At 39.0% G+C, this 461,373-nt stretch carries 422 protein-coding genes, 4 tRNA genes, 2 other RNA genes, 2 pseudogenes and 2 riboswitches (1 of these 432 only partly in view); of the genes and pseudogenes, 266 read left to right on the top strand and 164 right to left on the bottom strand.

Annotation, left to right across the window (positions count from 1 at the left end):
• Positions 1-647 carry the 3' portion of a glycosyltransferase gene (locus EZ444_RS10560; RefSeq protein WP_131608696.1) on the top strand. Its footprint begins 565 nt before the window's first position, so 647 of the gene's 1,212 nt are visible here — the last part of the coding sequence; its start codon lies off the left edge, out of view; its stop codon occupies positions 645-647.
• Entirely contained in the window at positions 644-1,822 is a 1,179-nt protein-coding gene (locus EZ444_RS10555) for a glycosyltransferase (RefSeq protein ID WP_131608695.1), read from the top strand. Before EZ444_RS10560 ends, EZ444_RS10555 begins: the two co-directional genes overlap by 4 nt.
• 15 nt (positions 1,823-1,837) lie before the next feature.
• On the opposite strand, the gene EZ444_RS10550 is transcribed toward EZ444_RS10555, so the two are convergent.
• Positions 1,838-2,644: a glycosyltransferase family 2 protein gene (locus tag EZ444_RS10550; RefSeq protein WP_131608694.1), complete on the bottom strand. Its 807-nt coding sequence runs from the start codon at positions 2,642-2,644 to the stop codon at positions 1,838-1,840.
• Positions 2,645-2,780: 136 nt separating this feature from the next.
• Between EZ444_RS10550 and EZ444_RS10545 the strand changes: the two genes are divergently transcribed.
• Genes EZ444_RS10545 through EZ444_RS10535 form a run of 3 tightly spaced genes read left to right on the top strand, consistent with a single transcriptional unit; the run spans position 2,781 to position 6,511 of the window.
• On the top strand, positions 2,781-3,356 hold the full coding sequence (locus EZ444_RS10545; RefSeq protein ID WP_165503583.1) for a gluconate 2-dehydrogenase subunit 3 family protein: 576 nt from the start codon (positions 2,781-2,783) through the stop codon (positions 3,354-3,356).
• Positions 3,357-3,359: 3 nt separating this feature from the next.
• Entirely contained in the window at positions 3,360-5,054 is a 1,695-nt protein-coding gene (locus EZ444_RS10540) for a GMC oxidoreductase (RefSeq protein WP_131608692.1), read from the top strand.
• Positions 5,055-5,074: 20 nt separating this feature from the next.
• Positions 5,075-6,511 carry an MOP flippase family protein gene (locus EZ444_RS10535; RefSeq protein WP_131608691.1) on the top strand — a complete coding sequence of 479 codons (1,437 nt, stop codon included), beginning with the start codon at positions 5,075-5,077 and terminating at the stop codon, positions 6,509-6,511.
• A gap of 21 nt (positions 6,512-6,532) precedes the next feature.
• Here EZ444_RS10535 and EZ444_RS10530 read toward each other — a convergent pair whose 3' ends face one another.
• Positions 6,533-7,501 (bottom strand): glycosyltransferase family 2 protein, encoded by a 969-nt coding sequence (locus tag EZ444_RS10530; protein WP_131608690.1) that lies wholly within the window; start codon positions 7,499-7,501, stop codon positions 6,533-6,535.
• A 245-nt stretch (positions 7,502-7,746) separates the two neighbouring features.
• Between EZ444_RS10530 and EZ444_RS10525 the strand changes: the two genes are divergently transcribed.
• Together EZ444_RS10525 and EZ444_RS10520 are read left to right on the top strand one after the other, a co-directional pair.
• Positions 7,747-8,628 (top strand): glycosyltransferase family 8 protein, encoded by an 882-nt coding sequence (locus tag EZ444_RS10525; protein ID WP_131608689.1) that lies wholly within the window; start codon positions 7,747-7,749, stop codon positions 8,626-8,628.
• Positions 8,629-8,797: 169 nt separating this feature from the next.
• Positions 8,798-9,691: a glycosyltransferase family 8 protein gene (locus EZ444_RS10520; protein WP_131608688.1), complete on the top strand. Its 894-nt coding sequence runs from the start codon at positions 8,798-8,800 to the stop codon at positions 9,689-9,691.
• 78 nt (positions 9,692-9,769) lie between these two features.
• On the opposite strand, the gene EZ444_RS10515 is transcribed toward EZ444_RS10520, so the two are convergent.
• The 3 genes from EZ444_RS10515 to EZ444_RS10505 all read right to left on the bottom strand — a co-directional run bounded on the left by EZ444_RS10515 (position 9,770) and on the right by EZ444_RS10505 (position 14,043).
• Positions 9,770-11,086 (bottom strand): hypothetical protein, encoded by a 1,317-nt coding sequence (locus EZ444_RS10515; RefSeq protein ID WP_131608687.1) that lies wholly within the window; start codon positions 11,084-11,086, stop codon positions 9,770-9,772.
• 363 nt (positions 11,087-11,449) lie between these two features.
• Positions 11,450-12,307 (bottom strand): beta-1,6-N-acetylglucosaminyltransferase, encoded by an 858-nt coding sequence (locus EZ444_RS10510; RefSeq protein WP_131608686.1) that lies wholly within the window; start codon positions 12,305-12,307, stop codon positions 11,450-11,452.
• Between the two features lie 101 nt (positions 12,308-12,408).
• Entirely contained in the window at positions 12,409-14,043 is a 1,635-nt protein-coding gene (locus EZ444_RS10505) for a glycosyltransferase family 39 protein (RefSeq protein ID WP_131608685.1), read from the bottom strand.
• A gap of 62 nt (positions 14,044-14,105) precedes the next feature.
• Here EZ444_RS10505 and EZ444_RS10500 point away from each other — a divergent pair, with 62 nt between their 5' ends.
• Genes EZ444_RS10500 through EZ444_RS10485 form a run of 4 tightly spaced genes read left to right on the top strand, consistent with a single transcriptional unit; the run spans position 14,106 to position 17,754 of the window.
• Positions 14,106-14,798: an HAD family hydrolase gene (locus tag EZ444_RS10500; RefSeq protein ID WP_131608684.1), complete on the top strand. Its 693-nt coding sequence runs from the start codon at positions 14,106-14,108 to the stop codon at positions 14,796-14,798.
• A gap of 6 nt (positions 14,799-14,804) precedes the next feature.
• On the top strand, positions 14,805-15,842 hold the full coding sequence (locus tag EZ444_RS10495) for a UbiA prenyltransferase family protein (RefSeq protein ID WP_131608683.1): 1,038 nt from the start codon (positions 14,805-14,807) through the stop codon (positions 15,840-15,842).
• A gap of 38 nt (positions 15,843-15,880) precedes the next feature.
• Positions 15,881-17,320, top strand: a complete 1,440-nt coding sequence (locus EZ444_RS10490; protein WP_131608682.1) for a GMC oxidoreductase — start codon at positions 15,881-15,883, stop codon at positions 17,318-17,320.
• A 2-nt stretch (positions 17,321-17,322) separates the two neighbouring features.
• A complete protein-coding gene (locus tag EZ444_RS10485; RefSeq protein WP_131608681.1) occupies positions 17,323-17,754 on the top strand; it encodes a hypothetical protein in 432 nt (143 codons plus the stop codon).
• On the opposite strand, the gene EZ444_RS10480 is transcribed toward EZ444_RS10485, so the two are convergent.
• The 9 genes from EZ444_RS10480 to EZ444_RS10440 all read right to left on the bottom strand — a co-directional run bounded on the left by EZ444_RS10480 (position 17,751) and on the right by EZ444_RS10440 (position 27,082).
• On the bottom strand, positions 17,751-18,704 hold the full coding sequence (locus EZ444_RS10480) for a glycosyltransferase family 2 protein (protein WP_131608680.1): 954 nt from the start codon (positions 18,702-18,704) through the stop codon (positions 17,751-17,753). The genes EZ444_RS10485 and EZ444_RS10480 overlap by 4 nt on opposite strands.
• An 86-nt stretch (positions 18,705-18,790) precedes the next feature.
• Positions 18,791-19,783: a UbiA family prenyltransferase gene (locus EZ444_RS10475; RefSeq protein ID WP_131608679.1), complete on the bottom strand. Its 993-nt coding sequence runs from the start codon at positions 19,781-19,783 to the stop codon at positions 18,791-18,793.
• On the bottom strand, positions 19,776-20,942 hold the full coding sequence (locus EZ444_RS10470; protein WP_131608678.1) for a glycosyltransferase family 4 protein: 1,167 nt from the start codon (positions 20,940-20,942) through the stop codon (positions 19,776-19,778). The genes EZ444_RS10475 and EZ444_RS10470 overlap by 8 nt, the downstream gene beginning before the upstream one ends.
• Positions 20,939-22,009, bottom strand: a complete 1,071-nt coding sequence (locus tag EZ444_RS10465) for a prenyltransferase/squalene oxidase repeat-containing protein (protein ID WP_131608677.1) — start codon at positions 22,007-22,009, stop codon at positions 20,939-20,941. The genes EZ444_RS10470 and EZ444_RS10465 overlap by 4 nt, the downstream gene beginning before the upstream one ends.
• A complete protein-coding gene (locus EZ444_RS10460; protein ID WP_131608676.1) occupies positions 22,006-23,823 on the bottom strand; it encodes an ABC transporter ATP-binding protein in 1,818 nt (605 codons plus the stop codon). Before EZ444_RS10460 ends, EZ444_RS10465 begins: the two co-directional genes overlap by 4 nt.
• A 128-nt stretch (positions 23,824-23,951) precedes the next feature.
• Entirely contained in the window at positions 23,952-24,767 is an 816-nt protein-coding gene (locus EZ444_RS10455) for a methyltransferase, TIGR04325 family (RefSeq protein WP_131608675.1), read from the bottom strand.
• Positions 24,768-24,775: 8 nt separating this feature from the next.
• Entirely contained in the window at positions 24,776-25,873 is a 1,098-nt protein-coding gene (locus EZ444_RS10450) for a DegT/DnrJ/EryC1/StrS family aminotransferase (RefSeq protein WP_131608674.1), read from the bottom strand.
• Complete coding sequence (locus EZ444_RS10445; protein WP_131608673.1) at positions 25,848-26,222, bottom strand: sugar 3,4-ketoisomerase; 375 nt, start codon at positions 26,220-26,222, stop codon at positions 25,848-25,850. The genes EZ444_RS10450 and EZ444_RS10445 overlap by 26 nt, the downstream gene beginning before the upstream one ends.
• Positions 26,210-27,082, bottom strand: a complete 873-nt coding sequence (locus tag EZ444_RS10440; protein ID WP_131608672.1) for a beta-1,6-N-acetylglucosaminyltransferase — start codon at positions 27,080-27,082, stop codon at positions 26,210-26,212. Before EZ444_RS10440 ends, EZ444_RS10445 begins: the two co-directional genes overlap by 13 nt.
• Positions 27,083-27,424: 342 nt before the next feature.
• Between EZ444_RS10440 and EZ444_RS10435 the strand changes: the two genes are divergently transcribed.
• Complete coding sequence (locus EZ444_RS10435) at positions 27,425-28,336, top strand: glycosyltransferase family 2 protein (RefSeq protein WP_131608671.1); 912 nt, start codon at positions 27,425-27,427, stop codon at positions 28,334-28,336.
• A gap of 7 nt (positions 28,337-28,343) precedes the next feature.
• Positions 28,344-29,516: a glycosyltransferase family 2 protein gene (locus EZ444_RS10430; RefSeq protein WP_131608670.1), complete on the top strand. Its 1,173-nt coding sequence runs from the start codon at positions 28,344-28,346 to the stop codon at positions 29,514-29,516.
• Here EZ444_RS10430 and EZ444_RS10425 read toward each other — a convergent pair.
• The 9 genes from EZ444_RS10425 to EZ444_RS10385 form a co-directional block, all read right to left on the bottom strand.
• On the bottom strand, positions 29,511-30,299 hold the full coding sequence (locus EZ444_RS10425) for an FkbM family methyltransferase (RefSeq protein ID WP_131608669.1): 789 nt from the start codon (positions 30,297-30,299) through the stop codon (positions 29,511-29,513). The two genes, EZ444_RS10430 and EZ444_RS10425, sit on opposite strands and share 6 nt — an antisense overlap.
• Positions 30,300-30,302: 3 nt before the next feature.
• Positions 30,303-31,136 carry a cupin-like domain-containing protein gene (locus tag EZ444_RS10420; protein WP_131608668.1) on the bottom strand — a complete coding sequence of 278 codons (834 nt, stop codon included), beginning with the start codon at positions 31,134-31,136 and terminating at the stop codon, positions 30,303-30,305.
• Positions 31,137-31,208: 72 nt separating this feature from the next.
• Positions 31,209-31,889 (bottom strand): 4'-phosphopantetheinyl transferase family protein, encoded by a 681-nt coding sequence (locus EZ444_RS10415; RefSeq protein WP_165503582.1) that lies wholly within the window; start codon positions 31,887-31,889, stop codon positions 31,209-31,211.
• A 26-nt stretch (positions 31,890-31,915) separates the two neighbouring features.
• A complete protein-coding gene (locus EZ444_RS10410) occupies positions 31,916-35,947 on the bottom strand; it encodes a non-ribosomal peptide synthetase (protein ID WP_225874693.1) in 4,032 nt (1,343 codons plus the stop codon).
• Positions 35,948-35,952: 5 nt separating this feature from the next.
• Positions 35,953-42,579, bottom strand: coding sequence for a polyketide synthase (locus tag EZ444_RS10405; RefSeq protein ID WP_131608665.1), 6,627 nt, complete (start codon positions 42,577-42,579; stop codon positions 35,953-35,955).
• A 220-nt stretch (positions 42,580-42,799) separates the two neighbouring features.
• Positions 42,800-42,961: a hypothetical protein gene (locus EZ444_RS10400; RefSeq protein ID WP_225874691.1), complete on the bottom strand. Its 162-nt coding sequence runs from the start codon at positions 42,959-42,961 to the stop codon at positions 42,800-42,802.
• Positions 42,962-43,223: 262 nt separating this feature from the next.
• Positions 43,224-43,781, bottom strand: coding sequence for a hypothetical protein (locus EZ444_RS10395; RefSeq protein ID WP_131608664.1), 558 nt, complete (start codon positions 43,779-43,781; stop codon positions 43,224-43,226).
• Positions 43,782-44,109: 328 nt separating this feature from the next.
• Entirely contained in the window at positions 44,110-44,361 is a 252-nt protein-coding gene (locus EZ444_RS10390) for a hypothetical protein (protein WP_131608663.1), read from the bottom strand.
• Between the two features lie 67 nt (positions 44,362-44,428).
• On the bottom strand, positions 44,429-46,609 hold the full coding sequence (locus EZ444_RS10385) for a S46 family peptidase (protein WP_131608662.1): 2,181 nt from the start codon (positions 46,607-46,609) through the stop codon (positions 44,429-44,431).
• Positions 46,610-46,799: 190 nt separating this feature from the next.
• On the opposite strand from EZ444_RS10385, the gene EZ444_RS10380 reads away from it, so the two are divergent.
• The 3 genes from EZ444_RS10380 (at position 46,800) to EZ444_RS10365 (ending at position 49,342) form a co-directional block, all read left to right on the top strand.
• On the top strand, positions 46,800-47,288 hold the full coding sequence (locus tag EZ444_RS10380) for a GAF domain-containing protein (protein ID WP_131608661.1): 489 nt from the start codon (positions 46,800-46,802) through the stop codon (positions 47,286-47,288).
• Between the two features lie 780 nt (positions 47,289-48,068).
• A complete protein-coding gene (locus EZ444_RS10370; protein WP_131608659.1) occupies positions 48,069-48,356 on the top strand; it encodes a putative quinol monooxygenase in 288 nt (95 codons plus the stop codon).
• Between the two features lie 20 nt (positions 48,357-48,376).
• Complete coding sequence (locus EZ444_RS10365) at positions 48,377-49,342, top strand: cyclase family protein (RefSeq protein WP_131608658.1); 966 nt, start codon at positions 48,377-48,379, stop codon at positions 49,340-49,342.
• Between the two features lie 53 nt (positions 49,343-49,395).
• Here the strand turns inward: EZ444_RS10365 and EZ444_RS27380 are convergent, their stop codons facing one another.
• The 7 genes from EZ444_RS27380 to pepE (EZ444_RS10330) all read right to left on the bottom strand — a co-directional run bounded on the left by EZ444_RS27380 (position 49,396) and on the right by pepE (EZ444_RS10330) (position 53,340).
• Positions 49,396-49,782 (bottom strand): hypothetical protein, encoded by a 387-nt coding sequence (locus tag EZ444_RS27380; protein ID WP_131608657.1) that lies wholly within the window; start codon positions 49,780-49,782, stop codon positions 49,396-49,398.
• Between the two features lie 8 nt (positions 49,783-49,790).
• Positions 49,791-50,336, bottom strand: a complete 546-nt coding sequence (locus EZ444_RS10355; RefSeq protein WP_131608656.1) for a CHAP domain-containing protein — start codon at positions 50,334-50,336, stop codon at positions 49,791-49,793.
• Positions 50,255-50,626 carry a hypothetical protein gene (locus EZ444_RS10350; protein ID WP_131608655.1) on the bottom strand — a complete coding sequence of 124 codons (372 nt, stop codon included), beginning with the start codon at positions 50,624-50,626 and terminating at the stop codon, positions 50,255-50,257. The genes EZ444_RS10355 and EZ444_RS10350 overlap by 82 nt, the downstream gene beginning before the upstream one ends.
• A gap of 72 nt (positions 50,627-50,698) precedes the next feature.
• A complete protein-coding gene (locus EZ444_RS10345; RefSeq protein WP_131608654.1) occupies positions 50,699-51,346 on the bottom strand; it encodes a DUF6266 family protein in 648 nt (215 codons plus the stop codon).
• Between the two features lie 168 nt (positions 51,347-51,514).
• Complete coding sequence (locus EZ444_RS10340; protein WP_131608653.1) at positions 51,515-51,970, bottom strand: helix-turn-helix domain-containing protein; 456 nt, start codon at positions 51,968-51,970, stop codon at positions 51,515-51,517.
• 1 nt (position 51,971) lies between these two features.
• Complete coding sequence (locus EZ444_RS10335; protein WP_131608652.1) at positions 51,972-52,304, bottom strand: type II toxin-antitoxin system HigB family toxin; 333 nt, start codon at positions 52,302-52,304, stop codon at positions 51,972-51,974.
• Positions 52,305-52,617: 313 nt separating this feature from the next.
• Positions 52,618-53,340, bottom strand: a complete 723-nt coding sequence (pepE, locus tag EZ444_RS10330) for a dipeptidase PepE (RefSeq protein WP_131608651.1) — start codon at positions 53,338-53,340, stop codon at positions 52,618-52,620.
• Between the two features lie 70 nt (positions 53,341-53,410).
• Between pepE (EZ444_RS10330) and EZ444_RS10325 the strand changes: the two genes are divergently transcribed.
• Complete coding sequence (locus EZ444_RS10325; protein ID WP_131608650.1) at positions 53,411-56,887, top strand: gliding motility-associated C-terminal domain-containing protein; 3,477 nt, start codon at positions 53,411-53,413, stop codon at positions 56,885-56,887.
• Between the two features lie 44 nt (positions 56,888-56,931).
• Here the strand turns inward: EZ444_RS10325 and EZ444_RS10320 are convergent, their stop codons facing one another.
• Genes EZ444_RS10320 through EZ444_RS10290 form a run of 7 tightly spaced genes read right to left on the bottom strand, consistent with a single transcriptional unit; the run spans position 56,932 to position 62,033 of the window.
• Entirely contained in the window at positions 56,932-57,615 is a 684-nt protein-coding gene (locus EZ444_RS10320) for a lycopene cyclase domain-containing protein (protein WP_131608649.1), read from the bottom strand.
• Positions 57,615-58,070 carry a sterol desaturase family protein gene (locus EZ444_RS10315; protein ID WP_131608648.1) on the bottom strand — a complete coding sequence of 152 codons (456 nt, stop codon included), beginning with the start codon at positions 58,068-58,070 and terminating at the stop codon, positions 57,615-57,617. The genes EZ444_RS10320 and EZ444_RS10315 overlap by 1 nt, the downstream gene beginning before the upstream one ends.
• Positions 58,071-58,072: 2 nt before the next feature.
• Positions 58,073-58,540 carry an SRPBCC family protein gene (locus EZ444_RS10310; protein WP_131608647.1) on the bottom strand — a complete coding sequence of 156 codons (468 nt, stop codon included), beginning with the start codon at positions 58,538-58,540 and terminating at the stop codon, positions 58,073-58,075.
• A gap of 11 nt (positions 58,541-58,551) precedes the next feature.
• Entirely contained in the window at positions 58,552-59,010 is a 459-nt protein-coding gene (locus tag EZ444_RS10305) for a hypothetical protein (protein WP_205945247.1), read from the bottom strand.
• Positions 59,007-59,843, bottom strand: coding sequence for a phytoene/squalene synthase family protein (locus EZ444_RS10300; RefSeq protein WP_131608646.1), 837 nt, complete (start codon positions 59,841-59,843; stop codon positions 59,007-59,009). Before EZ444_RS10300 ends, EZ444_RS10305 begins: the two co-directional genes overlap by 4 nt.
• Positions 59,827-61,335, bottom strand: coding sequence for a phytoene desaturase family protein (locus EZ444_RS10295; protein ID WP_131608645.1), 1,509 nt, complete (start codon positions 61,333-61,335; stop codon positions 59,827-59,829). Before EZ444_RS10295 ends, EZ444_RS10300 begins: the two co-directional genes overlap by 17 nt.
• A gap of 26 nt (positions 61,336-61,361) precedes the next feature.
• Positions 61,362-62,033 carry a MarR family winged helix-turn-helix transcriptional regulator gene (locus tag EZ444_RS10290; protein ID WP_131608644.1) on the bottom strand — a complete coding sequence of 224 codons (672 nt, stop codon included), beginning with the start codon at positions 62,031-62,033 and terminating at the stop codon, positions 61,362-61,364.
• 80 nt (positions 62,034-62,113) lie between these two features.
• Between EZ444_RS10290 and EZ444_RS10285 the strand changes: the two genes are divergently transcribed.
• Positions 62,114-63,532, top strand: coding sequence for an SDR family oxidoreductase (locus tag EZ444_RS10285; protein ID WP_131608643.1), 1,419 nt, complete (start codon positions 62,114-62,116; stop codon positions 63,530-63,532).
• Here EZ444_RS10285 and EZ444_RS10280 read toward each other — a convergent pair whose 3' ends face one another.
• Positions 63,533-64,555, bottom strand: a complete 1,023-nt coding sequence (locus EZ444_RS10280) for an LLM class flavin-dependent oxidoreductase (protein WP_131608642.1) — start codon at positions 64,553-64,555, stop codon at positions 63,533-63,535. It lies immediately after the preceding gene.
• A gap of 129 nt (positions 64,556-64,684) precedes the next feature.
• Between EZ444_RS10280 and EZ444_RS10275 the strand changes: the two genes are divergently transcribed.
• Complete coding sequence (locus EZ444_RS10275) at positions 64,685-66,166, top strand: phage tail sheath family protein (RefSeq protein ID WP_131608641.1); 1,482 nt, start codon at positions 64,685-64,687, stop codon at positions 66,164-66,166.
• A gap of 44 nt (positions 66,167-66,210) precedes the next feature.
• Positions 66,211-66,663 (top strand): phage tail protein, encoded by a 453-nt coding sequence (locus tag EZ444_RS10270; RefSeq protein ID WP_131608640.1) that lies wholly within the window; start codon positions 66,211-66,213, stop codon positions 66,661-66,663.
• Between the two features lie 75 nt (positions 66,664-66,738).
• On the opposite strand, the gene EZ444_RS10265 is transcribed toward EZ444_RS10270, so the two are convergent.
• Entirely contained in the window at positions 66,739-67,947 is a 1,209-nt protein-coding gene (locus EZ444_RS10265; protein WP_131608639.1) for an MFS transporter, read from the bottom strand.
• A gap of 73 nt (positions 67,948-68,020) precedes the next feature.
• On the opposite strand from EZ444_RS10265, the gene EZ444_RS10260 reads away from it, so the two are divergent.
• On the top strand, positions 68,021-68,317 hold the full coding sequence (locus EZ444_RS10260) for a hypothetical protein (protein ID WP_131608638.1): 297 nt from the start codon (positions 68,021-68,023) through the stop codon (positions 68,315-68,317).
• 160 nt (positions 68,318-68,477) lie between these two features.
• Entirely contained in the window at positions 68,478-68,852 is a 375-nt protein-coding gene (locus EZ444_RS10255) for a nuclear transport factor 2 family protein (protein WP_131608637.1), read from the top strand.
• 21 nt (positions 68,853-68,873) lie between these two features.
• On the opposite strand, the gene EZ444_RS10250 is transcribed toward EZ444_RS10255, so the two are convergent.
• The gene (locus EZ444_RS10250) at positions 68,874-69,461 is read right to left on the bottom strand and encodes a DinB family protein (RefSeq protein ID WP_131608636.1); all 588 of its coding nucleotides are present in this window, start codon (positions 69,459-69,461) and stop codon (positions 68,874-68,876) included.
• Positions 69,462-69,589: 128 nt separating this feature from the next.
• On the opposite strand from EZ444_RS10250, the gene EZ444_RS10245 reads away from it, so the two are divergent.
• The 4 genes from EZ444_RS10245 (at position 69,590) to EZ444_RS10230 (ending at position 71,734) form a co-directional block, all read left to right on the top strand.
• Positions 69,590-70,141 carry a GNAT family N-acetyltransferase gene (locus EZ444_RS10245; protein WP_131608635.1) on the top strand — a complete coding sequence of 184 codons (552 nt, stop codon included), beginning with the start codon at positions 69,590-69,592 and terminating at the stop codon, positions 70,139-70,141.
• Between the two features lie 14 nt (positions 70,142-70,155).
• Entirely contained in the window at positions 70,156-70,617 is a 462-nt protein-coding gene (locus EZ444_RS10240) for an NUDIX domain-containing protein (RefSeq protein ID WP_131608634.1), read from the top strand.
• Between the two features lie 224 nt (positions 70,618-70,841).
• Positions 70,842-71,408 carry a hypothetical protein gene (locus EZ444_RS10235; RefSeq protein ID WP_131608633.1) on the top strand — a complete coding sequence of 189 codons (567 nt, stop codon included), beginning with the start codon at positions 70,842-70,844 and terminating at the stop codon, positions 71,406-71,408.
• 2 nt (positions 71,409-71,410) lie between these two features.
• Positions 71,411-71,734: a helix-turn-helix domain-containing protein gene (locus tag EZ444_RS10230; RefSeq protein WP_131608632.1), complete on the top strand. Its 324-nt coding sequence runs from the start codon at positions 71,411-71,413 to the stop codon at positions 71,732-71,734.
• A gap of 40 nt (positions 71,735-71,774) precedes the next feature.
• Here EZ444_RS10230 and pepE (EZ444_RS10225) read toward each other — a convergent pair whose 3' ends face one another.
• A complete protein-coding gene (gene pepE / locus EZ444_RS10225; protein WP_131608631.1) occupies positions 71,775-72,332 on the bottom strand; it encodes a dipeptidase PepE in 558 nt (185 codons plus the stop codon).
• A gap of 196 nt (positions 72,333-72,528) precedes the next feature.
• Between pepE (EZ444_RS10225) and EZ444_RS10220 the strand changes: the two genes are divergently transcribed.
• From EZ444_RS10220 to EZ444_RS10190, 7 genes are all read left to right on the top strand, one after another.
• Positions 72,529-73,053, top strand: coding sequence for an RNA polymerase sigma factor (locus tag EZ444_RS10220; RefSeq protein ID WP_131608630.1), 525 nt, complete (start codon positions 72,529-72,531; stop codon positions 73,051-73,053).
• 88 nt (positions 73,054-73,141) lie between these two features.
• On the top strand, positions 73,142-74,086 hold the full coding sequence (locus EZ444_RS10215) for a YihY/virulence factor BrkB family protein (protein WP_131608629.1): 945 nt from the start codon (positions 73,142-73,144) through the stop codon (positions 74,084-74,086).
• A gap of 173 nt (positions 74,087-74,259) precedes the next feature.
• Complete coding sequence (locus tag EZ444_RS10210) at positions 74,260-74,907, top strand: hypothetical protein (protein ID WP_131608628.1); 648 nt, start codon at positions 74,260-74,262, stop codon at positions 74,905-74,907.
• A 61-nt stretch (positions 74,908-74,968) separates the two neighbouring features.
• Positions 74,969-75,625, top strand: a complete 657-nt coding sequence (locus tag EZ444_RS10205) for a DUF4142 domain-containing protein (RefSeq protein ID WP_131608627.1) — start codon at positions 74,969-74,971, stop codon at positions 75,623-75,625.
• A 662-nt stretch (positions 75,626-76,287) separates the two neighbouring features.
• Complete coding sequence (locus tag EZ444_RS10200; RefSeq protein ID WP_131608626.1) at positions 76,288-77,166, top strand: sugar phosphate isomerase/epimerase family protein; 879 nt, start codon at positions 76,288-76,290, stop codon at positions 77,164-77,166.
• Between the two features lie 59 nt (positions 77,167-77,225).
• On the top strand, positions 77,226-79,859 hold the full coding sequence (locus EZ444_RS10195) for a PQQ-dependent sugar dehydrogenase (protein WP_165503580.1): 2,634 nt from the start codon (positions 77,226-77,228) through the stop codon (positions 79,857-79,859).
• 633 nt (positions 79,860-80,492) lie between these two features.
• Complete coding sequence (locus EZ444_RS10190) at positions 80,493-81,338, top strand: hypothetical protein (RefSeq protein ID WP_131608624.1); 846 nt, start codon at positions 80,493-80,495, stop codon at positions 81,336-81,338.
• A gap of 979 nt (positions 81,339-82,317) precedes the next feature.
• On the opposite strand, the gene EZ444_RS10185 is transcribed toward EZ444_RS10190, so the two are convergent.
• From EZ444_RS10185 to EZ444_RS10140, 10 genes are all read right to left on the bottom strand, one after another.
• Positions 82,318-83,187 (bottom strand): LptF/LptG permease family protein, encoded by an 870-nt coding sequence (locus tag EZ444_RS10185; RefSeq protein WP_131608623.1) that lies wholly within the window; start codon positions 83,185-83,187, stop codon positions 82,318-82,320.
• A 33-nt stretch (positions 83,188-83,220) separates the two neighbouring features.
• Entirely contained in the window at positions 83,221-83,997 is a 777-nt protein-coding gene (locus EZ444_RS10180) for a LuxR C-terminal-related transcriptional regulator (RefSeq protein ID WP_131608622.1), read from the bottom strand.
• A gap of 51 nt (positions 83,998-84,048) precedes the next feature.
• Entirely contained in the window at positions 84,049-85,617 is a 1,569-nt protein-coding gene (locus EZ444_RS10175) for an esterase/lipase family protein (RefSeq protein ID WP_131608621.1), read from the bottom strand.
• Between the two features lie 98 nt (positions 85,618-85,715).
• Positions 85,716-86,663, bottom strand: coding sequence for a hypothetical protein (locus tag EZ444_RS10170; RefSeq protein ID WP_131608620.1), 948 nt, complete (start codon positions 86,661-86,663; stop codon positions 85,716-85,718).
• Complete coding sequence (locus EZ444_RS10165; protein ID WP_131608619.1) at positions 86,660-88,195, bottom strand: MFS transporter; 1,536 nt, start codon at positions 88,193-88,195, stop codon at positions 86,660-86,662. Before EZ444_RS10165 ends, EZ444_RS10170 begins: the two co-directional genes overlap by 4 nt.
• A gap of 34 nt (positions 88,196-88,229) precedes the next feature.
• Positions 88,230-90,245 (bottom strand): hypothetical protein, encoded by a 2,016-nt coding sequence (locus tag EZ444_RS10160; RefSeq protein WP_131608618.1) that lies wholly within the window; start codon positions 90,243-90,245, stop codon positions 88,230-88,232.
• Entirely contained in the window at positions 90,242-91,285 is a 1,044-nt protein-coding gene (locus EZ444_RS10155; RefSeq protein ID WP_131608617.1) for a S8 family peptidase, read from the bottom strand. The genes EZ444_RS10160 and EZ444_RS10155 overlap by 4 nt, the downstream gene beginning before the upstream one ends.
• A 1-nt stretch (position 91,286) precedes the next feature.
• Positions 91,287-92,459 (bottom strand): hypothetical protein, encoded by a 1,173-nt coding sequence (locus EZ444_RS10150; protein ID WP_131608616.1) that lies wholly within the window; start codon positions 92,457-92,459, stop codon positions 91,287-91,289.
• Positions 92,460-92,561: 102 nt separating this feature from the next.
• Positions 92,562-93,569 carry a M48 family metalloprotease gene (locus EZ444_RS10145; protein WP_131608615.1) on the bottom strand — a complete coding sequence of 336 codons (1,008 nt, stop codon included), beginning with the start codon at positions 93,567-93,569 and terminating at the stop codon, positions 92,562-92,564.
• Entirely contained in the window at positions 93,562-93,969 is a 408-nt protein-coding gene (locus EZ444_RS10140; protein WP_131608614.1) for a hypothetical protein, read from the bottom strand. Before EZ444_RS10140 ends, EZ444_RS10145 begins: the two co-directional genes overlap by 8 nt.
• A gap of 285 nt (positions 93,970-94,254) precedes the next feature.
• Here EZ444_RS10140 and EZ444_RS10135 point away from each other — a divergent pair, with 285 nt between their 5' ends.
• Complete coding sequence (locus tag EZ444_RS10135; RefSeq protein WP_131608613.1) at positions 94,255-94,599, top strand: hypothetical protein; 345 nt, start codon at positions 94,255-94,257, stop codon at positions 94,597-94,599.
• A 449-nt stretch (positions 94,600-95,048) separates the two neighbouring features.
• Positions 95,049-95,489 (top strand): hypothetical protein, encoded by a 441-nt coding sequence (locus EZ444_RS10130; RefSeq protein ID WP_131608612.1) that lies wholly within the window; start codon positions 95,049-95,051, stop codon positions 95,487-95,489.
• On the opposite strand, the gene EZ444_RS10125 is transcribed toward EZ444_RS10130, so the two are convergent.
• A complete protein-coding gene (locus tag EZ444_RS10125) occupies positions 95,479-95,739 on the bottom strand; it encodes a hypothetical protein (RefSeq protein WP_131608611.1) in 261 nt (86 codons plus the stop codon). The genes EZ444_RS10130 and EZ444_RS10125 overlap by 11 nt on opposite strands.
• Before the next feature lie 16 nt (positions 95,740-95,755).
• A complete protein-coding gene (locus EZ444_RS10120; RefSeq protein ID WP_131608610.1) occupies positions 95,756-96,397 on the bottom strand; it encodes a DUF6266 family protein in 642 nt (213 codons plus the stop codon).
• Between the two features lie 382 nt (positions 96,398-96,779).
• On the opposite strand from EZ444_RS10120, the gene EZ444_RS10115 reads away from it, so the two are divergent.
• The 5 genes from EZ444_RS10115 (at position 96,780) to EZ444_RS10095 (ending at position 103,623) form a co-directional block, all read left to right on the top strand.
• Positions 96,780-97,451 (top strand): Crp/Fnr family transcriptional regulator, encoded by a 672-nt coding sequence (locus EZ444_RS10115; RefSeq protein ID WP_131608609.1) that lies wholly within the window; start codon positions 96,780-96,782, stop codon positions 97,449-97,451.
• A gap of 6 nt (positions 97,452-97,457) precedes the next feature.
• Positions 97,458-98,087: a hypothetical protein gene (locus tag EZ444_RS10110; protein WP_131608608.1), complete on the top strand. Its 630-nt coding sequence runs from the start codon at positions 97,458-97,460 to the stop codon at positions 98,085-98,087.
• A 146-nt stretch (positions 98,088-98,233) separates the two neighbouring features.
• Positions 98,234-98,920: an ImuA family protein gene (locus tag EZ444_RS10105; protein WP_225874690.1), complete on the top strand. Its 687-nt coding sequence runs from the start codon at positions 98,234-98,236 to the stop codon at positions 98,918-98,920.
• 2 nt (positions 98,921-98,922) lie between these two features.
• On the top strand, positions 98,923-100,431 hold the full coding sequence (locus tag EZ444_RS10100; protein WP_131608606.1) for a Y-family DNA polymerase: 1,509 nt from the start codon (positions 98,923-98,925) through the stop codon (positions 100,429-100,431).
• Positions 100,432-100,437: 6 nt separating this feature from the next.
• Positions 100,438-103,623 (top strand): error-prone DNA polymerase, encoded by a 3,186-nt coding sequence (locus EZ444_RS10095; RefSeq protein ID WP_131608605.1) that lies wholly within the window; start codon positions 100,438-100,440, stop codon positions 103,621-103,623.
• Positions 103,624-103,638: 15 nt separating this feature from the next.
• On the opposite strand, the gene EZ444_RS10090 is transcribed toward EZ444_RS10095, so the two are convergent.
• Entirely contained in the window at positions 103,639-104,526 is an 888-nt protein-coding gene (locus EZ444_RS10090; RefSeq protein ID WP_131608604.1) for a hypothetical protein, read from the bottom strand.
• A 233-nt stretch (positions 104,527-104,759) separates the two neighbouring features.
• On the opposite strand from EZ444_RS10090, the gene EZ444_RS10085 reads away from it, so the two are divergent.
• From EZ444_RS10085 to EZ444_RS10040, 9 genes are all read left to right on the top strand, one after another.
• Positions 104,760-105,770, top strand: a complete 1,011-nt coding sequence (locus EZ444_RS10085; RefSeq protein WP_131608603.1) for a hypothetical protein — start codon at positions 104,760-104,762, stop codon at positions 105,768-105,770.
• Between the two features lie 10 nt (positions 105,771-105,780).
• Positions 105,781-106,113, top strand: a complete 333-nt coding sequence (locus tag EZ444_RS10080; protein WP_131608602.1) for a nucleotide pyrophosphohydrolase — start codon at positions 105,781-105,783, stop codon at positions 106,111-106,113.
• 297 nt (positions 106,114-106,410) lie between these two features.
• Positions 106,411-107,187, top strand: coding sequence for a hypothetical protein (locus tag EZ444_RS10075; protein ID WP_131608601.1), 777 nt, complete (start codon positions 106,411-106,413; stop codon positions 107,185-107,187).
• Positions 107,188-107,592: 405 nt separating this feature from the next.
• Positions 107,593-107,781 carry a hypothetical protein gene (locus EZ444_RS10070; RefSeq protein ID WP_131608600.1) on the top strand — a complete coding sequence of 63 codons (189 nt, stop codon included), beginning with the start codon at positions 107,593-107,595 and terminating at the stop codon, positions 107,779-107,781.
• Positions 107,782-107,996: 215 nt separating this feature from the next.
• Positions 107,997-108,389: a ribosomal maturation YjgA family protein gene (locus EZ444_RS10060; RefSeq protein WP_131608598.1), complete on the top strand. Its 393-nt coding sequence runs from the start codon at positions 107,997-107,999 to the stop codon at positions 108,387-108,389.
• Positions 108,390-108,392: 3 nt separating this feature from the next.
• Positions 108,393-108,821, top strand: coding sequence for a secondary thiamine-phosphate synthase enzyme YjbQ (locus tag EZ444_RS10055; protein ID WP_131608597.1), 429 nt, complete (start codon positions 108,393-108,395; stop codon positions 108,819-108,821).
• Between the two features lie 155 nt (positions 108,822-108,976).
• Positions 108,977-109,549 (top strand): dihydrofolate reductase family protein, encoded by a 573-nt coding sequence (locus EZ444_RS10050; RefSeq protein ID WP_131608596.1) that lies wholly within the window; start codon positions 108,977-108,979, stop codon positions 109,547-109,549.
• Complete coding sequence (locus tag EZ444_RS10045; protein ID WP_131608595.1) at positions 109,546-109,995, top strand: hypothetical protein; 450 nt, start codon at positions 109,546-109,548, stop codon at positions 109,993-109,995. The genes EZ444_RS10050 and EZ444_RS10045 overlap by 4 nt, the downstream gene beginning before the upstream one ends.
• Positions 109,996-110,180: 185 nt before the next feature.
• The gene (locus tag EZ444_RS10040) at positions 110,181-110,594 is read left to right on the top strand and encodes a hypothetical protein (protein WP_131608594.1); all 414 of its coding nucleotides are present in this window, start codon (positions 110,181-110,183) and stop codon (positions 110,592-110,594) included.
• An 80-nt stretch (positions 110,595-110,674) separates the two neighbouring features.
• On the opposite strand, the gene EZ444_RS10035 is transcribed toward EZ444_RS10040, so the two are convergent.
• A complete protein-coding gene (locus tag EZ444_RS10035; protein ID WP_131608593.1) occupies positions 110,675-111,862 on the bottom strand; it encodes a hypothetical protein in 1,188 nt (395 codons plus the stop codon).
• A gap of 133 nt (positions 111,863-111,995) precedes the next feature.
• Between EZ444_RS10035 and EZ444_RS10030 the strand changes: the two genes are divergently transcribed.
• Entirely contained in the window at positions 111,996-112,817 is an 822-nt protein-coding gene (locus EZ444_RS10030; protein WP_131608592.1) for an alpha/beta fold hydrolase, read from the top strand.
• Positions 112,818-112,872: 55 nt separating this feature from the next.
• Here EZ444_RS10030 and EZ444_RS10025 read toward each other — a convergent pair whose 3' ends face one another.
• Positions 112,873-113,313 carry a nuclear transport factor 2 family protein gene (locus EZ444_RS10025; RefSeq protein WP_131608591.1) on the bottom strand — a complete coding sequence of 147 codons (441 nt, stop codon included), beginning with the start codon at positions 113,311-113,313 and terminating at the stop codon, positions 112,873-112,875.
• A gap of 234 nt (positions 113,314-113,547) precedes the next feature.
• Between EZ444_RS10025 and EZ444_RS10020 the strand changes: the two genes are divergently transcribed.
• From EZ444_RS10020 to EZ444_RS09875, 32 genes and pseudogenes are all read left to right on the top strand, one after another.
• The gene (locus EZ444_RS10020) at positions 113,548-113,895 is read left to right on the top strand and encodes a helix-turn-helix domain-containing protein (protein ID WP_131608590.1); all 348 of its coding nucleotides are present in this window, start codon (positions 113,548-113,550) and stop codon (positions 113,893-113,895) included.
• On the top strand, positions 113,895-115,175 hold the full coding sequence (locus EZ444_RS10015; protein ID WP_131608589.1) for a type II toxin-antitoxin system HipA family toxin: 1,281 nt from the start codon (positions 113,895-113,897) through the stop codon (positions 115,173-115,175). Before EZ444_RS10020 ends, EZ444_RS10015 begins: the two co-directional genes overlap by 1 nt.
• Before the next feature lie 15 nt (positions 115,176-115,190).
• On the top strand, positions 115,191-116,042 hold the full coding sequence (locus tag EZ444_RS10010) for a DUF6929 family protein (RefSeq protein WP_131608588.1): 852 nt from the start codon (positions 115,191-115,193) through the stop codon (positions 116,040-116,042).
• Between the two features lie 20 nt (positions 116,043-116,062).
• A complete protein-coding gene (locus EZ444_RS10005) occupies positions 116,063-116,473 on the top strand; it encodes an RNA polymerase sigma factor (RefSeq protein ID WP_131608587.1) in 411 nt (136 codons plus the stop codon).
• Positions 116,388-116,612 (top strand): annotated as a pseudogene (locus EZ444_RS27850) (DUF5712 family protein); the annotation flags it as partial. The gene EZ444_RS10005 and the pseudogene EZ444_RS27850, both read left to right, overlap by 86 nt.
• A gap of 50 nt (positions 116,613-116,662) precedes the next feature.
• A complete protein-coding gene (locus EZ444_RS27740; RefSeq protein ID WP_262711250.1) occupies positions 116,663-116,788 on the top strand; it encodes a hypothetical protein in 126 nt (41 codons plus the stop codon).
• Positions 116,789-116,971, top strand: coding sequence for an arginase family protein (locus tag EZ444_RS10000; protein WP_225874692.1), 183 nt, complete (start codon positions 116,789-116,791; stop codon positions 116,969-116,971).
• An 86-nt stretch (positions 116,972-117,057) separates the two neighbouring features.
• The gene (locus EZ444_RS09995; RefSeq protein ID WP_131608585.1) at positions 117,058-117,633 is read left to right on the top strand and encodes an RNA polymerase sigma-70 factor; all 576 of its coding nucleotides are present in this window, start codon (positions 117,058-117,060) and stop codon (positions 117,631-117,633) included.
• A 95-nt stretch (positions 117,634-117,728) separates the two neighbouring features.
• On the top strand, positions 117,729-118,919 hold the full coding sequence (locus tag EZ444_RS09990) for a FecR family protein (protein ID WP_131608584.1): 1,191 nt from the start codon (positions 117,729-117,731) through the stop codon (positions 118,917-118,919).
• Between the two features lie 319 nt (positions 118,920-119,238).
• Positions 119,239-122,547 (top strand): TonB-dependent receptor, encoded by a 3,309-nt coding sequence (locus tag EZ444_RS09985; protein ID WP_165503579.1) that lies wholly within the window; start codon positions 119,239-119,241, stop codon positions 122,545-122,547.
• 20 nt (positions 122,548-122,567) lie between these two features.
• The gene (locus tag EZ444_RS09980) at positions 122,568-124,169 is read left to right on the top strand and encodes a RagB/SusD family nutrient uptake outer membrane protein (RefSeq protein ID WP_131608582.1); all 1,602 of its coding nucleotides are present in this window, start codon (positions 122,568-122,570) and stop codon (positions 124,167-124,169) included.
• A gap of 34 nt (positions 124,170-124,203) precedes the next feature.
• Positions 124,204-125,709: a TlpA disulfide reductase family protein gene (locus EZ444_RS09975; protein WP_131608581.1), complete on the top strand. Its 1,506-nt coding sequence runs from the start codon at positions 124,204-124,206 to the stop codon at positions 125,707-125,709.
• Between the two features lie 553 nt (positions 125,710-126,262).
• Positions 126,263-126,826, top strand: a complete 564-nt coding sequence (locus tag EZ444_RS09970; RefSeq protein WP_131608580.1) for an RNA polymerase sigma factor — start codon at positions 126,263-126,265, stop codon at positions 126,824-126,826.
• A gap of 107 nt (positions 126,827-126,933) precedes the next feature.
• Positions 126,934-128,103: a FecR family protein gene (locus EZ444_RS09965; protein WP_131608579.1), complete on the top strand. Its 1,170-nt coding sequence runs from the start codon at positions 126,934-126,936 to the stop codon at positions 128,101-128,103.
• 36 nt (positions 128,104-128,139) lie between these two features.
• A complete protein-coding gene (locus tag EZ444_RS09960; protein WP_225874689.1) occupies positions 128,140-131,679 on the top strand; it encodes a TonB-dependent receptor in 3,540 nt (1,179 codons plus the stop codon).
• Positions 131,680-131,689: 10 nt separating this feature from the next.
• A complete protein-coding gene (locus EZ444_RS09955; RefSeq protein ID WP_131608578.1) occupies positions 131,690-133,606 on the top strand; it encodes a RagB/SusD family nutrient uptake outer membrane protein in 1,917 nt (638 codons plus the stop codon).
• Positions 133,600-134,823, top strand: a complete 1,224-nt coding sequence (locus EZ444_RS09950) for a DUF5000 domain-containing lipoprotein (protein WP_205945246.1) — start codon at positions 133,600-133,602, stop codon at positions 134,821-134,823. Before EZ444_RS09955 ends, EZ444_RS09950 begins: the two co-directional genes overlap by 7 nt.
• Before the next feature lie 28 nt (positions 134,824-134,851).
• On the top strand, positions 134,852-136,051 hold the full coding sequence (locus EZ444_RS09945) for a DUF4998 domain-containing protein (protein ID WP_165503578.1): 1,200 nt from the start codon (positions 134,852-134,854) through the stop codon (positions 136,049-136,051).
• Positions 136,052-136,062: 11 nt separating this feature from the next.
• Positions 136,063-138,288, top strand: a complete 2,226-nt coding sequence (locus EZ444_RS09940; RefSeq protein ID WP_225874688.1) for an alpha-galactosidase — start codon at positions 136,063-136,065, stop codon at positions 138,286-138,288.
• Positions 138,289-138,453: 165 nt separating this feature from the next.
• Positions 138,454-139,380 (top strand): NPP1 family protein, encoded by a 927-nt coding sequence (locus EZ444_RS09935; RefSeq protein WP_131608576.1) that lies wholly within the window; start codon positions 138,454-138,456, stop codon positions 139,378-139,380.
• Between the two features lie 125 nt (positions 139,381-139,505).
• Complete coding sequence (locus EZ444_RS09930; protein WP_131608575.1) at positions 139,506-140,390, top strand: sugar phosphate isomerase/epimerase family protein; 885 nt, start codon at positions 139,506-139,508, stop codon at positions 140,388-140,390.
• A gap of 5 nt (positions 140,391-140,395) precedes the next feature.
• Positions 140,396-143,059 (top strand): PQQ-dependent sugar dehydrogenase, encoded by a 2,664-nt coding sequence (locus EZ444_RS09925; protein WP_131608574.1) that lies wholly within the window; start codon positions 140,396-140,398, stop codon positions 143,057-143,059.
• A 226-nt stretch (positions 143,060-143,285) separates the two neighbouring features.
• Positions 143,286-144,092 (top strand): helix-turn-helix domain-containing protein, encoded by an 807-nt coding sequence (locus EZ444_RS09920; protein ID WP_131608573.1) that lies wholly within the window; start codon positions 143,286-143,288, stop codon positions 144,090-144,092.
• Between the two features lie 155 nt (positions 144,093-144,247).
• Entirely contained in the window at positions 144,248-145,222 is a 975-nt protein-coding gene (locus tag EZ444_RS09915) for an NADP-dependent oxidoreductase (RefSeq protein ID WP_131608572.1), read from the top strand.
• A gap of 400 nt (positions 145,223-145,622) precedes the next feature.
• Entirely contained in the window at positions 145,623-146,138 is a 516-nt protein-coding gene (locus EZ444_RS09910; protein ID WP_235884518.1) for an RNA polymerase sigma-70 factor, read from the top strand.
• A 103-nt stretch (positions 146,139-146,241) separates the two neighbouring features.
• Complete coding sequence (locus EZ444_RS09905) at positions 146,242-147,366, top strand: FecR family protein (RefSeq protein ID WP_131608570.1); 1,125 nt, start codon at positions 146,242-146,244, stop codon at positions 147,364-147,366.
• A 356-nt stretch (positions 147,367-147,722) separates the two neighbouring features.
• The gene (locus EZ444_RS09900) at positions 147,723-151,163 is read left to right on the top strand and encodes a SusC/RagA family TonB-linked outer membrane protein (RefSeq protein ID WP_165503577.1); all 3,441 of its coding nucleotides are present in this window, start codon (positions 147,723-147,725) and stop codon (positions 151,161-151,163) included.
• Positions 151,164-151,183: 20 nt separating this feature from the next.
• Complete coding sequence (locus EZ444_RS09895; RefSeq protein WP_131608568.1) at positions 151,184-152,797, top strand: SusD/RagB family nutrient-binding outer membrane lipoprotein; 1,614 nt, start codon at positions 151,184-151,186, stop codon at positions 152,795-152,797.
• A gap of 25 nt (positions 152,798-152,822) precedes the next feature.
• Entirely contained in the window at positions 152,823-153,407 is a 585-nt protein-coding gene (locus EZ444_RS09890; RefSeq protein ID WP_165503576.1) for a DUF1735 domain-containing protein, read from the top strand.
• A gap of 33 nt (positions 153,408-153,440) precedes the next feature.
• Entirely contained in the window at positions 153,441-156,269 is a 2,829-nt protein-coding gene (locus EZ444_RS09885) for a M16 family metallopeptidase (protein ID WP_131608566.1), read from the top strand.
• A gap of 270 nt (positions 156,270-156,539) precedes the next feature.
• On the top strand, positions 156,540-157,355 hold the full coding sequence (locus tag EZ444_RS09880; protein WP_131608565.1) for an SDR family NAD(P)-dependent oxidoreductase: 816 nt from the start codon (positions 156,540-156,542) through the stop codon (positions 157,353-157,355).
• Positions 157,356-157,430: 75 nt separating this feature from the next.
• Positions 157,431-158,327 carry a helix-turn-helix domain-containing protein gene (locus tag EZ444_RS09875; protein ID WP_131608564.1) on the top strand — a complete coding sequence of 299 codons (897 nt, stop codon included), beginning with the start codon at positions 157,431-157,433 and terminating at the stop codon, positions 158,325-158,327.
• Positions 158,328-158,390: 63 nt separating this feature from the next.
• Here the strand turns inward: EZ444_RS09875 and EZ444_RS09870 are convergent, their stop codons facing one another.
• From EZ444_RS09870 to EZ444_RS09860, 3 genes are all read right to left on the bottom strand, one after another.
• A complete protein-coding gene (locus EZ444_RS09870; protein WP_131608563.1) occupies positions 158,391-159,254 on the bottom strand; it encodes a pirin family protein in 864 nt (287 codons plus the stop codon).
• A 117-nt stretch (positions 159,255-159,371) separates the two neighbouring features.
• On the bottom strand, positions 159,372-159,956 hold the full coding sequence (locus EZ444_RS09865) for a Crp/Fnr family transcriptional regulator (RefSeq protein WP_131608562.1): 585 nt from the start codon (positions 159,954-159,956) through the stop codon (positions 159,372-159,374).
• Between the two features lie 37 nt (positions 159,957-159,993).
• Positions 159,994-160,875 (bottom strand): LysR family transcriptional regulator, encoded by an 882-nt coding sequence (locus EZ444_RS09860; protein WP_131608561.1) that lies wholly within the window; start codon positions 160,873-160,875, stop codon positions 159,994-159,996.
• A 78-nt stretch (positions 160,876-160,953) separates the two neighbouring features.
• Between EZ444_RS09860 and EZ444_RS09855 the strand changes: the two genes are divergently transcribed.
• The gene (locus EZ444_RS09855) at positions 160,954-161,418 is read left to right on the top strand and encodes a YbfB/YjiJ family MFS transporter (RefSeq protein ID WP_131608560.1); all 465 of its coding nucleotides are present in this window, start codon (positions 160,954-160,956) and stop codon (positions 161,416-161,418) included.
• Entirely contained in the window at positions 161,381-161,926 is a 546-nt protein-coding gene (locus tag EZ444_RS09850; protein WP_131608559.1) for a YbfB/YjiJ family MFS transporter, read from the top strand. Before EZ444_RS09855 ends, EZ444_RS09850 begins: the two co-directional genes overlap by 38 nt.
• 50 nt (positions 161,927-161,976) lie before the next feature.
• Here EZ444_RS09850 and EZ444_RS09845 read toward each other — a convergent pair whose 3' ends face one another.
• Together EZ444_RS09845 and EZ444_RS09840 are read right to left on the bottom strand one after the other, a co-directional pair.
• Positions 161,977-162,417: a carboxymuconolactone decarboxylase family protein gene (locus tag EZ444_RS09845; RefSeq protein WP_131608558.1), complete on the bottom strand. Its 441-nt coding sequence runs from the start codon at positions 162,415-162,417 to the stop codon at positions 161,977-161,979.
• Between the two features lie 66 nt (positions 162,418-162,483).
• Positions 162,484-163,059 carry a Crp/Fnr family transcriptional regulator gene (locus EZ444_RS09840; RefSeq protein ID WP_131608557.1) on the bottom strand — a complete coding sequence of 192 codons (576 nt, stop codon included), beginning with the start codon at positions 163,057-163,059 and terminating at the stop codon, positions 162,484-162,486.
• A gap of 171 nt (positions 163,060-163,230) precedes the next feature.
• Here EZ444_RS09840 and EZ444_RS09835 point away from each other — a divergent pair, with 171 nt between their 5' ends.
• The 3 genes from EZ444_RS09835 to EZ444_RS09825 all read left to right on the top strand — a co-directional run bounded on the left by EZ444_RS09835 (position 163,231) and on the right by EZ444_RS09825 (position 167,138).
• Positions 163,231-164,031: a DUF1223 domain-containing protein gene (locus EZ444_RS09835; protein ID WP_131608556.1), complete on the top strand. Its 801-nt coding sequence runs from the start codon at positions 163,231-163,233 to the stop codon at positions 164,029-164,031.
• Positions 164,028-164,810, top strand: a complete 783-nt coding sequence (locus tag EZ444_RS09830; protein ID WP_131608555.1) for a DUF1223 domain-containing protein — start codon at positions 164,028-164,030, stop codon at positions 164,808-164,810. The genes EZ444_RS09835 and EZ444_RS09830 overlap by 4 nt, the downstream gene beginning before the upstream one ends.
• Positions 164,811-164,873: 63 nt before the next feature.
• Entirely contained in the window at positions 164,874-167,138 is a 2,265-nt protein-coding gene (locus EZ444_RS09825; RefSeq protein WP_205945245.1) for a GAF domain-containing protein, read from the top strand.
• On the opposite strand, the gene EZ444_RS09820 is transcribed toward EZ444_RS09825, so the two are convergent.
• The 3 genes from EZ444_RS09820 to EZ444_RS09810 form a co-directional block, all read right to left on the bottom strand.
• Complete coding sequence (locus EZ444_RS09820) at positions 167,122-167,532, bottom strand: cupin domain-containing protein (protein ID WP_131608553.1); 411 nt, start codon at positions 167,530-167,532, stop codon at positions 167,122-167,124. The genes EZ444_RS09825 and EZ444_RS09820 overlap by 17 nt on opposite strands.
• Before the next feature lie 95 nt (positions 167,533-167,627).
• Positions 167,628-168,908, bottom strand: a complete 1,281-nt coding sequence (locus EZ444_RS09815) for an epoxide hydrolase family protein (protein WP_131608552.1) — start codon at positions 168,906-168,908, stop codon at positions 167,628-167,630.
• 94 nt (positions 168,909-169,002) lie between these two features.
• On the bottom strand, positions 169,003-169,434 hold the full coding sequence (locus EZ444_RS09810) for an organic hydroperoxide resistance protein (protein WP_205945244.1): 432 nt from the start codon (positions 169,432-169,434) through the stop codon (positions 169,003-169,005).
• A gap of 223 nt (positions 169,435-169,657) precedes the next feature.
• Between EZ444_RS09810 and EZ444_RS09805 the strand changes: the two genes are divergently transcribed.
• Together EZ444_RS09805 and EZ444_RS09800 are read left to right on the top strand one after the other, a co-directional pair.
• Positions 169,658-170,395, top strand: coding sequence for a hypothetical protein (locus EZ444_RS09805; RefSeq protein WP_131608551.1), 738 nt, complete (start codon positions 169,658-169,660; stop codon positions 170,393-170,395).
• Positions 170,396-170,400: 5 nt separating this feature from the next.
• Positions 170,401-170,796 carry a DUF1801 domain-containing protein gene (locus tag EZ444_RS09800; protein ID WP_131608550.1) on the top strand — a complete coding sequence of 132 codons (396 nt, stop codon included), beginning with the start codon at positions 170,401-170,403 and terminating at the stop codon, positions 170,794-170,796.
• A gap of 35 nt (positions 170,797-170,831) precedes the next feature.
• Here the strand turns inward: EZ444_RS09800 and EZ444_RS09795 are convergent, their stop codons facing one another.
• Positions 170,832-171,506 carry a competence protein CoiA family protein gene (locus EZ444_RS09795; RefSeq protein WP_225874687.1) on the bottom strand — a complete coding sequence of 225 codons (675 nt, stop codon included), beginning with the start codon at positions 171,504-171,506 and terminating at the stop codon, positions 170,832-170,834.
• 117 nt (positions 171,507-171,623) lie between these two features.
• On the opposite strand from EZ444_RS09795, the gene EZ444_RS09790 reads away from it, so the two are divergent.
• A complete protein-coding gene (locus EZ444_RS09790; protein WP_131608549.1) occupies positions 171,624-171,965 on the top strand; it encodes an MmcQ/YjbR family DNA-binding protein in 342 nt (113 codons plus the stop codon).
• Positions 171,966-171,986: 21 nt separating this feature from the next.
• On the opposite strand, the gene EZ444_RS27185 is transcribed toward EZ444_RS09790, so the two are convergent.
• The 5 genes from EZ444_RS27185 to EZ444_RS09770 all read right to left on the bottom strand — a co-directional run bounded on the left by EZ444_RS27185 (position 171,987) and on the right by EZ444_RS09770 (position 177,227).
• Entirely contained in the window at positions 171,987-172,145 is a 159-nt protein-coding gene (locus EZ444_RS27185; protein ID WP_165503575.1) for a hypothetical protein, read from the bottom strand.
• 13 nt (positions 172,146-172,158) lie between these two features.
• Complete coding sequence (locus tag EZ444_RS09785) at positions 172,159-172,620, bottom strand: DUF6934 family protein (protein ID WP_131608548.1); 462 nt, start codon at positions 172,618-172,620, stop codon at positions 172,159-172,161.
• Positions 172,621-172,790: 170 nt separating this feature from the next.
• Positions 172,791-173,399, bottom strand: coding sequence for a peptide chain release factor H (gene prfH / locus EZ444_RS09780; protein WP_225874686.1), 609 nt, complete (start codon positions 173,397-173,399; stop codon positions 172,791-172,793).
• An 11-nt stretch (positions 173,400-173,410) separates the two neighbouring features.
• Complete coding sequence (locus EZ444_RS09775) at positions 173,411-174,811, bottom strand: RtcB family protein (protein ID WP_131608546.1); 1,401 nt, start codon at positions 174,809-174,811, stop codon at positions 173,411-173,413.
• A 616-nt stretch (positions 174,812-175,427) separates the two neighbouring features.
• Complete coding sequence (locus tag EZ444_RS09770; protein WP_131608545.1) at positions 175,428-177,227, bottom strand: SIR2 family protein; 1,800 nt, start codon at positions 177,225-177,227, stop codon at positions 175,428-175,430.
• Between the two features lie 70 nt (positions 177,228-177,297).
• Here EZ444_RS09770 and EZ444_RS09765 point away from each other — a divergent pair, with 70 nt between their 5' ends.
• The 4 genes from EZ444_RS09765 (at position 177,298) to EZ444_RS09750 (ending at position 182,476) form a co-directional block, all read left to right on the top strand.
• Entirely contained in the window at positions 177,298-177,963 is a 666-nt protein-coding gene (locus EZ444_RS09765) for an HhH-GPD family protein (protein ID WP_131608544.1), read from the top strand.
• 78 nt (positions 177,964-178,041) lie between these two features.
• A complete protein-coding gene (locus EZ444_RS09760; protein WP_131608543.1) occupies positions 178,042-179,262 on the top strand; it encodes a DNA cytosine methyltransferase in 1,221 nt (406 codons plus the stop codon).
• Positions 179,262-181,547, top strand: a complete 2,286-nt coding sequence (locus tag EZ444_RS09755) for a sensor histidine kinase (RefSeq protein WP_131608542.1) — start codon at positions 179,262-179,264, stop codon at positions 181,545-181,547. Before EZ444_RS09760 ends, EZ444_RS09755 begins: the two co-directional genes overlap by 1 nt.
• Positions 181,548-181,549: 2 nt before the next feature.
• Entirely contained in the window at positions 181,550-182,476 is a 927-nt protein-coding gene (locus tag EZ444_RS09750; protein ID WP_131608541.1) for a DNA-binding transcriptional response regulator, read from the top strand.
• 65 nt (positions 182,477-182,541) lie between these two features.
• On the opposite strand, the gene EZ444_RS09745 is transcribed toward EZ444_RS09750, so the two are convergent.
• The 3 genes from EZ444_RS09745 to EZ444_RS09735 form a co-directional block, all read right to left on the bottom strand.
• A complete protein-coding gene (locus EZ444_RS09745) occupies positions 182,542-183,420 on the bottom strand; it encodes an HNH endonuclease (protein ID WP_131608540.1) in 879 nt (292 codons plus the stop codon).
• A 146-nt stretch (positions 183,421-183,566) separates the two neighbouring features.
• Positions 183,567-183,932 (bottom strand): HIT family protein, encoded by a 366-nt coding sequence (locus tag EZ444_RS09740; protein WP_131608539.1) that lies wholly within the window; start codon positions 183,930-183,932, stop codon positions 183,567-183,569.
• On the bottom strand, positions 183,932-184,963 hold the full coding sequence (locus EZ444_RS09735; protein ID WP_131608538.1) for an HNH endonuclease family protein: 1,032 nt from the start codon (positions 184,961-184,963) through the stop codon (positions 183,932-183,934). The genes EZ444_RS09740 and EZ444_RS09735 overlap by 1 nt, the downstream gene beginning before the upstream one ends.
• A 535-nt stretch (positions 184,964-185,498) precedes the next feature.
• Here EZ444_RS09735 and EZ444_RS09730 point away from each other — a divergent pair.
• The 3 genes from EZ444_RS09730 to EZ444_RS09720 all read left to right on the top strand — a co-directional run bounded on the left by EZ444_RS09730 (position 185,499) and on the right by EZ444_RS09720 (position 190,371).
• Positions 185,499-186,806 carry a hypothetical protein gene (locus EZ444_RS09730; protein WP_131608537.1) on the top strand — a complete coding sequence of 436 codons (1,308 nt, stop codon included), beginning with the start codon at positions 185,499-185,501 and terminating at the stop codon, positions 186,804-186,806.
• 67 nt (positions 186,807-186,873) lie between these two features.
• Complete coding sequence (locus EZ444_RS09725; RefSeq protein ID WP_131608536.1) at positions 186,874-188,394, top strand: alpha-L-fucosidase; 1,521 nt, start codon at positions 186,874-186,876, stop codon at positions 188,392-188,394.
• Between the two features lie 54 nt (positions 188,395-188,448).
• Positions 188,449-190,371 (top strand): TonB-dependent receptor plug domain-containing protein, encoded by a 1,923-nt coding sequence (locus tag EZ444_RS09720; RefSeq protein WP_131608535.1) that lies wholly within the window; start codon positions 188,449-188,451, stop codon positions 190,369-190,371.
• On the opposite strand, the gene EZ444_RS09715 is transcribed toward EZ444_RS09720, so the two are convergent.
• Positions 190,368-191,018: an oxidoreductase gene (locus EZ444_RS09715; RefSeq protein ID WP_131608534.1), complete on the bottom strand. Its 651-nt coding sequence runs from the start codon at positions 191,016-191,018 to the stop codon at positions 190,368-190,370. The two genes, EZ444_RS09720 and EZ444_RS09715, sit on opposite strands and share 4 nt — an antisense overlap.
• Before the next feature lie 173 nt (positions 191,019-191,191).
• On the opposite strand from EZ444_RS09715, the gene gatB reads away from it, so the two are divergent.
• The 5 genes from gatB (at position 191,192) to EZ444_RS09690 (ending at position 197,119) form a co-directional block, all read left to right on the top strand.
• Complete coding sequence (gene gatB / locus EZ444_RS09710; protein ID WP_131608533.1) at positions 191,192-192,655, top strand: Asp-tRNA(Asn)/Glu-tRNA(Gln) amidotransferase subunit GatB; 1,464 nt, start codon at positions 191,192-191,194, stop codon at positions 192,653-192,655.
• Between the two features lie 5 nt (positions 192,656-192,660).
• On the top strand, positions 192,661-193,773 hold the full coding sequence (locus EZ444_RS09705; protein WP_225874685.1) for a TlpA disulfide reductase family protein: 1,113 nt from the start codon (positions 192,661-192,663) through the stop codon (positions 193,771-193,773).
• A gap of 105 nt (positions 193,774-193,878) precedes the next feature.
• Positions 193,879-194,568, top strand: coding sequence for a response regulator transcription factor (locus tag EZ444_RS09700; protein WP_131608532.1), 690 nt, complete (start codon positions 193,879-193,881; stop codon positions 194,566-194,568).
• Between the two features lie 30 nt (positions 194,569-194,598).
• Complete coding sequence (locus EZ444_RS09695; protein ID WP_131608531.1) at positions 194,599-195,321, top strand: RluA family pseudouridine synthase; 723 nt, start codon at positions 194,599-194,601, stop codon at positions 195,319-195,321.
• Positions 195,322-195,334: 13 nt separating this feature from the next.
• Positions 195,335-197,119: a chloride channel protein gene (locus tag EZ444_RS09690; RefSeq protein ID WP_131608530.1), complete on the top strand. Its 1,785-nt coding sequence runs from the start codon at positions 195,335-195,337 to the stop codon at positions 197,117-197,119.
• A gap of 42 nt (positions 197,120-197,161) precedes the next feature.
• On the opposite strand, the gene EZ444_RS09685 is transcribed toward EZ444_RS09690, so the two are convergent.
• Positions 197,162-198,568: a sigma-54-dependent transcriptional regulator gene (locus tag EZ444_RS09685; protein ID WP_131608529.1), complete on the bottom strand. Its 1,407-nt coding sequence runs from the start codon at positions 198,566-198,568 to the stop codon at positions 197,162-197,164.
• 70 nt (positions 198,569-198,638) lie between these two features.
• Positions 198,639-199,017: RNase P RNA component class A (gene rnpB, locus EZ444_RS09680), an RNA gene on the bottom strand.
• A gap of 148 nt (positions 199,018-199,165) precedes the next feature.
• Here rnpB and EZ444_RS09675 point away from each other — a divergent pair.
• Positions 199,166-199,852, top strand: a complete 687-nt coding sequence (locus EZ444_RS09675; RefSeq protein ID WP_131608528.1) for a Uma2 family endonuclease — start codon at positions 199,166-199,168, stop codon at positions 199,850-199,852.
• 67 nt (positions 199,853-199,919) lie between these two features.
• Positions 199,920-200,222 carry a pyrimidine/purine nucleoside phosphorylase gene (gene ppnP / locus EZ444_RS09670; RefSeq protein ID WP_131608527.1) on the top strand — a complete coding sequence of 101 codons (303 nt, stop codon included), beginning with the start codon at positions 199,920-199,922 and terminating at the stop codon, positions 200,220-200,222.
• A gap of 312 nt (positions 200,223-200,534) precedes the next feature.
• Here ppnP and EZ444_RS09665 read toward each other — a convergent pair whose 3' ends face one another.
• Complete coding sequence (locus EZ444_RS09665; protein ID WP_131608526.1) at positions 200,535-201,032, bottom strand: helix-turn-helix domain-containing protein; 498 nt, start codon at positions 201,030-201,032, stop codon at positions 200,535-200,537.
• A gap of 116 nt (positions 201,033-201,148) precedes the next feature.
• Here EZ444_RS09665 and EZ444_RS09660 point away from each other — a divergent pair, with 116 nt between their 5' ends.
• The 8 genes from EZ444_RS09660 to EZ444_RS09625 all read left to right on the top strand — a co-directional run bounded on the left by EZ444_RS09660 (position 201,149) and on the right by EZ444_RS09625 (position 212,419).
• Positions 201,149-203,512: a TonB-dependent receptor gene (locus EZ444_RS09660; RefSeq protein WP_131608525.1), complete on the top strand. Its 2,364-nt coding sequence runs from the start codon at positions 201,149-201,151 to the stop codon at positions 203,510-203,512.
• A 27-nt stretch (positions 203,513-203,539) separates the two neighbouring features.
• Complete coding sequence (locus EZ444_RS09655) at positions 203,540-204,763, top strand: DUF4374 domain-containing protein (protein WP_131608524.1); 1,224 nt, start codon at positions 203,540-203,542, stop codon at positions 204,761-204,763.
• Between the two features lie 46 nt (positions 204,764-204,809).
• Complete coding sequence (locus EZ444_RS09650) at positions 204,810-206,126, top strand: PepSY-associated TM helix domain-containing protein (protein WP_131608523.1); 1,317 nt, start codon at positions 204,810-204,812, stop codon at positions 206,124-206,126.
• A gap of 169 nt (positions 206,127-206,295) precedes the next feature.
• On the top strand, positions 206,296-206,997 hold the full coding sequence (locus EZ444_RS09645) for a DUF4397 domain-containing protein (protein WP_131608522.1): 702 nt from the start codon (positions 206,296-206,298) through the stop codon (positions 206,995-206,997).
• Between the two features lie 10 nt (positions 206,998-207,007).
• The gene (locus tag EZ444_RS09640) at positions 207,008-209,815 is read left to right on the top strand and encodes a TonB-dependent receptor (protein WP_131608521.1); all 2,808 of its coding nucleotides are present in this window, start codon (positions 207,008-207,010) and stop codon (positions 209,813-209,815) included.
• The gene (locus EZ444_RS09635; RefSeq protein ID WP_131608520.1) at positions 209,806-210,612 is read left to right on the top strand and encodes a DUF4249 family protein; all 807 of its coding nucleotides are present in this window, start codon (positions 209,806-209,808) and stop codon (positions 210,610-210,612) included. Before EZ444_RS09640 ends, EZ444_RS09635 begins: the two co-directional genes overlap by 10 nt.
• Before the next feature lie 27 nt (positions 210,613-210,639).
• Positions 210,640-211,710, top strand: a complete 1,071-nt coding sequence (locus EZ444_RS09630; RefSeq protein ID WP_131608519.1) for a sensor histidine kinase — start codon at positions 210,640-210,642, stop codon at positions 211,708-211,710.
• Between the two features lies 1 nt (position 211,711).
• The gene (locus EZ444_RS09625) at positions 211,712-212,419 is read left to right on the top strand and encodes a LytR/AlgR family response regulator transcription factor (protein ID WP_131608518.1); all 708 of its coding nucleotides are present in this window, start codon (positions 211,712-211,714) and stop codon (positions 212,417-212,419) included.
• Between the two features lie 17 nt (positions 212,420-212,436).
• Here the strand turns inward: EZ444_RS09625 and EZ444_RS09620 are convergent, their stop codons facing one another.
• From EZ444_RS09620 to EZ444_RS09610, 3 genes are all read right to left on the bottom strand, one after another.
• Positions 212,437-213,081, bottom strand: a complete 645-nt coding sequence (locus tag EZ444_RS09620; RefSeq protein ID WP_131608517.1) for a hypothetical protein — start codon at positions 213,079-213,081, stop codon at positions 212,437-212,439.
• An 83-nt stretch (positions 213,082-213,164) separates the two neighbouring features.
• A complete protein-coding gene (locus tag EZ444_RS09615) occupies positions 213,165-213,587 on the bottom strand; it encodes a c-type cytochrome (RefSeq protein ID WP_131608516.1) in 423 nt (140 codons plus the stop codon).
• A 3-nt stretch (positions 213,588-213,590) separates the two neighbouring features.
• Positions 213,591-214,241, bottom strand: a complete 651-nt coding sequence (locus EZ444_RS09610) for an SCO family protein (RefSeq protein WP_131608515.1) — start codon at positions 214,239-214,241, stop codon at positions 213,591-213,593.
• A 103-nt stretch (positions 214,242-214,344) separates the two neighbouring features.
• Between EZ444_RS09610 and EZ444_RS27375 the strand changes: the two genes are divergently transcribed.
• Positions 214,345-215,364: a zinc-binding metallopeptidase family protein gene (locus tag EZ444_RS27375; RefSeq protein ID WP_205945243.1), complete on the top strand. Its 1,020-nt coding sequence runs from the start codon at positions 214,345-214,347 to the stop codon at positions 215,362-215,364.
• 20 nt (positions 215,365-215,384) lie between these two features.
• Positions 215,385-216,710, top strand: a complete 1,326-nt coding sequence (locus EZ444_RS09600; protein WP_131608514.1) for a sigma-54-dependent transcriptional regulator — start codon at positions 215,385-215,387, stop codon at positions 216,708-216,710.
• A gap of 216 nt (positions 216,711-216,926) precedes the next feature.
• On the opposite strand, the gene EZ444_RS09595 is transcribed toward EZ444_RS09600, so the two are convergent.
• Complete coding sequence (locus EZ444_RS09595) at positions 216,927-217,415, bottom strand: hypothetical protein (RefSeq protein WP_131608513.1); 489 nt, start codon at positions 217,413-217,415, stop codon at positions 216,927-216,929.
• A gap of 334 nt (positions 217,416-217,749) precedes the next feature.
• Between EZ444_RS09595 and EZ444_RS09590 the strand changes: the two genes are divergently transcribed.
• From EZ444_RS09590 to EZ444_RS09560, 7 genes are all read left to right on the top strand, one after another.
• Positions 217,750-217,827, top strand: a complete 78-nt coding sequence (locus EZ444_RS09590) for a potassium-transporting ATPase subunit F (protein ID WP_090784311.1) — start codon at positions 217,750-217,752, stop codon at positions 217,825-217,827.
• A gap of 9 nt (positions 217,828-217,836) precedes the next feature.
• Positions 217,837-219,555, top strand: a complete 1,719-nt coding sequence (gene kdpA, locus EZ444_RS09585) for a potassium-transporting ATPase subunit KdpA (RefSeq protein ID WP_131608512.1) — start codon at positions 217,837-217,839, stop codon at positions 219,553-219,555.
• 11 nt (positions 219,556-219,566) lie between these two features.
• Entirely contained in the window at positions 219,567-221,597 is a 2,031-nt protein-coding gene (kdpB, locus tag EZ444_RS09580; protein WP_131608511.1) for a potassium-transporting ATPase subunit KdpB, read from the top strand.
• A 14-nt stretch (positions 221,598-221,611) separates the two neighbouring features.
• Entirely contained in the window at positions 221,612-222,178 is a 567-nt protein-coding gene (locus EZ444_RS09575) for a K(+)-transporting ATPase subunit C (protein ID WP_131608510.1), read from the top strand.
• A gap of 1 nt (position 222,179) precedes the next feature.
• Positions 222,180-223,250 (top strand): porin, encoded by a 1,071-nt coding sequence (locus EZ444_RS09570; protein ID WP_131608509.1) that lies wholly within the window; start codon positions 222,180-222,182, stop codon positions 223,248-223,250.
• Between the two features lie 177 nt (positions 223,251-223,427).
• Positions 223,428-224,558 (top strand): universal stress protein, encoded by a 1,131-nt coding sequence (locus tag EZ444_RS09565; RefSeq protein WP_131608508.1) that lies wholly within the window; start codon positions 223,428-223,430, stop codon positions 224,556-224,558.
• Between the two features lie 186 nt (positions 224,559-224,744).
• Positions 224,745-226,499, top strand: coding sequence for a HAMP domain-containing sensor histidine kinase (locus EZ444_RS09560; RefSeq protein ID WP_131608507.1), 1,755 nt, complete (start codon positions 224,745-224,747; stop codon positions 226,497-226,499).
• On the opposite strand, the gene EZ444_RS09555 is transcribed toward EZ444_RS09560, so the two are convergent.
• Complete coding sequence (locus tag EZ444_RS09555; RefSeq protein ID WP_131608506.1) at positions 226,496-227,005, bottom strand: hypothetical protein; 510 nt, start codon at positions 227,003-227,005, stop codon at positions 226,496-226,498. The two genes, EZ444_RS09560 and EZ444_RS09555, sit on opposite strands and share 4 nt — an antisense overlap.
• A gap of 114 nt (positions 227,006-227,119) precedes the next feature.
• Positions 227,120-227,310: riboswitch (cobalamin riboswitch) on the top strand.
• Positions 227,311-227,526: 216 nt separating this feature from the next.
• On the opposite strand from EZ444_RS09555, the gene metE reads away from it, so the two are divergent.
• From metE to EZ444_RS09470, 17 genes are all read left to right on the top strand, one after another.
• Positions 227,527-229,845: a 5-methyltetrahydropteroyltriglutamate--homocysteine S-methyltransferase gene (gene metE, locus EZ444_RS09550; RefSeq protein ID WP_131608505.1), complete on the top strand. Its 2,319-nt coding sequence runs from the start codon at positions 227,527-227,529 to the stop codon at positions 229,843-229,845.
• A gap of 57 nt (positions 229,846-229,902) precedes the next feature.
• The gene (locus EZ444_RS09545) at positions 229,903-230,916 is read left to right on the top strand and encodes a beta-ketoacyl-ACP synthase III (protein ID WP_131608504.1); all 1,014 of its coding nucleotides are present in this window, start codon (positions 229,903-229,905) and stop codon (positions 230,914-230,916) included.
• Positions 230,917-231,303 (top strand): acyl-CoA thioesterase, encoded by a 387-nt coding sequence (locus EZ444_RS09540; protein WP_131608503.1) that lies wholly within the window; start codon positions 230,917-230,919, stop codon positions 231,301-231,303.
• Positions 231,304-231,331: 28 nt separating this feature from the next.
• Entirely contained in the window at positions 231,332-231,703 is a 372-nt protein-coding gene (locus EZ444_RS09535; RefSeq protein ID WP_131608502.1) for a hypothetical protein, read from the top strand.
• Between the two features lie 261 nt (positions 231,704-231,964).
• Entirely contained in the window at positions 231,965-234,271 is a 2,307-nt protein-coding gene (locus EZ444_RS09530) for a TonB-dependent receptor domain-containing protein (protein WP_165503574.1), read from the top strand.
• Positions 234,272-234,278: 7 nt separating this feature from the next.
• Positions 234,279-235,550 carry a sialidase family protein gene (locus EZ444_RS09525; RefSeq protein WP_131608500.1) on the top strand — a complete coding sequence of 424 codons (1,272 nt, stop codon included), beginning with the start codon at positions 234,279-234,281 and terminating at the stop codon, positions 235,548-235,550.
• A gap of 39 nt (positions 235,551-235,589) precedes the next feature.
• Positions 235,590-236,027 (top strand): hypothetical protein, encoded by a 438-nt coding sequence (locus EZ444_RS09520; RefSeq protein WP_131608499.1) that lies wholly within the window; start codon positions 235,590-235,592, stop codon positions 236,025-236,027.
• A complete protein-coding gene (locus tag EZ444_RS09515; RefSeq protein ID WP_131608498.1) occupies positions 236,024-236,662 on the top strand; it encodes an SCO family protein in 639 nt (212 codons plus the stop codon). Before EZ444_RS09520 ends, EZ444_RS09515 begins: the two co-directional genes overlap by 4 nt.
• A gap of 321 nt (positions 236,663-236,983) precedes the next feature.
• Positions 236,984-237,571 carry an RNA polymerase sigma-70 factor gene (locus tag EZ444_RS09510; protein ID WP_131608497.1) on the top strand — a complete coding sequence of 196 codons (588 nt, stop codon included), beginning with the start codon at positions 236,984-236,986 and terminating at the stop codon, positions 237,569-237,571.
• A gap of 68 nt (positions 237,572-237,639) precedes the next feature.
• Positions 237,640-238,572, top strand: a complete 933-nt coding sequence (locus EZ444_RS09505; protein WP_131608496.1) for a FecR family protein — start codon at positions 237,640-237,642, stop codon at positions 238,570-238,572.
• Positions 238,573-238,755: 183 nt separating this feature from the next.
• A complete protein-coding gene (locus tag EZ444_RS09500; RefSeq protein WP_131608495.1) occupies positions 238,756-242,160 on the top strand; it encodes a SusC/RagA family TonB-linked outer membrane protein in 3,405 nt (1,134 codons plus the stop codon).
• Positions 242,161-242,184: 24 nt separating this feature from the next.
• Positions 242,185-243,624 carry a RagB/SusD family nutrient uptake outer membrane protein gene (locus tag EZ444_RS09495; RefSeq protein WP_131608494.1) on the top strand — a complete coding sequence of 480 codons (1,440 nt, stop codon included), beginning with the start codon at positions 242,185-242,187 and terminating at the stop codon, positions 243,622-243,624.
• A gap of 11 nt (positions 243,625-243,635) precedes the next feature.
• Positions 243,636-244,394, top strand: a complete 759-nt coding sequence (locus EZ444_RS09490; RefSeq protein WP_131608493.1) for a DUF4843 domain-containing protein — start codon at positions 243,636-243,638, stop codon at positions 244,392-244,394.
• Between the two features lie 12 nt (positions 244,395-244,406).
• On the top strand, positions 244,407-245,969 hold the full coding sequence (locus EZ444_RS09485) for a PKD-like family lipoprotein (RefSeq protein ID WP_131608492.1): 1,563 nt from the start codon (positions 244,407-244,409) through the stop codon (positions 245,967-245,969).
• Positions 245,970-245,977: 8 nt separating this feature from the next.
• Complete coding sequence (locus tag EZ444_RS09480; protein WP_131608491.1) at positions 245,978-247,132, top strand: peroxiredoxin family protein; 1,155 nt, start codon at positions 245,978-245,980, stop codon at positions 247,130-247,132.
• A gap of 1 nt (position 247,133) precedes the next feature.
• Positions 247,134-248,327, top strand: coding sequence for a TlpA family protein disulfide reductase (locus tag EZ444_RS09475; protein WP_131608490.1), 1,194 nt, complete (start codon positions 247,134-247,136; stop codon positions 248,325-248,327).
• Between the two features lie 60 nt (positions 248,328-248,387).
• The gene (locus EZ444_RS09470; protein WP_165503573.1) at positions 248,388-250,097 is read left to right on the top strand and encodes a trypsin-like peptidase domain-containing protein; all 1,710 of its coding nucleotides are present in this window, start codon (positions 248,388-248,390) and stop codon (positions 250,095-250,097) included.
• 109 nt (positions 250,098-250,206) lie between these two features.
• Here the strand turns inward: EZ444_RS09470 and EZ444_RS09465 are convergent, their stop codons facing one another.
• Positions 250,207-251,988 (bottom strand): hypothetical protein, encoded by a 1,782-nt coding sequence (locus EZ444_RS09465; protein ID WP_131608488.1) that lies wholly within the window; start codon positions 251,986-251,988, stop codon positions 250,207-250,209.
• 134 nt (positions 251,989-252,122) lie between these two features.
• On the opposite strand from EZ444_RS09465, the gene EZ444_RS09460 reads away from it, so the two are divergent.
• From EZ444_RS09460 to hemN, 4 genes are all read left to right on the top strand, one after another.
• Positions 252,123-253,307, top strand: coding sequence for a PAS domain-containing sensor histidine kinase (locus EZ444_RS09460; RefSeq protein ID WP_131608487.1), 1,185 nt, complete (start codon positions 252,123-252,125; stop codon positions 253,305-253,307).
• A gap of 6 nt (positions 253,308-253,313) precedes the next feature.
• Positions 253,314-254,372, top strand: a complete 1,059-nt coding sequence (locus tag EZ444_RS09455; RefSeq protein WP_131608486.1) for a response regulator — start codon at positions 253,314-253,316, stop codon at positions 254,370-254,372.
• Between the two features lie 82 nt (positions 254,373-254,454).
• Entirely contained in the window at positions 254,455-254,943 is a 489-nt protein-coding gene (locus EZ444_RS09450) for a Rossmann-fold NAD(P)-binding domain-containing protein (protein ID WP_131608485.1), read from the top strand.
• Complete coding sequence (gene hemN / locus EZ444_RS09445) at positions 254,921-256,285, top strand: oxygen-independent coproporphyrinogen III oxidase (RefSeq protein ID WP_131608484.1); 1,365 nt, start codon at positions 254,921-254,923, stop codon at positions 256,283-256,285. The genes EZ444_RS09450 and hemN overlap by 23 nt, the downstream gene beginning before the upstream one ends.
• Positions 256,286-256,392: 107 nt before the next feature.
• Here the strand turns inward: hemN and EZ444_RS09440 are convergent, their stop codons facing one another.
• The 7 genes from EZ444_RS09440 to EZ444_RS09410 form a co-directional block, all read right to left on the bottom strand.
• A complete protein-coding gene (locus tag EZ444_RS09440; RefSeq protein WP_131608483.1) occupies positions 256,393-257,079 on the bottom strand; it encodes a sulfite exporter TauE/SafE family protein in 687 nt (228 codons plus the stop codon).
• The gene (locus tag EZ444_RS09435; protein ID WP_131608482.1) at positions 257,076-257,501 is read right to left on the bottom strand and encodes a FixH family protein; all 426 of its coding nucleotides are present in this window, start codon (positions 257,499-257,501) and stop codon (positions 257,076-257,078) included. The genes EZ444_RS09440 and EZ444_RS09435 overlap by 4 nt, the downstream gene beginning before the upstream one ends.
• Positions 257,502-257,504: 3 nt before the next feature.
• Positions 257,505-258,902 carry a cytochrome c oxidase accessory protein CcoG gene (gene ccoG / locus EZ444_RS09430; protein WP_131608481.1) on the bottom strand — a complete coding sequence of 466 codons (1,398 nt, stop codon included), beginning with the start codon at positions 258,900-258,902 and terminating at the stop codon, positions 257,505-257,507.
• A gap of 1 nt (position 258,903) precedes the next feature.
• Complete coding sequence (locus EZ444_RS09425; RefSeq protein WP_131608480.1) at positions 258,904-259,701, bottom strand: cbb3-type cytochrome c oxidase N-terminal domain-containing protein; 798 nt, start codon at positions 259,699-259,701, stop codon at positions 258,904-258,906.
• Positions 259,702-259,885: 184 nt separating this feature from the next.
• The gene (gene ccoN, locus EZ444_RS09420) at positions 259,886-261,997 is read right to left on the bottom strand and encodes a cytochrome-c oxidase, cbb3-type subunit I (protein WP_131608479.1); all 2,112 of its coding nucleotides are present in this window, start codon (positions 261,995-261,997) and stop codon (positions 259,886-259,888) included.
• A 73-nt stretch (positions 261,998-262,070) separates the two neighbouring features.
• Positions 262,071-262,256, bottom strand: a complete 186-nt coding sequence (gene ccoS, locus EZ444_RS09415) for a cbb3-type cytochrome oxidase assembly protein CcoS (protein WP_131608478.1) — start codon at positions 262,254-262,256, stop codon at positions 262,071-262,073.
• Positions 262,253-264,655: a heavy metal translocating P-type ATPase gene (locus EZ444_RS09410; protein ID WP_131608477.1), complete on the bottom strand. Its 2,403-nt coding sequence runs from the start codon at positions 264,653-264,655 to the stop codon at positions 262,253-262,255. The genes ccoS and EZ444_RS09410 overlap by 4 nt, the downstream gene beginning before the upstream one ends.
• A 218-nt stretch (positions 264,656-264,873) precedes the next feature.
• Here EZ444_RS09410 and EZ444_RS09405 point away from each other — a divergent pair, with 218 nt between their 5' ends.
• The 7 genes from EZ444_RS09405 to EZ444_RS09375 all read left to right on the top strand — a co-directional run bounded on the left by EZ444_RS09405 (position 264,874) and on the right by EZ444_RS09375 (position 276,439).
• Complete coding sequence (locus EZ444_RS09405; RefSeq protein ID WP_131608476.1) at positions 264,874-266,052, top strand: Pycsar system effector family protein; 1,179 nt, start codon at positions 264,874-264,876, stop codon at positions 266,050-266,052.
• Between the two features lie 7 nt (positions 266,053-266,059).
• On the top strand, positions 266,060-268,039 hold the full coding sequence (ppk1, locus tag EZ444_RS09400) for a polyphosphate kinase 1 (RefSeq protein WP_131608475.1): 1,980 nt from the start codon (positions 266,060-266,062) through the stop codon (positions 268,037-268,039).
• Positions 268,036-268,905 carry an SdiA-regulated domain-containing protein gene (locus EZ444_RS09395; RefSeq protein ID WP_131608474.1) on the top strand — a complete coding sequence of 290 codons (870 nt, stop codon included), beginning with the start codon at positions 268,036-268,038 and terminating at the stop codon, positions 268,903-268,905. Before ppk1 ends, EZ444_RS09395 begins: the two co-directional genes overlap by 4 nt.
• On the top strand, positions 268,905-271,259 hold the full coding sequence (locus tag EZ444_RS09390) for a GAF domain-containing protein (RefSeq protein WP_131608473.1): 2,355 nt from the start codon (positions 268,905-268,907) through the stop codon (positions 271,257-271,259). The genes EZ444_RS09395 and EZ444_RS09390 overlap by 1 nt, the downstream gene beginning before the upstream one ends.
• A gap of 10 nt (positions 271,260-271,269) precedes the next feature.
• Entirely contained in the window at positions 271,270-273,867 is a 2,598-nt protein-coding gene (locus EZ444_RS09385) for a BamA/TamA family outer membrane protein (RefSeq protein ID WP_131608472.1), read from the top strand.
• Positions 273,868-274,123: 256 nt separating this feature from the next.
• Complete coding sequence (locus tag EZ444_RS09380) at positions 274,124-274,711, top strand: gluconate 2-dehydrogenase subunit 3 family protein (RefSeq protein WP_131608471.1); 588 nt, start codon at positions 274,124-274,126, stop codon at positions 274,709-274,711.
• A 27-nt stretch (positions 274,712-274,738) separates the two neighbouring features.
• Positions 274,739-276,439 (top strand): GMC oxidoreductase, encoded by a 1,701-nt coding sequence (locus EZ444_RS09375; protein WP_205945242.1) that lies wholly within the window; start codon positions 274,739-274,741, stop codon positions 276,437-276,439.
• Positions 276,440-276,502: 63 nt separating this feature from the next.
• Here the strand turns inward: EZ444_RS09375 and EZ444_RS09370 are convergent, their stop codons facing one another.
• From EZ444_RS09370 to thiS, 10 genes are all read right to left on the bottom strand, one after another.
• Complete coding sequence (locus EZ444_RS09370; RefSeq protein ID WP_131608469.1) at positions 276,503-277,351, bottom strand: CvfB family protein; 849 nt, start codon at positions 277,349-277,351, stop codon at positions 276,503-276,505.
• 17 nt (positions 277,352-277,368) lie between these two features.
• Positions 277,369-277,674, bottom strand: a complete 306-nt coding sequence (locus tag EZ444_RS09365; protein ID WP_131608468.1) for a hypothetical protein — start codon at positions 277,672-277,674, stop codon at positions 277,369-277,371.
• A gap of 131 nt (positions 277,675-277,805) precedes the next feature.
• Positions 277,806-278,861: a HesA/MoeB/ThiF family protein gene (locus EZ444_RS09360; protein ID WP_131608467.1), complete on the bottom strand. Its 1,056-nt coding sequence runs from the start codon at positions 278,859-278,861 to the stop codon at positions 277,806-277,808.
• 12 nt (positions 278,862-278,873) lie between these two features.
• A complete protein-coding gene (thiH, locus tag EZ444_RS09355; protein ID WP_131608466.1) occupies positions 278,874-279,998 on the bottom strand; it encodes a 2-iminoacetate synthase ThiH in 1,125 nt (374 codons plus the stop codon).
• 5 nt (positions 279,999-280,003) lie between these two features.
• A complete protein-coding gene (locus EZ444_RS09350) occupies positions 280,004-280,765 on the bottom strand; it encodes a thiazole synthase (RefSeq protein ID WP_131608465.1) in 762 nt (253 codons plus the stop codon).
• A complete protein-coding gene (locus tag EZ444_RS09345) occupies positions 280,759-281,382 on the bottom strand; it encodes a thiamine phosphate synthase (RefSeq protein WP_165503572.1) in 624 nt (207 codons plus the stop codon). The genes EZ444_RS09350 and EZ444_RS09345 overlap by 7 nt, the downstream gene beginning before the upstream one ends.
• Positions 281,379-282,143 carry a hydroxymethylpyrimidine/phosphomethylpyrimidine kinase gene (locus EZ444_RS09340; RefSeq protein ID WP_131608463.1) on the bottom strand — a complete coding sequence of 255 codons (765 nt, stop codon included), beginning with the start codon at positions 282,141-282,143 and terminating at the stop codon, positions 281,379-281,381. Before EZ444_RS09340 ends, EZ444_RS09345 begins: the two co-directional genes overlap by 4 nt.
• A 2-nt stretch (positions 282,144-282,145) precedes the next feature.
• Positions 282,146-282,766, bottom strand: coding sequence for a thiamine phosphate synthase (locus EZ444_RS09335; RefSeq protein WP_131608462.1), 621 nt, complete (start codon positions 282,764-282,766; stop codon positions 282,146-282,148).
• A 26-nt stretch (positions 282,767-282,792) separates the two neighbouring features.
• Positions 282,793-284,676, bottom strand: coding sequence for a phosphomethylpyrimidine synthase ThiC (gene thiC / locus EZ444_RS09330; RefSeq protein WP_131608461.1), 1,884 nt, complete (start codon positions 284,674-284,676; stop codon positions 282,793-282,795).
• 24 nt (positions 284,677-284,700) lie between these two features.
• The gene (gene thiS, locus EZ444_RS09325) at positions 284,701-284,904 is read right to left on the bottom strand and encodes a sulfur carrier protein ThiS (RefSeq protein ID WP_131608460.1); all 204 of its coding nucleotides are present in this window, start codon (positions 284,902-284,904) and stop codon (positions 284,701-284,703) included.
• Positions 284,905-284,964: 60 nt separating this feature from the next.
• Positions 284,965-285,052: riboswitch (TPP riboswitch) on the bottom strand.
• 127 nt (positions 285,053-285,179) lie between these two features.
• Here thiS and EZ444_RS09320 point away from each other — a divergent pair.
• Entirely contained in the window at positions 285,180-286,331 is a 1,152-nt protein-coding gene (locus EZ444_RS09320; RefSeq protein ID WP_131608459.1) for an MFS transporter, read from the top strand.
• A 60-nt stretch (positions 286,332-286,391) separates the two neighbouring features.
• Here the strand turns inward: EZ444_RS09320 and EZ444_RS09315 are convergent, their stop codons facing one another.
• Positions 286,392-286,781, bottom strand: coding sequence for a YtxH domain-containing protein (locus EZ444_RS09315; RefSeq protein WP_131608458.1), 390 nt, complete (start codon positions 286,779-286,781; stop codon positions 286,392-286,394).
• A gap of 173 nt (positions 286,782-286,954) precedes the next feature.
• Entirely contained in the window at positions 286,955-288,160 is a 1,206-nt protein-coding gene (locus EZ444_RS27610) for a DUF1398 domain-containing protein (RefSeq protein ID WP_225874684.1), read from the bottom strand.
• Positions 288,161-288,649: 489 nt separating this feature from the next.
• Here EZ444_RS27610 and EZ444_RS09305 point away from each other — a divergent pair, with 489 nt between their 5' ends.
• From EZ444_RS09305 to EZ444_RS09285, 5 genes are all read left to right on the top strand, one after another.
• Positions 288,650-289,810 carry an MFS transporter gene (locus tag EZ444_RS09305; RefSeq protein WP_131608457.1) on the top strand — a complete coding sequence of 387 codons (1,161 nt, stop codon included), beginning with the start codon at positions 288,650-288,652 and terminating at the stop codon, positions 289,808-289,810.
• A 139-nt stretch (positions 289,811-289,949) separates the two neighbouring features.
• Positions 289,950-290,525, top strand: a complete 576-nt coding sequence (locus tag EZ444_RS09300; RefSeq protein ID WP_131608456.1) for a DUF1572 family protein — start codon at positions 289,950-289,952, stop codon at positions 290,523-290,525.
• Positions 290,526-290,527: 2 nt separating this feature from the next.
• The gene (locus tag EZ444_RS09295; protein WP_131608455.1) at positions 290,528-291,346 is read left to right on the top strand and encodes a universal stress protein; all 819 of its coding nucleotides are present in this window, start codon (positions 290,528-290,530) and stop codon (positions 291,344-291,346) included.
• Positions 291,347-291,366: 20 nt separating this feature from the next.
• Positions 291,367-293,514, top strand: a complete 2,148-nt coding sequence (locus EZ444_RS09290; protein ID WP_131608454.1) for a prolyl oligopeptidase family serine peptidase — start codon at positions 291,367-291,369, stop codon at positions 293,512-293,514.
• A gap of 32 nt (positions 293,515-293,546) precedes the next feature.
• Complete coding sequence (locus EZ444_RS09285; RefSeq protein ID WP_131608453.1) at positions 293,547-293,978, top strand: nuclear transport factor 2 family protein; 432 nt, start codon at positions 293,547-293,549, stop codon at positions 293,976-293,978.
• A 12-nt stretch (positions 293,979-293,990) separates the two neighbouring features.
• Here the strand turns inward: EZ444_RS09285 and EZ444_RS09280 are convergent, their stop codons facing one another.
• Both EZ444_RS09280 and EZ444_RS09275 read right to left on the bottom strand, forming a co-directional pair.
• Entirely contained in the window at positions 293,991-294,632 is a 642-nt protein-coding gene (locus EZ444_RS09280; RefSeq protein ID WP_131608452.1) for a DUF47 domain-containing protein, read from the bottom strand.
• A 144-nt stretch (positions 294,633-294,776) separates the two neighbouring features.
• A complete protein-coding gene (locus tag EZ444_RS09275) occupies positions 294,777-295,262 on the bottom strand; it encodes a redoxin domain-containing protein (RefSeq protein ID WP_131608451.1) in 486 nt (161 codons plus the stop codon).
• Between the two features lie 96 nt (positions 295,263-295,358).
• On the opposite strand from EZ444_RS09275, the gene EZ444_RS09270 reads away from it, so the two are divergent.
• Positions 295,359-295,793, top strand: a complete 435-nt coding sequence (locus EZ444_RS09270) for a PepSY-like domain-containing protein (protein ID WP_131608450.1) — start codon at positions 295,359-295,361, stop codon at positions 295,791-295,793.
• A 4-nt stretch (positions 295,794-295,797) separates the two neighbouring features.
• Here EZ444_RS09270 and EZ444_RS09265 read toward each other — a convergent pair whose 3' ends face one another.
• From EZ444_RS09265 to EZ444_RS09255, 3 genes are read right to left on the bottom strand one after another with little or no spacing between them, the layout of a single operon-like run.
• The gene (locus EZ444_RS09265) at positions 295,798-297,129 is read right to left on the bottom strand and encodes a sensor histidine kinase (RefSeq protein WP_131608449.1); all 1,332 of its coding nucleotides are present in this window, start codon (positions 297,127-297,129) and stop codon (positions 295,798-295,800) included.
• Between the two features lies 1 nt (position 297,130).
• Entirely contained in the window at positions 297,131-297,805 is a 675-nt protein-coding gene (locus tag EZ444_RS09260) for a response regulator transcription factor (RefSeq protein WP_131608448.1), read from the bottom strand.
• Positions 297,806-297,814: 9 nt separating this feature from the next.
• Positions 297,815-298,069 (bottom strand): hypothetical protein, encoded by a 255-nt coding sequence (locus EZ444_RS09255; protein ID WP_131608447.1) that lies wholly within the window; start codon positions 298,067-298,069, stop codon positions 297,815-297,817.
• A gap of 189 nt (positions 298,070-298,258) precedes the next feature.
• Between EZ444_RS09255 and EZ444_RS09250 the strand changes: the two genes are divergently transcribed.
• Positions 298,259-298,849 (top strand): hypothetical protein, encoded by a 591-nt coding sequence (locus EZ444_RS09250; protein WP_205945241.1) that lies wholly within the window; start codon positions 298,259-298,261, stop codon positions 298,847-298,849.
• A 145-nt stretch (positions 298,850-298,994) separates the two neighbouring features.
• A complete protein-coding gene (locus tag EZ444_RS09245) occupies positions 298,995-299,825 on the top strand; it encodes a KilA-N domain-containing protein (RefSeq protein WP_131608446.1) in 831 nt (276 codons plus the stop codon).
• A 146-nt stretch (positions 299,826-299,971) separates the two neighbouring features.
• Here EZ444_RS09245 and EZ444_RS09240 read toward each other — a convergent pair whose 3' ends face one another.
• Positions 299,972-300,685: a DUF4397 domain-containing protein gene (locus EZ444_RS09240; protein WP_131608445.1), complete on the bottom strand. Its 714-nt coding sequence runs from the start codon at positions 300,683-300,685 to the stop codon at positions 299,972-299,974.
• A 143-nt stretch (positions 300,686-300,828) separates the two neighbouring features.
• On the opposite strand from EZ444_RS09240, the gene rpiB reads away from it, so the two are divergent.
• The 7 genes from rpiB (at position 300,829) to EZ444_RS09205 (ending at position 311,778) form a co-directional block, all read left to right on the top strand.
• On the top strand, positions 300,829-301,278 hold the full coding sequence (gene rpiB / locus EZ444_RS09235) for a ribose 5-phosphate isomerase B (RefSeq protein WP_131608444.1): 450 nt from the start codon (positions 300,829-300,831) through the stop codon (positions 301,276-301,278).
• A 6-nt stretch (positions 301,279-301,284) separates the two neighbouring features.
• Entirely contained in the window at positions 301,285-303,570 is a 2,286-nt protein-coding gene (locus EZ444_RS09230) for a DUF7133 domain-containing protein (RefSeq protein WP_131608443.1), read from the top strand.
• 687 nt (positions 303,571-304,257) lie between these two features.
• A complete protein-coding gene (locus EZ444_RS09225; RefSeq protein WP_165503571.1) occupies positions 304,258-305,046 on the top strand; it encodes a heparin lyase I family protein in 789 nt (262 codons plus the stop codon).
• A gap of 160 nt (positions 305,047-305,206) precedes the next feature.
• Positions 305,207-306,556: a PhoH family protein gene (locus EZ444_RS09220; protein WP_131608441.1), complete on the top strand. Its 1,350-nt coding sequence runs from the start codon at positions 305,207-305,209 to the stop codon at positions 306,554-306,556.
• 63 nt (positions 306,557-306,619) lie between these two features.
• The gene (locus EZ444_RS09215) at positions 306,620-306,925 is read left to right on the top strand and encodes a hypothetical protein (RefSeq protein WP_131608440.1); all 306 of its coding nucleotides are present in this window, start codon (positions 306,620-306,622) and stop codon (positions 306,923-306,925) included.
• Positions 306,926-306,976: 51 nt separating this feature from the next.
• A complete protein-coding gene (locus EZ444_RS09210; RefSeq protein ID WP_225874683.1) occupies positions 306,977-308,821 on the top strand; it encodes a hydrolase/aminopeptidase in 1,845 nt (614 codons plus the stop codon).
• 368 nt (positions 308,822-309,189) lie between these two features.
• Complete coding sequence (locus tag EZ444_RS09205; RefSeq protein WP_131608439.1) at positions 309,190-311,778, top strand: phosphatidylglycerol lysyltransferase domain-containing protein; 2,589 nt, start codon at positions 309,190-309,192, stop codon at positions 311,776-311,778.
• A 19-nt stretch (positions 311,779-311,797) separates the two neighbouring features.
• Here EZ444_RS09205 and EZ444_RS09200 read toward each other — a convergent pair whose 3' ends face one another.
• Positions 311,798-312,535 (bottom strand): AcvB/VirJ family lysyl-phosphatidylglycerol hydrolase, encoded by a 738-nt coding sequence (locus EZ444_RS09200; RefSeq protein ID WP_131608438.1) that lies wholly within the window; start codon positions 312,533-312,535, stop codon positions 311,798-311,800.
• 99 nt (positions 312,536-312,634) lie between these two features.
• Here EZ444_RS09200 and EZ444_RS09195 point away from each other — a divergent pair, with 99 nt between their 5' ends.
• Genes EZ444_RS09195 through EZ444_RS09185 form a run of 3 tightly spaced genes read left to right on the top strand, consistent with a single transcriptional unit; the run spans position 312,635 to position 314,291 of the window.
• Positions 312,635-313,585, top strand: coding sequence for an energy transducer TonB (locus EZ444_RS09195; protein ID WP_165503570.1), 951 nt, complete (start codon positions 312,635-312,637; stop codon positions 313,583-313,585).
• A gap of 5 nt (positions 313,586-313,590) precedes the next feature.
• Positions 313,591-313,998, top strand: a complete 408-nt coding sequence (locus EZ444_RS09190; protein WP_131608436.1) for a (deoxy)nucleoside triphosphate pyrophosphohydrolase — start codon at positions 313,591-313,593, stop codon at positions 313,996-313,998.
• A complete protein-coding gene (locus tag EZ444_RS09185) occupies positions 313,995-314,291 on the top strand; it encodes a Dabb family protein (RefSeq protein WP_131608435.1) in 297 nt (98 codons plus the stop codon). Before EZ444_RS09190 ends, EZ444_RS09185 begins: the two co-directional genes overlap by 4 nt.
• Before the next feature lie 60 nt (positions 314,292-314,351).
• Here the strand turns inward: EZ444_RS09185 and EZ444_RS09180 are convergent, their stop codons facing one another.
• Positions 314,352-315,284: an NADP-dependent oxidoreductase gene (locus tag EZ444_RS09180; protein WP_131608434.1), complete on the bottom strand. Its 933-nt coding sequence runs from the start codon at positions 315,282-315,284 to the stop codon at positions 314,352-314,354.
• Positions 315,285-315,353: 69 nt separating this feature from the next.
• Here EZ444_RS09180 and EZ444_RS09175 point away from each other — a divergent pair, with 69 nt between their 5' ends.
• Positions 315,354-315,914, top strand: a complete 561-nt coding sequence (locus EZ444_RS09175; protein WP_131608433.1) for a GNAT family N-acetyltransferase — start codon at positions 315,354-315,356, stop codon at positions 315,912-315,914.
• A gap of 3 nt (positions 315,915-315,917) precedes the next feature.
• Here EZ444_RS09175 and EZ444_RS09170 read toward each other — a convergent pair whose 3' ends face one another.
• A complete protein-coding gene (locus tag EZ444_RS09170) occupies positions 315,918-317,138 on the bottom strand; it encodes an MFS transporter (protein ID WP_131608432.1) in 1,221 nt (406 codons plus the stop codon).
• A gap of 242 nt (positions 317,139-317,380) precedes the next feature.
• Between EZ444_RS09170 and EZ444_RS09165 the strand changes: the two genes are divergently transcribed.
• The 7 genes from EZ444_RS09165 (at position 317,381) to EZ444_RS09140 (ending at position 323,700) form a co-directional block, all read left to right on the top strand.
• Positions 317,381-317,605, top strand: coding sequence for a CDGSH iron-sulfur domain-containing protein (locus tag EZ444_RS09165; RefSeq protein ID WP_131608431.1), 225 nt, complete (start codon positions 317,381-317,383; stop codon positions 317,603-317,605).
• Between the two features lie 62 nt (positions 317,606-317,667).
• Positions 317,668-319,545, top strand: coding sequence for a gamma-glutamyltransferase family protein (locus EZ444_RS09160; protein ID WP_131608430.1), 1,878 nt, complete (start codon positions 317,668-317,670; stop codon positions 319,543-319,545).
• An 85-nt stretch (positions 319,546-319,630) separates the two neighbouring features.
• Positions 319,631-320,119: a hypothetical protein gene (locus EZ444_RS09155; RefSeq protein ID WP_131608429.1), complete on the top strand. Its 489-nt coding sequence runs from the start codon at positions 319,631-319,633 to the stop codon at positions 320,117-320,119.
• 66 nt (positions 320,120-320,185) lie between these two features.
• On the top strand, positions 320,186-321,754 hold the full coding sequence (locus EZ444_RS09150) for an ABC1 kinase family protein (protein ID WP_131608428.1): 1,569 nt from the start codon (positions 320,186-320,188) through the stop codon (positions 321,752-321,754).
• Positions 321,755-321,789: 35 nt separating this feature from the next.
• Positions 321,790-322,611, top strand: a complete 822-nt coding sequence (locus EZ444_RS09145; protein WP_131608427.1) for an endonuclease/exonuclease/phosphatase family protein — start codon at positions 321,790-321,792, stop codon at positions 322,609-322,611.
• Between the two features lie 143 nt (positions 322,612-322,754).
• Positions 322,755-322,907: a hypothetical protein gene (locus tag EZ444_RS27180; protein WP_165503569.1), complete on the top strand. Its 153-nt coding sequence runs from the start codon at positions 322,755-322,757 to the stop codon at positions 322,905-322,907.
• Between the two features lie 112 nt (positions 322,908-323,019).
• Complete coding sequence (locus tag EZ444_RS09140) at positions 323,020-323,700, top strand: hypothetical protein (RefSeq protein ID WP_131608426.1); 681 nt, start codon at positions 323,020-323,022, stop codon at positions 323,698-323,700.
• 15 nt (positions 323,701-323,715) lie between these two features.
• Here EZ444_RS09140 and EZ444_RS09135 read toward each other — a convergent pair whose 3' ends face one another.
• Positions 323,716-324,978, bottom strand: coding sequence for a BamA/TamA family outer membrane protein (locus EZ444_RS09135; protein WP_131608425.1), 1,263 nt, complete (start codon positions 324,976-324,978; stop codon positions 323,716-323,718).
• 169 nt (positions 324,979-325,147) lie between these two features.
• Between EZ444_RS09135 and EZ444_RS09130 the strand changes: the two genes are divergently transcribed.
• The 6 genes from EZ444_RS09130 to EZ444_RS09105 all read left to right on the top strand — a co-directional run bounded on the left by EZ444_RS09130 (position 325,148) and on the right by EZ444_RS09105 (position 330,104).
• Positions 325,148-325,648, top strand: a complete 501-nt coding sequence (locus EZ444_RS09130; protein WP_131608424.1) for a hypothetical protein — start codon at positions 325,148-325,150, stop codon at positions 325,646-325,648.
• Between the two features lie 45 nt (positions 325,649-325,693).
• Positions 325,694-326,776 (top strand): toxin-antitoxin system YwqK family antitoxin, encoded by a 1,083-nt coding sequence (locus EZ444_RS09125; RefSeq protein WP_131608423.1) that lies wholly within the window; start codon positions 325,694-325,696, stop codon positions 326,774-326,776.
• A gap of 143 nt (positions 326,777-326,919) precedes the next feature.
• Positions 326,920-327,291: a DUF805 domain-containing protein gene (locus EZ444_RS09120; RefSeq protein ID WP_131608422.1), complete on the top strand. Its 372-nt coding sequence runs from the start codon at positions 326,920-326,922 to the stop codon at positions 327,289-327,291.
• A 3-nt stretch (positions 327,292-327,294) separates the two neighbouring features.
• A complete protein-coding gene (locus EZ444_RS09115; RefSeq protein ID WP_131608421.1) occupies positions 327,295-328,776 on the top strand; it encodes an FAD-binding oxidoreductase in 1,482 nt (493 codons plus the stop codon).
• A gap of 22 nt (positions 328,777-328,798) precedes the next feature.
• Positions 328,799-329,338 (top strand): hypothetical protein, encoded by a 540-nt coding sequence (locus tag EZ444_RS09110; protein WP_131608420.1) that lies wholly within the window; start codon positions 328,799-328,801, stop codon positions 329,336-329,338.
• 55 nt (positions 329,339-329,393) lie between these two features.
• Positions 329,394-330,104, top strand: coding sequence for a YqjF family protein (locus tag EZ444_RS09105; RefSeq protein WP_131608419.1), 711 nt, complete (start codon positions 329,394-329,396; stop codon positions 330,102-330,104).
• On the opposite strand, the gene EZ444_RS09100 is transcribed toward EZ444_RS09105, so the two are convergent.
• Positions 330,094-331,095, bottom strand: a complete 1,002-nt coding sequence (locus EZ444_RS09100; protein ID WP_317130120.1) for an NADP-dependent oxidoreductase — start codon at positions 331,093-331,095, stop codon at positions 330,094-330,096. The genes EZ444_RS09105 and EZ444_RS09100 overlap by 11 nt on opposite strands.
• Positions 331,096-331,282: 187 nt before the next feature.
• Between EZ444_RS09100 and EZ444_RS09095 the strand changes: the two genes are divergently transcribed.
• Complete coding sequence (locus EZ444_RS09095; RefSeq protein WP_131608418.1) at positions 331,283-331,756, top strand: SRPBCC family protein; 474 nt, start codon at positions 331,283-331,285, stop codon at positions 331,754-331,756.
• A 7-nt stretch (positions 331,757-331,763) separates the two neighbouring features.
• Here the strand turns inward: EZ444_RS09095 and EZ444_RS09090 are convergent, their stop codons facing one another.
• Positions 331,764-331,949: a hypothetical protein gene (locus EZ444_RS09090; protein ID WP_131608417.1), complete on the bottom strand. Its 186-nt coding sequence runs from the start codon at positions 331,947-331,949 to the stop codon at positions 331,764-331,766.
• 139 nt (positions 331,950-332,088) lie between these two features.
• Between EZ444_RS09090 and EZ444_RS09085 the strand changes: the two genes are divergently transcribed.
• From EZ444_RS09085 to EZ444_RS09065, 5 genes are all read left to right on the top strand, one after another.
• Entirely contained in the window at positions 332,089-333,723 is a 1,635-nt protein-coding gene (locus EZ444_RS09085; RefSeq protein WP_131608416.1) for a fucose isomerase, read from the top strand.
• 9 nt (positions 333,724-333,732) lie between these two features.
• Positions 333,733-335,295: a sodium:solute symporter gene (locus EZ444_RS09080; protein ID WP_131608415.1), complete on the top strand. Its 1,563-nt coding sequence runs from the start codon at positions 333,733-333,735 to the stop codon at positions 335,293-335,295.
• Between the two features lie 214 nt (positions 335,296-335,509).
• The gene (locus EZ444_RS09075) at positions 335,510-336,448 is read left to right on the top strand and encodes a dihydrodipicolinate synthase family protein (RefSeq protein ID WP_131608414.1); all 939 of its coding nucleotides are present in this window, start codon (positions 335,510-335,512) and stop codon (positions 336,446-336,448) included.
• 14 nt (positions 336,449-336,462) lie between these two features.
• Entirely contained in the window at positions 336,463-337,755 is a 1,293-nt protein-coding gene (locus EZ444_RS09070) for a DUF3748 domain-containing protein (RefSeq protein ID WP_131608413.1), read from the top strand.
• A gap of 45 nt (positions 337,756-337,800) precedes the next feature.
• Complete coding sequence (locus tag EZ444_RS09065) at positions 337,801-338,577, top strand: SPX domain-containing protein (RefSeq protein ID WP_131608412.1); 777 nt, start codon at positions 337,801-337,803, stop codon at positions 338,575-338,577.
• Between the two features lie 119 nt (positions 338,578-338,696).
• On the opposite strand, the gene EZ444_RS09060 is transcribed toward EZ444_RS09065, so the two are convergent.
• Together EZ444_RS09060 and EZ444_RS09055 are read right to left on the bottom strand one after the other, a co-directional pair.
• On the bottom strand, positions 338,697-340,070 hold the full coding sequence (locus tag EZ444_RS09060) for an NAD-dependent succinate-semialdehyde dehydrogenase (RefSeq protein WP_131608411.1): 1,374 nt from the start codon (positions 340,068-340,070) through the stop codon (positions 338,697-338,699).
• 18 nt (positions 340,071-340,088) lie between these two features.
• A complete protein-coding gene (locus tag EZ444_RS09055; protein WP_131608410.1) occupies positions 340,089-340,691 on the bottom strand; it encodes an RNA polymerase sigma factor in 603 nt (200 codons plus the stop codon).
• A 209-nt stretch (positions 340,692-340,900) separates the two neighbouring features.
• Here EZ444_RS09055 and EZ444_RS09050 point away from each other — a divergent pair, with 209 nt between their 5' ends.
• The 4 genes from EZ444_RS09050 (at position 340,901) to EZ444_RS09035 (ending at position 348,289) form a co-directional block, all read left to right on the top strand.
• Positions 340,901-342,106, top strand: coding sequence for a FecR family protein (locus EZ444_RS09050; RefSeq protein WP_131608409.1), 1,206 nt, complete (start codon positions 340,901-340,903; stop codon positions 342,104-342,106).
• Positions 342,107-342,284: 178 nt separating this feature from the next.
• A complete protein-coding gene (locus tag EZ444_RS09045; RefSeq protein ID WP_131608408.1) occupies positions 342,285-345,884 on the top strand; it encodes a SusC/RagA family TonB-linked outer membrane protein in 3,600 nt (1,199 codons plus the stop codon).
• A 16-nt stretch (positions 345,885-345,900) separates the two neighbouring features.
• Positions 345,901-347,265, top strand: a complete 1,365-nt coding sequence (locus EZ444_RS09040; protein ID WP_131608407.1) for a RagB/SusD family nutrient uptake outer membrane protein — start codon at positions 345,901-345,903, stop codon at positions 347,263-347,265.
• Positions 347,266-347,281: 16 nt separating this feature from the next.
• Complete coding sequence (locus EZ444_RS09035) at positions 347,282-348,289, top strand: TlpA disulfide reductase family protein (RefSeq protein WP_131608406.1); 1,008 nt, start codon at positions 347,282-347,284, stop codon at positions 348,287-348,289.
• A gap of 41 nt (positions 348,290-348,330) precedes the next feature.
• On the opposite strand, the gene EZ444_RS09030 is transcribed toward EZ444_RS09035, so the two are convergent.
• Complete coding sequence (locus tag EZ444_RS09030) at positions 348,331-348,870, bottom strand: SRPBCC family protein (RefSeq protein WP_131608405.1); 540 nt, start codon at positions 348,868-348,870, stop codon at positions 348,331-348,333.
• A gap of 174 nt (positions 348,871-349,044) precedes the next feature.
• Between EZ444_RS09030 and EZ444_RS09025 the strand changes: the two genes are divergently transcribed.
• The 3 genes from EZ444_RS09025 (at position 349,045) to EZ444_RS09015 (ending at position 350,900) form a co-directional block, all read left to right on the top strand.
• Positions 349,045-350,025 (top strand): LCP family protein, encoded by a 981-nt coding sequence (locus EZ444_RS09025; RefSeq protein WP_131608404.1) that lies wholly within the window; start codon positions 349,045-349,047, stop codon positions 350,023-350,025.
• A gap of 64 nt (positions 350,026-350,089) precedes the next feature.
• Positions 350,090-350,395, top strand: coding sequence for a hypothetical protein (locus EZ444_RS09020; protein WP_131608403.1), 306 nt, complete (start codon positions 350,090-350,092; stop codon positions 350,393-350,395).
• Between the two features lie 70 nt (positions 350,396-350,465).
• Complete coding sequence (locus tag EZ444_RS09015) at positions 350,466-350,900, top strand: tail fiber domain-containing protein (protein WP_131608402.1); 435 nt, start codon at positions 350,466-350,468, stop codon at positions 350,898-350,900.
• Positions 350,901-350,961: 61 nt separating this feature from the next.
• Here EZ444_RS09015 and glgP read toward each other — a convergent pair whose 3' ends face one another.
• Positions 350,962-352,614, bottom strand: a complete 1,653-nt coding sequence (gene glgP, locus EZ444_RS09010) for an alpha-glucan family phosphorylase (RefSeq protein WP_131608401.1) — start codon at positions 352,612-352,614, stop codon at positions 350,962-350,964.
• 90 nt (positions 352,615-352,704) lie between these two features.
• On the opposite strand from glgP, the gene EZ444_RS09005 reads away from it, so the two are divergent.
• The 3 genes from EZ444_RS09005 (at position 352,705) to EZ444_RS08995 (ending at position 354,240) form a co-directional block, all read left to right on the top strand.
• Positions 352,705-352,995 (top strand): SelT/SelW/SelH family protein, encoded by a 291-nt coding sequence (locus EZ444_RS09005; RefSeq protein ID WP_131608400.1) that lies wholly within the window; start codon positions 352,705-352,707, stop codon positions 352,993-352,995.
• A 346-nt stretch (positions 352,996-353,341) separates the two neighbouring features.
• Positions 353,342-353,971, top strand: a complete 630-nt coding sequence (locus EZ444_RS09000) for a DUF6266 family protein (protein WP_131608399.1) — start codon at positions 353,342-353,344, stop codon at positions 353,969-353,971.
• Positions 353,972-354,167: 196 nt separating this feature from the next.
• Positions 354,168-354,240, top strand: a tRNA-Lys gene (locus EZ444_RS08995).
• A 185-nt stretch (positions 354,241-354,425) separates the two neighbouring features.
• On the opposite strand, the gene EZ444_RS08990 is transcribed toward EZ444_RS08995, so the two are convergent.
• The 4 genes from EZ444_RS08990 to EZ444_RS08975 all read right to left on the bottom strand — a co-directional run bounded on the left by EZ444_RS08990 (position 354,426) and on the right by EZ444_RS08975 (position 357,292).
• Positions 354,426-355,838: an AraC family transcriptional regulator gene (locus tag EZ444_RS08990; RefSeq protein ID WP_131608398.1), complete on the bottom strand. Its 1,413-nt coding sequence runs from the start codon at positions 355,836-355,838 to the stop codon at positions 354,426-354,428.
• A gap of 130 nt (positions 355,839-355,968) precedes the next feature.
• Positions 355,969-356,316: a hypothetical protein gene (locus EZ444_RS08985; protein WP_131608397.1), complete on the bottom strand. Its 348-nt coding sequence runs from the start codon at positions 356,314-356,316 to the stop codon at positions 355,969-355,971.
• Complete coding sequence (locus tag EZ444_RS08980; protein ID WP_131608396.1) at positions 356,313-356,963, bottom strand: hypothetical protein; 651 nt, start codon at positions 356,961-356,963, stop codon at positions 356,313-356,315. The genes EZ444_RS08985 and EZ444_RS08980 overlap by 4 nt, the downstream gene beginning before the upstream one ends.
• 146 nt (positions 356,964-357,109) lie before the next feature.
• Positions 357,110-357,292: a hypothetical protein gene (locus EZ444_RS08975; protein WP_131608395.1), complete on the bottom strand. Its 183-nt coding sequence runs from the start codon at positions 357,290-357,292 to the stop codon at positions 357,110-357,112.
• A 243-nt stretch (positions 357,293-357,535) separates the two neighbouring features.
• Here EZ444_RS08975 and EZ444_RS27845 point away from each other — a divergent pair, with 243 nt between their 5' ends.
• Together EZ444_RS27845 and EZ444_RS08970 are read left to right on the top strand one after the other, a co-directional pair.
• The gene (locus EZ444_RS27845) at positions 357,536-357,943 is read left to right on the top strand and encodes a glycosyl-4,4'-diaponeurosporenoate acyltransferase CrtO family protein (RefSeq protein WP_225874682.1); all 408 of its coding nucleotides are present in this window, start codon (positions 357,536-357,538) and stop codon (positions 357,941-357,943) included.
• A gap of 82 nt (positions 357,944-358,025) precedes the next feature.
• The gene (locus tag EZ444_RS08970; protein ID WP_131608394.1) at positions 358,026-358,463 is read left to right on the top strand and encodes a hypothetical protein; all 438 of its coding nucleotides are present in this window, start codon (positions 358,026-358,028) and stop codon (positions 358,461-358,463) included.
• Positions 358,464-358,495: 32 nt separating this feature from the next.
• Here the strand turns inward: EZ444_RS08970 and EZ444_RS08965 are convergent, their stop codons facing one another.
• Positions 358,496-359,476: a DUF5712 family protein gene (locus EZ444_RS08965; RefSeq protein WP_131608393.1), complete on the bottom strand. Its 981-nt coding sequence runs from the start codon at positions 359,474-359,476 to the stop codon at positions 358,496-358,498.
• A 3-nt stretch (positions 359,477-359,479) separates the two neighbouring features.
• Positions 359,480-359,677 carry a hypothetical protein gene (locus EZ444_RS08960; RefSeq protein ID WP_131608392.1) on the bottom strand — a complete coding sequence of 66 codons (198 nt, stop codon included), beginning with the start codon at positions 359,675-359,677 and terminating at the stop codon, positions 359,480-359,482.
• Positions 359,678-360,347: 670 nt separating this feature from the next.
• Here EZ444_RS08960 and EZ444_RS08955 point away from each other — a divergent pair.
• The 8 genes from EZ444_RS08955 to EZ444_RS08920 all read left to right on the top strand — a co-directional run bounded on the left by EZ444_RS08955 (position 360,348) and on the right by EZ444_RS08920 (position 365,041).
• On the top strand, positions 360,348-360,899 hold the full coding sequence (locus tag EZ444_RS08955) for a hypothetical protein (protein ID WP_131608391.1): 552 nt from the start codon (positions 360,348-360,350) through the stop codon (positions 360,897-360,899).
• 357 nt (positions 360,900-361,256) lie between these two features.
• Positions 361,257-361,529 carry a hypothetical protein gene (locus EZ444_RS08950; protein ID WP_205945240.1) on the top strand — a complete coding sequence of 91 codons (273 nt, stop codon included), beginning with the start codon at positions 361,257-361,259 and terminating at the stop codon, positions 361,527-361,529.
• A 12-nt stretch (positions 361,530-361,541) separates the two neighbouring features.
• A complete protein-coding gene (locus EZ444_RS08945; RefSeq protein ID WP_131608390.1) occupies positions 361,542-361,802 on the top strand; it encodes a YHS domain-containing protein in 261 nt (86 codons plus the stop codon).
• 220 nt (positions 361,803-362,022) lie between these two features.
• A complete protein-coding gene (locus EZ444_RS08940; RefSeq protein WP_131608389.1) occupies positions 362,023-362,448 on the top strand; it encodes a DUF3995 domain-containing protein in 426 nt (141 codons plus the stop codon).
• A gap of 76 nt (positions 362,449-362,524) precedes the next feature.
• Entirely contained in the window at positions 362,525-363,907 is a 1,383-nt protein-coding gene (locus EZ444_RS08935) for a DUF4932 domain-containing protein (RefSeq protein WP_131608388.1), read from the top strand.
• Between the two features lie 54 nt (positions 363,908-363,961).
• Complete coding sequence (locus EZ444_RS08930; protein WP_131608387.1) at positions 363,962-364,600, top strand: hypothetical protein; 639 nt, start codon at positions 363,962-363,964, stop codon at positions 364,598-364,600.
• A gap of 30 nt (positions 364,601-364,630) precedes the next feature.
• Positions 364,631-364,840, top strand: a complete 210-nt coding sequence (locus EZ444_RS08925) for a GH32 C-terminal domain-containing protein (protein ID WP_131608386.1) — start codon at positions 364,631-364,633, stop codon at positions 364,838-364,840.
• A gap of 128 nt (positions 364,841-364,968) precedes the next feature.
• A tRNA-Lys gene (locus EZ444_RS08920) sits at positions 364,969-365,041 on the top strand.
• Between the two features lie 47 nt (positions 365,042-365,088).
• On the opposite strand, the gene EZ444_RS08915 is transcribed toward EZ444_RS08920, so the two are convergent.
• On the bottom strand, positions 365,089-365,448 hold the full coding sequence (locus EZ444_RS08915; protein WP_131608385.1) for a winged helix-turn-helix transcriptional regulator: 360 nt from the start codon (positions 365,446-365,448) through the stop codon (positions 365,089-365,091).
• Between the two features lie 98 nt (positions 365,449-365,546).
• Between EZ444_RS08915 and EZ444_RS08910 the strand changes: the two genes are divergently transcribed.
• Together EZ444_RS08910 and EZ444_RS08905 are read left to right on the top strand one after the other, a co-directional pair.
• Positions 365,547-366,476: an alpha/beta hydrolase gene (locus tag EZ444_RS08910; RefSeq protein WP_165503567.1), complete on the top strand. Its 930-nt coding sequence runs from the start codon at positions 365,547-365,549 to the stop codon at positions 366,474-366,476.
• 5 nt (positions 366,477-366,481) lie between these two features.
• Positions 366,482-367,666, top strand: a complete 1,185-nt coding sequence (locus tag EZ444_RS08905) for an MFS transporter (protein ID WP_131608383.1) — start codon at positions 366,482-366,484, stop codon at positions 367,664-367,666.
• Here EZ444_RS08905 and EZ444_RS08900 read toward each other — a convergent pair.
• A complete protein-coding gene (locus EZ444_RS08900) occupies positions 367,663-368,280 on the bottom strand; it encodes a VOC family protein (protein ID WP_131608382.1) in 618 nt (205 codons plus the stop codon). The genes EZ444_RS08905 and EZ444_RS08900 overlap by 4 nt on opposite strands.
• Before the next feature lie 118 nt (positions 368,281-368,398).
• On the opposite strand from EZ444_RS08900, the gene EZ444_RS08895 reads away from it, so the two are divergent.
• From EZ444_RS08895 to EZ444_RS08885, 3 genes are all read left to right on the top strand, one after another.
• Entirely contained in the window at positions 368,399-368,743 is a 345-nt protein-coding gene (locus EZ444_RS08895) for a winged helix-turn-helix transcriptional regulator (RefSeq protein WP_131608381.1), read from the top strand.
• Between the two features lie 67 nt (positions 368,744-368,810).
• Positions 368,811-369,299 carry a hypothetical protein gene (locus EZ444_RS08890; protein WP_131608380.1) on the top strand — a complete coding sequence of 163 codons (489 nt, stop codon included), beginning with the start codon at positions 368,811-368,813 and terminating at the stop codon, positions 369,297-369,299.
• A gap of 52 nt (positions 369,300-369,351) precedes the next feature.
• Complete coding sequence (locus EZ444_RS08885) at positions 369,352-370,434, top strand: AI-2E family transporter (protein WP_131608379.1); 1,083 nt, start codon at positions 369,352-369,354, stop codon at positions 370,432-370,434.
• Here the strand turns inward: EZ444_RS08885 and EZ444_RS08880 are convergent, their stop codons facing one another.
• From EZ444_RS08880 to EZ444_RS08840, 9 genes are all read right to left on the bottom strand, one after another.
• A complete protein-coding gene (locus EZ444_RS08880; protein WP_131608378.1) occupies positions 370,435-371,262 on the bottom strand; it encodes an alpha/beta fold hydrolase in 828 nt (275 codons plus the stop codon).
• A gap of 159 nt (positions 371,263-371,421) precedes the next feature.
• Positions 371,422-373,701 (bottom strand): ATP-binding cassette domain-containing protein, encoded by a 2,280-nt coding sequence (locus EZ444_RS08875; protein WP_131608377.1) that lies wholly within the window; start codon positions 373,699-373,701, stop codon positions 371,422-371,424.
• A gap of 9 nt (positions 373,702-373,710) precedes the next feature.
• Positions 373,711-374,379 carry an ABC transporter ATP-binding protein gene (locus tag EZ444_RS08870; RefSeq protein ID WP_131608376.1) on the bottom strand — a complete coding sequence of 223 codons (669 nt, stop codon included), beginning with the start codon at positions 374,377-374,379 and terminating at the stop codon, positions 373,711-373,713.
• 3 nt (positions 374,380-374,382) lie between these two features.
• Positions 374,383-375,648, bottom strand: a complete 1,266-nt coding sequence (locus EZ444_RS08865) for an ABC transporter permease (protein WP_205945238.1) — start codon at positions 375,646-375,648, stop codon at positions 374,383-374,385.
• A gap of 3 nt (positions 375,649-375,651) precedes the next feature.
• Positions 375,652-376,746, bottom strand: coding sequence for an efflux RND transporter periplasmic adaptor subunit (locus EZ444_RS08860; protein ID WP_131608375.1), 1,095 nt, complete (start codon positions 376,744-376,746; stop codon positions 375,652-375,654).
• Positions 376,743-378,056, bottom strand: a complete 1,314-nt coding sequence (locus tag EZ444_RS08855) for a TolC family protein (protein ID WP_131608374.1) — start codon at positions 378,054-378,056, stop codon at positions 376,743-376,745. Before EZ444_RS08855 ends, EZ444_RS08860 begins: the two co-directional genes overlap by 4 nt.
• Positions 378,057-378,118: 62 nt before the next feature.
• Positions 378,119-378,808 carry an ABC transporter permease gene (locus tag EZ444_RS08850; protein WP_131608373.1) on the bottom strand — a complete coding sequence of 230 codons (690 nt, stop codon included), beginning with the start codon at positions 378,806-378,808 and terminating at the stop codon, positions 378,119-378,121.
• Positions 378,787-379,389, bottom strand: coding sequence for an ABC transporter ATP-binding protein (locus EZ444_RS08845; RefSeq protein ID WP_131608372.1), 603 nt, complete (start codon positions 379,387-379,389; stop codon positions 378,787-378,789). The genes EZ444_RS08850 and EZ444_RS08845 overlap by 22 nt, the downstream gene beginning before the upstream one ends.
• A gap of 15 nt (positions 379,390-379,404) precedes the next feature.
• A complete protein-coding gene (locus EZ444_RS08840; protein ID WP_131608371.1) occupies positions 379,405-380,487 on the bottom strand; it encodes a pentapeptide repeat-containing protein in 1,083 nt (360 codons plus the stop codon).
• Between the two features lie 408 nt (positions 380,488-380,895).
• On the opposite strand from EZ444_RS08840, the gene EZ444_RS08835 reads away from it, so the two are divergent.
• The gene (locus EZ444_RS08835; RefSeq protein ID WP_131608370.1) at positions 380,896-381,810 is read left to right on the top strand and encodes a DUF6268 family outer membrane beta-barrel protein; all 915 of its coding nucleotides are present in this window, start codon (positions 380,896-380,898) and stop codon (positions 381,808-381,810) included.
• Here EZ444_RS08835 and EZ444_RS08830 read toward each other — a convergent pair.
• Positions 381,807-382,562 carry a LytR/AlgR family response regulator transcription factor gene (locus EZ444_RS08830; protein ID WP_205945237.1) on the bottom strand — a complete coding sequence of 252 codons (756 nt, stop codon included), beginning with the start codon at positions 382,560-382,562 and terminating at the stop codon, positions 381,807-381,809. The genes EZ444_RS08835 and EZ444_RS08830 overlap by 4 nt on opposite strands.
• Positions 382,559-383,620 carry a sensor histidine kinase gene (locus EZ444_RS08825; RefSeq protein ID WP_131608369.1) on the bottom strand — a complete coding sequence of 354 codons (1,062 nt, stop codon included), beginning with the start codon at positions 383,618-383,620 and terminating at the stop codon, positions 382,559-382,561. Before EZ444_RS08825 ends, EZ444_RS08830 begins: the two co-directional genes overlap by 4 nt.
• A gap of 263 nt (positions 383,621-383,883) precedes the next feature.
• Here EZ444_RS08825 and EZ444_RS08820 point away from each other — a divergent pair, with 263 nt between their 5' ends.
• The 5 genes from EZ444_RS08820 (at position 383,884) to EZ444_RS08800 (ending at position 388,978) form a co-directional block, all read left to right on the top strand.
• Positions 383,884-384,264: a VOC family protein gene (locus EZ444_RS08820; protein ID WP_131608368.1), complete on the top strand. Its 381-nt coding sequence runs from the start codon at positions 383,884-383,886 to the stop codon at positions 384,262-384,264.
• 2 nt (positions 384,265-384,266) lie between these two features.
• Positions 384,267-386,294 (top strand): DUF1800 domain-containing protein, encoded by a 2,028-nt coding sequence (locus EZ444_RS08815; RefSeq protein ID WP_131608367.1) that lies wholly within the window; start codon positions 384,267-384,269, stop codon positions 386,292-386,294.
• A gap of 67 nt (positions 386,295-386,361) precedes the next feature.
• On the top strand, positions 386,362-387,258 hold the full coding sequence (locus tag EZ444_RS08810; RefSeq protein WP_131608366.1) for a helix-turn-helix domain-containing protein: 897 nt from the start codon (positions 386,362-386,364) through the stop codon (positions 387,256-387,258).
• Positions 387,259-387,347: 89 nt separating this feature from the next.
• The gene (locus EZ444_RS08805) at positions 387,348-388,349 is read left to right on the top strand and encodes an aldo/keto reductase (RefSeq protein WP_131608365.1); all 1,002 of its coding nucleotides are present in this window, start codon (positions 387,348-387,350) and stop codon (positions 388,347-388,349) included.
• A 128-nt stretch (positions 388,350-388,477) separates the two neighbouring features.
• A complete protein-coding gene (locus tag EZ444_RS08800) occupies positions 388,478-388,978 on the top strand; it encodes a ClbS/DfsB family four-helix bundle protein (RefSeq protein WP_131608364.1) in 501 nt (166 codons plus the stop codon).
• Positions 388,979-388,984: 6 nt separating this feature from the next.
• Here EZ444_RS08800 and EZ444_RS27600 read toward each other — a convergent pair whose 3' ends face one another.
• Together EZ444_RS27600 and EZ444_RS27595 are read right to left on the bottom strand one after the other, a co-directional pair.
• Complete coding sequence (locus EZ444_RS27600) at positions 388,985-389,335, bottom strand: alpha/beta fold hydrolase (protein ID WP_225874680.1); 351 nt, start codon at positions 389,333-389,335, stop codon at positions 388,985-388,987.
• 15 nt (positions 389,336-389,350) lie between these two features.
• The gene (locus EZ444_RS27595; RefSeq protein WP_225874679.1) at positions 389,351-389,884 is read right to left on the bottom strand and encodes an alpha/beta fold hydrolase; all 534 of its coding nucleotides are present in this window, start codon (positions 389,882-389,884) and stop codon (positions 389,351-389,353) included.
• A 249-nt stretch (positions 389,885-390,133) separates the two neighbouring features.
• Between EZ444_RS27595 and EZ444_RS08790 the strand changes: the two genes are divergently transcribed.
• Together EZ444_RS08790 and EZ444_RS08785 are read left to right on the top strand one after the other, a co-directional pair.
• A tRNA-Lys gene (locus EZ444_RS08790) sits at positions 390,134-390,206 on the top strand.
• Between the two features lie 185 nt (positions 390,207-390,391).
• Complete coding sequence (locus EZ444_RS08785) at positions 390,392-390,787, top strand: hypothetical protein (RefSeq protein ID WP_131608363.1); 396 nt, start codon at positions 390,392-390,394, stop codon at positions 390,785-390,787.
• A 29-nt stretch (positions 390,788-390,816) separates the two neighbouring features.
• Here the strand turns inward: EZ444_RS08785 and EZ444_RS08780 are convergent, their stop codons facing one another.
• A complete protein-coding gene (locus tag EZ444_RS08780) occupies positions 390,817-391,890 on the bottom strand; it encodes an RHS repeat domain-containing protein (protein WP_131608362.1) in 1,074 nt (357 codons plus the stop codon).
• 72 nt (positions 391,891-391,962) lie between these two features.
• Here EZ444_RS08780 and EZ444_RS08775 point away from each other — a divergent pair, with 72 nt between their 5' ends.
• Positions 391,963-392,736 (top strand): hypothetical protein, encoded by a 774-nt coding sequence (locus EZ444_RS08775; RefSeq protein ID WP_131608361.1) that lies wholly within the window; start codon positions 391,963-391,965, stop codon positions 392,734-392,736.
• A gap of 97 nt (positions 392,737-392,833) precedes the next feature.
• On the opposite strand, the gene EZ444_RS08770 is transcribed toward EZ444_RS08775, so the two are convergent.
• Both EZ444_RS08770 and EZ444_RS08765 read right to left on the bottom strand, forming a co-directional pair.
• Complete coding sequence (locus tag EZ444_RS08770) at positions 392,834-393,268, bottom strand: immunity 22 family protein (protein ID WP_131608360.1); 435 nt, start codon at positions 393,266-393,268, stop codon at positions 392,834-392,836.
• 112 nt (positions 393,269-393,380) lie between these two features.
• Complete coding sequence (locus tag EZ444_RS08765; protein ID WP_131608359.1) at positions 393,381-393,581, bottom strand: dodecin family protein; 201 nt, start codon at positions 393,579-393,581, stop codon at positions 393,381-393,383.
• Positions 393,582-393,648: 67 nt separating this feature from the next.
• On the opposite strand from EZ444_RS08765, the gene EZ444_RS08760 reads away from it, so the two are divergent.
• A complete protein-coding gene (locus tag EZ444_RS08760) occupies positions 393,649-394,215 on the top strand; it encodes a DUF4142 domain-containing protein (RefSeq protein WP_131608358.1) in 567 nt (188 codons plus the stop codon).
• On the opposite strand, the gene EZ444_RS27175 is transcribed toward EZ444_RS08760, so the two are convergent.
• A complete protein-coding gene (locus tag EZ444_RS27175; RefSeq protein ID WP_165503566.1) occupies positions 394,205-394,378 on the bottom strand; it encodes a hypothetical protein in 174 nt (57 codons plus the stop codon). The genes EZ444_RS08760 and EZ444_RS27175 overlap by 11 nt on opposite strands.
• A 70-nt stretch (positions 394,379-394,448) precedes the next feature.
• On the opposite strand from EZ444_RS27175, the gene EZ444_RS08755 reads away from it, so the two are divergent.
• Positions 394,449-395,138 (top strand): PRC-barrel domain-containing protein, encoded by a 690-nt coding sequence (locus tag EZ444_RS08755; RefSeq protein ID WP_131608357.1) that lies wholly within the window; start codon positions 394,449-394,451, stop codon positions 395,136-395,138.
• Between the two features lie 73 nt (positions 395,139-395,211).
• On the opposite strand, the gene EZ444_RS08750 is transcribed toward EZ444_RS08755, so the two are convergent.
• Positions 395,212-395,658 (bottom strand): protein-disulfide reductase DsbD domain-containing protein, encoded by a 447-nt coding sequence (locus EZ444_RS08750; protein ID WP_131608356.1) that lies wholly within the window; start codon positions 395,656-395,658, stop codon positions 395,212-395,214.
• Between the two features lie 207 nt (positions 395,659-395,865).
• Between EZ444_RS08750 and EZ444_RS08745 the strand changes: the two genes are divergently transcribed.
• The 7 genes from EZ444_RS08745 (at position 395,866) to EZ444_RS08715 (ending at position 400,281) form a co-directional block, all read left to right on the top strand.
• Positions 395,866-395,938, top strand: a tRNA-Lys gene (locus EZ444_RS08745).
• A 68-nt stretch (positions 395,939-396,006) separates the two neighbouring features.
• Positions 396,007-396,225 carry a hypothetical protein gene (locus tag EZ444_RS08740; protein ID WP_131608355.1) on the top strand — a complete coding sequence of 73 codons (219 nt, stop codon included), beginning with the start codon at positions 396,007-396,009 and terminating at the stop codon, positions 396,223-396,225.
• Positions 396,226-396,299: 74 nt separating this feature from the next.
• Positions 396,300-396,716, top strand: coding sequence for a hypothetical protein (locus tag EZ444_RS08735; protein ID WP_225874678.1), 417 nt, complete (start codon positions 396,300-396,302; stop codon positions 396,714-396,716).
• A 199-nt stretch (positions 396,717-396,915) separates the two neighbouring features.
• Entirely contained in the window at positions 396,916-397,422 is a 507-nt protein-coding gene (locus EZ444_RS08730; RefSeq protein ID WP_205945236.1) for a cupin domain-containing protein, read from the top strand.
• A 280-nt stretch (positions 397,423-397,702) separates the two neighbouring features.
• Complete coding sequence (locus tag EZ444_RS08725; RefSeq protein WP_131608353.1) at positions 397,703-398,803, top strand: SPFH domain-containing protein; 1,101 nt, start codon at positions 397,703-397,705, stop codon at positions 398,801-398,803.
• Between the two features lie 4 nt (positions 398,804-398,807).
• Complete coding sequence (locus EZ444_RS08720) at positions 398,808-399,914, top strand: hypothetical protein (protein ID WP_131608352.1); 1,107 nt, start codon at positions 398,808-398,810, stop codon at positions 399,912-399,914.
• A 115-nt stretch (positions 399,915-400,029) separates the two neighbouring features.
• Entirely contained in the window at positions 400,030-400,281 is a 252-nt protein-coding gene (locus EZ444_RS08715) for a helix-turn-helix domain-containing protein (RefSeq protein ID WP_131608351.1), read from the top strand.
• Positions 400,282-400,343: 62 nt separating this feature from the next.
• Here EZ444_RS08715 and katG read toward each other — a convergent pair whose 3' ends face one another.
• Positions 400,344-402,620 (bottom strand): catalase/peroxidase HPI, encoded by a 2,277-nt coding sequence (gene katG / locus EZ444_RS08710; protein WP_131608350.1) that lies wholly within the window; start codon positions 402,618-402,620, stop codon positions 400,344-400,346.
• Positions 402,621-402,830: 210 nt separating this feature from the next.
• Here katG and porV point away from each other — a divergent pair, with 210 nt between their 5' ends.
• From porV to EZ444_RS08675, 7 genes are all read left to right on the top strand, one after another.
• Positions 402,831-404,030, top strand: coding sequence for a type IX secretion system outer membrane channel protein PorV (gene porV / locus EZ444_RS08705; protein ID WP_225874677.1), 1,200 nt, complete (start codon positions 402,831-402,833; stop codon positions 404,028-404,030).
• Positions 404,031-404,366: 336 nt separating this feature from the next.
• A complete protein-coding gene (locus EZ444_RS08700) occupies positions 404,367-404,876 on the top strand; it encodes a DUF4402 domain-containing protein (RefSeq protein ID WP_131608349.1) in 510 nt (169 codons plus the stop codon).
• 61 nt (positions 404,877-404,937) lie between these two features.
• Entirely contained in the window at positions 404,938-405,792 is an 855-nt protein-coding gene (locus EZ444_RS08695) for a fimbrial biogenesis chaperone (RefSeq protein ID WP_131608348.1), read from the top strand.
• Positions 405,793-405,834: 42 nt separating this feature from the next.
• A complete protein-coding gene (locus EZ444_RS08690; protein WP_131608347.1) occupies positions 405,835-416,382 on the top strand; it encodes a beta strand repeat-containing protein in 10,548 nt (3,515 codons plus the stop codon).
• Between the two features lie 14 nt (positions 416,383-416,396).
• Complete coding sequence (locus EZ444_RS08685) at positions 416,397-416,915, top strand: DUF4402 domain-containing protein (RefSeq protein WP_165503565.1); 519 nt, start codon at positions 416,397-416,399, stop codon at positions 416,913-416,915.
• Positions 416,916-416,949: 34 nt separating this feature from the next.
• Positions 416,950-419,508, top strand: a complete 2,559-nt coding sequence (locus tag EZ444_RS08680) for a hypothetical protein (RefSeq protein WP_131608345.1) — start codon at positions 416,950-416,952, stop codon at positions 419,506-419,508.
• Complete coding sequence (locus EZ444_RS08675; RefSeq protein WP_131608344.1) at positions 419,489-420,868, top strand: PAS domain S-box protein; 1,380 nt, start codon at positions 419,489-419,491, stop codon at positions 420,866-420,868. Before EZ444_RS08680 ends, EZ444_RS08675 begins: the two co-directional genes overlap by 20 nt.
• A gap of 20 nt (positions 420,869-420,888) precedes the next feature.
• Here the strand turns inward: EZ444_RS08675 and EZ444_RS08670 are convergent, their stop codons facing one another.
• Positions 420,889-421,113 carry a hypothetical protein gene (locus EZ444_RS08670; RefSeq protein ID WP_131608343.1) on the bottom strand — a complete coding sequence of 75 codons (225 nt, stop codon included), beginning with the start codon at positions 421,111-421,113 and terminating at the stop codon, positions 420,889-420,891.
• Positions 421,114-421,134: 21 nt separating this feature from the next.
• A complete protein-coding gene (locus EZ444_RS08665) occupies positions 421,135-422,157 on the bottom strand; it encodes a hypothetical protein (RefSeq protein WP_131608342.1) in 1,023 nt (340 codons plus the stop codon).
• Positions 422,158-422,360: 203 nt separating this feature from the next.
• Here EZ444_RS08665 and EZ444_RS08660 point away from each other — a divergent pair, with 203 nt between their 5' ends.
• From EZ444_RS08660 to EZ444_RS08650, 3 genes are all read left to right on the top strand, one after another.
• Positions 422,361-423,425, top strand: coding sequence for a sensor histidine kinase (locus EZ444_RS08660; protein WP_131608341.1), 1,065 nt, complete (start codon positions 422,361-422,363; stop codon positions 423,423-423,425).
• Positions 423,422-424,156: a LytR/AlgR family response regulator transcription factor gene (locus tag EZ444_RS08655; protein WP_131608340.1), complete on the top strand. Its 735-nt coding sequence runs from the start codon at positions 423,422-423,424 to the stop codon at positions 424,154-424,156. The genes EZ444_RS08660 and EZ444_RS08655 overlap by 4 nt, the downstream gene beginning before the upstream one ends.
• A 75-nt stretch (positions 424,157-424,231) precedes the next feature.
• A complete protein-coding gene (locus EZ444_RS08650) occupies positions 424,232-424,678 on the top strand; it encodes a hypothetical protein (RefSeq protein ID WP_131608339.1) in 447 nt (148 codons plus the stop codon).
• Between the two features lie 7 nt (positions 424,679-424,685).
• Here EZ444_RS08650 and EZ444_RS08645 read toward each other — a convergent pair whose 3' ends face one another.
• The 4 genes from EZ444_RS08645 to EZ444_RS08630 all read right to left on the bottom strand — a co-directional run bounded on the left by EZ444_RS08645 (position 424,686) and on the right by EZ444_RS08630 (position 427,244).
• Complete coding sequence (locus tag EZ444_RS08645) at positions 424,686-425,228, bottom strand: GNAT family N-acetyltransferase (protein WP_131608338.1); 543 nt, start codon at positions 425,226-425,228, stop codon at positions 424,686-424,688.
• 6 nt (positions 425,229-425,234) lie between these two features.
• Entirely contained in the window at positions 425,235-425,579 is a 345-nt protein-coding gene (locus EZ444_RS08640; RefSeq protein WP_131608337.1) for a hypothetical protein, read from the bottom strand.
• Between the two features lie 306 nt (positions 425,580-425,885).
• The gene (locus tag EZ444_RS08635; RefSeq protein WP_131608336.1) at positions 425,886-426,446 is read right to left on the bottom strand and encodes a Crp/Fnr family transcriptional regulator; all 561 of its coding nucleotides are present in this window, start codon (positions 426,444-426,446) and stop codon (positions 425,886-425,888) included.
• 75 nt (positions 426,447-426,521) lie between these two features.
• Positions 426,522-427,244, bottom strand: coding sequence for a class I SAM-dependent methyltransferase (locus tag EZ444_RS08630; protein ID WP_131608335.1), 723 nt, complete (start codon positions 427,242-427,244; stop codon positions 426,522-426,524).
• A gap of 96 nt (positions 427,245-427,340) precedes the next feature.
• Here EZ444_RS08630 and EZ444_RS08625 point away from each other — a divergent pair, with 96 nt between their 5' ends.
• From EZ444_RS08625 to chrA, 7 genes are all read left to right on the top strand, one after another.
• Positions 427,341-428,225 (top strand): LysR family transcriptional regulator, encoded by an 885-nt coding sequence (locus tag EZ444_RS08625; RefSeq protein ID WP_131608334.1) that lies wholly within the window; start codon positions 427,341-427,343, stop codon positions 428,223-428,225.
• Between the two features lie 49 nt (positions 428,226-428,274).
• A complete protein-coding gene (punC, locus tag EZ444_RS08620; protein ID WP_131608333.1) occupies positions 428,275-429,462 on the top strand; it encodes a purine nucleoside transporter PunC in 1,188 nt (395 codons plus the stop codon).
• 85 nt (positions 429,463-429,547) lie between these two features.
• Positions 429,548-429,871, top strand: a complete 324-nt coding sequence (locus EZ444_RS08615; RefSeq protein ID WP_131608332.1) for an ArsR/SmtB family transcription factor — start codon at positions 429,548-429,550, stop codon at positions 429,869-429,871.
• A gap of 6 nt (positions 429,872-429,877) precedes the next feature.
• Positions 429,878-430,345 carry an SRPBCC family protein gene (locus EZ444_RS08610; protein ID WP_131608331.1) on the top strand — a complete coding sequence of 156 codons (468 nt, stop codon included), beginning with the start codon at positions 429,878-429,880 and terminating at the stop codon, positions 430,343-430,345.
• 6 nt (positions 430,346-430,351) lie between these two features.
• Positions 430,352-430,735 (top strand): DoxX family protein, encoded by a 384-nt coding sequence (locus EZ444_RS08605; protein WP_131608330.1) that lies wholly within the window; start codon positions 430,352-430,354, stop codon positions 430,733-430,735.
• An 11-nt stretch (positions 430,736-430,746) separates the two neighbouring features.
• Positions 430,747-431,313 (top strand): DUF4256 domain-containing protein, encoded by a 567-nt coding sequence (locus EZ444_RS08600; protein ID WP_205945235.1) that lies wholly within the window; start codon positions 430,747-430,749, stop codon positions 431,311-431,313.
• Positions 431,314-431,393: 80 nt separating this feature from the next.
• Positions 431,394-432,734 carry a chromate efflux transporter gene (chrA, locus tag EZ444_RS08595; RefSeq protein ID WP_225874676.1) on the top strand — a complete coding sequence of 447 codons (1,341 nt, stop codon included), beginning with the start codon at positions 431,394-431,396 and terminating at the stop codon, positions 432,732-432,734.
• A gap of 5 nt (positions 432,735-432,739) precedes the next feature.
• Here chrA and EZ444_RS08590 read toward each other — a convergent pair whose 3' ends face one another.
• On the bottom strand, positions 432,740-433,090 hold the full coding sequence (locus EZ444_RS08590) for a hypothetical protein (RefSeq protein ID WP_131608329.1): 351 nt from the start codon (positions 433,088-433,090) through the stop codon (positions 432,740-432,742).
• Positions 433,091-433,253: 163 nt separating this feature from the next.
• On the opposite strand from EZ444_RS08590, the gene EZ444_RS08585 reads away from it, so the two are divergent.
• On the top strand, positions 433,254-434,006 hold the full coding sequence (locus EZ444_RS08585; protein WP_131608328.1) for a LuxR C-terminal-related transcriptional regulator: 753 nt from the start codon (positions 433,254-433,256) through the stop codon (positions 434,004-434,006).
• 68 nt (positions 434,007-434,074) lie between these two features.
• On the opposite strand, the gene EZ444_RS08580 is transcribed toward EZ444_RS08585, so the two are convergent.
• Both EZ444_RS08580 and EZ444_RS08575 read right to left on the bottom strand, forming a co-directional pair.
• Positions 434,075-434,383 (bottom strand): hypothetical protein, encoded by a 309-nt coding sequence (locus tag EZ444_RS08580; RefSeq protein WP_131608327.1) that lies wholly within the window; start codon positions 434,381-434,383, stop codon positions 434,075-434,077.
• Positions 434,384-434,470: 87 nt separating this feature from the next.
• Positions 434,471-435,316 carry a class I SAM-dependent methyltransferase gene (locus tag EZ444_RS08575; protein ID WP_131608326.1) on the bottom strand — a complete coding sequence of 282 codons (846 nt, stop codon included), beginning with the start codon at positions 435,314-435,316 and terminating at the stop codon, positions 434,471-434,473.
• An 83-nt stretch (positions 435,317-435,399) separates the two neighbouring features.
• Here EZ444_RS08575 and EZ444_RS08570 point away from each other — a divergent pair, with 83 nt between their 5' ends.
• From EZ444_RS08570 to EZ444_RS08560, 3 genes are all read left to right on the top strand, one after another.
• Positions 435,400-436,476, top strand: a complete 1,077-nt coding sequence (locus EZ444_RS08570; RefSeq protein ID WP_131608325.1) for an aminotransferase class V-fold PLP-dependent enzyme — start codon at positions 435,400-435,402, stop codon at positions 436,474-436,476.
• Between the two features lie 191 nt (positions 436,477-436,667).
• Positions 436,668-437,459 carry a murein L,D-transpeptidase catalytic domain family protein gene (locus tag EZ444_RS08565; protein WP_131608324.1) on the top strand — a complete coding sequence of 264 codons (792 nt, stop codon included), beginning with the start codon at positions 436,668-436,670 and terminating at the stop codon, positions 437,457-437,459.
• Positions 437,452-437,643, top strand: a complete 192-nt coding sequence (locus tag EZ444_RS08560) for a hypothetical protein (RefSeq protein ID WP_131608323.1) — start codon at positions 437,452-437,454, stop codon at positions 437,641-437,643. Before EZ444_RS08565 ends, EZ444_RS08560 begins: the two co-directional genes overlap by 8 nt.
• A 20-nt stretch (positions 437,644-437,663) precedes the next feature.
• On the opposite strand, the gene EZ444_RS08555 is transcribed toward EZ444_RS08560, so the two are convergent.
• Positions 437,664-438,506, bottom strand: coding sequence for a VOC family protein (locus EZ444_RS08555; RefSeq protein WP_131608322.1), 843 nt, complete (start codon positions 438,504-438,506; stop codon positions 437,664-437,666).
• A gap of 116 nt (positions 438,507-438,622) precedes the next feature.
• Entirely contained in the window at positions 438,623-439,732 is a 1,110-nt protein-coding gene (locus EZ444_RS08550) for a class I SAM-dependent methyltransferase (protein WP_131608321.1), read from the bottom strand.
• 209 nt (positions 439,733-439,941) lie between these two features.
• On the opposite strand from EZ444_RS08550, the gene EZ444_RS08545 reads away from it, so the two are divergent.
• Complete coding sequence (locus tag EZ444_RS08545) at positions 439,942-441,021, top strand: universal stress protein (protein ID WP_131608320.1); 1,080 nt, start codon at positions 439,942-439,944, stop codon at positions 441,019-441,021.
• Here the strand turns inward: EZ444_RS08545 and EZ444_RS27170 are convergent.
• Positions 441,005-441,178, bottom strand: a complete 174-nt coding sequence (locus EZ444_RS27170) for a hypothetical protein (RefSeq protein ID WP_165503564.1) — start codon at positions 441,176-441,178, stop codon at positions 441,005-441,007. The genes EZ444_RS08545 and EZ444_RS27170 overlap by 17 nt on opposite strands.
• Before the next feature lie 88 nt (positions 441,179-441,266).
• On the opposite strand from EZ444_RS27170, the gene EZ444_RS08540 reads away from it, so the two are divergent.
• The 6 genes from EZ444_RS08540 to EZ444_RS08515 all read left to right on the top strand — a co-directional run bounded on the left by EZ444_RS08540 (position 441,267) and on the right by EZ444_RS08515 (position 446,004).
• Positions 441,267-441,632, top strand: coding sequence for a hypothetical protein (locus tag EZ444_RS08540; protein WP_225874675.1), 366 nt, complete (start codon positions 441,267-441,269; stop codon positions 441,630-441,632).
• Positions 441,633-441,745: 113 nt separating this feature from the next.
• A complete protein-coding gene (locus EZ444_RS08535) occupies positions 441,746-442,867 on the top strand; it encodes a hypothetical protein (protein WP_131608319.1) in 1,122 nt (373 codons plus the stop codon).
• An 87-nt stretch (positions 442,868-442,954) separates the two neighbouring features.
• Positions 442,955-443,431, top strand: a complete 477-nt coding sequence (locus EZ444_RS08530; RefSeq protein WP_131608318.1) for a hypothetical protein — start codon at positions 442,955-442,957, stop codon at positions 443,429-443,431.
• Between the two features lie 85 nt (positions 443,432-443,516).
• Positions 443,517-444,815: a sensor histidine kinase gene (locus tag EZ444_RS08525; RefSeq protein WP_131608317.1), complete on the top strand. Its 1,299-nt coding sequence runs from the start codon at positions 443,517-443,519 to the stop codon at positions 444,813-444,815.
• Positions 444,816-444,896: 81 nt separating this feature from the next.
• The gene (locus EZ444_RS08520) at positions 444,897-445,472 is read left to right on the top strand and encodes a PhnA domain-containing protein (protein WP_131608316.1); all 576 of its coding nucleotides are present in this window, start codon (positions 444,897-444,899) and stop codon (positions 445,470-445,472) included.
• A 1-nt stretch (position 445,473) separates the two neighbouring features.
• On the top strand, positions 445,474-446,004 hold the full coding sequence (locus tag EZ444_RS08515; RefSeq protein WP_131608315.1) for a D-glycero-alpha-D-manno-heptose-1,7-bisphosphate 7-phosphatase: 531 nt from the start codon (positions 445,474-445,476) through the stop codon (positions 446,002-446,004).
• Between the two features lie 196 nt (positions 446,005-446,200).
• On the opposite strand, the gene fsa is transcribed toward EZ444_RS08515, so the two are convergent.
• Both fsa and ffs read right to left on the bottom strand, forming a co-directional pair.
• A complete protein-coding gene (gene fsa, locus EZ444_RS08510) occupies positions 446,201-446,860 on the bottom strand; it encodes a fructose-6-phosphate aldolase (protein ID WP_131608314.1) in 660 nt (219 codons plus the stop codon).
• Between the two features lie 142 nt (positions 446,861-447,002).
• An RNA gene (ffs, locus tag EZ444_RS08505) (signal recognition particle sRNA small type) lies at positions 447,003-447,102 on the bottom strand.
• A 404-nt stretch (positions 447,103-447,506) separates the two neighbouring features.
• Between ffs and gltB the strand changes: the two genes are divergently transcribed.
• From gltB to EZ444_RS08485, 4 genes are all read left to right on the top strand, one after another.
• On the top strand, positions 447,507-452,015 hold the full coding sequence (gene gltB, locus EZ444_RS08500) for a glutamate synthase large subunit (RefSeq protein WP_131608313.1): 4,509 nt from the start codon (positions 447,507-447,509) through the stop codon (positions 452,013-452,015).
• A 66-nt stretch (positions 452,016-452,081) separates the two neighbouring features.
• Positions 452,082-453,548 (top strand): glutamate synthase subunit beta, encoded by a 1,467-nt coding sequence (locus EZ444_RS08495; RefSeq protein ID WP_131608312.1) that lies wholly within the window; start codon positions 452,082-452,084, stop codon positions 453,546-453,548.
• A gap of 170 nt (positions 453,549-453,718) precedes the next feature.
• Positions 453,719-454,513, top strand: a complete 795-nt coding sequence (locus EZ444_RS08490; RefSeq protein ID WP_131608311.1) for a metallophosphoesterase family protein — start codon at positions 453,719-453,721, stop codon at positions 454,511-454,513.
• Positions 454,500-455,102 carry a hypothetical protein gene (locus tag EZ444_RS08485; RefSeq protein ID WP_225874674.1) on the top strand — a complete coding sequence of 201 codons (603 nt, stop codon included), beginning with the start codon at positions 454,500-454,502 and terminating at the stop codon, positions 455,100-455,102. The genes EZ444_RS08490 and EZ444_RS08485 overlap by 14 nt, the downstream gene beginning before the upstream one ends.
• Positions 455,103-455,156: 54 nt before the next feature.
• On the opposite strand, the gene EZ444_RS08480 is transcribed toward EZ444_RS08485, so the two are convergent.
• A complete protein-coding gene (locus tag EZ444_RS08480) occupies positions 455,157-455,687 on the bottom strand; it encodes an RNA methyltransferase (protein WP_131608310.1) in 531 nt (176 codons plus the stop codon).
• 15 nt (positions 455,688-455,702) lie between these two features.
• A complete protein-coding gene (locus EZ444_RS08475) occupies positions 455,703-456,854 on the bottom strand; it encodes a galactokinase (protein WP_131608309.1) in 1,152 nt (383 codons plus the stop codon).
• A gap of 86 nt (positions 456,855-456,940) precedes the next feature.
• Here EZ444_RS08475 and EZ444_RS08470 point away from each other — a divergent pair, with 86 nt between their 5' ends.
• Positions 456,941-457,978 carry an aldose epimerase family protein gene (locus EZ444_RS08470; protein WP_131608308.1) on the top strand — a complete coding sequence of 346 codons (1,038 nt, stop codon included), beginning with the start codon at positions 456,941-456,943 and terminating at the stop codon, positions 457,976-457,978.
• Entirely contained in the window at positions 457,978-458,616 is a 639-nt protein-coding gene (locus EZ444_RS08465; RefSeq protein ID WP_131608307.1) for a DsbA family oxidoreductase, read from the top strand. The genes EZ444_RS08470 and EZ444_RS08465 overlap by 1 nt, the downstream gene beginning before the upstream one ends.
• A gap of 239 nt (positions 458,617-458,855) precedes the next feature.
• Here EZ444_RS08465 and EZ444_RS08460 read toward each other — a convergent pair whose 3' ends face one another.
• Positions 458,856-459,203, bottom strand: coding sequence for a TfoX/Sxy family protein (locus EZ444_RS08460; RefSeq protein ID WP_131608306.1), 348 nt, complete (start codon positions 459,201-459,203; stop codon positions 458,856-458,858).
• Between the two features lie 662 nt (positions 459,204-459,865).
• Positions 459,866-460,654, bottom strand: a complete 789-nt coding sequence (locus tag EZ444_RS08455) for a class I SAM-dependent methyltransferase (protein ID WP_205945234.1) — start codon at positions 460,652-460,654, stop codon at positions 459,866-459,868.
• A 275-nt stretch (positions 460,655-460,929) separates the two neighbouring features.
• Here EZ444_RS08455 and EZ444_RS27840 point away from each other — a divergent pair.
• Positions 460,930-461,067, top strand: a pseudogene (locus EZ444_RS27840) (JAB domain-containing protein); the annotation flags it as partial.
• 39 nt (positions 461,068-461,106) lie between these two features.
• Here EZ444_RS27840 and EZ444_RS08445 read toward each other — a convergent pair.
• On the bottom strand, positions 461,107-461,373 hold a 267-nt coding region (locus EZ444_RS08445; RefSeq protein ID WP_165503563.1), incomplete at its 5' end, for a transposase.

Below are 461,373 nucleotides of genomic sequence, written 5' to 3'. Positions count from 1 at the left end.
CTTATCTTGCTGATTATTGTAAAAAATATAATCCTAAATCTTATTACGTTGGTCAAGGATGTGATATAGATGATTTTCAAAATCCAGATAATTTAAAGCGACCAGATGATTTAGTTGAAATAAAGGATAAAATTATTGGGTACGTTGGGTCTTTGAATAGTTTGCGTCTGGATATTGAAGTTATAGAACACATAGCAATAAACTTTCCTGATTATCATGTTGTCTTAGTGGGGCCTGAAGATGACACCTTTAAAGCAAGTAATTTACATAATTTAGGGAATGTTTATTTTTTTGGGCAGAAGGGAGTGAATGAGCTTCCCGGCTACGTAAATGCTTTTGATGTTTGTATCAACCCTCAAGTTATTAATGAAGTAACTATTGGTAATTATCCCAGGAAGATTGACGAATATCTCTCATTAGGTAAACCAACAGTTGCTACTCAAACCAAAACGATGGAGGTTTTTAAAGAACATGTTTACCTTGCAAATAACAAAACTGATTATATTGATTTGATAAAAATGGCGATAAAGGAGAATAATGAATCTTTAGCAAAGGCTAGGATCGATTTTGTATCAGGTCACACTTGGGGAAATAGCGTCAAATTAATGAGTGAGCAAATTTTAATTTTTTTAAATAGTAATAAATGAGCTTTCTTCAAATATCTTGGATAATCGTTCAGATTTTAATTGGATATCATTTGGTTCTCCCTTTTATATTGTATCTAATTTATAAAATTAAAGGGAAATCAAAAAGATTTAGCGAGAGGGGATTTCAAGGATCAAGGGAAAATGACTATGCAATTATTGTAACGGCATATGAGCAAACTACATTATTACCTGCAGTTGTAGATTCAATTTTGAAATTAAATTATGCTAATTATTTAATTTACATAGTAGCTGATAAGTGTGATATTTCCAATCTTCATTTTGAAAATGAAAAAGTAATCTTGTTAAAACCCGAAACCGTTTTGGCCAGTAATACTCGCTCTCATTTTTTTGCAATAGCTAATTTTAAACGTAAACATGATGTATTGACAATTATCGACAGTGATAATATTGTAGATCCAAACTATTTAAAAGAAATTAATGTTTTTTTTGATTTAGGGTTTGAAGCTGTACAAGGAACAAGAGCTGCCAAAAATTTAAATTCTACATATGCGTGCCTAGATGCAGCCAGGGATATATATTATCATTTTTATGATGGTGAAATTTTGTTTGAACTGGGTTCATCTGCTACTTTGGCTGGTTCGGGTATGGCTTTTAAAGTTGATTTATACAAGGAGTGTCTAGGAGAACTTGATATAAGTGGGGCGGGGTTTGATAAGGTTTTGCAAGCGCAAATTCTTAAGAAAGATAAGCGCATTGCATTTGCTAAAGAAGCAATTGTCTATGATGAAAAGACTGTGCAATCAGAACAATTAATCAATCAGCGCTCTAGATGGATTAATACTTGGTTTAAGTATTTTGGTTATGGTTTTGATATAATCTATAAGGGACTGAAAAATTTTAGTGTAAATCAGTTTTTGTTCGGACTAATTTTACTAAGACCACCATTGTTTATGTTTATTCTTTCGGCCGTACTTTTTGGGTTTGCTAATTTATTCATTAGCCAGGAATACTCAATAATTTGGCTGATCGCATTGGTGGTTTTTGTGATTAGTTTTTACATTTCTTTAAAGAACTATCCAACTGATAAAAGGATATATCGCTCATTGATTAATATTCCAAAATTTATTTATTTCCAGTTGGTGTCGCTTATGTATGCCAGAAGTGCAAACAATAGGTCTGTTGCGACAAAACATAATGGAAACAACGGAGTCTAATTAAGATAATACATTTTATAGACCTATATATTTTTTTATACGTCCGAACGTAGCTTTTTTAATTCCACCATCAATTAGGATTTTTCTATCGGTTGTCCACACAATACTTCTTTTTTTCGTAACCCAATGCAGTTTTCCGTATCCTTTTTCTCTCAATTTGATAGCCAGCCAGCCGTCTTCATTGGTTCCAGCTGGGTGATTAAATCCATCTACGCTTAAGCATTGCTCCCTTCTGCAAGCTGAATTAAAACCGTACACATTTAATGCTTCTTCCTTAAAAGAACGATTTACAACTCGATTAGTATCTGCTAAATACTCAAAAAGAAAATATAAAAATCTTGAAGTTTTTTCTAGTGGGATGAATGAAAAACGACCATATGTAAGCGCTATTTTATTATCCTGCATTAAAGGATTAACCATATCATCAATCCAGGAAGAAGGGTAGATTGTATCTGCGTCTGCATTTATTAAATATTTTCCAGTTGCAACCGCTAATCCTGAGTTTCTCGCAATTGTAATTCCCTGTCTGACCTCATGCACATAAATAACTCCAGTGGCTTTAATTAACTCCTCAGTTCTATCTTTCGAATTGTTATTTACAACTATGACTTCAACACTATATTTTGTATTGGTATTCGATAGTGAGTATAGCGTTTTTAGAATATTATCTTCCTCGTTGTACGCAGGGATTACAATCGAAATATCTGGGGTTTCTTTGAATAATTTTTTAAAATTCTCAACAATAATGGGGATCTTGTATTTCAATGAATCAGAGTTTTTGTTGTATTCTAAAACGCTTGCTGGAATGGAAATGGGCCTCATTAATATAATAGTTAGAAGTATTTTTAATAAATATAAATCAAATACTTCTATAATTAGGTATTAAAAATAAATACGTTTAAAACCTAATTTTTTAGGTGGTTAATAATTATATTTACTCCTTAATACCGAAATTTTAGTGAACAGAAGAACTTCCATAAAAAGTATATTAGGATTAAGTTTTATTGGTGCATCATCTTTTTCTGTTTATAAATGGATAAACTGCCATCATACTATAGATCCTGATTCTTTTTTGTCTCGCAAAGAATTAATAGCTGAATTAGCTGAAACTATTATTCCATCAACTGATACACCGGGTGCCAAAGAAGCTAAAGTTGAAAATTATATCATTAACATTTTGTTAAATTGTACTGCAAGTGTGGAGCAAAATTTATTTTTAAATGGCTTAACTGAGCTCGAAAGTTATACTGAAAGACAATTTCAAAGGACTTTTTTTAATTGCAGTGTAAATGATAGAAATAAAATTTTAGAGTACTTTGAGCAAAGGGGAGTATATAAATATACTTTGTTTAATAAAGTAAGTAATAGACTTTTGGGTAAATCTTTTTTTTCTCAACTTAAAAGTTTAACTATAGATGGCTATTGCTTATCGCAGTTGGGAGCTACGCGTGGTTTGGCCTATGATTATATACCTGGGAACTATGCAGCCTGTATCTCTTTAACACCTAATCAAAAATCATGGGCAACAAAATAAATTATGCATATCTCGGATAAAAGTAGTGAGAAAAATACTTATGATGCAATTGTTATAGGGTCTGGCATAAGCGGAGGCTGGGCCGCAATGGAGCTATGTAAAAAGGGATTAAAAACTTTACTTCTTGAAAGGGGGCGTGATGTTGAGCATATAAAGGATTATCCAACCGCAAACCTTAATCCATGGGATTTTAAGAATGGGTTTAATAATACCATTAAAGATAAACAGATTGATCCTGTACAGAGTAATGTTTACAATCCTGAGAATAAACATTTTTATGTCAGCGATAAGGAGCACCCATATATTCAAGATAAACCTTTTAATTGGTTTAGAGGATACCAGGTTGGTGGTAGATCGCTAACATGGGGAAGACAATGCTATCGTTGGAGTGATTTAGATTTTGAAGCAAATAAGAATGACGGTATTGGTGTAGATTGGCCAATTCGGTATAAAGATTTAGAATACTGGTATGATTATGTTGAATCATTTATTGGAGTAAGTGGGAAAAGCGAAAAACTAGCTCAATTACCAGATGGTGTTTTTTTGCCACCTATGGAGTTAAATTGTGTTGAGAAACATTTGGCGGATTCATTACGAAAAGACAAGGAGGGGCATGTATTAACGATTGCAAGGGTGGCAAATCTGACGAGAGGATGGGACAATCGAGGTCCTTGTCAAAATCGTAATTTGTGTACCCGAGGTTGTCCTTTCGGTGGGTATTTTAGTAGTAATAGCTCCACGATTCCTGCTGCACGAGCAACCGGGAATTTAACTTTAAGACCTTTCTCTGTCGCTGCTGAAATTCTATACGATGATTTGCAAAAGAAAGCCGTTGGTGTTAAAGTAATAGACGCTAATTCTAATGAAATTTTGGAATATTATGCAAAAATAATTTTTGTTAATGCGTCTACAATAGCAAGTACTGCTCTACTTTTAAATTCAAAATCCGAACGATTTCCAAATGGATTGGGCAATGACAGCGGGCAGCTAGGGCATAATTTAATGGATCACCATTCGTCAGCCGGTGCTTATGGTACGTTCGAAGGGTATAAGGATCAGTATTATAAAGGGAGAAGACCTTGTGGTTTTTTAATTCCAAGATTTCGTAATTTAAAAAATGACAAAGGTTTAGATTTTAAAAGAGGATATAATATACAAGGAGATGGTGAAAGAGAAGGATGGGAGGATATACAGGGGGAGAGTGGATTTGGAAAAGATTTTAAAGAAAAGTTAACTGCCCCCGGAAAGTGGACCATCTGGATGGCTGGATGGGGTGAGTGCTTACCGTATTATGAGAATAAAATATCTTTGGACGAATACGAAAAGGATAAATGGGGTTTACCATTAATTAGAATCAACTTTTCATTTAAGGAGAATGAATACAAAATGATGAAAGATATTGAAGAGACATCTGCTAAAATGTTGAGAAATGCTGGTTTTGTTGATGTTGGTTCTTTTAATTATCACAAGCCAGGGGGGACGACTATTCACGAAATGGGTACGGCGCGTATGGGGAGAGATCCCAATACATCTGTGTTAAATGGCTTTAATCAAGTGCATGCTGTGAAAAACGTATTTCTAACTGATGGAAGTTGCATGACGTCTTCGGCGTGTCAAAACCCATCGTTAACTTACATGGCCTTAACAGCGAGAGCTTGTAATTATGCTGTAGATCAATTGAATAAAGGAGAGTTGTAGACTAGAAAACCATCTAAATTATGAGTTTTAGTAAATTAGCAATAAATAGTGGTAAGTGGGTTACTCTTTCTACAGTCATTCAAACAGGGATTCAGTTTGCTCAAATTGCAATATTAGCAAGGTTTTTAGATTCAAGTGATTTTGGAATTGTTGCTATGAGCAATGTATTTATCGCATTTTTCTTGACATTTGCTGATCTTGGATTTTCAAATTCTATTATTCATAAGCAAGAAACTGATCAAAGGATTTTGTCAACGGTTTATTATGTAAATATACTCTTGGGAGTCAGTATGTTTATAATTGTGTATTTTGCTTCCCCACTCGTGGTCGCATTTTATAATGAACCGCGTTTGAGCAAAGTAATAAATGTTACTGCGTTTATATTTCTTTTTATTTATTTGGGATCAATTCCTGCTATTTTATTAAAAAAGGAACTTCGCTTTAAGTCAATTGCTATAATAGATATAACTGGAAATGCAGTTGGCTTCCTCCTAATGATTTTTTTAGCTTATAAAGGATATAAAGAACTTTCAATAGTATATGGAGGATTAGTTACTCATGCTATTAGAACTATTTTAGAGATATATTATGGACGACATCTGTTCACTCCAAAACTGCATTTTAAAATAAAGGAAATAAAAGCCCATTTGAAATTTGGGATGTTTAATTTGGGCGAAACATTTGTTGGATTCGTGCAAAGTAATTGGGATAATATTATTATTGGTAAAATATTAGGCCCTAAATATTTAGGAATATATACTTTAGCAATGCAACTGGGCTATTATCCGATATCAAAGCTTAATCCGCTAATCCTGCAAGTCGCTTACCCACTTATTGCAAAAATCAAGGATGATGAGGCTATTTTGAAAAGGACCTACTTGAAGATATTAGATATATTAAGTTATTTTAATTATCCATTATTAGCTGGTTTGTATATTACAGTAGAAAGCGTAGTCCCATTAGTCTATGGTCCTGGCTGGTCTGAAACATTTCCATTAGTAAGAATTTTTATTTTTGTGAGTGCCTTTAGTTGTTTGGCACATCCTTTATTTACTATCGCGTATTCAAAAGGAAAGCCGAATTATCTGTTTTATTTAAGTATTGTTACTTTGGTTATAAAAATACCTTTAGTATTTGTACTTGGTAAATACTGGCATATTACAGGAGTGGCTATTGGTATTTTGATAACTAATATAATTAGCCTGATTTTGAATTTTAAAATGGTTAATTATTTAATTGGGGATTTTATAGAAGAATTTTTGAAGAATATCATAAAACCAATATTCTTTTGCCTAATTATGGTATTTGTAATTTATATCTATAAATCTTTAATTGGATATGAAGGTATTTATCACACCGTCACTCAGGTTCTTATTGGGGGAGTGATCTACATAAGCCTCACACTCAAATATAAATATTCTTTAAAAGATATTCTTGAAGTAAGAAAGTCTTTATAGGTAATAATCTAACAATGGTTATTACCTAATAAATTTATATTTCTTATAAAATAATTTTGAAAATGTTTTTAGGAGAATCAAGTCTGCTATTGCTTTTGAAGGTTGTGTAACCGTAATTTTTAGAAGAGTAGTTAAACTTAATGCTTTCTTTATTTTCAGCAATACTGCTTTCGACTTTTCAAAGTCTACAGAGTAATATATGGTATGACAAATTATTACATGATAGGTGAGATACGTGTATCTTTTAAATTGGGTAAGTAATTTACTGCTCAAAATTTCACTAAAATGATGATCCATTAATGAAAGTTGATCAATAACTTCTTCAAGTTTTGGATTATAACTTTTAGTTATTGACCCTGAGCGTTGATAATAATTGTAAAGTATATCATCTATAAAAGTAACATTATTCGTTTTATACAATAAATATGGTAATGTTAGTACATCTTCATAAATTTTTCCCTCTGGGAATTTAATATCACTAAACAATTTTTTATCGATTAGTATCTTGCATATATGAGCAGGATATTTTCCCTTAAAAAGTAATGAAAGGGCTTTTTTACCATGTATTGTAGCCGGTTCAATGCTTTTTAGTATGTCGACTCTATCACTATCGCCATAAACCTGTCGTACTCGAAAAAAAAACATTTCTGAGTCTTTTGTAGATGTAGCCTCCACCAGCTTTTGTACCGTGTTAATCTCTATCCAATCATCACTATCAACGAACAATAGAAATTTTCCATTGGATTTACTTATTCCTAAGTTCCTTGCTGCAGAAAGTCCACCATTTTTTTCGCTGGTTATTATTTGATAAGCAATAGCATTTTGAGTTGACAGTAATTTACTAGCCAAATTAATAGATTGATCTGGGGATTGATCATCGACTATTATAATCTCGAAATTTTTATTGGTCTGTTGTAAAAGTGACGAAATACACTTTTCAATATATTCTTCAACGTTATAAACGGGGACAATTATGCTAATTAAACACATGGAATTTAGAGTTTTCGAATTCGTATGGCATTGTTTGGTTCAACAAATATATATTTTATAGTTTATTTAAAACATACTTCCAGAGGATACGCCGGTAAATAGTAATGTGTTATTTTGATGATTGAACCTTAACAGTTAAAAATAAGAGCTATATGTCATTCTTCGGATATATTTATTCACAATAATCCACGCAAAATTTATACTTTCGTTATTATTATTTTAATGAAATTTCTTATTTATTACAGATGCAGGAAAAAAGAATAAGTATTGTACTAGTATGTGATGACTATTATGCTGTTTTGTTAGCGGCTTTCTTAAAATCGATTGAGTTAAATCATAAAGAAGAAGAGATAATAGATGTTTATATAGTTGATGATAGTATCTCAAAAAAAAGTCGTGTAAAAATTATTGATTCCTTGAACCATGATAAGATCCAACTGCATTGGATTGAGATGGAGAATGCAATCCCTAAGGATGTAAATCTTCCCTTCATCAATAATGCTTATCCGCTAAATATTCTTGTGCGATTGTTAATACCTTATTTTATTCCAGCTCAGGTTGAAAAGATTATTTACTTCGATGTAGATATGATTATGCTTGATGATATTAGTAATTTATGGAATATAGATATCGGTGAATCTATCATTGGAGCTATTAGTGATACAATTGGTCCTAAAATGAAGACGATAGGAAATGGAATAGAAAATTACAAAGAGCTAGGATTGGATGGAAATCAAAAGTATTTTAACTCTGGATTGCAGGTGATTAATATTAAAAAATGGCTTGACGCCGATATTACGAGAAAAGCTATTGATGCTATTGCTAATAATAAAAAATATGCTTCATTAAGTGATCAGTATGGTTTAAATGTTGCATTGATTGGGCAGTGGCATGAAATAGATCCAACGTGGAGTTGTTTTTCTGTTAATACCATCCTTAAACCGAGTTTGATACATTACTTTCATAGAAAACCAATTTATAAAGAGTATTCCTATAATTATAAAGAAGAATTCTTTTTTTATCTGAAACAAACTCAATGGAGAAATTTTAAGCCGATTGGGAAATCTAGTCGTTACTTAAAAAAGATAAAAAATATGTTTCAGAAAGTTCAGTTCGTAATTAAATAACATATAATCTCCTTTTTACTGTAAACTTATAAATTATTACATTATTTTTATTTGGTCTTGTAGTTCACGATATAGCATGAAATTTGTATCTCTCCAATAGCTTGGTTTATATGGGATGTGTTCTCTTTATTTGAATGGCGGATAAGCAAAAAAATACTCTTTATAAAATATGAAAAAGAATAACATATCCATTGTCGTAGCAAGTGATAATCATTATGCAATTTTGATTGGTGCATTATTGAAATCGATTGAATTAAATCATAAAACTGAAGAGCATATAGATTTTCATATTATAGATGATGGCATATCGAGTAAAACGCGTGCGAAATTAGAAACAATTGTAGATCCAAAAAGAATAACACTTAAATGGTTTAAAAGCAGGGAGATAATTCCTGATAGCATTGTAGTGCCTATAGATAATTCGGCTTATCCTTGGACAGTTTATTTGAGGGTTTTTTCTCCCTACATTGTTGATGCTGATGTTGAAAAGTTGATCTACTTGGATGTAGATACTATAGTTCAGGATGATATATCGAAACTATGGCATTTGCCTTTAGGCGATCATACAATAGCCGCTGTTCAAGATGTTGGTTTAAACGTAGCTTGTGAATGGGGGGGGATATCTAATTATAAAGAACTTGGCCTTTCTGCTGATACAAAGTATTTTAATTCTGGCATTTTAGTTATTAATACGAAAAAGTGGCTTCAAGAAGATGTTTCTAGTGAAGTTATATCCGTATTAACAAAGTATAAAGAGCATGTTCGTTTACCTGATCAATACGGATTAAATGTTGTAATGGCTAATAAGTGGTTGGAACTGGATCCTAAATGGAATTGGTTTGCATTTAAAGAAAACGATAATCCATTTATTGTACATTTCCTTGATATCAAGCCTATATTTACTTCCTATAATTCTAAGCAAGTATATAAAGATGAGTTTTTTAGGTATTTATCAATGACACCATGGAAAAATTTTAAACCAATAAGCGGTAATCGTCGTGTTATCAGAAAAGTATATAATAAGATTTCAAATATACTTAAGCGCTCCTTTTTGAGACAGTAGTATTATTCTGAGTTTAAAAAAAAAAGGCCGAGATTATGTTATAATCTCGGCCTTGTTTTTTGTATTACTTTTCCGTTGTTAAATTCCAGAGGCTCCTACACCAGGGAATTTTGACGTAAAGTTATTAGTATCATTCACGGCATTTGATTGTTGAGGAACGTACTTATTATTCGAATTAACAATAATCTTAGTGTCACTCATATTGTTGATCATATTTTCAATGGTTTTTCCACTAATTAAATCAAACCCTAGGTTGTTATAGTATTCTAATGAACCACCTGTATTGTAAAGGTCTAAAATTTGACCTTCCCAATCCTTTGATATGTTCATTTTCCCTACTGTATTGTTATAGACTTTAGCATTAACATAGGTTGTTTTTCCAGGATTTATATTTCTGTCAAATGCTTGCAATTCAAAACCGCTATATTTTCTAGTGTTGTAGCAAATATTCTCGTAAATTTCAACTGTCGAAGGGGTGGTGCCTCTTGAGTAAACCCACATTCTGATTGAATTTCCTTGATAGTTAGTTAGCTTGTTGTGGTGGAATTTTCCATTGCCCTGCATGAAGAATACTCCATTATGCTGATTGGCTGTCGGATTTACGTTATTAACTACATTGTGATGTATATTATAATCCTGTGTATTGGTGAAGCTGCACATACTTCCCCAGTCGCTATTTTGAAATGTATTGTAAGCAATTTCAACATCTTTGAAAAGCCCTGTATCTTCACCACTGTCTTTATAGTAGTTTCCACCCATTGATATTGTTCCTGCATTATCAAACATGCAATACAATATTTTAAAGCCATCGGTTCTTGTATCCGCACTGCCGGTATATTGTACTCCGCTACTTTGTGCTGACATTACATAATCGCCAACGTTTTTAAAGCGCATATTCTTTAAGGTAACATTGTTCATCTTTCCATCAAAACGAATGGCTCTGTATGAAATGTTCTCAAAGTTAATCCCATATGTAATGCCTGATGTATTATCTCCTGCGATCACAACGTTGCTAATGTTATTTGTCTGCATGGAACCAGATATGTTAACTTGCCCGTCATTTTTAACGTACACAGGCTTATCTACGGTGGCTGTGATGTTTCTTATTGTAATTGTATTATAATTTCCAGACTTAATTTTTACGAGCGTATTTGGGAGGATATTAAGCGTGGCTCCGTCTATTGTTAACGAGCCTGAGCCTGTTCCCACTTCGATATTAATTAAAGCTGGATTAGGTGTTGGGTCTGGATCTGGTTTTGGATTTGAGGGTACTGGTGGTGTTGTGGCCGGTATATCTACCGCAGGTTCTTCAGTTATGATTGGATTTTTTTTGCAAGCAGCACATAATAGTACTAATACACATATTATTAAATGCATCTTTGAGTTGTTTACCATAAATGTAAGTTTATTTCTAAATTTATCCCTTATCGCCACAATTGTAATGAAATTTATACACAAAAAATAAAACCTTGTTTTTGTGTCCTGACATTAAGGAACAGATAAATGAAAGGAAATGTGCTTATCCTTTGTGTGGGGAATGATTTTCCCATGTTTAGCTTTTTATTTCCAACTTTAATATATTTTTTTTATGACATTTATATTACATAAAGCAGTTCTGTCGGCCTCTAATACTTGTTGGTGAGCTTCCTGTAGAATTTGATTCTGTAAGTTGGGGAATTGTTAGTGTAATCCTCTATTTGTTTCTGAAAAATAAGTGGGAATTTTTTTACCCGAATATAGCTGCTAAAACAATTGTGATCATGCCAGACATTCATTATCAATCTTATCCAGTACAAGGGGGTCAATTTCCTGATCAAATTTCCTTGCAAATATCATGTTTGATGATTTAATAGATTCAAAATCTTCCGCTAAGAGTAATTTGGGGTGAGCATTTCCTTCAGACCAATCAATATATCTCAAATTGTTATTAACTGTTCTGTCTTTGAACGGTGAGTTCATAAGGAGAGTTGTAAGAACAAATTCATCTGTCCCCCAAGAATACTTTAAGAACCTATTTAGTTTTAAATTGTCCGTTAGGATTTCGGTTAGATATATCGCACTTTCTTTACTAATAGTCCACCAGGAAGATTTACTTCCCCCATACAGTTTCATGGGAAGCGGAAACTTTCGCGAAGGTGTGATTTGATTCAAAACTTTTTGAGCAAAATATTTCCATTTAAAGCTAAAATCGGTAAAGTGATACTTTTCATAACGAAAAATGGCTTGCTCCAACCACACCGAATCGTGGGAATCTTCATATGAAATGAAGTTCATCCCTATTTTATCGGCAAAGTACTGATAGATGTTTTCAGCCGAGGTTAAAGGATAGTCCTGAGCACTTAGTAAGTTGATAAAATCATAGTCCTTATTAAGCGAAAGAACTTCTTTTACGGAGCCGACGATTGCTTGTAAAAAACTATTTCCTCCCCAATTGCAAGTTATTCTATTTTTAATAAATGATACCTGTTCAATATCTAAAACTGATTTAAAATCACCTATGGGTATTTTGTTGTCAACATGGATATAAAAGTCGAATTGGGGGTGATGTAATCGCTTGATCAATCTTGCTAATTGATTAGGATTTTTATGTGTCATTATGATATGTGCAATACGCATATTGAGGGCTTAAATGAAGATGTTTAAACTAAAGGTTGATTTTGCGTATTATACTTGGACATAATCAGTGAATTTATAAAAATATGTATAAAAAACTACATTTATTTTTTTTTATTGTTATCAATCAAATAGACCGTTATATCTTTAGTCTTATATTTTTTAAGGGTGGGGCCGAATCTTAGGAGTTCCTTAACTAAATCATCTGTCGAATTATGATTCTTTTGGTAATACCAGCTTGGGTCATCTATTTTGTCACCTATGTTCGATGTATACATCGTATTATATATCAACCATATTCTTTTTCCACCGGATAGTTGATTAAAATCAGGTTCTAAATTCTTGTAATAATCCTTAAGGTCTTTAGATTGTTGACGTACATCCGTTCCTTCTACTGCATTGAAATTTAGATGATATATATCCTTATATAATTTATATCCAGGTAAATCATTCCAGTAAATATAAACTATATCATTTTTTCTATAATTGTTATTGAGATAAATTAGCGCTTCTCTTTGAAATGATTTTTTATGGACGTAAAAGGTTTCCGGTTTGAATGTGAATATTAGAGATTGGTAGAATGGCCCGAAAAGGACAATGATTAAAAGAAGAACAATAGTTCTTTTTGACTTAAAACCCTTAATCAAATAATCAAAGCCAAAGGCAATGATCAAGATAAGTATAGGGCTGAGGAATACCCAAAATCTTTCAGTTAATGGATACAATTCTAATGAGGAAGCTATTAAAGTAATAATTATAGGGGGGATGAGTATAGAGAAATGTGCTTTATTTCTTCTGCATAGGGCATAAACACCTATAAAAAGTAGACCAATACCAATAAACGGCATTTTTAATACTTGATTTAGTGGCGGGTTATTTGTCAGACTATTAAAATTCCATAAAAGGCCTAAAGGATAGTCTATCATCCTGTATAAGTTTAATGGAAACCAAGTTAAGTCGGTTAAGGACTTTGGAGGAAAAGGCATAAAGTTAGCGTACGATCTAAACCAATAAACAATCCATTTTGATTCTACATGCTTATGAGTGAAGAGGGTATAATTAATGAGAAAGCTAATTAACCATATGGTAAATGGGATTAAACTTAAAAAGAGACTTTTCCATTTTTTCTCTAAGAGGTATTGTAGGCCCAAGCCAATTGCTATCCCTGACAAGATAAATATAGCGGAATGAGAAAACCATAGGATGGTCGCCCCAATAATACCCCATTGAAACATCCCTTTTAATTCTGTACTTTGATTATATTTAATAAACATATACAGCGAAAGAAGAGTGCAAAATAACTCGGTCGAGTATTGTTTGATTTCTACACTGTGATAAATCAATGCAGGTGAAAAACTAATTATACCTATAGCGATCAACCTTCCCCAATTGTTAAGAAAGTACTTCGATATAGGAACAAATAATAGCATTGAGGCTACACCAGATATAAGAGGAATTAACCTGAGAAATATTTCAGTATTACCAAATAAGTTGATCACCAATTTATTTAACCATAAAAAGCCTATTGGGGCTTTTTGCTGATAGTATAGCGGTTTAGTTGCTAATTCTCGAAAGTCCATTTTTACTAAACTTGTAGATAAATAGACTTCGTCTATCCATAGGGACCTGTTATAAATAAAATGAAAGATGCGGAATGCAAATCCAATGATTAAAAGGAGACATACTGACAAGTTCCAATAGTTTTTGTTGGAAAAATATACTGTATTTAAAATATTCATTAATAATCTTTTAAAGCTATGCAATATCTAATTTTTTAATAATTTTATCCTTAAATAAATGTATGAGTGTAAAAAATATTTCCTGGGATACATTAGAGCTTGTAATTTTTGATGTTGATGGTACACTCTATGATCAAAAGAGGTTAAGAAGAAAAATGTTAGTAGCTCTTATCAAGCATTACCTGGTTAGACCATGGCGGTATAGAGATCTTTTAATTCTTTATCATTTTAGAAATGAAAGAGAAAAAAGAGGTGGCGCTCAATTTGAAGATCTTTATCTTCAGCAATTTGTATGGTGTGCGGAGAAAATGAACGTGCCAGTTACCAAAGTTGCGAAAGTGATAGAGAAATGGATGTTTAACTTTCCAAACAGATATCTAGGACAATTTACATATCCTGGCATAATCCTTTTTTTTAATGTTTTAAAACAGAATAAGATATTGACAGCGATTTATTCTGATTATGAATCTGCTGACAAGTTGAATAGCATGGGCTTAAGTGCTGATATTGTTGTAAGTTCAACAGATGAGCAAGTGAATACTTTAAAACCATTGCCAAATGGGCTAAATTATATTATCTCTGAATTAGATATCAAAGATAAAAACAATTGTCTTTTCATTGGAGATAGAGATGATTTAGATGGAGCTTGTTCAAGACAGGCCGGAATTCCTTTTCTGTTGGTTGATAAATTGGCAGCGAATAATGATTTTTACGAAGAACTTTCCAATCAATTAATAATCAGTGCTAAAAAATGAGTTGTTATGAATAATATACCTTTACCTGAAGATGGAATTATCGATCAGGATATTAAGGAAAAACGTGCTAAACTAAGAGATTATATTGCCATTGCCAGACCTGATAATTGGGTGAAAAACCTTTTTATGGTGCCCGGGATGCTGTTCGCATTGTCTATATTCCATACACCTATGGATTTATTCTTGGTTTCGAAAATTATTTTAGGTATAGTAAGTATCTGTCTTATAGCGTCTGCCAATTATGTTATAAATGAATATTTGGATGCACGTTTTGATAGGTATCATCCATTAAAAAAGAAAAGATCTGCAGTTGTCCGAGTTGTAAATCCAATATTTGTTTATACAGAGTATGTAATTTTAGCGATTGTTGGGATAGTTTTGGCACATGCAGTTTCGCTTAAATTTCTATCTATGGCGGGGCTATTACTTATTATGGGTGTTGTATATAATGTAAAGCCGTTTAGAAGTAAGGATAGAGTTTTTTTAGATGTCCTTAGTGAATCTGTTAATAATCCGATAAGGTTTGCAGCTGGATGGTTTATTTTTACTCCAGCCTTAGGTATGCCTAATACTAAATGGGATTTGGATTGGATTAATACTTTTCCACCAGTGAGTATTATTATCGCGTATTGGATGGGAGGAGCATTTTTGATGGCTACCAAGCGTTTTGCTGAGTATAGGTTAATCGGCGATGCTGAAATTGCAGGACGGTACAGAAAGTCTTTTAAACATTATTCTGAAAATAGTTTATTGGTTTCTATGTTTTTTTATGGAATTACCTGCGCTTTTTTTATGGGTATTTTTCTGATAAAAGATCGAATTGAACTTTTGGTAAGCTTTCCCTTCTTTGCATTGTTATTTTCGTGGTACCTAAGAATAGGGTTGTTGAATGATTCGCCTGTACAAGGATCAGAAAAATTATATACACGGAAATGGTTTATGATTTACCTCATCTTATTCACTATTTTGCTATGCGTTCTAATGTTTGTAGAGATTCCATGGTTACATTGGTTCTTACAGAATGCAAACAATTATACCTATTAGTAAATGGGACTTTCTAATTTTTTAACATATATATGCTGATGCAGAACAATGAATATGATTTAATAGTTGTTGGTACGGGCTTCGCTTCAAGCTTTTTTTTAAAGAAATATTTGTCTAAAGTTGGCCAAAGTAAACGGGTTCTTGTACTCGAAAGGGGGAATTTATATCCGCATGCGGAAAGACTTAAAGTTAAAAGAGGGGAGTATTCTGCCTATCAAAAATTTGAGGAGCCATGGGAGAATGCGATAAATAATATAAACACTGAAAAAAGATGGCCATTTACGACTGGTTATGGCGGCTGTTCTAATTGTTGGTGGGGATGTACGCCTCGATTTATGCCATCGGATTTCAAAATGAAGACGCTTTATGGCATTGAGCAAGATTGGCCCGTAGATTACAATGATTTAGATGCTTATTATTACGAAGCTGAAGAGCTGATGTCAGTCTCAGGTCCTGAGGGGACACCCTTCCCTAGAAAAGGAAAATATCCTCTGCCTCCACATACATTTAGTCTCGTTGATAAAATATTACATAAAACATATGGAAATCAGTATATAAGCCAACCAACAGCAAGAGCAAGTCGCAGTACATCGAGTAGAAATTCATGTATGGCTTCTAGTACATGCGATACTTGCCCGGTTAATGCCAAATTTACAATTGAAAATTCTAACATAGGTGTATACGAGGACCATAGAATAGAATTGGTGTACGGTGCTCAGGTATATAGTTTGGAAACGGCAAATGACGTTGTTCGTAAGATTTATTACATCAAGGACGATAAGGAATATAAGGCCTCTGCTGAAGTTGTGGCATTAGGAGCAAATCCGTTTTTTAATACAAATATTTTATTAAATGCTGGTGATAAGAATCCATTGACGGGTAGAGGTTTTGGGGAGCAACTGGGAATGCAAGTGCTTATATATCTAGATAACATGAGCAATGTTGGCGGAAGTACCTGGGTAAATGCAAACGGTTATATGTTGTATGACGGGGCGCATAGAAAGGATTTTGCCGCTTGTTTAATGGAAGTTAGTAATGCACCCTATAACATTCGGTTAGAGCGCGGAAAATGGCTTAATATAGCAAGTTTTCGTTTACTGTTCGAAGATTTACCTCAAGATAAGAACTATATAACTACGACCTCAAATAAATTGATTCCAGAAGTTAATTTTAATGGTAGGTCTGAATATGTATTAAAAGGGATTGAAAATATGAAAGAAAAATTACCCGGAATCCTTTCATGTTTACCGGTAGAAAAACTGAAATATCTAGAACCATTCCCTAATGAAGGACATATAATTGGGGGAACAAGGATGAGTAGCGACCCTAAGCTTGGCGTTGTAGATAAGCATCTTATCCATCATCAATATCGAAATCTATTTGTTCTTGGGGCAGGAGCTTTTACTACTTATAGTGCTTCAAATCCAACATTAACATTATCGGCTTTATCTTTATTTGCTGCCGACAAAACATTTTAGCTATGAAAAGAAGAAGATTTTTATTGCTTATTGGTGTAGGTGCCGGGGGAATAGCGATTCCCGCTTCCGCTTATTTTTTATCTTCTACAGTTAAGGAATATGCGGTTTTGCTAATTAAACGAGAGTTTCATTATTTAAAACTGGAGGAGGGGAGCGTAGAGAAATATGTTAATGATTACTTTCAATATCCAAGTAACAACTTGATGGAGAAATTAAAATGGAAAGCCATGTATTACTTAAACATCAGGCCAGATAAAGCAAATTCCTATTTCGAGCTGCTCAAGTATTACTTATTGTCCACTGATTTTTTCATAAATAAAGCTGATGAAACTAAAATAGTTAAGTATTTGGGCTTGTACAGTCCTTATAAAAGCCCTGTTCCTAATCCTTTTTCTTTTGTACTTTATCCCCCGGATAAAATTAGAGAAGCTTAGCTTTTTATTTTATTTTGCAAACTTTTTAGCAATACGCTGGGGATAGTTTTTAAAGTGAAAGGAATATTCATAGCTAAAGACTCTCCAAGCAAGTTGAAAGATGTCAAAACCTTGAACCTACGAACTAGATTATGCTTTGAAAGTTCAACTAAACTTGCCATGTATCTTTCCTGAAGTAACTTTAATTCAATTTTAGTTAGCAAATGGTTAAACCTCGCCATTTTTCTTTTTAAATCTGCTACGTACAAAAATTCAAGCACTTCACTCCATTTTCTCCCATCATATATATTTATATCGTCAATTCTTTTATTCCACAGTTTCTCGAGTGTAAATGCGATATGACACTCTTTGCTTAAAATCATGTCTAAATACATGCACCAATCATCACCGATCTTAATTTTTTCATCCCAACCAGAGATTATAGAAGATTTACGCATCACTACCGAGGAAGAGGGAGAGGGGCAGGCCTTAATATAAAGATCTCGGGTTTCTCTATATTCTAAGTTAACCCAATGACCAATTTTCTTTTTGAAGTAAGGTTTTAGAAAAGGATCATTGATTAGAAAGTCCCAATTATTTCCTTCTCTAGTTTCCTGATTCCAGTTGGCAAATACAAAGTCCAGTTGTTCTGATTCTAATTTTTCTACACATTTAGTTAAGAAATCCGGATACCAAATGTCATCAGAATCAAGTGAAGCAATTATTGAACCCTTTGCATTTTTTAAACCAAGATTTCTTGCAGATGCCTGTCCTCCATTTTCTTTATAGTAATATTCAATCTCAGGGTATTTCTTTAATATTTCAACGGTATTGTCAGTTGAGCCATCGTCAATTACTATAATTTGCGTATGCTGATAGGTTTGATTTAACGCACTTTGTATTGCATCTGAAATTTTTGTAGCTCTATTATAGGTTGGAATTATTATGGTTACAAGTTTCTGAATGTCCATTAATATCTTAGTTAAGAGGGGGAGCAGCAATTTATCTTACTAAGATAGGAATATCAGCTATTACGGCAATGGAAAAACAGATAAAATTACCTCATGGAAAGCAGAATCTTTAAATCTTTTAAAGATGTGATTGTTTTTTTAGGGAATAAGGCTAAATGTATGATCAGTATAATAAAAACATATGGCTCATTTATGGCTGCGGTGCACAATAAGGATAGTGGAAAATACACTTGATAAAAATCAGCCATCAATATGTGGTAGGGATGGTTTTCTGGCGCTATAATGATAACTGGGGTATAGTTTAGCTTATATGTTCTGCTAAATGCCACAAGCAGATAAACAAATAAGGCTATGATTGGGAGGAGATAGTGTATACAAAATAACATGATGGTCATTGCCAATAGCTCTATAGTGAAAATGACGACTTCTCTAGTTCTAAACAGTTTTGGATCAGTATATACTGCAAAGGTATTTAGCTGGGCTTGGATATCATTTTTCCGATCATAAAACTGATGCCATAGGATACCTCTTACCCCATAACATAATGCCCAAACTCCAGTACTTATAAACCACAACCAGTCAACGGATTGGTTTGTTATGAAACTAATGCTGCTGATCATCAGTAGACTTGTGAAAATATGTGAGCCACTAGCATCGGCCAAAACGCCCAATAACCCTCTGTTTTTCAATCTTATCGGCCGGAAAGAATACAAGCTGAAACAGATCCATGGTATAGTATATAAAAGGATAGATAACCAATCAGGATAAAGATAATAACAGCACAATCCTCCTGCTAACAAACATAATGTTGGAAATACCCATCTAACTTTTGGGTTAACCCTGGCAATCCTATTGGATTTTCCACTGGCTGCATCGTCATCAATATCCGTTATATCATTGATGATACTTACGTAAGCAGCGCCAATAATTAATGAAAATAAGAGAAATAAAAGATGTGGTATAGATTTTATAAATTGGCCATCAGATTTGATTGCTGTGGCATATCCAATAGCAAGTAGTGGTGGAAGTTTGTATTCCCACCATTCAGAAGACCGTATAATTGACAGGTTATTAGCCATCTAATAAGTTATTTATACTAGTCGCAAACTCAGTCTCCGGGGATGCAGGTAAATGATTTTTAATATGTAAATAAGCCTTTTTCCCTATTTCCGGCCACTCTTCTCGCATTTCCCATGCCTTATCCATAGCACTTTCAAAATCTTTTTCAGTTGCATCCCCAATAAAGCCATTTATACCATTGTCAATGATTTCCGCATTACCACCTGCATTACTTACAATAACGGTCCTACCTAAGGACATGGCCTCTATCATTGATAATGGAAGACCTTCGCTTCTGGAAGGTAAAATCAGTGCATGATAATTCTTCCATAAATCTTCAATATTGTCACTAAAGCCTACAAATTCTACATTTTGAAGGTCTAAAAGGTTTGCCAGGTCTCTTATTGCTTGTTCATCATGACCAGATCCTATAAATGAAACTGTGATTGGTCGCTGTCTCCATTTTTCTGTATTCAGTATCCGTAAAAGAATATCTTGCCCCTTATCAATAATAAATAGACGTGCAATACAAGCCAGTCGATAACCGGTATCAATTGGTGGGAAGGGGATTATTTGACGTTTTGTTTTGATTGGATTAAAGACAACCTCACTATTTTCTAATCTGATACCAAATTGTTCTTCCGTAAGGCGTTTATTATGGTGTGATACGAAATAGCATTTATTGGCATTTACCAATGTTTTTCTCATATAGTCCCTATCAGTAGGATAGGGCCAGTAAAAATCAACTGCTTTTTGGGCTATAATAACATAGGGGATTTTTAGCAAATAACATTGATAAGCGTAAGATAGACCATCAAAATTTATACCTTGAGCAATGATAACTAGTTCAGGGATGGAATTTTTTATTTCATGATGAAATTTATACAAGCTGTGGTTGTCTCTGTACTCTTCTAAGCCAATTTTTTGTATGAGACGGCTTACCTTGCGCATTACTCTCTTTTTTAAGGAAAGTTGTGGATCCAATTCAATAAGCTCAATATTTTGATTAATCAGCTTGATGATCTCTGGATGAGACCTGTTTATACGGGCTTTATATAAGGTTAGCGAAGTCCCATTCTTAAGAAAAGGAATAGCCAGGGCCCAAAGTTCTTCACTTCCACCCCAATCATCGATGCAGAATGTGACTAGTGCTATTTTTTTATGATCTGTATTTTTCAAGTTAATTCTAAATAATCCGAATGGTTAATATTTCCTTCTTGCAATTGTAAATTATAAAGCGCTAAAGCCTCCAGGCAAAAACCTGTGGTCATTTCTTCTGATCCATAAGTCAATCGCTTTTTAGGCCCTCCGTAATAAACGGCCCATCTGTGCCAACCTCCCGAGTGTTTTTGTTGATCAATGATATATTCAATAGTCTTTTCTAGTAATATAGAATGGTATCCGCAATTGATCAGTGATATGACACCTAAAGCTGTGTCAAGTATACTTTCTCCAATTGAATGATCATCTTTTAATGTCCCAAGTATACGCTCAACTATTGCTTTTGCAGCAGGTTCCAATTCCTGGATCCCAGCTTTATAATTTCTGGAGAAAAAATAATAAATGGTAAATGGGTTGCAATACCAAGAATCGCAATCATTTTCTTTTTTCTTTGCAATGATATCCAACATATAATCAACAATAGGTGCTGTCTGCTCATTTAATCCCAAATAGTATAAAATATTTGCATTTACGGCAGCATCAACATCATATCTTGTGGCTTCTGTGTTTTTCCAGAAAAGGAAAGTTCCTATAGGATGTTTAAATTCCCTCAGACTAAGGAGCCAGTAATTCTTCATCCGGTTAAACTTCGGCCTTAATGTAAACCAGGTATAAAATAATCCTGTTTCATTACGGTTCGCAAGAACCAATTCTTTATTAGGATGATGATGTTTATCTAACTTTTGAAGTACCAAAGACGCACAAACGGTATTATCTACATCTGGTGGGCATATGCGAAACAATGGATTTAAAATAGTGAAGTTATTCCAAACACCGCCACGCATGGCCTGGTACTGCAGAAAAGCACAGGCTTTATCAAGGATTTCACTTGCTTCTGGGATGTGTCTTAAATGAAGTATAGAGTAGGAAATCAGTGAAGTAGGAAAGATATTGCTTTGTGTAATACACATTTTCATCTCATCATCCTGTCCAATGTAACAACAGAATTCGCCATTAGGATACTGATGATCCTGAAGATACCGTATCCCTTTTAGAACGGAGTTTTCGATATTGCCCTTCGTCATACCTTAGACTTTGATTTATGTTCATTAAACAATTTGGCATAATCGCCATCCATTTCTAGCAATTGTTCATCAGTACCTTCCTGTACTATCGAGCCTCCAGAAAGTACATAGATATAATCTGCATGCTTAACGGCAGAGTGCCTGTGACTGATAATTAAGGCTGCCCGGCTTCCAATATGCTTTCTGAAAGCGTCAAACAATTCTTTTTCAGCAATAGCATCTAAAGCACTGGTTGCCTCATCAAGTATGATAAACCTAGATTCACTATATAATGCTCTGGCAATTGCTAATTTTTGCCATTGACCGATGCTTACTTCATGACCGTCTTCGAATAATCTACCCATCATTGTTTGATAGCCTTTAGGAAATTTTTCAATAAAAAGATGGGCCCCCGAGTTTTTAGATGCGGCAATGATATTTTCTTCTTCGTATTTTTTGTCAAGATCTCCAAATCTAATATTATCGGCAGCAGAAACATTATATTTAGAAAAGTCCTGAAAAACAGCACTCAATTGCTTTCTATATGCTTCCATCTCAAATTTTCGGATGTCAATTTTACCTAATTTTAAACTTCCTGATATAGGGTCGTATAATCTGCACAAAAGTTTTATTAAAGTGGATTTCCCGGCTCCATTTAGGCCTACTATAGCAATAATTTTTCCGGATGGGATTTTAATATTGATTTTGCTTAGTGTAGGCTTTTTAGCATGTGGGTAAGTAAAGCTAACATCTTCAAGTTCAAGGTCAAGTTCCTTATCTGTAGGTATAGGCACCGATTCATCCGTATTTGTAAAGCTTGGCTTGAGATCAAATAGTTCAAATATGCTATTAATGAATATATTATTGTGATATAGAATTGATATTCCAGAAGAGACGTTTTGAATTAGTGAGAATGATTGGGGAAAAATGATAAGAAACAAGGCGATGTCACCAACACTGGTTGTACCTCGGACAGTTCCTACCGATATATAGCCAATACAGGTGAAAAAGCCTATAGTTGCAATCGAGGAAGTGATAGTTTCGTTTAATGTTCTCTTGTAAGTAAGTTTCAGTTTTTGATGTAAAACCTCGATTCTAATTACTTGGTATAGGTTTTTAAAGTAATAACCTAGATTAAAACTTCTTATTTCTTTAGCGGAGACATCAGAAGTAATAAGATTACTTAAATACGAAGATTTACGTTCAAGTTCAGTATGCTTTAAACGCCACATATTCTGCTTGTTGGCAAAATATATACGTACAAAAAGGGTTGGAAGTACAAAAATAACCAGAAGGGGAAGTAAGAACCAATTGATGGTTATAAATAGGGAGGCTACAGCAAAAAGGTTAAGCAGGTTTTTTGCGATTTCCATAATTGTCGTAATTACGAGGTTTGGCCGATCTGAACCAGCGTCCTTCGCACGTTTTAGGATATCGTAATAATCTGGACTTTCGTAGCGGGAAAGATCCATCTCTATGGCCTTTTGATGGATTTTTTCATCCATATAGTTTGCAACCTTCGTAGCTTGAACTTCAGTTACATAAGCAGAAAAAGCTTTTGCAATAGCATACAATACAGAGAAAGCAGCAGCAATCAGAACATGCTTTATTATTAATGCCTCTGAATTTTGAGCTATTGAATTGATGTGAGCAACTTTATCAATCAGGATTTTTAGCGCATAAATAGAACCCAAAAACAAAAATGTTTCGACTACAATCATTGTTATTGAAATGATCATCCAACCCTTTGCTGCTTTCCACACTAACACAAGGGTTCTTTTTATGTTTAAATTACTCTTAAGATTCTTAAATTTCTGAGTTATTGATTCAATCATAAAAAGGGAAAAAAATTTGAACTTGATAAAGTATTGATGAATGTTATTCGGTATTAACAAAGCTAATAAAAATCAATTCATATTTTTATTTATGAAAAGGCTGTCCTAGCATTCATGTAAAAGTAACACTATGCCTTTAACTGCCAAAATGACCCCTCATATCTAAATGGTTTGAGTCCTACGTAGTATCTTTCTTGTTCTGAAATAAAATCAAATGTTTTGGAATAGTTGGTTTTTAACTGAGATTCTAATTTTGATCGATTAAAAAATGTACAAGGGTAAGAGGCCTCAATGCCATAAAAAATGGGAGGTACATGCTGAACCGTGATTCTATCTTCAGCTTTATCATTATACCCAACTAAATCAAGCATAAGATTCGGGATGTTATAAGATTGAATTTTTTTTAGGAGATCATAAGGTTCTGGTATATACTGCAGTACGCTGGATATCAATACTAAATCCGGGTTAGGGTGTTTAGATAAACATTCTTCTATTGAATTGAAAAATTTAACATGTTCATTTTCAAATGATTGTTTGCCGGTTTCTACAAATTTAGGTTGCTCAATAATACACCAGTTTAGGCTGGTTAAATGAGATAAATAACCAATGTTCTGATAGTATGATGTTCCTAATGATCCCCCGAAGTCGATAACAGTTAATTTATTTCCATTTCTGGAAGAAACCAGAAGGAGCACATTCAACAAGTGGAAATTGATTTTTACCTCATCATAAATAATTCCATCACGCTCGTAAGCTGCTTCTCCTTTTTTTACCTTACTGGTCGTCTCAATTATCCTTTGTAAGATATGATTTTCGTCATAGCCACTGCACTTTTCTTTTGCATCTTCGTAGGTTTTGTATCGTCCTTTCCATCCATATTTAAAGCTATACCATCTTAAGGTATTTAGGATGGGAGGGATAAACTCTTTTATCAGATAGTGCATACATTTAGTTATTTAAACTTATTTAGAACGTCAACTACTCTGTGTATATCATCCGTTTGGTGTGCAAAGGAACAAGGAAGGCTCAATGTTGTCCTATGAATCTCAGAAGAAATCGGATAATTTAAATGATTCATAGCCTTTAAGGCTTTTTGTCTATGCGGAGAAATCGGATAGTGTATTTCTGTTCCAATATGGTTGGCAAGCAAGTAGTCCTTAAGTCTGTCACGTTCCTGGTGCCTTATATTAAAAATATGATATACATTTTTAAAATCGCTATTGATTACTGGTTTTATAAAATCATTACTTAAACCTGAATGATAAATTGAAGCTAGTTTTTTTTTATGCGCATTAATCTCTCGTAGATGGGGTAGTTTTATTCTTAAGAAAGCAGCTTGTATTTCATCTAATCTTGAATTGTATCCCACTATACCATTGTGGTACTTTTTCTCGGATCCGTAGTTTCTAAGTTGCCTTAATGTATTATAATCATCCTCAGATTTACAGATGATTGCCCCTGCGTCGCCTAATGCGCCTAAGTTTTTAGTGGGATAAAAGCTAAAAGCACTAAAATCTCCAAATGTACCGGCAATCTGTCCCTTAAAAGTGGCACCATGTGCTTGCGCACAATCTTCTATTAATTTTAGGTTATTCTCTTTAGCGATCGAAGTAATAGCGTCCATGTCACAACATTGGCCATATAAATGAACAAGCATAATGGCTACGGTGCGCTTGGTGAGCGCCTTCTTTATTTCTTCAGGATTAATGTTGTAAGTGGCTATATCAGGCTCAACAAACACAGGTGTTAAACCGCAATGTAATATGGCCAGAATAGTAGCTATGTAAGTGTTAGATGGAACAATAACTTCATCCCCTGTTTTAAAATTACAACACTTTAGCGAAAGTATAAGTGCATCCAATCCATTTGCAACACCTACTACATATTTTTCATTATGAAAGTCGCCAAATTCCTTTTCAAATAAAGAAACTTCTTCCCCCAGAATATACCAGCCTTTATCCAAAAAATCCGAGAACTTTTGTTTTAGCTCATCTTCAAAAGGCTTATTGAGCGTTTTTAAATTCTCATATGGGATTATCGTATGGTTCATAGATGTAATCTTTTGGATCAAATGCAGTAGAGGCTAGTACAAGTAAAATAGCATCAGTTGAAAAATCATGCATTATATGCCAATCCTCCGGTTTTAAAATTAAACATTTTTCTGGGGAGTCTAAATCAAATACTTCTGTTTTCTTACCATTATTATTAGTGATCTGGCAAGAACCTTGAATACATATGGCAGCCTGATAGGTATTGTGGTGTCTGTGGCCACCACGGTCAGAATTATCAACTGCGTAAATGTAAAAGAGGCGTTTAATTTCAAAATCAACAACCTTATCTAATACAGTTAATATACCTCTTGTATCCTTAAAGGTTGTAAGGTTAATTATATGTGCCATGTCAATACACCAAAGAGCGTTAAAAGATTACTGTCTATTAGATTCATTAGTTTTGAACTTTTAACCATGTCCATTTTTCTGGCAAATAACATATTAGATTCTTGAATTGGTTTAAAGTCATTTTCATCTAAAATTTTTGGATTCGCACCACCTAACGACCAATCTATAAAGCGGTAATTTTCGTTAATGACCTTATCTTTATAACTTGAGTTCATTAACACAGTTTGAAATACGAATTCGTCACTTCCCCAACAAAAAGAGAAGAATTGCATTAATTTTTTGTCATTCTCAACTTTTTCAACAACGTACATTGCAGCCTCTGGACTAAGCATCCAGAACATAGATTTACCATAAGGATGCATATTGTAAGGTATTTTTTTTGGCGGCATTACAAAATTGATAATTTTTTCTAAGGTAAATTTTCCTTTAAAATTATAATTTGAGAGGAAGTAGCGCTCCATTCGGATCAATCCTTCTTTCCAGTCATTCTTTATATCCTTAAAACTAATAAACTCTTTACCTTTATTTTGTTCAAAAAAAGTTGCTAACTGAGCAGCTGGTTTAAGAGGGTAGTCCTGACCACTTAATAGGTTAATGAAATCATATTTTGTTTCCGTAGCAAGAATTTCTTTAATGGATGCAAAGGTTGCTATAACGGTATTAAATCCAGCCCATTTAACATCTACTCTGTTATTAATGAAATAAACATTGGGTAAGGTCTTTAAGAACAGGTGGGGATTAATATCAAACTTCTTGTCAACATGAATGTAAAAGTCGAAATCTTCATGCATCATATTTCTGATCATCCTTTCAGTTTGGAACGGATTTGTATAAGTTAAAATAAGATGAGCAATGCGCATGGTTATTAATTAAAGATCTATTAGGTAGGAGATTGTAGCCCGTTGCGCAAAAGTAGGAATTAAATCATAATAACAGGAATAATAATATTTATGAAATTGGTAATATATTAGTTACTTGTAACTTTTAGTTCAAATATTATCCCATTTGCATATGTTTGTGATTTACTTTGTGAAAGTAATTTATTAGTAAAGTTTTTTATAGTTTTTTATGTAAATATTCGTTTAAAGCCCTAAATTCATATCGAGCATTAGGGGCAAGCGCTATCAAAATACGAAATGATCTGTATTGTATCTTCAAATAGCTTACTGTTTTACAGCTAAAAGAATTACTTTTACTACAATATGAAAACCACTTCGATAATCACTGTAAATTTTAATCAGCCGCAGGTAACAATTGATTTTCTTAAATCTGTAAAAGTCAACACTGAGCTTGATAATGTTGAGGTGATCCTGGTGGATAATGGGAGTAGAGAGGATCATGAAAATGCCTATAAAGAGGTTTATCCGGATCTTATCTATATTAAGTCAGCAGTTAATTTAGGATTTGCAGGTGGAAATAATTTAGGCGTTAAAATAGCTAAAGGTGATTATATTTTATTTCTCAATAATGATACTGAGATTGTTAAGGGGCTGCTTGAAACATTAATTACAGAATTTAAACAATATCCAGAGATCGGTATTATATCTCCTTTACTTCTATATTACGAGCAGCCTAATATTATACAGTACGCAGGTTTTACAGAAATGAATTACTTAACATGCCGAAATAAAGGGATAGGAAGCATGGAAAGAGACGAAGGCCAGTACAACTCTGACAGTCGAGAAACTGGCTACTGCCATGGAGCTGCGATGATGTGCCGGAAAGCTGACCTGGAAAGTGTGGGGTTAATGGCCGAACAATTCTTTCTATATTATGAAGAGTTGGATTGGTGCGAGAAATTTAAAAAAGCGGGCAAAAAGATTTGGTTCACAGGAAAAACAAGAGTATATCATAAGGAGTCTATAAGTGTTGGCAAAGAAAGTAGCCTAAAAACATACTTTATGACTAGGAATAGGATATTATTCATCAGAAGAAATACTGGCGGTTTAAATACTTTTCTTTTTAGTGTTTATTATTCATTAATCGCATGTCCCAAACAGATTATAGTTTACCTTTTGAAAGGCCGATCAGATTTGATTAAATGGGTTTTTAAAGGTGTATTGTGGAATTTTACAAATTCAAAAAACAGTGATAAACTTGGTTTTAAAATATAAAAAATAAATGGTAGTAGCTTTTTGGATCTGTCTTTCTCTTGTCGCATACACTTTTATAGGTTATGGTTTCCTATTATCTATCCTTGTAAAAATTAAACGGCTATTTGCAAAGCCATTTAATTTTGCGACAAATGTTAATTTACCAAGTGTAACCCTCGTTATTGCAGCCTACAATGAAGAAGACCTGATAGATGAAAAAATAACAAATTCGCTGCAACTTAATTATCCTAAGGATAAGATCAAGATTATGTTTGTTACAGACGGCTCTACTGACAGAACTCCAGATAAGGTGCGGGTGCATCCTGAGATTATCTTATTACATCAGGATTTACGAGCAGGGAAAATGGCTGCAATTAAAAGAGCGATCCCCTTTGTGACTAGCGAGGTAATTGTTTTTACGGATGCCAACACGTTCCTAAATGAGGATGCAATTCTTGAATTGGTGAAGCATTATCAAAATCCTAAAGTTGGTGCCGTTGCCGGAGAAAAAAGGATACTCGTAGCAGAGAAGGCCGATGCCAGCTCCGCAGGTGAGGGCTTTTATTGGAAGTACGAATCCTTACTTAAAAAATTGGATTATGAGCTTTACTCCAATGTTGGCGCAGCAGGGGAGCTATTTAGCATAAGGACAGCTCTTTACCAACCCGTTGAGTCTGATACCATAATAGACGATCATATGATTGCCATGCGAATAGCTGAAAAAGGCTACATAATTGCTTACGAAGCTAATGCCTATGCTATGGAGACCGCATCAGAAAATACCAGCGAAGAATTAAAACGAAAAATTAGAATTGCTGCCGGGGGAATTCAATCCATTTTAAGGTTAAAAAGAGCTGCTAACCCATTTTATTACCCGGTCTTCACTTTTCAGTATATAAGTCATAGAGTATTAAGGTGGACAATTACTCCGTTTTTATTGATTATCGTTTTTATTTTAAATGCCTTAATCGCCTATCGAACACAAATTCTATTTTATCAGATTCTCTTTGCATTACAAGCCTCTTTTTATGCTTTAAGTCTGTTAGGCTTGTATTTTGAGCAAAGAAACATCAGGATAAAAGCACTATTTATCCCATACTATTTTTGCGTAATGAATTACGCTGTTATAGCAGGGATATTTAGATATTTTAGAAAAAATCAAAGTGCAGCCTGGGAGAAATCAAAAAGAAAAATGCTATAATTCCATCGACTTTAACTGTTGATAGACATCCTCGCGTACAAAAGTTCGTTTTAGCATGTAAGTAGAGTGTACTAAAACATAACCTGCTTTCTTAAGTTGGGTACAAGCTTTCTTTATTCTTAACTTATGTCCTAAGCCTTTCGCATGGTAGACTTCATCAAACTCTATCATGATGACTTTAATATCGAGTTTGTCTTTAACAATAGTATCAATAACAGTATACTCAGCACCTTCGATTTCAATTTTTACCAAATCTACTGTAGGATGATTAAATTCCTTCATAAAGTTAGACAGGCGATCTACTGGTGCTTCAATATATTCCCCTGAATCTTTAAAAAGATAGACGGAATGAGATATGTAGTTTTCAAGATCAGGTGCATAAAACTTTAATATAGTATTCTCGTCCCAAACCCCTTTATTTACGTAGGTAATTTCTTCCAGTTGTTGAGAATTGATCCGGTATTGAAATACAGGGTCATCAAAAACACCAAATGTTTCTCCTCGGGCAACAGTTTCCTTTAATTTTATGAAGTAATTTATACCTTCTGGCATGGGGTCAAAAATGAAAATTTTTGAGTCATATAATACTTTTAATTCGGTATCAAATGTGATGTCCTCACCAGCTCCTATGCAATAACATATGGAGTCTTTATTTAAAAAATTATCTGGGACCTTGTAACCGTGGTGTTCTGAGCCAACATGAATAAGATTTTTGAGCGGTTTAACGTCTGTTTGCGGATGTAATTTTATTACCTTCTTGGCAAGTTCTTTTATAGCCTTCATATGTTATTTTAAGGTATCACCCATCTTACAGCCAAGCCATGCGTAACTGTACATGGTTATCGCTTTCATAAGGCCCTCTCTACGTTTAAACGACCAAACATCTTTTAAAAAATCTTTATGGTTTTTACTGTTCATTTGATCAAAAGCCACTGATATGGTCGATGTCAGTGAATAAGCGGAGTGCCAGGTGCCAAAAGGAATAAAAAGGGTTTCTCCCGGACCAACAGTAAAGTGAATGGGAGTCGCTTCTTTATACTTTGGAAATTTCTCATAATCAGGCTCAAAAATATTCACTTCAGAACGCCATGGATCGCCTGGCTTAGGATAGAGTAGATCTTCCTGTCCTCTAGGAAATACAGTAAAACGCTTCTCGCCATGCAATTGAGTTATCCAGGCATTAAGATGGTAATAATCTAAGTGTAAGTATGGGAATTTGCCACCTGGACCACCAATAAAAAGTTCAGTAGCGCTACCCCAATACCCCTTTTGAAACCATTTGGACTCTAACCAATTTGGACTAGCATAATTTAGATTAAGCGGGTTCAAGAGTGGTAATAGTTCAGGTATTTGGTCCGGTATATTAAATACTAAAGGATAAGGGGCTGGATTGCTTTCAGTGCTGGTTTCAACTAAATCCATGATTTGACTCATCGTATAAGTTTCGCCGTTTTTTTTAATAGTTCGTTCGCCATAGTTCGTTCTGAACCAGTCAGGACTAAATAGTCCATTGGCTTTCCAAACCTTCGATGCATTTTTAAAAACAACCGGAATCCCAGGTTCATAAAAATTAGTCATAAATTCGTGATGAGAGATGTCATCAACCCTTTGAATATCCATGAATTAAGCTGTTAAATTTAGAATTTTAATACCTATATAAAATATGAATGAATATACATGAAATATTGGAGATTAGAAAAACCAATATTCATTTTTGAAACATAAAGTGTTAATCGCCAAGCTGATTATATGCGATTCATCAAGTTGGTTACTTGTTAGTTTATAGTTAGCACCTGCTCTGGATACCGTATTTTCAGAACAATCAATGGCATGCAGATTATCAATTATTCCTTCACCACTTGCCTTAAGTACAGCTTCTTTTCTGGTCCAGAAAGTATAGAAATCAATTGCGTTTTTGATGTGCCCTAACTCCGATGTGGTAAAGCACACCTTTAATAAGGAATTAAAATCGAAATCATTTTTAATAAATTCAATATCTATCCCAATCGGGAGTGGACTTATGGCTATGATCGTAAAATTGCCGCTATGGCTAATGTTAAAATGTTGTGCTGCAATATGTGGTTTCTGATTTCCAATATGTGAAAAAAGAATAGCTGATGGTTCGATACCTAGTGTTTTTGAAAGAATTGTTCTCAGAAAAAACTTTCCAATAATATATCTTTTCGCGTCCTCTATATGCTTAAAGCGACCTGCTTTTTCAATTTCATCCGCTCGAAGAACAGTCGGATAGTGCGCTACTATTTTATCAAAATCAGCTATCGATATTTTGAAAATATGCGTGCATTTTTTGTCTATATAGCTATCACTAGTATAGTTACGCCAGGTAATCGGATGATCTATAAAATTTTTCAATCTATTTAGCTTATCATAAAGGCTAACTATGGCGTAACCTTGTTTAATTCCTCTTGCAATTTTGTCGAAAAAACGTGAACATGCTTAGGGTCGAAAAATTGTAAATGCGCTAACGGAATCTCAACAAATGTTAATTTTCCCCCCATGTAAGGAGCAAAACCATTACTTTGCATATTAGAAATGTAACTCATTTTTTTATCATTTGCTTTAAAAAGCGTCACATCCGTCTTATACTTTTTTAACCTATATTTTCGAAAAGCTTTTTGATGCGCCTTTTGAAGTCTATCTAAAACGTACAATGGATTTGATAAGTCCACCTTGATAGGGTTAAGTTTTTTATAGTAATTATATAATGTTCCGAGGGTGAAATTTATTTTATGTTCAATAAAGGCCTTTGGATGCATAGAAAAGTATAGAAAAGCGCAGCCAACAGATTTTATAGCGTGATTAAAAACTTCAGCAATCTTACCCTCTTTTATAAGACGGAGGTAACTATCTCCGTCATAATAAGTATCAAGAAGTGCTAAAAAGGAGACCCTTTTTCCCATTTCCAGCAATTGCTCTGACATTTCAAGCGCAATTGTTCCCCCAGAAGAATAACCCATTAATAAATATGGACCCTCGGGATTATCTTTAATGATTTCATTAATATATCCTGCAGCAATTTTTTCTACGGTTTTTTCAGGTTCGTCTTCAGGATTTAAGCCTTTAGGTTGTATGCCTAAAATCGGTTGGTCTTCATCAATTTCATTTAAAAGGTTTTTAAAAATGATAATGTTCATTCCCTGCCCGTGAATGATATAAAGAGGCGGTTTATTCCCCTTACTCTTAATCGGAATCAGGGAATCCCAGGCTAATTCTTGCTTGGGTTTACTTAAGTTTAAGGCCAGTTTTTCTATAGTCGAATTGTCAAAAAGGATGGCAAGTGGAAGTCGAATTCCCGTTTGCTTTTCTATTTCAACCATCACCTTTATAGCGATCATGGAATGTCCACCCAGTTCAAAAAAATCATCAATAATACTTACCTGTTTTAGCCCAAGGTTTTCTGCCCATATTTTAGCAATTAATTCCTGTTCTTTATTTTGAGGAGCTACAAATGTGTGCTCTTCAATAACATGAAGTAGATCACGTTTTGGCAGTGCATTTCTATCAATCTTTCCATTCGATGTTAATGGAAGTTCCGGTAACCTGATGAGCAGACGAGGAATCATATAGTCAGGAAGCCTATCCCGCATAAAAGCGATAATATTTTCTTTATCAATATCAGTCTCTGTAACCAGGTAAGCTATAAGTTGCTTTTCATTATTCACCACATCTTCGGTCAAAACAGCCGACTGCTTAACATTTGGATGTTTTTGTAAAACATTCTGTATCTCACCAATTTCAATTCTATTACCCCTTATCTTTATCTGATCGTCAATACGACCAAGGTATTGAATGTTTCCATCTGACAACCATTTTACCAAATCACCTGTTTTATAAATGATGTGATTGCCATTTTGCGGATTTGGGTTAGAAATGAATGATTTTTCAGTTACTTCCGGGTTGTTTAAATACCCTCTTGCAACACCCGCACCGCCAATGTATAATTCACCCGGCACACCTACAGGACAATATTTCAAGTCTTTGTTCAGTACATATACCGAGGTATTGGAAAAAGGCTGGCCAATAGGAACGCTAGTCGGATATAATTTATCTTTATTAACAATATGAAGTAATTTTCCTATTGTAGTTTCAGTAGGGCCGTAATGGTTTACTACCGTGCAATTCACATTAGATTCATTAATCTTTTTGATAAACTCCCCGGGTAAAGATTCTCCTCCAAACATTAAAAGTTTTTCTGGGAATAATTCCTGATGATCATGTATTAAAAATTTCCAATGCGAAGGAACTATTTTAAGAAAATCAATTTTGGTTTTCTCAAAATAGTCATGAATATAAGAGACATGATTGAACCTGTCTTTAGCAAAAATATGAAGCTCTGCGCCCAGGGTTAATGCACTAAATAAGGTCGTATTACCTAAATCAGTAGATATTGCAGAACCAAGCGCAAAAGTCTTGCACTCATTTAAAATGGGTAACTTAGCTTTCAAACCAAAAAGATAATCCATAATCGAACCATGTTCAATCATCACACCCTTTGGTAATCCTGTTGAACCTGAAGTGTAAATAATATAGATAAGATCATTTGGGGTTACAATCACCGATGGGGTAGTGGTCTCCGTTTGCCAAACTTTACATTTATCCTCATCAATAGCTAAAATATTGATGTCATTTACTTCTTGTAATTTATTATAATTCAGTTGATCACTGATGATGATGTTACTTTTTGATTCATCACAAAGGTGCTTAATACGGAATATAGGGTACTCTGGGTCTATGGGTACGTATGCCGCACCAGCTTTTAAAATACCCAAAATGGTTACAATCATCTCTAAAGAGGGTTGTAGACAGATAGGGATGAGGGAGCCCTTTTTAATACCTGAGCTTATTAAATAATTGGCCAATTGGTTGGACTTCGTATTTAATGCATCGTAGGATAAAGACTTTCCTTCAATTGTAACCGCTTTATGTTGCGGATGCTTCTTTACCTGTTCTAAAAATAAATCAATGACTGTTTTATCTCCAGGGAAATCACAATATGCTGGTGTGATCTCAGGGAAAGGATTATCCTTCGCAAGGGCCTGAGAGATCAATACCTCAGGGTTTGATGTTAGTGTTTTTAATAACGCACTAAAATCTTCCATCATTCTATTTATCGTCTCAGAAGCAAAAAGCTGAGTATTGTATGCCCACTCAAAAATCATAGCATCTTTTGAGCCGTTAACATTTAGCGAGATTTCAAAAGTTTGACAAACCCTGGGATTAGAAATAATTCTATGTGTTAAACCCATAAAATCAACATTGTCATCCATCCCTCTATCTACATTAAAAACTACTGGTACTAATGGGATATTAGCCTTGTTTCTTTTAATGCTTAAATTTTTTAGTAACTCGCTGAACGTTAATTTTTGATGATCATAAGCGTCATATATTTCATTTTTGCGTTTCTTTAAATACGCAATAAATGGAATGTCCGGAGTTATCTTACTTCTTAAAGGTAATAGATTCACACAATGCCCTACCAGATCTAAATGCTCAGTAGCTAGCTGCCCAGCAGATGGTAAGCCTAATACGATATCTTCTTGATTGGTTTGCTTATATAAAAAAACTTCGAATGCGGCAATTAAGGTAGATACTACGCTACAGTTTGCTTTAGCAGATAGTTTTTTTATCGCCTCAAGAAGCTCGCCGTCAAGCGTATAATCATTTCTTTTTCCTTCATAAGTTCTTGTTGGCGGCCTGTTATAATCCAATGGCATATTAAGTACGGGCACATCATCTTTATACTGGTCTAACCAAAATTTTTGTGTCTCCTTATAGTGCTCCGTCGTATTAAAAGCAGCCTGTTCTAAAGCGTAGGTACTAATCTGCGCTGGAGGACCAGTTCTAGGAATTTCATTCTTTGAATACACATTATAGAAGGTACTTAAATCTTCCAGAATTATCCCTATTGACCAGCCATCACCTATAATATGATGTATGATAATTGTTAAATAATACTTGTCTTCACTTACTTTATGAAGGAAAAATTTAAAAAGAACTTCATTGTTAAGGTTAAAAGGGATACCGATTTCATGATTAACAAAATCAGTTAAGTGTTCATTAACCTGAGAAGGATCCATCGAGGAAATATCTTCAAAGATTATTTCTGAATCAACCGCCTTATAGATGATTAGGCTTTCACCATTATGAGAAACATTAGCACGCAAGGCTTCATGACGAAGAACGGTGTAGTTAACTGCTTTTTGAAAGGTGTTTATATCAAATTCACCCGTTAATTCAAGTGAAACAGATTCGTTATAGGCGAGACTGGCTGGCGTTCCGCCAATAATGCAAGAAAGCCAGATTTCTTTTTGAGATTCGTTAAGGGCAATAACTTTTTCTATATCCTTTCCTTCTTCAAATGGATTAAAGTCAACTTCAATGAAATTATTACTTTTTAGAGCATCTATCATGATCACTAATTAAGTTCTATTTGTAGGTATTTCCCTTGTTGATTTGGATCTTCAATAAACCATGCCGGGTTTCCAGATTTGTCTTTTCCAAGTTTAGCGCCTTTAACAGGTGGATTATTTCCATCTACGACTACTGAAATTGATTTCTGGGTATCCATCGTTTGATTTAATGATGGAAAAAAACCAGCATCAATCATTTCATCCATACTTTCAATAAAGCAACTGATCAGTTGATCTATTTCCGGGTAAGTCATTGCTTCCGTTAAAAAACATGGGAAACCATCCAAAATATGAATTCCCTTTTCTCTCATTAAAACAAACATCAATTCACTATAAGGCAACTCCTCATGATATTTGATTTTCCATAAGGACCCGTAATTGGCAACGTAAATTGGAAGTTGCCTTTTCTCAAATTCGGAATTCAGCGCTTTGGTTAAATAGGCACCTTTTTCATTTAAACCTTGTTGCAAAGCCGGACCTTTTTCCTTCATATATGTTAAGGAAGCCTTTGCAGAAGCCAAAGCCAGGGGATGGCGAACAAATGTTCCCGCAAAATAAGTTACCCCAATTTCAGGATAGGACTGGTCTCCGTAAGTCCAATTTCCACCATCTAAGGCATCCATTAGATAACTTTTACCACCAATCACGCCAATAGGGACGCCGGCACCTATAACTTTTCCGTAGGATGCTAAATCAGCTTCAATACCAAATAATGCCTGCGCTCCACCCGGATGCATTCTAAAACCTGTAATTACCTCATCAAAAACTAGCGCTATGCCAGCATCGGTCGTAATTTCTCTTACTTTCTTTAAAAAATCTATCGGAACAAATTCTGGTCTTCTACTCTGAACAGGCTCAACCAGAACGGCCGCAATCTCAGTCGCTCTTTCTTTAATGATGGCAAGCGTTTCATCCGTGCCGTAATCTAAAACCAGAATATTTTGGACCGCTTCAGGCATAATACCTGCAGCAGCCGGGAATGATTTTAGTTTTTTAGTTCCTCTTACTAAAACTTCATCTATAATGCCATGATAAGAGCCGGTAAATGCAACAATTAAATGTCGACCAGTAACTGTACGGGCAATTCGGATACATCCCAACACAGCTTCAGAGCCGGTACTGCAAAGCGCAGCCCTATCGAAACCTGTAAATTCACAAATCAACTTACTTACATCGGCCGCAAGTTCATGTTGTGGACCAACTTCATAACCTTTTTCAATCTGCTCATGCATCGCATTCTTAATTACCTCGGGTTGATAACCTAGCATATTAGAGCCGAAACCATTCAAGGCATCAATGTACTCATTGCCATCAATATCCCAAAGTTTGCTTCCACTCGATTTGTTGATTACGATCGGGTAAACAAGCTCTTTTGTGGTCGGCCTAAAGCCAGACACAACCCTAGGGTCAGCCATAAATGGACGGCTGTCACTAGCATATGTTTTACTTTTAAGTGTTTTTTTATTGTACCGCTCAGTTAAGTCTTTAATAAAGCCCAATTGCTTTTCATCTAAATCTGTAGATAGACGCTCTATTTTTGGCGTCGCACCAAATGGTTTCTGGATTTCCGCCTTTTCTTCCTGTGATAGTTCTATATTGGCACTAATATCGGCAGGTTCTATTTTTTTTCCATTTACAGGAATAGGCTGCGGTGTGGCATGTTGGTTAACCGAAATAGGGGCTCCCTGCATCAACATGACTTGTTTTGATAATATTTCTAACTGCTGTGCAATCAAACCTAAAGCGCTATCGCCGGCACCATTAAAATTGCCATTTTGGTGACCGTTGTTTGCGGTTTGAGCAACATAAGCAGGGTGTTGTACATGGTTTAATACAGGAGGAGCAAGGTCTTCCGTATGGCTAGCCACATCTTGAGGTGCATTTTTATCTAAATAATCTACTAAAGTTTCGATTGATGGATATTCCTCATTCAGTTTTCTAAAAGTTATAGGCAAACTAAATTCCCTTTTCAATGAAATTGCAACTTGTGTGAGTAGCAAAGAGTCTAATCCTATTTCAAGAAAATTTCTATTTAATTCAATACCGTTCATTTCAATACCTGAAGCATCTTCTAATACTTGTTTAACTTTTTTGGTCAGGTTAGTTTTTCTCATCACAGCCGTATTAATTGGTATAATCTGTTTGGTTAGTTCTAGTGGAGTTTGAATCTCCGAAAAATCTGATTTCAAAGGTATCGGATTTACCCAATAACGATTTCTTTCAAACTGATAGGTGGGAAGATCAATAAATCTTCGTTTTTGGTTAGCGTAAAAATGATCCCAGTTAGGTTCAACTCCATTGTTCCATAACTGACCTAAAGCACTCAGTACAGAATCATGATCATTCTCTATATGATTAAGACTAGGGATTGCTTTTGCAGATAAAGCATTAAAACCAGCAATCTGTCTAATCAATGTTGAAGTCACCGTTCCAGGGCCAACTTCTAAAAATAAAGGTAAATCGCGATCAAGTATCGTTTCGATTGCCTTAGAGAATTGAACAGTTTTCCTTAAATGTGAGGTCCAATAATCTATACTGGTAGCTTCTTCATCACTTAATAAATCTCCGGTTACTGTAGAGACAATAGGAATTTTGGGAATGGAGAGGGAGACCTGGGCAACAACAGCTCTATATTCGTCCAGTATCGGATCCATCATCGACGAATGAAATGCATGGCTGGTAAATAAAAGCTTATTGGCAATTTCATTTTCGTCTAACAGCGCAGAAAATGCAGTGATCTGATCCGTTGGCCCTGCTACTACACAAGATTTAGCACTGTTTATCGCAGCAATGGATAGATCGCCTGATAAAAGTGCTGTAAGGCCGGTACTTTCCTTTCTAACCGATAGCATACTTCCCGAAGGAAGTTCACTAATCAATTTACCCCGGGTAGCGACCAATCTTAAGCCATCTTCTAAAGAAAAGACGCCCGATAAATATCCAGCTACATATTCACCAACACTATGACCGCATAACAATGTTGGACTAATTCCCCAGCTCATCCAAAGTTTTGCCAAGGCATATTCCGTAACAAATAATGCCGGTTGGGTATATCTTGTATCCTTTAATCTTGCATTCGCCTCATCAGATAGGATTTCCGGATATATGATTGATCTTATATCTTCATGAATGTATGTTCTAAGTATACCTGCACAGGAATCAATTGCAGCTTTATAAACGGGCTCCTGTAGATACAGGTCTAAGCCCATGTTTAAGTACTGGGCGCCCTGACCGGGAAATGTAAAGACAATCTCTTGAGGTAATTCATGTAATGTGTTTACATTTAATGAGTTTTGTTTTTCCAGTGCCAATGATTCTTTTAGCGCTGTAATAGAATTTGAAACCAGAAATCTGCGGTATTTGAAATCATCTCTCGTTTTTCTAAGCGTATAACTAAGATCAGCCAGGTTAGTGTCCGGGTGCAGTGTTAAGTAATCATGAAGGGCAGCAGCATAAGCATCTCTACTAGTTTCTGAATTTGCAGACCAGGTAATCAACTCTAAAGCATTATGCTCCGGTTGTTCTTCAATGGCATTTTCGTATCCTTCTATTACAACGTGAACGTTTGTTCCGCCTACACCAAAAGAGCTGATTCCCGCTATTCTTTTGCTACTCGTATTCCAGTGTGTAAGTTTATCGTTTACGTAAAATGGACTATTGTTAAAGTCTATATTGCGATTAGGTGTTTTGTAACCTAAAGAAGCAGGTATTTTTTTATGGTATAGGGCTAAGCTGGTTTTGATTAAACCGGCAACTCCTGCAGCATGCGTTAAATGGCCAAAATTGCTTTTTACAGAACCTATTGCACAAAATTGAGTTCTATTTTGATATCCGAACGCATCCACAAGGCCTTCAAACTCAATAGGATCACCAATTGGTGTCCCTGTTCCATGCGCTTCAATGTAGCTGATCTCAGCAGCATCTACTCCCGCATCCGAAATTGCTGAAGCAATGGCATCGGCTTGACCTTCAGCGCTGGGTGCAGTAAAACTTCCTTTTCCAAAACCATCATTATTTATTCCAATACCTTTTATAACGGCATATATTTTATCACCATCGTTTATAGCAGCATCGAGTTTTTTTAAGAGTACGACACCGGCGCCATCACTAAAAACAGTTCCAGTAGCGCTATCATCAAAAGGGGTACAATGGCCATTGGCACTAAGCATACTTCCTTCCTGGTAAATATGGCCACTATTTATGGGGGAGGTCACACTTGATCCACCAGCAATGGCAATTTCACATTGATGAGCTCTCAAGCTATTTACAGCTTGCGCAATAGCGAGTAATGAAGTGGAGCAGGCAGAGTTTACACTTACAGCGGGTCCTTTAAGGTTTAGGTGATAGGCTGTACGCGAAGCGATATAATCCTTTTCATTTACGCTTGAAACCTGTATTTTACCCTGGTTTTCAATCAAGTTGGGATGGGAAAGTACATTGTTTTCATAATAGGTATTGTTACCGCTGCCTGCAAATACACCAACTTTAGCGCTATGTTTTGAGGGCAGATACCCCGTTTTCTCCAGGATTTCTCTGGAAATCTCCAGAAAAATTCGCTGCTGTGGATCCATTAGTTCCGCTAGTTTTGAATTTATTCCAAAAAAAGCAGGATCAAATTTATCTACATCCTTTATAATTCCCCGGGCTTTAACATACGAAGGATCATTTTTAAGCTGATCGGGGATACTTGGATCTATTTCTGAAGACGTAAAAAATGTAGTCGTTTCCTTTCCTTCAACCAATAGGTTCCAAAAGTCCTCCATCGTATTTGCTCCTGGAAATTTCCCCGCCATTCCAATAATGGCGATATCCCTCGAATGATCATTGGTAGATTTCTTAGGGGTTATTTTTTCTTCTGTAAAGTTTTTTTCCAGGTACATGGCCATCCCCGCTATGCTGGGGTATTGATATAGCTTTGTAACAGGTAAACTATAGCCAAATTGTCGTTTTAGTTCTGCAACAGTCTTTTGCGCTAATAAAGAATTTCCGCCAATTTCAAAGAAGCTGTCATTTACCCCAATTTTATCATAGCCGAAGATTTCTATCAAAATCTGAGCAATCTCGTTTTCTTTTTCCGTTGATGGCTTTTTATAAATGATATTGGTCTCTGGCCTTTTGGTATCTGGTTTTGGAAGGGCTTTTCTATCCACCTTTCCACTTGTTGTCTTAGGAAACTCCTGTAGCCAAACAAATGATACCGGTATCATATAATCGGGTAAAGACTGCGAAATAATCGTTCTTAGCTTGTTTCCGGTGTAATTTTGTTCCTTCCCAATCAAATAAGCAACCAAGACTTTTCTACCCGGAAAGTCCTCACGAAGTACAACAGCAACCTGAGCAATATCAGGTTGTTGGGTGATCACCACTTCAATTTCTCCCAATTCAACCCGATGTCCCCTAATTTTAACCTGATGATCAGCTCTACCCAGGCATTCTATATTTCCGTCAGACAGCAAGCGAGCATGGTCTCCGGTTCGGTATATTCGAGTAGTTGATTTTGGTAAAAAAGTAAACTTCTCAGCAGTCATTTCCGGCAAATTCAGGTACCCATCCGCTAAACATAGGCCACTAATGCATAATTCGCCTACTTCACCATGAGGTACCTCATTCAGGTTTTCATCCAAGATGAAAATTTTAGTGTGGTAAATAGCCTCACCAATACAAGGGAGCGCTGGCCATTGCGCTGGATCGCCTGATAACTTAAACTCGGTGACCACATGTGCTTCAGTGGGGCCGTACTGATTGTAAAGTGTCGATTCTGGTATTTGCGAGAAAAATTTTATAATTTGTGGAGTGATCTTTAGCTGTTCTCCAGCTGTCATCACCTCCTTTAATGCAATTGGGTATACTTCACTAGCTACAGCACTTTCCGTAATAGATTGCAAGGCAACAAATGGTAGGAAAATTCGATTTATACTTTGTTCGGTTATCAAATTCAATAGCCTTAGCGGATCTAGTCTTAAATCTTCAGAAATAAGAACTAAAGTGCCACCGGTAGTTAGTGTGGCAAAAATCTCCTGAAAGGAAACATCAAAACTAAGAGGGGAGAACTGTAACGTTTTTGTTTTTTCGTCCGCAATAGATTTTTCTTTCTGCCATAGCAGTAAGTTAACCAAGGCGTTTTGGCCCATGCAAACACCTTTAGGGTTTCCTGTAGTACCCGAAGTATGTAAGATATAGGTTAACCTATCCTGTGCTGTTTCTAAGGCTAAATTCTCATTCGATAGGTCTTTGGCTAGATCCAAAGCATCCTCAGTCAACAACAGTCTGTCCTGAAGATCATCATATAGCTCAGCGCTTTTTTTTGAAACTAAGACATATTTTGCTCCTGAATTTTCTGCTATAAAATGAATACGGTCTTTTGGGTAGCTAATTTCTATAGGCACATAGGCACTACCTGTTTTAATAATCGCTAATAATGCAATTATGGTGTCAATAGAACGGTCGGTCGAAATTGCGACCCTATCATTTGGTAACACATTTTTTTGAACTAAAAAATGTGCAAGCTGGTTTGACCTTTGGTTAAGTTCTCTGTAAGTAAGTGGAGCGCCTTCAAAAACAACAGCAATATTCTCGGGCACTTTATCTACTTGCTCAGAGAACAAATCAATAATTGTGTTTTTGTTAAGCATATAGAATAAGTTGAGCGTTTGATCCTAATTATACATTGTTTATAACGAAAAAAGTTACCGTTAAAGATATGAAATATATTTTAACAATTATTGCGGTTTATCTATGTTTGATTGCTTTTTTGTTTCGAAAAGCGGCGCTTAACTTCTTTAAGAAAAGCGCTTTAACGCAACAAGCCAATCCTGAGTAGGATTGGCTTGTTGCGTTATATATTATCAGGGCTTATTTTTTCTCTGGAGGAGTATTTACAATTTCTCCAAATTCATTTACCCAGGCCATCATGCTTTCTAGATCTCCACCAGTAGAGTTCTGTTGACGCTCCTGTTTACGTTGTTCTTTATCTTCTTTTTTCTTTTGTCTGTTCTTTTCTAGTTGCTTCTTCATGAAGGTTGCCTGAGATTTAGCCATAAATTCAATGTGTTAGTTAAAAAAATAACTTTTCTCTGCTCTTACCTGTTGTAGACTGCATCATGATTCAAGATCATTGTGGGTCTGGATATAATTTAATTCTCGGCGGCAACGGATCAGCAACCTGGAGAAATTGAAACCCAATCAAAGGATTAATTGGCAAGTAATATTAAGAGAATAGTGTAATAAATATCCCGTTTTATGCAAATGTAAGGATTTTTATGTTAAAAAACGACTCTTATTTAGATAGCGTAATTGTGTAGGTCAGTGTTCCTTTTACTTTCAACGGGGTGGTGGTGACTTTTTTCGCTTTAACAGCCATACTATAAGTTCTTGATGGGTTGATTAGAAAAGAATTGAAGTCACCGGGAAGAATAGTCGGGGTTAAAGCCAGACCGATAATTGTTGAAGTCGAAGGAATAGTGGTAACGGCTATGTTGGCTACTTTTCCACTTGCTGGAATTCCAAAATTTACAGTTTCCAGATTGCCAAAATTATTATCGACATCAAGCTTAGGTAATGTATCCAACTTCAAATTCAAACTCGTGATTTTAGTGGTTTTGATATTTTCAATACCATAACTATTTGCACTTTTTTTGAGCTGTTCTTCCAGATTTAAAGTCGATACTATTCCCGATATAATTGGGGTAGATGTGATGTCAGCCAGTATGGGGATATTAAATGCGACGGTGTCACTAACGAAGATGTCTTCTTGTATATTCTCCGTTATCTTACTACATGAAGTATATAAAATGACAAAGGAGATTAGTGCGATATATATGGTTTTACTTTTCATGATTGTTGCAAGGTAGTCATGTTTATTTTAAACAAAAAATTCAAATCATATTCAACGCTGAAAGGCTTTAAATTTGTATGTTTGAATAGGGGGTAGAAGGGGTTAAAAGCTGCTGACTTATATTATATTTGGCGTTTTTGGCCTTCCGAATTATATTTTGTGATATTGTTTAACTAATTGTTTTTCAGCTTACATAAATCATTTCTTCTTAACTTTTAATTTACTGTAACGTTTTGTTTTGGGTTGATGACCATCTGAATTGCAGAATATAGTTTTGTTGCGGTTTTATTCGTGCTGTATTACAGTTAGTTAGTATTGTTTTGATGAACTAGTACTGTTGCCTGTTGTAAGCTTCAGAAAAATCAGACCTCATGCCTTTAAAACGTTCCACAACGGTGGCTATAAATGCCTCATCCAAGATCTGAAAAATCTCGTTTGCTCCCCCTCCGCTTAAGTCAAGTTCCGATAATTTGTAGCTTTGTTCAAGTGTGCCCTGTTCAAATTTTATGATGTATTTCTGGTTCATATTGAACAACGTGATTTTGCATTCTGGATGCGGTAGTTCTGCGATTACTCTCATGTATTTTTGTTTTAAAAAAGCCATCCTTTAAGGATGGCTTTCGTGTGTCGATTTTAATTAAATGGCGTTAAATCTTAACCCCTATTTCCTTCAAAAGGAAGTTTGCTTTGTCAATTTTAGCGGCTACCCACAATACATAACGAATGTCAACTCCAATAGATCTGCTGTAACTTTCATTCCAGGCATAATCGTTAATGGTAGCGCCATAAGCACGGTCAAAATTTACACCGATTAACTCGCCTTGCGCATTCATCACTGGAGAGCCGGAGTTACCACCGGTCGTGTCCATGTTGTATAGGAAGGCTACAGGCACATCCTTTAAATCTTTTTTAGCAAAGGGACCAAAGTCTTTAGCTTCCCAAAGTGCCCTTATTTGTGCTGGATAATCAAACTCAGGGTTTCCTGACGTTCCTTTTTCCAGTATACCTTTGATGGTCGTGTAAGGGCGCATATAAGAAGCGTCAGCAGGCCAATATCCTCTTACGTAACCGTAGGTAAGTCGCAAAGTGCTGTTTGCATCCGGTATAAAGTCCTTTTTAAGAAATTTCTCTTTCACATTTACATAGTCGCCCATTAATTTATTCAATACCCCATCACGGCGATCTTTTTCGGGTTTTAGTTCCGTAATCTGGCTGGCGATATCCTTTTCAAAAGATAAAAGCGGATCGCTGTAAGCTGATATTGATTTTGCGGATGCTAGTAAAGTGTTGAACACATAGGCTGTGTCTTTTAGCTTTGTCGTCCCAAAGATGTTGTTTACAACGTCATCAATTGCCTTTTCTTGGTCTGTAGACTTATTTGAGATTTTAGCAACTGCGTTTACAGGTTGGTCTGAAGAAAATTGGGCAGCATCCATAAGCATCTTTTTAAAGATCTTTCTGTCGGCATCAATGTCGTAAGCTTCGTAATTGCCTGCTAAAAATTGCTTTAAGCGTGGCTTGTTTTGATTAAAGAAAGCCTCTTTCTGGTTTCCTGGTTGTGCATCAAGCGCCATTTTAAACGCATTGATGTTTTTGGATACACCTAGTAAGCTAGTTGAATTGTACACTTGCGTTAACCAGAGGTCCCGCTTGGCATCACCGTTAATTAACTTGTAAAGGTTGTCTATGTCGCTCATTAAGTTGCCGTAGCGCGCTTTAACATCAACATTGTTGTTGATGAATTTAGCAAGTGCCGCATCTTCCGTCTTCTTTTGCGAAATGAGATCTATTCCTTTTAGACCTTGTAGCTTGCCACGGTAGTTTTTTAAAACATTGGCGTTTCTTTTGATTCTGGTAGCCAGTTTAATTTCAGTAGCCTTGTCTTTCTTGCCTGCATTTTCCATGGTTGTATTCTGGAAGTCGTATAAGTTCGATACATAAGGCAGTACAAACTGTTGCTGATACTCGATGAATTGAGCAGGGCGGTGGCGGAAAGTTCGTCCTGGGTAACCTAAAATAAATACAAAATCTTCTTCATTTGTTCCATTAGGATTTACCTTCAAGAATTTTTTAGGTGTATAAGGGATGTTGTTTTTAGCATATTTTGCTGGTTTACCATCTGGCGACACATAAGCACGCATAAAAGAGAAGTCTCCAGTGTGGCGTGGCCATACCCAGTTATCTGTCTCTCCACCATACTCGCCAACCTGGCGGTTCGGAACATATACCAATCTAACATCCTGTATAGTTTTGTATTTAAACAATACATACGTTTTTCCAATAAACATTTCCGAAACTTCTGCCTGTATGCTAGGGTCTTTTTTCTCCGCTTCAACGGCTATGTTTTTCATGGCATCGTTAATTAACTTCAGCCTTGATGATGGATCGGTGATTTGAGCAACGGCACCTAAAATACGATCAGATACGTCTTCATAACTATCAGTAATTCGACATGTTAGGCCTTTTGCTTCAATTTCTTGTTCATGTGTTGCTGCGACAAAGCCATTGGTTAAGTAATCGTGTTCAGGTGTACTGGCAAGCTGTACGGCGCTAAAGGCACAGTGGTGATTGGTGATGATTAGTCCTTGATTAGAAATGAAAGATCCGGTACATCCGCCGACGTTGACTAATGCATCAACAAGGCTGGTGCCATTGGGATTGTAAATTTCATTCTGATTGATTTTTAACCCGGCTTTTTTTAAATCCAGCTTATGGATTTCACTTAAAGGGAACATGCCTTCTTCCCAGGGCTTGTAGCCTGATTGCAAGACGCCCACAGTAAGTAGCGAGCATGTTAGTAGGGATGTGATTAAGGTTTTTTTATTCATTTATGATTGTATTTATTAATAGTTAGTTTCGAACAGCTGGCATCAATTCTGGAATTGATGGTTTGTTAAAAAAAATCAAATTTAATTATTTTAGCGGTTTAGCGTGTGAAATCCTCAAGATAACCTTAAAGCAGGAGCGTTAATGGTATTTGTCTAAGTTTCGTATTTTTGTAACTCAAGTAAATTTATAATGGCAGAAGATTTAGTGATAAGCAGAAATATAGATAAGGAATCTCAGTATGTATCCCTTATTCCTCAGGTAAAAGCATTGATCACCGGTGAAGATGATCTGATTGCGAACTTAGCTAATATTGCTGCGGCTTTAAAAGAGCAGTTCGGTTGGTTTTGGGTTGGGTTCTATTTGGTTAAGGGAGACGAGTTAGTCCTTGGTCCATTTCAGGGGCCTGTAGCCTGTACCAGAATAAAAAAGGGAAAGGGTGTTTGTGGTACTTCATGGCAGCAGAATGAAATCCTGATTGTGGATGATGTGGATCAATTTCCAGGCCATATTGCCTGTGCATCAGCCTCCAGATCTGAAATTGTTTTGCCGCTGCTTAAAGGAGCAGAAGTAGTTGGAGTTTTAGATGTGGATAGCGAATATCTTTCTCATTTTGATGATATTGATGCTAAGTATTTAAAGGAAATAATTAGTTTTCTTGATGGGACTAATTGCTATTAATTACGCTATGTTTAAAGCAAAACAGAAATGGTAAAAGGTAGGGACTTTCTTCAGCTAGTAAAAAATACCTGTCGAGTTCTTTTAGGAAGAGGTATGAATGCATGTTACGTCTATTTCATGGACAAAGAAACTGAACGGTACTTTAGAAGCAGGACTAGGAAAGCCAATTAGCATCTTAATAATCCATGGAATAACAAATTGTACTTTACTATTTCCGTATTTGAATTTATTTTAAAATACAACAATTCGGAAGTGGTATACTACTCTAAAGACTATATTCATGGGAATACTTGTTAGTCATATTCTGAAAAATGAATCGTACCTGATGGTTTGCATCAATATCCAACGTCAATAATAAATCATTAAGCCCTTGAATAATCGGTACGCGCAACTCCTCCACTAATTTATTTTTTAATCGTAATAGATGTATATTAATTAATTATTAGAATAATTATAATTGCTATGTCAGTAAATAATTATTTTATCGCCACGTTCTTCAGACAGAATCGTTCTTCTTCGTGATAAATTTCAAATTTTCTTCGGCTTCTTTTCTTGGCTCCTGATTACTTCTGGAAGTTTTTCAAAACTAAATGGTTCTATAGGCATTATTCCTCTTTTTCGACATATACTATCAATTTTCTAACTACAGCTATGTATTATCATTATTATGATACGTATGTATGAGTTGTCTTATTTTTATAATGCTTTTGTGTGGGCTATTTTTGCCTTCTCATTTTAATCAAAGGGGAGAAGGAAGAACATACTATTAAAAGAATTACTATGAAAATTTATATAACAGCCATAATTAAGGCAAAAGAGCAATATCGGGAAGAAGTGCTTTCGATTCTTCAGAATATGGTTGAGCAAACCCATAAAGAGGAGGCCTGCGAGCTTTACGTCCTGCATCAGGGTATTGACGACAAAAACCTGTTCACTTTCTATGAAATATGGAAAAATAAAGAGGGCTTTGATGCACACAATCAGAAACCGTATATCAAAGCCTTCGGCCAATTAGTCGAAGAGAAGCTACAGGAACAGCCAACAGTTTTATTGACGGAATTAATTTAAAAAGAGTAAAAATTACAGCAATGAAAATCAAAGATTATTTAAAAATAGGGGGACTGTTACTGGTAAGCGGAACGCCATTATACGCCCAAAGCCAGCATATAAATCCCAGAGATACCAGTTGGTACCAATCTGCCTATGGAGCCGGCGACGAGATCGGAGCTGCAAATCTTATAACGCCAGAGGTGGTTATGCAGGCTATGAAATTGGTGAAAAAAGGTAAGACATATCCTTTGGCGGTACCCTTGGATAAGCACTTACCAGCATATCGTCACCGTAGCTTCTACCTGTACAATATCCAACCAGGCCAGCAAGGAGGACAAACTTTGGGACCGAATAAGTTTAGCCTGAATGATGAATATGTAAGCGCGTGGACAGGAGTGGGGACCCAGCTTAACGGTATCGGCCATATCGGTATAGACAATGTGTATTATAACGGTAACAAGGCCGCTGATTTTGTAACAGTGGAAGGTGTGAAAAAGCTTGGTGTTGAAAAAGTACCACCAATCGTTACCCGTGGCATTGTATTGGATATGACCGCGTATTATGGTAAGGATATTGTGCCCAGTAATACTGAGTTTACAGTTGCAGACATCAAGGTGGTACTTAAAAAACAAGGTATAACTATCCGTAAAGGTGATGTGATATTATTTAATACCGGTTGGCTGGAATTGATCGGAAAAGACAACAAACAGTTCCTTGAAGTAGAACCTGGTATTGGTATGGAAGCTGCACAATGGCTGGCAGATCAGGGGATTGTTGCCTTCGGCGGTGATACTTGGGCTTCCGAAATATATCCCAATCCGAAAACGGATGACGAATTCCCGGTCAACCAGTTTATGCTTGCTAAAAAAGGAATATACAATCTGGAGCTGATTGATAGCCGGGCCTTGGTTAGGGATAAAGTTTGGGAATTTTTATTCGTTTTGGGGCAACCACTTTATAAAGGTTCTACCCAGGTTAACATCAATCCTGTGGCAATCCATTAAAAATATAGAAGAGAAGTTCTATAATCAACGTGTATCGAACTTCTCTTCTATAACTAGCGTTTCCAGTAAACAATCAGTGCTCCAATTAACAACAATCCAATCCCTGCATAAATCCATAAAACAGGCGGTTCAGATTCCTTTATCACCACATCTTTTTTTGTAGTAAGCTGATCTGTTGTTTTTAAATCTACCGATTCGGTCTGGTCTACTCGTTCCCTGATGTTTTGATATTGATAAACCACACCGCTATCCCAATAGGTAAAAATGTTGGTTTCTTTATCCGCAGTTTTAATATTGAGCATGTTGAAATCGCTAAATTTTGAGCTATTCTGGGTATCATTTACCACCGTTTTAGTTGTTTTTTTTAATAGGTTACAGCTTTGCAAAAACAACAGTATTAATGTTGAAATAAGGAGGAATACCTTTAAAGACTCTGACATATTTTTTATCATTTTGCTGGTCCTTTCTTTTGATGGTTATTCATCCAGTTTGCGTAGCAATAAATGGTTTTTACATGTCTTAACTTCCTGTAGACCCCATCACCATCTCTAGACCCATTCAAGTTTGTATTCCCCTCAATTCCGGTTACCCAAGATCCTTTAACCCGCTCTACTATACCACAATGAGATATTCGTTTTAAAGTAGGGAAGTAGATGCCAAACACCAGGCCTGGCGAGGGTGTTTTAACCTTTCTGTCTTCCGGGAAGAGGGCGGGCGACCAGCCTGTTCTTGGCTGATGATATCCGGCCTGTTTAAAAACCCAGCTCAGGAAAGCTGCACACCAGGGTTCGCCTTTTTTTAAACCAGCAACAGCTAAATAAGCTTCTACTTCAACACCGTCGTTATTGCCCTTTGCTTCTTTAACCCCAACTTGTGATTGTGCAATAGCAATCAACGCATCTGATTCTTTCTCTACAGTACTGCTACCAAACAGCCTACTCCGGCCAGCAAAAGCAAGGTAAAGCAAGCAAAGTAAAATCCTAACTGTTGCCATAACTCCAAAAATTTAAATTGTGAAACCATTAAACCTAAACCGGGCAATCCCAAGGCCATCCAAAAACGCTGTAGTAACCACCAGCAGGTCGCTAACAATACCAAGAAGGTGATCAGCGCCAATACGATCAGTAGCCAGATTGAAGGATCTATGTGTCCTGTTGTGCCATCAAAACCCATCAGTGTAGGTAATGCTATCCATAGTAACAATAGCAATCCAAACAATAGGTAATTGCTCAAGTGCTTAAACTCTGGTAAAAGCACTGGCTTTTTTATGTCTATCGTATTCATGTTCTTTTTTTTATTTGTTCCTAATTGGGAAAGAGCTTTGCATATAGCTGCTCTTTCCCTAAGAGGAAGCGGTTAAACTATCGGAATGTTACCTATGTATGAACTATCACTTACCATTTTACCGTCTTCGCTTGCGAAGATCATGTAGCATTCTACGCTGTCTTGACTAAATTCAAGCGGCATGGGCATGGTGTATTTCAGTGCAGATCTTGGAATTCCCCCAACCAGACTTACATATTGATTCTTGATGGGGTTGTAGACTATAAATGTTCCCAAGTCAGTAAGTTTACTCGGACCATTGCCAGTTGTTTCTAAACCCCATTCAAATCGTACCTCAGCATCGTTCTCTGTTACCACTGCACGTTTGTTTGGTAAAGCCAATTTACCCTTGCTAAACATGAGTTTAGAAAAATCGAGGGTATAGTCTGGCGATACACCAGTAATGGCATTTTTGAGGTTGTAAGATACAGCTGCGTTCATTGCCGACTGTCCATTTACGGCTGCTTGTTTAAATCCGATCTTGATGATGTGACTAAACATGGCCAGAAAGCTGGTCATTAACGACCAACGCAATTGCACTTTTTCTTGTTTTTCGGTTGGTGCTCTTTTCACTTTGCGAGGCATCGCCTTAACTAAGTCCATCAGCCTCCAGAAACAGCCGTATGCTGTTCCTAATTGTCCCTGGAATCCACCCAGGAATCCTCTTGATAATTTTCCCATAATAATAGGTTTTTAAAACATTAATAAATCTGTTCATTCGTTGTTTCTTGCAAGTCAACGAGACAAACATATTGCGTTAAAAACCAGATTCCTAGCACTTGGGAGGCGCTTGCCGGACATTGCCGACACATTGCCGGAGGTATGGAAAAGGATGGGGGACAAATTTAACTAATGAATAACTAAAGGCAAATCTTTGGTGGTATTCATATCACTGGCATTCCGCAAATGTATATTTGCTGGAGATATTAATTTGTAAGGCCTATTAAATGCTTCTTGCCTTACTTTAAAGTAATCGGCTAACTTTCTAATTACTTCTTTTGAGAGTCCCTTTTTGTAATTTAGGATGTCTGAAACATATCCCTTGCTAATTCCTAAAATTATTGTCATATCCTGAGGTTTTAAATGATGATCTGACATGAATGACCGGAGCAGAGATATAGGATCTGATTCTTGAAAAGTATTGTTGTCTTCGTCGTATTTCTCTATCAATAGGGTAACTAAATCAATTTCATCCTGGAGGTCATTAGTGATATCTTGAGTTACCAGAACCTCTAATTGTTTGCAATAGTCATCATATTGACTTTTGGTTCTTATTATAGTATATTTTAATGCTACTGTTTTCATACTAATATATGTTGATCGTATACTGTTTATTCTGGTTACATATTTTGTCGTATGCTGAATGAACTCCCATCCAACAAATAAATAGATGTACTTGATTACCCCCAAATACATATTTGCAAATCATTCGAAAGTTGTTGCCACCAATATCAAAAACAACCCTGTTGCTATTTTTACCTAAAATATCAGCACTATTGAAAGTGTCTTTTATATTTATGGGGTGCCTCCAATCTGCAAGTCCTATCTTTTCTGTCCAATCATCCAATGGAGCTCTACTTGTTGGGTTTTTAATTACAAAATCTTCTAACGTTCGCTTTTTGATCAAATGTACCTTCATTTAATTATACAAATATAAGTTTTAGTTCTCTTTTCGTGAACTTTTGGTGTGATAATTTTATCATTATTATTAACTGCGGACAGTTAATAATATGTTACACTACAAACCTCTGTAATTATTTAAAGATAACCAAAAAGAAATAATTTGTTGTTTTAAAGAAAATATTGTAATTATTAGCAATATTCTGATTTTGATCTGAAGGGAGTAATGCTCCATCTCAAAATTTTGTGAAATCCATCCAAAATATGATAAATTATCCCACCAAGAGGTTAGAGACACAGTTTATTTCCCAACTCGAATGATAAAGCCTACCTTATAAAGGATTTTGACGGGTTTCAAATGCACAAACAGTTCTAGGTTGAATTTCATAGGGTGGCAATTCTGGAAGAAATATTCTAGAAGGAAGCATGCCTTCTGTAGTAATTTTGTCTCCCTTTACGCGAATCCAGCTACCTTCTCTTAAACCCAATACAGGTACCTTATTGAAGACATGAAACTCTTTAATCCGGGTTTCTCTGGTCTCTCCATTGTGCTTTGAATTGGGGTCAGGATCGAGGTAATGTGCATTAAGATTAAAAGGAATAAGCCCTAGTGTATTAAAAGTTGGCGGATATACTATCGGCATGTCATTTGTGTTCTGCATATTTAAGCCTCCTATATTACTTCCAGCACTAGTACCTAAATAAGGAACCCCATTTTCAACCACTTCTTTTAAAACATTCATTAGGCGCTGTTCGTGCAATTGTTTTACCAATAAAAACGTATTGCCACCGCCTGTAAAAATGGCTTCGGCATTTTTCAATGCATGGGCCGGGTCTTCGAAACGGTGTAATCCCTTTACTTTGATCCCAATTGGTTCAAAAAAGACAGCTACTTTATGCGTGTATTCATCATGACTAATACCACCTGGTCGGGCATAGGGTACAAAAATAAGTTCAGAAATCCCTTGAAATAAAATTTCCACTTCTGATTTCAGATATTCAAGATAAGCTTCACCAAATAGACTTGATGTACTGGCTAGAATTACATTTTTCATATGGCGAAGCTAATAAAATGCAGATAATTCTGGTTAAATTAGTGGCCAATTTACATTTAACGCTTCCAGATTGAAACTAAGATTATTTCTGATATTTGTACTCCTATGTCAAAGCTATATCGCTTTTTCAGAGACAATTGTCGTAACCAGCAATGCTGATGATGGAGTAGGGACTTTAAGAGCCGCACTCACAAAAGCAGCTGCAAATGGTAATGCTGAAGTTGATTATATCAATTTTAGTTTGCCCGGAATTTCTCCTGCTGATCATACCATAAGTATTTTATCGGAGCTTCCCGAAATCACATCCGACATCGTAATTGATGGATCTACACAAACGGGTCAGGAAGCATCTGTTAATCATGCAAAGGTGATCTTAGATGGGACTTCCATGGTCTATTCACAGTACCTTTATTATCTTTTTGGTATTAATAATGTAGAGCGATTTGAACTCTACGGTATGGTGATCAGAAATTTCTCATTTATATTTTTTGGAACACCCTCGAGTATTAGGGCGCTGGAGTTTTCCGGGATCAGTAAGAACGTGACCATTGGTGCTCCTGGAAAAGGAAATGTGATTTATAATGTTTACGGGATTAACATAAATTGGAGAACTAGTAATGCTGAGATCACAAACCTGACTTTAAAGAATAACTTTTTTGGCATAAAAGAGAACGGTTTGGATATTGTCACAAGCATTTTGACCGGAATATTTACTTATGGAAATCGCAACTTAATTATAGGAGGTCATACAGCTGAAGAAGGGAATCTCCTCTATGGATCGGTTGAAATCAATTTTGGAGTTATAAATCAGCTGATCTCACAAAATATAGCTGTACTGGTCAAGAATAACATCTTTACTGCAAATAGGAATGCTGAGCGACCGGGAGCAACGGTTACCCGGAATTCTATTTATCATAGCTTTATAGCCGATGTCAGGCTAAACCATACAGGAACTATAAATATGGACGTTACTGACAATGTCTATGGTGCAGGTTTAAGCTTCCGTGGGCTGGATAATTGTAATATCAGGATAAACCGCAATTTCTTTGGAACCTCGCGCACAGGGAGTACCAGCTTGCCCATCCAGTCTGAAGCCCTCAGGTTTTACGATATGAACGGGAGGGTTCTGGTTGGCGGTTCGGCTACATCCGAAGGCAATGTGATCACCAATACCGGTGCTTTTCCGGTCTATCCGAAAGACCTATTTGCTATTTCTGCTGAAAATGTATCTAGCGTAGAGTTGAGCCACAATACTTTGTATTGCAACCCGGGAATACCTTTTTTATACAGTTTCACGGGGCCTTTTAGCAAACCTCTGGAGGTGTTTTTAAAAGAAAAAACAGCCACTTACGTTGCGGGGACGACAAAAGCAGGTGCCCGGGTAGAACTGTATTATACCGACCCTGAATGTACCAATTGTCAACCAAAGCGCTATTTTGCTACCGTAACCGCCGATCCCTTGGGTAATTGGAGGTATGATGGAACAATTGAATCGGGGGTAAGTGTAATGGCTTCGGCAACTTTAAATCAGCTTACTTCCGAATTTTCTGACCCAAGGATCTATATGTTTCCTTACAATGAACCGAGATTTACAGTAACTCATCAAACCTGTGATGGTAACAAAGGTAAAATTGAAGGTGCCTTTACTGTTAATGTTAATAAGGTAGAATGGTTAAATGAAGCGGAAGAGGTGGTAGGGACTACGCTTGATCTGGAGAATCAGCCGGCAGGTAAATATAAGTTAAGGGCCAATCAGTTTGGCTGCATTATAGAATCAGAATGGGTCATCATTGAAAACCATATGCCACAGCTGGCTTTTGGTGGAACACCCCAACTGATCCATCCATCCTGTGGAAATGCAGGGTCTATTCTAAATCTCTTTCCAAATCGTTTTGAGACCATACAATGGCTCAACGAAAATAATGAGCTAAAGGGGACAAGCAGAGAGTTAACCAATGTGCCTCCTGGTACTTATACTTTGCGGCTTACAAACCAAACCGGTTGTGTTAAAGATTTTGGTCCTTATGTGCTGGTGAATGTTGCTGGGCCCAATATCGACCAATCAGCACCAGGCATTAAAGGCAGTTCATGTAATACAGCAACAGGATATATTAAAAATATACAGGTTACAGGATCAGGAACCTTAAGTTACAAATGGAGAAATGCGGCGGGGGAAGTGCGGGGAACTAATAAAGAGCTTGTAGATGTAGTTGCCGGATGGTATACACTGGAAGTAAAGGATGGTAGTAGTTGTTCCCCGATAGTGTCGACACCAATCGAGGTGACCGAAATTAATGGCATTACCATCAATACGGTAAATAAGTTAATCGATAAAGCTACATGTAACACCAGTAATGGCCGGATTAGCGGGATTACAGTAAGCGGTGCTACCGACTACCAATGGTTGGATGCGGGCGGTAGCCTTGTTGGCAGTTCAGTAGACTTAACAGATCAACCAGCGGGTAAATATCGTTTGGTTGCCGCTAACTCAGTATGCACTAAAACCAGCGAAGAATTCATTATAGAGCTGGCTCAATCTACCCGGAATTATTCCACTACAAAAATCATCACAGCTGCTACCTGTGGTTTAGACAATGGAAAAATTGAAGCGATATTCACCAAAGATCAACCTCCTTCCTGCTTTTGGAAGAACAACGCAGGCATTCAGGTTGGGAATTCCCGGATATTGGAAAATCAGGGCCCTGGGGCATACGATCTGTATGCCATTGATGATCTGGGTTGTGAGCGTTTTTTACAGCAGTACAGTATTGGCAACGTGATGGGGGCTTCCATTAACCGAGGGATGGAAAGGATACGCAACGACGAATGCGGTCTTGGAAAAGGTCAGATCAGCGCGCCAGGCTTGAGTGGGGGGCAGCTTCCTTATTTTTATGAATGGAAAGATACTGGCGGACGTACATTAGGATCGGGAGCTATATTGGATGGAATAAAAGCAGGCGTATACCAACTTACCATTGGAGATGCACTGGCTTGCAGCAGGCAAACAATTTCTTATACTGTTAATGATGAAAGTAGAACCTTGCCTGCACCGGTAGTAAACGATCTAAAAATCTGTGCTGCCGGTAATGCAGTGGTCCAGGTGCTACAACCGCTGAAGGGCAATTATCTGCTTTACAATGAAGGGGGGGGTATTGTCGATCAAAATGGTACGGGCTCGTTTAAAGTAAATGTTAGCAAAAGCCAGCGTTTTAGTGTGGTCCTGCGACAGGGCAGCTGCGAAAGTATGGCTTCGAGCTGTAAGGTTACTATAGAAAATGACGGCTTAAGCAAGCTCGCTAATGCAATTTCTCCAAATAACGACGGTGTAAATGATGAATGGCTGATACCGGGAATGCAGAACTATCCTGAAGCTACAGTAGCCATTTATAATCGTTACGGACATAAGATCTTTGAATCTACAGGATATCATACTCCATTTAATGGCAGGGGGGATGGAAACGAATTGCCAATAGGAACGTATTATTATATTATTGACCTCAAGAGAGGCTGCGGTTTACTAAAGGGTAGTTTAACGCTTGTTCGTTAGTCTGGGAATTAACAAATAGCATTTTATTAAATGGTAGGACTAAACTATTGTTTTTGAAACACTTTAAATAAGTAGATGTTGAGTAAGAACTGTGTATAGCCATACACGGCATCTTCTATTGGAATAGTAAGGATCCGAATATTTAAGAAACTCTTCGGATTGTAATTCACAATTGGCGACTCCAAGCCCGTACCTGTCAAAACACCATTAACAGGGAAAAATCCCAGCATCAGAATAGCAAATACAAAAGATGCCTGACCGATCCAGGCCGCTCTTACTACAAAATGTAGATAAATTAGCGTTGCTGCTGTGACTATAGCGGTTACAAAAGTGTAGGACTTATCGAAATGCAATAATGCTATAACTGTGCATGTGATGATACTTACAAAAACAATGATGTTGTTAAAGGCACTTAGCCAGGTAAGATTGAAGAATTTGTCCAGGCAGAAATAAGTAAATACACACGAAAATGGGATACAGATAAAAAAAAGCCACTCTTCAACAGGCAATCCCAAAAGCATCAAGCCTGTAGTATAATCTGTATTGAACCACCATACCTGATGAGCGGTAAACCATACATCCCAGGCAATAAAAGGGATAGCGACTAAAATACTCGCTTTTAGAAAGGCTGGAAAATGCTTATTGAACTGAATTCTCTTGTCAAAGGAGAAAATAAAGCAAATGCTGATGGTCAGTAAATTAATTAACAAGTAAGTGTAGGGTTTCATTACTTATTTTTTTTATAATACATTTTGAAATATTTCATTGGGACATACAAAAAACCAAAGCATTCACCTTCTTCTTTGCCCAGGTGTTTATGATGTTGTTTGTGCGCCCTGCGAATCGCTAGTAAGTAAGGATTTTGGGTATTTGCCAGATATTTAAAGCGTTGATGAATAAAGATGTCATGCACAAAGAAATAGGCCATTCCGTAAAGTGTAATAGCCAGTCCTATGTAAAACAAGTAATTAAATTGATTTAGGGAACCGAAATAGATCAACGCAATAGCCGGTAAAGCAAAAATCACAAAGAAGTAGTCATTTTTCTCAAAAGAACCCTCAGTACTGTGGTCGTGATGGTCATGATGCAATACCCATAAAAGACCATGCATGATATACTTATGGATAAACCAGGTGGCACCCTCCATCAATATAAATGTGATCAGTAGGATAATGAAATTCATGTTTAATGTTTTAACGGTATAAATATCTGTTCTAAAACCTGATTACGGTAGTCAAAAATATGCTCCAATTTTTTCTTTACCATTAAACTGTGCACCATATTGCCAATGATACCAAATGGCAATTCATAATCCACAGTATCTACCATCAAAACACCATTTTGGTTTGGGATAAATTCATGATGATGTCTCCATAACTTGTAGGGACCTTTTTTCTGAAAATCGGTAAAGCTTTTTTGGTAGTTAACCTCCGTAATTTGAGTCTGCCATTTCAATGGAATACCCAGCACAGGAGAAACGGTATAATTGATAATCATTCCTTTATATATATCCCCCTCAGGTAGATCGCTTAATACAACAAAGCCCATTTCTTTGGGCGTGATACGCGAAAGATTGTGTGGGGAAGAAAAGAAATCCCAGGCACTTTGCATATCACAATATAGTTGTTGCGTTCTTTTAAGTTGATAAATCATTTTTTTGTTTTTTAGATAAGCGCTTCCATCATATTTCTCAAATGCGTAGACGTAATATTTTTATTGTTGGCTTGAATAAATTTTTGGTCCTCCTCAATGTTTTTATGGTATCCCAAAAATGCAGGACTGTTTTTCTGGATCGATAACCGCAGTATTCTGATTTCTACATTGATAGGGTCGGCCATTACAGCAGCCTCAATCTTCTTTTTGCCAGTGTTGAATGTCTTGAGTTTTGATATTGGATTGATAATGTGTTTTGCCCATATCATTTGAAATGCACCCAGGTAGGTTAGGTGTACTGAGCTTTCGGTACCCGTACTCAGTCCTTTGATCATGGTATGACAAAGTTTTTTGTCCGAAACAGCTTTTTGGTAATTGGCCCTAATGCTTTCTAAATCCATACTTTGCCCATAACAAGCCATACCAAGCAGGGAAAAGATAACCAAAATCATTGCTTTTTTTAAAATCATAGTATGGCCATCTTATATTGTACATAGCTACTCATTGCCAGAGAGAATTTTTGACTGTTTGGAATACGTATCCTTTGGTTCATAATTTTATCTGCAGGCGTACTCTTTATTTTTTTAAACAATGATAGGTAATATTTGTACGCCAGGTACACGCCAAATTTCGAAGAAACCGGCAATTTTTTTATCCCAATTAATGCTTCTTTAAACTCTGCTTCAATCTCATTTTCAATTTCTAATTTGATTTCATTGTCGAAGGTTTTCATATCAATATTGGGGAAGTAACTGCGGCCCAAAACATAATAATCGTCCTTCAGATCGCGTAAAAAGTTTATTTTTTGAAAGGCTGAGCCTAATTTCATAGCATAAGGTTTTAGATTATCAAATGCTTGTTTATTACCCTCCACAAATACTTGAAGACACATCAACCCTACAACTTCAGCCGAACCTAAGATGTATTCATTATACAAATCAGAATTGTAATCTATTTGCTGCAAATCCATTTGCATGCTATGCAGAAACTGTTCAATTAAGGTTTTGTCGATGGAAAAATGATTGACAGTGTCCTGAAAGGATTGTAAAATAGGGTTAAGGGAAATACCCTCTTCCAGGGCAGTCCAGGTTTCTAATTTAAAACGTTCCAGCAGACAAGCTTTATCATACTCGTGAAAGCTGTCTACAATTTCATCGGCCAGACGCACATAACCATAGATCGCATAAATGGCATGACGAATGGACGGTTTTAACGCCAGAATTCCTAATGAAAAACTGGTGCTATATTTTTCCGTAACCGCTTTGCTCACCTTGTAAGCCAATTCATCAAATAATTTTTTCACGTCTTGTTTGTTTAAGCTTATTTACTTCTTTTGCTACTATTTTACCGGAGATAATGGATGGGGGTACACCAGGACCAGGCACGGTCAACTGCCCAGTATAAAATAAATTCGACAAATGCTTGTTTTTAATACCGGGTTTCAATACTGCGGTTTGCGATAATGTATTGGCCAGGCCATAGGCATTGCCGCCGTAAGCATTGTAATCGCTGATAAAATCATCCACACCATAGCTTCGTTTGTAATTTAATTTTGATAATAAATCTTTTGCTCCGGTATGTTTTTCTAAACGTTTAATCATATCCTGAAAATAGTGCTCACGCGTACTTTCCTCGTCATTAAGTCCGGTTGCCAGTGGCATAAGCAGAAACACATTCTCATGTCCTTCGGGTGCTACGTCAGGATCTGTTTGGGATGGACAGCAAGCATAAAACAATGGTTTTTCAGGCCATTTTTTTTCTTCGTAAATGCTCTTAATGTGTTCATCCAGATCATTTTCAAAAAATAAGGTATGATGTTTAAGATTGGGAAGTTTTTCTTTAAATCCTAAATAGTAAATCAGGCAGGAGGGCGCAAAGGTTCTGCTTTTCCAATACTTTTGATCATAGTTACGCAATTCGCTGTTTAGCAGTGTTTCGGTATGGTGGTAATCTGAAGAGGCAATAATGGCATCAAACTCCTTAAATTCTCCATTTACGACTATCCCGCTGGCAACTCCTTCCTCAGTAACGATCTTTTCTACGTTTTGATTAAAATGGAAAAGAGCACCTTGTTTCTCTGCTACTTCTTTCATCCCCAATACCAACTGGTAAAATCCGCCCATGGGATACCAAGTACCCAAAGCGTAACCGCCATAGTTCATTAGGCTATAAAGTGCCGGAATATTTTTAGGGGAAGCACCCAGAAAAATAACCGGAAACTCCATTAAGGTTTTTAGTTTGGGATGTGAAAAATACTTGCTAACGTAGCTTCTGAAATTTGATAGTAGATCCAGTTTTAAAGCGCTGCCAGCAATTTTAGGGGAGACAAACTCCAGCCAGCTGTAACAGGGTTTGTTCACAAAATCCTGCATTCCTACTTCGTATTTGTACTTTGCGGCGCTCATGAAGGCATCGAATTTTTTACCTGCACCTGTTTCTAGCTGCTCAAACAATTTTTTTAAATCCTCATAAGATTCCGGAACGGTAAGCAGTCCATCCTCAAAAACCATTTCAAACTGAGGGTTAAGAGAAATAAGCTGATAAAAGTCACTTGCTTTATAACCAAAATCGAGGAAGAAATTATCAATAATATCGGGCATCCAATACCAGCTTGGGCCCATATCAAATACATAGCCGTTTTCTGTTCTGAACTGCCTGGCTCTTCCTCCAGGCTGAGCATGCTTTTCATAAACATGCACTTCATTACCAGCCTGAGCGGCATAAGCTGCAGCCGAAAGACCGGAAATTCCAGCGCCAATTATGGCTATCGTCTTTTTTGAATCTGGCGCTTTCATAGAGGAGTTTTATTTATGGGCTAGCTTTAATTGTTTTTTAATAAAAAATCATTGTAAGCGATAGGGATAAGCTGATCGGGCTCTATATTTTTAGCATATATAGCTTGATGAAAGCGATCCAATTTCTGAAGTATTTTAATTAACTGCATTTTCTCCGTATCGCTAAGGTTTCCAGTCACAATCTGACTGGCCTGCCTTATTTTACCCATAATCTCTTCCAGTGCATCAATTCCTTTAGTGGTAATCGAAATGATTTTACTTCTTTTATCCGCTATAGAATCGCTTTGGTCTATCCAGCCTTGCCCAATCAGTCGGTTGATAATCTGCATACCTACAGGTTTTTCCTGAAGGTTCCTTCTAATCAATTCCATTTTGGTCATTGATCCAAAGGCTTTTAGATTAATTAGGTATATAAAATCTTCCTGGGTGCTGAAGGGCGAATCGTGTATGGCAGACCTTGAATAGGTTTTTGCATATCTATTCATATGAACAATTAAGGTATTGATCTCGCTATCCGGACTTCGGCCATTTTCTTTTTCTTCCCAATCGATATCATTGGAGGGATGGTGCGCTTCCTTTTCAGCATCATAAATCCAGCGTTTGAAGCCGCTCAAATCTTTTGTATAAGATTTGGACTCTGCGCTAAGCTCAAAATTTTCCATGAGCTCAATAACTTCTTTGATCAATTGATAGTTCATAATGAAATAATCGCGTATATTAGTACACAAATATACTATAAATACTAAATATAGTATATTATAAATACTAATAAATTGATATGAGGATATTGTTAACAGGAGCTACTGGTTACATCGCTCAGCGATTGCTGCCTGTTTTGCTTGAAAATGGGCATCAGGTGATTTGTTGCGTTCGGGATAAAAGCCGATTTGATAAAAGTAAATATGCCGGGTTTGATTTAGAAGTTGTTGAAGTTGATTTCCTGAACAAGGAAAGTCTTGACCATATACCTACAACTATTGATGTAGCCTATTATCTCATGCATTCCATGTCGGCGGCAAAGGGCGATTTTTCTGAAGCTGAGCTGTCGACTGCAAATAACTTTAAAAGCATCATAGAACGCACATCTGCGAAACAAGTTATCTTTTTAAGTGGAATTGTGAATAGTGCGCATTTGTCGAAACATTTAAATTCACGCCTGAGTGTTGAGGAGGCCTTGCAATCGCATAAGTATGCCTTAACTACATTACGGGCGGGCATTATTGTGGGGTCGGGAAGTGCCAGTTTTGAAATTATCAGGGACCTTGTAGAGAAACTCCCTGTAATGATTGCACCTAAATGGATCAATACGCGTTGTCAGCCCATAGGTATTCGCGATGTACTTCATTTTCTTGAAGGTTTGCTGATGCAGGATTATGCTTTTAACAAAGCATATGATATCGGAGGTCCCGAGGTAATCACTTACAAGGCGATGCTTTTGCGTTTCGCTAAAATGAGGGGACTGAAGCGATGGATTTTTACCATACCTGTAATGACACCAAAGCTTTCTTCCTATTGGCTATATTTTGTGACCTCAGTTTCTTATCCTTTGGCTGGCAGTTTGGTAGAGAGTATGAAGGTTGATGTGGTGGCAGAGCCAAACGATCTGCAGGAAAGATTAAACATTAAGCCCATTACCTATGAGCAGTCGATTGAATTGGCTTTTGATAAAATAGATCAAAACCAGGTCATCTCCAGCTGGCGGGATGCGATGAATGGATATGTTTATCCTGATCGTTTTAAAAAACTCATTGAAGTTCCCCAGGAAGGCTGTTTTAAAGATGTACGATCCATGAAGGTAGATGATCCGGAGCGTGTATTGAAAAATGTTTGGGCCATAGGTGGGGCAACAGGATGGTATTATGCAAATTGGCTTTGGGGTATTCGGGGCTTCCTGGATAAGTTGTTTGGCGGAGTGGGATTGCAAAGGGGGAGAACAAATTCCAATACACTATCGACCGGTAGTGTAATTGATTTCTGGAGAGTAATTCTTGCCGATAAAAAGGATAGGCGGCTACTGTTGTATGCAGAAATGAAGTTACCTGGTGAAGCCTGGCTTGAATTTAAAATAGATAAGGAAAATAGGTTTATACAAACGGCTACTTTTCGACCTTTAGGTCTCACAGGAAGGTTATATTGGTATGCAGTTTTGCCTTTTCATGCTTTTATTTTTAAAGGAATGATGCGGAATATTACATGATCATCGCCACCCAAGAGCAGGTGCCACATGCTCCAAAATAGCAGACAGTACATGGATGTTGTAATCTACACCCAAAGTGTTCGGTATAGTCAAAAGTACGGTATCCGCTTCCTGTATAGCCTCGTCCTGAGCCAATTCCTTAATGAGTTGATCGGGTTCTGCCGCATAGCTCTTACCAAAGACCGCCCGTTGAGTAGGCTCGATATAGCCAAAGCTATCAGCGCCCTTTCCCTGCTGTCCAAAGTAATACCTGTCCTGATCGTTAACCAGTGCAAAAATAGAACGGCTTACCGAAACCCTGGCATCACGGTCGTGTCCTGCTTTTTTCCAGGCATCTTTATAAAGTCTGATCTGCTCGGCCTGCTGGATATGGAAAGGCTTACCGTTTTCATCGAATTTTAAAGTAGAACTTTGCAGGTTCATTCCATTTTCGGCCGCCCAGACTGCTGTGGCATTGGATGCAGCTCCCCACCAGACGCGTTCTCGCAAGCCGTCGGAGTATGGTTCCAATCTTAACAGACCAGGAGGATTTGGAAACATGGGACTGGGATTGGGCTGAGCAAAACCTTGGCCCTTCAACTTATCCAAAAACTCCAGGGCCTTTTCTCTTCCCATATCCGCATCATTTTGACCTTCCTTAGGTGCAAAACCAAAATGCCGCCAACCTTCTATCACCTGTTCGGGAGAACCTCTACTAATACCCAGTTGCAAACGCCCACCCGAGATCAAGTCGGCAGCACCTGCATCTTCTACCATATATAAGGGGTTTTCATAGCGCATATCGATGACGCCTGTACCAATTTCTATTTTGCTGGTCTTTGCCCCGATTGCCGAAAGCAGTGGAAATGGTGAGGCAAGCTGCCTGGCAAAATGATGAACCCTAAAGTAAGCACCATCTAGACCTATTTCTTCTGCGGCAACAGCAAGATCAATGGACTGGAGCAAGGTGTCTCCCGCTGTACGGGCGAGATATGAGGGATGGTCTGACCAATGACCGAAGGATAAAAACCCTATTTTTTTCATTTTACCAAGATTACATTCAAAGTTAGGAATACGAAAGTTTAGGATAGGTCATAGCCCAGTCATAACGATGAATTTTGGTTTGCTGAAAAGAATTTCATAATGTTACATATCTAAATTCATTACAACCTTATGGCAACGCACAAATCACCCGGAGTTTACATTGAAGAACTACCAGCTTTCCCAAATTCCGCTATAGCAGTAGAAACTGCAATTCCCGCATTTGTTGGCTATACTTTTAAGGCGGAAAGTAATGGGAAATCTCTGATTGGGGTTCCGACAAGAATCAATTCATTTGCCGAGTATGTAGAGAACTTCGGTGGAGCTTTTTCTCCAAGCTTCAAGATTGAAGCAGATGAGAGCAGTCCGGATACATTTAAGGTTTCGTATGAAGAGGATAATGAATTGTATTTCTTTAATAGCATTCGACTCTTCTATGCAAATGGGGGAGGTCCCTGCGTTATTTTAGCTGTAGATGTATATGGCGATAAAGAAAACGGACTTGAGGTTAAGGCTTCAGATTTTAATAAGGCAGATGGTCCATTGGAAATATTGAAAAATACTCCGGAACCTACATTAGTTGTAATGCCTGATGTTATAAAGTTAAAGGAAGCTGCTTATGCAATCTATACCGATGTTCTTGCTCATTGCGACGGAATGCAGAGCCGCTTTGCCATATTCGATCTTAAGAACCATGATGACAGCCTGAAACCTTCATCTGTAGTTGATGAGTTTAGAAGTAAAATCGGAAATAGTTTCCTTAACTATGGCGCAGCATATTATCCATGGCTGAATACAAGTGTAGTTGAAATTGATGAGCTTACATTTGAAAATCTTCCGGATTCATATCATGATTATCTCGAAGATGGTCTGCCACAAAAAATATATGAAAACTACAAGACCAAGTTTGCTGAGTTGGATAAAGCTGGTTTATTGGATCAGATTCATAACCTAAACAAAAATCATCATCTTGAGCTTAAATCATCGAGTGCTAATTACAGAGCCATATTAAATCAAGCTAGAAATTTCGTAAATCAATTGCCTCCTAGCGCAGCAATAGCAGGACTTTATACAATGGTTGACAATACAAGGGGAGTGTGGAAATCGCCAGCCAATTATTCTTTGAACCTTGTAGACAGTCCGGTAGTTAGTATTTCAAGTCAGGATCAGGAAGATTTTAACGTACATCCGGAAACAGGGAAATCGGTAAATGTCATTCGTCCGTTTCAAGGTCTTGGAACTTTGGTATGGGGCGGCAGGACCTTGGATGGAAATAGTGCTGACTGGAAATATATCAATGTGAGAAGGACCTTGATTATGATTGAGCAATCAATTAAATTAGCTACAAAGGCTTATGTGTTTGAGCCTAATGATGCAAACACATGGATTACGGTTAAAGCAATGGTCGCAAACTTCTTAACTAATCTTTGGAAACAGGGAGCTTTGGCTGGTGCTGTACCCGAGCAAGCTTTTGATGTTCAGATTGGCCTTGGGGCAACGATGACACCAACCGATATTCTGGATGGAAAGATGCTGATCAGCGTAAAGTTGGCCGTAGTAAGACCGGCTGAGTTTATCATCATCACTTTCCAGCAACAGTTACAACAATCATAATAAATTAACAAATAGTATTTTATCAAAAATAAAAATATACAATCATGACAGATGATGGATCAACACAATCAGCAGCAACCTTTCCATCAGTTAAGTTTGCTTTTCAGGTAAAATGGAATGATGCGGAATTCGTGTTCCAAGAAGTAACAGGATTAACCGCAGAAGCTAATGTAATCGAATATCGAGGCGGTAGCAGCAAAACCAACTCAACGGTAAAGATGCCGGGTGTGTTAAAGTATAATAATGTTACCCTAAAAAAGGGAATGTTTAAGGATGATAAAGCAATGTGGGAGAAATTTAAGGCACTTAATATGAATACCTATAAGCGGGCAAGTATTCTTATCAGTTTGTTAGACGAAGGAGGAAATGTAGCGATGAGCTGGAGACTCTTAAATGCTTTTGCGGTAAAACTTACGGTAACAGACATGAAATTGGATGCGAACGAAGTGGCTTTAGAAAGCATTGAGTTAGCACACGAGGGCTTAACATTACCTTAGAACTACATGATCATCGCCACCCCAGAGCAGGTGCCACATGCTCCAAAATAGCAGACAGTACATGGATATTGTAATCTATTGCTCATTCCTCATTAGATAATATAAGTAGGAGCAGCAAAGCAGCATACCACTGATAACCACCCAAAGTATATTATAACCATAATTTTCTGCGATAAAAAATCCTGCTGTAGGGCCAACAACTTGAGCTACAGACCAGCACAACATATATCCTGCAGCATACAGTCCGCGGTTAAACTCATTAGAGCGGTTCATCACAAACGTATTGATGAAAGGTAAAGCGAACATTTCTCCAATGGTAAATAAAACAATACACAAGGAGCCTAATACTACAGGATGGCTGAAAGGCAATAATAACACAAGGAAACAAGCCGCAATAAAGAAAACACCTACAATGATGAAGTATATGGGTGACCGTTTTTTCTCGATTTTATGAATCATCACCATTTCGAACAACGCAATGATAATTCCGTTTAACCCCAGGATTAAACCAATCATAAACTCATCAATTTTCCATACTTCCTTAAAAAACACAGGGACCACTCTAAATACCAGGAATGCACAAATGATAAAAACTGTACTTAGTAATATAAATTTGATGAATACTGGGTCTTGCCATGGTTTTCTCACTACCAGATCTTTGGTTTTTTCTTTAATGGCTTTTCGATAACCCTTGATTTTTGGAAGAAACCATAGAATACAGAGTCCGGCAATAATGCTTACTATCCCATCTACAAAGAACAACATTTTGTAGTCGTAAGAAGCAATTAAACCACCCATACTTACACCTACAGCCCATCCGATGTTCGTAGCAAGGCGGTTTAATGAATAGGATCTTGTTTCTAAACCCGGCTTCGCATAAGCAGCAATGGCAGCAAAGTTTGCAGGGCGGAAGGCTTCAGAGAAAAAGCTGATTACAACAGCAAGTACACAAAGGGTATGAAAATGTGTGACATTAGCGAAGACCAGAAAGAATATGCCACTAACTATAGCTGCGACAACCTGTACTGGACGGAAACCGACCACATCAGTGAGCTTGCCACCGGCGGCAGAGCCCAGAATGGAACCCAGTCCGAAAAGTGTAATGATAAGCCCTGCATCCGAAGCCGGTCTATGCAATGACTGTGTAACAAAAAGTCCCATGAAGGGGACTGCCATGTATCCGCTTCGGTTTATGAGCATTACAATACTCAGTATCCAGGTTTCGCGGCTTAATCCAGTAAAAGATTGTTTATAGGTGTTAGAAATATCCTTAAATAGCGACATAATAAGTTAGTCCGGCAAAGATAGAGGAAATTGGAAGAGATATTTTAAATTTGGTACCATATTTAAATATTGGATGCTAGATTTCTATTTGTTGGATGATGATGAGAATGCTCCGGGATATCCTGAAGAAACTGGGATAAACATTATTGGTAGTATAGATTTTGAGACTTTTGAAAGACTAAAAGCAAAAAGGATCATTCCCGAAAGGTTTGATTACCATTCGGATTTTCGGTGGGATAAGGTTTTGATCCAGCAAATCAGAAACAATATACAGGAGCATATGCTTAACGATAGTGATGTAGGGCCATTATTGCAATTGCTTGATATCGCTAAAGCGCATGGTAGCGGATTAATGGCTTTCGCTGATTGATTTCTACTGCTTCTATAACGGCAGCATCATTGCTATGACTAGCCATGATGTAAAAATTGAACAAACATTTGTTTTTAACTTAGAATACCTGTATATATAATTCAACAGTAATATAAATTTGCCCAGCTATGGAGATTCATAGTGGTATAAACAGCTAAAAATGGATAATATACTAACAGAAAACGGCATCCTTGAGCAGGAAAATAAGCTTTACAGCGCAATCAAAGATGGCAATATCATCGCGCTTGATGAGTTGCTGCATGATGATCTGTTGTTCATTCTCCCAAGCGGGGAAACAATAACTAAGGAGCAGGATCTGGATACCTATCGCGATGGAGCATTAAAGGTTGACGAACTTCTACCAGAAGTTGAAAAACTAAATATTATCGGTGATATGGCGGTGATCACATTGATCATAAAATTGTGTGGAAAGTTTAATGGCGTACCGTTTCAAGCTGGCTTTCGCTATATCAGGTTTTGGAAAAAATTCGGTGATGGGATTAAAGTAGTAGGCGGAAGCGGAAGGGCTATTTGATCGGAGTTATTGCTGATTACATTAGAAGCGCATCACATCTGTGTCTGGTGGAAGATGTCCGAGCAATCGGGACATGGTCATGGCCTGGCCTTTATGGTGAAATTCATGGGTAATGACATGTGTAAAAATACTGTAGGCATCAGTTTCAATGTATTTTTCCGTCCATTTATAACCTTTAACCGGCTGAGTTGGATCTGTGGTGAAATGCGCGATAAAACGGCCCATGATTTCATCAACCCCAGTAAACAGGTTTTTGATTTGGGATATATTTAGGGGCTTTTCCTGATCGTAATAGGGATAAGAGCCGTTCAAAGCAAAATTTCCTACCCAGGCTATATAAGTATTGGCGATATGGACATACATATAGGAGATGGTTTTGTCGCTAAAGATTGTAAGTGGCTTAGCCATATCATCCATAACGTTTTCTTCCAGGAACTGAAAAACAACAGCTCTGGACTGCTGAACCAATGTGTATTGCGCGTATAGTAAATCTGACTTCACAAGATGAATGTATGAAAAATTTATTTGAAGGGCTGCCTTTTTTGGTGGCTCTTTTTCGGTGATGGGTGCTACAAAGGGTTTTCCTTTGATTGGTTTGAAATGTGACATACGATTTGCTGCGTACCTGCTGTCGTTGTCGCCTGCTTCATAAAGGGTATCGGCATAGCCTAGTCATAACGATGAATGGATTTAGATGTTATGCTTATTTTTGTATATTATAAAACAGAAAACCGATTATGTTGACATTAAATTTTTCCGAATTTCCTAAATTGACTACTCAGCGGGCGCTACTGAGAGGTATTTGTGCTCAGGATCTTGAATCTATCCATCGATTGCGCTGCGACGAGGCTGTAAACATTATGGTTGGGCGGGAAACCCCCACTAATTTATCACAAAGCCGGGAGTTTATTGCAAAAATAGAGAACCTGGTTGAAAGGAAGGAAAGCTTGTACTGGGTGATTGCCTTGAAAGAGGAAAATAGTTTGATTGGTACTATTTGTTGCTGGAATTTTGATGTTCAAAATGAAATTGTGGAGATCGGTTATGAAATGCTTCCTGAATTTAGGGGAAGGGGGCTGATGAAAGAGGCTTTGAAAAAGGTTATTGAATATACATTCGATGGATTAAACGCAAAGTTGATTACTGCATTTCCGTCAGGTGTCAATGACCGTTCTGTCGGCCTGTTGGAAGCGCTTGGTTTTCAATTAGAGGATAAATCTTATAATAACAAGCATACTAATGTAACTGATATGGTTACCTATACATTAAAAAATCGAGTGGAAGGTTAGAAGAGAAGTAATTTATGGCTACACAAAGCGCAGGTTTATTGTTGTATCGGTTTACGGAAAAGAAACTTGAGGTGTTACTGGTTCACCCTGGAGGTCCGTTTTTCCGAAATAAGGATAAGGGTTGGTGGACGGTGCCTAAGGGGGAGGTGATGGCTAATGAGCAGGCTTTTGATACAGCTTTAAGGGAGTTTAAGGAGGAGACTGGTTATTTGGCTGAAGGGGAATTTAAAGCTTTGAAATCTGTGGTGCAAAAGGGTGGAAAAGTTGTGCATTGCTGGGCGGTTCTTGGTGATCTGGATGCTTCTCAGATTGCTTCTAATACTTTTTCAATTGAATGGCCGCCTAAATCGGGAAAAATGACTGATTTTCCAGAGGTGGATCAGGCTAGATGGTTTTCTTTGGCTGAGGCTGGGATTTATATAAATGAGCGCCAGCAATCCTTTTTAGGTGACTTAGAAAATGTGATTAAGCCCTAACTTAGGAGCAAAACCAAAATGCCGCCAACCTTTTTTGTATAGAAAAGGGCTGAGGCTTGAGTGTATTGTATCTGAGGATATTTTTTTTATTGGAATGAAATCCTAAGCTTTAACAAAATAACCAAATTGATTGTCCTGAGTGAAATTCAATGGGAATTCAGGCCTGATTATTACTAGCCAAAAGTTCAATTAAGCGTAAAAAAAGTAAACCTATAAGTTGATAGATGAAAATTATTTCTATATTTACAGTCTGTAAAGAAACGTTATACGCTGTAAGGTTTGATGATTGTGAAGATGATGAATTTGCAAGGGTTTTTGATCAGTGGAATGATGTTGAATATTTATATGATTTTTTTCAGGAGCATATAAAAGATTTGCAAAGTGGCTTCTACACTGAGGAGATTGGCAATATGTCTATCGATGAGGTGGTTCAGCTAACCTTGGATGAAGCTGAAGATCTCGAGGAGAGACTTGTGTACGCCGCAGGCCGGATTAAAAAAGGGGATAGTTTACAGGGTTATTTTAAGCCTTTAAGCAACGAGGATTATAAGTTAACTCCACTTCAGAAAAATAAGGCGATTGGATTGAACAGGAAAAGTTGGCTAAGGGTTTATGCAATCAGAATATCTGCAACTTGTTATGTGATTACTGGAGGAGCAATAAAATTGACACCAACAATGAATGATCGTCCTCATTTATTAAAGGAGCTTCGTAAGCTAGAAATAACCAAAAACTATCTAAAAGAGCTAGGAATATTGGATGAGGACGATTTTGAACTATTAGAATTATAAAAATGGTGGTAGAAAATTTAATAGACAAACTTGAAACTATAGTTTCAGAGGAAAAGTCGGGTTGGCCGGAAAAGGCGAAGCATAGAGCAGACAATCGCGATTGGTTGAAAAAATCTCAAGCAATCGCGATAAAAGTTAATGGTTTAATTCGTGATAAGGGGATAAGTCAAAAGGAGCTTGCACAGTTGTTAAAAGTTTCGCCTCAACAAGTAAGCAAGATTCTTAAGGGCCAAGAGAATCTGACGCTAGAGACAATTAGTAAGTTAGAAAATGCGCTTGAAACAACTTTGATTGCGATTGCAAAAAATACCCACAGTATAGGTTAGAGACTCAGTTTATTTCCCAAATCGAGTGATCAAGCCTACCTTATAGAGGATTTTGACGTGTTTCAAATGCGCAAACACTTCCAGGTTGAATTTCATAAGGTGGCAATTCAGGAAGAAATACTCTGGAAGAAAACATGCCTTCTGTAGTAACTTTGTCTCCTTTTACACGGATCCAGCTACCTTCTCTTAAACCCAATACAGGTACCTTATTGAAGACATGAAACTCTTTAATCCGAGTTTCTCTGGTCTCCCCATTATGCTTTGAATTGGGGGCAGGATCCAGGTAATGTGCATTTATATTAAAAGGAATAAGCTCTAGTGTATTAAAACTTGGCGGATATACGATCGGCATGTCATTTGTGTTCTGCATATTTAAGCCTCCTATATTACTTCCAGCACTGGTACCTAAATAAGGAACCCCATTTTCAACCACCTCTTTTAAAACATTCATTAGTTGCTGACTTTTCAATGCATGTGCTGGATCTTCAAAACGGTGTAGTCCCTTTGGCAATACCTTTTTATTGGTAAAACAATTGCACGAACTGTTCAGTTTGTTCATGTTTTCGGTCACGCTATTATACTTGGAGTCGCTGGACATAGATTGTGCCAGTTTTATGTCATATCGCTATTTTTTATTTTGTTTAGAGAAATTTTAGGTTATTTGATGCCAGAGAAGCAGTTTTCGTGAATGAAAAAAAATATGGTAATTTTTTGGTATGGGTTTCCTGTTCTATTGGTATGGGGTTTGAAATAAGATGATTACCTATTCAAAAACAATTTAAAATCATCTATCTATGGAAAACTCAAAATTGAATTATCAGATCTGCACGCATCAGTCTTGCCTGGAAAAATTTGCTTTTAATTTTACTAAAGATGTAGAGAACGCCAATGATTTGGTTCAGGATACGCTGATTAAGGCAATCCGTTATCATCATCTCTACAAAGCGGGGACTAATTTACGCGGTTGGTTGTTTACGATTATGAGAAATACCTTTATCAATGATTATCGCCGAAACGGGAGAAAGAATGCGTTGATTCAAACTTCTGAGGATTTGAATTCTGTTCAGCTGAAGCAAAGTGCCGTTACCAATTATAGTGAAGGTAAATTTGTGATGGAGGATATTAATAAAGCAATGGCTCGCTTACAGCCTGAATATTCCGGGCCTTTTTTAAGGTATTTTGAAGGATATAAGTACCATGAAATTGCTGATGAATTGAACATTCCGATTGGTACGGTTAAAACGCGTATTCATATGGCCCGACAATTCCTTAAAAACGAGCTTAAAATGTATAATAAGCGGCTCGAAATGATGCATTAAGCTGCTTTTGGATGCCCGGAAATTCCGGGCTTTTTGCTTTCTGTTGCATATGCGAAATTGCCCGGAATGGATGTAAAATCATAACGATATGGAACACACACGGATTACATGGAAAGGGATCTGGAAGGTTATTAAAGAAACCTTTATAGGATTTAGCGATCATAAAGTAACCAAGCTGAGCGGCTCGCTCGCTTATTACACAGTGTTTTCGATGGCGCCACTGTTGGTGGTGATTATCTCATTATGTGGCATATTTCTGGGACAGGAAGCCGCACAGGGAGAGATTTATAGACAGTTGGCAGGTTTTATGGGTAAGCAGACTGCCATGCAATTACAGGAGATTGTTTCAAAAGCAGCTATTGGCGACAAGGATAAGTCTGCTTTCATCATCGGTCTTGTGACTTTGCTTGTTGGCGCTACAACGGTTTTCGCTGATATTCAGGAATCGATCAATACCATATGGGGACTTAAGCCTAAGCCGAAACGGGGCTGGTTAAAAATGTTGCAGAACCGGGTCCTTTCTTTTTCTGTAATCGTTAGTTTGGGTTTCATATTATTGGTTTCTTTGGGTATAACTGCTGTGCTGGATGGTTTTAGCAGCCGTCTTCAGGCCAGGTATGCTGATGTGTCTGTTGTATTGTTTTATATCCTGAATCAATTGCTTACCCTGGTTGTCATAACGCTTATTTTTGGAGTAATTTTTAAAGTATTGCCAGATGCGCGCATTAAGTGGAAGGATGTGTTGTCGGGAGCAGTGGTTACTGCAATTTTGTTCATGCTGGGGAAATTTGCGATTTCGATTTATATTGGTAAGAGTGATGTGGGGAGTACTTATGGAGCAACGGGATCATTGGTTATTTTGTTGTTGTGGACTTATTATTCTTCTATTATTCTGTATTTGGGTGCTGAATTTACCAAAGCGTATGCGGTTGCCTATGGTTCAGAGATTCGTCCGGCTCAATATGCGGTGACTACTAAAGAAATTGAGGTGGAAACTGGGAATGCCTCTGTGCAAGATAATGCTTCGTCCTGATTTTGTTCAATCCAAGTATCTCTTCCATGATCTTCTGTTTAGTTGTTTTCTAAACATATTTCACTATTTTCTGTTAATAGTAATGTTACTCATTTTTATCCATTTGGTTAATAGGCCTGAAATCGATTTTGGTCAATGTGCTAAGTTAAATATTCACCTAAATTATTATAAAAATGGAAACTGATGAAGAATACAATGGGCTGGGAGCTGCTCATGTACCTGCTCAGCAAACCGGATCGGAAATGAATGCAGTGGAGAAGATTGAACTGGCTTCTGAAGGCGAAGCGGTTCATTTTTTTAAAACGGTAAAGGATCGTCTTTTGGATGTAAACCGATGGACAGAAATTGCCGGCGGGGCGATGTCGGACTTTTTTCTGACTGATGAACATGGGAATTTGGTGCAACGAAAGGCCACAGGTGGGGACCACATCCGGATTGACATTCCCGGCCCCGGTACGCAAACGGGGGGTGGGTACGATTGGGTGACTATTGAAGAAATTAAACTGGAAGTGCTGTATGATACAGAGGTATTGAGCATGACAGCCAGACCATCTGCAAATCCTTTGACCGCAAGTGAAGATACCGCCCATTTTTTAACCAAGGCAGCTACTTCTACTTTTCAGGTGAAGCGCATTGGCAATACGATTTATGCTGAAGAGCACGGACGGAACGAGGTGCCCAATACCGATACGGAGCATACCCTGGATAATATCCGCAATACTTTTGTGGGCTGGGGTGCTAAAGTCGGGTTCTCTTATCCGCAGTGGAAGGCTTTGGTTAAAGGTTTGCTGAATCATGATCATCCTTATCCATCTGCTTAAATTAGTTCGGTAATGATATGCTAAACTGAAGTTAATTTTCGACGATTTAAAATACAGACCTATGAAAATATGCTTGAAAAATTTGGTGCCTGTTTGCGCATTAATTGTGCTTCAGGCATGTAGCAACCCGGACAGAAATGGTCGTGATGCAGCGGCAAGTCAGATCACGGATACTATTAGTGACACCACGCGCAGGGCACAAGCTGTTACCGCTGATGTGGACTTAAATGGTGATGGTAAAGTCTTTGCGCTGAGCGCGGCGACTGGAGGAATGATGGAAGTAGAAGCCGCAGGTATAGCGGTTAATCGAAGTAAAGATCCTTCAGTTAAAGCATTTGCTACGCGGTTGTTGAATGATCACAGTAAAGCTAATGAAGAACTGAAACGCATCGTCGAAGAAAAAGGGCTTCAGGTGGCGCAGCGTTTGCCTGCTACACTTGCAGGTCACCTGGCTAAATTGAATACGCTTTCTGATCGGGCATTTGATGTGCAATATCTTCAGATGATGATCAACGATCACCATAATGCCCTGCAATTGTTTACCGATGGTTCACGATTAGCGGATACCCAGTTGAAGGCTTTTGCCGTTAAAACACTGCCACTTATTGAACAGCACTATCAGAAGGCTTTGGAAATAGGAAAGCGTTTGAATATCACTAATGCGAATAATGGTGATGATGTACTAGGCACCAGTCCTGCTAAGGTTGAAAAAAAATAGTTATGATTCCTGCCAGCTGGCATAAAGGTGTAGTTCCATTATTCTTCTTTAGTCACTGTCCAGCTGATGCAGGCAACCACGATCGCCAGGATAAAGAACCAAAAAGTATGGGTTTCCATAATTTCTTTTGGACGTTAAACTAGATGAATTTTTAGGTTTAACATCTCTTATAAAAAAAGGTTTGGATTTTGCTGAAATTTGACAATTGTTTCTGGAATATCATTTTACCTGTTCAGACATGAATTCGGAACGTACTGTTGAGGAAACTGTAGATTTTGTGATTGATGAAGAGTCCGCTGAAGTGACTTTTACTTTTATAGATCTGACTACACGCACTACTGCTGATGAGTTTTAGGCAGAAGTATCTACGATTACCACCATTATCATAGCAATACCTTAGCTAAAGGTGGAGGAGCTGTTGCTATTGTGAGTCGTAAATGATTAAATAGTCCATGTTTTGTAATGATAAATCCATTGTTCCGTAGTTAAGAAAAAGACAACTTTAAAAACCAAATATTTCAAATGACAAACGAAATTGAAACCTTCAATAGCAATTACATTATCGGTATCTCTTTTATATCTGCCCTTGGCGGCTATCTTTTTGGATTTGACTTTGCAGTTATAAGCCATAAATCCATTATAAATACACAAATACAAATAATATGAATTTAAACAGAAACAAATTTCTTTTCTTCGCCTATTGCCTTGCCCTTCTGATGACAGTTATAGGTGCTTGTAAAACAATAAATAGCGGTGGCCATTCAAAAGCAAAACATCCTGAAGAAAAATTAGGATGGAAATTGGGCACACAGGCTTATACCTTTAACCGGTATACTTTTTTTGATGCTGTAGCAAAAGCAGATAGTTGCAATTTAAGCTACATTGAAGCTTATCCTGGCCAAGAACTTGGTGGCGATATACCAGGCAGGATGGACTATAATATGGATCCGGATAAAAGAGTGAAGATATTGAACTTGCTGAAAGCCCGTAATGTGAAAATGGTTGGCTTCGGTGTAGTTGGTGCGGACAGTGAAGCGGATTGGATTAAGATATTTGAGTTTAGTAAGGCAATGGGAGTAGAGACAATTACTTCTGAACCCAATGAGAAAGACCTACAATTGTTAGCTGATCTTTGTGATAAATACGATATTAATCTAGCTATTCATAACCACCCTAATCCTTCGCATTACTGGAATCCTGATATTGTATTGAATGCGATAAAAGGTAAAAGCAACCGTTTAGGCTTATGTGCGGATATTGGTCATTGGCTGCGTTCCGGCCTTGATCCTGTGGAAAGCTTACAAAAAGCCAATGGACATGTGCTTCACCTGCACATGAAAGATTTGAATGCTAAAAGCGAAAATGCACACGATGTGCATTGGGGTAAAGGTGTAGCAAATATGGATGCCATCATTAAAGAGTTAAAAAAACAAAGGTTTAAAGGGGTGATATCAGCAGAGTACGAGTATAATTGGGATCACAACAGGGCTGATGTAGCACAGAGTGTAACCAATTTCCGCGAATCTTTTATGAAGCCATAATCAGTTGATGTATGCTGTTGAGATTTAATTTTAAGCTATTTTCGCTCCTATTGTTAAGTATGCTATGTTTACTGTTGAAGGTACATGCGCAGAACGATCCCAGTCGGGAATTAAATAGATTTACAAAAATCGTTCTTGCTCAAAAACTTCAGGAACCAATGCAATTCCAGGTGCTGAAAAACGGAAAAGTGTTGTATGCGGAACGTAAAGGTAGGTTAAAGGTATATAATCCTGCCACAAAGCAACTCAGCGTGATTGCCGAGATTCCCGTGAGTACAGAATATGTTAGTAAAAGCGGGGAAAGATCAGAAGGGGAAGATGGTTTGCAGGGTGTGATACTTGATCCTAATTTTGAGAAAAACCATTGGATCTATTTGTATTATTCAGCAAAGGGAAACGAATCTGTGAATAGTTTGGTGCGGTATACCTGGACAGGAGGTCAACTGAACCTCGCATCTGCGAAGGTACTGCTGAAGGTACCTGTGCAACGAGAAGAATGTTGCCATGTGGGCGGTGGAATGTTGTTTGATCAGGACAATAATTTATTGTTGAGCACGGGAGACAATACCTTTTCCAGGTCTTCAGATGGGTTTGCGCCTATTGACGAGCGTAAAGGTGAAAGCCCTCGTGACGCCCAAAAGTCTTCTTCTAACACAAATGATTTGAGAGGTAAAATTTTACGTATCCATCCTGAAGCTGATGGCACCTATACCATTCCTGAAGGGAATTTGTTCCCGAAAGGTACCCCTAAAACGCGGCCGGAAATTTATACGATGGGTAATAGGAATCCATGGAGGATGAGCCTGGATAGTAAAACAAATTGGTTGTATTGGGGAGAGGTTGGCCCCGATGGTTCAAATGCCTCAGATTTAAGAGGACCGGTTTCTTATGATGAATTTAACCTGGCAAAAAAGGCAGGGAATTATGGTTGGCCTTATTTTATTGGTAATGAGGCTTACCGTTATTATGATTTTGCGACAAAAAAGTCAGGTGACTGGTATGATCCTTTTCGTCCTGTGAATAATTCGCCAAACAATACAGGACTAACTGTATTACCTCCAACACAACCTTCGTTAATCTGGTATCCTTATACTTCCAGTGAGAAATTTCCATTGATGGGAAGTGGTGGCAGAAGCGCAGTAGGGGGGCCTATATTCCGTCAGACAGACTTTAGCCGTACTGGGAAGGTTTTCCCTGCCTATTATGAGGGTAAATGGTTTATTACAGATTGGGTTAGAGGTTGGATACTGATCGTAACTATGGATGATGAAGGCAATTACAAATCTATGGAGCGTTTTATGCCCGATCTAACCTTAAGAGGACCAATAGATATGAAATTCGGGCCTGATGGAAGTTTGTATGTTTTGGAATATGGAAATGGCTATTTTAAAGATAACCCTGAAGCACAATTGATTAAAATTGAATACAATAGCGGCAATCGTAAGCCAATTGTCCAGGCTACCGCAGATAAAACCGCGGGCGCTTTGCCTTTAGCCATAAAATTGTCTTCCAAAGGAACAAAGGATTATGATGGGGATTCCTTAAAATATGAATGGCGCATCACTAAAAATAATGTGCTCAATTCTGTGCACCGCAGTGCGAATCCTGAGCTTCGACTTACAACGCCAGGCATCTATAAAGCCACCCTTACGGTGACCGATCCTGCGGGAGCAAGAAACAGTAAAACAGTAGAAATATCAGCAGGTAATGCGCCTCCAGTGGTGCAGTTTAATTTTACAAAGGGTAATTCTAGCTTCTATTTCCCAGGAAATACCATCAATTACGCTGTAAATGTCACAGATAAAGAAGATGGAAGTTTGGCAGATAAAAGAATTTTACCTGCTCAGGTGTCGGTGGCAATTAACTACCTGTCTGAAGGTTATGATATGACCACCATCGTACAGAGCCAGAAAACTTTTGATGCAACGGCTCAATTTGCAGCTGGCAAGGCCATAATCAAAAAAAGTACCTGTAACTCTTGTCACGATCTTACCGCGAAATCTCTAGGTCCGTCATTTACCCAGGTAGCGCTAAAATACAAAACAGATAAAAATGCAAAACCCAGGTTAGTGAAAAAAATTATCAACGGTGGTTCGGGAGTTTGGGGCGATGCGATGATGCCTGGCCATTCCACATTATCAAATAATGATGCAAATGCGATTGTAAGTTATGTACTTAGTTTAAGTAACAAACAAGCAGCTCCAAAAACTTTGCCGGTAAAGGGTAGTTATACGACCAATGTTCCGGCAGACCAAACTAATAAAGGTAGCTTCATTTTTAGGGCAGCTTATAAAGATAGAGGTGCTAAGTTTGCTGCAGCTCAGTTTACAGAGCATATGGTGTTACTGCGCCATCCTAGTCTTTTAGTTAATGATGCAGATCGAACTAATGGATTTGGGTTTAATGAGGACAGATCTATAGCTACTGTCCAAAGCAAAGGTGCCTATCTTCAATTTAACAATATTGATTTAACTGATATTGAAAAAATTGAAATTGTTGGGGATAGAACCGCACCTGATCATGTTGAGATTCGAATCGGTGCTGCTGATGGAAAAATCATCTCTCAAGCAAATGGGATCCGGGATAAGCGTAATGTTGTAGAAATTATACCAGTTAAAGGTAGATTTGATGTTTACTTTGTATTTAAAGAGACAGCCTTAGATGTACGGACAATAAATGTGAAAAATCGTTAACACCTATTGCGGAATTAGTTTCTGATTACATTGTCCCCAAATAGCGTTTAACATAGTAATAAAAGTGCTTTATTTGACGGTGAAAATGGTAGGCGATTGATCTGCTTGGTTCCAGATCCAAACATATAGCAATGCTACTGTAACGGATACTAGATTGCCAGTAAGGTAATAGCTGTTAAATTTTTCAGTTTCATCTTTAATGCTTTCGTCATGTTTTAATCGGGTAGCTAACTTCAGTGCACTAAAAAACGTAGGTGCGTGTGGTAGGTTGTTGAAGATGAAAATGGTCAAGAATAGACGCTCAGTTAAATAAATGCTTGTGTTTCAGTATATGTGAAATAATTATGGTTGTTTCATATATACTGAAATAATTTGCTCAAGAATTGGCGATTTTTCGTGTTCTACTCGTTCTCTAAGGTTTTGAATGGCTTTATTCCGTGTCTGCTGGAGTGACTTTTACATTTATAGATCTGACTACGCGCTCTACTGCTGATGAGTTTTAGGTAGAAATAATCTACAACGTATCTGATTCTTTCACTACAGTACTGCAGCCACTCTCTCGTAGAAGGGATGGGGATTTTAAATTTTTAAACTTAATGTTAATAAGTTATATTTATTTAAAATTCAAGAGATATGATTGGGCTACTTCCTTTATTAACTTCTTGGCTTGCTATAATTGGTGGTGTGTGGTCACTTTTTAGCAAAATATCCGAAGTAGCAAATAAAGATTTGAATTTGAAGGTAAAAGCTTGGATTCAAAATGTAAATTTATCCGAGCATAATGTTCCTATCAAAGAAATACTTTATGAAATGTTTGTTGGGTATTTTGGTGTGAAGCATTTCTCGTTGAAATGTTTTTTTAGATCTGCCTTGTATTCTACTTTACTATTTCTAATCATTGGGCTGCTATCGGGATTGTTTACTGAAAGTTTAATGGGGCATCGAGTTCACAGGGATATTGCGCCAGTAGGTTTTCGTGGATATTTTTCACCACATTTTTATATATGGCTCACAATGATATTCCAGGATTTCATAAGTTTATATTTTACCAGGTTACTTTTAAGGAAAATTTTGAATACCTCTGTTCATAGAGTTAGAACTATTGTATTCATTAGTTTCTTGTTGACATTATTTACTTCAATTCTGTTTGCGGTATTCTTTTATAAACTCTATACTGTACAAGGATCACTGGTTTATGCTCCTATAAGTCTAAAAACAATTTACGCTTTGGTCTGGCCATTTAGGGATCCAGGAATGTTCTATGCTGCAATTTATTTGGGTACACTTTGGATCATAATTATTCAGTCAGCGGGCGCAGTTGCAAGGTTATTTTTCAAGGTGCTTAAATATTTTGATGCATTCAGAGGATCTTTAGATGTACAAGAAAAGCCGATTAAATCCTTAGGTGCGATTTTGGTTTTAGTTATCACCCTAATTTATATAATTATTTCTCCCATTGTATTGATCTTAGATGTTTAAGGTTTTTATCAATCTATAGTTTTAAAATGGAAAAACTTGGAATTGTGGTTTATTTCGCATCCTGGGCTGCTTTTTCAGGTTGCATTTGGATGATTTTTTCAAAAGCAGCAGAAGTCACAAACAGTGAATTTAATACCCGGGTTGCTTTGTGGATCAAAAATGTTGACTTTAATCGATCTATAACACTTTCCAAGCAAGAAATTTACAAGGTTATATGTGCAATTTTTGGAAGTAAACATTTTTCCTTCAGTTGTGCGATTAGGACTATTCTTTACACTTTATTTCTAGGTTGGATGACCGTAGTCACGCTCAGGTTTCTTAAAATTAACTTGATAGATTTTGTGAACCTAGACAATAATACTCTTAGCTATATTTTTATGATTGCATTTTTACAAAACTACTTGAGTCTCCTGGCAACAAGATGGATAATAAAGGCGAGTATAGCCGGAAAAATAAAAAGTCCTGGTTTGATTTTACTTTCAAGTTTTATTTTTTCTGTACTAGCATCTCTACTTGCATATTTACTTATTGTCATAGTACTTACACTATTCATGTCCATCATTCAGAAAAGCATTTACCTTGACCTAATTCCTGGTTTTTTTAAAGATTACTTTTACACTTTTTCTAACGTAAGTTTTTCCGTTTGTTTGTACTCTGTTTTTTCTTTTACATTCTATTTGGTTGTAATTCGGTTCTTTTCTGTAGTCAATATACCAGGGCTATTGTTCAAATACTTTCGATTTATCCGATCGCTAATTGATTTTCAAGAGAAACCCATGCTTTCGGTAGCAACGTTATCTATTTCATTAATTACAGCGCTCTACCTGTTTTTCTTGCCATTTATATTACTAGTCCGATACCTCAATCGTTGACTTTTTTTAATTCGAAACTAACAATTTCAATCTTAAAATATAATATTCAAGGTAATTCAATATTTTACCGCTTTTGATATGTCGAAATTTGCTCTGATTTTAAAATTTCACTTTTTCTCTAAATCAAAATCAATCCATAATTCATTTTTGTTCAGATCTACAGTGAATTTTTTCGATTTTACATCCGATTTTAGTTTATACACATCACTTGCAATTTCTAAATAATAGTCTCCTTGAGGAAGTGATGTAGAGTTTATCTCTTTACTTATTACAAATTCTTTTAGGGCTGAAAATCGCAAAGACTCAGCGGAGTAAATATATATACGAATTTCATCGATTAGCTGATTGCCATATTTTGGTCGGAAATGAACAATTGGTTCATTCGCACCAATACTGCTGCTCTCTTTGCTGACAGAATTTAGAATTGTTTCTTGCTTCCCGAATTTGTGATTAAGATTTCTGAGTTTATTCTGTGCCAAATTCAATTTTATCGTATCGAGTCGCTTCTTTGATAGGATTAAATTTACTGTCTCATTGGTTCTCTGAATATCATTTATAGTTTTCTTTAGGGAGTCGATCACCTGAGCTTTGTAAGTCAGGTTTTTTCTAAAGGAGTTTAGAAAAATGCCATTTTTTAAGAGCGCTTTTTTTATCGAATCTAACTCTTTAGCTTTAGAGTCTAAATTCTTTTCTGCAACTGCATTTTTGAGATTTAATCTGATCGCTTCTGCTTGGGTCGTTGGAATAACCACATAATTCAAGTAAAATCCAATTAATGAAACACCTAGAAGAACGGCAATTAATTGCTGTCTAAAATTTTTTGTTTGCCACCACTTTTTTTGAGACTCGCGTTTAGATTCTCCATATTCAAAATAGATTTTATCTGCCTCCGCGAGTGCTTTTTTTGATTCTGCAATATATTTATCTCGCTCGGCTATCTTTACTTGCTCCTCTAAGGGAATTTGGTTTTTATCCATGAAGATTTCGGTTACAAGCTAAATAGCTCATTATTATAATGATATTTTGTTAACAACCATATTGATGGCTCCTGTCATATTACATGCGCCAGTTTTAGCAATGATGTTTTTTCGATGGCTTTTTATGGTTTCAATAGCTACAAATAGATGATTGGCGATTTCTTTTGTAGTATACCCAAATCTTACAAGCTCAAGTACTTGTTTTTCTCGCTCTGTGAGGCTAGTTTGATTCTCTGTAAATTCCTGTTCATAGCAAAGGGTGTAAGTGCCTGAATCAGAGAGTTGGTGGATGGTTAGGTTGATGTTGTTGTTATATTTAAATCCAGTAATATCTGTACTGTTAACTGATTCTATCGTGGGTTTTCCATCTTTTGTAAATTCAATAAAAGTACTTTGCCTTAAAATATGCACATAAGTATTGTTTGCCGTTTTTACTCTAAGGTTATAGCTAAATCTTAAGCTGGGCCGTTGTGATGGGAGGATGCTGTAATAGTATTTGAAGATGGCACAATGTAGCGACTTAAGTTTCAGCATATCTTCAGCATGAATAATACTAAGTGTAAAATTAAACCCTTTCTCTAAAAATACCTCACTGTTATAACCTAAAATATTCTTAACAGAATCACTCATAAAGACGTATTGCATCGAAGACCAGTTGAAAATACACGAATAACCGTAGTTGACGATATTATCTAAGTTCTCGGAATCGAGATTTGGTTGAGGCAATTTGCTAGCGTCAACTTTTAACCTATCAGGATTACCTGCTAACTGACAAAGTTGGCTTGTTGTTAATTGATGAGATGCATTCATTGTTAAGTACTTAGACAAATAAATATAACGAAATGTTTGTGTTTGGTCAAGTTATTCTAATTTCTCACCCCAGGGGGCGGCTTCAATCCTTACAGTGCCATCGATAACTCCCTGTTTTAACGGTAAAGTATACCTGTTGTTCTCATCGGTTACCAGATCATTCCATCCAATTTCAGAAAACCAGCGATAGGCTGCTTTGTAATTTCCATTTTTGCCGGTATCAACTTTTACTTCCATGCTATCTGCGTATATTTGCCTTGATGGGTACTTGTAGTCCCAGATAAAACCGGGTTCGACACGATATTCCAATATGTTAAATTTGAGTATAAAATAGGAATACCCGTCGTCTCCGAGTTGAAGTGAGGAATTTAAGAAGCCTGTGTGCAGGTGTATGTCATGTGGGATACCGTTACGATTAAAACGTATGGCATTTTCACAGGGATCCTGCTCACGCCGATGCAGGTAGACCCCAGTGCCGCGAATAGATAAGGAAAATTCGAAATCATAAAAATATTTAAAGTTCTCAATTACTGGGTCAGTGAATTTAATGTCCCCTAATGATATTCTTACCATGAGGTTACCAAATAAAAAGCGCTGGATATTTTCATAAGTTTCGTAACTGTTTACTATCCCTCTATAGCCAGAATGTGCGCGGTGTACATTGGCGTAATAAGCCACTTTTTTCTCATCATACCCTTTATTTTTTTTAGGTTTGGGACCTGCCACGATGTAAGCTGCATCCTGTTTTACCAGACCATCACTAAAACCTCCAGTTGCATAACGAACCTTGCCGTACGAGTTATAGTCACTGCCAATTATACACAGACAGCGTTCTATAGGGAAGCCGCTATTTCCAAGGCTGTTAACCTCGAATTCTGGTTTTTTAGGTAGCTTCAGATAGTCGCGCATTCTTTTTTCATGAAATATACCTGCATCAAAAGGATTGAGTAGTGAAACAATACTTTTTTCTATGAAATCGGGTATATTTCCCATATCAATTCCTTTATGTGGCGTACCTATGGTGACTAATTTGTGGATCAGATCAAGGGGATTATCCAATAAATTACCAAGTATAGAATCAGGATATTTTTCTCTTAACTGCGCTCCTGTAGATTGAAGGATATTTTGGATCAATGTACGACAAACTAGTCCGCCCATGGAATGGGCAATGAGAATAACCTTATATTCGGTTCCGATGTTAGTTACATTATGTTCTTTTAATCTTTTTGGTATATCTACTAATATCATTTTAGCCAGATCTTCTGCATGCGCTTCAATTTCCCTTACCTTGCCTTTAATGTAATCCACATCGTAAAATCTGCATACCCAAATGCTTCGGGAGGGGTCACCATGAAAATCTCGAAGACCATAGTTCACAGAATCCGCATACCCATAATCCTTTATTTTCATAAAGCGGATCATTTGGCCTTCAAAAATATCAGCTACTTCGTAGCCATTTTCTTTTGTTGCTTGTCTTTTTTCAACTGAGCTAGCTGAAAAGCCATAGTAGGCATCATTGAAAGTTTCTTCTCTTTCGTCTGATGTCATAGCATAACCACGAACGTAAATAATCGGATAGTACGGAGCCGAGATTTGGTAAGATTTTTGGTCTTCAGTCATTTCTTTAAGATTAATTATTGTCCAGATATTTATCGCAAAAAAAGGAGAGGAGCTTTAATGAAGAATCATGTTTTATGTGCATCAATAGTTTAGGTGATTTAATTAAGCTTGAAACCAACTACGATCCCGGCTTTTGTGAGTGGCGAATATGACGCACCGAAACCAAACCTACTCTGGTGAGGAAAGTAAATTAAGGTACCTTTCCAACTGATATTATAAGCCTCCTGGTTGTCTAGATAACCTAAACCCGCCAATAATACCATTGATCTGTGCTGAACGCCAGCAGAAAGGAATGCGCCGGTATTACGAAGTTTAAAAGAATCGAAGGAGGTTATGATTTCAGCCAATGCTGCAAAGGCATTTGGGGCCGAGTTGTTTTTGGGGTTAAAGACTTGCAGGTAACTTAAACCATAAAAGTTTTGATCGTAGCCATGTAGATTTATGCTGTTTCTAATTGTGGTATCTCGCTTGTAGAGGAAATATTTAATGCTGTCCTGATTTGTCACTACAGTGTCCAGAATGAATTTTTTTATTAGCTTAGATTGATTAACTACCGTATCTCGAATGATTTCTTTAACCTCATTAGATTTATCATCTACCGTTTTTATAAGCGAACATTTGACCTCGTTGCCTACTCTTTCTATTGCCCGAATTAATGTGTTGTCATTTGATACGAATAATTGTTCCTCAGATCTGATAATTAAATTTTGAAAGTCACGCCAGTCTTTTTTTATTCTTATATCATCTGCATCATTTTTATGCCTATAAACAATGTTCAGATAGTCTTTAAGGAGGTATTTAAATTCCTTCCAGTTAGTAAAGATAATATTCCATTGCTGTCGGTTAATCCTACATGCATTTTTGTTTTTATCAATGAGTTCAATATATTTATCGATTAAGGTCGTATCTGTTGGAAGCGTACCTGTTTTTTTGGATATCTTGAAGGAGCTATTTTTAATTTCTTCATAGATTTTCTTACAATCCTGGCTAAAACAGTTTACAGTAAGTATCATCGCTATGATGGTAATCAATACACTTTTCATCATCGTTGATTTTTTGAAGGTTCGAAAGTTTTCAGAAATTGCGCTCTGTCGGTAGGATTATCTATGGCCTTTTGTCCAAGGTCCCTTATCTTTTCCAGGACTTCCTTGTGAAGTAGTTTTAAGGAATCTGGATCAATAATCACCTTAATAATAGTAACTGCAGTATCTGGAGGAATGGGTTTGTGTTTGGCATTTCCATTTCTTTCTATAACATTTTTATCGGTCTTTACGAGTTCCTTTATGCCTATGTTTAAAAAGGGCTTCTCAAGGCTGATATTTTCTTCAGTGAAGGTTTTAAAAAATGGAATGATCAGCAGTACGATTAGGTAACTATAATTCTTTAATACATTGGCATTTTGTGGAACAGAGATTTTTAATGCACCAGATCTGACCAATCTGTCTTGTTTCCTGTAATGGTATAATAACGAAAATAGTATGAACAAAATAAAGAAGAGCCAGACCAAGCCCTTGAACTGCAATTTTAACATATAAGGCAACCAATCTCTTTTAAATTCCTTCTCCTTCTCTGAGATATGGCTATTCCAGAAAAAAGAGATGCCATTTACATAGTCCGTATGAAATTTCATTTTTTTCTGCAAATATTCAATAGCAGTGGTGTCCAGATAAGGTTTCTGAAATCTGCTGATCAAGGTATCACCTTGTGCATTGAAAAGACTTTGAATCTGCTTTAGCGTATCTACATTGCGCAAATTGGTAGACTTTTTTGAAATGATATGCCTTGCTTTTGTATAATTTTCTTTTATCAAAGCATCCATTCTTAGTAGGTCCTGATCAAGATTGATCCTATTCTTATTTCGGGTGTCTATCTTTTTCTGTACTGGATACTGATAGTTTACTACTTCCATATTGTTCTGTTCTGACCTATCCTCCAGGGCTTTTATGACAGAATCTAGTTTTCCGTTGTATACTTTATCAGTCTTATACTTTCCTAAGATAGTACAGGGACTGTAATCTCTTTCAGAATTGGGGTCTTGGGCATTGTCCTTTGGTAAATTATTATGGGAGTTTATAAGGAACAAAGTAATTAAAACAAGTAATAACGAGACGGTTATGAGATACTCTTTATCTTCCGCCTGACATCGTCCCTTTTTTCTACTGATCTGAATAACAGTTATGACAAAAGATAAGAATGTGATCAAACTGATTAGAATAAGACCGACATAAATAGGAAGAATGGTAAAAGCAAGATAGATAAACCCAAAGAGTAGAAAAGACATGAGTATGGTTACCAATAGAAAGCGGGGCTTAAATGACCTTTCAGTTTTTAAGATTCTTTCTTTGATGAAATTTCTGTTTTGAATTATAAACAAGCAAACTAGAAATACAGGAACAATAAAGTAGAGAACAATAAACAAAAGGTAAGCCCACCATAAACCAATCCCCAAGAGTGTCGATGTTTCATTGATAAATGATTGGACGAATGTCAGGAAGCTAACAATTGCGGTAATGAATCCGATTAGTTTAAATTGAAGGTCTCCTAAAATGCTGAGATTGTAGTTTTTTTCTTCTGCCATGAGGATAGCGTTTTTTGTATAGAGATTTATTTGTCTAAATTGATTTCTTGTTTTTTGATTTGTTTACCAGATTGAAGAAGGGGATATCAACAGCTAAAAATGCATTCCAGCGCCATTGTGGGTTATTGAAAACCGTTTTGCCTGACGACTCTATTTTAGATAGGCCAGGGCCATACTGCGCTCCAAAACCAAGTGATAATGGTATGTTTCCAAAGAAACCATAAACCACGTAAGCTCCGGGGGATATAATTTGTCCCAATTTAATTTTATAGTTCTTTGTAATTTCTTCCTGTGTAGCACCACTTGAATTGGTTACGGAGTCTTTTTTAAGCTGATAATCTACTATTGCTCCGAGATCAAAGAGGACCGCGAACAAGCTTAATGATCCGCAATTTTTACCAGGTCCTTTGTTAAAACCTCGACTTACGGATATACCGATAGGCGCAAATACCCCAAATTTGTCTGTCCAGGCGTTTCCATTTCCAGTACTACTTTTTACAGGGTTTGAAAAGCCGTAAGCCCCCAGGTATGATTGAACAGAAACGTTAAAATCAGTGTTCTTTTTAATAGAGGAGCTCCCGACAGGTAGTATAGCATTGTCAAGAATGTCTCTTATTTCCTCTGGCTTATCTGTACTGGCGATGTTTGCCATAAATAGCCCGTATTTAGTTAATTTAGGCAGTACATCAGTCAATAATTTTAATGATTTTTTATGAGTTGTATCACCGGCCTCTTTGATCATTATACTTACCCCTTCCAGGATATCCATGCTATTTGATAAGGCCTGAGTAAATTCTTTTTTATAGAGGTGTCGGTACAGGTCATTTGATTTTCGCACAATTAATGTGTATTGTGCTATATCTAAATCCTGGTCAAACAAACCGGCAATAGAAAAGCCGTAATCTACAATGTCAAGGGAGGCGTTGATATAGCTATAATAGTCTTCAGTTTTAAGTGCTATTTTCTCATCTTTTTTGTAGTTTAAGGTGTCAGTCAACTTGTCTACTGTTTCTGAAAGCTCGATAAACTTGGTTAATTTATTCTCAAAAAGAAATAGGTTATCTTTTTGTTTTCCCATCAATGTTGCAAATGAAATTGACTCTGTTTTCAAAGGCTTGTCTGTGGTTTTATACCATGTGATATCATCCATTACAGCCAGTTGATAAACAAGACCAAGATATATTCTAAACGTTATTGTGTCTTTTACTAATTCTCTTATTTGTTTGATTGAGATCCAGGCTTTTACATCTTTTTCTTTTTTTACCGGATCTGGCATATGCCTAAGACTATTTGAGAAAATGGCAGCGAGCTTTACTGAGCTTTTGAAATTCTTAAAACCATTGGAAGTACCAGGAGTTTTCCACTCTTCGAAGTCTGCAAATTTCGTGATGATTTCAGCGGCATGAGATTCGCCCGATTCTAGTTCATGTACTAATCGTATAGACCTTATGGTTATTTTAATTTCCGGGAATTTCTTGAGCAGTTCATTGTATCTCGGTAATTCCAGCACATCATCAAGATTATAGGTGATTTTATTTAAGTCAGCATAAAAACCTGTACGTAATGCAGGAAGCATTTCTGGATATTTATAAGCAAGCAAATTTTTTAAATTATCCGTTGTTTTTGGGAATAGGACCTTAAATTCAGGATTGTCCTCTGCAAATTTTTTAAACCTGTTAAAGAAAGTTACGGTTAGTTCTTGCTTGGCACGGTCTATCATTAACATGGCTACTCCATTTGCAATGGTAGTAACATCTACTCCTGCAACAGAACCAATGATCGAACTTAGGTTAAGGGTGGCTTTCTTAACATCATCAGCTGAATACCCTTTTCCTTCACTTGTAAAAGGAGTTAAAAATGGGTTTATTGTGCCACTGTAATTATACAGTTTAAAAATACTAACTAAAGTGTCCATTTCTAAGCTATCAGCGGGGGCAAATATTTTATCGTCTGAAATATATTTTCTGAGTTTTAATGCATCATAATAGGGATGTTGAGCAAATGTTACATTAAATAGAAGTAGTGCGAGTAACGTAAAGATTATTCTCATAATATTATTTTTTCATTTTTTATGGCGTAGTATTGAAACTGTTCCTTTTGCTTTAGAACTGCATGATCTTTTAATAGCTCCCTAAAAACTGCATAATTACTTTCAGCGTTATTGGCCTTCATCAATGCAGCTAAGCCTGCAATAAAGGGTGTAGCCATGCTGGTTCCACTTTTTTGTCCATAAGAATCATTTGGCAGGGTAGAGGTTATCAATTCACCAGGAAAGCAAATGTCTATTTTTGAATTTCTTACAGTCAGATCAGAAAGTTCCAGGCTGTTGTTTAGTGAACCTACTGCTATACATTCGTCAAACATAGCGGGATATTTTGCTGTACGATCCTCGGGACTTACGTTTCCTATTGCGGCAACAATAATTACCCCTTTTTCTGCGTAAGCTTTAATCTTATCATGTAGTTCTTTATCATATTGATTAACGCCGGCTGATATTGAAATCACATCCGATTGATCTCCAACTTTATCCAAGGCTCTTATCATGCCCTTTACTGTCATCCCGGTAAAGGAGCCGGATGAAGTATTCATTATTTTACAAACATTAAGTTTCGCTCCTTTGGCAACTCCGCTTATTTTGTTTTTAGCTGTACCAATTATTATACCCGAGCAATGTGTTCCATGTCCATCTGCGTCTTTTGTTGGCTGGTTTTGACTTACTGCATTAAATTTTAAATTAACAGTGTCCTTTAAATCAAGATGCATCTCGTCTATACCCGTATCTAATATTGAAATGCTGACATTTGAAAGCTTTTGCTGAAATTGTTGTTGAAGTAGATCTAAACCAAACCTTTTTAACCAAAAATTAGGCTCAACTGTGATTTTGCTATCATTATCTGCCCCGCTCCAAACATACCCACCTTCTTCCAACCTATACCATAAGTCATTTCCCTTATAGTTCTCTCCAATAACTGTTTCAGCTACATTAATAATATCTCCAGGAGAGAAGTATATATCCCTTGGATTGTTGTAAGGATGAATTTCTGCTAATTCTGTTCGCAGATTTACATAAGTATTGATCCTTACTTTCATTTTAGGCCTCACGTTTTAAAGGTGAAATACCGGAGGAATTATCAGGGCTATTTGTATCCTCTTTGTTTGATGCCCGTAATCTCATTAGTTTATTTAACAGGTCGAACCAAAATGGAGCACCGAGTGATATGGCTATTGCTGTGATCAGGAATCCAAAGAAATGGTTGTATAGGAGGACAAAGAAATAGCCCCACTTTTGGCATTGACCAAAACTTATTGGCCCATCTTCTGCCTTAGTTTGCTCTTCGGATAATGCCGAAGGGTCAATATTAGGTTTGTATGATTTTATTCCTGTTTTTGGATCTGTCGTTTGCTCAGTCTTTGTCGGTGGCCATCCTCCAGCGCCTAAAATGGTATGGGTTTTGGCAATGTCTGCATCCAATTGTTTTTTTACCTGAACTAAAGAATCAAGTGATTTATTATTTGCTCCCTTATCAATAGCACCTGCAGGAGGAGCGTCTATACTATTTTTATGATTTTCTGTATAGGCTATGGCCAGATTTACCATTTGTGCTCTGGCTTCTTTATCGTTAGAAAGCTTGTCGACGATGACCAGGGTATCAACATTAAAAAACCAGGCTAGAGAAAAGCCAAGCAGCAAGAGGATGAATTGTATCTTTCTTTTGTACCACTCGGTAGCCTGTTCCATGGTTCTGTCGAACCATTGCTCCAGCTGAAGCTTGAATTTTACTATATCACCATAAGATTCTTTCCATAAGCTATTTACATATTTGGCGGTTTCTATATCAAATACGTTTTTAGCATTATCTTCCGATGAAAAGCTGTTCAGTGTATTGGTAATTTGTTCCTTGTTTTCGGCACCATTACTAAGTATAAATATTATGGTTTTAGAAAAGCTAATGGCTTTAAAGCTCGAAGGGTTTTTAAAAATACCAGAACTGCCAAGGTATTTTATTTCAGGATGATCATAGAATTGTGTTATACGCTCATTGTCAGGATTCTTTAGGATCATGAAGCTATCTTGGAATCTCGATAAAGGACCGGGTTCCTCTTTTTCATCATTTAGCATTCTATCTATAGCTTCTTTGAGATTTCTTGCGCGAATTCCAAGGTTTGTGGAAATTATTTCAGCAATAACTGTCGCGAACAAACTATACAATAAATAGATAAAAACAAGACCTATAATTACATCCAGAGCAGCGTTATTAAACATAATTTTTGATTAAATTATCCCTCAATTACGCTTCTAATGTAGCTACTATGTGAATATCAAAAAATCCCCCAAAAGGGTGAAGTTTTAATAGTGTAGTGTTAGCTATGATTTATTAGCAGGTGTAGTCACAAGCTTTAATTGTTTATATAATACAGCTTTTAAAAAGGAAATTCTCGTCTCAGCGCTTGGGTGGAAGCTACCTTCTTCGCTTGTAATATACCCCCCTTTCAAAAAGTCGAATATTTTTGTATTTTCTGTAATAATGAATGCCCCTAGGTCTGCAAGGTATTCAGCTGAAGAATTAAATATCTTATACTGTCTCCGAAGTCTTTTATATTTGCCTTCAATTAAATTCATTATTATCTCATAAACACCAAAAGCGCATTTCTCGTCCAGGTAATAAGTCATCCAAATACCAGAATCACTTTGATCTATATGTGAAATTTCATGAGCTATTATTGCTCCATAGAGCTCCGGATTCTGTTTAGATAATATCAATAGGTTTCTTGGAATTGTGAGTATGATCCAAGGGACGCCCATGCGTTTTAGGTCGGTAATTGTAGGGACACAATGATTTTCTTGTCTGTATAGAACTACAATCTTTCTATGCTCTTGTCCAATTCTATCACTGGCAGATAGTATTGGAGCCCAGATTTCCGGATATTGAGTCTTGGATAGTTTTAAACTTCGATTCAAAAGGTTAGTTCTATAGTCTTCAAGGTCACCAAAACCAGAAATCAAATTAAAAACAACATAAATACAACGCGCAATTATAACCAGTCCTAAAAGTGAAAGCATATTAAACTCTCCATCTACAGTGTCCTGGATAAAAGTTAAGTAGAACATAAAGCAGCCAAACAGTATCCACATTGGTGTGAACACGTATACTGGAATCCTGATGTCGACATCACTTCTATTTTTGTAAATCTGATGAAGGTTGCTTAAGTTTTTAAAGAAAAGATCTTTTTGCTTTATTGATATTTCATCGTCTTTACTTAGAAAGTCGTCCAGATGGTTTTCAATATTGATATAGTTCGGATCTTCACTAGAAAATTTTACTAAGGGCTCAAAGAACGTTTTACGTCTTACATAAGACCCAGCCCTAATCATTTTTTATAAGTAGTTTGAGATCTTCACTGAACTGCTTTGTCAATGCCTCTGCCTTGTAAATATCTAAACCAGCTAACTGTAATTCTGTGGACCACTTCTTGGCCATGAGTTCTGCATTTACATCTTGGTGTGTTGTTTCAGAACTCTTCTTGCTGCTAAGCTTATAAAGCTCTACAACAGTTTTGATGGTACCTAAAACTGTAGCAATGCAGCCAAGTATAATTTCTGTTGCATTTCCAGCTTGGTTTACCCCGAACTCATTATCTTCATGATTTGAAAAGTCGTTGTTCCATGCTTTTTCAAATAAGAGTCCTTTTTCAAGCGAATAAACAGGCTCTTCATTTGGGAAATAATCCTTGATGATATTGTCAATAAGCGTCTCAATTCCTTGTTTGTTCATAATGGTTAAGTTTAAGTATATTGTTATTAGAAATATTAGAGTTCCGTGCGTAGATGGTAAAGCCTTTGATATCTGGGTAAGGAACAGGTCGTTATGGATAGGTAAAATAAAGTATCAAAGTAATCCCTACTATAAATTTCACTTAAATTTTTCTTAAATCAAAAATATATTTTACCCGCATGTCTACCATGTTCATTTTACGCTACATCATTATGATTGGGCGAGTCATTTAACGGATTATATCAATTTATTCTTTAAGTTTGCCGAAACTAATTTTATTATACTATGAACGACCTTGAGGAAGTAGTATTTGGCGAGCTGAATCGATTGTTAAGCGAAATTGCTGATTATAAAAGAAAACTTCATGCAACAGTGAATCAACAGTTTTTTTTGATTAAAAAAACGTTATACAATACAATTTTTACTTATCAGTTGTTGGCAGATAAGCAAATGGATGGCTCCTATTTAAATAGGCTAGAGCAGCAGATTGCCGAAAAAAAATCAAAGATCAATACAGATTTAATTCCTTTGTTTGAGGACTTAGGTGATCAAGGAAGATTAAAGCTTGTTATTGGTTTTGTGGAGTCATTGGATAATTTGCAATCGTTAATCGATAGTAAGCCTAGGTGATGACATCTCAAAATTTTGATAATTCATCCAAAATATGATAAATTATCACAATAATTAATTTTGTAGAAATATTTGTTTTAATTAGTGTAATCTATGTATATTTGATAAAATTTAAATGTATGTAACAAGCTAATATTATATTTTTGCCAAATCTTCAAAATATTTGAAGCATTTAGCACTTAAGAATCTCGCCTTAGAAACCTAGGAAATTTCGACACAAACGAGAGGATAAGTGAAAAGTGCTCGCGCTAAAAGCGTGGGCCTTGCTTATTCGTTTGTGGGCTTCCTAGGGCCTCTATGGCAATAAGTAGGGTTCCATGCTTTTTGTTTAATAATTTCTGCCGAGCGCAGAAAAATTATGAATCACATATCATAATATCTGTAAATATTCCCCTCCTTAAGGATTCCATTTAGTATCAGCATTAATACCACTGAAAATGGAGAGCCAAATGAAAAAATCAACAAAACCAACTGAACATGTATTGATTAAAGCCTACACGAAAAGTGATTGGCCTGGCGTCGAATTTGCCATTATACAGGTAACAGCATCCTGGAAAGCGCTTATTAAATCCCGCTTACAAGCTATCAGTCAATTCAAAGCAGATCGTGATTTCAACTGCCTTAGCTTTTGGGATGCATCAATAAGCTATTATAACAGCACAGATAAAGGCGCCCTGGTAAAAGAAATCTTAAGTCCAAATGAAGATTGGGCATATGTTACCTCGTTTCATAGTGAGGACCGCACATTTAAAGACCCAATAAATAGGTTAGAAGCAAAGCAGCTCTTAATCACCAAAGATGGCGTAGCACGTTACAAAGCATATTGCAAATACACTGGCATAGAGATATGGACAGAAGAATTAGACTTAAATAAACTATTCATCCAGTAGTCCTTTCTAAAAAGTTCATGACACTGCTTTGAAGGTAGAAATTGGTGCCACCAATTTTTTTACTGACCAGCTTACCATTTTTGACATAGTTAAACAAGGTTCTGTCGCCCTTTCTGAGCATCAGTTTAACGGTCTGGCAATCTAGCCATCGTTCTTTGTCGGCTGCAATTTGCATTTGCAGCCGTTCCGCTCGTCGCTCTTCAGCGTAAGTTTCAAGCAATAAGAGTATGCGTTTTAAAATTGCTATCATAGATTGTATTTAGGATTTAAATAATAAGGTTACCTAGGTATATACTGTTGCTGATGCTTCTTCTATCATCTGCAATAAAAGACATATAGGCATGAAGTTGTAAGCCTTTTACTTCTGCAGGCATTTCTAAAAAATCTGTCTCTTCTGTGATTCTTGCACCAGTAAACTGGTAAAATGATTTTCCTGTTTCTTCTACATAAACCAATACCATTACTCGTGCTCCTCTGTCACTCCAGTTTAAGGTGGTGTTGTAAGTCCAGTTAAAACGAACGCCGTTGCCTTCGGCTGTTGCTTCTGGATTTAAGGGTAGCTCAAGGATACCTTGAGTTAAACGCACTGCTGGATAGTTAATGCTGATGTCAGGATATTCACCATGGAGTGCATGTAGCAGTTGATAGGATTTGGCCGCATTGTTGGGCGAGAAGGGCTGACCTTCGGCTGCTTCTTCAAAACCTAATCGGATATAATCCGTCATACTGTTGGCGAAATTATTCACTACTTCCATTCTCTTTCTTTGAATTTTTTCTCTTGGGGTTGGGGGAGTGGTACGTTTTCTTTTCTTTCCCCTAACGTAGGCTATCCCGTATCTTACATAACCCTCTACTGGACCTGCATTCCCCTGAATGCCACCTAAAATACCATTATTAATTCTTGCCATAGTTTTTTGTTTTTTTTCCTAATGTATGCACTAAGATGCTGATTGTCAATTTGCATGCTTTTGGCTGATTGTACTTTGAGGTAATTTAATTCACGATATATTAAGGGATATTACTCGGTTGTTAACCGGACACTACCCGGATCCAGCCAAGTAGTGTCCGGGTAATGTCCGAGTAATGTCCGGGTAATGTCCGGGTAAATAGGGGTTGCAGATCGTCAATATACGATTAACTTAAAGGAAACTTTTGGTGTAAAATCCTTAGTTGTAACATTCTAGTTAGGTAATAGAAAGTCTGTTTTCGTTAACGATTGTTAACTATTTGGATTGATTGATTTTGATATTTTTGTCTAAATCACCTAAATGTAAACTAACGCGATACCTCATGAAGCAATTCAAGAAAAGCTCACTTGTCCGCAAGGAGCAAATCAGTCCAGCCTGTTATGATCAAATTACGAAGTACTTTTCTATGGTCTCTGGAGATCTGGATTCATTTTTTCCTAGTTTAAAAGATAAACTAGTAGGCTATTATAGTTCTGGCAGAAACATTTTGTTACGGGGCGGTGCTGTTAGTGATAAGTGCTGGTTTATTACCGAAGGCCTGGTAGTTGCTTATTATTATGATCAACTAAACGAACCTGTAACTTTTGCCATTTTTGAGGCCGGAGAAATAGCCATGTTGCCTGACAGCTATACAGGGGGACAAGTTTCCGAATGTTATTTAATGGCTTGTCCGGATACTCATTTGTTGGAAATTAACGCTGCTGTCACCAAAATCATCTACGAGTTATTTCCTGAGACGGAAAGATTGGGTACGTTAATCCTTGCTCAGCAATGGAAAAAAATTCACCAGCGGGATGGGCTTTTGAGGCGTAAAGGCAAAGAACGGGTGAAGCAGTTCTATGTAGCTTATCCTGGAATAGAAGGATCTGGTAGAAAGATCACTTTAGTTCAAAAGATAATATGCTCGTATTTGATTATAACGGAGTCATCCTTAAGTAGACTTAGAAAAGAGATAAAAGAAGAGAAGTATAAATATTCCATAAAAGAAAACTAGATAATTATGAAAGTATCGAGAAATGATAATTTTAATTTGCACCTCTGCATTAGAGGGTTGTGGGTTTTAGTGACCTATATGCATTCAGACATTTATGAATTTGTGTATCATTTTACATTTAAGAAGTCTCTGAAATTGTATGCCAAAGACTTCAAAAATCCATGGGAACAAATTATATATGATGATGATTTTTTTATGGAAATTGAGGATCCTCGTGTTCAAAATTGTCTTGTCGCAATGGGAAGGCTTATTGATTATAAGCAAGAAATGGCCTTAAGGTTTGGGATACCTGAAGAGGAAGACTTGTCGGACGAATTCATTATTTCGCAATCACAAAGATTTAAACCATACCGTTTGGTTTATAAGCAATCTAAAAGTTATAAGAAGTTAATACCATACTATGATCGCACTTTATGGAATATTATAGGTACCTTATCTTTATACGCTTGTGCTTTAACTGCTCAGAGTTACAAAATACCACGTGTATTGAAATCTCAGTTAAATCTACCTGATGCGGATAATTTCAGACTAATGAATTGCGATGATAACAATGTGGAATTACTCGTAAACTTAATTGTAGAATTAAAGAAGGATCTTGAGGGATTTAGGGGGATTCCTTACTCCAGATACAAATAAATGACATCTTTTATATATTTTAAAGATTACTAATAATTTTAGTATTATCTTTGTTTGGATATTGTTATTGAGCTAATTTTGTTAGTGATCGTAAATAGGGAGTCATGGAAGCTAAACTAGAAATTCTAAACAAGCTGCGGCAAGATTTGCTGCTGTGGCAAGGTTTTAAGCCTGCTGAAGGGGAAGCTGCGCAGTGTGTTGGACTTGGTGAAATTGAAGCGGCCTTTCCAGCTGGGGTATTTCCCAGGAAGGCTATTCATGAATTTATTTGTGCAACGCCTGATCAAACGGCCGCCACGGATGGTTTTATTGCTGGATTATTGTCTGTATTGATGGCTGATGGAACGGGTTGTGTATGGATCAGTACGGCACGTAGACTTTTTCCAGCCTCGCTAGCTGCCTTTAATGTCGAGGCTGACCGTATCATTTTCGTGGATGTACGGAATGAACGGGAGGTGCTCTGGGTAATGGAAGAAGCATTGCGTTGTGAAGGTCTGGCAGCGGTAGTGGCCGAAGTAGATAGTTTGAGTTTAGTGGAATCCCGGCGACTCCAGCTAGCTGCAGAAGAACAGGGCATTCCTGCGATGATTATACGCAAGGATCCCAAAAGATTGGTTGCCGGTGTGTCGACTGCACGCTGGAAGATTTCTCCATTGCCCAGTTCTGCTGAACCAGGGATGCCTGGGGTTGGTTTTCCTCGCTGGCGGGTAGAGTTGCTGAAAGTCCGAAGCGGCAATCCAGGCTGCTGGACGCTGGAATGGGAGGCGGATAGGTTCTTGCAGGTTCCTGAGCAAAAAGTGTTTGTTCAAATGGTACAAAGGAAATTTGGTTAATCATGCAGCGGAGGTATATTTCCATATGGTTTCGTCATTTATTGGCGGACTGGCAGCTGATACGGCGACCGGAATTAAAGGAAGTACCCTTTGTTTTTGCTGCCCCTGATCATGGTCGGATGATGGTCACATCGGTCAGCCAGCTTGCCGCTGAACATGATATAACACCGGGAATGTCAGCAGCAGATGCCAAAGCGATTTGCCCAGGCCTGGAAGTATTGGATGATAAAGTCGGGCGTGCAGGGAAACTGCTTAAAGGATTGGGTGAGTATTGTATTCGTTATGCACCGATTGTCGCTATTGATGAATTCAGTATGGATGGCTTGATGCTGGAGGTGAGTGGTTGTGCGCACCTTTGGGGTGGCGAGCGCGAATATTTAAAAGAAATTGTTTCCAGGTTAAAAAGCAAGGGATATACGGTTCGCCTGGCGATTGCCGATACTCCTGGTGCAGCCTGGGCGGTATCGCGCTTTGGAAAGGTTACTCCGCTGGTTGCTTCAGATGGGCATGTCGAAACGTTACAGCTTTTACCACCAGAGGCTTTACGACTGGAAGAAACAACGCTTTCTAAACTTAGAAAGCTGGGCTTTTACCAGATTCGGAGTTTTATTGGGATGCCCAGATCAGTCTTGCGCAGACGTTTTGGTGAAGCGTTTTTACTGCGACTGGCGCAGGCGCTGGGAACGGAAGAGGAAGTGTTGCAACCCTTACGGCAGCCAGTTCCTTTCCGCGAGCGACTGGCTTCCCTGGAGCCGATCAAAACCAAGACCGGAATTGAGATTGCGATTACCAGGCTGCTGGAAGTATTGTGTAAACGTCTGCAGACCGAAGGAGTAGGCCTACGTTCCGGGCTATTGACTGCTTATCGGATTGACGGCAAAATCGTACAGATTGCTATAGGTACCAGCGGGGCTTCTCATAGTGTCGGACATTTATTCAAGCTCTTTGAATTGAAAATCGACCAGATTAAACCCGCATTGGGAATTGAACTTTTTGAGCTCGAAGCATTAAAGGTAGATTCCTTAGAAGTTCCGCAGGAAATCCTATGGAATAGCAAGGCGGGACTAAATAATAAGAGTATTTTACAGTTGATCGACCGGGTAAGCGGAAAGCTTGGTGCAGCTGCAGTGCGTCGTTATATACCGGAAGCGCATTATTGGCCGGAGCGGTCAGCAGGCAAGGCGCGTTCATTAACAGAACTGAGGTTAATGAATTGGAATATGGATAAGCCTAGACCTACTGAGCTATTACCCCGTCCGGAAGTTATACAGGTGATGGCTTTGACTCCGGATCATCCGCCAAAATTTTTCATTTATAAAGGTGAGCAACATCAGGTGGTCAAAGCCGACGGCCCTGAGCGTATCGAAAGGGAATGGTGGCTGGATGCTGGTGAACACAGAGATTATTATCGGGTAGAGGATGCCAGTGGTCGCCGTTACTGGCTGTATCGGTCGGGACATTATGGTGCCAATCAGTCTTTTCAATGGTTTATTCATGGATTTTTTGCGTAATGGGTTATGGAATATAGTGAGTTACAGATTACGTCAAATTTTAGTTTCCTTCGGGGCGCTTCACATGCACATGAGCTGGTGGGGCAGGCTGCGATTTTGGGGTATCAGAAAATAGCGGTTACTGATCGAAATACCTTAGCAGGTATTGTCCGCGCACATGCCGCGTCGAAGGAAAAAGGGCTTGGTTTTATCCCGGCTTGTAGGTTAGATCTGCTAGATGGCCCAAGTTTATTAGCCTATCCTACCGATAAGGAAGCTTACTGCCGACTGTCTGCCTTATTAACTAAAGGCAATCTGCGTGCTGAAAAAGGGGAATGCCATATCTCCCGGGCAGATGTTTATGAACACGGCAAGGGGATGTTGTTTACCATAGTGACGCCTAATCAGCTGGATCGTAGGTTCAAATTTGAGGATGATTTTGTGAATGCGCTCGCACAGTATCGCGAGGCCTTAACTGGACAGTTGTATCTGTCTGCAAGTATGTCGTATTCTGGTTATGATGAAAAACTGATGTTTCGAATTCAGGAACTCTCAGATCGCTTTGGCATTCCAATGGTCGCTACCGGCGACGTTCATTACCATGATCCTTCCCGTAGGGAATTGCAGGATGTACTCACCTGTGTCAGGGAGAAGTGTACCATTCAGGAAGCTGGATTCCGCCTACATATGAATGCAGAACGCTATATGAAACCAGTAGGAGAGATGCACCGTCTGTTCCGCAAATACCCCCAGGCATTACACAACACACTGGAGATTTCGGAAGCCTGTGGTTTTTCCTTAGACGAGCTCAGGTATGTCTATCCGGCAGAAATTAACCAGACTGAGCGAACGCCACAGGAAGAGCTGGAATTCCTTTGCTGGAAAGGGGCACATGATTTTTATGGGGAGACTGTCCCGGAAAAAGTCGTTAAGATGATCGCTTATGAAATGGAGTTCGTAAAAAAAATGGATTATGCGAATTATTTCCTTTTCGTAGAGGACATCGTCAGAGAAGCACGTAGCCGTGGGATATTATGCCAGGGGCGTGGATCTGCAGCAAACTCTGCTGTTTGTTTTTGCCTGGGCATTACTTCCGTAAATCCCATGAAATTTGAGTTGCTGTTTGAGCGCTTTATTTCTTCAGATAGAAATGAGCCACCAGATATTGATGTGGACTTTGAGCATGAAAGACGCGAAGAGATCATCCAGTACATATACAATAAATATGGGCGTGACCGTGCTGCTATTGTGGCTACGGTTACCCAGCTGCATCAGAAAGGCGCGATTCGTGATGTAGGTAAAGCAATGGGTTTATCGGTAGATACCATTAACCGGCTTTCCAATTCGATCTGGGAGTTTACCGATGAATGGTTTGAAGGTAAGCGTATTACTGAACTAGGTTTGAATCCTCGGGATCCGCATTTGAAACAGACCTTGGAACTCACCGCGCAGATGATGGGCTTTCCCCGCCAACTCGGTCAGCATACAGGGGGATTTGTGGTGACCAATGGTAAGCTGACTGATTTATGCCCGATACTGAATGCCAGAATGGAAGACCGGACCAATATTGAATGGAATAAAGATGATATTGATGCATTGGGGTTTTTGAAAGTTGATGTGCTGGCCTTGGGGATGCTCACCTGCATTCGTAAGGGCTTCGATTTATGTAAACAGCATTATGGACTGAACCTCACACTTGCCAATGTACCCCAAGATGACCCTGCGGTTTATGATATGATCTGCCTGGCCGATACACTGGGCGTTTTTCAGATTGAAAGCCGTGCACAGATGTCCATGTTGCCGCGTTTAAAACCCAGGGAATTTTATGACCTGGTTATTGAAGTGGCCATTGTCAGACCTGGACCGATTCAGGGTGATATGGTTCATCCTTATTTGAGGCGGCGAAATGGTGAAGAACCCATTGTTTATCCCTCTCCCGAATTAGAAGAGATTTTGGGCAGGACTTTAGGCGTACCATTATTTCAGGAGCAGGCCATGAAGATTGCGATTGTCGCAGCCGGGTTTACGCCTGCTGAAGCTGATGGGTTGCGCCGCAGTATGGCGACCTTTAAGTCCAAAGGGTTGGTGAATCAATATGAAAAGAAGCTCATTGATGGGATGATGGAGAAGGGCTATACCGAGGAGTTTGCCAAACGAATTTTTAAGCAATTGGAAGGTTTTGGTAGTTATGGTTTTCCAGAAAGCCACGCTGCCAGTTTTGCTTTGCTGGTTTACGTGTCCTGCTGGCTGAAACATTATTATCCGGATGTCTTTGCGGCGGGCTTACTGAACAGCATGCCAATGGGGTTTTACCAGCCGGCACAGATCGTCATCGATGCGCAAAAGCATGGTGTTGAAGTTCGTCCGGCGGATATTAATTTTTCAACCTGGGATAATCTGTTGGAAGAAAAATCGGGAAGGTATTATGCAGTTCGATTAGGTTTTCGTGAGATCAAAGGGCTTCGGCAAGAGGAAATGGATGTTCTGGTAGATCACAGGGCTGAAGGTTATAAAACGATTACATCCTTGCGTGATGCAGGCATTAGCATTGGAACATTAGAACGGCTAGCGGATGCAGACGCATTTCGCTCCATTGGTCTTGACCGCAGGAAAGCATTGTGGGAGGTTTCTGCTTTGCAGGATATGCCGGTGGAGATTTTCAAAGGACAACCTTCAGAAAGTATACTTGAAGCACAGGTCGAATTGCCTTTAATGACACAAGCTGAGCATGTTGTGCAGGATTATGCGACTGTTGGCTTGTCGTTGAAAGCGCATCCGGTGAGCTTTGTACGGCCGCAATTGGAAATGCTGCGCATTTTGTCTACACATACGATCAATAATGATTCAACCAATGGGCAACTGGTCAAAGTAGCTGGATTGGTATTGGTACGCCAGCGGCCCGGTACTGCCGGGGGCGTGTGTTTTATTACGATCGAAGATGAAACTGGTTATTCGAATCTGGTGGTTTTTGAGAAACTGTTTGAGACCTATCGCAAGGAAATCTTGCATTCCAGACTCCTTATGGTTGAAGGCCGTTTACAGCGAGAGGGATTAGTCGTGCATGTCATTGTGAGTAAATGTGTGGACCTGACTAAAATGCTAGGAAAACTTGTACAACGAGAACAGGACGATCTGCAGGTATTGACTTTGTCCGGTGGAGATGAAAAGAGTGCGCCTAAAGAGACCTTTCATGGAGGAAGGAATTTTAGATAATAAATAAGTTTATCGTTATTTAATTTCAGGTAATCGATACTCAGGTCCTCGCACCAGTTTCAATGCCCTGAGCAAATTCAAATAATTATCCGCCATCATTCGTTGGCTGATCTCACTAGATTTTAATCCTTCTAAGCCAGAGATCTTATAATGGTTGTTTTGCTTGGTTAGATTTATGGTTCTAGACTCGTTTGAGAATTTGAATTCCGCTTGATCACTTTCAAAAGTGACATCGCCTAATACCAAATTAAACTTTTCAATTTCTTTTGAAAGGATATCTTCACCTGATCTTTGTTTGGCATAGTTGTAAAATTTTTGGATCATGTTCCGGGTATCTGGAGTGGTGATGATTTCAAGTTCGCTGATGTTACCGTCTTTGACATATTCTCTAACACCTTCAAAAAACAAATTAACAACCTTTATGACCGAATATATTGCAGGTTTATTTTGTTTAAACTTGATTTGATCAGCTATCTTCTTACGCAGTGCAGCAATTTTTTCTACCGTCATGTATTCATTATTTTCACCATTTACTTTCCAACTATCGCCTGTCTTAATCAAATGAATCAAATAATAGTCATGGCCGATCATCCGACAGGTGGCTTTCTCACCGTCAATCTTAACTTCACCAGCACTGATTCTGCTTATGTCCTCACTTATAATAGGGGCATCGACTATTTTGAGATACTCTTGGGTTAATTTAATAAACCTAAACAACAAAGGCTCAGTGACCGACTTTAGTTGTAGAGTGTCACCACTTTTAAGTTTAATACGCCCCTGCATATACTGGTTTGCGATTTCTTTGATTTTACTTTCTTCAGTCTGTTTGCAGCTGGTCGTAAATAAAAACATTCCAATAAGTGATAGGTAGATAGTTTGGGGAAATAATAATAATCGCGTCATAGATAGTTAATTCAAATTGTAATTATAGGCGAATATAACAGTTGATTTTAGATATCCATTTACACACGAGTTGAAGATTGGCTCCGGAAAGATAGTTAATTATGCAGACAGTACTTCTCAGTTGTTTTAGGTTCAAAATTCTGATCATAAACTTAATTTTTTATACATTTAACTCAAAATATTGGAAAATACCAAATTATTTGTGCGGTATTCCAATAACAATTTGACGCTAAATGAATAGAGTAATTTTACAGCCAGCATCCAATAAAGCTTCTAGAATAAATTATGAAAATACTGTTGTTAATTCTATAAGGATAGACAGTATAGTCAAATATATCAATCCAGAGCAGGAAGCAGAATTAAGAGGTATATACCCATCGGGGGAATTTAAGATCTGGGGAATAGACAGAGACGCCGAAGGTAGATCTACGAAGGTGAACGATTGGAACAGAATTACGAAAGGGGATATTGCATTGTTTGCCAGGGATAAGGAGGTGTATGCATCTGCTACTGTTACTTCAAAATTCCGCAATGCCAAACTGGCTATATTTTTATGGGGCTATAAAGAAGCTGATATTACATGGGAATACCTTTATTTTATAGACGAGGTAACGCCTCAAAATATATCCTACGCCAGTTTAAATACAGCTATTCCAAAAGGCGATCTCCTGAAAAATGAGTTTTACGATCCAGAAACCAATATCCAGGGCTTCCGGGTTCTAAGTGACGTTCAAAGTGAGTACGTATTCTCTGTTTTTTCTGATCTGGAAAGTGAAACCTATTTTGATGACACAATTACCGGCAACAGAGATGCTGCAATGGCTAGGCTAAACAAGTTGGATGGCACCGATCGAAACCAAGTCACAAAAGCACGCAAGGAACAAAAGATTTTAAAAGAATGGTTGTTTAGTAAAGGAACATATGCAGTATGCGGAATCTGTAATAAAGAATACCCGGTTTCTTTGCTGGTTGTTGCGCATATCAAAAAACGGTCAAAATCAAACCATGCAGAACGGATAAACCTTGATATCGTTATGCCTATGTGTAAATTGGGCTGCGACGAACTGTATGAACAAGGATACATTGGTGTTAAAGAGGGCAAGGTCGTAAGCATTAATCAGAAGTATACCACAGCAACCATCGAAAGAATAAAAGAATCATTAAGGGGTAATAGCTGCACCCATTATAATGATCAGACAAAAGGATACTTTGAATGGCACCTAAAAGAGAATAAATTTCAATAACTTTATCTTGATGAGCAACTGGAAAGAACTACAAGAAGCCTTAATTAAATTCAGGAACGAACGTGACTGGGAGCAGTTTCATAACCCCAAAGATCTGGCTCTGGCTTTATCTATAGAAGCAGCTGAACTAAATGAGCTTTTTCTTTGGAAAAAGCCAGAGGATGCCAACCAGGAGAAAATCAAAGAAGAATTAGCCGATGTATTGGCTTACGCTATCTTACTTGCAGAAAAATATAATCTTGATATTAATGAGATTGTGTTGGACAAAATCAAAAGGAATGGGGAAAAATACCCGGTTGAGAAGGCGAGGGGGACTGCCAGGAAATACGATGAGCTGAAGTAACTGATGTGGTAAACTTGTAGCAGAAATGTATGTTATAGAATAGGGTCAGTTTATGTATCTAGATTGCGTCAGGTATTCTAAGTCACTAGCTTCCAGAAATATTTATGTTCGGCTTCGAAACTTAGATTTACTTTATGTTTCATTCCGCCTCTTTCCACAAGGGGGGATCTTTCCCAAATGAAGAAAGACGGCAAGAATTTCTCTCCCCTTGAGAGAGCGAGTCCTTCAAAACTAAGCTCAGCTAAATACGAAGGCAGAAAGGGAAATAAATACGATCTTGGTAAGAAATAATAAAATATGTCCATACTATTTAAATATGACGATTCAAATAACATCTTATTGGTAAATGCAGGTACATTACAAGATCCAAAGGAATCAATTGCTGTAGACGCATTAAGGGTGATATTTATAGCGATTAGAGAAACGTCTGAAAGATTGGAGCAAAGGATCCTGTTTAATTCAAAAACTGGGAACACCGAAAACAATTATAGATATACCGAATACGGATCGATCATTGGCGAAACCTGGCAACTCATTGACAGCATCAGACGATTAGAACAGTTATTGCCGTATATTCCTGGAATTTCAAAGCATCTAAGCCATAGTTTAGCGGAGGCCTTTAATCAGATCAGATTGGTAAGAAACTCTTTTCAACATCTCGATGAGCGGATAGAAAGACACTTTTCTAATGTCGGAGGTTCAGTATTCGGTGATCTAATCTGGAGATACCGGGAAGAAAAAAATGAAAGAGAAAGTTTAAATTGTCTAGTTTCCGGAGTCAACCGCCACAAAAAACATACTGAACTAGGTATGGGACCGGAAAATCCAGAATTCAAAGATAATATTGGTGTTTATGATCTCTGGCTTTTATACATTAAAAAAGACGGAGCCGAAGTTCGCATCAGTATAGATCAGGCCATTCTAAAGATTACAGCTCTATTAGACTTCTTGGAAGATAAATACTCCAGGGTATACGAATCACTAGACAAAGAGAAAAAGACTTTTAATCTCCCATACACTTTTCAACTGAGAGTTACACAGAAGGCCTTTGATCGGGTAAATAAGGAAAATTAGCCTGTCTCTCGGAGTTGATTTATACATCAGGTTGAGTACTAATAATTAATCATTTATGCAATTGCGGCAATAAACATTGTACCCAGGGGTAGTATTCCACCTAAGCTACTTCCACCTGTTAATCCCATGTAATGGTATAGTGTCGGAATACTCCAAATAAAAACCACTGGAACTAAAAATAAAAATAGAGTCGGTCTATTTTTTAATCTGTTTATTATCCCCTTAATCATAGTTGTTTTCAGTGAGCGTAAGTTTATACATGTTGTACGTGTTAATTATAGTATATCAATTAATTTGGAGACTAGGTATCTAAACTACAAATGTAAACTGAGATTTATCAAAAAAACACTATTTTGGTTTCCTTGTATTCTTTAAATTAATTAACGCTAATCATAGTCATTCTATATGGGATTATTTGATGTTTTCAAGAAAAAAAGGCAACCTGAGACTATTGATCAAACTCCGGTCAAGGAACCTTATCTTGGTGATTTGGAGAAAACTCAATTGATTTTTGAGTTGATTGATGTACCTCTGGAGAATAGAGGGAGAAGAGTGGCAAAGGTTATGGTAAGCAGTAAAACAGCAGATAAATAGCATGAATTATTTAAAAGAAGAATTAGAGGAAGCTTTGAAAGCTATCAAATCAACTATTGATAAATGCGAAAAAGCGATACTCAAACTAAAAGAAAATTCGGCTCAACATACATTGCTATCTCGAAGGATTAAAGCTTTTCATATCTCAGTTAACTTGATAGAGACGGAGATGTCACATCTGGAATAGTTTGATAAGCTTGTAATTTGGTGATTATATGTTTTATATAGCAAGTTTGAAGAGTAAGAGGATTATTTATGCGCTATTAGTTCTTGTTGTAATAGCGCTCGGTATTTTATCTAGAAAAGTAACTGTAATACCATTAATTGTTGGTGATATATTATACGCGGTAATGATGTTTCTTTTGATAAAATTTCTTCTGATCCAATTGCGGTACTGGAAGGTTGCATTAATTAGTTTGTCAGTCTGTTATTTTATTGAAATTAGCCAGCTCTATCATGCTTCATGGATTGTTCAGATACGAAATACGACCATAGGTGCATTGGTTCTTGGACATGGTTTTCTCTGGAGTGATATGATTGCATACACCGTCGGCACAGCTATTGTATACTTTATTACGCTATGCTCAAGTAGATTTCTATCTAATTAAAGTATGAAGATATTTCAAACAACTATCGCAATAAGAGCAAGAAAGAGGGGGTTTCATTTGATTACTGATGAAATATTTAGCGCGTTACCAGAAATTAAGACGCTTAATGTCGGTATTTGCCAAGTATTTATCCAACATACTTCGGCTTCTCTCACGATAAATGAAAATGCAGATCCAACAGTTAGGAAGGATTTTGAAATGTTCTTTAATAAAGCTGTGCCAGAAAATGATCCCGATTATGAACACGATTATGAGGGAGCTGATGATATGCCTGCACATTTAAAATCATCTCTTTTGGGAAGTTCAGTAAGTCTGCCCATCAGTAATGGAAAGTTCGCATTAGGTATGTGGCAAGGGATTTACCTTTGTGAACATCGTAATTATGGCGGAGAAAGAAAATTAGTGATAACTGCCTGGGGTGAGAACATATGATTAATAATCATCAAAAATAGCTTTGAGATTTGATATGGTTTTGGCTTAAACACCCCCTTTTTTTGCCGTGGATCGCCTTGTGGCGCTGGGCGCAGTATTCTATTTTTGACCTTTACGCAAACCAGATCAGAAAGATCAAATCTAAAATTATTTATATGAGAAAGATAATATCATTTATACACATATCGCTTGATGGTTTTGTGGCAGGGCCAAACGGAGAAATGGACTGGATTAAAGTTGATGAAGAAATTTTTGATGATGTCGCCAAGCGGATAAGTGAAAGCGACACTGCACTATATGGAAGAGTAACTTATCAGATGATGGAAAATTACTGGCCTACAGCAGCAGATAGTACGACAGCATCCAAGCATGACATTGAGCATTCAAAGTGGTATAAAGACGTTCATAAAGTTGTTTTGTCAAAAACAATAAAAGAGACGGGTTTGACCAACACAACGATTATTAGCGACAACCTTTCCGACTCAATAAATGAAATCAAACAACAGGAGGGTAGCGACATCTTGGTTTTTGGTAGCCCAACAGCAACACATTCTCTAATTCAACTGAACTTAATTGATGGCTACTGGCTATTTGTTAATCCAATTATTCTTGGACAAGATATTCCATTGTTTGTAGACATCAAAGACAAAATAAAACTACAACTATTATCTACGCAACAATTTACTAGCGGGGTGACTGCACTGAGTTACACAGTGGATAGAGTATGACTACTAACACCACGCAATTAACCGTTGTACAATTTAGAAAACATAAAGTGGCATACACTGTTGCTGCTGTTGTGGCATTGGCAGGCATGTTTTATTTTATCTTTAAAGATGACGGAAGTGTTTCCTTGACTTGGTTTTTCCTTGCTGCAGGGACACTCTTGTCTGCCTATTGCACCTGGAATGTATTTAGTAATGCCGTAGTATTGGAGCTGAATCCTAATGGTATTAAGTATAAACGCTATTTCTATAGCTGGAATAGATTACTCAGTTACGCAATCCGAGAGGAAGAGGATGAGGGTGGTTCGTTTAACTATTTGGTGTTGAATCTAAAAAATGCTAAAGTTCCCTTGGAGATCCAGTTGGACTGGATCAATGATCAGAAATCAGTAATCGATAATATGGCTATTTTCACTAAAGCTTTCCAGATAGAATTTGAGGGGTGCTGAAAAAGTAGGAATGCGCCTCCAAACCTAATGCTCTTCAATTGTATATTAAATTTCAATTGTGTAGTTTAGGCACATGAAACTACGCTCTATTATTTCAGCATTAACGTTTTTTTTCAGTACAATACTATTTGTTTCCTGCGGCAATGCGCAGTCTCCTCAAGGTACAGATGCAACCCAATAACAACATGAAATATTTTTTGCTTATATGTTGTTTAGGTTATCTATCAGGTTGTTCCAGTTATCGACCTTTATCAAAAGATAATATTAAGGCTGTTCATGTCCTTTTTAAGGATCGTGGATGGGGGCATCACGCCGGTTACAAATTATACGACGGTTCAATTGCTACATGGGATAAAAAAAATATTGGCGTTAAAGCCGCTTTGAATAATCACCAGAACAAACGCTCACTTTTGAAAAAGGAAGGTTCGGATTATTTAGCGCCTTTGTTTGTCAATAAAAAAAACTTTAGATATACACCAATAAAGGTGACTCCTTTAAAAGAGTTTGGCTACATAGAAATGAATTCAAATCAACTTATTTTTTACGGGATTATGGGTAATACCTTCATTGATCTTACAAATGATAAAGTGTATCATTAATTATGGATAAGTTGGTTTTCAAGCTATTCTGCTTTTTACCCCGCAAATTGAAGAACTATTAAGAGGCTCAAGATGTACGATTAAGGAGTCTCTTTCCATGAATAAAGATTGGCTTTTTCAAAGTCTTTGGGCCAGATGATGGACTGTAACAAAAACTGGCGATCATTAGCGCTACGGCCAAGAATTTGAATACCGGTTTCAGCAAGCTCTATCGAGATCTCAGAGAGCGTGATTCCCTCATTTGGCTTGTAAATAGATTGCCAGGTTCCCATTCCTTTTTTGTGATCAAAGCGGAACTCTTTACTACCTATGAATTTGCCGGGCTGATTGGACTTGCCATTGAAAGTAAGGGTAAGTTTCTTTTGGGCCAATGTAAAGTTTGCCTTAGCGTATTGAAATTCGAAGGCTATAAGACTATCAACAGGTTTGGTAGCTAGAGGACTTGCCCATTTAGATGGTAACAAAAGCCTGGAAATTTCCCCCATATTGATGTTGATCTTAGGGTCATTCATGTCCTCTAATTTTCTGTTAACATCATCATTGCTGAAATTACTCATGCTTCTAAAAAAGAGGTTGAGTTGTCGGTCGGTAGCTTTGTTGTCTTTCCCTAGTATAAAGGTGCGGAACATTACTTCCCTTATCTTTCCCTTTGTAAATTGATTATATAATAGTGTGGTCAATTTGTTGATATCAACTTCTCCTGATGGAACGGTTATAGCTGTTTTATTTACAGTATTAATGCGTTTGATAAACTCATGAGCTTTTTGATTAGCCTCTCCTTCAAGCATAAAGTTGAAAGTTTGGGCCAGTATTTGGGTGTCATCAAGGCGCATTACGCTGCAAGCCAAAATGAACGCATATTGCCTGTCGTTATAAATGAATCTGTCGGGGGAGTAGGCAAAATAAGCCTGCATTTCATAGGAGTAGGTTAATGAAATAGTTTTAGATTTTCCAATCCTGGGATACTTCACGTTTGGAATCCCAGATTGGGAAAGGGTAATACCTGTTAAAGGAAAGCTTGTTGTTAAAGGAAGTGCTCCAGTTTTTTGGAAGCTTAAGAACTTCTGGTCGCCCCTTTGAGAATCGGATTTCTGAAGCCCCGATATAAAGACCCTGGACATACCGATCCCCAGCCATTTAGTGATCTTTGGCATCCCCTCAGGGAGGCGGTTCGTCTCGACAAGGAAGCTGAGGTCAAGTTGGGCATTAACACTAAGTGGTAAGCTAAATGCCAGTAAAACAGTAATTGTGAAGAATGCGTTTTTCATCTGATCGTTTAAAGCTTTGAAGATAGTGCTTTAATTTATAAGCAGAAAGAAATCCAAATGGTCTGAAAAACAAATTGTTCGATCGCTTTGTTATACTCCCGAAATCGAATTAGTCACCATAAAATCAATTAAAATGAGTACAATCACGGTAAAAGACGGAACAGAAATCTATTATAAAGACTGGGGAAAGGGGCAACCTCTTTTTTTTCATCATGGATGGCCTTTATCAGGCGATGACTGGGATGGACAAATGATGTTTTTCCTTGAAAAGGGATTTAGAGTGATCGCACATGATCGGAGGGGGCATGGAAGATCTAGTCAAACAGCCGATGGACATGATATGGATACTTATGCCGCTGATGTGGCTGAACTGACTCAAGCACTTGATCTAAAGGATGCAATACATATCGGTCATTCGACCGGTGGTGGCGAAGTGATTCGCTATGTTGCAAAACATGGTAAAGGTCGTGTAGCCAAGGCAGTACTGATTAGTGCTGTACCTCCGATTATGGTACAAAACGAAAATAATCCGGACGGTATTCCCTTGTCTGTATTTGATGAAATACGGGAAGGTACGGCCTATAATAGAGCTCAATATTTTCAAGATTTCACCCTTCCGTTTTATGGGTACAACCGTGAAGGGGCGAAAATATCTCAGGGAGTTCGGGATAATTGGTGGCGTCAGGGAATGATGGGCGGTGTAAAAGCCCATGTAGACTGCATAAAGGCTTTTTCAGAAACAGATTTTACTGAAGATCTTAAAAGTGTGGATGTTCCTGTACTGGTTATGCACGGTGAAGACGACCAGATTGTTCCATTCCCACTTACCGGAGCAAAGGCAGTAAAACTTTTAAAAAATGGAAAGCTTGTTTCTTATCCTGGCTTCCCTCATGGAATGCCAACGACAGAAGCTGCAACCATAAATAAGGATCTCTTGGCTTTCATCAAATTATAGCACGAGTGAATTCCCTGTAATATGTTTTATAGGGAATTTATGCTTTTTATTAAAATTAAAGCACTGATAGAGAAAGGGGTATCGGTAACATCAATGCTTCGACGAGTCCGTGACTGTCTTCTTGTAAGCGATAGCGGACAATCAATGAATCTCTCACTGTAAAATGTGCAGAAAACATGGATGAAAAAATTTGTCCAGAACGGTTCATTTTGGAGCTGAAATGACCTGTAGCTATTGCAAAATCATCCTCTACCAGGATATGCTCTATTTGCGCGGATATGGGTTCAACACTTTGCCAGAGCAGCTTAAAAAATTCCTTTACTTCATTTCGCTTTGTACGTTTGCCTAACCAGGGTGCAAGTTCTTCATTACCCGGAATATCCCAGTCGATCGATTCCGCAAACAATTGAGCTAATGTTTCTAATTCTCTATATGATAATGCCTTATAAAAGTTGTGGACGATTTCTCGTGTTTGAATAGTTTGTGTCTGGAGCATGGTTGATATGTTTATTTACGAAACAAAGAAAACAGGCTCCACTGACAACCTTATGGCAGTGTGATATTTTTTATGCAACGGAATATCTATGGGAGGCATAAGTTGCTTAATCTCTACTTTGTGTGGTATTTTAGGATTTAATGTTGGAAAAAGACTACTCATTTGTAATGTTAATTTGAAATTTGCATTTGTGTTGAAAAATACCGACATTAGCATGGTATTTAAGTGTTAAAGATGGATATATCCGATTTTGAAATAAATGCCAAGAGTGACTTGGAGTACCTAAGTCAGATTGGGGAGTTTTTGAAAGGGACAAGGCTTGAGCTTGATCTCACCCAAAATGTTGTCGCAGAAAGAGCTGGTGTAGATAGGACAACGCTAATAAAAGCGGAAAGAGGAGACTCCATAAATCTCTTGTCGCTTATTCAGATTCTCCGTGCGCTGGGAAAGCTTAGGGTTTTGGAAAATATGAAATTTACAAGGCAGGTCAGCCCAATAAAAATGGCAGAATTATCCATGAAAAAGAAGAGAAGGGCAAGCGGTAACAAGCCCCCGGAAGATAAATTACAATCCGACTGGTAATGACCACAGCAATAATAAATCTTTGGAATAAACGCGTGGGTGCGGTGCTTTGGGATGAAAACAGTCAGTTGGCAAGTTTTGAGTATGATCCAGATTTTATAAGTAAAAATCTGGATATTGCACCAATAAAAATGCCTATTGGGACGCAGGGACGTATTTATTCCTTCCCAGAGCTCGCAAGAAATAATACATTTAAAGGACTGCCCGGACTGTTGGCAGATATTCTTCCCGATAAATATGGTAATGCATTGATCAACGCCTGGCTTGTGGCCAATGGTCGTCGAGCAGATAGTATGAATCCAGTAGAAATGCTCTGTTTTGTTGGTAAGCGGGGGATGGGGGCGTTGGAGTTTGAACCGGCAACAGCAGGAACTGCAGATCGGGCTACCAAGATCGAAATTGAAGGACTTGTACATATTGCTGGAAAGATCTTGCAGGGCCGTCAGGATTTTTTGGTTGATATGAATGCCGACGAGCAAAAGGCGCTAATGGATATTCTTCGCATAGGAACCTCTGCTGGTGGGGCAAGGGCAAAAGCCCTGATTGCCTATAATGAACAGACTAAAGAAGTTCGTTCAGGACAGGCAAAGGCACCAGAAGGATTTGCCCATTGGCTGATCAAGTTTGATGGTGTCCACGACAGCCAGTTTGGTGCTACTTATGGTTTTGGCAGGGTTGAGTATGCCTATCACCTCATGGCAGTTGCCAGTGGAATTGAAATGACTGAGTGTAGACTCTTGGAGGAAAATGAAAGGGCGCACTTTATGACTAAAAGGTTTGATCGCAGTCCAGATAAACAACACGTACAGACCTGGTGCGCAATGGAGCACCTTGACTTTAATAACGTGGGGTTATACAGTTATGAACAGTTGTTTCAGACCATGAGGGTATTACGTTTACCCTATCCGCAGGCAGAACAGCTTTTTAGGAGGATGGTATTCAATGTGATTGCCAGGAACTGTGATGATCATTCTAAAAACTTTGCCTTTATAATGGATAAAAGGGGTGAATGGGCATTGTCACCCGCATATGATGTATGCCACGCTTATAGACCTGGAAGTGTGTGGGTAAGCACGCAATCTCTAATGCTCAACGGAAAAAGGGATGGGATTGTACGTGCAGATTTATTGGAGGTGGCACGGAAAATGAATATCAAGTCAGCTGAGTCAATAGTAGCAGAAATCCAGGATAAGGTCGATAATTGGGAGGTTTATGCAGATCTGGCAAAGGTTAGTGAAAAGTTAAGAGAAGGCATAAAGACAACACTTTTAAAGCTATAGTAAAATGAGAGATCAATGAATAGGTTTACAATTGAATTGTTATTTCACATTATAGGAATAGGTTCTTCATCTGGATTGTTTTTAAAGGACAATTCGCTTTATGTAATTGGTGATAACAGTTCTTATTTCTATGAATATGAACTCAAATCGTCTGCTTTAAAACGTTATGCACTTAGTGAATACCCAGCTGAAAATATAATGAAGAAACTGAAGCCAGATTTTGAAGCAATGACTTTTTATGGTGATTCATTTTATCTTTTCGGATCCGGATCTACCGAGAATCGAACCAAAATGGTTCAGTTAAATTCAACGACTAAAGAAAGGATTTCTGTTCTTGATTTATCTGCATTATATAAAAACATGCAGGTATTAGCTGGATTGAATACCGAAAACTTTAATATAGAAGGGGTGGTTCGTACCGGAGATACTTGGTATTTCTTTAACCGCGGGAATGGAAACACCGGAAGAAATATTGTTTTTACGGTCCATGGTAAGGATTTAACTGGAAACACTAAAATTACATTTGCCGAATTAAAGCTCCCTGAAATTAGAGGTATCCAGGCTAGTTTTACGGATGCCATAGAAGTGGGGGATAAATTTTACTTTTTAGCAGCAGCGGAAAATACGAATTCGACCTATAATGACGGTGAAGTTTTAGGAAGTATCATTGGCTGTATAGATGTTAAAACAATGAAAGTGGTATTCACAAAAGAAATCTCAGACCGACATAAATTTGAGGGGCTCACTTTACAGCATAACTCGGGGAATGAACTATCATTCCTGTTGTGTGAAGATAATGATAGCGATCAGTTGGGGGCAGATATTTACCTATTATCTCTTGAATTAGCGGATAATTATAGATATTAGCCCTGTGATGTTCCAGAATAATGAAAAATAGAATAAAAGATCAAGACGAATATTACTGGGTTCAATGCTTTAAACAGGGGGATCCTGATGCGCTAGCTTATTTCTTTGATCTTCATTATAAAGCTTTATGCTACTTTGCCGAACGTTTGATTGGAGATGAAGCAGAAGCAGAGGATATTGTTGCGGATTGCTTTTTGAAACTCTGGAAAGGTGACCGGCAAATAGAGACCGCTCAAAATGTAAAAGCATTTCTATACATCAGTTGCCGAAATGCTTGTATGGACTATTTTCGAAAACTGAAAGTTAAGACCGCTGCCCAGGAGTATACCTACAGGCAATTAGAGCATGGTGAGGAGGGCATTTTTTATGAAGTCGTTAAAACTGATGTCATGGAAATACTGGCAGCAGAGATCGAGTCTCTACCAGTTTAATAAAGTAGCTTTCAAAAGCTCTGGAGAACAGGTATTCGATCAAATGTTTGGCTTTAATCGCCCACTCACTGATACTTTCCAATATGTTAATACAATGGCAAATGGTGGACTGGCCGAAAGGTTAGCCTTGCGGGAAATTTTGATGACCTCAGCAGAACACACCGCTGTAATCCACTTGATCCAGACAGTATGGACGACCTTACTGATGCTACAGAGGCCAGCCGGACGATCATGATGGGGCTGAACCGGGACTGGATCAAAAAGCAGGGGGACTTTTTTGTAGAATCTCCCATCAACTTTTTAACAGTTGAATAAATAGTCGGATTTGATCAGTACGAAATCATGGCTATTATAAAAGAAATCATTGCTTCTAATAAGGTTGTATGCCTTGAAGCGGTAGAACTTTATCCTCTTCTTGATACCAAAGGAAACAAAATGGCTGAAACTGGTTTTGAAATATTGGAAGAAATTACACCTTGTATAGAAGACGCCTGCTAATACTTGTATTAGTGGGCTGTACTATTCAGGAAATTAAGTATCATTGCGCTTAAAAAGCTGTAAATTTGTAACATAGAAACCATCGTATGTCTGTTAAACTTCTAAAAACCGAAAGTGAAGAAATTTTGCTCCAAATGATCAAGAAGGGCGACTACTTAGCTTTTGAAGAGTTGTACTCAAGACATTTTCAAACAGTTTATGCGATGGCCTATAATATCCTTCGGGATCCTCAGCAAAGTAAAGATATTGTTCAGGACATTTTCGTGTGGTTTTGGGAACATCGGGAACAATGGAACCTGACATCCTGCCGGGGTTATCTGCTTACTGCTGTCAAATTTAAAACTGCCAATTATTTTAGGGAAAATAAGGTGAAAGAAGTTTTTTTTGCTGGTCTTTCGAAACAACAAATGGCTTCTGAAGACAATAGTGTGTTGATGGAAGTTCGCCAGTTGAATGACCTCATTCTTTCATTGACGACTGAGCTGCCAGAGCGCTGCCAGGAAATTTTCAGGTTGAGCCGTTTTAATCAGTTGTCTAATCGAGAAATTGCCGTTAAACTAGGGATTACTGAAAAGACGGTAGAGGCTCATATTACTTCTGCGCTTAAGAAATTAAAAGAAAAGTTGGGCAAAGGGCATATTTTCTTATATTTTTTGATCTGATAATCAGTTAGTTGTAAAATATTTGGCGTTATTTTTATTTTAGACTTAGGGTAAGACCCTGTTTTTGTGCTTTACACTATATTAACAATTGGGTAATGCAAAAAGAAGAATTCATCGCTATTGCAAGTAAAGTCTCCGAAGGACTGGCAACTGATCAGCAGAAACAACTATTCCTCTATCACTTGGGTACTTTCGCTAAGGAAAATCCAGAATGGGAAAAATTGGATCTAGGGTTTAGACAGCAAATTGAAGATGAAATCAAATCTGACATCCGAATACAAGTTTTTGGAGAGGCTAAATGGAAACCTAAAACTACAAGGCTTTGGCCTCGTATTGTAGCCATTGCTGCTGCGGTTGCTTTTATTATTTTGGGAGTTTACTTCTTTAACTATAGAAATGATAAGCACTTGGACATTGATAATTTAGTGATGCAGGGTGTTGGGCCTGGTAAAAATGGGGCTACACTAACTTTGGCCGATGGGAAAAAGATCTTATTATCAGATGCAGTGAAAGGTCAGCTTGCTAATGAAGCTGGAGTAAGCATCAGTAAAACCGAAGATGGACAAGTAGTATACAAAGTAGTTGGAGTTAGAGCTAATGAAGCCGGTAAGAATAATACCATGACGACAGCTAGAGGAGAACAATGGGTTTTGGAGTTGCCTGACGGAACAAGGGTTTGGCTGAATTCAGCTTCATCTTTAACATATCCGGCATTTTTTGCTAAAACAGGTTCAAGAAAGGTGGAATTGACTGGGGAGGCTTATTTCGCAGTGGCAAAAGATAAACTCCATCAATTTATAGTAAAGACCAAAGGTCAGGATGTAGAAGTATTGGGTACGCATTTTAATATTAATGCATATCCCGAGGAGGAAAGCGTAAAGACCACTTTGTTTGAGGGTAGAGTGAAAGTTAGCCCATTCTACACACAAGGGGAGGCTCTTTCAGAGGGTGAAAAGGCAACGGTGCTAAAACCGGGTGAACAGTCTGTTCTGGCAAATAATACCATAAAAGTATTACCTGCGAATACTGAACAGGCCCTGGCCTGGAAGAACGGTTACTTCATGTTTGAAAATGAGAATATCAAAAGCATTATGCGAGAGGTTTCACGCTGGTACGATGTTGATGTGATTTACCAGGGCAATGTAGAGCAGAAGACAATTGAAGGAACGGTGTCCAAGTTTAAGAATGTATCAACAGTATTAGAAATGCTGGAAAGCACGAAAGTTGTGAAATTTAAGATAAATGGTAAACAAATCGTTGTAATGCCAGGGAAAGACAATAACTGAAATTGAATCATCGACAATGGGATTAACCATCCCTGTAACTAATCTAATATATTAACGAAACTTAAAAGACCACATGAGAAAATCTTTACGACCGAAAAGCTAAGGGAATTACTGGTTGTTCAATAAGAAGCCGGGTAGGTGCTCGACACACCAACCCGGCAGAAGCTTGAGTTAACCTTTCCGGATTCCTTGGAGGAATCCGAAGAACAATTTTGTCAACTATTACCAATCAACTCAAACCAAAGTAAAAGTAATGAAAAAATATGCTTTTAATATTGGCATGCTAACTTTTTGGCTGCCAACTAAACTACTATTGATTATGAAATTGATCATAGTTTTGCTCTTTGCCTGCTTAATGCAGGTAAGTGCAGCGGGATTTGCGCAGAAGGTAACGCTAAACAAAAGGATGCTTCTAAAGGAGGCGCTGAGAGAGATACGCGTACAGTCTGGATACAACATATTGTATGATGCGGATTTGCTAAAAAATGCTACCAGGATAAATGTAAATCTTAAGGATGCTTCAATTGATGAGGCATTGAAATCTGTTTTGACCGATCAAAAGATCAGCTATGCAATCAAGAAGAATACCGTGATTTTAGAAAAGAAAACACCTTCGATTTTGGATAATATCATTGCCCGATTTCAAAACATCGATGTCAAAGGTCGTATCCTGGATCAGCAGAAAAATCCGCTGCCCGGAGCAACAATCAAAGTAAAGGGAAGCAGTCAATCTGTAGTAACCAATGAACGGGGCGAATTCCTCTTAAGGAACATAAATGAGAACGCAGTATTGATAATTGCTTACGTTGGTTATGTTCCAAAAGAATTGAATGCCGCAAAAGATTTGGGAGATATTGTATTGTTGCTTTCAGATAATAAACTGGAAGAAGTAATGGTGGTGGGTTATGGTGTGCAACAAAAAGCCACCATGACATCAGCTGTTTCACAGGTTTCGGGTGAGGAGCTACAAAGAAACCAATCTCCGAACCTGTCTCAAAAGCTGGCTGGTGTGTTGCCGGGTATAACCGCATTTAATACCTCGGGCGAGCCGGGACAGGATGCGGCTACACTAACTGTTAGGGGCTTTAGTACGATAAACGGAGCCACCGGGACAACAAATAATAACGGTCCGCTGATTGTTATTGACGGGATTGTTCGGGCCAGCCTTTCTTATATTGACCCCAATGATATTGCCAGTGTTTCTGTATTAAAAGACGCTGCTGCGACCGCTGTGTATGGCGCACGAGCAGCTAACGGTGCCTTGCTGATCACAACCAAGCGTGGCGACGATGGTAATACCACAATCTCTTATACCGGTAATTTCGGCGTGCAGGAAGCCTCTAAGATCACTAAGACTAACGATGCCTATACTTTTGCCTCATTAACCAATTTGGCTTACCAGAATGATGGCACTTTTGCCCCTACTTATTTTGGAACTAGGGGTTTTAACGCCGAGGCGCTTGCAGCAATACAAAGCGGCTCTGATCCTAACCGCTATGCCAATACCAATTGGTATAAACTATTTTATGGTACCTCTCCTAACCAACAATCACACAATGTTTCTGTTAGCGGTGGCACACCAAAGAGCCGCTATTTTGTGTCGGGGGGCTATCTGCAACAGAATGGTTTCTGGGCCGCTTCTGATTTTAAGCGTTATAATATCAGGGCTAACCTAGATGGAAAAATAGCTAATAACTTTGATTTTACCTTAAATATTTCCGGCCGCAGGCAAGTCTCCAATAATATTGATAAGTTTAGCGGGCCTAATAATTATACCATTTCACAATCTCCATTGTCACCGGTACAATACACCGATGGTAAATACGTCTATTTCCCGGCCACGGGTGGGAATGTTTACCTGGATGCTACGGGGCAGGGGGGCTACAACAATGGAACCACAGATATTTTAGAAAGTTCTGCAACACTTTCTTATAAAGTGCCTTTTATTCCAGGACTTGCCATCAAAGGTTTATACAGTTTTGATATCACCACTGGTTTTACCAAGGTTTTTGTTAAACCGTATACTTCTTATTTACTGAATGATGATAATACACGGACGATACCGGCAAGTGTAGCGTCAGCAACTGCCTCGCTTACAGAGGCCATGACCAGGATTCAGAGCATTACTTCAGAGTTTTCGCTCAATTACAATCGTACCTTTTTGCAGGATCACAATGTAAGCGCCTTGCTGCTATATACAGAAACAAGTAATATGGCCGAAGGTTTGAATGCGAAGCGCGTCAATTTTCCTTCGCCGGCGCTTGACCAGCTAAGCCTTGGTAATACCACTGGAGCCACCAACGGTAATACGGCTCTCCAGAACGGAAGAAGAAGCATTGTTGGTAGGTTGACTTATAATTATAAGGAAAAATACTTGTTTGAGTTCAGTTCAAGGTACGATGGATCAGATCTGTTCCCTCCAGACCATCGTTATGGCTTCTTCCCCGCAGTTTCGATAGGTTGGCGTTTATCAGAGGAAAAGTTCATCAAAGATCATTTCAGTTTTGTAAGTAACCTGAAGATCAGGGGCAGTTGGGGTAAAGCAGGAAATGATGCCGGCGGTGCCTTTCAATATCTAAGTACCTATTCGATCCCTTCAAACAGCTATGGTTTCGGTGGTATATCCGGGCAAGTTTTAGTGCCTGGGGTAATTCCCAATCAGGTTTTTACCTGGGAAACGGCTACAACTACAGACATTGGATTGGAAGCTGCCTTATGGAATAACCTTTTAGGGATCAACGCAGATTACTTTTATAAACGAACTAGTAATATTCTTTCTACCCCCGCTGAGGCGGTTCCAGGTGTGTTAGGCGGCACCCTGCCTATCGGCAATTATGGTATTGTTGATAATAGCGGTTTTGAAATTGAGCTTACCCATCAAAATACGATCGGGCAGGTAAGCTATTATGCTAAGCCAAATATTACTTTTAATAAAAGTAAAGTGATTTATTACCCGGAAGCCGCAAGCACACCTGATGCAACACGTCTTACCGGAAAATCAGTGAGCCTAAATCCGGTGGTAGGCTATCTCGCCAATGGATTATACCAAAGCATGGCAGAAATTACCAGCGGCCCAACACCACTTAGTCCTGCCACCAAACCAGGCGATATCAAGTATGTGGATGTTAACCAGGATGGAAAAATCACGGCAAGTGATAAAGTACTGCTTTCTAGCGGCCTAACACCGCATATTATTTTAGGCTTAAATACCGGGGCTAAGTACAAAAATTTTGATGTTAACATGATATTTCAGGGTGCCTTACAGGTACAGAATGTTTTGAATTTAAACATCATTCGGTCAAACCTGTTTCCATGGGCTACTGATAGCTGGACACCGACCAATCCGGGCGCTTCCCATCCCCGTTTAACAAATGTCAGTAATTTTGATAACTCCAGCCTGCAGGTTAGAAACGGCGCTTATATGCGGATGAAGAGCCTTGAATTGGGTTATACATTACCAAAAGAATGGCTCAGCAAATTGAGTATCGGAAATGCCCGCTTGTTTGTAAGCGGTACCAATCTGTTCACGCTTTCGCATTTAAAAGACTTTGCCGACCCCGAAAGTGGTTTGTTCGCGACACCTTTAATGAAATTGTATAATGTTGGGGTAAATGTGAAATTTAATTAGCCAGTTAAACAGAAGAAAATATGAAAAAGATTTGTTATATGCTGAGCGGCCTGCTTATTATAGCCTTCAGCGCTTGTAAAAAGGATTTACTGGATAGTCAGCCGCTAAGCCAATATTCTGATGCGACCGTGTGGAAAGACAGCACACTGGTAAAATTATATGTTAGCAATATTTACCGGGGGATGCCAAGTGAATATGAAAGTGCGTCGAGTTTTGATGCTTTGAGCAATTATACGGATGAAAGTACAGATAATCGTACCTTCGTTGCTTCTTATACCTATAATACAAATACGAATAATGCCACCAATGCCCCATTTAACAGTTTGTGGAATGCGTATTATGCACAGATCCGTAACTGTAACGTGTTTCTGGATAATATCGGATCTCTAAACGCTAGTGCGGGTTTAAAAAACAGGTTCACAGGCGAGGTTCGGTTTTTAAGGGCGTTGTATTATCATTATTTGTATAATTATTTCGGCAGGTTTCCGATCCTAACTAAAACACTCAATACAACCGATAATCTGTATATACCGCGTGGCTCGGATACTGAATGTATTAATTTTATCACTGCTGAGCTGCAGGCTGCATCCGATATGCTGCCAAAGTCTTACACTGGCAATGACAGGGGCCGGGCCACCAAAGGCGCAGCTCTGGCTTTAATGTGCCGTACGTATCTATATGGGGGGCAATGGCAAAAAGCGGCCGACGCTGCAACTGCAGTGATGCAGCTCAATTTGTATAGTTTGTATCCTGATTATCAATCAATGTTCTATACTGCAAATGAATACAATTCGGAAGTAATTCTCGATAAAGAATATCTTGCCTTATCCTCCACAAATCAGAACACATCTTTTGATAACAGTACGCTTCCTCCCAATTATACCGGAAGAAGTAGCGGCGCAATCAACCCGAATGGAGCTCTAGTAGATGCATATGAAATGAAGGATGGAACCACTTTCGATTGGAATAATCCTGTTCATAAAGCGGATCCTTATGCCAACAGAGATCCTAGGTTTGATGCCAGCATTGTTCACGATGGAACGGTTTTATATGGTCTTCCTGTCAATATGTTTGTGGGTAGTACGGCTAATCCTGCCACTAGACCCTCTGCTACGGGATATTATATCAGAAAAGGTTTAGATCCAACTTATGACCCCAATCAGACCCTGAACTTTAGTGGTCAGAATTTTATCATGATCCGTTATGCGGAGGTATTATTAAATTATGCCGAAGCGCAGTATAATCTGGGCAATATCGAAGAGGCTCGTACTTATGTAAATAAAGTAAGGGCACGCACCTCGGTTAATATGCCGGCCATTCCGGCGATCAGTTTTACAATGGATAAACTTCGGCATGAGCGCTTTGTCGAACTCGCTTTTGAAGGATTACGTCTTTGGGATATCAATCGCTGGAAGATCGGCCCACAAACACGTGGAGCCGCCAGCCTCACTGGCGTAACCATTGGTGGAACGCTTGCAGGCCCGCATACTTACACACCTGTTGCGGTTAATGCACAACGTCAGTTTGCGGATAAGATGAACCTGTTCCCAATACCTTATACTGAGATTATCAAATATCCTGCCTCAACACCGTTGGTTCAAAATACGGGTTGGGAGCAGTAAGTTCCTGAGTTTATCATCCAATAAAATAAAAATTATGAAAACAAATGTAAAATATGTAGCATTAGCGCTGCTCATAATCCTCTTAAATATTTGGCAGCCTGCTTTTTCTCAGGAGATCAAAAAGTTGAAGGCTAATGTAGAAGCAGCACCTGATAGCCTAAAGACACACCAGTCCTATATCAAAGCCATGGGGATTAATAACCCGGAATTGGAAAAGCAATACAAGGTTTGGATGGATAAATATCCAAAATCGGCCATGGTCGCTTATTCCATTGCAAAGGCCTATCTGGATGAGGAGCGCCCCAAAGCCAAGCCATATCTGTTAAAGGCTGTAGCCATTGACCCTAAGTTTACCGAAGCCTGGGGAGGATTATGGTCGGATGGAGAACGGTGGGGCGATTTTAAATTATCAGCCAGCTACCTGGCCAAGGCTGCAGCATCAGACCCTTCCAATCCAACTTATGCATTTTATTATGCATCTTCATTCGGTAATACCGATGAAGCAAAATGGAGGGCAATGAGCCTTGATGTGGCCAAACGTTTTCCTGCCCATGAACGGGGGGCACAAGCCTTGTACTGGTTAGCTACCAAATCCAAAAAAACAGCCGACAAATTGAAATATTATGAGCTGCTACACAACAGTTATGCGCCCGAAAAGTTCAACTGGTCGGCTAGCGGAATGTCTGGTTATTTTGAGATCCTGCTTGCCGAAGATCCCCAAAAGGCAGTAGCACTGGCACAGGAAATGGCCAAAGACGAGAAATCGGAGAAGAAACAATGGTCTGCTCTTGTATTGCAGGCGCAAATCGTAGCCAAAGCCCGGATGCTGATGGACCAGAAAAATGGCGTAGAAGCTTTGGCTGTATTGAACCAGTTAAAGCTGTCCAAGTATTCGTCATTTAAAACAGATCTAGTCCTGCTAAAAGCAAAGGCCAATGAACTGTCTGGAAATACCAAAGCAGCTTATGACAGCTTAATCGTCACATTTGCTAAAACCCCCGCAGTTGCACTAAAAACCACAATAACCGACTACGGTATTAAACTGGGGAAAAATGAAATCGTGATTGATGCCGATATCTGGAGACATTTGGAGGCAGTTTCACAAGTTGCGACGCCATTTAATGGTTTAAAACGTTACCTGACGCCAGGGGCAGCTTCACTTGCTGATTACAAGGGGAAAGTGGTGTTGTTAACTTATTGGTTCCCAGGGTGTGGTCCGTGTAGGGCAGAGTTTCCGCACTTCGAAAATGTAGTAAAAAAGTTCAAAGGTCAGGATCTTGAATATTTAGGCATCAATGTCGTTTCCAAACAAAACGATTATGTGATCCCATTTATGAAAAACAGCGGCTATAGCTTCACACCTTTAGAGGATGTAGAAGGACGGGTAAAAGGAAACCTGGATAACCGCAATGCTGCGCCGATGAACTTCCTGATCGATAGAGATGGTCGCCTTATTTTTTCTAATTTCAGAACGGAAGCCGATAGTGAAGAGGATCTGGAGCTGATGATTGAAATGTTGTTAACAGGTAAAAAAGGTTAAATATAAATTAAAAAATCTAATACTTAATCATTAGATCGATAGGCATGAAGATGGTTATCTCATGCGTTTTTGAAACTCGTAAGAGTAAATTTAGGATTAGTTAATTGCCTCAGAAAGTCTGGATAGGCTTTCTGAGGTATTTTAATTGTTAAAAATACTTATTGTTTAATATTTAATACTTGCCAAAATCTACCCTATATGATTAAAGCAATCTGAACTGGTATAAAGACTTCGGCTTTAAGCTATATGATCAGATTGATTTGGGATTCCCACTGCACTTTTTACACATATATAACTAACCCTCAAATCATCCATCTTTATCACAAATTGAAAGAAAGTATTACTAGTGACAGGAAGAGACAATCATAACTGAACGGAGAAAATTTTAGAAATTATTAGAGGAAATTAAGACGGAAGCCGTTCACAAACTGAACTGGATCGGGTACAGGCTTTGCCATTATACCGATCAGCTGCTCGTTTAGAATTGACTTATTTAAACCAACTTAATTATATAGTTTTGCATTCATAACCAGGTATCAGATGCAACTACGGGATGAATAGTTATAAAATATTCAGTGATACGGAGCTTTGCTCTTTATTGAAGGAGGGTAATGAAGGCGCCTATACCGAAATCTATAATCGGTATTGGCAAACCGTTTATTTCATTGCCTATAACAGGCTGCGCAATCTCGAAACCGCGCAGGACCTGGTGCATGATACCTTCGCCAGCCTTTGGGTCAACCGGGAAAAGGTTGTTGTTGAAAATTTGAAATCCTATCTTGCAGTTTCGATCAAATACCGGATCATTGAACTGATCCGCCGTGAAAAGCTTGCCAGCACATTCGAGTTGCTAGCACCGGCAAGCTATTTAGGAAACTTTAACGACGCGAGTGATGCCCTCCATTTTAAAAACATACTTAAGTTGATGGAGGAAGAAATCGAAAACCTACCCGACCGTTGCAAACTGATTTTTAAATATAGCCGCAACGAAAATAAATCTGCAAAGGAAATTGCCGCCGAACTAAGTATTTCCCAAAGTACGGTGGAGAACCAATTAAACAAAGCCCTGACCCGTTTGCGCCTCGTCCTTAAAAATCTGAATTCTTTCCTGTTTTAGCTCACAGGAACTCTGCTGTCCTAGTGCATTCCTTTATTTTAAAAAAAAATCATTTCGGCGTAGGTGTAATGCCCGAGAAGTTGTACTTAACATACAAACAAGTATAAATGGGGATTTCGAGACCGCTTCTGAAAGCGATTGAAAATTATATAAATGGAAAGGCATCGCCTGGGGAGAAGCAGTTGGTAGACGACTGGTATCATACCTTCGATGACACCGAGGTGGTGATCCACACACACGAGAGGCAGCTAAAGGAGCAAATAGATGCCAAGCTCCGTGAACGCCTGGTACAGACAACTGGCGTCCAATCTTTAAAAGCTATTCCTGTCCACCAACTACATACCAGTTCATGGAGAACCTGGGCAGCCGTAGTTGCTGTGCTGGTTACTACCGCACTAGGCCTCTATTTATTTACCTCCCGGATTGACAGGCAGGATCTGCTGGTCACAACACCTGACTTTGCTCCTGCGAAAAATACAGCTATCCTCACCTTGGCTAATGGTAAGCAAATTAAATTGACTGACCAGAACCAGGGGCAATTCGCAAAAGAGTCAGGAGTAAGTATCAGCAAAACGAGAGAAGGGGAACTGGTTTACACAGCCATAGGGGATCATGGCTCAAAAGGATTGCCGGTGGGCGTCAATACCATTGAAACACCGCGGGGGGGAAAGTACCAGGTGAACCTGCCTGATGGCACCAAGGTATGGCTGAATGCGGGTTCCTTATTGCGATATCCAAACCGGTTTATTGGAAAAGAAAGAAGCGTTGAATTGAGCGGAGAAGCTTATTTTGAAGTAGCGAAAATACAGGACAAACGCATGCCCTTCTTCGTCCGTACGAAACGACAAACCGTCGAAGTCTTAGGAACCCATTTCAACGTAAATAACTACGAGGAAGAAGAAGAGGTGAAAACGACCCTATTGGAAGGGTCTGTACGGATAGGTTCGAAGAACGGAAAGAATGCGACGCTAAAGCCGGGTGAACAATCCGTTATCCAATCCAATTCCCTCCGGGTGCAGGACGCTGATTTATCAACAGAAATGGCCTGGAAAAATGGTGAATTTATTTTTACCAATAACGATTTTCGAGCAGAAATGCGCAAAGTCGCACGCTGGTATGATGTGGAAATCATATTTGACGAATCCCTGCCTAAGGATATCTCATTGGGCGGCTTCATATCCAGTGGAAAAAATATCTCAGCTGTGCTAAAACTCATCGCGCTGACAGGCAAAGTACACTTTAAGATCGAAGGAAGGAGGATTTTAGTAACGAATTAGACAATTCTACTTAAAGTCATTGCTGAAAAAAGACCAGTGTGCGACAACACAACTGGCCTTAATGATCCGGCAAAAGAAAATAAATACCATTCTATAACTTCTAACCAGACTAAACAAATGTATGAAAATTCCACCAGGAACCTCGGTGCGCCTAATTGGCATGTTCAAAAAATTCTACGTATTATGCGGCTAACAACTTTGCTGTTAATGCTTTTTATGGTTCAGGTGAGTGCGGCGGGCTACGGCCAGCGGGTTACGCTCTCACATAAAAAAGCAAGCCTTGGAAAACTTTTCAGGGAAATTCACAATCAGACAGGCTACGATTTTCTCTATGACGCGAAGAAAATCAGCGAAAAAGCCCCTGTCGATATCAACGTTACGGACAGAAAGTTGGAAGAAGTGCTCGACCTCTGTTTTAAAGGACAAAACCTGGAATATTCCATCGAAGACAAAGCGGTCATCATTAGGGAGATCAAAAATTCCGCGAAGAAATTGATCCCTCTCAACATAGACAACAGACCTGCTAACTTACAAATTACTATTTCAGGAAGTGTGAGGGATACGCTTGGAAAAGGACTACCAGGAGTAAGTATCAAAATAAAAGGAACTTCAAGGGGAGCCAGTACCGACCCCGATGGTAAGTTCAGTATCGTGGTACCGGGGCCTGAAAGTATTCTTGTAGTTTCCTATGTTGGTTTCATCACCCGGGAAATCACTGTAAGAGACGCCAAAATCCTGGATATCGTTCTGAAAGAAAACTCTGACGCCCTAGATGAGATAGCGGTTGTAGCTTTTGGAACGCAAAAGAAATCCAGTATGGTGAGTTCCATTACGACCATCAACCCCAAAGAATTAAAAGTACCGTCCAGCAATCTAACCACAGCATTGGCAGGACGTCTTTCCGGTGTCATTGCTTATCAGCGAAGTGGTGAGCCCGGAAGGGATAATGCGGACTTTTTCATTAGGGGAGTTACTACATTCGGCTATAAAAGAGATCCGTTAATATTAATAAACGGTGTGGAAACCACTGCGCAGGAGCTGGCCAGACTACAGGTGGACGATATCGCTGCTTTTTCCATCCTGAAGGATGCCACGGCAACAGCGCTTTATGGTGCCAGGGGTGCCAATGGCGTGGTACAAGTGACCACCAAAGAAGGCGTACAGGGCAGTGCAGTCATTTCATTCAGGGTTGAAAACTCATTCTCTTCAAACACCAAGGATATTGAACTCGCGGATCCGGTTACCTTTATGAAAGCAGCCAATGAAGCGAACCTGACCCGGGATCCACTTTCCGGTTATGCCTATAGTCTGGAGAAAATAGATGGAACGATTTCTGGTGAAAACCCACTGCTCTATCCAGTTACTGATTGGCGTAAAATGCTCATCAAGGATGTAACCGCCAATCAGCGATACAACCTGAGTGTGAGCGGCGGTGGTGCGATTGCCAGGTATTACATCTCCGGAGCAATTAACCAGGATAACGGAAACCTGAAAGTAGATAAAACTGCCAACTTCAATAACAACATCAACCTGAAATCCTATCAGCTGCGTAGTAACGTGAATATCAACGTGACCAAAACGACAGAAATTATTGCCAGACTAGCCGGCAGTTTTGATGATTACACTGGACCAGTAGACGGGGGTGAGGCCACTTATAAAAAAATTATGAGGTCCAACCAGGTCTTATTCCCTGCGTTCTATCCGGCCTCGATGATGCCCTCGACTAAACACATACTTTTCGGGAACGCCAGTCGTGGTGATGCCAGTTCCGGAGCCAGCTACTCCAATCCATATGCAGATTTGGTTAAAGGATACAAAGACTCCTCGAAATCATTGCTGGAAGCCCAGTTTGAGTTGAAGCAAAACCTTGATTTTGTCACACCAGGTTTTTCAGCGAGCGGGATGTTCAATACTTCAAGATATTCCTATTTTGATGTCAATCGCTTTTACAACCCTTATTTTTACAACATCAGCTATTACGCCCCTCAAACCAATCAATATACCCTGTCCTTGCTGAATGAGGCTAATAACCCAACGGAATATCTGAATTATAACGAGGGTGGTAAAGAGATCAGCACGACGCTGTACCTCCAGGCCAATTTGATGTATACCCGACAGTTTGCGGGCAAACATGACCTCAGTGGCTTACTCGTTTTTCAACGCAGACAGCAATTACTGGCAAATCAGGGGACCTTACAAAAATCTTTACCTTACCGCAATCAGGGCTTATCGGGACGATTCACTTATGGCTACGACAACAGGTACCTTCTGGAGATGACATTTGGTTACAACGGATCCGAGCGCTTCGACCGTAGTCACCGTTACGGTTTTTTCCCAGCAATCGGCGGTGGATGGATAGTTTCTAATGAGAAGTTCTGGACCGGAATCAAAGAAGTCGTACAAAAACTCAAACTGAAAGGAACCTACGGTTTAGTAGGTAACGACGCCATTGGCGATGCAAATGACCGCTTCTTCTATCTGTCGGAACTGAATACCAGCGATGGCGGAAAGGCGTATACCTTCGGTGAAAATTACGACTACACTAAGAATGGATTTACTATAAATCGTTATGAGAACAGGGACATCTCCTGGGAAAAAGCCTACAAGACCAACATAGGAATAGAGGTCGGATTTCTGCGTGGATTCGAGTTCCAGGCAGATTATTTTTCAGAAACAAGAGAGAATATCCTGATGGATCGTGCCTCGATTCCTGCAAGTGTCGGCCTGGCCGTAAATCCAAGAGCGAATGTGGGCCGTGCGAAAGCAAATGGCCTGGACATGTCTCTTGATTACAATAAAAGCTTTAACAATTCCCTCTGGTTGCAAATGCGTGGCAATTTTACCTACGCACACAGTGAGTACCTTCAGTATGAAGAGCCGGCATACAATGAAAAATATCTCCTGCATGTAGGGCAGCCGATAGACCAAATATTTGGCTTGCTTGCTGAACGACTTTTCGTTGATCAATACGATGTGAACAATTCCCCTAGACAAACCTACGGAGAGTACGGCCCGGGAGATATCAAATACAGGGATATGAACGGAGATGGTCAAATCACTGACTTGGATAAGGTCCCTATCGGTTTTCCACGGGTTCCCGAGATCATTTATGGATTTGGTTTTTCAACTGGCTACAAGGGCTTTGACCTCTCCGCATTTTTTCAGGGTTCGGCAAGGTCAACCTTCTGGCTGGACGGAAGTAACACCTCGCCCTTTCAAAATGACATTCCCTTATTAAAGGCGTATGCCGATGATCACTGGTCTGAGCAAAACAGGAATCTCTACGCGCTATGGCCACGGTTTGACCCGAAGTATAATGGAAATAACCTTAGCCAGTACAGCACCTGGTTTATGCGGAATGGCGCTTTCCTAAGATTAAAAACCCTGGAGCTGGGATACTCCCTGTCTAAGGGCGTAAGCAAGAAGCTATTTCTTTCCTCCGCCAGATTTTATGCCAGCGGAAATAACCTGTTCCTGCTCAGCGGATTTAAAATGTGGGATATAGAAATGGGTGGAAATGGCCTGGGCTATCCGGTTCAGAAAGTTTTCAATTTTGGAGTACAAGTAAAATTTTAATACGACAACAATGAAGAAATTTAAAACCTTTATTATAGTGTGCTTAACCATGTTCTCTTTGTCCTCTTGCAAGGATTACCTGGATCTTGTACCAGACAATGTGGCCACATTAGACAATGCATTTGCCAACCGTCTTGAAGCGGAAAAATACTTGTTTACCTGTTATTCTTACCTTCCTTTGCATCAAAATGGCTTTGGAAATATCGGTTTGACAGGTGCCGACGAATTGTGGACCTGGTTCCCCCAACGCGGTGGAGTAAATAACTATTCCGCCTGGGAGATCAGTCGTGGCAATCAAAATGTCAACGATCCCTACATGAACTTCTGGGGTGGGCGAAACGGTGCACAGTCGCTATATCGTGGCATTCGGGATTGTAATATTTTCCTGGAAAATGTCACCGATGAGAATAAGGTGTTCGACTTGACACCCACCATGCGAAAGAGGTGGCTGGCCGAGGTGACTTTCCTGAAAGCTTACTATCACTTTTACCTCTTCCGGATGTATGGTCCAATTGTATTAGCCGACAAAAATTTCCCTGTAACCGCTGATGGTCAGGAACTGGAGGTTAAGCGTTCTACAGTCGACGAAACTGTAGCATATATATCCGGCCTGTTGGATATCGCAGCAGCAGATCTTCCCAACATCATTACTAACCGTTCCACAGAACTCGGTAGAGTAACCAAACCTGCAGCACTGATGCTTAAGGCTAAATTATGGGTTACCGCCGCAAGCCCCCTGTTCAATGGTAACACTGATTTTGCGAACTTTAGAGACAAGGATGGAGTAGCCTTATTCAACGCCTCCTTTGATGCTACCAAATGGGACAAAGCCGCAGAAGCATGTAAAGCGGCGTTGACCGCATGCGACCAGGGCGGAATATCTTTATATCAGTTCTCAACATTCACCAAATTAAGCGATACCACTGTCACCCAGCTAAGCATCCGAAACAGCGTAACAGAGAAATGGAACACTGAATTGGTCTGGGGATTATCCGGCAGACAGGTTGGAGACCTCCAGAAGGATGTTATGGCCAGACTGGACCCAAACTACAGCTTGAACATCTGGGGCTCTAAAGAGCTGATGACACCCACTTTAGAGATTGCTAACCTATTCTATACCGATAAGGGTGTACCGATGAATGAGGACAAAACTTTCAACTACTCCGGTAGATATGATATGCGTACCGCCAGTCACGAAGAACGGTTCAACCTGATCGAAGGTTATGAATCTGCTTCGATCCAATACAACAGGGAACCAAGGTTTTACGCGGATTTGGGTTTTGATGGTGGAGTTTGGTATATGAACAATAGCAGAAGCGCCTCAGATGAAAACACCTGGGTGGTTAAGGCTAAAACAGGGCAGCCGCAATCACGCATTGGGGAAAGCAACGTCTCTATTACAGGGTTGTGGGCAAAAAAACTTGTCAACTGGAAGTTTGTAATCACCGAAAGAGATGCAACCTACGAGGCTTATCCATGGCCGGAAATGCGTTTGTCAGACCTATACCTCCTGACTTCCGAAGCACTTAACGAATCAGGAAACAGCGCGGAAGCCATCAGTTGGCTGGATAAAGTGAGGTCTCGCGCAGGGCTTAAAGGGGTTCAGGAATCCTGGACGAATTTTTCAAACAAGCCAGGAAAATACACGACCAAAGAAGGTCTTCGGGAAATCATCCAACAAGAAAGAGGAATTGAGCTCGTATTTGAAAACAGCAGGTTCTGGGACCTTAGGAGGTGGAAAACAGCGGGCAGGGTGCTTAACCAGGGCATTCACGGCTGGAGCATAGAACAGGAAGCAGCCGTAGGCTATTACCGCCCTAAACTACTTTTCACCCAGCGTTTTGTAGCCCCTCGTGACTACCTTTTCCCGCTTAGACAGTTTGACCTAATTGTTAATCCCAAACTGGTACAAAATCCAGGTTGGTAGTATACCGCTCATTAATCGTAGAACAGATGAAAACATTAAAGATTTTAATCATCACCGGTATCGTCCTCAGCGCATTTAGCAGCTGCAAGGAAACAGAACTCAAGCCCATTGAAAAAGATGGTACAGCGCCAGGCACCCTATCTAATCCTACAGTGGAAAGTTTGGCAGGAGCCGCAAAAATCACCTACAATTTGCCCGGAGACCCGGATATATTATACGTTCAGGCCAGTTACAAGAACCAGTCAGGTCAAAATGTAGAATTTAAATCTTCCTACTACAGCAACTTTATTGTCGTAGAAGGATTCGCAGACTCGGCTGCACATAATGTGGAAATGTATGTGGTTGACAAAAGTGGCAACCGGTCCGCATTAACTACCGTGTCGGTAACACCCAAAGCACCACCTTATTTAACCGCCTATAAATCGCTGGCTGTAGTTTCAGATTTCGGCGGTGCCTCCTTCAGCTTCAAAAACCTGAATAAAGCGGAGCTCGCAGTTGTGGTGTCCACACCGGATTCAACCGGTAAAATGCGCGTAGCAAGAACTTTTTATACTGCCCGCGACAGTGCCAACTTCTCACTCAGGGGTTATGCCTCTGAATCCCGCGTCTTCAACATCTTCGTCCGGGACAAATGGGGAAACAGTTCAGAAGTGTTGAGCAAGGAACTCACTCCAATCTATGAAGTTCAGTTGGATAAGAAGAAATTCCGGGAGATGTTTCTCCCTGGTGACGCCGTATGCAATTTCTGGGATGGCGCTATGCCCTTCGCATGGGACGGAAAAGCAATTCCTGACCAAAGGGGTGCCGGACTGCATACAGGAAATGCGAGCACTGGCGTTCCAAAATATATCACATTCGATTTGGGGGTACAAGCCCAGTTAAGCAGATTCTCACAACAAACCATCCAGGACGAACGGCACTGGTATAACGACGTATCATTGAGAAGATACGAGGTCTGGGGAATAAGCCAGTATAATACAAATGGCTCTTTTGATGGTTGGACCAAACTAGCTACAGTAACCAACGTCAAACCCTCCGGACTGCCGACCGGTATCTTCACAGAAGATGACCGTGTTGCCGGCCGTATTGGAGATGAAGTCAACATCCCTGTGGACATGCCAAAAGTCAGATACATCAGGATTCGCTGTCTTCAAAACTGGTCTGGAAATACCAATATGTGTATTTCCGAAATGACCTTCTGGGGAAATGATAAATAATGTGCAGTCTAAAATTTCAATGGAAAAGATGAAAAATATAAAATATCTAGCCATCATTTTGCCCCTGGCAATGCTGGCGCTGGGATCATGTTCCAAAATGGATGATTACCTGAAATACACCGACGGCAAAGAGTTGCTGTATACGGGTCGAGTAGACTCATTGGTGGCCCATTCTGGCATCAACAGGGTGGTACTTCGCGGTCTATTGATTTCCGATCCCAAGATCACTAAGGTCAAAATTTACTGGAACCTACGTCAGGATTCCTTAATTGTCGACATCACACGTGGACCTGGTGTAGATAAGCTGGATGTACCTATCCCGCTTGCTCCCGGTAACTACAACTTCGAAGTTAAGACCTACGATGCAGTTGGTAACTCCTCAGTTACCGTGCTTGCCTCGGGAACCTCTTACGGTACATCCTACCAGGAATCCGTGCAGAACCGTCCGATCAAACGTGCTGAAAAAGTAGGTTCCGAAGTTACAGTCGACTTTTTCAGTGGCTCTGATAATTCGCCATATAGCAAGTTGACCTATATAGGAACCGACAACAAGGAACACACCTTAAAGGTCACCAATGATCTCCCGACCGTGAAACTGACAAATTACAAAAGCGCAACAAAATTCAAATTACAAAGTGTGTTCTTGCCGGACACTATGGCTGTGGATACCTTTTATGCCGCTATTCAGGAAATCGGTGTAGCGGAAGATGTGACAAATGCTTATCTCAAAAATGCCGGAGCCGCTATACTCAGGGGGGACACGGAGACCGGCAAATGGGGAACACCCAGGGACTGGCAGTTTAACTCAGCAGCGACCAATCAAAATAATGGCAGGGGTGGGGGCTGGTCAACAGACAATGGCGGCGTCATTCATTTTGAAACTAAAGATTGGGGAGGAGAGGGTGTAAACAACGGAAAGGTATGGCAAACGGTGCTGCTGCCTGCTGGCAACTACACGGTATCGTTTGAAACCGGTTCCTACGGTGGGGACGTTTACACCGTAGAGGAAATGGTCGCCAGCGGCACAAACCTTCCAAATATCGGGACCTCAACGAATGTACTAGCGGTATTTCATGGCAATAAAAACAATCTTTCGGGAACCCATGATGTCAAATTCGAGTTGACAGTTCCTACAACCGTATCCATCGGATGGGTCGTAAGTACCGGTCAATATGTTTACCTCCAATTTAAATCTATCAGACTCAGAACTACAGCAAGCGGATTTTAATCCCTTGCTGTATGAATACAATCAATTCTATGCTCAATTACAATAAGTCCGTACGGAACTTTACCATTTTTAATCTATTTATGTTCGCTCAACTCTTTGGTGCTGGGGTGTATGCGCAAAGTCGCATCATCCCAATCGTCACAGCAAATAATGCATTGGTGCTGCAGGTCAACGCCAATAATGACCTTAACATCATACACTTTGGAAAAAAGCTAAAGGCGACGAGCGAATACACCGGGCTGGCTTCTGCTTATCGTCAGGGCAGCGATTACACCGGACTATCCAGTTCTGCTTACACCCCCTCAGGTTCTCGTAACCTCCTGGAGCCGGCTATAAGCGTAACACACGCGGATGGAAACAACTCTCTGGAACTAAAATATGTAGATTATACTGAAAAGAAAATAGCCGAAAACGTAACACTTTTACAAGTCCGTTTAAAAGATCCGGTATATCCTTTTGAAGTGACACTGTTTTACAGGTCCTTTTACAAACAGGATGTAATCGAGGCCTGGGCAGAAATCAGGCATCAGGAAAAGGGTGCCGTGCAGCTCAATAAATTCGCCTCAGCCAACCTTTACCTTAAAGCTGGGAGTTTCTGGCTGAATCAATACCATGGCGACTGGGCCAAGGAGATGCAGCCTGAAGAGACTAAGCTGAGCCATGGCATCAAGACCCTGGACAGTAAACTGGGGACCAGAGCAAATTTATTTCAGCCATCGGTATTTATGATTTCATTGGATAAGCCAGCTACAGAGGATGAAGGAACTGTGATTTATGGCGCCATGGAGTGGAGTGGCAATTTCAAAATTGACCTGGAAGTCGACTACCAGGATAACCTCAGGGTGATCGCCGGTATGAACAATCATGCGTCTGCTTACCGGCTCAAAGCCTTAGAAGTATTTAAAACGCCAGCTTTCTTGTTCACCTTCTCTGATAAAGGAAGAGGTGAGGCAAGCAGGAAAATGCATGACTGGGCGCGTAACCATAAATTGCTAGATGGGAAAGGAAATCGACTGACCTTATTGAATAATTGGGAGGCCACCTATTTTGATTTCAATGAAGCAAAACTGGCAGAACTGCTAAAAGATACCAAAAAATTGGGAGTGGATTTCTTCCTGCTGGATGATGGCTGGTTTGGCAACAAATACCCCAGGAATGATGACCGAGCAGGCTTGGGTGACTGGCAGGAAAACAAAACGAAACTGCCAAATGGGATTGCCTCTTTGGTAAAAGAAGCCGGCAATACAGGTACACGTTTTGGGATCTGGATTGAACCTGAAATGGTCAACCCGAAAAGTGAACTGTATGAGCGGCATCCGGAATGGGTCGTGAAGCAGCCAAAGCGGGAGGAGTTCTATTTCAGAAATCAACTGGCCCTCGACTTGAGTAATCCCGAAGTTCAGGATTTTGTCTTCGGCATCGTAGACGGTATGTTTACCAAAAATCCGGATCTGGCTTACATCAAATGGGACTGCAATGCGGTCATCTACAATGCATATTCCGCACACTTAAAAGACCAGTCTCATTTTTACATCGAATACGTTCGCGGATTATATAACGTGTTGGAAAGAATCCGTGCTAAGTATCCGAAAGTACCCATGATGCTATGCTCGGGTGGTGGTGGACGTGTTGACTATGCCGCATTACAGTATTTCACGGAGTTCTGGCCAAGTGATAATACCGATCCACTGGAAAGGATATTTATGCAATGGGAATATTCTTATTTCTACCCCGCCCTGGCCAGTTCAAACCATGTAACAGACTGGGGGAAGCAGCCGATCAAATTCCGAACAGATGTAGCCATGATGGGAAAATTGGGATTTGACATTGTCGTCAGTCAACTACCTGAAAAAGACCTGAAGTTTTGCCAGGAAGCCATAAAAACCTACAACCAGCTTAAGCCTGTCATCTGGCATGGAGACCAGTATCGACTGGCTAATCCCCGTGAAGGTAGGGTAGCCTCCATGCTGTATGTTGACCCCGATAAAAATAATGCGGTGATGTTCAATTACCTCGTCAACTATCGCTATGGCTCCGTGAGCACATTGCCCATCAAATTCAAAGGCCTGGACGTGAATAAAAAATACCAGATTCAGGAAGTCAACCTCTATCCAGGGCAAAGCTCAACTTTGTCCCCGGTAAGCTACAGTGGTGATTTTCTGATGAACATCGGATTTAATCCCGATCTGAATTTAAACAGAACCAGTGTCATTCTTCAAATCTCAGCAATACAATGATGAATAAATCCTGATGTAATCCGGGTGGGAGATACGTATTATATCTATGTATACTTCTGCACACCCAACGAGGGATTATACCTGATTATTTCCATGTAGCATACTAACCACACTATGGGCTTCAGTTCTCTATCATTCGCAATTATTAACCAATTATAAAACCCAATGAAAAGAAAACCAATTCACTTCGTGATCGCCATGGCATGCCTGGTGTTAACCCAATGCACCAAAGAGAAAGAACTGGAAAACGGCTTGACAGAAGAAAAAGTCAGAAAGACGGCAGATGTTCAGGAGCGTGCGACCATGTGCACAGATTGCCAGGAAAGCTGGTACAAGATTACCGGTTCAGCAGCTTATAACCTGGCCTCGAACTACGCCCCTATACTCAAATTTGACCAGGCAGCACCCGACTATCCGACCAGTATTGAAGACATTTGGGCAAGCACAGATCCAGGCAGTATCGTATGCAACGGCACTTTAGTCATGGCGAATAGAAACGCCCCGAGGAGTAAAAATTTTCCTACCTATTTTGAAGTGCAGCGTCATCCAAACAACTCCAACAGAATATTTATCGACTATTGGTGGACTTATAAAACCCAGACTACCTGCTTCGCGAACCTGGGCGGGCATGACTATGACTGGGAACATGTCGTTGTACAGGTAAATACCCAAACCAATCGCATTGTTACAGTCACCTATTTTCAACATTCAGGCTGGTATACCAGAAACTGGCAAAATGTAGCCGCAGGCACACGGCCGCAGGTATTTGTAGGCAAAAAAGCCCATGGCTCCTATCACAATTCCAATTCAATCTCATTTCCCGGATACGACTGTACTTACTATGGCGATTACAGAAATCCAAGTGGATCCAACGACTTCGTGGAAACATGGAATACTAATCTAACAGAAATGACCTGCCAGAGTAATTACTTCAGCTTCAACGGAAATTTCGGCACCATTGGTAAGGGACCACTGTATCGCTACCGGGATTACTGGTATTTTTCCTCATGCAACGGAAGTGCTGGCATAACGGGTACGGATGGATGCAGTCAAAGTAACTATCCTTCAGGTACGCAGCTCGGAGGCATTTAACAAACGAGGCCGTATCATCATGATGATACGGCCTTACTAAAAGTTCAGGGTAATGGGTTATGTCCTTCGAACATAGAATTATACAATACGAACGTTTAGGCATTTTGTACATTAACACACAACATATGAAACAATTACACTTTACAAAAATCGCCGGCCTGGGTCTACTGTTCCTCGGTCTGGCTGTACTTTCCGCCTGCCAGGTGGCACAAAAAGGTAGCAGATCCAAACAATCGACCCATCCAGAGGCTAAACTCGGCTGGAAACTCGGATCACAAGCCTATACATTTAAAGAGTATACCTTTGCTGAGGCTGTCGATAAGATCGACAGCTGTAATCTGAGATTCGTTGAAGCCTATCCCGGCCAGACAATAGGCGGCGGAATTCCTGGTAGAATGGGTCCTGACATGGATGCGTCCACTAGAAAAGCTGTTCTGGAATTACTTAAAGTAAAAAACGTCCAATTGATGGCTTTTGGTGTAACCGGAGCAGACTCAGAAGCAGACTGGACTAAATTATTCGAATTTGCAAAAGCTATGGGCATCCAAACGATTACGTCGGAACCCAATGAGAAATTTTTGCCCTTCATCTCTAACTTATGTGACAAATACCAGATCAACCTGGCCATTCACAATCATCCCAATCCTTCACAATACTGGAACCCGGATATTGTATTGAAAGCTTCGCAGGAAAAAAGTAAACGCATTGGCGCATGTGCCGATATCGGTCACTGGGTCAGATCGGGATTAGATCCGGTAGCCTGCCTGAAAACTTTAGAAGGCCGGGTTTTTCACCTGCACATGAAAGATTTGCATGAAAAGGGAAGAGACGGACATGACGTTCACTGGGGAGAAGGAGTCTCTGACATACCAGGCGTGATTGATGAATTAAAGCGCCAGAACTTCAAAGGGGGAATTTCAGCAGAATACGAATACAATTGGAAAGAAAACAGTAAGGATGTAGCCGCCAGCGTGGTCAATTTCCGCAAGATAATCAGCAGCAAGAATTAAGGAATATGAAGAGACTAATAGTATTGATTACGCTACTCACCGGTATCGGAATAGTGGAGGCCCAGGAACCCCTTTCAAGACCCGATGAGAACCGGTTCACAAAAGTTGTTTTGCAACAGAAACTCGAAGAACCCATGCAGTTCCAGATTCTGGCTGACGGTAAAGTCCTGTATGCTGAGCGTAAAGGCAAACTTAAATTATATGACCCGGTAAAGAAAAAGATGGATGTCATCGCCGAATTTGCAGTAAGCAGGGAATATGTGAGCAAAACCGGCCAGCGGGAAGAAGGTGAGGACGGTTTACAAGGCGTGATCCTGCACCCGGATTATGTTAAAAATCACTGGATATATGTTTTTTACTCCGCAAAAAATGCTTCAGTCAACCGGCTTTCCAGGTTTACCTGGAATGGAGGAAAGCTTAATATGGCAACCGAAAAGAAGATGCTTGATGTGGTAGTACAGCGTGAAGAATGTTGCCATGTTGGTGGAGGAATGGTATTCGATAAAGATAAGAACCTGTTGCTGAGCACGGGTGATAATACCTTTTCCAGGTCATCCGACGGTTTCACACCGATTGATGAAAGGCCCGGAGAAGGAGCCAGGGATGCACAAAAGTCATCTGGCAATACCAACGATCTCAGAGGTAAAATCCTGCGGATACACCCTGAACCAGATGGCACTTATACCATCCCTGAAGGAAACCTGTTTCCGAAAGGAACCCCTAAAACCCGCCCTGAAATCTTTACCATGGGAAATAGAAACCCCTGGAGATTAACTGTAGACAGTAAAACAAACTGGCTATATTGGGGTGAAGTAGGTCCTGACGGATCTAACGCTTCGGACCTGAGAGGACCGAGATCCTATGATGAATTTAACCTGGCTAAACAGGCAGGGAATTACGGCTGGCCCTATTTCAACGGAAGAGAAGGCTATCGTTATTATAATTTCGCAACCAAAGAATCGGGCGCATGGTACGATCCCATGAAACCTGTCAATAACTCTCCGAACAATACCGGCATGACTGTCCTTCCAGCAGTCGTTCATCCCCTGATTTGGTATCCCTATGCCGCCAGTTCCGAGTTTCCGGAGATGGGCAGCGGCGGAAGAAGTGCCGTGGGCGGGCCTATATTTCACCAAAGTGATTTTAAAGGAGCAAACCATATATTCCCAGCTTATTACGAAGGGAAATGGCTGATCACGGATTGGGTTAGAGGCTGGATTTTGGCAGTGACTCTGGACAAGGATGGAAACTACGTTTCAATGGAGCGGTTCCTGCCCAACCTGACTTTAAAAGGACCGATAGACATGAAATTCGGCCCTGATGGCAGTCTATACGTGCTGGAATACGGAAACGGCTATTTTCGGGATAACCCTGAAGCAGAATTGATAAAAATTGAATATAACAGCGGGAATCGTAAACCATCTGTACAGGTCTCGGCGAATAAGACTGCCGGCGCAGTGCCGATGAAAATTCAGTTGAGTTCAGCAGGCACAAAAGATGCCGACGGAGACTCTTTAATATTCGATTGGAAGATCACCCGCGCTGGGGTACTTAAACAAAGTAGTACTAAAGAAAACCCTGAAATTGCACTTACTGCGCCTGGTGTATACAAAGCAACACTGACAGTGACCGATCCAAGTGGAGCAAAAAATAGTAAATCAGTAGAAATCAGTGCCGGGAATGAAGCTCCGAAAGTGAAATTTAATTTTACCCAGGGGAATTCGAGCTTTTATTTTCCCGGGAATACAATTCGCTATGCCGTGACAGTAACAGATAAAGAAGATGGAAGCTTAACCAATAAGCGGATTCTACCCTCAGCCGTGTCAGTTTCCATTAATTACTTGTCTGAAGGATATGACATGACCGTTATCGCGCAGAAGCAAAATACATTCGACGCATCTGCTCAACACGAACTGGCAAAGGGATTGATTAAGAAAAGTGATTGCAATGCATGTCACGCACTGAACACCAAATCTTTGGGTCCGTCACTTACCCAAGTTGCCTTTAAATACAAAGGAAGCAGCACAGCCCAGAATTTCCTGGTCAAAAAGATTGCTAACGGAGGCTCCGGCGTCTGGGGAGATGCCATGATGCCGCCACATTCTACAATGCCAACTGCTGAAATCAGTGCAATTGTAAAATACATCCTGAGCTTAAGCAACAAAGAAGCCAGTCAGAAAAGTCTACCTGTAACCGGAGTTTATGTGACTAAAGTTCCGGCAAATGCAACGAATAAGGGAAGTTTCATTTTCAGGGCAGCATATAGGGACAGAGGCGCAAATTCTGCTCCTGCCCAGTTAGGAGAAGATATACTTATCCTGAAAAACCCAACCATACCTGTAAACAATGCAGATCAGTCTGCTGAACTGACGTTCAATGACGATCGCAGCATCGCGACTTCAAATAAATCCGGAGCTTACCTGTTGTTGCGGAATATAGATTTAAGCAGTTTAAAAAGTCTGTCAATAAATCCAGGTGCTGAGCGCGCTTCAGGGCAAATCGAAATTCGCACTGGAGCAGTTGATGGCAAACTGATTGGAACAGCTGCATTAGCTGAAGGAAATATCGTAACCACGACATTAATTCCCACAGCTGGCAGACAGAACCTTTACCTGGTGTTTACGCAACCGGGTTTAAAAATAAAAGAATTTACATTCAGTAATCGCTAATTAGCCTCACATCACTGAGCAGAGGAAGGATCTCATGACCCTTCCTCTTTTTCATTTTATAAACCTCACTACAAATCATAGCATTCCCGCTTCGATATTTAGACGAAGAAAATATGATATTTTAAACAAAGTAGCACTGATAAATGATTGGTACATTTGATATAATTTAACTTTGAGCAATTGGGTGAAATTGCATTGATTACAGGAGAAACCAATAATTAGTCTTATGGCAGAACAATATCGAAACAAATTTACAGACATTGTCTGGTTCGTTACAGAAGATAAATTATTTAAAGATGAGATCATTTTGGAATTTCACTCTTTTGTGAGAATCATTTCGGGTGAAATGAAAGTGATACAGGCGGATAAATCTTATTTATTTGCTGCCGGCGACACCCTGTTGTTCCCCCGTAACCAGCTTTCGGCAGTCATTAAGCGGCCTAAAGATGGACGACCTTACAAGGCTGTTGTATTTGGCCTGGCAATTGAACGTTTGAAGACCTATTATACAAAGCATAAATTCTACAGCACCAGCCCTCATGAACAAAAGGTGAAAGTTTATGATCCGCACCCGCTATTGGAGAGCTTTTTTGTGTCATTGCTGCCTTATTTTGATCTCAAGGAAAGACTGCCTGAAGATATTGCTACTATAAAAATGGAAGAAGGTATTTCAATCCTTCGTAGTATTGATAAAGATATAGACAGCCTGTTAACAGATTTCTCTGAACCGGGAAAGATCAGCCTGCCGGATTTTATGGAGAAGAACTATATGTTTAATATGCCGATGAAAAAATTTGCTTACCTAACCGGACGTAGTCTGTCTACATTTAACCGAGACTTTAAAAAAGCCTACCACATTACTCCACAACGATGGCTCACTCAAAAAAGGCTGGAGTTTGCCCATTACTACATCACTAAAAATAATGTGAAGCCAAATGATATCTATTTAGAAGCAGGCTTTGAGAACCTCTCGCATTTTTCTTCTGCCTTTAAGAGGCATTTCGGTTATCCGCCTATAGAACTGGTAAAGTAAATAGCCAAATCGTATACCAGACGAGGTTTGATTACTGGCGGTCTTTAAATTAAGAACATGCTTTTTATGACTTTATGAGTAAAGCAAATTTGACTTTTTAAACAAAGCGAGGAACAATTCGCGTCGCTACCTTTATCTCATAAAATTTATAAAAAATGAGAGCAATAGTCTTAAAAGAAATAGGAGCACCCGAAAACCTTGTATTGGCGGATGTTCCAATGCCGGTAATGGCGGATAATGAAGTTCTATTACAAGTAAAAGCCATTAGCATTAATCCTGTAGATGCATATGTAAGAAGGACAAAGGAGGCACTGGATCAGGTATATGCCTATAAAGGTACCGAAGAATATATTATACTTGGCTGGGACGTAGCGGGCATTGTGACGAAAACGGGCAAAGCAGTAAATAAATTTAAAATTGGCGATGAAGTATTTGGCAACTTCAAATTTTTAGGTCAAGCCAATGCTTACGCTGAATACGTGGCTGCGCCAGAGAAAGAACTGGTATTAAAGCCTGGCAACGTCAGCTTTGAAAGTGCTGCCGGAGCTACTATGGCAGCATTAACTGCATGGGTTTCTATAGTAAACCACGGAAATATAAAAAAGGGCGATAAGATAATTATTCATGGGGCATCAGGTGGCGTAGGGCATTATGCCGTACAACTTGCCAAATATTTCGGTGCATATGTCATAGGTGTTGCTTCTGAAGCAAACAAGGAATTTGTACTGGGCTTAGGAGCAGATGAGTTTATTGATTATAAAACACAAAAGTTCGAGGAAATCATTACCGATGCAGATATTGTTCACGATGCAGTTTGGAGTGAGGATTTAAATCATCTCGAGCGTTCTTTGAAAGCGTTAAAAGCAGGCGGAACTTTGTTAAGTTTAGTGATCTACCCAGACGAAGCGTTCAAGGAAAAGGCAAAAAAGGAAAAGAATGTTACCGCTCTGCATATAAGCGTAAGCCCTAATGAAACTTATGAAAATGATTTGGAATTTATTGCCGGTTTATTGTCCACAGGAAAAATAAGGACACATGTTTCGCATGTGTTTCCACTAGAGGAAATGGATAAAGCTCATACGATGATACAAACTAAAAATACTGTAGGCAAAATTATCGTTAAACCCTAAAGGGAATCATACATAATATGGGTCGGTATATTCGACCTATATTATATATGTTTTTTTAAAGACCTGCCCGGATTTTTTCGACTTTTCAGCTGTCTGGTATTTCGGGGGGCGGTCAATTTGGATATTTCAGAATGAAGTGGGCAAAATGAATGACGAACTTCCCAGGCTAATGAAAAACTTCTTCCCATTTAATTTAGTGGTGGGTAAAACTATAAAAGCTAATATTATGTAATTGCCATTATTTGTTTATAATTGCATAAGCGTTGAATAGGCTTCGGTTGAAATTCGAGATTGAAACTATTTAGCTTTATTAAAAGTTTGCATTTTTAGCGCATTTATGACAATTTATAGTAAATTTTCAGATGTAGAACTTACGTCTTTTTTAGTAAAGGGGGACCATATGGCATATGAAGAAATCTATAATCGGTATAATGCGTTACTTTATATTCATGCTTATAAAAAGTTAGGTAATCGGGAGCAGGCTCAGGATATAGTTCAGGAAGTTTTTATAACTCTTTGGGCCAAGCATAAGGAGTTGCTTGATATTGTTAATATGGGAGGATTTCTGTACACATGCATATATCATAAAATTCTGGATCTGATTACACATCAGGATATAAACCGCAAACACATCTCTCAACTATCGACATATTTGCGGTCAAAAAATAGTAATACCGATTTTTTAGTGAGAGAAAAGCAGTTGACTGTTATTATTGAACGTGAGATTGCTGCGCTTCCTTCGAAAATGCGTCAGATCTTTGAGCTTAGCCGATTTAAACACATGAGTCATAAAGAAATTGCCGAACAATTGGATGTTAGTGAAGAAACTGTAAAGAAGCAGGTAAAAAATGCTTTAAAAATTCTTCGTAATAAGCTGGGGTTATTTGTTTATTTGGTATTCCTGTTGCGTTTTTAGGTGCCTTTAATTCTTTTTAGTTTTTATTATTTTTTTTCTTACCCCTGGTCGATTTTGATTCGTCTTAGTTGTAAATAGTAGGAATTAATTATACCCTATAATTATGATTTACCAAGAATCTGAAGATATACTAGATAGATACCGGAAAGGGACAGCAACTGATGAAGAAATAGTTTTACTGCTTTCTTGGGTACAAGAAATGCAAGAGGTCGAAAATCCGACATTCACTATTGAGGAATTGGAGTCGAATAAATTCGAAATGTGGCAAAAAATAGTGGACACGAATAAGCGCAAATCCAAGAAATTGTGGCCAATAATTGCCGTTGCAGCTTCCTTTGCCATTACGATCAGTGCCGGACTTTACTATTATGGAAATTCTACAAGAGAATTCAGCTTAAATGATGTTCCTCCTGGAAAAAATACGGCAACACTTACTTTATCTAATGGTAGCAAGCTCGATTTATCAGATGTAGTAAATGGAAAATTAGCCACACAACATGGCGTTACGATCTCTAAAATCAATGAGGGGGAATTGCGTTATCAAACGCAAGTAGAAAAACAAGGCCTTAAACCAGAATACAACAGTCTTTCTACAGCTAATGGACAACAATATGAATTGGTGTTGCCTGATCAGACTAAGGTTTGGTTGAATTCCACTTCCGTTCTCAAATTTCCAACTTCGTTCGCAGGGTTAAAAAACCGTACGGTTGAGCTTTCCGGAGAAGCATACTTTGAAGTTTCTAAAGATCAAGAACATCCATTTATGGTTAAAACAGAAAAACAGCTTGTGGTTGTACTTGGGACCCACTTTAACCTAAATAGTTATGCCGATGAACAGGTTACCACTACTACATTGTTGGAGGGCTCAGTAAAAGTTATGTCAGTATTCAGTGGGATCTCTCAAACCATCAAGCCAGGCGAAAAAGCAACTAATACAGGTGATTCAATATCCGTTGAAAAAGCAAATCTACAGCAGGCAACAGCATGGAAAAATGGCTTCTTTCGTTTCACAGGTGAAAGCCTGGAAAGTATCATGAAACAAATTTCCAGGTGGTATGACGTCAAAGTTGTTTACCAAGGTAACCGCAATGATTTTGCTGCCCTCACTTTTCTGGGGGTAATATCCCGGGACAAAAACCTCTCGACTGTTCTGAAAACTATAGAGAGAACAGATAAAGTCCGCTTTACGGTAAAAGGGAAGATTATTACTGTCCAACTCAAAAATTAAAACCCGCTCGAGAAATAGTCAATTATCAACAAACTAACCAACCAACTAAATGAAAAAGAAAGAAAAAGATCCTTAAAGGCGGGACAAGTTCTGATCAAAAAACAGGAGCGCTTGGAACGCTCCTGAATAAACCGATCAATGAAATGTGAATTAACAACATTCTAAAATTGCTGTGAAGTGACATTGCCCGATGAAAGGAAGGCACTTCCAGCTTAATCAGTATTCAAATGTATAAAAATTTTACAAAACCCCTTTGTAGGCTTTTGGGCTACAAGGAGAAATCTCTTCGGATGTTAACCCTTGTTAATTTACAGGATGTGAAACGACCGCGGAAAGGGTTGAATCTTATTCTAGCAATGAAATTAATAGCGGTATTATTATTAACCGGAATGGTACATGTCAGCGCTGCGACCCTGGCGCAAAAAATAACCATTAACCGGAAGCATGTAAGAATTGAAAATGTGCTCGAAGAAATCGGAAAACAGAGTGGTTATAATTTTTTTTTAGATGTAAAAGCCCTGAAAAATACAAAGCCCATATCCATTAATGTGTACAATGTATCAATCGAAGAAGTCTTAAATCAGATTTTAAAAGGGCAGCCATTGGCTTTTACCATCGAAGATAAAATTGTCGTGATAAAAGAGAAGGAGTTTTCTTTTCTTGACAGGCTCGTTAGTCACTTCAATGATATTGATGTCAGGGGCACTATTCAGGATCAAAACGGTAAGGCTTTACGGGGGGCAACGGTGACAATAAAAGGAACCAAACGTTATATTTCGACAGATGAAGAAGGTAAATTTTCATTAACTGGAGTTGATGAAAAGGCAATTCTTGTAATTTCTTTTGTAGGCTATAAAACAAAGGAAGTTCAAGCTTCAAGCGTGAAAGGGCAGCTAACAATTAGCTTGGAATTGACAACTTCCAATCTTAAGGAAGTTGAGGTAACTACCGCATATGGCATTGTCCGCAGTAAAAAAGAGTTGGGCTATTCTGTTGCAAAAGTGACTGGAGAAGAAATTAACAAGGCAAACAGCGGAAATATACTGAATGGCTTGGTGGGAAAGGTTTCTGGTCTTAACATCATGACGCAAAGCTCTGAGATGTCACCCAAAATGAGGGTATTATTAAGGGGAATTCGTTCTTTCGGACAGTCAAGTAATAATCAGCCTTTGTTTGTGTTTAATGGTGCGCCACTATCCTTTGGTTCTGATGGGGAGTCGGCAGAACGTGCGATTGAATTTATCAATAATTTAAATCCCGCAGATATTGAGGATGTTACCGTGTTGAAAGGTGCCAATGGAACGGCAATGTATGGTCCTGAAGGGGTTAATGGGGTGATTCTAATCACTACAAAAAAGATCAAGCAAGGTGAATTGGCTGTAAATGCAAGGGTAAACTCCTCCTATACGCGAATGGATTTCAGGCAAAGAACAGACCAGCGCACTTTTGGTGTTGGCGATGACGTCAGCTTTTTTGGAGGGAAATCTGCTGATAGCTGGGGGCCCGCCTATGATGGAAGGATTATTTCCATAGGTTATCCTGATAAGAATGGAGAGTTTCAGAAAGTACCTTATAAGGATCTGGACGACCGTTATAACTTTTTTAATGTAGCGAGATCAACTCGTACCAATGTTTCACTTGCACAGGGTGATGCCACATCTTCATTTTACCTTGGCCTTGGACATACAGACCAAACTGGTTTATTACCTGGAGATAAGCAAAATCAGACTACCGTTCTGTTTAATTCCGTTAAAAAATTGGGAAAGAATGCGGATTTTCAGGTCAATATCAATTATTCAAAAATGGCTAGCGACAGGGGAGGTGATGTAACCAATAAGGTTTTAAATACACCAAGCTTTATTCCTTTGCTAAGTTATAAGGACTACAAAAATTCTTATTGGGGTGGACTGGATAATTACTGGTCAGGTAGTAATCCTTATGCTTCACTCGATTTGAGCAGGCAAAAAACCACAGACAATACTTTTACGGGTAGTTTTATAGCTAATGTAAAGGTGTTGCCCTGGCTTAGTGTTAAGGACCAGGTGTCACTCAATTATTGGGGGCGAAACCAGAAGAAGAATGCTGCTCCTGTAGTATTTTCTGATTTTGCAAGAGTAGATCCTTTTAAGGCACATGATGCTGAACCAAAAACCGAAGATTACCTGGGTACAACTTTAGGTTTCAATAATGATCTTTTATTGACTGCTATACATAAAACAGGTGATTTTTTGATCCGTGCAAACTTGGGGAATACTATCCGGGATAATTTTGAAAAGCAATTAAAAACCAACGCTACCTTAGTTATACCTGTTTATAACAACATCTTTTCCCGTTCTGATTTTGGTATTGGCGCGGACGAGGTAACCAGACAAACCAGGAGTATTTCCTTATTAGGGAATGTTTCCCTGGGTTATAAGGATAAGATATTCCTTGAACTGACCGGTCGTAATGAATGGGATTCTAAAAGAGCAAAGATAGCGCGGGGGAAAGACTTTTATTTTGGTGCAAATGCTTCCCTGGTGTTGAAGGAAATAGTTCCGTTGTTAAAAGAACAAGCCTGGTTGAGTAATTTTAGGTTAAGGTTGTCGGCAACACATACAGCCAACATGAACATTGAACCCAATCAAAGTGAAAGGATTTTAAATCTGACCTTCCCTTATCCATTTACCAATCCAAGTACGGGTAAATCTCTTCTTGGTTACGGTATTTTGACCAATCCAAATCCAAATATTAAACCTGAAAAGGTATTTTCACAGGAGTATGGTTTGGAAATGGGGTTTCTTGAAAACCGAATTCGTTTTGACGGAGCTTATTATAGCCAGGTCAACAATGGGGTGATTATGCAGGTTGGCGTTCCAAGCTGGAGTGGGTACCCTGATCTGGACAACGCAGGTAGGTTTAGAAATACAGGCTGGGAGTTTGATCTGGGGCTTAATCCATTGGTTGAATTTGGTGAGGACATTAATATTTCTTTATCCGGAAGATTTTCTATAAATAATAATAAGGTGTTGGAAGTTTCCGATATCTATAATGGAACTTTCATTGCAAGGGATCCTAGTGGAAATGCGTTTTATGCAAGGGTAGGGCATTCTGCATTTGAGTTTCCGGTTACGGACTTTAAAAGAGACCCGGATGGAAGGGTAATTGTAGATAAAAATACGGGTATGCCTACTGTTGATTATCAAAATCCAAAAATAATGGGCAAAACATTGCCAGTATATCAAGGTGGTGTTACACTTAATTTTACTTATAAGAGATTTACATTCAGTACACAGGCAGATTACTCTGCGGGAAATGATCATGGCTTTGGTTCTTCTACCATAATACAAGGTACCAGCGCACTTACGCTGCTAAACAACAGGGAGGTATTCGTGTTTCCCAATTCTGTAATAGAAGACAGTCCAGGTCATTTTGTAAAAAATACAAATGTTGCTGTTTCCAACGCAGGCAAAGAGCTTTTTTCCAAGTTCGCTGATGCCACTATTCATTCTATTTCCAGTGCCAATTATTGGAAAATCAGGGAAATTGCCTTGCAATATGAAATGCCGATAAAATCAAAATTGATAAAGAGAATGGCTGGTAGTATTTATGCCCGTGATCTTTTCTCCTTTTATCCGCATTCGAATATTTATGGAGACCCTGTATCGAGTAATGGTCCGGGACTCAAGACTAATCAGAACCAGGCAATTGGTCAAAGGCAACAAAGCCAGTCTAACAATGTTAGCGGAAGTGCTGCAGATACCAATGTTACCCCTGGGACAATTATTTATGGATTTACGTTTGGTTTATCATTTTAATCATTTAAAATTCAAAGAACATGAAACGAACTTATAAAATTATTATTACTTCAACCATTCTGATGAGTTCATTACTTCATAGTGGTTGTAAAAAAGGTTGGCTGGATGTAAATTATAATCCCCGTGAGTTAACTAATACCAATGCTACTCCGAACCTGATTTTACCACCTTTGCTGGAAGCGGCGGCTGCTATTCCATCCGATTTTGAAGTGCTTTCGATGTGGTTGGGTTATTGGGCAGGGCCTGCTTTGCCACCGGCATTGAATCTTACTAATTATACCAATATCCCCAGTGGAAGCGTTCCGAGTCAGACGCTTCCTTTCCTGGAAGATAAAGCTACTGCTTTAGGGCAGGATTTCTATTTGGGTATTGCGAAAGTTCTGCGCGCCATAGCATGGAGCAGGTGTGTAGATAAATTGAATGATGTGCCGTATTCTGAAGCTTTTAAGCAATCTATTTTAAGGCCAAAGTATGATGATGGTAAGTCTATTTACGAAGACCTGATGAAGCAACTGACTGAAGCCAGCGGACTGATTAAGAATGCGGAAGTTTCAAAGAATGAAAAGATAACAGAAGCGGATATTATGTTTCATGGGGATAAAGTAAAGTGGCTTCAATTTATCAATACGCTAAAGCTTCGCTTGCTGATCCATCAGGCCAACCGTTTGGAAAGAGCTGCTTATATTGCCAGGGAAATTCAGACGATAAAGGATCAGGGCTCCGGTTTTTTACCCATGGGAGTTGACGGTGCAGTGAACCCCGGCTGGAGTTTAACCATTAAAGTTTCTCTTTACTATGGATTATATTCGAGCAGTAATAATCGGGGGGGAGCCAGAGGCGATCTTTTTTCAGGGATAAATAGTGTTGATCTTGCACATGCGAATGAATATGGGCTTAATTTATTAAAGGAAGATAATGATCCACGTATAGGATTTATCTATTCTTCAGTTGATAAAATTTTACCTATAGGTGCTCCAGATCCATTTCCTCAGCCAGGTCCTGACACATTTAGAGGCAGTAGGTTTGGATTGCCAATTAACTCTTTTCAATATCCTTACCAAAACAGACAATACCTCTCGGCAGTTGGAGGTTCTCGTAATACAGATGTAGTATCTGCTACCTCTGCAGGAATTATTAAAGGTAACAATATGGATGCCTGGGTAATTACCAGTGTAGAGAATGCTTTTTTACAGGCTGAAGCAGTTTTCCGTGGTTGGTTATCGGGAGATCCAGAACAGGCTTACAAAATAGCATTAAGGGAATCTTTCAGGTGGCTCAATGTGGGCGGAAATAGCAACAATCCTGCACTTTCAGATGCCATTTTTGATCAATGGTATACTGCACAAGCTAGTAATCAGCGGGTAAACTGGGCTGCCGCTCCGGATAAATACAAAGTGATCATGTTTCAGAAATATATGGCATTGAACGGAATTGATCCGATAGAGACCTGGGTTGATTATAGAAGAAACGGACGTTTTCCAGATGTTCCGGTTTCTGTCGATCCAACAAGAATTGGAAATACAGTACCGATCCGGTTTGTATATACCAACGATGAGATCATCACCAATGAAGCAAATGTGAAAGCACTGGGTGAAATAAACATGTTTACCGGTAAAATCTGGTGGATGCCTTAATTCTTAATCCTTAAAAATGAAAGTAATGAAAACTTATATATTGATGCTGCTTACAGCTTGTCTGTTCACCAGCTGTCTTAAAACTGATGATGGTATTTTAGATTACCGAGGCATAGAACCTTTAGTCATTAATCCTAAAGCTAACTTTCCTTCAAAAGCAATTTTTGCTGCTCCGGCTGTAGATAGTGCATTTGGGGTAACAAGGTTGAATTTAACGGCCAAATATTCTTTTCAAAAGCCCGCACCAAGAGATCTTAAAGTAACTTTTACACGCGACGATGCTTTAATTGCCCAATATAACCTTGCCAACGGTACTAATTATCTGCCTTTACCCGCAGATAGTTATGAGATGAGCGGTACACAGGTGGTGATTGAGGCCGGTACACAAGAAGCTGTACTTCCTATAACGGTGATCCCGGCTAAGATCAGCGGGCCAAATAAATACATTATTGCCTTCTCCCTAATGGATGCTGACGGAATTAATATTGCAGAAAACTTTAAAAGTATTGTTTATACACTTAAAGGAAATAATGCTGTAGTAATACCTCCCATTGGTCCTGGAATTCCCATCGGTCCAGGACTTTCTCTTGGAGCGCGTCATAGTTATTAAATTATTGATAATAAAATACTTAATAAGTAATAAATGAAATCTTATATAAAAAAAATATCTGTTACAATAGGTCTATTCCTGCTTACTTTTAGTCAACTACTTGCTCAGGAATTGCCGCTTAATCCGGAAGTCACAAGGGGCAAGCTACCGAATGGTTTTACCTATTATGTGCAGAAAAATACCACTCAGAAAAAACGGGTAACGTTATACCTGGTCAACAAAGTAGGGTCTATACTGGAAACGGAGGAGCAGCGCGGTCTGGCTCATTTTATGGAGCACATGAGCTTTAACGGCAGCACACATTTTCCGGGAGCAACCCTGGTAGATTTCCTGGAAAAGGCCGGAGTTCGCTTTGGCGCTGATCTTAACGCTTATACTTCTTTTGATGAAACTGTTTACCAGCTGCCTATTCCTATTGATAAGCCGGAAATGTTAAACAGCGGTTTGCAGGTAATCCGGGACTGGGCTGCTGAAGCAACGCTTGACCCAAAGGAAATTGATAAGGAGCGTGGAGTTGTGCTGGAAGAAAAACGATTAAGAAACGGGGCACAACAAAGAATTCAGCAGCAAACTTTTCCTTATATGGTTAACCATTCAAGGTATGCAGACCGTGAGCCGATAGGAACGGAGGCCGTACTTAGAAATTTTAAGCCTGAAACCATTCGTTCTTTCTATAAAGACTGGTACAGGCCCGACCTACAGGCAATTATTGTAATTGGCGATGTGGATGTTAAAGATATGGTACAGCGCATACATAAATTGTTTTCAGATTTGAAATCCCCTGCAGTGCCTAAACCAAGACCGGAATATGCGATAGAGCTGAATGGTAAAAATCAATTCCTTGTAATCACAGATAAAGAAGCTCAGGGAACCATGATGCAGATCATGATCAAGCATCCGCATAAAAAGCTGCTTACTCATGCAGATTATATGGATTATATCAAAATGAATCTTTTTAACCAGGTTTTGGCGGCACGCTTTCAATCAGTTTCTCAAAAAAATGCAAGCCGATATATTGGTGTGAGTGCAGGATTGGCGCCATTCATGGCGAATGTTGATGCATTTACCGCAAATTTATCTGCTAGACCAGGCGAACTGGAAAAAGGATTTGCAGGATTCTGGACAGAGATTAGTAAAATCAAGGACCAGGGCTTTACTGCTGCTGAGCTGGACCTTGCTAAAATGCAATACCTGAATAGCATGCAGGCTATGGCAAGTGAAGGAGATAAAAAGCAATCTGCACAATATGCCCAGGAATATGTACGTCATTTCCTTAGTGGTAATGCAATTCCAGGTATAGCTAAAGAAGCTGAACTTACTGAAGCTTATCTGCCGACCATTAGTCTGGGCCACATCAACCAGATGGCAAAACGATACATCAGTGAGGTAAACAGGGATGTGATCATTATTGCCCCTGAAACTGCAAAGGCGGGATTGCCAGATGAGCATCAGGTAAATGAATGGTTTGCAAAGTATAGAACAGCAGTTACTCCTGTTGCTAATGCAACCCAAGAAAAAGCTGCATTAGCACTTGCTAAAATGCCAATGATCGCTGTTCCGCCGGTTAAGGGCAAAGTGGTTTCTTCTACAAAAATTAATGAGTTGAATCTTACTGAGCTAAAGTTTAACAATGGGGTACGGGTAATTTTAAAGCCAACGACCTTTAAGAATGATGAGATCAGTTTTACGGCTTTTAGTCCGGGTGGTACCTCAATATATTCCGATAATGACTTCCAGACCGCAACTAACGCAGCTTCATTGATTGTTGAAGGTGGCATAGGTGATTTTAATGCAGAAACACTCAGGCAAAAACTGAATGGTAAGCAGGCTGCAGTTAATCCGTTTATTGGGGAGCGTATTGAGGGAATATCCGGATACAGCAATTTAAAAGATCTAGAAACCGCACTTCAGCTTACCTACTTGTATTTTACTGAGCCACGTAAAGATACTGCGGCCTTTAATGCAACAATCAGCAGAGCAAGAGCTACATTGGCAAATCCTGTAAACACTCCTGAAAAACTGTTTAGCGATACTTTGAATGCAGTGCTGAGCAATTACCATTTACGTAGGAAGTCTGCTGAATTAGCAGATCTGGAAAAGGTTAATCTGGACAGGGCTTTTGAAATATATAAAGAGCGCTTTAAGGATGCTTCTGACTTTACTTTTGTAATTGTAGGTAACTTTGATCCTGTAAAGATCAGGCCATTGCTGGAACAATACCTTGGTTCTCTTCCTGCCACGGGCCGTAAAGAAAGTGCAAAGGATTTGGGTATACAGATTCCATCAGGTATCATTAAAAAGACGGTTTACAGTGGGGCTGAAGATAAAGCCACTGTACAGTTAATCATTAGTGGGAATTACGAGTATAGTGATGCGCATAACCTGCAACTTCAAGCCATCAAGCAGGTTTTGGAATTGAGAATGCTGGAAAGACTGAGAGAAAAAGAGGGAGGCGTGTACTCTCCAAGTATATCTTTAAATGTAAGCCATTCGCCAAGAACACGCTATGCTTTTGGAATTTCTTTTGGCTGTTCCCCTGCAAATGTAGAAATGCTGATTGCTGCAGTTTGGGAAGAGATTGCAAAAATTAAGGCCGAAGGGGCGTTGCCTGAAGATCTGGCAAAGTTCATAGCTGAGAAGAAAGTGGGACTTAAAAATTCATTGGAAACCAATGGTTTCTGGCTTAACTACTTGAGCAATCAATACCAGGAACAGCTTGACCCTAAAGAAATACTGAATTACAATAAAAATCTTGAGGATTTAAATTCAGCACAGCTTAAAACAGCAATCAATACTTATCTAGATGGTAAGAATTACATTCGTGTGGTCCTGATGCCTGAAGGCCAACAGCTTATTAAATAGATTTTTTAACCTTCAAATGTTCTAGCGGGCTTCTAGGTACCCTTCCGTAAGTGCGAAAGCGCGTGTTTTTAAAACACGCGCTTTTTTATTCTTATTTAAACAGATAAGTGAGGAATATACTCCGTGGAATGTATTGAAAAAACAGAACGAACTGGACAAAACAACTAATGGTACACCCTAAACGGGAATTTGTATCATACATTCCTCCTTTTGTATAAAGGTACCGCTGCATTGCTGCGGTACCTTTACATCATCAAAAAATATATACTGATGAAAAAGACAATTTTAATAACCGGAGCTTCACGCGGATTCGGAAAAATATGGGCAGAAGCCTTTTTAAAACGTGGCGACAATGTAATTGCTACTGCTAGAAATATTGACTCCTTAAAGGATTTAGCAGAAGCATATGGAAGTTCGGTGCTTACCCTTGAGTTGGATGTAACTGACAGGACACAAACTTTTGAGGTCTTGGGTAAAGCGCATGCTCATTTTGGTGTACTGGATGTGGTGATTAACAATGCGGGCTATGGTCTGTTTGGTACGATTGAAGAAGCCTCTGAACAGGAAGCGCGGGAGCAGTTTGAAGCTAATGTTTTTGGTACTTTATGGGTTAGTCAGGCCGCAATACCGTTGATGAGAAACCAGGGGCATGGGCATATCATTCAGGTATCTAGTGTTTTGGGCATAGCCTCAATTCCGAACCTGGGTTTATACAATGCTTCGAAATGGGCTGTTGAAGCCATGAGTGAAGCGATGGCAGCAGAGATAAAGGCTTTCGGAATTCATACAACTTTAGTTGAACCGGTTGGTTATTCTACTGACTGGTCTGGCGCTTCGGCTGTACATAGCAAACCTATTGATGTTTATGATGGACTGCGAGCTGTGGTGTACGAAGAACTGAAAAATATGCCCTTCGGTAATCCGGATGCTACTGCCGATGCGATCTTAAAAGTTGTGGATGAGGAAGTGCCTCCTCTTCGTATTTTCTTCGGTAAGACTGCATTGCCTTGGATAAACCAGGTTTACGCGGATCGGTTAAGCCAGTGGGAAGCATGGAATGAAGTATCGGTGGCAGCACACGGTTAAGTAAATTTAAAGACAGTTTTAAGAAAAATCTATGTTGTTTGACGTAGGTTTTTCTTATTTTGTAAGTATAGAGCTATGAAACATTTTAGAACAATTAGTGAATTATACAGTTTAAATGGCTTTCCGGCACCGGAAAACCCTTTGTTAGGCCTGATTACCTGTTCGCAGTTAAACGCCTGTTCGCTTGCTTATACTGAGTTTACAAGCGATTTTTATATGATTGCGCTTAAAAAAATGAAGTCGGGCACCTTTCTTTATGGTAAAACAAAATATGACCACGATAACGGCTCTCTATCTTTTGTAAAGCCAAGGCAGATTATTAAGCTCGAAAATATTGAACTGGAAGAAGAAGGTTTTATCATTTATATCCATGAGGATTTTTTGCTGAACCATGCGCTCCATGTCGAAATCAAAAAGTATGGTTATTTCGATTATGAAGTAAATGAAGCTTTGCATTTGTCGCCCAAAGAGGAGGAGATCATCTGGGATTTGTATCGCAAAATTCAGGGAGAATACAACAACAATCAGGATGAATATACCAAAGACATCATGATTACTCATATTGACTCCATCCTGAAATATGCACAGCGGTTTTACAAGCGACAGTTTTTAAACCGGAATGTATTTTCCGGAACCATTATTTCTAAGTTCAACGATACTTTAAAGGCGTATTTTGAAAGTGGAAATCTGGAAAAGGAGGGACTGCCAACTGTTAAATATATGGCGGAGCAATTGAGTATTTCGGCTCGTTATTTGAGTGATCTGCTTAAACAGGAGACAGGTAAGGCAGCTTTGGATCACATCCACCTTTTCTTAATTAATGAGGCTAAAAATATATTGATGAGTACGGATAATACGGTTGCGCAAACTGCTTATCAGCTGGGCTTTGAAAATCCTCCTTATTTTTCAAGGCTGTTTAAGAAGGAGGTCGGTCTTACTCCGGTTCAATATAGAGAACAGTTTTTGAACTAAAATAAAACTATGTGGTATCAACCCGCTCGCCCATGCCATCTGGACAGGGACGAGCTAGTTGGTTTAGTACACTACGTTTCCATATTTGCCAGCATGAAAATCATGATAGGCCTCGGCAATTTCTTGTTCGGTGTTCATTACAAATGGGCCCTGTGCTACAACAGGCTCGGTATATTCTGCTCCGCCGAAAAGAATGATATCAATAGCTGATTGTGAAGTGTTGAAGACCTCAATTGTTCCCCGATCCCTATCAAATTTAATGAAGTCGCCAGCATTGAACCGGGTTTCGTTGATACTCGCGCCAGATTGCAAAAGAAATGCGGCATATTCTAGCTTTTCTTCCGTTTGAAGAACAAACTGTTTTCCAGCCTTCAAATTTACATGGAATAGAAATTGCTCGGAATAGCTGGGGATCTTAGAGACCATGTTTCCATATGCTCCCGCAACAACTTTTATCCAACCGCTGTCCTCAGTCAGTTCCAGGTACGGAATTTCTGATGCCTGAACAGCCATATATTCGGGCTCTTCTTTTTTGGTTTTTGCAGGCAGGTTTATCCAGAACTGGAAGCCGTGTATGTAAGGACTTTTTGTTTTGGAATCTACATTCAATGTTTCATCATGTATGATGCCATTAGCTGCCTTCATCCATTGTGCGCCACCAGAGTATATGGTTGCCCGGTTGCCGCGACTGTCAAAATGTTCAGCTTCTCCCTGTAGTACGTAGGTCAATGTTGCAATGCCGCGGTGAGGATGGGCTTTACCCTCGTTGGCCCTCATTACCTCCTTTTTAACAACTGGCAAAACGTGGTCGAGAAAAACAAAAGACCCAACCTTATTGGCATATCTGTTGGGCAAAACCCTGTTGATCATGATTTCACCAATATCGGCCCTTTCTCCCTGAACGTATGAAATTATCTGCTTTTTCATTTCTGGATCTATTAAATTATTTACTGTACAATAATAGACCAAGCAAAGTGCAGAAACGATGACATTTCTCATTTAATTCCGTTAACATTTGTCAACGTTTACCTATAAGGGGAGGGGTTATTTTTTTGCCTGCTGACTGCGGATCCTGCTCAGGGTTTCTTTTGTAATCCCCAGATAAGAAGCGATAATATGCAGTGGAAAGCGTTGCAGATATTTTGGGTAGGTCTTCTGGATTCTGTCGTAGCGTTGTTCAGCGGATAAGCTGATGTTGGAATTTACTCTGTTCAATAACGCAAATGCATTTTTTTCGTTTAGTACCTGTGTCAACTCCCGCATTGCCGGAATGGTATCCATATATTTTATGGAATCAGCTTTTGTGATGAGCAGGGCATCAGTGGGTTCCCAGGCATCAATGTAATAATTTGATGGGGTCAACATGGTAAAACTTTCCCGGTCAACCGCCCACCAGTTTTCCAGCGTTAGATAGGTAATGTGCTCAGCTCCTTTATCATCTACGCTATATTGCCGCATGGCACCTTTAATAATGAATGCCGCGTATTTGCATATTTCGTTCTGTTGTAAAAGATATTCTCGCTTTCGAAAGTGCTTAGGGACGAATATTTCTTTGATCATTTCGACCTCAGCAGCTGTAAGTGGCGTTGTCGAGTGTGCTGTGATGTATTTTATCAGTTGTTCGTGCATACTATATCTATAGTAGTTCCTTGTTTATTAAACAAAGCTAATAAAATTTATATCCCCCTACCATCATTTCAAAGAAGGTTTGGTATGCTTCGCTAACCATAATATCGTTTCTTTTGATAAAATAGGTAGTCACTTCCGACATTCCTTTTGGTAGGGGAAATACCCGCAGGTCCTTATAACGGTAATGCTTATGAATTAGCTCCTGTGGCAGGAGGGTTATTCCGGCTCCAGCTTCAGTCGCATTCAATATTCCCTCCAGCGTGTCATGTTCAATGACCGTTAGTTTTTTATTCGTATAGGCCTTTAGATAGGATTCAAATTGCCTGCGGTAAGAGCAGCCATCACTAAAAACAATTATCTTAATGGGCTTTTTACCTTCAAAAAGGCTTTCTATCGAGTCAATTAATGAGGAAGTTACAACGCCCAGCTGCTCTGTCACGATTGGTGTTACGCTCAGGTTCAGGTCATCTACCTGGCCAGCAACAAAAGCGCCATCCAGCTTGTGCGCTAGCACATCGGTCACCAGCATGGCTGTTGTTCCGGTTTTCAGCTTAAAATCTACCTCCGGAAACTTTTCGTTGAAACCCGCCAGTATTCCCGGAAGTCTCAATGCGGCTGTGGTATGAATACAGCCTATTTTGATGAGGCCCTTCAGTTCCTGGTCAACATTAGAGATCGATTTTTTCGCCTTTTCGATCAAAAGCAGTATCTCTTTTGTCGTTTTTAAAAGCTCAATTCCCGATTCGGTGAGATTTATCTTTTTTGGCGTCCGCTCAAAAAGAGTGGTATTGAACTCGCTTTCAAGAAACTTGATCCTTGCAGTTACATTAGATTGCACGGTGTTACTCGCTGCCGCTGCTTTGGTAAAGCTGCTGTGTTCGGCAACCGATTGGAAGATGATCAGATCGTTGATGTTCATTGTTAATCATTTTTAATGATACAAAGTTATCATTTTTAATCGTTTTTACAGGTTATTTTGTGTGCGTATTTTTGTGTTATGAATACGATTACGACTAGCTTTAGCAACAAAATTACAGATTATCAAACTGGATTTACCGGCTTTGCAACCTTACTCATTGCTATTGGACTTGGCAGGTTCGGCTACCCGCCTTTAATTCCAGGATTGGTTGAGGCCAAATGGTTCTCTGTGGAACAGGCCGATTACATAGGTGCAGCAAATCTGACCGGTTATATTTTAGGCTCACTTATGGGGACCAGGCTAAATCGTATCGTTCCATCGATAACGCTGATAAGGATAATGCTTTTCTCTGTAATCCTATCTTTCGTATTGTGCGCCTTTCCCTTGGATTTTGGGCTTTATTTTCTGATCAGGTTGCTGGCGGGGCTTGCTGGTGGGGTGATCATGGTGATAACCGCGCCAACGATTTTTAAGTATACTGCCGCGGATAAAAAGGGACTGGTAGGTGGCCTCATCTTTTCTGGTTATATCATATGCCTGTAATGCGGTAGGCTTTGTTCCACACACCGTATTCTGGGTTGATTTTATCAGCCGCGGTTTAGGACGGGGAATAACCGCCGGTACACAGTTCTGGATCATATTAGGGGCTTCAGCGGCATTGGGGCCCGTGATAACAGGCTTTATTGCCGACCGGATCGGTTTTGCCAAAAGCATACGGATCAGTTTGCTGGTCAAAGCAGTGGGGGTGGTGCTGCCATTAATTTCTACCGCAACCTGGAGCCTAACCCTATCCAGTATTTTTGTTGGCAGTCTTGCACTCGGTATCACATCACTTGCTTCTGGACGAACCAGTGAGCTGGTGGGGCATGATCAGCAGAAACAGGTTTGGAGCATAATGACCATATATTTTTCGCTAACGCACGCCGGAACCGCATACCTGCTCACGTTTATCTTTTCTACTACTCATTCCTATTTACTACTTTTTGAGATCGGTGCTGTTACGCTGCTTATTGGAAGTGTTTTAGATTATTTGGCTTCCAGACAAAAATGAGCATATCGTATCCATTATCTTAAAAAGTAGGGTAAATAAAGGCTGTCGAATTATTTTGCGGGTTTCATCTCTGTGCTTATTGCAATTCTATTCCATGCATTGATGGTTACGATTGCCATAATAATTTGAGCGATGTTATTTTCATTAAAAAACTCGGTTGCTTTTTTGTAGGTTTCAGCAGATAAGCCATGGTTATGAATTAATGTGATTTCTTCAGTCATGGCCAAAATCACTTTTTCTTCTTCAGTAAATAAATCGGCCTCGCGCCAGGCATTAAGTAGAAAAATACGTTGTGTGGTTTCTCCGTGTTTCAGCGCGTCTTTGGTGTGCATATCAATACAAAATGCACAACCATTAATTTGAGAAGCACGAATTTTTATGAGTTCTTTATGAGTTTTGGACAATTCGGTTGTTGCAAGATAACCTTCCAAAGCATACATAGCTTTATATGCCTGAGGCTGAATTTCATTGATGTCTATTCTCTTTTCCATTTTTATATTGTTTTAAATTAACAAGACAAAATTGGGAAATAGAAAATCAAAAAATCTTAAACCAGTTTAAGAACGGTTTTTATTTCTGATTTCGCTTAAATATTCTGGGGTAAATCCCAAAAAAGAAGCGATTAAATATTGTGGTATCCGTTGTACAAATTCAGGTTGACTTTTACACAGGTGATGATAGATTTCCTCCTTAGTAAAGTCATACAGATATTTAATGCGTATCTGTGATGCCGCATAAGCCCGTTGGTAGATAAATCGGAAATAGCGTTCCATCTTTGGGAATTCTATCAATAATTTTTCCTGAGACTGACGGTTAATGATTAAAATCTCTGAATTTTCTACTGCCTGAATATAAAATTCGGTCGGCAAGCCTCGTTCATAAGCAAAGTTGTCGGTAATCCACCAATTTTCAATCGCAAAGTCAGTAGTTTGCTCAATGCCTTTTTCATTTATAAAAAAATTTCGCAAGCAGCCTTTAAGGACGAAATAATGCGATTTACAAATTTGCCCTTCAATAAGTAAATTCTCTTTCTTCTTGACAGTTTTAACCTGGAAAAAAGCTAAAATACCGGCGAACTCTTCATCGTTTACTTCAATAAATTTTTTTAAATGATTTTTAAATATTTCTGACATAATTATTTCTTCCTTCGCTGGAAACGAAGTTATAGAAAAAATCTTTTGTTCCTGTCTAATTCAAGGTCTGATATTCCTGCTTCCCATAGTATTATGCCTGAATCAACTGTTTTGGGCTTAATATTGAACTGCTTTTGAAATAGCTTTGGTAAACAAATAAGCATAAATGTTATGAAAACTTTCAAAATTCTAGGCGTGATATCCGGTCTTTTTATGGCTGGTATAACCGCATATGGTCAGTCTCCAACAAATGTTAAACGCGATGTTGCTAAGGGCGAGGGAAAAGGTTTCGCCGTATTGGAATTGTTTACCTCTGAGGGGTGCTCAAGCTGTCCGCCAGCCGACGACCTGATGGCCAGGTTACAACAGGAAGCAGCTGGAAAAGCCATTTATTTATTGGCCTACCATGTTGATTACTGGGACAGGCAAGGTTGGAAAGATACCTTTAGTAATGCCGCTTATTCAGAAAGACAGCGACAATACGGAGAATGGCTGAATAAACCGCAAATCTACACGCCACAGGTTATTGTAAACGGCAAAGCTGAGTTTATAGGATCAGAAGAGTCAACGGCTCGCCATGCCATTGCGAAACAGTTAAATACGCATTCAAGCGTTGAACTTAGTATTCAGGCAAAACAGGAAAACAACCACCTCAATGTACAATACCAGGTTGTAGCTGCGCCAAAAGGTAGTGCTCTGGTGATTGCTGTGGTTCAAAAAACTGCGCATAGTAAGGTAACACGTGGCGAAAATGCTGGTCGCTCACTTGCGCATGTCCAAATTGTACGAAAGCTCCAAATACAATCCTTAAATTCGAAAGGAATGGGGACGGTTAGGGTGGCTTTACCTCAAGATTTTGATACTCAGAATTTTGAAATATTAGGATTGGTACAGAATATCAACACTGGAGAAATCTTGGGGGCTGCCTCGGCAGTCCGCCTTTCGAAAGGAATCCCCAGGACTGCGAGATGATCAGGGTAATAGGGTTATCCGTTTTCTATATAGCCGTTGGATTATTCCTTTTTGGATTTGTTGATTTAAATACTTTTCTGCCTAAAAGAGCTATTTCGGGGGCGAAGGGAGCAGGATTTGCTGTGGTAGAATTATTTACATCAGAAGGCTGTTCTAGTTGCCCACCTGCGGATGAAGTATTGGAAAGGCTACAAAAAGAGATTGGTGATCAACCGATTTATTTATTGGCTTACCATGTTGATTACTGGGATAGACTGGGTTGGAAGGATACCTTTAGCAGCTCAGCTTATTCGGATAGGCAAGGGGAATATGGACGATGGTTCAACTTATCAACGATTTATACACCCCAGGTAGTGGTTAATGGCCAGGAAGAATTTGTAGGAACGGACGAGTCGCGGATCCGCAAGTCAATTCTTGCCCAATTGGTGGTTAAACCCAGTGCCATACTCAGGCTGGAGCATCAGAAAGACGATACCGGTGTTAAGGTGACCTATCATGCGGAAGGGACCATAAAAAACACTAGTTTACTGATTGCTATTGTGCAGAAATCGGGGCATAGCAATGTTGTCCGTGGTGAAAATGCGGGGCGTGGGCTATCTCATGTACAGATTGTTAGAAGTATACAGATCGTAAATCTAAACGCAACAGGAATCGGGAATACTTCGATTAAACTGCCTAAAGATCTAGATGGTCAGCAGTGGGAGGTACTGGGGCTTATACAAGACAAAAGTAATGGTAAAATCTTAGGAGCGGCTAAAGTAATTGCCAGTGATAAATAGTAACTTAGCTTATGCAAATAAGCTATGACACTGATTAGTACCGACTTTCAAACCCCCTTTCAAATGCAATTTTCGTTTGAGCCCCTGATTCAAAAACTTGAGCAGCTGGCAGAAACAGAAAATGAATGGGATGCTATGTCTAAAAAACAACTTCTGGAGCGTGTTTTAGCCTTTCCTGAGCTCAGGGAGGGTATTTTTGATACCGCTATATTCGAAAATCAAGCTCCGTTAATCACTGAACTTTTAGCCGACTATTTTCCCGTTGGGCTTACACATAACGAGATCAAAGCAGTAGGTTTACCCTACAATAGTCTGGTTTTTAACCTGACGGAGCGCTTTAAATCTATCCTTAAGGAAGCCGGCCAGGAATTTGAATTTAGCATCAGAGATTTTGATGATCAGCAACTGTATATTATGAGCTGCTGTATCATCCTGAATAAATTTTATGGTACCCGACTTGATTTTGGAAAGCCATTGTTTTATGACATCCCTACGTCTGAAGGTATTATTAAGCATTACCGCATTTTGTATAATGCTGATTTTTTAGATATTATCCCTACAGATAAAGCGGTTCCGCTAACTAGTGCTGATGTGAATCAGTTAATCGATAATTATGATGATTTGAGCTTGTGGCAGGCTAAATTTCCATTGGATAGTTATGTATTAAAGGGGTTTACCATCATTACGCTTTTTGATGCGACGATAGAAAATGCGGTTTCTATTTTCAAGGGGAAGCTTATAGATCTTGAATCTAAAGCGTTTCAGCAAAGCCTGAATTCAATTTTTAGCTCCATATTTCGTCTCCGCGATCTTAATGTCGGCTATGTGATGTTTTGTCATGAAGGAAATAGGTTCAGCGAAATGACGCTGGTCCAACGCAAACATTCTATTGTTTTGCCTACCAGGACTAATTCAGCGGAAGATTTCCTGGTGCTGGAGCAGTATTGGCAATTGATTTCTGATAGACAGTACCTGGCAATTTCTGATGTCGGGGAATTTGTTTCAAAGCATCCTGGTCATTCACTTGCAGGGCCCTTGCTGGATCATAAATCTGGTAGTTTAATTTTGGCACCGGTAATTAAAAATGGCATTATTCTCGGGGTTTTAGAAGTCGCATCGCCACATATCAAATTACTCAATAGCATTACTGCTCACAAACTTGAAGTGGTGATGCCTTACCTGAGCGATAAACTGGAAAAGATAGCCATTGAAATGGAAAGCAACATCCAGGCGATGATCCAACAGAAATATACATCGTTGCATCCAAGTGTTAGCTGGAAATTCCGGCAGGCGATAAAGGCAGGATTCAATGAAATACCCGGGGAAGGACAGACCATCGAACAGGAAATCACTTTCGAAAATGTGATTCCTTTATATGGACAGGTCGACGTAAAGGGATCATCAAAGTCCAGGAATCTAAGTGTAGAAAAGGACCTTGAACTTCAACTCAGTTCGGCGCTTTCCCTCATCCAAAGTATTAAAGAGGATCACAGTACAGCACATTATGCCCGTTTTTATAAGGAACTCAATGAGCTGTTAGTTGTCGTAAAATCCTTTTTTCGGGCCGATACGGAACAACAGGTTATTGAGTATTTAGGAGGCACCATTCAACCTTGGCTTATGGCTAATCGTGCTGATGATAATGAGGCGGCAATAGAAGAATATACAGAAGCCTTAGATAAACAAAAGGGTACGTTCCATACTTACAGGCGGAAGTTTGATCAGACGATCAGCCAGATAAACGGGTACCTGGCTGATGTTCTTGACGAAGAGCAGGTAAAGGCCCAGCGTATTTTTCCGCACTATTTTGAAAGATTTAAGTCGGACGGTATTGAACACAATCTATATGTCGGACAATCCATTTCACCTAAACTAAAATTTGATCCTTCTATGTTGTCTGATTTGAGAATCTGGCAGTTAAGGACCATGTGCAAGATGGAGTATATTCATCACTCAAACTTGTCAACACTGCCTTATCCATTGGAGGTTAGTTCTTTGATTTTGGTTTATAGCTCAGCAATAGCAATTCGTTTCAGGTTGGATGAAAAACGTTTTGATGTGGACGGCACTTATAATGCCCGCTTTGAGATGGTTAAAAAACGAATTGATAAAGCACACATTAGACATACTACAGAAAGGATTTCAAAGCCTGGAACGATCACCATTGTGTACACTTCTGAAGGAGAACAAAGGGAATACCTGAAATACATTGGAATTTTGCAGCAAGAAGGGAAGCTCTCTTCAGAAGTGGAAAGTTTTGAGGTCGAAGACCTACAGGATATTACTGGTTTAAAGGCACTACGAGTTGGGGTTATTTTTGCATTTTGAGCACCGGTTTCCCTTTTTCTACGATGTAAGTAGCCAGCTCAACCGCTTTACTATTGCCAATGTTCTTCGCTGCATGGATTTTACCTGCCGGGATAAAGAGCACATCTCCGGCTTTTAGGCTTACCGGTGACTGACCTTCAACCTCATATTCGAATATCCCTTCCAGAACATAGATAATCTCTTCGCCCGGATGGGAGTGTTTTCCGAATGATGCACCTTTTTCAAAATCTATGCGGACCTGAATGGCTTCTCGTCCAGGGATGCTGAGATCATGTCGCTGTAGCTCCGTGCGTTTTATTCCAGACTGTTGGGCTTTAGCCATATCTGGCGTAAATAATAGGGCAAGACTAAAAATAGTAATTGCGCTCAGTATTAAGTTTTTATAAGTTTTCATTTCTTTAATTTTTAACGATAAATAATTTGTTTAGTAGCGTAAATAAACTCTGTCCTTGGAGAAGGGCAGAGCATATACATTCCTCATTTCTAGAGTTACTTCAGCGATTTAAAAGCTGCCCTCAATTCTTGAGCAAAAAGCTGTGGTTGTTCCCATGCGGCGAAATGGCCACCTCTATCTACTTCATTGAAATAGATCAGGTTTTTGTATGCCTTACGTGCCCAGGTTTCGGGCGAGGCATAAACATCATCCGGGAATGTTGTGACTGCTACGGGAATGGTGATCTGATCAGATTTCATTGAGCCTGCACTAATGAGGCTTATGTTTCGGCTTTCCCAATAAATCCTTGAAGCCGAAGCTGCTGAACCCGTAAGCCAGTAGAGCGAAATGTCGTCAAGTACTTGATCTTTTGTTGGTAATTGTTTCGGATCATTGCCATAAGACCAGTTGTCGAAACCAGGGTGTAAGAAAAACCATGCCGCTAGCCCTGTTGGCGAATCTGTCAGCGCATAACTTACGCCTTGTGGGCGTGTTTCCATCGTCGTTTTATAGATAAATCCACCACCTTTGATTGCTTTGTTCAGTTGGTTAAAAGCAGCAGTTTCCTTTGCAGAAAAACCTGCAGGGACAGTATTTCCACCCAAAGCCTTTCCTGCTTCATTCGGTAATGTGGCGGGCAAATTACTGTGTATACCTAGTAATCCTTGAGGTGCTAATAAAGCCATTGAATGAACAACTCCTGCGCCCCAATCACCACCCTGGGCAACATACTGTTTGTATCCGATACGGTCCATGAGTACAACCCATGCTTTTGCAATCCTGTCGATATTCCAGCCTGCTTCAGTTGGCTTGCCTGAGAAGCCGAAACCGGGTAATGAGGGGATGATCACATCAAAAGCATCTTCGGCTTTTCCGCCATAGGCGGTCGGATTGGTCAGGGGTTCAATAACTCCCATAAATTCAAATACTGATCCTGGCCAACCATGGCTTAGGATTAGGGGCATAGCATTTTTATGTTTTGATTTAACATGGATAAAGTGAATATCAACACCATCAATCTTAGTCATGAATTGTGGGTAGGCATTCAGTTTGGCTTCCGCCTTTTTCCAATTGTAATTTGTTCCCCAATATTTGATCAATTCCTTCATTTGGGCAAGCTTCGCACCTTGCGATTGATCGGTTACTGTTTCTTTGTCGGCCCATTTTGTCGCCATAACGCGCTGACGAAGGTCTTTAATATCTGCGTCCGGAATACTTACTTTAAAGGGCCGGATTTGCTCATCTTTTTTTGCTTCGCCCTGTGCAACAGCAAATGTGAATTGCATCATTAATATTCCTGTGAATATCAATCGGGCTAAATTGTTTATTGTTTTCATTTTGTTATTTTTTTAACTGCTGTAACTGCTTGTTCAAGTAGACGTTGATTTATTTTATGACCAAACAATTTATGTTACCTTAGGTTTTTTAAACCTAAAGGATCACGATCTCCACATCTATATTTCCCCTTGTAGCTTTGGAATATGGACAGGTTTGATGGGCAAGGTCTGTGATCGCTTTTGCAGTTTCAGGGTCAATTCCCGGAAGGCTTACATGGAGACGGGCTTGTAAAGAGTATTGTCCATCTGAAGCTAATAAGTCAACTTCTGTATTGACGCTTGTGTCGGCAGGCAGTCTTAGTTTCATGCCAGCGGCAGCAATACCCATAGCGCCAATGAAACATGCCGACCAGCCAGCAGCGAATAATTGTTCGGGATTGGTACCTTCTCCGGTTGAGCCTGGAGAGGTAAGTTTAATATCCAGACGACCATCAGAACTTTTTGAGGCTCCCTCACGGCCGCCGGTAGTTAGTGTTTTTCCTGTGTAGATTACTTTTTTCGGTTGAGCGATGTTTGTACTTTCCATTTTTTGTAGTTTTAATTTGTTTAACTTTTCTATTATTAAGCTGAAATCGTTTTGATTTCTTAGTCAAAAGTAGGGCGGTATCTCTGGATTTATAATCGATAATTAGCTGGAATGGGCAAAGTAATCCGTCGAATAGACAATCGAAGCTGTGAAGAATTTCAGCACTCTAGTGTAGCGTTTGTTAGTTTTGTTACGTTTTACACTAAAACCAACAACTCCTTTTATGACAAACTATCTGAACCCAACGCTCAAATCATTGACTATTGTACTGGCTGTAATGTTATTGTTTCTTGGCTGTAAAAAAGACGAAACTACAGTTACCCAATGGGGAAATATGGCTGAGGCCAAACTAACGGAAATTAAGACATTGGCATCTGACATTCCTTGCAGCCAGAAGGACAATGTCTCTATCCAAGAAATTTCAACAGGCTGTTCTACTTCATACTATTCGGTCAAATCATCAGATGTAGCCAAGTTTGAAAGCCTAAGAAAGGAGTATTTCTATTTATTAGGTAAACAAGCGGATGCCATGGTGAAAATGGGTATCATAATTGACCCATGTTATGAGTATATTTGGATAACTGAGCAGCCCATCCGACTAGAATGTAATGGTGATAAAGTGCAACTTATAACTTCTGCAAACATCAGTATCGAAGAAGCTAAACCGCTTGCGATAAAGACTTATGAGGAGATTATGACTATAGTAAATGCACAGACCTGCACTAACGAATCTGCATGGATGCCTACCGCCTTATTAAAAGATAAAATTATGGAATTGGAATATATCCCTTATTTGAGGACACAAGACTATACTATACTTAAGAAAAAGGTTTCACTTTATAACGGGTTGAAGCACCGGATTATTCAAGCGCAAGGTCCCGCCGATTACGTTCCTGTAACCATAAAAGTGGAAAAGGTAGAATGCGTTAATGGCAAGCCGGTGGTCAAATTGACTAAGTAAATATTATGAATAAAGACATACAGACTTATAATGATTCGCAATCAGCTACAGATAAGGAAATCTGTGATGTATTGTCAGCCGAAATCAACAGCAAGCTAACTGAAGAAGAAAGTAAAATATGGCATGCGCACCCTGTTTGGTTTATAGATGGAAACCCAATTGTTGGCTATAGTAAGCTTAAAGCGGGTATCCGTTTGATGTTTTGGAGCGGCGCTGATTTTGATGAAGTGGAGTTAAAGGTAAACACTGGTAAATTTAAGGATGCTTCTATTACCTATACTTCCGTTGAACAGATTAACCTGGATGATGTAGGGCGCTGGATTGAAAAGTCGAAGAAAATACAATGGGACTATAAGAACATCGTCAAAAGAAAAGGCGTTTTATTACGGTTGACTCCATAAGTTCTCTTCTATAATCTGGTGTTTACTTGAACAATTTAAAGAAACCTTTCAACAAAGGACTTCCGAGGAATCATATGTAGATAAGCATAATCTCCTGAAAGTTGTGGCCGCTGTTTTAGTTGGTATAAGAAATGTCCACCAAGGTCGACAATGATTGGGCATTTCGCCTGGTACCAGACAGCGTGGGGATGTTTCCAGCAAAAAGAATAATAATGAGAAGTGAGTTTGATTGTTTTTAATTCCGCATGATAAAAGTTTAATCTTTTCGCATGGCTACCTAATTGTAGGTGGTCAGATCTGCGGACCATGGCAAGATGATCAGTATGGCAAAACTCATAACCATCAAGTTTCGGATCATCTACATCTGGCAAGCTTTTAAGTACCCTGAATCCTTTAAACTTTTTACCGTTCAATATCCAGATCAGCTTCGGGTAAAAAGCTTCCCGACTTCTCAGTTCAGCCATGCTGATTGGTGAGTTTTGAAATTCAAGCGTGGTGCCGCAAGGGGTGTGCACATCTGCGCGGTGAAGATCTCCGGATGATTTATCGGGGAAACTGATCTCCCGGAAAGTAGGAGGAAAGGCAAGTTTCCAGTTTTTATGCCAAGGTGTTTCACCAGGATAATATCTGGGTAGTTTTGTATCCATTGGAGCTGTTATTTCTAACTCCTCAGGTCTTCCAATACTAAAAATATCCAAGTTTAAATTCATGTGAACCCTGCTAAAATACCGACAGGCTCCAAATTTATACTAAAATAATTAGTATTCAAAAAATTAGATAAAATCCCATATTTTTGGATTGTATTCCATAATAATAACCTACTAGCTATGAATATTGAAGATTTGCGTGATTACTGCCTGAGTAAACCCGGGACCACTGAAGGAATGCCGTTTGGAGAACAAACGCTGGTATTTAAAGTAGGAGATAAGATCTTTCTGCTGATTGGATTAGAACAAGCCAACCGTTTTAATGTTAAATGTGACCCGGAACGGGCTATTGAGTTAAGGGAGCAACATCATGAGATTATCCCGGGCTTCCATATGAATAAGAAACATTGGAATACCGTTTATCTGGATGGGGGCTTGTCGCTGGCGCTGATCCGGGAATTGATTGATCATTCCTATGACCTGGTATTGAAAAGTTTGCCTAAAAAGCTACAGAGCTTATAACGTATAAACTCTTAATGATTTTTATTTTGTTTTTTTTAATCTTTCTGGCAAGCCAGCTTTTTTTAAAAAAGCTTCAGCATCCTTTTTCTTTTTTAAGAAAAAAGGAGATTGTGCGCTTAATGTGAAGCGTTCTTCTGCAGTGTATTTACTTCCAGGTATCTTTTTTACTATTGAGCTCATATTTCTCGTTTAGTTATTCAAATATAGTTAATTCTTTATGCATCAACAAAAAGGCTTCATAGTTGCGATTTGGTCTAAAACTTTCCCATTCATTGCTAATATAGCCGTCTACATTAAAATGCTCCCGTATGTCCAACCAAAAGGCCGCTATTCCCATCTGGTATAATCTTGTGCGTGATGGAGTACTGCCTCTAGCAATAATTTTTATGTTTCCGTTACCCTGCATAAAATCATAGACTGTTTTTGCTACCGTTGTTAAAATTTTTTGCCTATCTCCATTGTTGGTTTTGACATGATCATTTATGGTTCCATTTTCTTCGTCCCAATCACCAAATGCTAGATTGTACATGTTGTTGTGATCAGGTAAAGATTGAAATTGAATCATTTTTCTAATTGTACCTTTTGCTCCTTCACTAAAGAATTCATATTCATGCGCTTTAGAGTGTCTTTTAAAAGTATAACTATCTTCTTGCATAAATATGCATTTATTTAACTAAATATTTATTTTGTAAATATAATTAAATATTAAGTAGTTGTAATAAAGAAAAAATATTTTTTTACATGATATTTCAAGAAGACGTTGAGATTCACGTAATCACGAATTTGCCATATTCGTGATTGCGTGAATTAACTTGTCTTTGTTGATTAAAGCAATTCTGCTTTTATGGTTTTAATCGGATTGCCTCGTTCAAGTGCATTGTGCTCTTGCCAATGACTATGCTGCTTTTCCATTAACTGTGCTGTTTGCCAAACCAGTAGTTTGGCTTCGAGCCTTTCCATGCAAAGCTTCTTGTTTTCCAGTTGCGAGCGGGTATCCATTGCCATCACCTGTATGCCAGAGGGTAGGTGCGTTCCCCTTACCGCAGTTTCCACTTTATTCACATTCTGACCACCTGGGCCAGATGAGCGGCAGGTTTCTAACTTTACATCCTTAGGGTTCCATTGCATCAAATCCTGAACATCAAAAGCAGCAACACCAACAAACCAATTTTTACGCTTATGGTACTTTCTATATGGACTTTGTGCTATCCATTGTATGGTACCGGCCCATTCAGCTATAAAAGTATCCAGGTTGCTTCCTGTGGCCATCATCGTTGCAGACAATAGCGTTCTGTTTAAATCAGCAGCTTTATTTTCCAGGACCTGGAATTCAATGCCTTGCTGTTTGGCCTGTTTCATCATCAGGCTTTGCACACAAGCTACAACCCGGCAGCATTCTGCCGGGCCTTTGCCTGATGTGATTTGTATCATCATCTTTCTCATGGCTAGTCCTTATTCATTCTAACAATCCGTGGGAAAAACTTGCCTTGAATATCAACGAGCTCACGTTGAGCTGTGATGACGGCTTCGATATCCTTATAGGCTAAAGGATTTTCTTCAACCGTTCCACCAATTAAGCTGACACCTGCATTGGCCAGCAATTTCTTCATGGCAGAAACAGTCATGCTGTCCTTCGCTTTTTGACGGCTCATTGCACGACCTGCACCATGTGAAGCTGAGTACAAGGCATCTGCCGAACCTTTCCCTGAAACCAGATAGGCAGGGGTAGTCATACTACCTGGAATAATGCCCAACTCGTTCTCATGTGCTGGTGTTGCACCCTTACGGTGAAGAATCACTGATCTTCCATCGGCAAGTTTATCCTTCCATGCGAAATTATGATGGTTTTCTACAACATGTAAAGCCGTTAATCCTAATGCTTTTAACAAGTTAGCATGTATGCGCTCATGGCAAGCTTTAGCGTAATCTCCTGCTAAGGTCATGGTGAGCCAATATTCCTGTCCGGCTTCGCTGTTCATATCCAACCAAGCCAATTGTTGTGCATGGCGTGGAAGTTTACAAGTGTTCATCGCAATTTGGGTATAATGCCTTGCAATGGCCGAGCCCAAACCTCTGCTTCCAGAGTGAGTTAATAAAGCCGTGTACCTTTTAGCAGGTAGCCCCAAGGTATTATCAGGCAGCATTTCAATCTCACCGAACTCTACAAAGTGGTTTCCATTACCTGAGGTTCCCAATTGCCTTACCGCTTTTCCGCGTAAGGGTTTTAAAAAAGGAATCTCATTAAATATCGTGCTATCCAAAACTTCGTGTTCTTGTCTTATTTCCAGACCACCTTCCATACCGAAATGGGTATGGTTTTTTAAAGCTTGTTTGATCTGGTATTCAAACCGTTTCAGAAAACCATCGCTCTCGTCGATAATAGAGAGTGCCATCCGACAACCAATATCCATTCCTACAGCGTAGGGGATAACCGCATTATCGGTAGCCAACACACCACCAATTGGTAAGCCGAAGCCCATATGTGCGTCGGGCATTAATGCGCCCTGTATGCTGATTGGTAACAAGTTGGCCAACTCCATTTGCTTTTTGGCCGACGACTCAATGTGCTTAGCACCATAGGTTTTACAAAATACTGGTTCATCTCTCAACTCATAAGTTTTGAAGGATGGTGTATTTATCTTGCCTATAATTTTTTCGGCTATTTTAGCCGTTAATTCATTATCCAGAAATGCTTCTGGATTGTTTTTTATATCCACTAACAGATCTAGCAATTGCTGTTTACTGTAGTGTTTAAAATTTTTGGAGGCTATGCCAATCACCAGACTTCGCAGCTGATCATTGTGATAACCTATTTTACTTAAATCTTTTGTTCTTAAATTGCCCATGTGGCTTATATTTCTGATTCCAGGAAAGCTTTTTATGCGCCTACCCGGATGTGTTATCAATTTGGTTTGTCCGTAGGACATCCAATTAATTTCTTTTAATAATTGATTTTTGATTTCGATTCGTCCTTGAGAAAGGATATACCCTTTTTTAACAGGCTCTTGAAATCCAATGGATTGAAGCAGGCAAAATAAGTTATAGGGTACTAATGTAACCGTTAACGCATTCAATAAAACACAGTGTTTACCTGCCTAATTTAGGCAATGAGCGAAAGGGGCGATATGTAGATTTGCTCTGTCATGATTCCTTGATATTTATTGTTAACAAATCAAGAATTAGCCGCAAATATAAAGAATTAATTTATAAAAGATGATAGTTCGTATTTAAACGGCTGGGTTATAAAAGCTCCACCGTTTTTTGAATGCTTTTGTTGCCCTTTCCTGTGTATTCCTATTTGTCGATTTCTGTCTAGTCTTAATTACTGACTATACTCTCAGCGTTTGAAGTTAAATTGGTATGGTTGGATTACCAATTCAATTTTAAAAGACATTAGATGAGATGTTATTTAAGTTCGAAGAATAAGGATTAATGACGGAAATATCCAATTATTCTTACTGTTTATAGATTTTTAGCCTCTATGATCTTTTCAAGAACGTGAACAATATTCGGATTGTGATTTACTTTATAAATTTCATAACTATTTGCTAAATTATCGATTGCTAGTGTTTTCATTCTCATCCTTAAATAACACTCTCCAATTACACAATAGCAGAGCGCTTGGATATGAGGCGTCTCGCACTCTTTAGCAAGATTTAATGCAACTGTAGCTTCTTGAATTGCATGGTCAAAGTTTTTCTCGTAAAAATGCATTCTTCCAAGATTTACTTTTATGATTGACTGACCTGATTTATGTCCAATTAATTTGTTTATTTCGTAACTTTCATTTAAGTAAGATACACCTATAGATTTGTTACCTAAATCAATGTATGATAACCCTAAATGCATTAATTGACTGGCTTCAAACTGTTTGTTGCCTATTTTTAATGAAATTGACAAACCTTTATTTAAGATGCTTATAGCTTGATGATGATCTTTTTGTAAGTAATATACAGCTCCTAAATCTCCAAGAATTGAGGATATGCTTACTTCCATTTGTTCTTTTTCGGCTAAAAAAAGTGCTCTTTGGAAGTTGAGAATCGCAGGTTCAAAATCATAGAGATTTTTGTGAATATTTCCTAATACGTGAAGTTGTGTTATTTCACCATGTATATTTCCTATTTCTTTACACATCCTTATGGAGGTCTCTAAACATTTAATAGCCTCTGGATGTCTCGCCAGTTGGTTAAGTGCCATAGCTTTATTTCCGATTTCAGCGGAGAGAGCGAAAGAATTTCTTAAAGAAGTCGCAACGTTTATTGCTTTCTCGTTTTGTATAAGTGATAGAGTAAATTCTCCGATTGCATATAATAGCCTAGAGGTTATAGAGTATTTGAATCCTGTTGTATTTTCATTATAAACTCGGGTCAGCCAATTGTCTATGTCTATGTGCCATAGCGTTTTGGGGTGTTTTGTAAACTCGTAAGGGACATCAGACGATAAATTCCATAGTTCTTTAATGAAAATATCCGTATCAATCTTTAATCGTACACTCTGATTAAATGACTTAAATGGATTATTATTCACTTTTAGTTTGATGTTTTCTAGAAATGCTGCACCAAATGAATGATCTATAAAAAGAACTTCGCTTTTCTCTTTGTCCAACCTCTCTATTTCTGGAGAGATATCAAAATGGTCTGAACAGCTGTAACCTGTAATGATAACTTTTGAATTTATAGATTTTGTAAAGAAGTCGCTGATTAGTTTTCTTTTATTTAAAGAATTGGTTTTGTTGGCCACAGACCGCATGGTTATACCCAAATCTTTCTTATTTGAAATACATCCATGTATTTTGATAAGTGAGATTTTTTCATTTTGCCAATTCAACTTATTAAAATCGCACTCGTTAGAAAATACCTGATAGTCAACCTCATTTACCAATCCATGTTTAGTTAATTCATTTTCTATGTGCAAATCAAAGTTTGTTGTAAAAATATTGTTGACAAATCCTTGCTTTGCCATCAAGGCTATCCACTTATGATTTACATTCGGTTCTCCTTTGCCAAAGATGTCAAGCATCTCATCAATTCCTGTTTCAATTGAAATAGCTTCTATTATAGCTTCGAATGGCAAAGATGAACTCATTATTTTCTCGCGTGCATTTTCCTCAAGATCGCAACTCTTTAGGATGTAATTTATCATTTCGTTAGCAAGTGGGAGCCCAGAATGAAAAGATATACCCGCTCCACAAAATATTGCAGCCTGTTTTCTTTTTAGATTGTTAGCAGTTGAAATTAATAGTTCCTCTAATTCTTTTTGCATTTATATGGCATCTTAAAAAAAATAAACTTACTTGAATACTTTTTTGTTAAAAGTATATAATTAAAGCCCATTGAAGGAAACTGAAAAGATTTCATTTATGCAATCGCGTCTATTAAAGTGGTTTGAAAGTAATCAACGCTTTTTTTCGTGGCGTCAACCAAATTTGTCTAATTATCAAATAATAATTTCCGAAGTACTTTTACAAAGAACTAAAGCAGAAACTGTTTCGAAATTATACGATCAATTTATTACGAAATATCCTGACTGGGATTCATTACATAACGCTATTTTATTCGATATTGAAACGTTTTTAAGACCGGCCGGATTATATAAACAAAAGGCATCAAGATTATACATGCTCGCTAAGTACATGGTAGAGAATGAGGGTAAGTTACCTAAAGAGAGAAGCGAACTTAATAAGTTGCCTTTTATGGGGCAGTATATTGCTAATGCTGTTGAATTACAAATCTTTAATAAACGGATGCCCTTGTTAGATATAAACATGGCTAGGGTTCTTGAAAGATACTTTGGTCCGAGAAAATTATCCGATATCCGCTACGACCCTTATTTGCAAGATTTAGCATTAAAGATTGTGGATCATTCTAGGTCTAAAGAAGTAAGTTGGGCAATACTAGATTTCTCAGCATCAATATGTAAGAAGAGAAATCCTCTTTGTTGTTCTTGTCCATTATCTAAAAATTGTTTGTATTTTAAGTTGCATTCAATTGATTGTTAGTATGTTTAAAATATTCTTGTGGAATTGTAAAATATTAAACATATTTTCGTTCTAACAAGTTATCTATATTGTATAATTATGCCCAATTTAAATGCTCCAAACTACATAGATTTATTTGCTGGTTGTGGTGGATTATCCTTAGGACTGCATAATGCCGGTTGGAAAGGAGTGTTTGCCATAGAGAAAAGTCCAGATGCTTTTAAAACACTTAAGCATAATTTAATTGATCATAAAAGGCATTTCGATTGGCCTGAATGGCTTCCTCAAGAAAATCATGATGTTAACCAAATTCTTCGTAATTATAAGAAGCAACTAGCTGAATTGAAGGGGACTATAGACCTTGTGGCTGGTGGCCCTCCTTGTCAAGGGTTCTCGATGGCAGGTCGAAGAGATGAAAGTGATAGCAGAAATCAATTAGTAAAATCCTATATTAAATTCATTAGGAATGTAATGCCTAAGGTTATATTTTTTGAGAATGTTAAAGGCTTTACGCAGGAATTTAGTACTAACAAAGATAAAGGGAAGAAGTATGTAAATTATGTGGAAAGTGCATTAACTAGAGCCGGATATCAAGTAAAAGGAATGCTTGTGAATTTTGGAGATTTTGGTATACCTCAAAAAAGGACAAGGTTCATTTTAGTTGGCGTTAGGAAAGATGTAGCTGGCAAAGATAGAGGAATTGCGAGACGTTTTTTTGATCTACTTACTGAAAATAAATACTCTTTCTTAGATAAAAAAGGTATAAATGTTAATACCAATCTATCTGATGCCATTTCTGATATTATGAAAAGTAATGGAGTATTGCCCTCTCCTGATACTAAAAATTTTGATGCAGGTTTTTATGCGAAAAATAGTACCCCGTTTCAAAAGTTAATGAGAAAAGATTCTTTCGACATTGTGCCTGATAGTCATCGTTTCGTGAATCACAAGGAAGCTATTGTTTCAAGGTTCAAAGTATATCTTGAAGTTGGTAAAAGAAATAAAGATCTAAGTAAAGAACTTAGAGAAAGATATGATATAAAAAAACATACAATCATTCCTCTAGATGGGAATGACAAGAGCCCGACAATAACAACTTTGCCCGACGATTATATCCACTATAAAGAGCCAAGAATATTAACGGTCAGAGAATACGCTAGGATACAATCTTTCCCAGATTGGTATGCTTTTCAAGGCAAATACACAACAGGTGGTAAACAAAGGACGAAAGAAGTTCCTAGATATTCGCAAATTGGTAATGCTATTCCTCCTTTATTCGCAGAGCAAAGTGGTGTTATCTTAAAAAGATTACTTATGTAATGGCAAAAGAACATTTTAAAGTAAGTTCAGGACTTAAAACTCTTATCGGAAGTGAATTAATAACGGACAAAAATATTGCTGTTTTTGAACTTGTTAAAAATTCGTTTGATGCCGGAGCTACGGAAGTAACAATACGTTTTGAAGATCTGAAAGGGGGGAATCCCAAAATTATTATTTCTGATAATGGGAAAGGAATGACTTATCTTGATATTAAAGATAAATGGCTTTTCGTTGCCTATTCAGGAAAAAGAGATAATACTGAAGACTCAAACAGTGATTATAGAGATAAAATTAGAATCTCAAGACATTATGCTGGGGCTAAAGGAGTTGGTCGTTTTTCTAGCGATAGATTAGGAAGGAAACTCAAATTAATAACAAAAAGTCAAGAAGATAAAGGTAAAACGCAGGTTTTAAATATAGATTGGAAATTATTTGAAGTTAATCAATCCGAACTTTTTCAAAAAATACCGGCTGAACATGAAATCTTAATAGATTCTAATTTCAATTTTAAACATGGTACAATCTTAGAAATCAGCGAAGTGTATGTTGATGATTGGAATAGAGAAGAAATTAAAAGGTTAAAAGATAAGTTGTCAAAGTTAGTGCGGCCCGATTTAAATCACTCCCTTAATGATAGATTATTTAAAATTTATATTGAAGTACCGGAGGAAGAGGAGGAAGACTTTAATTCAACAAAGGATATTGCGGATGATGAGGAATGGTTACGTTATAGGGTCTCAGTAAATGGAGAAGTAAAGAACTTCATATTTGACCTATTGAATATAAAGACCACAAAGATACATAGTAAAATAAACGATAAGGGTGAGCTTATTACTGAGTTAGTCGATAGGGAAAAATCTATTTATAAAATTACTGAAGCAAATACATACTTAGAATTAAAGAATGTCGAAGTGACATTGTATTTTATGGGGAGGTCGGCAAAACTCAATTTTACAAATAAGATGGGAGTTGACGTAGTAAATTATGGCAATATATTTCTTTATAAAAATGGATTTAGGATCATGCCTTACGGTGAGCCCCGAGATGATTCTTTCGGAATAGATGCGAGAGGTATGCAAGGGTTTAAAAGATATCTTACTACTAGAACTACAATTGGACAGGTTGAGATTCATGGTGATGCTTTCGGATTTAAAGAGACAACTAGTAGAGATGGAGGCTTGGTCAAAACAAAAAGTTTTGATGAAATTGTATTGTTCTTAATGGATGCACTTCGTAGACTTGAAAAGTATGTGGTGGAAGTTGCTCATTGGGGATTAGACGATGAGAATCTAAAAGAATTAGATAGTGATGAATATAAAAGAAAGCTTGTAGAGCTTCTAGCGAATGTATCGTCCGATAAATCTGTTCTAGCTTTAGAGTATAATAAAGATGTATTAAATATAGTTGACACACACGAAGAAAACAGTGCAAAAAAAATAATTAGAAATTTTAAAAGGATAGGTGCTACTTCTAAAAACAAAGCCCTAATCCTTGATGCGGACACATTAGAGAAGGAGTGGCTTAGTCTGAAGAAGGATAATTCTGCTCAGATACGTAGAGCTGAGGATGCAATTAAAATTCTAGAATACACTACAGGGCAAAACTCCTTTCTTAAGGATTCGGTTACAGCTGATACAAAAGAGCTTAAAAGTCTATTACACCATACCGAAAAGTCAACTTATTGGATAAATAAGCACTTGAATAATCTTACAAAAGGCATAGAGAATGGTGTTGATAATGCGATTCTTTTTGATTTAATAGCATCGATTAGTTTAGAGAATCATAAGATATTTTCTTTTACTAAATATCATAAATCGACGAAATTCAATACGTTTGTTGGTGAAATTAAGAAGGATGTCGTTACTTTTTTAAATGAGTATGTAATAAATGTTTGCAAATTTTATAAAGAATATGAGAGATTGAATATTACAGTTTCATCCCCCCAAAACTTATCTTTAGTGACATCTTTTGTGGCTGTTGAAATACCCATAATTGTTGATAATCTATTAAGTAATGCTCTTACAGCGAAATCAAGGAATGTCGATTTTTTGTGGGAAGAAGTTAATTCAAAAGAGGTAATTCTAAGAGTTATAGACGATGGGAATGGAATTGGACCTAATGTTATTGATAAAGTTTTCGATTTTCATTTTACAACAACAAGAAATGGATCGGGTTTGGGACTCTATCACATTAAAAAAATAATGAATGATATGCATGGAAATATTATTGCTACACCTAGATTAACAAAGGGGGCTGAATTTGCTTTGACATTTAAAAGACCTTAATTATGCAGTTAAATTATAATATAATTTGGATCGATGATGAGATCAATAAGCTTAAAGCTTCTGGGGACTTAGATCAGGTTCTTGATTTTTTAAGAGAGTTGGGATTTAATCCTAATCTTTTACCTTTGAAAGATGGAGCAGATATTACTAAATATTTTGATGAAATTAAATACGATTTAATAATATCTGATTATAATATTCAAGATGGTCAACAAGGAGACTCAATAATTAAAGAATTAAGGGATCGAAAGATTAACAACGAAGTTTTATTTTATTCTTCTCAAACAAATCTCAAAGAGATTGCAGTTAAATTATTAGGGTATGATAGAATATCTTTCCATAGTGGTAGAAGAGGTCTTATTGAGAAAATAGAAGATCTTATATCGTTATCAGTTTCGAAATTACTTGAATTAAATGCCACTAGAGGCTTAATTACTTCTGAAACGAGTGAATTAGATGTAATTATTGAGCAGATTGTTATGGATTTAGCTTATAATAAACTAAAACTTACGGATGATACCCTTTCCCAAATAGTAGAGGAATATATAGAGGGATTTTTGAGGAAATCTCCAGATAAACTTATGGCGAAATATCAAGAACTTGGATTTGAGAAATTTTTTCATAAAATTGAGGCTAATAGGAAGTGGGGGATATTTCGTGACTTATTGAAAAAGAATCCAACTGACGAGGTTCTGACTTTTTTAGACATAAATAAAACCTATGGTGATGATGTGATAGGTGTTAGGAATAAATTTGCTCATTCTAAATCTATCATAAAAGATGGAACTCTTCATTTAGCAGGTTTTGGTCAAGATGGGGAGGCGTATGTTTGTGACGATAAGCAATGTATTTCTATAAGAAAAAAATTAATAACTCACAGGGAAAGTTTTTTGGGTCTGGCTGACCATTTAAGTGTTAAGTTGGATTAATGACGAACTAGGCTGTGTTTCATTAGAAATATTGAGGTAAGACAGTTTATTTTACATCACACGGTTTATTTTATATACCTGAATTCAATTTGCTCTTCTATTTTTACATTTTGAATTTTTGTTTTCAGAAAATTTTTTATTACTACTTTATTCTTCCCAAAATGACTTTCTCTATGACAATTAGGACACAATGCAGCCACATTTTCTGGAGCATCCGGTCCGTCATCCGCTAAGCGAAAAATATGGTGAACTTCCAAAAATGGAATTCCAGCTTCGGAAACAAATGGGGCTGGATTTTCACATAATTCACAAACTCCATTAGCTCGTAAAAGTGCATAGGTTTTAACCAGTCTACTTCGTTCTTTGTATTCTTGAACAGTAAGCTTTATTCTTGGCTCGTTCTTTCTTGGGGTGTCTTTAATTTTTTTTTCTAAATCTGCTAAAGAAAGTCCATTTTTTATTGGAATAGCGGCTTCTACTTCAAAGTCATTAAATATGTTATTAGAAGGAATAAGATGGTATACTACTAATTGATCGCCTGATCGCTTTCCTTCCGTTACTTTTATTTTCTCCCAGGAAAGTACCTCGTAAATCCCTTCGAATTTATATCTCTTTTTATGATTACCTCTTTCTTTAGCCTCTTTGCTGTTGGGTTCCTTTGTACTAAATAGTAATACACTTTTTTGTTGATTTGTTAGAAGTGAGTTAGAGAAACGTTCAGGATCCTGATGTCCCTTGGATCCCTGACCGATATAACTCCAACTGCCGTCCTCATTTTTCCCATCATGATAACCAGCTTTTTTGCCATGTCTTCCTCCGGAAGTCACAATTACACATCCAGGTTCCTTAGGTCCCCAAATAATTCCAGATTGTTGTTGCTTACTGTCAACAAATTCTAATAGATCTTCACGAAGATATTCATGGCTTATTTGAAAGTCGAACATTAATTTTGGAGTTTAATAAAATACTGTATTTAAAATACAATATTGAATACGATAATGCTAATTTATGCATTTACCTCCAAAATATTGGATACATTCACAAAAGTTTAGATTACTGTAGGTCTAAAATTGTATAAATAAAGAACTTCTTAATAATTACCTTTTTCCGGAATGCAATACCTCACTCCGCCACGTGGATTCTCCATATCCCCCTTGTACCTCGGTATTAAATGACAATGAAAATGAAATACTGTTTGGCCCGCGGTTTCACCACAATTCATTCCAATATTAAAGCCGTCAGCTGTATATTTTTTTAACACCAGAGATTTAGCTACTTCAATGGTATCGACAAGACTATGCTTCTCCTTATCTGTCAAACTGAAATAATCTGCTCTAACAATATTGGAAATAATCAAAAGGTGTCCTGGTGAAACGGGGAAGGCATCTTCGATGATAAAGAAGTAATCGTTAGTATAGATGATGTTATGCTTTGGGGTACTTAAAAAATCTTTCATTAAAAACTTCCTGCTAGTTCTATTTTAGGTCGCCATTTATGAATGGCCAATTCCGATGCTAAGTTATATTGTTTTTCTAGAAATGCTATTCTTTGCGCACGTGTAGTCCCTGTTTGATTAATGATGGTTTCGGCCAGAGGGTGTTTACTTTCAATATAAAACTCGTTTCTATTAAAGAGCCTCTCTAGAAATCTTTTTTCGGGTATTCTAGCGCTTTTGTTGTTATTTATTCGTTTGTCCGTCAGAACAAGGTTCCAAACGCCATTTATATTTGCACCTTCATTATGGTGGTATTGCTTATGGAGGTGTGGTAAAAAATGGTCTATAGCACACATGTTTAATTCATCACCTTTACGAATAGAAATGTCCTGATAGGAGTAGAAACACTTGCCTTTTTGATACCCATTAAGTGCATCTCGTACAGAGGTAATGTTTACTCTTCGCATGAAATTATTCTGCACAAATAACATAGAATCAAGCGCATCGTATTTTACCTCAAGTAAATTCCGATTTACATTCAAACTCCATGCAGTTTCTACCAGTTTCCACCTAGCTTCAACCTCTTGATCTAGATTCTTAAATTGAAAGGTATCACGTAGCTTGAGTAAGCTGTCCGTAATTATTATTTCCTTTTTATCCGCAGCAAAATTCTTTTCATAAAATACGTTAGGTATGGCGCCACCATTAACATTTTGAAATGCATCAATTACGTTTACAAAACCATATTTCTCCGTATCTCTATATAGCTGGTCTTGAGATAACTCATTATTTATAAAAGCACGACAACTATTTAGAAATTTACTACTCTGAGAACTGCCTTGTTTATCGCTAGCTTTTAGGTGGTTTACAATATGACCTGCAAACGGTACTGCTAAATCGGCTAAACTAATGGAGGTTGTCTGATTGTCGATTAGGTGAATTAATGACTTTGCAAAGGCAAATTTATAGGTAGCGGAATTCTTTCCAAATAGAATCAATGATCTCCATTGAGATTCTAGTGAGGGATCATTAATTTGAAATTGTGTACTCATGACGAATCAAGGTACAAATATTTGAGATTAGTTACAGAATTTTGGTTAAACTGACGGTATTATTGTCATTGTAACAATATAAATGTCCATCTCTGACCTCAAAATTCTGTGAATCCGTCCAAAATATTATAAATTATCACAATAATTAATTTTATAGAAAAATATGTGTCAATAAATTTAATATATGTATATTTGATAAAATAAAAATGTATGTAACAAGCTAATATTATACTTTTGCCGAATCTTCAAAATATTTGAAGCATTTAGCACTTAAGAATCTTGCTTTAGAAACCTAGGAAATTTCAACGGAACAAGAGGATAAGTGAAGAGTGCTCACGCAATAAGCGTGGGCCTTGCTTATTCGTTCCAAGGCTTCCTAGGGCCTCTAAAGCGGTAAGTGGGGTTCCACGCTTTTTGTTTAATAATTTCTGCCGAACGCAGAAAAATTATGAATAACATTCATAATACCTGTAAATATTCCCCTCCTTACTGATTCCATTAATATCAGCATTAACAACCCTGAAAATGGAAGAAAATGAAAAGATCAAGGAAACCAACGGAACACATATTGATTAAAGCCAACACGACAAGTGATTGGGATCGTGTCGAATTTGCTATTATATATGCAACAGCATCTTGGAAAGCGCTTATTCAAACCCGCTTACAGGCCATAAGCCAATTCAAAGCGGATAAAGATTTCAACTGCCATAGCTTTTGGGATCGATCCATAAGCTATTACAATAGTCCAGATCGGCGCATAGCAAAAGGAATTTTAGGCAGACATGAAGATTGGGCGTATATTACATTTACTCCAGAAGAAGAACTAACATTTATGCATCCAGAAAATCAACTCGAAGCCCATCAGCTACTGATCACAGCGAATGGCATAGCACATTATAAGGCCTATGCCAAACATACTGATGAATCGTATTGGACGGAGGAATTCAACTTAAATAAACTAATGCCTCATTCTCCTACATCCGAATCAAAAATTAATCCGTATATAGTACAATCTCCTGGTTATAATTTAATGCCTATGAACTGCAAAAACTTACTCGCTACATTAATCATTAGTTTGTTACTTGTGCTAAGCACAAAGGCTCAGCAAGTCAATGAATCTACTTTTTTCCATAGATCCGAGCTCAGTAAATGGAGCAAGGAGATTACAATGGATAGGGATTATGATATCGAAAGAGGGGTTGTAACAGGTAAATACGCAACAAATGGAACGAGCCTGGCTGATCTTTACAATATAGCTTATTATGGGAAATCGCGCTGGACAGCTGTAGATTCGAATTTATATGGACGTGTGTATAAATGGCCTGTTCTACGATTGACTGATTTTGAACCTTTTAATAATGATGTCAATACGCAAAAGGGTTTTTATAACTACGCCTTATCGGTGCCAAATGAAAAGCAGAATAAGCCTTATATGCAATATGCTATGCAATGCGATTTAAAGAAATACTTTGGCTACAATGTAGAGGAGGAGCGACAGGATATGCCCTGCTGGATGTTAACTATGACGGAGAAAGCGGCCCAGGACCTAAGGAGCAAGGCTGTAACGAGCAGTATCAAGGGAAACAGTTCCGGTTTTGCCTTTAAGAAGGTAAAGATGGCTAGGGTGCTACAAGAAATAATGATGTACAATCAAAATGAGGACCCCATTTTGGATATGGCTAACATAACCTACGAAATAGACCTAACCATAAAAGCCGATATGACCAATCTTGAAGATTTGCGCAAGGTGCTGGCCCAACAAGGTATCATATTGATGAAAGCACGAAAACTAATGACTGTCCTGGTGATTTCAGATCCTTCATTCTTATTCTATAAAAGCTGATTAATTCATTCCTTTGTCCTTTCCAAAAGAAAATTAGATGTTATATTAGCGTATAATTGGTTTTTAAATGATAAAGAAATTAACCGTATTCGCTCTTATTTTGTGTTTAACTAGCACATTAGTTGCGCAAGTCAAAGCCCCTAAACCTTATGGAGTTCTGCCTTCGCCAAGGCAGTTGAAATGGCATGAGACAGAAATGTACTGCCTGATTCATTTTACACCGACAACCTTTCAGAACAAAGAATGGGGCTATGGTGATGCTGAACCCTCACTTTTCAATCCTACAAAATTTAATGCATTACAAATTGTGCAGGCTGCTAAAGCTGCTGGATTTAATGGGGTAATAGCTGTCGCCAAACACCATGATGGCTTTGCCTTATGGCCTACAAAAACGTCCGACTATAACATTAGTAAAAGCATTTGGGGAAATGGTAAGGGGGATCTGGTAAAGGATTTTCAACTGGCGGCAAAAAAGGAAGGACTGAAGTTCGGCGTATACTGTTCGCCTTGGGATAGGAATAACCCTAATTATGGTAGTCCGGCCTATATCGACGTCTACAGAAACCAGATAAAGGAATTGTATAGCAACTATGGCGAATTGTTTATGAGTTGGCATGATGGGGCCAATGGTGGCGATGGTTATTATGGCGGGAAAAAGGAGCAAAGAAAAGTAGATCAATCTAAGTATTATGATTGGCACAATACCTGGGAAAATATAACGCGTAAAATGCAGCCTAATGCGGCTATATTTAGTGATGTAGGTTTGGATGTAAGGTGGCTTGGTAATGAAAGGGGACTTGCGCCCGAGACCAGCTGGGCTACGATTACAATTGAAGGAAAAAATGGAAAACCGGCTATGCCTGGCTTTATGAATGAGGCTAATCTGGGCAGCGGAACGAGAGGTGGTAAGCAATGGATTCCTTTTGAAGCTGATGTTGCTTTAAGACCAGGCTGGTTTTATCATAAGGATCAGGATGATAAAGTGAAATCTGTTGCGCAACTTTTTAATATTTATTGCAGCTCGGTGGGCAGAGGTGGTAGTTTGGATCTTGGATTATCGCCGACAACAGAAGGATTACTTCATCAAAATGATGTAGATACATTGGCAAAGTTTGGAGCAATGCTAAAAAAAGTATTTGCAAATAATCTGGCAAAGCAAGCAAAAATCAGTTTATCAAATGTTCGTGGTGGGATGAATTTTTTATTGGGTAGTGGTAATCCATCGAATTTATTAAATGAGCGTAATAAGGGACTGGTTTTATTTGGCTCGGCCAACTTAACTGACAGGGATCGTTACAGTTATTGGGCTACAGATGATGCGGTACATCAAGCAACAGCTGAACTTGAATTTATAAAACCGGTAAGTTTCTCTATCGTTCAGTTACGTGAAAACATTAAATTGGGTCAAAGAATAGATAGCGTAGGTGTAGAGGTTTATAAGAATAATGCCTGGGTACAAATTGCTAAGGCAACCAGCATTGGTGCCAACCGTATTATCCGATTGCCGCAAACAGAAACAGCGGATCGGGTTAGGGTAAAGTTTTATGCGCCAGTATGTATAGCGGTAAGCGAATTGGGATTGTATTGAGAGATCTGTTGATTTTAGTGTAGAGATACTATATTTGCCGCTCGAAACTAAAATATGATGTCTTTAAAACGCGTGGCTTTTCCTGTAATTCTGTTCACAACGCTCTCAACGTTTTCGGCGCTCTCCATATGCTCTTCATTGTCTGCTCATGCACAACAACCTCTTAAATTAAAAGGGGATAGCATTAATAAGCTGAATGAAGTCGTGGTAAAAGAAAACAGGCTTCAGTTGCCTTTTTCTAAGCAAAATAGAAACATTTGGATCATTGATCAGGAGAAGATTAAAACACTACCTGCCCGATCAATCTCTGAGCTATTGAGTTATGTATCGGGTGTTGATGTTCGTCAGCGTGGGCCGGGTGGTTTGCAAGCCGATATCAGCATAGATGGTGGTACATTTGATCAGTCCCTTGTGTTGATCAATGGGATTAAGGTTTCTGATCCGCAAACAGGCCATAACATGATGAACTTGCCGATCAATATGGATGACATAGATCATATTGAAGTTTTACGAGGTTCGGCATCCAGGGTTTATGGCATTAACGCTTTAACTGGTGCGATCAATATTGTCACACGTAATCCTATAAAAACAGGTGTCTCGACAAATGTCTTTGCCGGCAGCAGTTTTAAGGACAATGCATCTGGTGATAAATATTATAACTATGGCGTACATGCCAGTGGCAATTTAGTACTAAAGGGATCAAGCCATTTATTGTCTGCAGGACAGGAAGCAGGCAATGGCTACCGTTACAATACTGCTTTTAACAATCAGAAGGTTTATTACCAGGGTAAATATGCTGTAGGGAAGACAGATGTAATAGATGTGCTTGCAGGCTATGTTCACAATAACTTTGGTGCCAATGGTTTTTACTCTTCGCCGGGTGATAAGGAATCGGAAGAAACAGTTAAAACGGCATTAGCCTCCATTGCTTATACCACTAAATTAACCGAAAACTGGACAATCGTTCCAAGGATCAGCTACAGAAATAATGTAGATGACTATTTATACATCAAACAAACACCTGAGAAGTTTCATAATCTACATAAAACCAATGTGTTTGATGCGGAATTGAACAATACCATCCAAACTAAAATAGGAACATTCGGCTTGGGTTTAGAAGCCAGAACAGAACGCATCAAAAGTACCAATCTTGGGAAAAGGAACCGTAATAATGCCGGTATGTTTGCCGAGTATAAATTTGAGCCAGTATCGCGTTTATTAATCAATGCCGGTGTGTATACCAATTATAACTCTGATTATGGCTGGCAAGCTTTTCCGGGATTGGATGCGGGTTATAATTTTTATGGCAATTGGCGGGTATTTGCAAACGTAGGTACCGGGCAACGCTTACCAACTTATACCGATTTATATTATAAAGGGCCAACAAATATTGGTAACGACCAGTTAAGACCGGAGAAATCGCAATATGCTGAAGGGGGATTGAAGTTTAACAATGAACGATTGGCATTAAATGCAAGCTATTTTGTGCGTAGGATAGATAATTTTATTGATTGGGTAAAGACCTTGCAGACCGACCCTTGGCAGCCACAAAATTTTAGCCGCGTAAATACTAAAGGCTTTACCTTGAGCGCAGATTATAGTTTATTACCGGCAACAGAAGGCGTATTTAGTCAGGTGCGAATAGGGGCATCCTACACTAATTTAACTCCAAGCTTTAAAAAGACTTTGGCTACAGCTGTGTTCTCGCGCTATGCCTTGGAGAGCTTAAGAAATCAGTTGAGCAGTACGGTGAGCGCTGATTTTTACAAACTGTTTTCTTTAAGCCTAACCACTCGTTACAGCGAGCGCATCAATTACAAGGATTATATGGTAATGGATGCCAGAGTAGCTTTTAAACAGAAAAACTACAGCATTTATGCAGATGGTGCCAACTTGTTTAATGTACAATATATTGAAGCGGGAGCAGTGCCGATGCCAGGTTCCTGGTTTACATTAGGCCTAAAGACAAGCTTTTAACCTAATTCTTCTATCTGATCTGAATCATAAGTAAATATACCTGACAGTGGTTTTAAGGATTGCTTTAGCATGGCTGAAGCAACCTTTTCTATTTTTATGCTTCGGTATTTTTTTAACCCACCAATAAGCAAAGGATTTAAAAACCGCATCAGCCCAATCATGATGCCTTCTCCGGTACGGTGTTCCTTACGGTCGCCAACTAACAGCGATGGTCTATAGATGTGTATGGCTTTAAAAGGAATGGTTTTAAGGTCGCGCTCCACTTCGCCTTTTAGTTTGGAGTAAAAGATAGAAGAGTCTGGATTGGCGCCTAGTGCCGATACCAAATGGTACTGACTGGCGCCATTTTGCTGCGCAATAAATGCAATGTCCAATGGGTATTGGTAATCTATTTTTCGGTATTGCGCTTTGTCGGGCGTTTTACTTTTGGTTGTACCCAATGCACAAAATACCACATCGCCCTTGATATCTTCCTGATGGTTTTCGAGTCGATCAAAATCAACCACTACCTGCCGAAACTTAGGGTGCTGTAGGTGTATTTCGTTCCTAACTACAGCGGTAATCATTGTGTAATCGGGGTGATCTAGTAGTTGGTGCAATAAACTGCTTCCAATTAAACCCGTAGCTCCTGCAATTATTGCTTCCATTTTATCCAAATATAGGAGATTAACAATTGGGTAGGGCGATAAGTTTTGCTTGGATAAAGCTTTAATGTGCCATTTGCAAGTATAATTATGGCGACAGAACTCCGTTTGTAAGGTATAAATAGTTATGTTTGTATATCAAATACATCAATTTTTAAGAAAATTATTGCCTATAAATGAGTACGAAAACTGCAGTTTCTCCATCAGAATTCGAATTGGTATCTGGTTTAGAGATCCATGTACAATTAAATACACAATCGAAAATATTCTCGTCTGATAGTGCTTCTTTCGGTGCAAAACCCAATGAACATATATCTCCAGTTTCTTTAGCCCTACCAGGTGCATTGCCTAAATTAAATAAAGAGGTAGTTGCAAAAGCAGTGCGGATGGGCCTAGCCTTAAATTGCACCATCAATCAAGTCAATTATTTCGATCGCAAAAATTACTTCTATGCCGATCTGCCTAAGGGGTATCAGATTACGCAAGACAATAAGCCCATCTGCCAGAATGGTTTCATCAATGTAACTTTGAGTAATGGTGAAGAAAAACGGATAGGGATCAATAGGATTCACCTGGAAGAAGATGCAGGTAAAAGTTTGCACGATCAGGATGATAAATATTCGTACGTTGACCTAAACCGGGCCGGTGTACCGCTAATTGAAATCGTAACAGAACCTGATATCAGAAGTGCAGAAGAAGCCTCACTTTTATTAACAGAGATCAGGAAGCTGGTTCGTCACCTGGATGTGAGTGATGGAAATATGGAAGAGGGGAGTTTACGTTGTGATGCCAACATCTCTATTCGCGAACAAGGAACGATTGAATTTGGAACTCGCTGTGAGGTGAAAAATCTAAATTCAATCAGAAATGTGCGTAGGGCAATGGATTTTGAATATGGAAGGCAGAAAGAAGTGATTCTGGCTGGCGGAAAGATTATACAGAGTACCCTTACTTTTGATGCTGATCATGGTACTACGGCACCAATGAGAAGTAAAGAAGAAGCAAATGATTACCGTTATTTCCCAGATCCAGATCTTGCGCCTGTACATATATCAGATGAGTGGTTGGCGCAGTTGAAGTTTGATATGCCTGCTTTGCCACAGGAAATTGCCAAAAAGCTGGTAACGGATTACGGTGTAAGTGATTCTGAAGCCACAATGTTGTCCGAAGATCATGATTTGTTAAGTTATTTTAATGAAGCATTGCCTTTTGTAAATAACAAAAAGAGCCTGGTGAACTGGCTTACAGGTTCCGTTAGGGCCTTATTAAACGAGCAAGAAATAGGAATAGCGGATTTTAAAGTGATCCCAGAGCAGCTTGCCGATGTGATCAATATGGTGGAAGATAAGAAAATCACCCAGCAGATCGCCTTGCAACAATTGTTACCAGCGCTGTTTAAAGCACCGGCAGACAATGTGATGGAACTGGCCGCGAAGCTGAATCTGCTGATTGTAGAGAATAGCGACGAATTGTCGACCTTTGTAGACGACGTTCTGGTTAAGTATCAACCTCAGGTTGAAGCCTATAGAAAAGGAAAAAAAGGAGTGTTAGGGCTTTTTGTTGGTGAAGTAATGAAACTTGCCAAGGGAAAGGCTGACCCTCAGAAAATAAATGAATTGTTACAAGAAAAGTTAAAATAATGAAGATGATGATAAAGAGAATAAGCTATATATTATTGATGTGCGTTGTATTTGCAGCATGTAAAGATAAAGGCAGTTTTGTAATAGAAGGACAATTTAAAAATGCAACTCCAGGTAGCAAAGTTTATTTGTTTGGCTTGCAGAAAGATCATCAAACCCCATTAGACTCTACCGTGTTTTCTGATAAAGGAGAGTTTAAATTTACGCACAGTTCAGCTGCCGTTGATTTTTTTAGAATCTCTTCTGGTCACAGTGAATACATGATCATTGCCAAAAATGGTGATCAGATTAAGATTAATGCGGATTTAGCAGATAAAACCCTTGCTTATAGCATTTCTGGTGCTATGGAAGCTGATAAACTGGAAGAACTGAACAAAGTGAAAAACCAGTATATGGGCAAAATCTCTGAAATTCAGAAGAAATTTGATGAGGCTGTAGCCGCTCAACCTGATCAAAGGGATGCGATTATGGAACAATTGAAACCAGCATATACGCAGGAAATTGATGGATTGAATAAAGCGGTGTTAAAGTTTGCACAAGGCAATACAACTTCTTTGGCTAGCTTTTATGCGATAAACCTTTTGAATCCGGCCGAGTATGAGCAAGAAATGTCGGATTATGCTGATAAAATCAAAAGTAATTTTAATGACAATGCCGCTGTAACTGAGTTTTTGGTAAGAATGGCCAAGCTTAAATCTGTACAAGTTGGACAACCAGCTCCAGAGTTTACTGTTGATGGTATCGATGGAAAGTCAATCAAATTGTCTGATTTTAAAGGTAAATATGTGATGCTTGATTTCTGGGCTTCATGGTGCAGACCATGCCGAGAAGAAAATCCTAACGTAGTTAAGGCTTACAACACTTATAAGGATAAGAACTTTACCATATTGGGTATATCCTTAGATAAAGATCCTGCAGCATGGAAGAGTGCTGTTATGGCCGATAAATTAACCTGGGCACAAGGCAGCGATTTGAAAGATTTTGATAGTCCTATGGCAAAGCTTTATGCGATCGAAGCTATACCAAGTTCTTTTATTGTAGATCCAAGCGGAAAAATCATCGCTAAAAACCTTCGTGGTGAACAATTGGAGGCATTTTTGAGTAAGACTTTACGCTAAGCCTAAATCCATGTTAATATAGATGAGCTTATTAACAATTTGTTAACTTAGGTTTAACGCTACATTGTAATTGATTACTTAATTTCGTAACAAATAATTAAAGCTATGAGCACCGTAAAACAGAAGATACTTATTGTTGATGATGAACCAGATATTTTAGAGCTGATAGAGTATAATCTTAAAAAAGAAGGTTATCAGGTTTATTTAGCGTCAAACGGGCAGGAGGGAATTACGATTGCAAAGAAGGTACACCCTGATTTAATTATTCTCGACATCATGATGCCGAAGATGGACGGAATTGAGGCCTGCAGACTTATGCGTGCAATTCCTGAGTTTAAAAACACATTTATGGTGTTCCTTACTGCACGCAGTGAAGAGTACTCTGAAATTGCTGGTTTTAATGTAGGTGCAGATGATTATATTGCTAAGCCTATTAAGCCTCGCGCTTTGGTAAGCCGTATTAACGCTATATTAAGAAGAAATTCAAGTGCTGACGAGGTATCTGACAATAAAGTTGAAATCGGAGATTTAGTGATTGATAGAGAAGCTTACCTGGTTTATCAGAGTGGTAAGAAAGTGGTATTGGCCAAAAAAGAATTCGAATTGCTTTATCTGTTAGCTTCAAAACCTGGAAAAGTATACACCAGAGAATCAATCTTAAAGAATATTTGGGAAGACTCTGTAGTGGTTACCAACCGTACTATTGATGTACATATTCGTAAGCTCCGCGAGAAATTAGGCGAAACTTATGTGGCAACAGTTAAAGGAGTGGGCTATAAATTCGAACTTTCTTAGTACTTTTGCAGCTAAGAAATTCTTATCATATTGAAATATCCTTCCTTTAAAGATCTTATCCTATTTGAAAACGATGATTATATCGTAGTAAATAAACCGCCGTTTGTAGCTTCATTAGACGAGCGCGGCGGTTCAGGAGAAGTAAATATTCTTCGCCTGGCAAGGCAGTATTCAGCTGATGCTCAGGTATGTCACCGTTTAGATAAAGAAACATCCGGTGCCATTATTATCGCTAAAACGCCCGAAGCATATCGCAATGTGGCCATACAGTTCGAAAAGCGTAAAATCAATAAAACTTACCATGCCATTGTTGATGGTCAGTTTACCTTCAAAGACCTTTTTATTGACCTTCCGATCTTAAATGATGGCAATAAAAGCGTTACGATTGATCGTAAAGAGGGTAAACGCGCAGAAACTATCTTTAATACGATAAAACATTACAGACACTATACTTTGGTAGAATGTAAGCCCATTACCGGGCGTATGCACCAAATCAGGATTCACCTGGCCACGCAGCGCGCTGCAATTGCGGGTGATGATATGTATAGAGGTAAGCCGGTATTCCTTTCGAGCATGAAAAAAGGTTACCGTATTGCTAAAGACGACGAGGAGCAGCCTATTATGAAACGCTTTGCCCTACATGCCAGGCACCTTGTATTTAAAGGACTGGATGGACAGGACATCGTAATAGAAGCCCCATATCCTAAAGATTTCGCCACACTCATTAAATTATTAGATAAGTTTGATGCCTAAAATTTAGCTGGAAATGTACGTTAGGTTAGTGAATTATGTAGACGCAATTAATCAGTACAGGAAAACAAAGATCTCTAACCGGAACTTTCTTGTCATTGCAGCACTAATTGTAGGTATCCTTGCTGGCCTTGCCGCATCTTTACTGAAAGCCATAACGCACCATATCGAAGATTTTTTGCAGACAGGCTTTCAGTGGCAGTACAAGTATTACCTATTTTTCTTCTTCCCTTTTATCGGAATCCTGCTGTCGGTCATGTATGTCCGACGCTTTATCAGGAAAGGGAAGTTTGAAACGGGTTTAACTCCAATACTGTATACGATTTCTAAAAAATCAAGTAAGATCGAACCTCATAATACCTACTCGCAAGTCATCACGGCTGCTTTAACAGTAGGTTTTGGAGGCTCTACAGGATTGGAAGCACCTATTGTAACCAGTGGGGGAGCTATTGGCTCTGTTGTTGGCCGTTTCTTAGGTTTATCCTATAGAGAGACGACCATGTTGTTGGCCTGTGGTGCAGCGGCAGGTATCGCAGGCGCATTTAATAGTCCGATTGCTGGAATGGTGTTCGCCATAGAAATTTTACTTCCAGAATTTACTATTCCCGCGTTTATACCTTTATTACTGGCCTCGGCTACAGCCGCAGTAGTCGCACGTTTGTTTTACAACGAACAGTTATTTTTCCTGGTTACAGAAGGATGGAAAATGAATGCCTTGATTTATTATGTCTTACTGGCGGTATTGATCGGTATTTTCTCTATCTATTTTACAAAGATCAATGCTTTTATTAAGGGTTCTTTTTATAAGATCACCAATCCTTATAAAAAAGTAGTGGTAGGCGGCTTAATGTTGGGCTTGTTGGTGTTTTTATTCCCAACCTTATATGGAGAAGGCTACATCACTATCAAAAGCCTTTTAGGCGGTAATTACACGGCTTTACTTACAAATAGTATATTTTCTGAGTATAGTAGTCTACCATGGGTGATCATCCTGTTTACTGTCGTTACCGTCTTTGCTAAATCAGCAGCTACGTTGATTACTTTAAGCGCCGGCGGTAATGGTGGTATCTTTGCACCCAGTTTGATCATGGGCGGATTAATGGGTTTTGTGCTTGCATTTTCTATTAATACTTTGGGTATCGCTCATTTGAATGTGGCCAATTTTATTGTTGCAGGTATGGCGGCATCGCTAAGCGCGATAATGCATGCACCACTTACTGGGATCTTCTTAATTGCGGAGATCACGGGTGGATATGTTTTGATGGTTCCTTTGATGATTACATCGGCTATTTCTTATCTGATCAACAGGAATAAAAATCAATATTCTATCTATACCAAACCTTTAGCCGAAAAGGGAGAGCTCTCCTCATTGGAAGATAAGGATACCACAGTGTTGAATATGATGAAGTTAAGACATCTGGTCGAAACTGATTATTTGGTGTTGAATGAGCAAGATTTAATCTCAGCACGTTTGAACGAAATTTTGCAATCTAAAAGGAACCTGTTTCCAGTTATAGATGATGAAAAAGCCTTTAAAGGGCTGGTTTATGTAGAGGATATTTTAAGAAAGGGGACAAACCATGCAGAGGAATGGTCTGTGAACAACTTGATGCAGGCTGCCCCGGATGTCGTGGTTATTTCTGACCATTTGAAAATTGTCTTGCAGAAGATGGAAAAGGAGAATGCCTGGTTATTGCCGGTATTGGATGAGGCAGGGCGCTATATGGGCTTTGTTTCTAAGACTGCAGTTTTCAATAAGTACAGGGCTTTGCTAAGCAGGCAAGCCGACTATATGGGGTAATGTATAAAAAAAAAACTCCTGATTTTAATCAGGAGTTTTTTTTTATTCTGTTGCTCTTTTCAAGCCAAATTTCTCAATCTTACTATATAGATGACTGCGTTGAATTTCGATGTCATCAGCAGTTTTGGATACGTTCCAATTGTTTTTCTCTAGCTTAAATTTGATAAACTCTCTTTCTGCATGATCTTTATAATCCTGGAAGTTGTTGAATTTCTCATAGTCAATCGACTGACTGTTTTGCGATCCAGCATGACCATTGTTTGAACCCATAGCACCAATGTTTGTTCCTCCACCTGGATTGGCAAAAGAGATCACATCGTTTTCGGTGATGGCTTTATCACTTAAAATAATCAAACGCTCAATCATATTGTGCAACTCACGAACGTTTCCAGTCCAGGGTAAAGCTTGCAATGCGGCCATAGCAGCATCGTTGATCTTCTTAGCAGGCATCCCATAATCGCGACAAATTTCTTCAAGGAAGTTCAAGGCAATTTCAGGAATATCTTCAGTCCGTTCCGTTAAATGAGGAACATGTATATTAATTACATTTAAGCGATGGTATAAATCCATACGGAAATTACCAGCTTCAATTTCTTTTAAAAGATCTTTATTGGTCGCAGCAAGTACGCGAACGTTTACTTCCTGTTCTTTTTCGCCACCAACACGGGTAATTTTATGCTCTTGTAAAGCACGCAATACTTTAGCTTGTGCAGAAAGGCTCATATCACCAATTTCATCTAGAAATAGGGTACCACCATTAGCCAATTCAAATTTACCAATGCGTTGTTTTACAGCTGAGGTAAAAGAACCTTTTTCGTGACCAAAAAGTTCACTTTCAATTAATTCAGAAGGGATAGCAGCACAGTTTACCTCAATAAGCGGATTTTCAGCACGTTGAGATTTTTCGTGTAACCAGCGCGCAACCAATTCTTTACCACTACCATTGGCGCCGGTTATTAAAACCCTTGCTTCGGTAGGTGCAACGCGTTCAATCGTCTCTTTAATTTTGTTGATGCTATCAGAGCTACCAAGAATATCTCTTGTTTTGCTAGCTTTTCTTTTTAAGACCTTAGTTTCAGTAACTAAAGTACCTCTGTCAAGCGCATTTCTAACCGTAATTAATAATCTGTTTAGATCAGGTGGTTTAGAAATAAAGTCGAAAGCACCTTTTTTACTAGCTTCAATGGCCGTTTCAACTGTGCCATGGCCAGATATCATGATAAAAGGAAGGTCAGGACTAAAAGCTAATGCTTGTTCAAGCACTTCCATGCCGTCCATTCTATTCATTTTGATGTCACAAAGAACAAGATCGTATTTCTTTTTCTTAATGAGCTCTAATCCCTCAACACCATTGTCTATATCATCAACTTCGTAGTTTTCGTATTCTAAAATTTCCCGAAGGGTGTTTCGTATTGCCCGCTCATCATCAATTATCAATAATTTTGCCATAGATATGCTAATCATTTTCGTGTTAGGGTACTAATATAATTTATATTATCAATAACCCCTTTATAAAATAAAAAAATGCAAGCCTATAAGCCGGGTTCTGTTCCCAATAAATTAGGATTCTACCATTAATCTACTATAAATGTTACCATTTATCTCTAACGACCTACCCACTAACATCGGACGAGCAGCCCTACATACGTTAGCCTATTTGGTCTTTCAACTCCCGGGGTTTACCACTCTTCCGATCGCCCGGAAAAATCGTGAGCTCTTACCTCACGTTTTCAACCTTACCTGTGCTTAAAAGCCATCGGCGGTATATTTTCTGCGGCACTTTCCATAACTCAGGCATTCAGTCCTGAGCCTCTTCCCGTTAGGAAGCGAGATGCTCTGTGTTGCCCGGACTTTCCTCTTTCCCTTTTGATCGGGCCAGCGATAGAACAGCTTGCATTTTGCACAAAGATACAAAAACTTAATTTATATCTGCTTTTTTATAAAATTCTGTATTAAACTATAATATATTTTATTTCTTTATAAAATATATTTATTGTTGTTATTGGATAATATTTATATCTTTACGGTGAATTAAAAATGCCAGATATGAACGAGAAGAAAACAGTTAAGCAGAAAAAAACAAAGCCCTATCAGACAGGAAACCCTATTGTACATCATTTCAATGAGATAGATCTTTCAGGAACTTATTCTTATGCCAATTATCTAAATTGGAAATTCGAGGAACGACTAGAATTAATTAGAGGTAAGATCTTTGAGATGAGTGCTCCGCTAACCTTTCATCAGGAAGTATCAAGGGAAGTTGCTGCAGAACTATATATTCATTTAAAAGGGAAAAAGTGCTCTGTTTTCTCTGCTCCTTTTGATGTTCGGTTTCCTAAAGGATCAAAAGACGATAAAAATATTTACACTGTAGTTCAGCCAGATATTTGTGTGATCTGTGACCTTCAAAAGCTGGATAGAAAAGGTTGTATCGGTCCCCCGAATATCGTGGTCGAGATTTTGTCACCGAGTAACAATCAAAAAGATTTGCAGATCAAGTATGAATTGTATCAGGAATTTGGGGTTAAAGAGTATTGGATTGTTGATCCCAACACCAAAACATTTTTAAAACATGTACTCAATGATTCGGGTAACTATTTCACCGCTCCACCATTTATCGTTGGCGACAAATTTACTTCTGATATATTACCCGGTTTCAGTTTAAACTTGGATGAAATATTTCAAACTGAAGTTCCGGTTCTTCCCGAAAGTGTTCCTGTTACAGTTGAGTAAGAAAAAACTGTTTGATTTCAATACATTTGCCTTTTTAATATTAACCTTAAACAATAGAACCAAAATCATGAGTAATTCAACCAATTCTCCAATAAGTCACAATGTATATTTCGAAGGGAAAGTTCAAAGCCTTGGATTGGAAACCGCTAAAGGCAAAGCTACTGTGGGTGTAATGAAAAAGGGGACTTATACTTTTGCGGCCTCATCACCTGAAAAAATGGTCATTATATCAGGTATTATGGAGGTAAAGCTAACCGCAGATGGAGCAATTAAAAAATATGCAGAACAAGAAGCGTTTGATGTGGCTGCAGGAACTTCGTTTGAAGCGACATGTAATGATGATGTAGCTTATTTATGTTATTACGGGTAATAGCATAAACACAGCGCTTTATCACCATATAATGAATTTACAAGGAGATAATAAGTGTCTCGATAAGAACATGGATTTAACTACAATGTAACAAGGAAGTACTGGGGATTTAACAAGGATTTGCCCCTGTTATGTCCCTGTTAAGTCCCTGTTTGATCCCTGTTATCTCCTTGTTTAATATTTCTTTAAACAGAGGGCTTCCCGAGCCTGTTAATAGCTCATTCAAGGTTTTGTTAACTTTTGGTTAATAATAAGGTCAGCTGTTCAATTCTTTTCATCTTATGCTATGAAAAGATAGGTAATCCTCTTGTTTTAATCAATTTTTTTAAAGACAGAAGGGGAAACGTTAAATCTCTTCTTAAATGCGACAGAAAAATGATTGGAATGTCTGTAACCTAGCATACTTGCAATCTCCTTTAAACTATAGCCCTTATTTCCGGTTATCAAGTCCTTAGCACTTTGCATTTTCAATTCCTGCGTAAAGGAATTTATGGTTTTATTAAACACCTGTTTAAATCCAGCTTGTAATTTGGTACGGTTCATACCAACATGATCGGCCAACTCTTCAATAGAAAAATTCCTGGAAAGATCCTTGCTAATCAGTTCGATGATTTTATCAAATGTTTGTAGCTCTTTTTCTGTCCAAGCTAGATCAGTAGGGGGGAAAGCTGTGTTTAAAGTAATGGTTACTTTAAGCGTTTGGTTCTTTGCAATTATGACTGTTTTCTCATAATATATATCCTCTTTCGCCTGTATTTTTTCAGATAAGATCAATTTTCCAAACTTGTCTTTGATGTAAATATCTACCATATAAGGGCCTTTAAATTCTCTGCTTAATTCGTATGCATTACTGCAACTATCGTACAAAGTAACATATATTTTTGCGTCAATTAAGAATTAATCTAAATAAAGTTAATATATATAATATGCGAATTGCTACTCATTACAAGTACATATGGTTGATTTTCTTTCTTTTTATCGGATTTTTCGCCCAGGCACAGGAGAAATATACGATAGAAGGAATAGTAACATCTACTACTGGAGAGCTACTTATTGGAGCAGGTATTCAGGTTTTAGGAACCAATAAATCTACCCTAACAGATGCTGAAGGGAAATTTAAAATTCAAGAGATTGGAGCAGGCGACCATAAGATCAGCGTTCGGTATTTAGGTTATGTTGAATCTGTACAAAAACTAGTATTAGTAGGTACACCAGTCATCAGACAACTCAAATTCAACTTAAAGTCTATTCATAATGACCTTGCAGAAGTTGTAGTGATGGGGCGTACTGCAGTTAAAGAAGTGAATAGGCAAGCCTTTAACGTAACTGCTGTGGATGCAACCAAGTTATATAATACAACAATGGACATTTCCAGCGCCCTGGATCGGGTTGCCGGTGTGCGGGTGAGGGAAACAGGTGGTGTTGGTTCTAGTTTTAATATATCCTTAAATGGTTTTTCTGGTAAGCATATCCGCTACTTTATTGACGGAATTCCAATGGACAACTTTGGTTCTTCTTTTCAAATCAACAACATCCCCATCAATGTCGCCGAGCGTGTAGAAGTATACAAGGGGGTAGTACCGATGTGGTTAGGTTCTGATGCTTTAGGTGGTGCCGTAAATATTGTGACTGGCAACAAGCACAGGAATTATGTGGATGCATCTTACTCATATGGATCGTTCAATACCCACAGAGGGGTGATTAATGCTGCTGCTACCTCAAAATCAGGTTTTACTGTTCAGGTAAGTGCTTTTCAGAATTACTCAGATAATAATTACAAGGTGCAATTGCCGTCAAGACTTACAAATGTACAAGGACCTGAAATTTCATTACCCAGGTTTCATGACGTATACCATAACGAGACTTTGATTGCAAATGTTGGTGTAATCGATAAATCTTTCGCAGATAATTTATTATTCGGAATCACAATGGGACAGAATTATAAAGAAATGCAAACCGGTGCACGTCCAGATGAAGTTTTTGGTGCATTCCACAGGCGTGGAAACATTGTGATGCCATCACTTAAATACAAAAAAACAAATCTGATAAAAGGGATGGATGTTACCATAAATGCTAACTACAACCTTGGATTTGAAAGGAATATAGATACTGCTCGTGCAAGTTACAATTGGTATGGCGTACGTACGCCAAAAGCCGCTTATGGTGAACGTGCGCATACCGACGCTAAATACTATAATCATAATGGTTTGGCAACTGCAATGGTTAGTTACAAGATCAGCGAAAGGCATTCGGTAGCCATCAACAATGTTTTTTCCACCTTTAACCGTGAAACGAAAGATTTATTGATCCCTGCTAATGATAAGCTTGATCCAGCTAAAAAGATGGATAAAAATGTACTCGGCTTTGGCTATAGTTATGATATTGATAATAAATGGAGTGCGAACTTTTTTGGGAAGTACATTTATCAGAACAATATCATCGAAAGCAAAAATCTTAACAACGTTACTGAAAAAATAGGTTATGGATTTGCTATCGCTTATTTTTTCAATCCAAACCTGCAAGTCAGAACTTCCTATGAAATGGCTAACCGGATGCCGGAAGCAACGGAAATATTTGGTGATTTAGAAAATCAAGATCCAAACCCGACATTGAAACCGGAAAAGAGCGATAATTTTAACATAGGAATGGTCTATGGATTTAGCCTCAATAAGGAGCATCGTTTTTCTGTAACGGCCAACGGGATTTACAGGTATTCTAGCGACTTCATTTATAACACAATTAATCTCCTGAGTAAAGCCCAAGGTAAAACCATCTCTAACAACAAAGAGGGAGTAAGTACAATTGGGGTAGATGGGGAAGTAAGATATTCTTATAAAAACTGGTTATCTATTGGTGGGACCATGACTTATCAATATCTGCAAAATTTGCAGAAATATGAAGATGGATATACTTCGGAAAGCGACGTCTATTTAGACCAGATGCCTAACATTCCATATTTGTTTGGGAATCTGGATGCAAGTGTGTCCTTAAGGGACATCGGAAAAAAAGGTAATCACCTGACGGTAGGGTACAACCTACTTTATGTCAATCAATTTTGGTTGTACTGGCCAAGCCTCGGCAGTAGTAATATGGCTGATAAAAACGGAATCCCCACACAACTCGCACATGATGTTAACCTGGTATACAGCATGAAGAACGGTCGTTACAATATTTCATTAGAGGCGAAAAACCTTACGGATAAACCCCTGTACGATAACTTCAGTCTGCAAAAACCTGGTCGCGGGTTCTACTTAAACCTTAGATATTTCTTTAATAAAAATCAACAATAATAAATAACTCAATTAATAATGACTGATATGAAAACAATGATTACCAAGGCACTATCCGTTCTGATGTTCGCCGCTGTTTTATCTTCTTGCAAAAAAAATAATAGAGAGGTTATTCCTGAAAACCCTGGAAACTACATATTGGCAGTTACCCCGGTTGCCCAAACAGGGAAAGCAGATTACCTGGTTACTGCAAGTAGCCTTGAAGAAGGTAAAGTATCCATTATCGGTAATGGTGTGGAGCAAGACGGTACTTACCGTTACTATGTTACCTCTGGTACAAAATTCTTTAGCATGCTTTACGGTCGTGGTAACCCTGGTGCGGTTACGGTTTATGATGTTAAAGAGGGAAAGATCAGTAAATTAAGTGATTTTACTGCGGCAACTGTTCATGCTTTCGCTCCTGTGAATAAGGATATTTTAATGGTAAAAGTACCAAGAGCTTATGCCGCTACTGGACCTACTTTAGCGAACTGGTATATTGTGAGCACAGAAACTAATGTACAAACTTCAGAGGGTACATTGGATGCTGTTGCTGCTTCTCAAAACGGAGAGATTGCTCACTTTAGTTGGATTAAGCAGGTAGGAACCAAAATTTTTGCTCCTTTTTTCAGCATTAAAAACAATAGTTTCGAAACAGACTATCCTGATTTCGCTGGTATCGCAGTTTATTCTTATCCTGCTATGCAATATGAAAAAACAATTAAGGATACCCGTACAAGCTTTATCGGAAGGTACTTTACTGATGGTTTAGCTGTAGTTGAAAATGGGGATACTTATGCCTTTTCTTCTTCTGTAGCACAAAAAGGTGGTGTGCTGACTTCTACTAAACCATCGTCTATTACCCGTATTAAAGCTGGTACAACTGAATTTGACCAGACTTATTTAATGAACTTCGAAACGGCTTCTAACGGATATGTAATTACGAACTGGTTATATGTTGGTCAAAATAAATTCATTGCTAACCTGGAGGTAAAGGCTACAACTGGCGCTTATGTTGATGGTAAGCGCCTGGCTATTGTAGATGTGGTAAACAAGACCGTATCAATGGTAACTGGTTTTCCTGACGCTGCTAGCATCGTAAATGTGACTGTAAATAACTACAGCCCTAAAGATGGAAAAACTGGTTATATGGGTGTAAACCTTACAGATGGCACTACCTGGGTTTACAAAGTGGATGCTTCTACTCACACGGCTACAAGAGGGCTTAAAGTTGAAGGTGGATTGATTACTGCTATTCAGCACGTAAAATAATTCCTTCATCAAAAAATACAATTTATAACACCAAACGAATAAAACAATGATACCGGCAACTAAAAATACCCCAGCAAAAAAGAAGAGCAAGGATTCACTCTTCACCAGAATCAACAAATGGCTCCATCTTTGGTTGGGATTAGCTTCTGGAATCATTGTTTTAATTGTTTGTTTAACAGGTTGTATCTGGGTGTTTAATGAAGAGATTAATGATTTATTAGCGCCGGAAACAAAGATTGAAAAACAGGATAAACCTGTCATTAGCCCGGCACAGTTGTCGGCCATAGTTGCTCGTGATTACCCCGATAAACTGCCAGCTTATGCGAATTATCAGCAAGGTCGTACCATAAATCTGAATTTAAAGAATAAGGTTGAAAAGAAGGAAAAGGGAACGCGTGGTGGCGGAAGAAGAGGTGGGGGGATTACCCTTAAAATTAATCCTTATACGGGTGAGATCGTGAGCAAGGAAGTTCGTAAAAAAGGTGAAACTGACTTCTTTAGGTTTATTTTGAATGGCCATCGTTTTTTATGGATGCCATATGAGATTGGTCGCCCCATTGTAAACTATGGAACAATGGTGTTTGTGGTATTATTGATTACCGGACTGATCTGGTGGTATCCAAAGAAATGGAACAAATCTACCAGCGATAAGAGTTTTAAAATCAAATGGGGGGCTTCTTTTAAGCGTGTAAATCTCGATTTGCATAACGTTTTGGGCTTTTACTCGCTATTGTTTTTATTGGCAATAGCGCTTACCGGAATGGTATATGGCATAAAATGGTATAGTGAAGGGTTGTACTGGGTAACTTCTGGAGGGGAAAAGCTAACCGAATTTAAGCGTATGGAGTCTGATTCCTTGCAAGCCAACAAGTTTTATACGCCAGAGCAGGTTATGGATTTAGCCTGGAATAAAGTAATTACAAAACATCCGAAATCTCAGGGTTTCTATTACAATTTTCCTGATACATCAGCAGCAAAAGCTACGATTAACATTACTGTGTATCCAAACACAGGACAATTTTACAATAGTCAAGGTCATACATTTGATCAGCATACTGGAACAGAACTTAAACGTGAAGATGTATACAGTACAGATTATGCAACCGCAGGATTCTCTACCAAATTGCGCAAAATGAATTTTGATATCCATGTGGGCAGCATTCTAGGATTTCCAGGAAAGGTTTTGGCTTTTCTGGCCTCTTTAATTGGTGCAAGCTTACCGATAACTGGTTTTTTAGTTTGGTACGGCAGGAAGTTTAAAAAGAAGAAGCCTGCGAAGAAAATTGAAAGCAATCCTATCGAAAAAGTAAAGCCACAGGAAGTTCCGCAGAAGACGGTAAAAAGGGTTGAATTGGTAGAGTAAGACTTATATTCTGCCAGGAACTTTTACTATTCTTCGCAAAAAATACCGGTTTAATCTGATTTTAGTGCCAGTTGATCTCAATTAACATTTGTTAACATCATATTTTCTAAAATTCGCTTCATCAACATGACGTTGAGTTTTATAAATATTAACATTTAAACTAATTGCGATGAAAATTTCTACAAAAACCGGCATTAAAAAATTATGTAAGCTTATTATTGGGGCTATTTTCCTTTTTGGACTAACATTAGCATCTTGTTCAAAAGAAACTGAGTCTGTTGCCTATTCTTACCTTAGCATTGCAAATGCATCTCCTACATTAGGTACTTATAATATTTACCTTGATGGTACGAAATACAATACTTCCGGAGCAGTAGCTTTTGGCGGAGTAATAACTTATAGCAGCCTTACCGCAGGCGATCATACTTTAAGTTTTACCACAGAAAGCAGCAGCAATGTATTAACGAGCAAAACCGTAAGTCTGGAAGATAATGAAGCTTATTCTGCATTTTTAATTGATAAAGGAGATAAACAGGAGGTTCTGCTGGTCAAAGATGAAATGACAGTGGCCTCGACAGAAAAGGCCTTTATCAGATTTATCAACTTGTCTCCCGATGCACCCGCGCTGGATTTATCAGTTAGTGACGGGGAAACGTTGATTAGCGATAAGGCATATAAATCGGCAAGTGCTTTTCAGGCAATTGACCCGAAAGTTTATTCATTTGAGCTTAAAGCTAACGGAATTGTTAAGGCGCTACTAGCAGACCAAACCCTTACAGCAGGGAAATATTATACCATAATTTCCAGAGGTCTTATAACGGTTGGCGAGATCGATCAGCCATTTGGAGCCCAGCTAATCACTAATCTATAATCAGATTAGGATGAGAAAAGAAATATGGCTTATAGTGATTACTATCCTAATTACCTATACAGCGAAGGCCCAGCGGCCATTAAAGACTGAAGCTACAATAAATGGATTTTATACCACCTCAATGGATAAGATACTGGATACCATCATGGCGGGTTCTGACATTAAAATTGTCTTTGACAGAAGTATCCTGAGTAAGTATGATGTGGTAGATCGTTTTAATAATGAAAATGTTAAAGATGTAATCTTTCAGTTGTGTAAAACGAATAAGCTATACTATTGGGTTGATGCAGATATGACCGTATACATTATCCGGGTTCCGGAAGACGTAGCGCGTTTAAAGAAAATGCGTCAAAGTATGGCGGCTCCCAATACGAAGTCATTTCAGATTCAAAAATCTGAAGAGCAGATGGTACAAACAACAACAGAGAAACGAAAAAATGAACCCTTTAACATCACAGGGCGTATTATTGATCGTGCTAGTGGAGAATCTCTTCCTTCCGCAATCGTTCGTGTCCAACACTTAGGTATTAGTAGTAGTACCAATGCCGATGGTTATTTTACACTTATAGCTGTTCCCTCTGATACCTGTAAGCTTGATGTAAATTATGTGGGCTATCAGCGTGAAACCTATTACCTTAATAAGGATAATATTAAAAAAGAGTTGATTATTGGTCTTTACCCGGCATTAAAAACACTTAATGAGGTGGTGATTACAGATAAGCGTACTGAGGGCTTAATGAGTACTGATAAGCGAAGGGTTAGTGTGTTACAAATTTCACCTTCAAAACTGGAGGAATTACCGAATATCGGAGAGAAGGACATTCTACGGTCTTTTCAATTGATGCCCGGCATCAGTGCCAGTAACGAATCTTCTTCAGGAGCATATGTGCGTGGTGGTACGCCTGATCAGAACCTGGTTCTCTTTGATGGTTTTACGGTGTACCAGGTTGACCATCTTTATGGTTTTTTTAGTGCTTTTAACAGCAATGCAGTTAAAGATGTCACCATGTATAAGGGTGGTTTTTCTGCGAAATATGGTGGAAGGTTATCCAGCGTAACTGATATTGTAGGCAAGGAAGGCAATAGTAAAGAAACTAATATTGCGGGTGATTTAAGTCTACTGAGTGCAAATGTTTTTGTTGAAAAACCTTTGAATGACAAATCAACATTGTTATTGGCCTATCGGCGTTCTTACCAGGGACCTTTGTATGATAAGATCTTTAATAAATTTAACACGAGTACAGCTACGGCAGGCGGGAGTGGTGCTGCAGGGGGAGCGGGACCTGGTAGGCCTCCAGGTGGTGGTGGAGGTGGTTTTGGCGGAAATGCAGCTTCTGTAAGTACCCCATCATCTTATTTCTACGATTTGAATGCAAAATATACTTATGCGCCTGATCAGAAAAACAGATTTTCCTGGAGTATTTATCAGGGAAATGACAACCTGGATAACAGTAGAAGTTTGACGCTTCCATCTGCAATAAACAGTGGCAGGGATATAACCATGTCAGATAAAACTACGTATGGTAACCTTGGATCCAGTTTTAAATGGTCCAGTAAATGGAGCTCCAAATTGTACTCAAATACATTGCTCAGTTACTCAACTTACCATAGTGACAGAGACAATAGTTCCAAAGTGACTGTTCAGGATGAGGATGGTAATGATGAGGAAATTAGTACAGGTACTTTTGAAAAGAATAAACTAAAGGATTTTAGTTTAAAGTCAGATTGGGAATACCAGATGGGGGCAAAGGTTAAAGTTTTGTTTGGGGGCTTTGCATCGCGGCAACATGTTACCTACGAAAGCAGCCAAAGTGATACCAGTAAGCTGATTGACCAAAACACTTCAGCAATAACCTCTGGGGCCTACGGAGAACTCGAAAGTGATCTGACCGATAAAATTCAGGTAAAAGGAGGATTGAGAAGTACGCTATATGATCAGACAGGTAAACTATATTTTGAACCTCGTTTTTCGGCCACTTATACTTTAACTGATAAATTAACTTTAAAAGCATCAACAGGCAAGTTTTATCAATTTACCAATAGGGTACTCAGAGAAGATATTCTTTCCGGAAGCCGTGATTTCTGGGTACTGTCAAATGGTACCTCTATACCTGTAAGTTCGGCGAACCATTACATAGCGGGCTTGAGTTATGAAACAGGTCAGTTTTTAGTTGATATTGAAGGATATTATAAACAACTGGACAACTTATCCGAATATTCACAAAGACTGACTGGCAGCCGAAGACCGGGCCAGAATGTTACGCTTGAAGAGCATTTTTACAACGGTAGCGGTTATGCCAAAGGCCTCGAATTTATGCTTCAGAAAACAAGGGGAAAGTATACGGGATGGATCAGTTATACCTTAGCCAACGCAACCAATAATTTTGATGCTTACGGTGGTGAATTTCCTGCAAGCCAGGATACACGCCATGAGTTTAAGTCTGTAAATCTATATCATTACGGTAAATGGACTTTCTCTGCAACCTGGATCTTTGCGACAGGAAAACCTTATACAGCACCATTAAGTAGCTATACGGTTGATGATTATAGTGGTAATAGTCGTACTTTTTTAACCATCAGTGGAAAGAATGCTTTGCGTATGCCGGATTATCATAGGCTGGACGCCTCAATTACCTATGACCTGATTAAAGTAGATAGTCGTAAGACCGGCAGTATTGGATTCTCCTTATTCAATATTTACAACCGATCTAATGTATGGTATAAACAATACAATATTGTAAATAATCAGGTAGTTACCTCCAATGTAAATTATTTAGGTCTTACTCCAAACATTACACTTAGCTTAAAATGGAAATAATAAAATATATTAAATGTAGCACTGTCGTTCTTATAATGGCATTTAGCGGTCTGCTAGCTTGTAAAAAGGAAGATGCAGCAATTGCAGATTATGCTCGTCCTGTAGTGCAGGCTTACCTTAGTCCCGGAGTTCCTTTACTGGTGAAAGTATATTATCAGAAATACCTGGATGATACGATTTCTTATGGCTTCCCCATTAAAGATTTAGAACTCAAAGTATCTGATGGGACAAATACAGTAGCGCTTACTGAAAGCACAGATGGGGTATATGAATATGCTGATGCAGGGTTTGTAAAAGATAAAGGAACCTATTCTTTAAGTTTTAGCTATCTGGACAAGACAATCAGTGCGCAGACGACCATGCCAGACAAACCGATAGGCTTTACGGTGTCGGCCAGTAGCCAGAAAGTACCCGTATTTTCTTTCGGTACAGAGCCGGAGGCATTTGTGCCGGTTACCTTTAAATGGAATAACAACGACGGAGGTTATTATATGATGATGATGAAAAACATAGATACTTATCCAACGCGGATTAATACCCGTGATACCAGGCCATATGCTGATTCGGAAGCGATTCTAGGTCAGGTGTCTACCTATCAAACTCAGCAGATGATGTTTAATTTTTCGGGAAACTATAAGGTGCTGCTCTTTCGGATCAATAAGGAATATAGTGATGCATTGAATAGTGGTGGTGGGACTTCTCTAAACCTAACTAATCCATATACAAATGTTCAGAACGGTTTAGGTATTTTTACTGCTATGCAGGCGGATACGCTGGATTTGTTGGTCTATCAATAAATTATTATTTTACATTTGAGCAGTTTAATGGAAAAATCAAGATACAAACGTTTACTGAATGCTTTAGTTCCATTATTGTTGTGGTTGGTTGTACTGAGTCTGCCATTTTTCTCGAGGGTAGTAAATTTACCTCCCGAGATGCGAAATGGTTTTCTAAAAAGTCAGCTTGTTACAAACAGCCTTTTAGTGGTTGTATTTTATGTTCATACTTATCTCATCTATCCGGTAAGAGAAAAGAAATATGGAACATTGATTTATCTAGGATTATTACTGGGGTGTTTAGGTCTGTTTATTGTGGCTAATAACCTTTTAATGCCAGAAATGCCCAGGTTTGCCAGACCTAATTTTCCACCGCCAAGAATGATGCCACATGGAAGAATGGGACATGGGTTCATGCCTGGACCACCAATTGCTTTATTACCTTTTGCTTTTGTGATTATGGTTAGTTTTTGCTATAGGCTATATACGGATAAACAGGATCGTGACAGGCTGATCGAAGAGCGGGAACGGATTCACTTGAAAACAGAGTTGGAGTTTTTATCTTCACAGATCAGTCCGCATTTTATGTTTAACTTGTTGAATACATTGGTTTCTATGGCCAGGAAGAAGTCGGAATTACTTGAACCTTCACTGATCAGGCTATCCCAATTGATGCGCTACATGCTGTATGATAACAATGCCCCTCAGATCAGTTTGGCTAATGAGGTTGCCTATCTGAAGAATTATATTAATCTGCAATTGCTCCGTTTTGGTGACGATGTGAAAATTAATCTCTATCTATCCGGTGCTTTTGAACGTTATACAATTGCTCCAATGCTGTTGATCCCATTTGTAGAAAATGCATTCAAGCATGGTATAGGTACACTTGAAGATCCAATTATTGATGTTTTGCTTTCTATTCCGGAAGATAAAGATGAGTTACATTTGATGGTTGTAAATGGTATTGCTCCGCAAGGTATCTCTGCTCAGGAAAGTTCATCAGGTATAGGTTTAGCTAATGTTCGCCGAAGATTGGAACTGCTTTATCCCAATCACTATTCATTTACCATTGTACAAACGGAAGATACTTTTACCGTTAAACTTCAAATAGATTTATAGCATGAATTGTATATTGATAGATGACGAGCGTCCTGCCTTGGATTTGTTGGAAGATAACATTAAACAAATTCCTTATTTGAATATTGTTGCTTCTTGTCGTAAGCCTATGGCGGCGCTGGAGATATTAAAAACACAAAAAGTTGATTTGATGTTTTTAGATATACAGATGCCTGGTATAAATGGCCTGGATTTGTTACGTTCTATAAGTAATCCGCCGATGGTTATACTGGTAACTGCCTATGGTGAACATGCCCTGGATGGTTTTAACCTGGATGTGGTAGATTATCTGGTAAAACCTGTTCCTTTTTCCAGACTTTTAAAGGCTGTACAGAAAGCCCATGATTTATTTCAGCTGAGACAACCTACAGGCAGATTATCTGTTCAGGAAAATGATCACTTTTTCGTAAATGCCAACTACTCATTGGTTAAGATCAGAATACAGGACATCATGTTTATTGAGGGCATGAAGGATTATGTCCGCATAAATGTTGAAGGAGGTAAGCCTGTAATTACCAGGATGGGCCTGAGAAATATAGAGGAACGCTTAGGAACAGAACGTTTTATGCGTGTGCATAAATCATACATTATTGCACTTGATAAGATAGAATCCGTACAAAAGTTGCAGCTGGTGGTAGCGGGAATAGAAATTCCGATAGGGGAAGCCTATCGGAATTCTTTGCAAACTTATATAGCCGACAAAAACTTGTAGGCTAGTTTTTAGATATTTTACTTAGCGTAAGGGAAATTCTTGACTGGCTTTTTAGCAACGCGTTCTATCGTGTCCATAGTCGAAAACACATCGAAGTCGCGGTCATTTGTGTAAAATCTCCACAGCAAATTTCCAGTTGTGCTGTCATTTAAGAGCACTGTTAAAGTCGCGGAACCTGTAACGTTTGCAGGTGCTGCCAGAGCTGATGGTCTTTCTGTAGGACCAGGGTTTGTGCGATCTGGCCTTGCATTAAAATGTTCCAGCTCGTAATTTTCAGAAACTACAGCGTCAACGCCCAGCGCTTTTGCAATTTCATCTTTGCTGAAGCTTTTAAGACTATCTATCATTCCAGCTCTTTTTAGTAGCAAATTAGTTTTCTCCAGGTCTTGAAAACCGATAGCGCTTTTCATTTCACGCTCTAGCAAAAAGGTATAGAGGGCGGATTGTACTTTGTAGGCCAATTCATTCTCTTTATCTCTGTTAGCCTCATAGTCAAAATATCTGGGTTGGGCCTTGTAGGTAATTTTTACATCAGCAGGTAAAATTGCTATCAGTTTGTGCTGACTACTCAGCTGTTTGAAATTAGGGTTAGTGTAAGGTTTCTGCGCGTAGCACAAAGTGCCAAAAGCCGTAGCTATGGCTAATAGAAGTAGTCTTTTCATGATGTAAATGTTTCATTAGTGTGTAAACCAATGATAGAGAAAAAAAATGATTTACTGTGTAATAATTAGCATACACAGCTTTTTTATTTGCAGTTTTTAAGCACTGTGGATACCTCTTCAGCTGTATACATACCCTGCTTATTACCAAATGAATTAGTGATGTAAACCATTACCTGGGCGATATCTATATCATACAACTCTGGAAAGGCGGGCATGGAGCCTTCATATTTTTGTCCGCTCACAGTGATGGTGTCTTTTATACCATTTTTAATAAAGCAGGCTAAGTTTTGCTTGTTTTCTTTTAAGAAAATGGTGTCTGTAAGCGGAGGGGTTAAGGCACCAAGACCTTCGCCTTTGGCACCGTGGCAATTTTGACAATGCTTAATGTAAAGGTCTCTGCCATTCACATAGTAAACATCTTGTTTAATCTGTCCGGCATCCTGACAAGAATAGATGATGGTAGCTAACATAAATAGAAACAACGTACCAATCAGGAACCTGCGCATAGCTTATTTTTTATCTTCTGACAATAAAACTGGGATGTCTTTCATCAATTGAGCAACTTGTTTAGCATCTGTACCATCGTAAGCACCGCGGATGCGTTTTTGCTTATCGATCAATACCAACCAACCTTGGTGTATATAACCCTCTTTTGCTGTGCTATCTTCAATAACGGCTACCAGGTAATCTTTTTCAGCAATTTTATAAACGCTGTCTTTGCTACCATGCACAAATTGCCATCTGCCATCATCTACGCCTAGTTTCTGCGCATATTTTTTCAGTACAGAGGGAGTGTCATATTTAAAGTCGATGGTATGCGAAAGGTACATTACTTCTGGATTGTCTTTGTATTTCTCAAATATTTCCTTCATGTTTCTATGCATAGTAGGGCATATGGTGCTGCATGAAGTGAAAAAGAAGTCGGCAATGTAAATCTTATCTTTAAACTTATCGTTCGTAATGGCTACTGAATCCTGATTTAAAAAGCTAAATGCAGGTATCGTTTTATACACCGTATCTGTACCAGTAGAGCCATCAGGTTTTGTAACTGTTTCTACTGATCTCGGGCCTAATATGGGTAACTTTTTCTCGCCCTGACAAGAGCTGAATAATACAATGGCGGCGAATAAAGATAGCGGGATAGAAAATTGTAGCTTCATAAGAATAATGATAATTGAAGAAGGGCAAATGTAATTAAAATGAAATTAACCCTACCGTTTTGATAAGGTATACTATTGCCATAAAAGCGTCATGAAATAAATTATGGACCTTTTTAGTAGTACTGAGGCTTGTTTTGCAATTGTGGCACGATTGGGCATCTACTTTGAACAGGCTCCTGATAAAAATGAACTTATCATGGAAAATCAAATGATTTTTGTACGTGTTGCTACTTTAAATGATGCGAGGTATGCTGCCGAGATAGCGAAAGAGACAGAGGAGTCGGCCATAGCGCGCGGCTCGGGTATATCAAAGCGTAGCCCGGAATCGCTCGTCACTAAAATGCGGGAAGGGAAAGCTGTAATTGCAGTTACTGGGATAGGTGAATGGGTTGGTTTTTCTTATTTTGAAGTTTGGGAAGGGGGTGCTTATGTGTCCAATTCGGGATTGATCGTTGCACCAAAGTTCCGTAATGCAGGTGTTGCAAAAGCCATTAAGGAAAGGGTATTCCGGATATCGCGTAGGATGTATCCGGAGGCTAAAGTTTTCAGTATCACATCGGGGGCAGCCATTATGAAGCTAAACAGTAGATTGGGATTTGAGCCTGTCAGCTTCGCTGAAATCACGCAGGACAATAGTTTCTGGGAGGGTTGCAAGAGCTGTGTAAATTATAACATCCTTGAAAACAAGAAACGATGCAACTGCTTGTGTACAGCCATGCTTTTTGATCCTCAAAAGGAAAAAGCGGAACTAGCTGCAGAGAAAAGAGCTACAGAGGAATTGATCATGGTATTGGACTGCGTAGCCTATCCAAGGCATAGTTTGGTGCCTGATGCTATGGGAACAAATGCACTATGTACTGCGTTAACAGATATTAAGTGGTTTAATGAGTACGTTTTCCCGATAGAAGGGAACCTTCCTAGCCCGGTAAAGATGAAGGTTAGTGGTGGACTGTATAATTTTACGGTGGAGATTAGTTACGACCATAGCTATACTGCAAAGGAAATTTTAAATGTAATTAAAAACCATACCTGGTGTAAATTCACAGTTAGAGAGGAGGCTTTTAAATTGCCATTAACTGATGATGGCGTTTACAAGGACTGCTTTGTCTCGAATAATTACTAATATTGTTGAAATTATCAGCTATGCAGTACACGGTTCTAATTATAGATGACGAGAAAAAGATTTGCAGCCTTCTGGCGCGCATTATAGAACTGGAAGGCTTTAAGGTTTTTCAAGCTGGCACGGGGAAAGAAGGACTAAAGATACTGGCCAATAATGAGGTTTATGTGGTGATTAGTGATGTAAAACTTCCTGATATTAATGGTGTGGAGCTGGTTAAAGAAATCAAGAAAATCAGGCCTTATGCTGAGGTGATTAACCTCACTGCTTTTGGTACCATTGCTGATGGGGTAATGGCTATGCGCAATGGGGCTTTTGATTACATCACCAAAGGTGACGATAATGATAAGATCATTCCACTAGTTTATAAGGCACTTGATAAAGCAAAGCTTCAATATAGAGTAAGCGAATTGGAGACCAAAGTGGTTAAGAAGTACAGCTTTAGTGGCATATTAGGACAATCCAAAGCGATACAAGAGGCAATAAATCTTGCTCAAAAAGTAGCCTCAACAGATACGACGGTGCTTTTACTGGGAGAAACTGGAACGGGGAAGGAAGTCTTTGCCCAGGCCATACATTACGAAAGTTTGCGTAAACTGAAGCCTTTCGTAGCCGTAAACTGTAGTGGCTTTAATCATGAGTTATTAGAAAGTGAATTGTTTGGCCATAAGGCTGGCGCTTTTACGGGTGCCATTAAGGACAAAAAAGGATTACTTGAAGAAGCCAATGAAGGAACGATCTTTCTGGACGAAATAGGAGAGATGAATCTGGATTTACAAGCTAAATTACTGCGGGTTCTCGAAAACCAGACTTTTATTAAGGTCGGAGATACGCAGACCAGCAAAGTCAATGTACGGATTATAGCAGCTACGAATAGGGGGTTAAAAGAGGAGGCTGAGGCAGGTAGATTCAGATTAGATTTGTTTTATCGCCTTTCCGTATTTTCTATTGAATTGCCACCTTTATCACAACGTAAATCTGATATACTATTACTAGCTAAACATTATTTAAAGGAGTTTGCTAATAAAGTGAATAAGCCCGCCTTTACGATGGATGAAGAGTTTGAGGAATTACTGTTAAAGCATTCCTGGAAAGGTAACATCAGAGAGTTGAAAAACGTAATGGAACGGGTGGTGATTTTGGCCGATGGTTCTTTACTTAGTGCAAATTTGCTGCCGTATGAATTTCATGCAACGGAATTGGCTACTGAAGGGGATATGATGAAATTGGAAAATGTAGAGAAGCAGCACATCGATAAGATACTCAAGTATACTGGGGGTAATAAAACTGAAACGGCTCGTTTGCTGGGGATTGGCTTGACGACCTTGTATAGAAAAATTGAAAAATAACAGGAAAAATAACCATTCTCTTCTGCGTCTGGCATCTGTTGCTGAAGGGCAACAGCGCCTGAGGCCGCCTCAGAGAAGGTAATTTTTCTTTTAAAAAAAATGCCTAAAAAAAAACAGCCCGTACTAAACTAATAGTACAGGCTGCCAATTAACGCTCTCACCACAAATATAAGTCATTTAAGATGAAGATTTGATGAAGAAGGAGCAGATATAAGATTATTTTAAAGAGAATGGCTCATACCGAACATCAAAGCGTCCCTTGAAAACATTAATTTCTTGGGAGGAATTTTGTTTGTTTCTTTTAAGATACAAGGTAAAATCCCCCGCTACGCGTTTCTCAGGATTGTCAATGATGAGTATTTTAAGTTGATTCGCTTTAGTTGTATCAAGCATATAGCTATCTGAAATAACGGCACTGGCTTTGTAAGGTGCAATAGTAACACCCGACGAAAAATCTTTCATTATTCCATTAACGGGAATGCTACCTTTTTTAAATGAGATTGTAAAAGACTCATTGTCTTTTCCTGACATGACATGAACAAGATCGTCATCCACATTATAGCTGGCATAAACGCCCTCACTTTCCCAAGCTGTGTCGTTCTTTTTTACGGTGATTTTTGATTCTTGTTTCATGGGTGGAGCAGCTTGTTTACTGCAACTGGTTAGCAAGAAAGTGCCTAGGGCGAGCAAAATAAAGTATTTCATAGTTATTGTTTTACGCTTAACAGATTGTTAATTAATGCGGAAATTAACATAAATCTAATAAAGTTCAAAAAAATCTACCTTATCAAAACGGTAAAAAACCCTTCCATTTTGGAAGGGTTTTTTATTTGGTACTCTAAAACTTATTCTTGTTTAATATTGTTGTTTGTTGATAATCAGTGGTTTGACTCATTTTTCCTGATTGTGGTATGCCAATTGGCTATTGCTCATCAAAAACAACACAATTATGTTAACAATCCTTTTGCTTCTTGCCCTGCTGCTACTCTGCTGGGTGTTTTACAAATCAATCGACTGGTTCGAGAAAATCTAAAAAATTATGATCGCATTATTCATTATCGCATTAGCCGTATTCATCTATATGATTTACGTGCTCATTAAACCCGAAAAATTTTAATTAATAGCTATGAACACTGAATTACTTGGAATTATCGCTACCTACCTGCTTACGCTGGCTATAGCCATTCCGCTGGGCAAATACCTTGCAAAGGTTTTTGCCGGAGAGAAGGTCTGGACAGACTTTCTAAAACCTATTGAAAACGGCATATTTAAATTATCCGGTATTAATCCCAAAGAAGAAATGAATTGGAAGCAACATTTAAAAGCGTTGCTAACGATTAACCTGGTTTGGTTGGTATACGGATTTTTTGTGCTGCTATATCAAGATAAACTGCCGCTAAACCCTGATGGAAATCCGGGTATGTCGCCAGATTTGTCCTTTAACACGGTAATCAGTTTTGTGGTAAACTGTAATCTGCAGCATTATTCTGGAGAAAGTGGCGTGAGTTATTTAACTCAGCATTTTGTATTGATGTTCTTACAGTTTGTAAGTTGTGCGACTGGTATTGCTGCTGCAGTGGTTTTATTTAAGGCTTTTAGAGATAAAACATCAGCTAAGCTGGGTAACTTCTGGGATTTCTTTGTAAAATCGATCACTCGTTTGTTATTGCCTTTATCATTAGTTGTCGCTTTAGTTTTAGCTTTCAATGGTACACCGACCAGTTATGAAGGTAAAGATCAATTTATATCAGTACAGGGTGATACCGTAAATGTATCTCGCGGTCCGGCAGCTGGATTTATTGCCATCAAACATCTGGGTACAAATGGTGGTGGATGGTTTGGTGTAAACTCAGCACATCCGTTAGAAAATCCGAGTTATCTTACTGCTGTAGTTGAGTTGTTTGCTCAGGTAGTTATTCCGATTGCCATGGTTATTGCTTTTGGTTATTTCATCAGACGCAAAAAACTAGCTTGGATGATATTTGGCGTAATGACTATTGGGATGCTACTCTTGCTCATTCCTACGCTTAGCTCGGAGCTTGGCGGGAGTCCGGCCATTGCAAAAATGGGTATTTCGCAGACTACAGGGGCTATGGAGGGTAAAGAGGTTCGTTTCGGTCCGGCCTTATCCGCATATTGGAGTACCGTAACAACGATTATTTCTACAGGTTCGGTAAACAGTATGCACGACAGTACCATGCCACTTACTGGTGTTTGGCAATTGTTGGGTATGATGATCAACTCCTTTTATGGTGGTTGTGGGGTAGGTATCCTCAATTATTTCATCTATCTGATTATAGCCGTATTTATTTCCGGATTAATGGTTGGCCGAACACCCGAGTTTTTGGGCCATAAAGTAGAAGCCAGGGAGATTAAAATAGCTGCCTTGGTTACATTGTTGAGTCCTTTCTTAATTCTTGCAGGTACAGCAATTGCGAGTTATGTATTTACCAATTATGGTGAGGCAGCCTGGGCCGTACAACCTAAAAATTGGTTAAATAATCCGGGCTTTCATGGTTTCTCAGAAATGTTGTACGAAATGACTTCATCTAATGCCAATAATGGGTCAGGATTTGAAGGTTTGGGCGATAATAATGTGTTCTGGAATGTAGCTACTGGATTTGTATTGATGCTAGGTCGTTTCTTACCTATTATAGGCCCTATAGCCATTGCAGGCTTGCTAGGTGCTAAAAAACACATTCCTGAATCTGCTGGTACATTAAAAACAGATACACTGACTTTCAGCTTAATGACCTTTGCAGTTATTGTGGTGCTCAATGCTCTTTCTTATTTCCCTGCGCTGGCTTTAGGTCCATTGGCAGAATACTTTACGATGCTTAAATAGAAAATATTCAAATGAAAACTTCTAATAAATTATTTGAACCTGCTTTAGTGCAAACTGCATTGAAACAATCCTTTATCAAGCTAGATCCACGGGTTATGGTTCGCAACCCGGTGATGTTTACCGTCGAGATCGGTACGCTTGTGATGGCTTATGTTACGATTTACTCGCTTACGCATACTGATCAAGGTTCGCCTTTATACAACTTCCTGATCTTCCTGATCTTATTGCTTACTGTTCTTTTTGCCAACTTTGCGGAGGCGATTGCCGAAGCGCGAGGTAAAGCACAAGCCGATAGTTTGAGGAAAACAAGAGAAGAAACTCCCGCAAAAGTGCTCTTGGCCGATGGTAAAACTGAAATTCGCTCTTCTAATCTGCTTAAAAAAGGTGATGTATTTATATGTGTAGCAGGCGATACCATACCCACCGATGGTGAGATTATTGAAGGTATCGCTACCATTGATGAGTCGGCCATTACCGGTGAATCCGCTCCTGTGATCCGCGAATCTGGAGGTGACAAATCATCTGTAACCGGTGGTACTAAAGTGTTATCCGATGAGATTAAAGTACAGGTGAACACACAGCCCGGCGAGAGCTTCTTGGATAAAATGATTGCACTGGTAGAAGGGGCATCTCGTCAGAAAACACCTAACGAGATTGCATTAACGATCTTGTTGGCCAGTTTTACACTCGTGTTTATCATTGTATGTGTAACCTTAAAGCCTTTTGCGGATTATGCGAATACACCTATTACAATTGCAGCATTAATTTCCCTGTTTGTATGTTTAATCCCTACCACCATTGGTGGTTTACTTTCTGCCATTGGTATCGCTGGAATGGACAGAGCATTGCGTGCCAATGTGATCACTAAATCCGGTAAAGCAGTAGAAACGGCTGGTGATATTGATGTGCTGCTGTTAGATAAAACAGGTACCATCACTATTGGTAACCGTAAGGCAACCAATTTTTATCCTACAGCAGGCGTGATGATTAAAAACTTTATGGATGCCTGTGTATTGAGTTCTTTGGCAGATGAGACCCCCGAAGGGAAGTCTATTGTAGAACTTGCAGGGGTTCAAGACACCCATGTTTTGACTACAGCACCTGAGGGCGCTAAGTTCATCAAGTTTACAGCCGAAACCAGATCAAGTGGTATCGATACGCCAGATGGTAAACGGATTAGGAAGGGGGCTTTTGATTCGATTAGAAACATCGTTCTGACGGCAGGTAATCCTTTCCCTATAGACATTGAGGATCAGGTAAAAGCCATAGCTAGTAATGGCGGAACGCCATTGGTCGTTGCCGAAAATGAAAAAGCATTGGGGGTAATTGAATTACAGGATATTATTAAACCAGGCATTAGCGAGCGTTTTGAACGCTTGCGTAAAATGGGTGTAAAAACAGTGATGGTAACTGGTGACAATCCGCTTACTGCTAAGTTTATTGCCGAAAAAGCTGGTGTTGATGATTTTATTGCAGAGGCTAAGCCTGAAGATAAAATGAACTACATCAAAGAAGAGCAAGCTTTAGGTAAGCTGGTAGCGATGATGGGTGATGGTACCAATGATGCTCCTGCTTTGGCGCAAGCTGATGTTGGTGTAGCGATGAATAGTGGAACGCAAGCAGCTAAAGAAGCTGGTAACATGGTGGATTTGGATAATGATCCGACAAAGCTGATTGAGATTATTGAAATAGGTAAACAGCTGCTGATCACTCGTGGTACATTAACAACCTTTTCTATTGCCAATGATGTGGCCAAGTATTTTGCCATTGTGCCAGCCTTGTTTATCGCATCTATTCCTGCTTTGGAACATTTGAATATCATGGGCTTGCATACTCCGGAAAGTGCGATTCTATCGGCCGTAATTTTTAATGCCATCATTATTCCCTTCTTGATTCCTCTGGCCTTAAAAGGTGTGGCTTATAAGCCTATAGGAGCTACTGCACTGTTGCGTAGAAATCTGTTTATATACGGATTAGGAGGTGTTATTGTGCCATTTATTGGCATCAAGTTAATTGATTTGTTTGTTGGATTATTTGTTTAAAACATAAAAATATCATGAAAAAGTATTTGTTACAATCTATACGCCTTACCGCAGTTCTGTTGGTGTTGTTGTGCGTTGTATACCCCTTAATTGTTGCCTTTGCAGGCGGTTTTTCTAAAGGAAATGGGGGTGGAGAGAAAATCACTAAAAACGGTAAAGTAGTTGGTTATGCTTTAATTGGGCAGAACTTTAGCAAACCAGAATATTTCTGGGGCAGACCATCGGCAGTTGGCTACAATGCTGCTGGATCAGGAGGTTCTAATAAAGGTCCATCCAACGAAGAATACCTGGCTGTAGTGTCGGGCAGAATTGATACACTATTAAAATACCACCCTTATTTGAAAAAAGCAGATATACCTGCTGATATGGTAACCGCATCGGGCAGTGGTTTAGATCCTAATATCTCTGAACAAGCTGCAATCATTCAGATTAAAAGAGTTGCTGCAAATCGTGGTCTTACTGATAGGGCCGTTGCAGAACTTGTCGTAAAAAATACGGAGGGCCCTTTGCTGGGCATGTTTGGTCCCTCAGTTATAAATGTCTTAAAATTAAACCTTGCCCTTGACGAATTAAAAAAATAAAATGAAGAAACTATTATTGCTTACAGCGGCCTTAAGTTCGGCCGCTTGCACTTACGCGCAGGAAGAAACCAAAATAAAAGTAACGGGTTACCTGGAAACATATTATGGATACGATTTTAACAGGCCATCGGATAACAACAGACCTGGCTTTATTTACTCGCACAACCGCCACAATGAGGTGAATTTAAACCTTGGCTTTATCAAAGGAAATTACGACAACGGGGCGATTAGAGCCAATGTAGCTATCATGGCTGGTACTTATGCAAATGCCAATTTAGCTGCAGAACCGGGAGTGTTAAAAAACGTTTTTGAAGCCAATGCAGGTATAAAACTTTCTAAAACAATTAATTTATGGGCTGATGCAGGTATATTTTCTTCGCACATAGGTTTTGAGAGCGCTGTATCAAAAGATTGCTGGGTATTAACCAGAAATATCTCTTCAGAAAACACGCCTTATTATGAATCGGGCGCCAAGGTAAGTTATGCCACCAATGATGGTAAATTCTCTGCAGTATTGTTATATTTAAATGGATGGCAGCGCATTAACCGCTTAAATGGAAATAGTAAACCAGCAGGTGGTGTACAGTTAACCTGGAAACCTACGCCTAAAATTACCGTAAATTACAGTAATTATTTAGGAACTGAAGGTGCTGATAGTGTTCGGGTAAAACGTTTTTATCACAACGTATACGCAATATATCAAGTGACAGATGATTTTGGTTTAAGTGTTGGCTTTGATTATGGAACGCAGCAAAAAGCCAAAGGTAGCAGCGAACGTAGTGAAGTATTGTCGCCCGTAGCCATAGCACAATATGCCATTGCCAGTAAATGGAAGGTTGCTGGTAGGGTAGAGTATTACCAGGATAAGGATGGTGTTTTGATTGCCACAGGTACAGAAAATGGGTTTAAAACCACTGGTTATTCTGTAAACCTGGATTATGCTCCATTTAGCAACGCAGTGGTTAGAGTTGAAGGAAAAGTATACGATAGTAAGGATAAGATTTTTATCCGCAATGAAAACCCCGTTAATCACAACGCTGCAATTACAGCGAGTATAGCGGTTTCTTTTTAAGATCGTATTTTTTACAGGGCTGGTTTTGGTGTGGCCGGTCCTGTATTAATATTTAATAGCATGGATAGAAAAAATATTGGTAAACTGATTCCTGTTTTAAGTGTTTGTTTATTGTTATTACTCGGGATTTGGTACTTAATAACTGAAGCGTATATCATCATTAAATGGTAATCCCTGATGGAAGAAGAGCATAAAGAAAGTTCCGTACGTAAATTCCTCGATCTTGTAAAGAAGTCAAGAAGGGGGAAGTTTAAGGTTTATATAGGTATGAGCGCAGGGGTTGGTAAGACTTACAGGATGCTGCAGGAGGCACATGCCTTAATGAAAAACGGGATTGATATACAAATTGGATATGTTGAAACGCATAATCGTATAGAAACTCAAGCGCTTTTGGCCGGCATTCCCTTAATCGCCAGAAGGAAAATATTTTACAAAGGTAAGGAGTTGGAAGAGATGGATGTCAACGCCATTATGACCCTGCATCCAGAAGTTGTTATCGTTGATGAGCTTGCGCATACCAATGTTGAAGGAAGTAAGAACGGAAAAAGATGGCAGGATGTTGTGGATATTCTGGAAGCTGGAATTAGTGTAATATCAGCCGTAAATATCCAACATCTGGAAAGTATGAATGATGATATTGAAAAGATAACCGGCATACCCATTAGAGAAAGGATACCCGATAAGATTTTAGAGCTGGCAGACGAGATTGTAAATATAGATTTAACGGCTGATGAATTGATAGACCGTTTAAAAGCGGGTAAGATTTACGATGAAAGTAAAATAGGACCTGCGTTAGGAAACTTTTTTCAGTCGGAAAGGATATTGCAGCTGCGGGAGATGGCTTTAAAAGAGGTGGCCCATCATTTGGAAAGAAAGATCAGTATAGAAATTCCTAAACAGATTAAACTAAGACAAGAGCGGTTTATGGCTTGTATTTCTACTAATCATGAGACCGCCAAAATTGTGATTCGTAAAACTGCCCGGTTGGCTTCGTATTATCATTCGCCCTGGATTGTTTTGTATGTACAGACTGATCATGAGCGTGGAGATCGTGTAAAGCTCGATTTACAGCGACATCTGATTAATAATTTTAAGCTGGCAACAGAGCTGGGAGCAGAAGTGATTAAGGTGAAAAGTAACGATATCACTAAAACTATTATAAAAATGGCTGAAGAAAAGGAGATCACTACAATATGTATGGGCAAGCCACATTTAAATTTATTTCAAATTATCATGAGAACTGCGATTTTTAACCAACTTTTGCGAAATATTTCGGCTACGGAGACAGATTTAGTCATTTTGAGTTAGCTTCGTCATCCTTTAAAGCGATACGTTGTCCTGAATTTATTTCAGGATCTCAAAAGAGAAAGGCGGCCCTGCAGGTGCGAGATCCTGAAATAAATTCAGGATGACGACAGTTACAGCAGGTATAGCAGAATGAGGGCAGGTAATAGTAGGATGATGACAAGTATAATGCAATAAAATAAAATAATAATGAAGATAAAAAATAAACTTCGCCTCGGATTCGGGTTCCTGTTCGTGGTGATCCTCTTTTTTGGAGGTGTTTCCTTATACTATATGAATGAAATCTCCATCAGATCGAAGGTTATTTTGAAAGATAATTACGAGACGCTGAGCTTTACCAGTAAGATGCGATCTATCATAGATGAAGATTCGCTGCCTTTATCGGCAAAAGCTCAGGAAATGTTTAATCATCAATTGGCACTGGAAGAAAAGAACATTACTGAAGCAGGGGAAGGCAAGGCGGTAGCGGCGTTGAAGGTGGCTTATGCCCGTATTATAGATCCTGCAACTGATTTAGCTACCAAGCAGAAAGCTCTAAGGGAGGTACGATGGCAGTTAAAAATAATCGATGATGTGAATATGAATGCCATTGTAAGGAAAAACGCAGTTGCGCAGAGATCAATAGAAAAGTCGGCAATGTATGTGATTTTTGCGGCATCTATCTGCTTTCTAATCCTGTTTTCTTTTATCGTTAACTTCCCAGGCTTTGTGGCCAATCCATTAAGGGAGTTTGCTGATGCCATACGCGAAATTAGTCGTAAAAATTATAAACAACGACTGGAGTTTAAGGGTTCTGACGAATTTTCGGAATTAGCTGATTCTTTTAATGTTATGACTGCTGAGTTGAATAAATGGGAGAATAGTAATTTGGCAAAATTACAATCAGAGAAGCTAAGGATCGAAACCATTATCGAGCAAATGCAGGATGCCATAATTGGAGTAAATGAGAAGCAGGAAGTTATTTTCTTTAATAAAGTAGCAGGCCAGTTGTTGAATCTTGATCAACAACAAGTGATAGGTGCGAATGCCATGGAGCTTAGGAAAAAGAATGATCTGCTAAACAGAATCTTGCAGGAAGATAGTGTGAGCAAACCCATGAAAATCTATGCGGATCAAAAAGAGTCATATTTCCAATTGGAACGTAGAGAAATCAGGATACCTAATTACGATGATGGTGCTGAACATGCTTTGGTTGAGATAGGGAAAGCAGCCGGAGAGGTTTACATCCTTAAAAATATCACGAAGTTTAAGGAGTTGGACGAAGCGAAAACTAATTTCATAGCTACGGTATCCCATGAGTTAAAAACACCTATATCGTCTATTAAAATGAGCTTAAAATTAATGGATGACGAACGTGTGGGACCAATGAATCCAGAGCAAAAAGAATTGGTGCAACACATTAAGGAGGATTGTGGCCGTTTGCTAAAAATTACTACAGAATTGCTTGATCTGGCTCAGGTAGAAACCGGTAACCTCCAAATGAATGTTGTAAAATCTGATCCACGAAAAATTGCCATTTACGCTATGGATGCAGTAAGGTTTCAGGCAGAGCAGAAATCTATTGAACTGGAACTGATTTCCAGGAATAATTTGCCTCATATTAGTGTTGATATTGAGAAAACAGCATGGGTGCTGGTTAACTTTCTATCCAATGCGCTTAGGTATAGTGCTGAGAAGTCAAAGATTATTGTTCAGGTAATAGAAAATAACGACGCAATAGAGTTTTCTGTTCGTGATTTTGGTAAGGGGATTGAAGAACAATACCAAAAGCGCTTGTTTGAGAAGTATTTTCAGGTGCCTACTGATGGAAACAATAAATCGGGCTCTGGACTGGGATTAGCCATATCCAAAGACTTTATAGAAGCAGAGAATGGTACAATATGGGTTGAAAGTGCAATAGGAGAAGGCAGTAGGTTCTGCTTTTCCTTGCCTGTTGTAAGTTAATCCGGTTCTACAATTGGGCCAGTGGTAACTTTTGCCTCAAATTTTCCTTCAGAAAAGATTTTGAACTCTGGAACGTGATTTGGGTCGGTGGAGATTATAGCGACTTCTCCTTTGAATTGAAATTCTCCTTTTATACTTTTTCCTTCAGTAAATTCGGTGATTTTAATTGTGCCCACACTGCCGATTATGCTCTGTTCGAACTCTGGACTGGTATAAAGTCCTAAGATATTTTCTTCACCACTATATTCTCCAACGCCATGGAAATTGTTAATCAAGAGAGAAATTTGCTGATCGCCTGCGGCATCCATATTTCCAACAATCATCATTACCTTTTCCTCCTTTGCGTGCAGGCCGAATACATTTTGATTTCCTTTAGCTGTTTTGGATACACCGTCTATTTTGAAGGAGATACTAGAATTTGTGTATTCAACTACAGGTATTTTTTTGCAAGACCCTGTTATCAATATCACAAGCAGTAGCAGAGCGGAAAAGTAGAATTGTTTCATTAGCGTTATTTGATTTAAAAACGGAAGGTAACAAAAATCAAAAGAATATAAATAAAATGTTTTAAAATTCAGGCTTTACACTACCTTTACGCGATATAAGTTCTTTACTTTATTTCTTCATCAACCGATAATGGTTTTACTTAATTGTAGATTAATAGGGAATCGTGTGTAAATCACGAACTGTCGCGCAACTGTAAGTAACATTCAAAGTTTTTACCCATAGTTTATCCACTGTTTCAAAATGAAATGGGAAGGATGGTAAAAATGTTACAAGTCAGGAGACCTGCCTTTATCGAATTGACAATGCTTTCGCGATATAAAGCACGAGTTAAGTTTGATGCATTTAATGTACGATGTTAAATGTACTGTCGTCATCCTGAATTTATTTCAGGATCTCGGATTCGTCATTTGATGTGTTCATATGTGCATTTCTATTTTTTCTCTTCTTTTATTTCCGACAGCATTGCGATTTAAGCAAAAGAGCTTTTAACTGATCTTTTCATCAATTAAAAAGCAAGAAAATGCTAACAAACAATCTGGGCTACCCGCGTATAGGTAGTAAAAGAGAACTCAAAAAAGCCTGCGAGCAGTATTGGTCAGGCAATTCAAGTATTCAAAGTCTGGTGCAAACCGGACGGGACATCCGTAAGCAGAATTGGGAACTGCAAAAGGAGGCGGGTATAGACCTGATCCCTTCTAATGATTTTTCATTCTATGACCAGGTATTAGATCTATCTCTTACTGTAGGGGCTATCCCTAAGCGTTACCACGAGGTAATCTTAAACAAAGGCAACTCAGAGCTCGATCTTTATTTTGCGATGGCCAGAGGTTATCAAAAGGATGGGCTTGACATTACAGCTATGGAAATGACCAAATGGTTTGATACAAATTACCATTATATCGTTCCTGAGTTTTTCAAAGATCAGCAGTTTAAACTGTTTTCAACTAAGCTGTTAGATGAGTATCATGAAGGATTAAGATTAGGGATTAAAACCAAGCCGGTGATTATTGGTCCGGTTTCCTATTTGTTGCTGGGTAAAGAAAAAGAAGCTGGGTTTGATAGAATTGACTTGGTGAAAAACCTGTTGCCTGTTTATATTGAGCTACTTAAAAAGCTAGAAGAGCAGCATGTAGAGTGGGTACAATTTGATGAACCTTTTCTATCCCTGGATCTTACAGATAAGGATAAAGCGGCTTATAAGTATGTTTATACCGAGCTTAAAAAGCAATTTCCTAAACTAAAAATATTATTGGCTACTTATTTTGCTGCGCTACAAGATAATGCAGTGTTGGCTACATCATTACCGGTACATGCCTTACACATTGATTTGGTACGTAGTCCAGAGCAGCTAAAAACTGTCTTGGAGCTGATCCCTGCTAATATGACCTTGTCTGTGGGAGTGGTTGACGGCAGAAATATCTGGAAGAATGATTTTCAAAAATCGCTGGTATTAATTAAAGAGGCACTCGAGAAAGTAGGAGATGACAGGTTAATCATTAGTCCATCATGTTCATTGATTCATTCACCATGTGACTTAAACCTTGAAACGAATGAAGATACTTTAACTCCTGAAATTAAGGATTGGATGGCATTTGCTAAACAGAAGGTTTATGAGGTAGTGGTATTGAAGCAATTGGCTAATGATGAGGAGATTGCTGATGCTAAACTCCGTGCAAATTTTGATTCAAATGAAAACCGCAGATCATCAAAGTTGATTCATAATCCTGTTGTAAAGCAACGTGTAGCGTGTATTTCATCGAGAGATGATCAGAGAGCTAGCGAATTCTCTGTCCGTCAGAAATTGCAAGGCGAATCGCTAAAACTTCCTTTGTTTCCAACTACAACGATTGGTTCATTTCCACAAACGGCAGAAGTGCGCAGTTGGAGGGCTAAATATAAAAAAGGTGATTTAAGCCTGGCTGAATATGATGCATTAATAGAAAGGGAGACGGCAGAAACGATCCGTTTTCAGGAAGATACTGGCATCGATGTATTGGTACATGGTGAGTTTGAACGGAACGATATGGTTGAATATTTTGGGGAGCAGTTGGCTGGGTTCGCCTTTACCAAAAATGGTTGGGTGCAAAGCTATGGTAGCCGCTGTGTAAAACCACCTGTAATTTATGGAGATGTATATCGCCCTGCGCCGATGACGGTAAGGTGGTCTGCTTATGCGCAATCCTTAACTGATAGATGGGTAAAAGGAATGCTTACAGGCCCTGTAACTATTTTACAATGGTCTTTTGTACGAAATGATCAGCCAAGATCAGCAACCTGTACACAAATAGCACTTGCAATTAGGGATGAGGTAGTTGACCTGGAAAATGCGGGCATCAAGATTATTCAGATTGATGAGCCTGCAATAAGAGAAGGATTGCCTTTACGTAAAGCGGATTGGCAAAATTATTTGGCATGGGCGGTACGTGCTTTCAGGATTTCGGCAAGTGGAGTAAAAGATGATACACAAATCCATACGCATATGTGTTATTCGGAATTTAACGACATTATTCAAAATATAGCGGATATGGATGCTGATGTGATCACGATTGAATGTTCGCGTTCGCAGATGGAATTGCTCGATGCCTTTGCTGATTTTAAATATCCTAATGAAATTGGTCCAGGCGTGTATGATATTCATTCACCCCGTGTGCCGGCTAAGGAAGAAATGGTTTTTCTGCTTGAAAAGGCCAAAAAAGTGATTCCGGCAAGCCAACTTTGGGTCAATCCAGACTGTGGTTTAAAGACCAGACATTGGGACGAAACGAAAAAAGCTTTAACAGAAATGGTCGCTGCTGCAAAAGTACTGCGGGAATCTGTGGAAGAAGCTGTAACTTTGTAAAAAAAAGAAGGTAGGTGCTATGCGCCTGCCTTTCTTTACAGAATTACGTACGCACAAATGAGAATAAGGAAAAATGCGGTGATTACCGCGATTGGAGGTTATGTTCCAGATACGGTTTTAAGTAACCATGACCTCGAAAAAATGGTGGATACCAATGACGATTGGATAGTTGCAAGGACAGGGATTAAAGAGAGAAGGATTGTAAACGACCCAAATATTGCTACTTCGGATATGGCCACTTATGCCTTGAAGAGACTAATGGAAGATGGTGATGTGAATCCGGATGAAATTGATTGCGTAATTGTATCAACTTCTACACCTGATTATGTGATGGTAAGTACAGGAAGTATGGTATGCGAAAAAGCAGGTTTGAAAAATGCCTGGGGAATTGATACCAATGCTGCTTGTAGTGGCTTTTTATATGCTTTAACACTTGGTGCCAGTATGATTGAAAGCGGTCGCTGTAAAAAAGTGATTGTAATTGGTGCAGATAAGAACAGTGCTATCGTTAATTATACAGACCGTAATACTTGCATCCTTTTTGGTGATGGTGCCGGAGCAGTTTTATTGGAGCAAACAGAAGAGCCTGTAGGCTTAATGGACAGTTTTTTTAGAACAGATGGTTCTGGTAAAGAGAATCTGATTGTGACTGCGGGCGGATCTAAATTCCCTGCATCTCAAGCTACGCTTGATGAAAAGCTACATTATGTGCGTCAGGATGGAAGAGTGGTGTTTAAAGCCGCTATTCAGGGTATGACGGATACATGTAATGAGGTTTTGAGATCGAATGATCTGGTAAGTGCACAAATCGATCACTTGATTCCCCATCAGGCAAATTTAAGGATCATACAATCTGTAGGTGATTATTTGGGTTTATCTCCTGAACAGGTGAAAGTAAATATCGACCGTTATGGTAATACAACCGCTGCAACCATTCCTTTGTGTTTGTGGGATTTTAAAGATGATTTTAAATACGGCGATAAGATGATATTGACTGCGTTTGGCGCCGGGTTCTCCTGGGGGGCAACGTACTTGAAGTGGGGGAAGCTTCGCCAGCCTAAAAAAGATTAAATGACATTAGAAGATAAAATTGGGGCTTCGGAAACACGGATTTTTAAAGCCGTATTTCCGAATACAACAAACCATTACGATACTTTATTTGGTGGCACTGCCATGCACATGATGGACGAAGTAGCTTTTATTACAGCTACTCGTTTTAGCAGACAGCGAATGGTTACGGTAAGTAGTGACCGTATTGACTTTAATAAGCCCATTCCGGCAGGTACTATTGTGGAACTGATAGGAAGGGTAAGCCATATTGGTAATACTAGCTTAAAAGTTAGGGTAGAGATCTACATTGAGCAAATGTATTCTGATACTAGAGAGAAGGCCGTAACAGGCGAGTTCTCTTTTGTAGCTATAGATGAAAATAAAAAGCCAACTTCTATTCTTAAATAGAAGCGTAATTGCATACATTTGCCCCGAAATGCTATTGAAACCAATTTCTGTATTGTTGCTTTTTAGCTTATTGAGTACAAACTTTGCAAACTTGTTTGTTTTTGCAGGGTTTGAACTCAATCAGAAATATATTGCTGCGGAACTTTGTATCAATAAGAATAAACCTGAGCTGCATTGTAATGGTAAGTGTTTCCTAATGAAAAAGCTAAAACAAGCTCAGGATAAGGAACAAAAGCAGGAACGCCAGGCTCAAAAAACACAAATTCAAGACGCTGTTGTGGTCACACAACAGGTCTTTAAACAGTACGCTTTAGCGGAAACGAAACTTCATATCCCAGCTTCTATGGGGATGCCGCAAAGTATTAAAAATTCTATATTTCATCCTCCACAGTCAAATTAGCTGTTCTCATCGAAGTCTGCATTGCTTGTCGCTGAAGAAGCTCCAAGAACGCTGAGGTCTTCTCTGAGAAAGTAAATTTGTAGTCAAATCGCATAGCAATACGGCTATTTAAGACTATACGTGCTGTTAGGAGCAGTGATAAGAAATTTACCTTCTGTGATGAGGCCTAGCGTTCTTTTCGCTTTTTCAGCGAAATTAATGCAGCCTCGGAAGAGAACGGTCAATTTATTCTCTTTTTTTAGAATTTTTATTAATAATTTAATGAGTCCATACAGATATTTTATTTTATCTATTGGCTTGGTGTTGTGTTTTTTACAGAGCCAGGCCCAAACACAGGCTATAAAAGGCCATATTTATGATTCTCAAACACGTGCGCCACTAGCGGATGTAGTGATCCTTAACAGTTTGAAACAGCCACTTACAAAATCAGATGCGAAAGGCTATTTTGTGATTAACGATTATCAGTCGCAAGAGGTTGTACAAGCTGTTTTAGTGGGATATAAAACACAAAATATACAATTAAAGCCCGCAGAGGGTGACCTTAATGTGCAGTTAGATGCAGATGGGCTAAGCCTAAATGAAGTTCGGGTAGCGGGGTATAATGGCAACAAAACCAGTAAGGAAACTGCGGGTGCAATTGCCTTGGTTACGGCTAAGGATATCAATAGGGGCAGTGCAGTCTCGTTTCAATCTGCATTAAATGCTATACCAGGTGTTCGCATGGAGCAAAGTACGCTTTCTGAAGCGCGCATTTCCATTAGGGGAAATGGTGTTAGAGCGTCCTATGGTATCCGGAATGTTAAAGTTTATGTCAACGAAATCCCTGTCACAGAGGCTGATGGAACTACCCGGATTGAAGCACTTGATGTGAATAGCATTGGACGTGCGGAAGTGATTAAAGGTCCAGCTTCAAGTATTTATGGAGCAGGAACAGGGGGCGTAATTAACTTCCAACTGCAGCGCTCTCCGTATCAGGAACAAAGTCTGGAGGCTTCTGGATTGATCGGGGCCAATGGCTTGCATCGTTTGGCAACGACTTATCGCAATGGTGGTGATAAGGTGAATAGTTATGTTTCTTATGGATGGCAGGAATATGATGGTTACCGGGAACACAGCAACGATATGCGGAGGTTTTTGACCGGAAACTTTCAGCTCTTTCCAAGTGATAAACGAATTATTACCTTGTTGGTGAACAGGACTACACAGCACTCGCAGATTCCGGGCTCACTTACAGCAGATCAGGCTGCTGCGAATCCAAGACAGGCCAATGCGACGAATCTGGATAAAGCAGCTGGTAGGTATCAGACCTGGACAAGGATAGGATTGGGGCAGCAATATCGTTTTAATGATCAGTTTTCAAATACAACGAGTGTATTTACTTATTTCTATGATTTGGATCACCCGCTTCCTTACGCTTATATCCGTAATTTTTATCAAAGTTATGGTGGCCGCACGCGGTTTTCTTATGATCCTGGGTTTAGTACTTTTCCAACCCGTTTTACGGTTGGCGCAGAGTTTAATGAAGGGCTAACCAAGGGGACACAATATGTAAATAACAAGGGCGTAGAGGGCGCTATTAATTCCAATATTGATTATCAGAATACACAATATTCATTGTTTTATCAATCGGAAACAGCTTTGACCAATAAAACTACATTGACATTGGGTTTAAGTTACAACAGTTTGAAGTATGATGTGAATGATTATTTAAAGCAGAACCAAAGCGGTCTTAAGAAGTTCAATCCACAGGCTACGCCACGTATTGCATTGAGTCATACCTTTAGTTCAGCACTAAGTCTGCATGCCAGTGTAAGTTCAGGCTTTTCTCCACCATCAAGTTCAGAGATCAAGAATGTGGACGGTTCCATTAACCCAGGCTTACAGGCTGAGAAGGGGATAAACTATGAGCTAAATGCTAAGGGAAATCTGATAAAATCCCGCCTTGAATATGATCTGGCTTTATTTAAAATGGACATGAAAGGGGAGTTAATCGGGCAATCTATACAACAGGGGATTACGATTTATAACAATGCAGGCAAAACTAGTCACAATGGTGTTGAGTTGGCTTTGTCTTATCAAATATTAAAGCCAGGGGATCAAGATGAGGTATTAAGTCTGAGACCTTTTGTTGCGGTTACTTATTCCGATTTCAAGTTTAAGGATTACAAGACGCTAAATGCACAGAGTCAGGTTACTGCGACCTATGATGGAAATAAGTTGACGGGTATTGCTCCCTGGGTATTTAATGCAGGTATTGATCTGGAAACTAAAATAGGTTTATACTTTTATGGAAGCTATTATTATACTGATCGCTTGCCTTTAAACGATGCCAATTCAGCATTTAATCCTTCTTACCAGGTGGCAAATGCAAAAGTTGGGTATAAGAAGCAAATCCTTAAATGCCTGGAGACAAACGTGTACGCGGGTTTGGATAACATCCTGAATAAAAGCTATAGTTCTATCGTTTCCTTAAATGCTGTAGGATTTGGTGGTGCAGCACCTGCTTATTTTAATCCATCGCCTAAAAGAAACGGTTATGGCGGTTTAAATGTTAAGTATTTATTTTAATGAGACTATGAAGAAGATTTATTTTTCTTTAGTTATCGTTACATTACTGGCTGCTTGTAAAAGCAAGCCAGTAATTAATGAAGCTAAAGCACTAAATACAGCTGGGATTGCAGCTGTTGGGCCTTATTTTACAGTAGATCATAAAGGGAATCCAGTATTGTGCTGGTCTGAACAGGATGGGAAAGACTCTTTATATAGATTGAAATATGCGGTATATGATCAGCAGAAAGAAGAGTTTGGTAAAGCTTTCACTGTACCACCTTCTGCAGGGTGTGGTGTTTCTGCAGAGAGCATGGCTAAGATTGCCTTTAAAGACGATGGGACAGTAATCGCCATTTTTGCCAAGAGATTTCCTAATGAAAAGAACCCTTATGCGGGTGCTATTTATTATAGCCTATCAGAAAACGAGGGTAAAAGCTGGTCGGATGCCAGATTTTTACATTCAGACACGAGCCATACCTATGGACGTAGTTTTTTTGATGTCGCCAAATTAAAAGATGGTGAATTGGCTGCTGTATGGTTGGATGGCCGTTATGGCAAATCGATTAAAGGTTCGGCCTTGTTTTTTAGCCGGACGGAAAAAGGAAAGGGCTTTGCTACTGATTATTGTTTGGATAAGGGAACTTGTGAGTGTTGCAGGACAGATCTTTTGAGCGATAAGGATGGAAATTTACACCTTGCTTATCGAAGCATTATATTTCCAAATGCGCTTTCAGGCAAGCAGGTTCGTGATATGGTATATAAATTATCGACAGATAACGGGAAGACTTTTACACCTGCAAAGCTGATTAGTAACGATAACTGGGAAATTGAAGGCTGTCCGCATTCAGGTCCTTCACTTGCTGTCGCTAACCATACGCTTCAGGCGGTTTGGTTTACCGCAGGTGGAAGTTCTGGCTTGTATGCTACTTCGGCTGTGGATTCTGGTTTTCGTCGTCGTAATTTGATTACAGCATCTGGTAAGCATCCTCAAATGGTGGCTTTAGTCGATGGAAAAACAGCTATGGTATGCGAAGAAGCGGAAGAGATGGAACATGAGCATATGAAGATGGATCATTCAAAAGGAGGAATGATGAAGCATGCTCCGGCCGGGATGTCAAAGATTATTTTAAGGATTCTAAAGGATGGAAATCAGGAAAAAAATATAGCCTTAACCGACGGGCAACAAGCGGATAATCATGCTGTTTTAACTCCTATTAATCAGGGATTACTTGTAGCTTGGCTGAGAGAAGGAACAACAGGATCAACAATATACTATGCTGGTTTAAAGCAGCTATAGCTATATTAATAGTACTTATTATTTAATTAAAAAACAAAGATGAAGAAATCAATTGGAGCACTGTTTATCGCTATTGGAGCAATAGCTTGCACACAAAAAGGAGATTATAAGGTGGTGCGTGATGATGTGATGAAATTTCACGATGTGGTGATGGCTGATCATGGTAAAATAGTAAACAACCAGATGGCATTGGATACCTTGATGAAAGATATTAAAGGACTTAAAACTAAATTTCCTGAACTGGATACCCTAAAAGAGAAAACAGAAATCAACGCTTTACTGAGCAAGTTAACTCAGGCCGAAGACAGCATGAATGATTGGATGCATAAGTTTGAGCCTGATGTAACCGGTAAATCAAATGAAGCGGCAATAAAGTATTTTGAATCTGAAAAAGCTAAAATAGCGGCCATTGATAGTCTTTACAAATCGGAGATCAAATTATCGGATGATTATTTAAGTAAATTCAAGAAAAAATGAGCAGATCGGGATTATATGTAATGTTATTGAGCTTGTTTCTTTTTAGTTGTAAGGATAAGCCAAAGCGTTTGCCATTCTTGCAATTGGAAACTACTGAACGGGTAGTTGATGGAAAAACTGTAATTGATTCTACATTTAGAACCATCCCTGCTTTCAAACTATTAAATCAAGATAGTGCTGTAGTTACTGAAAAGGATTTTGATGGAACTATTTACGTTGCCGATTTCTTCTTTACCTCCTGTCCGACCATTTGTCCTACAATGCATCGGAATTTGCTAAAGGTATACCAAAAGTATAAAGGTAATCCTGAAGTTAAACTAGCTTCTCATACGATTGATGTAAAGTATGATACCCCTTCAAGAATGAAAGCTTATGCTAAGAAATTGGGGGTGGAAGGTACACAGTGGGAATACTTATGGGGTGGCAGGGATGAGATTTATGCCCTTGCTGAGCGCAATTACTTGGTAGCTGCACAGGAAGATAAAAATGCGCCAGGCGGATTTGTTCATCAAGGCTATCTCGTATTGGTAGATAAAGAAAAGCGTATCAGAGGAGCTTATGATGGTACACAAGACAAAGAAGTAGCTCAATTAATGGGTGATATGGATATTTTATTGAAAGAATATGAAAAATAGTTGGTTTTTTTAGTGAATTTCTGCTGTTATTGAATATTTCATTAAGCCTGGTAGCCAATTTTGGAAAGTAAAAGCTTTTTTTTGATCCATGTCTGGATTAAAGCTTTGAAATTTAAAATTGGCTTTTTTAATTGTCAGATTGTTTGTCAGGTATTAAATGATTGTGCTATTTTTTGTAAAAAAGCACTTAAATTTAACAATTAAGTATTAAGTTGCCATTTATATATGAATATCTTAATTTAATCTACTAATTTAGTGGAATTAAATGATACGGATGAGATTGGCCTTGATGAATAGGTTTATGTCGTATTTAATAGCATAATGAAGGGAAATACAGATTTTTCGGAACTATCGGATGATGCACTTATCGGTTTGATGAAGTCGCACAATCAGGTGGCCTTTGTTTGTATCTATGATCGTTACTGGTCTGAGATGTATGCTTGTGCTTTTCATATTTTTCCCCACCGCGAAACTTGCGAAGATTTAATACATGATGTTTTTCTGTATCTCTGGACTTCCAGAGAGCGACTGGAAATAAAGTCACTTCGCGATTATTTATACATCGCCATAAAGAATAAATCTCTAAATAAGATTCGTTCCCAGAAACAATTGGTAGAGATAACCGAAGAGAAACATGAACACATTGTTTCTGATGCCGCATCAGACGGGCAGTTGTTGCTTAGGGAAATTGACGGTGTTTTTGAAAATGGCATATTAAGTCTGCCTGAAAAATGCCGGGAAATTCTGATCCTGAGCCGTAAGGAACATTTATCCAACAAAGAAATTGCGTCGAGACTGAACATCAGTCCGAAAACCGTAGAGAATCAGATCAATATTGGTCTTCGTAAAATGAGGCTACTGATGGGCGATTTTCTGATTTTCTATTTTATTTTATTTTTCTTTGGGTGATCTCCCCGTTTGATGTGTCTTTAGGTAAAAGCACATGACTAAAACTCTTTTTTTTAATAGACACAACTATGCATAAGCATTATAACGACTCTGACGAAGCGCGCATTAGTAAAGTTATTGATGATTTTAAAGAAAATCCTGCGGCCTGGGATGTGGAAAAAATGGGGCCTGCGCAAGAAGTAAGAAACACTGTGCTCAATAGACTGTTGAACGATATGGGTGAAAACCGAAGCCGGACAGTTCCTTTTGTCCGTACAATTCAGTTCAGGAGGATGATCGCTGCCGCCGCTTCTGTCGTTGTGGTGATGGGATTGTTGTGGTTTGGCTTTAACTATAAAAATAGCTTGCCGGAACTGGCCGACCCGTTGGCTAATATGGTAGTTGTTAAAACCAAGGAGAATGATGTGAGAAAAATCAAACTTAGTGATGGGTCGATCGTATGGCTTAATAGTAATAGTACTTTAAGTTACCCGGAAAAGTTCGGCGCTGCTAAACGACAGGTCGAGTTGATAGATGGAGAGGCTTATTTTGATATTCATCACGATACGCAGAAGCCATTTCAGGTAAAAGCGGGTAAAACCCTCACTAATGTATTAGGGACAGCCTTTAATATCAGTTCCTACTCCTGGTTAAAGGAAATTAGTGTGACTGTAAGTAGGGGTAAAGTAGCAGTAAACAACGAGGTATTGTTGCCTAATCAGCAATTGCTCTATACCAAAGCTTCGGGTAAGGTAAAGCAGAAAAAAGTATCTGCAGCAGATATAGTTTCATGGATGGAGCGTAGACTTTCGTTTAATGATGAAGATTTTAAAACCGTTGCAGCTAAACTTGAGAATAAATTTAATGTGAAAATCAGCTTTGAAAATAAGATTATCCAGGAACTTCGTTTTACGGCAAGATTTGCAGCAACAGATAACCTGAACGATATTCTTGAGGCACTTATCATAACCCAGGGGCTGAATTATCAGATAAAGGGTAATCATATTTTAATAACCAACTAAATCAAACCAACCAATCAAACTAAACCGGACCGCTTATGATGAATTAATTACTTAAAAAACGAAACCGAAATATAAATATTCCGGTTCCATGATGTCCTCAGAAATGTAACGCCAATCACCCATCTGATGATCATCCCGTGTTTCCTAAATCTAAATTTTAATTAAAAAACCACATTCAAAGGTATGAAAAAATATGCCCGCATTTTATTGCTGGTCGAAATTAGGCGCTTTAAGTTCCCGGTTTACAGTGTCTTCTTTGTTGTTGCGGCACTCTTCCTGCTGACGGTTCAGTCCGCTAAAGCTCAATCAAATAACCAGACGAAGATTGATGTTGACTTTAATAATATCCCGTTAAAACAGGCACTTGATTTTTTACAGAAAAAAAGTACCTATAACTTTGTTTATAGTGAGGAAATGTTGAGCGCTTACAAGGTTTCCTTGAACGCTAAAGGCATAACTGTACAGGCTGCTGTAGAAAAAATTCTCAGTAAAACGGCCCTCGATTGTCTGGTTAAAGACAATAAGATCATCATTCGTAAAAAGATAAGTACCAGCCCGGCAACGTCTGCTCCGAAATCTATACCTATGACTGGTATGGGGAATGCGGCGCCCACAGGCAGGCTTAAAGGACTCGTGCTCAATGCCGATGATCAACCGTTATCTGGCGTCAATGTACGGGTAAAGGGTTTTCCGGCACCGACTATACAAACTGATGCAAAAGGAGGATTTAGTATCATGCCACCTGAAGGAGCAAAATCCCTTGTTTTCAGTTATGTAGGTTATAAGAGCCGTGAGGTTAAAATAGGTTCCTCCTCTGACCTGTATGTTACCCTTGAGAAAGAGGATAAAGAGTTGGAATCTGTAGTGGTGACGGGTGTTTTTACACGCAAGGCAGAGAGTTTTACCGGATCGGCCTCTACCTTTACCCAAGAACAGTTGCGTACTGTTGGTAACCAGAACATCATCCAGAGTTTAAAAATGCTGGATCCTAGTTTTATACAGGTAGAGAATCTGCAGATGGGCTCTAACCCGAACGCATTGCCCGATCTCCAGATCAGGGGAGCGAACAGCCTTCCTGATGTAAGGGGGGAATATTCCGGCAGTCCGAATATGCCGCTTTTTATCCTGGACGGATTTGAATCGAGCCTTCAGAAGATTTACGATCTGGACATGAACAGGGTAGCTTCTGTAACGATCCTCAAAGATGCTGCAGCAAAAGCTATTTATGGATCACGAGCTGCCAATGGGGTTGTTGTAGTGGAAACTAAGCGCCCTGAAATGGGTAAGCTGAGGTTGAGTTACACCGGTGATTTTAATTTTACTACACCTGACCTAAGTAGTTATAGCCTGACCAATGCTTCAGAAAAGCTACAGGTGGAACTGGACGCAGGACGTTACAGCAGTTTTTATCAAAATAACGACCAGTTACTTAAGGAACAATATAACAATACCAATGCGGAAGTCGTGAGAGGTGTGAATACCTATTGGCTATCTCAGCCCGTACGCAATGCGGCGGGGCAGAAACATACTTTGTCACTGGAAGGTGGAGATCAGTTCCTTCGCTATGGAGCAGATTTTACTTATAATGACATCGCTGGTGTAATGAAAGAGTCTGGTCGCCGTACCATTTCTGGGAACTTATTTCTGTCATATCGTCTCAGCAATTTTCTATTCAGAAATAACTTGATGGTGACGGGAAATAACGGCTACGACTCGCCTTATGGTGCATTTTCAGCTTATTCCAAGCTCAATTCCTACTGGACGCCCTACGAAGAAAATGGTACTTTAAAGAAAGTGTTGGGACAGTTTTCTCCAATTGGCGCAGCAACAATCAATTACTTTAACCCGCTGTATGACGCTAGCCTTGGTACCAAGAATTTTTCTAAGTATACTGATATTACCAACAATTTCCAGACGGAGTGGTCACTAAATAGTGCTTTGAAGATTATTGGTCGACTGGGCTATACCCAAAAGCTAGATACCCGAGAGGATTTTTATCCCGCAAACCATACTCGTTTCGGGAATTATTCTGAAGAAGATTTTTTCAGACGCGGACAATACAGCATTACTGATGGACGGGATGGTTCGATTAAAACAGATCTTACCCTAAACTATTCTAAAACACTGGGTAAGCACCTGTTTTTTCTGAATGCAGGTTGGAATTTGTATGAAACCAAGCGTGAAACACACGGCGTAACCGCTGAAGGTTTCCTGAATGACAGAGTAGACAACATTAATTTTGCCCGTCAATATTTGCAAGATGGCAGACCTTCGGGGACTGATGCTTTAACCCGTGAAACGGGCTTACTTGCGGCGCTTAATTATTCCTATGATGAGCGCTACCTGGCTGACCTGAATTTCAGGAGACAGGGATCGAGTGTGTTTGGTGCCAACAACCGCTGGGGCAATTTCTGGTCGGTAGGTATCGGATGGAATATCCATCGTGAAGCTTTTATGGCCGATAAAGAATGGCTTGGCCAGTTAAAGTTAAGAGCATCTACCGGATATACAGGTAGTCAGAATTTCAATCCCTACCAGGCCATGGCCACTTACAATTATCTCACTGATGTGTATTACGACAATATCGTGGCTGCTAAGCTGATGGGCCTGGCTAATGATGAGTTGAAATGGCAGCAAACCCAGGATTATAACTTTGGTGTTGATGCACAGCTCTGGGGTAGAATCAACCTGAGGTTGGATTACTATATTTCAAACACAAATAATTTGCTGACTGATCTTTCACTTCCGGGATCTGTAGGTTTCAGTACCATCAAGGAAAATCTGGGTCAGGTGAGGAATAATGGTATCGATGCAGTAATGAGCGTGCGCGCATTCAACGATCAGTCGACCAATAGTTTCCTGAATATCTTCCTGAATGTCGGGATGAATAAGAACAAGTTGGTGAAAATATCCAGTTCGCTAAACAACCTAAATAATGAACTTGAAGCTGAAAGAGGCAGCTCTACCAAACCCTTTACCAGGTTCCAGGAGGGTAAATCTACTACAGCTATGTGGGCAGTACCTTCTATGGGGATCGATCCGGTTACCGGCGATGAAATTTTTAGAAAATTAAACGGGGAGTTGACCTATAAGTGGGATCCGAACGACCAGATTGCTTTTGGTGATACCAATCCGAAATTGAGAGGAAGCTTTGGTTTCAATGCGCAGTATAAGGGATGGGGACTAAACTGTGGTTTTACCTACCGGCTAGGTGGACAGTATTATAACCAGACCTTGGTAGACCGTGTGGAAAATGTTGACGTCCAGTATAATGTAGATAGCAGGGTGTTTACCGGAACCTGGAAAAATCCGGGAGATGAAGTGTTCTTTAAAAAGATCACGATTAAACCTACAAAAACTAATCCGAGTTCCAGGTTTGTGCAGGAATTTAACGAACTGCAGCTGGGTTCACTCAATGCGTCCTACGACTTCAGGAACAGTACTTTACTGAAACAGGTAGGAATGCAAAGATTAAGGGTCACGTTTTTTACCAATGAGATTGCCCGGATTTCTTCGGTTAAAGCAGAGCGCGGACTGGACTTTCCATTCGCAAGAACATACTCCTGCTCATTGCAGGCTACATTTTAATGTTTAGGATTAGAAACAGATGATATGAATACAAAAAAAATATACTTAGGGTTGACAATCCTGACGATGTCTTTCAGCTTATTGTCCTGCAATAAGTGGCTGGATGTGGAACCAAAATCGCAGGTAAGAGATACTGATCTCTTTTCAACTGAAAGTGGGTTTAAGGAGGCTTTGGCCGGTGTATACGCTTCGCTGACATATGAACCACTTTACGGGCGCGAGATGACATTTGGACTGATGGGTGTGTTGGGTTATGAATGGGACTACCAGGCTCTGGCTTACGATGCTGATAAGATTTTTGAATACCAGAACAGTCAGGTTTCATTGGGTAGGATTGATGCCATTTGGAATGGCGTATATACTGCCATTTCTAACAACAACAAATTGCTGGAATCGATTGATGCCCGTAAATCGGTATTTAGTCCCGATAATTATGAAGTAATCAAGGGGGAAGCACTGGCCTTACGCGCCTTTATGCACTTCGATCTGTTACGCATTTTCGGTGCAAGTTATGAAGAGAATCCATCGAAGATGGCCATTCCTTATTTCAAAAAATCGTCTAAGGAGATCGCGCCGCAATTGAAAGTGGCAGAAATAATTGATTTGGCTATTGCGGATTTGAATGAAGCTGCTGAACTGCTGAAACGAGATCCGCTGATTACTGGCCGAACGGTGACGACTATAGATGACAATGGGTATCTGATGAACAGACAATTACACCTGAATTATTATGCGGTGAAAGGTTTGCTGGCCAGGATTTACCTGTATAAAAAGGACCTACCTAAGGCTTTGGAAAATGCAGAAACGGTGATCAATGCCAATAAATTTCCCTGGATACAGAAGGTAAATCTGGAAATTGAAACGCGTGCCGACCTGGTCTTCTCTACAGAGCATTTGTTTGCATTAAATGTTACACGTTTAAATACCATTTACCAGAACAGCTTTACCACTACCGGTGGCAGTAATGTGTTTTATATTTCGAAGGCTAGTAGAACAGAATATTATGAAAATGCCGCAGAAGATTTCAGGTACTTGTATTGGTTTACTGAAACTAATGAAGGTAACTTCTTTCTGAAAAAATATGCGCAGCGAACTGAAGCTACCTGGCCGGTGGCTTATCGTAATAAAATGCCTATGATTAAATTGCCTGAGATGTATTTTATCGCCGCAGAAGCTTTGAAAGCTACAAATATTACAAGAGCTGCAGAGCTGATCAATACGGTTCGGACACATCGCGGACTTGCTCTTGCACCAATTGATGCAAGTAATTTTGATGCGGTATTGCTGCAGGAATTCAGGAAAGAATTTATAGGTGAAGGACAATTGTTTTTTTATCACAAGCGGAAGAATACACCGAGGATTCCAAGAGGAACCAATTACGATATCATCGCATTAAAAGGGTATAAATTACCGATTCCGGTAAGTGAGTTTAACAACGCACCAGGACGTGTAGACAATAGATAGGAGGAAGAAATATGAAATCCAAATTAATGTATATAGCCTGCTTCGCGTTTCTGCTAAGCAGCTGTGAAAAATCAAAAGAACTGCGGTATGATGCTGATTTCAGTGCATTGAACATATGGCTGGGTGCCAATCTGCAGAAACAGGACAGTCTGGTTTATAATTATGCTTTTAAATCGCTTAATGACTTTGACACAATAAAATTTAGTGTGCGGCTTACAGGGCTGCCGGTTGATCAGGATCGTGAGTTTCAACTGGAAGCTATAGGTGGTGAAACTGAAAGAGTGAAGCCAGGTGTTCATTATGAATTTCCGAAATACGTACTTAAAGCCAATACTTACGAGGGAGTTTTTCCGATCTACATCAAAAGATCTACTGATTTTAGACAAAGGCAGGCCAGGATCATTTTTGCGCTGAAGGAGAATGGGCTATTCAAAAAAGGTATTGTTGAAAAATCTGATTTGATCGTAATCCTGAAAGAAGAGTTCTCTAAACCAGCGAACTGGGATGCGGATACCTTTCCGTACAAAAATTTGTCAACTTTTTTTGGCACCTATAGCAATGTGAAGTTCCAGTTTATCACTACTGTGATTGGCCGGATACCCGTTTTTAAAGTAAGAAGTGATACCAAACCTCCTGTACCTCCTGACGAAGTGAGTTATACACAGGCGGAATACTGGCAGAAGCGTTGTAAGACGGAGCTGGCGATATATAATGCGGCGCATACTAAACCACTGGTAACAGAAAATGAAGAATCCATTACATTTCCATAAACATACAAAATTATGAATGGCAAGAAAATTTTAAACTTCCTGATCCTGCTTAGTGGGATAATCCTCTTGGCTTCCTGTGCTAAGGACAAAGGGAACTATGACTATAAAACGCTGAACCCGGTGACGATTGACATTGAAAATGTAGCGATATCTTATGGATTAGAGCGTTTTGATATCCTGGAGATTAGCCCTAAGGTAATGTACAAAGGTGAAAAAGTCGATCCTGTTAAATCGCAGTTTTCGGAACTAAAGTTTAGCTGGGAAATGTATCCAGCTGCAGGTGTCCAGGGAATTACCGAAAGGTATATACTTTCTGATTCCATTGCGCTTAAAGCAGAGATGAGTCAGCGTGAGCTCTCCTGGGAGGTATTGTTTACAGTTACTAATACCACTACCGGGATAAAAGCTTTTTCAAAATTTGATGTGAAAATTACTCCTTCCCTCGCAGAAGGCTGGATGGTTCTTTATGAGCGGGATGGCAAAACTGATGTAGGTTTAATCGCTAATAATGAGATTTCCAAAGCTCAGCTGAAAAAAGAAAAACTATTCCTGGATATATATAGCGCTTCCAATGGCACACCTTTGCCAGGTACACCAGGTTCACTTATTTTTTCTTCAGCGAACCTCAGTGCTAAGCGGTTGTATGTACAAAGCAGTCAGGAAATAGCTATGGTAGTCTCAGGTACCTTTCAAAAAGTATTTGACTACAACCAAAGTTTGTTCTGGAGTAAACCAGCTAGTACAGCTCCTATATTGATCAAAGCAACAGAAGGGCGCAAAGAGTTCCTTATCAATAATAATAAGGTGCATATGATAGATTATACAGCATTGGTTCAAGGTGAACGTGCTTTTGGCGATGCCCTTGGTGGGACTTATGGAACGCTTGCGCCCTGGATGTCTACCTCTACACTTGGAGCTCCTTTTGATGCTATTTTTTACGATCAGACCAATAAAAAGTTTATGAAGCTGATTACACGGGGATCTGAAATTGTTCCGATAAGTACCACACAGGCTGTGACTGCTCCATTTGACGTGAATAATGTAGGTATGGAATTGCTGATGGGCGATATGGGCTGGAACAATTTAGAGTATCTTGTGATGAAGGATAACGCAAATAAACACTGGTTGTTGACCGCCAATTTTAGAGGTGGTGAAATTCCAAACATAGGAAAAGCCAAATATGATATGAGCATTTGCCCTGAAGTAGCAAATATCAACTCGGTTACTGCTGGGTATTTAGGGGAGATATTTTACTATAGTGCCAATAACCATTTGTACCAGTTTAAATACCTTCAGAATACTGTTGGACAATTGTGGACGGCGCCTGCGGGTGAAACCATTACCAATATTGCACTGCAAAAATATTATTACACAAATCATGCGCCTGGCATACCTTTCGACCCAAAGAATCCTTGCAAGGTTTTATACATCGCTACTTATAATGAAAGTAAAAAGGTTGGGACTGTTTATCAGGTTGAGGTAAATCAGACAGAAGGCAGTTTAGTTCCGGGAACACAAAAAGAATATACAGGTTTTGGCAAAATCAAAGCGATGGCCTGGAAACCACTTATTTAAATAAAACAATGAAAAAGACCACATTAACAATAACATTGCTGGGCGCCTTTTTTGCCCTGCATGCACAGAATTATACCATTAAAGGGAATTTAGTGGGACAAGGAAACGAAAAAATCATCGTAAAAGGCATTGAGGGAGCCATAACGGTTGAGGCTAAAAACGATGTTTTTGAACTGACCGGCCCTGCTGGAGAGGAACCATTTGTAACTTCGGTAAGTACGGGCATTGACCGTAACCTTTATCTTGGAGGTGGAAAAACAGGGATGTACCAGCCTCCTTTACCACTTGAAATTGTACTGACCAAAGGGGCGAAGCTAACCATTACAGGTGCTGCACTGGATCTTAACCTGGCTTCTGTAACCGGTGATGCCTTTAACGATAGCTTTACACAGTTTCGTAAAGCTGAAGAGCCTTTAATAAAACAAATGGCTGCTTTGCAAAAGCAGATGGTTGAATCGAGGATTATGGGGGTTAAAGATGCGATGGCTGAGATTGCTCCGAAAATGCTGGAGAACAGAAAGGCCATTTCGGCATCAAGAAAAAAATTCATTAAGGAACATCCGGAAGCTTTTGCAAGTGTTTATTATTTGTCAATGACCGCAAGGGACTATAACACTGCCGAATTGGAGGCCGCGTATAATGGTTTGGCATCAACATACAAAAATACCCGTTATGCGAAAGGTATTGTTGCTAAAATTGAATCCGTAAAGATCATTCAGGCTGGTGGTCCTGCACCAGATTTTACGAAGCCAGGTGTAGATGGCAAGCCGGTAAGTTTATCACAGTTTAGAGGAAAATATGTGTTGCTGGATTTCTGGGGTAGCTGGTGTGCTCCCTGCCGTGCTGCGAATCCTCATTTGAAGGAACTTTATACTACGTATTCGGCAAAAGGATTTGAAATTTTGGGTATTGCAAGTGAGAAAGTTAGCGGGCAGACACAGGCGGAGAAAGTATGGAAAGAAGCGATAGAAAAAGATGGACTGACCTGGACAAATGTTTTGAATAATGAAGTGTCTATGAAACAGGATCTGGTTCAATTGTATGGCATTGAAGCTTATCCAACTCAGATTTTACTGGATAAAGAGGGTAAAATTGTAGCGCGTTGGACTGGTGCGGCGGGTAAACAACTAGATGATAAATTAAAGGCTATTTTTAACAATTAGGATGCTGGGAATATTGAAGAATAAGGCGATGTACGCATTGCTGGCAGGACTGATCTCATGTGGTTATGCGTCCGCTTCTGCTCAAGTGAATAAAGGCATAGCCATTAAAGGCAAGGTTAGCTTTTTGAATCCGGAAACATTTAAAAAGTACAACATGGTATGGTTGTATAAAGGGATAGGGAAGGATAAAAGAGCTGTAGATTCTGTAAAGGTTAATGCTGATGGTACTTTTAGTTTAAACGTAAAATCAACGGTGTCAGGTTTATATCAATTGGATATTTTAAAGTGGCAAACAGCTAGTTTTTGGTCAGATAATGATGTAGATATTACTGCACGGGGATATGATACTGCAAGAACCAAAACTAAGAATTCTGGTTTTGTGGTGATCGATAGTAAGTCACCACGCACACAATTGATCAATACAGCCCTGTATCAGAAGTTTCTGGCCGATAAGGAAATGGACTTACTGAGTGCTGAAATGCTGACTGCCAGAAATTACATGAAAAAAGACACTTCCTGGTTTACTTATTTGAGAACGAATGGACTGATCAGACAAAAGGCAGATTTCGAAAACTTAAGGCTTAAACAGCTCATTAAAGCCAATCCAAACAATCCTGCTGCGGTATACTTGTTGAGTCTGCTTTCGACAGATAAAGAACCCGAATTTTTCTCGGCGGAGCTTTCAAAGCTGTTAGATCAATATCCACAGCTTGAAGAAGCTAAACAGCTCAAAAAAGAGTTCCTTGCACAAAATGCCATTAAAAATGCATTGAAAAAGGGGAGTGTAATTCCTCATATTGCATATAATGATCCGTCAGGGAAGGCTGTAGATATCAATTCTTTTAAAGGAAAGTATTTGTTAGTCGATTTCTGGGCAAGCTGGTGCGGTCCATGCCGAAAAGCTATACCGGAAATTAAAGAATTGTACAGCAAATATAAGGATAGTGGTCTTGAAGTATTGAGCGTTTCTGTAGATACTGATAATGCAGCTTGGAGAAAAGCGATGTCTGAAGAAAATATGCCATGGCCACAAGTGCTGAGTCCTGATAAGAACAAAACGATGGCCAGTTTTATGATCATTGGGATTCCAACACTTTACCTGATAGACAGGGAAGGGAAAATTGTTGAAAAGTATACGGGTTTCAGTGCTAAGTTAAAAACACAGCTCGAAGAAGCCTTCAAACAGAAAATATAGAATTTAAATAGAAATGGCGTCCTTTTGAATAGAGGACGCCATTTTTTTATGATCCAATCAATGAACCGAATTCGTCCCGGCAGAACAGTGCCTTTGTTTCTCCTATACTTATTTTGTTTTGCATTTGAAGGTTACGCACAACAATCCTTTGATGCGAAAGATATAGAAGCGGTTACATCTGCAGTTATTAAAAAAGCTTATCCCGCATGTGTGCGCTTGTGGGGATTTGATACCGTTAAGAAAGTACAAAATAGTGCTCAGTTTACCGGAGTTGTAGTAACAGCTGAAGGACATATTCTTACCGCCGCTCATGCGATAGCACCTGGTAAAATTTACCTGGTTAATTTTCCTGATGGCAGAAGGGGACTTGCTGAAGGAAAGGGTAGGATTTCGTCCGAAAGTCAGGGCAGACCTGATATGGGTTTGGTTAAAATAATAGATAAGGGAATATGGCCATATGCAGAAATGGGCTGGTCTTCGTCTATAAAGACAAATGCTATGTGTGTGAGTATTGCCTATCCCACAACCCTCAGCCAGAAATTACCTTCGGTACGATTCGGCCGCATTAGCCGGATGACTGATTTTTGGGGCTTTATGGTATCTACTTGTGCAATGGAACCCGGGGATTCCGGCGGTCCATTGTTCGATGAACTGGGACGTGTTATAGCACTCCACAGTCGCATTGATGTGGATGAAAAGATTAATTACGAGATTCCAGTTGATTTGTACCGAAAATACTGGACTGCGCTGAATGTAGCTGAGGATTATAAAGAGCTGCCTTTAAACAAAGATACTTTTGGACCGGATCCACAGAAAACCGCAATTAGACCAATTGCTGAACTGGAAAATATAGAAAGACAGTTTAATAAATCGGCATTTTATTTTAATGGTAGCTGTTTGCAGATCAGTAGTAGTTTAGATGGAAAACCACAGCAGGTATATGGAACAGTTCTGTCATTGAATACTAAAGTCCCCAATCCTAAATTCAAAACTGGAAGTTTTTTAGTAAGTAAAAGTTCATTGGTGGGAGACCGTATTTTTATCGATCAGGGCACAGGAAAAACGTTTAATGCGATAGTTGTATCCAGGGATAAAGAAAATGATCTGGTGCTTTTGTATGTTACTTCAAAGCTGAAGACGGGTATCAGGTTAAAATCTTTAGCTGATAGCTTATCTATCAAATTCAATGACCTTGGGAAATTTTTGCTCAGTACTTTACCAGGGCAAGACAATAAAATTGGTGTCTTAGGTAGTAGCTATTTTGATTTGGATAAAAAGTTTAGCTCTGGATATTTTGGTGCTTCAGCTACTTTTATAAATAAACAAATTGTGCTGACACGCATTGCGCCTAGGAGTCCGGCGGAAGCAGCTGGATTGATGTTGCAGGACGTGATTACCGGAATTAATGGGATCTCTATATCTCTTCCACCTGAATATGGCACAGAGATTATGAAATATGAGCCTGGTGATACCATCAGTATCCAGGGGTTAAGGAATGGTGTCCCTTACAGTTTATTGGTAAACCTTACTTTAATGCCCTCGACAGGAAACCATCCCGCAGATCATTTTGCAGGCGGGAAGAGTAAAAGAAGGGATGGCTTTAAAGCCGTCTTTACACACGATTCTGTGCTTAAACCCGAAGAATGTGGTGGACCTGTTTTTGATTTGGATGGAAAGTTTTATGGTATAAATATCGCAAGATTCAGCAGAACATCCTGTTTAGTGATATCGCCTAAAACGATCTATGACTTTGTGCTCAAGAGTTTGTGAAAAACAAGAAATAGTTAACCCGAGGATGATTCACATAATAATGTCTCTAGCAAAAAGCCACCCTTTTTGTCAGAAGCACGAAGTACGTGAGATCATACTCGGATTAACTTTATATTTTACAATCTGCCAGACTATTTTCTGCTTGTTTCAGTCGCTGTTGCATTTCGGCGATGGCGATGTTGCTTTGTCTTTTTAGTTCAGGTATTAATTCCTGATAATAAGTAATGCCTTGCAGAAGCTGTTCTTTAAATTTTATAAAATACTTTGCTTTTTTTGCACTTAGCTCATTCAGTTGGTTGGAAATATCTTTCTTTAAATAATCAATGTATAGATTTAATTCATTGATAAACAGGTTCGGACGATCTATGCTGCCTAGGAGGTCAACCCGGCCGTAAATATGGCTTACCATTTCTTTTAAGCTGTATTTTCCAGAAAAGTAGGCGAGGTTAGGGCCTGGACAAATGCTGACAGCTTTATTCTCTTTAGGCTTTAGCATATCATTTTTTAGGTAGGCAGAAGCACATAAACCTTCACACAAACATATTTTTTCTGTAATTGCTTCAAACTGTTGCTGATAGGCAGATTCAGAAAGTTCTTGCGCTTTCAGTTGCTTAATCTTTTGGTGCTGATATGCTCTGGATGCTGTGCAAATAGGTAACGCGGTAAACTCCGTATTGGTACACAAAAATTTCTTCGTACAGGGGCTACCTGGTCTACCTTTTTCTATTCGTTCCCGTCGTTGCTGCTCTATGCTGCTGTTTTTAAAGTTATTAAAAAGTACACCAAGCGGAGATGAGTTACTGATATAGAAATCATCCTGCTCTGCATTTACGAGATTGTTTAAGGTAACATCATCAACATTTGTAGCTTCTGGAACCAGTAAAAACGGACTTCCCCAACCTGCAGCGTCGAGTTGATAATGATTGATTAAAAACTGATGCTCATCGGCTGTGCCAATGCCACCTTGTGCGGTAATTCGTTGAACAGGATTAATTTCTGGGCTTATGCCTTTTGTGGTAAGTGCCGCATGATAAATAGAATGTAGTTCCAGGTATAATTCAGTCCGCTTTTCTTTAAACTCTTCCAGGATTGGTCCCAATAAAAAACCTTCGGTTGCAAAAGCGTGTCCACCACAGTTTAAACCGGATTCAACTCTGAATTCGGAGACCCACAATCCTTTTTTGGCCAGCATTTTAGCCTGTATCGTTGCTGATCGGAAATCACTTACTTTAAGGATGATGCTTTTGCTGATCTGGCCTGCTGGATCAGGATAAAACGCTGCGCATTTTTCCATGTAGGTATAGAGCCTCGGGTTTAATCCGGCAGAAATGATTACAGCCGAATTCACCTCGCTATTGGCAAAGCCACGCATGGCGGCAAGGGCATCCGTATAATCATCGCCAAGATATTCATCATCTGTATTGTAATTGGCTTTGTCTACTTTAGACATGATATTTACATCGATCGCACCGGGTTTGATGGCTGATTTAAGGGCGTTTTCTGCTGATTTTTTCTGTTCTACATCAGTCATTTCCAGCATTGACGTAAACATTTTTTTTAGGGAAGAAGTATCAGGCAAAAGGTCAAAATATCTACTTAAATCACTTCCTGCTTCAAAAACACCTTGCTTTAGTATTTCGAATTGTTGATTAACCAGATTGTTCAGTAAATTTAAGTAAGCTGTGATCCTTAAAGCACGACTATCTTCCGTTTTTTTCTCAATGGGGATGTATTTTTTATTGTTCTTTTCCGAATGGAATTTTCGCATACGTTCGGTAAGTTCATCATCAACAATAGAAACGACGGAAGAAATCCCATATTTAGCAACTTTTAAAGGGGTGTCTATTGAATAGCCCAGGCCCAGCACTGGAATATGAAAGGTATGGTTCATGAAATTTATGTATGATTTAGATCACAAAGTAGCGTACTATTTTTAGCTTAAAATATGATATGAGTCACTTTTTAATATGATTTACGTGATAAGTTGATGATTGATAAAATTTATATATTTGTGAAAACAAGGTTATGGAGCAAGTCAGGTTATTAGAGGCAATTATTGAAACGGCTATTGATGGTATAATCACTATCGACAGACGAGGAAATATTGAAAGCCTTAATCCTGCCGCACTCAAACTTTTTGGTTATACGCTGGATGATGTAAAGGGCCGAAACATTAAAATGTTGATGCCTGAGCCGGATCAAAGTGGGCATGATGGCTATTTAAATAGGTATCAGACTACAGGTGAAAAGCGTATTATTGGTAAGGGTAGAGAGGTTCGTGGCCTAAGAAAAGATGGGAGTACGTTTCCTTTTAGATTAGCGGTGAGTGAAGTACAGTACGATGACCGTATCATTTACACTGGGTTTATACATGATCTTTCTAAAGAAAAAGAAGCTGAAGAACGTTTACGGGAGTATGCTGCCGAGCTGGAAGAATTGGTAGAAGAACGTACTAAATCTTTAAGAAAAACTGTAAGAGCTTTAAGCGAGGCTAAAGAAGAAGTGAGTTTATCCTTAGAGAAGGAAAAGGAACTTAACCAAATGAAAAGCAGGTTTGTATCTATGGCTTCGCATGAGTTTAGAACCCCGCTAAGTTCAGTTCAACTTTCTTCCTCATTAATTGAAAAATATGCCCAGCCTTATGATAATAAAAATATCACGAAGCATGTTGGCAAGATTAAAAATGCGGTAGGTAATTTAACGACCATTTTAAATGATTTCCTTTCGTTGGAACGATTGGAAGCTGGAATAGTTGAGCCTACTTTTGCGGCATTTGATTTGGTAAAACTATCTGAAGAGGTAACCGAAGAAATGCAGATGATTGCCAAGCAGGAACAGCATATCATTTATCAGCATACTGGCTTGGAAAGTATCGCAAAGCTAGATCAGAATCTGATCAGGAATTGCATGATCAACTTGATTTCTAATTCTATTAAATACTCGGGTGAACATACATTTATTGAGTTTAATACGGAGATTAATGATAACCAATACATCATCACTATAAAAGACAATGGGATAGGAATTCCTGATACTGATCAGAAGCATTTGTTTCAGCCATTTTTTAGAGCCAACAATACCGGAAACATTCCGGGTACTGGGCTAGGACTGAATATTGTGCTCCGATATGCTACTTTGATGAATGGAACGCTCCATTTTGAAAGTGTGATTAACAAAGAGACTACCTTTAAACTATCTTTTAATAAATAGATATAGATGAAGAAGACGCGTATACTGATTATAGAAGATAACGAGGACATTAGAGAAAGCACTGCTGAAATACTGGAACTGGCAAATTATGAAGTATTGCAAGCTCATAATGGAAAAGTAGGCGTTGAATTGGCATCTGCACATTTTCCTGATCTGATACTTTGCGATATTATGATGCCAGAACTGGATGGTTATGGCGTTTTATACCTTTTAAATAAAAACCCTAAAACTGCAGCAACACCTTTTATTTTTCTTACCGCAAAGGCAGAACGCTTTGATATGCGGAAAGGGATGGAGATGGGAGCGGATGACTACCTGACTAAACCTTTTGATGATGTTGAATTATTAAATGCCATTGAAAGTAGATTAAATAAGAAAGATAAGCAGGAGATTTTTTATAGTCAGTCGTTGGATAGGCTCAGTAACCTGATTAGTACTACGTCTGGTATTGCCGAACTGGAGAAAATGATCGCTGACCGAAAGGTAAGAAATATTAAAAAAGGGCAGGTTGTTTATTATGAGGGCGATGATGTTGTAGGCATTTACCTGGTGTTGGCTGGGAAGATTAAGACGGTGAAGATGAGCATGGACGGTCGAGAGTTTTTGACTGGTATTTATTCGATGGATGAGTATTTTGGAATCCCTTCACTAATTAGTCATGAGCCTTACAGTGAGACCGCTGAAGCATTGGAGGATGCTACGGTATGTTTGTTGCCTAAGGATGTGGTGGAGGAATTGCTCAATAAATATCCAGATGTAACCAGGCAGTTTATCCATATGCTTTCTAATAATCTGTTGGAAAGAGAAGAGCAATTGTTGCAACTCGCTTACCATTCGGTTAGGAAACGTATGGCCGATGTGTTGGTTAGATTGTGCAGACAGGAGAAGCAAGCTGCCGAGCTGAACTTGAAAATCTCAAGAGATAACCTTGCCGCCATGGCAGGTATGGCTACCGAAACGGTAAGCCGAATACTGAGTGACTTTAGAGATGAAGGTATTTTGGATAAGAAAGGTAATCAGATCGTTGTATTGGACGAGCTACGATTACAACATATGAAAAACTGACGAAGATCATTTTTTGTACTGACTGAAATCATTCCCTGAAAGGGATCGCAGTGTTAAATTTGATTATTAATAATCAATTTGAATGAAAGTAGTCGCTTACAGCATAAAGAAATTTGAGAAAGAACCCCTGGCAATCGCCAATCATAAGAAGCATGAAATTACCCTGATTTCTAATGTGCTAAGTACCGATACTGTAAGTTATGCTACAGGAAAGGAAGCTGTAATTGTATTTGAAGATGATGATGTATCAGCCGATGTAATTAATAAACTGGCTGATATGGGAGTGAAATACATTGCAACCCGATCTACTTCATCTGATCATATTGATCGGACAACTGCAACAGCGAGAGCGATAAGAATTGCAAATGTTCCTTCATTAGCTTTAGCAGGTCTTACAGCGGCCGAATTACCAATGGCCCTTGCTGAAGAAACTATTTTAAATCTGGACAAATGGCAGCAGAAAAAATGCCTGGGCTTAGCCTGTGTTTGTTCAAGATCTTGCGACCAAGTAAACCATTCTACTTTAAATAACCACAATTCTCATTCTCATGAACACAACCACGCTGACTGAAAAGTATCACGTAGCGGCACCACGCTATACGAGCTATCCAACTGTTCCTTATTGGGACGAGGAGGGTTTTGATGCCAAGAAATGGAGTAAAGCAGTAGTTAATGCATTTAATGAAAGTAATCTTGATGAAGGTATTAGTTTGTACGTTCACTTGCCTTTTTGTGAGGATTTATGTACCTATTGTGGTTGTAATACTCGGATTACTAAAAACCACAATGTAGAAAAACCTTATATAGATGCTTTGCTTAAAGAATGGCAGCTTTATCTGGGGCTTTTTAAAAGCAAGCCGCTGATCAAAGAATTACATCTTGGTGGTGGTACCCCAACATTTTTCAGTCCGCGTAACCTGGACTTCCTAATTAGAGGGCTCTTAGAAAATGCCCAATTGCATAAAGATGCTGAGTTCAGCTTTGAAGCTCATCCAGGAAATACAACTGAGGCCCATCTTTTTACACTGAGTAGATTAGGCTTTAAAAGATTAAGTCTAGGTATTCAGGACTTCGATCCTAAGGTTCAATTGGCCATCAACAGGGTACAAACCGTTGAACAGGTTGATGATATTACGCAATTGGCACGTCAAAATGGTTATCATTCTGTGAATTACGATTTGATTTACGGACTGCCAAACCAAACACGTTCGGGGCTTTGCGAAACCATAGAAGAGGTGTTGCAGTTAAGACCAGATCGTATTGCTTTTTATAGTTATGCCCATGTACCATGGATTAAACCTGGACAACGTAGATATACAGAGGCTGATCTTCCTTCGTCAGAATCGAAACAAGAGCTGTATAACATAGGTCGGAAACTACTGAAAGAAGGTGGATATGTGGAAATTGGTATGGATCACTTTACTTTGAGTACTGACAGCCTTTACGAGGCTGAGCAGACAGGAACGCTTCACCGCAACTTTATGGGCTACACACACCAATACAGCAAATTGATGATTGGTTTAGGCGTTTCCTCAATTAGTGATACCTGGAATGCATTTGCACAAAATGTAAAAACAGTAGAAACCTATATGGAAATGGTAAACAACGGAGAATTTCCTCTACTTAAAGGTCATATTTTAAATGAAACGGATTTATTGATCCGTAAGCATATTCTAAATATCATGTGCAAAGGACGTACTTCCTGGACTGTATTGGATGCTGAAAATGATGCTTTCGCAGAAGGCTTGAATAGGATGCGATGGCTTGCTCAGGATGGATTGGTGTTCATGTCGGCCCATGAATTGCAGGTAACAGCTTTCGGTAAACGATTCCTTCGAAATATATGCATGACGTTAGATGTGCGTTTGTGGGAGAAGCAATCAGAAACACAACAGTTCAGTCTGGCTGATTAACGAATTTTTAATACTTCTTTTTATAAATCTAAATTAGGCCCGCAAATTTTTGTTCTCAAATTCCTTATCTCATTGGCTGGTCTCTGACCGGCCAGTTTGATTTTAGGTTATTTACAAATGCTTGTGCCTGCTGCTGAACTAGCAGGGCTTAAATAGGGGATATCCAGCGCTAGACCTCTCAGTATAAACCATACGCCAATAAAAAGCATCAGATAGGGGACAACACGGTTAATTTTTCTCCGTAGCATCGCTCCGGTAAAGCCTAGGCCAAGCGTAGCAATAAACATCAAAGGCAAGGTACCTAGCCCAAACCAAAACATATAAGTCACTGATCCTTGAACGCTTTCCGTGTTTAATGCAGCAGCAAGGGCTAAGTACACAAAACCACAAGGTAAAAAGCCATTGATAAAACCTATAATCAGGTGATTGGCTTTATGCTTTAAAGCATAATTAAACATGCGGTTAAATGGGGCCAATATAAAAGATGGATTGCTGTTTAAAAAGCTTAGCTTAAACAACCTGGAGCAGGCCGCCATCACAATTAAAATACCACTTAGAATACTGATCCCCTGTTGAAAGCCAGCCAGCCAAATTTGTTTGCCTATTAGTCCTATCACAATTCCCAATAGACAATAAGCGATAATACGCCCAAGTTGATAGATCAGTTTGTCGGCCACCAGAAAGAACCAACCTTGTTTTAATGATGGAACGGCAAACGCAAGTGGGCCACACATGCCAATGCAGTGTACACTCCCTAAGAGTCCAATCATAAAGGCTAGCTTTTCTGCACTCATGGTATGATAAGCTCTTGTTCGTTTAAATAAGCCTTTCCCTCAGTTGTCCAGGATATGATCAATCGCCATTGTCCTTTTTCTATTCCTTTTAAGGGTATTCTTACTTCCTTAGCTGAATCTGTTTGTATGGAAATCTTTTTGTCCATTCTTTGGTCAGCATTCCGTACTAGTTTTATATCTCCTTCAGCTTTATTTTTAAATAGTAGGACGATATGATCAGCTGCAATTCTTATAGAAGGAGCAGCATTGTCGGATTTTACCTGCTCTTTACGGTTATAGTCTTTATCATAGTCTAAACCTTTTTCGTAATAGTCAGTATCCACCAGTGCATCTGGTTTACTATTGATCATCAATACGGCGAGCACAATAATAAAGCTCATAAAGCAAAGCATCCCAATTATTAGTTTTGTTCCCCAGTTCATTTTTTAATTGTTAGGTGGTGCAATAAATGTTGTTTCAAAGTGGTCTACAACTTTGCCATCTGCTACTAGTTTAAAGCCAACTTCTGACTTGTAGGTATTGATCTCATTTTGTGGAAGTATCACAAAGAAAGTAAGTTTTGCCGCCCCGCCATAGACAATAGAATCCGGTTTTTGGATGTATTGTATCTTTGCTTTTGGATTGTTGGGGACAATTTCAAATTTGATATTTCTGTTTGTCTTATTAATCAATTCTGCGTTGTATAAGTTGCTGACTGTTTCGTCTTTATCTCTCAATTGATATAGTGTTCCGCTAGCTCTCAAAATGGTTGTTTTTACATCGCTTCGTGTAATCAATAAGTAAGACAGTACGCTTATTAGCATCACTAAGACTACTGCGTAACCGTAAATACGTTTATTGATATGGAAAGGTTGTTTAGTTTTGATTTCGTCTTCAGATTTAAAGCCAATAAGCCTTGTTGGACGGTCAATCTTTTCCATCACCATATCGCAGGCGTCAATGCAAGCTGTACAGTTTACACATTCCATTTGTGTACCATTGCGAATGTCGATACCGGTAGGACAAACATCTACGCATAGTTTGCAATCGATGCAGTCCCCCGCAAGATTTTCCTGGCCTTTAACGCGTTTTGCCCTGGGTTCGCCACGTTCATAATCATAAGCAACAATAATGCTTTGGTTGTCTAATAAAACACCTTGTAGGCGCCCGTATGGACAAACTACGGTGCACACCAACTCGCGCATTTTAGAGAACACAAGGTAAAAGACAAATGTGAAAACGGAAATGGATAGAAATCCGGATAGGTGCATGGATACCGGTTCGGTGATGATCTTTCTCAGCGCTTCAGTTCCAATAATGTAGCCAAGGAAAATATTGGCGATGAAAAAGGATAAGCAAAGGTAAATGCCATGCTTTAGCGTCTTTTTAAAGATCTTTTGACCGGTCATTGGGCCATCATCCAGCTTTTTTCTTTTTAGATGGTCTCCTTCAATCCAGATTTCAATTTTGCGGAAAACCATTTCCAAAAATATGGTCTGTGGGCAGGCCCATCCGCAAAATACCCTGCCAAATACAACCGTAAATAGCACTACGAACACTATAAAAGTGAGTAGTGCCAATACAAAAAGATAAAAATCCTGCGGCCAGAAAACGATTCCTAAGAAAACAAATTTTCTTTCCAAAACATTTAAGAGTACCAATTGCTCACCATTTAGTTTGATAAAAGGAGCTGCAAATAATAGCGTTAAAAAGAAATAGCTAAGGACAGATCGATACTTGTATAGTGTTCCTTTTACTATCCTTGGATAAATCCATTTGCGGCTTTTTCCATCATCCGTTAGGGTTGAAATCTGGTCTCTAAAATGTTTCGGGCTTTGCGACATATTATTCTTTTTTCCCCTGAGGGGCTTTAGCTCCCGGAGGGTTACTTCCTTTGATTGACATAATGTAACTGGTGATGTCAGAAATCTGTTTTGTATTCATCGATTTCTCCCATGCAATCATCCCTTTTTCAGGAACGCCATATTTAATGGTCTTAAAGATGTCTTTTACAGTTCCACCATGTAGCCAGTAATCGTCAGTTAAGTTTGGTCCAACTGCACCTTCAGCATGTTCACCATGACAAGGTGAACATACGTTTTTAAATAGGGCAGCTCCGGCTTGTAATACCGCTTTATCTGTTGATGCTTCAACGTTGTTCTCGTTGATTTTGTTGGCGCCACCACCGCCTGGCTTTTGTAACAAGGCAATGCGGTCTTCTTCTGCTTGCTGTAGTTCTGCTGCATACTCTTGTTCTTGAGATTTGCCCCAACCGATAACATGGTAGTTGATCATATAGCCTGCCGCAAACATTATCGTCCCATAGAAGAGCACCATAAACCAGGCAGGCGTGGGGTTGTCCAGTTCAGCAATGCCATCAAACTCATGTTCCATAACCAGATCTTTCTCTTCAGAAAGCGGTCTAAGGCCCAATAGCCAATTCCATAAGGACTTTTTCTCCGGTTGCTCTGTCTCCAGTTTTTCCTGTGCTAAGCGGTGTATTGCTCTTTCTTCTTCAGTAGCGAAGTAGGTAGGATTTAGGCTTTGCTGGACGTAGATTTTGAGTGTTTTCAAAACCAATAATGCAGCTATTAATATAGTTACTGCAACAAACAGTAAGGCCCAGATTAAGATATCATTCATTGTACATCATCTTTTAAAGGGAGTTCGCTCATATATTTAACTTCTTCTTTTTTCATGGTGAGTAATAGTATGGCCACCAATATGAAAAAGAGCATGAAAATTCCAAGTGAAGTGAGTAGGTATACTTGGTTTCCTGTGGCTTGATCTAAAAATTGTTTAAACATGGTGTTGTAGGTTAGATGTGTTACTGTGCTTTAATATCAGTTCCCAGTCGTTGTAAATAAGCAATCAATGCAATGATCTCTTTGTCGCTTTTTACTTTTACATTGTTCTTTCTCAGGTCCTCAGCTATTCCTTTAGCCTGGATATCCAGATCGCGGTTTGCGCTATGCTCATAGCCTTCAGGATAAGGGACGCCAAGTGTACGCATGGCATTGATTTTACTACGGGTAGTGGTGGTATCTAAGGTTTGCGTAATCAACCATTCGTAGGGAGGCATAATACTACCTGGCGACATGGTCTGCGGATCCAGCATATGGTTAAAGTGCCATATATTACCATACTTACCACCTTCACGCTGTAAATCAGGTCCGGTTCGTTTAGAGCCCCACAAGTGTGGATGATCGTATACAAACTCACCAGCTTTGCTGTATTCACCATATCTTTCTGTTTCGGAACGGAATGGACGGATCATTTGAGAGTGACAGTTTACACAGCCCTCTTTGATGTAGACATCACGACCTTGTAATTCTAATGGTGAATATGGTTTTACGCTACTGATGGTAGGGATATTAGATTTAATGGTAAAAGTTGGCATCATTTCAATCACACCACCAATAAGGATAACAATTAATGAAAGCACCAGGAATACCATTGGTTTCCGCTCTAATACACGGTGGAATTTTTTATCTGAACCTACTGGTACATATTCTTCTGGTAGTGGCATAGCCTCTGCAGCTTCATTGGCTAGTAGCTTGCCTGTACCGACAGTTTTGATTAGGTTATAAGTCATCACAATTACACCGATCAGGTATAATGCACCGCCTATTGCCCTTAATACATACATTGGAAGAATTTGAATTACTGTTTCCAAAAAGTTAGGATATCTCAACATACCCTCTTCGGTAAATTCTTTCCACATCAAGCCTTGTGTAAAGCCTGCAAAGTAAAGTGGAACCGCATAGAAGATAATACCCAATGTACCTATCCAGAAGTGGAAGGAAGCTAGTTTTTTAGAGTATAGTGATGTCCTGTAGATTCTAGGAATCAACCAGTACAAGATGCCGAATGTAAGGAAACCATTCCATCCAAGTGCACCTACATGTACGTGTGCTACGATCCAGTCGGTATAGTGAGCAATGGCGTTAATTTGTTTTAAGGCTAACATTGGACCTTCAAAAGTAGCCATACCATAAGCCGTTATGCCAACTACCATAAATTTGAGGGTAGCATCTTCACGAACTTTGTCCCATGCACCGCGAAGGGTAAGCAAGCCATTGATCATACCACCCCAACTTGGTGCAATTAACATAATTGAGAAAGCTACACCTAATGATTGTGCCCAGCCCGGAAGGGAGGTGTATAGTAAATGGTGAGGGCCAGCCCAGATGTAAATGAATATGAGCGACCAGAAGTGCAGGATACTTAGTTTGTACGAATATATTGGCCTTTGAGCCATTTTAGGTAGGAAGTAGTACATCATACCCAAGTACGGCGTGGTTAAGAAGAAAGCCACAGCATTGTGGCCATACCACCATTGTACGAGTGCATCCTGAACTCCAGCATATAGATAATAGCTTTTAAAAGCTGATATAGGCAATTGAACAGAGTTTACAATGTGCAGCACTGCGACAGTAACAAAGGTGGCAATGTAAAACCAAATGGCTACATACATGTGCTTTTCTCTTCGTTTGATGATGGTACCAAACATATTTATCCCAAATACTACCCAGACTACAGTGATGGCAATATCAATTGGCCATTCCAGTTCGGCATACTCATGCGAGGAGCTTAAACCTAACGGAAGCGTAATCACAGCAGCAACAATAATCAGCTGCCAGCCCCAGAAATGTATTTTACTCAGTACATCACTAAACATACGCGCTTTAAGGAGTCGCTGTAATGAATAATAAACGCCCATAAAGATGGCGTTACCTACAAATGCGAAGATGACGGCATTGGTATGCAGTGGTCTGATCCGTCCGAAAGTAGTGTACTGTGAGCCCATATTTAATGCGGGCTTAAAGAGTTGCATGGCAATGAGCAATCCAACCGTCATGCCTATAATACCCCATACTATGGTGGCTATGGCAAAGTTTCTGACGATCTTATTGTCGTAGTAGAATTTTTCTGTCATGTGAAATTAATGAAAGGTTTGTGGATGTAAAATTACCCGGGTATCTGTATTATAGGAATGATGGGCATTTGAGTTAAATATGATCTTCATCAGTTTTATCGGGCATTTTTTCTTCAATGATGTCATCATCAAAAAGGATCCGCACGCTAGGGGTATAAGTATCATCGTGTTGTCCGGTTTTGCTTGCCCAGAAAAAGGCGGCCAGAAAGATAAGTGCCAGTAAAATACTACAGCCTATCAGAAAGTAGATCATGTTCATAACAATTTGTTTTTACGCGCATATAGCCTGGCTGCTATGCTGGTGAATAAAATAATGGTGACAGTACTGATAGGCATTAATATCGCCGCAATGAGTGGAGATAGTAAGCCCTGCACTGCAAAATATAAACCCAGTGTATTGTATATTAGTGAAATGACGAAGCTGATGTGTATGACCTTTACAGCATCTTTGGCTTGTTGTATAAACTGTGGGATTTTATGGAAAGCTGCACCATCTAATATGGCATCACAATCTGGAGAAAAGTTGTTGATGTTATCGGTTACGGCAACACCAAGGTTGCTTTGCCTTAATGCACCAGCATCGTTTAACCCATCTCCAAACATCAGCACTTTTTTGCCAGAATTCTGAAGGTTTCTGATATAGTCGAGCTTGTTTTGTGGAGTTTGTGCGAACTGCATTTGCTGCGCACGTGGGAAAAAGGGGATAAGTATTTGCTTGTCGTGATCCTGATCGCCCGATAGCAAATGTAAGTCGGCCTGTTTACTCAGTTTAAAAGTCAGATCCTTAAATCCTTCGCGCCATTGTTGCTGGAAGGTAAAATATCCAAGGTATTGATTATTGATCATGACATGAACACTACTGTTCATTGGAGAGTTGATCAGCGGTAGGCCAATAAAAGCGGAACTTCCCAATTTCACTTCATTTCCATTAATCCTTCCGCTGATTCCTCGTCCAATTTTTTCTACATATTCATCCACGGGATGAACCTTGCTTATATTTAATAGTTTTACCAGTTCCCGGCTTAAAGGGTGGCCGGAGTTTCTTGCCAGATCACTCAGTAACTGTTTTTCTTCTTCAGTGATATTTCCTTCGAACTTAAAGCCCGCAGCCTCAGGATTGGTAATGGTTCCGGTTTTATCAAATACAAAAGTGTCTATACGGGCCAGTTCTTCTACCACCGCAGTGCTTTTTAAGTAGAACTTATTCTTGTCAAAAATGCTCAATACAGCGGCTAATGTAAAGGGAGTGCTTAATGCCAATGCGCAAGGACAGGCAATAATGAGTACTGCTGTAAAAGCGGCGATGGCTTTTGTGATGTTTCCATCGTAAAGCATCCAAAAAGCAGCAGAACCTATCGCAATGAGTAATAGAAATATACTGAAATATTTACTTGCGGTATCACTAAAGGTTTTAATCCTGTTTTTATCAGCAAAAAAAGCTTCGTTGTTCCATAATCTAGTTAGGTAACTTTGCGATACAGGTTTAACCACTTCAAGCTCAATTGCGCCTAACAGTTGTCGACCGCCAGCATATACAACTTCGCCCAACGTTTTCTTTACAGGCAAAGACTCGCCTGTTACAAAGCTAAAGTCAATTTCGGCTTCACCTTTCAATAGAATTGCATCTGCTGGAATGATTTCGTTGCTTCTGATCAGCATTCTATTCCCAATACTCAATTCATTTAAGGGTACAGGTTTTTCCTTACCATCGTTAATCAAGGTTACCGCAACAGGAAAGTAAGACCTGTAATCTCGCTCAAAAGAAAGATGGTGGTAGGTGTGTTGTTGCATCCATTTCCCAATCAATAGAAAAAAGACCAGGCCACATAAGGTATCTACGAAACCTGCACCGGAGTTGCTGATGATTTCAACAAGAGAGCGGATAAACATCACTGCAATACCCAAGGCCAAAGGGAAATCAAGATTTAATACTCCTTTTTTTAGATTCTGATAAGCAGAACTGAAATAATCTTTGCCACAGTAGAATACTACAGGTATGGCAAATGCCAGATTTAACCAGCCAAAAAACGATTTGAATTGTTGTTCCAGATCCGACAAGCCAAAGTATTCTGGAAAGCTGAGTAGCATTACATTTCCAAAGCAAAAGCCGGCAACAGCTATTTTAGCGACCAGCGACCGTTCTGAAAAATCAGCTTGCTGTTTTTTTACCACATCCTGCGAACTTATTAATGGCTCATAACCGACGGAAACTAGTGTTTCCACGACTGACCGCAAAGAAGTTTGTTCATTTTTAAACGTGATGGCTACCTGCTTCTTTAAGAAATCTATTCTTGATTGAGCAACGCCGGAGTTTATTTTATGTAGATTTTCGAGTAGCCATAAACAAGAACTGCAATGAATAGCCGGAATGTATAAAGTAATGGTGGTGATTTTTTCATCCTTATAGTCCACCAGCTTAGCTGCGATTTCCGGCTCATCCAGGTACTCAAAGTGCTTTGATTGGACTTTTTGGGATTGGCCTGGTATGTCATTATAAGCATAATAGCTATCCAGGTTGTGATCAGATAGGATTTGATAAACACCTTTACACCCTAAACAGCAGAACTGTTTGTCATCATAAAAATACAGGTTTTGGGGAAGATCATCTCCACAATGGTAGCAGTACGTTTTTGTTTTGAGCGTTTTTTGCTGTAACATAGATCAAATCAATTTTCATCAAAGTTCAGCTTAGTCGTCAATTTTTACTATGATGAGCGTCATGGCTAAATATGATATTAATCATTGTTTTTAGTAACAGCGTTGTACATTGTTTTGTTTTTACATCTTTTGGGAGTATTTAAAAATTAAAAACCTCATATTTATACGTTGAATAGAACATAGTGATCATGGCAATTTTTAATGTAAAAATATAAGAGATGCAGTACCGGGAAATATTAGATCAGCTTCGTACCCATGTTGCAAGCTTATTTCAAGCGCATAAGGACGAGCGCTTTGTTTATCACAATTTACATCATACAGAACAAGTCGTAGAGAATGCGGTTAGAATTGCCAATCATTATCAATTGTCTGATCGGGACTTTTTTATCGTGATGGCAGCCAGTTGGTTCCATGATATGGGCTATCTGTTTGATTGTACTCAACACGAGGTCCGGGGTGAAAGTATTGCTGCCCAATTTTTAGCAGAAAAAGAGGTAGATAAAGACACGATTGCTTTAGTTGGTGGTTGTATTATGGCTACAAAAATGCCTCAAAGTCCTGTTGGCTTGTTGCAACAGATTGTTTGTGACGCAGATCTTTTTCATTTGGGGAGCGACAGTTTTAAGGAAAGAAATAAGCTCATGCGCAAGGAAGTTGCCGCATTTTGCAATAAAGAGATCGATAAAAATGATTGGAGAATTAAAACCATAGCACTTTTTAAAGCCCATCATTATCATACCGATTTTTGTCAACAATTACTAAACGATAAAAAAGCACAGAACCTTGCCGAAATGGAAAACAAGCTAATCAGCCCAGCAGAAGGCGGGACAACAGCAGTTTCAACAACAGGAAAAACGAAAAAGGGTGAAGAACCGAAGCGTGGAGTTGAAACCATGTTTAGGATCTCTTCTACAAATCATCAGCGATTGAGCGATATGGCGGATAATAAAGCACATATCATGATCTCTACCAATTCTATTATTCTGTCAGTAATTTTAAGTTTACTGTTGCGTAAACTGGAAGATAACCCACACTTAATTATTCCAACGCTGCTGTTGTTGATTGTCTGTGTAGTAACTATGGTATTTTCAATTTTGGCTACTCGACCTTCGATTCCGGAAGGTGTATTTACACCTGCTGATATTGAGGACAAAAAAGTGAATCTACTGTTCTTTGGTAATTTTTACCGGATGAGCCTTTCTGATTACCAGAGTGGGATGCTTAAGATGATGGATGACAGAGATTTTCTTTATGGCAGCTTAATTAAAGATGTGTATTCTCAGGGAGTTGTACTTGGTCGCAAATACCGTCTGTTAAGGGTCGCTTATAATGTATTTATGTTCGGTATTGTGGCAGCTGTTTTAGCCTTTATCGTCGCTTCGGCAATTGTAATGTAAATTTTTTATGGAAGATGCTGTTTTTTTTAACAGGGATTTAAGCTGGTTAAGTTTTAATGAACGCGTGCTTCTGGAAGCAGATAAAGCCACAGTTCCTTTGTTGGAACGCATAAAGTTTCTATCTATCTATTCTTCAAATTTAGATGAATTTTACAGGGTAAGGATACCAGTTTTAATGGCGCTAGATGAGTTGGGTAAGGATACGGAGCGGCGGAGCAATTACGAATTGGCAAAAACAGAGATTGATAGGCAGCAGCAAAAATACGGATCTATCCTGGCTGAACAGATTATACCCGAATTGGCAACGCATCAAGTTTATTGGATATACAATAAGCCTATGCCTGCAAATATATCAGCTAAAGTTGCCGATGTGTTTTTTACGGAGATACTGGCTTATATTCATTCTATTCGTATTGATGACGACCTTAGTGATTTTTTTGCCGAGAATAATAAACTTTATCAGGTAGTTATACTGGAGGATCAGCAGGGAAGGGAACGATTGGAGTTGATCAACATCCCATCAGATACTATACCCCGTTTATACGCTATAACTGAGAATAACGACAAATACATCGTGTTTTTGGAAGATATCATTAAGCACAAGATGGCTTACTTGTTTCCAGACGACCAAATTAAGGGTGTTTTTAACCTGAAAATTACCCGAGATGCAGAATTGAAAATAGAAGATGTGGATGATGAAGATGTTACCGCCTCACTAGAACGTCAGTTGGAAGCACGTGATTTCGGCTTTGCTACTCGTTTTTTATGTGAACCGGGCATTCCGCTTAGAAATCTCTATTATCTCATTTATAGGCTAAATTTGCAAAAGGCCTCGATTGTTGAGGGGGGTACCTATCATAATTTAAAGGACTTAAGTAGTTTTCCGTTAAGTGATGCTATATATAGTTACCCAAAATGGCCAGCCATCAAATCTTTGCAGATCAATGAAAAGGAAACCCTTTTTGACGATATTTTGAAGAAAGATATATTGATCAATGTTCCTTATCAAAGCTATGATCCCATACTTCGTTTTTTTAATGAGGCTGCTAATGATCAGAATGTGGTAGAAATCTATACAACACTATATCGTGTTGCTCATGATTCTAGAATTGTTAGTGCTTTAAGTACTGCGTCCAGAAATGGGAAAAGAGTGGTGGTTATGGTCGAGTTAAAAGCGCGCTTTGATGAAGCAAACAACATCAAATGGGCAAAGCAAATGAAGGCGGCTGGTGTAAAGATCATTTATAGCAATATAGATCTGAAGGTTCATGCTAAAGTAGCACTTGTTAAGCGGGCATTTAACGGTACATATGATTATTTGGGACTGTTGGCCACGGGTAACCTAAACGAAAGCACCGCAAAATTTTATACAGATCAGATTTTGCTTACTGCTCATCGACCAATGTTAGAAGAGCTTGAAGCGTTGTTCGGCTTTTTAAGTAAAAGTAAAAAGGCACATTCGGCAGAAGATATGATCGAATTTAAACACTTGTTGGTGGCGCAGTTTAACCTGCAACAACGGTTTTTGGATTTGATACAGCGGGAAATAGATCATGCTAAAAATGGTCAGGCCTCAGGCATTACCATCAAATTAAATAACCTTGAAGAACAGGTGCTGATTACGAAGTTGTACGAAGCCGCACAAGCAGGGGTGAAGATCAAGCTTATTGTTCGCGGGATTTGTTGCTTGCTTCCTGGAAAGACTGGCTTAAGCGAAAATATTAGTGTAACAAGAATTGTAGATCGGTATCTTGAGCATGGGCGTATATTTGTGTTTGAAAACAATGGTAATCCAGAGGTTTTTATGGGCTCTGCCGATTGGATGAACCGGAATATCTACAGCAGGATAGAGGTTTGTTTTCCTGTCTACAACGAAGAATTGAAAGAGTTGTTGCTTAGAATAATTAACTTACAGCTAAATGATAATGTTCAAGAGTCAATTTACTTACTTTTGCAACAGAAAATAACTAACCAAACACGCTTATGAGACGATTTTACATAAATTTTCTATACACCACGATTATCCTATCCGTCCTTGGATCATACGCCTGTAAAAACCCGATTAATAAATATACGAGCCCTAAGGGATACGATTTCAATAAGCCTGATAAGTTTAATATGCCATCAAGTTTGCTGGAAATATCCGGTATAGCTTTTCGTAATGACAATAGTGATACTGTTTATAGTATTCAGGATGAGGATGGTAAGTTATTTCGTCAAAAATGGGACGTTAAAAAGCAGTATCATATGAAATTTGCGACTAAAGGAGATTTTGAAGACCTGGCGATCCTTAACGAAACCGTATTTATACTGAAAAGTAATGGAACGCTGTATTCATTCCCCTTTTCAGAAACCGTAAAAGAAGAGACCGACAAGGTTAAAGAAAGAAAGAAATTGATGCCGAGTGCCGAGTATGAAGGTATGTATGCCGATGCTCAAAGTAACAAGATCTACATTTTATGCAAAAAATGTGATTTAGATAAACAAAAGAAACAGGTTACAGGTTATGTTTTCGTTTACAAACCTGAAATGGATAGTTTAGTGTCAGCAGGAAGCTTTAAGCTTGATCTAAAACAGATCAAAGCACTTAAGCCTAAATTTAAGGCGAATTTAAGTCCGTCTGCTTTGGCGAGAAATCCAAAAACAAACGAATGGTATGTGTTGTCATCAGTTAACAAAATGTTGCTGGTTACTGATGCCAATTGGAAAATTAAGGAAGCCCATCAGCTAAATTCGTCAATGTTTAATCAACCAGAAGGAATTGCCTTTGATAAAGACCTGAATCTGTATATATCTAATGAAGGCGACGAGATTACTGATGGTAATATTTTGAAATTTAGCTTCCATAAATAATGCAAGCCATAACGCTAGATCTAAATAAGGGTGTAAAGGGCCCTGGCCAAGAGTTGGTTAAGGCTAATATTAAACTCTCTCTACGCCCTTTTATCAATTATATTGAAAGGAGATTAGAGACTGAAAAGACTGCTAAGATCAACTTTTACAGGTATATACTCGAAGAGTTTAATAAATACCCGGAATTAAGACACCCGATTTCTAATGAGGATGCGGGTAAGTATACCGCGCTTTTTGAGCTGATTTATACCGCTTTATCGCCAATTATCAATGATGAGAAACAGCAATACTGGGCATTAGGGACGCCTATATCTCCATGTTTTCACTACGGTACAGATGCTTTTTATGGCTTTTTGATGGATGCCACAAGTTGTAGTTTGAAAACGGATCTCAGCCTGCCTTCTAAGCGGGAAATGGAGAAAAATCTATTGTCTGCATTTTATAACATCATCATGGAGCGGTTTTATAACTTCTCCTTAGCTGGTACTCAGTTGGTTATTCATTCTGTTATAGATCCTGACACCCGTTTACTTAAATATTATAGGTTAAATGTAGATACGCGGTTTTTGGATATCACGACAAGTGTTAAACTGCCTGAATATAATCTAAAGGATGTTAAGGATTATATAAAAGATGAGAGAAACACCTTAAAGATCTTAACTAAGCTTATTCCACCACAATTGTTTACAGTTGAGGGGATTTCGATTGTTACCTTAACTGATGTTACAAGTGAATACGCTTTGGAAACAGTTAAAAATCTAGTCATAGATCATAACGAATCGCAGCAGGGTTTGCATACGAAAGACATATCGACCGCTTTGAAAACACTTGTTGGGACTGATCAGATTGATTTTGGAATGATTCCTTATATCAAGCTAAATAACAAGCTTCAGATCAATGAACTTTCAGGTTTTAACAGCATTTTAATTCAACTTGGAAGAGAGGAAGGGCAGCATGAAATTGAACATGATGGGCTGATCGAGGAATATATCAGAAACCCTCGTACGCTAATTTTTCCTGAAATTTCTGAAGAAGACCAGCATAAATACCCAACGTTAAAGCTATTGGGGCAGGTAGGTATTAAATCTTATGCTCTTTTTCCGTTGTATTACAACGCGCGTTTGGTAGGCTGTCTTGAATTATATACGAAAGATTCGAGTCAGTTTAATGGAAATACATTGAGCAAGATTGAAGCTGCTTTTCCGTTGCTGGCGCAACTGTTTCAGAATGTTATTATTGATTTCAATAACGAAATTCAGGATGTAATTACAGATAAGTTTACGGCTTTACAGCCTTCGGTACAATGGCGTTTTCATGAGGCTGCTTATAATTATGTACAATCTGGTGCAAGGGATAGGAATTTCCCTATAGAACCGGTGTTTTTTAAAGATGTTTATCCATTTTATGGAGCTATAGATATTAGAAATTCGAGTATTCAACGTAATGGGGCGATAAGAAGAGATTTATATGCTCATTTTGAAATCCTGGAAAATACCTTAAATGCAATAAGGGAAAAGTCTACAGCGTGTGCTGAAAATGATATCCCGGAAGGCGTATCCCTATGGAGTAATAAACATTTGGATGAGCTGTCGGATCGGGAGATTTTTAAAACTGAAGACTATTTACAGCGGCAGATACCAAATTCATTACAACATTTAAAAAACACTTATCCAGAAGTTGGTCATATTGTAGATGATTACTTTAAACTGATTGGTGATAAAAGGAAAAGCTTCGAGAACAGGGATCGCTATGAGAAAAGCATGCAAATGATCAATGTGGCGGTAACCAGGCACCTTGATGAGTTTAATGCCGAATTGCAAAGTATTTATCCTTGTTATTTCGAGAAATTTAGAACTGATGGTGTGGAGTTTGATATTTATCTCGGTCATTCTATCTCACCGGGGATCCCTTTTCCTCATGATATCGTTCAAGATTTTAGGTTAAGGCAACTGCGTATACTTGCAGAAATAGCACGTACAACGAATAATTTAGGTCCTTATTTTTCTATCCCTTTAGAAACTACACAGCTTATTTTTGTGTATGAGAAGCAGATTGATATCAGCTTTAGGATTGACGAGCAGAGGTTTGATGTAGAGGGTAGTTATAATATTCGTTACCAGATGGTAAAGAAAAGGATTGATAAAGCATTGATAAAAGATACCACTGAGCGACTTACGCAACCTGGTAAAATAGCTATTGTATATTTTAACAGTTCTGAGGCTAAAGCTTACCTGGGTTACATTAAAAAGTTGCAGAGCCAACGCTTACTAAATGATGATCTTGAGCATCTTGAATTGGAAGAGTTGCAAGGTGTTGAAGGATTAAAAGCCCTTAGAATAGGGGTTAAGTATTAAATTGCCAGATATGTATTTAAAGAAAGTGCTTTTTGCGGTGTTGTTGTCCGGTTCAGGTCTTATGGTATTCACGAATACGAAAGCTCAGGGACTCGTTTCAAAAGATTCCATTACGATTGCAGTTGCACCCGAATACAATAAAGTAAGCGCTTTCCATAGGTTCTGGTTAGGCGAAAGCTATCGTGCAATATGGGCTACGCCTGTGAAAATGCGCATCATCGATCTTCAGAAGGAAAAAGGTGGGTTAACTATCGTAAAGCTTGGTGGCGGGATGCAAACCCGCTCTTTACGTCTGGTTGATCCTGCTGGTAAGGAATGGGTATTGCGCACGGTACAGAAATACCCGGAGCGAGGTATGGCAGAAAACCTGAGGGCAACTATAGCTAAAGATATTGCACAAGATCAGGTATCCACCAATCACCCTTTTGCGGCTTTAGTTGTACCTGATTTGGCTGGAGTATTGGGATTGGGACACGCTAGACCTGAAATCGTATATGTGGGTGATGATCCCGGATTAAAAGAATATAGAAAAGAATTTGCCAATGCGGTTTACCTGATTGAGGAAAGGAGTCCTTTTGAGGAGAAGACTGACAATACGGAGAAAGTTCAAAAAAAGATTCAGAAGAATAATGATACCAGGGCAGATCAGCGTCTGACACTAAGGGCAAGGTTACTCGATTTTTTACTGGGCGATTGGGACAGGCATGAGGATCAATGGCGCTGGCTGGTTAAAGCCGATGGTAATGAAACCATTTATGAGCCGGTACCACGCGATAGGGATAAGGTGTTTTATAAAACATCGGGTGTATTTCCTTGGGTACTAAACCATCAATGGCTTAAAACGCATTTGCAGCCTTATAGCGATAACATTAGGGATGTAAATCACTGGAATTTCAATGAAAGGTATTTTGACCGATATTTTTTAAACGAGCTGACTACACAAGATTGGAAGGAGGAGGTTAAGTATGTGCAAACTAAGCTCAGCGATAAATTGGTCCATGAAGCATTTAAGAAGATGCCGGATACAGTATTTAAATTATCTGGTTCAGAATTGATCAGGTGTTTTACCTCAAGAAGGGATAAGTTGGACACGCTTGCTATGCAGTATTACAAATTCCTATCTATAAATGTCGATGTGCCCGCATCTGAAAAGAAGGAAAGTTTTAAGGTGAAGAATCTGGAGAATGGTGATGTTGAGGTGATCATTCATAATATCAATAAAGAAGGAAAAGAAGGTCGTTTGGTTTATAAAAGAACCTTTACTCAGGGAATTACTAAGGAAGTAAGGTTGTTTGGAATAGGTGGAGAGGATAAATTTTCGGTGGATGGATCTTCTGCATCGCGTATTCGCGTACGTTTAATTGGTTCTGAAGTGGGCAATCAATACCAGGTTGCGGCGGATGTGAAAAACAAGCCATTTATCTATGATGAACCTGCAGCGAGTAACCAGTTTCCTGATAAATCTCAGGCCAAATTAAGGTTGTCGAATGATTCATTAGTTAATCGTTTTGATAAAACCAGTTTTCTGTACGACCGCTCAGGAGTCCTGGTTAATGGTGGATACAATATTGATGAGGGAGTGCAGATTGGTTTAGGTTATATTATTGAAAAACAAGGCTTCAGGAAATCTCCTTATGCGCGTAAACATGAGTTTTGGGCCAATTACAATTCTGGCAGGAAGTCCTTTGTGCTAGATTATGTGTCTGATTTTAAGAAGGCTATCGGCAATAATGATCTTACAGTACATGCTAATTTATTAGGCCCCAATAACCTGAGTAATTTCTTTGGCTTAGGCAACAATACGGAGCGGACTCATCCTGATTTTGAGGCTGAAGATTTGGATAGAGAAGATGGTATATCTTATTACAGGAATCGCTACAATTACTTTAATGTTGATGTTAAGTTGGGTAGGGAAATTACTAAACGCTTAAGAGTCGATGCAGGGGTGTTGTTTTCTTATTATACCAGTTCGGCGGAAGCAAACGAGGAGCGTTTTTTTAATGATTACAATGCTGCAAACCCAGATCAGCAGATCTTTTCTGATAAATTATATGGTGGTTTAACAGCTGGATTGGTTTATGATAGCAGGGATAATGTATCGATACCTAAGAAGGGTGTTTACTGGAAGACTGCGGTGGTAGCTCAGCATCGATTGGATAAAACCACCGATAGTTATGGTGCATTAACCACTGAATTCCGCTTTTATATCAATCCTGCGAAATCAGGATTGGTCATTGCTAATCGTTTGGGTGGGGGAACAACTATAGGTGATCCTACTTTCTTCCAGCGTATGCAGCTGGGTGGTGCAAAGAGTTTGCGTGGGTTTAACAGCAAGCGTTTCACGGGTACCAGCATGGTGTATAATAACTTAGATTTAAGGCTTAAGCTTTTTAATTTCACTTCTTACCTGGTTCCCGGAACTGTAGGTATGATTGGTTTTACGGATGTAGGCCGTGTATGGGAAAAGGGAGAGCATTCTAATAGATGGCATCATGGTTATGGTGGCGGTTTATATGTAATGCCTGGTGAAACCATTTTAATACAGGCAAGTGTTGGTGCTTCTAAAGAAGCCAGTATGCTGTATTTATCTGTAGGATTTAACTTTTAATATATTTCTGCTCCACGTCATCCTGAATTTATTTCAGGACCTCGCACCTGCAAGATTTTCTTTCTCTTTCGAGGTCCTGAAATAAATTCAGGATGACGACCGATTAAACAAAACTGTTGTTAGATGACGGTCGTATTAATGATACAAGCTCATATTTTGAATATTAACAAATAAGCCCTAATTTAAGTCCCTTATTTTAACCAGATATTTAACCACAAATAGGAACACAAACCACACAATAAAACCACAAAGAACAATGAACAGAAGAGATGCGCTTAAAAATACCGCGGTCTTGCTCGGAACTGCAATTTCGGCAACAACCTTTGGTATTTTATTTGAAAGCTTTACCCTTCCAGAAAATGAGAAAAACTTTGTTTCATTTTCGGCAGATCAGGAAAAGGTATTGGGAGAGCTTGCTGATATTATTATTCCACCTACAAAAGATTCCGGTGGGGCTAAGGCCGCTGGATTAGGAAGTTTCATTCCAATGATGATTACAGATTGTTTCCCGCCTAAAGTACAACAAGCTTTTGCTGAAGGTTTAAAAGACATGGAAGCTAAATCATTAAAAGACTTTAATAAAGATTTCTTGTCTCTTACCGTAAAGGAACGGGAGCAATTGGTCGCTAACTTAAGAACCGAAACGATTGAGAAACAAAGAGCAGATAGGACCGCAAAAAGAAGCGGTGTTACCTATTTCTTCGTGTTGGTAAGAGATCTCACTATTTTGGGGTACTATGCCTCTGAAATAGGTTGTACACAATCACGTGAATATATAGCCATACCAGGCCGCTATGACGGTGCTGCAGATCTTAAGCCAGGACAGAAATCTTGGGCTACTTAACGTTTAATTATTAAGGAATAATCAATCATGAATATAAATACCGACTTAAAGAAGGAAAATACATACGATGCTATTGTAATAGGATCAGGGATAAGTGGTGGCTGGGCTGCAAAAGAATTAACTGAAAAGGGGTTAAAAGTATTGATGTTGGAACGTGGGATGAACATTGAACACGTAACAGACTATGAATCTGCTATGAAAGATCCATGGGAGCTGAAACATGCCAATCGTTTAACTGAAGAGCAGAAAAAAACTCACCCTGTTCAGATAAGAGATTATCCATACAGTGAAGCCAATGAAAAATGGTGGGTAAACGATATAGAGTGTCCTTATACAGAAGATAAACGATTTGATTGGTACAGAGGCTTTCATGTTGGTGGTAAATCATTAATGTGGGGTCGTCAGAGTTACCGTTTTAGTGATCACAACTTTGAAGACAATGCAAAAGATGGTCATGGTAATGATTGGCCGATTCGTTATAAAGATTTGGCACCATGGTATGACTATGCAGAGCGTTTTGCTGGTATCTCTGGGCAAGCCGAAAACTGGCCTTTATTACCTGATGGACAATTTTTGCCACCAATGGATTTGAACATTGTAGAGAAATCTGTTAAAAAGAGGATAGAAGAGCATTATAAAAAAACAAGGATTCTGACGATTGGTCGTGTGGCCAATTTAACCGTTCCTCATAAAGGTCGTGGCAATTGCCAATATAGAAACTTATGTAGTCGTGGCTGTCCATTTGGCGCTTACTTTAGCACGCAATCATCTACTTTACCGGCTGCTGTAGCTACAGGAAGGTTAACATTAAGACCATATTCTATCGTGAACCATATCATTTATGATAAGAATACGAAGAAAGCTAAAGGGGTAATGGTAATTGATGCCCAAACCAACAAAACGATGGAGTTTTATGCAAAGATCGTTTTTGTGAATGGTTCTACATTAGGCTCTACCTTTATCTTACTAAACTCTACTTCAGAAGCACATCCTAATGGTTTAGGAAATGGAAGTGGTCAGTTAGGACATAATTTAATGGATCATCATTTCCGTTGTGGTGCATCAGGTGAAGCACCTGGCTTTGAAGATAAATACACTTTTGGTCGTAGGGCAAATGGAATTTATGTGCCTAGATACCGTAACGTAGGTACCGATAAACGTGATTATTTACGTGGATTTGGTTACCAGGGTGGTGCAAGTCGTAAAAACTGGCAAAGCGATGTTGCTGAGCTTGCCTTTGGTAATGATTTTAAAGAAAAAATGAGCAGTCCTGGTGAATGGACTATGGGACTTGGTGGTTTCGGAGAAATGTTGCCTTACTATGAGAATAAGGTGTATATCGATAAAACTAAGAAAGACAAATGGGGACAACCTGTATTGGCTATCGATTGCGAATACAAAGAAAATGAAAAGAAAATGCGTGTTGATATGATGAATGATGCTGCCGAAATGTTGGAAGCTTCAGGTATGAAAAATATCAAAACGTATGATAGAGGCTGTTATCCAGGTATGGCGATTCACGAAATGGGAACGGCTAGAATGGGTAATGATCCAAAAACATCTGTGTTAAACAAATGGAACCAAATGCATGAAGTAAGCAATGTATTTGTAACAGATGGTTCTTGTATGCCTTCTATTGCTTGTCAAAACCCTTCGTTGACTTTTATGGCCTTAACAGCCCGTGCATGTGATTATGCCGTTAAAGGACTGAAGAATAAGAGCATTTAATGAAATGCTTAAAAAAAAAACCGGTAGGCTATTGGCTTACCGGTTTTTCTATTTTAAAACAGCTTATTCAGCGTCGTTATCGACAAATAGTTTGATCTCATGATCAGAAATGGTGATCAGTCTATCTTTATACAATCCACCAATTGCTTTCTTAAAAGCGCTTTTACTGATTTTGAAACGGTGGTAAATGTCATCTGGAGTACTTTTGTCGCCCAATGAAATCACACCGCCACTATCTTTCAGGTCAGCAAGCAACACGTCCTTAGTCTCCAGGATGTGGCCGTAGCCCATAGGTTGTAAACTCAAGTCTATTTTTCCCTCTACGCGAATCTTTTTGATCCAACCTTTGCGTGTTTCGCCAGGGTTTAGTTCATCAAATAATTCGTTGGTATATAAAAGACCAATGTATTTATTGTCTACGATTGCGTTGTAGCCCAAATCTGAGCGATCAGCGATCAATAAACTTACTTCATCACCTTCTTCAAGGTCTATATCTTCTTCCTCTACAAAATTTACAAGTTTAGATGAGGCCAGCATACGGTCGTTGCCTTCATCCAAAAATACGTAGACAACATGCTTATCACCTTTAAACATTGGGCGTTTCTGCTCGCGTTTGGGTACATAAATATCCTTACCTAAACCAATGTCCATAAATGCACTACCGTCTTCAGCTTCATCTACAACAGTTAAATAAGCGAAATCACCAACGCAGGCATAAGGTTTTTTAGTAGTCGCTTGTAATCTGCCATCCTTTGGCATGTAAACAAATACATTCAGGTTGTCACCTATTTCAGCATTTTGAGGGACATCGACATAGGGTAGAAGTACTTCTTTTTCACCATCAGTTAAAATCAGACCCTCTTCCGTTTTTGTTACTATCCTAAGGTCGTTGTATTGTCCTATTGCTATCATTTTACAAAGGTAGCATTCTATTGTCGTTTTCTATGTTCTTCAACGATTTCTAAGTAATGTTTACCCTTAGTTTTTTTAGTTTCTAATCCGCCGCTTTCCAATCCGAACAAAATTTCAAGTTTCCTGGCAATTTTAAAGGGAATATCCTCTTTGTCGTTGACACATATATCGCGATAGTTATAAAAGGTGGTTAGCCCTTTACCAATGATGCCAGGAATAGCCTTAAGAATGATCTTGTATTCGCTTCGTTTTAAATTCTCTATACATTCTTGAATTTTGTATTTCTTAGGCAAGAATTCTTTGTTTTGAGCATTTTCTTCCATTTAATAATATGGTTTTGTTAATGATAAGTTTGTCAAAAGATTAAATTATTGCAAGTCTATACAGAAAGCGATATAAGTTGGGTAAAATATTGGCTTTATTATTTTTATTGTTTTAGCGCTGTTATGCAGGATTATTTTTCCGGAAGAATTAAGGAGAATATAGGGCCATCAAACCTATCTTTAAGTAAATGCATCGCTATTTTGCTGCGCTTACCAGATGAGCAACAACATACAATTCTTTGCGTATTCGAAAGTTTATCTAGATGATCATTGAGATTGTAAAGAGGGATGTTAATGCCGCCAATGTTGTATTCCTCGTATTCGTAGGGTTCTCTAAGGTCTACCAATTGATAATTAAGCTGATCGTTTTTCCATTGCTCCAAATCTTGCATATTTATCTCTTTGGTATTGTCTTGATCTGTATTTTTTAGCGGATTGCTACTATTATTAGCTTCCCCAAAATTAAATCGTTGTGTTTCATTGTTTAAGGCATTAAACACAAGGAGTTGTCCTGATAAAACCTCGCCGAAGTCACAGATGACTTTAATCGCCTCATTGGCCATGATGCTGCCAATAATCCCTGGTAAGGTACCAATTACACCACTTTCTCCACAATTTGGAACCTCATCAGGTAAAGGCGGTTCCGGATAAATTGAACGGTAATCAGGTCCAGCATTAAAATTAAATACCGATACCTGGCCTTCAAACTGAAATATAGAACCAAATACGAGTGTTTTATTTAGTGCAACACAGGTGTCATTTACCAGATAGCGGGTTGGGAAGTTATCAGATCCATCAATTACCAGATCGTATTGCCCAATCAACTCTTCTGCATTTTTAGCAGTTAGCCGGAAAGGATAGGGGGTAAATTGAACATCAGGATTGAGCAGCTGCAGCTTTGCTACAGCAACATTGACTTTATATTTACCGATATCAGCCATGTGGTACAATACCTGTCTATGCAAGTTAGTTTCATCAACTAAATCATTATCTACGATACCAATATGGCCGATGCCTGCAGCCGCAAGGTATAGTAGCAATGGGCAACCTAAGCCACCAGCGCCTATAACCAGTATCCTCGCATTCAGCAGTTTGTGCTGTCCATCAATCCCCAATTCAGGAAGTATGATTTGCCTGTCGTACCGTTTTAGTGTGCTCAGCGTTCTCAACGTTCTCAACGTTCTCATGTTTCAAGTCTTTTATTTCAATTCCTCCCTCAGTGCATTATCCCAGTCTTTCCAAACTGCTTCATAACCTTGTTTGGAAATCATTTCTGCTATTTCTAAGGCAGATCGTTCATCCGAAATCTCAAACTGTTCTAGCGACTGTGGTTCTACTGCATAACCGCCAGGGTTAGTTTTAGACCCTGCACTCATCGCTGTAATGCCGAGTTTAATGATGTTGTCTCTAAATAAATTAGATTCTCTGGTGGAGATGGATAACTCTACTTCCTCATTAAACAACCTGTAAGCACAGATCAATTGGACAAGCTCTCTATCGTTCATGACAACTTTAGGTTCCAATCCGCCACTAAACGGCCTCAATCGTGGAAAAGAAATGCTGTATTTGCTTTGCCAGTATGTTTTTTCAAGGTAATCCAGGTGCATGGCCGTATAAAAAGAGTCTGTACGCCAATCTTCCAAGCCAATCAAGACCCCTAAACCTATTTTATGGATACCTGCCTGCCCCAATCTATCTGGCGTTTCCAGACGGTATTGGAAGTTTGATTTTTTACCCTTTGGGTGATGCTTTTTGTAATCTTCCTCATGGTAGGTCTCCTGATACACCAGTACCGTGTTTAAACCATAAGACCTCAGTTCTTCATAGTCTGTAAGGTCTAATGGCTGCACTTCCATAGAGATGTGTGAAAAATGTGGCCCAATCAATTCTAGCACTTTTTTAAAGTAATCAGTATGTACGGATTGGTTGGCTTCACCGGTGACTAATAATACGTGGTCAAAGCCCATTTCCTTAATTACAGCAACCTCCTGCATAATCTCCATGGGAGAGAGCGTTTTGCGCTTTACCTTATTGTCGTAGCTAAATCCACAATAGGTGCAAATGTTATTGCACTCATTAGAAAGATATAAGGGCACGTACATTTGAACCACACGGCCAAAACGCTTTAGGGTTAGCTGCTGACTGATCTGGGCCATTTGCTCCAAATACGGAGCGGCAGCGGGGGAGATCAATGCCTTGAAATCTTCCAACGTTCTTCTGCGTGCAGATAAAGCACGCTCCACATCAGCAGCCGTTTTGCTGTAAATGCTTCGGCTCGTTTCATCCCAGCTGCATTGCTCAAAAATGTCGTTAAAACCAGACATAGTAATTAATCTAAAAATGAAGTAAGGGGACTGCTGGCTATCGCATGGCTGCCAATTGCACCTAGTTTTGCTTTATAAGCCATTCGGCCTGCCTCAACTGCGATTTTAAATGCTTTTGCCATCTGGATCGGATTCCCAGAAACCGCAATGGCCGTATTTACCAATACTGCATCGGCACCAATTTCCATGGCTTTAGCGGCATCAGAAGGTGCACCAATTCCGGCATCTATAATCACGGGTACGTTACTTTGATTGATGATGATTTCCAGAAAGTCGATGGTTTTTAAGCCTTTATTACTACCAATTGGAGATCCTAAAGGCATTACGGCTGCCGTTCCTACATCTTCCAGCCGCTTACACAAAACCGGATCAGCATGGATGTATGGCAATACGATAAAGCCAAGTTTAACCAATTCTTCCGTAGCTTTTAAGGTTTCAATGGGGTCGGGCATCAGGTATTTTGGATCAGGATGGATCTCTAGTTTTATCCAGTTGGTTTCTAATGCTTCTCTGGCTATCTGCGCAGCAAATATGGCTTCATTGGCATTTCTTACGCCTGATGTATTGGGTAATAAGTTGATGTGGGGATACTTTAAATGTAATAAGATATCGTCTTCATCAGTATGCATATCCACTCTTTTAAGAGCTACGGTCACTAGCTCAGACCCTGAAGCCAGGAGTGCTTCTTCCATTTGTATTGCGGAGTTGAACTTTCCGGTGCCTGTAAACAGACGGGAGTTAAATATTTTATCTGCTATTTTTAACATAGTAGTTGATTGATGGTATTTAAGATAGTTGTGGTATCGTTTTGATTGGTTAGTGTTCCGGATAATGCTACACCATGAACTCCAGTTTCCAATAGCAAAGGAATATCCAGAATTTCTATTCCGCCGATGGCGATAACAGGTAGCAACATGCCCGCTTCTCGAGCTTGTTTCATTAGTTCCATATATCCATGTAAACCAATTATAGGACTTAAATTTTGCTTGGTCGAAGTAAATCTATATGGTCCTAAGCCGATATAATTAGCCCCATCTTCAGCTCTTTGCAGCATGTGAGCTAAAGTATTTGCTGTACCACCAATGATCATATCTGGACCAACAATAGTTCTGGCTTCTGCAACTGGCATATCCGCTAAACCCAAATGCAGACCGTAAGCACCGGCCTTTAATGCTACCGATGGGTAATCATTTACAATTAGTCTGGCACCATGTTTTTTACACAAATCTGCTGCTGCCATGGCCAATGGCAATACCTCGGCCTCAGTCTGGTTTTTAACCCTTAGCTGTATCCATTTACCACCAGCAAGTAGTACCTTTTCGATGGATGCTAAATGAGAGCTACCAGCGGGCGACTGGGATATATAATGTAGTTTGTCTATCATAATTTATGGTACCCTAATAGGGTATTGTTGCTGTTTAAAAAATGTTCAATGTATTGCTTAGCTTGGGTACAGGCGTTTAAAAGAGCGAATCCTTTTGCTAGATTAGCAGTCGCGGACGCAGATAACACACAGCCTGAACCATGTTTTTGATGGATTTTAGACACGTTGGGCTTTAGTTCATATACGATGTCTTGTTCAAATAGGTAATCAGTGCCCATATGATCTTCCAGATGCCCACCTTTTAATAAAACTGGACAACGAGTGGCCCAAGCCTTCGCAGTGGCGTGTACCTCAGCTTTGCCACCCATGCTTAGCATTTCCAGATAATTGGGTGTGATCAAGTCAATCTGTTTTAAAATGGGAGCTAATATTTCTAAACTATCTTTCCAATCATGAAACTCATAGCCTGAGCTGGCTTTTAAAACAGGATCAACTACAATTTTTAGACTTGGCGCATGGAATTTTAGGTAATTGATCACTTCAAGTAAAACTGCGCTATCTTTAATCAGGCCTATCTTACAGGCTGCAATCGGAAACTTAAGCAGAAGTGGAGCCAACTGGTCTATAATCTGGGCTGCATCCAACCAATCATTCTTTATAAAGTCGCTATCTGTTTGCACTGTTAAAGCAGAACAAATGCCAAAACCATAAACCTCATGTTGCTCAAAACATTTCACATCCGATAAAACCCCAGCCCCAGCACTTGGATCAAATCCTGCTATACTCAATACATAGGGCCTGTTTTTCTTAGTGGTTGTCATATTTAATTAAATGAATTAGATGAAGTTTGTTTATTGCTATTTATTAGGTGTTTAAGATTTTGTATTGCTTCTTCTTTCTCAGTCCATATTGCCCCAAGTACTGCAAATCCATCAAAACCCATTTGTTTAACCGGATCTATTTTTTCTGCTGTTATTCCACCAAGGGCGATAATTTTTGGGCTGTGGATATGCCTGGGTAAGAGAAAATCAATATTGGCAATTCCAGCATAGCCCGGCTTAGAAATACTGTTAAAAACGGGACCGTAAAAGGTATAATCAAATCCTGTCAAATCATTCAGCTCATCTAGATGATGAATAGAAGTGCTATGGGTATAGTTGCCCATAGCAATAGGTAAGCCTTTAACGATAGTTTCCTTTCTGAGCCATTCTGGATAATGAAGGCGATTAAGCGAAGGGAAATCTACAACCAGTTCATGAAATTGATGCAAGGCGATCCTCTCGTGGAAACGTTTGTCTATTCCGTCAATCAGCGCTGCATATGCTTGCCTGCTAAATCCTTCCTTTCTCAAGTGAAAAAGTAGCATGCCAGCATCAAAGAGCTGATTTATCAAATGAGCTTCATCCTTAAAATAAACAGGATCAGATATGACGATCAATTTCATTTAACTGGTTTTAATAGTTTGTTGATTTACAGGTATATTTCACTGCCTTTCTCAGTAAACTCTTTAGATTTATCTGCCATTCCTTTTTCTAATGCTTCTTGCTCATCCATTCCTTGTTTTGCTGCGTATTCTCGCACATCCTGTGTGATTTTCATAGAGCAAAAGTTAGGGCCACACATTGAGCAGAAGTGAGCAATTTTGGCACCTTCGGCCGGCAAAGTCTCGTCATGAAACTCCTTAGCTGTATCAGGGTCTAGCGATAAATTAAACTGATCTTCCCATCTAAATTCAAATCTGGCTTTACTCAAAGCATTGTCGCGGTATTGTGCGCCCGGATGTCCTTTGGCTAAATCAGCAGCGTGTGCCGCAATTTTGTAAGTAATTACGCCATCCTTTACATCTTTCTTGTTAGGTAAGCCTAAGTGCTCTTTAGGGGTTACATAGCAAAGCATAGCGGTACCAAACCAGCCAATCATGGCTGCCCCAATGGCTGATGTAATGTGATCGTAGCCAGGAGCAATATCAGTAGTTAGCGGGCCTAAGGTATAAAATGGAGCCTCAGAGCAATGCTCCAGTTGCTTTTCCATGTTCTCTTTAATCAAGTGCATAGGTACGTGTCCAGGGCCTTCAATTATGGTTTGTATATCATGTTTCCAGGCAATTTTGGTCAGTTCACCTAAGGTTTCCAATTCACCAAACTGTGCTGCGTCATTGGCATCAGCAATGCAACCTGGTCTCAGTCCATCTCCCAAAGAGAAAGCAACATCATAAGCCTTCATAATCTCGCAGATTTCTTCGAAATGTGTGTATAGGAAATTCTCTTTGTGATGCGCTAAACACCATTTTGCCATGATAGAACCGCCACGGGATACGATTCCAGTTACCCTTTTTGCGGTTAATGGAACATAGCGTAGCAATACACCAGCATGGATGGTGAAATAATCAACCCCTTGCTCTGCCTGCTCAATCAACGTATCTCTAAATAATTCCCAGGTCAGGTCTTCCGCTTTACCATTTACCTTTTCCAGCGCCTGATAGATCGGAACCGTACCGATAGGAACAGGGGAGTTGCGGATAATCCATTCACGGGTCTCATGAATGTTTTTACCAGTCGAAAGGTCCATTATTGTATCTGCACCCCATCTACAAGCCCAAACTGCTTTTTCTACTTCTTCTTCGATAGAAGAGGTGACTGCCGAATTACCAATATTGGCATTGATTTTTACCAGGAAGTTACGGCCAATAATCATAGGCTCTAGCTCCGGGTGGTTAATATTACAGGGAATTACAGCTCTGCCTGCAGCCACTTCCTGCCTCACAAATTCGGGCGTGATATAGCCTTTTGGGGTATTGGCGCCAAAGCTATGGCCTTTGTGTTGGTGACTCATCACCTCATATTGTTCGCCGAGTTGCTCGTTTAATAGGTCTATCCTTTGGTTTTCTCTAATGGCGATGTATTCCATTTCGGCGGTAATGATGCCTTTTTTCGCATAGTGCATTTGTGATACATTCATGCCTTTTTTAGCGCGGTAAGGTTTATTTAGATGCGAAAACCTGAGTACATCAAGCTTGGTATCTGTCAAACGTTCCTGCCCATAGTTAGATGAAATTTGTTCCAGCTGGTCTACATCTTGTCTACCAGTTATCCACTTTTCTCTTAATCTGTTTAAGCCTTGTTTTACGTCAATATTTGCCTCAGGGTCAGTGTATGGACCGCTCGTGTCGTAAACTGTTACTGGAGGGTTTGGTTCGGTTAAACCAAAGCCATTGTGAATCTTGGTTTCACTTAAACTGATTTCACGCATGGCCACTTCAATGTCGTGCAATTGACCTTTGACAAATACTTTTCGGGATGCAGGGAAAGGTGTACGGCTGATCACCTGTGCGTCGGGAGTTTTTTCTTTTTTCATAATTAATGGGAATGAAGGATGGGTTTATCCGCCTTGAGTGGCTTTAATGAGCATAACCTGATCGCCTTCTTTTAAAAGATGGGCAGACCAGTTAGATTTAGAAACAATAGTTTGATTGATGGCAACGGCAATGCCCTTTGTTGCTCCGGAGAGTACAATAGAAAGCATTTGTTCGACAGAACAAGTGTCTTTAAGCTGGTGTGGTTGTTGATTTACAGTTATTTCCATAATTTAAAAAATTGGAAAAACTATAGGATTGCCTGTAACAGGAATGGAAAAAGAACAAACAAGTTTGCTCTTACTTTTCCCTTCGGCAGTACTAACTGCATCAGGTTCAAAGGGTATATCTCAGCGCAAGGCACCCCTAAAGTTTTTTGTAAATCTAGGTTATTTTTTTTAAAATCCTAATTTGATGTTGTAATCTTAAGGATTTACGCCCTGCTGACAGTTGCGCGGCATTCCTGCCAAATGAATTGCTAAATTTGCAGCGCAATATCTATGCAATGATTTCTACAACAAAACACCGTTTCTTTTTAAGTCTGTTTTTTTTCATGTCAGGCTTAAGCTTCGCTACCTGGGCTTCCAGGATTCCAACGATTAAAACCACTTTCGATTTTAATGAAGCCGAGTTGGGCAGCATTTTACTGGCTTTACCTATTGGCTCATTGCTAGGCTTGCCACTTTCGGGTTGGCTAGTATCAAAATACAATAGTCGCGTTCCACTAACCGTAGGATATGGGCTTAATGCACTTTCCTTAGCCCTTATAGGCTTTGCTCACAATACTTTTAGTTTGGTAGCTGCAGTGGTGTTATTTGCTTTTACGACCAGAATCTTTAATATTTCTGTGAATACCCAAGCGCTTACTTTGCAAAAAAGGTTTGAAAAAAAGATTGTGGGTTCCTTTCATGGCTACTGGAGCATTGGGGGGATAGCGGGTATCCTGCTTTCGACACTTTTCCTGGAACTTAATGTACCGATACAGTATCATTTTTTAGCTGTAGCCATTTTAATGTTGATTGTGACCTTATATTCATACCAATTTTTACTAAAAGGCGACCGCTCAGAAACAGGGAATAAGTTGATTTTAAGTAAGCCGGATCCTTATATATTTTATCTTGGCTTGGTTGTTTTTCTATGTGCAATATGCGAAGGAGGGATGTTCGATTGGAGTGGAATCTACTTTCAGGAGATTATTAAAGTTGAAATTTTCACTTATGGATACTTGATATTTATGACCTTTATGGCTATGTCGAGGTTCGTGTCTGACTTAATCGTAGCCAGATTTGGGATGCCTAGTACTTACATTATGAGTGCCGTTTGTATCATCTCAGGCATTAGTCTGGCGATTATCTTTCCATTTTTCTGGACGGCGATGGTTGGTTTTTCATTAGTTGGATTTGGAACTGCTGCTATCATCCCAATGTCGTATGCACTGGCCGGAGCATCAAAGAAATACTCTGCAGGAATGGCTATATCCATTATTACAACCTATTCAATTACAGGGATGCTGTTAGGGCCACCACTAATCGGTTATCTGGCACATGCATTTAGTTTAAGAGTTTCGTTTATCATATTTGCTATTTGTGGGCTATTGTTAATTCCCATCACGCAAATGTTTTTTAAACATCAAAGGCTTTCAGATAAAGCTGGTTAAACAGTTTATTTGAAAGCCTTTGGCTACTTTATTCAATGAATTCGTTTAGCAATTTTTAGGCTAAATGGAATTGTTACTGCCGTCATGCTCTACCTTTGATTTTGTTCTTTCTAATTCGGAGTCTTTGAAGTCCTGAAAATCTTGCGATACTACGGCAACTTTGTTTTTTACTTTGTCCACCATACGATCTTTCAAATTTACTAAATCATCTTTGCGGGTAAATACTTGCCTTTTTATTGACTGATAGCCATCATTAATGCTATCAACTGTGTCTACGGCTTTATCTGAGATTCGTCTTCTTGTTCTTTTGCCACTTTCTGGAGCAAATAATACACCTAATACGGCTCCAACTGCAAGTCCGGTGAGTAAAGCTACAATTGAACCAGCATTGTCAGATGGTTTGTATGGTAGGTTTGGCATTCGGCTGGGAATAAACTTTTTATAATTCATAACTGTTTTATTTATTGGTAATAAAATATGTCTTGTCTTTTATAACACAGGTCGACGCATAGTGTTTTAATAAAAAAGGATTAATTCATTTGGGCAAATGAGTTGACAAGACAATGCGGTAAGACACTGACCCATTGACTAAAACAGGAAAGGACAGGATACTGCAATCAATTTCATTCGGAATTAGGGATCGATTCTGTCAGGATGAGCTGGTCTTTCTGATCATAATAAGTGCAGGTCATCAATGATAAATTCACTATCCATCTATCGATTCCTGTTTCTGCGCAATGTTTGCAAAAGCTGAGGTAATCCGTTTGCCCTGCCTGATGCATTTTCAAATACTTCGCAAACTTTTTCTTATTACTTACAGCAGCGACGACTAAAGGTTCACACTTTGCTTTGGAGCTTAGTTGAGAGCCATTATTTCTAAAATACTGGGTATGGCTATCAGATACATAGGTCACAAATTCTTCTACGCCTAACTTTTTGATCGCTTGAATGTACTGGGGGAAATCTGCTCCACTTTTTACTTTTTCATGTTCCTGCTCAATCGCTTTAAGTGCTATTTTAGGGCTATTAAAAAATTTAGAATCCCTCACCAATTCGATATCATCCCAATCTTTGGTCTGTTCCTGATCTACTGTCCCATCCGCTATTACAGCTCTGAATACAGCAACAGGATTGAAGCTTTTACTATTGATGATCAGGTTACCAGAAAATGTCTTTTGTATAAACTGAAATGAAAACATAGAAATACATAAACAGCCTGGTTCTATTTCAAAGTTAAGTTCCTGAGCTGGCATAACGCTATCTTTTGAACCATTTGGAATTTCAATCGACTGAATCGGACACATCGTTCTATTTCCATAAGTAAGGTCAAACATCCCCACAGTGATGTTTAGCAAGCAGGAAGTCGCTTTTGCTGGAAATTTCAGGTCCTTTGAAACAAGCATTTCCGGTAACTTGATGGTCAGGATATTTCCATTGATGGTCTGTTCAGGTTGCGCAAAGAAATTATCCATTACAGGAGAATCCGCATTAAATTCAAAACCATTGAGCCGATCAAAACTATTGGTTGTAAAACGATAGGTCTCAGATTGAGCGTCGAATGCCTGTTTCAATGCCTTTTGTACGTCTGTTCTAAAGCGATAAACCATTGTTCCATCATAAAAATCTGTGATGATCTCCGTCGCATCTCGCCGGAATTGTTCTGCCAGGGTACTGGCGATCCCAAATTGAGTTGCTGCTTTGTGTGTGTTTTTAGTTTGCTTCTCCTTTGTCAACCTGGATTTGCCTGTAACCAATTGCATATTGCGATACTTCTTAAAAACAGCAGGTCCTATTACACCTGTCAGGAATTTTCCGTCAAATTTTGCCATGATCTATATGTTTTTTATAAATAAACAACTGATCTAAGATAAGGTTTGGATATCATACTACAAAATTTCAAGTTAAAAAAAATCAAACAGTAATCAAACTCTATGTTTTTATTGAAAAAGTTGGAGTATAGTTGGAGTATACTTGGACTATACTTGGAGTATTATACTACTAAGACCTATCTCTGTCTTATCCGTATATAGCTTTTTTAGGAATCGACAGTTGACGAAACAGGACAATGCGGTAAGACACTTTGGGTAGGGATTACTATGAATACAGGATAAATACACTTAAAGACTGAACGCTATCCGAAGCGGTTCTATACTACGAGTACTAGAAGATAAAAAGTATATTTTTCGCTAAAAGTAACCGAAATCTGCGACAGAACTTAAATCTTGATTAACACAAAGTTTACCTTAAAAAGACTAAACAGGGGCTATTTATTTCTTAGTTTTGTACTGTGTATTTTTTACACTAACTACAACACGGAAATGAAGAAAAGTTTACTGACTTTAACCCTTGGGGGACTGGGGATTGGCATCACAGAATTTGTGATGATGGGCTTGTTGCCCGATATTGCAAAAGACTTGGCCATTACCATTCCACAAGCAGGCCACTTGATCTCGGCTTATGCTCTTGGGGTTGTTATTGGCGCTCCGGTTTTAGTTGCCATTGCGGGTAGTTATCCCCCAAAAAAGATATTAATGGCGCTGATGCTGATGTTTGTTGCTTTTAATGCACTTTCGGCATTCTCTCCTGATTATACCACGATGTTTATTGCTCGTTTGCTTGCAGGGTTGCCTCATGGTGCATTTTTTGGCGTTGGTTCAGTAGTGGCTAGTAAACTTGCCGATAAAGGTAAGGAAGCACGTGCAGTCTCGCTCATGTTTGCTGGTTTAACCATTGCAAATGTAATTGGCGTGCCACTTGGAACCTATATAGGACATAATTATTCGTGGCGATATACTTTTGTCATCATTGTTATTGTTGGTTTAATTACACTTTTAAGTTTAAAATTATGGATGCCCGCTCTGCCAGCAACTAAAGACAGAGATTTGAAAAAGGAATTGGGTTTCTTTAAACTACCAGAAGCTTGGTTAATCATCTTGATGATCGCAATTGGAACCGGTGGATTGTTCTCCTGGTACAGTTATATTGCTCCTTTACTAACCGATGTATCAGGATTTTCAGCGGATTCGATTACTTATATCTTGGTACTTGCCGGATTGGGCATGTTGGTTGGTAATTTTGTTGGTGGTAGGTTGGCAGATAGATTTTCTCCCGCGAAGGCTTCAGTTTCGTTACTTATCGCTATGGCTGTTAGTTTGGTTGTTGTTCATTATATCTCTACCAATCAAACGCTTTCATTGGTTATGACCTTTGTTACCGGTGCTGTAGCTTTTGCGCTTGCTGCACCAATTCAGATGTTGATGATTACTACCGCTAAAGGATCAGAAATGCTTGCAGCCTCTGTTAGTCAGGCTAGTTTTAATATTGGGAATGCATTGGGTGCATTTTTAGGTGGCTTGCCACTGGCAATAGGATATGGTTATACCTCGCCTGTAGTCGTAGGTACGCTAATGGCCTTAACAGGTGCTTTATTTGCCTGGATGCTAATTGCTAGGAATAAAAGGACTATGCTGGTCGCTTAGTGCCATTTAATTTATTTAAATAACAAGGGGTAGTACAGAATGATTCATTTTTGTACTGCCCCTTGTCATTTTATTTAAAAGACAAACTTTTACTTGCTATAATTTGTAATTTTAGCTTAATCTAGTTTATGATTAAATTATGGAAACGGATTATTTATCAAGTGTTCAAAAACAATTTGAGTATTATAAATCATTAGGTGAAAAAACTATTGCACAAATGCCTGAAGATAAGCTATTCTGGCAGTACAATGAGGAGAGCAATAGCATTGCTACTATCGTAAAGCACCTTTCAGGGAATATGCTTTCCCGCTGGACTGATTTCCTGACATCAGATGGAGAAAAGGCTACCCGTAACAGAGAAGCTGAATTTGACAACGACATCAATAACAAAATGGCACTGCTTAAGCTATGGGATGACGGCTGGAAGTGTTTTTTAGCTGTATTATATACGCTGAAAGATGAGGATTTGAATAAGGAAATCTTTATCCGGAACATGGGTCATACGGTTACAGAAGCTATTAATAGGCAGCTGGCGCATTACCCTTATCACATAGGTCAAATTGTGTTTATAGGAAAAATGGTATGTGGACCAAACTGGGTTTCTTTATCGATTCCAAGAGGGAAGTCGGACGTTTATAATGCAGAGAAATTTTCAAAGCCAAAACATAAGGAACATTTTACTGACGAGTTTATAGAGAAAAAAAGAAGATCGTAATTATGACCATAATTGTAGCAACAGACTTTTCGGAGGTAGCGGAAAATGCGGTTGAATATGCCGCTGCAATAGCGAAACACAATAATGCCAGACTCATTCTTTATAACTCCTTCGTGATTCCGATGCATGCGGCCAATACACTAATGCCTGGTTCCAGCTTTCAAAAATTATTAAATGATAATGAGATCCGAATGATCGAAAGGTCATTATCGCTTTCTGTTACTTATGATATTGAAGTAGAGCATGAATTCGCTTTTTCATTTATTGAAGATGAGTTGAAGGCATTGCTGATTAAGTATGATGCTGGATTGGTGGTATTGGGTATGCATACCAAAACTTTAGAACAGGATTTGTGGGGCAATACGACTACTTCGGCCATAAAGAAATTAAGATTCCCTGTATTGGCTGTGCCATTGGGCGCCAAATTTGAAGGTATTAAAAAAGTACTCTTTGCTTGTGATGTGCTGAAAGGGGTTTCAGAAAAAGTATTGGTAAACGTTAAAGCGCTGGCCTTGAGTTTAAATGCTGAAGTAGAGGTGTTTAATGTAAATAGAGCATTAGAAGAATTGAAAAAAGAGGGGGAAGGCCTGCAAGCCACCAATGCTATTGATGATGGATTGGAAGGCATTACTTATTATTATAAAAACGTTAAATCAAGTGCTGTGATTAAAGAGATTGAAAAGGAGATAGAAGTATTTGGTGCTGATATGTTGATTATGGTTCCTAAAAAATATGGCTTTTGGGCTTCTCTAATTCATACCAGTAAAACCCGGATCATGGCCTCTGGTTTACAAATTCCATTACTTTCTATTCCAATATAGAAATCTAAAATTATTCGGTTATGAAACAAATTACTAAAAAAGCCTTGTTACTTTTGGCTATATTATCGCCCTTATTAGCCGAAGCACAATTGAATAAAATATCAAACAAATCTACAATGACTTATCCTGTAACGAAAGAAGGAGCTGTAAAAGACAATTATTTTGGAACTGAAGTAAGCGATCCGTATCGCTGGTTGGAGGATGACCGCTCGGAAGAGACCAAAGCTTGGGTAGTTGCGCAGAATGCGGTTACGCAAAAATATATGGCTCAGATTCCTTATCGTAATCTGATTAAAGCACGTTTAACCCATTTGATGAATTACGAAAAGTATTCACAACCCTTTAAAAAAGGTGCGTATACTTACTTTTATAAGAATACGGGCTTGCAAAACCAAAGCGTGTTGTATCGCCAAAAGGGAGATCAGGAAGCAGAAATTTTCCTTGATCCAAACACTTTTTCTAAGGATGCTACGACCTCTATGGCCAGTATTGATTTCTCTAAAGATGGTAGTCTGTGCGCTTATCAGCTTTCTGCAGGTGGGTCTGACTGGACAAATGTCGTGGTGATGAAGACGACTGATAAAACCATAGTTGGTGATGCGCTTATTGATGTGAAGTTTTCGGGCATAGCCTGGCATGGTAATGAAGGTTTTTATTATTCTAGTTATGATAAGCCTAAAGAAGGAAGTGAATTGTCGGGACTTACTCAATACCATAAATTGTATTTCCATAAATTGGGTACAGATCAAAAGGATGATGTGTTGATTTTTGGTGGTGAAAAGACACCACGCAGGTATGTTGGTGCGGAGCTTACCGAAGATGAACATTACCTGATCATTTCTGCTGCCAATACAACCTCTGGGAATGAGCTTTACATCAAAGACCTTAAAGAACCCGGTTCTGCGATCATAAGTGTTGTTGATAATTTTGATCAAAACCATTCTGTTGTAGATAACGTGGGGACTAAACTTTATATCTACACGAATTTAAAAGCGCCAAATGGACGCATTGTTACTGTTGATGCTGCTGATCCGAAGCCAGCAAATTGGAAGGAACTGATCAAGGAAACAGCAAATGTTTTAACGCCATCAACGGGTGGTGGTAAGTTGTTCACCAATTACATTGTCGATGCGGTTACCAAAGTGTTGCAGTACGACATGAATGGTAAACTGGAACATGAAATTGAGCTGCCTGGCTTAGGTACGGCCATAGGTTTTAGTAGTAAGAAACACGAAAAAGAGTTGTTTTATACTTTTACCTCTTATGTTTATCCGACTACTATCTTTAAATATGATGTGGCCAATGGTAAGTCAACTTTGTATAAAAAATCAGGGGTAGATTTTGATCCTTTACAATATGAGTCGAAGCAGTTTTTCTATGCTTCTAAAGATGGTACAAAAGTGCCTATCATCATCACCTATAAAAAAGGAACTCCATTGAATGGCAAAAATCCAACTGTTTTGTATGGTTATGGAGGCTTCAACATCAGTCTTACACCCGCTTTTAGCACTTCCGTTGTTGCTTTATTAGAGCAAGGCGGTATTTATGCTGTGGCTAATCTGCGTGGTGGAGGCGAGTACGGTGAGCAATGGCATCTGGCAGGCACAAAGTTGCAAAAGCAAAATGTGTTTGATGATTTTATTGCTGCTGCGGAATATCTGATTGATCAGAAATACACCGCTAAGGAATATCTGGCAAGTATGGGTGGTTCTAATGGTGGACTGTTGGTAGGGGCTACTATGGCACAGCGCCCGGATTTGTTTAAAGTTACTTTTCCGGCGGTAGGTGTGTTGGATATGCTACGTTATCATAAATTTACCTCAGGAGCTGGTTGGGCCTACGATTATGGTACATCGGAGGATAGTGAGCGGATGTTTGAGTACCTGTATAAATACTCACCGGTACATGCTTTAAAACCCGGAGTTGCTTATCCGGCTACATTGATCACTACTGCTGACCATGACGATCGGGTAGTACCTGCACATTCTTTTAAATTTGCGGCTACGTTGCAAAAAGATCAAGGTGGTGATGCACCTGTGTTGATCAGCATTCAGACTAATGCAGGTCATGGTGCCGGAAAGCCTACCGATAAAGCAATTGAAGAAATTGCCGATAAGTGGGCATTTATGTTTTACAATATGGGGCTGGTTTATAAACCACTACAGTAATTTACTATATTCGGTTATTAAAAAAGCAGAACATGAAACAAACAATTATCTTAATTGCATTTACCATTATGAGTTTATTTGCTTCGGCACAATCAAAGGATGAAACTAAAATTGCAGAATTAACTGAAAAAATGCGCTTAGCGATGATTAGCGGTAATAAGACTGAACTGGAAAACCTGGCATCCGCTAATTTAACTTATGGACATTCGACCGGAAAGATTCAAGATAAAGCGGCTTTTGTAACCGCTTTATCTACCAAAGCATCTGATTTTAAAGCCATAGAATTATCAGAGCAATCTATTACTGTTGCTGGTAATACAGCAATAGTTCGTCACATTTTAAGAGCTGATACGAACGACGGTGGCATTCCGGGGAAAGCTAACCTTGGTATAGTACTGGTATGGGAAAAAGAGGCTGGCGTATGGAAATTACTCGCCAGACGCGCATTTAAGATCAGCTATTAATTTTGAATGTTTCTATGCGTTCTTGATGAGAATGGATTCTAATACATTTGCAGCATCATCACATTTGTCGGCGGCCATTTCAAGTAGCTGTAATACCTCTTTTTGTTTGATGAGCTCAATGGCATCTTGTTCATCATCAAATAATACGGCTATAGCAGTATTACAGATCTGGTCTGCCTTACTTTCTCCTGCATTTATCCTTAGGCAGACCTCCGCAATTAACTGAGGATTTTTAAAACCTCTTAATTCTTTAATGGCACTTTCCAGATCTGTACACATCTCAAAAAGTAATTGGGCCAGGTTAATCATGGCTTTGTTTATCGTTTTGATATTGTACAGGTCTATATTTATTCCGGCTGCATAGATGTAATCTGCGATATCATCCAGCGCACTTACCAATGCGTGGATATCTTCACGATCGAAGGGAGTAATAAAGGTCTTCCCTAATCCTAAAAAAATGGCGTGTGTAATGTCGTCACCAGTCTGTTCAAGCTTTTCAACTTCCTTAATGTGTTCTCTTCTTTTAACCTGGTCTTTTGAAGTAACGGTATCAACTAATGCTCCTGATATTTTTACCAGGTTACTTCCTGCCTGTTCAAAAAGAGGCTGGAATAGTTTGTCCTTCGGACTAAAGAAATTGAAAATGCTGTTCATAGTATTTTTGCTTTTAACAAAAATATAGTTGCATTGTTAAGCCATTATGAAATGTAATGTCTATTAACCTGCAACTTTGCAGCTTTATGTTTTCTTTATTAACTCAATTTACGAGATAAAAAGATAGACGGAAAAGAGTGGACGTTAATTATTTATTTTCTTAAAGAACTTGGACACATCGTTTTCATTACTAGAATAAAAATCAAGGTTCTTATCCGTTCCATACAAATATAGCGAAGGGTATTGTTTAGGGTGAAACAAAGGAATAAAGACATGATCACGATCTTGTAATACGGTCACATTTTTCATCGCCTTTAATGGCTTTCCAAAGTTGTCCATAAAATAATTGATGGAACGAAATTCATCTTGTGAAACGAGGTAAAGGTTGGCACCCGTCAGCTCTTTACTTCGTTTTGATAGATTTGACGCTACACGTTGGCAATGCTCACAAGTGGCATCAAATAATATAATTAGCGATTTAGTGCCTTTCGTAATCTGATCTGTAGTAAAAGTTTTTCCATCTGCTTTATAAAAAACAGCCTTAGGCATTGCAGTACCAGGAGTTGGTGTTTGTGCAGAAAGAGTTAGCGAGCTTAGGGTAATCATAAGGGCAATAAATACTTGTCTCATAGCAGATGATTTTAATACGGCTGCTAATATAAACAAATACCCTTTTAGGTTGTTATCTAAAGCAATAATGGTATCAATTAATCTAAATTATTTCCTATGAAACAAAAATTATTATTTTTAGTATCTATGTTTTTTTCTGTTGTAGCTTTTGCTCAGGATATCCCAGTAAGCAATGTTCCGGCAGTGGTGAAAAATTCATTTACCAAAGCATTTCCAAACGCCACTAAGGTAGAGTGGGAAATGAAAGGTGATCTATTTAATGCCGATTTCGACATTGGACGTAGGGATAATGAAGTATGGTTAAATAATAAAGGAGCGATTGTTAAACACAAACAGGAGATTAAAGGCAGAGAATTACCTGCAGCTGTAGCTAAAAGTTTGAAACAGAATTTCAAAGCATTCTGGATAGACGATGTAGATAAATACGTAATAGGTAAAGAGGTTTTTTACAAAGTGGAGCTCAAAACCCTTACGGAAGAAAAGAATATTGTGTTAGACAGTAAGGGTGCTATCGTAAATAGAATCTTATAATGTTTTAAATGATTTTTGGGTACAACTCTGAGGGGAAAAGCAAGCTAAAAGTGCTGCCTTTATGTACTTCAGAGCTGACTTTAATTTCGATGCCATGGTATTGGCAAATGCTCTTTACAATAGAAAGGCCCAAGCCGTGTCCCACATTTTCTGATAGGTTGGTTTTTCTGAAACGGTCAAATATGAAACCTTGCTCTTCGGCGGAAATGCCAATACCACTGTCCGCAATTGCAACGAGGTAGCCCTTATTGGTCAATTCATCAGTGATAGTAATACTTCCCTTATCTACGTTGTACTTAATTGCGTTATTGATCAGGTTATAGAACAATTGAAACAATAAGTCGTGATTTACACCTTTTAGCAATGGGTTTCTATCCAGTTTAATCTCGATGTTAAGCGCTTTCTCTTCCAAGCGATGACTGATTTCTTCGATGACTTCATTGACAAGGTCTGCAGGTTTTACTGCATCGGATTTAACGAACTGCTCATTTTCTATTCTTGAGATCAGGAGCAAAGCGTTTGAAATCTTCTTCAGCCTGTTTAACGTCTTCATCATTTCTACAATCTTGAGGATTACCGCATCACTCAATTGTTCGTCGCCAATCAGGTTTTCCATTTTATTTTGAAGGATGCTGATCGGGGTCATCAATTCATGGGAAGCGTTGGCAGTAAATTCACGTTCTTTTTCAAAGGCCTCATTAATTTGATCCATCAAGAGTACTAATGATTCGTCAAGATATTTAAAATCGTAAGTAGAGGTGCGAACTGGGGGAGAGTAGTCTTTAAAAGGGAACTTCCTGTTGATCAGTTTCGATTTAATGATTTTTCCTAAGGGACTAATGAGTGTTCGCGTAAAGAGAAGGTCAAATAATAAACTTGCTATGATGAGGCCTACAAGCACATATAGCGCTGTGCGTTGCAAAGGTTTGTTGTACTGATTGATGCTATTTATGGTTTTTCCAATTTCGAGCAAGTAGGGTTTTTGATCGAAATTAAAAGTATGCATCAGGATCCTATAGGTTAGCGTATCCTGCTCTACTACGCGTTGTGCTGTTTTTATGGTGTCAATTGTTATTCCTTTTGCTGCGGGCTCTAAGGCGATATATTCTTCCTTAAGCATGGTGTAACTCCCGTAACTGTCATCGCTCTGCAGATAATGATTTATGCCTTTTTGTTGCACTATTTTGATCACCTTATCTTGTTGTCTCCGTAAAGAATAGGTGGTGTATTCAGCTACAATGCCATCTACCAAAAAAGGCAATAAAACGATGAAAAGTAAAACTACAGCCAGTTTAGAGCTGGTAATGAACAGGATTAATTTTGAGGATAGCTTCACGTTATTTTTTTATTCTATAACCCACTCCGCGCACTGTTTCCAGAAAATCTGTCGGCGCCCAGGCATTTAATTTCTTTCTAATGTTTTTAATGTGGGCGTCAATATAGTTGGAGTCGTAATCATCATCGGCAAAAGTACCCCAGATGTGCTCGCTTAGCTGTGCCCTGGTAAGTACGCGGTTGTTATGAAGGAATAGGTAACTGAGTAGGTCAAATTCCTTGCGTGACAGTTCAATTTGATTTTCCTTAAAAAGGACAAGCCTTTTTTGCAGATCGAGATTGAAATCGCCTAATGGCAATAGCTCTTCTTTAACATTGAATTTCCGGCGTGCAATGGCTTGCATTCGGGATTGTAGCTCTAACAATGAGAAAGGTTTTGGTAGGTAATCATCTGCCCCAAGGTCGAGGCCAGCAATGCGATCTTCCAGATTGCCCCTTGCGGTAAGGATGATGTATGCGGCATCTGGGTTGTGTTTTTTAGCCTTTGGGAGTAAGCTTAGACCATCTCCATCTGGCAAGCCTAGATCCAGCAGGATGAAATCATAACTGTTCATCTCCATCTTTTCCAGTCCATCTTTAATGTTGTGTGCCAGATCACAAATGTAAAAAGCCTTTTTCAGGAAATCTTCCATTTCGTAGGCCAGCGTTTTTTCATCTTCTACAATCAAAACTTTCATGCCCGATTCTTAATTTCTTCTTTTATTATCCTGAGGTTTTTCTTTCTTGTCGGACGGTCTAACCTCACCTGGTTTTTCTTGTTTTCTGGATTGAGGAACTTCTTTTACCTCAGGTTTTTTAGGTTCTTGTTTTTTATCTCTTTTATCCTGATAAAAGCTGGAAATTAGGGATATAGAGGAGTGGTTACGTGCAAAAGAACCTGTGGGAAGCCATATGATAAGTAAGACTGTAGCAATTGACCGAAGTAAGAGATTAATGTTCATGATGTAAATATAATAAAGCGCCAGAAAACGAAGGTACCCATTTCCACTATTACAAAGCTGGTCACTGAAGATGAAATTAAGATGAAAAAGAAAAATATATTAAATAATTCTAAAATTTCATGTTGATTTCATGTTCGGTTTGCAGATTTGATTCAACAACACACAAATGAAACATTAAATAATAAGGTCATGAGAAAGTTAATCGTATTAGGAATCCTTGGTATAATAGGATGGATGCCTTTCAAGGCAGAGGCACAGGTAAGCATAAGTTTAAATATTGGTTCTCAGCCTTTATGGGGACCTGTAGGGTATGATTATGTAGATAATTATTATTTGCCGGAAATTGAATGTTATTACAATGTCCCAAGGCGACAATTCATTTATATGGATAATAGCAGGTGGATATTCTCTGCTTCACTTCCGTCAAGATATAGAGGTTATGATCTTTATGGTGGTTACAAAGTAGTTGTAAACTCTAGAGATCCGTATAGAAATTTTGACAGAGATAGGGTTACTTATGCCAGATACAGATCGGTTAGAGGTCAGCAGGTGATCAGATATAGTAACGATTCCAGGTATTATGTAGTGAAAGGCCACCCGCACTATGGAATGTCACATGGACAAGCTAAAAAGTATTATTCAAGAGATAACGACAGAGGTCATGGTAACTGGGATCGTGGTGACAGAGACCATGGTAGAGGTAGAGATCGTGATGATCATGATAGAGGTGGAAGAGATCATGATAGGGGCGGTAGAGATCACGGTCGCGGCAGACATTAATAAACACACAATTAAACCAAGGGTGCTACATTTTACGTATGCACCCTTTTTTGTGATATATGGTTTGCGTTATTCAAATTTAATCTTTGTCATTTTTTTTCTTTGTAAGAATCTTGGGAGTTTTGCATATAGATAAAATATTACTATGAGCAAATCGAATAAATTTACTGTACAAGAAAGAGAAATCTCTTTCTTGTCCCATGGGGATAATGATTTTTTATCCCTTACTGATATCGCGAAGTATAGGAGCAATTACGATCCTAATGATGTCATTCGTAATTGGATGAGAGGTAAAAGCACCATAGCGTTTTTAGGTCTTTGGGAGATATTGAATAATAGTGATTTTAAACCCGTCGAATTCGACGGGTTTAAAAGTGAAGCCGGTTATAATTATTTTGTACTGTCGCCTCAAAAATGGATTGAAAAAACTAATGCTAAAGGCATTATATCAAAATCTGGAAGGTACGGTGGGACTTTTGCCCACAAGGATATTGCATTTGAATTTGCCTCTTGGATATCTTCGGAATTCAAGTTGTATTTAATTACAGAGTTTCAAAAGCTTAAAAATGAAGAAAATGACCGTCTTAGCTTGAATTGGAGTTTCCAACGTACCCTTGCAAAGGTCAATTACAGGATTCATGCAGATGCAATAACAGAAAAGATTATACCGCTAGAGTTAACAAAGGAACAATCTGCAATGATTTATGCCAGTGAGGCAGACATGCTCAATGTTGCTCTCTTTGGTAAAACAGCTCAGGAATGGAAAAATGGCAATTGTAATTTAGAAGGCAATATTCGTGATCATGCTACATTAGAACAACTCGTTGTATTAAGTAACATGGAGAGTCTCAATTCTGTTATGATTCATCAAGGTTTACCTCAGAAGGATCGTATTGCGCAACTAAACCTTACAGCTATAATGCAGCTTAAATCTCTGCTAAATAATAAAAGTTTAAAAAGATTGCAAAATCCATAATACATCAATATAATGGCTCTTTTTTAATTTTAAACCCGTCGATTACGACGGGTTTAAAATTACCTTATAGTGGCTCTATTTATAAATATAAAAAGGTGTTGCATCATTCGAATTATGATGCAACACCTTTTATATTTTTTATGATGCTATTGGTTGATGATAATCTTTCCACCGAAACCTTGTTCGGCATCACCAGGCGTAATTAAACCTGTTGAAATTACAGTATAAGATTTCCCCGCTTTAAGCTCCATACTACTCAAATCTGCTAACGGAGTTCCTGTTGCTTTATTTCTAAACTGTAAAATATATGTTTTTGCCTCTACTTCGATAAATTCGCTATTGGTTTTATAGGCTTTGTTTTCTATAATAACGGCTCCTTCTTTAACCGCTAAGTCTAATGCTGGCGCATCTGGAGAAAGGTTGATAAACCTAACAAAAGCTTTAGTAGAGCTTATACTACCCAGATTATCTTTGATTTTAAAGAAATCCATGTTTGTACCTTTGTCAATAAGAAAAAGTGAGTTAATTGTATTTGCTTCTAATACGACGTCTTTGGTGATTATACTTGCAGAACTGCTTGCCGTTGTAAATTTAATGCTGTGCGTACCTGGAGAAGTCTGAAAATAACCAGTAGTGCCATTATAAGGTACTGCACCGCCGGTGTTTATCGCGCTTTGATCCATATAAATGTTGAAAGTAGCCGTGGTAGGAGAAGTGTTTGTAATATTTAAATAAGCTATCTCTGGTGTTGGTACGGGATCCTTTGAGCAGGAATTAAGGACTAATGTGCTGATCGATAATAATGTAAATGCGCTAAATCTTTTAAGATTTTTGATCGTCGGTTGAATAGAGATGTTCATTGTTTATGTTTTTAGATTTGTGAATGTAACTCTTATAAAGACGTACAATGTCATGCGAACGCTACAATAAAATTTAAAAAATCTGATTACATTAGAACTTTAACAAGCAAAATGCTGTTTGAATACTAAAAATGAGACACAAAATGAAGGTAATTATAGGTTCAGATCATGCCGGGTTCAATTATAAGACCATATTGATTGTGGCTTTAAAGGAAAAGGGATATGATGTAATTGATTTGGGGACAAACAGTGAGTTGCCTACTGATTATCCAGATCATGCGGCTGAAGTGGCCAATGCGATTATTGATAAAAAAGGAGACCGAGGCATATTGATTTGTGGTAGTGCCGTCGGTGTAAGTATAGCAGCCAATAAATTTAAAGGTGTAAGGGCAGGAGTATGTCATGATACCTATTCAGCACACCAATCTGTGGAGCATGATGATGTGAACATTCTTTGCATGGGCGAACGTGTAATCGGGATTGAACTGGCAAAAGATATTGCCTTTGCTTTTTTAAACGCCGCTTTTTCTGGCGAGGAACGTCATGTTTTAAGATTAGCAAAAATTACTGCAATAGAGAATAAAACCCTTTAGATTTAGATGAAATTATACCTGTATATACTACTTGCGCTTGTTGTTTTTACGCTTTATAAATGCCAAACCCATAAAAAAACGATTGAAGTCAATAAAGAACTTATTCCTGATACCACCAACTCTCCAGTTATCCCAGCCGCCGCTGCGATTAAACTGATGCGGGTAGAGGACGGATTTGAAGTTAAACTGGTTGCTGATGAACCACTTGTTGTAGCTCCAGTGGCCCTGACCTTTGATAATAAAGGCCGTATATGGGCAGTGGAAATGGTAGGTTATATGCCTGATGTAAATGGAAAGGGAGAAGATAAGCCGAACGGGAAAATAGTAATCCTTGAAGATAAGAATGGTGATGGGGTGATGGATGATAGAAAGGTATTTCTGGACTCCTTGGTATTGCCACGGGCCATTTGTTTGGTTGATGGCGGGATACTAGTAGCAGAGTCGCCAAACCTCTGGTTTTATGAGATTAAAAATGATCAGCCCGGTAGGCGAACATTGGTGGATGGTAAGTATGCTGATGAGGGAAATGTGGAGCATCAGCCCAATGGCCTGTTAAGAGCGATGGACAATTGGATTTACAATGCCAAGTCGAGTAAACGTTACCGCAGGATAGACGATAAATGGATCATTGAGGATACGCATTTTAGAGGGCAGTGGGGAATTAGTCAGGATAATTATGGGCGTTTGTATTACAATGACAATTCTACCAATCTTGTCGGTGATTACTTTAGCCCTGGTTTTGGAGCTACGAACAATAACCAGCGTAATGTTGAAGGTTATTCCGAAAGAATAGTCAAAAGTAACAGGGTTTATCCAGCTCGTTCGACGCCTGGAGTAAATAGGGGCTATATGCCGGGTGTTTTGGACGACAGTTTACGTTTGAAAAATTTTACAGCTGCATGTGGCCCGGTTATTTACCGTGGTGGTTTGTTTGGCCCTGATTATGATTTTAATGCATTTGTTGCAGAGCCGACAGCCAATTTAATCAAGCGAAACATTCTAACCGAAAAAGGATATGTAGTGAGCGGTGAACAAGCTTATTCTGGTAAAGAGTTTTTGGCCAGTATCGATGAGCGGTTCAGGCCGGTTAGTTTGTATAATGGTTTTGATGGAGCGTTATATGTAGTTGATATGTACCGTGGTATAATACAGCATAAAACATATGTTACACCTTATTTGCGGGATAAGATCCTGAGCAGAAAGCTAACTGAACCATTGAGTTGTGGCAGGATTTATAAGATAGTCCCAAAAAATAAGCTGGCAAGTGTGGTAAAGTTTAGTAATGATCCTAAAGCACTTGTAGAACTGTTGGGTAATAACAATGGTCAGGTGCGCGATATGGCTCAACAAATGTTAATTGATGGAAAATACAAAGCCGCTATTCCTTTTTTAAGAGCCGCTATTCAAGATACAAGCCAACCCTTGAAAGTAATCCATGCGATGTGGGTATTGGAAGGGTTATCAGCTTTGCAAACCAATGAAGTGCTGGCATTACTAAAAGCAGAGCAATGGCCTTTGAGAATGCAGGCCTTAAGCGTTTTGCCATCTGTGATTAATGGAACTTCTTTTAGGTATTATATGGATGCACTTGCGCAGTTACTTCATCAGAATGATGAGTTGGCTGCTCCATACATTGCTTATGCCGCGAATTATATTAAACCATTTAATGCCGACGGAGCTCAATCTGTGGTGATTAGCCTGGTTAAAAAGTACCCTAATAATCCTTATGTTTCAAGTGCAGTATTGAGTGGTTTAGCACATCGCGAAGATGTTTTTGCGAACTCAATAGCGTATTTATTACCTGATACAAACTTGAACATCAATAAACAGTTGACAGCGTTAATTACCAGGGTTAGGAGCGCGCAGAAGAACAGGGATCCGCTTTTACAGGCTAAATTGTATCCTAAAGGGGCTGCGCTATTTGCATTTAGTTGTCAGACTTGTCACGCTGCAGATGGAAATGGGGTCAATGCGCTCGCGCCACCTTTGAATAAATCTGAGTGGGTGACAGGAAATAAAGAAAAGCTGATTTCGATTGTGCTGTATGGGCTGACGGGCCCTGTTAAAATTAATGGACATGTTTACGAATCACCCGAGATTTCAGGTGACATGCCTGGTATAGCACATAGTGAGGAGATATCTGACGATGATGTAGCTCAAGTACTGAGCTTTATACGTGGCTCATGGCAAAATAACGCAGGTAAAGTTAGTATTGATGAAGTGAGTAAAGTCCGTAAACGATATAAAGGTAGAGAGAAGGCTTTTACAATTGAAGAACTGGAAGCTAAATAGAAGCTTGGTATGTGAATAACTTGTTGGTAAGCTGTTGAAAAACCTGTTGAAAATATGTTAATAAATTGACTTAAATATGTTTGTTTTAGATGGTTATAGTTCGTAAATTAGATCTATCAATTACGAAGTACTTTGACAGTCTGAAAGAAATATACCAAAAAGAAATACTTGGCCTCCGGGCAAAAGCTTCTGGAAATTTCGATGGATCAGCAAGGGATCAGACTCAAAGGAAACTGCGAAGAAGAACTTAGATAACCAAAAGCCGTAAGGCAAAGGAACATCAGCCGAATCCGAAACAGACATTATGATCAACTGAAACAGCCTACGGGATGAATCGGAAACATGATTTAGACGAGTTTCAAAGTTCTTAGGAACTGAGAATACGACGAATTGTAAAGTAATAAATCGAATTGATGCTTTACTTACAGCTATGGCTGCAAGAAGAGTGGAAACGGAGACCTTGAATCGAAAGAAGAAAGGCTCCGTTTTCTTTTTATAGGCTAATCTTATAATTATTCTGAAAATGCTTATATGGCTTATTACTAGGTTAGTAGCGCATAATTTCGGTCTCTGTAATCAGCTATATTAGTAATGCTTTTATTTAACCTCTTAAATCTCAAAGCATTATTATTAATAGCATTGCCTGTAAATGGGCTTTGTTTTTTGCTAACCTTAAACTTAATTTTAATGAAAAACAAATTGATTATAGCCGTAGTTCTCGGCTGCTTTGCATTTCTTTTTTTTGCTTGCAAAAAAGAAACAAGTTCAATTGGTGAAGAGCTAATTACAAATAAGACCAGTATTAGTGCCGCAGATCCATCCGGAACAGTTGGTATACTATCAGTATTATGGGATGGTGATGCTAATTTAGGTACAGGCGTCTTTAAAGTGTTAAACGTGGACGCCCCAGCTGATCTGGCAGCAGTGAATAATGCCACTTATGGGAAAATCTGGAGATTTACAAAAGCCATAGGAAGTAACCGCTGTGAAGTACATGCCGCTAAAAACTTTGCTGCAGTAGAGGGTGACGATATTTATTTGGGCTGGCGGTCGCAGTTAGCGATGACTGCTTCGCTTACCGCTAATGCATTGTTCCAATGGAAAGCTTATGGAGCAAACATGACGCAGAATTTTCCTATCGTTATTAAAACTGTAAGTGGTGATTTTAAGTTAATGCATACTGCCCCTGGTGGTGCCAATACCTATATTTGGAGTACGCCAGTAAGTGTAAACAATTGGAATACCTTTGTTTTAAGAATAAAGGTTTCCCGTAATGCAGCGGTAGGATTTATGGAGTTTTGGTTCAATGGTGTTAAACAAACACTGAGTAATGGTACCCAACGGTATTACGGACGTACATTGGATGCTGACTATTGCGATCCTAAATGGGGTGTTTATGGCGCAAGTTCTGAACTCATAGTAAATAGGGTTCATGGATTAAAGATTGGATCTGCTTATGCAGATGTTGCTCCTTAATTTGAATAACTTAGTTCGCATTTTTTCCAATACAAACTAAGCTAAATAGAGGTTGAAAAATTAGCTAAAGAATTGTTATGAATGTTAAGGCATCGTTTTTCGGATGCCTTAATTGTTTTAACGCTATCGATGCAAATCTTTTTTGCTATTTTTATATACCATGAAAAAAGCTGCTAATCATCCTACTTTAGAAAAAAAGATCTTTGTTCTTGATACTTCAGTTATCCTTTACGACCATAATGCCTTCAAAAACTTTCAGGAACATGATGTAGCCATTCCTATACAGGTGTTGGAAGAGCTGGATAACATGAAAAACGGTAATGAAACCCGTAATGCTGAGGCGCGCAGTTTTATCCGGTTAATGGATAATGCTTCAGGTGATCGGATTATGAATCAATGGATCCCTCTGAATGGCAGCAAAAGTGGTCGCTTTAAAGTTGTAATGGATTATAAACCGGATAAACTTGACGCGGAAGAGATTTTTGGCAAAGGTAAATTTGACCATCGCATTTTAAATGCTGCATTGAGTCTTAAACAGGAGTTTCCTGAAAAACGCGTGGTACTGGTGTCTAAAGATATTTGTCTCAGGTTAAAAGCAAAATCGCTAGAGCTGCATGCCGAAGATTATGAAACTGGAAAAATTAAAAATGTAGATGAGCTGTATACTGGAAAGGCAGTGCTGACGAATGTAGCTGATGAGGTTTTTAAAGCGCTTAAAGCAGATGGGAATGTTGATGCTGCAGGTCTTGATATTACTGAAATCCAGTCCAATCATTTTTGCATTTTAAAAGGTAAGCGCAAAACGGCAACCACTTATTACCATGCAAAATCAGGAAAACTATTTCCAGTCGCTCCCCGAACTATATTTAACATATCTCCACGTAACGATGAGCAATCATTTGCGATAAACGCTTTACTTAATCCTGATATCAAATTGGTTACGATACAGGGTAAAGCTGGGACTGGTAAGACCTTGCTGGCTATAGCCAGTGCTTTGGAACAACGTAAAGATTACCGACAGATTTATGTAACGCGTCCAATAGTTGCTTTGAGCAATAAAGATATTGGTTTTTTACCGGGTGATGCGAAATCTAAGATTGATCCGTACATGGCGCCGATATGGGATAACATGAGGCTTATAAAGGAACAATATCACGCCGATCCTAAAATGCAAGCCAGAATTGACGACTTTGTAAGTACAGAGAAGATCGTAATTACGCCCTTGGCATACATTAGAGGTAGAACTTTAAGCAAAATCTTTTTTATTGTTGATGAGGCACAGAATTTAACGCCACACGAGATTAAGACCATTATCTCAAGAGCGGGAGAGGATACAAAAATTATTTTTACAGGTGATATTTATCAGATTGACACCCCTTATCTGGATGCAGAGAGTAATGGCTTGTCTTACCTGATCGAAAATGCAAAAGATCATGATTTGTATGCACACATTACTTTAGATAAAGGGGAGCGGAGTGAGTTGGCAAATCTCGCCAACGATCTTTTGTAAGTTAAACACATATCCAGATATTTAAATACTTTTAATAAATTGTTTTACACTAAAAAATCGAATATGAAAAGAATTGTATTGTTGTTAGTAGTTGGCCTTACGATAGCAGGCTGCGCTATGGTTAAATCAGGGACAGATCAGAATCTGGTAGTTTTACAGGGAAAAGTTGAACCTCTGGGGATGTCTACTTTTCAGTATGGAACGCACATCATCAGTGCTGCAGATAAAATTTATGCATTAAAAAGTAGTAAAGTTAACCTTAAGGATTATGAAGGAAAAGAGGTAACCGTAAAAGGCTTAAAGGTAGCGGGTTATCCGATTGATGGTGGTCCTGAATTTATAGATGTGCAGGAAGTGACTAATAAATAAGGTATTTCTTCAATAAAATATTTTATAGATTGCGCTGGCAAATCTTATTTCATGAAACGACTAACTTTAATGATTCCCATTCTGATGATTTTATCATGTCAGCAGAATACTAAAAAAACTACTACTGAAAACCAGGTTATGGTTGATGATCCACATTCCTTTTCTAAGCCGTCAATAGCTTATGTAACCCATCTTGATCTTGATTTAGAGGTTAATTTTGAGCAACAACAAATTACTGGAAAGGCAATCTGGACAATAGACAACAAGGCTAAGGATAAGGAAATTATATTTGATGACAGTAAGCTGAACATCGAAAAAATTACACTTGGTGCTGACGAGAAGGAAACGACCTTTACGTTTGGTTCTGAAACAGCATATTTGGGCAAGGCCTTAAAAGTAGCTATCGCTCCTGAAACTAAGTTGATCAATATTTACTATACAACAGGTAAGGACGCCAGTGCTTTACAATGGCTTAATCCACAACAAACAGCCGGTAAGAAACGACCATATCTTTTTACGCAATCAGAAAGTATCGCAGCACGCAGTTGGGTGCCTTGTCAGGATAGTCCAGGTATTAGATTTACCTATAATGCTACCGTAAAAGTACCGGCAGACTTGTTGGCTTTAATGAGTGCCGAAAATCCGCAAGCCAAAAACAGTACTGGTATATATCAGTTTAAGCAGGTGCATCCTATCCCGTCTTATTTATTGGCACTTGCTGTGGGTGATATAGCCTTTAAGGCTGTTGATGAGCGCACAGGTGTATATGCTGAACCTTCTGTATTGGAAAAGGCAGCCTGGGAGTTTGCAGATATGGGTAAAATGGTTCATGCTGCAGAAAAACTTTATGGACCTTATAGATGGGGTAGGTATGATTTGGTCGTGTTACCTCCTAGTTTTCCTTTTGGGGGGATGGAAAATCCTAACCTAACCTTTATAACTCCAACAATATTGGCGGGTGATCGTTCACTGGTGAGTATTATATGTCATGAGTTGGCGCATAGTTGGAGTGGTAATTTGGTTACCAATGCTACCTGGAATGATTTCTGGTTAAATGAAGGCTTTACAAATTATTTTGAGCGCCGCATGGATGAAGCGCTATACGGTAAAAACGAGGCCGAAATGCAAGAAGTATTTGCAAAACAAGCTTTGGAAAATGCTGTAAAGGATATGGGCGCTGACAGTAAGGATACTTATTTAAAAACAGATTATACTGGCCGTAATCCTGATGAAGGCACGAATGATATCGCATACGAAAAGGGTTTTTTCTTTTTAAAGACGATTGAAGCGGCTGTAGGAAGAGAAAAGTTTGATGCTTTTTTAAGAGGATATTTTGATGGTCATGCTTTCCAGTCTTTAACTACTGAACAGTTTTTGGACTACTTGAATAAAAATCTGATAAAAGGCGATAAAGCACTTGAAGATAAAATAGATATTAATAAATGGGTGTACGGCCCAGGTATTCCAGCTAATGTGGCTGCTGTTGGTTCAGCACGCTTTAAAGCTATTGATGGATTGGTGGCTAACTGGCGCAAAACAGCTGCTGTAAAAGGCTTAAGTAAAGAAATCGTATCTAGCAATGAAAGACGCTATTTTATTAGCCAATTACCAGCTAACCTGACGGCAAAAGATATGGCTGCATTGGATGCTGAATTTGGTTTTACAGCTTCTAACAATACAGATATACAACTGACTTGGTATGCATTGGCCCTTCGCCATCACTACACAACCGCTGATGCCCGTATTAAAGCTTATTTACTCGAAAATGGAAGGATGTGGCACATTATCCCATTATATAAAGAAATGATGGCTACGCCTGAAAGACTAAAAATGGCAAGGGAGATTTATAAATTGGCCAGGCCAAATTATCATCCTATGACTTACCAGGGCGATTGATAAGTTGTTGAAATAGGACATTTGTATAGGCCGTTAGTTTTTCTGGACAAAATGGTGTTATATGCTACATATATGTGTCCTTAAAATAGTATTAAAGCTAATTTTATCCGTTTTTAATTATTGGCACAGAATTTGTTTTTCATGAAACGGTTTAGTTTGGTTTAGGTTGATCTGTGGTGGATCGACCTTATGAACGGGAATAGTCTCTCCGACTTATTCCCGTTTCTCATTTAACGCCTTTTGTCGTTTCCTAAACCTTAAAAACTATTTTTACGTTTAGTCGTTGTATGAGTAGCTTTAATAATCCAGGTAAATTAAATGCTTAGAAAAAAGGTGCCAAATCGATATTCTTTTTTTACAATTGCAATATGAATAAAGCCAAGTTATATATATCTAAACTTGTTTATAATAAATTCTTTTGGCAACTGTTTGTAGCGATTTTTATGATTGCTATGGCTGTATTCTTTATCCGACAGGAACATATTGAAATAATCAAAATTAAGGATCAGCTGAGTAGGAGCCATCCATTATACATATTTTTAGGCATAATTTTAACCCTGGTGTACATTGCTGCACAAGGGTTAATGTATGTGCACAGTTTTAAGGCTTTAAATAAACCCCTGTCATTAGCGCTGGCTACTCAATTGTTTCTGAAGCGGAATTTGGTTAGTATTTTTTTACCAGCTGGTGGATTTTCTTCACTGGTGTTTTTTACCAAAGAGATTGAAAAAAAAGGGGTAACCAAGTCACAAATACACCTGGCATCCACCTTATTTGGCTTTTGTAGCATTCTTTCTGTAGTTGTTGTGGCTATTCCTGTATTGGCCATCGCTTTACTATTTACTAAAATCGGGACAGCAGAACTGCTGAGTTTTGGATTCCTCTTGATACTTACTGCTGCATTTATTTTGCTGATCTATTCTGTATCCATAAAAGGAAGGGCTTACCGTTGGCTTTCCAGGATACGCCCTTCACTATCTACTGTATTAGACGATATGGTTAATGAAAAGATCAACCGAAGGCAATTTTGGATTACTTTGTTGGTTTCGATAGGTATCGAGGTCATTGGTATTGTTCACCTTTATATTTCTATGTTGGCACTGGGACTGGATGCCAGCTGGCCAGCCGCTATAATTGGTTACATTGTGATGGTGATCTTATTGATTGCCTCTCCGTTTTTAAGGGGCTTAGGCGCAATAGAAGTCTCACTTACCTTCGTATTACAACAGTTTGGCTTTTCTATTCTTGCAGCAGCAACCATCACGCTGTTGTTTAGGTTCTTTGAATTTTGGTTACCGTTGCTTGTCGGTTTATTTAGCTTTATAACGAAGAAGGACAATGTGATCCTTAGGATCTTGCCAGCCTGTATTATCCTTATTTTGGGGCTAGTAAATATCATTTCGGCTATTACTCCAGCTATTCCTGCGCGCTTGCGGATGGTTAAAGATTTGTTGCCCGAGGATTTGATTGTAACCAGTAACACACTTGTGCTGGTTTTTGGTTTGATTCTGGTTATCATTAGTATATTCTTGTTGCAGGGCTCTAAGCGTGCCTGGTATGCCGCAATATTTTTAGCGGTTTTCTCTTTTTTTGGACATTTAATTAAAGCTGCTGATTACGAGGAAGCTGTATTGGCATTTATAGCTGGCTCGGCATTGTTGTATACGCGTAAGTCTTATAGACTTAGGCCAAATGCTCGGTTGGTTGCTATTGATTACATGGTGTTAATGTACGCTGTACTCGTGGTATTGGCGTATGGCGTATTGGGCTTTTATTTTATTGATAAAAAGCATTTTGGGATTGATTTTCATATTATGCAGGCTTTGAAGGCTGTGTTACAATTGTTCTTTTTAATTGATGATCATGGAATGACGCCACTTACCCGATTTGGCGAGCGTTTTCAGGATTCTATCTATATAGCTGGGGCAGCGGTGATACTTTTTGTCGTTTTTAGCCTGCTTAGACCTTACTTTTCTAAACCTTATAATTCAACGGAAGATTTTGATCTGGCCAGGAAGTTATTAGATAAATACGGTGCATCTGCTTTGGATTATTTTAAGGTATATCCCGATAAATTCTTGTTTTTTAATGCGACTAAAACCGCTTTTATCAGCTTTAAGCTTACCCGCCATTTTGCCATAGTATTAGAAGATCCTGTTGCTGAAACTGAAGTTGAGCGAACAGCGGTGATGGTCTCATTTGAAGATTTTTGTGGGCAAAACGGCTTTATAAGTGCTTATTATAGAGTGCCAGAGCAATCATTAGGCATGTATACCGCCATGGGATATAAACATATTCCTATTGGGGAGGAGGCTGTATTGAACTTGACTACTTTTACGCTTGATGGTGGTAAGATGAAAACAACCAGAAGTGCCATAAGTAGGTTGACGGCAGAAGGATATTGTCTGAAAGTATATAAAGAACCCATAAAGGAAGGTTTACTCCAGAAATTGGAAAGGGTATCCGACAATTGGTTGGATGCCTTGAATCAAAAGGAGGTCGCTTTTACGCAGGGTGTTTTTGATACTAGTATTTTAAAAACGCAGACCATTATTACCGTTGAAGATGGGGAAGAAAAAGTATATGCTTTTTTGAACTTGATTCCGGATTACGCAGCGGGTGAGGCAACTTATGACTTGATTAGAAAGGTATGCGATGCACCTAATGGCGTATTGGATATGCTGCTGGCAAAGACTTTTATCTATTTGAAAGAGGAGGGGTATACTGCTGTAAATATGGGACTCGCGCCGCTTTCGGGCATGGATAAGGTAAACATTACTCAGAAAACAATTAAGTATGCGTACGAGAATTTTAAAATGTTCGGTCAGTTTAAAGGACTAAGAAAGTATAAAGAGAAGTTCTATCCAAACTGGAATAAGAAGTATTTAATTTACAGTCACAATTACCACCTTTTACAGGTTCCTTCGGCATTAAAAAGAGTTTCTGAGGGTAAGTAAAAAAAGCGCTGCCTTAATTTCATCGTGGGTTTATTCCTCTCGTTATAGTAACTATGATTTCGTTATATGAGGTTTGATCGTAACTGTGATCTCCGGGGATCAATTTAAGGTAAAAGTTAGATTTTATGATTTCTTCCAGCGCTCTAGGATCTTCATCTTTTCCATAAAAGCAGTAGATTGGTATTTTAACCTTGTCTACCTCTATTTTTACATTGTACTTTTTATTGTCTTTGGAAATGTTGAGTAGGTCAGAAGTACGTACTTTAAAATCTGATGTTGCAAATGGAGAAAGCATGCCAAGTGCTGCAACTCTGTTTTTTAGACGCGGATGAAGTCTATTGTATACAAATGGTATCACATCAGCACCAAAAGAATAGCCACAAAGAATGATCTTTTCTGGTTTGTATTGTCTTACATAAATCATGAGCAGCATCGCCAGGTCTTCCGCTGTTTTTCTCGGTGTTTTGCCTTCCCAGAAATAATCACGGGAATTGAAGCCGATGGTGTTAAATCCTGTACCTGAAAATTTAAGGGAAATCGCGTCTTCGAAATCCACCCATCCGCCATCTCCTGAAAGGATTAATACTAAGGTGTTGTTTTTAACGCTATCTGGTGCAGGGTATACAAATACGGGCAAATCGAAATCAGAGCGTTGTATTCCACTGTGTCGCGTAACCCTGTCTCGCTTTAATAAACTACAACTTGATAAGCTGATTAAGCCTGTTATAAATAGAATATTTAAGGGTTTGCTTAACATGCAGTTTATTGTCTTTGTCTGATTTACTTAGTTTTTCTTTACAAATATTGTTCCCCAAAATGAAAAATGTATTACCTTACAGTAGTTATTAATTTATGTATGAATAAAATATTCGCTCTATTTTTATCCTTCATGGTAATTGGTTTAGGCGTAAATGCGCAAAAACAAAACCTATACTTCTTAAAAAATAACGGTCAATATGTGAAAATTCGCGATAGCGCTGATTATTTACGTATTGTACAAGAACCTGATCCCGGATCGGTTTTGTATATTGTAAATGAACATTATCTGGATGGGAGCACCAAAAGTAAGGGACTTTCTAGTAAGATAGATCCACCTGTATATGAGGGGCAGTATATTTCTTACTATAAAAATGGTAAGAAGAAATTATTGGGTAATTACAGCAAGGGGAAGCTTGTGGATACGGTATATAATTATTATCCCAATGGGAATCTGTATACTGAAATTGCTTATGTGAATGCTAAAGATGGGGTAAAGACCTATATCAAGACTGTTAAAGATTCAACTGGTAAGAGTTTAGTGGTCAGTGGCAATGGCGCTTGTGGGCTTTATGATAATAATTTTAAAGAGATCATTGAAAGCGGCTCGATAAAGGATGGATTTTATGATGGGATTTGGAAGGGTGGCTTAAAGAGGAGCGGTATAAGTTATACCGAAACGTATGTTGATGGTAAATTGCTTTCGGGAGAAAGTACTGATCGTTCTGGAAATCAATATCCATATACAAAAAGTCATATACAACCCGAGTTTAAAGGCGGTATGAAAGAATTCTATAAATACTTGACAAAGAATGTTAAATATCCTCAAGAGTGCTATACTCAGCGCATACAAGGTAAGGTGTTTTTAAGGTTTCAGGTATTAAAGGATGGATCTATTAGTGATATAAAAGTGCTAAAAAGTCCACATCCTAGTTTGACAAGAGAAGCTATTCGTGTAATTAGTGTTTCTCCGCCATGGGAACCCGGGGTAGAAAGAGGGATTCCTGTAAATGTATTTTTTAATATACCGATTTCATTTACTGTTAGTTAAAAATAATGACTGTTTTTATTGATGTAACTTGCGCAATTATAGAAGGAGAGCTAGGTAAAGTGCTTGTTGCGCAGCGTAGTGCAGAGATGAAGCTCCCATTAAAAATGGAGTTTCCTGGTGGGAAAGTCGAGCCCGATGAAAGTCCTGAGGAGAGCCTGATCAGGGAAATTAAGGAAGAGTTGGATGTTGATATTGAAATAGTATCTGGCATACCAGCAAATCAACACAGCTATCCCGACTTCTCGATTAATCTGATTCCCTTTGTCTGCCGGATAACGGATGGGGAAATTATTTTAAGAGAGCATGCAATGTATCACTGGGTAGCAATAGATGAATTATTAAGCTTAGACTGGGCTGAAGCAGATATTCCAATTGTAAGTGATTATATTCGCAGCAAAAAAATAAGAAAATGATAGCTCATCACGTACTATTCTGGCTAAAAGCCGACACATCTGAAGATCAAAAAACAGCTTTCCGTAAAGGTTTAGAATCACTTGAAAATATTGAAGTGGTTAAAACCTTTCATATTGGTACACCTGCACCAATTGAACGTGCTGTTGTTGATACAACTTATACTTTTTCATTGGTTTTGTTTTTTGAGGACCTGGCAGCACATGATGTATATCAGGTGCATGAAATACATAAGGCATTTTTAGACCAATTTAGAGTGCTTTTTGAAAAAGTAATTATATACGACGCACATTAGTATTTAAAAAGGCTGTATCATTAATCGATTAATGATACAGCCCCATATAGTTAAATTGTTTTATTGCGCTACTTTTAAAACAATTTTACCCCGAGTATGTCCAGCTTCACTTTTTTGTTGTGCTTCTGCTGCTTGTGGTAACGTTAATACCTCTGCAATAATAGGTTTAAGTTTTCCCTCATCTATCAGCTTTGCTAAGCTCGTTAAATCACCAGGACTGGATTGAGCCATAAATTGGGCCCCAATCATGCCTTTTTCCTTTATTGCAGCTTCGTCTCTTAGCCCCACGGTGCTGACTAAAATTCCACCGGGTTTTAGCACATCCAAAGATTTTTTTTGAGTGTCGCCCCCTACAAGATCAAATACCAAGTCTAAATCTTTTAATTTGCTTTCAAACGCTTCATTTTTATAATCTATCACCTCGTCGACCCCAAGTTTTTTTAAGAAATCAAGATTCTGTTCAGATGCCGTACCAATTACATAAGCGCCTTTCCATTTAGCCAATTGTACGGCATAAGTGCCAACACCACCTGCAGCAGCATGGATAAGCACTTTTTGTCCGGATTCAAGCTTCCCATGGTCAAACAAACCCTGCCAGGCAGTTAGTCCTGCTAATGGAACAGCTGCCGAATGAATATGATCAATTGATGTTGGTTTTAGCGCAATTTCTCCTGCATTGACGGCTACATATTCAGCGTAAGTACCGTTTCTTGATACATTTGGGCGTGCATATACCGCATCTCCTTTTTTAAATCCATTAACGTTTAAGCCTGCCATTTCTATAATACCTGAAACGTCCCAGCCTAGTATGATTGGAAATGTTCTTTTGTCAGAACCAGGCATATGTCCTTCTCTTACTTTCCAATCCACAGGGTTGATGCTTGTTGCGTAAACTTTAATCAACACCTCGTCGGACTTAATTTCAGGCTTCGGGGCATCTTCATATTTTAATTCGTTAACGCCACCGAATTTATAGATTTGAACTGCTTTCATATCAATTGTTTTTTGAGGGATAACAATTAATGCTTATGATGGTTTCATTCATTTTAATTAGCTTCGTTTATGATAATTCGAGAAGCACTTTCAGCTGATGCAAAACAATTGGCTAAACTAATTATTCAGGCAATGGATGATCTTGCTGCAAAGTTTATAGGTGCTACCGATCCTAATGAAGCTGTTCCTTTATTTGAAAGATTCGCTGCATTACCAGGTAATCAGTATAGCTACGAAAACACCTTGGTATATGAGGACGAAGGGGAGATATGTGGAATGATCAATGCATATGATGGTGCCGATCTTGAAATATTAAGAGCTCCTTTTTTAGATTATATTCAAAAAACTTATGGTTTTAACCATGATCTGGAGGCAGAAACGCAGGCTGGTGAGTACTATATCGACTGCATTAGTGTTGCTCCAGGTAAGCAGGGCAAGGGGATTGGGAAAGAGTTGATTAAGGCTATGGTTGATTACGCTGTTGCCCATCATCACCACACTATTGGCCTGCTGGTAAGTAAAGAAAACCCTAAAGCCGAAAAACTGTATACAAGCTTAGGCTTTAAGGTTGTAAAGGAAAGAGATTTTATTGGTGGTCGCTATTTTCATATGCAAATCACCAGGCCGTAATACTTATTCGTTATGCAAAAGCTCAGTTTTTTTATTAGCTATTTTAAAGATCGTAAACATAATTACTGCAGATAAAATGGTGATGATTAAATAGCTTGTGCTCAGGTGGTGCTCATCTTTAGCGGGTAAGATTGAAATGATTCCATAGCTTAAAAAAGATACGATTACATAGGTGATACCGCCAGTTAAACCACTGGCAATTCCTGCGTTTTTAGGGAATAAGCCCAGACAAAAGGTAAAGTAATTGTTGAATATGTAACCTGCTGTTACATGGATTAAAAAGGCGAATAACACCAGGCTGTACAGACTAGAAATAAACTGAATGGTAACGATCATTGTTAATACAAATGCGCCTTGAAACAAGAGGTTTGTAGTCATCTTTCTAAAGAAAGGCTTGTTTATAGTTGCCTTGCCTATAAAACCACCAACCATCCACGCAAAACCTAATATCAGAGAGCTATAACCTGCAACTACTGGGGTAAGATTTAAGTGGTGTTCTATGATAAATGGACCGGTCATGTTATAAATCATCACCATACTGTAGGCCAGGCCGAGCATGACAATGCCAAGACTGAAGCTGGCTGTTTTTATCATGGTTATATATATGCCAGTGATCTTTTTTAGTGAAAATTCAGAAAAATGGTTCAGACTTTCGCCACTGTAGATAAGTTCCAGAATAGCCAATACAATAGCAAGTATAGCCAGGAAATAGAAATTAGATTCCCAACCAAATGCAGTTTGCAAGTAGCCACCTAAAAAAGGAGCTACAATTGGACCGGTAGACCATATAATGGAAAAAAGGCTTAAGTAATGTTTTAATTTATCTCCGGTAAACATGTCGACAAAATAGGCACGTTTGGCTACGATAATCGTACCTACAGTAAAGCCGTGTATGATTCTCATCAGGTAAATCAGGTAAATGTTATGCGTATTGGCAATGACAATACTTGCTGCTGCAAAAATTACGAGAGAAATAAGACTTAATTTATATCTGCCAAAGCTATCCAATACGCTACCTATAAAGAGTTGAGAAACGCCATAGCTGATTAAAAATAAGCTTAAGGTTAGCTGTACCTGCAAGCTACTCACTCCCATAGTCGTCGCCATGGTAGGTAATGATGGGATGTAAATATCTGTTGCAAAACCAGATAAGGGGAGTAGAGCGAATGCAAGCAAGGTGGAAATTCCCTGGTGCTCTTTTTTAAGTGTTTTTATGTTGTTCAAAGTATGTGCGATGTTATTTTGACGAATCAAAGTTAGCCTTTCAAAATTCCATGGTATATATTTTTTAACACCTTAGTGTAATAATTACATCTTGCTAATTTCATATTTTATTCCTTTATCTTATTTACAAAAACAGACAGCTGATCGTATGCTTTGTGATAGGCAATAGATAACGGTTCTAAATTAAAATGAGATCCCATACGCTCTGGCCATTATTGTATTTTTGCAGCAAAAAATATTACATGTCAAAAACAAAACTTACAATTAATACTAACGGATCGGTAAAGATCGAAGGCGATTTTGAAATTGTTGATAGAAACGGCAATGTTTATGAATTACAGGGAAGAACTGCTTTGGGTATCTGTCGTTGTGGTCTTTCTAAAAATAAGCCATTTTGCGATGGTTCACATAGTGGACAATTTGAACACGAAGCGATTGCATTTGATCTTCCTCCAAAGAAAGCTTAATTAGTACATAATATCAATTTCAGTTATTTATCTTAGCTTTATTAGGATAAATAACTGTTGGTATGAAATATCTGTTGTTGCTTCTTTTTGCTACCTGCGCTATATCCATATCTGCTCAGCAAACTCAAAAACCTGTTTTACATGGACGTAACTGGATGGCCATTACCGGCAAGCCATTAGCCGCAACAGCGGGTGCCATGATTTTCCAAAAAGGAGGAAATGCAGTGGATGCCGCCTGTGCAATGTTGGCAGCTACCTGTACCATGTGGGATACACTAAGCTGGGGCGGAGAGACTCAGGTATTGATTTATAATCCCCATACCAAAAAAGTAATAGCCGTTAATGCGATGGGCTTTGCGCCAACGGGTGCTACCGTAGAATTCTTTAAAAGTAAAGGTTATAATTTCCCTCCAGAATACGGCCCTTTGGCGGCTACAACGCCGGGAACTCCAGGCGGACTCATCTATATGCTCGCTAATTATGGTACAATGACCCTGGAGCAAGTGCTTGCTCCGGCCATTCAAATGGCTGCTGGTTATCCAATGGAAGCGCAGGCAGCCAATTACATCGAACGTCAAAAATCATTGATTAAGCAATGGCCTTATAGTAAAAAGGTTTTTCTAACGCATGCTGGTGAGCAAAGAGAGGCACCTGAAGCAGGGGAGATCTTTGTGCAAAAGGACCTGTTGCTTACTTTGAACAAAATGGTGGATGCTGAAAAAGCGGCACGTAAAAAGGGTAAAAATCGGAAAGGCGCTTTAATGGCCGCGTATGACCGTTTTTATAAAGGTGACATTGCACGCGAATTTGTGAGGGGATGTCAGGAGCAAGGCGGATTAATTACCATGGAGGATTTGGCAAAATGGAAACCTTTAGTAGAACAACCACTCATGGTGAACTATAAAGGTATTGATGTGTACAAAATGCAGCAGTGGACGCAAGGTCCTGTTATGCTACAAGCCTTGAATATACTGGAGAATTTTGACCTTAAAAGCATGGGGTATAACAGTACCAAATACATTCATACGGTTTATCAGGCCATGAACCTTGCATTTGCCGACCGCGATTTTTATTACGGAGATCCATATTTTAAGCCGATTGAACCAATAAAGGGCTTGTTGAGTAAGGCATATGCCAAACAGCGGGCTTCGTTAATTCAATTTGTAAAGAATGATGCTGGTATAGGTCCAGGTGATCCTTATCCATTTGAGGGATTGCTCAATCCGTATAAAAATCTCCTTAAAAACCGGGGATTCGAGATGGATACCTCAAAACGCAATTTTGCGCCTAAGCATGATATGGGTAATTATTCTCCTAAGGAAGCCTATGAGGATAGGTTATGGCGGGGAACTACCTCAGTGGAGGCGGCTGATAAAGAAGGTTGGGTAGTTTCTATTACACCCAGCGGAGGTTGGTTGCCGGCTTGTATTGCAGGGAATACAGGAATTGGGATGAGTCAGCGGATGCAAAGTTTTGTGTTGGATTCGACATTAAACCCTTTTAATGTTGTTGCACCCGGTAAGCGACCAAGGGTTACGCTATCCCCGGCAATGGCACTTAAGGATGGGAAACCATTTTTGGCTTCAGCAGTTCAGGGAGGTGATACGCAGGATCAGAATCTTTTGCAGTTCTTCTTAAACGTGGCAGAGTTTGGTATGAATGTTCAGCAGGCTGCCGAAGCTGCTAATTTTAATTCAAATCAATTGTGGTTGTCGCTGGGTGGAACTAAAACTTCCGATAGGGAACCTAAACCCGGTCAGATTTTACTGAACACGAATACCAGTGAGGCTGTTAGGAATGAATTAAAAAAAATGGGCTATACCTTAAGCTTTGGTGATCGGACCAGTGGCCCGATTAATGCAATTTATTTCGACTGGAAACATGGGAGTTTGTGGGGAGGATCAAGTAATCATGGTGAAGATTACGGAATAGGATGGTAAGAAAACAATTGTAGCTGTCTGCACCGGGTATTCTAAAAGGATTTATTAGCTTTGACCGAAAAAATAATCAGTTAATTTAATAAATATGAAACCAGGAAAATTTAAGGTAAATAATGATGGAGATAGCCTCTCAGCTACAATTACGGTACAGCCATCTCTTGCCCTAAAAATCTCTTTGTATTTATTAAATATCTTATTGATAGCCGTTATCATATTGTTTACTATCGGTGGAGTAGGCGTTATTGTACTCTTCATTTTAGCTTTCGAAATCTTATTTATAAGATATTCAATTTGGCATATTTACGGGGCAGAAACGATCACTTTAAAAAAGGATGCGCTTAGCTATCAGCAATTTTACGGCTTTTTTAAGCTCTCGCTTAAGACACGTAAAATAAATAAAACACTCAGGGTAATTCCCTTTCACGAAGACTTTCGGGCAGGTAGTGATGCAATGAAATTGATCTTTGAGTCATTTGATGAATCAAATGAGCCTGTTAATCTTTATCAGACTGCTTTAGTAGTTTCTAAACAAGATTATCAAGTCTTTATGAAATCATTTAAGCAACTATACTAGGCTTTAGAATTTCATCATATTATCGATATCTTGTAACATAACGTGTTAAAAGGTGTTTAAATAGATATGATGGAGAACCAAAAGATCAAACTCAAGCGGACAGTTTCCCTGGTTAGGATACTTAGTAAGTACGGATTTAAGGAGTTGTTGATCAGAAGTCAGTTTAACAGTCATTTACCTGTCGATGAAGTGATTAATGGTGTGGAGGATGCAATACCAGCTGCCCTCACGGTCTATGAGCGCATCAGGATGGTGCTAGAAGAATTGGGACCTACCTATGTGAAGTTTGGGCAAGCCTTCAGCAGCAGGGAGGATTTATTGCCAGCAGAGATGATCGTAGAGCTGAAAAAGCTACAGGATAAGGTGGAACCGGAATTGATGGATGTCGAGAAATTGATTGCGGATGAATTGAATATTGAGCCTGATCAGTACTTTGAAAAAATCACTACGGTACCTTTTGCTGCTGCTTCTATTTCGCAAGTATATAAAGCCAAACTTAAGGGCGGGCAGGATGTGATTTTGAAGATCAGACGATCGGGGATTAGGGAGGTCGTGACTGCCGATATGCTCATCATGAAGGATGTTGCACGTCTTTTGACTAGTTATAGTGATCTTTTCCGTAGAATCAACCTGGTTCAGGTATTAGAGGCATTTGAACAGTCTATCTTTCAGGAACTATCTTTTCTAAATGAACTGGCTAATATTGAACGTTTTTCGAGAGATTTTAAAGGAAATAGATCTATTTATCTGGCTAGTGTGTACCCCGAATTGTCAAATGATGCCATCTTGTGCATGGAATTTATAGATGGGCTGAAGATAACTGACCTGGACGCTTTGCTTAAGATGGGGCACGACCCTGAAGTTATCGCCCGCAGAGGCTTAGATCTTTATCTTAAACAGGTATTGGAACATGGATTCTTTCATGCCGATCCCCATCCTGGAAATTTGTTGGTTTTAAAAACCGGACAGATTGCCTTTATAGATTTTGGTTCTATGGGGACTATCATGCCGGTAGAAAAGGAATTACTCGAAGATTTTATTTCTCATTTTATATCGCAGGATAGCAAAAGATTAATTGCTACCCTGAAAAAGATGGCCTTGCGTTATAATATTCCTGATGAAAAGAAGCTGGAGAAGGATATTCAGCATTTCTTTAATTTATTGGAAGGGGCATCTCTCCAACACATTGATGTAAAAGAAATACTAGGAAGATTTTCGGCTATTTTGAACCAGAACGAGATTTTGATGCCAGCGCATTTGTACCTGCTAGTTCGGGGAATTGTGTTAATTGAAGGAATTGGCAGAGCACTTATTCCTGATTTGAATATTATTGAAAGCTTAAGGCCCTATATATTCCAGATTGCTATGCGGAAGCTTAGTCCGGAAAATCTGAAAAAGAACGGAATGAAGCTGATCAATACCATTACAGAGTTATTAAAAACCATGCCGGATGATGCACAGGCGGTGCTTCAGAAGTTAAACAGTGGCGAACTAAAGGTGATTCAGGAAGTAAAGGATATGCCGGAGTTGATGAAGCAGTTTAATCGGGGTGTGCATAAATTGGCCCTGGCAATTATAATAGCAGCTTTGCTGATCAGCGGGGCTATTTTGATTTTGGCGAATCATATAAAATAAAGCTATATTTGCGCCTTTATTATTCCGATCCAGATTTGAAAAAGTATATTATTCTACTGCTTATATTCATAAGCTTTGCCGCCTATTCCCAAAATGTAACCCTTGGTTCCTGGAACATACAAAACTTTGGTAAATCTAAAAATGATGATGAGTTGGCTTACATTGCCAAAGTCGTCAATAAATTCGATGTGATCGCGATACAGGAAGTTGTTGCGGGCTATGGTGGTAGCCAAGCTGTAGCCAGGTTAGCAGATGAGTTAAACCGCATGGGCAGTAAGTGGGATTATGTAATCAGCAATCCTACATCAAGTCCAACAGGTAGCTCAAAAGAGCGTTATGCTTTTGTCTGGAATACCAGCAAAGTCAAAAAAAATGGAACGGCATGGTTAGAAGAAACCTACGGATTGATGATTGATAGGGAGCCCTATTATTGTAGGTTTGCCGTAGGACGTAAAACGTTTACGGTGGCTAATTTTCATGCGGTTCCTAAATCAAAACAACCAGAAACAGAGATTAAATATTTTAAATTCCTGCCAGATCTTTATCCAGGTGATAACCTTATTTTTTGCGGTGATTTTAATCTTCCTCAGTCTCACAGTGTGTTTAATCCATTATGGAAAACTGGGCATACCTCTGCTTTTAGAGGCCAAAAAACCTCATTGAAGCAGAAATGTGTGAATGGTAATTGCCTGGCTTCGGAGTATGATAATTTCTACTTCAAAGCCTCAGGCATAAATGTACTGAGGACAGGAATAGTTCATTTTTACCAGGACTTTGAAGATCTCAGAGCAGCACGGTTAATCTCTGATCATGTGCCGATTTATATGCAGTTCTCTTTAGATGTGATTGCTAAATAGGAAGGGACTCCGGTTTATACCTTTTTAAGAATTCTAACCGCCTCATCAAGTTCAAGAACTGACCTTGCGCATCTGCTAGAAAAGTCAACATATCCATTAAATTTATTCTGATACAAAATTCTAGGTTGTAGGTTGCTTTTACAATGGACAGATATGGATATTATCTGGACAAATCTGCCACGATAGATATGCCCACTTTTTCTCTGAATGATATTATAAAGCGGAATGGCTTAGTAGTGATGTTCAGTTTAGGCTTTATGTTGCAGGATATATGCGGTTTCGCTTATCATTTTTAATAGGAATTTATATAGACATGCAACAGTAAATCTTCAACAGTGCTATAAAATATATCTCTTCAATATATGGAATATATATTTTTTAGGCATCCTGAGTTTAAAGTAATCTATCATGGAAGAAAAAATCAACAATGCTCAGCTAAGTTTTACCTGTAATCAGGATTGGAATTCGATGAAATCGGAAGACGATGGGCGATTTTGCGATACTTGTCAGAAGAAAGTATACGATATGACAAATAAAAATACAGCTTATTTTATCAAGATTATGCAGGAAAACAATGATAAGGTTTGTGGCAGATTTACCAATGAGCAGTTAGCTACTTCTTCGGGAAAGGTTAATAAGCCTTACTGGAAAAGATGGGTAGTAGCAGCTATGGTTTTTATTGGCATTGGCACGGTTGGACAGAAGGCAAATGCACAAATAAAACTAGGCGAAGTTGGTCCTAAACCGATAGACTCAAAATGCGATAATGATAGGTCGTTTGTCATGGGAAAAATTGCAATCGTTCCGCGAAACGATGAATTAAAATCATTGCACGAATATATGGTCCGGAAATGTAAAGTACCAACTTCGGCTAATGGCTGGTTAGTTGCCTCATTTGTTGTCAAAAAGGATGGTTCTATTACCAATTTAGCAACAAGCAACCAATTATCTAAAGCCGTTAGAGAAGAGGTTTTGAAGGTTTTGAAAAAAGCGCCTAAATGGGACCGTTCCAAGATTGAATATGAGCAACCTTATTCTTTGTACCTTACCTTTAAAGACGGGAAGATTATGCCTTACTTGAATAAGTAGATTTGCTTGTCGAAATTAAAAAACTTCCGTTAAGCCCAAAAAGAATCCTTTAGAACCATATTTTCCGATAGCATAATCAAGACACAAATTAGTACGTGTAGCTTTATTGAATAGCACTCGTAAACCTGCTCCACCACCTGGTTGCCATTGTTGAAATAATTTGGTACCTAAATCATCGCTCGCAGATTGGATATTGCCGAAAGTAACTCCACTTATAAATTTGTTTCTTAGGATTGGAAAGCGATATTCCAATTCCGAGTAAAAATATTTGGGGCCTTTAAAGTAAGTAACAGTGTATCCTCTTCCGCTTCGGTAGTAGGTATCTCTTCCAGTACCTGGAAGCTCGAGATAGGGCAGGGCACCACTAATTAAATAAGAACCCCAGTTCCAGAAGGCAAGCACATGCTCGGGATTGCTGTCAGACAAGCTCCAGTATTTTCTGAAATCAGTAGTTATTTGTACAGCATTCTTCGAACTTGCCATCCAGGTTTGGTTTACACGGATCCCAGCATCAACATAAATGCCTTTGTAGGCACGGTTCTGGTTGTCTCGCGTAGTATATTGTACATTAAAAAGTAAGCCGTTAGACTGGTATTGATTTCTGTTAAAACCATAACGGTCACTATAGATATTGTATGGTGTTAGGTCACTCGTATTTAAGCGGTCCTCGATTTTTCTTCTAATCTCGAAGGACACACCAGCGCCAACAAAGAGGCTCTTTGCAATTTGTTTATATACCTTTTCTCTGAAATTGTAATACTCGGCGTGGAGTACATAAGGCTTACGATCTGGATTACTTAATATAAAATCTGCTTCGCTTGCATGGGAAGCATTTCCTATTCCTAATCCAAAATCAGGCAAAACAGTTTTCGCTGCTACTAAACTTCCCTGAAGATTCCATTTGTTGCCCGGAGTGTAAACATTATGATTGAGGTAGAAATAAATGATTCCCTTGGTAGTTATAGAAGCTGATGTAGCAGCAATTGACATCAGCGTATTCTTGTCTTTTCCTAATACTTTACCTGCAACAGCCTTTATGCCAATCTGAGCACCTATACTTGGATTGTAGGCGAAATTGGGTATAATGGTAACTGGCGACTTCTTTTTAAAAGGGTCCGGTTTTCTTTTTGGGTGGAAAATGCTTGTAAACAAATCACCAACATCATATTGTGCGCGTGTAGTATCGTTTCTTAAAGAATGGATTTTTAAGGAATCTACTGATGGCTTAATTTGGCTGTAGGTGTATGGTAACCCAGCTAATAAGGCTAATAATAACATTAGACCTTGTTTAAGCGCTTTCTTTATGTGGGGTAAATGATAATATTTCAATGTGTTATGCTCTTGCCCAAAGATAAGTACAAATATGAGAATGAAGATATATTGGAAGATTTTAAAATAATAGGTGTAGTTTTATTATTTGGTTATCAAAAAAGAATAAAGATTTATAATGTCGGCGCTCAGAAAAATATTGTCACAAAAAACAGACGAACAACTAATGTATTACATCAGGCACCCAGGTAAGCATACCGAGGAGGCTGTAGAATTAGCATTAGAAGAGTTACATAATAGAAATATATTGCTTCCGGATAATGTCAGTCAAGTTATAGCTCAAAAAATTAGTAGAGATAATTCCCGGTCATATATCCCCAGTAAAGAAACAAGAAATAAGTTTTACAAGCTAAGCTTCATTTACTCTTTATCATATGTTGGCTTAGGCACATTAAGTGTCCTTTCTTTGAGTCCAAGCTCATTATTTTACGGTGATTGGGTCATAATTGCATTATTAATTACACTTCTGGTTAATTTAATCAGCTTTGGGATAGCGTATTCCGATGGTAATGCTACTGGTTTAATTTTAATTGTTCAAAGCATCATGTTTTTAATATTTTGGCTAATACTTTTTAATGTATTAATGTCAATAAATAGGAAAGTTAAAAAAGACAGTTAGTGAGTTGCCGAAACCATTTGATTTGTATAGAAGATACACCATAACATGAAAAATATTATATTAACGTTTCTTTTATTAGTTTATTCATCAATTTCCTTTTCTCAGGAAAAGCAAGATCGCATTCTATATTTTGTTGATAGCATCCCGATTCTTGATACCCCAGATGGTGATGATGAGATCTCAAATGAAGACATAGCTCAATTAGATGTCTTTACTAATCTAGATAAGATTAAGGCTTTGGGGCGTGAGGGGAAAATAGATAAGATAATCTACATTACAACTAAAGCCTATTTAGGTAGATCTGCAGAAGTAAAGCGAATTCCTACTTCCAAAAATATGGTTAAAAACAATGGAGTATGGTATCCAAAAAATTCTGATCAAGCTTATACAGGTAGATTCATCGATTATTTTACGAATGGTAAAATACAGGGAGAAGGTGTCTTAAAAGACGGGATAATAGATGGGATTAGAACAGTTTATTACCCTAATGGTAACAAGCGCTATTTTTATACTTATGCTAATGGGATTGAAAATGGCGAATCAGAAGAGTATTTTATCAATGGTAAACTTAAGCAAAAAGGATCATTCATAAATAAGAAAGAAATAGGATTATGGCAAGTATTTTACTCTACAGGTAAGTTAAAAAGGCAATCTATGTTTGTAAATAATAAACAAGACTTACCTAAGGAAGAGATGAAATTTCATAGTTTATTAAGCAAAGGGATCTCCATAATGCGTGAAGGGGATTATGGTGGTTCCATCAAGAGATTTGATGAGGCAGCTAAACTAAATGCTGAGTACGCTGATCTATATTTTTACAGAGGAACTGCTAAACTGAATACTTTTGACTTTGATAATGCTATTTCTGATTTTGATAATGCTATTGCGCTTGAGCCGTTGTACATGGAAGCGCTCAGTAATCGCGCTTTTGCCAGATTAAGAAAATACGAGTTTAAGGATAGTAAAACCCTGAGTAAGTCAAAAGAGGTAACGGTAATGGTAGCGAAAGACAATGTACCTATTCCTAAGGATGATTTAGACAAGATTTGCAGTGATTTGAAACGTGGCTTTGAACTTGGTGACCGAAAGCCAATGATCATAGATGCTATGAAACAATATTGCAATTGAACGTTTGTTTTGGCTTAAATGTTACTATTTTGAGATATTAATTGTTTTTCTGAGATAATATCTTAAACTTTGGAATAATCAAACTACAAAACGCTACTCAATAATGATCAAAATTCTTTCAACATTACCTTACCACATTTTTCATGTTTAAAAATCCTTTTTCATTTGAAGGTCGTATCCGCAGATTGGAGTATGGCCTTAGTTATTTAATTTATTTTGCTGTAGCAGTTTTTATTGGTTTAATCCTAGGATTGCTAAGTTTTGATGAACAATCGGCGAATATGCTGTTATTTTTATTATTACTGCCGGCCATCTATTTTGTGATTGCCCAAGGCGCTAAAAGATGTCACGATAGAGGTAATAGCGGCTGGTGGCAACTAATCCCCTTCTATGGTTTTGTGATGATGTTTGGCGAAGGCGATACATTTGAGAATGAGTATGGTCAGAATCCTAAAAATCCAGATAATGAAATTGTAGATCCTTTCGCTATTAAAACGGCTAACGATCAGGACTAGAAGATGAAATTAAGATTAACGACAAAACGCTTAGTTCTTGCAGTTTTCTTAATTCTAGGGTTACTGGTTATAAGACCAGTAACCTTTCTTATTTATACTTACATTAAGGATCCGAAAGCAAGCAAGAGTTTGCGTTCTGCTGTAGTTAATGATGCAAGTCAATTAAATCGAACAAAGGTAGATACTGTTGTAAAAGCACACAAAGAGATTAATCGTGCCATTACTCAGATTTCTGATTTAATAAAAGAAGCCAACGCTTCCGGAAAAAAGATATCAATCGCCGGTGCTCAACATAGCATGGGAGGACACACCATCTACCCGGGAGGTATCTTATTGGATATGAATTCATTTAACTACATGTTGTTGGATAGTACGGCAGATGTATTGAATGTTGGATCAGGAGCTTTGTGGAACCAAATTATTCCATATCTAGACCAATATGGAAAATCAGTTGCTGTAATGCAATCCAATAACTCATTTTCTGTAGGTGGATCTATTAGTGTAAATTGTCACGGTTGGCAACCTAATTCCCCACCAATTGCATCAACAGTAATTTCATTAAGATTGATAAATGCGAAGGGGGAAGTCCTAAGTTGTAGCAGGACAGAAAATAAAGAGCTTTTTTCATTGGTTTTGGGTGGTTATGGGCTTTTTGGGGTGATATTGGATGTTAAATTGAGAGTGACTGATAATAAGATCTATAAAGCTGAGCAGTTTGTCGTAAAAAGTGCCGATTATGTTCGTGAATTTGAACAGTGGATGGAGAAAAATCCTACTACTGGACTTGCTTTCGGAAGAATCAATATCAACCCAGATCATTTTATGGAAGAAGCTATTTTGTCTACTTATGTTGTGACAGATGGACCAGTTCAGAAATTACATCAAAAAAATACTTTTGCAGCTATTAGGAGAACCGTTTTTAGAGGCTCTGCAAATAGTGAATATGGTAAAAATTTACGCTGGAAGTTAGAAAAGTCTTCAGTATCATTGGTAGATGGAAAAACGTTTACAAGAAATGAATTGTTGAATGAAGGGGTAGAAGTGTTCCAAAATACAAATCAGAATTATACGGATATTCTACATGAATACTTTATTCCCAAAGCCGCTGTTCCTGAGTTTATTAAAGCGCTTCAAAGTACAATACCTAAGTATAGGGTTGATTTGTTAAATATTACGGTCAGAAACGTAATGACAGATAAGGATAGCTATTTAAACTATGCACATCAAGAAGTTTTTGGTTTTGTCATGTTGTTCAATCAAAAAAGAAGTAAGGAGGCGGAGGCTGATATGCAAGCATTAACGCGTAAACTGATAACTATTTCCATCTCGTTAAATGGTGCTTATTATCTTCCTTATCGCTTACATGCTACAAAAGAGCAACTGTTAAAAGCTTACCCACAAGCAAGTGCTTTTTTCGAATTAAAAAGAAAGTATGATCCTACGGAAGCGTTTAGTAATAGTTTTTACAAGGTTTATGCGAATTAATATCAGTTTTACTTATTTACAAATGAAAAGAATTACATTAATGGCTGTTGTTGCAATAATGGCGCTAACAGTGATATCCTGCAAGAAAATACCTGTGCTTAAATTAGATGAAGAGACAATAGTACCAGAGGTGCCTATTCCTACATCAGAATATTATATTACTTATAAAGTGGATGGTGTTACTGTTACAGCTACAGAGGTTTCAGCACTTCGAGGCATCACCGATTCACCAAGAACATTAACTATTTTAGGCAACGCGAAGAGTGGTGCCATACCTAAGTTTAAGTTTTTTTCTGAAGAATCTTTTATTGGATTTGTAGCAGGGCTTAATATCTGGAGTAACAAGAACTCATATCCAACACATTATATTGAATATACAAATAGCGCAGGTATGTTATTTTCAACAGAAAATATTGACGAAGGAACATATTTTTTTATTTCTGAGGCTTCCTACAAAAACGGAGGTAACATAAAAGGTTCTTTTAATGGAACTGTACAGACAGATAAGGGAGTTAAAGTTAAAATTACTGATGGTGCATTTAATGTGAAATTCAGCAATTAACGCTTTTTGATAACAACTATTATTATATGAATGCTTTGGGACGTATCTTGTCCCCATGAGTTTTTTAACGGCAGAATGGAGAAAGCTGGCTATAGCAAATTATGCAATAGACAGGCAGGTATTAGCGCCTTACATTCCTATCGGCACAGAACTAGATATGTGGAACGATAAATGCTATGTCAGTTTGATTGGCTTTTTGTTTAAAAATACCAGACTAATGGGCTTTAGAGTACCGTTCCATTCTAATTTTGAGGAAGTTAATCTGCGCTTTTATGTCCGATATCTGGATAAGGGAATCTGGAAAAGAGGTGTGGTTTTTATTAAAGAGATAGTGCCAAAGTTCGCCCTTTCATTTGTAGCTAATACAATTTACAATGAGAATTATGTCGCCCTGCCTATGACGCATAGTTGGATTGAAACTGAAGAGGAGAGGATAGTGGAGTATAAATGGAAGTGTAAAAAGCAGTGGCAAAGTTTTAGTGTAACTGCCGAAAGGGAGCTGTCACTGATTCATCAAGGTACCGAAACTGAATTCATTACAGAACATTATTGGGGATACGCCAGATATAGCGATTTTAAAACCAATGAGTATGAAGTGAAGCACCCAAAATGGGATCACTATGAAGTTAAAAACTACAATATCGAATTAGATTTTGGGTTGACTTATGGAGATCGATTCAAATTTTTAAATCACCAAAGTCCCATATCAGTCATGCTAGCTGAAGGATCAGAAATTTCTGTAGAGAGAAAGAGAATTATATTTTAACAATCATTTTACCTTCATTTTTACCTTCAAACAAGTCGATAAAAGCCTGCGGAATTTGATCAAAACCATTAACGATCGTTTCGATGTAAGTTAATTTACCTTCCTGTAGCCAAGTGGTCAATTGTTTGATGGCTTCAGGAAATTTTGCTGCATAGTTAGATACAACAAAGCCCTGCATTAGTATACTGCTTTTTACTAATGTCGTCTGGATTCTTGGCCCCATAGGCACTTCTGTTTCATTGTACACAGAGATCGCACCGCATACTGGTACGCGGGCAAGCTGATTTACGTTTGCAAGTACCGCATCAGAAATATCACCACCAACATTGTCAAAATAGATATCAACGCCATTTGGTGCAGCATTTGCTATTGCCGTTTTCATATCGGTTGTCGTTTTGTAGTTGATTGCTGCATCGAAGCCGAATTTCGAAGTCAAAATCCTATTTTTTTCATCTGATCCGGCTAGGCCAATCACCCTGCATCCCAAAATTTTACCGATTTGTCCTACAATGCTACCTACGGCACCAGCTGCGCCAGAAACCACTAATGTTTCGCCAGCTTTGGGTTTCCCAATTTCAGTTAAGCCTAAGTATGCCGTTAACCCGGTCATTCCTAAAATACCTAAATAAGCTGATAGAGGAGCAGCATTTCCATCAACCTTGAGGAGGTGTTTTCCGTCCGAAACCTGTACTTCCTTCCAGTCCAGCCTTGCTGAAACAAAGTCACCCACTTTGAAATCAAGGTTCTTAGATACTATAACTTCGGCAATGACACCCGACTGTATTGGTTTATTTAATTCAAACGGGGCGACGTAAGACTTCGCACTGCTCATTCTTCCTCTCAGGTATGGGTCAACAGAAACATAAAGGGTTTTTAATAGTACTTGTCCTTCTTGTATTATAGGATTTTCTTCTTCTATAAATTTGAAATCATCCGTAGTTGGTTTGCCTACCGGGCGTTTATTTAACAGGATTACTTTATTCACTTCCATGTATGGTTATATGAGGGGCAAATCATATCAACAATATTCTGGTCATTAATGTTTTACGATTTTCTCGCAGGGCCTCAACTGTGTTTTGTTTAAGGCAACTTAGTTCACGACATATTAACGGATCTGTTTCTATGGAAGCTTGGAATCAAATTAACAATCGTTACTTTTATATCATACATTAACTTTTATGCCCGTAATAAAATTACAGACTCATATTAATGCTGATCGGCAAGTTGTTTTCGACTTAGCGAGAAGTATTGATTTACATCAGATTTCTACAAAACATACAAATGAAAAAGCTGTCGCAGGAAGGTGCTCCGGTCTTATTGAATTAAATGAAACTGTTACCTGGCAGGCCAGACATTTTGGAATTACTCAGGAATTAACTTCAAAAATTACGGAGTTTGACAATGGCGTTTATTTTGTAGATGAGATGACTAAAGGCATTTTTAAGTCCATTAGACATGAACATCATTTTGATAAGGAAGATAATGGAACCTTAATGACTGATATTTTTAGCTATGTTTCGCCACTAGGTATACTAGGAAAAATGGCAGATGGAATTTTTTTATCCAATTATCTCAAAGATCTGCTTATCAAACGCAACGATATCATAAAAGAGTATGCAGAAAGTAATCTACTTCCTATAGATCATTTATAGACTGTAATTACTTACTTAAATATTTGCTGCGATACTTCACCGGTGTGCTAATCCGATCCGTATCAATTCTATAGCTTTGGTAAAAGGCATGTGTGTTGGTAATCGCATCATACTCATTCGTTTCTGCAATCGTGCTTAGGATAGACAGAAAATAAAACTTTGGATGATGAATGATTTCATGATAACATATCACATAAACTAGGCAAAAACTCGTAGAGATTTCAGCCCGGCACTCCCCATATTTGTGTAGACCAAATTTTTAAATTGATTTGTGAAATATATTATCTGTCAGGTCGACGAATAATATTCTCGCAATATTTATACTTTTTAACATGACAACAAATACTGAAAAACAAGTTTACCTTGTATGTAGTGGAGACTTACGTTTGTCGGCCAATTTAAGTTGCTGGGCGGCACAGGTAGAAATGGAAGAACTATTGGGAAAGGCACTGAATGCACAGGGCTGGACAGTGAAAAGGGCCCATGCTTATGACGAAGAGAAAAAGCATGGATTTATAGATTCTCAACGAATGGGCATCGAAGTATTTAAAACGATAGATCCAAATGTACCAATTATTGTAGCCGAAAGCGTTTGGCAGTATTCACATCATGTCCTGGCAGGACTGACTACACATAAAGCACCTATTTTAACTGTTGCCAACTGGAGCGGACAATGGCCAGGCTTGGTAGGTATGTTGAATCTTAATGGCTCATTGACCAAAGCTGAAGTAAACTACAGCAGTTTATGGAGTGAAGACTTTAGTGATGATTTTTTCAATAAGGGGTTAACAGAATGGTTATCTACCGGTAAAATTACCCATGACACCAGTCATGTAAAGTCGTTTAGTGCAGTAACTATACCTTCAGCGGATGAAATTAAAGGACGTAAATTCGGACGTACCTTGCGTGATAATAAAGCAATTATGGGTGTTTTTGATGAAGGTTGCATGGGCATGTTCAATGCAATTGTTCCAGACGACCTACTCCATAAAACAGGAATATTTAAAGAACGTTTAAGTCAATCTGCCCTATATGCCAAAATGAGGACTGTAACCGAACAGGAAGCGGAGAAGATACTGGAATGGTTGTTGCAAAAAGGCATGACCTTTAAATGGGGAACAGAGAGTTTAACAGAACTTACCAGGGAGCAAACCCTTGATCAATGCAAAATGTATATTGCTGCAATGCGTATGGCCGACGATTTTGGCTGCGATACCATTGGTATTCAGTATCAGCAAGGCTTAAAAGATTTAACCGCTACCAGTGATTTGGTAGAAGGATTATTAAACAATCAGGATAGACCTCCAGTATTTTCAGAATCGGGGAAAGAATTATATGCAAATGAAGCGTTGCCACACTTCAACGAAGTGGATGAGTGCGCGGGTATAGATGCTTTGGTGACTTATCATTTGTGGAAGGAATTGGGCATGCCAGGTGAAAACACTTTACATGATATTCGTTGGGGTGAGCATTTTAAAGGCGATGGCATCGATGATTTTGTATGGTTGTTCCTGATTTCAGGAGCTGCACCACCTGCGCATTTTATCAATGGGTATGCTGGCGCGAGCAGCGAAAGACAGCCGCCTATGTTTTTCCATCTTGGTGGTGGTAGCTTGAAAGGCATCAGTAAACCAGGAAGTCTGGTTTGGAGCAGAATTTATATACAGAACAATGCTTTACATTGTGATTTGGGCGTAGGTGATGCCGTGTTTTTACCAGCAGAAGAAACAGAGAGACGCTGGCAGAATACAACCCCGCAATGGCCGATTATGCATGCTACACTTAGCGGGGTATCACGTGATCAAATGATGGCTCGTCACCAGGCAAACCATATACATGTGGTTTATACGACTGATGAGGCTTCATCACATAAAGCCTGCCGTATAAAAGCAGCAGCTTTGGAAGAAATGGGAATTAAGGTTCATTTCTGTGGTGATGTAGATCATGATGGCAAAAAATATGTTTAAACTTGCAAAATGAAAAATCTACCCATATTAGACCTAGCTATTATACTCGCCTATTTGGTGGGCATGGTAATGGTTGGCGTTTACTTTTCCCGTAGAAATAAAAATCCTGAACAATACTCCAAGGCCTCTGGTTTAATACCAGGTTGGGCTATTGGATTATCTATTTATGCTACTTTTTTAAGTAGCAATACCTTTCTAGGTGTACCAGGGAAAGCCTTTGGCGCTAACTGGAATGCATTTGTATTCAGTATATCTATGCCGCTTGCGGCCTGGGTTGCCGCTAAGTATTTTGTGCCATTTTACCGGAATACCGGAGAGGTTTCTGCTTATACAAATTTGGAAAAGCGTTTCGGACCATGGGCTCGCACTTACGCTGTAGTTTGTTTTCTGCTGACTCAATTGGCGCGTATGGGGTCCATATTTTTTGGTATCTCCTTAACCTTACAAGCACTAACCGGTTACAATATGCAGGTGATCATGCTCGTAACAGGTATTTGTATTGTTATTTATACGGTAATGGGGGGTATAGAGGCGGTAATCTGGACAGAGGTTGTACAGGGCGTGCTGAAAACACTTGGTGCAATTTTGATTATCTACCTGGTTGTGTCTAACATGCCTGGTGGGATATCAAAGATTGTTGAAATTGGGAGCCGTGACAATAAGTTCAATCTTGGGAGTTTTAGTCCTGATTTTACGCAAACTACATTCTGGGTCATATTATTATATGGGTTCTTTATTAACCTTAATAATTTTGGAATGGATCAGAATTATGTACAACGTTATCATACGGCTTCCTCAGCAAAAGAGGCTTCGAAGTCGGTATGGCTTTGTGTGTGGATCTATGTACCAGCATCTTTATTGTTTTTTGTGATCGGAAGTTGTCTCTATGCCTACTATCAGGTTAATCCTGAAATGATAGAACCAGTTAAATTGCAGGTGGCAGCCGAGCGTCTAGGCGCAGGTGTATCCGCAATGGACATTCAGAATCTGGCTGCAACGCTTCAACCTGCAGATTATGGAGATAAGGTAATGCCACATTTTATGGTAACCATGATTCCTACAGGTTTAATTGGTCTGATCGTTTCAGCTATTCTTTCTGCAGCAATGAGCACAATCAGTTCTGGAATGAATGCTTCAGCAACAGTCTTTACGGAAGATATTTACAAACGTTATTTTAAGCCTTCCATGAATGATAAGCAAAACATGAGGCTATTGCACATCTCGACCGTTGTGTTTGGTGTAGCCGGTATGATCTGTGGTATTGCCATGATTGGGGTAAAAAGTATTCTGGATATCTGGTGGCAGCTGTCAGGGATATTTGCTGGGGGAATGCTTGGTTTATTCCTGTTGGGGATCATCAGCAAGAAATCTGGTAATATGGAAGCTTTTGCTGCTACGATAGTTGGTCTACTGGTGATTCTATGGATGTCGCTTTCTTATTTAATCCCAGAGCAATATGCTTACCTCAAAAATCCATTAAATGCCAATATGATCATTGTGGTGGGTACGCTCTCTATTTTTTTAACGGGTACAATCATTACAAGGTTAAAAGGAAAGGCAGTAATAGGATAAGCTAAAAGCATTCGTGACTCCTCTATGTTGGGGTAAATAATTTTTAAAAGCATTACGTAAGTAATGCTTTTTCCTTTTTTAGATAAGATCATACATAAGCTGGAAAAAATGCACCATATGATATCGCTTTTACCCCAATACTTTTGTATAAGTAGCTATCGCTGTTATACAATGATAGGTGCCAGGATTGATATCTCATGAAAAATAATTAATAATGAACAAATCAGAAAAAGGATTTATACCAGTAATGCTTACGCCATTTAAAGACAATGGTGAGATAGATTTTGATGGGTTAACGAAACTAACGGAACTATATATTGAGGCAGGTGCTGCTGGCTTATTTGCAAATTGCCTATCTAGTGAGATGTTTGAGCTTAACGAATTGGAAAGGCTTAAAATAGTTGAACATGTAGTGAAATCTGCTCAAGGTGCTGTTCCTGTGGTTGCAACAGGGACTTTTGGTGGTCCGATTGCACAACAGGCTGATTTTGTAAAACAGATTTATAACTGTGGTGTAGAGGCTGTAATTGGGATTACAGGTTTGCTGGCTGCTGAGCACGATGGTGATGATGTATTTGATGCTAATGTAGCAAGGTTATTAGATTTAACGGAGCAAATCCCTATGGGATTTTATGAATGTCCGGTTCCTTACAAACGTTTAATCTCTCCAGCGCAACTTGGTTGTTTGGTGGCTACTGGAAGGGTGACTTATCATAAAGATACTTGTCTGGATATAGGACAGGTGAAGGCTAAGATTGCTGCAACTCAAAATAAGAAATTTGGTTTATATGATGCTTACATGGCTCATGCAGTGGCATCTTTAAAAGCGGGATCCGCGGGTCTATCCTGTATACAAGGGAATTTTTTTCCAGAATTAATTGTGTGGTTGTGTAATAACTATGATAACCATGATTTAAGGCTGGAAGTGGATAAAGTACAACAGTTTTTTATAGACAATATGGATGTGATGCACAATGTTTATCCAATAATATCTAAGTATTACCTGCAAAAAAGAGGCCTGCATATCTCTACGTTTACCAGAAGAAATGATATTGGGGTTTTTGATGCAAAAATCAAAACAGGTATAGATGGACTAACTGAAAAATATGATATCTTAAAGGCCGAGCTTGATATTAAACTTGCTGCGGTCTAAACTTGTAAAAAATAATGCTGGAGAGACAATTAACAACTGATGCAAAGGGACATTTTTTAAATACCAATCAATGTTTTTCAGCAGATGGTAAGTGGCTGGTTTATGATACCAGAAACGATGATAGTAAAATTGGCAGTACCGGCAGCATTGAGCTAGTGAATGTAGTTACGGGAGAAATGAAGCAGCTTTACCACACAAAAAATCAAACTGAATACGGCCCAGGGCTTGGTGCAGCTTCCTTTTCACCTGCTGTAAACCGCGTGATTTTTATCCATGGAATAAGAAATGCTGATGAAAAAAATCCTTACGGGTTTACTCGTAGGACAGGAGTAGCTATTGATGTCAATAATCCTGAAATGCCCATTTTTATGGATGCGAGGGACATCAAAGAACCATTTACACCTGGCGCGTTGCGTGGGGGAACCCATGCACATTCATGGAGTGGTGATGGGCAAAGATTGAGCTTTACCTATAATGATGAGGTGATCGCTCAATTGAGTAAAACTAATCCAGATGTTCAGGACCTCAGAACAGTGGGAGTTATGTTTCCGAGAAAGGTAGCGGTTGCTGATGAAGCAAATGGTGAAAACAACTGCGGTGAAATGTTTTCTGTGGTGGTAGCAAAGGTTACAGAAAATCCAGTTGCAGGTAGTGATGATATTGATAAGGCTTTTGATGAATGCTGGATTGGTAAAAGAGGTTATCAGAAGGCCGATGGAAGCTGGCAGGTAAGCGCAATTGCTTTTCAGGGAAATGTGAAAGACGAAAATGGAGGGACTAAAACAGAGATCTTTGTGGTTGATTTACCTGCTGATCTAAGCTTGGCGAATCAAGGCGAATCACTTGCCGGAACTGTTCATCATAGGCCAGATGTGCCAATGGGTGTAAAGCAAAGACGGATTACATTTACTAAAGAGGGGGTCATCGGACCTCGTCATTGGTTAAGATCCAACCTCGAGGGCACACAGGTCGTTTTTTTATCAAAAGATCCTTCGGGTTTTATCAATGTCTTTGCGGTTTCGCCTAATGGGGGACCGATAAAGCAGATTAGTTTTCATTTATTTGATATTCAAAGTGGATTAAACTTTAGTCCTGATGGCCAATATATCAGCTACGTTGCGCAAAATGCAATTTACATTACAGATGTAACCACTGGAGAATCTAAGCAGTTAACAGAAAGCTCTAGCGATGATGATCGGCCTGTAAGTGCTGTAGTATGGAGCCCAGATGGTAAGGTCTTAGCGTATAATCGTTACGTAAAAAATGAAGACAATTATTTGCAGATCTTTTTACTTGAGAAAGAATAGCCGATCTTTGTCTCTCAAAACTACCCAACCATACCAGCATATACAATGCCCAATCAGGTTTATGAAAACTCGGCCTTCTGTCCATTTAACGATTCCATAGAAATCGAAGCATTGGCGGCTGGACTTAGCTTTTCTTTAATGGATGAGCAACATCCGCTTTGTTTACTTGCTGCAAATGAATTACAGTTTCATTTACAGCATCAACAAGAATGGACGCATAATTTTGGTTTGTCATCTGACGCTGAAGGTATGGTAATTGGAAAGATGTTTGGTGTGCTTGTCGTTCGTACAAAAGAAGGCGTACTGGGGTATCTGGCTGCATTTTCAGGGAAATTGGCAGGTAAAAATCATCACGATAAGTTTGTGCCACCGATTTTTGATGGGCTCGCAGCAGGAGGATTTTTGAATATAGGTATGGAAGAACTTACCCAAATGAATAAGGAAATCAGTCATTTGGAGTCCTTAAATGATCAAACCTATAGCTCAGAGATTGAGCGCTTAAAAACATTCAGAAAAAACTATTCTAATGCTTTACAAGATAGAATCTTCGAACAATATCATTTTTTGAATAAAGCAGGTGTATCAAAAAGTCTTTTAAAAGCTTTCGAACATACAGGTGCCCAAAAACCACCTGCAGGAGCAGGAGAGTGCGCCGCACCCAAATTGCTACAATATGCATTTCGTCACGGAATGGAGCCTTTGGCATTAGCGGAATTCTGGTGGGGCTTGTCTCCCAAATCTGCCTATTGGAAACACGGTCATTTTTACCCACCATGCCGTGAAAAATGCGAACCCATTTTAGCGCATATGCTTGCCGGGTAGGGGTAACATAAGGTTTGCGGCAGGATCTCTCAATAGACGGGTGGTTTAGCAACTGCGAGATGCTGAAATAAATTACCAGCATGACGACCGTAAATGACGACCTTTCGCATATAAGATGGTTATTTAATATAAACCGTTTTAATATTCACGAATTCATGGATACCAAACGAGCCCAACTCCCGACCATACCCTGATTGATTGATACCTCCAAAAGGTAACCGAGGATCTGATTTGACCAGTGAGTTTACAAAACATGACCCTGCCTGCAATTTGGTTCTGGCAATTTCTTCTCCAACCGATCCATCTTTGGTAAACACAGCAGCACCTAATCCAAATTGTGTATCATTTGCCAATGCTATGGCGTCATCCGTATCCTGAGCTGTTAAAATAGCCGCAACCGGGCCAAACATTTCCTCACTATAAGCCGGCATCCCCTTTTTTATTCCTGTTAATATAGTTGGTAGATAAAAAGCATGATTGCCTTTAAATACAGGAATCTGACCACCCAATATGCATTTAGCGCCCATTTCTATGTTCTTTATTACTTGCTGATGGAGCTCATCGCGCAAATCCGCCCTGGCCATAGGTCCCAGATCATGCTCGGTATCCAAGGGGTCGCCCAATTTCCTTTGCTTGATCTTTTCCATAAAAAGCCTGGTAAATTCCTTTTCAATTTCCTTTACCAGGATAAACCTTTTCGCAGAAATACAGCTTTGTCCATTGTTAATCAGTCTGCTGTTTGCACATATTGTTGTTGCCTCTTCCAGATCAGCATCAGCTAAAACAATATAGGCGTCGCTGCCACCAAGTTCAAGCACTGTTTTCTTCAAAACTGAACCTGCTTGTGCGGCAACCTTCATCCCGGCTTCGGTACTGCCGGTCAGCGTAACCGCTTTTACATATGGATGAGCTATCACCTGACTTACACCTTTACTGCCAATCATAAGTGTTTGAAACACATGGTCTGGAAAACCAGCATCCTTAACTAATTGTTCAATAGCCAATGCACAGCCAGGAACATTGGATGCATGTTTAAGCAATCCGCAATTACCGGCCATTAAAGCAGGAGCAAGGAATCTAAAGACCTGCCAGAACGGAAAGTTCCAAGGCATAATGGCCAGTACAACACCAATGGGCTGGAAGCTGACATAGCTCTTTGAAGCCTCTGTAGCAATCAACTGATCTTTCAAAAAGTTTACCCCATGTTCCGCGTAATACTTGCATACACCGGCACACTTGTCAATTTCGGCGGCACCGTCCTTTATAGGTTTACCCATTTCCATAGCCATCAAATTGGCTAGGTTGGCCCTTTCTTTATACAATTGATCGGCAAGCCTATTTAAGCAGGTTAATCGCTCCTGAAAACTGATTTCAGACCATTTTAACCAGGCGTTATGCGTTTGTTCGATTTTATGAATAACTGCGGTGTCCGTATCTTCATTATAGGATTTGATAACCGATCCGTTTGTAGGATTGATAGATTGTATACTCATGGTAGAATGTCAAATTAATTAGCTGCGTCCAAAAATTGCTGCTACAATTAGGATAACACCAATTTCCTGATTTTTGTGTAAATATTCTTTAATAAAACGCATAGAATTTACCATATGACTGTTTACTGTGGCCACGGTAATCCCTAAGATTGCAGCTGCTTCCTGATAAGATTTGCCCTCCATCTTGCAAAGTTTAAACACTTTACGGCGTTGATCAGAAAGCTTGTCAATCGCTTCCTCCACAATACCCCAGGTTTCTTTACCTATTAGGTTTTCTTCAGTATGTAGGTAATAATCCACGGCATTGATCAGCAGGCGCTCATGCAAGCGTTTATCTTTAGAAACTTTACGGAAGTAGTCAAAAACAAGATTATTGGCAACGGTATATAGAAAAGCAGTAAATGACTGATCCAATTTAATATCCTGCCTTTTTTCCCACACTTTCAAAAACAAATCCTGCAGCAGCTCATCAGCAATAGATTCATCTTTCACAATTCCATTGATTTTCTTGTAAAGTGCTTTACTATAAGCTAGATATAGCGTATTAAATGCCGGCTCGTAGCCCTGCTTTAATTGCAATAGCAAATGCTGCAGTTCATCCTCTTCTACAAAAATCTTCAATGGTTGTGGCTTGTTTGATTCTTTTTCAATGATATACAATATTTTTTAGTATTCAATAGGTTTTATGAAAGCTACAACCCAAGTGAAATTATTCTGCTGATTGTTACCCGTTTATTAAATAATTGTAAAAAATTAGGTAACTGCATCAATGTATTTTCCCTTAGCTCCGTATTGGTTAATATAGGGGCATACTCAAAGCTTTGTAAAATATGATGAATGATATAAGCACACTTTTTAGTAAATACATGAATGATGGCTGTACCACCGTCGAGATTAAATTGTTGATGCAACATTTTACTGAGCTAAATAGTGAGGCTGAATTAAGAGGAGCTATAGCTATAGAATTGGAAAAGGATACCAAAGAAGAAGTTGATGAAACTGAACTGGATCTTCGTATGTTGCAGATCTATGATCAATTAAAACCTAATCTAATCCAGGTAAGCCAGCAAAATACCATATTACGCCCGATCAGAAATTACTTTAAGTATAGCATTGCTGCTGCCATTCTTGTTGTTTTTTCTGTTGCACTATATTTTTACAACTTTGATCATGGTCAACCAACGCAAAGTGGCTTAACGACGCAACATCAAGGGGCCGATGTTAATCCTGGAGGAAACAAAGCAATATTAACCCTTGCCGACGGATCTAAAATATCCCTGACCGATGCTGGAAATGGGGAGCTCGCTAAACAGGCAGGAATTATTGTGACTAAAACCAAAGACGGGCAATTGGTTTATGAAATCAGCAAAGAAAATAGAGCCGCTACTGAGATTGCCTACAATACCATCAGCACTCCTGCAGGTGGACAATATCAGATCAATCTACCTGATGGGACTACGGTTTGGCTAAATGCGAGCTCTACCTTAAAATACCCTACCGCTTTTGTAAAAGATAAACGCAAGGTCGTGTTAACTGGTGAAGCTTACTTTGAGGTGGCTAAAAATCCCAATCAACCCTTTGTTGTAAGTACAAATGGAGCCGGAAAAGCACAAGAGGTAACTGTACTGGGAACACATTTCAACATCAATAGTTATCAAAATGAGGAGGCTACTAAAACAACTTTGTTAGAGGGCGCAGTTAAGGTATCAACCTCATTACAGGGGAATGTTACCCTTAAGCCCGGTCAGCAAGCCATTTTAGAAAGTACGCTAAAAGTGATGGATGTAGATGTTACACAAGCCATCGACTGGAAAAATGGTAATTTTTACTTTAATGATGAAAATATTGAAAGCATTATGCGGAAGCTGGCACGTTGGTACGATATAGATGTGGTATATAGTGGCAATATTCCGAATATTAATTTTGGTGGTGAAATCTCCAGGAGTAAAAAACTGTCAGAAGTACTAAAAGTATTAGAAACAACCAAAACAATTCACTTTAAGATTGAAGGAAGGAGGGTTACTGTTATGCCATAACTCTACTTTTGTGTAGGTTTTGCACCTATCAGTAATTCAGTACAAAAAAACCAGGAGTGCTTGGAACCACCCCTGGCTATACAGTCTGATTTATTCAATAACCATGTTTCGCACACGATAATTAACTAAAACCAAACCTAAACCCCTAATCTTAATCAGGGGCCTAAAATTCAAATGTATGAAATTTTATGCGCTATTTAAACGCAGGCATATAGCCCGCGTGGCACAACCAATTTTGCGTATTATGGATTCGGTTTCTTGGCTGATTCATAATACAGATAAAAGAAAACTGATTATGCGAATCAACCTAACCGTAATTCTGTTAACCGCGTCCTTACTTCAGGTAAGTGCAGGCGGTTTTGCGCAGAAAATTAACCTCACACAAAACAACATCTCTTTAACCCAGGTGTTTAAAGAGATCAGGAAGCAAAGTGGTTATGATTTTGTTTACGCCACACCACAAATTAAACTCGCGAGAAAGGTAGATATCTTTGCCAGAAATGCATCCTTAGCTGATGTATTGGAAAAGTGTTTCCTTAACCAACCATTTACTTATGAGATACAGAACAAGACTATAGTGATCAAGGAACGCTCGGGTGTAATTGTTGCGCCAGATCGAAAGATACAAGGGACTGTTCTGGATAAAAAAAATGGATCAGCCATCCCAGGTGTAGTTGTGTTAGTGAAAGGCACTAAAGTAGCTACTCAAACTGACGCACAGGGTAAGTTTACTTTAAATGTTCCAGGTGGTGCTGAAACTCTCATAGTACGTTTTCTAGGTTTTAAAACTCAGGAAATTGCTTTAGCTAATTTTGTAAGCTTTACCATCCGGATGGAAGAAGATCCGCAACTTTTAGAGCAGGTTGTGGTTTCTACGGGATATCAAACCATTGCAAAAGACAGAGCAACTGGTTCCTTTTCACAAATCAAACAGGAGGATATGGAGCGAAAACTAACGCTAAATCTGGTTGATAAACTGGAAGGCATGGCTAGTGGCTTACTCCTCACAAGTAATCTTCCTAATTCGAGCGGGCGTCCTACTAAAAACTCGTTGCTGAGTATTCGTGGACGTAGTACAATCAGCGCAACACAAGATCCTTTAATTGTTGTAGATGGTTTCGCTTTTGAGTCAGATTTAGCTTTACTCAATCCTGACGATATAGCTACGGTCGATTTTCTGAAGGACGCAGCTGCAGCTTCGATATGGGGAGTGAGAGCTTCTAATGGCGTTGTTGTCATTCAAACAAAGAAAGGTAAAGCGAACCAAGCCCAAATCAGTTTCTCTACCAATTTTACCATAGGCGGAAAACCAGATTTAGGCTATAGGCCGGTTGCCAGTTCGGCTGATTACCTTGATTTCGAAGCGGAAGGCGTAAACAAATTGCTTATTCCTGATCCAAAAGGTAAAAATTTACCTGCGATATCATCAGGTGCAGATATCTTTTTCCGCTTTAAAAGAGGGGAGATCAGTGCTACAGAACGAGATGCGCTGGTACAGCAATTGAGTGGCTATGATTATAAAACGCAATACTCAAAATACCTATTGCAAAAACAACAGATACAACAATACAATTTGTCTGCCTCTGGTGGAAATGAATCCGCGAGGTACTTTGTTTCAGGTTCCTATAGTAAGGAATTACCGGTTTCTAAAGGTGATCAGACTGAGCGCTTCACTTTAAATTCTAAAAATGATTTCCAGCTTTCTAAAAGGTTAGCTGCTTCAGCTGGGCTAATGCTCATCATGAACAATAGCAAAAATAACGGTCTTGGCTTAACGCCTCTTCAGCCTGGAATAAGTACTATTCTTCCTTACGATAGAATTGTTGGCGATGATGGAAAACCAGTACAATACGCACGTGCATTTAATGCAGCGGGGCTTGATGTTTTAGAAAAACAAGGTTATTTTCCTTGGAGATATAATTATTTATCTGCGCTTTCTGATGCAGACAACACTGTCAGATATAGCCAATTTAGGGTTAATGGAAGTTTACAGTATAAAATTATAGAGGGCTTAAGTGCCCAGGCAAGTGGATTGTATGAGCGCTCTTTTCAACGCAGTCGAAATTATTATAGTCCAGATTCCTATACTACGAGAAATACCATTAACACTGCGACTTCTATACTTGCGGGAAGTAATCCTGCAAAGTTAGTTTACGGATTGCCTGTAGGTGGAATTCTAGATCAGGGCAATATTGATATGGAACAATATAACGTACGTGGACAGTTGGTTCTGAATAAAAAGTTTGGCAGTGACCATCGTGTGGATGCGGTAGCTGGTATAGAAATGAGACAGGTGTGGACAGCTGGTGCTACCAATAGGTTGTACGGTTATGACGACCAGACGTTGAGTTCCCTTCCTGTAAATTATGCAACCCAATACAGCATGGCAGTTACGGGTAGTAAAACCACACCATCTTTACCGAATACACTTACGGATGTGAGAGATCGCTTTTTATCCTGGTATACCAATGCGAACTATACGTTTAAAGAAAAATATGTTATTTCTGGAAGTGCGAGGTTAGACGATTCCAACCTTTTTGGGGCTAGCGAAGAATACCGGGCAACACCACTGTGGTCATTAGGTGGGATGTGGAAACTGGGACAAGAGGATTTTCTTCAGCTGCCTTTTGTGGATCGCCTGAACCTACGCGTGACCTATGGGGTGAATGGAAATGTCGATAAAACAACCAGTCCCTTCCTTATAGCAACTGTTTCTTCATCTCCAGATTTTTACAATGGATTAAATTATGCTTCGATTTCGAATCCTGCCAATCCATTACTTCGCTGGGAGAAAACAAAAACTTTTAACATTGGTGTAGACGTATCCCTTTGGAAGGACAGATTAGCGCTTAGCGTTGATGTTTATAAGAAAAAAAGTTACGACTTGCTAGGTCCAGCCGAATTCAATCCGACTTATGGCTTTACCACACTTAAAGTAAACACTGGAAGACTGGACAATCATGGAGTAGATCTTAATCTTACGGCCGATGTGCTAAGAAATGGTGATTTTCAATGGAAATCCCAATTGAATTTTGGCTATAATGAGAATAAAGTAGTGTCTTCTAATCTTCAACGCGATAATGTAAGTTATTATCTAAACAGTGGTCCCGCCGGAAATAACCCGATTGTAGGGAAGTCTATTGATGGGATCTATAGTACCAATTGGGGTGGCTTGGATAATAAAGGAAGACCAACGGTATTAACGGGAGATGGAAAACAAATGTTTGTCGAAAATGATATATCTAATGATCTTTCTACGTTAACCTATAGTGGAACGACTGTTCCCAAGTATTTTGGAGGCTTTACCAATACTTTTCGTTATAAACAGTTTGATTTATCTTTCCTGATCACGTATAAACTGGGCTATGTATTCCGTCGACCTTCAGTGGATTACTTTAGCTACTTTACGCAAAAAACTATACATAGTGATGTTGGTCAGCGCTGGAGACAGCCTGGTGATGAGGCGAAAACAAATGTGCCTGTCATGCCAAGCAATGGTGTCAATTACAGTGCAAACTGGTATACCTCATCTAATCAGCTGATCGAGAGTGGGTCCCATATTCGATTTAGAGAGATTTCTCTATCTTATAGCCTCGCACCATCCATCGTAAAGCAATTGCACATGCGTCAATTATCTGTGATGGCTTACGTTCGTAATCTGGGATTGATCTGGGCTAAAAATAAGGAAGGAATTGATCCTGATTTTGTGCCTTCAGCTTACTACACCATTCTTCCAACTCCAGCATCCTTTGCGCTTGGACTTAGGGCTTCCTTTTAATTTTAAATCTTGAATTATGAGACAAACTTATTTATATCTTTTATGCTTTGTAGCCATAGTTTCCGGTTGCAAAAAAGATTACCTAGATATCAAACCAAAAGGGAAAGTGATCCCTTCAACTTACAAAGATTTCAGGTTGATCCTGAACAGTACAAGTAACATGGCATCCTCATATGGACAAGATGAGTTTGTTACAGATAATGTCGAATTCTACGAAGCTCAGGGACTTAGTTATCTGGGGAATTCCAGCTATAAACTGCATACCTGGCAGAATAACGTTTATGTAAGTACAGACAATGATTCGCAATGGAGTAATTTGTATAAACAGATTTATCTGTCCAACATTGTTTTAGAGGGCATGAAAACAGCTACAGGTGGCTCAGAAAAAGATCGGAATCAGTTGATGGGTGAAGCCATGGTTCACCGGGCTTTTGCTTACTTTTCGCTGGTAAATATTTATGCGACTCAATATGTTGCCGCAACAGCAAGCACTGATCCTGGAGTACCATTGTTACTGGAGCCAACAACGAGTGCCCAGTTGGTTCGGGCAAGCGTACAAGCGGTGTATGATCAGGTATTTATTGACTTAAACAAGGCGGTAACCTTGCTATCGGTAACCAGTACCAGTGCTTTTGAGCCATCGCTTCCTGCTGCTTATTCTTTGCTTGCACGAGCTAGTCTTCAGATCGGTAAATATGCCGATGCACTACAATATGCATCAAAAACAATCGAACTTAAAGGTGCTTTGGCAGACTATAATGATTTTGCTGCAGCTCCAGCCAGCACTTTTCCGCTGCACAGGAATAATCCTGAAACCTTGTTGATGAAAAATGTAAACAATTCATATTCATGGTTTTCGATGAGTCATGATTTGCAAAATGTATTCGGAAGTTCAGTCGGCGACCTTCGTTTCCAGATCCTATTTACTTCTACGCAGGATCCTTTTGTTGGCTATGTTTACTATAATGGTGAATTTCTTGCCTTCGATACCAGGACAGTTGGACCAACGGTTGCAGAAATGTACCTTATCCGTGCTGAGTGCGAAGCCAGGGCTAACAATGCAGGTGGAGCAATACAGGATGTTAACCTATTACGTAAAAAACGTGTTCTTAAAGCCAGTTATGTTGATTTAACGGCTTCTTCTGCAGATGATGCATTGGTAAAGGTTTTGGCCGAAAGGAGGAGAGAGTTGTGCTTCAGAGGACTTCGTTTGTTTGATCTGAAAAGATTAAATAAGGAGCCTCGTTTTGAAAAAACACTTACGCACAGTTATAAGGGAGAGAATTTTGAATTGAAGCCTAACGATTATCGCTATTTGTTTCCAATTGCGCCAAAGCTGACAAATTTGAACCCAGAATTAACCCCAAATCAGAGAAACTAACCATATTCGATTATTGATGAAAAGACTAGTAACAACTGCGCTTATCCTAATCCCTTTATTGGGATGGGCGCAAAATAACACCTATCAGGTAAAAGGTAAATTTGCAGCTGCCGGTAAAAATGGTAAAGTATATATCAATTATTACAAAGGCGGAAAAACCGTAAGAGACAGTGCGGAAGTTAAAAATGGTGCGTTTGAGTTTAAAGGCCCATTGGAAGGACCGCAGCAGGTTTATATGGTTTTTAATAGTAATGGACCGAAAGTTAAGGGACAAACAGACGCAAGGTCGCTTTATTTGGACAAAGGCCTAATCATTATTGATGCTGTTGATTCTATCAAAACAGCGTTGATTAGTGGTGCATCGATTAATGCGGAATATGAAAAGTATAAGGCGCTAGGCAAATCTGAAGATGCGTTGAGCAATTTTATTAAACAGAATCATGATTCTTATTTTTGTTTTGAAGCATTGCAAAAAATAGCAGGTTCGTATTTTGATGTAACCAAGGTAGAGTCTTTGTTTAGTGGTTTATCGGCCAAAAACCGCAACTCCAAAGCAGGTAAAGCTTTTGCCGCTTCAATTGAAGCGAGTAAGTCTACAGCCGTTGGCAAGATCGCTCCAGAATTCACACAAATGAATACCGAAAACAAACCCGTTAAATTGTCTGATTTCCGTGGTCAATACGTGCTTGTGGATTTTTGGGCATCATGGTGTGGGCCTTGTCGGGCTGAAAACCCTAAGGTATTGAAAGCTTATAACGCTTTTAAAGATAAAAACTTTACAGTATTAGGCGTTTCTGTGGATCAGGAGAAAGATCGGGATAAATGGCTTAAAGCAATCAAGGATGATGGTATGCCGTGGATTCAAGTGGTGGATTCAAACAATGACGATCCTAAGGGGGCGGGGAACTTATACGCTATTAAAGCAATTCCTTCAAACTTTTTAATCGATCCGCAAGGTAAAATCATTGCGAAAAATTTAAGGGGAGAGGCGCTCGAAAAGAAATTAGCAGAAGTGATTAAGTAATACAAAAATGGCCGGTATTACCGGCCATTTTTATTTGATTTTTATTTTTCTAATGTGGTTTTTAAAGTATCTAGACCACCCTGTAAATCTTTACCTAACATTCCTTCCATATCCATAAAGAGTAACATGAGATTCATTGGATAAGCCATTCTGCCTTTAAAACCCCATTTCACCTTCGTTTGGTTTTCTCCCATAGATTCAGTAGCCATATAAGCCTCATCCTCAGCTTCAAAAGGTTCTTTAAAGCGAAGTTTCATATCAATCCGGTCCCCCTCAGTTATACTGGTAATTTCCTGCTCACCTTTACCCACATTTTTATTGGTGCTTTCCCAGCCCGAGATAAAGCCAACAGTACCATCTGTACCTGTATAGGTCTTTTTTGAAGCCGGATCCAGACGATTCCAAACACTATACTGATCTTGATTTTTAATGTGTTTGATATAATCAAATACCACAGCTACAGGCTTGTTGATGGTAACTTCCCGCTCTACGGCATAATCCTTTTTAACAAAAAGTGCGACAAGCAGTGCCAGAATTACAATCCCAACAACTAAGAATAATAGTCCTTTTAAAATTTTCATAATATATAGTTTGGTTTTTAATGAGCAGTTCAATCAATTGCAAGTTTGCCTATATAAAGATGATTAAATTTTAGACAAATCTCCAAATTCATTTTTTCGCTTAGCTTAAAAAAACAGCGGCAGGGATATTGCATATTATTTTGTAATCTAAACTATTAACAAAACATTTAAACAATGAAAAATCTCTGGTTCGGCTTTATACTTATGGTAGTGTCATACCATGTTAATGCGCAGGACAGTACTGCTGTAGCTGCGTCTCCAGTTAATATAAAACGGGTTGCTGTTCAATTAAATAGAACGCCGGAAGCTTTGGGTATATCGCAAAAAACAAGGGATAGAGTAAAAGCAATGGCGAATCCCCCTTTTAATATCGCCCTTTTTGCAGTCGACAGGCGTAAGGATGATGACCGGGCAAATTCCGATGTGATCATGGTGATTTCTATTGATCAACAAACCGGAAAGATTAAAATGTCCTCAATTATGCGGGATACCTACGTGAATATTGAGGGTCATGGTATGGATAAAATCAATGCTGCATATGCATTTGGCGGCCCTCAGTTGGCTATAAAAACCATCAACCAGAATTTTGATCTGGATATTAAAGATTATATGAACGTTGACTTTTATAGCGCGGCAAAGATTGTCGACGCATTGGGTGGAGTGAATGTAAATGTAAAAGATCCCGAACTCCCATACTTAAATAATTACCTGAATGAAGTGGCTATTTATGATAAAATACCAGCCGTACATGTAAACAATGCGGGTTTGCAGAAATTAACAGGAAGACAAGCCGTAGCCTATACAAGGATTAGGGGAGTAGGGAATGGTGATTACGAACGGACCGAAAGACAAAGGACTGTCCTGGTTGCTTTGTTTAGTAAATTAAAAAGCTCCGGACAAGAAGTGTTTCCAGTTTTTGCATCACAGATCTTGCCGAACTTAGAAACCAGCATGGCCAATATGACACTTATGAGGTTTGCTGGTAGCGTTTTGAACTCAGAAAATAAAGTAATTGATCAGGCAAGGTTTCCACTAGATGGGCAAAGTGTGGGGAAAAGGATCAACAACATCTGGTACCTGACTGTTGATTTAAAAACGACCACAAATTCTATTCATAACTTTATTTACAAAAATATGAAGCCTGTTGGCAAATAAAAATAGTTAAGATTCTTATCTTTGTAAAAAATAGCGATTACAAGGTTATACGATTCAGCTACTTATGTTTAGACGATTAACGGGCATATTTATTTTACTTTCATTTTTACTGGTAAAAAGTACCTCGTTATTTGCTATAGACAAACATCAGCAACTCTTATCTGTGTGTCATGCAGAACAAGAAACTGATGAGGTCCCCGACCTTGAAAAAGAATGCAAGCAGTTGGAGATTATGGACGAAGATTACATATCTCATCCAATTTCCAGCCTATTTTTCCTTTTGCTTTCCAAAAAATTGGTTCTTTCTGGTGTCGCCAATATTAGCGCCCCTTACATTTCCTTGCCGTACCCGCCTCCCAACGGCTTGTAGTACGCACATTCTATCTTTTGGGTTGTATTGATCAACCCGTATTCAAGCATTTATACAATAATTTAATTTTATGAAATATCTAATATTCAAAGGAGCTTTTATGGCCCTTTTACTAAGCGCAAGTACTTTAACTGTAAGTGCTCAAAAAATTGACGAACAAGAACTTAAGGTAAGTGTTGGGAAGATTTCTAATTCAACACAGCATTTAAAAAACCTGGAGCCTGTTACCTTCAAATACGATGTAAATAAGTATAAGCATCTTAAACTTCCTGCAGGTGAGCAGTACGGTTTTTTGGCCAGCAATGTACAGCCAGAATTTCCAGCAATGGTCTATGAGGCTTCAAAAGTTTACGAGTCTGGTAAAAACAACTCAAAAGTTGCCAAATACAACGAAGTACAGACAGCGGATTTGATTCCTGTATTGGTAGCTGCAATTAAAGAGCAACAGGCCGAAATAGAGCTATTAAAGAATGAGGTGAAGCTGTTGAAAGCTAAAAGCAAATAAGAATTTTTCAGTTTAAGTGTTTTGGAAAGAAGCTGCCCCATACGGGCAGCTCTTTTTTTTGTTATGCTTTATACATTTTTTCATAATATTCGTTGGCCATTCTGCTAGCTTCAAAAGCTGGTACCACATCCATGGCTGCTTTTTTTACCAGGCTTAACCATTGCTTCTGGTCGTTATAGTAGGTTGGCAGTACTCTGCGTTCTAATACATTCATGAGGTTGGTATTTTCCTGGTTGTCTTGTTCCTGATCTGGTAATCCATCTGCTGCTGGTTGAATTAGGAAGCTATTTATATTGTCTTTAGCAAATTCTGGTACCCAGCCATCAGGCAAGGAAAGGTTAATGCTACCATTCATGGCTGCTGTCATACCACTGGTGCCAGAAGCCTCTCTGTACATCCTTGGATTGTTTAGCCAAACGTCGGAACCTCTTTTTAATAAGGCTGATAACTCTAGCTCATATCCGGTAAGGACTGCACAGTTTTTTAGCGGTAGTGCACGATTGATGATGGAATTAAATAGGCCGATCGCCCCAAAATCTTCTGGATAAGGTTTTCCTGCCCAAATGATTTGAACCGGAAATGCTTCATTGTTAATCAAATTTAGGAACCTGTTCCAATCCTGCATCACCAGATCTGCTCTTTTATAGCCTGCAAATCGTCTTGCCCAGACAATGGTCAGCACATCTGGATTAAAAAGCTTGCCACATTGATTAGCCACAACTTTAAATAAATCGGCCTTCATTTCTTTTTTGCGAAGCATAATCTCCTGATCATTACCGAGCTTTATAGCTTTACCTATTGTAGGATCTTCCCAATATTTCTGGTTTTGAGCATTGGTGATAGAGGTGATTTCACATATACCTGAGTTATGGCTCCACATGTCCCGGGCCACTTTACCATGTAGGGCTGATACCCCATTGGCTTTTCTGGCGAATTTAAGTGCGGCAAGTGTATAGCTGAAATTATCGCCATCCATACCCAAAATCGACTTTGCTTCATGTTCCTGCAGATGGTAAAAGAAGGACATTTCTTTAAGTAAGCTATACCTATGTTCTTCATTGCCGGCCATTTCTGGTGTATGTGTGGTAAATACTACTCTCTTTTTTATTTCTTCCAGGCTTTTGTGCTTGCTGTAGAGGTAAAAATTAAGGGATACTGAATGACCTTCATTCATATGGTATATGTCGGGAGGCATATTTAAAATGTCCAACAGCATCGCTCCGCCAGTGCCTAGTATGATAGATTGGGCAATGCGCGTAGTTTCGTGAGGATCGTATAAACGATGAGTTATCGTACGCGATAAGAAGTCGTTCTCGGGTACATCTGTGCTTAGCAAAAATAAAGGTGCAGTGCCAAATGTTTCTGGTTTTAACAGATAGGCACGGACGTGTACTTCAGCATCGTGAACAGGGACTTTAAAGGTGATGCCTGTGTCCTGTAGAAAGGTATATTGTTTTTCTGTATAATCAGGTTTCATCAACATATCCTTATCTCTGGACTGGTCGTAATACCCATATTTCCATAGTATTCCTATACCAAGCAGGTTCTGCTTTAACTCGTAGGCACTTCTTAGATGCGAACCGGCAAGGAAACCTAATCCGCCACTATATATTTTTAGCGCCTGGTGTACCGCAAACTCCATAGAAAAATAAGCCACCGCAGTACTATACTGCTGATTGGGTTCGTAACCGAAAATGTCTTGTTTAGATAGCATGGGTTTAATTTATAAAAATTAATACTAATAAAGGATTTTGGATCTGATTATATATTAGGGACTTGTAATGATATTGTTTAATTTCATCACATGAAAACATTGAAACCTACTGTAACTATTGAATACTGTCCAAAATGTGGTTGGATGCTTAGGGCAGCATATATGGCGCAAGAACTGCTGAGTACTTTTACCGATGAGCTGAATGGCGTATTGCTAAAGCCAGCAGAAATAGGAGGGGCCTATGTGATCAGTATTGATGATGTTGTTGTATTTGACAGGAAAGAGAAAGGTCGTTTTCCGGAAGTTAAGGAATTGAAACAATTGATACGGGACATAGTGAGTCCCGAGAAAGATCTCGGTCATTCTGACAGATCGTCTTAATTTATTTTTGAAATAATATTTCTTCCTTAGTTGTAGGACTCAATTTCGTTGAATCGCTGTTTTTACAGTTTTATGCATTTTTACGTGAAGATTTGGTAATTGTAATGGCTTAATAATTGACACGTTTTAATCAAAAGTTAATTATTTCGGAGTTGGGCCGTTGAGGGAACTGTGAAACCCTGTGATTTCTCTAATTTTAACAAGGAGGTAACAGGGAGAAAACAGGGACTTAACAGGGGGATAACAGGGACAATTCCCCTGTAATGTCCTGGTTTAATCCTAGGTTAATTCTACTAAAGTTATTGTTATTATTGTTTCATTTATTATTTACTTAACAACTTGTATTATGGCGATTATTAAAAAGGGTATTCTAGGAGGCTTTAAAGGAAAGTCTGGCACTGTTATCGGTTATCATTTAAAAGGGCAGGACCTTATGCGTGGCATACCACGTGAACGAAGTACGCCTCCGACAAAGAAAGAGTTGGTGAACAGAGCAAAGTTTGCTACATCTCAAATATGGCTTCAGCCATTGATTGAGTTTTTAAGGGTAGGTTTTCAAGGTTATGCTGAAACTTATGAGGGATTTGTTGCGGCAAAATCTTACAATTCTAAGCATGCCTTAAAAGGGGAGAACCCGGATTTTTATATTGATCCGAAATTAGCATTGCTAAGCTTTGGAGATATGGATCAGTCTGAAAAGGCTAGTGCTGTGTCTGAAAGTCCAGGTACGGTTACTTTTGAATGGGATGGAGGAAGATTAGTGTATGATGATCGTGCTATGTTTGTGGCCTACGATATCGAAAAGGGGAAGGCATGTTTTGATACTGCCGCAGTAAAACGATCCAAGAAGACAGGGACATTTGAAATTGGTCCCGATTACTCAGGAAAAACAGTTCATGTTTATCTCGCTTTTGTATCTGAAGACAGAAAAAGACGAAGCAACAGCCAATATTTAGGTGCTGTGAAGGTACTTTAAGCTTTGTTTTTTGTAGGATATGCTCGCTTTTGGGACCTAAATTAAGTTCTAAAAGCGAGCATTTGTAAATAATCTGGCTTAAAACCAGCGTAGTGCGCGTTTTCTCTATTAATTATTTGCACAATATATATCGTAGTCCTATATTTGCATCAATTAAAAAAGAAACTATTAGAGTTTACATTTAATTAAAAATAATGATTCCGTAGCTCAGCTGGTAGAGCATTACACTTTTAATGTAGTGGTCCTGGGTTCGAATCCCAGCGGGATCACGCTACTAAAATTAAACCCTTGTAATCAGTAGATTGCAAGGGTTTTTTATTTTAACTGACATTATTACTGTCAGTTTTTCAATCCCAAAAGTTGTGGAGCAAGAATGTTTTTCCATTGTTAAGCATATAATTGAATTAGCTTGTACAAGAAGCTCAGCCATTACCATAGGCGTGCTGCTCTTTTATCATTCAAGAACATCTCTAATATTGTTAATAAACTTTAAGACCTCAGTTTCAATTTCTCCGGTTAAAGTTTCTGTATTATCAAAATTAGGTTTATTAACTAGGATATGGTCAATAATTGACAGACTATCGCCTATTGATTCTACCAAATGATACTTATCCCAATCACTTTCTTTGAAAAAGTCCCAGTATTTTTTTCGGATTGTTTTATTTTGACCCGACAAACAAATTTCGAATCGCATCAATTTATGGTTAAAAATGATAACAAACTTCAATTTTTGTTTCTGCAAATTGTGTGTGGTTAAGGGGAAATAGGAGTAATCCATATTGCCTTGATAAATATTTCCTACTTTATAAATAGAGTAATACTCTTTTGTAAAATGGTTTTTTAATGTTTTGATATAGCCCATCAACCAATTATAGTCTACCTGTATTTCCCCCTGGCTAACCTGTTCTTTATAATGGCTCAATTTACCAAGATGTTTTTTATCAGGCTCATTTTCATTGCCGTTATTAACAGGGATACAAATATCGACTATGAATTTATGCTCCGGGTGAGTAGTATGGTCATTATGATATACTTCAAAATAATCACCATCTCTAAAACTAAATCCATTTTCTACTACCCAAACACACATGCTCTCCCAGGCATTCGAAAAAGCATCAGCAGTGATTTCAAAATGACCTAGGGCATAATTACCCTCTTGAATCAAAATTTGTCTTACCTCGGCTTCCGCCTTAATATCCTCATTAATTGTTATGCATGTGCTTAGCCTAACTTTTGAGTTTGGGGTTACATTGGGATTATCATGGTAAAGGGTAACTGCTTTAAAATTTGGCGAACTTAACAATCCATTTTGTGAAGCCCACCCAAATAACTTCTTGTAAGTTTCGGAAATTTTATCAAATTCTCCAATATGCATTATTCCGGCGAGCTTTATCCTCTGCAATTTCTTAACTTCTATTTGAGCATTCATATCAGTCCATTTTTTGACGTTATCAATGCTGCAAATGTATTTATCCAGGGTAAGTACTTCTATTCCAATCTTGCTAAGAATGTCTTTTCCTTTGGATTTAAAATCAGTAGGGCTAATTCCATAATATTTTTTGAATGCTCTTGAAAACGAATTGTCGCTGTTAAATCCGTACCGGTAGGCCAACTGATTTAAATTTTCTGTAGTCCCTACAAGCAAAATTGAGGCTATTTTCTCTATTCTTTTTCTATTGATGAAAGTATTTAAAGTTTCACCTATTACCGCAGAAAATATTCTATGAAAATGAAAGGATGAGTAGTTACCTCTTTCTGATATATGTTCTAGTGATAAGGCTGAGTCAAGATTTTTTTCAACGTAATCAAGGACGTCATTTATACGCTTGATATATTCTAGCCTAGTTTTGTCAATTTGAGTTTTCATCTCCCACTTAGTTTTGCAACTATGTCTGGCAACGACATAATTAGGGTTGGTAAAGTACCGCAATATCAATATCTTTATCAGTATATGAGCTATATTTTTATCTCCTGCTCCACAACTTTTGGGATTGATCCTATTTTTCTTCGGTTATACTTGCTATTTTTCCAGCTTTGAACCGGAATACTAGCTGCCGATACTTCATTAAACTATCTGGCCGCACCTCAACATCCGGCGGATAGTGTTTTATATCGATGGTAATAGCTCCATTAGGGTCAAAGTGCCAAGATGATCTAATCTTAAAATCCTGGGAGCACATATCCTGAAGGGACGATTTCATATAATCTTCCAGTTCCACAATTCCTTCATGTCGTTCTACTGGTTGCCAATTTACCCTTTTCTCAAATACAACATCACTGGCTAGGTCTTTAATGATTCCTTTATAATCCGCATTTTTACATGAGTTGATAAAATTCCTAATCATCTTTCGTGGTAGTTTTTCGTGCGCACGCTTTTCCTTTTTTTCGTGTCTATGTACTCCTGAAAATCTTGATTGACTAGGTCTTTCATTTTATAAAGTCCCGACTGAACCGCCTCTGAGGGTGTGTTATAGAGAGTGTCTTTAAAAATTTCGACTTCGCCTCCCTCATGTTTAGTTTTAAACAGGTTTAAAAGTAAGAAGCCTTTTTCATCTGTGCCACTTCTTGTTCCACCAACAATATTGAGATAATAGTTCCGCTCTTCATTCCCAAATAGCACTTTAACTTCAGGAATGAAGTACGTAGGTGTGCTATTTGATCTTTTTACAAGATACATCGTTTTATGTAGCGGATTTTCTAAAGGCCTTCCCCAGCCGTCAGTTGCAAATTCTGATTGGTGTCTTGACAATTCAATACGTATTTCCTTTCGCCCTCTTTCACGATCTGTAACGAATGTATAATCAGGGAAACAGCGAAGGATTGCCGTATCCAATTCCCATTCTTCGTAATCACTAGTGAAGTTCAGCTCGTAATAATTTTCATATTCTAGTAGATATACTGGAAACTGCACCTTGCAGCCCACCAGCTCATTTTTGACCACGTCAATATCTGATTTACGGTTTATTAGTAGTGTTATTTCGGTTTCAATCATATATAATTGGTCAGCTTGGTATTATGTTAATTGTCAAGGCGTAAAATGTACCTGTTTTTTAGAAAGTCCGTATAAATTGAAAAGCCATCACAAATCGTAATGGCTTTTCTGGAATAAAATATCCCCGTGTTTTTGTACAATAAGGCTTATTTATTCTCCTGCGCTTTCAATAAACGTTCATATAGTGCTTCTTTTTCTGTATGAAGCTTTTTAAGTTCTGCTACTTTCTCAATTAGTTTATCAAGTGGGTTGAAAGTGCATTGGTACAATCCACTATAGTTACTTGACGAACCTTCATAATTGTTTTGAATATTATAGAAAGTGGACATTTTCCACAAGAAGAACAACCTGAAGAAGTTATAAGTGCTATCTTTGACTTTTTGACAGAAAAGAAAAACCACAGCTAACAGCACCTACAAGAAATTGGCGGTTCAGTGGTTAAATGAAGCTTTGTGCTTCGTGTCAAGTTTTGTGGAGGCAGACAGTTTTCGTCTCCGAAATCGCCAACTTCTTGCAGCTGCAAAACGTTAGCGGTAATGGCGAGGTAGGTAAATAATTTAGAATATGAATTCATGAAGCAATATTTTAGGCCTAAGAAATTCGAATTATACAAAAACAAGACAATCTATGATTTGTTGGGTATTAAAGGATTTAAAAAATATCTAATTACAGATGGGGATTTAGTAAGGCATTGGAGAAAAGTGAAATCAATAAGTAGTGGAAAGAGTAAGTTTGATGAATTGTATAAAGCTGAACGAGAGACAAAAAAGTACGAGATTATTCACTTGATATTTTTATTGATTTTTATCTTGATTGTTGGAATAAAATTCAAGAATATAACTCTATTTAATTGGGTAATCATATTGTTAATCAACTTATATGCTAATATTTATCCTATTTTTTTGCAACGATATAACCGAATTAGGATAATTAGAGTACTAATTAAAAGTGGCTGTGAAAGTCCTTACAATAATGATTAATATACTGACTCAAAAAAGCCACATACCGCCAACAAGGATTTTGCAATAGTGGGGCGAAACTGCAAAATTCAACGGCAGTTTTTTGACTCAACTTTTGTACAAAATTGAAGATTTGTGCTTCGATTGCCCCACCATCCCAAAGTCCCGAAACGTTAGCCGTATTTTTTTTTCTCATGCGGGTGTTACCAATGCGTGGTATAGCGATTTTTTAAGGCTGCCCATCCTAAATGAGATCAGGGATAAAAAAGATACGCTTGCGGATTTGTTCAACAAAGTAGATCAGACAGGACAACGTTATCTACTCCATGCCGCCGGATATGCAAGGGGCGGTTATGACAATGACGGCATCATCTGGGCTGACAAAAAAGAAACCATGACCGATATGCTCAAAGGTTATCATCTGGTGGTCGGGCATACAGTTGTCCCGCAATTAGAGTCAATACAGTACACGGATCGATCTGTGACCTATATAGATGTGCTAGATAAGATAACCTATTTCCATGAGCTAGATATACCTTAAAATTATATGCTGGGCGGTTCTGTAATTATTGATTACATACGATGGCCATAGGATTGATCTTGGGACGGGCTTTTCTTTTTCTTCTTCTTTTTCCTGTATGCATCTTCTACAGGATTGGATTGAGCAGGCACAAACGTAGGTTCCATCAATATTTCAAGGAAATCTCCGGCAGTTTTACCAATAGTTTCCAGCATATTTGCAGTTGTATGAAACATCCCTTCTGCCACATCTTTGATCAATTCATTGGCTACAGATTTTGATTGGTAATTTGATACTGATCCCTGTTCCAGCATATCCAGTTGTTCTCGCTGTTTGATATTCCCGTTTTTTTGAACTACCGCATAGGCCATTGTCTCATTTAGGTTCCGTTCATAATTAAAGACCTTATCAAAGAGGTTTTCCCCTGATTGGATAAATGCAGTTCGTTTGAACTGTCCCACCTTTTTAGAGTGTTCCTCGTTCTTGCCCTGGGATTTATTCATTGGGCTTAGCTTAATCTTATTGGTAGCATCCTTACGACTTACGATGATCTGTATGTGCATTTGATTGCCACGTTTTAGTTCGCCCCGCTGTTTGGTGCCTTCTTTCACCTCTTTATCTTTATGTGTGTAGTACCTGTTATTCTCCAGCTTGGCAAACCAAACCAAATCTTTACTGCTGTTGACCCCAGGCCGTTTAAAGTTTTTAGCATATTCGTCCATCACTTTAACCGCATATTCCTTTAACTGCTCCCCGGCACCATTTTCCCCATATTTGTCGATCAGGTGTTTGATTTCCTTCTGGCTTGGGCTAACATTGATCAGGAAAAATTTAGGGTCTTTTTGACTTAGTTTGGCGACATTGCCGTCAATGGTTCGCCTGACCTCGAAAGGTTCAAAATTATTTCCCTTGTGGTTAAACCAGCGTTCTTCTTCCTTGTTATAAATCCGGTTTTCTTTCTCCAGATAATTGACCAGCTTTCCGCTGCTCCCTTTATTGTCGGCTGTAACTGTATCAGTGATATTGATAAACATTGGCTAAAGGAGTTTAATTTGATTGATTGTCGTTTGCATAAGTTCCGTTTTTTTCACTGCCGGAGTAGTGATACCATAGGTTTCCCTAATCTTACTGTAGTTGTCCAGGATATACAGGAATTTGGTTTTCAGTTGCTCCTTTGTGTCCAGTCTAACCACTATTTCCTTCATGAACTGATCGGTTTGGGTAAACTTGTTCACTTGCGTGTCCGTCGTTTTGATTCTTCAATCAAGTGCTAAAATTTGCAGAACATTTGAAGATGACTTATCGTCGATTGAAAGCCAAAACGCCCTCAAAATCTCAAGTTAAAGCCTGATCTAAAGGGCATTTTTAAATGTAAAAGTGTTCAAATTTGTTTGTTTTATTAGAAATTTTCCCTATATTTAAGTATAGCATTTGCAGCTAAAACGTATTACAAAAAAGGTGCGTCATTCGGGGAGTCGAATTACAAAACCATCCTAAATACTGTTTAAACGCTGATTTTTGAACTAGGCTCGAATACCAGCGGGATCACGAAACGTATAAAAGCCTGCAAATCTAATGATTGCAGGCTTTTGTTTTTAGCAAAAAAACCTAAAACATTCAAAAAATCACATATAAAATTGAGTGATTAGGTGAGTAATTTAAAGTTCAACCTGTTGACAAAGACAGAACTCCAAGAAAGAAATTGGTTATTATAAAAGGTAAAAATGCCTGTTATTATGAACGAAATGGCAAGGTGTCTACAACAGCATTCAGTTTTTGGCAGACACTAAAGCGCAGTAAATAACGATCATAATATAAAACGCTTTGCTATTGACTTTTGAGATTATTTCAAATTTTTCGATAATTTTATTTTAATAAACAACATCAAAACTAAATATGACTTATATGAAAGCAGTTATAGTTTTTTCATTGACTATGCTAACACTTACGGTTTTTGGACAGTACAAATGCAACTATACTAAAATCACGGAAATTGAAGGGACAAACTTTATGGTTGCTAGTATTGAATCGTGGGGAAAATCAGAAAGTGCTAAAAATCAACACTGGCTTTTTATAGATACAAAAAATGGGCAGATAAATCGTTTTGAACTTCCCGTTGGCGGCTGGTTTAGTTCTAAGCCGGAGCAAATTAAAATAGATGAAATGAATATAAATATTCTTCTTGTAACGGTTCAATCTATTGATATGGATGGAAAAAATGGTATTGACTATAATGATCCTAGGCAAATAATTGCAGTGTCAACTGATGGTACAAAGAGCACTCAAGTTACCGATGGTAAATTATATGTTCAATCTTGGGCAGTAAATAAAAAAACAGGAACATTGGTAGTAACAGGCTACTATGATTTAAATAATAATCGAAAGTACGATATAACAGATAAAAATGAAATTAGCATTTACGATTTAAAATCACTGAAATTAATCAGCAAAATCTAAAATATTCTTTAAATTGGATGGTTTCTTTGCACCCGAGAAAAAGAGGCTTTTCGCTTCTTTCCCACCATTGAAAGTAAATTGTCAAATAAACAATTCCTTTTTTAAAAAATCCTTTATCAAAGTTATAAGGCTATATAAAAATTCAGTGTAATAGATTATGATAAAAGGTCTTTAATGAGTATATTCATATATTGCAATTGCAGCTAAAACGTATTAAAAAATGGTGAGCTATTCGGACTAGGTTCAAATCCCAACGGGATCAGACAGCAGCATCAAAAATACTTAAAGCCCAATTACAAGCTCAACACGGAGAATAAGTATGAATACCGTTATGGTAATAAATTTACCACAAATGTATTGGCTTATTATAAATTTCGGATAGCAAATAAAGTAACCGTTGCCCCTACCATTGGTGTGCTTTACGAAACTGCCAATAAAGATGTGGAGAATAAGAAATATGACGTGGCCGTTTCAGGTGGATATTCTTTATCTGCCGTTGGAGGGGTTGAGGTTGCAATGAAGGGACTTTCATTCGGTGCGAACTATCAAGACGTTCGCTCACAAGATTTGGCGGGAGGCCGTGCTAACGCCGGAAATAGAGTTATGGTTCATATGTCTTTACCTTTTTAAAAATAAAATCTAATGAGAAAACATTTTTGTGCAATACTGATCATTGCATCAGCTATATTTGCCTATTTGCCTGCTAAATCTGCAACTGAGTTAAATACATATGAACAGCAAATTGACACGCTAAAAAAGGATGGGATTGACCCTGTTTGCAAAATGAAAGTTAAAGCAGGCTCTATAAAAACACATATTCATAATAAAGTTGTCTATGGTTTTTGTTCAGATGGTTGTAAAAGGAGTTTTCTCAAACAGCCCGAGAAATATTTAAAGAAATAGGTGACAGACATGATTCTGGTTCGTCATTTGCAGGTAAAATATTAAAAAAGAGGTACGTTATTCGGGAGTTGAATTTCAAAAGCCATTCAGATACTATTTAATTGCTGATTTTTACACTAGGTGCAAATCCCATCGGGATCGCGAAATAGTCGAAAACCTGTTAATTACATAATTAACAGGTTTTTTGATGCGATAGCTCTTAATTCCTATCTTTATCAGCATGACAGCTACTTTAATCGCAATCCTGCTTTTTTTCATCTTTCTGTTACTTTCAGGTATCCATATATATTGGGCTTTTGGCGGAAAGTGGGCAAGTACTGCGGTTATTCCGACTAAAGAAGACGAAGTGAAAATAGCTATGCCCAGTGCTTTTGGGACCTTGGTTGTGGCTGCGGGGCTAATGGGGTTTGGACTATTAGTTTTGGCAAGATCTGGCCTGTTGGATATCAGTTTACCAAATTGGCTCTTAAAGTATGGCCTATGGGCGATTGCCGGAATCTTTTTGCTCCGCGCAGTCGGAGATTTTAGGTATGTCGGTTTTTTCAAAAAGTATAAAAAGACTCGTTTTGGACGGAACGATACTAAGTATTACTCACCGCTTTGTTTAGCCATTGTACTGATGATACTAGTTATGCAATGGGTTTAAATAAGCAATATTATACAATTGTATTGTCGATTTTACTATTATCTTGTGCAGACAAATTTTAAATCTGATAGGTAATATGAATTTAATTAAGGCTCTCGTTATAATTTCAATCTTTTCCTCTTGCTCATCTGTATTCCATCTCACTGATTGGCATGGTAGCAGTATACCGGGACATTCTCAAGCTTCTTTTGCTCATTTTAACGGTAAAGAAACTGGAAGTATCTATTTAGAAAAATCCGATCAGTTGCACTTGTCATATAATAATACGACGGACAAAGGAACACTTGAAGTTGTGGTTTGTAAAAAGAACGCTTCTATTTGGAAGAAAACTTTTTCTGGAAAGGCTGATAGCGGTAAAATAAGTCTTACAATAACTGATCCAGGAACATACAGTGTCGACATTATTGGTACTCGTGCAAAAGGAAAATTTGATATAAAATATAAGCGCATACCGTCCAAAAACATCACAATAAGAATTAATAAAAATATTGAGTTATTTGGATTAATGATGCAGTTAAATCTGCGAGAAGATCTTGAAGCCAACAATGACAGCTTAATGATTGATGGTCGGAGTATTGCTGTGAAGGATAGGTTTAGGTTAACTATTAATAATTACATAAAATATCAAAAATTCGATAAGAGTAAAATTATGGATATTTATAGATCTTACTCATCAAAAGGTTATTTTAATGATTTTTTTATTGGTTTTTTGTTGCAGGTGGATGAAGTTCCTTTTGCAAAAATCAATTCCAGAACGGATAAAGATGTGATTAGGTCCTTCTCAAAATCAGGCAATTATAATTCAGCAGAGATCGATGCTGCTAAATTTCTAAATGACCTTAATTCTTTCTATAAAGAAGTAGAGTTCGCAAAGTATCTAGAGGAAAATGATTCTTATTATCGAAAGATCTCGGGAGATGTGATAAAAAATCTACCCCCTTCAAACTTTCTTCCAATGATGGAGGCTTTTTATCAAAAGTCTTTTAATGCTTACTGTCTGGTTCCGAGTTTGAATATTCCCGCAGGGATGGGGTTTGGGATAGGGAACAAAAATAGCCTTTCTATTTACAATACATTTGGCCCCTTCGCTTCTCCATCACTTGATAGTTCTCCCGTAGACCTTGGGTTCGATTACCCATTAAAAATTCAAGGCTTATCAATTCATGAATTTGGCCATTCGTTCGTAAACCCGGCAATCGATAAAGTTCCTAATGAATTGATCATATCTACCAAGCACCTTTTCTCTCCAATAAAAGATGCGATGGCTAAGCAGAGTTATCGCTCATGGAAGGTATGCTTGTATGAACATTTTGTGAGAGCAGGTGAAGTCATTCTAGCTGAAAAACTGGGCAACAAATTAGATGCTCAAAAAGTCCTTGACGACGCTGTAAAGAGACAATTTCATTGTTGCCAAGCTGCAAATCTACACACAGAATATTGGGATGTATCCATCTTATGACGATTATGTGGTTAGTGTAATCCAGCAAATGAAAAATATTAAATAATCTTGCTTATGAAGTTATCGAGAAATGATCCTTTTGATTTAAAGCTGTGCATGAGAGGACTGGGGGCATTGGTTACCCGTATGCATTCAGATATTTATGAATATGTTTATCATTTTACCTTTAAAAAATCCTTAAAATCCTATGGAAAGGATTTTAAGGATCCCTGGGACCAATATATAGAAGATGATGATTTCTTTATGGATGTTGATGATCCCCTCGTTAAAAATTGCATTATTAGTATGGGGAGGCTTATCGAATACAAACAAGCGCTTAACCTGATATTCGCGATAGAGGAAGTGGAGGATTTAGAAGACGAATTTATTGTATCGGAATCTAACAGGTTCAAGATATTTCTATTGGTTTATAAGCATTCTAAAAGCTATAAAAAATTGAAACCTTATTATGAGCGTACTTTGGCTGGTTTTATTGAAAATTTGTCTTTGTATGCCTATGCTTTAACTGCTCAGCGTTATAAAATACCACTTGTATTGAGGCGACAACTTAAACTTCCGGGTGAGGAGAGTCTGAGGTTGTTGAATGCTGATGATAGTAATGTAGCAATGATTAAGGAGCTGGTTATTGGATTAAAGAGAGATCTGGAAAATTCTAAAAGCTTAAACGTTAATAAAGCTGCTAAAAAGCGGTAATTTCCTTTAGTTCCTACGGAAACCGCTGATATAGAAATCAAAAAAGGAGAGTTGTTGAATTTGCGTGTATTTATAGACCGCAGTATTGTCGAAGTCTTTGTTAACGGGCGTCAGTGTATTGCTGTTCGTACTTATCCGGACAGAGCAGATAGCAAAGGGGTTTCGATCCAGGCACGTAATGATGCTTTGCTAAAATCGCTTGACGCCTGGCAAATGGAGAATGTTTACAGCAAAAAATAAAATAAATTCTTTTATTCTATAAATCAGTAGTTTAAAGGAAATGATTGGATTAAAATGAAATTAAGTCGTTGTTAAGGTATTAAATCATCATAATTTTTATACTTTTGCACTCCTTCAATCAAGGAAATGATTCCTTAGCTCAGCTGGTAGAGCATTACACTTTTAATGTAGTGGTCCTGGGTTCGAATCCCAGAGGGATCACGAAAGCCTCACAGAAATGTGAGGCTTTTATTTTTGGCATTAACTTTCTATTTCATTAGGATTTTATGCTTTTTGCCCCAATTACTTAATTGTGACCAGATGGGAATTAACTCCTTTGCTACAACAGTCAACTCATAATCAACTCTTGGCGGAACTTCGGCATAAACGGTGCGGTTTACTAATCCATCTTTTTCCAATTCTCGTAATTGTAACGTTAACATCCGTTCTGTAACTCCTGGTATCAATTTTTTTATTTCACCAAATCTTAACTTACCTTCTTCTAGTTTACATAGAATTAATAACTTCCATCTGCCTCCGATTTTACAGACGGCATATGTTAAATCGCAGCCTTCAGTTATGCATTTTTCGTTCTGCATATTCGTTGAATTCTCTTTTCTTATTGCCATTACTTACAAATTTGTTAGTACCATACAAATAGATGTATTGTATGCAAACACAAAGTTAGCAAATAACTTTGCGGCATAATATTAAAACATTTATGATTATGGACTTATCAAAACAAGTGAAAATAGCGCTGGATTATATTCAATCAATTGATGTATCGGACATTGATGATACATCGGAAGCTGGCAGGATTTTCTATGAAAAATTTATACCGATGGCTGGCGAGGAAGAAACTATCTATAAAATAGAAAACCTTGAAGTCCCATCTTTTGAACAAACTATAAATATTCGCATCTATCGCCCTTCAAACGAAAAGGAATTACCTGTAGTCATTTATTTTCACGGTGGTTGGTTTAATGCTGGTGGTTTGGAAAGTCATGACAGGCCTTTAAGAAAACTTGCTAATTTATCAGGAGCGATTATTATATCAGTAGATTATCGATTGGCACCGGAGTATCCATTTCCTACAGGTTTAAATGATTGCTATAATGCTTTGGAGTGGATAATTCTACATGCTAAAATGCTAGGGATCGATTTGAAGCGTTTGGCAATAGCTGGCGACAGCGCCGGAGCTGCATTGGCAACTGTAATTACCAGGCGTGCCATTCAAAATAACCTAAATAAAATACTTTGTCAACTGTTAGTTTATCCTGTTACAGATGCTTCGCTTAAAACCCCATCCTGGCAAGAATTTAAGGATGGTCCTGTTCTCAACTACGAGGGAGCTGTACAGGCATGGAACTTATATCTGCCCAACATTAAAGAAATAGAAAATCCAGATGCTTCGCCTTTATATTCAGATGAGCTTTCCGATATGCCTTCGACTTTGATGATCATAGCAGAATACGATCCTTTGAGGGATGAAGCAATTCTTTATGCCGAAAAATTACAAAAATCTGGCGTAGCCGTTAAGCAATTATTGTATAAAGGCATGGTGCACGGTTTCTTTCAAATGGGTGGTATAATCGATGACGGTAACCGTGCAATTGAAGAGACAGCTCAGTTCCTGATCCAAAATTTCAATAAGTAATGAGGATGAAGAAATTTGCCTATATCGGTTGCCTCGGCTTTGTTGGAGTAATCACTACTGAATTTGGAGTAATCGGGATTTTACCACAAATAGCAGATCACTATCAGATCACTATTGATAAAGCGGGGATCTTATTAAGTGCCTTTGCATTAGTAATTGCACTCACAGGGCCTTTTATGACTTTACTTATGTCTGGCTTTGATCGTAAGAAAGTTATGCTTGCGGCCATTTCTATTTTTCTGATAACAGCAATAGTATCCTCGTTCTCACCTCCATTTTGGCTATTGATTTTAGTCCGACTTTTGCCCGCTTTTCTGCAACCGGTATATATTGCTACGGCTTTATCTGTTGCCGTTTCACAAGGCAATCAAGACAATAAAAACGAGTTGATGAGTATTGTTTTCAGCGGCGTGGCTATTGCTATGGTTACAACAGTTCCTTTAGCTACTTATCTGGCAAGTTTATTTTCGTGGGAATACTCATTCGTTGTGCAGGCAGTTGTTAGTACAGTCGCTTTTTTAGGTATCTATTTTGTATTACCATTAATGCCAGTAAGAGAAAAAAAATCACATGGAAGCCAGCTGAAAATATTAAGCCAACCCACTTTTATCATCAGTACTGCAATGAATTTTTTCATGATCTCGGCCTGGTTTTCTACCTACAGTTATTTTGCAGATTACCTAAACAAAGCAAAGTATATGGACAACACTAAGGTTAGCTACATGCTCTTTTTATTTGGATTGATAGGTCTGCTTGCCAATTGGATTGCAGGCAAAATGCTAAATAAGAGCGTGACAAAAACTACGGCATTCTTCCTTTCGGGAACAATTATCATACCTATATTGCTGCATTTTTCTGGAGGTAATACAATGGCAACTCTTATTGTTATTGGAATTTGGGGTTTTTTATACGCTCCAAGTTTTTTGAATGCATCGACATACATGATTTCGTCAGTCCCTAAATCGTTAGAGTTTGCCAATAGTTTGGCTACATCCTTTGGCAACTTGGGTGTTACTTTAGGAACAACCGCTGGCGGTTGGATAATAGCGACAAGAGGTGTAGGCTACACACCTTGGCTAACTGTGATATTTGGGACTTTAGCGTTTATGATGATGGGTTGGAGAAGTTATTTAGAGCGTGATTGTACTCTAAACGAGTGTCGAACCAAAAGCCATCCAGATATTGTTTAATCCTCGCTTCCGTCAGCGGCAATCATTGTCAACAATTCAGATCGGATATTCTTCGCCTGTTGAAAAATTTCGATGTTTGCATCCTGATAATATTTCAATCCATTCTCGATAATGCCAAGAGCTGCCGGTAGATCATTCTTGAAATCACGAAACCTTTCCGCCAGCGCAATTGACTTTTCCAAAGGACTGAGATCAGGATTTTCAGCCTTGCGATAATCTAGATCATCCCTAACTCCCTCAGAAATAAAAATTATGGCATTTCCAGATGGATCAGTCAAGGTAAACCTAGTTTGGCCTGGCTTCATGCGGGATACCCTGGGAATTCCAGAATTAGGGATTTTACCCAGGGTAGACTTCATACGGACTCCAAAATCCTGGTATAACGCCAGCACATCAGGTACCATCATCAAACAGAAATGATTGGAAGTTTTTGGGTCCAGCAACTTGTCCCGGTGAAAATGAATTGTCGTGTCCTGATACATAACAACAGCATACTGATAAGGCCGGGTTTGATAATACGTCCTTACAAAACCAAGCATTTCCCAGAACACAACAGTTCGTTCAATGGAAACACAGGGAAGCAAGGGAATAGATGTCCATTTTTGTGATTTCATTTCGTCGATTTTAATTGTGACAAACCTAGCAATTCGGGAATAATACAATGCTTTACCTACTATTTTGTATGTAAAGGAAGCAGGTGTAAACGATGCGAATCTCTAATATCTTTGTATAATGGAAAACTTCATATACGACAAACGAATCTATTATCATCCTATTGAGTTCGCCATGGTCCATATTGGTGGTACATGGAAAATACCAATCCTGTTGGCACTTAGAAATGGCCCGCAGAGATATGGCGAATTGAAAACAACCATTAGCCACATCACCGATAAAATGTTAGTCACCCAACTTAGGGAATTGGAAAAAAAGAAAATGATTTACAGGTCGGTATATAGACAAAAACCTCCTAAAGTAACTTACACGCTGACTGTACATGGCAAGCAAGCATTTGCGGCAATTGATGCACTCACAATGTTTGGAAACTATATGATAAATATAACAGAGGTTATAAGTTAGTTTTATAAAAAGTCTTGTATGCTGATTTTTTTGAGGTATTTTTAATAGGACATAAATATCAAATGTTATGGAATTCGAACAATCAACCAGGGTTATTTATTTAACGGACGAAGATGACCAAGTGTTCACTTTTATCAAGGATGTAAAAGAGAAAGAAGGTTTGTATATTCTGGATTTTGAAGATGTGGAAATTCCTGAAAATAAGCTGAAATTAAATACCTATTCGAATTTTAGCGTTCCACATGCCATGAGTAAAGATCACATCAAAGCGTATCACTATGACCAGTTGATTAACCTTATAGTAGCGTTTCTTAAGGATCATCATGCTGAAGAGTACCTTGAAATTTATCGTGATATGGATACAATTTATTTTGAAACTGTATTTCATGCACCTAAAACCCCTGAAGAAAAGAAACTTTTTCAGGAAATTGTTGATAAATTTAACAGAATCATCGGGCAGGTGAATAGTGCGGTTAAAAGTCGTTTTAACCAGAAGATTGAGGTTATTTTAAAATTTTCTTTTAATACCCATCATTTGCATTCCATTCGGATCTAGATAAGATCATTGGTCAGCAAAACAGTTTGTTTCAGGATTTGTTACAAGAAGTATGGCAAGACTTCAACGCTGCATCTATGTATTGCTTTTTTTTATTTTATCCTTTGCTGGATTGTACTTTGCAGCTCCCTTTCTTATTCCTGTAACACTGGCAGCGGTATTTTCTATGCTGTTTATTAAATTTTGTAATTGGTTGGAGTTTAAAGGGATGGGTAGAGGCGCTGCTTCGCTTTTGTGCATAATTAGCTTCATTTTAGCCATATCACTGATTGTTTTCCTTCTGATATGGCAGCTCAATGGCCTGGTGGAGAATATAGACAACATGAAACAGCATGTCATTGTCCTTTTCTCTAATTTCCAGCATTGGATATATGAAAAGGCAGGTATAGATTTAAAGCAACAACAAGAACTGATAGAGGGAAAGTCAGCTCAGGGCGAATCAGGAAATATGCTGGCCGGCTTTGCAGGAAAAATCATGGATATATTGTTAAATACGGTACTTGTATTGGTCTATATGTTGCTGTTTCTAGTTTACCGCTCGCACATTAAAAAGTTTATTCTTAAGCTTGTACCTGGAGGCGAGAAAAATAAAGCGGATGGAGTAGTACATCAAGCAGGTAAAGTAGGACAACGGTATTTAAGTGGGCTCGCCGCGATGATTGGGGTTTTATGGATCATGTACGGCATTGGCTTTAGTATAGTGGGAGTGGAAAGTGCGATCTTTTTTGCAGTATTGTGTGGTATCCTGGAGATCATTCCATTTGTAGGAAACTTAACTGGAACTTCGGTCACGATACTTGCGGTACTTGCCCAAGGCGGGGATAGCCGGATGGTTATTGGTGTGCTGGTTACTTATATCTTGGTGCAATTTATACAGACCTATATTCTTGAACCTCTCATTGTTGGGGAGCAGGTAAATATTAATCCCCTATTTACTATACTTGCGATCGTATTGGGGGAGATGATTTGGGGAGTAGCGGGAATGGTTCTTGCAATTCCCTTACTTGGGATGCTGAAAATTGTTTGCGATCATGTACCGGATTTACAGCCATATGGTTTTTTGATAGGTACTGAAAAGCAAAGAAGTAGAAAAACAGGTGTTCTGGATAAAATTAAAATTATTTTTAATAAGTAATTAACCTTTGGCAGTTCCAGGAGTACTTTGTATGTCATTTTCTATTCTACTGATATCCAGCTGCAAAGCAATGTTCAGTTCGTCCGGATGCTCCAGCATAGGAAAATGACTGGTTCCATTGAGGATGTTTAATTGATAGTCCTTGCCTTTAAGCTGCATTAAAGCAGCTTCATTTGTTGGTATATAGTTCACATTGATCAGGTAGAGTTTGAGGCTTAATCTGGGCAAGAGTTCTTTTTCCATTTTGTCGATTTCGAAAAACTCAGCGGTAGTCTGAATACCCATAGGGGGATAGGCGTTACGATAATCCTTAATTACCTTTTTGACAAGGTGATTTGGTGTGGAGGGGGTAAGCAGCGCCGTCCTGGCATATTTTTCATTTGTGTCTGCGAAATCACTGAGAAGTCCTTTTTTGATACCTTCAGTTTGCTGCTTGAATTCTGCTGTTATTGGGATTCCTGCATTTTTGAAAGTATCTATACCTATCAACCCGACGATTGGGTCGGGATATTTTACTGCTGCCATTAGGCAGATATTTCCGGCTATCGAATGCCCGATTAATATCACGTTTCTCAACTCCAGTTTTTTGATCAGGAAAATGAGATCATCAGCAAATCTCTGGATTTCCCAGTCTTTTCGGTTTTGTCTGGATTTGCCGTGGCCTGGCAAGTCCAGGGTGATGACCTGGTAGTGATCTTTAAAATCACTGACCTGCTTTTTCCAGTAAGTCTGATCAATGTAGGAACCGTGTACAAATACTAAGGTGATTGGACCTTTTCCGGAAACCTCGTAATTCAAGGTCATTCCGTTCTCATTAATTTCTGACATAGGATTTTTTTAAGTTAGTCAATTTTGCCGTCCCTGATGTTGATGATCTTATCCGTCCTTTTCGCGAGTTCTTCATCGAGGGTAATAATAACTGTAGAATATTAAATTATTGATATTCATACACTTGCATAAGGTAAGGATTTGTGCTGATCTTTTCTTTTAAGTCATGCCGGAGGATATGTATTTGTTCAAATACAGGCCTGTATAAGATGTTTTACAATGAATGATGTCCTTTGGCAATCCAGAGAAAACTATTTTTCCACCATCTTTTCCAGCATCAGGGCCTATATCAATGATGTAATCTGCCTGGCTGATGATGGCTAGATTATGTTCAATAATGATAAGTGTGCTTCCTTCATTGATAATTTTATTAAATATCTTTAGCAACCGGTCAACATCGCTCATATGTAGTCCTGTAGTAGGTTCATCCATGATGTAAATCTGTCCTTTGCTTTCCATATTCAGGGCCAGTTTGATGCGCTGCCTTTCTCCTCCTGATAAAGAGCTCAAAGGCTGGCCAAGGGTCAGGTATTCGAGGCCTACCTCATCCAGTTTTTTTAATATGGGATAAATGGCTTCTTTATTTCTAAAAAAAACGAGGGCTTCTAACACGGTCAACTTTAATACTTCATAGATGTTTTTACCTTTTAACCTGTACTTCAGGACCTCGTCTCTGTAACGTTGACCGTTGCATTCTTCACAAACCGTTGTAATCGGGTCCATAAATGCTAAATCCAGGGTAATTTCTCCCAATCCTTTACAAACCAGACAGGCCCCTTCCGAATTACTGCTGAACAAGGAGGAACTGACCCTGTTTTCTATCGCAAACAATTCCCTGATCACATCAAACATTCTTGAGTAGGTGGCTGTGTTTGATCTTTTGCTGCCAATGATGGCAGACTGGTCAATCACAATAGATTCAGGATATAGTTTCGTTAATATGCCATTGGCCAGACTGCTTTTTCCGGAGCCGGCTACTCCGGTAATGACTGTCATGACACTTTTAGGAATTTTTACATTTAAGTTTTTCAGGTTATGGAGACTAGCATTTTTTACTTCTAGATGGTCTGTTGCAGTTTTTGGATTTTCTTTAATTTTATGGCGTATTTTCCAGAATTTACCCGTTAAGGTATTGGCTTCTTTAAGTCCTTTTAAAGGGCCTTCATATACGATTTCACCGCCTTTGGTACCCGCTTTTGGCCCCATATCTACCACATGATCTGCTATGGAAATGACATCGGTGTCATGTTCTACTACCAAAACCGTATTTCCCTTGTCTCTTAGCAAGCAGAGTAAATCATTGAGCTGATCTACATCTTTGGGGTGGAGTCCAATACTTGGTTCATCAAAAATATAGGTCATCCCGGTTAGGCTGCTTCCTAAATGTCTAACCATTTTGATGCGCTGTGATTCACCGCCGGAAAGGCTGGAAGTCTCCCTTCCCAGAAAGAGATACCCAAGGCCAATATCAATCATATGGTTCAATTGCTCAAGGATGGCGTTTACCATAGTGCCGGCTATTGTGACTTTGATCTTTTCAACTGCTTTCTTCAGTTCTGATATGTCCATTTTAGTAAAATCTGCGATGGAATGGCCATCAATCCTACAGCTCAGAATTTTTTTGTTTAGTCGCCCGCCTCTGCAATCCGGACAAACCGATCTGGTCAGAATCCGCTCAAATGTTTTTTTGTGTTTGCCAGTTAAGTCCTTCGTTTCCCTGGTCAGATAAGTACGTTCAAATTTTGGGATAACCCCTTCATACTTAGTACTTGCAAACCAGCATGGCAGCGGGTTCTTCAGCTCCACCTCATCGTGATGAGCGTATAATAAATGATGCCATTCTTCTTTGGTATAATCGATGAGTTTCTTGTTATTATCAAATAACCCAGAGCAAGTATACCTTTTCCAACGGGCTGTACCTTCTGCAAAGGTAGGAAAGAGAATAGCACCTTCATTTAATGACATAGACTTATCAAAGAGTAGTTCCAGATCTACAGATGTAACTTTACCTAAACCTTTGCATTTAGTGCACATGCCATTGGGATGATTGAAGGAAAAGACATCTGAGTGGCCCACAAATGGTTTTCCGATCCGGGAAAATAACAGACGGAGTAAAGTATAAATATCAGTCGCCGTACCTACAGTAGAGCGGGCATTTCCCCCAATCCGTTTTTGTTCAATGATGATAGCCGGCGATAAATTTCTCAATGATTCTGCTGCGGGCTGACCATAGTGGGGGAGCCGATGGCGGATAAAGGCCGGAAATGTTTCATTTAATTGCCGCTGAGATTCAGCAGCGATGGTGTCAAATACTAAAGAGGACTTGCCTGAACCAGATACACCGGTAAAAACAGTAATCTTATTTGTAGGGATTTCCAGAGAGATATTTTTCAGATTGTTTTCCCTGGCACCAATAATTATGATATTTTCTGCCTTCATATCTTTTATTTAGTCAATTCTTCCATCACTGATATGGATGGTTTTACCTGTATTTTTCGCAAACTCTTCATCATGTGTAACAATAAGCATGGTCTGATGTTTTTCAGCCGATAGTTTTTTAAACAGATCGAATACCAGTCCTGTATTTTTACTGTCCAGGTTCCCGGTAGGTTCATCGCCCATTAAAATCAAAGGATCGTTGATCAAAGCCCTTGCAATGGCCACACGCTGCTGCTGACCTCCCGAAAGCAGGGTTGCCCGTTTTAAGGCCTGGTCCTGCACATCTAATAATTTCAACAGGTCCATCGCTTTTTGTTCTAATTCCTGTGGGGGAAAGGCAGCGCGTTTCAAACCGGGCAGCATAACATTTTTTAATACCGAAAATTCCGGCAATAAAAAATGGAACTGGAATACAAAGCCAATGTGGTGGTTCCGGAAATCGGCCAGCCAGCTGTTACTTCTTCCCTGCATTTCAGATCCGTTTATGTTGATACTGCCTTCAAAATCAGTATCCATGGTGGATAACAGGTAGAGTAGGGTAGACTTTCCACTCCCGGATTTCCCGGTAATGGAAACGAAGTCGCCTTTTTCTACCGCCAGGTCCAGGTTTTCCAATACTTTGAACTTTTTAGGATTGTAAAAGTATTTATTTAAGTTTTTTGCTTCAAGTACCTTCATATTTTATCCTCTTAAAATAGTGATGGGATCTACCTTAGCTGCTTTTCGGGAAGGCAGGTATCCGGCTACGGCGGTGGTCAGGATGCCAAAAGAAAAGCCCATAATGTAATAGAGTGGGTTAAAGCTAACCGGCAGGTGATCAAGTGAGAACATGACATCGCTATGGTATGGCATTTTGGAAATGGCATAGGAGATGAGGTACCCAAATATTAATCCTGAGAATGCACCAATGATCCCTATGACAAAAGCCTGGGTTAGAAATATCCGCCTGACATCCCCATTTGAAAAACCGATTGCTTTGAGTATGGCAATATCTTTCATCTTCTCGTAAATCATCATGGTCAGGATATTGAAAATACCAAAGCCTGCAATCAACAGGATGACACCCGCGACGTTATAGGTAATCATATTTTGAAGTGCTGCACTTTCCAGCAAGGTAACATTGTCCTTTTTCCAGTCAGATCCTGAATAATTGTAGTTTTTTTGCAGTTTTTTTGCCTGATCCGGGGCCAGTTCAAGATCAAACAGCTTCACCTGAATCTCTGTAAGATAGGAGGAGGGGACATTTAAAAAGCGCTGCACGGTTTTAATACTGCCATAACTTTGTTGGTTGTCGATGTCGACTAGACCGGTTTTAAAGATACCAATCACACTGATGCTAAAATTGGCCCCTTTCTCTGTGGTCAGTTCCATTTTGTCGCCTGTCTTTACATTTAATTTTTTGGCCAGTCCGGTTCCTACTACGATACTGTTTGGCATGGTTGCTAGCTCGGTAAAACTTCCGGACACAATTTTACTTTCCAGGTTAAAAAGGGCATTGGCTTCCTCGAAATTGATCCCCAGGATCGTTCCATTAATGGAAACTGCTCCTAAACGGTAAAATACCTTTGTGCTTACCGAACCAGATACCGTTTTTACAAGGGGATTTTTACGGATATCTTTTACCGCTTGTTTCCCATCTTTCAGGTTCAGGAAAATATCTTTTGGCTTTTCATGCCCTAACGTATTGATCTGATGGGGATAGATTTTGTCGATTATGGTTTTGTCGGAAAGCTTTACCTCATTGAAAAGTCTGAGGTGGGGCGACTGCTCAAACATAATGGCCTGCATGTAATTTTGTGATCCCTGGATAAATCCAACCATGAATACAAAAATGGTAATGCCCAGGGCAACGCCTATGGTGGCGATAATGGTTTGTTTCAGTTTGGCACCCATATGAACAAAGGCTATGGAAGCGGCCAGTTTGAAATCTGTGACGATCTTCTTCATGATTCATTTGCTTTTAATCAGTACATCTCCTTTTTTAAGGCCAGCTTTGACTTCCACCCAATTGTCGTTTTCGGTGCCTCTGGTCAGTTTTACTTTTTGCTGCTGATCCCCTTTCTGAATTAAAACAGAATCTCCGGGCAAGATATAATCGCCAGGAACCATAAGGGCAACCGCTTTTTGTCGGATGAGGATGTTGGCTTCGACAGAGGATTGCGGAAAGAAATCAACAACTTCATTCACAAAGGCTTCCACTCTAAAGCTGCGGGTATCTTTTTGCAAAACGGGATCAATTTTAGTGACGATGCCTCCAAATTGCCGCTCTGCGAAAGCATCTGTTTCAAAGAAAACTTTTTGCCCCAGCTGGATCTGGCGGATATCGCGCTCATCTATCAGGAGTTCCAGCTTGTATTTCTCTTTTGAACCAATTAACAATATCGTTTCTCCCGGGCCTGTAATCTCACCAGGTTTAAAGTCTATACTCAATACTTTTCCCTCCAGATTACTGGTCAGTACATTTTTGCTATGTTGTCCCTTAAACCGGGCTAGATCTTCCTCCGCATTCAAAGCCATTGTTTTTAATGCTGCTGTTTTTACATGATATTCTTCTTGCAGGGTATTGATTTGGACCAGACTTGTTTTTGCCTGAAGCACCGCCTTGTCCGCATCCTTTTGGGCTACGGCTTTATCCTTTGCTAGGTCTGTGTACCTTTCTGCATTTAGTACATCCTGCTGATATTGTTGTTTGGCCAGGCTGATCTTTTCCATTAATTGTTTCAATTCGGCCGCATTTTTTCCTGCACTATTCCTGGCCAGAGCTGCCTGTTCTGAGAGCAAGCTGAGCTGCTCTCTTTCGCTGGAGGATCCCAGTGTGATTAATGCTTGTCCTTTTTTAACAAAATCACCTTCTTTGACCATAATGGCCAGGATCCGCATGGGTTCTGTAGATTTCAACATTTCATAATGCATGGGCATAATTTTGCCCGAAGCATATACGGCCTGGTTAAACTGTTTTTCTGTTGTGGTGTAGGTTTCAGTTTTCTGTTTGCATGCCGCAAAGCCTAAACTGATGATGATGGTCATAGTTGATAAAGCTTTCATAATTTTTGGTCGGTTAAATAGTAGAGTTCCACTGCATGCTGCAATAGGTTCTGATTGGATTGATTTAGTTTTTCTGTAGCCTCGTTTAAGTCTTGCTGAACCTGTCTCAATTCAATCATGTTGATAATCCCTTTTTCGAGCTTTTGATAGGAAAGGGCTACATTCTCCCGGGCAAGATTCAATTGCGCTTCCTGAATTTTTAAATCCTGAATGGCCTCTTCCTGAAGCTGCTTTTCTTTCAGGTAATGTTGCTGTTGTGTATTCTGGTAGTCTTTAAATTCAAGTTCTGCTGATTCCAGACGTGCTTTTTGTTTTCTGGGTTCATAAAAATGCTTACTCAATGAGAATAGGGGTACATTTAGTTGTAATCCTATAAAACCAGATCCAATCCAACGGGATTCCCCAATGAAATCCAGAGATTGCCCAAAACCCATTTTGCTGTAATAGCTTCTGAGGGACAGAGAAGGATACCAGGCCGCTTTTGCAGATTTAAGTTCCTGTACGGCAATGCTCACTTTCAGCTTCTGGCTTTCATAATCGGGCAATTCTTCAGGAATGAAACCGGAAGCAGGTAATATTTCCAAATCATAGCTATTGTTTACCAGAAGAGAGTCCCCAAGGGGGAAACCCATCCAGAATTTCAGGTCAAGTAGGGCATTGTGGACCTCCGTTTTTTTTTTTTGGAGTTGGTTCTGCAAGTCCTTCATCGTGCTGGCCGATTGGTTCAGTACGATCTTATCTGTAAATCCCTTGTCGTATTGCCTGGTAATCAATTGATGGATCTGCTGGTAGTTGTGATAGCTGTCTTTTGCAAGGGAAAGGCTCTTATTTAACACTTGCAACTGATAATACGACATCCTTACATTTTTTGACAGGGTCTTTTCAAAAGACAATAGCTCTTGTTTTTTTGCCTGTTGCTGCAGGGCAGAAAGTCTGATGGCTTGCCAGGTTTGAGGATCAACCAGGTTGAGATTTGCCTCCAGGCCTATATTGCCCATCCAGGGGGTACCGAGTTTTATAGGAACATAGGTTCCTGACGGCTGCCCCACCAGCTCGCCTGGAAATACTTGCACCGGAATCTCCCAATAATGGTCGATTCCCGCCTTTAGTTCTATTTTGGGTGCTAACCTCCCGGTTACGGATTTTCTTTCCCAATCTGCAGCGAGGCTGAGTTTTTGTCTGGACTGGATGGGCAGGTTGTTCTGCTGTGCATAATCGATACACTTCGCAAGTGTCCATTGTTGGCCGGCAGCGATCCAGGGCGAGAAAATTAAGCAACCAAAGAGGAGGAAGATTGATGTTCTTTTCATAATTAATAGTATTAGTAGTATTGTTGGTACTGAACTTAAAGAACCAGTTGTTGAAAAAGATTTTATAAGTGTTTTTTATACGCTCTTCTTGCAAGGAAATAAGCCAGGAGTATAATTCCCAGGCACCAGGCCAGGGCCAGCCATATTTCAATCCCTACCGATTGGTTTGAAAGCAGTGCGCGGATGCTTCCCACGATCGAGGTTACAGGCTGATTTTCGGCAAAGACACGAACCGGCCCGGGCATGGATTTGGTAGGTACAAAGGCCGAGCTGATAAAGGGCAGAAAAATAATGGGGTAAGAGAAGGCACTTGCCCCATCCACAGATTTAGCAGAGAGTCCTGCAATCACTGCAATCCAGGTCAAAGCCAGCGTAAAGAGCGTAAGTATACCAGTCACCGCAAGCCAAGACAGTATACCAGCTGGCGAACGGAAACCCATAATCAGGGCAACAAGGATGATTACGATCCCTGAAATGAGATTGGATACCAGTGAGGTAAGGACATGGCCCCAGAGAACAGCGGAGCGGGCAATTGGCATGGAGTTGAAGCGTTCCAGTATGCCTCTTTGCATATCTAAAAACAGACGGTAAGCCGTATAGGATACCCCGCTTGCAATCGAGATCAACAGTATACCGGGCAAGAGGTAATTTACATAGTTATCTGTACCGGTTTGGATTGCGCCTCCAAATACGTAGACAAAAAACAGCATAAACATAATTGGCATGATGGTCACAGTAATGATGGTGTCCATGCTGCGCAGAAGAATACCGTAGTTCCGCCGTCGGCAAGCGCTTTGACGATTTTCCAAACTTCAATGCGCCCTTCGGGATCAAGTCCGGTGGTGGGTTCGTCCAGGAAAATGACCTGAGGTTTTCCAACCAGGCTCATGGCGATGTCGAGCCGGCGTCGCATACCTCCCGAATAAGTAGCCGCAGTACGATCAGCGGCTTCGGTTAAACTGAAGCGCTTCAACAAATCTTTTGCAACCTGTTGTGGGTGGCTAAGGTGCCGAAGGCTAGCCATCATGATGAGATTTTCCCTTCCGGTCAAAATCTCATCCACGGCTGCGAATTGTCCTGTGAGGCTGATCGATTCCCGCACCTTACCTGGATTTGAGGAAAGGTCGAATCCGTTTACTGTAGCGTTTCCGCTGTCTTGTTTCAGCAGTGTACTGAGAATTTTGACGATCGTTGTCTTGCCTGCACCATTAGCGCCGAGCAGGGCGAAAATACTGCCTGTTTTTACTTCAAAATCTACTCCTGTTAATACAGGGATGTCTTTATAGGATTTTTTTAATCCTTGTACCGAGATGGCGATTTCATTTTTCGACATGATTCATTTCCTCCTTTAAGATGCTAATAAGGTGATGCCAGTTAAATCTGCTTTTCCGTTTTTCAGGAATTCGTAGGTCATCCGGTCTGCCTGACAATCCACAAAATTGATCCGCTTCAAATTGTTGTTTTTGAAGAATGTGTTGATCAGTATTGCACTCTGGAAGGTCACTTTTTTAAAGGCGCAGTTTTCAAAATAACAGTCCTCCAACGTACCTTCGAAAACCATATCTTCTATCTGGATTCCAATAAAAGAGCTGTGATTCCATACTGCATTTGCAATGGGATTATTCAGGAAGGCTCCGGATTTAAACTCCACTCCGGTAAAATTGGCATCAGAGAAATCACACCCTTTGATATGGCTTTCTGAAAATTCAGTTTCTTTCAATGAACAGCTCTTAAATAGATTGTTGGCTAAGCTGGAGTTGAGTATGTGACTGCTGCTGATGTCAGAACCTGAAAAGTCACAGCCATCAATGTGAGTACTTTTGTGAAGTGTCACACCGGTAAAATTGGCAAGACTGAAATCGCAACCTTTGAGATAGCTCTTTGAAAATTCGGTTTCTTTCAGGGAACTGTCTTTGAATACATTGTTGACTAAGCTGGAATTCTGAATATGGCTTTTGCTGAGGTCAGAATTTGAAAAATCACAGCCCTCCACATTATTGCTTTTTAGGAGAAGTCCCGACAAGTCTGAACCGACAAACAGGCAGTGCTGCATGTTTGAGGAACCGAATTTTTCCTGGAGGTTTTTCAGGCCGGAAAAGTTGGCATTCACCCAGTTCCCGTCTGACATATTCCAGTTCAGTTTTTTCTTCTGTGTTCCGGATGGCAATTCATCGGAGGGTTTAATCAAAGGTTCGAAGGGTACTGTCTCCCTGGCCTCAGATGCCATGCGCCCTGAAAAATAGTTCAGATCAACATCCAGGATTTCTGCAAGATGGTTTAAAGTAATGATATCAGGCATTGATTCACCACGTTCCCATTTGCCAACGGCCTGCGGACTGATGAACAGACGCTGAGCAAGCTGGGCCTGGGAAAGGTTTTTTTTCTTTCGTGCTTCAGCAATTTTATTGCCGATCATTTTGGTGTTTAACATAAATACTATCTTTTAATTATCATTTCGACTCTACAAAGGTATATGGATGCATTCCCGGAATCAGTAAAAAAGCAAGAACATTTAGTTGTAATTACGCTATTTATCGTTGTTATTTAACAACAAACAGTGGTATCTATCGGGCCTTAAGGATTAGGCCCCAGGAACAGCGCATACGGCACTGACACAAAGAACGGATTTACTGATGGCTATGATTCCTGCTTTCCTTGATGCCCCGCTTAAAGGCAAATGATTATATAACAACTCGAGGGGAAGAATACGAAAATGGAGGAAAATGTAGAAAAACCTGCATTTGGTCATACTCAGGTAACCACTCGTCAATAATCTTTTCTCCTTTAAGGGCTGCTTCCGTTCTTCGTGTCTGATATACAATAAGATCAGATACAAAATATGAAAACATTACGTTATTCTCTTACCATAGCTGGTATAGCTTTCGGTTCATCTTTATTTGCGCAGAGTGGATTCTCGGGGAAAATTAAGGCCGAATATGTTCCTTTCTCCAATTATGTAAGACCGATAGACAGCCTTAAAACTGGATCTACCAGCGACTTTAAGCGGATTCAGGCTGCTTTTAGCATTCCCATTTCAACAACATTAGATGAACTTGGGCGACCAAAAATTTGGGCTGTTGGAGTAGAGGGGTCATATGCTAAAATGACTAACCGAAACTATGAGGAACCATTATTCCCTACAGAAATGCTCAATGCGCAGATTGGTTTAATCCATTCCAGGCACATTAGTAAAACCTGGTCAATCATGGCGATGGCTTCAGTAGGGGTTTATACTGACATGGAAGAAATTTCATCTAAAGACCTACTTGCCCAAGGGGGTGTTTTGTTTATTAAACATTTCAATCCAAGACTGGCGCTAGGGGTGGGGCCTGTATTAACCAATGCCTTTGGTGTTCCCATGGTTATGCCGGGTTTATATTTTAACTGGTCTACCCAGGGGCGGTACAAACTACAAATCAATTTCCCGAATGGAATCGAATTTGGTGCAAAATTGAGCGATGCGGTAGAACTTAAAACTGTTGTGGAACTGAGTGGTATGACTGCCGAAGTAAACCGAAATAATACTTCAATGCTTTTAGGCTACCAACAGGTTGTTGCTGGTTTACGTCCTGAAATTAAATTGAGTAAATCACTGTCTATTCAGTTGACTGCTGGTACATCACTTGCCCGCTCTTTTAGTTTGACCAGTAGAAGATTGAAGGATTTCTTTAAGATGAAGGATGAAGCGGATCCCCGTTTTACGACTACGTTTTATGGATCCGCGGGATTGTCATGGAATTTTTCCAAGCGCTAGCGGCTTAAAAGTTTATTGTAAACCACCTCTTTTAATAAATCCTCTCTGCGGGTTCTGGAAATTGGAAGTTCCTGTCCATTGATGAAAATCCGACCTCCCGATACCTGGTCAATATGAGCAATGTTGATTAGATAAGATTTATGAATTCTAAAGAAGTTATCCCTTGGAAGTGTTTCTTCCAGGGATATCATCGTTTGGTGAATCACCAGTTCCTGATCTTTAAAATGGAGCTTGGCATAATTCTGCATACCTTCAATATATAAGATGTCAACCCAGGATATCTTTCGGAAGCTATCACCCTGTCTAACGTATAAAAATGTATCTACAGGTTGCGGATGTCGCGGGCTTAAGCTCATCATATGCATCTGCCGGGCCTTTAAAGCGGCCTGGTAAAAGCGCTTAAAGGGGATTGGTTTTAATAAATAATCTACAATCTGAAGTCGGAAGCCTTCTAACGCGTGTTCCGAATAAGCGGTAGTTAGGATGGTAAGTGGGGGATGTTCTAGTGATTCTAAAAAATCGAGTCCGGATAAATAAGGCATATTGATGTCCAGAAAAAGAAGGTCGATATTCCCTTTTCTTATGTATTCAGAAGCCTCCATCGCCGAAGAACAAGAGCCTGCAACAGTTAGAAAGTCTAACTTTTCAATGAAATCAATAATTCCGGCCCTCGCCAGGGGCTCATCATCGATAACCAGGCACTGCATTGCAGGTTCAGTCTGTAAAGAGTTTGAGTTGAGTGTCGTGGTCATGAGTTTGATGGATTTAATTCTAAGCGCAAATGTACCTTATAGCTTGATTCTGTTTTTTCAATATTTAGTTCGTGTTTGTCCGGGTATAGAATTTCCAGTCTTTTTTGAACGTTGGTTAAGCCTAATCCTCCACTGTCTTGTTTGCGTGGCTGTTGTGCCGAATTGGAATTTTCAACGTTCAGTTCCAGCATGTCGCCTGATTGTTTTAATATCAAATGTACATAGCCCTTTTCTGTAGGTAAACGGGATACATGTTTAAATGCATTTTCTATGAAGGGTACCAGCAATAATGGAGAAATTTCACTTTTGCCATTCTGAATGGTCCAGCTATATTTCACTTCAAGTTCATCTGCCCATCTGATTTGTTCTATTGCAACCAAATCTTTCAAGTATTTCAGTTCCTTTTCCAATGTCACAAATTCACGGTTGCACTCATACAACTGATACCGGAGAATATCTGAAAAACGGATTAATAATACAGAAGCGCGGTCAATGTCTTTCTGCATAAGGATATGAATGTGATTCAGTACGTTAAACATCAGATGCGGATTGATCTGGTCCTGTAAAATCCTGAGTTGTGCTTCCAGATGTACCTTTAGTAATTCCTCATGATTTTTCTCCATGAGGCTATGTTCCTGGTAAAATCGCAGACCGCAGGCTGTAGCATTGATTAGAATTGCAGAGGGAAGGTTGCTGTAAAACCTGAGTAGGGATTCACCATAGGCTTCCATTCTTTCGGGAGTATCGAAAGCAGTCCCCATTACATAATGTTTATAAAACCACAATGGGATGACTGTTAAGACAAAAGCTAAAAGCAAAGTCATTAAAAGGCTTTGGCCTACAAATAACTTCATTTTTCCATTAACGAGGGCATTTGGAAGTATAACGTCACTAACTGTATGGGCCACAACAATGGCTGCTGTTACAAATGCGAGCGACTGCAAAATTGCGGGTACAAGCTGAAAATCTTTTATCATTTGCGCCCAAATGGATATACCCAGGAGTAACCAGTAAAAGCAGATAAAAAGCCAGTGTTTATTGAGTAGAGTCTTTTTCATATATAAGATAGAAGTCCGAAAGACAACAGTTCATAGAGAGCCGTTCCGTTCGGACAGTTTGAAATAGAAGGTAAAAGTATTTGGTTTTTTTTTCCACAAAAGTAGGGAATTCGCAAGTGCGACTCAAAATGATTTGACCAATTGCAGGTTTGTATTGACAAATGGCTTTTTACTTCCTTAAGATAAAATCTATTTAAGCTTAAGGGGGGATTTAAAACTTTATGCGTCCTGACTTGTAGTATTTAAGATTAAAACAACAAGCTATGTTTAAGAAATCAAAAGCATTCAGTTCATTTTCAGTGGATAATCTGGAAAAAGCAAAAAAATTTTACGGATCAATACTTGGACTCGAAGTTAAAGACAATCCAATGGGAATTTTGGAACTGCATATTGATGGATCATCTCCGGTAATGGTTTACCCTAAGCCCAACCATCAGGCTGCAACATTCACTGTACTCAATTTCCCTGTTCAATATGTAGAAAATGCAGTTACAGAACTCGAAGAAAAAGGTGTTCATTTTGAACACTATGATGATGAGCATCTTAAAACGGATGAGAAAGGAATTCTTCGCGGCCAGGGACCTGTCATTGCTTGGTTTAAAGATCCAGCAGGTAATATTCTTTCGATAGTAGAAACAATTTAAAAATGAAAAAAATACTGAAGATTTGCTGTTTTTTTACCCTGCTGACAGGGAGTTTATATCTTTTATCTTCCTTCCTGATCAATCCAGGATCTGTTAGCATATATAAATTCCCCTATAAACGGGCAGGTCTAACGGAACGGCAGGCTGCCGAACATTTGTTGAGCAGATTTTCTTATGGTGCAACGCCTGGACAAGTTGACTCCGTTATGAAAATAGGGTTGGAGAATTGGTTCAACCAGCAGCTCAATGCGGATTTGCCAGATGATTCTTTAAACAAACGCTTGAGCGTATATGACGGCCTTAAACTGAGTAATGCGGAGGTATGTAGTCAGTATCCACCCGGATTTGTAATCCGGTCGATGGCGATCAAAGATTCTGTAATCAGTAAGGATTCGGTAAATAAAGCAGTAGACAAAAAAGCATTCAACTTGCAGTTGCGGGCGTATATGGATAAGAAAGGCTTTAAGTCCGATCAGGATCTTTATAAACAGTTTATTAATCAGAAAATACTTCGGGCGGCCTATACGCGAAACCAATTACAGGAGGTGATGACCGACTTCTGGTTTAACCATTTTAATGTTTCCTTTTTTAAAGGGGAATGCGCCCAATTCATTCCCGCGTATGAAAGAGATGTGATTCGACCCAATGTTTTGGGTAAATTTGGTCAATTGCTTTTGGCCTCTGCACAGTCGCCAGCAATGTTGTATTACCTGGATAACTTTACCAGTGTTGGACCACCAGCAACAAATCTACCTAAGCCTAAGGCCAAACCAGTTGCTGCCAATGAAGGTGCCGATATGATGATGATGGGAGGTAATAATGATACTACTGTGCCCAATAAAGTAAAAACCCTTACCAAGCCTGCGAATGTAAATGGTTTGAATGAAAACTACGCTCGTGAAGTGATGGAACTACATACCCTTGGGGTAGAGGGAGGCTATACGCAACAGGATGTGACCCAGGCAGCCCGTGTACTGACTGGCTGGACCGTTTACCCGATTAGTGACAATGCATATGGAAGTGCGATGAAAGGCTTAGTTGCTAAGATTGGTGAAAATAACCTGGCACAGAAAGGTTATGTTCGTGAAGGCGACTTCCTATTTACACCAAATCGCCATGACCAAGGTGAAAAAGTGGTGCTAGGTCATCGTTTTCCGGCCGGCTCTGATCCTGCAGCGGCTTATCAGGAGGGAGTGACACTATTGGATATGCTAGCACATCAGCCCGCTACGGCGAAATTCATTTCGCGTAAGCTCGCTGTCCGTTTTGTTAGCGATGCCCCGGTGCAAAGCCTCATTGATAGAATGGCGAAGTCATTTACTGATCATGATGGCGATATGAAGCAAGTATTGATCACATTGGTAACTTCCCGCGAGTTCTGGGATAAAAAGACCCTGTTTAGCAAAACAAAATCACCTTTTGAACTTGCGATAAGTTCGGTGCGTGGTTTAAACGCTGATGTTAAAGATCCTTATCCGCTATTTAGCTGGATTTCCAGGATGGGACAAAAGATTTACTATTATCAGGCGCCAACAGGTTTTCCTGATCGTGGTAAATACTGGATCAATACGGGTTCACTGCTAAACAGGATGGATTTCAGTTTGGCCTTAGCTTCCGGGCAAGTCTCTGGAGTTAAAGTGAATCTCAATAAAATTACTGCGAAACAACAAGCTCAGGAAAATGCAGAAGCTATTATTAACACCTATAGTAAGTTGTTATTGCCTGAGAAAAAGTTAGATCAAACGAATAAAAAACTGGTTGATCTATTAAATGATCCGAGCTTCCTGGTTAAAGCAAATAATATCGTTCGACAGGATAAAACAGTGTCGACAGCGGTATCGGAAAAGCCAGAAGTGGGGGCATCAGGTGATATGATGTTTATGAGTGCTACATCAGACAGCAAGTCTAAAGTTGCAGAAACAGTGGAGAAACAGAAAAAAAATTATGAAATGTTCCGAACTAAGCGCACTGCGATGCAAGCATTGGCGGCAGGTATCATCATTGGCTCTCCTGAATTTCAACAACGCTAATAATTTTATGATTTTTTTTGGTCCTGGGTTCGAATGCAAATTTGTTTGATTTTTATAAATTTACAGAATGAAACAAGCGGAGAGCGTTAGTGATTTTTATAACAGGCTGCCAAGCCATGCGCCAACAGATGTTCCGCTCAATAATGCGGGCATTGGGCATATTAATGTTTTCACCAGAGAAAGCTGCGCTGTGGTTAGTCCGTACAGCCGTCGGGATTTTTACAAGGTTTCCTTGATCATTGGTAAGGGCAAGATTTATTATGCAGACAAGTGGATACAGATTGATCGACCGGCACTGCTCTTTTCCAATCCTGTAGTGCCTTATTCCTGGGAGGCAGAGTCCGATCAGCAGTCGGGCTGGTATTGCCTTTTCACCGAAGATTTTATCCAGCATAGCGAGCGGGTCAACAACCTTCGGGATTCACCTTTGTTTAAGATCGGCTGTAATCCGATATTCTTTCCGGATGAAGCTCAATTGAACGAACTTTCGACTATATTCCTGAAGATGCAGTCGGAGATGTGTTCAACCTATCCACATAAATACGATGTACTGCGCAGTTATCTGCACCTGCTTATTCATGAGGCTATGAAAAATAATCCAGCCACAAATTTTCATACCTATGCCAAAGCCTCTTCCAGGGTTTCCGCTTTATTTCTTGAATTACTGGAAAGGCAGTTTCCCATTGATTCCCCTGCACTCATACTTAAATTGAAAAATCCCGCAGATTATGCCACTGCTTTATCCGTACACATCAATCATCTCAACCGCTCGGTAAAGGAAGTGACCGGTAAGACCACAACCGCTCATATCGCTGCCCGAATCACTAAAGAGGCTAAGGCCTTATTGCAACATACCGACTGGAACATAGCTGATATTGCCTACAGCCTGGGCTTTGAATACCCTTCCTATTTTACTATTTTCTTTAAAAAACACGCCGGTTTGGCACCCACACAGTTGCGATAGTTTGTTTGAATATTATAACAATCTGTTTGATGGTTATAAGTCGGAATTCTGCTGCCATTCTACCTTTGTGGGAACAAAATTTGATAACAATGAAATACAGAAAACTCGGAACAACAGAGGAGCAGCTATCTGCGCTTGGCTTGGGCTGCATGGGCATGAGCTTCGCCTATGGCCCTACAGATGACAAAGAAAGTCTGGCTACACTGGAGAAAGCCCTCGACCTCGGCATCAACTTTTGGGACACGGCAGACATGTACGGCAACGGTGCCAATGAAGAACTTATTTCCAAGGTACTCGTACCAAACCGTGATAAGATATTCATCGCAACGAAATTCGGATTCCGTTTTAAGGATGGCATTGCCGGCCCCAGTAGTGCTACAGGAACCTACTTTGATGGTTCTCCTGCCTGGATTAAGATTGCGGTCGAACAGAGCTTGAAGCGCCTGAAGATCGACACCATTGACCTTTACTATGCCCATCGGGTTGACCCCAATATCCCGATCGAGGAAACCGTTGGTGCAATGGCCAATCTGGTAAAAGAGGGAAAGGTGCGCTACCTTGGACTTAGTGAGGCTTCTGCTGCTTCTTTACGGAAGGCGCATGCCGTGCATCCGATTGCTGCGCTGCAGAGTGAGTACTCACTACTTACAAGGGACGTAGAAAACGAGATGTTACAGACCACGCGTGAGCTTGGCATTTCACTTGTGCCTTATTCTCCTTTGGCGAGGGGTCTGGTTACCAATACGCTTAATGTGGATACGTTTGCCAGCGACGATTTCAGAAGAACCTTGCCTCGTTACCAGCAGGAAAATATCGCTAACAATAGCAAGCTTATAACAGGGTTTGCTGCCTTGGCAGCCACAATAGGTTGCACACCAGCTCAGCTTGCCCTGGCATGGGTATTGGCGCAGGGCGAGGACATTATACCTATCCCAGGTACCAAGAAAAGAAACTATCTGGAAGAGAATGTAGCTGCAATCGAAGTTAACCTGACAGCTGCCGATCTTACATCGGTTAATGAGTTGATCAAGCGATATCCTATAGTTGGCGAGCGCTACAGCGAAGGAGCAATGAAGATGGTCAACCACTGATCTGAGGAACGTAATTCTGCTCATGCTACGGCCTGGGCAGAATTGCACCTGAAATTCTGGATAAAATTTCCTGTAATTCTGTCAAACGAAAATAGTTAAATTTGTTAATCAGATTTAAAGTAGTATAAATGGCTGTTCCGACAAACAAAGAAGAATTACAGCAGGCAATTCATACCAATTATGGAAAGCTTAAAAAAGAATTATCAGAGATCCCACATGAATTGACGCTGGGTAAAAATCTGGAAGGACATTCAAAAGGCACATTAATGAGTGTTAATAATCTTGTTGCTTACCTGATCGGTTGGGGACAATTGGTCCTGAAATGGAATCGAATGAGGGATAATAATGAAGATGTGGATTTTCCGGATACTGGATATAAATGGAATGAACTCGGTAAGCTTGCCCAAAAATTTTATAACGATTATGAGGATGATGATTACGCTGTTCTGCTTGAAAAGTTAGACCAGACTGTAAAGGATATTTTGTCAATCATAGATAAGACAACAAATAATGAACTTTATGAAGTTGCTTGGTATGACAAATGGACAAGAGGAAGGATGATACAGTTTAACACTTCCTCACCATATAACAACGCGAGGGGAAGAATACGAAAATGGAGGAAGCTGTAGAAAAAGCTATTTTGTTCTTCCTTTGTCTAGGAAACTTTCAAGCATAGGAATAACAAAGTGTGCTTCTTTAGAATTAGATTTTAATGTAGTTATTTCCTCAATATACTCACCGTGTACACCTGGGATTATTGCCAATTCCGAGTTAGCAATTTGTCTATGCATTTCGATAGCGTGCTCGGGTTGTACAACATCTTGGTCGGCTATAATGATTAGGGTAGGGGCTTTTATGGATTTGATCTGTTCGTCTGGTATATCTTTAAAATTAACCATCCTTTTTGCGTCCTTATCGTGCATCGCCTGCAAGCCGGCTGGGTTTGGCGAAACTTGTAAATAAGCTTCTTTTAGCTCTTCAGGCATATTAGATAACTTTGCTTATTTCATAAAGTCCCAAAACTGAAAAGGCATGCCATTGCGTTTGCAAAGTGCAGACCCTAAAATTATTTTATTGACAATTTCAGGGTGACGAATGGCAATTTGAACACAAGTTGTTCCACCGTTACTGAAACCAAAAAAATCTGCTTTATCAATGTTCAAATGCTTTAAAAGTCTCGCAACATCATCTGCGTCTTGCTCAAATGTCGCATCCTGTGCCCTATCGTTAGTTCTCCCATGAGCTTGCAACTCAACAGCTATTACTTTTCTGTGTTTAGCAAGCATTGGAATGACTCTTCCAAATGTTGTTTGAATGGTAGAGCCGCCACCGTGAAGCAAAACAAGTGGCTCACCTTGTCCATAAATTTCATAATACATTTTAATTCCATTGACTTCTGAATAGCCATTTTTGGCGATCAAGGTGTCATTTGCAGTTGCCATAGCTTGATTATTGTTTCCTTTTGATTGGTTTACATTGTTGCAGGATGATAATATTAGAAACGCTAAAATAGGGTATACGATTGTCCTTTTCATTTTATTGGTTTTAGGTTTAATCAACTGCATTTCATTAGGATACCTTTACGCATCTTTACATTACGCAATCATATGATTGCAAATATATGTGCAACTATTTAATTGCGCAATTATTTTTAGAACTAAAATCTTTCATTCTATAAATCAGCAGTTTAAATGGAATGACCGAATTAAAGTGAAATTAAGCCTTCTTTAAGGTATGAAATCATCATAAATTTTATACTTTTGCACTCCTTCAAACAAGGAAATGATTCCTTAGCTCAGCTGGTAGAGCATTACACTTTTAATGTAGTGGTCCTGGGTTCGAATCCCAGAGGGATCACAAGATTCAAAATCAAAATGTACAAAAGGCTATTAATCGTATGATTAATGGCCTTTTTACTTTTACGGGGGAGAGGCAAAACTTGCACGTCTATAGTACTTGGATGGCATACCGAAATTATAGTTTCGATTGTAGAAAATGTGATAATCAAAAAAAAATTATATTTTTATTCGAAATCACATTTTATGAAACGCTTTTATCATCAAACCTATTATTTCTGGTTGATCACACGTATTATTTTCATTGCCGGCGCACTACTGGATTCGGGCAGAATGTTTGGCAAAGGACTAGAAACCCTAGATGTATTTATTAATTTGTCTATTATCGGTTATTTGGGCCTCATGATATATAATACGGTTAATGAATTTAGGAATGCACTTGTCAGCACTGTCACAAAATACATCGTAGGGGTGGCTTCTTTAGTTCTTGCTTTTGTGATTATCGTTATTGTAGTAACCCACGATAGTAGACTCATTTCGCTTGCGGGTCCCTTCGTGATATGGATAGTGTTGTTGGGTATTTTTGATCTGTTGATACTGAACAGAAGTGAAGAAGTCCAAGAAGAAATAGAAGTGGAGTAAATAAAAATTCTGGAGGTTTAAATCTCCAGTCAATATATAAGCTGGTAGTCCATCTGCATGATCTTATTCCCGTTCAAGAACTGAGTATCGCGAATCAAATTGTCTTTTTTATCATACTCAAACTCGCGGCTGTAAGTAAATAGCTCATGTTTACCGGTATAAGGAGCGATGATCCGAAGTTCGCGACCAAATTCAATAGTAGTATTTCCTTTCGACTTGATCTGCTTTAGTCGATCCCCTACGTATTCGAAAATGACATCGCGAAATAATGTGTCCCGCGTGGCACGGAACCCGCTTATTCTTCCTTTCGGGTCATAAACGTACTTTATCTCAACATCTTTCTTGTCCCCATCTATATTCGAATAACGCTCAATTGCCATACGTTTATTCTGGTAAGTATAGTTCGTTGTTCGAAAAGTGGCGGATCCCATTGGGCCTGTATGGACCTCTGTTTTTTTAACAGGGAGTTTTTCTTCATTGTATAGGTATTCGTGCCTGATTACTCCCGACGACCCGGCTACCTTTGTTTCGAAGTTTTTCAGATTACCATTTTCATAGGTGTACTTTCGCTTTAAACTGATTTGACCATTTAATTGTTCAGTTCGCTCTAAAAGCTGTTGATTATTGTCATAATTAAATTTTACCAGCGAGCGCAATACTGTATCTCCTTTAGCATTTACATCTGTATTTATGAACCAGGAAGGTTTACCATTCGTAAGAAAAGTGGTCGCGTTTAGGGAAACGCGCCTCTCGGGGATGTTATCTGATCGCCAATTGCTAACTTTTTTTTCTTTACTGGTCTTAAAGGTAGTTCTGCTGGATCGCTGACCACCCGAAAATAGAATCCTAAGCGTCATATCCCCCTGATAATCATAGTCTTCTATAGTAGAAGTGTCGGCCTTATTATAGCCTGGTCTATTGATCAGCACAATTTGTTTTTTTATCTGATGTCCGTTCTGTTTTATAAAAAAAACTGAAAAGTCAAAGGGTTGTTGCTCAATTTTAATATCGAGGTCAGTTTGCGCAAACGCGGCAAGTTGAATAAATAGGGAGGTCAGGAAAAGCGTTAAAATTTTCATGGGATAAAAATAGGTAAATTTCATGATTGGATTAGGTTAGTTTCTCTATTTGAAAAATTCTATATACATTTAGATCAAATACTTTAACTCTCATCTATGAAATCTCGCTCGCTATTCGCAACCCGTTCCATTAGTTTATTACTCCTTATCGGTACAGCCGCTTTATCCTGTAAGAAGGATAACGATTCTGAACAAGAAAAAACTGGTTTTGGCAACATTTCCTATTTTGCAAACACTTCAAGCTCTAATGTCAGAAAACTTTCAAGTAATGGTATTAAAACCGGGGTTTTGAGTGTAGTTGACACTACAACTACGGTAAATGTAGCATGGTCTTCGGCAACTGTTTATGTAGAAAAGATTTCCTTTGTCGGAAAAAGTAACAGTTTGCTTGATACGACAATAACGGTCGAAAAGAATTTGAATATTTTTAGTCAGGATGCGCTGGCAGGTGTATTTAAATTACCTTCTGGTTCTTATAAAGACGTGGCCGTTAAACTACAATGTCGGAAGTCGCTGATTCCCGGATTGGCATTTAATTATTATGCATTTTATTTCAAGGGTACATTTAAAAACATTCATGGTGGTATAGACAGTGTAATAGTCGGAAGCTCGCTTCCTTTTGAGGCAAATCTTTCAGTGAACGAAATCGTAATTGACCCTTCTGACAACTATAAGGCTACTTTCAGTTTTGACTTGAATAAAGTGTTAACGGGAATCTCTGCTGGACAAATGGAAGCAGCTAAAAGCAATTATAAAGATGGCAAAAAAACCTTTTACATTTTCAAAGGAGGATCTGCAGATGAACCATTTTATGATCAGGTGATCAGGAACTGGCAATCTGTGGCAAGTGTAGTCGTTACAAAAGAATAGGAATCCACCTACTTGTCACATTTTACCTGAACTGACCAGGGCTGGATTTCGGATAAGCAAAAGTAGCCAGCCCAGGTACTCAAATTATCGAGGTCAGTTAACTTGGGACCTTAAAGCTGCCAACATAGATCATGTCGTTATAATTTTCGAGTGGGTTGTCTAGGCTAAGCTCGTCGTCGGCATAACAAAGTATGACATTTGCAGTTGAAATTCCTTTGCTAACACATGCCTGGTAGATGTCTACTTCAGCTTGATCATTCCAGATTGGTAATTCTTCGATGGCTGCCTGTATGCTGATTCTTTTTCGGCTGTAGAAAATTGTGATCCAGTTTGCATCATAATCGTATTGTTTGTCAATTGCTTTACCGAATTGGGAGCGGAGATTGAAGTCTGGGGTGTTTCTCGCATAGCTTTCATCCGTATTGAAGCTGTGGTTATCTTTGATGAACTTGCTTTGGTCAAAATACTTATAAAATTGATCTTCTGTTTTATTTGTTGTTCCTGCCCAAATATGGATGCGTTGCTCTGCCATTTTATTTCTTATACTTTTAGTAGGGGTTAAAGATACTAACTTATTAACTGCTGGAGGGGTAAATATCCATAGTCAAGGGAATTGTGTTTTCCTTGACTATGAGGCGATTAAATTATTCTACACGGAAAGATACCTTGCAAATGACACCATAAGATGTAATCTGGTTGTTTTTAAGATGCACTTTAAAATCTTTGACATAGACGGAGTCGATGTTTTTTATAGTCTTAGATACTTCTGTTACTGCATTTCTTACTGCATCTTCGAATCCGCTTTCTGATGAGGAAATGACTTCAATTACTTTTACAATGCTCATGATATTAGTTTTTTAGATTAAAAGGTTAAAATTTTAAACCAATGCGAGCGGGTTTTGTTTCAACATAATGAAGAACAGTATTTTATCGTTGGTATTTATCCTTTGTGTAGTCGTTTTTGAAAGCTGCCAGCAGAAAGATCAGCGCGCTGGAACTAATGTAGTTGATACATCGAGAATAGATGGTAGGCAGAAACTAGAAAACGAGATACAAACTGCCATATTTATTGAAACGGTAGCCTCGAGGGAGATGCTTAAAGTTACATTAGGGAAACTTGCTGTTGAGAAGGCCGAAAATTCTGGTGTAAAAAGCTTTGGATACCTTGTTGTTCGAGATCATAAAAAAATGAATGATGCATTAAAAGTATTAGCAATAGCTAATGGGCTGAAACTGCCTATTTCCTTGTCTAAAAATGATTTGAAGCAAGTGCAGGAAATGAGCAATATGAAAACCATTTATTTTGAAAAGTTATATATGAAAATGATGATCGAGGACTACAATAAGGATATTGAACTTTTTGGTGGGGCCAAAAATAGTCCAGACACAGCAGTCAGTAACTTTGCTCGTAAGTTTTTACCCGTTTTGGAGATTCACAGAGAAAACGCGGTAAAAGTCCGCAGTGGCCTTACTCTTTAAAATTCAACACGAAAATGATTGCGCCTGTCAAAAAAAGTACAGTGGCCAAAACCATTAAGGCTACGCTTAAAGAGTTTTCTTCCGTACCCCATGCATAATCAACTAAGAAACCTGCAAGGACAACCAGAACTCCAGAGATAATAAAACTTCTTTTTCTCTTCATCAAACATCTCCTTTCTATTATGAAGTAAACAAATCAATAGTAGAATTGTTTAAGCAGAAATACTTGTATTATGCAACGCAATATAAAAAGTATGATCGGTTTCGCCATGGCGGCAACTGACGGGGAAATTGGAAAGGTTGATGAGTTTTATTTTGACGATGAAACCTGGACGATACGTTACCTGATCGTAAAAACAGGTGGCTGGCTACTGGAACGTAAGGTTTTGATCTCGCCAGCAGCTTTAAAGGAGCCGGACTGGGAAAATGAGTCATTTCCAGTTAACTTGACAAAGGATCAGGTTAAACACAGCCCGGATATTGACACTGAAATGCCGGTATCTCGACAGCAGGAACTTACTTTGTACAATCATTATCAATGGCCATATGGCAATGTCAACAGTATAGGTTTTTATGGCGGCATGGGCATGCTGGGTATGATGGAGTCCAGACTGCCCTTCGAGGAGGCCATTGCGCTACTGCGCCACGAAAAAGAATCCAGTGATCCACATCTACGTAGTATGAGTGAAATAAAAGGATACCGTATTCATGCTACAGATGGAGAAATAGGAGAGGTGTCGGATCTTATGGTGGATGAGAACTGGAAGATTTCCGCTCTGGTGGTGGATACAGGTCATTGGTTCCCGGGTAAAAAAGTACTGGTCTCACCAACATGGATAACAGAGTTAAGTTGGGGAAGCTCATCCGTAAACGTGAATGTTTCCAAGGAAGCCGTAAAGAACAGTCCAGAACTGTTAACCTAAATAATTGTTATAGTTTAAAATCAATAAATCCCTACAAATCATTTGACTTGCAGGGATTTATTAACGTAGTTGGTTAAACGCCTACACTAAACTCAATTTCTTGAGGAGGCAAGCACTGCGTGTCGTCGCATGTTCCAAACTCCAACTTGCCTTTAACAGCTATTTTTCCTTTTGACTTTATATTAATCTTCTGCTGAAAAATTACAGCCTTTTCAAAGTACCCGATCTTCATATTAAACATTTTGTCAAAATGACTTATAGGTTTAGGTTCAATTGTCTTACCATTTAGTACATAGTCCTTTGAAGGGTGGAAAGAAAAAGCTGTTTTGGTCGGGCCATCGCCTGCGATATTTTGTGAATAGATGTGCCAGCCATTGTCGATTGTTGCTTTTAGATAAACTATGGCTTCTTTTGAATTTAAGCGCTTGGCCGCATAACTCCATTTAACAGGATTTAAAATTTGTGCACTAGCGAGTTCGCCAACTAGGCATAAGGCAATAAAAATTAAGAGTTTTTTCATTGTGTTAGTCGTATATAAAGGTTAAGAAAATATTATACTTTTAAAATTAGGCATTTAAAGCAGTTATTTTTACTTACAAGGATTAAATTTTCAATCTATAAATCAGTATTTTAAGAGATATTTATGTGTTAAGTTGAAATTAAATCCTTGTTAAGGATTGAAATAAGCATTATTTTTATACTTTTGCACTCCTTCAAACAAGGAAATGATTCCGTAGCTCAGCTGGTAGAGCATTACACTTTTAATGTAGTGGTCCTGGGTTCGAATCCCAGCGGGATCACTGAAAGCCTCACAGAAATGTGAGGCTTTTTGCATTTATACTCAAATAAAGATTGTGAAAATCCAAAGATGATGAGTAAATTGCGAGTAGAATCTATGGAGGACGATATGAAAAAAGAGCCTGAAAATATGGTTAATGAACCTTCGGAAGTATACATCACAAAATTGTCCGATGACGAGCGTTTACGAAGAGATGTTTTTCGTTCTGATATGGATAAACTGAAACTTTTTACTAAAATGTTAAGAACGAACAGCATGTTCAATAAAGCGGTAGTTATTCATAAATAGTTATTATGGATGTCTTAGATGATGCACTAATTCAATTTTGGCGTTCCTTAAGTAAGCATAATGTAAAATATATTATGGTTGGAGGATTTGCGACTAGGTTTCATGGTTTTAACAGAAGTACTGACGATCTGGACATTTGGTTACTTGATACCTTAGAAAATAGGAGAGGTTTAAGAACTGCTTTTAATGAATTGGGATATGGTGATTTTCCTTCATTTGAAACAATGGAATTTGTACCAGGATGGACTAGTTTTTATGTAGACAATGGAATTGAACTTGATATCATGACGAGCATGAAGGGATTAGAGAATCTATCTTTTTTAGATTGCTATGAACTTGCTTCTATTGCCATTCTTGAAGATGTAAAAGTTCCTTTTTTACACATCAATCAATTGATAGCGAATAAAAAAGCTGTTAATAGGCCCAAAGACCAAATAGATGTTATTGAGTTAGAAAAGATCAAAGAATTAAGAGATAATTCGAAGTGTTAATGAGAACATTTTCAGTTATTCTTGCAGTTGTATTATCTATAATATCGCTGATATATTTTCTGTTTGAACAGTCGGTTGGAGATTTTTGTAATTAAGAACTTATTGTAAATGTGATGTAGGTCACACTATAGATTGTAATATACTTCGGTACTTTGTGCTTCCTGATTTGCAGGAGATGCATTAGATTGATTAAATTATTATGAAAAAGACAAATTACATCAGATTTCTATTATGTAGTCTAGTATTGCTAGGAGCTCAGTCTACCAAGGCGCAGAGTTTACCGAATGACAAACTGGGTGATATTTATGCAGAAGACATCAAATGGTCGGCATTTCCTGCATTTCCTCCAGAAGCTCGCCTTGCCGTTTTGATAGGCGATCCAAAGACGGAAGGCCCCTACGTGGTGAGGGTAAGACTTCCTTCCAATGTGGTGTTAATGCCTCATAAACATCCCGAAACTAGAGTATACACTGTAATTAGTGGCATATTTTATATAGGCATTGGAGAAAAGTACGATCCTGCAAAATTAAAAGCATATCCACCGGGAAGCGTGTTAGTACTTCCTGCTAATACACCTCATTTTCATTGGGCTAAATCTGGAGGTTATGAAACACAAGTTAGCGCTTACGGTCCACTAGGAATTAGCTATATAAATCCTTCGGATGACCCCAGTAATACAAAAACAAATAGTCGTATAAAACAATGAATTTACAGCTAAAACATACAATTAAAAACTGAGTGATTCGGTGAGTACCAAATCCAAAACCTTCCAGATAATGATTAACCCACGGTTTTCGCACCAGGTGTGAATCCCATCGGGATCACAGAAAATAGTAGACTTATAAAAGCCTGTAATCAATTGATTACAGGCTTTTCTTCTATACATGTATCGTCCTAAAATATTCAAGAAATCACGCATCAATGGATCAATTACAAATGTTGCGGAATAAAACTATATTTATCAAAAAATCACAATTTATCACCCTATGGGATTATTCAGCAAATTATTAGGCGAGTTTATAGATGTTATTGAGTGGGTAGACCCTAGCCAGGATACTTTAGTTTGGAAATTTCCGCGTAATGACAACGCGATAAAAATGGGAGCTAAACTCACCGTGCGTGAATCGCAGGTTGCCATTTTCATGAACGAAGGTCGAATAGCGGATGTATTCACTCCAGGTATGTACGAGCTCAGTACGCAGAACATCCCGATTATGACTACCCTCATGAGTTGGAAATATGGCTTCAACAGCCCGTTTCAGGCAGATGTTTATTTTGTCAGCATGCGTCTTTTTGTAAATCAAAAATGGGGGACAAAAAACCCTGTGATGGTACGTGACGCAGAATTCGGCCCTATTCGTCTGCGTGCTTTTGGTTCATTTACGTTTAAAGTGCTTGATGCCAAAACTTTTCTCACTCAAATCGCCGCAACCAATCCTAATTTTAGTACAGAAGACATTAATGAGCAGCTGCGCAATACCGTAGTCTCCCGTGCCATGGATACAGTAGCCGAATCCAAAATACCGGTGCTTGATCTTGCAGCCAATTACAATGAAATGGGCCTGCTGATTACGCAAAGCATACAACCTGATTTTGCCGAACTTGGACTTAACCTCAATAAATTACTTGTTGAAAATGTATCCTTACCACCTGAAGTAGAACAGGCACTCGATAAGCGCAGTCAGATGGGCATCATAGGAAACTTAGGTGCCTACGCTCAGTTTCAGGCAGCGAATGCTATTGAAAAATCTGCGGAAAACTCCATCGGGGGCAACCTTGGTGCGGCAGGTATGGGACTTGGCGTTGGTGCAGCTATGATGGGGCAAGTTGGCAATATCTTTCAGCAAAACCAGTTTGATCCCAATGTAAAAGGCACGGATATACCGCCATCGCTAAATGCGGTGGAATATCATTACGCAAAGGAAGGAAAGGCCGATGGCCCTCACAGCCTTGCTGCAATTAAAACTTTGATTGCCTCTAATGTGATCAATAAAGAAACCCAGGTTTGGAAAAAGGGAATGGCAGCATGGGCTCCGGCAGGGGCGGTGACTGAGCTGTTTGATCATGAACCACCACCACTAGCTTAATTTAATGAACAATACGATTCTTCCCAGTACCCTTAATCTTTCTCTAAAATGTGATGGCTGTGGTGCATTGCTGTATTTTACACCAGGCACCAGGAACCTTGAATGCGATCATTGTGGCGATAGCATAGAAATTGATCAAACGGAGACATTAATCAAATCTGTTGATTACGATCGTTTTATAAGTCGCATCAATCAGAACAAAAAGAATGACGATCTGAAAGTCGTTAATTGTAGTAATTGCGGTTCACAAGTTATACTAAGCTCTTTTACCACATCAGATAAATGCTCGTTTTGCACAGGACCATTGGTATTGAGTCCGCAAGATGGGCAGCAATATCTGCCGCCACATTATATTTTACCATTCGAAATTAACAGGGAACAGGCTATTGATTACTTCCAGAAATGGTTCAAAAGGCTTTGGTGGGCGCCAAATGACTTGGCAAAAAAGGCAAACTGTAGTTCCTCAGTCCTTCAGGGAATCTACTTACCACACTGGACTTACGATACGGATACAGTTACCGATTATAATGGAAAGCGTGGGGACTATTATTACACAACAGAAAACTATACTGTTACCGTTAATGGCAAAGAAGAAAACAGGACAAGGGAAGTGCGGCATACCCGATGGTCGTCGGTATCGGGCAGGGTAAAATGCAGCTTTCGTGACCTTATTGTACCTGCTAGTAACTCTCTTCCCGATCAAACATTAGATGAACTAGCCCCCTGGAATTTTACACTGTTGGTTAAGTTCGATGAACGTTATATGAGCGGTTTTCGCTCTGAAACCTATCAAATTGACCCTCAGCAGGGCTTGTCGAGGGCAGTTGAACAGACTAAGGATGAAATTAAATCTGAAATAGAAAATGATATTGGCGGAGACGAACAGGAAATTGGCAGTATCGAAACTGATTACCTCAACAAGGCAATAAAATATATCATGCTGCCAGTGTGGGCCAGTGCTTATTCTTACAACAAGAAAATCTATCAGTTTACTGTTAATGCCAGTACCGGTGAGGTGATTGGAGAGCGCCCTTTAAGTGCGATCAAGATTATTCTTTTTGTATTAATGGTGTTAGTTTTAATTGCGGTTGGAGTTTCGTATTGTCAATGATGGCCTATCTTTAATCCGAATTTGTAATTATAGAAGTAATCATTAGATTTGCCGCCCAAATGAACAAACGGCGTCAAAGGCCCTAATTACTTTAGATAATTACGAAAAATATAAAATGGAAGAGAATGATTTTGTATCCATCTGGCTGGAAGAAAGCGGAAATCCTGCTATAGAGGAGTTAACACAGCTTAATCTGGATATGGCCAGTAAAGCAGAAAAAACTTTAGCCGATAAAGGCCTTTCAGAAAATGATCTTGCGGTCTCCCTGGATATCAATGCAGATGAAATCAAAAGATGGCTTATTGGCAGGCATCCTTTCAGTATAAAGACTTTAAAGGAAATTTCTGCTACACTCGCAGATTATTAGCATAAAAAAGCCGAACTTTTTAGGTTCGGCTTTTTTATGCCCAAAGGGCATAAATTCAATATTTACTTTAAATCAAATCTATCCAGATTCATCACTTTAGTCCAGGCGGCTACAAAGTCATTTGTAAATTTGGCTTGACCATCAGCGCTTCCATACACTTCAGCAATCGCTCTGAGTTCTGCATTTGAACCAAAAACAAGGTCGGCACGAGTACCTGTCCATTTTATTTCGCCGGTATCACGGTCAGAACCTTCGTAAATTTCTTTATCTACTGATGTGGCTTTCCAAACGATGTTCATATCAAGCAGGTTTACAAAGAAATCATTGCTAAGCTGACCTGGACGGGAGCTGAACACCCCGTGTTTAGATCCATCAGAATTAATGTTCAGTGAACGCAAGCCCCCCAATAATACCGTTAACTCAGGTGCAGTGAGGGTAAGCAAATGTGCTTTATCAATCAGCAGCTCTTCGGTGGAAACCGGGATTTTCGATTTGCGATAGTTACGGAAACCATCGGCAACAGGCTCCAGGTAGCCAAATGATTCCACGTCTGTTTGTTCTTGTGAGGCATCCATACGACCAGGTGTAAAAGAAACCTTAGTCGCTTGTCCTGCATCCGAAGCTGCTTTTTCAATACCCGCGCAACCGGCCAGTACAATCAAATCTGCAATCGAAACTTTTTTGCCATTTGCCTGTGCAGCGTTAAATTCCTTTTGAATGCCTTCTAGTACATCTAACACCTTCTGCAATTGCGATGTATTGTTTACCTGCCAGTATTTTTGGGGAGCAAGGCGAATACGTGCGCCATTAGCACCACCACGTTTGTCTGTGCCACGGAAGGTAGAAGCCGAAGCCCACGCTGTAGAAACCAGTTCAGATATACTTAAGCCCGAAACTAATACTTTTGTTTTCAATGCTGCAATGTCGCTTTCATCAATAAGCACATGGTCTACAGCAGGAATAGGGTCTTGCCATAGCAACTCTTCTTGTGGAACATCAGGGCCAAGATAACGTTCACGTGGTCCCATGTCTCTGTGTGTTAATTTATACCATGCACGTGCAAAAGCATCCGCGAACGCGTCAGGATTTTCAAAAAAGCGCCTAGATATTTTTTCATATGCTGGATCAAATCTTAAAGCAAGATCTGTAGTCAGCATGGTTGGACGATGTTGTTTTGAACTATCAAATGCATCGGGAATAAAAGCTTCTGCATCTTTCGCTACCCATTGGTGGGCACCAGCTGGACTTTTAGATAATTCCCATTCAAAGCCAAACAAGTTCTCAAAAAAGTTATGGCTCCATTGAGTTGGTGTTTTTGTCCAGATCACTTCCAGTCCGCTGGTAATTGCATGTGGACCTTTACCAGAACCATAGCTATTGCTCCAACCTAAACCTTGCATTTCAACGTCCACTGCTTCCGGTTCCTTACCCACATGCTCAGCAGAGGCTGCACCATGGGTTTTACCGAAGCTATGGCCACCGGCGATTAAGGCAACCGTTTCCTCGTCGTCCATAGCCATACGGCCGAATGTATCGCGAATGTCTTTGGCAGCAGCAATAGGATCTGGATTACCGTCCGGACCTTCCGGATTCACGTAAATTAAGCCCATTTGCACGGCCGCAAGCGGTTTCTCCAGATTCCGGGAATGGATATCACCATCGGCATTGTCATCTGAGACCAATACACCATGGCCTTCTTCTACGCCTGCTGAACCATGTGCATAACGCAGATCGCCACCCAGCCAGGTCTTTTCAGCACCCCAATAAACCGATTCATCCGCCTCCCATACATCTTCACGTCCACCACCAAAACCAAAGGTTTTAAACCCCATTGATTCCAATGCGATGTTCCCTGTAAGAATCATCAGATCGGCCCATGAAATATTACGTCCATATTTTTGTTTAATCGGCCAAAGCAATCTGCGAGCTTTATCCAGACTTACATTATCCGGCCAGCTGTTAAGCGGAGCAAAACGTTGTAGACCTGCGCCGGCACCACCATGACCATCACCTACACGATAAGTCCCGGCGCTATGCCATGCCATCCGTATAAATAAACCACCATAATGACCAAAATCTGCGGGCCACCAGTCCTGCGAGTCGGTCATGAGCGCGTGAAGGTCTTTTTTTACGGCCTCCAGGTCGAGGCTTTTAAATGCTTCGGCATAACTAAAATCTTCGCCCATTGGATTGGATAAAGAGGAGTGTTGGCGAAGAATATTCAGTTTTAACTGGTTGGGCCACCATTCGCTGTTCCGGGTGCCTCCACCGCCAACATTATGTTTCATGCTGCCGTTATGAAAGGGGCATTTACTGATGTCATTTGATTCTTTTTCCATATTTTAGATATTATGTATTGAACGTTTTTATACTTCGATAATTGAAAAGTATTATAAATTTAAGGTATTGGATGTTATAATCACAATCAATTAATTCTATGGTGGATAGTTAAAATCTATAAACTTTTCAATTTTCACTGCTGGTACGATTGCCCAGAATGAAGACTGTGGTGTGACAATTAACAGCCAATTTATAACTAGGTTAGTATTATGTATAGCAAACTGAAAGTCAATGTTTTCAGCATGAATACACCAATCTTCCTATTCGTTTTTGCCACCACTGGTGTTCTTTTAGTCTTGTGCTGCTTACAATTAAAAGCTCAGACCGTTCAAACGAACGGAAGCTCGAGGACAAATATTATTACAGGTGTCCCCTTCTTACTTATTGTACCTGACGCGAGGACAGGTGCGATGGGAGATGTCGGTGCGGCAACGTTGCCAGATCAGAATGCGTCAGCAATTAACCCCTCAAAATTGGCTTATATGGAACAGCCTTATGGCATGTCCGTATCCTATTCTCCCTGGCTAAGCAATTTAAAAGCAGGCATCAATCTCGCCTTTCTTAGTGCCTATTATAAAATTGATGAAAGAAATACAGTAGGAACGTCTTTAAGATATTTATCACTGGGCGAGGTGCAGCTTTTTGATGCCAATAGGCAGGATTTAGGTACCTATAGCCCAAATGAATTTGCGTTTGATGTTACTTATGCGAGAAAATTTGGTGAGTCGTTTTCTCTCGGAACTGCATTAAGGTACATCAGATCTGACTTGGTGTCGGGGCAGCTTTCTTCCGGTGGCACAGGTTATGCCGGAAATGCTGTTGCAATGGATGCTTCAGCCTATGTCAGGAAGCCTACCGTCCTTTTTGGAACCGATGCACTGCTGGCATTTGGTTTAAATATCTCCAATATTGGAACAAAGATCGGCTACAATGATGCGGGTAATAAGTTCTTCCTGCCCGCAAATATCAGGTTCGGTGCTGCATCCACTTTTATTTTTAATGACCTAAATCAGTTTACTTTTGCGCTAGACCTAAACAAACTACTGGTTCCCAGCCAGCCGGTTTATGACAGCGACGGCAAAATTATAAGTGGACATGATCCAGATGTATCCGTTCCGACGGGGATTTTCAGTTCTTTTAGCGATGCCCCGGGTGGAGGGAGTGAAGAATTGAAAGAGTTAAGTATTGGAACCGGTCTGGAATATACCTATGATAAAAAAATTGCCCTGCGTGGCGGCTATTCATATGAAAACCCTGAAAAAGGAGACCGCCGATATTTTACAGTAGGTTTAGGCTTCAAATACCGTCCATTTGTGCTTGATCTGGCTTATATGATTGCAGGATCCCAAAATAATCCGCTTGCCAATACACTAAGATTCACCTTAATCTTTAGTCCTGTCCGCAAATAAAAGAATAATTGCACGACAATCGTAGAATCTATTTAACTAAAAGTTAAGTGTTGGGGGTTAATAACCGAATCATATTTTTAAATTAAAAATAAAATACGTCTTTATTGGTTTTTATAAAATTTTATTAGCTTAAATAAAAAGAATAAAAATTTTTATTTTGTTCAAGCAGATGATAAATACATGATTTTATAGAAATGTCGTTATTTTTTAGTTACCTTTGTTTCATTACCAAATAGTTTAGAGCGTTCCAGTAACCGCACCGATTCTTTTAGAGATATTTCCATTTTCTTTAAACTATATAATTGTAATATAATCATTCACTTAATCATCCCCATTATGAAAAGATTAATCATTGCTACTGGCATTACTTTTTCCGTATTTTGCTTTACATCTTCCGGATTTGCCCAAGCCTCAGCCGAAGCCGATGCTTCAGCAACAATTGTTACCCCAATCAGTATCGCGAAAGTAGACGATATGGACTTTGGAAATGTCGCTACAAATGGGGCTGTCGGTACAGTTACCTTATCACCAGATGGCTCACGCGGCTTTTCAGGCGGTGTAACCCTACCTGCAGATGACGGTTCTGTTAGCGCAGCTACCTTTACTGTCACAGGATCGGGGGCATATACCTACACCATTACCCTGCCTACATCAGTAGTCATTACAAGCGGTACAGATAATATGACTGTAAATGCTTTCACAAGTACCCCATTGAGTGCAGAAGGCTTGTTGGCAGGTGGCACACAAACGATCAGTATTGGCGCGACCCTAAACTTAGTCGCTTCACAAGCAGAAGGATCATATACATCAGCAACTCCATTCACCGTAACTGTAAACTATAATTAGAATTCTACTTTCTTAGTATACGGTCTCATCAACCGTTCATCATACCTATTGAAATCATCTTATGATTAATAAGACTGGAATCTCTATGCTCATGGCATTTGTCTTGACCATAGTGGCACAACTTATCTATCTACCCGGCATAATGGCCCAGGGAAACCTGGTCATTATGCCGCGAAGGGTAGTTTTTGAAGACACAAAAAAAAGAACACAGGAACTCAATATTGCTAATAGTGGGGCAGATAGCGCAAAGTATCTGGTCTCAGTCATTCAATACCGAATGCTGGAAAACGGCAATTTTGAACTCGTCACCACACCAGACTCCGGACAGTATTTCGCAGATAAGCACTTCAGGTTCTTTCCGCGGAGCGTGGTCCTTGGGCCTAATGAGGCACAGACCATAAAAGTTCAGGTCATCAATACTGGCGAACTAAAACCCGGTGAGTACAGGTCACATCTCTATTTTAGAGCGGTGGCCAAGGAAAAACTCCTTGACCAAAAGCCAGAAGCAAAGTTTGCAAAAACCATGACCGTGCACTTGGTACCAACTTTTGGCATTGCCATTCCGGTGATCATCAGAGTAGGTATATCACCTGCTACAGTCAGTATTTCAAAATCTGAGTTTACCCTGAATGTCCAGAATTACCCTTCGTTAAGCCTAACCTTTAATCGAACAGGTAACGCTTCCGCGTATGGAGACATTAAGGTGAATCATATATCCGATCAGGGAAAAATTACATCCGTCGGACTGGCAAAAGGGTTTGCGATCTATACACCGATTAAAATACGGCGCTTTACATTTAAGCTTGAGAAATCTCCGGGCGTTGATTATCGCAAAGGGAAGCTACAGATCTTATACACAACCTCATCTGATTCGAAGCCGGTCATAATTACGGAATCCTCGCTTAAATTATTTTAAAGAGATCCGAGGCACACAAGGGCAATTTAACCGCTCAAATAAATGAAAAAAAATATACTTAGCAGGGGTATAACCTCTTGTCTTGCAGTTATTTTTCTCAGCTTTCAACTGTCTGCTCAATCTGTTACCAATTATACCTTTACTGGCACGACCGCTACTTTCACTGCTTTATCGGGCGCGAGTGCGACGAGCTGGACAGGATCTACAGATGATGGTTTGTCAACGCTGATACCAATCGGATTTGACTTCTGGTATATGGGAGCCAGATACACCAGTATTTCCGCCAGTACCAACGGCTGGATTTCAATGGGCAGTGTCCCTACAGATTACGTGTACACCAATAGTCTGTCTACCGCAGGATCGCCCCGACCAGTTATCGCACCACTGTGGGATGACCTGGATGTTGTAGTGACCAGCAACGTCACGTATAAAACTACCGGGGCAGTGGGCAACCGCGTATTCACCTTGCAATACCTCAATGTAAAATGGTATTACCTGTCTTCGGGTGCAGTATGCTCCTTCAAGGTAAATCTATATGAAACAAGTGGCAAAGTAGAATTTGTTTACCGTTCTGATGCCACTGCGGTCGCTTCTCCCTCTGGCTCTATAGGGATTACCGCCACCGCAACAGGATCAGGAAATTTCCTGTCTGTAAATAATGCAGGTACCAGCGTAAGTTCTACAACTGAGGCCAGCGTTACCACAAAAAGAGTAACTGGCAGAACATATACCTTTACCGCGCCAATCCCAATTGCCCCGTCTACACTTAGCTTTTCAGCGATTGGAAATACAGCGATGACCTTAAACTGGGCCGATCTCTCTTCAAATGAAAGGGGCTTTGCGATTTATCGCTCAACGGATGGTATAAACTACACTTTTATTAGCCAGACTGCCGCGGCAGCCACATCTTCAATTCAATCCGGCCTTACGTCAGGCACCACTTATTATTGGAAAGTCTATGCCATTACAGAAGGAGGAATGAGTACCGCACTTAGTGGCAGCCAGACTTTGTCATGCACAGGCCCGGCAATTTCGCAACTTCCTTCCAGTAGTCTCATTGCTTATTACAAGTTAGAAGGAAATGCAAATGATGTTACAGGTAACAATCCCGGAACTTTCCAGGGTGGAACACCGGCGCAATCCGCCGACCGTTTCGACATTGCCGGCAAAGCCTATACTTTTAACGGAACAAGCAATTATATATCAACAGCGAATGTTTATGTAAACCCCGGGCCATTGAGCACCTCCACCTGGTTCAAAACCACAACTACAATTGGCGGAGCATTAATCGGTTTTTCAAGCCTCCAAACAGGTGGAAATGGAAGCAGGGACCGTTTCATTTACATGACCAGCGCCGGTACTTTATACCTTGCCGTTGCACCGGGCGCCGTGAAAAAGTACCTCAGTACCACAGCTTCATACAATGACGGAAACTGGCACATGGCCACAAGCACGCTGGGTACCGGAGGTTTAAAATTATATGTAGACGGGGTTCTTGTGGCCAGTGATGCTACGGTGACCACCGCCGAAACGACCACCGGCTACTGGCGCCTCGGGTATTCGGATTTATCCACCTGGCCAAACGAACCTTCCAGCTATTATTTCCAGGGTACACTCGACGATGCGGTAATATACCACAAAGAGTTGTCTTCCACAGAAGTAGGCATTTTATATAATTCGCCGGATGGCGCCGGAAGTAATTCACCCGTTTGCGCAGGGACAACACTTAACCTTACCGCTACAACAGTGGCCGGGGCCACCTATTCCTGGACTGGCCCAAATGGCTTTACTTCGTCCTTACAAAACCCTGGTTTAACCTTTTCGGCCGCCTATGCAGGTATTTATACTGTACAAGCCACAGTAGCCGGCTGTGCGGTAGCCTCAGTAGCGTATGTCAGTGTTACCTCAACAGGTAACACAGGGCAGTGGACTGGCAACCTAAGCACAGACTGGGCAACCGCCGGAAACTGGTGCGACGGGGTTGTTCCAGGTTCATCCACAGATGTAATCATCGCCGCCAACGCAACGAGAATGCCGAATATCAGCACCAGTGTAAGCACTAAAAACCTAACCATTAACACAGGGGCGAGCGTAACCTTGACTGGTACAGGCACACTTAATGTTGCCGGCACGCTGACCAACAACGGCACATTTACGAACACGGGAACGGTCAATTTTAATGGTACCGGCGCACAACAAACCTTCTCCGGGATCGCTTCCTTTTTTAATCTAACGCTGAATAACAGCAATGGTCTGCTTTTACCCGCAGCAATTACCGTAAATAACAACCTGCTGCTTACCGCAGGCACATTAAATGCGAACAACTTTAACCTGACCATTAAAGGAAACTGGACAAATAATGTTTCAACCACCGCATTTACAGCAGGGACAGCAACTGTAACTTTCAACAACACAACAGCACAGGTCATTGCAGGCACATTCAGCACCACCTTTAATAACCTTGTCATCGCAAATACAGCTAGCACAGTTACCCTAAATACAAACATCAGTATAAGTGGTAACCTTTCTGTAAACAGCGGAGCGTTTGATCTAAGTACTTTTACCGCCAACAGGGCAACCGCAGGGGGTACACTGATGGTAGCCAATAATGCAACTTTAAAAATAGGGGGTACAAATACTTACCCGGTTAATTTTACCGCCAATACTTTGGTGGTAGCCAGTACGGTAGAATATTCAGGAACCGCCCAAACTGTGGCGAATCAATTGTATGGAAATCTTACGCTAAGCAGTTCAGGCGGCGCAGCCGTAAAAACATTTCCAGCAACAGCACTAACCGTACTCGGGAACCTGAACAGCAATTTAGCGGCCGGCACCTCTGTTTCTTTTACTGCCGCAGCAATAATTACCGTCAACGGAAATGTATCTATTGGCGCTTCCACTACATTTAACGGCAGTAGCTTTTCACACAGCATTGGTGGGAACTGGGTAAATAATGGAACATTTAATGGTAACACCGGCAGCCTTACGTTTACCGGACCGGGCAGGACGGTAAGTGGGGCGGGCACGCAGAATTTTAATAACCTTACTATTGCGGCTTCATTAATTAGCTTTTCGGCAGGCAGTATTAGCTTAACAGGAAACCTTGCGACTACAGGCTCCGGATCTTTCAGCCAGCTTTCCGGCGGAACCGTCCTAATGACCGGCACAAGCAAAACCATTAGTGGAACAGGGATTTCACCTGATAACCTAACGATCAGCGGCACAGTAAGCACGACTGAGGCCTTGGTTATTACCGGCAATTTATCAGTAAGTGGAAGCTTTACAACAAGTACTGGCGCTACTACCATGAGCGGAACTTCAAAGACAATTTCTGGCGCAGGTACAATGAGTTTCGGGATACTTTCTGTAGCCGGCACCATTACTTCGACGGCTAATTTTACGATCTCTTCCAGCCTTTCGGTCAATGGCAGTTTATCTGCGACAGCTGGAACGGCAACATTTACCGGGACAGCTACATTAAGCGGAACCGCCAATCTTTTCAATACAACGATTAATGGCACTTCATTGCAATTATCAGCCAGTTCAACGCTGGGGATCGCAAGTGCCCTGACCATCACTTCGGGCATACTGGATGTCAGTTCTTCGGCGCCCAATACCGTAAATTTTAACAGTAGCGCAGCTCAGAACATCAATGCCATTACCTATAACAATCTTAGCCTTTCTAACGGAAACAACAAAACCGCTATCGGCGCTTTAACGATAAATAACAGCCTTACCATCGGTACCAGTACCACATTTATACCTGGCGCCTTTACTCATTCCATTTACAGCAACTGGAATAATTCAGGGACTTTTACTGCAGGTACAAGTACGATACAGTTCCTTGGAAATCAACCCTCTAATATTACCGGGGCCACAACTTTTAATATCCTCACTGTAAACAATACCACAGCGACTACTGGTGTAATCCTGCAAAGTAATATAACTGCGGCGACGGTGAACATGACACTGGGCACCCTGCTTAGTGGATCAAATACCCTTACCATAACCGGCACCAGGACTGGCAACGGAATTATACTGGGTAATATTCAGCGAAACCATGTTTTTACAACAGGTGTAGCCTATGCTTTTGAAGGACCTAACAATCTGGTCACTTTCTCCGGGCCTTCAGGCATCAACAGTGTAACCGTATCCGTTGTTGTTGGCCCCCTGGGTGATTTCCCCTTTGGTGGCTCGATCAGCAGGTTCTACACCATTACCGTTTCATCGGGCACCTATACCAGCGCTACGCTCCGCCTGCATTATGAAGACACCGAGCTCAACGGCAGCAATGAGTCCACTATGGGATTATGGCACTACAATGGAACTTCATGGATGGCTTCTGGTAAAACAGCCAATGATGCGACAGCCAATTACGTGGAGCAAACGCTCGTACCAGATATTACCAATCGCTGGACCCTTTCCGACAATTCAAATGTAGTGCAATGGAACGGCAGCGTAAGTACAAACTGGAATACCGCCGCCAATTGGACAACCGTTCAGGGCTCGGCATCAACACCGCCATCGGCTACGGATATTGTAAATTTAGGCACCATAACTTTCAGTAATCAGCCAACCATTAGCAGTACGGTAAATGTTAAGAATATAAATTTTGGAAGTGCACAAGCGGTAACCCTTTCTATGGCGAGCGGGGGCTCACTTACTTCAGGCGATATCTATGGAACCTGGAGCAGTAATGTAACACATACCATCAACGCCGGTAATCAATCCCTCATCGTAAACGGAAACTTATCCCTGAGCGACGGAACAAGTGGCCATGCCATCAATCTGAACATTGGTACAGGAACCGTAACCCTGGGCGGCTCCCTTACCCAGTCGGGCGGCGCAAATGTTGTTTTTAGCGGGACAGGAAACCTGATCATCTCTGTAAACCATAATTATGTGAACGGAACCTTTACCCCCGGCACGGGAACTGTTACTTACAGTGGCATAACCAACCAGGTCATTGGTGCGGTAAGCTATAACAACCTGACCATTAACAAAAGTGCAGCTGCGGCGGAAATCAACAACACCCTCAGTATTGGCGGTAACCTAACGGTAACCGCCGGGGAACTGGATAATTTTTCAGCGACTACGATTATAGGAAATGTGAGCATTTCATCCGGGGCAACACTCCACAATAACAGCATTTTATACATCGGAGGCAACTGGGCGAACAGTGGTACTTATAATGATGCCGGAACAAAAACAGTTTTTAATGGCGGCGGAACACAGACCATCACAGCATCTACCTTCAATAATCTGGAAATAAATAAACCGGTAGGCACTATCGCTGTCCTTACCGGGGATGTGACCTTAAAAGGGAATCTTACCGGAACATCGGGAACACTGGACATCAAATCCTTCTTTTTTAACAGGACTGTGGTCGGTGGCACAGCTATCATCGCAGATGCAGGTACCTTAATTATTGCGGCAGATAATGCACCTAATAAATTTGCCAATTACGCTTTAGGTCCGCTTAGCACCGTGATTTTCAATGGTACTGGCACGCAGCACCTGCTTTTACCGGGTGTGGTGTACGGAAATTTAACCTTCAGGGATACCGGACTGAAAATACTCTATACGCCGATTACTGTTAATGGTGATCTGACCATTGAAACGGGCGCTACATTTGATGGCGGCTCCAATACCCTTACGGTGAATGGCAACTGGATCAATAGCGGAACTTACATCCCATCTGCAAGCACAGTCCTTTTTGCAGGCGCCACTAAAAACATAACAGGAAATAACACCTTCCATAAGGCCACCGTTACAGGAAGCTATACCATTGTAAATGATGCGACTTTTAACACTTTACTGAACATTACGAGTACCGGAGCTTTATACGGAGGATCAACCCTCCATATTACGATGAACGGCGACCTCATCAATAGTGGTATTTTATACAATTTAGGCAGTACTACATTTACCGGAAATGTGGTGCAGACGCTAAGCCTGATCAATGCAGTGAACACGGTTGCGCTAACCGTGAATTTTAACGGTACCGTATCACCGGTTTTAAATTCGACGTCTGCTCCTCAATTTGGCTTTTTGAACATCAATAACACTGGTGGTGTAAACCCGAGTGTTGGATGGACTATATTATACGCGCTCACGGTGGGAAGTGGTGTCTCATTTACCGGAGGAAACCCTACGCATAATTTATTGGGGGCACTGACAAATAATGGCACGATAACCAGCAGCGGCACCTTAAACTTTATTCCAACAACAGCTGCCACTATAAACATGGGCAGTATTTTCTCAAGCACAGGTACGGTAGTTTTTGGCGGTGCTGGCGCAACGACCCTGGCGGGTAGCCCTACCTCATTTCGTAATGTTGTAATTTCCAATACCAATACCGCCGGGATCACACCTTCCTCCGCATGGACGATCACCAATAATCTTACTATAAATAGCGGGGCCATCCTGAATGCGGGGAGCTATGCTCATTTAATTGCGGGTAATATCTCCAACAACGGCACTTTGAACCGCAATACTTCTACCTTTACCATGAATGGAGCTGCTGTACAGAATATTTACAGCATTTCTCCCTTCAATAATTTAACGGTCAGCAAAACTGCCGGCTCAGTACAGCTTTTATCGGATGTCGGCGTAAACGGGACGCTGAACTTTACAGCAGGGAACATTCAGACCGGCAGCAATGTACTTACTCAATCTTCTACAGGTAACATTACCGGTGCCGCTCAGAATACGGGCTGGATAAATGGCCGGCTGCAGAAAAACATAGCTACCGGACCTACCACAAAAACCTTTGAGATTGGTGATACCATAAGTTATACGCCTGTTTCCCTTACTTTTGCAAGTGTGACTACTGCAGGTGATTTGATCGCTTCAACTACCTCAGGCGACCATCCTGAAATCAGCGGTTCCACCATCAATGCAAGCAAAAGCGTGAACCGGTTCTGGACCCTGGAAAATAGCGGAATCGCATTTACCACCTATAATGTAACTTTTAATTTTGTAGCTGCAGACCTGGACGCAGGCGTAGCAACCAGCGCCTTTATTGTTGGTGGATTTAGCGGGTTTAGCGCATTTGCCCGTGGCTCCTGGACTTATCCAATGGTCGGAACTCCAGCATCTACGACGATACAGGCCACAGGGCTTACAGAATTTGCTGAATTCCAAATTGGGGAAATGAGCATTTTTATTAAGACCTGGGATGGCGGTGCAGGAACAAGCAATTGGGGCGATGCGGCGAACTGGAACGTGGATGGCGTACCTACCGCTACTGATAATGTGGAATTAACTGGGGCAAATACGATAAACATTAACGTAGTTGCGGTTACAAAGAATTTATTGCTCAGCAATACCGGACTTATATTGACTACAAATGCAGGAAACGCTTTAACAGTATCCGGAGATTTCAGCCTCAATTCCGGAACATTTAATACCGCGGCTGCCTTTCCATCAGTATCCGGAACAGTTGATGTAAGCAATGGTACAGTAGGATTTATCGGCGGTACTGCCCAGACAATTCCGGCATACAATTACTATAACCTGACCAGCAGCTCAACAGGAAGCCGTACACTTGCAGGTACTGGCACCATTGGCATTGCAAATACATTTAGCCCAGGCACCAATACTTATACCATAACGGGAAGCACGGTTAATTTTAATGGCAGCGAACCACAAACTATCCCGGCGTTTAATTATAACCAGCTTACCTTAAGTAATGCAGGGTTAAAGACATTTAATACTGGTACAACAGGAATTGCAGGCACTTTAGCTGTTACAGGAAGCGCTACAACAAATACAGCAGCAAACGCTTCCACAATCAGTTATAACGGTCCGACAGATCAAACTGTAACAACAATTCCATATTACAATCTTGATGCAGCAAATTCCGGTGGCATAGTTAGCCTTTTGGATGCGACAATTAACAACAATCTTAGTATAACGTCGGGAACTGTCAGCATCGGAACGAATACAACAGTACAAAAAATTACTGTAGACGGAGGTATAACAATAGCTAGCGGAGCGACACTAAATGTGGCCACCATTTCTGATGCGACGCACCTGTTAACAATAAGTGGAGATGTAACAAACAACGGAACACTGAACCTAAGACCTGACGCAAACAGTTCAGGTAATACTACATTTAATAAAAATGGAGTTCAAACCATAACAGGAGCAGGTACCACAACAAGTTTTAACAGCATCACTACGGACATGGGTACCTTAAATACCAATTACCTTGAGGTAACAGCCGCTAATTTCTCTGCCCCAGATGGATTTCTGACCCTCCGTAACGGTTCATTCCAGCTCAACAGTTCAACGGTAAGCCTTAGTCCTTTTACAGCCGACATTGCAACAGATAATTTTTTAATACCTGCTACTGCCGGTTTATGGGTAAACGCAGGAATCATTATTTCACCTGACATGAACTGGACGGTTGCCGGACTTGTTAAAGTTACAGGTGGTGCATTAAATATGGGTAGCACAGCAAACAATTATGTATTACCTAAGAGCACAGCGCATTTTGTAATTGCCGGCGGAAATTTTAACCTGGCATCAGCAATTAGTAATCCCAGTGAAGCCTGGACACTTGATGTACAAGGCGGAACAATGACCATAAATACTTTGGGAAGTACCACAGCAGGTATCGCCCCCTTTAACATGGATGGACCGGGCGCTACATTTGGCATGTCTGGGGGAACCATCGTGATTCAAAATGCGGGCGGAAGTGCCGGCCAAAACCTAGGGTACAGAAACCTTAGCACCACCGGAACCGGCTTTATCGGCGGAACGCTACAAATGGGGAATGCTTCAACAGCCGCGGCACAGACCATGGATATCAACTCAACCAATCCTATTTATAATTTAAGTCTTGCCAGCAGCAATGTAACCGTTCCACTTATGTCTTCCGACCTTATCGTTAAGAACAATGTGACTATTACCGCCGGTACACTGGACATCAACAGCCAGACCTTAAAAATAGGCGGGAGCATCAGCAACAACGGAAGTTTTATCGTGAGTGACGGAACGATTGAAATGAACGGTTCAGCTGCGCAAAATATAGCGGGAGCTGCTTTTACTGGAAACCGGATCAGGAACTTAACGATTAACAATACTGCTGGAGTAACTTTAGGCGGTTCATTGGACCTTACGGATATTCTTCTGGTAAGTACTGGGCAGTTTAATTCAGCGGGCTACCTTAAGCTGGCATCAACGACGACTAAAACCGCCCTGATTGACGGAAGTGGTATCGGTAGTGTAACTGGTAGTGTAACCATGCAAAGGTACCTTGCCGCCGGCTTCGGATATAAGTATTTCAGTGCGCCTTTTCAGAACGCAACGGTAAATAGCTTTGCGGCAACAGTTGACCTAAATGCCTCCTTTCCCAACTTTTATAATTACATAGAGGATAAGGTAAGCAGCGGATTTACTTCTTACACCAATCCTTCAAATCCATTGGTGCCATTACAGGGATATGCAGCAGATTTCGGGTCATCAACTTCGTCAAAAACAGTGAACATGGCTGGTACAGTAAGTAATGGGGCATTAAGCACTACTTTATACAATCATAATCAATTGTATACGAAAGGATTTAACCTGGTCGGAAACCCTTACCCTTCACCAATCAACTGGGATGCTTCGAGTGGATGGACCAGGACAAACATAGACAATGCGGTATATTTCTTTAACTCAGGAAGTGTGAGTCAATACACTGGAGGCTATAGTACTTATGTCAATGGTATTTCCAGCGATGGCATAGCTGCTCCGGTTATCGCCTCTATGCAAGGCTTTTTTGTTCATGTAAGCGACGGTACCTATCCCGTAACCTCAACACTGGCTATGAATAATAGTGTAAGAGTGAATGACCTTGCGCCTGTTTTTCATAAATCTATCATGAGCACAGCAAGGAATGTGAATTCAAGCCCACGTATGCTGCTCAGGTTTAGTGCTAATTTTTCAGATCACGCACAATCTTCAGACCCGATTGTGGTTTACACAAACGGACAGGCAACCCAGGGCTTCGACAAGCAACTGGAAGCAGTTAAGCTGATGAATGACAATGGAGAACTTCCAAATTTATACACAATAGCTGAAAGCACCTCCAAATTAGTGATCAATGCGCTGTCGGAACTCGATACAAGCACAGTAATACCTCTTGGAATAAAGATAGAGAAAGACGGCAATATTACATTTAACCTTAGAAATCTCGAAAATTGGCCGGCTAACCTAAATCTTTACCTCACAGATGCGGTAACAGGCGCTAATCAAGATTTACAGCGGAACCCGATTTACACAGTATCCTTGAAGAAAGGAACGATTGAAAACCGGTTTTCTTTACGCTGCACGGCCAAAAATGGGGCCAACGAAACAGATGGGGATATTTATACCATATATGGATCTGGTGGAACGATGTATGTAAAGATTAGATTGCTAACAGCACAGCGGGGACAGTTGATCATCAGCAACATCATGGGGCAGGTCATTTCGCGAAGACAAATTGAAGGAAATGGGGAATACCCGCTTACCGGACTGGCCCCAGATGTGGTCTACGTGGTAAGTTTTATAACACCAAGAGGCACACATAGCAAAAAGATATTAATCAGTAGCAGATGATTTAAATGAAGAAGATGAAAAGATATATATGTTTACTAGCAGCCTTATTTAGTGGATTTTCGGTATGTGCACAACTAAAAAACAGAGCATTGTCATTGGCTCCAGAGAACCCACCGCGGCCAGTAGTGGTTTATATTAACCCAGCACAAGGACTTATTTTTGGTGCCTTTTACCAGGGAAGCTCGGGCGGAACAGTGATCATTTACCCCGATGGTTCCCGATCAACTACAGGAAGTGTGATCCAGGCAAGTCAGGGTTTCTCCTTTTCCCCGGCGATTTTTGAGGTTGACGCAGAGCCGGGGACGCTCATAACTATTGTAAACGGACCGGATGTCACCCTCTCTGGGAGCAATGGGGGAAGTATTAATCTTCACATCGGAAATGCCGACCCGGGAAGTCCTTTTATTGCTACGGCAACTTCTCCGGGCCGTACACAGATCAGGATTGGCGGCACCTTAACCTTAACCAATCCACTAACAAATCCGCCTGGCAATTATAGCGGCACTTTTTCAGTGACTTTTATTCAACCTTAACCTGGAACGGACTAGAAGAATGATGCGGAGCTTTATGGCAAATATGATCTTAATGACCGGTCTTTGTATGTTCAATGTGCAAATTTCCCAGGCACAAATAGATCCTGAGTATGAAGAACTATCTATCTTTTTAAAAGTACAGCGTGTTGGCGCAGCTGAAATCCCGGCGTTGATCAAAGGTGAAACCGCTTATCTTCCGGTTATAAATATTTTTACCTTTTTGAAGCTCAATATCATCTCGGGCAACCCGGACTCGGTGTCCGGAACATTCATTGACCCGGAAGCTAAGTTTTTTATCGATCTGGCCAAAAACAAGATTATTTACCGTGATAAAGTGTATCCGCTTAAAGATGGTGATCTGATTAGAACAGCGACTGAGCTATACCTGCGGACGGATTACTTCGGTGAAATCTTTGGATTGAATTGTACCTTCAATTTTCGCAACTTGTCTGTTGTGCTCAGTACAGATCTGGAGCTACCTGTACTTCGTGAGCTACGCCTGGAGCAAATGCGTAATAATTTAAGCCGGTTAAAGGGGGAATTTAAGGCAGATACTATCATCGGACGGAATTATCCTTTGTTTTACTTCGGAGCAGCTGACTACGCGGTCATCACTTCTGCTGGAAATAAGAATACACCAAAGGACGCGAGGGTTAGCCTTGGCCTTGGGGGGATGCTTGCCGGGGGCGAGACGAATGTTGTGCTCAATTATCATAACAATGAAAAATTAAATCCGCGCCAGCAATATTATTTATGGCGATATGTAGACAATAATCGTTCTTTTGCGAAACAGTTCCTTGCGGGGAAAATCCAGGGGCGATCTATCGCTTCTATTTACGCGCCAATTATCGGTATCCAGGTGACCAACGCAGCTACTACTTACAGGCGCTCGTTCGGGACCTATACTTTAAGTAACAATACAGAACCAAACTGGACAGTTGAACTGTATGTTAACGGAGTCCTGATCAATTATGTGAAAGCAGATGCCTCAGGTTTTTACACTTTTAATGTGCCGCTTGTATATGGAAATACAGTGATAAAATTGCGCTTTTATGGTCCCTATGGAGAGGAACGTTCAACGGAACAGAATATTAATATACCTTTCAATTTTTTGCCGAAAAATGAATTTGAGTACTTTGCCAGCACGGGCATGGTGGAGGATACAAAGCGTACCCGTTTTGCCCGTTTTAGTAGTAATTACGGAATTAGTCGAAATGTGACTGTCGGCGGCGGTATTGAGTATCTTTCTTCTATAACTTCAGGCACTAAAATCCCTTTCATCAATACTTCTGTACGTCTGCTGCCCAATTTGCTGGCATCCGGAGAGTACGATCATAATGTACGATCTAAAGCTGTATTAAGTTACAATCTGCCATCAGGTTTACAGCTGGAACTAAACAGCACCTGGTACAAAAAGGGGCAAACGGCCATTAACAATACTTTTGAGGAAGACAGAAAAGCAATCCTTTCCTTTCCAATTCGAGGCCGTAGTTTTTCAGCCTATACAAGGTTAACATTTCAGCAGATCCTGCTCCCAAATACAAAATATACGACTGCTGAATGGATGTTATCTGCTTCCTTGGGGAACTATAATGGAAGTGTAAGTACCTACTCATATTTTCTGAAAGGAACAAATGCTGATGTGTTCAGTAATTTTTCTTTGTCGACCAGGCTAAAAACACTATTGATTACACAGCAGGCACAATTTAATTATGTTGACAAAAGTTTTATGGCTATAAAAACAGAAATTGAAAAACGGGTATTCAAGAATGGCTATATAAATGCATCTTATGAGCGGAATTTCAATAGTGATGTCAACAATATTGAACTCAGCTTGCGTTATGATTTCTCCTTTGCACTAACCCGACTATCTGTAAGAAAGAGCAATGACGAAGTCAGACTGCTTCAGGCTGTAAGCGGCAGTTTGATACATGACGGGAAAACCGGCTTTACAAATTTCAATAACCATTCCAGTATTGGCCAGGGTGCGATATTGTTAATTCCTTATCTGGACCTGAATGGCAATAACCGACAAGACAAGACTGAACCGCGGGTTCAGGGCTTGAAAATAAGGATAAATGGCGGTCGCATATCACAATCCATCCGCGACACTACTATCCGCATTACTGACCTCGAAGCTTATACAAATTATAATCTTGAGCTGGATTCCTCCGGATTTGATCGGTTGGCATGGAAACTTCCTAAAAAGAATTACAACGTTGTTATCGACCCTAACTATGTGAAGAATATAGCCATTCCTGTTGTGGTATATGGGGAAGCGTCGGGCAGAGTTATTTTAAAGGAACAAGGAGAAGACAAAGGTCAGGGTGGGGTAACAATTAATTTTTACAACGAGCGATTCGTAAAAATCGCGCAAACCGTTTCGGAAGCAGATGGTTATTTTTCTTACCTGGGCTTTTTTCCGGGAAAATATTCTGCTAAAATTGATCAGGGTCAATTGGAAAAGTTGAATCTAATTGCTACACCCGGATCAATAGGTTTTACCATTTTACGTAGTGTAGATGGTACACTGGTCAATAACCTCTTATTTAATATAACGCAATCCACTACCTATGAGCGAGCACCAAAATAAAAAACTTAACGATTTAAGTTCTGAGCAACAATTACTAAATTATCAAAAGCGAATAGCCAATATCCTGGAGAGTTTTACCGATGCCTTTTTTGAGGTGGACAGTGAGTGGACCGTGACCTATTGGAACAAAGAAGCAGAAAAATTATTATTGATGCCCAGGCACAAGATTATTGGCCAGAATTTATGGGAGGTATACCATGACGCTATTCCTTTAAAATTTTATACGGAATACCACCGGGCTATGGATAATAATATAGCCGTGCATTTTGAGGAGTTTTTTCCGCCACATCAAATATGGATAGAAGTTGCCGTCTATCCATCAGGAACCGGGTTATCTATTTATTTTAAAGACATCACAGAAAGAAGAAATTCAGTAATTAAACTGGAGAAGGAAAAGCAAAAATATATTGAGCTATTTAACTTAAGTCCTGTACCCCAATGGGTGTATGATCTGAACAGCCTGCAGTTTCTGAATATAAACGAGGCAGCGATCCAGCATTATGGATATAACAGGGCCGAATTTATGGAAATGACAATTCTGGATGTACGGCCGGAGGAAGATATGGACTGCCTTTTTGATATCCTTACTAAGGAAGATAGCATCGGTTTGTTTGATAAAAGTATCGTACGGCATATAAAAAAGAATGGTGATATGATCTACGTATGTGTAGAAGGAAACAACGTTTTGTTTGAAGGTAAAAGTGCTCGGCTGGTGATGATTATTGACCGCACAGCGGAGATGCGGGCCAAACAGGCGATGGAGGAAAGTATTGAACGCTTTAACATTGTATCGAAGGCAACGAGTGATGCGATATGGGACTGGAATATCCTTACCGGAGAGATGATCTGGAATCGTGGAATCGCAGGGATATTTGGTCATAAAAAGACTTCCAGTACCGAAGAGTGGTGGAGGAGCCATGTTCACCCAGAAGATCTGGAAGATGTGATTAAAGAGGTAGATTTTCTGATTAAGAACAAAAAACAGAGGATAAAAATTGATTACAGGTTCCGTTGTGCGGATGGATCCTATAAGTTTGTTCAGGACAGGGCCTTTATCCTGTTTGATCAGTTGGGCCAGCCAATAAGAATGATAGGGTCCATGCAGGATATCACAGCACGGGTTAGTCGTATTAGGGCGATCGAAGAACAAAACTCGCGTTTGCGGGAAATATCATGGATTCAGTCTCATAAAATCCGAAGCCCCCTGTCAAAAATACTGGGACTTGTTTCTTTAATCAATTTGCATGATATCGATTTAATGAGTGTAAAAGAGCTGATCCCACATTTGAAGGCATCCTCAGAAGAGCTGGATATGGTATTGAAAGATATTATAAAAAAAACACACCATCATTTATCATGAGGCCGTTTCCTCTAAATTGATCAATTATTGATGTCATGGGGGAGGTGGATGCAGATATAACCATTGTTCAAAAGGGAAAAGATAATATCTTCTTCATGGAAAAAATTCCCTTCAACTCTGAGTATTTTGTCTACATCCTCCAGGTCGATAGAGATCTTGAATGCTGGATATCTAAACAACAGCTCGGTTATGACGTTCATTGCAGCTGCTGGGTGTTTGACATTTGTTTTGAAAATTGCTACCATGCTTATTGGTTTTGATATGCGCTAATTCTTCTTCCCCAGTAAAGAAAAAGGATTAAACGAGATGCCTATATTGAAGTAAAATGCCGGATCAGGAGTTACTTGATAAACAGGCTTCTGAAATGTCTCCTCTTTTTTAAATATCCTACCCGTAGGTGTAACTTTTACCCCACTTTTTGCCGTAAGCATAAAGTGTTTTGCAATTACATGTTCATAGGTCAGTCCTGAATTGATATCCAGTTGCCTGTATTCATATTTTTGAGAAGTACCGTCTAAATTGTATAGGTAAAATGAGGTTCCATCCAATTCAGTGCCCAATGAAATTCTGCCGCTGTTAAAAACAAACTTTCTTAGCTGTATGCTTCGGGGGAGGAAAATATCAGCGATTAAGCCATTATTGAATTTATGTTCATAAGAGAATATAGGGATGAATGGAGTTACTGCACCCGGATCAATGTTAACCATGAATCCTGCTGTCATCTTGGTCTTTTGATTGGCTTTTAATACCATTACGCCGGCAAACAAGCCTTTTACCCTTTCGAAATGTTTATCACTGCCATCTACCACGACACTCGAGTTATAAATTACCCGCTTTCCGAATAAAGAGGAAAAATAGCTCAGGTTCAGAGATGAAAACAGGTAATAAAAATCATTATCCATGGTGATCTGATCTGTTGTGCCAGTTTTAGTAACATCTGTTGCCACCGAAGTGAATCTGTAGCCCATAGTAGTACTCAAGAGCCATGTCTTTTTTTTAATCAAATTGATGTTGGCGCTCAATTTCACCTGCTGAAAGCTGGTTACTTCGCCGCCTGGGGAGATATTATCTTGCTTTTTTGACTTGTAATGATACGGGGCAGTATTACTGAACTCGAAATTTAAGGGCCGGGCTATGGCAAACTTCTCAGCAGCAAATGCAACTACTCGTTTTCGTATACTCAAACTATCTTCTGCCTTCTTCGGGATACTATCTGTAACCTGAGAGAAGCACTTTGCTGATATGATCAGCATGCCGAATACCGTCATTGTACTTTTTATCCTATTCATGTGTTCTATTAAGATTCTGATGGTGAATTGAATGCAAAGAAATGTATAATGTGAATGCGTATTTTTGTTTTTATACCAAAGCGCTTAGTTATTATACTAAAATTGACATATCCTGAATTTGGTATAATAAAGGGTTTGTTTGGTATAATTTTGCTAATGAGGCTTTGGCATAGTGCTATCTTTGCTAACCATAAAAAATTGAAATGAAACCAGAGCTTGAACTGAAGAATACAAATCTCCTGCAGTTTATTATTGATGATCGGTACAGGATCTTACGTCATGTTGTATTTTTAGTGGCAAGCCTGGTTGTAATCTCTTATTCCAATTGGCAGGTTGGATATCCCGAACCTTTAAAGTATTATAGATTGTTCTGTGTCTACGGAGTGTTGATCACAATATGCTATATCAATATGTACTTTTTGGTTCCCGTTTTCTTCTTTAGGGGTAGACATTTATTGTATCTGGTTCTTCTTTCGCTTTTGGTATTCCTTAGTCTGACTTTCATGGCTGCTTTGTTTCATGCCTATCTGATTTCAGGTGAGATTCCGCAGGCTGTTAACTATAGGGGCTTTTTTGAGGGCTTTTTTATAACGGTGTCGATTGTTCTGATTACCACCATGATTAAATTATTTCAACGTTGGACCAGAGATAATGACCGAATTGCCGAGTTGAAGAATATTACCCTAAGGATGGAACTCAATGAGTTAAAAAACCAGATCAATCCGCACTTCCTCTTTAATATGTTGAACGGCATAAAAGCACTGATACGAACCGATCCTGATAAAGCTAATCTTGTGATTATGAAACTGTCTGAATTTCTACGTTACCAGATTTACGAGAACAATGAAGAGCAAACATTATTGAACTCTGAAATCACTTTTTTATCGAACTTCCTTAACCTTGAAATGCTTAGGAGAGATCATCTCCTTATTGACGTTAGTACCCCAGATACACCAGGATTACTGAATGGTATTTTTGTGCCCCCTAACTTATTTACCACTTTTGTAGAAAACGCGGTCAAACATAGTGTGGATATCAGTGGCAATCAATCTCATATTGGTATCAAAATAGTACTTTTTGGAAATCAGCTTCATTTCTCTTGTACGAACTCAAAAGATCCTCATTTTATTTTATCAGATCAAAAAAACAGTGGGTTAGGACTGTTGAACATTAAACGTAGGCTTGAGTTATTGTACCAAGAGAATTATTCTTTGACTGTGAATTCCACAGAAAACCAGTTTACCGTTACCTTAATTTTACCCTTATGAACTGTATCATTGTAGATGACGAACCCCTGGCCAGAGCCGAAATGAAGGCCTTGATAAAGGAGGTATCCAATACTGAAATATTGGGGGATTTTTCCAATGCCCGAATGGCGCTTGACTTCTTGAGATTAAATCAGATCGATCTGATTTTTATGGATATTGAAATGCCGATGGTAACCGGACTTGAGTTTGCTACGCAATTGCCAGGATCGACAATGGTCATCTTCACGACAGCTTACCCGCAGTATGCTTTAAAAAGCTATGAATTGGATGCTATTGACTATCTGCTCAAACCAATAGATAAATCGAGGCTAAGCAATGCCATAAGAAAGGCAGAGGCATATCAGGGATTGTTATCGGATAGTCCTGAAAAGAATACCGTTGAAGGTAGTACTGCAGATTTTCTGTTGATTAAATCTGACAGAAGGTTTCACCGAATCAAATTTGTTGATATCAGGTTTGTTGAAGGTTTGAAAGATTATGTAGTAATCCATACAAGTAATCAGAAGTTGATTACTGCAATGAATTTAAAAACCTTTCATCAAAAAATTCCAGGGGATACGTTTTTGCGGGTAAGTAAATCCTACATAGTAAATAAAAATTATATCGAGTCTTTTGATCACCATACTATTTATCTGGGGGAAAATGAACTTCCCATTGGTGAGGTTTACAAAAAGGAATTCTTTGCCATCTATTCAGGCGGGGCAGTCTCCCCGGATGACCACAATGAGTAGGTGGGGGTAACAATTCTATCCAATTCTTGATATACCAATAACTAAACAGTATTTAATCTTTTAAAACGGAATATCATGAAAACTTTCACTTTAATCTTCGCCCTATCATTTATCGGTTCAATCGCTTTTGGACAAGCAAAAGTTTCCAATGTAGGCACACTGAAAGGAACTGGAGGTGGTGCTGCAGCGGCATCTTATGCAGCCACAGGTAAAGTTGTACTACCATCCGATACACCTAAGACAAGTACTGGTTCAATATTGCCACAAAAGACAGCTGTACTGGGCGGCACAGTCCCCGGAGCTTCAGTAATAAGCAGTGCTAAACAAACTCAGGGTACAACCTTTGGCGAAAAAGTAAATCAAGGGCTGCATGCAGCTGGTTCTTCAGCAGCGATAAAGACCGAAAATCCTTTGTATCAAGGGAGTGGTGCTGAGCAAAATAACCCTCTTCATAAAACTGAAACGAAAGTAGCAAACCCTGGTACTCCAATTGGTGGGGTGATTGTTAAAGGTAAAAACTGATAAAGGACTAGTTTGTAGTTTCGTACAGGTCCTGTAGCATATCAAACCTGGCCTTGTACCTGAAGTTAGCCTTTTCAAGCACCTTCCTTGCTGCAATGTTTTTTCGGTTGACTACTGCTCCGATTTTAGAAATCCCTTGGTCAGATAGGTTGTCAATCAATTGCGGTAGGATTTCAGTCATGATATAGCAGCCACTAGCAAAGCCACTCAAGTAAAATTCAATAAAAAAAGGATAGTGATCCATTTGATAATGTTGCCTGGCTACCTCCGGAGAGATCAGATCAATGATACCAATTACTTTGTCTAGTTGTTTATGCGTAATGAAGTGAATGTAATTGTGACCCGAATGATAATTCATAACCATGGTCTGTAAAAACAATTCCGCTTCCTGTAAACTGTTCAGCCGCTTGCCTGGAATAAACTTCAAGGTTTGATCGTCCGACAGAATGGAAAAGATATCGCTGCTGAGGTCCTCGAATCTTCCTAAATCTTCAGGACGGAAGGGGTGGATCAGTAGGGTGTCGTTTTCAAGGAATATCGGTTTCAGCATCAGGTTCTAAGAAAGGAGATAAGCTGTTACGATATCTTGTATTTGTGTGGATAGGCTTGCTGGGCTAAGGTTATCCAGCTGATGTTGCGCCGAATTGAATTTTTCAATATAAGTGGCACTCTGTTCATTGAATTTCAGGTAACCCTGTTCAAAGAAACGTTCCTGCACTTCACCTGAAGAGTCCATGGAACGGAAAGTCAAGGACTGAATTTGTGCTGATTTTTTATCCAGGATGAGCCAACGGAATATTTCTGAGATATCAGCATCTTCAGCAAGATCTGTTCTTTTGATCTCCAATATAGATTGCTCAGGATTTTCCAGGTAATAAAGACAGGTAAAAAGAAGTTTCATGTGTTTTGTAATCGTATCTAAGCGCCGAAAATAGAAAAAATGATTGGATTTGGAGCTTGTTATTTATCATTTTGCTGTTGTTTGAAAGTTGCCTTATAGTTAACTCTATATAAACGGCTTATAAGCGGCTAATGAACGGACATTGATCGGACACTAGACGGCCGTGTCCGTCCAGTATCCGGTTAATTCCAGTTAATACATGGTGAATTAAATTATCTTTGACTAGAGTCTGTGTTAAACCAGCGAAAATACAATCCATGTAATTCGGTTTCAATAAGAACCTACCTACCATTTAATTTACTATAATCATTTTTCTTTGCGGATACGACTTAAACTTACTGGCGTAATTCCTAAATAGGAAGCGATAAACTTCAGTTGAACGCGTTGCAGAAGGCTAGGGGTACTTTTTAACAACTCATCATAACGCTCTTTTGCAGATTGCAATTCTCTTAAGATAATTCTCTTTTCAAGCTTTAAGAGCTCTTTCTCCGCTAATTTTCTACCCCAATTGGCGATATGTATGTCCTTGTTAAAAAGCTCCCGCAGGTGGTCAATGTTTAACTCGTACAGTTCGCAATTTTCCAGAAGTTCAATATTTTCGTACGATTTCTGATTCTCTACATAACTCTTCATGGAAAGGACAGTTTCACCTTCTTCACCAAACCAAAATGTGATGTCATTTTCTTCCTGAGCGGCAAAAGCTCTTACCACACCTTTTTTTATAAAATATAGATGTCTCTCTATTTTGTCAGCCCTTAATAGGATATGTCCCTTTTCAAATTTAACTTCCTTGATGTATTTAGTGATCTCGGTTATTGTCTCAGAAGGAAGCGGATAAATTTTGTTTAAAATTTGACTGATGTTCATACTTTGAAATGACTTGCAGAATGCTGTTATGTAGCATTCAAAAGTAAGTAATTTAATCAGTTTCCTACCCAATTGTTACTTTAAGCCACCAAAAGCGGCGAAACAAGCGTTTTTATGGAGTACTTCAACATCCTTAAATCCTATTTTACTTAACAAATTAAGCTGGTAGCCTAAAGAACGTGGTGTGTCCTCATAGTCAATATAATCAAATACTTTTTGCGCATATTCCGGACCACCAAGCGTTTCAAGATATGCCCTGTATTTATCTTGAAATAGCTTATTAATCAGCGCTGAGTCATGCGTAATTAAGTCAGAAATCCAAATACTACCACCCGGTTTAAGTGCATTGTATATCTTGGTAAAAACAAGTTCCCAGTCCTGATCGGTACGTAAATGGTGGAATGTGGCAGCAGCCAACACAATATCAAAATGGTTATTTGGTAGATCAAGGTTACGCATATCGTCATGTATGGTCGTCACCGTACCCTTGGTGTTTGCAGACACCCTTTCTTTAGCTTTGCTAAGCATTGGCATACTCAAATCATTCAGCGTACAATTTAATTCGGGAATCTTGCTCAGCATTTTCAAAGTGTAATTACCCGCGCCGCAACCTATATCTAGCAACTCTTTCGCCTGTGGAGTGATATATTTTGCGGCCTCAGTGCATAATTCCATAGTTAATGGGGCGTCAACGGTGGTTTGTTGCCCGGATTCAAGATTTGAAAAGCGTTCCACATCATTATCGAACCGCGACTTAATCTCATCGTTAGTCGCCTTTTGTGAATATTCTGTTTTCATATTTTATCATTTTTCGTTTGTCAAAACTAACCGCTTTTACCATATTTGAAAAATATCAATTTTATCAACTGACGATACTTAATAGGTATTAAAGATATGGAGCTTAGACATCTTTTATATTTTAAAACCGTTGCAGAAGAATTACATTTTACAAAAGCTGCAACAAAACTCTTTATTTCACAGCCGCCCTTAAGTCGCCAAATTAAAGAGCTGGAACAGGAATTAGAAGTGCAATTATTTACACGCAACAACAAACAGGTTACCTTAACTGACGCTGGAAAATATTTCAAAAACGAGGTTGACGCGATTTTTGCCAAATTGGAAGAAAGTAAAAGTATAGTTCGTCAAATTCATTTAAGTGCGAGCGGCGAATTAAAGATTGGTTACATCAGTTCGGTTTATCAATCTGACCTGGCAGAGATTTTAAAAGCGATGCGCCAGGAATTTCCATATATAAAAACTGGATTATTTGAAATGCCGACGATCACCCAGATAGCGGCATTAGAGCAAGGAAAGTTAGATGTAGGTATTTTAAGGGCGCCGATTCTTTCCGAAAAGCTAATCGTTAAGACCCTATTTTTTGATCCTTTCATTGTTGTCATCCCGCTTTCAGCACAAAAATTTAATAGCAATAAAGAACTGGCCGACTTTTTAAAAAAGAGTCCATTTATATTTTTCAATAAAGAATTTGCACCTCATTATAACAACAAGCTGATTGAAATTTGCAAACGCATGCAGTTTAGTCCTGACATTACACATGAGGCTAATAATGTACATTCTATATTACAGTTAGTAGAGGCGGGGCTTGGTGTATCGATACTGCCATTATCCCTTAAAAGACAGTATGAGCACTTAAAAGTATCCTTTGTCGAATTAAAAGATATCCCCGTAAATACCGAAGTAGTGGTAGCTTACAAGCATACCAATAGAAACCCTGCATTGAAATGGTTTATTGACAATTACAGCAATACCCGCGAGTAATTTGATTGCAAAGACCGGGTTTTCTCTTTTATATTATCTTTGCAGCACCATGAATAACGAGATTATCTTAAAGAAAAAGAACAGTTTTCTATTTTTTATCTACTTAGTCGGACTAAGCATTATAGGTTTACTAGCCACCGACATGTACCTACCTGCATTTGACAAAATGCGTGTGGATTTGGGCTCCACTAAAAGCAGTATAGGTGCTACAATGAGTTTATTTTTAGCTGGATATGCCATTGCACAATTGATATGGGGTCCAATATCTGATAAAGCGGGTAAACCCAAAACAGTACTAATAGGATTGAGCATTTTTACGATAGCCTCAGTAGGTATTTTCTTTACAGAAAGCGTAAATGTGTTATTGCTGTTAAGGTTAGTACAAGCGATTGGTGTTTGTGCAGCTGCTGTATGCTGGCAAGCCTTAGTTATCGAAAAATATCCATCAGAAGAAACAAATAAGATATTCGCCTCAATTATGCCTTTAGTGGCGCTATCTCCGGCATTAGCACCGGTAATGGGCGCTTCCTTGCTAAATTATTTTGGATGGAGATCTATATTTATAGCACTGGCTTTAATTTCAATATTATTAATCCTCTACACCTTAACCATAAAAGAGGAGAAAATAGGAGATAGCCATACGGCTAAACCGGTTAATTCAACGGAAGAAAGAACTTATTTATCACTGTTAAGATCTAAAGGTTACGTAGGAAATGTATTGATCTATGCTCTCTGCTCAGCAGCCTTTTTTGCATGGCTTACTGGTTGTCCTTTCTTTTTGAAAGAGCTTGGATACAATGAAAGTGAAATAGGATTTAGTTTTTTCCCACAAACCATTGCATTTTTGATCGGTGGATATGGATACAGAAGTCTGTCAACTAAAATAGAAGGGAAAAAACTACTTCCTACATTGCTAATCTTATACTCGATAAGTTGTGCATCACTTTATTTAATTACCATTTCAATTAAGCCAACATTAACTATACTATTGATACCCTTTTGTTTAATGGCTTTAGTTAATGGAGCATGTTACCCTATAGTTGTAGCAGCCGCATTAAAACCATTCCCACATAATTCTGGAAAGGCAGCTGCTATGCAAAACACAATTCAGCTAGGGATTTGCTTTTTAGCAAGTGCAATTGTTTCGTTGTTTTCTAAAGACGCTTTGTTGATCACTACAATTGTGATGGCCGGCACAATTCCTTTTGTTTATTTAGGACATAGGTTAAGTCTCTAGTATCCATATGGTTCTCGCATTTTTTTTTAAAAATATTTGCGTAGTTAAATAGCTACACATATATTTGTAGTCAAATAGCTACATAATGAATTTAAGACGAGATGTATTTCAAGCCATAGCAGATCCAACAAGAAGAGCTATACTGATGTTGGTAGCTACACAATCTTTGACAGCAGGCGCTATAGCCTCAAATTTTGATACCGCAAGACCGACCGTTTCAAAGCACTTGCAAATACTTACCGAGTGTGAATTGTTGAATCAAGCGCAAAATGGGAGAGAGGTTTACTATGAAATTAATGCAAAAAAGATGAAAGAAGTAGCCGACTTTATTGAGCCATTCCGCAATATGTGGGATGATCGATTTAATAAATTAGAAGCCATCATGAAAAATTACAAATCTGAAAAATAGAATCATATGGAAAGGAAAACAAAAATCAATGCAGAAGAAGGTAGACAAGACTTATTGATTACCAGAGAATTTGATTTGCCATTGGAGTTGCTTTTTAAAGCGTATGCGGAGCCAGATATTGTTGAGCAATGGATGGGGACTAAAGTGCTGAAGCTTGAGAATAAGCAACATGGTGGCTGGCAATTTGAAACAAATGATGCACAAGGAAATGTAACGTTTCGTGCCAATGGAGTGATCCATGAGTTTGTTCCGAATCGGAAAATCACACGAACATTTGAAATGGAGAATGCGCCTTTTGACGTTCAACTCGAGTTCCTGGAATTTGAACGCCTTACCGAGAACACTAGCAAACTCAATATACATACGATATATAGATCAGTTGCCCTCAGGGATCAAATGCTAAAACTACCTTTTGCACAAGGTATAAATATGGCACATAACAGATTGCAGGAAATTGTAAACAAATTAAAATAACACGTTATGACAAAGAGAAACAAAATCATCTATTGGATTGCTACACTCTGGCTTTCGTTAGGCATGGTGTCAACTGGAATAGTTCAGTTATTAAAAATGAAAGAGGAAGTAGCACTATTTACACAGTTAGGCTACCCACTTTATTTTATGACGATGATAGCGATTTGGAAAATTTTAGGCGTGATTGCAGTGCTTATTCCTAAATTCCCTTTATTAAAGGAATGGGCGTATGCGGGATTCTTTTTTGCGATGTCGGGAGCCGTTTTTTCTCACCTGGCCAGTGGAGGTGGTGCTAAAGATTTTTTTGGACCGGTATTATTACTTGTCTTGACTGTTGTATCTTGGTATTTTAGACCAGAGGATAGAAAAACCATTTCAGTTAACCTATAATTATAAACGATATGAAAAACAATAGTAAAGTGTTGTCAGCAGAACAAAGTGAAGAACTACTCAACACATTGAAAGCGCGCTTTCATAAAAACATGAATCGCCATAAAGACTTGGAATGGGCTAAAGTACAGGCAAAGATCGAAGCTAAGCCTGAAAAATTATGGGTGTTGGATGAAATGGAAGTAACTGGCGGTGAGCCAGACGTTGTTGGTTATGATGAAAATACCAGCGAATACATTTTTTATGATTGTTCAGCAGAAAGCCCTAAAGGTCGCAGAAGCCTTTGTTACGACCGCGAAGCCTGGGAATCAAGGAAAGAGCATAAACCAGCAAATAACGTTATAGATACCGCCGCTGCCATGGGCATTGAACTTTTAACGGAAGAACAATATAGAGCGTTGCAGGAATTTGGAAAGTTCGACACGAAGACTTCAAGTTGGTTGAGAACACCTGCTGACATTAGAAAACTTGGTGGTGCCATTTTTGCAGATTATCGCTACGGAAAAGTGTTTGTGTATCACAATGGTGCGGAATCTTACTATGCAGCAAGGGCTTTCCGGGGCTCTTTAAGGGTGTAAATAATGAAATAAGCCAAGGTTCATAACAGCGATTTTCGTATCTTTCGCGTATGCTATTATAGCTTTAAATAGCAGCATTATTGAACACGAAATCCCGCATGCAAGAAGAAAAGACACTGACAAAACCCGCTTTCAAAGAGGCTTTAAAATTTTGGTTTAAATTAGGATGGATCAGTTTCGGAGGAACACTGGGCCATGTAAACATCATGCATGATTTCCTGGTTAAAAAGAAGAAATGGATCAGCAGTAGCAGGTTTTTTCATGCACTTAGCTTGTGTATGCTTTTGCCAGGCCCGGAGGCGCAACAACTTGCTATTTATATCGGGTGGCAGCTTCATGGTAAGCGGGGAGGTTTAATTGCGGGTATATTTTTTATCCTTCCTTCCATGTTCATCCTGCTGGGGCTAAGCATAATTTATGTGACTTTTGGAAATCAGGACTGGATGACTGCCATATTTAGTGGCTTAAAGCCTGCAGTTGTAGCCATTATTTTTCATGCGGTATGGAGTGTCGGTGGCAAAGCACTTCACAGCATTTTGCACTATGTATTGGCCGCTATTGCCTTTGCCTGTATTTTCTTCTTTAACATCTCTATGCCCTACATTATTGTGGGTACCATCGTGCTTGCTTTATTGTTCATATATCTTTGGCCTGGTCTTGTTTATAAGAAAACTGCGGAGCACACTGATGAGCATCTCAGTGAGAAAGGGTATTATATTAATAAAAATACAGAAGGACTTGGAAAGGATTTCAATACCAGATTATTAATCAAACAAAGTATAATCTTTTTTCTCTTGTGGGTATTGCCGTTTTTGTTGTTTTATCTGCTGAGCAGTGATTTTTCCTTTTGGAAAGGCCTAATATTGTTTTTTACCCAAACTGCTCTTTTTACCATTGGCGGCTCTTATACTGTTTTACCGTATGTGGCGCAATTTAGTGTCTCAAAGTTTAACTGGTTAATTAAATCACAAATGGTAGATGGATTTGCCCTGGCAGAGACCACACCGGGCCCTTTGATCATAGTGGTTTGTTATGTTGGTTTTATGGCTGGTTATAATCATTTTAGCTGCTCTTTATGGATGGGGACCGTTGGTCTTCTGGCAACCACGTTTTATACCTTTTTACCTTCTTTCCTGTTTATTTTTGTTGGCGGACCGGTTTTGGAGCGTTCAAGAGGTAACGCCATAATCAGCGATGTGTTGAATTTTGTGACAGCTGCAGTTGTCGGTGTGATTTTAAATCTCACCCTTTATTTGGGTAAAGATGTTTTGTTTCCGCACGGTTTTACGCTCTCGGGAATAGATTTAATGTCCTTATTATGGATAGTAGTGTCTTTGGTGTTGATCTTTAAATTTCGCTTGAATATCGTTTATTTAATAGTGCTCAGTATGGTTTTTGGTGTGTTGCAATATATTGTCTAAAATAATTAGGACAGCTCCTGAAGTTCTTCAGGTCTTACTTTTCGTTGCGGGCGATAGCCGATTAATGCCAGATTGATTTCATCCTGAGTGTTTGGATTGATCAGTCTGGAGCAATAGCCATTACCGTTTTCATCGCTAAAGCTAATTACCGTTCGTTCACTAGGATGATCAATTTCCGGCAAAGTGGTTAGCACTGCTAGTAAGTTGTCAAAGACGCTCTTGATATCCTCTGTTATTGGTAAAACAAACAGAATTTCATCCCTACGGCCATCAAAAAAGGTAATTGTACGCCATGATTGTTCCTGGTAATGTGCTTTCAGGTTCAGTAGGAGCTGCGTTTTATAAGGATGTTTCATTCTTAGTTCTGATTGGTGCTGCTAATATAGCAGATTCAGCGGATTTGCCACCACCAATCATAGTATTGATACATATATAGATTCGGTTTTGGAATTTATCTGTCTGTTTATTTACAATTTAACAAATTATTGTATTAATTTGTTGAATCTAATTAATCATCTTATGACTCCTGCAATACAAGGCCTGCATGATGTTTGGCTTTCCAATAGAACAGTTGAAAATACTCCGCATCAAATATCCTTTGGTGATCTGACAAATTCAATTATTAGTACTGGGCCGTTTTCTTTTTATGTAATAGACTTTTTTGACATGTCTATTTCCGACATCAGTCCATCGCTTTACGATATGCATGACTTTAAACCTGGAGAGACCAGCTTTAATGATTTATTGGGTGCAATTCATCCAGAGGATATAGCGTTTGTTATTAAAGCAGAGGCCTTTCTAACTAAATTTTTCCTGGAAAAAATTGAGCGGAATAAGTTGCTGAAGTACAAAATTAGTTACTGCTACAGAGGACGTTTAAAAAATGGAGAATATGTACTTTTCAATCACCAGGCATTGATGTTAACTATGGATGATCTGGGGGGCTATGGTAAATCATTAAATATCAATACCCGTATTGATCACCTGAGTAATTTTAATACTTACAAAGTATCACTTATTGGTCTTCATGGCGAACCTTCATTTATGAATCTAAGCCTGGAGGCAGATGATCAGGATTTAAAGGAGTTTTCTAAAAGGGAAATTGATATCATTAAGCTTGTTAGTAATGGCTTAAATAATGAGGAAATAGGTGAAAAGCTATTTATCAGCCCCCTTACGGTAAAGAAACACCGCAATAATATTTTGATAAAATCAGATTCTAAAAATACTGCCCAGCTGATAAAAAACTGTATCCTTCAAGGGGTAATTTAGGTGTAGCAACTTAGGTTTTAACCCTACATGTTCTAATTTACCAAACATGCAGGGTTAAAAGCTTTCAACTAGATTTTTGATTCATATTCATGTAGTGCTGAACTAACATACATGTTGTGAAGCGGCAATATTACCGGATCACCTTTTGGAAATCCATTCTTTTCGAGAATTGGCATTAAGGTTTTGCCAAACTCTTTAAAATCATCTTCAGATTCCCAAACATCAACAACCAACCAACTATTTGGGGTTGGTGCAGCTGCATGATGTAGCAATCCTTTTGGAGTTGGATTACCTGATTCACGCAAGTCTCTCCAGACTTGATCATACTGTTCTCCTGAAACACCAGGCATGTCGAAATAAACCATTACTTTTTCCATTGTATTTTAATTTAGTACGTACTGCAAACACCTTGTTCAGTTTTTAGTTTTTTATATATATTTAAATTTTGCATACGAGTTGGAAGGTCATTTCTCGGCATAAATTACAATAGCACTAGAGTCAATAACAACATCTCCATCAGCGTACTTTTGATTTATTGTTTCATATACTTCAGCTTTTATTTTGTTCTTCGTAGCCTGATCCGCTTTACTAAGTGCTGCAACAACAGGTGCAGCTACATCAGTCATCAGATTCCAGTAAGTATCCGTGGTTCCGCAATTCATTTTTCCTGCAACCTCTTTTTCTGAAATATTTGTTAAGCCTGCCTGTTTGAATAAATCAGACATCATGCCCGCTTCGGCACAGCGAAACATTCCCGGAGCCTCAGGAGGAGGTACAGGTATATCCATATTTTTGCGGATTACACCCATGGAGGCCGTTACCCAGAAGTTTTTCTCAGGGATATTCCAAACAGCAGTAACGATTCTTCCCCCAGGTTTCAGTACACGGGCCATTTCCTTAATTGCAAGTAGCATATCTGGGAAAAACATGAAACCAAATCGACAACTTATAACATCAAATGTATGGTCTTCAAATGGCAGTTCACAAACATCACAAACAATGGTTTCAATGTTTTTAATCCCTCTGTCTGCTCCATTTTCACGAGCTATCTCAAGCATGTCGGCCGAAAGATCTGTGAGTGTGACTTTTCCATTTGTGAGCATGGATGCAATAGTTAAGCCTGGTTCGCCAGTACCCGAAGCAATATCGAGTACCATATCATTACCTTTAGGATTAAGTAATCGGATCATTTCATCACCTACAGGCTTTAAAAAGTCCATGGTAAGCGTATCCCATTTTTTCCAGCCTGCCGAAAATTTATTCCATACCTCTTGTTGCTGGTCACGTATGATTTCGAGTTCTTGATTCATGATCTTAGATTTTTAATGGAAGAAAGTATTTACTTCGCCATGAAAAACAACGAAAAGAGTTTTAAGTTTTTTACATTTGCTATATGGACATTTCAGCACAATTCCCAGTATTAGAGCGCTATACCTACCTCAATACCGCCAGTTCTGGTATTTTATCACAATCCATACAAGAATGGAGGAGAGCTCATGATGAAGATTTTATGCGACGTGGAAGTGAATTTCGCTTACAGCAAGCTGACTTTTTAAAGGATGTAAGGCAGCAGGTATCTCGGTTTTTTAAAGGTAAGGTAGAAAACACCTTTCTTGTGCAGAATTTTTCTATTGCATTTAATATTTTCTTAGATGGATTGTCCAGTGATCATACGTTTTTACTGATCAATAGTGATTATCCTTCTGTAAATTATCCTGTCGAAAGTAGAGGGTTTAGTTGTGAATACGCCGAACTAAACGAAGACCTTGAGCAAAATATATTAGCTAAAATAAAAGTCTTTAAACCATCTGTATTGGCCATAAGCTTGGTTCAATACATTAGCGGGATTAAAATCGATCTTAATTTTGTAAAAAGATTAAAAGCCGAATATCCGAATATGCTGATTGTTGCTGATGGAACTCAATTTTGTGGTACAGAGAATTTTAATTTTCAAGAATCAGGATTAGATGTGCTGATCAGCAGTGGCTACAAATGGATGCTTGCTGGTTACGGTAATGGATTTGTGCTCATTAAGGAAGAGGTGTATAAATATCTATATCAGGATCGATTGCATTATACCTTACCTAAGGAGCCTTTTTTAAAAGACAGAAAATTACTATCGCTTTGTTTTGAACCGGGACATTTAGACACACTAAACTTTGGCACGCTGAAACAATCTATATTGCTTTTAGAAGGGCTTGGCTTAGATTTTATTGAAAAACGATTACACACATTAGCTGAAACTGCGAAAAATGCCTTTATGGATAGAGGGCTTCTTTCCAGATCGGTAACGGAAAGAACTTCACATTCAACAATATTCAACATTTCAACGAATATCGAGTTGACAAAAAGAATAAATGATGCCAAAATATTGGCTTTACCACGTGGCGAAGGCTTAAGAGTAGCTTTTCATTTTTATAATAATGAAAAAGATCTAGCGTTGCTATTGAAGGTTATTGACGAGAATTAGTGCTTATTTGTTGTGGAAAGCAACGTGTACTTTAAAGTCACCTTAAGGTAATTGTTAAATATATAGCTAGTTACGTGAAATAAAATTGTTACATTTGCCCCAAGTTAAACCTTAAACCAATTAAAAAACCACATCTGCATAAACCTCTTACTTAAACATATTTATTTTTTAAAGCTAAGTAACTCTATAGGATGAGAAAATGCATTTTAGGGTTGTGGACGCCAATTGTTATTATATTGGCTTTGACTACAATCAGCTGGAGATCAGTGAAAAAGACGGAAATACAACCAACAACAACAATACAACCAAGTAAAATCGTAAACAGTGACTCGCTGTACAACAATTACATTAGTAAATTGTACGATAGTGTTAATTTGGAAGCTAGTGGCTTGAAGCTAGAAGTTTTTGAAAAGGCAGTTACAGGCTTCTTTAATCTTAAAAATTTAGGAAAAGTCGACGGAGATAAATCTGTGGTTACCATCGCGGACTTTGACATGAAGAGTACTGAAAAACGTTTGTGGATTATAGACCTTCATAAAAAAACTTTATTGTTGAATACCTGGGTGGCCCATGGACAGGCTAGTGGTGGCGATAAAGCGGTAGATTTTTCTAATACGAGCGAATCCCTCAAAAGTAGTCTGGGTTTTTATATAACCGGAGAAACTTATAATGGGAAGCACGGTCGTTCCTTAAGGTTGGATGGAATGGATGAAGGCTTTAATTCTAATGCGCGAAAGCGTGCTATAGTGGTGCATGGGGCAAATTATGTTGGCCCGCAAACTATTTCTGCTTTAGGTAGATTAGGTAGAAGCCAAGGATGCCCGGCAGTACCACAATCAGTAGTTAATAAAGTAATCGATAACATTGGGGGTGGAACAGTTTTGTTTATTAATTCTAGTGAGGAACATTTTAATTCAAAATACCTTGATGAAACAATGATGAGTACCTTAAAACCTTGGGCGGGGAGCGAGGATAATGTATGATCAATATCGGGGTTTAGGTTTTCCTGGGGCTGATGATTTAGGGAATATGTTCCAGTTTTATCGCGATTTTGATGAAGTGTGTAATGGTGTGCGTGATGTGAAATATTCCAAAGTGTTAAATCCGGAATTGCAATCCTTTGATATGTGGCTCGAAGCTAATGCAAACCGCATACCTCTTGAATAAGGTATGCGATTTGCAATATATTATGCATTCTCCAGGTCCGCGATAACCAGTTTTTTCATTTGCATCATTACCTTCATCACGTTTTGTGTACGGGCTGGGTCAGTAACCAATTTCCCTAATGATTTTGGTACAATCTGCCAGCTTACCCCATATTTGTCAGTTAACCAACCACAAGCAACTTCATAGCCGCCATTAGCGGTTAACAAGTCCCAGTAGTTGTCGATTTCATCCTGCGTTTCACACTCTACAACTAGCGAGATGGCATCATTAAAGCTGAAGCCATGTTCGGCAGAGCTGTCCATGGCCATAGCTACAAAATCATTGATTTTAAATTGGGCATGTTTCACAAAATCAACACTTTCTTTATCGCCTTCAGCGTATTTCATGATGCCTTGGATGCTAGAATTTGGAAACAACTGTGTATAATAATTTACGGCGTTTTCGGCCTGACCCGCTTTGTCACCTGTAAACATTAAAGTGGGGCAGAATTTTTGCGGTGTATCTGCTTTATCTCCGGTGTACAATTGCCAGGATACCCCGTATTTATCTTGCACCCAACCATATTTAGGACTCCAATCATAGCTGTCCAATGGCATAAGTATACTTCCGCCTTCAATCAATTTATTCCAGTATTTTTCTGTTTCTTCTGCAGATTCACAGATAACCATAAATGAAATGGCGGGATTAGGATTTGTAGACGGCCCATCGTTAAGTAACATGAATTTTTCTCCGCTCAATTCAATTTGTATAACAAATGATGAGGTTTGATTGATTTTCCCTTCTCCAAAAGTTTGGATATAAAAATCCGCTGCTTCTACAATTTTACCTCGGATAGTTAGACAAGGATAAATGGAATTTTTCATAACTGTTAAGCTTTAAGTTTTTGTATTTATCTACACTAAGTTACTGTTGTTTACAACCATTCTTGATTGTATAATCGACAATTTAAGGGGTGATATGCGACAAATAGCATCGCATATTAAATGCAATAGGCAAGTCCGGACAGTTTCTCTGGCTTTACGCCCTTTTGCTGGATAAGCACCTTGTACTTACTCCCCATATCCAGTAAAAGGGTATGACTTATGGCTGCGACTTGTGCCGCAGCACGGAGAACATCTTTTTCTTCGGCCAAAGATTTGACCAGGTGTTCTCTAAAGCCAAATGACATTAAAAAATATCCTTGATTGGTAAGTCCGCATGTTGCTAATCCGTCTTTTGCCCCCCAATGTGCTAAGGCAGAAAAATTAATATGGCAAGTCATGTCTTGTTCGCCAATATGCTCATACGGAGAATCATTTATTGCATGTTGGTGGTAACAGAGGAGTGTACCCTGACTTTTACTGGCTTTGTACAACTCTGAATTCTGAAAACCATAATCGATAGTAAGCACATAACCGCTGTTGAGCGCTGAAGCAATTTCGGCCATCCAGTCTAGTGCCTCCAAATTAATTTCTGTACAGTATCCTCTTGGAAGATCTATATTCAATTCTAATAAGTAGTTTTTGAGCGCTGGATTAGCTGGGAGTAAGGTTTCCGCAAAACCATTTTTGTGGTTTACATACACTTCCATCAGTTCGTGCTGCATCACTACGCGGTGAACGGCAAAATTATCGACTAGTTCATTTGATAAGATACAGCCATTTATCTCTTTAATTTCTTGAATTGAATTGTACCATTCCACCTTTTCAGATAAATGTTCAGCTTCTTGATCACACATTACCGGGCTCTTCTCTATGATGCAGTAGCGCAGCTCTTTGTACATCCTTTCATTGTTCTTTAAATGATTAAGGATAGATTTGCAGAGCTCACCAGTACCCGCACCATATTCTACAATGGTAAAGGCGGGACTACCCATATGCACCCACATCTCCTCTAGCTGTTTTGCTACCATTATGCCAAACACAGGGCTGAGGGTGGTGCTGGTATAAAAGTCACCTTTTTCCCCAATGATATGGGGGCTTGATGTGTAATACCCCATTTGAGGATGATACAAACAAGCCTCCATATAATCATGGAAAGATATAGGTCCATGCTCATGGATTTGCCGGATAATATGTTCAGAAAGTGGAGCGGAATTTGCCAATGCCATTTCGGTGTCCTCCAATTTTTGCAGCTGGCTTATTCCAACCACATCGTAAGAACAGCTATAAAAAAAAGTAGTTTGTTTTTTTTTATAAAACTGTTGTCATCAGTATTTGTTCTTTACCAAAAGCGGGTTTCATTTATGAGTCTGATTTTTTGCATCTTTTTAACGCTCGTTACATAGAGGATTTTAATTCTCATTAAGGAGATCATATAATGGAAACATTTTCTGTAGAATTCACGACGGGTTGTCTTGATTTAAGCGCTATTGTCACTGCATTTGACCATTACCGTCAATTTAAGGTGGAAATGGTAACAAATGAGCCTAGTCCGATTCTAATGAATCGTTCGTTAGATGGAGTATGGACGATTGTAAAGCGTGGTGAAAGAAAGATTTCTGATCTTGGATTTCAGGAATTGCAAGCGGCCATTGAAATACAACTGGATAAGTTTAAGGGTGTAACTCACATGTTGGTGCTTACTGATTTCTCGGACGCAGCGCAGAACGCATGTATGTATGCGGCCGCATTGAGTAAACAGTTAAAAACGACGAACATGATGTTGTATCATTCCTATGAGTCTATTTTATTACCACCAACAGGCTTTACTCCGGTTGGTTCTAAAGCTGCAGATTCATCGGAGGACAGTTTGACTAAGTTAACCAAGCTAAAAGACATGATGCAGCCATTGGTATCTCCTAAGACAGAAATAAAAATTCAAAGTGATGAACGAACATTGGTTACAGCGGTAAACATGCTAGTTCAACAACAACGCGCCGGGCTTGTGGTAGTCGGGATTACTGGAAAGAGTAAGCTGGAAAGAGTGCTTATAGGTAGCAATACCTTAGATTTAGCAAATGATTGTCTAGCTCCCTTATTAATTGTACCACCCGTGGCCGTATTTAAAAGAATTGAGAAGATCGTATTTGCCTGCGACTTGAGGCGAGTATCAGAATCGACCCCTGTTCTTGCTATGAAAGGTTTGATTGATGCGCTAGGGGCGACCTTATACATCTTAAATGTAGATCGTGATGGGGCACGATTTAATCCTGATACAATTAAGGAGATCTCTGATCTTCACCTATTGTGGGATGGAGGGGAGCCTGAATATCATTATACTAGTCATGAAGATACGGCCACTGGAATTATGGAATTCGCAGACAAGATTAAAGCAGATCTGGTCATCACCGTTCCCAAAATATATGGTTTTTTTGAAAGTATTTTACATCGCAACCTTACGAATAAGTTAGCCTACCATACACATCTTCCTTTATTGTTGTTTAGGGAAGAGCTTTGATCTGTTTCTTTTGGTCAGCAACATCCATAGCTTGATTTTTTATCCAATCCCGATCTTCCCGAAAATCCTCATCAGCATGAAAATAATAGCTAGGTCTACGAGACGCTTTTGTTTTCTCAGACCCTGTGCTTTTTGGGTCTTTATTTTTTGCTTTCATGGTAGAAAAAATAAGTTAGTTGCCATATAAACATACTAGGAATCAAAATGTTTTGATGAAATGATTAAAAATATGGAAAAGATGGGCGATGATGGTGCAGTTTTTATTGGGAACAGGTATATTTACCGCAATTATGGGTTACGCAAAAGAAAGAGGAAAGCTTGAACAGCTAATAGTTAAAATTGCAAGTATAAATACTTACGATCAGAAAAGTTTAGCAATTTTAGTAGATAGCTACGAAAAGTACTCACACACGGTGAGAATATTGAAGAATAAAAATGCGGACAGCTTTATGGATCTGTATACAAATGAATTACAAGCTATAAAAGAAGCTAAAAAAACGCTTAGAGAAAGTGATTCTGATGAAAATCGTCAGCTCAATTTCGTCGCTTACAAAGCGTCAATTGTAAGTGCATTAGAAAAGACCATTAAAACTACACTGGATACTTTGTAGTTAAATATGCCGCTGTAGGTATCCTGTACTCAGGATATCTATTTTGCTATCACCCGATTTTTTTAAACGCAATGTAAATTCTTATCTTTATTTACGTTTAAAAAAATCTTCCTATGAAATCTCTCTCTAAACTACTACTCTTTACATTATTGCTCTCCTCATGTGCATCTCCGCAGAAATTATATGAGAAAGGGGAGTACAGCAAAGCTTTTTATGCAGCGATAAGCGATCTTAAAAAGAACCCTTCAGATGCCAATGCTTTAAGAATTCTTCCAGATGCTTATAAGGAGGCCTCAGCAAAGTATGAGCAAGATATTATGGCCGTAAAAGGTGGTAAGGGTAGAAAGGGAGAACGACTAGCGGGGATCTACAACGGCTATTTATCGCTGCAGAAAATGTATGATGCAGTCGAAAATGCAAATCTTAAAATTGATGCTTTTACTCCCCGAAATTATACCACAGAGTTAAATCAGGCAGCATTGACCGCGGCAGAAGCACATTACAATAGAGGAATAGCTTTGCTGCAACGTAACGATCGTGCAAGTGCGCGTAAAGCTTATGACAACTTAAATCTAGCCGACAGCTATGTTCCCGGTTATAAAGATGTTATCGAAAAGAAGCAGCTGGCTCATGAAGCTGCGATTACCAATGTGATGGTGACGAAGCTGGATCAGCGTTTTGGGTATTACAACATCAATGGTAGCTTTTTTGAGAGGGATATTTTATGGAATCTAAATAACATTGGCAATTCCAATTATTACGAATTCTATGGCTTAAATGATAGGCAGCCCGGTAGCAGAAGAATAGATCAGTATATGGAGCTTTCTATGTACGATATCTGGTTCAGTAACCTGGCTAGTAATAATTACTCCTATACAGTATCCAAACAAATTCCTGTAAAAAGTGATAAAATGGCTGGAAGTGTGAGTAACATTACGGTAACTGCTACCATACGTGCCACAAGGAGGATAGTGAATTCTAGAGCGGTAATGGATTACAGAATTACAGATGCCTTTACCCACAGAACAATTGCTGCCGATCGGATTCCGGCACAATATACCTGGGAAAGGATTACTGGTAAATATACGGGAGACTCAAGGGCCTTAGGCGATAAAGAACGTGCAATTATTAATGGTGCATACAATAACCAACCAGATTATAATGAGCTATACCGGGAGCTTACCCGACAGATCATGAGTCAATTTGACTTCAGAATGCGCGATATATATCGCTAATGCTTTAAAGACTAAAACTTTATTTTTAATTTGTAGTTAATTCATAAATAATTAAACTACAATGTGTTAATTATTTATGAACTAAATATGAAATTTAAACACGCTCTACTATTTTCAGCGACCGTGCTTTTGGCCTGCACAGCTGGAAACGAAAAAAAACAAGCCGAAGCCATTGCAATTAAAGGAACCTGGCAGCTCGTGTCGGCCACTACGGTTGAGAATGGGCAAGAATCATTTACTGATTACACTAAAAATCAGCGGATGATCAAAATTATCAATGATACACATTTTGCCTTTTTGAGACATGATTTAACGCTAAACAAAGACGGTAAGAATAATTTTGATGCTGGAGGTGGAAAATATAAATTGGTCGGCGACCAGTATACAGAGTCTTTAGACTTTTATAATGATAAGAACTGGGAAGGTAAAACTTTCGATTTTAAGGTTAAAATTCAAAACGATACCTTGGTACAAACAGGAATAGAAAAGGTTGAAGCAGCAGGAGTAGACAGGGTAATTACGGAGAAGTATATCAAGGTGAAGGATAATAAGTTAGATCCCTAACTTATTTACAACATTTATGCTTTAATTTGTAATTCACAACGCCTCTCTTTTCCTTATATAAGCAGGGCGTTAGCAGGGATTATTAATGTTTAAATATTTAAAGCTTAAGTGGGAAAATAAATGGCTCCAAATGGTAGGCGATGCAGAACGCTTTTCATTGGAAGGTCGTATATTTCATGCCAATAGTATTGCTATTATTTTTGCTGTTTTTGTAACTGGGATTTTTAATTATGCCAGCTCCCTACATTTTGCAGCTTTAATTTCGGTTGTAATTCTGTTTGTTCAAATTGGCTTATTCGCATTGAGCCGATACAAAGGCAAGACCAAACTGGCCGTCATATTATCTGTAATTCAGATTAACCTCGCTATTACAATAGCATATTTTTATAATGCTGGTGCAGCAGGAAGTATAATGCTACTGTTTGTGTTGAGTGTATTCCTGACATTTCTTATTATTCCACGTAAAAAGTTAGCCTTCTGGTATATTTTTAATTTAGTATCCGTATTTGCAGCACTCGGGGTTGAGTACTTTTATCCGGACAGCATACAGCAGCATTATTCGAGTAGAGCTGAAGGCTTTGCCGATATTGCCTTTACCTACCTTCTGGTTAGTGTAATGATTGCTGTAGGTACGATCCAATTGCGTAGAAGTTATCGTGCGCAAAAAGAAAGGGCTGAGGAAAAAGCGGTGAAGCTGGAGCTGATGAACAAGGAGAAGGATAAACTTTTTTCAATCATTGCTCATGATTTAAGTACGCCATTAAATTCATTACAGCAATATCTGCAATTGCTCAACGAGATGGAGCTAAATGCCGCAGAACGTTCGGAAGTAGAGCAAAACTTATCGGCCTCCTTATCTGACGCGCAATACTTGTTAGGTAATTTGTTGGAATGGGCAAAAAAACAGCTCCATAATGCACCTATGGATTTGAAGCCTATGGTACTGTATACGCAGGTGTGGCCTACTTTACGTATGTTTGAACAGGTAGCATCAAGAAAAAGTATCTCATTAATTATTGATATTGATAAAGATGTGGCAATTCTTGCCGATGAAAACATGTTTGATCTGGTGCTGCGTAATTTATTAAACAATGCGGTGAAGTTTACCAAGTTAAACGGCAAGATTTGGGTAAATACTATTGTGAACAAAAATCACTGTGTATTAGTGATCAAAGACAATGGTATCGGTATTTCAGCAGAGCGACAAGAGGAAATATTTAGCTTAAACATAGCCTCCAGTTACGGAACGATGAATGAAAAGGGGACTGGACTAGGCCTGGTACTCTGTAAAGACTTTATTGTTCAGCAAGGGGGAGACATTTGGTTTACAAGTACAGCCGACGAGGGAACCGCATTTTATGTAAAAATGAAGCTGGCTCAATAAGCTTGTCCAGGTGTATCATTTTCAGCATACGTTTAAAATTGGTAACTTTACGATCTTGATTTTTAACAAATAAAACATCCTTTGGAACAACAATTATTAGATAGAAGCGAAAACAAATGTGAATTATGCCAGTCGGCGGGACCTCTAAAGGTATACGAGGTTTTACCTCAATCAGGCAGAACTGAAGATAACTGTATCCTAATCTGCGATAAATGCCTGGGTCAGATAGAAAAAACTGAAGGGCTGGATGTAAGACATTTGAACTGCTTAAGAACAAGTATTTGGAGTGCCGTTCCAGGTGTACAGGTAGTAACCTGGCGGTTGTTACATCATTTAAAAGACGAGAGCTGGGCTACAGAGAGTTTGGAAATGATGTATATGGACGACGAGACTTTGGCATGGGCACAAGCAGGTGCTGATGAGGATGGAAGTGACACTGTTGAGGTTCACAAAGATTGCAATGGTCAACTATTGGAAACCGGAAACGCTGTGGTTTTAACAAAAACGCTAGATGTTAAAGGTTCTTCATTGAGTGCTAAATTAGGTACTGTGGTAAAGAACATTCGTCTAGTAGAAGATAATACCGATCAGATTGAAGGTAAGATTGAGGGACAGACAATTGTAATTCTGACTAAATACGTAAGAAAACAAAACTAAAATGAACAAAGCTATATTTCTAGATCGTGATGGTGTTTTGAATCACGAGAGAAACGATTACATTACCAAACTGGAAGATTTTGAAATATTAACCTATCAGATTGCGCCATTAAAAAAGCTACATGATGAAGGATATCTTTTGATTATCATTACCAACCAGGGTGGAATTGCACAAAAACGTTATACAGAAGAGACACTTGCAGAAATGCACAAAGCCTTATATGCTAGTTTTGAAGCCCAAGGTGCATTGATTACTCATGCCTATTACTGTGCGCATCACCCGACTGTCTCTGGAGACTGCGATTGTCGTAAGCCAAAATCAGGAATGCTATTAGAGGCCATTGCAACCTATAATATTGATCCAGCACAGTCTGTTATGATTGGTGACAAGCCACGCGATGTAGAGGCTGCAAATGGGGCAGGAGTGAAAGGTATTCTGATCGCACCTGACGAACAGATTGATTATGATTTGGTAAAGCAAGTATTAGCCGGAGATAAATTCGATGTCATCTCGGAAGCTATGCATAAATAAATTACCAATAACAGATTGCTTTGAACTTTCTACTAAAGCGGTCGTCATGCTGAATTTATTTCAGCATCTCTCAAAAGAAAGGCGACTTAGTAGGTGCGAGGTCCTGAGATAAACTCAGGATGACGTGTGCAAAACACATAAAAAAAACCTTGATGATCATTTCATCAAGGTTTTTTTTATGATTGGTTTTTAAATATTATTTTCCTGAAGCCTTAGCGTGGTCAGCTAAGAAAGTAGCTAAACCGCTATCAGTTAAAGGATGTTTCAATAAAGCAGTAATCGCTGCCAAAGGAGCTGTAATTACATCAGCACCCAATTTAGCACAAGCAACAATATGCAATGGTCCGCGGATAGACGCTGCAAGGATTTGAGTAGGATATCCGTAATTGTCAAATATCAATCTGATATCTTCAATTAAGACTAAGCCATCCGTAGAAATATCATCTAAACGACCTAAAAAAGGAGAAACATAAGAAGCTCCCGCTTTAGCAGCCAATAAAGCCTGTCCAGCAGAGAAGATTAAAGTACAATTGGTTCTGATTCCTTTTGAAGATAGATATTTAATTGCTTTAACGCCATCTTTAATCATAGGGATTTTAACAACGATTTTAGGATCTAATTTAGCTAGCGCTTCACCTTCCTTAATCATTTCCGCATAAGTTGTTGAAATAACTTCCGCGCTTACGTTGTCATCTACAATAGCGCAAATCGCTTTATAGTGGGCAATTACATTGGCATCGCCAGTAATACCTTCCTTAGCCATAAGACTTGGATTAGTGGTTACACCATCTAAAACACCAAGGTCTTGTGCTTCTTTTATCTGGTCAAGATTAGCTGTATCAATGAAAAATTTCATGTTGTTTAAATTAGCAAATTGGTTAACGTATAAATTCTATCAAATATTTTCGCCTAAATTAGGCAATTACATTGAGCTCTTTTAAGAAAAATTGAATAATAAGGGGGATGTTCCAGATTTACTTCTATTGAAAAAAGTAAAAAATGGGCAAGCACCTTTTATCGCATCGCTACAACCTTCTACCCTTGCTTCGTTCCCGCCCTGGGGGAGTTCAAAGGGAGCTGATCGTAAAAGACTTGCCCGCCACAAAAGTAGGAAAAGAGTTTAGTCTACCAAAGAAAAATGCATAAATATTTAAGTTCTTTTAGTAGAAAAGACCTAATCAATTGAGGGTAAATAGATTGAAAGGATAAAAAAAATAACAAATTATATTTACTAGTTTTATAATTCAATTATCAAGGTAGGAGCCGGCAAATATTGCGATCTGATGGCCTGATGCAAGCTTATGAAAATCAATTCTAAATAACAGGATTGCTAATGTCATAATTTCAATCGTTGCATTTTATCAATATCGCAATGTAGGTGGGATTAATTTTAAATATGTTGTATATATCCTAAAAAATATATAAATATTATAATTCGTCATTTTTTATTCGTATCTTAGTGTCCTAAATACACTATACCAAACTATTATTAAACGGAACTTATGGAATTAACACAAGATAACCAAGGGTTATACGACCAGCGTTTTGAACATGATGCGTGCGGCATCGGATTTGTAGCTCACATTAAGGGCAGAAAGTCGCAACAAATCATTTCGGACGCGATAACCATTCTTGAAAATCTTGATCACCGCGGGGCAGTGGGAGCCGAAATCAATACTGGAGACGGTGCTGGTATCATGATACAGATACCTCACGAATTCCTGTACGATGAATGTCTTAAAATCGGATTCAGTCTAAATGAATCAGGAGATTATGGCGTAGGGATGCTTTTTTTACCGAAAGATGTAAAAGCAAGAGAAGAATGCAGAGAGATTATTTACAGGGCAGCGGAAAAGCTTAACCTTGAAGTCTTAGGCTTTAGAAAGGTGCTGACCAACACCGAAGGTATTGGCGATATGGCCTTATCTGTAGAGCCAGAAATGGAACAGGTGTTTATTGCCCGTCCTTATGAAATTGCTGCAGGTGCAGATTTTGAACGTAAACTATATGTATTCAAAAACTACCTGTCTAAAACCATTAACACTACTGTAAAAGGTATTAATGGCGAATTTTATATCGCTTCTTTTTCTTCCAGAACCATCGTATATAAAGGTCAGCTTACTTCATTACAAGTTAGATCATACTTTACCGAATTAGGTGATAAGCGCGTAGTGTCGGCATTTGGATTGGTGCATTCCCGTTTTGCAACCAATACATTCCCTTCATGGAGATTGGCACAGCCTTTTAGATACATTGCCCACAATGGTGAGATTAATACCCTACAGGGTAACCTAAACTGGTTTAGAGCAAGCGTTAAGTCTTTCGCTTCTCCATACTTTACACCAGAAGAATTAAATATTTTACTTCCTGTTATAGATGAGTCGAACTCAGATTCAGGATGTTTAGATAATATAGTAGAATTATTACTGCACTCAGGCCGTTCATTACCGCATGTATTGATGATGCTGATCCCAGAAGCATGGGACGGTAACGACGATATGGACGAACTGAAGCAAGCTTTCTATAAATTCCATGCAACTTTAATGGAGCCATGGGATGGACCGGCAGCAGTTTCCTTTACAGACGGTAACCTAATTGGTGCTACCCTCGATAGAAACGGTTTACGCCCGCAAAGATACGCCATTACTGAAGATGACCATGTAATTATGGCTTCTGAGGCAGGCGCTTTAGCACTTGATCAAAGCAGAATCATTGAAAAGGGTAGGTTAACCCCTGGTAAAATGTTTGTGGTTGACATGGAGCAAGGTCGTATCATCAGTGATGCTGAAATTAAACAACAAGTTTGTAGTAGAAGACCTTATGGCGACTGGATCAATCAATATCAAATCAGACTGGAAGAACTTCCTGAGCCTAGATTGGTATTTAGTGGTTTATCTCAGGAGTCAATATTTAGGTATCAGCAGGTATTTGGTTATAGCAGAGAAGATGTAGATCTGATCTTAAAACCAATGGCCAGAGATGCTAAAGAGGCAATCGGTTCAATGGGTACTGATATTCCATTGGCAGTTCTTTCTCAGAAACCACAGCATTTATCTTCATACTTTAAGCAATTATTTGCACAGGTTACCAATCCACCAATCGACCCGATCAGGGAAAAAGTGGTGATGAGCCTTGCAGGCTTTATGGGTAATAATGGTAATATATTGGAAGAAAACGCCCTACAGTGTCACTGTGTGGGTATTAAACACCCAATCTTAACCAACCACGAGCTGGAGAAACTAAGAAGTATTGATACTGGTGTATTCCAATCTAAAACCTTGCAGACTTACTTCAGAGCTGATGGTAAGCCAGGTGCTTTGGCAAAAGGCTTGGACAGACTTTGTCGCTATGCAGTTGATGCGGTTGAAGATGGTTTCCAGGTGATTGTATTGTCTGATCGTGCATTGGATTCTGAACACGCTGCTATTCCTTCTTTATTGGCTGTTTCTACAGTACACCATCACTTGATCCGTAAAGGATACAGAGGTGCTGTAGGTATTGTAGTTGAAGCTGGCGACGTTTGGGAAGTGCATCACTTTGCAACTTTAATCGGTTTTGGAGCGACGGCAGTAAATCCTTACCTGGCTTTAGAAACCATTACAGGTTTCCAAAACGAGCTAGGTGTTAAACCTGAAAAACTAATTCAGAACTATATCTACGCTACCAACAATGGTTTGTTAAAGATCTTCTCAAAAATGGGAATCTCTACTTTACAATCTTACCATGGTGCGCAGATATTTGAAATTCTTGGCTTAAATAAAAGCGTGGTAGACAATTACTTTACCGGTGCTGTATCAAGAATTGGTGGACTAGGATTGGATGAGATCGCTAAAGAAACTTTAATTAAACACAATAGGGTATTTAAGTTGGCTAATCGCCCAGACCCAATATTACCTACAGGTGGTAACTACAAATGGAAACGTAAAGGTGAGCAGCATTTGTTTAACCCACAAACGATCCACTTGTTGCAAAATGCGACTTGTAAAAAGGATTATGGTGTTTACAAACAATACTCTAAACTGGTAAATGAGCAAACCAATCAGGCGTTTACCATCAGAGGCTTATTCGAATTTAATTACAATCGTCCGGCTGTTCCATTGGAAGAAGTTGAACCGATTGAAGGTATATTAAAACGTTTTGCTACGGGAGCTATGTCTTTCGGCTCTATTTCTCACGAAGCACACTCAACTTTAGCGATTGCCATGAACCGTATCGGTGGAAAAAGCAATACCGGTGAGGGTGGTGAAGATGAGTTGAGGTATGACCTATTGCCAAATGGCGATTCTATGCGCTCTGCGATTAAGCAGATTGCTTCGGCTCGATTTGGGGTAACTAGTTATTACTTGAGCAACGCTGACGAGTTACAGATTAAAATGGCGCAAGGTGCTAAGCCTGGTGAAGGTGGACAATTACCTGGTGAGAAAGTGGATGACTGGATCGGAAAGGTTCGTCATGCTACGCCTGGTGTAGGTTTAATTTCTCCGCCACCACACCATGATATTTATTCTATTGAGGATTTGGCACAGCTGATCTTCGATTTGAAAAATGCCAACCGCGAAGCGAGAATCAACGTTAAATTGGTTTCTAAAGCCGGCGTAGGTACAATTGCAGCTGGTGTAGCGAAAGCACATGCTGATGTGATTTTGGTATCTGGATTTGATGGTGGTACTGGAGCTTCTCCATTAACCTCTATACAACATGCTGGTTTACCTTGGGAACTTGGTTTAGCTGAAGCACATCAGACATTAGTTAAAAACCGCCTACGTAGTAGAGTTGTATTGCAGACAGATGGTCAGCTTAAAACTGGTAGAGATATCGCGATAGCTACTTTATTGGGTGCTGAAGAATGGGGTGTGGCTACTGCTGCTCTGGTAACTGCAGGCTGTATCATGATGCGTAAGTGTCACTTAAATACTTGTCCAGTTGGTGTAGCTACACAAGATCCTAACTTAAGGAAGTTATTTACAGGCGAAGCTGATCATGTGGTAAACTTGTTCTATTTCTTAGCAGAAGAGTTAAGAGAGACTATGGCTGAGCTTGGTTTCAGAACAATCCAGGAAATGGTTGGACAAGCGGATGCACTTAGTGTTCGTCCTATTGAAGAAGCTGACTGGAAATTGAAAGATCTTGATTTGTCTGCTATCTTATATAAAGCGCCAGACAATGGATTGAGCTTATATCAAACTGAAGTACAGGATCATGGATTGACTGATGTATTGGATCATGAACTGATTAAAGCTGCACAACCAGCATTGGCGAGTAAAGAGCCTATATATAAAGAGTTTGAGCTGAAAAACACGAACCGTGCGATTGGTACCATGCTTTCTAATGAGGTTTCTAAGGTCTATAAGAGTCAGGGTCTACCTAATGATACCATTAACTTCAAGTTTAAAGGTTCTGCGGGACAAAGTTTCGGTGCTTTTGCAGCTAAAGGTATTTCGTTACAACTGGAAGGTGAAGCGAATGATTACGTTGGTAAAGGACTTTCTGGAGCTAGATTATCGATCTATCCTTTCAGTGAAACTAAGTATGTACCTGAACAAAACATTATTATCGGTAACGTAGCACTGTATGGTGCAACATCTGGTGAGCTTTTTGTACGTGGACAGGCTGGTGAGCGTTTTGCGGTAAGAAACTCTGGTGCTACTGCGGTAGTTGAAGGATTGGGTGACCATGGTTGCGAGTACATGACCGGTGGTGAGGTACTTGTGATTGGCGGTACTGGAAGCAACTTTGCAGCTGGTATGAGCGGTGGTGTAGCTTGGGTTTATAATACTGCAGGTGATTTTGCCAGCAAATGCAATAAGGAAATGGTAGATCTTGATCCGCTTGACGAACAAGACGAACTGAGAATTAATGTATTACTGAAAAGACATATCCAGCTTACAAATAGTGATTTAGCTAAGTTTATCTTAAATGATTGGGCAACTCAATCTGCACACTTTATCAAAGTATTCCCTAAAGAATACAAAGCGGTGTTGCAAAAAAGAGCGCAAACAGTTAAAGTATAAGCCAAAATCAGATCACCAAACAATGAAGATAATAATGACCATCACTAATAATTCAAATATATAATAATGGGAAAAGTAACCGGATTTTTAGAGTATGAAAGAACTGCTCCTGTAAAAGAAGATGCTAAAGCTCGTTTGAAACATTATAATGAGTTTGTAGAAGCTTTTGAAGCTGAACAGGTAAATACACAAGCAGCAAGATGTATGGATTGCGGAGTACCATTTTGCCAGTCGGGATGCCCGCTTGGTAATGTGATACCAGAATTTAACGAAGCTGTATATAAAGGAGATTGGCAGCTGGCATCAACTATTTTGTTGAGCACCAATAACTTTCCTGAGTTTACAGGCCGTATTTGTCCGGCACCCTGCGAGTCTGCATGTGTGTTAGGTATCAACAAATCACCTGTATCTATTGAAGAAATAGAAAAACACATTATTGAGATTGCTTTCAGTAAAGGATATATCAAAGCCGAACAACCTTTAATCCGTACAGGTAAAAAGGTAGCGGTGATTGGCTCTGGTCCGGCTGGACTAGCAGCAGCTGCGCAATTGAACAAAGCAGGACATGAGGTAGTTGTTTACGAACGTGACGATACACCAGGTGGCTTGTTAAACTATGGTATTCCTGATTTTAAACTACAAAAAGATGTAGTAACCAGACGTATTGCACTGATGGAAAAAGAAGGTGTAGTGTTTAAATGTAACTCCAATGTAGGTGTAAATGTTGAGCTGAATACCTTGCTTAGAGATTTTCAGTCGATCATTCTTGCAGGTGGTTCTACGATTCCACGTGATCTTCCTGCTAAAGGTAGAGAAGCTAAAGGAGTACATTTTGCAATGGACTTTTTGAAGCAGCAGAACAAAAGAGTTAAAAACGTTAAGGTTGAAGGCGAAGATATTTTGGCAACGGGTAAAGATGTGATTGTAATTGGTGGTGGTGATACCGGATCTGATTGTATTGGTACATCAAACCGTCAGGGTGCTAAATCGGTAACTCAGTTTGAGATTATGCCGATGCCATCACAAAGTCGTACCGATAATATGCCTTGGCCAACTTATCCGATGCTGCTTAAAGTAACGTCTTCACATGAAGAAGGTTGCGAAAGAGGCTGGGGTGTAAATACTAAGGAGTTTATCAAAGACGAGAACGGAAACCTTAAAGCGGTAAAAGTTGTTGATGTGGAATGGGATATCGATGCTACTGGTCGTCCTTTGAACTTCAAAGAAAAACCAGGTACTGAGCGTGATTTACCTTGCCAGTTGGTATTATTGGCCATGGGTTTCTTACATCCACAAAAAGAAGGCTTAATTGAAAAATTAGGTGTAGAAATAGACAACAGAGGTAATGTGAAAGCGGAAGAAGGTAAATACCAAACCAATATTGCTAAAATATTTGCTGCCGGTGACATGCGTCGCGGACAATCATTAGTAGTATGGGCTATATCTGAAGGCAGGGAAGCTGCACGTAAGGTAGATCAGTATTTAATGGGACATAGCAGTTTGCCATCAAAAGACGGCATTCCATACGCGTAATAGATCGTCATATTTTAACCAAAGCGCCTGTATCATTATCGTGATACAGGCGCTTTTTTTGTAATATTACGCTAACACAATCCTGACTATTGTTTACGAAAAGTCAAAATGTATAAGTATGAACTAAGCCTGACAAATAGTTTTTTCTAAACTGCGTGCTTTGCAGGTATATGAGAACATTTTTCCTTTTTTTTATTAGTATAATATTAGTCAGCTGTAATCATTTTGAATTTAGTCCCAACCAAACCTTTGATAGTGTATCATTAAAGGATATAAATGCCAATAATTTAAAGCGATTAGGGACAGGTGTAAATGATGATACAGTAAAATTTATTTTAACAGGGGACAGTCAGAGGTCGCGCGATGAAACAGTTAAACTTTGCAAAGCCGCAAATGCTATAGATGGAATTGACTTCGTAGTACTTAATGGCGATATCACTGAATTTGGTGTTCTTAAAGAGATGTTGTGGATTTCGCGAACACTTGAAGATTTGACCATGCCTTACATAGCCGTGATTGGAAATCATGATGAAACGGGTAGAGGCAAAGAGTCTTTCAGGAATATGTTTGGTGAATTAAACTATTCCTTTGTTTATGGTGGTATTAAATTCATTTGTCATGATTCAAATAGCCGAGAATATAATTTCAATGGACAAGTCCCAAATATGCCATGGATGAAAGCCCAGCTGCAGCCAAGTCCAGATGTTACAGGTTGTATAGCAGTTTCGCATATACCAGTCAACTCTATAGACTTTGACAGTAAGCTGAAAGATGATTATATCAATTCTTTTGCGCAAACACCGGGCTTTCTTGCCTCTCTGAATGCCCACACGCACAATTTTGAAGTGTTTTATCCTGATAACTCAGGCATTCCGTATATCGTGACCAGTTCTATGGATAAGAGAGAATTCTTAGTTATACAAATTGTAAATAATAAATTAAGTTTTGAGCGTGTACCATTTTAAATTTAGAGTAGTTTTTATATTGTTGCTGATAGGCCGCGGCTTAAACGTTAATGCGCAGCAGCTTAAATTCCTAATTCCTGACGAGGCAATTATACAATATGCCGGTAGCATCGGCTATTTAAGTGCTGGTGCTGGGTATGAGATATTCGGCAATAAACGCGGTAACTTGTCTTTTCATTATGGGTATGTACCCGAAAGCAAGGGTGGCGAACTACATATTACCACCATAAAATTGGCGTATAAACCATGGGAAATTCGTTTAAAGGATTGGGGGAAATTGTATCCCTTTAATCCTGGATTTTTTGCCAGTTATACTTTTCACAAGGATCTGGGCGTCCTTTTTCCTAAAGGACAATATCCGGGTGATTATTATTACTGGTCCGAGGCAATTCGGCCACATCTCTCTTTTAATACTGAACTTGAGATAAAACCACCGAAAGCCTTAAAAAATAGCGGCATACGTGCAATGGGTGTTTATATAGAGACAAATACAAATGATTTTTATCTCATCAATTACCTGCAGAACACATCGGCACTTAGAATACATGATATTTTTCAGCTTGGAATAGGGCTAAGAGTTAAATTTTAACGACATAAACAGAAATGCCCCGATAAACTATCGGGGCATTTTATCTCTGATATTTTACAACCTTAATTTAGCAAAGAAATCCCAAAGTACGATTCCGGCTGAGATCACGATATTAAAGGAGTGCTTTGTGCCAAATTGAGGAATTTCAATACATTGATCAATTTGCGCCATCACTTCATCACTTACGCCATTTACTTCATTACCGAAGATTAAAGCATACTTTTCATCAGTAGAGGGCTTGAAAGTGTTTAACATGGTACTTCCAGCTGCTTGTTCTATAGCTATGATTTTATAACCTTCAGCTCTTAAAGCGGATACAGCATCCAGTGTAGTTTCGAAATGTTTCCAGTTTACAGACTGAGTTGCGCCTAATGCTGTTTTTTCTATTTCTCTGTGTGGAGGTTGTGCAGTAATGCCGCACAAATAAACTCCTTCTACAGCAAAACCATCACCGGTTCTAAAAACAGAACCGATATTATGCATACTGCGTACATTATCAAGCACTACAACTACCGGAAGCTTTTCCTGTTCTTTAAACTCTTCAATACTCACACGATTCAGGTCGTCTAATTTTAATTTCTGCATGGCGCAAAAATAAAATTAAATTACCGAAGCACCAGTACCAATTTCACTGATATAGATTGTTGGAGCGTAACCAATTCTATCTGTATAAAAATCAGTTAGTTTTTTAGTAAAATCATCTTCCTGACCTTTTTTAAGCAGAGCGATGGCGCAACCACCAAATCCAGCACCCGTCATACGTGCACCAATTACATGTTCGTAATCTGAACAAAATTCAACTACAGCATCCAATTCGGCACCAGTAACTTCATACAAATCCTTCAAAGATTGGTGAGAAGCATACATTAAACGACCAAATTCTGTTAAGTTACCACTGTTTAGCGCTTTTGCGGCCTGGTTAACGCGATCATTTTCATTAACTACGTGCGTTGCGCGGTTTAAAACAATTGGGTCTGTGATCAGGTGATTGTATTCATCAAATTTATCAGCATTTAGTTCACAAAGGTTATTCAAGGAAATCTCTTTGTTTAACTGCTTTAAAGCGGTTTGGCATTCCGCAACACGTTGGTTGTATTTAGATTCAGCCAGTTTACGTGGTTTGTTGGTATTTATAATGGCTAATCTATAGTTTCCAAGGTTACAGTCAACAATTTTATAATGAAGCGTATCGCAATTCAATACAATAGCTTTATCAGTTTCGCCAAAGGCAACGGCAAACTGATCCATGATACCACAGTTTACACCTATAAATTCATTCTCAACTTTTTGTGCAAGTAAAGGGATTTCTATTTTTTCGTAGCCTAGATTGAAATAAGAATTTAAGGCATAAGCCATTGCCACTTCAATAGATGCAGAAGAAGATAATCCTGATCCGATAGGGATGTTACCAAAAAACAACAAGTCCAGACCTGTAGTTAATGGATACTTTTTTATGATTTCATTAAAAACACCTAGTGGGTAATTATACCATTCTGCGCCAGTTTTGGTATAGCTGGATTGCACTGGAAATTCATGCTCTTCTGGAAAGTTTAAACTTTTAAATCTGATTACATTATCCTCGTTAGGAGCCATGCTTAGCCAGGTTCCAAGGGTTACTGCACAAGGCATCACAAGCCCGCCATTATAATCAATATGTTCTCCAATTAGGTTTACACGACCAGGGGTAAAATAATTTGCAGTTGGCTCATGCCCGTATTTTTCTAAGAACTTACTAATTAATTCCGTTTTCATTGTAATATTTTATGTTTGGTTTTGGTTTTAAGTTAAAGTATTGATAGTATTGTTAGTTCATAACAAACGCTCCTAATATACAATTTATGGAAACAAAGCTGATCAAGACTGGAAAATTTATTGATGAAAAAGAGGTCTTAGCAATAGAACTGACAAATATTCATGGCACCTATGTTAAAATATATAATTATGGGGCGATTATAGGTAAATTTGTAGTTGCCAATAAGAATGGGGAAAAGCAGGATATTGTTTTAGGTTTTGATGATGTAGATCAGTATACAAGCGATGAATATTTAAATAGCTACCCATTTTTTGGTGCTGTAATAGGACGTTATGCCAACCGGATTAAGAACGGAAGGTTTAGCATCGATGGCGCAACATATCAGCTTTCGCAGGCCCAAGGTGGCGATTGTTTACATGGAGGTGATGTCGGTTTTGACCGTAGGATGTGGGAAGTATTATCTACAATTGATCCGAGTGTTACGCTTCAATATGTAAGTCCTGACGGAGAGGAGAATTTTCCTGGAAACTTAACTGTACAGCTCACTTTTAAATTGACCGATGAAAATGAGTTGATTTTAGATTTTAAAGCGACTACCGATGCGCCTACAGCTGTAAACCTTACTCATCATGGCTATTTTAATCTAGCACCACAGGGTGGATCTATAGCAAATCACATACATAGAATGCCTGCAAGCAATTATCTGGAGCAAGATGATAATTATGTGGTTACAGGGAAACTAATCCCTGTGGAAGGAACAATACATGATTTTCTTGGTGATAAAGCGATAGGGCGGAATTGGGATCCTACAGAAGGATATGATCAGACTTACGTTTTAGATAAGCCCTATGGCGAGCTTACATTAGCTTCGGAAACTTCGGAAGAAACTGGTGGACTAAAACTCTCAGTTTATACAACCGAGCCTGTAGCTCATTTTTATACAGCTAAATATCTGGAGGTTAAAGGCGGCAAAGAAGGCAAGGATTATCATCCTTATGAGGCGTTTTGTGTAGAAACACAACATCACCCAAATGCGATTAATATTCCAGCTTTTCCAAATACCATTTTAAGGCCAGGGGAAAGCTATAAACAAACTACAATTTACAAAATAGAACATAATTAATGAAGGTTGATATTTGGTCGGATGTAAGGTGTCCGTTTTGTTATATAGGCAAAAGAAAGTTTGAAATGGCATTGGCCCAATTTGAGCATAAAGATGAAGTAGAGGTGGAGTGGCATAGTTTTGAGCTAGATCCGAATACTACCACTATATTGGATAAAAACGCTTATGATTACTTAGCCGAACGCTATGGCAAGAGTAGGGAATGGTCCGTAGAAACGCATAAACACGTTGCACAAACCGCAGCCGAAGTAGGTTTAACTTTTAACTTTGAACAGTCGGTAATTGCCAACTCTTTTGACGCCCATCGTCTTATTCAGATGGCTAAGCAGAATGGCGCGGGGGATTTAGTTGAGGAAAACTTGTTTAAAGCTCATTTCACAGATGGTAAAAATATTGCCGACCATGAGGTTTTACTTCAAATTGGTAAGGATAGTGGACTAAATGCGCTGGAAGTTGAAGTTATGCTGAAAAGCGATGATTTTACTGATGAAGTGAGGTATGACGAGAAAACAGCTCAGGATCTAGGAATCACAGGTGTTCCTTTCTTTATTTTTGATCAAAAGCTAGCGGTTTCTGGTGCACAACCACCTGAAACATTTTTAGGCGCAATGATTAAAGCTGGAGAAGAAGCTAAATAATACCAGATAAAACAATCGTATTAGCATGAATTGATAAGGAAACAATAGGTCTCTTTATAAGAACATGGATTTAACTACAATGTAACAAGGATGTAGTAGGGGCTTAAGAGGAATTTGTCCCTGTTATCCCCCTGTTAAGTCCCTGTATGATCCCTGTTATCTCCTTGTTATATATTTCTTTAAACAGAGGACTTACCGAGTTTATTACGCTCTTGCCTCTAGGTTTTATTAATTTTTAGTTAATTTTTCATTTTTTTCTTTGATGATTTAGCCATTGGATTAAATTCCAGACAGAGCTCCACCCAATATTTAAGTTTCTTCTGATTGTCAAACGCGGTATCTTCAACGTAGACATAGTCTTTCATGAGACGGCCGTTGTTCATCATATTGCGGCAGCTGCCTTTTTCTAGTTCTATATCCACTTTTTCTGCACCGATACGACACAGCAGTTCGGTCCCTGAGACGCAGATACACATTTTATCATCTACCATAAAACATATTCCACTAAACATTTCCTTTTCAGTTACATCTTCACGATCGAAGAGTAGCTCTCGGACACGATCAGCTAGTTGTTCGTTATAAGCCATAGCTTTATAATTTTAATGATAGTTCTAATTCAAATTTAATGAATATATGGGGAAATCGATTCGCTTAAATAGATCGCTTTTGTTTCCCTACAAAGGCTGAAGTTGGCATACTCGGTCTTAATCTTATGTAAGAATATTCCTACTATTAATGTTAAGGAGTATGATCCTCTTAAGATGAGGCTGTTTTAATTGAGAAGGTACCAGAGTATCAGTGAACCTACAACTAGGATAAGGAATATATAATAGTTGCTGCGCTTTGACAGCGAATCCCACAAAACCTCTTTTTCTGTTAAAACATCCTTCCAGTGTCTTAAGTCCTGCTTTCTTCCACTTGTATCTTTAGGTAGCTTGTCCATACTTAAAGGTACACAATTGAAAGAAATAACAATATGGGAATAATTTTAGCGAATCACCTTACATAATATTGTTTAATTACCATTGCAATTATTCATTAAAACTAATTGTATATGAACGAACGATTTAAGGATTTAAATTTCCTAACCAGTGAAGTAGCAGAGTATCTTGGATCCCAACTTTTCTTTTCGCCTCGTGCCATTGAAGACTACCAGAAGACTTGGCGCCGAATCCGATTCTTTATGGATTCAATAGGCTACCAGCATTATTGCTCTGATGTCGAAAAGGAACTTTTTCAGTATCGAACATCAAAGAACCCCTCTTACTTCATTTAACTTCATTGTCATCGAAACAGCGCTGTTTTCTACCCATGCCTTGTACTCTTCAATCGCTTGCAGCCTGATGTCATTGTCCAAATACCCCTCATCGACCATTTGTGTTGATCCCGCAACCAGAGCCCAAATCCCAACTTTAGCATTAAAGTGTGGATGACCTCTCTCATAATGCTCGTCTGAATTCATTTTTTCAATGGAACTCAATCCTATTTCCGCTAACAAGGTAGTCAGATCATCTGCTATGCCATTGTTCATTCCAGCATCCGATCTCCATTTCAAAAACGCATTATAAAAAATACGCATGCTTTCAGGAGGTTCTGGAACCCATTCTAAGTTGTTGTGGTTATAATCCAGGATCGAAATCTTACCACCTGGTTTTAAAAGCGATTTCATTTTTAACAACGCTTCTTTAGGATTACTGAGCCATTGAAGCACTCTCGCCGAAACGATCAAGTCATATTGTTCATCAGGCTGAAAGTCAAAAAGATCAACTTGTATCAATTCCAAGTTTATTATCTCTTGATATGTCAATTTGCCACTATCGATAAATTTGGCCGTATTGTCTATTCCGGTTACTTTGCCTGTTTTACCAACCAACTGCGCAATATCTTTAGAAATCGCCCCTGTTCCGCAACCTATATCCAAAACCGACATCCCTTCTTTTATGATCGGTGCAAGATTGCGGTAGTCACCCTTTAGAGTTCTATTGTCAAATATCTTTGTACCTGTTTGTCCGTCCCGTTCAATATGTTTATTACTCATCAGTTGATCTGCGCTTAGTACGTAAAGTAGTTTTTTTTTGCAGATATTCAAAACCATGGTTTAGCACATGCAGGTTTCAAAAGGACGACTCCTAGAAGGAGTATTTAATTATTTCCTTAAATTTAGGGATGATCGGTTCAGCGGAGAGACAGATGGAGAAGGTAACCTGCTATAGTATTCAGAATATTATGTAAAGTGTTAAAGGATAAATATATTGAAAATCAGCAAATTAAAGGAAAGTCTTCGTATAACCATATTCTTTACATAATTCTCATCCTAGCGAAGAACTGGAACCTGGTAGAGAAGATGTATACCTTACACGTAAACTACAGGAGGGAAGTAGACTACTTGCGGATCACTTGATCGTGAGTAAAAATGCTTTCTATAGCTTTGCTGATGAGGGGTTGTTATAGAATTTACGGATCAAGCGGAATTCTTGGGGGGAAGGAAATTTAAGCATAGATTTTAGATAGTCTGAATAGGAAAAATTTAACATCTCTGACCCCTCTGGAAGTTGCTCTGAAAGCTTTCACCTTAGCATTGAACGATTCTGCAGAAGCATTTGTACTCCTGTTGACAAAGAAGTTGACGATGGAGAAGCGATGTGTTTGAATAGATCTTGCCACGGTTTTAAAAGCTTCAATTCCACTATCTTCCACATGATTGTACCATAAGGCTAATCTGGTAAAAGCAAGATCTCTTTGCGTACAATTCTTAAA

It is taken from the genome of Pedobacter hiemivivus (assembly GCF_004331685.1).
GTDB lineage: Bacteria > Bacteroidota > Bacteroidia > Sphingobacteriales > Sphingobacteriaceae > Pedobacter > Pedobacter hiemivivus.
Note: the sequence above shows the minus strand (reverse complement) of the source record. Positions and strands in the feature narration are given on the sequence as shown.

Bases quoted from the DNA above. Each gene is read 5' to 3' on its own strand.
- EZ444_RS10555 (WP_131608695.1), top strand. From the start codon at position 644: ATGAGCTTTCTTCAAATATCTTGGATAATCGTTCAGATTTTAATTGGA.
- EZ444_RS10550 (WP_131608694.1), bottom strand. From the start codon at position 2,644: ATGAGGCCCATTTCCATTCCAGCAAGCGTTTTAGAATACAACAAAAAC.
- EZ444_RS10540 (WP_131608692.1), top strand. From the start codon at position 3,360: ATGCATATCTCGGATAAAAGTAGTGAGAAAAATACTTATGATGCAATT.
- EZ444_RS10535 (WP_131608691.1), top strand. From the start codon at position 5,075: ATGAGTTTTAGTAAATTAGCAATAAATAGTGGTAAGTGGGTTACTCTT.
- EZ444_RS10530 (WP_131608690.1), bottom strand. From the start codon at position 7,501: ATGTGTTTAATTAGCATAATTGTCCCCGTTTATAACGTTGAAGAATAT.
- EZ444_RS10525 (WP_131608689.1), top strand. From the start codon at position 7,747: ATGCAGGAAAAAAGAATAAGTATTGTACTAGTATGTGATGACTATTAT.
- EZ444_RS10520 (WP_131608688.1), top strand. From the start codon at position 8,798: ATGAAAAAGAATAACATATCCATTGTCGTAGCAAGTGATAATCATTAT.
- EZ444_RS10515 (WP_131608687.1), bottom strand. From the start codon at position 11,086: ATGGTAAACAACTCAAAGATGCATTTAATAATATGTGTATTAGTACTA.
- EZ444_RS10510 (WP_131608686.1), bottom strand. From the start codon at position 12,307: ATGCGTATTGCACATATCATAATGACACATAAAAATCCTAATCAATTA.
- EZ444_RS10505 (WP_131608685.1), bottom strand. From the start codon at position 14,043: ATGAATATTTTAAATACAGTATATTTTTCCAACAAAAACTATTGGAAC.
- EZ444_RS10500 (WP_131608684.1), top strand. From the start codon at position 14,106: ATGAGTGTAAAAAATATTTCCTGGGATACATTAGAGCTTGTAATTTTT.
- EZ444_RS10495 (WP_131608683.1), top strand. From the start codon at position 14,805: ATGAATAATATACCTTTACCTGAAGATGGAATTATCGATCAGGATATT.
- EZ444_RS10490 (WP_131608682.1), top strand. From the start codon at position 15,881: ATGCAGAACAATGAATATGATTTAATAGTTGTTGGTACGGGCTTCGCT.
- EZ444_RS10485 (WP_131608681.1), top strand. From the start codon at position 17,323: ATGAAAAGAAGAAGATTTTTATTGCTTATTGGTGTAGGTGCCGGGGGA.
- EZ444_RS10480 (WP_131608680.1), bottom strand. From the start codon at position 18,704: ATGGACATTCAGAAACTTGTAACCATAATAATTCCAACCTATAATAGA.
- EZ444_RS10475 (WP_131608679.1), bottom strand. From the start codon at position 19,783: ATGGCTAATAACCTGTCAATTATACGGTCTTCTGAATGGTGGGAATAC.
- EZ444_RS10465 (WP_131608677.1), bottom strand. From the start codon at position 22,009: ATGACGAAGGGCAATATCGAAAACTCCGTTCTAAAAGGGATACGGTAT.
- EZ444_RS10460 (WP_131608676.1), bottom strand. From the start codon at position 23,823: ATGATTGAATCAATAACTCAGAAATTTAAGAATCTTAAGAGTAATTTA.
- EZ444_RS10455 (WP_131608675.1), bottom strand. From the start codon at position 24,767: ATGCACTATCTGATAAAAGAGTTTATCCCTCCCATCCTAAATACCTTA.
- EZ444_RS10450 (WP_131608674.1), bottom strand. From the start codon at position 25,873: ATGAACCATACGATAATCCCATATGAGAATTTAAAAACGCTCAATAAG.
- EZ444_RS10445 (WP_131608673.1), bottom strand. From the start codon at position 26,222: ATGGCACATATAATTAACCTTACAACCTTTAAGGATACAAGAGGTATA.
- EZ444_RS10440 (WP_131608672.1), bottom strand. From the start codon at position 27,082: ATGCGCATTGCTCATCTTATTTTAACTTATACAAATCCGTTCCAAACT.
- EZ444_RS10435 (WP_131608671.1), top strand. From the start codon at position 27,425: ATGAAAACCACTTCGATAATCACTGTAAATTTTAATCAGCCGCAGGTA.
- EZ444_RS10430 (WP_131608670.1), top strand. From the start codon at position 28,344: ATGGTAGTAGCTTTTTGGATCTGTCTTTCTCTTGTCGCATACACTTTT.
- EZ444_RS10425 (WP_131608669.1), bottom strand. From the start codon at position 30,299: ATGAAGGCTATAAAAGAACTTGCCAAGAAGGTAATAAAATTACATCCG.
- EZ444_RS10420 (WP_131608668.1), bottom strand. From the start codon at position 31,136: ATGGATATTCAAAGGGTTGATGACATCTCTCATCACGAATTTATGACT.
- EZ444_RS10410 (WP_225874693.1), bottom strand. From the start codon at position 35,947: ATGATAGATGCTCTAAAAAGTAATAATTTCATTGAAGTTGACTTTAAT.
- EZ444_RS10405 (WP_131608665.1), bottom strand. From the start codon at position 42,579: ATGCTTAACAAAAACACAATTATTGATTTGTTCTCTGAGCAAGTAGAT.
- EZ444_RS10400 (WP_225874691.1), bottom strand. From the start codon at position 42,961: ATGAAGAAGCAACTAGAAAAGAACAGACAAAAGAAAAAAGAAGATAAA.
- EZ444_RS10395 (WP_131608664.1), bottom strand. From the start codon at position 43,781: ATGAAAAGTAAAACCATATATATCGCACTAATCTCCTTTGTCATTTTA.
- EZ444_RS10390 (WP_131608663.1), bottom strand. From the start codon at position 44,361: ATGAGAGTAATCGCAGAACTACCGCATCCAGAATGCAAAATCACGTTG.
- EZ444_RS10385 (WP_131608662.1), bottom strand. From the start codon at position 46,609: ATGAATAAAAAAACCTTAATCACATCCCTACTAACATGCTCGCTACTT.
- EZ444_RS10380 (WP_131608661.1), top strand. From the start codon at position 46,800: ATGGCAGAAGATTTAGTGATAAGCAGAAATATAGATAAGGAATCTCAG.
- EZ444_RS10370 (WP_131608659.1), top strand. From the start codon at position 48,069: ATGAAAATTTATATAACAGCCATAATTAAGGCAAAAGAGCAATATCGG.
- EZ444_RS10365 (WP_131608658.1), top strand. From the start codon at position 48,377: ATGAAAATCAAAGATTATTTAAAAATAGGGGGACTGTTACTGGTAAGC.
- EZ444_RS27380 (WP_131608657.1), bottom strand. From the start codon at position 49,782: ATGTCAGAGTCTTTAAAGGTATTCCTCCTTATTTCAACATTAATACTG.
- EZ444_RS10355 (WP_131608656.1), bottom strand. From the start codon at position 50,336: ATGGCAACAGTTAGGATTTTACTTTGCTTGCTTTACCTTGCTTTTGCT.
- EZ444_RS10350 (WP_131608655.1), bottom strand. From the start codon at position 50,626: ATGAATACGATAGACATAAAAAAGCCAGTGCTTTTACCAGAGTTTAAG.
- EZ444_RS10345 (WP_131608654.1), bottom strand. From the start codon at position 51,346: ATGGGAAAATTATCAAGAGGATTCCTGGGTGGATTCCAGGGACAATTA.
- EZ444_RS10340 (WP_131608653.1), bottom strand. From the start codon at position 51,970: ATGAAAACAGTAGCATTAAAATATACTATAATAAGAACCAAAAGTCAA.
- EZ444_RS10335 (WP_131608652.1), bottom strand. From the start codon at position 52,304: ATGAAGGTACATTTGATCAAAAAGCGAACGTTAGAAGATTTTGTAATT.
- pepE (WP_131608651.1), bottom strand. From the start codon at position 53,340: ATGAAAAATGTAATTCTAGCCAGTACATCAAGTCTATTTGGTGAAGCT.
- EZ444_RS10320 (WP_131608649.1), bottom strand. From the start codon at position 57,615: ATGAAACCCTACACTTACTTGTTAATTAATTTACTGACCATCAGCATT.
- EZ444_RS10315 (WP_131608648.1), bottom strand. From the start codon at position 58,070: ATGAATTTCATTATCCTACTGATCACATTTATATTGATGGAGGGTGCC.
- EZ444_RS10310 (WP_131608647.1), bottom strand. From the start codon at position 58,540: ATGATTTATCAACTTAAAAGAACGCAACAACTATATTGTGATATGCAA.
- EZ444_RS10305 (WP_205945247.1), bottom strand. From the start codon at position 59,010: ATGATTTTAAAAAAAGCAATGATTTTGGTTATCTTTTCCCTGCTTGGT.
- EZ444_RS10295 (WP_131608645.1), bottom strand. From the start codon at position 61,335: ATGAAAGCGCCAGATTCAAAAAAGACGATAGCCATAATTGGCGCTGGA.
- EZ444_RS10290 (WP_131608644.1), bottom strand. From the start codon at position 62,033: ATGAACTATCAATTGATCAAAGAAGTTATTGAGCTCATGGAAAATTTT.
- EZ444_RS10285 (WP_131608643.1), top strand. From the start codon at position 62,114: ATGAGGATATTGTTAACAGGAGCTACTGGTTACATCGCTCAGCGATTG.
- EZ444_RS10280 (WP_131608642.1), bottom strand. From the start codon at position 64,555: ATGAAAAAAATAGGGTTTTTATCCTTCGGTCATTGGTCAGACCATCCC.
- EZ444_RS10275 (WP_131608641.1), top strand. From the start codon at position 64,685: ATGGCAACGCACAAATCACCCGGAGTTTACATTGAAGAACTACCAGCT.
- EZ444_RS10270 (WP_131608640.1), top strand. From the start codon at position 66,211: ATGACAGATGATGGATCAACACAATCAGCAGCAACCTTTCCATCAGTT.
- EZ444_RS10265 (WP_131608639.1), bottom strand. From the start codon at position 67,947: ATGTCGCTATTTAAGGATATTTCTAACACCTATAAACAATCTTTTACT.
- EZ444_RS10260 (WP_131608638.1), top strand. From the start codon at position 68,021: ATGCTAGATTTCTATTTGTTGGATGATGATGAGAATGCTCCGGGATAT.
- EZ444_RS10255 (WP_131608637.1), top strand. From the start codon at position 68,478: ATGGATAATATACTAACAGAAAACGGCATCCTTGAGCAGGAAAATAAG.
- EZ444_RS10250 (WP_131608636.1), bottom strand. From the start codon at position 69,461: ATGTCACATTTCAAACCAATCAAAGGAAAACCCTTTGTAGCACCCATC.
- EZ444_RS10245 (WP_131608635.1), top strand. From the start codon at position 69,590: ATGTTGACATTAAATTTTTCCGAATTTCCTAAATTGACTACTCAGCGG.
- EZ444_RS10240 (WP_131608634.1), top strand. From the start codon at position 70,156: ATGGCTACACAAAGCGCAGGTTTATTGTTGTATCGGTTTACGGAAAAG.
- EZ444_RS10235 (WP_131608633.1), top strand. From the start codon at position 70,842: ATGAAAATTATTTCTATATTTACAGTCTGTAAAGAAACGTTATACGCT.
- EZ444_RS10230 (WP_131608632.1), top strand. From the start codon at position 71,411: ATGGTGGTAGAAAATTTAATAGACAAACTTGAAACTATAGTTTCAGAG.
- pepE (WP_131608631.1), bottom strand. From the start codon at position 72,332: ATGTCCAGCGACTCCAAGTATAATAGCGTGACCGAAAACATGAACAAA.
- EZ444_RS10220 (WP_131608630.1), top strand. From the start codon at position 72,529: ATGGAAAACTCAAAATTGAATTATCAGATCTGCACGCATCAGTCTTGC.
- EZ444_RS10215 (WP_131608629.1), top strand. From the start codon at position 73,142: ATGGAACACACACGGATTACATGGAAAGGGATCTGGAAGGTTATTAAA.
- EZ444_RS10210 (WP_131608628.1), top strand. From the start codon at position 74,260: ATGGAAACTGATGAAGAATACAATGGGCTGGGAGCTGCTCATGTACCT.
- EZ444_RS10205 (WP_131608627.1), top strand. From the start codon at position 74,969: ATGAAAATATGCTTGAAAAATTTGGTGCCTGTTTGCGCATTAATTGTG.
- EZ444_RS10200 (WP_131608626.1), top strand. From the start codon at position 76,288: ATGAATTTAAACAGAAACAAATTTCTTTTCTTCGCCTATTGCCTTGCC.
- EZ444_RS10195 (WP_165503580.1), top strand. From the start codon at position 77,226: ATGCTATGTTTACTGTTGAAGGTACATGCGCAGAACGATCCCAGTCGG.
- EZ444_RS10190 (WP_131608624.1), top strand. From the start codon at position 80,493: ATGATTGGGCTACTTCCTTTATTAACTTCTTGGCTTGCTATAATTGGT.
- EZ444_RS10185 (WP_131608623.1), bottom strand. From the start codon at position 83,187: ATGGATAAAAACCAAATTCCCTTAGAGGAGCAAGTAAAGATAGCCGAG.
- EZ444_RS10180 (WP_131608622.1), bottom strand. From the start codon at position 83,997: ATGAATGCATCTCATCAATTAACAACAAGCCAACTTTGTCAGTTAGCA.
- EZ444_RS10175 (WP_131608621.1), bottom strand. From the start codon at position 85,617: ATGACTGAAGACCAAAAATCTTACCAAATCTCGGCTCCGTACTATCCG.
- EZ444_RS10170 (WP_131608620.1), bottom strand. From the start codon at position 86,663: ATGATGAAAAGTGTATTGATTACCATCATAGCGATGATACTTACTGTA.
- EZ444_RS10165 (WP_131608619.1), bottom strand. From the start codon at position 88,195: ATGGCAGAAGAAAAAAACTACAATCTCAGCATTTTAGGAGACCTTCAA.
- EZ444_RS10160 (WP_131608618.1), bottom strand. From the start codon at position 90,245: ATGAGAATAATCTTTACGTTACTCGCACTACTTCTATTTAATGTAACA.
- EZ444_RS10155 (WP_131608617.1), bottom strand. From the start codon at position 91,285: ATGAAAGTAAGGATCAATACTTATGTAAATCTGCGAACAGAATTAGCA.
- EZ444_RS10150 (WP_131608616.1), bottom strand. From the start codon at position 92,459: ATGTTTAATAACGCTGCTCTGGATGTAATTATAGGTCTTGTTTTTATC.
- EZ444_RS10145 (WP_131608615.1), bottom strand. From the start codon at position 93,569: ATGATTAGGGCTGGGTCTTATGTAAGACGTAAAACGTTCTTTGAGCCC.
- EZ444_RS10140 (WP_131608614.1), bottom strand. From the start codon at position 93,969: ATGAACAAACAAGGAATTGAGACGCTTATTGACAATATCATCAAGGAT.
- EZ444_RS10135 (WP_131608613.1), top strand. From the start codon at position 94,255: ATGAACGACCTTGAGGAAGTAGTATTTGGCGAGCTGAATCGATTGTTA.
- EZ444_RS10130 (WP_131608612.1), top strand. From the start codon at position 95,049: ATGAAAAAATCAACAAAACCAACTGAACATGTATTGATTAAAGCCTAC.
- EZ444_RS10125 (WP_131608611.1), bottom strand. From the start codon at position 95,739: ATGATAGCAATTTTAAAACGCATACTCTTATTGCTTGAAACTTACGCT.
- EZ444_RS10120 (WP_131608610.1), bottom strand. From the start codon at position 96,397: ATGGCAAGAATTAATAATGGTATTTTAGGTGGCATTCAGGGGAATGCA.
- EZ444_RS10115 (WP_131608609.1), top strand. From the start codon at position 96,780: ATGAAGCAATTCAAGAAAAGCTCACTTGTCCGCAAGGAGCAAATCAGT.
- EZ444_RS10110 (WP_131608608.1), top strand. From the start codon at position 97,458: ATGAAAGTATCGAGAAATGATAATTTTAATTTGCACCTCTGCATTAGA.
- EZ444_RS10100 (WP_131608606.1), top strand. From the start codon at position 98,923: ATGCAGCGGAGGTATATTTCCATATGGTTTCGTCATTTATTGGCGGAC.
- EZ444_RS10095 (WP_131608605.1), top strand. From the start codon at position 100,438: ATGGAATATAGTGAGTTACAGATTACGTCAAATTTTAGTTTCCTTCGG.
- EZ444_RS10090 (WP_131608604.1), bottom strand. From the start codon at position 104,526: ATGACGCGATTATTATTATTTCCCCAAACTATCTACCTATCACTTATT.
- EZ444_RS10085 (WP_131608603.1), top strand. From the start codon at position 104,760: ATGAATAGAGTAATTTTACAGCCAGCATCCAATAAAGCTTCTAGAATA.
- EZ444_RS10080 (WP_131608602.1), top strand. From the start codon at position 105,781: ATGAGCAACTGGAAAGAACTACAAGAAGCCTTAATTAAATTCAGGAAC.
- EZ444_RS10075 (WP_131608601.1), top strand. From the start codon at position 106,411: ATGTCCATACTATTTAAATATGACGATTCAAATAACATCTTATTGGTA.
- EZ444_RS10070 (WP_131608600.1), top strand. From the start codon at position 107,593: ATGGGATTATTTGATGTTTTCAAGAAAAAAAGGCAACCTGAGACTATT.
- EZ444_RS10060 (WP_131608598.1), top strand. From the start codon at position 107,997: ATGTTTTATATAGCAAGTTTGAAGAGTAAGAGGATTATTTATGCGCTA.
- EZ444_RS10055 (WP_131608597.1), top strand. From the start codon at position 108,393: ATGAAGATATTTCAAACAACTATCGCAATAAGAGCAAGAAAGAGGGGG.
- EZ444_RS10050 (WP_131608596.1), top strand. From the start codon at position 108,977: ATGAGAAAGATAATATCATTTATACACATATCGCTTGATGGTTTTGTG.
- EZ444_RS10045 (WP_131608595.1), top strand. From the start codon at position 109,546: ATGACTACTAACACCACGCAATTAACCGTTGTACAATTTAGAAAACAT.
- EZ444_RS10040 (WP_131608594.1), top strand. From the start codon at position 110,181: ATGAAATATTTTTTGCTTATATGTTGTTTAGGTTATCTATCAGGTTGT.
- EZ444_RS10035 (WP_131608593.1), bottom strand. From the start codon at position 111,862: ATGAAAAACGCATTCTTCACAATTACTGTTTTACTGGCATTTAGCTTA.
- EZ444_RS10030 (WP_131608592.1), top strand. From the start codon at position 111,996: ATGAGTACAATCACGGTAAAAGACGGAACAGAAATCTATTATAAAGAC.
- EZ444_RS10025 (WP_131608591.1), bottom strand. From the start codon at position 113,313: ATGCTCCAGACACAAACTATTCAAACACGAGAAATCGTCCACAACTTT.
- EZ444_RS10020 (WP_131608590.1), top strand. From the start codon at position 113,548: ATGGATATATCCGATTTTGAAATAAATGCCAAGAGTGACTTGGAGTAC.
- EZ444_RS10015 (WP_131608589.1), top strand. From the start codon at position 113,895: ATGACCACAGCAATAATAAATCTTTGGAATAAACGCGTGGGTGCGGTG.
- EZ444_RS10010 (WP_131608588.1), top strand. From the start codon at position 115,191: ATGAATAGGTTTACAATTGAATTGTTATTTCACATTATAGGAATAGGT.
- EZ444_RS10005 (WP_131608587.1), top strand. From the start codon at position 116,063: ATGAAAAATAGAATAAAAGATCAAGACGAATATTACTGGGTTCAATGC.
- EZ444_RS27740 (WP_262711250.1), top strand. From the start codon at position 116,663: ATGGACGACCTTACTGATGCTACAGAGGCCAGCCGGACGATCATGATG.
- EZ444_RS09995 (WP_131608585.1), top strand. From the start codon at position 117,058: ATGTCTGTTAAACTTCTAAAAACCGAAAGTGAAGAAATTTTGCTCCAA.
- EZ444_RS09990 (WP_131608584.1), top strand. From the start codon at position 117,729: ATGCAAAAAGAAGAATTCATCGCTATTGCAAGTAAAGTCTCCGAAGGA.
- EZ444_RS09985 (WP_165503579.1), top strand. From the start codon at position 119,239: ATGAAATTGATCATAGTTTTGCTCTTTGCCTGCTTAATGCAGGTAAGT.
- EZ444_RS09980 (WP_131608582.1), top strand. From the start codon at position 122,568: ATGAAAAAGATTTGTTATATGCTGAGCGGCCTGCTTATTATAGCCTTC.
- EZ444_RS09975 (WP_131608581.1), top strand. From the start codon at position 124,204: ATGAAAACAAATGTAAAATATGTAGCATTAGCGCTGCTCATAATCCTC.
- EZ444_RS09970 (WP_131608580.1), top strand. From the start codon at position 126,263: ATGAATAGTTATAAAATATTCAGTGATACGGAGCTTTGCTCTTTATTG.
- EZ444_RS09965 (WP_131608579.1), top strand. From the start codon at position 126,934: ATGGGGATTTCGAGACCGCTTCTGAAAGCGATTGAAAATTATATAAAT.
- EZ444_RS09955 (WP_131608578.1), top strand. From the start codon at position 131,690: ATGAAGAAATTTAAAACCTTTATTATAGTGTGCTTAACCATGTTCTCT.
- EZ444_RS09945 (WP_165503578.1), top strand. From the start codon at position 134,852: ATGAAAAATATAAAATATCTAGCCATCATTTTGCCCCTGGCAATGCTG.
- EZ444_RS09940 (WP_225874688.1), top strand. From the start codon at position 136,063: ATGAATACAATCAATTCTATGCTCAATTACAATAAGTCCGTACGGAAC.
- EZ444_RS09935 (WP_131608576.1), top strand. From the start codon at position 138,454: ATGAAAAGAAAACCAATTCACTTCGTGATCGCCATGGCATGCCTGGTG.
- EZ444_RS09930 (WP_131608575.1), top strand. From the start codon at position 139,506: ATGAAACAATTACACTTTACAAAAATCGCCGGCCTGGGTCTACTGTTC.
- EZ444_RS09925 (WP_131608574.1), top strand. From the start codon at position 140,396: ATGAAGAGACTAATAGTATTGATTACGCTACTCACCGGTATCGGAATA.
- EZ444_RS09920 (WP_131608573.1), top strand. From the start codon at position 143,286: ATGGCAGAACAATATCGAAACAAATTTACAGACATTGTCTGGTTCGTT.
- EZ444_RS09915 (WP_131608572.1), top strand. From the start codon at position 144,248: ATGAGAGCAATAGTCTTAAAAGAAATAGGAGCACCCGAAAACCTTGTA.
- EZ444_RS09910 (WP_235884518.1), top strand. From the start codon at position 145,623: ATGGCATATGAAGAAATCTATAATCGGTATAATGCGTTACTTTATATT.
- EZ444_RS09905 (WP_131608570.1), top strand. From the start codon at position 146,242: ATGATTTACCAAGAATCTGAAGATATACTAGATAGATACCGGAAAGGG.
- EZ444_RS09900 (WP_165503577.1), top strand. From the start codon at position 147,723: ATGAAATTAATAGCGGTATTATTATTAACCGGAATGGTACATGTCAGC.
- EZ444_RS09895 (WP_131608568.1), top strand. From the start codon at position 151,184: ATGAAACGAACTTATAAAATTATTATTACTTCAACCATTCTGATGAGT.
- EZ444_RS09890 (WP_165503576.1), top strand. From the start codon at position 152,823: ATGAAAACTTATATATTGATGCTGCTTACAGCTTGTCTGTTCACCAGC.
- EZ444_RS09885 (WP_131608566.1), top strand. From the start codon at position 153,441: ATGAAATCTTATATAAAAAAAATATCTGTTACAATAGGTCTATTCCTG.
- EZ444_RS09880 (WP_131608565.1), top strand. From the start codon at position 156,540: ATGAAAAAGACAATTTTAATAACCGGAGCTTCACGCGGATTCGGAAAA.
- EZ444_RS09875 (WP_131608564.1), top strand. From the start codon at position 157,431: ATGAAACATTTTAGAACAATTAGTGAATTATACAGTTTAAATGGCTTT.
- EZ444_RS09870 (WP_131608563.1), bottom strand. From the start codon at position 159,254: ATGAAAAAGCAGATAATTTCATACGTTCAGGGAGAAAGGGCCGATATT.
- EZ444_RS09865 (WP_131608562.1), bottom strand. From the start codon at position 159,956: ATGCACGAACAACTGATAAAATACATCACAGCACACTCGACAACGCCA.
- EZ444_RS09860 (WP_131608561.1), bottom strand. From the start codon at position 160,875: ATGAACATCAACGATCTGATCATCTTCCAATCGGTTGCCGAACACAGC.
- EZ444_RS09855 (WP_131608560.1), top strand. From the start codon at position 160,954: ATGAATACGATTACGACTAGCTTTAGCAACAAAATTACAGATTATCAA.
- EZ444_RS09845 (WP_131608558.1), bottom strand. From the start codon at position 162,417: ATGGAAAAGAGAATAGACATCAATGAAATTCAGCCTCAGGCATATAAA.
- EZ444_RS09840 (WP_131608557.1), bottom strand. From the start codon at position 163,059: ATGTCAGAAATATTTAAAAATCATTTAAAAAAATTTATTGAAGTAAAC.
- EZ444_RS09835 (WP_131608556.1), top strand. From the start codon at position 163,231: ATGAAAACTTTCAAAATTCTAGGCGTGATATCCGGTCTTTTTATGGCT.
- EZ444_RS09830 (WP_131608555.1), top strand. From the start codon at position 164,028: ATGATCAGGGTAATAGGGTTATCCGTTTTCTATATAGCCGTTGGATTA.
- EZ444_RS09825 (WP_205945245.1), top strand. From the start codon at position 164,874: ATGCAATTTTCGTTTGAGCCCCTGATTCAAAAACTTGAGCAGCTGGCA.
- EZ444_RS09820 (WP_131608553.1), bottom strand. From the start codon at position 167,532: ATGAAAACTTATAAAAACTTAATACTGAGCGCAATTACTATTTTTAGT.
- EZ444_RS09815 (WP_131608552.1), bottom strand. From the start codon at position 168,908: ATGAAAACAATAAACAATTTAGCCCGATTGATATTCACAGGAATATTA.
- EZ444_RS09810 (WP_205945244.1), bottom strand. From the start codon at position 169,434: ATGGAAAGTACAAACATCGCTCAACCGAAAAAAGTAATCTACACAGGA.
- EZ444_RS09805 (WP_131608551.1), top strand. From the start codon at position 169,658: ATGACAAACTATCTGAACCCAACGCTCAAATCATTGACTATTGTACTG.
- EZ444_RS09800 (WP_131608550.1), top strand. From the start codon at position 170,401: ATGAATAAAGACATACAGACTTATAATGATTCGCAATCAGCTACAGAT.
- EZ444_RS09795 (WP_225874687.1), bottom strand. From the start codon at position 171,506: ATGAATTTAAACTTGGATATTTTTAGTATTGGAAGACCTGAGGAGTTA.
- EZ444_RS09790 (WP_131608549.1), top strand. From the start codon at position 171,624: ATGAATATTGAAGATTTGCGTGATTACTGCCTGAGTAAACCCGGGACC.
- EZ444_RS27185 (WP_165503575.1), bottom strand. From the start codon at position 172,145: ATGAGCTCAATAGTAAAAAAGATACCTGGAAGTAAATACACTGCAGAA.
- EZ444_RS09785 (WP_131608548.1), bottom strand. From the start codon at position 172,620: ATGCAAGAAGATAGTTATACTTTTAAAAGACACTCTAAAGCGCATGAA.
- prfH (WP_225874686.1), bottom strand. From the start codon at position 173,399: ATGATGATACAAATCACATCAGGCAAAGGCCCGGCAGAATGCTGCCGG.
- EZ444_RS09775 (WP_131608546.1), bottom strand. From the start codon at position 174,811: ATGGGCAATTTAAGAACAAAAGATTTAAGTAAAATAGGTTATCACAAT.
- EZ444_RS09770 (WP_131608545.1), bottom strand. From the start codon at position 177,227: ATGCAAAAAGAATTAGAGGAACTATTAATTTCAACTGCTAACAATCTA.
- EZ444_RS09760 (WP_131608543.1), top strand. From the start codon at position 178,042: ATGCCCAATTTAAATGCTCCAAACTACATAGATTTATTTGCTGGTTGT.
- EZ444_RS09755 (WP_131608542.1), top strand. From the start codon at position 179,262: ATGGCAAAAGAACATTTTAAAGTAAGTTCAGGACTTAAAACTCTTATC.
- EZ444_RS09750 (WP_131608541.1), top strand. From the start codon at position 181,550: ATGCAGTTAAATTATAATATAATTTGGATCGATGATGAGATCAATAAG.
- EZ444_RS09745 (WP_131608540.1), bottom strand. From the start codon at position 183,420: ATGTTCGACTTTCAAATAAGCCATGAATATCTTCGTGAAGATCTATTA.
- EZ444_RS09740 (WP_131608539.1), bottom strand. From the start codon at position 183,932: ATGAAAGATTTTTTAAGTACCCCAAAGCATAACATCATCTATACTAAC.
- EZ444_RS09735 (WP_131608538.1), bottom strand. From the start codon at position 184,963: ATGAGTACACAATTTCAAATTAATGATCCCTCACTAGAATCTCAATGG.
- EZ444_RS09730 (WP_131608537.1), top strand. From the start codon at position 185,499: ATGAAAAGATCAAGGAAACCAACGGAACACATATTGATTAAAGCCAAC.
- EZ444_RS09725 (WP_131608536.1), top strand. From the start codon at position 186,874: ATGATAAAGAAATTAACCGTATTCGCTCTTATTTTGTGTTTAACTAGC.
- EZ444_RS09720 (WP_131608535.1), top strand. From the start codon at position 188,449: ATGATGTCTTTAAAACGCGTGGCTTTTCCTGTAATTCTGTTCACAACG.
- EZ444_RS09715 (WP_131608534.1), bottom strand. From the start codon at position 191,018: ATGGAAGCAATAATTGCAGGAGCTACGGGTTTAATTGGAAGCAGTTTA.
- gatB (WP_131608533.1), top strand. From the start codon at position 191,192: ATGAGTACGAAAACTGCAGTTTCTCCATCAGAATTCGAATTGGTATCT.
- EZ444_RS09705 (WP_225874685.1), top strand. From the start codon at position 192,661: ATGATGATAAAGAGAATAAGCTATATATTATTGATGTGCGTTGTATTT.
- EZ444_RS09700 (WP_131608532.1), top strand. From the start codon at position 193,879: ATGAGCACCGTAAAACAGAAGATACTTATTGTTGATGATGAACCAGAT.
- EZ444_RS09690 (WP_131608530.1), top strand. From the start codon at position 195,335: ATGTACGTTAGGTTAGTGAATTATGTAGACGCAATTAATCAGTACAGG.
- EZ444_RS09685 (WP_131608529.1), bottom strand. From the start codon at position 198,568: ATGGCAAAATTATTGATAATTGATGATGAGCGGGCAATACGAAACACC.
- EZ444_RS09675 (WP_131608528.1), top strand. From the start codon at position 199,166: ATGAACGAGAAGAAAACAGTTAAGCAGAAAAAAACAAAGCCCTATCAG.
- ppnP (WP_131608527.1), top strand. From the start codon at position 199,920: ATGAGTAATTCAACCAATTCTCCAATAAGTCACAATGTATATTTCGAA.
- EZ444_RS09665 (WP_131608526.1), bottom strand. From the start codon at position 201,032: ATGGTAGATATTTACATCAAAGACAAGTTTGGAAAATTGATCTTATCT.
- EZ444_RS09660 (WP_131608525.1), top strand. From the start codon at position 201,149: ATGCGAATTGCTACTCATTACAAGTACATATGGTTGATTTTCTTTCTT.
- EZ444_RS09655 (WP_131608524.1), top strand. From the start codon at position 203,540: ATGAAAACAATGATTACCAAGGCACTATCCGTTCTGATGTTCGCCGCT.
- EZ444_RS09650 (WP_131608523.1), top strand. From the start codon at position 204,810: ATGATACCGGCAACTAAAAATACCCCAGCAAAAAAGAAGAGCAAGGAT.
- EZ444_RS09645 (WP_131608522.1), top strand. From the start codon at position 206,296: ATGAAAATTTCTACAAAAACCGGCATTAAAAAATTATGTAAGCTTATT.
- EZ444_RS09640 (WP_131608521.1), top strand. From the start codon at position 207,008: ATGAGAAAAGAAATATGGCTTATAGTGATTACTATCCTAATTACCTAT.
- EZ444_RS09635 (WP_131608520.1), top strand. From the start codon at position 209,806: ATGGAAATAATAAAATATATTAAATGTAGCACTGTCGTTCTTATAATG.
- EZ444_RS09630 (WP_131608519.1), top strand. From the start codon at position 210,640: ATGGAAAAATCAAGATACAAACGTTTACTGAATGCTTTAGTTCCATTA.
- EZ444_RS09625 (WP_131608518.1), top strand. From the start codon at position 211,712: ATGAATTGTATATTGATAGATGACGAGCGTCCTGCCTTGGATTTGTTG.
- EZ444_RS09620 (WP_131608517.1), bottom strand. From the start codon at position 213,081: ATGAAAAGACTACTTCTATTAGCCATAGCTACGGCTTTTGGCACTTTG.
- EZ444_RS09615 (WP_131608516.1), bottom strand. From the start codon at position 213,587: ATGCGCAGGTTCCTGATTGGTACGTTGTTTCTATTTATGTTAGCTACC.
- EZ444_RS09610 (WP_131608515.1), bottom strand. From the start codon at position 214,241: ATGAAGCTACAATTTTCTATCCCGCTATCTTTATTCGCCGCCATTGTA.
- EZ444_RS27375 (WP_205945243.1), top strand. From the start codon at position 214,345: ATGGACCTTTTTAGTAGTACTGAGGCTTGTTTTGCAATTGTGGCACGA.
- EZ444_RS09600 (WP_131608514.1), top strand. From the start codon at position 215,385: ATGCAGTACACGGTTCTAATTATAGATGACGAGAAAAAGATTTGCAGC.
- EZ444_RS09595 (WP_131608513.1), bottom strand. From the start codon at position 217,415: ATGAAATACTTTATTTTGCTCGCCCTAGGCACTTTCTTGCTAACCAGT.
- EZ444_RS09590 (WP_090784311.1), top strand. From the start codon at position 217,750: ATGATCGCATTATTCATTATCGCATTAGCCGTATTCATCTATATGATT.
- kdpA (WP_131608512.1), top strand. From the start codon at position 217,837: ATGAACACTGAATTACTTGGAATTATCGCTACCTACCTGCTTACGCTG.
- kdpB (WP_131608511.1), top strand. From the start codon at position 219,567: ATGAAAACTTCTAATAAATTATTTGAACCTGCTTTAGTGCAAACTGCA.
- EZ444_RS09575 (WP_131608510.1), top strand. From the start codon at position 221,612: ATGAAAAAGTATTTGTTACAATCTATACGCCTTACCGCAGTTCTGTTG.
- EZ444_RS09570 (WP_131608509.1), top strand. From the start codon at position 222,180: ATGAAGAAACTATTATTGCTTACAGCGGCCTTAAGTTCGGCCGCTTGC.
- EZ444_RS09565 (WP_131608508.1), top strand. From the start codon at position 223,428: ATGGAAGAAGAGCATAAAGAAAGTTCCGTACGTAAATTCCTCGATCTT.
- EZ444_RS09560 (WP_131608507.1), top strand. From the start codon at position 224,745: ATGAAGATAAAAAATAAACTTCGCCTCGGATTCGGGTTCCTGTTCGTG.
- EZ444_RS09555 (WP_131608506.1), bottom strand. From the start codon at position 227,005: ATGAAACAATTCTACTTTTCCGCTCTGCTACTGCTTGTGATATTGATA.
- metE (WP_131608505.1), top strand. From the start codon at position 227,527: ATGCTAACAAACAATCTGGGCTACCCGCGTATAGGTAGTAAAAGAGAA.
- EZ444_RS09545 (WP_131608504.1), top strand. From the start codon at position 229,903: ATGAGAATAAGGAAAAATGCGGTGATTACCGCGATTGGAGGTTATGTT.
- EZ444_RS09540 (WP_131608503.1), top strand. From the start codon at position 230,917: ATGACATTAGAAGATAAAATTGGGGCTTCGGAAACACGGATTTTTAAA.
- EZ444_RS09535 (WP_131608502.1), top strand. From the start codon at position 231,332: ATGCTATTGAAACCAATTTCTGTATTGTTGCTTTTTAGCTTATTGAGT.
- EZ444_RS09530 (WP_165503574.1), top strand. From the start codon at position 231,965: ATGAGTCCATACAGATATTTTATTTTATCTATTGGCTTGGTGTTGTGT.
- EZ444_RS09525 (WP_131608500.1), top strand. From the start codon at position 234,279: ATGAAGAAGATTTATTTTTCTTTAGTTATCGTTACATTACTGGCTGCT.
- EZ444_RS09520 (WP_131608499.1), top strand. From the start codon at position 235,590: ATGAAGAAATCAATTGGAGCACTGTTTATCGCTATTGGAGCAATAGCT.
- EZ444_RS09515 (WP_131608498.1), top strand. From the start codon at position 236,024: ATGAGCAGATCGGGATTATATGTAATGTTATTGAGCTTGTTTCTTTTT.
- EZ444_RS09510 (WP_131608497.1), top strand. From the start codon at position 236,984: ATGAAGGGAAATACAGATTTTTCGGAACTATCGGATGATGCACTTATC.
- EZ444_RS09505 (WP_131608496.1), top strand. From the start codon at position 237,640: ATGCATAAGCATTATAACGACTCTGACGAAGCGCGCATTAGTAAAGTT.
- EZ444_RS09500 (WP_131608495.1), top strand. From the start codon at position 238,756: ATGAAAAAATATGCCCGCATTTTATTGCTGGTCGAAATTAGGCGCTTT.
- EZ444_RS09495 (WP_131608494.1), top strand. From the start codon at position 242,185: ATGAATACAAAAAAAATATACTTAGGGTTGACAATCCTGACGATGTCT.
- EZ444_RS09490 (WP_131608493.1), top strand. From the start codon at position 243,636: ATGAAATCCAAATTAATGTATATAGCCTGCTTCGCGTTTCTGCTAAGC.
- EZ444_RS09485 (WP_131608492.1), top strand. From the start codon at position 244,407: ATGAATGGCAAGAAAATTTTAAACTTCCTGATCCTGCTTAGTGGGATA.
- EZ444_RS09480 (WP_131608491.1), top strand. From the start codon at position 245,978: ATGAAAAAGACCACATTAACAATAACATTGCTGGGCGCCTTTTTTGCC.
- EZ444_RS09475 (WP_131608490.1), top strand. From the start codon at position 247,134: ATGCTGGGAATATTGAAGAATAAGGCGATGTACGCATTGCTGGCAGGA.
- EZ444_RS09470 (WP_165503573.1), top strand. From the start codon at position 248,388: ATGAACCGAATTCGTCCCGGCAGAACAGTGCCTTTGTTTCTCCTATAC.
- EZ444_RS09465 (WP_131608488.1), bottom strand. From the start codon at position 251,988: ATGAACCATACCTTTCATATTCCAGTGCTGGGCCTGGGCTATTCAATA.
- EZ444_RS09460 (WP_131608487.1), top strand. From the start codon at position 252,123: ATGGAGCAAGTCAGGTTATTAGAGGCAATTATTGAAACGGCTATTGAT.
- EZ444_RS09455 (WP_131608486.1), top strand. From the start codon at position 253,314: ATGAAGAAGACGCGTATACTGATTATAGAAGATAACGAGGACATTAGA.
- EZ444_RS09450 (WP_131608485.1), top strand. From the start codon at position 254,455: ATGAAAGTAGTCGCTTACAGCATAAAGAAATTTGAGAAAGAACCCCTG.
- hemN (WP_131608484.1), top strand. From the start codon at position 254,921: ATGAACACAACCACGCTGACTGAAAAGTATCACGTAGCGGCACCACGC.
- EZ444_RS09440 (WP_131608483.1), bottom strand. From the start codon at position 257,079: ATGAGTGCAGAAAAGCTAGCCTTTATGATTGGACTCTTAGGGAGTGTA.
- EZ444_RS09435 (WP_131608482.1), bottom strand. From the start codon at position 257,501: ATGAACTGGGGAACAAAACTAATAATTGGGATGCTTTGCTTTATGAGC.
- ccoG (WP_131608481.1), bottom strand. From the start codon at position 258,902: ATGTCGCAAAGCCCGAAACATTTTAGAGACCAGATTTCAACCCTAACG.
- EZ444_RS09425 (WP_131608480.1), bottom strand. From the start codon at position 259,701: ATGAATGATATCTTAATCTGGGCCTTACTGTTTGTTGCAGTAACTATA.
- ccoN (WP_131608479.1), bottom strand. From the start codon at position 261,997: ATGACAGAAAAATTCTACTACGACAATAAGATCGTCAGAAACTTTGCC.
- ccoS (WP_131608478.1), bottom strand. From the start codon at position 262,256: ATGAACATGATCTACTTTCTGATAGGCTGTAGTATTTTACTGGCACTT.
- EZ444_RS09410 (WP_131608477.1), bottom strand. From the start codon at position 264,655: ATGTTACAGCAAAAAACGCTCAAAACAAAAACGTACTGCTACCATTGT.
- EZ444_RS09405 (WP_131608476.1), top strand. From the start codon at position 264,874: ATGCAGTACCGGGAAATATTAGATCAGCTTCGTACCCATGTTGCAAGC.
- ppk1 (WP_131608475.1), top strand. From the start codon at position 266,060: ATGGAAGATGCTGTTTTTTTTAACAGGGATTTAAGCTGGTTAAGTTTT.
- EZ444_RS09395 (WP_131608474.1), top strand. From the start codon at position 268,036: ATGAGACGATTTTACATAAATTTTCTATACACCACGATTATCCTATCC.
- EZ444_RS09390 (WP_131608473.1), top strand. From the start codon at position 268,905: ATGCAAGCCATAACGCTAGATCTAAATAAGGGTGTAAAGGGCCCTGGC.
- EZ444_RS09385 (WP_131608472.1), top strand. From the start codon at position 271,270: ATGTATTTAAAGAAAGTGCTTTTTGCGGTGTTGTTGTCCGGTTCAGGT.
- EZ444_RS09380 (WP_131608471.1), top strand. From the start codon at position 274,124: ATGAACAGAAGAGATGCGCTTAAAAATACCGCGGTCTTGCTCGGAACT.
- EZ444_RS09375 (WP_205945242.1), top strand. From the start codon at position 274,739: ATGAATATAAATACCGACTTAAAGAAGGAAAATACATACGATGCTATT.
- EZ444_RS09370 (WP_131608469.1), bottom strand. From the start codon at position 277,351: ATGATAGCAATAGGACAATACAACGACCTTAGGATAGTAACAAAAACG.
- EZ444_RS09365 (WP_131608468.1), bottom strand. From the start codon at position 277,674: ATGGAAGAAAATGCTCAAAACAAAGAATTCTTGCCTAAGAAATACAAA.
- EZ444_RS09360 (WP_131608467.1), bottom strand. From the start codon at position 278,861: ATGAGAACGTTGAGAACGTTGAGAACGCTGAGCACACTAAAACGGTAC.
- thiH (WP_131608466.1), bottom strand. From the start codon at position 279,998: ATGTCTGGTTTTAACGACATTTTTGAGCAATGCAGCTGGGATGAAACG.
- EZ444_RS09350 (WP_131608465.1), bottom strand. From the start codon at position 280,765: ATGTTAAAAATAGCAGATAAAATATTTAACTCCCGTCTGTTTACAGGC.
- EZ444_RS09345 (WP_165503572.1), bottom strand. From the start codon at position 281,382: ATGATAGACAAACTACATTATATATCCCAGTCGCCCGCTGGTAGCTCT.
- EZ444_RS09340 (WP_131608463.1), bottom strand. From the start codon at position 282,143: ATGACAACCACTAAGAAAAACAGGCCCTATGTATTGAGTATAGCAGGA.
- EZ444_RS09335 (WP_131608462.1), bottom strand. From the start codon at position 282,766: ATGAAATTGATCGTCATATCTGATCCTGTTTATTTTAAGGATGAAGCT.
- thiC (WP_131608461.1), bottom strand. From the start codon at position 284,676: ATGAAAAAAGAAAAAACTCCCGACGCACAGGTGATCAGCCGTACACCT.
- thiS (WP_131608460.1), bottom strand. From the start codon at position 284,904: ATGGAAATAACTGTAAATCAACAACCACACCAGCTTAAAGACACTTGT.
- EZ444_RS09320 (WP_131608459.1), top strand. From the start codon at position 285,180: ATGATTTCTACAACAAAACACCGTTTCTTTTTAAGTCTGTTTTTTTTC.
- EZ444_RS09315 (WP_131608458.1), bottom strand. From the start codon at position 286,781: ATGAATTATAAAAAGTTTATTCCCAGCCGAATGCCAAACCTACCATAC.
- EZ444_RS27610 (WP_225874684.1), bottom strand. From the start codon at position 288,160: ATGGCAAAATTTGACGGAAAATTCCTGACAGGTGTAATAGGACCTGCT.
- EZ444_RS09305 (WP_131608457.1), top strand. From the start codon at position 288,650: ATGAAGAAAAGTTTACTGACTTTAACCCTTGGGGGACTGGGGATTGGC.
- EZ444_RS09300 (WP_131608456.1), top strand. From the start codon at position 289,950: ATGGAAACGGATTATTTATCAAGTGTTCAAAAACAATTTGAGTATTAT.
- EZ444_RS09295 (WP_131608455.1), top strand. From the start codon at position 290,528: ATGACCATAATTGTAGCAACAGACTTTTCGGAGGTAGCGGAAAATGCG.
- EZ444_RS09290 (WP_131608454.1), top strand. From the start codon at position 291,367: ATGAAACAAATTACTAAAAAAGCCTTGTTACTTTTGGCTATATTATCG.
- EZ444_RS09285 (WP_131608453.1), top strand. From the start codon at position 293,547: ATGAAACAAACAATTATCTTAATTGCATTTACCATTATGAGTTTATTT.
- EZ444_RS09280 (WP_131608452.1), bottom strand. From the start codon at position 294,632: ATGAACAGCATTTTCAATTTCTTTAGTCCGAAGGACAAACTATTCCAG.
- EZ444_RS09275 (WP_131608451.1), bottom strand. From the start codon at position 295,262: ATGAGACAAGTATTTATTGCCCTTATGATTACCCTAAGCTCGCTAACT.
- EZ444_RS09270 (WP_131608450.1), top strand. From the start codon at position 295,359: ATGAAACAAAAATTATTATTTTTAGTATCTATGTTTTTTTCTGTTGTA.
- EZ444_RS09260 (WP_131608448.1), bottom strand. From the start codon at position 297,805: ATGAAAGTTTTGATTGTAGAAGATGAAAAAACGCTGGCCTACGAAATG.
- EZ444_RS09255 (WP_131608447.1), bottom strand. From the start codon at position 298,069: ATGAACATTAATCTCTTACTTCGGTCAATTGCTACAGTCTTACTTATC.
- EZ444_RS09250 (WP_205945241.1), top strand. From the start codon at position 298,259: ATGAGAAAGTTAATCGTATTAGGAATCCTTGGTATAATAGGATGGATG.
- EZ444_RS09245 (WP_131608446.1), top strand. From the start codon at position 298,995: ATGAGCAAATCGAATAAATTTACTGTACAAGAAAGAGAAATCTCTTTC.
- EZ444_RS09240 (WP_131608445.1), bottom strand. From the start codon at position 300,685: ATGAACATCTCTATTCAACCGACGATCAAAAATCTTAAAAGATTTAGC.
- rpiB (WP_131608444.1), top strand. From the start codon at position 300,829: ATGAAGGTAATTATAGGTTCAGATCATGCCGGGTTCAATTATAAGACC.
- EZ444_RS09230 (WP_131608443.1), top strand. From the start codon at position 301,285: ATGAAATTATACCTGTATATACTACTTGCGCTTGTTGTTTTTACGCTT.
- EZ444_RS09225 (WP_165503571.1), top strand. From the start codon at position 304,258: ATGAAAAACAAATTGATTATAGCCGTAGTTCTCGGCTGCTTTGCATTT.
- EZ444_RS09220 (WP_131608441.1), top strand. From the start codon at position 305,207: ATGAAAAAAGCTGCTAATCATCCTACTTTAGAAAAAAAGATCTTTGTT.
- EZ444_RS09215 (WP_131608440.1), top strand. From the start codon at position 306,620: ATGAAAAGAATTGTATTGTTGTTAGTAGTTGGCCTTACGATAGCAGGC.
- EZ444_RS09210 (WP_225874683.1), top strand. From the start codon at position 306,977: ATGAAACGACTAACTTTAATGATTCCCATTCTGATGATTTTATCATGT.
- EZ444_RS09205 (WP_131608439.1), top strand. From the start codon at position 309,190: ATGAATAAAGCCAAGTTATATATATCTAAACTTGTTTATAATAAATTC.
- EZ444_RS09200 (WP_131608438.1), bottom strand. From the start codon at position 312,535: ATGTTAAGCAAACCCTTAAATATTCTATTTATAACAGGCTTAATCAGC.
- EZ444_RS09195 (WP_165503570.1), top strand. From the start codon at position 312,635: ATGAATAAAATATTCGCTCTATTTTTATCCTTCATGGTAATTGGTTTA.
- EZ444_RS09190 (WP_131608436.1), top strand. From the start codon at position 313,591: ATGACTGTTTTTATTGATGTAACTTGCGCAATTATAGAAGGAGAGCTA.
- EZ444_RS09185 (WP_131608435.1), top strand. From the start codon at position 313,995: ATGATAGCTCATCACGTACTATTCTGGCTAAAAGCCGACACATCTGAA.
- EZ444_RS09180 (WP_131608434.1), bottom strand. From the start codon at position 315,284: ATGAAAGCAGTTCAAATCTATAAATTCGGTGGCGTTAACGAATTAAAA.
- EZ444_RS09175 (WP_131608433.1), top strand. From the start codon at position 315,354: ATGATAATTCGAGAAGCACTTTCAGCTGATGCAAAACAATTGGCTAAA.
- EZ444_RS09165 (WP_131608431.1), top strand. From the start codon at position 317,381: ATGTCAAAAACAAAACTTACAATTAATACTAACGGATCGGTAAAGATC.
- EZ444_RS09160 (WP_131608430.1), top strand. From the start codon at position 317,668: ATGAAATATCTGTTGTTGCTTCTTTTTGCTACCTGCGCTATATCCATA.
- EZ444_RS09155 (WP_131608429.1), top strand. From the start codon at position 319,631: ATGAAACCAGGAAAATTTAAGGTAAATAATGATGGAGATAGCCTCTCA.
- EZ444_RS09150 (WP_131608428.1), top strand. From the start codon at position 320,186: ATGATGGAGAACCAAAAGATCAAACTCAAGCGGACAGTTTCCCTGGTT.
- EZ444_RS27180 (WP_165503569.1), top strand. From the start codon at position 322,755: ATGGACAGATATGGATATTATCTGGACAAATCTGCCACGATAGATATG.
- EZ444_RS09140 (WP_131608426.1), top strand. From the start codon at position 323,020: ATGGAAGAAAAAATCAACAATGCTCAGCTAAGTTTTACCTGTAATCAG.
- EZ444_RS09135 (WP_131608425.1), bottom strand. From the start codon at position 324,978: ATGTTATTATTAGCCTTATTAGCTGGGTTACCATACACCTACAGCCAA.
- EZ444_RS09130 (WP_131608424.1), top strand. From the start codon at position 325,148: ATGTCGGCGCTCAGAAAAATATTGTCACAAAAAACAGACGAACAACTA.
- EZ444_RS09125 (WP_131608423.1), top strand. From the start codon at position 325,694: ATGAAAAATATTATATTAACGTTTCTTTTATTAGTTTATTCATCAATT.
- EZ444_RS09120 (WP_131608422.1), top strand. From the start codon at position 326,920: ATGTTTAAAAATCCTTTTTCATTTGAAGGTCGTATCCGCAGATTGGAG.
- EZ444_RS09115 (WP_131608421.1), top strand. From the start codon at position 327,295: ATGAAATTAAGATTAACGACAAAACGCTTAGTTCTTGCAGTTTTCTTA.
- EZ444_RS09110 (WP_131608420.1), top strand. From the start codon at position 328,799: ATGAAAAGAATTACATTAATGGCTGTTGTTGCAATAATGGCGCTAACA.
- EZ444_RS09105 (WP_131608419.1), top strand. From the start codon at position 329,394: ATGAGTTTTTTAACGGCAGAATGGAGAAAGCTGGCTATAGCAAATTAT.
- EZ444_RS09100 (WP_317130120.1), bottom strand. From the start codon at position 331,095: ATGGAAGTGAATAAAGTAATCCTGTTAAATAAACGCCCGGTAGGCAAA.
- EZ444_RS09095 (WP_131608418.1), top strand. From the start codon at position 331,283: ATGCCCGTAATAAAATTACAGACTCATATTAATGCTGATCGGCAAGTT.
- EZ444_RS09085 (WP_131608416.1), top strand. From the start codon at position 332,089: ATGACAACAAATACTGAAAAACAAGTTTACCTTGTATGTAGTGGAGAC.
- EZ444_RS09080 (WP_131608415.1), top strand. From the start codon at position 333,733: ATGAAAAATCTACCCATATTAGACCTAGCTATTATACTCGCCTATTTG.
- EZ444_RS09075 (WP_131608414.1), top strand. From the start codon at position 335,510: ATGAACAAATCAGAAAAAGGATTTATACCAGTAATGCTTACGCCATTT.
- EZ444_RS09070 (WP_131608413.1), top strand. From the start codon at position 336,463: ATGCTGGAGAGACAATTAACAACTGATGCAAAGGGACATTTTTTAAAT.
- EZ444_RS09065 (WP_131608412.1), top strand. From the start codon at position 337,801: ATGCCCAATCAGGTTTATGAAAACTCGGCCTTCTGTCCATTTAACGAT.
- EZ444_RS09060 (WP_131608411.1), bottom strand. From the start codon at position 340,070: ATGAGTATACAATCTATCAATCCTACAAACGGATCGGTTATCAAATCC.
- EZ444_RS09050 (WP_131608409.1), top strand. From the start codon at position 340,901: ATGATGAATGATATAAGCACACTTTTTAGTAAATACATGAATGATGGC.
- EZ444_RS09045 (WP_131608408.1), top strand. From the start codon at position 342,285: ATGAAATTTTATGCGCTATTTAAACGCAGGCATATAGCCCGCGTGGCA.
- EZ444_RS09040 (WP_131608407.1), top strand. From the start codon at position 345,901: ATGAGACAAACTTATTTATATCTTTTATGCTTTGTAGCCATAGTTTCC.
- EZ444_RS09035 (WP_131608406.1), top strand. From the start codon at position 347,282: ATGAAAAGACTAGTAACAACTGCGCTTATCCTAATCCCTTTATTGGGA.
- EZ444_RS09030 (WP_131608405.1), bottom strand. From the start codon at position 348,870: ATGAAAATTTTAAAAGGACTATTATTCTTAGTTGTTGGGATTGTAATT.
- EZ444_RS09025 (WP_131608404.1), top strand. From the start codon at position 349,045: ATGAAAAATCTCTGGTTCGGCTTTATACTTATGGTAGTGTCATACCAT.
- EZ444_RS09020 (WP_131608403.1), top strand. From the start codon at position 350,090: ATGTTTAGACGATTAACGGGCATATTTATTTTACTTTCATTTTTACTG.
- EZ444_RS09015 (WP_131608402.1), top strand. From the start codon at position 350,466: ATGAAATATCTAATATTCAAAGGAGCTTTTATGGCCCTTTTACTAAGC.
- glgP (WP_131608401.1), bottom strand. From the start codon at position 352,614: ATGCTATCTAAACAAGACATTTTCGGTTACGAACCCAATCAGCAGTAT.
- EZ444_RS09005 (WP_131608400.1), top strand. From the start codon at position 352,705: ATGAAAACATTGAAACCTACTGTAACTATTGAATACTGTCCAAAATGT.
- EZ444_RS09000 (WP_131608399.1), top strand. From the start codon at position 353,342: ATGGCGATTATTAAAAAGGGTATTCTAGGAGGCTTTAAAGGAAAGTCT.
- EZ444_RS08990 (WP_131608398.1), bottom strand. From the start codon at position 355,838: ATGAAAACTCAAATTGACAAAACTAGGCTAGAATATATCAAGCGTATA.
- EZ444_RS08985 (WP_131608397.1), bottom strand. From the start codon at position 356,316: ATGATTAGGAATTTTATCAACTCATGTAAAAATGCGGATTATAAAGGA.
- EZ444_RS08980 (WP_131608396.1), bottom strand. From the start codon at position 356,963: ATGATTGAAACCGAAATAACACTACTAATAAACCGTAAATCAGATATT.
- EZ444_RS08975 (WP_131608395.1), bottom strand. From the start codon at position 357,292: ATGTCCACTTTCTATAATATTCAAAACAATTATGAAGGTTCGTCAAGT.
- EZ444_RS27845 (WP_225874682.1), top strand. From the start codon at position 357,536: ATGAAGCAATATTTTAGGCCTAAGAAATTCGAATTATACAAAAACAAG.
- EZ444_RS08965 (WP_131608393.1), bottom strand. From the start codon at position 359,476: ATGTTTATCAATATCACTGATACAGTTACAGCCGACAATAAAGGGAGC.
- EZ444_RS08955 (WP_131608391.1), top strand. From the start codon at position 360,348: ATGAAAGCAGTTATAGTTTTTTCATTGACTATGCTAACACTTACGGTT.
- EZ444_RS08945 (WP_131608390.1), top strand. From the start codon at position 361,542: ATGAGAAAACATTTTTGTGCAATACTGATCATTGCATCAGCTATATTT.
- EZ444_RS08940 (WP_131608389.1), top strand. From the start codon at position 362,023: ATGACAGCTACTTTAATCGCAATCCTGCTTTTTTTCATCTTTCTGTTA.
- EZ444_RS08935 (WP_131608388.1), top strand. From the start codon at position 362,525: ATGAATTTAATTAAGGCTCTCGTTATAATTTCAATCTTTTCCTCTTGC.
- EZ444_RS08930 (WP_131608387.1), top strand. From the start codon at position 363,962: ATGAAGTTATCGAGAAATGATCCTTTTGATTTAAAGCTGTGCATGAGA.
- EZ444_RS08915 (WP_131608385.1), bottom strand. From the start codon at position 365,448: ATGGCAATAAGAAAAGAGAATTCAACGAATATGCAGAACGAAAAATGC.
- EZ444_RS08910 (WP_165503567.1), top strand. From the start codon at position 365,547: ATGGACTTATCAAAACAAGTGAAAATAGCGCTGGATTATATTCAATCA.
- EZ444_RS08905 (WP_131608383.1), top strand. From the start codon at position 366,482: ATGAAGAAATTTGCCTATATCGGTTGCCTCGGCTTTGTTGGAGTAATC.
- EZ444_RS08900 (WP_131608382.1), bottom strand. From the start codon at position 368,280: ATGAAATCACAAAAATGGACATCTATTCCCTTGCTTCCCTGTGTTTCC.
- EZ444_RS08895 (WP_131608381.1), top strand. From the start codon at position 368,399: ATGGAAAACTTCATATACGACAAACGAATCTATTATCATCCTATTGAG.
- EZ444_RS08890 (WP_131608380.1), top strand. From the start codon at position 368,811: ATGGAATTCGAACAATCAACCAGGGTTATTTATTTAACGGACGAAGAT.
- EZ444_RS08885 (WP_131608379.1), top strand. From the start codon at position 369,352: ATGGCAAGACTTCAACGCTGCATCTATGTATTGCTTTTTTTTATTTTA.
- EZ444_RS08880 (WP_131608378.1), bottom strand. From the start codon at position 371,262: ATGTCAGAAATTAATGAGAACGGAATGACCTTGAATTACGAGGTTTCC.
- EZ444_RS08875 (WP_131608377.1), bottom strand. From the start codon at position 373,701: ATGAAGGCAGAAAATATCATAATTATTGGTGCCAGGGAAAACAATCTG.
- EZ444_RS08870 (WP_131608376.1), bottom strand. From the start codon at position 374,379: ATGAAGGTACTTGAAGCAAAAAACTTAAATAAATACTTTTACAATCCT.
- EZ444_RS08865 (WP_205945238.1), bottom strand. From the start codon at position 375,648: ATGAAGAAGATCGTCACAGATTTCAAACTGGCCGCTTCCATAGCCTTT.
- EZ444_RS08860 (WP_131608375.1), bottom strand. From the start codon at position 376,746: ATGAAAGCTTTATCAACTATGACCATCATCATCAGTTTAGGCTTTGCG.
- EZ444_RS08855 (WP_131608374.1), bottom strand. From the start codon at position 378,056: ATGAAAAGAACATCAATCTTCCTCCTCTTTGGTTGCTTAATTTTCTCG.
- EZ444_RS08850 (WP_131608373.1), bottom strand. From the start codon at position 378,808: ATGGACACCATCATTACTGTGACCATCATGCCAATTATGTTTATGCTG.
- EZ444_RS08845 (WP_131608372.1), bottom strand. From the start codon at position 379,389: ATGTCGAAAAATGAAATCGCCATCTCGGTACAAGGATTAAAAAAATCC.
- EZ444_RS08840 (WP_131608371.1), bottom strand. From the start codon at position 380,487: ATGTTAAACACCAAAATGATCGGCAATAAAATTGCTGAAGCACGAAAG.
- EZ444_RS08835 (WP_131608370.1), top strand. From the start codon at position 380,896: ATGAAAACATTACGTTATTCTCTTACCATAGCTGGTATAGCTTTCGGT.
- EZ444_RS08830 (WP_205945237.1), bottom strand. From the start codon at position 382,562: ATGACCACGACACTCAACTCAAACTCTTTACAGACTGAACCTGCAATG.
- EZ444_RS08825 (WP_131608369.1), bottom strand. From the start codon at position 383,620: ATGAAAAAGACTCTACTCAATAAACACTGGCTTTTTATCTGCTTTTAC.
- EZ444_RS08820 (WP_131608368.1), top strand. From the start codon at position 383,884: ATGTTTAAGAAATCAAAAGCATTCAGTTCATTTTCAGTGGATAATCTG.
- EZ444_RS08815 (WP_131608367.1), top strand. From the start codon at position 384,267: ATGAAAAAAATACTGAAGATTTGCTGTTTTTTTACCCTGCTGACAGGG.
- EZ444_RS08810 (WP_131608366.1), top strand. From the start codon at position 386,362: ATGAAACAAGCGGAGAGCGTTAGTGATTTTTATAACAGGCTGCCAAGC.
- EZ444_RS08805 (WP_131608365.1), top strand. From the start codon at position 387,348: ATGAAATACAGAAAACTCGGAACAACAGAGGAGCAGCTATCTGCGCTT.
- EZ444_RS08800 (WP_131608364.1), top strand. From the start codon at position 388,478: ATGGCTGTTCCGACAAACAAAGAAGAATTACAGCAGGCAATTCATACC.
- EZ444_RS27600 (WP_225874680.1), bottom strand. From the start codon at position 389,335: ATGCCTGAAGAGCTAAAAGAAGCTTATTTACAAGTTTCGCCAAACCCA.
- EZ444_RS27595 (WP_225874679.1), bottom strand. From the start codon at position 389,884: ATGAAAAGGACAATCGTATACCCTATTTTAGCGTTTCTAATATTATCA.
- EZ444_RS08785 (WP_131608363.1), top strand. From the start codon at position 390,392: ATGAAACGCTTTTATCATCAAACCTATTATTTCTGGTTGATCACACGT.
- EZ444_RS08780 (WP_131608362.1), bottom strand. From the start codon at position 391,890: ATGAAATTTACCTATTTTTATCCCATGAAAATTTTAACGCTTTTCCTG.
- EZ444_RS08775 (WP_131608361.1), top strand. From the start codon at position 391,963: ATGAAATCTCGCTCGCTATTCGCAACCCGTTCCATTAGTTTATTACTC.
- EZ444_RS08770 (WP_131608360.1), bottom strand. From the start codon at position 393,268: ATGGCAGAGCAACGCATCCATATTTGGGCAGGAACAACAAATAAAACA.
- EZ444_RS08765 (WP_131608359.1), bottom strand. From the start codon at position 393,581: ATGAGCATTGTAAAAGTAATTGAAGTCATTTCCTCATCAGAAAGCGGA.
- EZ444_RS08760 (WP_131608358.1), top strand. From the start codon at position 393,649: ATGAAGAACAGTATTTTATCGTTGGTATTTATCCTTTGTGTAGTCGTT.
- EZ444_RS27175 (WP_165503566.1), bottom strand. From the start codon at position 394,378: ATGAAGAGAAAAAGAAGTTTTATTATCTCTGGAGTTCTGGTTGTCCTT.
- EZ444_RS08755 (WP_131608357.1), top strand. From the start codon at position 394,449: ATGCAACGCAATATAAAAAGTATGATCGGTTTCGCCATGGCGGCAACT.
- EZ444_RS08750 (WP_131608356.1), bottom strand. From the start codon at position 395,658: ATGAAAAAACTCTTAATTTTTATTGCCTTATGCCTAGTTGGCGAACTC.
- EZ444_RS08740 (WP_131608355.1), top strand. From the start codon at position 396,007: ATGATGAGTAAATTGCGAGTAGAATCTATGGAGGACGATATGAAAAAA.
- EZ444_RS08735 (WP_225874678.1), top strand. From the start codon at position 396,300: ATGGTTGGAGGATTTGCGACTAGGTTTCATGGTTTTAACAGAAGTACT.
- EZ444_RS08730 (WP_205945236.1), top strand. From the start codon at position 396,916: ATGAAAAAGACAAATTACATCAGATTTCTATTATGTAGTCTAGTATTG.
- EZ444_RS08725 (WP_131608353.1), top strand. From the start codon at position 397,703: ATGGGATTATTCAGCAAATTATTAGGCGAGTTTATAGATGTTATTGAG.
- EZ444_RS08720 (WP_131608352.1), top strand. From the start codon at position 398,808: ATGAACAATACGATTCTTCCCAGTACCCTTAATCTTTCTCTAAAATGT.
- EZ444_RS08715 (WP_131608351.1), top strand. From the start codon at position 400,030: ATGGAAGAGAATGATTTTGTATCCATCTGGCTGGAAGAAAGCGGAAAT.
- katG (WP_131608350.1), bottom strand. From the start codon at position 402,620: ATGGAAAAAGAATCAAATGACATCAGTAAATGCCCCTTTCATAACGGC.
- porV (WP_225874677.1), top strand. From the start codon at position 402,831: ATGTATAGCAAACTGAAAGTCAATGTTTTCAGCATGAATACACCAATC.
- EZ444_RS08700 (WP_131608349.1), top strand. From the start codon at position 404,367: ATGAAAAGATTAATCATTGCTACTGGCATTACTTTTTCCGTATTTTGC.
- EZ444_RS08695 (WP_131608348.1), top strand. From the start codon at position 404,938: ATGATTAATAAGACTGGAATCTCTATGCTCATGGCATTTGTCTTGACC.
- EZ444_RS08690 (WP_131608347.1), top strand. From the start codon at position 405,835: ATGAAAAAAAATATACTTAGCAGGGGTATAACCTCTTGTCTTGCAGTT.
- EZ444_RS08685 (WP_165503565.1), top strand. From the start codon at position 416,397: ATGAAAAGATATATATGTTTACTAGCAGCCTTATTTAGTGGATTTTCG.
- EZ444_RS08680 (WP_131608345.1), top strand. From the start codon at position 416,950: ATGGCAAATATGATCTTAATGACCGGTCTTTGTATGTTCAATGTGCAA.
- EZ444_RS08675 (WP_131608344.1), top strand. From the start codon at position 419,489: ATGAGCGAGCACCAAAATAAAAAACTTAACGATTTAAGTTCTGAGCAA.
- EZ444_RS08670 (WP_131608343.1), bottom strand. From the start codon at position 421,113: ATGGTAGCAATTTTCAAAACAAATGTCAAACACCCAGCAGCTGCAATG.
- EZ444_RS08665 (WP_131608342.1), bottom strand. From the start codon at position 422,157: ATGAATAGGATAAAAAGTACAATGACGGTATTCGGCATGCTGATCATA.
- EZ444_RS08660 (WP_131608341.1), top strand. From the start codon at position 422,361: ATGAAACCAGAGCTTGAACTGAAGAATACAAATCTCCTGCAGTTTATT.
- EZ444_RS08655 (WP_131608340.1), top strand. From the start codon at position 423,422: ATGAACTGTATCATTGTAGATGACGAACCCCTGGCCAGAGCCGAAATG.
- EZ444_RS08650 (WP_131608339.1), top strand. From the start codon at position 424,232: ATGAAAACTTTCACTTTAATCTTCGCCCTATCATTTATCGGTTCAATC.
- EZ444_RS08645 (WP_131608338.1), bottom strand. From the start codon at position 425,228: ATGCTGAAACCGATATTCCTTGAAAACGACACCCTACTGATCCACCCC.
- EZ444_RS08640 (WP_131608337.1), bottom strand. From the start codon at position 425,579: ATGAAACTTCTTTTTACCTGTCTTTATTACCTGGAAAATCCTGAGCAA.
- EZ444_RS08635 (WP_131608336.1), bottom strand. From the start codon at position 426,446: ATGAACATCAGTCAAATTTTAAACAAAATTTATCCGCTTCCTTCTGAG.
- EZ444_RS08630 (WP_131608335.1), bottom strand. From the start codon at position 427,244: ATGAAAACAGAATATTCACAAAAGGCGACTAACGATGAGATTAAGTCG.
- EZ444_RS08625 (WP_131608334.1), top strand. From the start codon at position 427,341: ATGGAGCTTAGACATCTTTTATATTTTAAAACCGTTGCAGAAGAATTA.
- punC (WP_131608333.1), top strand. From the start codon at position 428,275: ATGAATAACGAGATTATCTTAAAGAAAAAGAACAGTTTTCTATTTTTT.
- EZ444_RS08615 (WP_131608332.1), top strand. From the start codon at position 429,548: ATGAATTTAAGACGAGATGTATTTCAAGCCATAGCAGATCCAACAAGA.
- EZ444_RS08610 (WP_131608331.1), top strand. From the start codon at position 429,878: ATGGAAAGGAAAACAAAAATCAATGCAGAAGAAGGTAGACAAGACTTA.
- EZ444_RS08605 (WP_131608330.1), top strand. From the start codon at position 430,352: ATGACAAAGAGAAACAAAATCATCTATTGGATTGCTACACTCTGGCTT.
- EZ444_RS08600 (WP_205945235.1), top strand. From the start codon at position 430,747: ATGAAAAACAATAGTAAAGTGTTGTCAGCAGAACAAAGTGAAGAACTA.
- EZ444_RS08590 (WP_131608329.1), bottom strand. From the start codon at position 433,090: ATGAAACATCCTTATAAAACGCAGCTCCTACTGAACCTGAAAGCACAT.
- EZ444_RS08585 (WP_131608328.1), top strand. From the start codon at position 433,254: ATGACTCCTGCAATACAAGGCCTGCATGATGTTTGGCTTTCCAATAGA.
- EZ444_RS08580 (WP_131608327.1), bottom strand. From the start codon at position 434,383: ATGGAAAAAGTAATGGTTTATTTCGACATGCCTGGTGTTTCAGGAGAA.
- EZ444_RS08575 (WP_131608326.1), bottom strand. From the start codon at position 435,316: ATGAATCAAGAACTCGAAATCATACGTGACCAGCAACAAGAGGTATGG.
- EZ444_RS08570 (WP_131608325.1), top strand. From the start codon at position 435,400: ATGGACATTTCAGCACAATTCCCAGTATTAGAGCGCTATACCTACCTC.
- EZ444_RS08565 (WP_131608324.1), top strand. From the start codon at position 436,668: ATGAGAAAATGCATTTTAGGGTTGTGGACGCCAATTGTTATTATATTG.
- EZ444_RS08560 (WP_131608323.1), top strand. From the start codon at position 437,452: ATGTATGATCAATATCGGGGTTTAGGTTTTCCTGGGGCTGATGATTTA.
- EZ444_RS08555 (WP_131608322.1), bottom strand. From the start codon at position 438,506: ATGAAAAATTCCATTTATCCTTGTCTAACTATCCGAGGTAAAATTGTA.
- EZ444_RS08550 (WP_131608321.1), bottom strand. From the start codon at position 439,732: ATGGCATTGGCAAATTCCGCTCCACTTTCTGAACATATTATCCGGCAA.
- EZ444_RS08545 (WP_131608320.1), top strand. From the start codon at position 439,942: ATGGAAACATTTTCTGTAGAATTCACGACGGGTTGTCTTGATTTAAGC.
- EZ444_RS27170 (WP_165503564.1), bottom strand. From the start codon at position 441,178: ATGAAAGCAAAAAATAAAGACCCAAAAAGCACAGGGTCTGAGAAAACA.
- EZ444_RS08540 (WP_225874675.1), top strand. From the start codon at position 441,267: ATGATGGTGCAGTTTTTATTGGGAACAGGTATATTTACCGCAATTATG.
- EZ444_RS08535 (WP_131608319.1), top strand. From the start codon at position 441,746: ATGAAATCTCTCTCTAAACTACTACTCTTTACATTATTGCTCTCCTCA.
- EZ444_RS08530 (WP_131608318.1), top strand. From the start codon at position 442,955: ATGAAATTTAAACACGCTCTACTATTTTCAGCGACCGTGCTTTTGGCC.
- EZ444_RS08525 (WP_131608317.1), top strand. From the start codon at position 443,517: ATGTTTAAATATTTAAAGCTTAAGTGGGAAAATAAATGGCTCCAAATG.
- EZ444_RS08515 (WP_131608315.1), top strand. From the start codon at position 445,474: ATGAACAAAGCTATATTTCTAGATCGTGATGGTGTTTTGAATCACGAG.
- fsa (WP_131608314.1), bottom strand. From the start codon at position 446,860: ATGAAATTTTTCATTGATACAGCTAATCTTGACCAGATAAAAGAAGCA.
- gltB (WP_131608313.1), top strand. From the start codon at position 447,507: ATGGAATTAACACAAGATAACCAAGGGTTATACGACCAGCGTTTTGAA.
- EZ444_RS08495 (WP_131608312.1), top strand. From the start codon at position 452,082: ATGGGAAAAGTAACCGGATTTTTAGAGTATGAAAGAACTGCTCCTGTA.
- EZ444_RS08490 (WP_131608311.1), top strand. From the start codon at position 453,719: ATGAGAACATTTTTCCTTTTTTTTATTAGTATAATATTAGTCAGCTGT.
- EZ444_RS08480 (WP_131608310.1), bottom strand. From the start codon at position 455,687: ATGCAGAAATTAAAATTAGACGACCTGAATCGTGTGAGTATTGAAGAG.
- EZ444_RS08475 (WP_131608309.1), bottom strand. From the start codon at position 456,854: ATGAAAACGGAATTAATTAGTAAGTTCTTAGAAAAATACGGGCATGAG.
- EZ444_RS08470 (WP_131608308.1), top strand. From the start codon at position 456,941: ATGGAAACAAAGCTGATCAAGACTGGAAAATTTATTGATGAAAAAGAG.
- EZ444_RS08465 (WP_131608307.1), top strand. From the start codon at position 457,978: ATGAAGGTTGATATTTGGTCGGATGTAAGGTGTCCGTTTTGTTATATA.
- EZ444_RS08460 (WP_131608306.1), bottom strand. From the start codon at position 459,203: ATGGCTTATAACGAACAACTAGCTGATCGTGTCCGAGAGCTACTCTTC.
- EZ444_RS08455 (WP_205945234.1), bottom strand. From the start codon at position 460,654: ATGAGTAATAAACATATTGAACGGGACGGACAAACAGGTACAAAGATA.